This is a genomic window from Nocardia sp. KT25-26, from assembly GCF_056627695.1.
Window position 1 is genome coordinate 1377800 of the sequence record NZ_CM152813.1, and the last position, 461373, is coordinate 1839172.

424 protein-coding genes, 3 tRNA genes, 1 other RNA gene and 2 pseudogenes (1 of these 430 running past the window's edge) are annotated in these 461373 nt (G+C 69.5%); 220 read left to right on the forward strand and 210 right to left on the reverse strand.

Annotated features, from left to right (window positions below):
- Positions 1-90, reverse strand: partial view of a glucose-1-phosphate adenylyltransferase gene (gene glgC / locus AC1HFH_RS06255; RefSeq protein WP_480246484.1) — the 5' portion only. It extends 1125 nt beyond the left edge of the window; only the first 90 of its 1215 coding nucleotides appear in the window; it begins with the start codon at positions 88-90; its stop codon lies beyond the left edge, outside the window.
- Between the two features lie 104 nt (positions 91-194).
- On the opposite strand from glgC, the gene glgA reads away from it, so the two are divergent.
- Entirely contained in the window at positions 195-1370 is a 1176-nt protein-coding gene (glgA, locus tag AC1HFH_RS06260; protein WP_480247732.1) for a glycogen synthase, read from the forward strand.
- Between the two features lie 462 nt (positions 1371-1832).
- Here glgA and AC1HFH_RS06265 read toward each other — a convergent pair whose 3' ends face one another.
- From AC1HFH_RS06265 to AC1HFH_RS06305, 9 genes are all read right to left on the reverse strand, one after another.
- Entirely contained in the window at positions 1833-2735 is a 903-nt protein-coding gene (locus AC1HFH_RS06265) for a putative RNA methyltransferase (protein WP_480247733.1), read from the reverse strand.
- Positions 2732-2899, reverse strand: a complete 168-nt coding sequence (locus AC1HFH_RS06270; RefSeq protein ID WP_011211259.1) for a DUF3117 domain-containing protein — start codon at positions 2897-2899, stop codon at positions 2732-2734. The genes AC1HFH_RS06265 and AC1HFH_RS06270 overlap by 4 nt, the downstream gene beginning before the upstream one ends.
- Before the next feature lie 171 nt (positions 2900-3070).
- Positions 3071-3640, reverse strand: coding sequence for a DNA-3-methyladenine glycosylase I (locus AC1HFH_RS06275; RefSeq protein WP_480246485.1), 570 nt, complete (start codon positions 3638-3640; stop codon positions 3071-3073).
- Positions 3637-3963 carry a DivIVA domain-containing protein gene (locus tag AC1HFH_RS06280; protein WP_480246486.1) on the reverse strand — a complete coding sequence of 109 codons (327 nt, stop codon included), beginning with the start codon at positions 3961-3963 and terminating at the stop codon, positions 3637-3639. Before AC1HFH_RS06280 ends, AC1HFH_RS06275 begins: the two co-directional genes overlap by 4 nt.
- A 43-nt stretch (positions 3964-4006) precedes the next feature.
- Positions 4007-5143: an Mrp/NBP35 family ATP-binding protein gene (locus AC1HFH_RS06285; RefSeq protein WP_480246487.1), complete on the reverse strand. Its 1137-nt coding sequence runs from the start codon at positions 5141-5143 to the stop codon at positions 4007-4009.
- Between the two features lie 19 nt (positions 5144-5162).
- Complete coding sequence (locus tag AC1HFH_RS06290; RefSeq protein ID WP_480247734.1) at positions 5163-6002, reverse strand: lytic transglycosylase domain-containing protein; 840 nt, start codon at positions 6000-6002, stop codon at positions 5163-5165.
- 421 nt (positions 6003-6423) lie between these two features.
- A complete protein-coding gene (locus tag AC1HFH_RS06295; RefSeq protein ID WP_480246488.1) occupies positions 6424-7851 on the reverse strand; it encodes a lytic transglycosylase domain-containing protein in 1428 nt (475 codons plus the stop codon).
- 120 nt (positions 7852-7971) lie between these two features.
- On the reverse strand, positions 7972-8562 hold the full coding sequence (locus AC1HFH_RS06300) for a DUF1003 domain-containing protein (protein WP_480246489.1): 591 nt from the start codon (positions 8560-8562) through the stop codon (positions 7972-7974).
- Complete coding sequence (locus tag AC1HFH_RS06305; protein WP_480246490.1) at positions 8559-9836, reverse strand: magnesium transporter MgtE N-terminal domain-containing protein; 1278 nt, start codon at positions 9834-9836, stop codon at positions 8559-8561. The genes AC1HFH_RS06300 and AC1HFH_RS06305 overlap by 4 nt, the downstream gene beginning before the upstream one ends.
- Between AC1HFH_RS06305 and AC1HFH_RS06310 the strand changes: the two genes are divergently transcribed.
- From AC1HFH_RS06310 to AC1HFH_RS06320, 3 genes are read left to right on the forward strand one after another with little or no spacing between them, the layout of a single operon-like run.
- Entirely contained in the window at positions 9835-10812 is a 978-nt protein-coding gene (locus AC1HFH_RS06310) for an HpcH/HpaI aldolase/citrate lyase family protein (RefSeq protein ID WP_480246491.1), read from the forward strand. The two genes, AC1HFH_RS06305 and AC1HFH_RS06310, sit on opposite strands and share 2 nt — an antisense overlap.
- The gene (locus tag AC1HFH_RS06315; protein ID WP_480246492.1) at positions 10809-11300 is read left to right on the forward strand and encodes a YflT domain-containing protein; all 492 of its coding nucleotides are present in this window, start codon (positions 10809-10811) and stop codon (positions 11298-11300) included. The genes AC1HFH_RS06310 and AC1HFH_RS06315 overlap by 4 nt, the downstream gene beginning before the upstream one ends.
- 3 nt (positions 11301-11303) lie before the next feature.
- Complete coding sequence (locus AC1HFH_RS06320) at positions 11304-11885, forward strand: suppressor of fused domain protein (protein WP_480246493.1); 582 nt, start codon at positions 11304-11306, stop codon at positions 11883-11885.
- 24 nt (positions 11886-11909) lie between these two features.
- On the opposite strand, the gene AC1HFH_RS06325 is transcribed toward AC1HFH_RS06320, so the two are convergent.
- On the reverse strand, positions 11910-12977 hold the full coding sequence (locus AC1HFH_RS06325; protein ID WP_480246494.1) for a magnesium and cobalt transport protein CorA: 1068 nt from the start codon (positions 12975-12977) through the stop codon (positions 11910-11912).
- Between the two features lie 95 nt (positions 12978-13072).
- Between AC1HFH_RS06325 and AC1HFH_RS06330 the strand changes: the two genes are divergently transcribed.
- The 3 genes from AC1HFH_RS06330 to AC1HFH_RS06340 all read left to right on the forward strand — a co-directional run bounded on the left by AC1HFH_RS06330 (position 13073) and on the right by AC1HFH_RS06340 (position 15941).
- Positions 13073-13927, forward strand: coding sequence for a PHP domain-containing protein (locus AC1HFH_RS06330; protein WP_480246495.1), 855 nt, complete (start codon positions 13073-13075; stop codon positions 13925-13927).
- A complete protein-coding gene (locus AC1HFH_RS06335; RefSeq protein ID WP_480246496.1) occupies positions 13921-14190 on the forward strand; it encodes a hypothetical protein in 270 nt (89 codons plus the stop codon). Before AC1HFH_RS06330 ends, AC1HFH_RS06335 begins: the two co-directional genes overlap by 7 nt.
- Before the next feature lie 530 nt (positions 14191-14720).
- On the forward strand, positions 14721-15941 hold the full coding sequence (locus tag AC1HFH_RS06340; protein ID WP_480246497.1) for an NAD(P)-dependent malic enzyme: 1221 nt from the start codon (positions 14721-14723) through the stop codon (positions 15939-15941).
- Between the two features lie 67 nt (positions 15942-16008).
- Here the strand turns inward: AC1HFH_RS06340 and AC1HFH_RS06345 are convergent, their stop codons facing one another.
- From AC1HFH_RS06345 to AC1HFH_RS06365, 5 genes are all read right to left on the reverse strand, one after another.
- Positions 16009-16554, reverse strand: a complete 546-nt coding sequence (locus AC1HFH_RS06345; protein ID WP_480246498.1) for a carboxymuconolactone decarboxylase family protein — start codon at positions 16552-16554, stop codon at positions 16009-16011.
- Positions 16555-16625: 71 nt separating this feature from the next.
- The gene (locus AC1HFH_RS06350) at positions 16626-17318 is read right to left on the reverse strand and encodes an ABC transporter permease (RefSeq protein WP_480246499.1); all 693 of its coding nucleotides are present in this window, start codon (positions 17316-17318) and stop codon (positions 16626-16628) included.
- Positions 17315-17986 (reverse strand): ABC transporter permease, encoded by a 672-nt coding sequence (locus AC1HFH_RS06355; RefSeq protein ID WP_480246500.1) that lies wholly within the window; start codon positions 17984-17986, stop codon positions 17315-17317. The genes AC1HFH_RS06350 and AC1HFH_RS06355 overlap by 4 nt, the downstream gene beginning before the upstream one ends.
- Before the next feature lie 160 nt (positions 17987-18146).
- Positions 18147-19241 (reverse strand): ABC transporter ATP-binding protein, encoded by a 1095-nt coding sequence (locus AC1HFH_RS06360; RefSeq protein ID WP_480247735.1) that lies wholly within the window; start codon positions 19239-19241, stop codon positions 18147-18149.
- A 46-nt stretch (positions 19242-19287) separates the two neighbouring features.
- The gene (locus AC1HFH_RS06365) at positions 19288-20178 is read right to left on the reverse strand and encodes an ABC transporter substrate-binding protein (protein WP_480247736.1); all 891 of its coding nucleotides are present in this window, start codon (positions 20176-20178) and stop codon (positions 19288-19290) included.
- Between the two features lie 230 nt (positions 20179-20408).
- Here AC1HFH_RS06365 and AC1HFH_RS06370 point away from each other — a divergent pair, with 230 nt between their 5' ends.
- Positions 20409-21314 (forward strand): glycine betaine ABC transporter substrate-binding protein, encoded by a 906-nt coding sequence (locus AC1HFH_RS06370; RefSeq protein WP_480246501.1) that lies wholly within the window; start codon positions 20409-20411, stop codon positions 21312-21314.
- Positions 21315-21472: 158 nt separating this feature from the next.
- Positions 21473-22891, forward strand: coding sequence for a DHA2 family efflux MFS transporter permease subunit (locus AC1HFH_RS06375; RefSeq protein ID WP_480247737.1), 1419 nt, complete (start codon positions 21473-21475; stop codon positions 22889-22891).
- A gap of 25 nt (positions 22892-22916) precedes the next feature.
- Here AC1HFH_RS06375 and AC1HFH_RS06380 read toward each other — a convergent pair whose 3' ends face one another.
- From AC1HFH_RS06380 to AC1HFH_RS06400, 5 genes are all read right to left on the reverse strand, one after another.
- Positions 22917-24494 carry a molybdopterin-dependent oxidoreductase gene (locus tag AC1HFH_RS06380; RefSeq protein WP_480246502.1) on the reverse strand — a complete coding sequence of 526 codons (1578 nt, stop codon included), beginning with the start codon at positions 24492-24494 and terminating at the stop codon, positions 22917-22919.
- 155 nt (positions 24495-24649) lie between these two features.
- Entirely contained in the window at positions 24650-26443 is a 1794-nt protein-coding gene (locus AC1HFH_RS06385; protein WP_480246503.1) for an AMP-dependent synthetase/ligase, read from the reverse strand.
- 93 nt (positions 26444-26536) lie between these two features.
- Positions 26537-27499, reverse strand: coding sequence for an alpha/beta hydrolase (locus AC1HFH_RS06390; protein ID WP_480246504.1), 963 nt, complete (start codon positions 27497-27499; stop codon positions 26537-26539).
- Between the two features lie 17 nt (positions 27500-27516).
- On the reverse strand, positions 27517-28350 hold the full coding sequence (locus AC1HFH_RS06395) for an SDR family NAD(P)-dependent oxidoreductase (protein ID WP_480246505.1): 834 nt from the start codon (positions 28348-28350) through the stop codon (positions 27517-27519).
- The gene (locus AC1HFH_RS06400; RefSeq protein ID WP_480246506.1) at positions 28347-29897 is read right to left on the reverse strand and encodes a flavin-containing monooxygenase; all 1551 of its coding nucleotides are present in this window, start codon (positions 29895-29897) and stop codon (positions 28347-28349) included. The genes AC1HFH_RS06395 and AC1HFH_RS06400 overlap by 4 nt, the downstream gene beginning before the upstream one ends.
- 61 nt (positions 29898-29958) lie before the next feature.
- Here AC1HFH_RS06400 and AC1HFH_RS06405 point away from each other — a divergent pair, with 61 nt between their 5' ends.
- From AC1HFH_RS06405 to AC1HFH_RS06415, 3 genes are all read left to right on the forward strand, one after another.
- On the forward strand, positions 29959-30594 hold the full coding sequence (locus AC1HFH_RS06405) for a TetR/AcrR family transcriptional regulator (protein ID WP_480246507.1): 636 nt from the start codon (positions 29959-29961) through the stop codon (positions 30592-30594).
- Positions 30595-30632: 38 nt separating this feature from the next.
- The gene (locus tag AC1HFH_RS06410; protein WP_480246508.1) at positions 30633-31103 is read left to right on the forward strand and encodes an SRPBCC family protein; all 471 of its coding nucleotides are present in this window, start codon (positions 30633-30635) and stop codon (positions 31101-31103) included.
- Between the two features lie 62 nt (positions 31104-31165).
- Complete coding sequence (locus AC1HFH_RS06415; protein ID WP_480246509.1) at positions 31166-31669, forward strand: hypothetical protein; 504 nt, start codon at positions 31166-31168, stop codon at positions 31667-31669.
- A 351-nt stretch (positions 31670-32020) separates the two neighbouring features.
- On the opposite strand, the gene AC1HFH_RS06420 is transcribed toward AC1HFH_RS06415, so the two are convergent.
- Positions 32021-32614 carry a helix-turn-helix domain-containing protein gene (locus AC1HFH_RS06420; RefSeq protein WP_480246510.1) on the reverse strand — a complete coding sequence of 198 codons (594 nt, stop codon included), beginning with the start codon at positions 32612-32614 and terminating at the stop codon, positions 32021-32023.
- A 55-nt stretch (positions 32615-32669) separates the two neighbouring features.
- Between AC1HFH_RS06420 and AC1HFH_RS06425 the strand changes: the two genes are divergently transcribed.
- Entirely contained in the window at positions 32670-33629 is a 960-nt protein-coding gene (locus AC1HFH_RS06425) for an NAD(P)/FAD-dependent oxidoreductase (protein ID WP_480246511.1), read from the forward strand.
- A gap of 265 nt (positions 33630-33894) precedes the next feature.
- Here the strand turns inward: AC1HFH_RS06425 and AC1HFH_RS06430 are convergent, their stop codons facing one another.
- The 3 genes from AC1HFH_RS06430 to AC1HFH_RS06440 all read right to left on the reverse strand — a co-directional run bounded on the left by AC1HFH_RS06430 (position 33895) and on the right by AC1HFH_RS06440 (position 35874).
- On the reverse strand, positions 33895-34653 hold the full coding sequence (locus AC1HFH_RS06430) for a hypothetical protein (RefSeq protein WP_480246512.1): 759 nt from the start codon (positions 34651-34653) through the stop codon (positions 33895-33897).
- 206 nt (positions 34654-34859) lie between these two features.
- The gene (locus AC1HFH_RS06435; protein WP_480246513.1) at positions 34860-35348 is read right to left on the reverse strand and encodes a glutathione peroxidase; all 489 of its coding nucleotides are present in this window, start codon (positions 35346-35348) and stop codon (positions 34860-34862) included.
- A 94-nt stretch (positions 35349-35442) separates the two neighbouring features.
- Positions 35443-35874, reverse strand: coding sequence for a TetR family transcriptional regulator C-terminal domain-containing protein (locus AC1HFH_RS06440; protein WP_480246514.1), 432 nt, complete (start codon positions 35872-35874; stop codon positions 35443-35445).
- A 46-nt stretch (positions 35875-35920) separates the two neighbouring features.
- Here AC1HFH_RS06440 and AC1HFH_RS06445 point away from each other — a divergent pair, with 46 nt between their 5' ends.
- Together AC1HFH_RS06445 and AC1HFH_RS06450 are read left to right on the forward strand one after the other, a co-directional pair.
- Positions 35921-36052, forward strand: a complete 132-nt coding sequence (locus AC1HFH_RS06445; protein ID WP_480246515.1) for a hypothetical protein — start codon at positions 35921-35923, stop codon at positions 36050-36052.
- A gap of 314 nt (positions 36053-36366) precedes the next feature.
- The gene (locus AC1HFH_RS06450; protein ID WP_480246516.1) at positions 36367-37056 is read left to right on the forward strand and encodes an LppP/LprE family lipoprotein; all 690 of its coding nucleotides are present in this window, start codon (positions 36367-36369) and stop codon (positions 37054-37056) included.
- Positions 37057-37155: 99 nt separating this feature from the next.
- Here the strand turns inward: AC1HFH_RS06450 and AC1HFH_RS06455 are convergent, their stop codons facing one another.
- The 6 genes from AC1HFH_RS06455 to AC1HFH_RS06480 form a co-directional block, all read right to left on the reverse strand.
- On the reverse strand, positions 37156-40911 hold the full coding sequence (locus AC1HFH_RS06455; protein WP_480246517.1) for a multifunctional oxoglutarate decarboxylase/oxoglutarate dehydrogenase thiamine pyrophosphate-binding subunit/dihydrolipoyllysine-residue succinyltransferase subunit: 3756 nt from the start codon (positions 40909-40911) through the stop codon (positions 37156-37158).
- A gap of 182 nt (positions 40912-41093) precedes the next feature.
- Positions 41094-45281, reverse strand: a complete 4188-nt coding sequence (locus AC1HFH_RS06460) for an ABC transporter ATP-binding protein (protein WP_480246518.1) — start codon at positions 45279-45281, stop codon at positions 41094-41096.
- A gap of 8 nt (positions 45282-45289) precedes the next feature.
- A complete protein-coding gene (locus AC1HFH_RS06465; RefSeq protein ID WP_480246519.1) occupies positions 45290-46072 on the reverse strand; it encodes an ABC transporter permease in 783 nt (260 codons plus the stop codon).
- A complete protein-coding gene (locus tag AC1HFH_RS06470) occupies positions 46069-47013 on the reverse strand; it encodes an ATP-binding cassette domain-containing protein (RefSeq protein ID WP_480246520.1) in 945 nt (314 codons plus the stop codon). Before AC1HFH_RS06470 ends, AC1HFH_RS06465 begins: the two co-directional genes overlap by 4 nt.
- Complete coding sequence (locus AC1HFH_RS06475; protein WP_480246521.1) at positions 47010-47729, reverse strand: hypothetical protein; 720 nt, start codon at positions 47727-47729, stop codon at positions 47010-47012. The genes AC1HFH_RS06470 and AC1HFH_RS06475 overlap by 4 nt, the downstream gene beginning before the upstream one ends.
- Positions 47730-47861: 132 nt before the next feature.
- A complete protein-coding gene (locus AC1HFH_RS06480; protein WP_480246522.1) occupies positions 47862-48341 on the reverse strand; it encodes a winged helix-turn-helix transcriptional regulator in 480 nt (159 codons plus the stop codon).
- A 54-nt stretch (positions 48342-48395) separates the two neighbouring features.
- On the opposite strand from AC1HFH_RS06480, the gene AC1HFH_RS06485 reads away from it, so the two are divergent.
- Both AC1HFH_RS06485 and AC1HFH_RS06490 read left to right on the forward strand, forming a co-directional pair.
- Positions 48396-49202, forward strand: coding sequence for a thioesterase family protein (locus tag AC1HFH_RS06485; RefSeq protein ID WP_480246523.1), 807 nt, complete (start codon positions 48396-48398; stop codon positions 49200-49202).
- Between the two features lie 12 nt (positions 49203-49214).
- On the forward strand, positions 49215-50624 hold the full coding sequence (locus AC1HFH_RS06490; RefSeq protein ID WP_480246524.1) for an MFS transporter: 1410 nt from the start codon (positions 49215-49217) through the stop codon (positions 50622-50624).
- Between the two features lie 75 nt (positions 50625-50699).
- Here the strand turns inward: AC1HFH_RS06490 and AC1HFH_RS06495 are convergent, their stop codons facing one another.
- A complete protein-coding gene (locus tag AC1HFH_RS06495) occupies positions 50700-51728 on the reverse strand; it encodes a glutathione S-transferase family protein (RefSeq protein WP_480246525.1) in 1029 nt (342 codons plus the stop codon).
- A 72-nt stretch (positions 51729-51800) separates the two neighbouring features.
- On the opposite strand from AC1HFH_RS06495, the gene AC1HFH_RS06500 reads away from it, so the two are divergent.
- Positions 51801-52469 carry a phosphoribosyltransferase gene (locus tag AC1HFH_RS06500; RefSeq protein ID WP_480246526.1) on the forward strand — a complete coding sequence of 223 codons (669 nt, stop codon included), beginning with the start codon at positions 51801-51803 and terminating at the stop codon, positions 52467-52469.
- Here AC1HFH_RS06500 and AC1HFH_RS06505 read toward each other — a convergent pair.
- Complete coding sequence (locus tag AC1HFH_RS06505) at positions 52439-53632, reverse strand: amino acid deaminase/aldolase (protein WP_480246527.1); 1194 nt, start codon at positions 53630-53632, stop codon at positions 52439-52441. The genes AC1HFH_RS06500 and AC1HFH_RS06505 overlap by 31 nt on opposite strands.
- 44 nt (positions 53633-53676) lie before the next feature.
- A complete protein-coding gene (locus tag AC1HFH_RS06510) occupies positions 53677-54156 on the reverse strand; it encodes a TetR family transcriptional regulator (RefSeq protein WP_480246528.1) in 480 nt (159 codons plus the stop codon).
- Between the two features lie 243 nt (positions 54157-54399).
- On the opposite strand from AC1HFH_RS06510, the gene AC1HFH_RS06515 reads away from it, so the two are divergent.
- Positions 54400-55149: a tyrosine-protein phosphatase gene (locus tag AC1HFH_RS06515; protein ID WP_480246529.1), complete on the forward strand. Its 750-nt coding sequence runs from the start codon at positions 54400-54402 to the stop codon at positions 55147-55149.
- A gap of 5 nt (positions 55150-55154) precedes the next feature.
- On the opposite strand, the gene AC1HFH_RS06520 is transcribed toward AC1HFH_RS06515, so the two are convergent.
- From AC1HFH_RS06520 to AC1HFH_RS06530, 3 genes are all read right to left on the reverse strand, one after another.
- Entirely contained in the window at positions 55155-56414 is a 1260-nt protein-coding gene (locus tag AC1HFH_RS06520) for a class I adenylate-forming enzyme family protein (RefSeq protein ID WP_480246530.1), read from the reverse strand.
- A 97-nt stretch (positions 56415-56511) separates the two neighbouring features.
- Positions 56512-57306 carry an enoyl-CoA hydratase/isomerase family protein gene (locus tag AC1HFH_RS06525; protein ID WP_480246531.1) on the reverse strand — a complete coding sequence of 265 codons (795 nt, stop codon included), beginning with the start codon at positions 57304-57306 and terminating at the stop codon, positions 56512-56514.
- Between the two features lie 58 nt (positions 57307-57364).
- On the reverse strand, positions 57365-58222 hold the full coding sequence (locus tag AC1HFH_RS06530; RefSeq protein WP_480246532.1) for a carbon-nitrogen hydrolase family protein: 858 nt from the start codon (positions 58220-58222) through the stop codon (positions 57365-57367).
- Positions 58223-58284: 62 nt separating this feature from the next.
- On the opposite strand from AC1HFH_RS06530, the gene AC1HFH_RS06535 reads away from it, so the two are divergent.
- From AC1HFH_RS06535 to AC1HFH_RS06555, 5 genes are read left to right on the forward strand one after another with little or no spacing between them, the layout of a single operon-like run.
- Complete coding sequence (locus AC1HFH_RS06535; protein WP_480246533.1) at positions 58285-60072, forward strand: DEAD/DEAH box helicase; 1788 nt, start codon at positions 58285-58287, stop codon at positions 60070-60072.
- 10 nt (positions 60073-60082) lie between these two features.
- Positions 60083-60700 carry an alpha/beta hydrolase gene (locus AC1HFH_RS06540; RefSeq protein ID WP_480246534.1) on the forward strand — a complete coding sequence of 206 codons (618 nt, stop codon included), beginning with the start codon at positions 60083-60085 and terminating at the stop codon, positions 60698-60700.
- 42 nt (positions 60701-60742) lie between these two features.
- On the forward strand, positions 60743-61159 hold the full coding sequence (locus AC1HFH_RS06545; protein ID WP_480246535.1) for a hypothetical protein: 417 nt from the start codon (positions 60743-60745) through the stop codon (positions 61157-61159).
- Positions 61152-62681, forward strand: coding sequence for a WXG100 family type VII secretion target (locus AC1HFH_RS06550; protein WP_480246536.1), 1530 nt, complete (start codon positions 61152-61154; stop codon positions 62679-62681). The genes AC1HFH_RS06545 and AC1HFH_RS06550 overlap by 8 nt, the downstream gene beginning before the upstream one ends.
- Positions 62663-63415 (forward strand): ESX secretion-associated protein EspG, encoded by a 753-nt coding sequence (locus AC1HFH_RS06555; protein ID WP_480246537.1) that lies wholly within the window; start codon positions 62663-62665, stop codon positions 63413-63415. Before AC1HFH_RS06550 ends, AC1HFH_RS06555 begins: the two co-directional genes overlap by 19 nt.
- A 41-nt stretch (positions 63416-63456) precedes the next feature.
- On the opposite strand, the gene AC1HFH_RS06560 is transcribed toward AC1HFH_RS06555, so the two are convergent.
- Together AC1HFH_RS06560 and AC1HFH_RS06565 are read right to left on the reverse strand one after the other, a co-directional pair.
- The gene (locus tag AC1HFH_RS06560) at positions 63457-66702 is read right to left on the reverse strand and encodes a bifunctional RecB family nuclease/DEAD/DEAH box helicase (protein WP_480246538.1); all 3246 of its coding nucleotides are present in this window, start codon (positions 66700-66702) and stop codon (positions 63457-63459) included.
- A 173-nt stretch (positions 66703-66875) separates the two neighbouring features.
- A complete protein-coding gene (locus tag AC1HFH_RS06565; protein ID WP_480246539.1) occupies positions 66876-67721 on the reverse strand; it encodes a hypothetical protein in 846 nt (281 codons plus the stop codon).
- 203 nt (positions 67722-67924) lie between these two features.
- Between AC1HFH_RS06565 and AC1HFH_RS06570 the strand changes: the two genes are divergently transcribed.
- Entirely contained in the window at positions 67925-69097 is a 1173-nt protein-coding gene (locus AC1HFH_RS06570) for an acyl-CoA dehydrogenase family protein (protein ID WP_480246540.1), read from the forward strand.
- A gap of 9 nt (positions 69098-69106) precedes the next feature.
- Positions 69107-70234 carry an acyl-CoA dehydrogenase family protein gene (locus AC1HFH_RS06575; RefSeq protein WP_480246541.1) on the forward strand — a complete coding sequence of 376 codons (1128 nt, stop codon included), beginning with the start codon at positions 69107-69109 and terminating at the stop codon, positions 70232-70234.
- A 484-nt stretch (positions 70235-70718) separates the two neighbouring features.
- Here AC1HFH_RS06575 and AC1HFH_RS06580 read toward each other — a convergent pair whose 3' ends face one another.
- Entirely contained in the window at positions 70719-71675 is a 957-nt protein-coding gene (locus tag AC1HFH_RS06580; protein ID WP_480246542.1) for a hypothetical protein, read from the reverse strand.
- Positions 71676-71985: 310 nt separating this feature from the next.
- Here AC1HFH_RS06580 and AC1HFH_RS06585 point away from each other — a divergent pair, with 310 nt between their 5' ends.
- Complete coding sequence (locus tag AC1HFH_RS06585) at positions 71986-72297, forward strand: hypothetical protein (protein WP_480246543.1); 312 nt, start codon at positions 71986-71988, stop codon at positions 72295-72297.
- 48 nt (positions 72298-72345) lie between these two features.
- Here AC1HFH_RS06585 and AC1HFH_RS06590 read toward each other — a convergent pair whose 3' ends face one another.
- Positions 72346-73491: a serine/threonine-protein kinase gene (locus tag AC1HFH_RS06590; RefSeq protein WP_480246544.1), complete on the reverse strand. Its 1146-nt coding sequence runs from the start codon at positions 73489-73491 to the stop codon at positions 72346-72348.
- Positions 73492-73572: 81 nt separating this feature from the next.
- Between AC1HFH_RS06590 and AC1HFH_RS06595 the strand changes: the two genes are divergently transcribed.
- The 5 genes from AC1HFH_RS06595 (at position 73573) to AC1HFH_RS06615 (ending at position 80075) form a co-directional block, all read left to right on the forward strand.
- Positions 73573-74343: a deoxyribonuclease IV gene (locus AC1HFH_RS06595; RefSeq protein WP_480246545.1), complete on the forward strand. Its 771-nt coding sequence runs from the start codon at positions 73573-73575 to the stop codon at positions 74341-74343.
- Entirely contained in the window at positions 74333-75559 is a 1227-nt protein-coding gene (locus tag AC1HFH_RS06600; RefSeq protein WP_480246546.1) for a CaiB/BaiF CoA transferase family protein, read from the forward strand. Before AC1HFH_RS06595 ends, AC1HFH_RS06600 begins: the two co-directional genes overlap by 11 nt.
- A gap of 160 nt (positions 75560-75719) precedes the next feature.
- Complete coding sequence (locus AC1HFH_RS06605; RefSeq protein ID WP_480246547.1) at positions 75720-76649, forward strand: hydroxymethylglutaryl-CoA lyase; 930 nt, start codon at positions 75720-75722, stop codon at positions 76647-76649.
- 49 nt (positions 76650-76698) lie between these two features.
- A complete protein-coding gene (locus AC1HFH_RS06610) occupies positions 76699-77541 on the forward strand; it encodes an ABC transporter ATP-binding protein (RefSeq protein WP_480246548.1) in 843 nt (280 codons plus the stop codon).
- A gap of 11 nt (positions 77542-77552) precedes the next feature.
- Positions 77553-80075: an ABC transporter permease gene (locus AC1HFH_RS06615; RefSeq protein WP_480247738.1), complete on the forward strand. Its 2523-nt coding sequence runs from the start codon at positions 77553-77555 to the stop codon at positions 80073-80075.
- A gap of 70 nt (positions 80076-80145) precedes the next feature.
- Here AC1HFH_RS06615 and AC1HFH_RS06620 read toward each other — a convergent pair whose 3' ends face one another.
- From AC1HFH_RS06620 to AC1HFH_RS06645, 6 genes are read right to left on the reverse strand one after another with little or no spacing between them, the layout of a single operon-like run.
- Positions 80146-80553 carry a PIN domain-containing protein gene (locus AC1HFH_RS06620; protein WP_480246549.1) on the reverse strand — a complete coding sequence of 136 codons (408 nt, stop codon included), beginning with the start codon at positions 80551-80553 and terminating at the stop codon, positions 80146-80148.
- Positions 80550-80783, reverse strand: coding sequence for a type II toxin-antitoxin system VapB family antitoxin (locus tag AC1HFH_RS06625; protein ID WP_480246550.1), 234 nt, complete (start codon positions 80781-80783; stop codon positions 80550-80552). The genes AC1HFH_RS06620 and AC1HFH_RS06625 overlap by 4 nt, the downstream gene beginning before the upstream one ends.
- Positions 80780-81946 (reverse strand): VWA domain-containing protein, encoded by a 1167-nt coding sequence (locus AC1HFH_RS06630; RefSeq protein WP_480246551.1) that lies wholly within the window; start codon positions 81944-81946, stop codon positions 80780-80782. Before AC1HFH_RS06630 ends, AC1HFH_RS06625 begins: the two co-directional genes overlap by 4 nt.
- Positions 81947-81974: 28 nt before the next feature.
- Positions 81975-84251 carry a DUF5682 family protein gene (locus tag AC1HFH_RS06635; RefSeq protein ID WP_480246552.1) on the reverse strand — a complete coding sequence of 759 codons (2277 nt, stop codon included), beginning with the start codon at positions 84249-84251 and terminating at the stop codon, positions 81975-81977.
- Positions 84252-84282: 31 nt separating this feature from the next.
- Positions 84283-85377 carry an ATP-binding protein gene (locus AC1HFH_RS06640; RefSeq protein ID WP_480247739.1) on the reverse strand — a complete coding sequence of 365 codons (1095 nt, stop codon included), beginning with the start codon at positions 85375-85377 and terminating at the stop codon, positions 84283-84285.
- 26 nt (positions 85378-85403) lie between these two features.
- Positions 85404-88355: an SWIM zinc finger family protein gene (locus tag AC1HFH_RS06645; RefSeq protein ID WP_480246553.1), complete on the reverse strand. Its 2952-nt coding sequence runs from the start codon at positions 88353-88355 to the stop codon at positions 85404-85406.
- Positions 88356-89130: 775 nt separating this feature from the next.
- On the opposite strand from AC1HFH_RS06645, the gene AC1HFH_RS06650 reads away from it, so the two are divergent.
- Genes AC1HFH_RS06650 through AC1HFH_RS06665 form a run of 4 tightly spaced genes read left to right on the forward strand, consistent with a single transcriptional unit; the run spans position 89131 to position 92770 of the window.
- Positions 89131-91614, forward strand: a complete 2484-nt coding sequence (locus AC1HFH_RS06650) for an AAA family ATPase (protein ID WP_480246554.1) — start codon at positions 89131-89133, stop codon at positions 91612-91614.
- Positions 91611-92012, forward strand: coding sequence for a hypothetical protein (locus AC1HFH_RS06655; RefSeq protein WP_480246555.1), 402 nt, complete (start codon positions 91611-91613; stop codon positions 92010-92012). Before AC1HFH_RS06650 ends, AC1HFH_RS06655 begins: the two co-directional genes overlap by 4 nt.
- A gap of 51 nt (positions 92013-92063) precedes the next feature.
- Positions 92064-92453: a YchJ family protein gene (locus AC1HFH_RS06660; protein WP_480246556.1), complete on the forward strand. Its 390-nt coding sequence runs from the start codon at positions 92064-92066 to the stop codon at positions 92451-92453.
- Between the two features lie 41 nt (positions 92454-92494).
- Complete coding sequence (locus AC1HFH_RS06665; RefSeq protein WP_480246557.1) at positions 92495-92770, forward strand: Rdx family protein; 276 nt, start codon at positions 92495-92497, stop codon at positions 92768-92770.
- 17 nt (positions 92771-92787) lie between these two features.
- Here AC1HFH_RS06665 and AC1HFH_RS06670 read toward each other — a convergent pair whose 3' ends face one another.
- A complete protein-coding gene (locus AC1HFH_RS06670; protein ID WP_480246558.1) occupies positions 92788-93003 on the reverse strand; it encodes an FmdB family zinc ribbon protein in 216 nt (71 codons plus the stop codon).
- Positions 93004-93183: 180 nt separating this feature from the next.
- On the opposite strand from AC1HFH_RS06670, the gene AC1HFH_RS06675 reads away from it, so the two are divergent.
- Positions 93184-94761: a carboxylesterase/lipase family protein gene (locus tag AC1HFH_RS06675; RefSeq protein WP_480246559.1), complete on the forward strand. Its 1578-nt coding sequence runs from the start codon at positions 93184-93186 to the stop codon at positions 94759-94761.
- A 1-nt stretch (position 94762) separates the two neighbouring features.
- Here AC1HFH_RS06675 and manB read toward each other — a convergent pair whose 3' ends face one another.
- Both manB and rfbD read right to left on the reverse strand, forming a co-directional pair.
- Positions 94763-95842: a mannose-1-phosphate guanylyltransferase gene (manB, locus tag AC1HFH_RS06680; protein WP_480246560.1), complete on the reverse strand. Its 1080-nt coding sequence runs from the start codon at positions 95840-95842 to the stop codon at positions 94763-94765.
- Positions 95843-96001: 159 nt separating this feature from the next.
- A complete protein-coding gene (gene rfbD / locus AC1HFH_RS06685) occupies positions 96002-96868 on the reverse strand; it encodes a dTDP-4-dehydrorhamnose reductase (protein WP_480246561.1) in 867 nt (288 codons plus the stop codon).
- A 174-nt stretch (positions 96869-97042) separates the two neighbouring features.
- Between rfbD and AC1HFH_RS06690 the strand changes: the two genes are divergently transcribed.
- From AC1HFH_RS06690 to AC1HFH_RS06700, 3 genes are all read left to right on the forward strand, one after another.
- On the forward strand, positions 97043-98491 hold the full coding sequence (locus AC1HFH_RS06690; protein WP_480246562.1) for an LCP family protein: 1449 nt from the start codon (positions 97043-97045) through the stop codon (positions 98489-98491).
- A 3-nt stretch (positions 98492-98494) separates the two neighbouring features.
- Positions 98495-99208, forward strand: a complete 714-nt coding sequence (locus AC1HFH_RS06695; protein WP_480246563.1) for a TIGR03089 family protein — start codon at positions 98495-98497, stop codon at positions 99206-99208.
- Between the two features lie 109 nt (positions 99209-99317).
- Complete coding sequence (locus tag AC1HFH_RS06700) at positions 99318-100622, forward strand: cytochrome P450 (protein WP_480246564.1); 1305 nt, start codon at positions 99318-99320, stop codon at positions 100620-100622.
- A 4-nt stretch (positions 100623-100626) separates the two neighbouring features.
- Here AC1HFH_RS06700 and AC1HFH_RS06705 read toward each other — a convergent pair whose 3' ends face one another.
- The gene (locus AC1HFH_RS06705; RefSeq protein WP_480247741.1) at positions 100627-101307 is read right to left on the reverse strand and encodes a response regulator; all 681 of its coding nucleotides are present in this window, start codon (positions 101305-101307) and stop codon (positions 100627-100629) included.
- A gap of 8 nt (positions 101308-101315) precedes the next feature.
- Positions 101316-102827, reverse strand: coding sequence for a sensor histidine kinase (locus tag AC1HFH_RS06710; protein ID WP_480247742.1), 1512 nt, complete (start codon positions 102825-102827; stop codon positions 101316-101318).
- Between the two features lie 284 nt (positions 102828-103111).
- Between AC1HFH_RS06710 and AC1HFH_RS06715 the strand changes: the two genes are divergently transcribed.
- Positions 103112-104581 carry a phytoene desaturase family protein gene (locus AC1HFH_RS06715; protein WP_480246565.1) on the forward strand — a complete coding sequence of 490 codons (1470 nt, stop codon included), beginning with the start codon at positions 103112-103114 and terminating at the stop codon, positions 104579-104581.
- Here the strand turns inward: AC1HFH_RS06715 and AC1HFH_RS06720 are convergent.
- The 9 genes from AC1HFH_RS06720 to AC1HFH_RS06760 all read right to left on the reverse strand — a co-directional run bounded on the left by AC1HFH_RS06720 (position 104572) and on the right by AC1HFH_RS06760 (position 112940).
- Positions 104572-105528 carry a cation diffusion facilitator family transporter gene (locus AC1HFH_RS06720; protein ID WP_480246566.1) on the reverse strand — a complete coding sequence of 319 codons (957 nt, stop codon included), beginning with the start codon at positions 105526-105528 and terminating at the stop codon, positions 104572-104574. The two genes, AC1HFH_RS06715 and AC1HFH_RS06720, sit on opposite strands and share 10 nt — an antisense overlap.
- Before the next feature lie 174 nt (positions 105529-105702).
- The gene (locus tag AC1HFH_RS06725) at positions 105703-106239 is read right to left on the reverse strand and encodes a hypothetical protein (protein WP_480246567.1); all 537 of its coding nucleotides are present in this window, start codon (positions 106237-106239) and stop codon (positions 105703-105705) included.
- A gap of 166 nt (positions 106240-106405) precedes the next feature.
- Complete coding sequence (locus AC1HFH_RS06730; protein ID WP_480246568.1) at positions 106406-107329, reverse strand: cation diffusion facilitator family transporter; 924 nt, start codon at positions 107327-107329, stop codon at positions 106406-106408.
- Between the two features lie 95 nt (positions 107330-107424).
- Positions 107425-108645 (reverse strand): mannose-6-phosphate isomerase, class I, encoded by a 1221-nt coding sequence (gene manA, locus AC1HFH_RS06735; protein ID WP_480246569.1) that lies wholly within the window; start codon positions 108643-108645, stop codon positions 107425-107427.
- The gene (locus tag AC1HFH_RS06740; RefSeq protein WP_480246570.1) at positions 108645-109853 is read right to left on the reverse strand and encodes a tobH protein; all 1209 of its coding nucleotides are present in this window, start codon (positions 109851-109853) and stop codon (positions 108645-108647) included. The genes manA and AC1HFH_RS06740 overlap by 1 nt, the downstream gene beginning before the upstream one ends.
- 200 nt (positions 109854-110053) lie before the next feature.
- The gene (locus AC1HFH_RS06745) at positions 110054-111433 is read right to left on the reverse strand and encodes a phosphomannomutase/phosphoglucomutase (RefSeq protein ID WP_480246571.1); all 1380 of its coding nucleotides are present in this window, start codon (positions 111431-111433) and stop codon (positions 110054-110056) included.
- A 32-nt stretch (positions 111434-111465) separates the two neighbouring features.
- Positions 111466-111852 (reverse strand): DUF3499 domain-containing protein, encoded by a 387-nt coding sequence (locus AC1HFH_RS06750; protein ID WP_480247743.1) that lies wholly within the window; start codon positions 111850-111852, stop codon positions 111466-111468.
- Between the two features lie 75 nt (positions 111853-111927).
- Positions 111928-112401, reverse strand: a complete 474-nt coding sequence (locus tag AC1HFH_RS06755; protein ID WP_480246572.1) for a metallopeptidase family protein — start codon at positions 112399-112401, stop codon at positions 111928-111930.
- 194 nt (positions 112402-112595) lie between these two features.
- Complete coding sequence (locus tag AC1HFH_RS06760) at positions 112596-112940, reverse strand: WhiB family transcriptional regulator (RefSeq protein ID WP_480246573.1); 345 nt, start codon at positions 112938-112940, stop codon at positions 112596-112598.
- A 395-nt stretch (positions 112941-113335) separates the two neighbouring features.
- Between AC1HFH_RS06760 and cofD the strand changes: the two genes are divergently transcribed.
- The 9 genes from cofD (at position 113336) to ahcY (ending at position 121569) form a co-directional block, all read left to right on the forward strand.
- A complete protein-coding gene (gene cofD, locus AC1HFH_RS06765; RefSeq protein ID WP_480247744.1) occupies positions 113336-114325 on the forward strand; it encodes a 2-phospho-L-lactate transferase in 990 nt (329 codons plus the stop codon).
- Positions 114322-115677, forward strand: a complete 1356-nt coding sequence (locus AC1HFH_RS06770; RefSeq protein WP_480246574.1) for a coenzyme F420-0:L-glutamate ligase — start codon at positions 114322-114324, stop codon at positions 115675-115677. The genes cofD and AC1HFH_RS06770 overlap by 4 nt, the downstream gene beginning before the upstream one ends.
- On the forward strand, positions 115674-116207 hold the full coding sequence (locus AC1HFH_RS06775) for an NUDIX hydrolase (protein ID WP_480246575.1): 534 nt from the start codon (positions 115674-115676) through the stop codon (positions 116205-116207). The genes AC1HFH_RS06770 and AC1HFH_RS06775 overlap by 4 nt, the downstream gene beginning before the upstream one ends.
- A gap of 201 nt (positions 116208-116408) precedes the next feature.
- Complete coding sequence (locus AC1HFH_RS06780) at positions 116409-117653, forward strand: alkane 1-monooxygenase (protein WP_480247745.1); 1245 nt, start codon at positions 116409-116411, stop codon at positions 117651-117653.
- Entirely contained in the window at positions 117650-117823 is a 174-nt protein-coding gene (locus tag AC1HFH_RS06785; protein ID WP_480246576.1) for a rubredoxin, read from the forward strand. Before AC1HFH_RS06780 ends, AC1HFH_RS06785 begins: the two co-directional genes overlap by 4 nt.
- Positions 117820-118002: a rubredoxin gene (locus tag AC1HFH_RS06790; RefSeq protein ID WP_480246577.1), complete on the forward strand. Its 183-nt coding sequence runs from the start codon at positions 117820-117822 to the stop codon at positions 118000-118002. The genes AC1HFH_RS06785 and AC1HFH_RS06790 overlap by 4 nt, the downstream gene beginning before the upstream one ends.
- Before the next feature lie 41 nt (positions 118003-118043).
- The gene (locus AC1HFH_RS06795) at positions 118044-118682 is read left to right on the forward strand and encodes a TetR/AcrR family transcriptional regulator (protein ID WP_480246578.1); all 639 of its coding nucleotides are present in this window, start codon (positions 118044-118046) and stop codon (positions 118680-118682) included.
- Positions 118683-118928: 246 nt separating this feature from the next.
- Positions 118929-120035: an alkane 1-monooxygenase gene (locus AC1HFH_RS06800; protein WP_480246579.1), complete on the forward strand. Its 1107-nt coding sequence runs from the start codon at positions 118929-118931 to the stop codon at positions 120033-120035.
- Between the two features lie 34 nt (positions 120036-120069).
- Entirely contained in the window at positions 120070-121569 is a 1500-nt protein-coding gene (gene ahcY / locus AC1HFH_RS06805) for an adenosylhomocysteinase (protein ID WP_480246580.1), read from the forward strand.
- An 85-nt stretch (positions 121570-121654) separates the two neighbouring features.
- On the opposite strand, the gene AC1HFH_RS06810 is transcribed toward ahcY, so the two are convergent.
- From AC1HFH_RS06810 to AC1HFH_RS06820, 3 genes are all read right to left on the reverse strand, one after another.
- Positions 121655-121951: a hypothetical protein gene (locus tag AC1HFH_RS06810; protein ID WP_480246581.1), complete on the reverse strand. Its 297-nt coding sequence runs from the start codon at positions 121949-121951 to the stop codon at positions 121655-121657.
- A gap of 70 nt (positions 121952-122021) precedes the next feature.
- The gene (locus AC1HFH_RS06815; protein WP_480246582.1) at positions 122022-122354 is read right to left on the reverse strand and encodes a hypothetical protein; all 333 of its coding nucleotides are present in this window, start codon (positions 122352-122354) and stop codon (positions 122022-122024) included.
- A gap of 35 nt (positions 122355-122389) precedes the next feature.
- Complete coding sequence (locus tag AC1HFH_RS06820; RefSeq protein WP_480246583.1) at positions 122390-122659, reverse strand: hypothetical protein; 270 nt, start codon at positions 122657-122659, stop codon at positions 122390-122392.
- Between the two features lie 391 nt (positions 122660-123050).
- On the opposite strand from AC1HFH_RS06820, the gene AC1HFH_RS06825 reads away from it, so the two are divergent.
- The 6 genes from AC1HFH_RS06825 (at position 123051) to hpf (ending at position 129722) form a co-directional block, all read left to right on the forward strand.
- Positions 123051-123698 carry a dTMP kinase gene (locus AC1HFH_RS06825; RefSeq protein WP_480246584.1) on the forward strand — a complete coding sequence of 216 codons (648 nt, stop codon included), beginning with the start codon at positions 123051-123053 and terminating at the stop codon, positions 123696-123698.
- A gap of 77 nt (positions 123699-123775) precedes the next feature.
- Complete coding sequence (gene mtrA / locus AC1HFH_RS06830) at positions 123776-124453, forward strand: MtrAB system response regulator MtrA (protein ID WP_480246585.1); 678 nt, start codon at positions 123776-123778, stop codon at positions 124451-124453.
- 44 nt (positions 124454-124497) lie between these two features.
- Positions 124498-126294: an MtrAB system histidine kinase MtrB gene (gene mtrB, locus AC1HFH_RS06835; protein WP_480247746.1), complete on the forward strand. Its 1797-nt coding sequence runs from the start codon at positions 124498-124500 to the stop codon at positions 126292-126294.
- Positions 126294-128108, forward strand: a complete 1815-nt coding sequence (lpqB, locus tag AC1HFH_RS06840) for an MtrAB system accessory lipoprotein LpqB (RefSeq protein WP_480246586.1) — start codon at positions 126294-126296, stop codon at positions 128106-128108. The genes mtrB and lpqB overlap by 1 nt, the downstream gene beginning before the upstream one ends.
- Before the next feature lie 44 nt (positions 128109-128152).
- The gene (locus AC1HFH_RS06845) at positions 128153-128812 is read left to right on the forward strand and encodes a ComF family protein (protein ID WP_480246587.1); all 660 of its coding nucleotides are present in this window, start codon (positions 128153-128155) and stop codon (positions 128810-128812) included.
- Between the two features lie 202 nt (positions 128813-129014).
- A complete protein-coding gene (gene hpf / locus AC1HFH_RS06850) occupies positions 129015-129722 on the forward strand; it encodes a ribosome hibernation-promoting factor, HPF/YfiA family (RefSeq protein ID WP_480246588.1) in 708 nt (235 codons plus the stop codon).
- A gap of 55 nt (positions 129723-129777) precedes the next feature.
- Here the strand turns inward: hpf and bluB are convergent, their stop codons facing one another.
- The 7 genes from bluB to AC1HFH_RS06885 form a co-directional block, all read right to left on the reverse strand.
- The gene (gene bluB / locus AC1HFH_RS06855; protein ID WP_480246589.1) at positions 129778-130416 is read right to left on the reverse strand and encodes a 5,6-dimethylbenzimidazole synthase; all 639 of its coding nucleotides are present in this window, start codon (positions 130414-130416) and stop codon (positions 129778-129780) included.
- A gap of 68 nt (positions 130417-130484) precedes the next feature.
- Positions 130485-131699: a fatty acid desaturase family protein gene (locus AC1HFH_RS06860; protein ID WP_480246590.1), complete on the reverse strand. Its 1215-nt coding sequence runs from the start codon at positions 131697-131699 to the stop codon at positions 130485-130487.
- 99 nt (positions 131700-131798) lie between these two features.
- Entirely contained in the window at positions 131799-133142 is a 1344-nt protein-coding gene (locus AC1HFH_RS06865; RefSeq protein ID WP_480246591.1) for a fatty acid desaturase family protein, read from the reverse strand.
- Positions 133143-133397: 255 nt separating this feature from the next.
- A complete protein-coding gene (locus AC1HFH_RS06870; RefSeq protein ID WP_480246592.1) occupies positions 133398-134528 on the reverse strand; it encodes a ferredoxin reductase in 1131 nt (376 codons plus the stop codon).
- Between the two features lie 102 nt (positions 134529-134630).
- Positions 134631-135110, reverse strand: a complete 480-nt coding sequence (locus AC1HFH_RS06875; RefSeq protein WP_480246593.1) for a hypothetical protein — start codon at positions 135108-135110, stop codon at positions 134631-134633.
- 83 nt (positions 135111-135193) lie between these two features.
- Positions 135194-135709: a DUF6912 family protein gene (locus tag AC1HFH_RS06880; protein ID WP_480247747.1), complete on the reverse strand. Its 516-nt coding sequence runs from the start codon at positions 135707-135709 to the stop codon at positions 135194-135196.
- 7 nt (positions 135710-135716) lie between these two features.
- Positions 135717-137138 carry a WS/DGAT/MGAT family O-acyltransferase gene (locus tag AC1HFH_RS06885; protein ID WP_480246594.1) on the reverse strand — a complete coding sequence of 474 codons (1422 nt, stop codon included), beginning with the start codon at positions 137136-137138 and terminating at the stop codon, positions 135717-135719.
- Between the two features lie 330 nt (positions 137139-137468).
- Here AC1HFH_RS06885 and secA point away from each other — a divergent pair, with 330 nt between their 5' ends.
- Positions 137469-140279 carry a preprotein translocase subunit SecA gene (secA, locus tag AC1HFH_RS06890; protein ID WP_480246595.1) on the forward strand — a complete coding sequence of 937 codons (2811 nt, stop codon included), beginning with the start codon at positions 137469-137471 and terminating at the stop codon, positions 140277-140279.
- A gap of 15 nt (positions 140280-140294) precedes the next feature.
- Here the strand turns inward: secA and AC1HFH_RS06895 are convergent, their stop codons facing one another.
- Positions 140295-141299, reverse strand: a complete 1005-nt coding sequence (locus AC1HFH_RS06895) for a polysaccharide deacetylase family protein (RefSeq protein ID WP_480246596.1) — start codon at positions 141297-141299, stop codon at positions 140295-140297.
- Positions 141300-141419: 120 nt separating this feature from the next.
- On the opposite strand from AC1HFH_RS06895, the gene AC1HFH_RS06900 reads away from it, so the two are divergent.
- On the forward strand, positions 141420-143030 hold the full coding sequence (locus tag AC1HFH_RS06900) for a putative glycoside hydrolase (RefSeq protein ID WP_480247748.1): 1611 nt from the start codon (positions 141420-141422) through the stop codon (positions 143028-143030).
- 16 nt (positions 143031-143046) lie between these two features.
- Here the strand turns inward: AC1HFH_RS06900 and AC1HFH_RS06905 are convergent, their stop codons facing one another.
- The 3 genes from AC1HFH_RS06905 to aroA all read right to left on the reverse strand — a co-directional run bounded on the left by AC1HFH_RS06905 (position 143047) and on the right by aroA (position 145803).
- Complete coding sequence (locus AC1HFH_RS06905) at positions 143047-143364, reverse strand: hypothetical protein (RefSeq protein ID WP_480246597.1); 318 nt, start codon at positions 143362-143364, stop codon at positions 143047-143049.
- Between the two features lie 133 nt (positions 143365-143497).
- Positions 143498-144499, reverse strand: coding sequence for a ribosome small subunit-dependent GTPase A (gene rsgA / locus AC1HFH_RS06910; RefSeq protein WP_480247749.1), 1002 nt, complete (start codon positions 144497-144499; stop codon positions 143498-143500).
- Positions 144496-145803, reverse strand: coding sequence for a 3-phosphoshikimate 1-carboxyvinyltransferase (gene aroA / locus AC1HFH_RS06915; RefSeq protein WP_480246598.1), 1308 nt, complete (start codon positions 145801-145803; stop codon positions 144496-144498). Before aroA ends, rsgA begins: the two co-directional genes overlap by 4 nt.
- A gap of 72 nt (positions 145804-145875) precedes the next feature.
- On the opposite strand from aroA, the gene AC1HFH_RS06920 reads away from it, so the two are divergent.
- The 6 genes from AC1HFH_RS06920 (at position 145876) to AC1HFH_RS06945 (ending at position 156486) form a co-directional block, all read left to right on the forward strand.
- On the forward strand, positions 145876-146646 hold the full coding sequence (locus AC1HFH_RS06920; RefSeq protein WP_480246599.1) for an SOS response-associated peptidase: 771 nt from the start codon (positions 145876-145878) through the stop codon (positions 146644-146646).
- A 285-nt stretch (positions 146647-146931) separates the two neighbouring features.
- Complete coding sequence (locus AC1HFH_RS06925; RefSeq protein WP_480246600.1) at positions 146932-153006, forward strand: non-ribosomal peptide synthetase; 6075 nt, start codon at positions 146932-146934, stop codon at positions 153004-153006.
- A gap of 297 nt (positions 153007-153303) precedes the next feature.
- Positions 153304-153672, forward strand: a complete 369-nt coding sequence (locus AC1HFH_RS06930) for a hypothetical protein (RefSeq protein ID WP_480246601.1) — start codon at positions 153304-153306, stop codon at positions 153670-153672.
- Positions 153669-154310, forward strand: a complete 642-nt coding sequence (locus tag AC1HFH_RS06935; protein ID WP_480246602.1) for a DUF3558 domain-containing protein — start codon at positions 153669-153671, stop codon at positions 154308-154310. The genes AC1HFH_RS06930 and AC1HFH_RS06935 overlap by 4 nt, the downstream gene beginning before the upstream one ends.
- A 15-nt stretch (positions 154311-154325) precedes the next feature.
- The gene (locus AC1HFH_RS06940) at positions 154326-155762 is read left to right on the forward strand and encodes a hypothetical protein (protein ID WP_480246603.1); all 1437 of its coding nucleotides are present in this window, start codon (positions 154326-154328) and stop codon (positions 155760-155762) included.
- A gap of 4 nt (positions 155763-155766) precedes the next feature.
- Entirely contained in the window at positions 155767-156486 is a 720-nt protein-coding gene (locus AC1HFH_RS06945; protein WP_480246604.1) for an ESX secretion-associated protein EspG, read from the forward strand.
- A 240-nt stretch (positions 156487-156726) separates the two neighbouring features.
- On the opposite strand, the gene AC1HFH_RS06950 is transcribed toward AC1HFH_RS06945, so the two are convergent.
- Genes AC1HFH_RS06950 through AC1HFH_RS06965 form a run of 4 tightly spaced genes read right to left on the reverse strand, consistent with a single transcriptional unit; the run spans position 156727 to position 159094 of the window.
- Positions 156727-157341: a hypothetical protein gene (locus AC1HFH_RS06950; protein ID WP_480246605.1), complete on the reverse strand. Its 615-nt coding sequence runs from the start codon at positions 157339-157341 to the stop codon at positions 156727-156729.
- 13 nt (positions 157342-157354) lie between these two features.
- The gene (locus AC1HFH_RS06955) at positions 157355-158221 is read right to left on the reverse strand and encodes a hypothetical protein (protein WP_480246606.1); all 867 of its coding nucleotides are present in this window, start codon (positions 158219-158221) and stop codon (positions 157355-157357) included.
- A complete protein-coding gene (locus tag AC1HFH_RS06960) occupies positions 158218-158733 on the reverse strand; it encodes a hypothetical protein (protein WP_480246607.1) in 516 nt (171 codons plus the stop codon). The genes AC1HFH_RS06955 and AC1HFH_RS06960 overlap by 4 nt, the downstream gene beginning before the upstream one ends.
- Before the next feature lie 52 nt (positions 158734-158785).
- Complete coding sequence (locus AC1HFH_RS06965; protein WP_480246608.1) at positions 158786-159094, reverse strand: hypothetical protein; 309 nt, start codon at positions 159092-159094, stop codon at positions 158786-158788.
- A gap of 290 nt (positions 159095-159384) precedes the next feature.
- Here AC1HFH_RS06965 and AC1HFH_RS06970 point away from each other — a divergent pair, with 290 nt between their 5' ends.
- From AC1HFH_RS06970 to AC1HFH_RS06985, 4 genes are read left to right on the forward strand one after another with little or no spacing between them, the layout of a single operon-like run.
- Entirely contained in the window at positions 159385-160602 is a 1218-nt protein-coding gene (locus AC1HFH_RS06970) for an Rv3212 family protein (protein WP_480246609.1), read from the forward strand.
- Between the two features lie 7 nt (positions 160603-160609).
- The gene (locus tag AC1HFH_RS06975) at positions 160610-161203 is read left to right on the forward strand and encodes an acid phosphatase (protein ID WP_480246610.1); all 594 of its coding nucleotides are present in this window, start codon (positions 160610-160612) and stop codon (positions 161201-161203) included.
- Entirely contained in the window at positions 161200-161682 is a 483-nt protein-coding gene (locus AC1HFH_RS06980; protein ID WP_480246611.1) for an N-acetyltransferase family protein, read from the forward strand. Before AC1HFH_RS06975 ends, AC1HFH_RS06980 begins: the two co-directional genes overlap by 4 nt.
- Positions 161682-162356 carry an endonuclease V gene (locus AC1HFH_RS06985; protein ID WP_480246612.1) on the forward strand — a complete coding sequence of 225 codons (675 nt, stop codon included), beginning with the start codon at positions 161682-161684 and terminating at the stop codon, positions 162354-162356. Before AC1HFH_RS06980 ends, AC1HFH_RS06985 begins: the two co-directional genes overlap by 1 nt.
- Before the next feature lie 44 nt (positions 162357-162400).
- Here the strand turns inward: AC1HFH_RS06985 and AC1HFH_RS06990 are convergent, their stop codons facing one another.
- Positions 162401-162844, reverse strand: coding sequence for a hypothetical protein (locus AC1HFH_RS06990; protein WP_480246613.1), 444 nt, complete (start codon positions 162842-162844; stop codon positions 162401-162403).
- A 243-nt stretch (positions 162845-163087) separates the two neighbouring features.
- Here AC1HFH_RS06990 and AC1HFH_RS06995 point away from each other — a divergent pair, with 243 nt between their 5' ends.
- Both AC1HFH_RS06995 and AC1HFH_RS07000 read left to right on the forward strand, forming a co-directional pair.
- Complete coding sequence (locus AC1HFH_RS06995) at positions 163088-164032, forward strand: diacylglycerol/lipid kinase family protein (protein WP_480246614.1); 945 nt, start codon at positions 163088-163090, stop codon at positions 164030-164032.
- A gap of 252 nt (positions 164033-164284) precedes the next feature.
- The gene (locus tag AC1HFH_RS07000; protein WP_480246615.1) at positions 164285-164539 is read left to right on the forward strand and encodes a WhiB family transcriptional regulator; all 255 of its coding nucleotides are present in this window, start codon (positions 164285-164287) and stop codon (positions 164537-164539) included.
- 102 nt (positions 164540-164641) lie between these two features.
- Here AC1HFH_RS07000 and AC1HFH_RS07005 read toward each other — a convergent pair whose 3' ends face one another.
- Together AC1HFH_RS07005 and AC1HFH_RS07010 are read right to left on the reverse strand one after the other, a co-directional pair.
- Positions 164642-166156 carry a sensor histidine kinase gene (locus AC1HFH_RS07005; RefSeq protein ID WP_480246616.1) on the reverse strand — a complete coding sequence of 505 codons (1515 nt, stop codon included), beginning with the start codon at positions 166154-166156 and terminating at the stop codon, positions 164642-164644.
- A 56-nt stretch (positions 166157-166212) separates the two neighbouring features.
- Positions 166213-166428, reverse strand: a complete 216-nt coding sequence (locus tag AC1HFH_RS07010; protein ID WP_480246617.1) for a biotin/lipoyl-binding carrier protein — start codon at positions 166426-166428, stop codon at positions 166213-166215.
- A 163-nt stretch (positions 166429-166591) separates the two neighbouring features.
- Between AC1HFH_RS07010 and AC1HFH_RS07015 the strand changes: the two genes are divergently transcribed.
- Positions 166592-166666, forward strand: a complete 75-nt coding sequence (locus AC1HFH_RS07015; RefSeq protein WP_022597109.1) for a 50S ribosomal protein bL37 — start codon at positions 166592-166594, stop codon at positions 166664-166666.
- 111 nt (positions 166667-166777) lie between these two features.
- Here the strand turns inward: AC1HFH_RS07015 and rsrA are convergent, their stop codons facing one another.
- Both rsrA and AC1HFH_RS07025 read right to left on the reverse strand, forming a co-directional pair.
- On the reverse strand, positions 166778-167062 hold the full coding sequence (gene rsrA, locus AC1HFH_RS07020; protein ID WP_480246618.1) for a mycothiol system anti-sigma-R factor: 285 nt from the start codon (positions 167060-167062) through the stop codon (positions 166778-166780).
- Positions 167059-167691 carry a sigma-70 family RNA polymerase sigma factor gene (locus AC1HFH_RS07025; protein ID WP_480246619.1) on the reverse strand — a complete coding sequence of 211 codons (633 nt, stop codon included), beginning with the start codon at positions 167689-167691 and terminating at the stop codon, positions 167059-167061. Before AC1HFH_RS07025 ends, rsrA begins: the two co-directional genes overlap by 4 nt.
- A 345-nt stretch (positions 167692-168036) precedes the next feature.
- Between AC1HFH_RS07025 and ybaK the strand changes: the two genes are divergently transcribed.
- Together ybaK and AC1HFH_RS07035 are read left to right on the forward strand one after the other, a co-directional pair.
- Positions 168037-168528, forward strand: coding sequence for a Cys-tRNA(Pro) deacylase (gene ybaK / locus AC1HFH_RS07030; protein ID WP_480246620.1), 492 nt, complete (start codon positions 168037-168039; stop codon positions 168526-168528).
- Between the two features lie 260 nt (positions 168529-168788).
- The gene (locus tag AC1HFH_RS07035) at positions 168789-169076 is read left to right on the forward strand and encodes a hypothetical protein (RefSeq protein WP_480246621.1); all 288 of its coding nucleotides are present in this window, start codon (positions 168789-168791) and stop codon (positions 169074-169076) included.
- A gap of 82 nt (positions 169077-169158) precedes the next feature.
- On the opposite strand, the gene AC1HFH_RS07040 is transcribed toward AC1HFH_RS07035, so the two are convergent.
- Positions 169159-170841, reverse strand: a complete 1683-nt coding sequence (locus AC1HFH_RS07040; protein WP_480247750.1) for a DEAD/DEAH box helicase — start codon at positions 170839-170841, stop codon at positions 169159-169161.
- A 590-nt stretch (positions 170842-171431) separates the two neighbouring features.
- Here AC1HFH_RS07040 and AC1HFH_RS07045 point away from each other — a divergent pair.
- The 3 genes from AC1HFH_RS07045 to AC1HFH_RS07055 all read left to right on the forward strand — a co-directional run bounded on the left by AC1HFH_RS07045 (position 171432) and on the right by AC1HFH_RS07055 (position 173580).
- Positions 171432-172472, forward strand: a complete 1041-nt coding sequence (locus AC1HFH_RS07045) for an alpha/beta hydrolase (protein ID WP_480246622.1) — start codon at positions 171432-171434, stop codon at positions 172470-172472.
- 80 nt (positions 172473-172552) lie between these two features.
- Positions 172553-173248: a ferritin-like fold-containing protein gene (locus AC1HFH_RS07050; protein ID WP_480246623.1), complete on the forward strand. Its 696-nt coding sequence runs from the start codon at positions 172553-172555 to the stop codon at positions 173246-173248.
- Positions 173249-173352: 104 nt separating this feature from the next.
- On the forward strand, positions 173353-173580 hold the full coding sequence (locus AC1HFH_RS07055) for a DUF3107 domain-containing protein (protein WP_480246624.1): 228 nt from the start codon (positions 173353-173355) through the stop codon (positions 173578-173580).
- Between the two features lie 284 nt (positions 173581-173864).
- Here AC1HFH_RS07055 and moeZ read toward each other — a convergent pair whose 3' ends face one another.
- Entirely contained in the window at positions 173865-175049 is a 1185-nt protein-coding gene (gene moeZ / locus AC1HFH_RS07060; protein ID WP_480246625.1) for an adenylyltransferase/sulfurtransferase MoeZ, read from the reverse strand.
- Positions 175050-175137: 88 nt separating this feature from the next.
- Positions 175138-176253, reverse strand: coding sequence for a DUF3152 domain-containing protein (locus tag AC1HFH_RS07065; protein WP_480246626.1), 1116 nt, complete (start codon positions 176251-176253; stop codon positions 175138-175140).
- A 208-nt stretch (positions 176254-176461) separates the two neighbouring features.
- Between AC1HFH_RS07065 and fasR the strand changes: the two genes are divergently transcribed.
- Both fasR and AC1HFH_RS07075 read left to right on the forward strand, forming a co-directional pair.
- Positions 176462-177121, forward strand: coding sequence for an HTH-type transcriptional activator FasR (fasR, locus tag AC1HFH_RS07070; protein WP_480246627.1), 660 nt, complete (start codon positions 176462-176464; stop codon positions 177119-177121).
- A 111-nt stretch (positions 177122-177232) separates the two neighbouring features.
- Positions 177233-178084, forward strand: a complete 852-nt coding sequence (locus tag AC1HFH_RS07075) for a TIGR02569 family protein (RefSeq protein ID WP_480246628.1) — start codon at positions 177233-177235, stop codon at positions 178082-178084.
- Between the two features lie 73 nt (positions 178085-178157).
- Here the strand turns inward: AC1HFH_RS07075 and AC1HFH_RS07080 are convergent, their stop codons facing one another.
- A complete protein-coding gene (locus AC1HFH_RS07080) occupies positions 178158-179654 on the reverse strand; it encodes an MFS transporter (RefSeq protein ID WP_480246629.1) in 1497 nt (498 codons plus the stop codon).
- Positions 179655-179837: 183 nt separating this feature from the next.
- Positions 179838-180512 (reverse strand): FadR/GntR family transcriptional regulator, encoded by a 675-nt coding sequence (locus AC1HFH_RS07085; protein WP_480246630.1) that lies wholly within the window; start codon positions 180510-180512, stop codon positions 179838-179840.
- A gap of 66 nt (positions 180513-180578) precedes the next feature.
- Here AC1HFH_RS07085 and AC1HFH_RS07090 point away from each other — a divergent pair, with 66 nt between their 5' ends.
- The 6 genes from AC1HFH_RS07090 to AC1HFH_RS07115 all read left to right on the forward strand — a co-directional run bounded on the left by AC1HFH_RS07090 (position 180579) and on the right by AC1HFH_RS07115 (position 188823).
- Complete coding sequence (locus AC1HFH_RS07090) at positions 180579-181856, forward strand: MFS transporter (protein WP_480246631.1); 1278 nt, start codon at positions 180579-180581, stop codon at positions 181854-181856.
- A gap of 285 nt (positions 181857-182141) precedes the next feature.
- Complete coding sequence (locus tag AC1HFH_RS07095; protein ID WP_480246632.1) at positions 182142-183656, forward strand: nitrate/nitrite transporter; 1515 nt, start codon at positions 182142-182144, stop codon at positions 183654-183656.
- A gap of 29 nt (positions 183657-183685) precedes the next feature.
- On the forward strand, positions 183686-186229 hold the full coding sequence (gene nirB / locus AC1HFH_RS07100) for a nitrite reductase large subunit NirB (RefSeq protein ID WP_480246633.1): 2544 nt from the start codon (positions 183686-183688) through the stop codon (positions 186227-186229).
- A gap of 179 nt (positions 186230-186408) precedes the next feature.
- Positions 186409-186804: a nitrite reductase small subunit NirD gene (gene nirD / locus AC1HFH_RS07105; RefSeq protein WP_480246634.1), complete on the forward strand. Its 396-nt coding sequence runs from the start codon at positions 186409-186411 to the stop codon at positions 186802-186804.
- A 4-nt stretch (positions 186805-186808) separates the two neighbouring features.
- Positions 186809-188065 carry a uroporphyrinogen-III synthase gene (locus tag AC1HFH_RS07110; protein ID WP_480246635.1) on the forward strand — a complete coding sequence of 419 codons (1257 nt, stop codon included), beginning with the start codon at positions 186809-186811 and terminating at the stop codon, positions 188063-188065.
- A 71-nt stretch (positions 188066-188136) separates the two neighbouring features.
- Positions 188137-188823 (forward strand): sirohydrochlorin chelatase, encoded by a 687-nt coding sequence (locus tag AC1HFH_RS07115; RefSeq protein ID WP_480247751.1) that lies wholly within the window; start codon positions 188137-188139, stop codon positions 188821-188823.
- 573 nt (positions 188824-189396) lie between these two features.
- Here the strand turns inward: AC1HFH_RS07115 and bla are convergent.
- Positions 189397-190260 carry a class A beta-lactamase gene (gene bla, locus AC1HFH_RS07120; RefSeq protein WP_480247752.1) on the reverse strand — a complete coding sequence of 288 codons (864 nt, stop codon included), beginning with the start codon at positions 190258-190260 and terminating at the stop codon, positions 189397-189399.
- Between the two features lie 91 nt (positions 190261-190351).
- Between bla and AC1HFH_RS07125 the strand changes: the two genes are divergently transcribed.
- The 5 genes from AC1HFH_RS07125 to AC1HFH_RS07145 all read left to right on the forward strand — a co-directional run bounded on the left by AC1HFH_RS07125 (position 190352) and on the right by AC1HFH_RS07145 (position 196399).
- A complete protein-coding gene (locus tag AC1HFH_RS07125; protein ID WP_480246636.1) occupies positions 190352-190684 on the forward strand; it encodes a TfoX/Sxy family protein in 333 nt (110 codons plus the stop codon).
- A gap of 340 nt (positions 190685-191024) precedes the next feature.
- Positions 191025-191750, forward strand: a complete 726-nt coding sequence (locus AC1HFH_RS07130; protein ID WP_480246637.1) for a hypothetical protein — start codon at positions 191025-191027, stop codon at positions 191748-191750.
- 98 nt (positions 191751-191848) lie between these two features.
- Positions 191849-192064, forward strand: a complete 216-nt coding sequence (locus AC1HFH_RS07135; protein WP_480246638.1) for a hypothetical protein — start codon at positions 191849-191851, stop codon at positions 192062-192064.
- Between the two features lie 109 nt (positions 192065-192173).
- On the forward strand, positions 192174-193646 hold the full coding sequence (locus AC1HFH_RS07140) for an AAA family ATPase (RefSeq protein ID WP_480246639.1): 1473 nt from the start codon (positions 192174-192176) through the stop codon (positions 193644-193646).
- Between the two features lie 176 nt (positions 193647-193822).
- Positions 193823-196399 carry a winged helix-turn-helix domain-containing protein gene (locus AC1HFH_RS07145; RefSeq protein WP_480246640.1) on the forward strand — a complete coding sequence of 859 codons (2577 nt, stop codon included), beginning with the start codon at positions 193823-193825 and terminating at the stop codon, positions 196397-196399.
- A gap of 51 nt (positions 196400-196450) precedes the next feature.
- Here the strand turns inward: AC1HFH_RS07145 and narI are convergent, their stop codons facing one another.
- From narI to AC1HFH_RS07165, 4 genes are all read right to left on the reverse strand, one after another.
- Positions 196451-197209: a respiratory nitrate reductase subunit gamma gene (gene narI, locus AC1HFH_RS07150; RefSeq protein ID WP_480247753.1), complete on the reverse strand. Its 759-nt coding sequence runs from the start codon at positions 197207-197209 to the stop codon at positions 196451-196453.
- Positions 197209-197889 carry a nitrate reductase molybdenum cofactor assembly chaperone gene (narJ, locus tag AC1HFH_RS07155; RefSeq protein ID WP_480246641.1) on the reverse strand — a complete coding sequence of 227 codons (681 nt, stop codon included), beginning with the start codon at positions 197887-197889 and terminating at the stop codon, positions 197209-197211. Before narJ ends, narI begins: the two co-directional genes overlap by 1 nt.
- Before the next feature lie 265 nt (positions 197890-198154).
- On the reverse strand, positions 198155-199879 hold the full coding sequence (gene narH / locus AC1HFH_RS07160; RefSeq protein WP_480247754.1) for a nitrate reductase subunit beta: 1725 nt from the start codon (positions 199877-199879) through the stop codon (positions 198155-198157).
- 10 nt (positions 199880-199889) lie between these two features.
- Positions 199890-203534: a nitrate reductase subunit alpha gene (locus tag AC1HFH_RS07165; RefSeq protein ID WP_480247755.1), complete on the reverse strand. Its 3645-nt coding sequence runs from the start codon at positions 203532-203534 to the stop codon at positions 199890-199892.
- A 725-nt stretch (positions 203535-204259) separates the two neighbouring features.
- Here AC1HFH_RS07165 and AC1HFH_RS07170 point away from each other — a divergent pair.
- Positions 204260-205063: a helix-turn-helix transcriptional regulator gene (locus tag AC1HFH_RS07170; RefSeq protein ID WP_480246642.1), complete on the forward strand. Its 804-nt coding sequence runs from the start codon at positions 204260-204262 to the stop codon at positions 205061-205063.
- On the opposite strand, the gene AC1HFH_RS07175 is transcribed toward AC1HFH_RS07170, so the two are convergent.
- Entirely contained in the window at positions 205039-205863 is an 825-nt protein-coding gene (locus AC1HFH_RS07175; protein ID WP_480246643.1) for an alpha/beta fold hydrolase, read from the reverse strand. The two genes, AC1HFH_RS07170 and AC1HFH_RS07175, sit on opposite strands and share 25 nt — an antisense overlap.
- 226 nt (positions 205864-206089) lie before the next feature.
- Here AC1HFH_RS07175 and AC1HFH_RS07180 point away from each other — a divergent pair, with 226 nt between their 5' ends.
- Entirely contained in the window at positions 206090-207025 is a 936-nt protein-coding gene (locus AC1HFH_RS07180) for a hypothetical protein (protein ID WP_480246644.1), read from the forward strand.
- Between the two features lie 56 nt (positions 207026-207081).
- Here AC1HFH_RS07180 and AC1HFH_RS07185 read toward each other — a convergent pair whose 3' ends face one another.
- From AC1HFH_RS07185 to AC1HFH_RS07200, 4 genes are all read right to left on the reverse strand, one after another.
- The gene (locus tag AC1HFH_RS07185) at positions 207082-208848 is read right to left on the reverse strand and encodes an NTP transferase domain-containing protein (protein ID WP_480246645.1); all 1767 of its coding nucleotides are present in this window, start codon (positions 208846-208848) and stop codon (positions 207082-207084) included.
- Between the two features lie 63 nt (positions 208849-208911).
- Entirely contained in the window at positions 208912-209526 is a 615-nt protein-coding gene (locus AC1HFH_RS07190) for a Uma2 family endonuclease (RefSeq protein ID WP_480246646.1), read from the reverse strand.
- Between the two features lie 257 nt (positions 209527-209783).
- Positions 209784-210089 carry an MGMT family protein gene (locus AC1HFH_RS07195; RefSeq protein WP_480246647.1) on the reverse strand — a complete coding sequence of 102 codons (306 nt, stop codon included), beginning with the start codon at positions 210087-210089 and terminating at the stop codon, positions 209784-209786.
- The gene (locus AC1HFH_RS07200; RefSeq protein WP_480246648.1) at positions 210086-210880 is read right to left on the reverse strand and encodes an alpha/beta fold hydrolase; all 795 of its coding nucleotides are present in this window, start codon (positions 210878-210880) and stop codon (positions 210086-210088) included. Before AC1HFH_RS07200 ends, AC1HFH_RS07195 begins: the two co-directional genes overlap by 4 nt.
- 229 nt (positions 210881-211109) lie before the next feature.
- Between AC1HFH_RS07200 and AC1HFH_RS07205 the strand changes: the two genes are divergently transcribed.
- From AC1HFH_RS07205 to nudC, 4 genes are all read left to right on the forward strand, one after another.
- Positions 211110-214874 carry an ATP-dependent helicase gene (locus AC1HFH_RS07205; protein WP_480247756.1) on the forward strand — a complete coding sequence of 1255 codons (3765 nt, stop codon included), beginning with the start codon at positions 211110-211112 and terminating at the stop codon, positions 214872-214874.
- A complete protein-coding gene (locus AC1HFH_RS07210; RefSeq protein ID WP_480246649.1) occupies positions 214871-218674 on the forward strand; it encodes a UvrD-helicase domain-containing protein in 3804 nt (1267 codons plus the stop codon). The genes AC1HFH_RS07205 and AC1HFH_RS07210 overlap by 4 nt, the downstream gene beginning before the upstream one ends.
- Positions 218675-218773: 99 nt before the next feature.
- Positions 218774-219832 (forward strand): potassium channel family protein, encoded by a 1059-nt coding sequence (locus AC1HFH_RS07215; RefSeq protein ID WP_480247757.1) that lies wholly within the window; start codon positions 218774-218776, stop codon positions 219830-219832.
- Positions 219833-219870: 38 nt separating this feature from the next.
- On the forward strand, positions 219871-220791 hold the full coding sequence (gene nudC, locus AC1HFH_RS07220) for an NAD(+) diphosphatase (RefSeq protein ID WP_480246650.1): 921 nt from the start codon (positions 219871-219873) through the stop codon (positions 220789-220791).
- On the opposite strand, the gene AC1HFH_RS07225 is transcribed toward nudC, so the two are convergent.
- Positions 220792-221022, reverse strand: coding sequence for a mycoredoxin (locus AC1HFH_RS07225; protein WP_480247758.1), 231 nt, complete (start codon positions 221020-221022; stop codon positions 220792-220794).
- A 115-nt stretch (positions 221023-221137) separates the two neighbouring features.
- Between AC1HFH_RS07225 and AC1HFH_RS07230 the strand changes: the two genes are divergently transcribed.
- Positions 221138-222481 (forward strand): ABC1 kinase family protein, encoded by a 1344-nt coding sequence (locus AC1HFH_RS07230; RefSeq protein ID WP_480246651.1) that lies wholly within the window; start codon positions 221138-221140, stop codon positions 222479-222481.
- 74 nt (positions 222482-222555) lie between these two features.
- Here AC1HFH_RS07230 and AC1HFH_RS07235 read toward each other — a convergent pair whose 3' ends face one another.
- The 5 genes from AC1HFH_RS07235 to AC1HFH_RS07255 form a co-directional block, all read right to left on the reverse strand.
- Positions 222556-222891, reverse strand: a complete 336-nt coding sequence (locus tag AC1HFH_RS07235; protein WP_480246652.1) for a WhiB family transcriptional regulator — start codon at positions 222889-222891, stop codon at positions 222556-222558.
- A gap of 110 nt (positions 222892-223001) precedes the next feature.
- Positions 223002-223277 carry a hypothetical protein gene (locus AC1HFH_RS07240; RefSeq protein WP_480246653.1) on the reverse strand — a complete coding sequence of 92 codons (276 nt, stop codon included), beginning with the start codon at positions 223275-223277 and terminating at the stop codon, positions 223002-223004.
- A gap of 154 nt (positions 223278-223431) precedes the next feature.
- Complete coding sequence (locus tag AC1HFH_RS07245) at positions 223432-225561, reverse strand: ATP-dependent DNA helicase UvrD2 (RefSeq protein ID WP_480246654.1); 2130 nt, start codon at positions 225559-225561, stop codon at positions 223432-223434.
- A gap of 199 nt (positions 225562-225760) precedes the next feature.
- The gene (locus tag AC1HFH_RS07250) at positions 225761-226615 is read right to left on the reverse strand and encodes a hypothetical protein (protein WP_480246655.1); all 855 of its coding nucleotides are present in this window, start codon (positions 226613-226615) and stop codon (positions 225761-225763) included.
- A gap of 139 nt (positions 226616-226754) precedes the next feature.
- Entirely contained in the window at positions 226755-229751 is a 2997-nt protein-coding gene (locus AC1HFH_RS07255) for a UPF0182 family protein (RefSeq protein ID WP_480246656.1), read from the reverse strand.
- 169 nt (positions 229752-229920) lie between these two features.
- Between AC1HFH_RS07255 and AC1HFH_RS07260 the strand changes: the two genes are divergently transcribed.
- Positions 229921-230502 carry a PPA1309 family protein gene (locus AC1HFH_RS07260; RefSeq protein WP_480246657.1) on the forward strand — a complete coding sequence of 194 codons (582 nt, stop codon included), beginning with the start codon at positions 229921-229923 and terminating at the stop codon, positions 230500-230502.
- On the opposite strand, the gene AC1HFH_RS07265 is transcribed toward AC1HFH_RS07260, so the two are convergent.
- Positions 230503-231528, reverse strand: a complete 1026-nt coding sequence (locus AC1HFH_RS07265; RefSeq protein ID WP_480246658.1) for a YlbL family protein — start codon at positions 231526-231528, stop codon at positions 230503-230505.
- 177 nt (positions 231529-231705) lie between these two features.
- Here AC1HFH_RS07265 and AC1HFH_RS07270 point away from each other — a divergent pair, with 177 nt between their 5' ends.
- Positions 231706-233127, forward strand: coding sequence for a zinc-dependent metalloprotease (locus AC1HFH_RS07270; protein ID WP_480246659.1), 1422 nt, complete (start codon positions 231706-231708; stop codon positions 233125-233127).
- A 66-nt stretch (positions 233128-233193) separates the two neighbouring features.
- Here AC1HFH_RS07270 and AC1HFH_RS07275 read toward each other — a convergent pair whose 3' ends face one another.
- On the reverse strand, positions 233194-233769 hold the full coding sequence (locus AC1HFH_RS07275) for a transglycosylase family protein (RefSeq protein ID WP_480246660.1): 576 nt from the start codon (positions 233767-233769) through the stop codon (positions 233194-233196).
- A 543-nt stretch (positions 233770-234312) separates the two neighbouring features.
- Here AC1HFH_RS07275 and AC1HFH_RS07280 point away from each other — a divergent pair.
- A tRNA-Met gene (locus tag AC1HFH_RS07280) sits at positions 234313-234386 on the forward strand.
- Positions 234387-234488: 102 nt separating this feature from the next.
- Here AC1HFH_RS07280 and AC1HFH_RS07285 read toward each other — a convergent pair.
- Positions 234489-235058 (reverse strand): TetR/AcrR family transcriptional regulator, encoded by a 570-nt coding sequence (locus AC1HFH_RS07285; RefSeq protein ID WP_480246661.1) that lies wholly within the window; start codon positions 235056-235058, stop codon positions 234489-234491.
- A 91-nt stretch (positions 235059-235149) separates the two neighbouring features.
- On the opposite strand from AC1HFH_RS07285, the gene AC1HFH_RS07290 reads away from it, so the two are divergent.
- Positions 235150-235773, forward strand: coding sequence for an SRPBCC family protein (locus AC1HFH_RS07290; RefSeq protein WP_480246662.1), 624 nt, complete (start codon positions 235150-235152; stop codon positions 235771-235773).
- Between the two features lie 39 nt (positions 235774-235812).
- Here AC1HFH_RS07290 and AC1HFH_RS07295 read toward each other — a convergent pair whose 3' ends face one another.
- Positions 235813-236721 (reverse strand): alpha/beta hydrolase, encoded by a 909-nt coding sequence (locus AC1HFH_RS07295; protein WP_480247759.1) that lies wholly within the window; start codon positions 236719-236721, stop codon positions 235813-235815.
- Between the two features lie 197 nt (positions 236722-236918).
- Here AC1HFH_RS07295 and AC1HFH_RS07300 point away from each other — a divergent pair, with 197 nt between their 5' ends.
- Complete coding sequence (locus AC1HFH_RS07300) at positions 236919-237266, forward strand: hypothetical protein (protein ID WP_480246663.1); 348 nt, start codon at positions 236919-236921, stop codon at positions 237264-237266.
- Positions 237259-237894, forward strand: a complete 636-nt coding sequence (locus AC1HFH_RS07305; protein ID WP_480247760.1) for a Dabb family protein — start codon at positions 237259-237261, stop codon at positions 237892-237894. The genes AC1HFH_RS07300 and AC1HFH_RS07305 overlap by 8 nt, the downstream gene beginning before the upstream one ends.
- A gap of 67 nt (positions 237895-237961) precedes the next feature.
- On the opposite strand, the gene AC1HFH_RS07310 is transcribed toward AC1HFH_RS07305, so the two are convergent.
- Positions 237962-239029: a metallophosphoesterase gene (locus AC1HFH_RS07310; RefSeq protein ID WP_480246664.1), complete on the reverse strand. Its 1068-nt coding sequence runs from the start codon at positions 239027-239029 to the stop codon at positions 237962-237964.
- A gap of 120 nt (positions 239030-239149) precedes the next feature.
- On the opposite strand from AC1HFH_RS07310, the gene AC1HFH_RS07315 reads away from it, so the two are divergent.
- On the forward strand, positions 239150-239485 hold the full coding sequence (locus tag AC1HFH_RS07315) for an MmcQ/YjbR family DNA-binding protein (RefSeq protein WP_480246665.1): 336 nt from the start codon (positions 239150-239152) through the stop codon (positions 239483-239485).
- Between the two features lie 17 nt (positions 239486-239502).
- On the opposite strand, the gene AC1HFH_RS07320 is transcribed toward AC1HFH_RS07315, so the two are convergent.
- The 6 genes from AC1HFH_RS07320 to AC1HFH_RS07345 form a co-directional block, all read right to left on the reverse strand.
- On the reverse strand, positions 239503-241047 hold the full coding sequence (locus tag AC1HFH_RS07320) for an alanine/glycine:cation symporter family protein (RefSeq protein ID WP_480246666.1): 1545 nt from the start codon (positions 241045-241047) through the stop codon (positions 239503-239505).
- Between the two features lie 113 nt (positions 241048-241160).
- Positions 241161-241418, reverse strand: coding sequence for an HPr family phosphocarrier protein (locus tag AC1HFH_RS07325; RefSeq protein ID WP_480246667.1), 258 nt, complete (start codon positions 241416-241418; stop codon positions 241161-241163).
- Positions 241419-241463: 45 nt separating this feature from the next.
- Positions 241464-243521, reverse strand: a complete 2058-nt coding sequence (locus AC1HFH_RS07330) for a PTS fructose transporter subunit IIABC (protein WP_480246668.1) — start codon at positions 243519-243521, stop codon at positions 241464-241466.
- Between the two features lie 11 nt (positions 243522-243532).
- A complete protein-coding gene (locus AC1HFH_RS07335) occupies positions 243533-244492 on the reverse strand; it encodes a 1-phosphofructokinase family hexose kinase (RefSeq protein ID WP_480246669.1) in 960 nt (319 codons plus the stop codon).
- A complete protein-coding gene (locus tag AC1HFH_RS07340) occupies positions 244489-245253 on the reverse strand; it encodes a DeoR/GlpR family DNA-binding transcription regulator (protein ID WP_480246670.1) in 765 nt (254 codons plus the stop codon). Before AC1HFH_RS07340 ends, AC1HFH_RS07335 begins: the two co-directional genes overlap by 4 nt.
- Positions 245254-245408: 155 nt before the next feature.
- On the reverse strand, positions 245409-245627 hold the full coding sequence (locus tag AC1HFH_RS07345; protein ID WP_480246671.1) for a hypothetical protein: 219 nt from the start codon (positions 245625-245627) through the stop codon (positions 245409-245411).
- 166 nt (positions 245628-245793) lie between these two features.
- Here AC1HFH_RS07345 and AC1HFH_RS07350 point away from each other — a divergent pair, with 166 nt between their 5' ends.
- Both AC1HFH_RS07350 and AC1HFH_RS07355 read left to right on the forward strand, forming a co-directional pair.
- Complete coding sequence (locus AC1HFH_RS07350) at positions 245794-246969, forward strand: alpha-hydroxy-acid oxidizing protein (protein WP_480246672.1); 1176 nt, start codon at positions 245794-245796, stop codon at positions 246967-246969.
- Positions 246970-247062: 93 nt separating this feature from the next.
- The gene (locus AC1HFH_RS07355; protein WP_480246673.1) at positions 247063-247848 is read left to right on the forward strand and encodes a DUF6319 family protein; all 786 of its coding nucleotides are present in this window, start codon (positions 247063-247065) and stop codon (positions 247846-247848) included.
- A gap of 12 nt (positions 247849-247860) precedes the next feature.
- Here the strand turns inward: AC1HFH_RS07355 and AC1HFH_RS07360 are convergent, their stop codons facing one another.
- Positions 247861-249384, reverse strand: coding sequence for a diguanylate cyclase domain-containing protein (locus AC1HFH_RS07360; RefSeq protein ID WP_480246674.1), 1524 nt, complete (start codon positions 249382-249384; stop codon positions 247861-247863).
- Between the two features lie 220 nt (positions 249385-249604).
- On the opposite strand from AC1HFH_RS07360, the gene galK reads away from it, so the two are divergent.
- Positions 249605-250813, forward strand: coding sequence for a galactokinase (gene galK, locus AC1HFH_RS07365; RefSeq protein ID WP_480246675.1), 1209 nt, complete (start codon positions 249605-249607; stop codon positions 250811-250813).
- 189 nt (positions 250814-251002) lie between these two features.
- Here the strand turns inward: galK and AC1HFH_RS07370 are convergent, their stop codons facing one another.
- The 9 genes from AC1HFH_RS07370 to AC1HFH_RS07410 form a co-directional block, all read right to left on the reverse strand.
- Positions 251003-252454 (reverse strand): PepSY-associated TM helix domain-containing protein, encoded by a 1452-nt coding sequence (locus AC1HFH_RS07370; protein WP_480246676.1) that lies wholly within the window; start codon positions 252452-252454, stop codon positions 251003-251005.
- A gap of 543 nt (positions 252455-252997) precedes the next feature.
- Positions 252998-253561, reverse strand: a complete 564-nt coding sequence (locus tag AC1HFH_RS07375) for a hypothetical protein (protein ID WP_480246677.1) — start codon at positions 253559-253561, stop codon at positions 252998-253000.
- Between the two features lie 40 nt (positions 253562-253601).
- Positions 253602-255260, reverse strand: coding sequence for an acyl-CoA synthetase (locus AC1HFH_RS07380; protein ID WP_480246678.1), 1659 nt, complete (start codon positions 255258-255260; stop codon positions 253602-253604).
- A gap of 195 nt (positions 255261-255455) precedes the next feature.
- Positions 255456-256112, reverse strand: a complete 657-nt coding sequence (locus tag AC1HFH_RS07385) for a hypothetical protein (protein ID WP_480246679.1) — start codon at positions 256110-256112, stop codon at positions 255456-255458.
- A gap of 122 nt (positions 256113-256234) precedes the next feature.
- A complete protein-coding gene (locus tag AC1HFH_RS07390; RefSeq protein ID WP_480246680.1) occupies positions 256235-256612 on the reverse strand; it encodes a PIN domain-containing protein in 378 nt (125 codons plus the stop codon).
- Between the two features lie 31 nt (positions 256613-256643).
- Positions 256644-256958, reverse strand: coding sequence for a type II toxin-antitoxin system Phd/YefM family antitoxin (locus AC1HFH_RS07395; RefSeq protein WP_480246681.1), 315 nt, complete (start codon positions 256956-256958; stop codon positions 256644-256646).
- A 110-nt stretch (positions 256959-257068) separates the two neighbouring features.
- Positions 257069-258061, reverse strand: a complete 993-nt coding sequence (locus AC1HFH_RS07400) for an AurF N-oxygenase family protein (protein ID WP_480246682.1) — start codon at positions 258059-258061, stop codon at positions 257069-257071.
- Positions 258062-258148: 87 nt separating this feature from the next.
- Entirely contained in the window at positions 258149-259072 is a 924-nt protein-coding gene (locus AC1HFH_RS07405; protein WP_480246683.1) for an SMP-30/gluconolactonase/LRE family protein, read from the reverse strand.
- Positions 259073-259319: 247 nt separating this feature from the next.
- Positions 259320-259931, reverse strand: a complete 612-nt coding sequence (locus AC1HFH_RS07410; protein ID WP_480246684.1) for an NADPH-dependent FMN reductase — start codon at positions 259929-259931, stop codon at positions 259320-259322.
- A 105-nt stretch (positions 259932-260036) separates the two neighbouring features.
- On the opposite strand from AC1HFH_RS07410, the gene AC1HFH_RS07415 reads away from it, so the two are divergent.
- Positions 260037-260225, forward strand: coding sequence for a hypothetical protein (locus AC1HFH_RS07415; RefSeq protein WP_480246685.1), 189 nt, complete (start codon positions 260037-260039; stop codon positions 260223-260225).
- A gap of 256 nt (positions 260226-260481) precedes the next feature.
- The gene (locus AC1HFH_RS07420; RefSeq protein ID WP_480247761.1) at positions 260482-260820 is read left to right on the forward strand and encodes an SMI1/KNR4 family protein; all 339 of its coding nucleotides are present in this window, start codon (positions 260482-260484) and stop codon (positions 260818-260820) included.
- A gap of 112 nt (positions 260821-260932) precedes the next feature.
- Here AC1HFH_RS07420 and AC1HFH_RS07425 read toward each other — a convergent pair whose 3' ends face one another.
- A complete protein-coding gene (locus tag AC1HFH_RS07425) occupies positions 260933-261355 on the reverse strand; it encodes a hypothetical protein (protein WP_480246686.1) in 423 nt (140 codons plus the stop codon).
- A 269-nt stretch (positions 261356-261624) separates the two neighbouring features.
- Between AC1HFH_RS07425 and AC1HFH_RS07430 the strand changes: the two genes are divergently transcribed.
- From AC1HFH_RS07430 to AC1HFH_RS07500, 15 genes are all read left to right on the forward strand, one after another.
- Complete coding sequence (locus tag AC1HFH_RS07430; protein ID WP_480246687.1) at positions 261625-262479, forward strand: helix-turn-helix domain-containing protein; 855 nt, start codon at positions 261625-261627, stop codon at positions 262477-262479.
- A gap of 76 nt (positions 262480-262555) precedes the next feature.
- Complete coding sequence (prfB, locus tag AC1HFH_RS07435; RefSeq protein ID WP_480246688.1) at positions 262556-263674, forward strand: peptide chain release factor 2; 1119 nt, start codon at positions 262556-262558, stop codon at positions 263672-263674.
- Positions 263675-263720: 46 nt separating this feature from the next.
- Positions 263721-264593, forward strand: a complete 873-nt coding sequence (locus AC1HFH_RS07440) for a mechanosensitive ion channel family protein (protein WP_480246689.1) — start codon at positions 263721-263723, stop codon at positions 264591-264593.
- Positions 264565-264735: an Rv3103c transmembrane domain-containing protein gene (locus AC1HFH_RS07445; protein WP_480246690.1), complete on the forward strand. Its 171-nt coding sequence runs from the start codon at positions 264565-264567 to the stop codon at positions 264733-264735. The genes AC1HFH_RS07440 and AC1HFH_RS07445 overlap by 29 nt, the downstream gene beginning before the upstream one ends.
- Before the next feature lie 72 nt (positions 264736-264807).
- Positions 264808-265488 carry a cell division ATP-binding protein FtsE gene (ftsE, locus tag AC1HFH_RS07450; protein ID WP_480247762.1) on the forward strand — a complete coding sequence of 227 codons (681 nt, stop codon included), beginning with the start codon at positions 264808-264810 and terminating at the stop codon, positions 265486-265488.
- Entirely contained in the window at positions 265488-266390 is a 903-nt protein-coding gene (gene ftsX, locus AC1HFH_RS07455; RefSeq protein ID WP_480246691.1) for a permease-like cell division protein FtsX, read from the forward strand. The genes ftsE and ftsX overlap by 1 nt, the downstream gene beginning before the upstream one ends.
- Before the next feature lie 104 nt (positions 266391-266494).
- A complete protein-coding gene (locus AC1HFH_RS07460) occupies positions 266495-267895 on the forward strand; it encodes an acyl-CoA dehydrogenase family protein (protein WP_480246692.1) in 1401 nt (466 codons plus the stop codon).
- Between the two features lie 28 nt (positions 267896-267923).
- Complete coding sequence (locus tag AC1HFH_RS07465; RefSeq protein ID WP_480246693.1) at positions 267924-269141, forward strand: acyl-CoA dehydrogenase family protein; 1218 nt, start codon at positions 267924-267926, stop codon at positions 269139-269141.
- 139 nt (positions 269142-269280) lie between these two features.
- Entirely contained in the window at positions 269281-270072 is a 792-nt protein-coding gene (hisN, locus tag AC1HFH_RS07470; RefSeq protein WP_480246694.1) for a histidinol-phosphatase, read from the forward strand.
- 338 nt (positions 270073-270410) lie between these two features.
- Positions 270411-272189 carry a DNA helicase RecQ gene (gene recQ / locus AC1HFH_RS07475; protein WP_480247763.1) on the forward strand — a complete coding sequence of 593 codons (1779 nt, stop codon included), beginning with the start codon at positions 270411-270413 and terminating at the stop codon, positions 272187-272189.
- 51 nt (positions 272190-272240) lie between these two features.
- Complete coding sequence (locus AC1HFH_RS07480; protein WP_480246695.1) at positions 272241-272480, forward strand: hypothetical protein; 240 nt, start codon at positions 272241-272243, stop codon at positions 272478-272480.
- A 99-nt stretch (positions 272481-272579) separates the two neighbouring features.
- A complete protein-coding gene (locus tag AC1HFH_RS07485; RefSeq protein ID WP_480246696.1) occupies positions 272580-273092 on the forward strand; it encodes a MarR family winged helix-turn-helix transcriptional regulator in 513 nt (170 codons plus the stop codon).
- The gene (locus AC1HFH_RS07490) at positions 273089-274723 is read left to right on the forward strand and encodes an MDR family MFS transporter (protein WP_480246697.1); all 1635 of its coding nucleotides are present in this window, start codon (positions 273089-273091) and stop codon (positions 274721-274723) included. The genes AC1HFH_RS07485 and AC1HFH_RS07490 overlap by 4 nt, the downstream gene beginning before the upstream one ends.
- Positions 274724-274732: 9 nt before the next feature.
- A complete protein-coding gene (gene smpB / locus AC1HFH_RS07495) occupies positions 274733-275206 on the forward strand; it encodes an SsrA-binding protein SmpB (protein ID WP_480246698.1) in 474 nt (157 codons plus the stop codon).
- Positions 275203-276183, forward strand: a complete 981-nt coding sequence (locus AC1HFH_RS07500) for an EamA family transporter (protein ID WP_480246699.1) — start codon at positions 275203-275205, stop codon at positions 276181-276183. The genes smpB and AC1HFH_RS07500 overlap by 4 nt, the downstream gene beginning before the upstream one ends.
- A gap of 5 nt (positions 276184-276188) precedes the next feature.
- On the opposite strand, the gene AC1HFH_RS07505 is transcribed toward AC1HFH_RS07500, so the two are convergent.
- Positions 276189-277490 (reverse strand): ABC transporter substrate-binding protein, encoded by a 1302-nt coding sequence (locus tag AC1HFH_RS07505; RefSeq protein WP_480246700.1) that lies wholly within the window; start codon positions 277488-277490, stop codon positions 276189-276191.
- Between the two features lie 191 nt (positions 277491-277681).
- Positions 277682-278980, reverse strand: a complete 1299-nt coding sequence (locus AC1HFH_RS07510; protein WP_480246701.1) for an ABC transporter substrate-binding protein — start codon at positions 278978-278980, stop codon at positions 277682-277684.
- A 263-nt stretch (positions 278981-279243) separates the two neighbouring features.
- Between AC1HFH_RS07510 and ssrA the strand changes: the two genes are divergently transcribed.
- Positions 279244-279611, forward strand: a transfer-messenger RNA (tmRNA) gene (gene ssrA, locus AC1HFH_RS07515).
- A gap of 195 nt (positions 279612-279806) precedes the next feature.
- Here ssrA and AC1HFH_RS07520 read toward each other — a convergent pair.
- The 5 genes from AC1HFH_RS07520 to AC1HFH_RS07540 all read right to left on the reverse strand — a co-directional run bounded on the left by AC1HFH_RS07520 (position 279807) and on the right by AC1HFH_RS07540 (position 282509).
- Entirely contained in the window at positions 279807-280061 is a 255-nt protein-coding gene (locus AC1HFH_RS07520; protein ID WP_480246702.1) for a hypothetical protein, read from the reverse strand.
- Positions 280062-280229: 168 nt separating this feature from the next.
- Entirely contained in the window at positions 280230-281027 is a 798-nt protein-coding gene (locus AC1HFH_RS07525) for a VOC family protein (protein ID WP_480246703.1), read from the reverse strand.
- A 35-nt stretch (positions 281028-281062) separates the two neighbouring features.
- Positions 281063-281473 carry a VOC family protein gene (locus AC1HFH_RS07530; RefSeq protein ID WP_480246704.1) on the reverse strand — a complete coding sequence of 137 codons (411 nt, stop codon included), beginning with the start codon at positions 281471-281473 and terminating at the stop codon, positions 281063-281065.
- A gap of 20 nt (positions 281474-281493) precedes the next feature.
- Entirely contained in the window at positions 281494-281928 is a 435-nt protein-coding gene (locus AC1HFH_RS07535) for a helix-turn-helix transcriptional regulator (RefSeq protein ID WP_480246705.1), read from the reverse strand.
- 98 nt (positions 281929-282026) lie between these two features.
- Positions 282027-282509 (reverse strand): hypothetical protein, encoded by a 483-nt coding sequence (locus AC1HFH_RS07540; protein ID WP_480246706.1) that lies wholly within the window; start codon positions 282507-282509, stop codon positions 282027-282029.
- A gap of 330 nt (positions 282510-282839) precedes the next feature.
- On the opposite strand from AC1HFH_RS07540, the gene AC1HFH_RS07545 reads away from it, so the two are divergent.
- Positions 282840-283529, forward strand: a complete 690-nt coding sequence (locus AC1HFH_RS07545) for a helix-turn-helix domain-containing protein (protein ID WP_480246707.1) — start codon at positions 282840-282842, stop codon at positions 283527-283529.
- Between the two features lie 9 nt (positions 283530-283538).
- On the opposite strand, the gene AC1HFH_RS07550 is transcribed toward AC1HFH_RS07545, so the two are convergent.
- From AC1HFH_RS07550 to AC1HFH_RS07570, 5 genes are all read right to left on the reverse strand, one after another.
- Entirely contained in the window at positions 283539-283958 is a 420-nt protein-coding gene (locus AC1HFH_RS07550; RefSeq protein WP_480246708.1) for a VOC family protein, read from the reverse strand.
- 137 nt (positions 283959-284095) lie between these two features.
- Positions 284096-284557 carry a PaaI family thioesterase gene (locus AC1HFH_RS07555; RefSeq protein ID WP_480246709.1) on the reverse strand — a complete coding sequence of 154 codons (462 nt, stop codon included), beginning with the start codon at positions 284555-284557 and terminating at the stop codon, positions 284096-284098.
- A gap of 261 nt (positions 284558-284818) precedes the next feature.
- Positions 284819-285232 (reverse strand): arsenate-mycothiol transferase ArsC, encoded by a 414-nt coding sequence (locus AC1HFH_RS07560; RefSeq protein ID WP_480246710.1) that lies wholly within the window; start codon positions 285230-285232, stop codon positions 284819-284821.
- A gap of 164 nt (positions 285233-285396) precedes the next feature.
- Positions 285397-286722 (reverse strand): D-arabinono-1,4-lactone oxidase, encoded by a 1326-nt coding sequence (locus tag AC1HFH_RS07565; protein WP_480246711.1) that lies wholly within the window; start codon positions 286720-286722, stop codon positions 285397-285399.
- A gap of 65 nt (positions 286723-286787) precedes the next feature.
- Positions 286788-287462, reverse strand: a complete 675-nt coding sequence (locus AC1HFH_RS07570; RefSeq protein ID WP_480246712.1) for a TetR/AcrR family transcriptional regulator — start codon at positions 287460-287462, stop codon at positions 286788-286790.
- A gap of 112 nt (positions 287463-287574) precedes the next feature.
- On the opposite strand from AC1HFH_RS07570, the gene AC1HFH_RS07575 reads away from it, so the two are divergent.
- The 8 genes from AC1HFH_RS07575 (at position 287575) to AC1HFH_RS07610 (ending at position 294472) form a co-directional block, all read left to right on the forward strand.
- On the forward strand, positions 287575-289068 hold the full coding sequence (locus tag AC1HFH_RS07575) for an MFS transporter (RefSeq protein WP_480246713.1): 1494 nt from the start codon (positions 287575-287577) through the stop codon (positions 289066-289068).
- Positions 289069-289372: 304 nt separating this feature from the next.
- A complete protein-coding gene (gene crcB / locus AC1HFH_RS07580; protein WP_480246714.1) occupies positions 289373-289840 on the forward strand; it encodes a fluoride efflux transporter CrcB in 468 nt (155 codons plus the stop codon).
- Positions 289840-290187, forward strand: a complete 348-nt coding sequence (locus tag AC1HFH_RS07585; protein ID WP_480246715.1) for a DUF190 domain-containing protein — start codon at positions 289840-289842, stop codon at positions 290185-290187. Before crcB ends, AC1HFH_RS07585 begins: the two co-directional genes overlap by 1 nt.
- On the forward strand, positions 290184-290546 hold the full coding sequence (locus AC1HFH_RS07590; protein ID WP_480246716.1) for a fluoride efflux transporter FluC: 363 nt from the start codon (positions 290184-290186) through the stop codon (positions 290544-290546). The genes AC1HFH_RS07585 and AC1HFH_RS07590 overlap by 4 nt, the downstream gene beginning before the upstream one ends.
- 38 nt (positions 290547-290584) lie before the next feature.
- Positions 290585-292219: a phosphoglucomutase (alpha-D-glucose-1,6-bisphosphate-dependent) gene (gene pgm, locus AC1HFH_RS07595; protein WP_480246717.1), complete on the forward strand. Its 1635-nt coding sequence runs from the start codon at positions 290585-290587 to the stop codon at positions 292217-292219.
- Positions 292216-293442, forward strand: coding sequence for an MFS transporter (locus AC1HFH_RS07600; protein WP_480246718.1), 1227 nt, complete (start codon positions 292216-292218; stop codon positions 293440-293442). The genes pgm and AC1HFH_RS07600 overlap by 4 nt, the downstream gene beginning before the upstream one ends.
- Before the next feature lie 32 nt (positions 293443-293474).
- Positions 293475-294203 carry a DsbA family protein gene (locus AC1HFH_RS07605; protein ID WP_480246719.1) on the forward strand — a complete coding sequence of 243 codons (729 nt, stop codon included), beginning with the start codon at positions 293475-293477 and terminating at the stop codon, positions 294201-294203.
- Positions 294204-294399: 196 nt separating this feature from the next.
- A tRNA-Ala gene (locus AC1HFH_RS07610) sits at positions 294400-294472 on the forward strand.
- A 79-nt stretch (positions 294473-294551) separates the two neighbouring features.
- On the opposite strand, the gene AC1HFH_RS07615 is transcribed toward AC1HFH_RS07610, so the two are convergent.
- The 6 genes from AC1HFH_RS07615 to AC1HFH_RS07640 all read right to left on the reverse strand — a co-directional run bounded on the left by AC1HFH_RS07615 (position 294552) and on the right by AC1HFH_RS07640 (position 299291).
- Entirely contained in the window at positions 294552-294983 is a 432-nt protein-coding gene (locus tag AC1HFH_RS07615; protein ID WP_480246720.1) for a hypothetical protein, read from the reverse strand.
- 148 nt (positions 294984-295131) lie between these two features.
- Positions 295132-295428, reverse strand: a complete 297-nt coding sequence (locus tag AC1HFH_RS07620; RefSeq protein WP_480246721.1) for a hypothetical protein — start codon at positions 295426-295428, stop codon at positions 295132-295134.
- A 133-nt stretch (positions 295429-295561) separates the two neighbouring features.
- Entirely contained in the window at positions 295562-295798 is a 237-nt protein-coding gene (locus tag AC1HFH_RS07625; protein ID WP_480246722.1) for a FitA-like ribbon-helix-helix domain-containing protein, read from the reverse strand.
- A 2-nt stretch (positions 295799-295800) separates the two neighbouring features.
- Entirely contained in the window at positions 295801-297498 is a 1698-nt protein-coding gene (locus tag AC1HFH_RS07630) for a carbon starvation CstA family protein (protein ID WP_480246723.1), read from the reverse strand.
- 354 nt (positions 297499-297852) lie between these two features.
- Complete coding sequence (locus tag AC1HFH_RS07635; protein WP_480246724.1) at positions 297853-298428, reverse strand: TerD family protein; 576 nt, start codon at positions 298426-298428, stop codon at positions 297853-297855.
- A gap of 236 nt (positions 298429-298664) precedes the next feature.
- Positions 298665-299291 carry an MspA family porin gene (locus AC1HFH_RS07640; RefSeq protein ID WP_480246725.1) on the reverse strand — a complete coding sequence of 209 codons (627 nt, stop codon included), beginning with the start codon at positions 299289-299291 and terminating at the stop codon, positions 298665-298667.
- Between the two features lie 668 nt (positions 299292-299959).
- On the opposite strand from AC1HFH_RS07640, the gene AC1HFH_RS07645 reads away from it, so the two are divergent.
- Positions 299960-300550, forward strand: a complete 591-nt coding sequence (locus AC1HFH_RS07645) for a VldE C-terminal domain-containing protein (protein ID WP_480246726.1) — start codon at positions 299960-299962, stop codon at positions 300548-300550.
- A gap of 6 nt (positions 300551-300556) precedes the next feature.
- Here AC1HFH_RS07645 and AC1HFH_RS07650 read toward each other — a convergent pair whose 3' ends face one another.
- Positions 300557-300799 (reverse strand): hypothetical protein, encoded by a 243-nt coding sequence (locus AC1HFH_RS07650; protein WP_480246727.1) that lies wholly within the window; start codon positions 300797-300799, stop codon positions 300557-300559.
- Positions 300800-300932: 133 nt separating this feature from the next.
- Between AC1HFH_RS07650 and AC1HFH_RS07655 the strand changes: the two genes are divergently transcribed.
- Positions 300933-301892, forward strand: coding sequence for a GlxA family transcriptional regulator (locus AC1HFH_RS07655; protein ID WP_480246728.1), 960 nt, complete (start codon positions 300933-300935; stop codon positions 301890-301892).
- 40 nt (positions 301893-301932) lie between these two features.
- Here the strand turns inward: AC1HFH_RS07655 and AC1HFH_RS07660 are convergent, their stop codons facing one another.
- The 3 genes from AC1HFH_RS07660 to AC1HFH_RS07670 all read right to left on the reverse strand — a co-directional run bounded on the left by AC1HFH_RS07660 (position 301933) and on the right by AC1HFH_RS07670 (position 305180).
- Positions 301933-302304: a cupredoxin domain-containing protein gene (locus AC1HFH_RS07660; protein ID WP_480246730.1), complete on the reverse strand. Its 372-nt coding sequence runs from the start codon at positions 302302-302304 to the stop codon at positions 301933-301935.
- A 908-nt stretch (positions 302305-303212) separates the two neighbouring features.
- Positions 303213-303863 carry a slipin family protein gene (locus AC1HFH_RS07665; RefSeq protein ID WP_480246731.1) on the reverse strand — a complete coding sequence of 217 codons (651 nt, stop codon included), beginning with the start codon at positions 303861-303863 and terminating at the stop codon, positions 303213-303215.
- 393 nt (positions 303864-304256) lie between these two features.
- The gene (locus AC1HFH_RS07670) at positions 304257-305180 is read right to left on the reverse strand and encodes a hypothetical protein (protein WP_480246732.1); all 924 of its coding nucleotides are present in this window, start codon (positions 305178-305180) and stop codon (positions 304257-304259) included.
- A gap of 205 nt (positions 305181-305385) precedes the next feature.
- Here AC1HFH_RS07670 and AC1HFH_RS07675 point away from each other — a divergent pair, with 205 nt between their 5' ends.
- Entirely contained in the window at positions 305386-305919 is a 534-nt protein-coding gene (locus tag AC1HFH_RS07675; protein WP_480246733.1) for a DoxX family protein, read from the forward strand.
- A gap of 472 nt (positions 305920-306391) precedes the next feature.
- Here AC1HFH_RS07675 and AC1HFH_RS07680 read toward each other — a convergent pair whose 3' ends face one another.
- A complete protein-coding gene (locus AC1HFH_RS07680) occupies positions 306392-307033 on the reverse strand; it encodes a TetR/AcrR family transcriptional regulator (RefSeq protein WP_480246734.1) in 642 nt (213 codons plus the stop codon).
- Between the two features lie 63 nt (positions 307034-307096).
- On the opposite strand from AC1HFH_RS07680, the gene AC1HFH_RS07685 reads away from it, so the two are divergent.
- The gene (locus tag AC1HFH_RS07685; protein WP_480246735.1) at positions 307097-307504 is read left to right on the forward strand and encodes a RidA family protein; all 408 of its coding nucleotides are present in this window, start codon (positions 307097-307099) and stop codon (positions 307502-307504) included.
- 109 nt (positions 307505-307613) lie between these two features.
- On the forward strand, positions 307614-309191 hold the full coding sequence (locus AC1HFH_RS07690; RefSeq protein ID WP_480246736.1) for an SLC13 family permease: 1578 nt from the start codon (positions 307614-307616) through the stop codon (positions 309189-309191).
- 6 nt (positions 309192-309197) lie between these two features.
- Here the strand turns inward: AC1HFH_RS07690 and AC1HFH_RS07695 are convergent, their stop codons facing one another.
- The 7 genes from AC1HFH_RS07695 to AC1HFH_RS07725 all read right to left on the reverse strand — a co-directional run bounded on the left by AC1HFH_RS07695 (position 309198) and on the right by AC1HFH_RS07725 (position 313718).
- A complete protein-coding gene (locus AC1HFH_RS07695; RefSeq protein WP_480246737.1) occupies positions 309198-309827 on the reverse strand; it encodes a response regulator in 630 nt (209 codons plus the stop codon).
- A complete protein-coding gene (locus AC1HFH_RS07700; RefSeq protein ID WP_480246738.1) occupies positions 309824-310885 on the reverse strand; it encodes a sensor histidine kinase in 1062 nt (353 codons plus the stop codon). Before AC1HFH_RS07700 ends, AC1HFH_RS07695 begins: the two co-directional genes overlap by 4 nt.
- A 19-nt stretch (positions 310886-310904) precedes the next feature.
- Positions 310905-311885 carry an SDR family NAD(P)-dependent oxidoreductase gene (locus tag AC1HFH_RS07705; protein WP_480246739.1) on the reverse strand — a complete coding sequence of 327 codons (981 nt, stop codon included), beginning with the start codon at positions 311883-311885 and terminating at the stop codon, positions 310905-310907.
- 222 nt (positions 311886-312107) lie between these two features.
- The gene (locus AC1HFH_RS07710) at positions 312108-312272 is read right to left on the reverse strand and encodes a hypothetical protein (RefSeq protein ID WP_480246740.1); all 165 of its coding nucleotides are present in this window, start codon (positions 312270-312272) and stop codon (positions 312108-312110) included.
- A complete protein-coding gene (locus AC1HFH_RS07715) occupies positions 312269-312766 on the reverse strand; it encodes a hypothetical protein (protein WP_480246741.1) in 498 nt (165 codons plus the stop codon). The genes AC1HFH_RS07710 and AC1HFH_RS07715 overlap by 4 nt, the downstream gene beginning before the upstream one ends.
- A gap of 84 nt (positions 312767-312850) precedes the next feature.
- Positions 312851-313405: a hypothetical protein gene (locus tag AC1HFH_RS07720; protein ID WP_480246742.1), complete on the reverse strand. Its 555-nt coding sequence runs from the start codon at positions 313403-313405 to the stop codon at positions 312851-312853.
- 10 nt (positions 313406-313415) lie between these two features.
- A complete protein-coding gene (locus tag AC1HFH_RS07725; protein WP_480246743.1) occupies positions 313416-313718 on the reverse strand; it encodes a PLDc N-terminal domain-containing protein in 303 nt (100 codons plus the stop codon).
- Positions 313719-313792: 74 nt separating this feature from the next.
- Between AC1HFH_RS07725 and AC1HFH_RS07730 the strand changes: the two genes are divergently transcribed.
- Together AC1HFH_RS07730 and AC1HFH_RS07735 are read left to right on the forward strand one after the other, a co-directional pair.
- Complete coding sequence (locus AC1HFH_RS07730; protein WP_480246744.1) at positions 313793-316045, forward strand: M20/M25/M40 family metallo-hydrolase; 2253 nt, start codon at positions 313793-313795, stop codon at positions 316043-316045.
- A 391-nt stretch (positions 316046-316436) separates the two neighbouring features.
- Positions 316437-319334: a UPF0182 family protein gene (locus tag AC1HFH_RS07735; RefSeq protein WP_480246745.1), complete on the forward strand. Its 2898-nt coding sequence runs from the start codon at positions 316437-316439 to the stop codon at positions 319332-319334.
- Positions 319335-319347: 13 nt separating this feature from the next.
- Here the strand turns inward: AC1HFH_RS07735 and AC1HFH_RS07740 are convergent, their stop codons facing one another.
- From AC1HFH_RS07740 to AC1HFH_RS07750, 3 genes are all read right to left on the reverse strand, one after another.
- Complete coding sequence (locus AC1HFH_RS07740) at positions 319348-320535, reverse strand: lipase family protein (RefSeq protein WP_480246746.1); 1188 nt, start codon at positions 320533-320535, stop codon at positions 319348-319350.
- A gap of 269 nt (positions 320536-320804) precedes the next feature.
- Complete coding sequence (locus AC1HFH_RS07745) at positions 320805-322457, reverse strand: ABC transporter permease (RefSeq protein WP_480246747.1); 1653 nt, start codon at positions 322455-322457, stop codon at positions 320805-320807.
- The gene (locus AC1HFH_RS07750) at positions 322454-323377 is read right to left on the reverse strand and encodes an ABC transporter ATP-binding protein (RefSeq protein WP_480246748.1); all 924 of its coding nucleotides are present in this window, start codon (positions 323375-323377) and stop codon (positions 322454-322456) included. The genes AC1HFH_RS07745 and AC1HFH_RS07750 overlap by 4 nt, the downstream gene beginning before the upstream one ends.
- Before the next feature lie 89 nt (positions 323378-323466).
- On the opposite strand from AC1HFH_RS07750, the gene AC1HFH_RS07755 reads away from it, so the two are divergent.
- A complete protein-coding gene (locus AC1HFH_RS07755) occupies positions 323467-324006 on the forward strand; it encodes a GbsR/MarR family transcriptional regulator (protein ID WP_480246749.1) in 540 nt (179 codons plus the stop codon).
- A gap of 29 nt (positions 324007-324035) precedes the next feature.
- The gene (locus AC1HFH_RS07760; protein WP_480246750.1) at positions 324036-324518 is read left to right on the forward strand and encodes a GbsR/MarR family transcriptional regulator; all 483 of its coding nucleotides are present in this window, start codon (positions 324036-324038) and stop codon (positions 324516-324518) included.
- Between the two features lie 16 nt (positions 324519-324534).
- Here the strand turns inward: AC1HFH_RS07760 and AC1HFH_RS07765 are convergent, their stop codons facing one another.
- Complete coding sequence (locus tag AC1HFH_RS07765; protein WP_480246751.1) at positions 324535-325365, reverse strand: SDR family NAD(P)-dependent oxidoreductase; 831 nt, start codon at positions 325363-325365, stop codon at positions 324535-324537.
- Positions 325366-325480: 115 nt separating this feature from the next.
- Between AC1HFH_RS07765 and AC1HFH_RS07770 the strand changes: the two genes are divergently transcribed.
- The gene (locus AC1HFH_RS07770) at positions 325481-326149 is read left to right on the forward strand and encodes a TetR/AcrR family transcriptional regulator (RefSeq protein ID WP_480246752.1); all 669 of its coding nucleotides are present in this window, start codon (positions 325481-325483) and stop codon (positions 326147-326149) included.
- A gap of 135 nt (positions 326150-326284) precedes the next feature.
- Positions 326285-327280 (forward strand): alpha/beta hydrolase, encoded by a 996-nt coding sequence (locus tag AC1HFH_RS07775; protein ID WP_480247764.1) that lies wholly within the window; start codon positions 326285-326287, stop codon positions 327278-327280.
- Here the strand turns inward: AC1HFH_RS07775 and AC1HFH_RS07780 are convergent, their stop codons facing one another.
- Entirely contained in the window at positions 327281-327943 is a 663-nt protein-coding gene (locus AC1HFH_RS07780) for a TetR/AcrR family transcriptional regulator (RefSeq protein ID WP_480247765.1), read from the reverse strand.
- Positions 327944-328048: 105 nt separating this feature from the next.
- On the opposite strand from AC1HFH_RS07780, the gene AC1HFH_RS07785 reads away from it, so the two are divergent.
- Entirely contained in the window at positions 328049-328753 is a 705-nt protein-coding gene (locus AC1HFH_RS07785; protein WP_480246753.1) for an SGNH/GDSL hydrolase family protein, read from the forward strand.
- Positions 328754-329084: 331 nt separating this feature from the next.
- Positions 329085-329276, forward strand: a complete 192-nt coding sequence (locus AC1HFH_RS07790) for a hypothetical protein (protein ID WP_480246754.1) — start codon at positions 329085-329087, stop codon at positions 329274-329276.
- Positions 329277-329342: 66 nt separating this feature from the next.
- Here the strand turns inward: AC1HFH_RS07790 and AC1HFH_RS07795 are convergent, their stop codons facing one another.
- Positions 329343-330740 (reverse strand): HAMP domain-containing sensor histidine kinase, encoded by a 1398-nt coding sequence (locus tag AC1HFH_RS07795; protein ID WP_480246755.1) that lies wholly within the window; start codon positions 330738-330740, stop codon positions 329343-329345.
- Between the two features lie 460 nt (positions 330741-331200).
- Between AC1HFH_RS07795 and AC1HFH_RS07800 the strand changes: the two genes are divergently transcribed.
- A complete protein-coding gene (locus AC1HFH_RS07800; RefSeq protein WP_480246756.1) occupies positions 331201-331431 on the forward strand; it encodes a hypothetical protein in 231 nt (76 codons plus the stop codon).
- A 10-nt stretch (positions 331432-331441) separates the two neighbouring features.
- On the opposite strand, the gene AC1HFH_RS07805 is transcribed toward AC1HFH_RS07800, so the two are convergent.
- Complete coding sequence (locus AC1HFH_RS07805; RefSeq protein ID WP_480246757.1) at positions 331442-331978, reverse strand: DinB family protein; 537 nt, start codon at positions 331976-331978, stop codon at positions 331442-331444.
- 114 nt (positions 331979-332092) lie between these two features.
- Between AC1HFH_RS07805 and AC1HFH_RS07810 the strand changes: the two genes are divergently transcribed.
- Together AC1HFH_RS07810 and AC1HFH_RS07815 are read left to right on the forward strand one after the other, a co-directional pair.
- Positions 332093-333094, forward strand: coding sequence for a helix-turn-helix transcriptional regulator (locus AC1HFH_RS07810; RefSeq protein ID WP_480246758.1), 1002 nt, complete (start codon positions 332093-332095; stop codon positions 333092-333094).
- Complete coding sequence (locus AC1HFH_RS07815; protein WP_480246759.1) at positions 333091-333864, forward strand: helix-turn-helix domain-containing protein; 774 nt, start codon at positions 333091-333093, stop codon at positions 333862-333864. The genes AC1HFH_RS07810 and AC1HFH_RS07815 overlap by 4 nt, the downstream gene beginning before the upstream one ends.
- 4 nt (positions 333865-333868) lie before the next feature.
- Here AC1HFH_RS07815 and AC1HFH_RS07820 read toward each other — a convergent pair whose 3' ends face one another.
- On the reverse strand, positions 333869-334660 hold the full coding sequence (locus tag AC1HFH_RS07820) for an SAM-dependent methyltransferase (RefSeq protein WP_480246760.1): 792 nt from the start codon (positions 334658-334660) through the stop codon (positions 333869-333871).
- Between the two features lie 85 nt (positions 334661-334745).
- On the opposite strand from AC1HFH_RS07820, the gene AC1HFH_RS07825 reads away from it, so the two are divergent.
- Positions 334746-335927: a cytochrome P450 gene (locus AC1HFH_RS07825; protein ID WP_480246761.1), complete on the forward strand. Its 1182-nt coding sequence runs from the start codon at positions 334746-334748 to the stop codon at positions 335925-335927.
- A gap of 46 nt (positions 335928-335973) precedes the next feature.
- On the opposite strand, the gene AC1HFH_RS07830 is transcribed toward AC1HFH_RS07825, so the two are convergent.
- Positions 335974-336046, reverse strand: a tRNA-Glu gene (locus tag AC1HFH_RS07830).
- 99 nt (positions 336047-336145) lie between these two features.
- Complete coding sequence (locus AC1HFH_RS07835; protein ID WP_480246762.1) at positions 336146-336700, reverse strand: GlcG/HbpS family heme-binding protein; 555 nt, start codon at positions 336698-336700, stop codon at positions 336146-336148.
- Between the two features lie 186 nt (positions 336701-336886).
- Here AC1HFH_RS07835 and AC1HFH_RS07840 point away from each other — a divergent pair, with 186 nt between their 5' ends.
- The 3 genes and pseudogenes from AC1HFH_RS07840 to AC1HFH_RS07850 form a co-directional block, all read left to right on the forward strand.
- Positions 336887-338053 (forward strand): sensor histidine kinase, encoded by a 1167-nt coding sequence (locus AC1HFH_RS07840; protein ID WP_480246763.1) that lies wholly within the window; start codon positions 336887-336889, stop codon positions 338051-338053.
- Positions 338050-338685, forward strand: coding sequence for a response regulator (locus tag AC1HFH_RS07845; RefSeq protein ID WP_480246764.1), 636 nt, complete (start codon positions 338050-338052; stop codon positions 338683-338685). The genes AC1HFH_RS07840 and AC1HFH_RS07845 overlap by 4 nt, the downstream gene beginning before the upstream one ends.
- Positions 338686-339031: 346 nt before the next feature.
- Positions 339032-339355: pseudogene (locus AC1HFH_RS07850) on the forward strand (transglycosylase family protein); the annotation flags it as partial.
- 90 nt (positions 339356-339445) lie between these two features.
- Here AC1HFH_RS07850 and AC1HFH_RS07855 read toward each other — a convergent pair.
- Positions 339446-340672 carry a PucR family transcriptional regulator gene (locus AC1HFH_RS07855; protein ID WP_480246765.1) on the reverse strand — a complete coding sequence of 409 codons (1227 nt, stop codon included), beginning with the start codon at positions 340670-340672 and terminating at the stop codon, positions 339446-339448.
- 188 nt (positions 340673-340860) lie between these two features.
- On the opposite strand from AC1HFH_RS07855, the gene AC1HFH_RS07860 reads away from it, so the two are divergent.
- Positions 340861-342033 carry a lipase family alpha/beta hydrolase gene (locus tag AC1HFH_RS07860; protein WP_480246766.1) on the forward strand — a complete coding sequence of 391 codons (1173 nt, stop codon included), beginning with the start codon at positions 340861-340863 and terminating at the stop codon, positions 342031-342033.
- A complete protein-coding gene (locus AC1HFH_RS07865; protein ID WP_480246767.1) occupies positions 342030-343328 on the forward strand; it encodes a lipase family protein in 1299 nt (432 codons plus the stop codon). Before AC1HFH_RS07860 ends, AC1HFH_RS07865 begins: the two co-directional genes overlap by 4 nt.
- Before the next feature lie 3 nt (positions 343329-343331).
- On the opposite strand, the gene AC1HFH_RS07870 is transcribed toward AC1HFH_RS07865, so the two are convergent.
- From AC1HFH_RS07870 to AC1HFH_RS07880, 3 genes are all read right to left on the reverse strand, one after another.
- The gene (locus AC1HFH_RS07870) at positions 343332-343499 is read right to left on the reverse strand and encodes a hypothetical protein (RefSeq protein WP_480246768.1); all 168 of its coding nucleotides are present in this window, start codon (positions 343497-343499) and stop codon (positions 343332-343334) included.
- A 74-nt stretch (positions 343500-343573) separates the two neighbouring features.
- Positions 343574-344563: a cation diffusion facilitator family transporter gene (locus AC1HFH_RS07875; RefSeq protein WP_480246769.1), complete on the reverse strand. Its 990-nt coding sequence runs from the start codon at positions 344561-344563 to the stop codon at positions 343574-343576.
- A gap of 46 nt (positions 344564-344609) precedes the next feature.
- Positions 344610-344963, reverse strand: coding sequence for a hypothetical protein (locus AC1HFH_RS07880; protein WP_480246770.1), 354 nt, complete (start codon positions 344961-344963; stop codon positions 344610-344612).
- Between the two features lie 247 nt (positions 344964-345210).
- Between AC1HFH_RS07880 and AC1HFH_RS07885 the strand changes: the two genes are divergently transcribed.
- The 3 genes from AC1HFH_RS07885 (at position 345211) to AC1HFH_RS07895 (ending at position 349387) form a co-directional block, all read left to right on the forward strand.
- Positions 345211-345690, forward strand: coding sequence for a sigma-70 family RNA polymerase sigma factor (locus AC1HFH_RS07885; RefSeq protein WP_480246771.1), 480 nt, complete (start codon positions 345211-345213; stop codon positions 345688-345690).
- A gap of 175 nt (positions 345691-345865) precedes the next feature.
- Positions 345866-348088: an N-acetylmuramoyl-L-alanine amidase gene (locus AC1HFH_RS07890; protein ID WP_480246772.1), complete on the forward strand. Its 2223-nt coding sequence runs from the start codon at positions 345866-345868 to the stop codon at positions 348086-348088.
- A 252-nt stretch (positions 348089-348340) separates the two neighbouring features.
- Complete coding sequence (locus tag AC1HFH_RS07895) at positions 348341-349387, forward strand: CobW family GTP-binding protein (protein WP_480246773.1); 1047 nt, start codon at positions 348341-348343, stop codon at positions 349385-349387.
- 8 nt (positions 349388-349395) lie between these two features.
- Here the strand turns inward: AC1HFH_RS07895 and AC1HFH_RS07900 are convergent, their stop codons facing one another.
- Genes AC1HFH_RS07900 through AC1HFH_RS07910 form a run of 3 tightly spaced genes read right to left on the reverse strand, consistent with a single transcriptional unit; the run spans position 349396 to position 352044 of the window.
- On the reverse strand, positions 349396-349827 hold the full coding sequence (locus AC1HFH_RS07900; RefSeq protein WP_480246774.1) for a molybdenum cofactor biosynthesis protein MoaE: 432 nt from the start codon (positions 349825-349827) through the stop codon (positions 349396-349398).
- Positions 349820-350785, reverse strand: a complete 966-nt coding sequence (gene moaCB / locus AC1HFH_RS07905) for a bifunctional molybdenum cofactor biosynthesis protein MoaC/MoaB (RefSeq protein WP_480247766.1) — start codon at positions 350783-350785, stop codon at positions 349820-349822. The genes AC1HFH_RS07900 and moaCB overlap by 8 nt, the downstream gene beginning before the upstream one ends.
- A 38-nt stretch (positions 350786-350823) precedes the next feature.
- Positions 350824-352044 (reverse strand): molybdopterin molybdotransferase MoeA, encoded by a 1221-nt coding sequence (locus AC1HFH_RS07910; protein WP_480246775.1) that lies wholly within the window; start codon positions 352042-352044, stop codon positions 350824-350826.
- A 106-nt stretch (positions 352045-352150) separates the two neighbouring features.
- Between AC1HFH_RS07910 and moaA the strand changes: the two genes are divergently transcribed.
- Entirely contained in the window at positions 352151-353209 is a 1059-nt protein-coding gene (gene moaA / locus AC1HFH_RS07915) for a GTP 3',8-cyclase MoaA (protein ID WP_480246776.1), read from the forward strand.
- On the forward strand, positions 353202-353444 hold the full coding sequence (locus tag AC1HFH_RS07920; RefSeq protein ID WP_480246777.1) for a MoaD/ThiS family protein: 243 nt from the start codon (positions 353202-353204) through the stop codon (positions 353442-353444). The genes moaA and AC1HFH_RS07920 overlap by 8 nt, the downstream gene beginning before the upstream one ends.
- A gap of 4 nt (positions 353445-353448) precedes the next feature.
- Here AC1HFH_RS07920 and nadE read toward each other — a convergent pair whose 3' ends face one another.
- Together nadE and AC1HFH_RS07930 are read right to left on the reverse strand one after the other, a co-directional pair.
- Positions 353449-354273 (reverse strand): ammonia-dependent NAD(+) synthetase, encoded by an 825-nt coding sequence (gene nadE, locus AC1HFH_RS07925; RefSeq protein WP_480246778.1) that lies wholly within the window; start codon positions 354271-354273, stop codon positions 353449-353451.
- 11 nt (positions 354274-354284) lie between these two features.
- On the reverse strand, positions 354285-354983 hold the full coding sequence (locus AC1HFH_RS07930) for a TetR/AcrR family transcriptional regulator (protein ID WP_480246779.1): 699 nt from the start codon (positions 354981-354983) through the stop codon (positions 354285-354287).
- A gap of 87 nt (positions 354984-355070) precedes the next feature.
- Here AC1HFH_RS07930 and AC1HFH_RS07935 point away from each other — a divergent pair, with 87 nt between their 5' ends.
- The 4 genes from AC1HFH_RS07935 (at position 355071) to nrdE (ending at position 359005) form a co-directional block, all read left to right on the forward strand.
- Entirely contained in the window at positions 355071-355640 is a 570-nt protein-coding gene (locus tag AC1HFH_RS07935) for an NAD(P)H-dependent oxidoreductase (RefSeq protein WP_480246780.1), read from the forward strand.
- Between the two features lie 472 nt (positions 355641-356112).
- Positions 356113-356346: a redoxin NrdH gene (locus tag AC1HFH_RS07940; protein ID WP_480246781.1), complete on the forward strand. Its 234-nt coding sequence runs from the start codon at positions 356113-356115 to the stop codon at positions 356344-356346.
- 14 nt (positions 356347-356360) lie between these two features.
- Entirely contained in the window at positions 356361-356861 is a 501-nt protein-coding gene (gene nrdI, locus AC1HFH_RS07945) for a class Ib ribonucleoside-diphosphate reductase assembly flavoprotein NrdI (protein WP_480246782.1), read from the forward strand.
- 62 nt (positions 356862-356923) lie between these two features.
- On the forward strand, positions 356924-359005 hold the full coding sequence (gene nrdE / locus AC1HFH_RS07950; RefSeq protein ID WP_480247767.1) for a class 1b ribonucleoside-diphosphate reductase subunit alpha: 2082 nt from the start codon (positions 356924-356926) through the stop codon (positions 359003-359005).
- Positions 359006-359315: 310 nt separating this feature from the next.
- On the opposite strand, the gene AC1HFH_RS07955 is transcribed toward nrdE, so the two are convergent.
- Positions 359316-361520, reverse strand: a complete 2205-nt coding sequence (locus AC1HFH_RS07955; protein WP_480246783.1) for an MMPL family transporter — start codon at positions 361518-361520, stop codon at positions 359316-359318.
- Positions 361521-361624: 104 nt separating this feature from the next.
- Between AC1HFH_RS07955 and AC1HFH_RS07960 the strand changes: the two genes are divergently transcribed.
- Positions 361625-362050, forward strand: a complete 426-nt coding sequence (locus AC1HFH_RS07960) for a DUF302 domain-containing protein (protein WP_480246784.1) — start codon at positions 361625-361627, stop codon at positions 362048-362050.
- A gap of 77 nt (positions 362051-362127) precedes the next feature.
- Positions 362128-362346: a metal-sensitive transcriptional regulator gene (locus AC1HFH_RS07965; protein ID WP_480247768.1), complete on the forward strand. Its 219-nt coding sequence runs from the start codon at positions 362128-362130 to the stop codon at positions 362344-362346.
- A 148-nt stretch (positions 362347-362494) separates the two neighbouring features.
- Here AC1HFH_RS07965 and AC1HFH_RS07970 read toward each other — a convergent pair whose 3' ends face one another.
- Complete coding sequence (locus AC1HFH_RS07970) at positions 362495-363487, reverse strand: LLM class F420-dependent oxidoreductase (protein WP_480246785.1); 993 nt, start codon at positions 363485-363487, stop codon at positions 362495-362497.
- Positions 363488-363970: 483 nt separating this feature from the next.
- Between AC1HFH_RS07970 and mgtE the strand changes: the two genes are divergently transcribed.
- Positions 363971-365449: a magnesium transporter gene (mgtE, locus tag AC1HFH_RS07975; protein ID WP_480246786.1), complete on the forward strand. Its 1479-nt coding sequence runs from the start codon at positions 363971-363973 to the stop codon at positions 365447-365449.
- Positions 365450-365455: 6 nt separating this feature from the next.
- Here mgtE and AC1HFH_RS07980 read toward each other — a convergent pair whose 3' ends face one another.
- Positions 365456-366403 carry a peptidase gene (locus AC1HFH_RS07980; protein ID WP_480246787.1) on the reverse strand — a complete coding sequence of 316 codons (948 nt, stop codon included), beginning with the start codon at positions 366401-366403 and terminating at the stop codon, positions 365456-365458.
- Positions 366404-366564: 161 nt separating this feature from the next.
- Here AC1HFH_RS07980 and AC1HFH_RS07985 point away from each other — a divergent pair, with 161 nt between their 5' ends.
- The 3 genes from AC1HFH_RS07985 (at position 366565) to nrdF (ending at position 369562) form a co-directional block, all read left to right on the forward strand.
- On the forward strand, positions 366565-368133 hold the full coding sequence (locus AC1HFH_RS07985) for a sodium-dependent transporter (protein ID WP_480246788.1): 1569 nt from the start codon (positions 366565-366567) through the stop codon (positions 368131-368133).
- Positions 368133-368243, forward strand: coding sequence for a methionine/alanine import family NSS transporter small subunit (locus AC1HFH_RS07990; protein WP_480246789.1), 111 nt, complete (start codon positions 368133-368135; stop codon positions 368241-368243). The genes AC1HFH_RS07985 and AC1HFH_RS07990 overlap by 1 nt, the downstream gene beginning before the upstream one ends.
- A 356-nt stretch (positions 368244-368599) precedes the next feature.
- Positions 368600-369562 carry a class 1b ribonucleoside-diphosphate reductase subunit beta gene (gene nrdF / locus AC1HFH_RS07995; RefSeq protein ID WP_480246790.1) on the forward strand — a complete coding sequence of 321 codons (963 nt, stop codon included), beginning with the start codon at positions 368600-368602 and terminating at the stop codon, positions 369560-369562.
- An 18-nt stretch (positions 369563-369580) separates the two neighbouring features.
- Here nrdF and AC1HFH_RS08000 read toward each other — a convergent pair.
- A pseudogene (locus AC1HFH_RS08000) lies at positions 369581-369918 on the reverse strand (peptidase associated/transthyretin-like domain-containing protein); the annotation flags it as partial.
- 116 nt (positions 369919-370034) lie between these two features.
- On the opposite strand from AC1HFH_RS08000, the gene AC1HFH_RS08005 reads away from it, so the two are divergent.
- Positions 370035-370616, forward strand: coding sequence for a DUF4203 domain-containing protein (locus AC1HFH_RS08005; RefSeq protein WP_480246791.1), 582 nt, complete (start codon positions 370035-370037; stop codon positions 370614-370616).
- Here AC1HFH_RS08005 and AC1HFH_RS08010 read toward each other — a convergent pair.
- On the reverse strand, positions 370571-371389 hold the full coding sequence (locus AC1HFH_RS08010) for a glycosyltransferase (RefSeq protein WP_480246792.1): 819 nt from the start codon (positions 371387-371389) through the stop codon (positions 370571-370573). The two genes, AC1HFH_RS08005 and AC1HFH_RS08010, sit on opposite strands and share 46 nt — an antisense overlap.
- Positions 371390-371492: 103 nt before the next feature.
- Here AC1HFH_RS08010 and AC1HFH_RS08015 point away from each other — a divergent pair, with 103 nt between their 5' ends.
- Positions 371493-372707: a hypothetical protein gene (locus AC1HFH_RS08015; protein WP_480246793.1), complete on the forward strand. Its 1215-nt coding sequence runs from the start codon at positions 371493-371495 to the stop codon at positions 372705-372707.
- A 16-nt stretch (positions 372708-372723) separates the two neighbouring features.
- On the opposite strand, the gene AC1HFH_RS08020 is transcribed toward AC1HFH_RS08015, so the two are convergent.
- Positions 372724-373815 (reverse strand): ABC transporter substrate-binding protein, encoded by a 1092-nt coding sequence (locus AC1HFH_RS08020; protein ID WP_480246794.1) that lies wholly within the window; start codon positions 373813-373815, stop codon positions 372724-372726.
- 374 nt (positions 373816-374189) lie between these two features.
- On the opposite strand from AC1HFH_RS08020, the gene ctaD reads away from it, so the two are divergent.
- From ctaD to AC1HFH_RS08065, 9 genes are all read left to right on the forward strand, one after another.
- A complete protein-coding gene (ctaD, locus tag AC1HFH_RS08025; RefSeq protein WP_480246795.1) occupies positions 374190-375935 on the forward strand; it encodes an aa3-type cytochrome oxidase subunit I in 1746 nt (581 codons plus the stop codon).
- Between the two features lie 128 nt (positions 375936-376063).
- Positions 376064-377284 (forward strand): phosphoserine phosphatase SerB, encoded by a 1221-nt coding sequence (gene serB, locus AC1HFH_RS08030; protein WP_480247769.1) that lies wholly within the window; start codon positions 376064-376066, stop codon positions 377282-377284.
- Positions 377285-377620: 336 nt separating this feature from the next.
- The gene (locus AC1HFH_RS08035) at positions 377621-378400 is read left to right on the forward strand and encodes an aminoacyl-tRNA hydrolase (RefSeq protein WP_480246796.1); all 780 of its coding nucleotides are present in this window, start codon (positions 377621-377623) and stop codon (positions 378398-378400) included.
- 104 nt (positions 378401-378504) lie between these two features.
- A complete protein-coding gene (locus AC1HFH_RS08040) occupies positions 378505-379338 on the forward strand; it encodes an ABC transporter ATP-binding protein (RefSeq protein WP_480246797.1) in 834 nt (277 codons plus the stop codon).
- A gap of 65 nt (positions 379339-379403) precedes the next feature.
- A complete protein-coding gene (locus AC1HFH_RS08045) occupies positions 379404-380285 on the forward strand; it encodes an NUDIX hydrolase (RefSeq protein WP_480246798.1) in 882 nt (293 codons plus the stop codon).
- Positions 380286-380383: 98 nt separating this feature from the next.
- Positions 380384-381157, forward strand: a complete 774-nt coding sequence (locus AC1HFH_RS08050; RefSeq protein ID WP_480246799.1) for an enoyl-CoA hydratase-related protein — start codon at positions 380384-380386, stop codon at positions 381155-381157.
- Between the two features lie 180 nt (positions 381158-381337).
- Positions 381338-382315, forward strand: coding sequence for a class I SAM-dependent methyltransferase (locus AC1HFH_RS08055; RefSeq protein ID WP_480246800.1), 978 nt, complete (start codon positions 381338-381340; stop codon positions 382313-382315).
- Positions 382316-383773 (forward strand): THUMP-like domain-containing protein, encoded by a 1458-nt coding sequence (locus tag AC1HFH_RS08060; protein ID WP_480246801.1) that lies wholly within the window; start codon positions 382316-382318, stop codon positions 383771-383773. It begins immediately after the preceding gene.
- A 26-nt stretch (positions 383774-383799) separates the two neighbouring features.
- Positions 383800-384420, forward strand: coding sequence for a TetR/AcrR family transcriptional regulator (locus AC1HFH_RS08065; protein WP_480246802.1), 621 nt, complete (start codon positions 383800-383802; stop codon positions 384418-384420).
- Here the strand turns inward: AC1HFH_RS08065 and AC1HFH_RS08070 are convergent.
- Positions 384403-385332, reverse strand: coding sequence for an alpha/beta hydrolase (locus AC1HFH_RS08070; RefSeq protein ID WP_480246803.1), 930 nt, complete (start codon positions 385330-385332; stop codon positions 384403-384405). The two genes, AC1HFH_RS08065 and AC1HFH_RS08070, sit on opposite strands and share 18 nt — an antisense overlap.
- Before the next feature lie 144 nt (positions 385333-385476).
- Positions 385477-386079, reverse strand: a complete 603-nt coding sequence (locus AC1HFH_RS08075) for a TetR/AcrR family transcriptional regulator (RefSeq protein WP_480246804.1) — start codon at positions 386077-386079, stop codon at positions 385477-385479.
- 177 nt (positions 386080-386256) lie between these two features.
- On the opposite strand from AC1HFH_RS08075, the gene AC1HFH_RS08080 reads away from it, so the two are divergent.
- Both AC1HFH_RS08080 and AC1HFH_RS08085 read left to right on the forward strand, forming a co-directional pair.
- Positions 386257-387180 (forward strand): metal-dependent hydrolase, encoded by a 924-nt coding sequence (locus AC1HFH_RS08080; RefSeq protein WP_480246805.1) that lies wholly within the window; start codon positions 386257-386259, stop codon positions 387178-387180.
- Positions 387181-387188: 8 nt separating this feature from the next.
- The gene (locus tag AC1HFH_RS08085) at positions 387189-388337 is read left to right on the forward strand and encodes a DUF7802 domain-containing protein (protein WP_480246806.1); all 1149 of its coding nucleotides are present in this window, start codon (positions 387189-387191) and stop codon (positions 388335-388337) included.
- A gap of 152 nt (positions 388338-388489) precedes the next feature.
- Here AC1HFH_RS08085 and AC1HFH_RS08090 read toward each other — a convergent pair whose 3' ends face one another.
- Together AC1HFH_RS08090 and AC1HFH_RS08095 are read right to left on the reverse strand one after the other, a co-directional pair.
- Positions 388490-389050, reverse strand: coding sequence for a DUF1697 domain-containing protein (locus AC1HFH_RS08090; protein WP_480246807.1), 561 nt, complete (start codon positions 389048-389050; stop codon positions 388490-388492).
- Positions 389051-389099: 49 nt separating this feature from the next.
- Positions 389100-389846, reverse strand: coding sequence for an acyltransferase (locus AC1HFH_RS08095; RefSeq protein ID WP_480246808.1), 747 nt, complete (start codon positions 389844-389846; stop codon positions 389100-389102).
- A 234-nt stretch (positions 389847-390080) separates the two neighbouring features.
- Here AC1HFH_RS08095 and AC1HFH_RS08100 point away from each other — a divergent pair, with 234 nt between their 5' ends.
- Positions 390081-391385: an outer membrane protein assembly factor BamB family protein gene (locus tag AC1HFH_RS08100; protein WP_480246809.1), complete on the forward strand. Its 1305-nt coding sequence runs from the start codon at positions 390081-390083 to the stop codon at positions 391383-391385.
- Positions 391386-391471: 86 nt separating this feature from the next.
- Here AC1HFH_RS08100 and AC1HFH_RS08105 read toward each other — a convergent pair whose 3' ends face one another.
- The 3 genes from AC1HFH_RS08105 to AC1HFH_RS08115 are packed head-to-tail and all read right to left on the reverse strand — an operon-like array spanning position 391472 to position 395084.
- Positions 391472-392725 carry a glycosyltransferase family 4 protein gene (locus tag AC1HFH_RS08105; protein ID WP_480246810.1) on the reverse strand — a complete coding sequence of 418 codons (1254 nt, stop codon included), beginning with the start codon at positions 392723-392725 and terminating at the stop codon, positions 391472-391474.
- Positions 392722-394272, reverse strand: coding sequence for a 1,4-alpha-glucan branching protein domain-containing protein (locus AC1HFH_RS08110; protein ID WP_480247770.1), 1551 nt, complete (start codon positions 394270-394272; stop codon positions 392722-392724). Before AC1HFH_RS08110 ends, AC1HFH_RS08105 begins: the two co-directional genes overlap by 4 nt.
- Positions 394273-394274: 2 nt before the next feature.
- Positions 394275-395084 carry a class I SAM-dependent methyltransferase gene (locus tag AC1HFH_RS08115; RefSeq protein WP_480246811.1) on the reverse strand — a complete coding sequence of 270 codons (810 nt, stop codon included), beginning with the start codon at positions 395082-395084 and terminating at the stop codon, positions 394275-394277.
- Positions 395085-395305: 221 nt separating this feature from the next.
- On the opposite strand from AC1HFH_RS08115, the gene AC1HFH_RS08120 reads away from it, so the two are divergent.
- From AC1HFH_RS08120 to AC1HFH_RS08135, 4 genes are all read left to right on the forward strand, one after another.
- Positions 395306-396091, forward strand: coding sequence for an electron transfer flavoprotein subunit beta/FixA family protein (locus AC1HFH_RS08120; RefSeq protein WP_480246812.1), 786 nt, complete (start codon positions 395306-395308; stop codon positions 396089-396091).
- Positions 396092-396127: 36 nt separating this feature from the next.
- Positions 396128-397084: an electron transfer flavoprotein subunit alpha/FixB family protein gene (locus tag AC1HFH_RS08125; RefSeq protein WP_480246813.1), complete on the forward strand. Its 957-nt coding sequence runs from the start codon at positions 396128-396130 to the stop codon at positions 397082-397084.
- 102 nt (positions 397085-397186) lie between these two features.
- The gene (locus AC1HFH_RS08130; RefSeq protein ID WP_480246814.1) at positions 397187-397846 is read left to right on the forward strand and encodes a Uma2 family endonuclease; all 660 of its coding nucleotides are present in this window, start codon (positions 397187-397189) and stop codon (positions 397844-397846) included.
- Positions 397847-398297: 451 nt separating this feature from the next.
- Entirely contained in the window at positions 398298-398906 is a 609-nt protein-coding gene (locus AC1HFH_RS08135) for a Uma2 family endonuclease (protein ID WP_480247771.1), read from the forward strand.
- A gap of 36 nt (positions 398907-398942) precedes the next feature.
- On the opposite strand, the gene AC1HFH_RS08140 is transcribed toward AC1HFH_RS08135, so the two are convergent.
- On the reverse strand, positions 398943-399299 hold the full coding sequence (locus AC1HFH_RS08140) for a winged helix-turn-helix transcriptional regulator (RefSeq protein ID WP_480246815.1): 357 nt from the start codon (positions 399297-399299) through the stop codon (positions 398943-398945).
- A gap of 152 nt (positions 399300-399451) precedes the next feature.
- Here AC1HFH_RS08140 and AC1HFH_RS08145 point away from each other — a divergent pair, with 152 nt between their 5' ends.
- The 4 genes from AC1HFH_RS08145 (at position 399452) to AC1HFH_RS08160 (ending at position 402697) form a co-directional block, all read left to right on the forward strand.
- A complete protein-coding gene (locus AC1HFH_RS08145; RefSeq protein WP_480246816.1) occupies positions 399452-400336 on the forward strand; it encodes an NAD(P)-dependent oxidoreductase in 885 nt (294 codons plus the stop codon).
- 59 nt (positions 400337-400395) lie between these two features.
- Positions 400396-400992 (forward strand): hypothetical protein, encoded by a 597-nt coding sequence (locus AC1HFH_RS08150; protein WP_480246817.1) that lies wholly within the window; start codon positions 400396-400398, stop codon positions 400990-400992.
- A 266-nt stretch (positions 400993-401258) separates the two neighbouring features.
- Positions 401259-401837: a carboxymuconolactone decarboxylase family protein gene (locus AC1HFH_RS08155; RefSeq protein WP_480246818.1), complete on the forward strand. Its 579-nt coding sequence runs from the start codon at positions 401259-401261 to the stop codon at positions 401835-401837.
- Positions 401834-402697, forward strand: a complete 864-nt coding sequence (locus tag AC1HFH_RS08160) for an RNA polymerase sigma-70 factor (protein ID WP_480246819.1) — start codon at positions 401834-401836, stop codon at positions 402695-402697. The genes AC1HFH_RS08155 and AC1HFH_RS08160 overlap by 4 nt, the downstream gene beginning before the upstream one ends.
- A gap of 886 nt (positions 402698-403583) precedes the next feature.
- Here AC1HFH_RS08160 and AC1HFH_RS08165 read toward each other — a convergent pair.
- The 7 genes from AC1HFH_RS08165 to AC1HFH_RS08195 form a co-directional block, all read right to left on the reverse strand.
- A complete protein-coding gene (locus AC1HFH_RS08165) occupies positions 403584-403961 on the reverse strand; it encodes a toxin-antitoxin system YwqK family antitoxin (protein ID WP_480246820.1) in 378 nt (125 codons plus the stop codon).
- 271 nt (positions 403962-404232) lie between these two features.
- Positions 404233-404889 (reverse strand): SUKH-3 domain-containing protein, encoded by a 657-nt coding sequence (locus AC1HFH_RS08170; protein WP_480246821.1) that lies wholly within the window; start codon positions 404887-404889, stop codon positions 404233-404235.
- Positions 404890-404951: 62 nt separating this feature from the next.
- Entirely contained in the window at positions 404952-405575 is a 624-nt protein-coding gene (locus tag AC1HFH_RS08175) for a hypothetical protein (RefSeq protein ID WP_480246822.1), read from the reverse strand.
- Between the two features lie 529 nt (positions 405576-406104).
- Complete coding sequence (locus AC1HFH_RS08180; protein WP_480246823.1) at positions 406105-406599, reverse strand: SMI1/KNR4 family protein; 495 nt, start codon at positions 406597-406599, stop codon at positions 406105-406107.
- A gap of 16 nt (positions 406600-406615) precedes the next feature.
- The gene (locus AC1HFH_RS08185) at positions 406616-412801 is read right to left on the reverse strand and encodes a WXG100-like domain-containing protein (protein ID WP_480246824.1); all 6186 of its coding nucleotides are present in this window, start codon (positions 412799-412801) and stop codon (positions 406616-406618) included.
- A 26-nt stretch (positions 412802-412827) separates the two neighbouring features.
- On the reverse strand, positions 412828-413142 hold the full coding sequence (locus AC1HFH_RS08190) for a WXG100 family type VII secretion target (RefSeq protein ID WP_480246825.1): 315 nt from the start codon (positions 413140-413142) through the stop codon (positions 412828-412830).
- A gap of 33 nt (positions 413143-413175) precedes the next feature.
- Complete coding sequence (locus AC1HFH_RS08195) at positions 413176-413691, reverse strand: YbaB/EbfC family nucleoid-associated protein (RefSeq protein WP_480246826.1); 516 nt, start codon at positions 413689-413691, stop codon at positions 413176-413178.
- Positions 413692-413974: 283 nt separating this feature from the next.
- Between AC1HFH_RS08195 and AC1HFH_RS08200 the strand changes: the two genes are divergently transcribed.
- Positions 413975-415498 carry a serine/threonine-protein kinase gene (locus tag AC1HFH_RS08200; RefSeq protein WP_480247772.1) on the forward strand — a complete coding sequence of 508 codons (1524 nt, stop codon included), beginning with the start codon at positions 413975-413977 and terminating at the stop codon, positions 415496-415498.
- Positions 415499-415531: 33 nt separating this feature from the next.
- Here the strand turns inward: AC1HFH_RS08200 and AC1HFH_RS08205 are convergent, their stop codons facing one another.
- Positions 415532-416386: a LysR family transcriptional regulator gene (locus AC1HFH_RS08205; RefSeq protein ID WP_480246827.1), complete on the reverse strand. Its 855-nt coding sequence runs from the start codon at positions 416384-416386 to the stop codon at positions 415532-415534.
- Positions 416387-416522: 136 nt separating this feature from the next.
- Between AC1HFH_RS08205 and AC1HFH_RS08210 the strand changes: the two genes are divergently transcribed.
- From AC1HFH_RS08210 to mnmA, 6 genes are all read left to right on the forward strand, one after another.
- On the forward strand, positions 416523-417860 hold the full coding sequence (locus tag AC1HFH_RS08210) for an NAD(P)/FAD-dependent oxidoreductase (RefSeq protein WP_480247773.1): 1338 nt from the start codon (positions 416523-416525) through the stop codon (positions 417858-417860).
- Positions 417861-418113: 253 nt separating this feature from the next.
- Positions 418114-418938, forward strand: coding sequence for a GNAT family N-acetyltransferase (locus AC1HFH_RS08215; RefSeq protein ID WP_480246828.1), 825 nt, complete (start codon positions 418114-418116; stop codon positions 418936-418938).
- A gap of 4 nt (positions 418939-418942) precedes the next feature.
- Positions 418943-419914, forward strand: coding sequence for a lysophospholipid acyltransferase family protein (locus tag AC1HFH_RS08220; RefSeq protein WP_480246829.1), 972 nt, complete (start codon positions 418943-418945; stop codon positions 419912-419914).
- A gap of 28 nt (positions 419915-419942) precedes the next feature.
- Positions 419943-420329: a hypothetical protein gene (locus AC1HFH_RS08225; protein ID WP_480246830.1), complete on the forward strand. Its 387-nt coding sequence runs from the start codon at positions 419943-419945 to the stop codon at positions 420327-420329.
- A gap of 118 nt (positions 420330-420447) precedes the next feature.
- Positions 420448-421674 carry a cysteine desulfurase family protein gene (locus AC1HFH_RS08230; protein WP_480246831.1) on the forward strand — a complete coding sequence of 409 codons (1227 nt, stop codon included), beginning with the start codon at positions 420448-420450 and terminating at the stop codon, positions 421672-421674.
- A complete protein-coding gene (gene mnmA / locus AC1HFH_RS08235; RefSeq protein ID WP_480246832.1) occupies positions 421671-422747 on the forward strand; it encodes a tRNA 2-thiouridine(34) synthase MnmA in 1077 nt (358 codons plus the stop codon). The genes AC1HFH_RS08230 and mnmA overlap by 4 nt, the downstream gene beginning before the upstream one ends.
- A 13-nt stretch (positions 422748-422760) precedes the next feature.
- Here the strand turns inward: mnmA and AC1HFH_RS08240 are convergent, their stop codons facing one another.
- Positions 422761-423270, reverse strand: a complete 510-nt coding sequence (locus AC1HFH_RS08240) for a TetR/AcrR family transcriptional regulator (protein ID WP_480246833.1) — start codon at positions 423268-423270, stop codon at positions 422761-422763.
- A 74-nt stretch (positions 423271-423344) separates the two neighbouring features.
- Between AC1HFH_RS08240 and AC1HFH_RS08245 the strand changes: the two genes are divergently transcribed.
- The 3 genes from AC1HFH_RS08245 (at position 423345) to AC1HFH_RS08255 (ending at position 426240) form a co-directional block, all read left to right on the forward strand.
- Complete coding sequence (locus AC1HFH_RS08245) at positions 423345-423938, forward strand: flavodoxin family protein (protein ID WP_480246834.1); 594 nt, start codon at positions 423345-423347, stop codon at positions 423936-423938.
- Positions 423935-424990: an NAD(P)H-dependent flavin oxidoreductase gene (locus AC1HFH_RS08250; protein ID WP_480246835.1), complete on the forward strand. Its 1056-nt coding sequence runs from the start codon at positions 423935-423937 to the stop codon at positions 424988-424990. The genes AC1HFH_RS08245 and AC1HFH_RS08250 overlap by 4 nt, the downstream gene beginning before the upstream one ends.
- Before the next feature lie 227 nt (positions 424991-425217).
- Positions 425218-426240, forward strand: a complete 1023-nt coding sequence (locus AC1HFH_RS08255; protein ID WP_480247774.1) for a methionine synthase — start codon at positions 425218-425220, stop codon at positions 426238-426240.
- Positions 426241-426835: 595 nt separating this feature from the next.
- Here the strand turns inward: AC1HFH_RS08255 and ligA are convergent.
- Positions 426836-428932: an NAD-dependent DNA ligase LigA gene (gene ligA / locus AC1HFH_RS08260; protein ID WP_480246836.1), complete on the reverse strand. Its 2097-nt coding sequence runs from the start codon at positions 428930-428932 to the stop codon at positions 426836-426838.
- A gap of 282 nt (positions 428933-429214) precedes the next feature.
- Between ligA and AC1HFH_RS08265 the strand changes: the two genes are divergently transcribed.
- Together AC1HFH_RS08265 and AC1HFH_RS08270 are read left to right on the forward strand one after the other, a co-directional pair.
- Positions 429215-430180 carry a hypothetical protein gene (locus tag AC1HFH_RS08265; protein ID WP_480246837.1) on the forward strand — a complete coding sequence of 322 codons (966 nt, stop codon included), beginning with the start codon at positions 429215-429217 and terminating at the stop codon, positions 430178-430180.
- A gap of 10 nt (positions 430181-430190) precedes the next feature.
- Positions 430191-430538, forward strand: a complete 348-nt coding sequence (locus AC1HFH_RS08270) for a phosphatase PAP2 family protein (protein ID WP_480246838.1) — start codon at positions 430191-430193, stop codon at positions 430536-430538.
- Between the two features lie 6 nt (positions 430539-430544).
- Here AC1HFH_RS08270 and AC1HFH_RS08275 read toward each other — a convergent pair whose 3' ends face one another.
- Complete coding sequence (locus AC1HFH_RS08275; protein ID WP_480246839.1) at positions 430545-430814, reverse strand: hypothetical protein; 270 nt, start codon at positions 430812-430814, stop codon at positions 430545-430547.
- Between the two features lie 329 nt (positions 430815-431143).
- On the opposite strand from AC1HFH_RS08275, the gene AC1HFH_RS08280 reads away from it, so the two are divergent.
- The 3 genes from AC1HFH_RS08280 to AC1HFH_RS08290 are packed head-to-tail and all read left to right on the forward strand — an operon-like array spanning position 431144 to position 433412.
- Positions 431144-432364: an AAA family ATPase gene (locus tag AC1HFH_RS08280; protein WP_480246840.1), complete on the forward strand. Its 1221-nt coding sequence runs from the start codon at positions 431144-431146 to the stop codon at positions 432362-432364.
- A gap of 51 nt (positions 432365-432415) precedes the next feature.
- Entirely contained in the window at positions 432416-432850 is a 435-nt protein-coding gene (locus AC1HFH_RS08285; protein ID WP_480246841.1) for a hypothetical protein, read from the forward strand.
- A 31-nt stretch (positions 432851-432881) separates the two neighbouring features.
- Positions 432882-433412 carry a GNAT family N-acetyltransferase gene (locus tag AC1HFH_RS08290; RefSeq protein WP_480246842.1) on the forward strand — a complete coding sequence of 177 codons (531 nt, stop codon included), beginning with the start codon at positions 432882-432884 and terminating at the stop codon, positions 433410-433412.
- Positions 433413-433432: 20 nt separating this feature from the next.
- Here AC1HFH_RS08290 and AC1HFH_RS08295 read toward each other — a convergent pair whose 3' ends face one another.
- Positions 433433-434083 (reverse strand): ACT domain-containing protein, encoded by a 651-nt coding sequence (locus tag AC1HFH_RS08295; RefSeq protein WP_480246843.1) that lies wholly within the window; start codon positions 434081-434083, stop codon positions 433433-433435.
- Between the two features lie 148 nt (positions 434084-434231).
- Between AC1HFH_RS08295 and gatC the strand changes: the two genes are divergently transcribed.
- Both gatC and gatA read left to right on the forward strand, forming a co-directional pair.
- On the forward strand, positions 434232-434531 hold the full coding sequence (gene gatC, locus AC1HFH_RS08300) for an Asp-tRNA(Asn)/Glu-tRNA(Gln) amidotransferase subunit GatC (protein ID WP_480246844.1): 300 nt from the start codon (positions 434232-434234) through the stop codon (positions 434529-434531).
- Positions 434528-436024: an Asp-tRNA(Asn)/Glu-tRNA(Gln) amidotransferase subunit GatA gene (gene gatA / locus AC1HFH_RS08305; protein WP_480246845.1), complete on the forward strand. Its 1497-nt coding sequence runs from the start codon at positions 434528-434530 to the stop codon at positions 436022-436024. Before gatC ends, gatA begins: the two co-directional genes overlap by 4 nt.
- Positions 436025-436066: 42 nt before the next feature.
- Here gatA and AC1HFH_RS08310 read toward each other — a convergent pair whose 3' ends face one another.
- Both AC1HFH_RS08310 and AC1HFH_RS08315 read right to left on the reverse strand, forming a co-directional pair.
- Positions 436067-436498, reverse strand: coding sequence for an SRPBCC family protein (locus tag AC1HFH_RS08310; protein WP_480246846.1), 432 nt, complete (start codon positions 436496-436498; stop codon positions 436067-436069).
- A gap of 9 nt (positions 436499-436507) precedes the next feature.
- Positions 436508-437200 (reverse strand): hypothetical protein, encoded by a 693-nt coding sequence (locus tag AC1HFH_RS08315; protein ID WP_480246847.1) that lies wholly within the window; start codon positions 437198-437200, stop codon positions 436508-436510.
- 167 nt (positions 437201-437367) lie between these two features.
- Between AC1HFH_RS08315 and AC1HFH_RS08320 the strand changes: the two genes are divergently transcribed.
- The 3 genes from AC1HFH_RS08320 (at position 437368) to AC1HFH_RS08330 (ending at position 441564) form a co-directional block, all read left to right on the forward strand.
- The gene (locus AC1HFH_RS08320) at positions 437368-438564 is read left to right on the forward strand and encodes a sensor histidine kinase (protein ID WP_480246848.1); all 1197 of its coding nucleotides are present in this window, start codon (positions 437368-437370) and stop codon (positions 438562-438564) included.
- Positions 438565-438601: 37 nt separating this feature from the next.
- Entirely contained in the window at positions 438602-439267 is a 666-nt protein-coding gene (locus AC1HFH_RS08325; RefSeq protein WP_480246849.1) for a response regulator, read from the forward strand.
- A 71-nt stretch (positions 439268-439338) separates the two neighbouring features.
- Positions 439339-441564 (forward strand): serine/threonine-protein kinase, encoded by a 2226-nt coding sequence (locus AC1HFH_RS08330; RefSeq protein ID WP_480246850.1) that lies wholly within the window; start codon positions 439339-439341, stop codon positions 441562-441564.
- Positions 441565-441581: 17 nt separating this feature from the next.
- On the opposite strand, the gene AC1HFH_RS08335 is transcribed toward AC1HFH_RS08330, so the two are convergent.
- From AC1HFH_RS08335 to AC1HFH_RS08345, 3 genes are read right to left on the reverse strand one after another with little or no spacing between them, the layout of a single operon-like run.
- Positions 441582-444092 (reverse strand): ABC transporter permease, encoded by a 2511-nt coding sequence (locus AC1HFH_RS08335; protein WP_480246851.1) that lies wholly within the window; start codon positions 444090-444092, stop codon positions 441582-441584.
- On the reverse strand, positions 444093-444806 hold the full coding sequence (locus tag AC1HFH_RS08340; RefSeq protein ID WP_480246852.1) for an ABC transporter ATP-binding protein: 714 nt from the start codon (positions 444804-444806) through the stop codon (positions 444093-444095). It abuts the gene before it with no gap.
- A 33-nt stretch (positions 444807-444839) separates the two neighbouring features.
- A complete protein-coding gene (locus tag AC1HFH_RS08345) occupies positions 444840-445163 on the reverse strand; it encodes a hypothetical protein (RefSeq protein WP_480246853.1) in 324 nt (107 codons plus the stop codon).
- Positions 445164-445323: 160 nt separating this feature from the next.
- Between AC1HFH_RS08345 and AC1HFH_RS08350 the strand changes: the two genes are divergently transcribed.
- Genes AC1HFH_RS08350 through gatB form a run of 7 tightly spaced genes read left to right on the forward strand, consistent with a single transcriptional unit; the run spans position 445324 to position 455751 of the window.
- Positions 445324-446667 carry a sensor histidine kinase gene (locus tag AC1HFH_RS08350; protein WP_480246854.1) on the forward strand — a complete coding sequence of 448 codons (1344 nt, stop codon included), beginning with the start codon at positions 445324-445326 and terminating at the stop codon, positions 446665-446667.
- Complete coding sequence (locus AC1HFH_RS08355) at positions 446645-447331, forward strand: response regulator (RefSeq protein WP_480246855.1); 687 nt, start codon at positions 446645-446647, stop codon at positions 447329-447331. Before AC1HFH_RS08350 ends, AC1HFH_RS08355 begins: the two co-directional genes overlap by 23 nt.
- A 44-nt stretch (positions 447332-447375) precedes the next feature.
- The gene (locus AC1HFH_RS08360) at positions 447376-450795 is read left to right on the forward strand and encodes a serine/threonine-protein kinase (RefSeq protein WP_480246856.1); all 3420 of its coding nucleotides are present in this window, start codon (positions 447376-447378) and stop codon (positions 450793-450795) included.
- Positions 450785-451669, forward strand: a complete 885-nt coding sequence (locus AC1HFH_RS08365; RefSeq protein WP_480246857.1) for a serine hydrolase — start codon at positions 450785-450787, stop codon at positions 451667-451669. Before AC1HFH_RS08360 ends, AC1HFH_RS08365 begins: the two co-directional genes overlap by 11 nt.
- A 59-nt stretch (positions 451670-451728) precedes the next feature.
- The gene (locus AC1HFH_RS08370) at positions 451729-452763 is read left to right on the forward strand and encodes an ATP-dependent 6-phosphofructokinase (RefSeq protein WP_480246858.1); all 1035 of its coding nucleotides are present in this window, start codon (positions 451729-451731) and stop codon (positions 452761-452763) included.
- Between the two features lie 49 nt (positions 452764-452812).
- A complete protein-coding gene (locus AC1HFH_RS08375; RefSeq protein WP_480246859.1) occupies positions 452813-454198 on the forward strand; it encodes an alpha/beta hydrolase family protein in 1386 nt (461 codons plus the stop codon).
- Positions 454199-454245: 47 nt separating this feature from the next.
- Positions 454246-455751: an Asp-tRNA(Asn)/Glu-tRNA(Gln) amidotransferase subunit GatB gene (gene gatB / locus AC1HFH_RS08380; RefSeq protein WP_480246860.1), complete on the forward strand. Its 1506-nt coding sequence runs from the start codon at positions 454246-454248 to the stop codon at positions 455749-455751.
- A 52-nt stretch (positions 455752-455803) separates the two neighbouring features.
- Here gatB and AC1HFH_RS08385 read toward each other — a convergent pair whose 3' ends face one another.
- A complete protein-coding gene (locus AC1HFH_RS08385) occupies positions 455804-456934 on the reverse strand; it encodes a PQQ-dependent sugar dehydrogenase (RefSeq protein ID WP_480246861.1) in 1131 nt (376 codons plus the stop codon).
- A 121-nt stretch (positions 456935-457055) separates the two neighbouring features.
- On the opposite strand from AC1HFH_RS08385, the gene AC1HFH_RS08390 reads away from it, so the two are divergent.
- On the forward strand, positions 457056-457898 hold the full coding sequence (locus AC1HFH_RS08390; RefSeq protein ID WP_480246862.1) for a DoxX family protein: 843 nt from the start codon (positions 457056-457058) through the stop codon (positions 457896-457898).
- Between the two features lie 67 nt (positions 457899-457965).
- On the opposite strand, the gene ilvD is transcribed toward AC1HFH_RS08390, so the two are convergent.
- Positions 457966-459807: a dihydroxy-acid dehydratase gene (ilvD, locus tag AC1HFH_RS08395; RefSeq protein WP_480246863.1), complete on the reverse strand. Its 1842-nt coding sequence runs from the start codon at positions 459805-459807 to the stop codon at positions 457966-457968.
- 506 nt (positions 459808-460313) lie between these two features.
- Positions 460314-461078, reverse strand: coding sequence for a PH domain-containing protein (locus tag AC1HFH_RS08400; RefSeq protein ID WP_480246864.1), 765 nt, complete (start codon positions 461076-461078; stop codon positions 460314-460316).
- Between the last annotated feature and the right edge of the window lie 295 nt (positions 461079-461373).

Here is a 461373-nt window from a genome sequence, read left to right on the forward strand (position 1 = left end):
CGGCTTGGCCCGGTCGGCCGTGAGCGGGAAGAGGCGTTTGCCCTCGCCACCGGCGAGCACGATCCCGAGTACGTGCGGCTGGCTCCTCACCCTGTCAAAATACCGCCTGTGGTACCCGGCAGGGCGTGCCGACTCGGCGGGGCACCGCGGGTGTGGCCCGGACCGGCGGATGCGTCTACGTTGTATCGGTGAGTTTGCGCGTCGCCATGCTTACCCGCGAATACCCGCCCGAGGTGTACGGCGGTGCCGGCGTGCATGTCACCGAACTGACCGGCCGGTTACGCAAGCATTGTGAGGTCACCGTGCACTGCATGGGCGTGCCGCGCACCGGTGCGGTGGTGCACGGCGCCGACCCCATGCTCTATGCGGCCAATCCGGCCCTGCAGATGATGTCGGCCCAGCTGCGGATGGCCGATGCCACCGCCGGGAGCGATGTGGTGCATTCGCACACCTGGTACACCGGCCTGGCCGGGCACCTCGCCGCCGACCTGTACGGCATCCCGCATGTTCTGACCGCCCATTCACTGGAGCCGCGGCGGCCGTGGAAGGCGGAGCAGCTCGGCGGCGGGTATCGGTTGTCCTCCTGGTCCGAACGCAATGCCATGGAGAACGCCGCCGCGGTGATCGCCGTCAGCGCCGGGATGCGCCGGGACGTGCTGGACGCCTACCCCGGGATCGATCCGGGCCGGGTCCATGTGGTGCACAACGGGATCGATGCCGAGGTCTGGCACCCCGGCCCGCCCGATCCGGGGGCGGACCCGTTACCGGCCCGGCTGGGGCTGCGCGACGACCTGCCGATCGCCGCCTTCGTCGGCCGGATCACCCGCCAGAAGGGGGTGGCGCATCTGCTGGCCGCGGCCCGCGATATCGACCCGGACATCCAGCTGGTGCTGTGTGCCGGCGCACCGGACACCCGGGAACTCGCGGCCGAGGTGGCGGCCGCGGTCGACGAACTGCAGGCCACCCGCGGCAATGTGTTCTGGGTGCGGGAGATGCTGCCCACCGAACAGGTGCGCCAGGTGCTCGCGGCGGCCTCGGTATTCATTTGTCCCTCGGTGTACGAACCGCTGGGCATCGTGAACCTGGAGGCGATGGCCTGTGGAACGGCCGTGATCGCCTCCGACGTCGGCGGCATCCCCGAGGTGGTGACCGACGGCGAGACCGGCACTCTGGTGCACTTCGATTCCGGGGCGTCCCGCGACTACGAGCGCGGGCTCGCGGCCGCCGTCGAGGCCATCGCAGGTGACCCCGCCCGAGCCCGCGCCTACGGCGCGGCCGGCCGTCGCCGCGCCGTCGAACAGTTCGACTGGGCACAGGTCGCGGAGCGGACCGTCGCCGTGTACGACCGAGTACGGGGCGGATCCGGGTAACGCGTTCGGACCCTCGGGTGGCCCATTCGTCCTGGTGGGCCGGCGGCGTGGTGTCCGCGCGTGCCGAGCGCTCGGGTGAGGTGGCCCTGTCGTCCTGGTGGGCCGGCGGCACGACGTCCGGATGCCGACGCGCGGGGCGGGCCGGCCCGGTCGGTAAGGAGGGCTCTCCGGCTCGCTGGTCGAGGCGGGCCCAGCAGCGGTGGGTGGGGTCATCCGCTCGGGGGTTACCAGCTAAGGGATCAGACGGGGCGGATGGGTGGGGACCGGTGGTCGAGGCGGTGACGTGACACTGGCAGCCCTGCTGGCATCTCCGGTCGTCGGGGCCCAGGAAGCAGCGGCGGCAAACTGGGGCGATCGCCGAAGTGCGCCGGCTGTTCCGTCGCAGCCGGTGGCCCGCACGGATCGGCAGCGGCGTGCCGTGCGCTGACGGTGCGGGGCCCGCCGGTGCTCAGCCTGTCGGTATCAGGCCGGTGCGTAGGTGGCGACCGTAACCGAGGCGGTGACGGTGGCACTGCCGGAGGCCGGGGTGGCACTGCCGGGAGCCTGGGCAACCCTGTCGGGGGCAGGCGTGGCACTGTCGGGGGAGCGCGTGAGGGCGTCGATGCGCGGGTCGTCGGCCGGGGTCGTGTGGAAGGCAGACGGGCCCATTGCCACCACTGCGGTGATGTCGGACCGGGTCAGCTGCATCGGATACTCGAGCACCTGGCGGTCGATTCGGGTGAACCGGGCGGACAGGGTGGCGGCGAGCCGCTGCTCCTTGTCCGGGTCGACCCGGATCATGTCCAACGGTTCGATCAGTTCGGCCAGATGCCGGTCGGTGGGGGTGACCACCACGAACCGGCCGTCGGGGCGCAGGACTCGGGCGACTTCGGCGGGGTTGCGCGGTGCGAACACCGACAGCACTGTGCCCAGGACGCCGCCCCGGATCGGCAGGCCCCGCCAGGCATCGGCGAGGACGGCCGCCATGCGCGGATGGGCCCGGGCGGCCCGGCGCACGGCGGGCTTGGCCACGTCGAGCGCGATGCCGCGGGCCGCGGGCTGGGCGTCCAGGGCCCGCGCCAGATAAAACCCGGTCCCGGCACCGACCTCGAGCATCGGTCCGGGCCCGGCGGCTCCGGCCGCGGCCATTGCGATCGGATCGAAATGGCCGGCGCGCTGGAAGGCGGTCCGGGCATCCAGCATGTCCGCCGTGTCGCCGGTCATCTTCGTCGCCGCACCGGTCAGCAGCCCGACATAGCCCTGCCGGGCGATATCGAAGCTGTGCCGGCGTTCGCACCGCAGTGCCTGCCGGGCGGGGTCGGCGTCGAGTGGGCGGCCGCACTCCGGACAGGCCAGGAGTGCCGCCGTTTCCGTCAGCGCCGTCAGCTGGTGACGCTCTTCAGCTCGTCGCCGAGTGCTGCAGCCTCGTCCGGTGTGAGTTCGACGACCAAACGCCCGCCACCCTCGAGTGGAACCCGCATGACGATTCCACGACCTTCCTTGGTTGCCTCGAGGGGACCGTCCCCGGTACGGGGCTTCATGGCCGCCATCCTCTGCTCCCTCCAGATCTGCGCGGTGTTCTGCGCACTCTTTCTCGACTTACCGGTTGTCGCCAACCGGTGGGCGCACCGGGTGTTCGGTGTGCCACACCGGCCCTATTCTTCCCTATCGCCGATCCGGCCGGACATCTGACTTCGAAATGTAACCGCGGAGTCGGTCGGCTACCCGGCCGCACTGACCCAGCAACCGGCCAGATGATCGTCGACCATTCCGGTGGCCTGCATCAGCGCATAGGCCGTCGTCGGGCCGACGAACCGGAACCCGCGACGCTTCAATTCCTTTGCCAGAGCGGTGGATTCACTGGTCACCGCGGGTACGTCGACAGCCGACTCCGGGCGCGGCCTCGGCGGTGGCGCAAACGACCAGATCAGCTCGTCCAGATCGACGGCACAGTCGCGGGCAACTACGGCGTTTGCGATCACCGCCTCGATCTTGGCGCGATTTCGGACGATCCCCGGGTCGGCCAGCAGCCGGTCCACATCATCGGTGCCGAATTCGGCGACCGCGGCGATCCGGAAGTCCGCGAACGCCGCGCGGAAGGCCGGCCGCTTGCGCAGAATGGTCAGCCAGGAAAGGCCGGACTGGAAAGCCTCCAGGCTCATCCGTTCGAACATGGCATCGGTGCCGTGCAGTGGGCGGCCCCATTCCCGGTCGTGGTAGTCCCGGTACAGCTGTCCGGTGGCCCAGGGGCACCGCAGCCGCCCGTCCGGTCCGGCTTCGGGGCCGGTCATCGCCGGCCCGGACCGGTGCCGGGCACGACGCCGGAGTGCTCCCGGCGGGCCTGGGCCAGCTCGGCCTGCAGCTCATCGATCCGGGTGGCCAGCCGCTCCAGCGCCCAGTCCACTTCGGCCGCCTTGTAGCCCCGCACCACCTGCTGGAACTTCAGCGAACGCACATCGGCCCCGCTGACCCCGCGGGCGGGCAGCACGGTGGCGGTGGTGCCGCCGGGCAGCGGCCCCAGCTCCTCGGACCGGCCGAACACCGCACTCGCCATCAGGAACAGCACCGCAGCCACCAGTCCGACGATGACCACGTAGAGAAGCAGGGTATGCATGAGCTACACCCTACGAGCCGCCCCCGACAGCTACCGGGGTGTACTACAGGTTGCGGGTGGTGTCGATGCCGAGCGACATACCGGCCAGACCGCGGCGGCGCACCGAGAGCTTCTCGGCGACTTCGCGCAGTGCGACGGCGGCCGGGCTGTCCGGATCGCGCAGCACCAGCGGCGTGCCGTCGTCGCCCGCTTCGCGCAGCTCCTGTTCGATCGGTACCTGGCCGAGCAGCGGCACGGTGGCGCCGACCGCCTGGGTGAGCCGATCGGCCACCGCCTGGCCGCCGCCGGAGCCGTAGAGCTCCATCCGGTTGCCGTCGGGCAGATCCAGCCAGGACATGTTCTCCACCACGCCGGCGATCCGCTGGCGGGTCTGCAGCGCGATCGCCCCGGCCCGCTCGGCGACCTCGGCGGCGGCCGGCTGCGGGGTGGTGACCACCAGGATCTCCGCGTTCGGGATCAGCTGGGCGATGGAGATGGCGACGTCGCCGGTGCCGGGCGGCAGGTCCAGCAGCAGCACGTCCAGATCGCCCCAGAACACGTCGGCCAGGAACTGCTGCAGCGCCCGGTGCAGCATCGGCCCGCGCCACACCACCGGGGTGTTGCCCTGGGTGAACTGCGCGATCGAGATCATCTTCACGTCGTGTGCGATCGGCGGCATGATCATCCGCTCGACCTGGGTGGGCCGGGCGTCGGTGCCGAGCATCCGCGGGATCGAGTGTCCGTAGATGTCCGCGTCGAGCACACCGACCGAGAGTCCGCGCTCGGCCATCGCGACGGCCAGGTTCGCGGTGACACTGGACTTGCCGACACCGCCCTTACCGGACGCCACCGCGTACACCCGGGTCAGCGACCCGGGCTGGGCGAACGGGATGACCGGCTCGCTGGAGTCGCCGCGCAGCTGCTTGCGCAGTTCGGTGCGCTGTTCGTCGCTCATCACGTCGAGGTCGACGGTGACCGCGCCGACGCCGGTCACATCGGCCACGGCGGTGCTCACCCGCTGCACGATCTCGGTGCGCAGCGGGCATCCCGAGGTGGTCAGGTAGACGTCGACGTGGACATCGCCGTTGTCGGCGATGGTGATGTCCTTGACCATGCCCAACTCGGTGATCGGCTTGCGGATCTCCGGGTCGTCGACCTTCGCGAGCGCCGCCCGCACGTCCGCTTCCGTTACCACTGGCATATGCCCGATGGTAGTGGTGTCAGATCCGCGGCAGGTTCCCGGGCTGCGGAGCCACCCCGTCGGCGTACGAACCGGCCCAGGCCATCACATTGGCGACGTAGGCCATCGAGTTGTTGTAGCGCAGGATCGCCTTGGTCTGCTGGGCGAGGTCACGCATGTCGAGGCCGCCGTCGCACAGGTACCGACCCGCGGTGAGGGAGGCGTCGTAGAGATTCTGCGGATCGGCCACACCGTCCCCGTTGCCGTCGGCGGCGTAGTGCGTCCATGTCTCGGGCAGAAACTGCATCGGGCCGACGGCCCGGTCGTATCCGGCGATTCCGTCCAGGGCGCCGCCGTCGGAGTCGTGGATGACCCGGTTGCCGGCGAGGCTGCCGTCCAGGACCGGGCCCATCACCGCGTCGATCGGGTTGCCGTCGGCATCGGCTTTGCCGAACGCGTGGGTGGATTCGACCCGGCCGATCCCCGCGAGGAGGTTCCAGGACATGTTGCAGCCCGGGTTCTCGGCCGCGAGGGTGCGTTCGGCGGTGCGATAGGCGTCCATCGCGATGCCCGGCATGCCGAGCGGCCCGTCCGGGATCCCGGCGATCTCCCGGCCCTCGGGCAGGGCAACGGATTTCACCTCGGGGTCGACCGCGGGGGACTGCTGGGCCATGGCGTGCATCGTGGCATCCGGTGCGGCGTCGTCGGCGGCTGCGGCCGGTGCTGCGCCCGCGAGCTGTGGCGCGTCGCCGGGGTCGAGTTCGTCGTCGCCGCCCGGGAGTTCGTTGCCGAGCAGGGCGGTCGGGGTGTCGGCGGTCCCGGCCTCGGCGGCGGTGACCCCGACCAGGCCCACCGGTAGCAGGCCGGTCAGCGCGAGCAGGGAACTGCGCCGGATGGTGGTGGCCGGTTGTTTCCGGTGCCGGCCCGGGTTGCGCGCCCCGGCTCGTTCCGGGTCCGGTTGTGCGGCGGGGTATCCGGCATCGGTGGTGGCGGCCAGGTCGACCGGGGCGAGGTACGGGCGCGGCGGTTCGGGGTGGCGATGGTGGTAGCCGTAGTTGCCGTCGTCGAACGCGGTGGGCGGCCAGGCGGCGTCGTCGGCGCTGCCCCAGGCGACACCGGCGGAAACGAGTTCGGATGGTGCATAGTGTGCGCTGCGGTAATCGGTCGCAGTCGGCTGTTTCCGGTGACGCCCCACGGTGCGGTGACCTCCTCAACCATGTTGGATGAGTTCAGGTTACCGCACCCGAGACCTTTTCGTTACCCCTTCGTGATGAAATTTTCGGGTCGATATCGGGCCGGTCTCAACCGACCGGAGGCAGCACCGGCAATGGGATGACCACGCCGCCGGGCAGCGTGACCGCGGGCGGCGGTGGGGGAGCGGGAACGGGAGCCGGCGCCGGTTCCGGTGCGGCGGGTTCCGGTGCCGGCACGCCCGGTTCCGGGGTCTGGACCGGCAGCTGTTCGGCCGGTGCCGCCGGTGCGGGGGCGCCCGGTGCGTCGGGTGGCGCCTCGGCCGGTTTCGGCGCGCAGGCCGGTTCCGGTGCTGCGGGCGCAGCCGGTTCGGCGAGATCGGCGCCGAACCGCTGTTCGACCGGCACCGCGGGCTCCGGCGCAGCGGCCCCGGGGGCGGCGGGTTTCGGCATCGGCGCCGGAACCGCCTCCACAACACACGGATTCGGCGGTGGTGGGGGCGGCGGGCAGAAGATCCCGCACGGGATCGGCGGCAGGCCGGGCAGCGTGATCATCACCTCGGTCGGGGTGGTGACCGTCGGAGTGTCCGGCGGCAGCTCGGCGGCGGTCCCGGGTGGTGCGGCGGTGGTTCCCGGCTGGTTACCGGTGGTGGCCTGCATCGGCGCCGCGGCCAGCAGCGGCGCACTGCCGGGCGGCACCAGGTCCGGCGCCACCGGCACCGGTTTCGGCGCCCCGCCGGTGCGGTAGGCCTCCGACCAGCTCAGCACGTTCGCGGCGTAGGACATCGAATTGTTGTAGCGCAGCACCGCGCGATACCGCTGCGAGACATCGCGCAGGTCCATCCCGCCCGAGCACAGGTACTTCCCCGCGCCCAGCGCGGCATCGAACACGTTGTGCGGATCGGCGACCCCGTCGCCGTTACCGTCCGAGGAGTACCGGCTCCAGGTGCTCGGCAGGAACTGCATCGGGCCGACGGCCCGCACGAAGCCACCGCCGGCGGCGGGGATGATCTCGTTACCGGGCAGCGTGCCGTCCAGTGCGGGGCCGAAGATCGGGTCGGTGGTGGTCCCGGCCGAATCGGTGGCCCCGCCACTGGCGTGCCCCGACTCGATCCGGCCGATTCCGGCCAGCAGGTTCCAGGTGAGCCCGCAGCCGGGCTGTGCGGACTGCAGGGCCAGTTCCGCATTGCGGTAGGCAGCCAGCACGATCTCCGGAATGCCCAGGGTGCCGCCGGTGTCCGGCAGGGTGATCTCGTGCAGCGGTACCGTCCCGGCGAACGGGGGCAGGCCGCCGGACGCCGGTTCGAGGGCCCGGAGGGTGCGCGGGCGTTCCGGGGAGACCGGGAGCAGGCCGACGGTCCGGGACTGCTGCTCGGACCGGTCCTCGGCGGCATCGTCCACGGTCGCCGCCGAGGCGGCCAGGCGTGCGGGATGTGCCTTGGGGGTGGTTCGCTCCGGGGCGGTGTGCACCGCGGACCCCGACGCCACCAGACCGGCTACGACCAGGGCCGACATCGTTATCGGAGCTGAGATTCGCATTCGGCCACACCAACCCTCTACGTCGTAGCAGCGGTGCCGGAGACCATTCCCCGCCCGGCCCACTCTTCGGCAACGTGATCCAGGTTACCCATCGGTCACGGTGTTGTAGAGCATTTGCGGTCATCGATCGGTATCCGGTGACGAAATGGGGTTCTCACCCGCCTTCTGACCGGACCTTTTCTTGCGACCGGCCTTCTTCGGCGGTGCCTGCTCGGGCGTGCCACCGGCGGCCGTTACCGTGTCGATACGGTCCAGCACCTCGCGGATCTCGTCCAGTTCGCGGCGCAGATAGTCGCGGGTGGTCACATCGCCGACCGCCAGCCGCAGGGCGGCCAGTTCTCGGGCCAGGAACTCGGTATCGGCCTTGGTCTGGGCGGCGCGCAGCCGGTCCTCCTCGAGGGACACCTTGTCCCGGTTGTCCTGGCGGTTCTGGGCCAGCAGGATCAGTGGCGCCGCATACGCCGCCTGGGTGGAGAAGGCCAGGTTGAGCAGGATGAACGGGTACGGGTCCCACCGCAGCGCCACCACGAAGACATTGAGCACGATCCACACCACGACGACGACCGTCTGGATCGCCAGATAACGGCCGGTGCCCAGGAACCGGGCCACCCGTTCGCTGCTGCGGGCGAACCGCTCCGGATCCCAGTCGACCCGGAAACCGGTGCCCCGGGGTGTTTCGAGGCGCTGCCGCGCCGGATTCTTGTCGGTCATCTCAGGCCCTCACCGGACAGTTCGTCGTGCCGCCAGTCCTCGGGTAGCAGATGGTCGAGGACGTCGTCGACGGTGACCGCGCCGAGCAGATGGTTCCGGGCATCCACCACGGGGCCGCAGACCAGATTGTAGATGGCGAAGTACCTGGTCACCGCGGACAACGGCTGGTCGGGTTGCAGGGGAGTCAGGTCGTCGTCGACGAGTCCGCCGACCAGGTGCGCGGGTGGTTCGCGCAACAGCCGCTGGAAGTGCACGCAGCCGAGGTACCGGCCGGTCGGGGTGGCGGTCGGCGGGCGGACCACGAAGACCATCGACGCCAGCGCCGGCGTCAGATCCGGGTCGCGGACCCGGGCGAGGGCCTCGGCGACCGTGGTCGACGGACTGAGGATCACCGGTTCCGGCGTCATCAGGCCGCCCGCGGTGTCGGGGGAATGCTCCAGCAGCCGGCGGACCGGTTCGGACTCCTCCGGATCCATCAGCGCGAGCAGCGATTCCTTCTCGTTCTCGGGTAGTTCGCCGAGCAGATCGGCGGCATCGTCGGGGTCCATCGCCTCCAGCACATCCACGGCCCGGCCGGCGTCGAGGTGGGCGAGTAGGTCGATCTGATCGTCGTCCGGCAGCTCCTGGACGACGTCGGCGAGTCGTTCGTCGTCGAGGGCCTCGGCGACCTCGAGCCGCCGCTTCTCCGGCAGTTCCCGCAGGCTGTGCGCGACATCGGCGGGGCGGCGGCCCTCGAACTGGGTCAGCAGCTGGGCGACGTCCTGTTCGGTGCGTTCCAGGTGATCCTGGGTCAGCCCGCTCACCTGGGACCAGTCCACCACGTGCACGGCCCGCCGGCGGCCGAGACGGCGATGGCCGCGCACCGCGATCCGGGCGATCAGCCAGTCCCGGCTGCGGGTCTGTTCGATGAGCAGATCCACCACGTACACGTCGACGCCGAGCAGGTCCGGCAGGTCCGGATCGTGCACCCGGACCCGGGTGTCCAGGATCTGTGCCAGGGCCAGCAGTTCATCGGGCCGAGGAGTGAACCGGCGCAGGCTGACGGTGCCGGTGCCGAGGGTTACCACCCCCGGTTCGATCGCGGTGACCCGCAGCATCGGGACGAAAATCCTGCGGCGCGTGAGCAGTTCGACGACCAGGCCGTGCACCCGGGGCTGCCGGTGCTCGCCGCGGACGGCCACGACGACATCGCGGATCCGGCCGATAGACTCCCCGTCGGGGCCCAGCACGGCCAGGCCCGCCAGCCTGGCCACGTACACCCTGGTAGCTGCCATGACTGCCAGGCTAAGGGAACAAGAGGAGAAGCTCGTGAAGCCTCGTCGCTCGGTGCTCGCCGTACCCGGCAGCAATCCCAGGATGATCGGCAAGGCCAAGGGGTTGCCGGCCGATGCGGTGTTCCTCGATCTCGAGGATGCGGTGGCGCCGGCCGCGAAGGCCGCCGCCCGCGCCAATATCGTCGCCGCATTGCACGAATCCGGCTGGGGTGAGCAGCTGCGGGTGGTCCGGGTGAACGACTGGACGACCCAGTGGACCTACGCCGATGTGATCACCGTGGTGGAGGGCGCCGGGACCGAGCTGGACGCGATCCTGCTGCCGAAGGTCACCGACGCCGGCCAGATACGGGCACTGGACCTGCTGCTGAGCCAGCTCGAACGGGCCAACGGGCTGGAACCCGGCCGGATCGGGATCGAGCCGCAGCTGGAGAATGCGCTCGGCCTGCGCAATATCGACGACATCGCCACCGCCAGCCCCCGGGTGCAGACCCTGGTCTTCGGTCCCGCCGATTTCATGGCCAGCATCAACATGCGCACCCTGGTGGTGGGGGAGCAGCCGCAGGGCTACGACACCGGTGATGCGTATCACCACATCCTGATGACCATCCTGCTCACCGCCCGCGCCCACGGGCTGCAGGCGATCGACGGACCGTACCTGCAGATCCGCGATCTCGACGGGTTCCGCCGGGCGGCCGCGCGCACCGCGGCACTCGGCTTCGACGGCAAGTGGGTGCTGCATCCGACCCAGATCGAGGCCGCCAACGAGATCTTCAGCCCGCGGCAGGCCGACTACGACCGGGCCGAGGAGATCCTGGCGGCCTACGAGTTCCACACCTCGGCGGCCGGCGGCGCGCGGGGTGCGGTGATGCTCGGTGACGAGATGATCGACGAGGCGAGTGCGAAAATGGCGCGCGTGATCGCGGACAAGGGGCGCGCGGCCGGAATGGTGCCGACCTCGCGCACAATGGAACCATGACGAATCCCATGGGCAACTCGGGCCGGGGCCGGCAGGGGCTGCCGACGCCGCCGTCGGGCTGGCCGGTCGGCTCCTATCCGACCTATGCGGAGGCGCAGCGCGCTGTCGACTACCTGGCCGACAAGCAATTCCCGGTACAGAACGTGACGATCGTCGGCGTGGATCTGATGCAGGTAGAACGGGTGCTGGGCAGACTGACCTGGGGCAAGGTGCTGGGCGGGGGAGTTGTCTCCGGAGCCTGGCTCGGCCTGTTCCTCGGTGTGTTGTTGAGCCTGTTCACCACCGGGGGCGTGCTGGGGCCGCTGATGGTCGGTCTGCTGGGTGGCATCGTATTCGGCGTGATCACCACCTCGATCCCCTATGCGATGACCAAGGGGCAGCGCGACTTCTCCTCGACGATGCAGCTGGTCGCCGGCCGCTACGACGTCCTGTGCGACCCGCGGACGGCCGAACAGGCCCGCGACATGCTGGCCCGATTGGCGCTGTGACCGATGGATGTGGTGGATCGGGTCCGCACGGCGGTGCTGGACCATTTCGGGGTGGAGCGGGCGGCCGTCGATGCCGCATCGGTGACCTTCCTGGGCTTGGAGCCGATCGAGATCCTGCGGATCCCGGGCGACGGTGCGGTGCACTACGCGACCCTGGGTGGTAGCCGGCACCCGATGGGTGACCCCGGTGACGCACACGCCGATCCGGTGCGCGGCCCGCGCGCCGAGCTGGTGCTGACGCTGCTGGCCGGCCTGGGTGCACAGGCCGGGATCGTGCGATCGCTGGGTGTGCTGGTGGCCGCCCCTGCGGTGGAAGGCGTGGTGCTGCAGGAGGATGCGCTGATCGATCTGGGTGAGCCGCTGTGGCAGGGCGCACCGTTCACCGCGGTCCTGCTCGGGGCCGGCGAGATCACGCCCGTGCCGCTGCCGGACCCGGCCGAACCGGTGCAGTACCTCGCGGTGACCCCGGTGACCGCGACCGAGGCCGCCTGGGTCCGGGTGCGCGGGGCGCAGGCCCTGCGGGACGCCTGGGCGGAGGCCGGGATCGATGTGCGCGATCCGGACCGCAAAGCGGTGAACCTGTAGCCGCGGTACCGACCGCGGGTCGGCCTACAACCAGTTGTTGCGGCGGAAGGTGACGAACAGCAGCCCGCAGAGACCGAGCATGAGCCCGATCACCGCCGGATACCCCCACACCCACTGCAGTTCCGGCATGTGCGCGAAGTTCATCCCGTAGACCCCGGCGATCATGGTCGGTACCGCGGCCATCGCCGCGTAGGCGGAGATCTTGCGCATATCGGTGTTCTGCTGGACGCTGATCTTCGCCAGTGCCGCGCCGACCAGCGAACTCAGCGTCTCGTCGAAATAGGAGATGTGCTCGGCGACGGCGGTGTGGTGATCGGCCACATCGCGCAGATAGCGGCGGATCTCCTTGGGGATCGGCAGATCCTTGGTTCCGGTCAGGTACTGCAGGGGCAGTCCCAGCGGCACCACGGCGCGCTTCAGCTCGACCACTTCGTGTTTGAGCTGATAGATCGGGCCGATATCCATCCGGTCGCTCGGGGTGAACACCGTCTCCTCCATCAGGTCGACGTCCTCGTCCACCGATTCGGCGACCGCGACGTAGGAATCGACCACATGGTCGGCCACGGCGTGCAGTACCGCGGCCGGGCCCAGCGCCAGCTGTTCCGGGCGATGCTCGAGCGCATGCCGCACACCGGTCAGCCGGGTGTGTTCACCGTGCCGGACGACGACCGCGAAATCCGCGCCCAGGAACACCATGATGTCCCCGGTCTCGACGATCTCGCTGACCGTCATCCGCTCGTGCGGCCGGTAGGCGACGGTCCGCATCACCAGGAACAGCGTGTCGTCGTAGCGTTCGAGCTTGGGGCGTTGATGCCCGTGTACGGCGTCCTCGACCGCCAGCGGATGCAGGCCGAAGATTTCGGCGATCTCGCCCATCTGCCGGTCGTCCGGATCGTGCAGCCCGACCCAGGTGAACCCGGAATTGCGGGAGCGCACCTCGGCCAGTGCCGCGGCGGGGGTGAACCGGCCCGGCAGCCGCCTGCCGTTGTCGTAGACCGCGCAGTCCACGATCGCGCGGGCGGTCGGCACCGGGATCGCCCGGCGTTCGGGAGGCGGTTTCGCGGCGCCCCGGAACGGCGGCATCGACGGCATACGCCGATGCTACGGCGGTGCCGCCGGATCGGCGGGTAACCCGCGGACCGGTGGTGAGCCGGATGGGGTATCGGACCGCCTGTAAGACTGGATGGGTGCGCATCGACCTGCATACCCATTCCACCGCCTCCGACGGCACCGACAGTCCGGCCGAGCTGGTCCGCCGGGCCGCGGACGCCGGGCTGGATGTCGTCGCGATCACCGACCACGACACCACCTCCGGCTGGGCCGAGGCGGTGGCCGCCCGCCCCACCGGGTTGGCGCTGGTCCGCGGCATGGAGATGTCGTGTGTCGGCCGGGGCGAGGACGGCGGGCCGGTGCCGGTGCATCTGCTGGCCTACCTGTTCGATCCGGACGATGCCGGATTCGCCCGGGAACGCGAGCGGCTGCGCGCCGAGCGCACCGGCCGGCTCCGGGCGATGGCGGAGGCGATGGCCGCCGACGGACTGCCGGTCGACGCCGACGAGGTGCTGGCGGCGGCGGGCCCCTCGGCCGGTCGGCCGCATCTGGCCCGGGCGCTGGTGCGGGCCGGGGTGGTGCCGAGCGTCGATGCCGCGTTCACCGACCTGCTGGCCGCGCACAGCCCGTACTACGTGGCGAAGGCGGATACCCCGCTGTCCCGGGCCGTGGCGATGATCGCCGCGGCCGGCGGGGTGAGCGTGCTCGCGCACACCCGGGCCCGCAAGCGCGGGGCACTGCTGGCGCTGGACGAAATCCACCGGCTGGCCGGGCAGGGCCTGACCGGGCTGGAGGTCGAACACCCGGACCACACCGCCGCCGACCGGGAATTGCTCGGCGAGATCGCCGCCGATACCGGCCTGGTAGCGACCGGCTCCTCGGATTATCACGGCACCAACAAGTCGATCGAGCTCGGCGCGGAGACCACCGCGGTGGAACAGTTCGAGGTCCTGGCCGGAAAGGCGGGCGGGGTGCCGGTGATCGGATGGTGACGGCACTGCGCGCGCTGAGCGGCGTGGTCGCCGGTGGGCTGGTGGTCCTCGGCGGGGTGGTCGCGGTGGTTGCCGTGCTGGGTGCGCGCCGCGACTTTCCGGGACCGGGGGCCGAATCGCTGCTCTGGCATCTCACTGCCGCCTTCCTGGCCGTGGCAGCACAGATCTATTCGGATAAGCGTCGGGGACTTGCTGCTCTTGTCGGTCCCGTGGTTGTCCTCGTCTCGGCGTCCGCTCTGCTGTGGACACAATGGTGGAATTGATGCCCGCGCCGCCGGTGCGCACCGGCGGGTCCGGCTGCGAGAGAGTCGACGAGGTCCGGGTGCGCCCGGTGCCGATCCGGTGGCTCACCGTGCGGCAGCCCGCGCCGGTGGGGTAACTCACCGGTGGGCTCGGCCGAACAGCGAGTTTCCGCTTACGTCGCGGTAATTCCGCGGCCTTACGCTCGGAGAATGAGGCGGCGCGCACACTGTGGAACCCGGTTTGGCAACTCGCCGGTCGGGCTGGCAGAATATTGCGGATTCCGTTCCCATGCCACCGCCGGGTTCGGGAACCCTGGGGACCACCCGAGCGCGACGCACCGTCGCGGCGGAGGATCCCCCGTTTGTCCTCCGGACCACCCGTCCGGTTCCGCTCGGCGGATCAGTGCCGCAACGTCGCCTCCGGCAGCTTCTCCCCGCATGCCCGGAACATTTCCGTCAGCGCACCCGATGAGCGTCGTACAAGCCCCCAGTTCCGAATACCCGGCGGTAACCGTCCCCCGGTTGAGCCCGACTCGAGCAGGAGTGAAATCGTGTCCTCTGTGACTGACGCACCGAATGCCACTGCGACCCCCCAGGCCGATGATGCTGCGAGCCTCGCGGCGATCACGTCCGACGAGATCTTCGCGGGTCACCTCGGTGGCAAGCTGTCGGTCGAGTTGAGTGCGCCGCTGGACACGCAGCGGGATCTGTCGATCGCCTACACGCCGGGCGTGGCCCAGGTCAGCCGCGCGATCGCTGAGGACGAGGCTCTGGCCAAGCGCTACACCTGGACCGACCGGCTGGTCGCGGTGGTCAGCGACGGGACCGCGGTGCTCGGGCTCGGTGATATCGGGCCGCGGGCCTCGCTGCCGGTGATGGAGGGCAAGGCCGCGCTGTTCAAGAAGTTCGCCGGCCTGGATTCGATTCCGCTGGTCCTCGACACCAAGGATGTCGACGAGATCGTCGAGACCCTGATCCGGCTGCGGCCCAGCTTCGGCGCGGTCAACCTGGAAGACATCTCCGCCCCGCGCTGCTTCGAGATCGAGAAGCGGGTCGTGGAGGCCCTGGACTGCCCGGTGATGCACGACGATCAGCACGGCACCGCCATCGTGGTGCTGGCCGCGCTCAAGGGCGCGGCCGCCCAGCAGGGCCGGGACATGTCCGGGTTGAAGGTCGTGGTGTCCGGTGCCGGTGCCGCGGGCGTGGCCTGCAGCAACATCCTGCTCGCTGCCGGGGTCACCGATGTGGTGGTGCTCGACTCCAAGGGCGTCGTCAGCAGCGACCGTGCCGATCTGAACGAGGTCAAGACCGATCTGGCCGCCCGGACCAATCCCCGCAACGTGACCGGTGGGGCGGCCGAGGCGCTGGCCGGTGCCGACGTGTTCCTGGGCCTGTCGGCGGGCACCATCGCCGAGGAACTGATCGCGTCGATGGCGCCGAACGCGATCGTGTTCGCGATGTCGAACCCGGATCCGGAGATCCACCCCGACACCGCGCGCAAGTACGCCGCGATCGTGGCGACCGGGCGCAGCGACTTCCCGAACCAGATCAACAACGTGCTCGCCTTCCCCGGCGTGTTCAAGGGCGCCCTGGACGCGGGCGCGCGGCGGATCACCGAGGGCATGAAGGTCGCCGCCGCCGACGCCATCTTCGGTGTCGTCGCCGATGAACTGTCGGTGGACAAGATCATCCCCAGCCCGCTGGACCCGCGGGTCGCCCCCGCCGTCGCCGAAGCCGTCGCGGCCACCGCCCGCGCCGAAGGCGTCGCCTGACCGGCTGCTCGGATATCGCTCGGCGCCCCCGTTCCCGGAACGGGGGCGCCGAGGCGTTCCCGGGTATTTATTGCGCCGGTCGTTCCGGTAGCGCGCACACCGCCCCGTCCGACATGCCGGTCGGTCGCACCCCCAGGCTTTGATTCAACCGGGCGCGCTGGTTCTCCCAGGCAATGCTCGCGGCCAGCTCGGCGAGCTGGGCCTTGGACAGCCGGGTGAGCAGATCGGCGCGGATCTCGTCCAGGCCGGTGGCCGGGGTGGTCGTCATCGCCTCGGCGAATTCGATGACCAGTTTCTCCAGGTCGGTATACGCAGCGGAATCGTGGTAGCGGGGCAGGTCCCGGATCTGCTGCTCGGTGAGCCCGCTCGACACCGCCAGGGCCGAGCCGATATCCAGGCAGAATTCGCAGTTCACCAGGGCGGCCGTCTTCAGCTCGGCCAGTTCTTTGAGGCGCGGGTCCAGCCGGTTGCTGAGCAGCAGCATCTTCTCGTAGATCAGCGTCGCGGCCCCGATCTGCGGGCGGCGGGCCAGCCAACCGGCCAAGTCGGCACGGTTGCGGCGGGCCCGGCGCAGGGCCGCGGTATAGCTCCGAAGTCGGTTCCAGAATCGCATCGGTCCACCCCTTCGAATCGTCCGTGGCACCGATGCTACGCCTATACGACGGCGTGTAGTAGAGGTTCTCCTCACTCGGCCGGGACCGCGGCCGGCCTGCGACGCAGCCGCCCGGTGCCGGGCACGCTCAGCCACACCAGCCCCGCCAGCAGGCCGTCCAGCAGCAGGGCGAGCGCCGCGACCAGCAGGCCACCGGCCAGCACCAGGTCGTACCGGTACAACCCGATCCCGTCGAAGATGTAGCGCCCCAGCCCGCCGAGATTCACGTATGCGGCGATCGTCGCGGTGGCGACCACCTGCAGGGTGGCCGCCCGCAAACCGTTCAGCAGCACCGGCAGGGCATTGGGCACCTCGACGCGCAGCAGCACCTGGGCCTCGGTCATCCCCATGGCACGGGAAGCATCCACGACGTCGTCGCGCACATTGGCCACACCCGAATACGCGCCCGCCAGCAGCGGCGGGATGCCGACGGTGAGCAGGGCCAGCAGCGGCGGGATCAGGCCGAGACCCAGCAGTAGCACCAGGAAGGTCAGCAGGCCCAGGGTCGGCAGGGCGCGCATCGCGTTGGCGAAACCGACCACCAGCGCGGCACCCCGGCGGCGATGCCCGATGATCAGCCCGAGCGGCACCGCGAGCAGCGCGGAGGCGGTGACCACCAGCACTGTGTACCAGAGGTGCTCGCGTAGCCGGGCGCCGATTCCGGCCGGTCCGCCCCAGTTGGCCGGGTCGGCGAGATACGCCCAGGCATCGGCGAAGACGTTCACGATCGGCCCGCCTTCCGCACCGGCGTCGTGCGAGCGTCGGCCCGCGTCCACGGGGTGGCCAGCCGGCCCAGCAGGTAGACGATCCGGTCGAACAACAACGCCAGCACCAGGGTGACGATGATCCCGGCGATGATCTCGTCCGGATAGTCGCGCTGATAGCCCTGTTTGAACAGCTTGCCGAGCCCGCCCACACCGATCAGCGCGCCCACCGACACCATGGCGATATCGGTGACCACCACCACCCGCAACGTCGCGACGAACACCGGAATCGCCAGCGGCAGTTCGACGGTGAGAGTACGGCGCAACCGTCCGAACCCGATCGCCGCGGCGGCGTCGACCACATCGGCGGGCACGGTGTCCAAGGCCGCCGGGACCGAGATGACCAGCAGCGCCGCCGAGTAGATGGTGAGCGCGATGATCACGTTCAGCGGATCGATCGCGCTCAGCCCGACCAGCGGGGGGATGATCACGAACAGTGCCAGCGACGGAATCGTGTACGCCGCACCGGCGAGAACCGTGGTGGTGCGGCGCAGCCACGGCATCTGCCGCACCAGGGTGCCGAGCGGCACCGCGATCAGCAGTCCGAGCGCCAGGGGAACCAGGGCCAGCACCAGATGCGTCCGGGTGATCGCCATGACCTCGGCGAAATTGTCGACCAGATAGTTCACACCGGGCCTCCGATGAACCCGAAGCTCTGTGCCGGGGTCGCGCTGGTGCCCTGGCAGCTCTGTGCTGGGGCCGCACCGATGGACCGATCGCTCTGTGGCGGGCCTGCGCCGATGGGCCGGTGTGCCGGAGGGTCGCCGGGAGTGGCGAGCTGTCGGCCGGTCACGGGGCCGATGTCCCGGAGTCCGCCCGGCGATGGTCGGCGAGTGCAGTGAGGACATCGTCGGCGCGGATGCCGCCGCGGACCGCACCGTCCGCATCGACCGCCACGCCGGTGCCGCTGGGGGAGGAGATGGCCGCATCGAGGGCCTGCCGCAGGTCGTCGTCGGGGCCGAACAGGGAACCACCGGCGGTAGCCACCGCGTCGGCGGACCGGCCCGAGCGGACGTCGGCCAGCGCCGAGCGGTCCAGCCAGCCGCGCGGCCGGTCGGCGGAGTCGACCAGCAACAGCCAGCCGTCGCCGTCGAATTCGGCTCCGGTGATCTCCTCGGCACGCGCGGTGCGCAGCGGATGTACCGGTACCTCGGCACCGCTGCGGAACGACAGACTGCGGTAACCCCGGTCCCGGCCGACGAACCCGGCGACGAAATCGGTTGCCGGAGCGGATAACAGGCGCTGCGGCGGATCGTATTGCTGCAGTACCCCGCCCGGGCCGAATACGGCGATCCGGTCGCCGAGGGTGACGGCCTCGTCGATGTCGTGGGTGACGAACACGATGGTCTTGTGCAGTTCGGCCTGCAGACGCTGCATTTCGCGTTGCAGGTCGGCGCGCACCACGGGATCGACGGCGCTGAACGGTTCGTCCATCAACAGGATCGGCGGATCGGCGGCCAGTGCCCGGGCCACACCCACCCGCTGCTGCTGCCCACCGGACAGCTGGGCCGGATAGCGTCCGGCCAGCCCCCGATCCAGGCCCACCCGGTCGAGCACCGTCAATGCGGCCGCCCGGGCGGCGCGCCGCGGTGTCCCGCGCAGCACCGGGACGGTCGCCACGTTGTCGAGCACGGTGCGATGCGGTAGCAGGCCGCCGCTCTGGATCACATAGCCGATATCGCGGCGCAGCCGGACGGCATCCACACCGGCGATATCCGCACCGCCGACGGTGACGGTTCCGCTGGTCGGGATGACCATCCGGTTGATCATCCGCATCGAGGTCGTCTTACCGCAGCCGGACGGTCCGACGAATACGGTGAACGAGCCGGATTCGATCTGCAGATCCAGGTCGGTGACCGCCCGGGTGCCGTCGGGGTAGCGCATGCCGACCCCGTGGAATTCGATCGCCGTCACGGCGAACCTCCTCCGGTCAGTTCGCGCCGAGCGGGGTGTCCAGGCCCTTGGCCGCGATCCAGTCCAGGGCGGCCTGTCGCGGTTCGGTCTTGCTCGCACCGGAGACCGCGACGTTCAGTGCCGTCAGTTCCTCGGTGGTGAGCGCGGCGGAAACGGTGTCGAGCACCGCGACCGCCTTGTCGGTGCGCTTTGCGGAATTGAACAGCGGCACCACGTTCTGGGCCGGGAAGTTGTGCCCCGGATCGTCCAGGACCACCAGATCGTGTTCGGCGATCGCGGGCGAGGTGGTGAAGATGTTGGCGGCCTGCACCTGATCCTCCACCAGGGCCCGCACCGTCGCGGGGCCGCCGCCGTCGGCGATCGGCACGAAGTTCTCCGGGGCGATATCGAGGCCGTAGGTGCTGCTCAGCCCGGGCAGGCCGACCGAACGCTGCTGGAATTCCGCCGGTGCGCCGAACTTCACCTCGGCCGAATGCGGAGCCAGATCGCCGATGGTGTTCAGATTCCAGCGATCCGCCGTCGCCCGGGTGACGACCACGGCGTCGGAGTCCTGGCCGGGGGCGGGGGTGGCGATGGCCAGTTCGGCGCCGAGAGCATCGGTCAGCGCGGTGCGCACCTGTTCGGCGGTGGTGGCCTCGGCGTCCGGTTCCAGGTACTGCAGCAGGTTTCCGGTGTAGTCGGGGATCACCGAGATGGCGCATTCACGCAGGGCCGGTACGTAGGCCTCCCGGCTGCCGATGTTGAACTTGGTGTCGACGGTGAATCCGTTGATCCGCAGCACCTCGGTGTAGATATTGGCCACGGTCTCCGATTCCGGGAAATCGGCCGAGCCGACGATCAATTCGTCGCTGCGGCAATCGCCCCCGGCGGCCAGCGGGTCGGAGTCGCCACAGGCGGAGACCACCATGGCGGCGGCGAGAGCGACGGCGGTGGCGAGAACTCCGCTCGCCCGCAGGGCCAGGCGCAGGGCGGGACGGTGGGTTCCGTTCGACTTGGTCACAGCTGTCCTTCCGGCGTGCGGGCGATGCGATGTGCCGGGCCGCGGGGCCACCGGTACATTCTCCGGTGTTCATACTGCCCGCCTCGGCGTTTTTCGGCGGGAGGCCGTGCGGATTTCAGGGAGTTGGTGTCGCGTCGATGGCGAGGAGAGGTGCGGGGCCGGTACCGGGCGGGCGGTGGCGCCGCCCGATCACCCTGCTGCTGGCGGGAATCGCCGCCCTGACGGTGTCCTGCGGTGCCGAGCCCGCGGTTCCGGTGACTGCGGTCGGTGCCGGCGATTCGGTGGAATCGCTCGTACTGGCCCACGTCTACGCGCAGGCCCTCGATAGGGCCGGGGTGCCGAGTACCGTGCTGGCCGGGCTCGGGACGGCGGCGGCGCAACAGGCCGCACTGGACTCCGGCCGGATCCGGGTGACCGGTGCCCGCACCGGAGCGCTGCTGACCCGCTGGGACTCGACCTCGCAGGCGCGTACACCGGCCGAGGTGAACCCGGCGGTGAACGGCTCCGCGCCGCAAGGGCTGGTGCTTTCCGACCCCGCCGACGGCACCGATCTGCGGGCCCGGGTGCTGATCACCGCCGAGTACGCGGCCTCGGCACAGTTGACCGAGGTGGCCGAGCTGGTACCGCGCTGCCGGAAACTCCTCGCCGGGGTGGCCGCGGTGCCGGGGCTGGCCGCACCCGTACCGGCCGCCCCGCCGATCGCGGGCTGCGATTTCGCGGCGGTGGTGCCCTATTCCGGGCCCGCGGAACTGCGGGCGGCCCTGCTGGCCGGGGAGGTCGCCGCCGGTGTCGTCACCGGACCGCCGCCGGCGGCCGCCACCGAGGGCCTGGTCACGCTCGACGACGCGGGATTCGCGGTGCGCGCCCAGAACATCCTGGCGGTGTATCGGAAGGGTGAGCTCGCGGAGTGGCCCGCCCGCAAGCTGAACTATGTTTCCGGTGAGTTGACCACCGACGGATTGCTCGGGATGGTGGAGGACGTGCGCTCGGGCCGCGACCCGGCGGCCGTGGCGGCAGGCTGGCTGGACGCGCACAATCTGTGATCGGCCGGACCGGTTCGGTCCCGGCACCTGTCGCACCCGGTTGTTAGGTTGGGTAAAGATGCCCGGCCCGGCGAGAGGAAGCCTCCTTGATCACCGAACGCCCGACAACCGAACGCAATCCGTGGCTCGCGCTGATTGCGCTGGTCGTCGGCTTCTTCATGATCCTGCTGGATATGACGATCGTCGCGGTCGCCAATCCGGCGATCATGGCCGATCTGGATGCCGACATCTCCGCGGTGATCTGGGTGACCAGCGCCTATCTGCTCACCTACGCGGTTCCGCTGCTGATCGCCGGCCGGCTCGGTGACCGGTTCGGCCCCAAGTACATCTATCTGCTGGGCCTGGCCGTGTTCACCGGTGCCTCGCTGTGGTGCGGACTGTCCGGAACCATCGGAATGCTGATCGCGGCCCGGGCGGCGCAGGGCCTCGGTGCCGCCCTGATGACACCGCAGACGATGGCGGTCATCACCCGCACCTTCCCGCCGGACCGCCGCGGCGCCGCCATGGGGCTGTGGGGTGGGGTGGCCGGGCTGGCCACCCTGGTCGGGCCGATTCTCGGCGGTGTCCTGGTCGACAGCCTGGGCTGGGAATGGATCTTCATCGTCAACGTGCCGGTCGGGATCGTGGCCTTCGCGCTCGCGGTATGGCTGGTGCCCGCCCTGCCGACCGGCTCGCACCGATTCGACCTGATGGGGGTGGCGCTCAGCGCGGTCGGCATGTTCGCGCTGGTGTTCGGGATCCAGGAGGGCAACAGCCAGGACTGGTCGGCGGGCATCTGGGCGATGATCGCTGCCGGGATCGTGGTGCTGGCCGTCTTCGTCCGCAACCAGGCCCGCAACACCGGTGAACCGCTGGTGCCGCTACGCCTGTTCCGGGACCGCAACTTCGCATGGTCGAATATCGCCATCGCCGCAATGGGTGCCACGGTGACCGCGATGATGGTGCCGGGCTACTTCTATCTGCAGGCGGTCCGGGAACTCTCGCCGACGAAATCGGCGCTGGTCTTCGCGCCGATGGCGATCGCCACCGGGCTGCTGGCTCCGTTCGTCGGCCGTTTCGCCGACCGGCTGCCGCCCCGGGTGGTCCCGAGTATCGGCTTCGGGCTGTTCTCGCTGTCGGTGTTCTGGATCGCCGCACTGATGCGCCCGGACAGCCCGCTGATCTGGTTCATGACGGCCGCGATGATCAGCGGCATCGCCAATGCCTGTATCTGGGCCCCGCTGGCCGCCACCGCCACCCACAACCTGCCGGTCACCCGGGCCGGTGCCGGTGCCGGTGTCTACAACACCACCCGGCAGGTCGGTTCGGTGCTGGGCAGCGCCGCGATCAGCGCACTCATCGCCGCCCGGCTGAGTGCCAACGGTCTCGGCGCCGGCCCGGTGCACGAAGGGGGACTCACCGAGCAGGGCCCGATCCCACCCCAGGTGCTCGAAGAGTTCAGTACCTCGCTCGCCCAATCCATGCTGCTACCGGGAGTGATCTTGCTGGTCGGCCTGCTCGCCTCGTCCATGTTCGTCAGTCACACCCGGACCGCGGGACCCCCGGCGGCTCCGGAACGTGCCGGTTCCGCGGCCTGACACTCGGTCGTGGGCGGCGGCCGGATCAGCCGACGGTGATGGTGACGGCCGGGTAGCCGGTGGCGCCGTCCGGGATCACGTCCTGTTCGATCGCGGTCTGGGTGGTGCCGGTGCCGTCGGTGGCGCGGGCGCGGATCGTGTGCGTGCCGGGGGTGGCGTCCCAGTCGTGCACCCATTGGCGCCAGGTGTCGACGGAGACCTCGGTGGACAGGCGGGCCGGTTGCCAGTCGCCGTCGTCGATCTGTACTTCCACGGCGCGGATTCCGCGATGCTGGGCCCAGGCGACACCGGCGATCGGGGTGGGGCCCGCCGGGATCCGGCCGCGACCTCGTGGCGTATCTATCCGGGTGCCGGTCTTGATCGGGCCGCGGGCCGACCAGCCGCGGCGGGTCCAGTAGGCCTCGGCGCGGTCGAACCGGGTGATCTCCAGTTCGGTCACCCATTTGGTGGCGGAGACGTAGCCGTACAGGCCGGGGACGACGAGCCGGGCCGGGTAGCCGTGCGATACGGGCAGCGGCTCCCCGTTCATGCCGATGGCCAGCAGGGCGTCGCGGCCGTCGGTGAGGGTGGCCAGGGGCGACCCGGCGGTCCACCCGTCGACGCTGCGGGAGAGCACCATATCGGCCTCCGGCAGCGGACCGGCCAGGGCGAGCAGTTCGTCCAGACGGTAGCCGAGCCAGCGGGCATTGCCGATCAGATCGCCACCGATCGGGTTCGACACACAGGCCAGGGTGATCGGATGTTCCTCGGGCTCCCGCGCCGTCAACGCCGCCCAGTCCAGGGTGATCTCGCGTTCGACCAGGCCGTGGATGCGCAGTGACCAGTCCGCGGTGGACAGTCGGGGTGGAATGAGCGCCGTATCGATCCGGTAGAAGGTGCGGTTGCCGGTGAGATACGGGGTGATACCCGGAACGCGGAGATCGGCGCCGGACGGCAATGGCGGGGCCGGCGTGAGGGCCGTCGGCAGGTTCAGTGCCGCCCGCTCACCACTCACATCGGTGCGCGCGGAGCCCAGTACCCGCCCGAGCAGTCCGCTCACCACCGCTGCCGCACCGGTTACACCGAGACCCGTGAGAACCGCCCGCCGCGTCCGCCCCTCGGCATCCGGACCGGCGGATCCGTGTTCGGGGCGGGTGGCTACCGGCTTCGCGGACACTTCTGCGCGGTCTGCCGGGCGAAGTTCGGCGATCTCGATACGCCGGATGACGGCGCGGAGGGCGACGATTCCGGCAGCGGTGCCGAGCAGTGCGGGGAGGGCACCGGTGGGGGAGGTCACGGAGCCGGCGCCGGCGAGGGCAGTCAGGATGCCGAACACCGCGAACAGGGCGGAGCCCAGGGGCCGGCCGGTGCGTTCGGCGGCGCCGGCGAGCAGCGCGACAACCACCGCCACGACGCCGAGGCAGGCGAACAGGACGGCCTTGTCGGCGGTGCCGAACGTTTCGATCGCCCACTCGCGCAGCGGCGTCGGGGACAGGTCGATCACGGCGTTGCCGAGGGCGAAGAACGGCGCGGAATCGGCGCCGGTGAACGCTGCGATCAATTCGGCCACGCCGAGAACCAGGAACGCCGCGAACAATCCGGCCGCCATCCGCGCAACCACCATGGCTCGAGCGTAGCCCCGCCGGGGCGGCGCAGATATGACCGAACAGTGACGTCTCCCGGTCGGCGCCGATCGCCCGCCGAAGTGACCCCGGACAGCACAGCGGCCGGCTGCCCGAGGGCAGCCGGCCGCTGGAACCGGGAGTTACCGACGTGCGGTCAGGAGTAGATCTTGTCCACCTCGCCGGCGTACTTCTTCATCACGATGGCGCGCTTGAGCGACATCTTCGGGGTGAGCTCGCCACCCTCCTGCGTCCAGTCCACCGTCAGGATGCGGGTCTTCTTGATCTGCTCGGCCTTGGACACCTTCTTGTTGGTTTCCGCGACCGCGGCCTCGACCTCGGCGACCAGATCGGCGTTCTCGACCAGCTTCTCGATCGCGGTGTCGGCCGGCAGGCCCTTGCGCTCCAGCCAGCCCGGCAGCGCCTCCGGATCCAGGGTGACCAGGGCACCGATGAACGGCTGGCCGTCGCCGACCACCATCACCTGGCTGATCAGCGGATGCGCCCGCAGCGAATCCTCCAGGATCGCCGGGGAGACGTTCTTACCGCCCGCGGTGACCAGGATTTCCTTCTTACGGCCGGTGATGGTGACGAAGCCGTCGGCGTCGATGGCGCCCAGATCGCCGGTCTTGAACCAGCCGTCCTCGAACGCTTCGGCGGTGGCCTCGGCGTTACCCCAGTAGCCGTCGAACACGACCGAGCCCTTGACCAGCAGCTCGCCGTCCTCGGCGATCTTGGCAGCATGGCCCTGCAGCGGACGACCCACGGAACCGACCCGGATGTGCTGGGGGGTGTTCACCGTGAACGCGGCGGTGGTCTCGGTGAGACCGTAGCCTTCGTAGATGGTGACGCCGACGCCACGGAAGAAGTGGCCCAGCCGCGCACCCAGCGGGCCACCACCGGAGACGGCGGCCGCGCACTGGCCACCCAGGGCCGCCCGCAGCTTGCTGTACACCAGCTTGTCGAAGACGAAGTGCTTGAGCTGGAGCAGCAGACCGGGCTTGCCGGTCTCCAGCGCCTCGCTGTAGGCGATGGCGGTCTCGGCGGCGGCGTCGAAGACCTTGCCCTTGCCGCCGTCGTGCGCCTTCTGCTTGGCGGAGTTGAACACCTTCTCGAATACGCGCGGCACCGAGAGAATGAAGTCCGGCTTGAACTCGCCGAACTGCTCGACCAGGGTGGTCCAGTCCGAGGAGTGGCGGATGGTCACCTTGGAATCGAAGGCGATCAGCGCAACCGCGCGGGCGAACACATGCGCCAGCGGGAGGAACAGCAGCGTCTTCTGGCCCTCGGTGACGAAGGCGCTGAGCTCGATACCGCCCGAACGCGACTCCGCGTACAGATTCGCGTGGGTCAGCTGAACACCCTTGGGCTTACCGGTGGTGCCCGAGGTGTAGATCAGGGTGGCCGGCGAGTGTGCGCCGACCTGCTTGCGGCGCTCGTGCACGGCGGAATCGTCGAGCTCGGCGCCACGCTCGACCAGCTGGTCGATCGCGCCCTTGTCGATCTGCAGCGTCTCGGCCAGCGCCGGTAGCGAAGCGGCGTCGATCTCCTCGATCGTGGCGCGGTGCTTGTCGTTCTCGACGACCAGCAGCTTGGTCTCGGAGTCCTGCAGGATCCACTTGGCCTGCTCGGCGGCCGAGCTGTCGTAGATCGCGACGGTGACGCCACCGGCAGCCCAGATCGCAAAGTCCAGCAGCGTCCACTCGTAGCGGGTGGACGACATGATCGCGACGCGATCACCCAATTCGATGCCTGCGGCGATCAAGCCCTTGGCGACGCCGGTGACGGCCTTCGCGAACTCCGCCGCGGTGACGTCCTTCCAGCCGCCGTTGCCGTTCGGAACGTTGAACAACACGGTGTTCGGCGTCTCCGCGGCGAAGCGGAAGACGTTCTCGGAATTGTTCGTATCGTCCGGGATGGCGTAGGAAGCCGGGACTTCGAACTCTCGCATCTGTGCCCTTCCAGTGGGTTTTACTCGCCAGTAATCTACGACACCTCGACCCGGTCCGTGTTATCACGGTCCCGAATCGGCCTGCGACCAGGCCTAGTGCAGGTCGTCGATCGACACCGGCTGGATCGCTTCTCGCAGGAATTCTGCGAGTTCGCTGACCGCCGCGGCCGCCGCGTCGATCAGTGCGGCCTGCATTTGCGCGACATGCCACAGTCCGCGCGTTTCGGAGAAACGGACGTGCACCCCGGCGGCCCGCAGTGCTGTGACCAGTTTCACACACTGTGGGTGCAGAAGTTCGCTGACATCGACCTGCACATAGGTCGGTGGCAGCCCGGCGAGGTTACTCGCCAGGGGAGCGTAACCGGGCGCCGACGGGTCGGCGTCGCCCAGATAGGCGGCCGCGCACTTCATCGCCCAGGGCCGGTTGATCACCAGATCGCGTTCCTTCGCCGGCACCTCGGTCGGATCCGACCAGGGCGCGATCAGGCCCAGGGCGGCCGGGGTGACCCCGTGCCGGTCCCGCAGCCGCTGGGCCAGGGCGAGTGACAGGCCACCGCCCGCCGAATCGCCGGCGATGCAGACCTGGTCGGGCCGGTAGCCGACATTGTCGACCAGATCGAAGAACGCGGCCTCGGCATCGTCGAGGCCGGCCGGATACGGATGTTCCGGAGCCAGCCGGTAGTCCAGCGCGTACACCGCGCAGCCGGTATCGCGGGCCAGCCACGCCGTCAGCGATCGATGGGTGGCCAGCGAACCGACCGCGTAGCCGCCGCCGTGCAGGTAGAGCACGGCGCCGGCGGCGCGTTCCGGCGGAACCGCATTGGTTCGCGAGCCCGGAATCGCGGTCTTGACGATCACCCGCTCGGCCGGTCGGCCGGCCAGGTTCAGCTGCTGCACGACCGAGCCCTCGGGCAGGTACTGCAGCCGGGCGGCATTGTCGATCAGGAAACGCTGCACCTGCCACGGCAGTCGCGCGTTCAGCGAGACCCGGAACAGCGGGTCCAGCACTACGCGCGCCACCGGCAGCGGGATCTTCAGATCGCGAAGGGACTTCATCGTCGGCTCCGGGTCGCTCAGTGGGGCATGAAGCGGCCGTTCACCACGGCCGAGATCCGGTTGTACCCCGAAGCGAGCACGCGCACACTCGCATCGAGCAATTTCGCCTCCCAGCCGATCAGCACCCGGGCGCGGCCCTTGCGGACCCCCTCGGTGATGGTCTGGGCGGCCATCTCCGGGCTGTGGATCGCCAGGTACTTGTCGAACAGGGTCGCGGTGTTCGCGCCGTCGATGCCCTCCGCGTAGGTGGCATTGCGGGCGACTGCAGTCTTGATGCCACCCGGGTGTACACAGGTGACCTTGACCGGCGCGCCGGAGACCTTCATCTCCTGGTACAGCGCCTCGGTGAAGCCACGGACCGCGAACTTCGCCGAGTTGTACGCGGCCTGGCCGGGGACGGTGACCAGGCCGAACAGGCTGGACACGTTGACCACGTGGCCGTCACCGGACTCGACCAGCATCGGCAGGAACGCCTTGGTGCCGTTCACGACGCCCCAGAAATCGACGTCCATGATCCGCTCGATGTCCTTGAAATCGGTCTTGATCACGTCGCCGTGGTAGGCGATACCGGCGTTGTTGTAGACCTGGTGCACGACACCGAAGTGCTGCTTCACCGAATCGGCGTAGAGCAGGAAGGCCTCGCGCTCGGCGACATTGAGCCGATCGGATTTGACCTGGGCGCCCAGCGCCTCACAGCTGCGGGCGGTCTCGGCGAGCCCCTCGGCGTCGATATCGGACAGCGCCAGCTTGGCGCCGCGCCGGGCCAGGTTCTCGGCCAGCGCTCGGCCGATGCCGGAACCGGCACCGGTGATCACGCAAACCTTGTTCGTGAAGTAAGCATCATTGCTCACTGTGCTGCCACCGCTTTCATGTCGGAGTCATCGGAGGAGGAGGTGCTCACGTCGTAGGCCGACGCATCGAATTTCTTGGTCAGCCTACGGAATTCGAAGGTGAAGTCGGGCCACAGCGTGGTGTTGTTGCCGTGCTTGTCCAGATACCAGCTGGCGCAGCCGCCGGTGCTCCAGACCGCCTTGCCCAGCTTGTTCTGCAGGTCGCGGTTGAACTCGCGCACCGCGTCCTCGCGGACCTCCACGGTGCGCAGGCCCTGCCGGTCCATGGTGGCCAGCGCGTCGGCGATGTAGTTGATCTGCGATTCGATCATGAACACCATCGAGGTGTGGCCCAGGCCGACGTTCGGGCCGAGCATGAAGAACATGTTCGGGAAGTTGCGGATCGCCGCGCCTTTGTAGCCCTGCTGGCCGACCTCGTCGAACTGCTCGGCCAGGGTCTGCCCGGTGCGGCCGGTGACCGTCTCGTACACCGGCGAATCGGTGACGTGGAAGCCGGTCGCGACGATCAGGGCGTCGATCTCGCGTTCGGTGCCGTCCTGGGCGACGATCGAGCCGGAGCGGATCTCGGCGATACCGTCGGTGACGACGTCGACGTTGTCGCGGTCCAGGGCCGGGTAGTACTCGTTGGAGATCAGCATGCGCTTGCAGCCGATCCGGTAGTTCGGGGTGACCTTCTTGCGCAGCTCCGGATCGCGGATCTCGAACTGCAGCTTGGCCCGGGACAGGCCCTCGAAGATCTTCATCAGCGCGGGCGCCTTGGCCAGCCCGACGACCTGGGTCTCACGCGCCGCGTAGATGGCCGAGCGGGACAGGCGCTGGAAGCCCGGGAGGTACTTGAAGGCCAGCCGCTCCGGTAGCAGGTACGGCCGGTCCATCCGGGGCAGCAGCCACGGTGCGGTGCGCTGGTACAGATCCAGGTGGGCGACCTTGCCGGCGATTGCCGGGACGACCTGGATGGCCGAGGCGCCGGTACCGATCACCGCGACCCGCTTCCCGGTCAGGTCCACATCGTGGTTCCAGCGCGCGGTGTGGAAGATCTCGCCGGTGAAGTCGTTGATGCCCTTGATGTCCGGCAAGTTCGGCTCGCAGAGGGCGCCGACGGCCGAGATGACCCGGTCGGCGGTGTAATCGCCGCGGCTGGTGGTGATCTCCCACCGGGCGGTGTCGTCGTGCCAGCGCATCCCCAGGACGTCGCAGTCGAAGACGTGCTTGTCCAGCACGTCGTGCTGCTCGGCGACGCTCTTGATGTACGCCTGGATCTCCGGCTGCCGGGAGAACGACCGGGACCAGTTCGGGTTCAGCGCGAACGAGTAGGAGTACAGGTGCGAGGGCACGTCGCAGGCGGCGCCGGGGTAGGTGTTGTCCCGCCAGGTGCCGCCGACGTCGTTGCCACGCTCGAGCACCAGGTACTCGCTGTCGCCCTGCTGGCTCAACCGGATCGCCATGCCCAGACCGGAGAATCCGCTGCCCACGATGATGGTCTTCACGTGGCGGGGAGCGGCCTCGGTCCGGTTAGCGACACCTTTGTCTGTAACCTTGCGACTCATGTAACGCAGAATACGGTCCTATTGAGCGGGAGTCAACAGCTATTGAATGTGGTTCAGTAGGATGGTGGGCGTGCGAAGCAGAGCAACGGCAGGGGCCAAGCGGATACGGCTGAGTCCCGAGGAGCGGCGGCTGCAGCTGATCACCCTCGGCGCGGAGATGCTCGCCGACCGGGCGCTGGAGGACATCGCCGTCGACGACATCGCCAAACAGGCCGGGATCTCCCGCGGCCTGCTGTTCCACTACTTCTCCTCCAAACAGGAGTTCCACGAGGCCATCGCGCGGCATGTGATGGACGAGTTCTTCGCGGCGGTGACACCGAACCGAGAACTGTCCCTGTTCGACATGCTGCGCGACTCCATCGAGCGGTTCGTCGACTACGCCTGCAACCATTCGGCGTCCTACCGATCGGTGCTGCGCGGTCCGGCCAGTACCGCCCCGGATGTGGCCGGGCATGTCGACCGCACCCGCGCCGCGATCGCCGACCTGATCGTGCAGGAGTTGCCACTGCCGGCCGACGACCCGGACCTGGCCCGGCTCACCCTCGCGGTGCGTGGCTGGATCGCCTTCGTCGAGGAAACGATTCTCACCTGGATGGCCGAGAAGCCCATCGACCGTGCGGAACTGGTCGACCTGCTGGTCGAATCGCTACCGGCGCTGGCGCTCAGTCCGGCGCTGATCGCCGCACTGCAGAGCTGACCGGCGCTGCCGGATATGAACGAGAACGGGAGGGTTCCATGTCGAAACCGGATGCGATCGGCACCACCGAGGTCGCTGCACCCGCCGAGCGGGTCTACGAACTGATCGCCGATGTCACCGAGTCGCCGCGCTGGACCGCCGAATGCGTGGCGAACCGCTGGCTCGACGGTGCCGACTCGGCTGTTGTCGGGGCCCGGTTCAAGGGCGTCAACCGGCGCGGGATTGCCAAGTGGAGCACCGTTTCCACCGTCACCGACGCGGAGGTCGGTTCCCGATTCGCCTTCGATGTCTCCTTCGGCAGCGTGCCGATCGGCCGGTGGCAGTACGACATCGCCCCGGATGCGGCCGGTTGCGCGGTCACCGAGCAGATGTGGGACCGCCGGCCCGGCTGGATGAAGGTGGTCGGCCTGCTCAGTACCGGGGTATGGGACCGGGCGACCCACAACGAGCGCAATATCGCTGCGTCGCTGCGGCAGTTGAAGGGGCTGGCCGAGGGGTCCGCTGCCTGACTCGGGTCGCGCGAGTTTCCGGGGGCCGTTAACGGTGGCCGTCGCGGGCGACATGTCAGTACATGATGATCGAAAACAACCTCGTTCGTAAAAGCACCGTCGCCCGCCGCATGCTGGTCGCCCTGGCCGCGGCCGCAACCGTGCCGGCCGCCCTGGCCGGTGCGGCACAGGCCCGGGTGGCCGATCTGCCCGCCGACTTCACCACGACGATGACCGACGTTCCCGGCGACTACTGCTTCGCCCGGATCAAGGCGACCGCTGTCGACGTCGACCGCGACGGTTCGTTCGGGGTGCGGCCCGAACTCATCCAGCGCGGCAACGACTGCGGCTCCTACAAAGTCTCGGTCCGGTGGCGGAACCTGGACACCGGACTGACCGGTGGGCAAACCCATGGCGTGAACGAGAACGGCGAGTTCACCGGGCTGGTCGACGGACTCATCGTCGGCATCGGTATGGCGCCCGGCATCGGCCGGGTGGAGGCCTGGATCGACACCTTCGAGGAGGTCTATCCGCAGGAGGTGGACCTGCGCCACCACGCCGGGCGGGTCACCTTCACGCTCGACTGATCCCGGCGCCCCGCCGAGTCGGGGCCCCGGCAGCCGGACGTCCTGGCGGTCGGGTGCCCCGGTGCCCTGACGATCCGGCGACTCGGCGGCGGCGTGGCCTGGCGGCCCGGTTACTCGGCGGCGATGTGGCCTGACGACTGGGCGGTGACGCAACGCCTGCGGGCTCGCGAGGCAGCTCGGGGGGGTCTCGAACACAGCCAGATCGCAGGTCTGCAGGGTCGATGTGCGACCGGCCCGGCTTCGGAAACGGTGTGCCGATTCGAAGCCGGGCATCGCGGTGCTACCGGCGGTCGGTTCGCTCGGCGATCTGTGCGTAGATGGGATTACGCCAGTCGCGATCGGCGGCCGGGCTCAGTCCGTCGCCGAACGTGGGCGCGCCCGCATATGGGCGCGCTCACCTTGTTTGCCGAACAGGCTGAGGAACTCCACCGGGCGGTCGTCGGCGGCGCCGAACCAGTGCGGCACATGGGTGTCGAACTCGGCGGCCTCGCCGGGGGTGAGGATCAGGTCGTGTTCGCCGAGGATCATCCGGAGGCGGCCGTTGAGGACGTAGAGCCATTCGTAGCCTTCGTGCACCTTCGGTTCCGGCACTGTCTTCGCACCGGCGGGGATGACGATCTTGTAGGCCTGGATGCCGCCGGCCCGGCGGGTCAACGGGAGCATGGTCATCCCGTGCATGGTGATCGGGCGCAGGTGGATCCGCGGGTCGCCGGTGTCCGGGGCATCGACCAGTTCGTCGAGGGTGACGCCGTGTGCCTTGGCCAGCGGGAGGAGCAGTTCCAGTGCGGGCCGGCGGTCACCGGATTCCAGCCGGGACAGGGTGCTCACCGAGATGCCGGTCTGCTCCGACAGGTCGGCGAGGGTGATCTGCCGTTGTTTGCGCAGCGCTCGCAACCGCGGGCCCACCGCGTCGAGTGTTCTGTCCAGGTCCTGGTCCTCACTCATGCGGATATTTTGCCATAGCGGCAAGGTTGCTTGCCAATATGGCCGAGGTGGCTGCATGGTTGGAGTCATGGACAACAGCTATGACGTGGTGGTTATCGGCGGCGGTGCCGCCGGGTTGAATGCGGCCCTGATGCTGGCCCGCTCGCGGCGGTCGGTTCTGGTGATCGATTCCGGTGCGCCGCGCAACGCCCCGGCCGACGGGGTGCACGGATTCCTCGGGCACGACGGCATACCGCCGGGCGACCTGCTGGAACGCGGCCGGGTCGAAGTGACCGGCTACGGTGGCCGGATCGAGACCGGACGGGTGACCGAGGTGACCCGCGACGGCGACGGTTTCCGGATGGCCCTCGACGACGGGCGGACGGTGCGGGGCCGGCGGGTGCTGGTGGCCTCCGGTCTGGTCGACGAACTGCCCGACATTCCGGGCGTGCGCGAGCGGTGGGGGCATCAGGTGGTGCACTGCCCGTTCTGCCACGGCTGGGAGGTGCGCGACCGGGCGATCGGGGTGCTGTCCGGCAGCCCGATGTCGGTGCATCAGGCGCTGCTGTTCCGGCAGCTCAGCGACGATGTCGTGTTCTTCGCCGGGGCGCAGGAGCTCGGCGTCGAAGACGCCGCGAAGCTGGCGGCCCGGGGCATCCGGGTCGTTTCCGGAGTGGTCGCAGAGGTGACCTCGGCCGATGCCGGGCAGGTCGGCGTCGTGCTGGCCGACGGAACCGTGGTCGCCCGGGATGCGCTCGCGGTGGCGACCCGGATGAACTCCCGGGTCGACTTCCTGGCCCCGCTCGGGCTGGCAGCGGTACCGCATCCGTCCGGCGCCGGAACGCATCTCCCGGCGGACCCGGCCGGGCGTACCGAGGTGCCGGGCGTGTGGATCGCCGGAAACGCGGCAGAGCCGTCCGCCCAAGTGGTCGATGCGGCGGCAGCGGGTGCGAATGCTGGGCGGCAGCTGCACGTCGACCTGCTCATGGCCGATCTGGATCGGGACCTGCGGGCTGCCGGGGAGCCGGTCGGGTAGGAGTCTGCGGGCTGCCGGCGAATCGTATGGTCCGGTGGTTCGCCTTCGTGGTCTCGTCGCCGGCTGTTCGCGGCCCTGCCGGTTCGCCCGCGGACGGGTAGCGGGCCGGGCGGGGCGGGCAGGCCGACCGGCGCACCGCCCTGGTGTGGTGCGCCGGGGTCCTCGCCGAACGGCCGAACGGTTCGGTAGCGGCGGGCCGGTGTGGTCCGGACCTCGGGTCGGCCGCTTCGGATGGGTCGACTCGAAGTCCGCCGCGGCCGGGCGTCTACTGGCCGTCGAGTTCCTGGATGACGTCCCGGTAGGCGTTCGGCACCGTCACCTCGATCAGGTGGTTCTGGGCCTGTTCCAGCGTCCAGTCGATCTCGCCGTCCTCGAGCTTCTCCTCGCGCACGAAATCGTTGTCCAGGTTGACGTCGAACTCCATCATGAGATCGCGTTGCTCGTCGAGCACGAAGACCGAGATCAGCCGACCGGCCACATAGGCCTTGATGAACTTCGCTTCGTCCCAGGGGCCCTCGATGAGGCGGTCCTCGACATCCTCGTCGTCGTCCTTGATCAGGTTCCGGCGCAGCTGGATCTGCTGGTCGTAGCGACCGGTCGGGGTCTGGTACTCCCGGTCGGCGTAGAGTTCGCCGACCTGCGAGGCCGAAGCGAGTCCGAACGAGATGTCGCCGTCGAGCTTGTCGACGGAGTAGTCCTCACCGCTGTCGTCGTCGGCCCAGATCACGTCGCCGGCGCACGGCCGGACCCCACCGGTCAACTCGCCACCGCGGCTGTTGGGTTCCTTCCGGAACCCGTCGTACCCCAGGAAATCCACATACTCCTGCAGGTGCTCGCCGAGCACACCGCACGGATCCAGGCTGCGCACGCTGCTGGTCGAGGTAGTGCTCGATCCGTCGCCGAGGGTGTTCGACCCATCGGCCACGGTGTCGCCGCCGTCGCCGCAGGCTGCCACCGCCACGAGGGTGGCGAAGGCGAGTGGCGCGGCCCCGAATCGCCGCAGTGTGGTCCGAGTTCCCCGCATGTCTTTCCTCCCGAAGTTCGTGAAACAACGCGTGCGCGCGAGCAATTCGCAGGCAGCGCAACGGGAGATCGTGACATATCGCCCAGGGGTTTCCAAACCGGGCGCCTCGGTCCGAGGCCTCGGGGCACTCTCCAGCGACTGACCGGTCGCGGTTCGGGTCGGGCCCGGTGGTGTGCGCGGCACCGCCGGGCCTTGTCGTCTCCGGATCAGAGGGCGGCTTCGATGGCCGCGGTGACCGCCGGGTCGCCGGGCTCGGTGCGGGGGCGGAAGCGGCCCAGGACCGAGCCGTCGCGGCCGACCAGGAACTTCTCGAAGTTCCACTGGACATCGCCGGCCGAGCCGTCGGCATCGGCGGTGTTCGTCAGCTCGGAATACAGCGGATGCCGATCCGTGCCGTTGACATCGGTCTTCGCGAGCAGCGGGAAGTCCACCCCGTAGGTGGTGGAACAGAACTCCTGGATCTCCTCGGCACTACCGGGCTCCTGACCCATGAACTGGTTGCACGGCACGCCGACCACCGTGAACCCCTTGGGGCCGTACTTCTGCTGCAACTCCACCAACCCGGTGTACTGCGGGGTGAGCCCGCAGCGGGAGGCGACGTTGACCACCAGGGCGGGTCCGTCGCCGGCCAGTGCGGCCAGCGTGGTCGGCTGTTCGGTGAGGGTCTGCAGTGGAATCTCGCGAATGTCGGTCATGGTCGCGATAGTAGGTCCCCGGCGGCGGGTGCGGCCGAAGTCGCTCCCGTCGCGCGGACGGCCGCCGGGCGGCGGTGCCGCGTAGGCCGGTTCGTCATCGCTGGTCGCCGGCGTCCGATGGGCGTTCGCGCTGGGCGGCTTCCGATGCACGCGTGATGGCGGCATCGAGGATTTCCCGGGCCTCGAGTGGGCTGAGCTGACAGAGGATCACGTGGATTCCGAGGCCGTCGAGCAGTGCCAGCAGGTCACTCGCCGACCGCTCGGCGCGGGCCCGATCCGATGCATCGGGGTCCTGCCGGGCGATCGGATGATCGCGGAATGCGCGACTGTCGGCGACCATTCGGGCCGCGATCGGCGGCCGGGTCGCAGCGAAGGCGAGGTAACCGATCAGGCTGCGGGCGTCGTCGGCGGAGGCGGCATCGGCCGGAAGTAGTGCGCCCAGCAGGGCATGCAGATCGTCCTGATCCTCGACCCCGGCCACCCGGGCGGTGACCCGTTCGGCGATGGTGCTCATGGCGAACTCCATCATCGCCTCCTTGGTCGGGAAGTAGTGCTGGACCCGGCCGGCGGAAATGCCTGCAACCGGACGCGGGGACTACACCGCCACGGCGGTCACCCTGTGGGCCGACGATCCGGCCCGGCTGCCGGATGCGTTCGCCCGGTCGTCTCGTCCGGCGGTGGTCCTGTCGGGGGCGGGTAGCTAGAGATCGAGCGGTCGACGTACATCCTCCAGTGTCTGCCGGTCACGCGCCGGGTCTGGGGCCGGTCGATCGGCTGCCGGTGTCTCCAGGTGGGCCCGTTCCGATTGCGCTATTCGCACACCAATGCATCCGAAACCGCGGAAATTGCCGGTCCGGCACCTTTATCTGTGCGAACAGCGCAGTCCGCTCGGGCGTGGCTGCGCTTCCCGGAGGTGTCGATCTTGCCCACCCTAGGGTGCAAGTACCGGGTTCACGCCTAACGGGGGCTGCCGGTCGCCGATGGACTGAGGGAAGCTACGGAACAGATGGAGGAGATCATGCGTAGAGCAGCATGGGCCGGGGCGTTGATTGCAGTGGGGGCGCTGGCTGCCGCCGGTTGCGAGGATCCGGCCGGGGACGGTGCGCCGTCCGGCGGCGGTGCGACGACTGTTTCGCAGAGCGTGACTCCGGCTCCCGAGGCGACTGCGGTGCCGACCGCCGAGCCGACGGCCGAGCCCACCGATGAACCGGCACCCGGGGGCGAACCGACCGCCGAACCGGAGACACCGGAGCCGGGGACGACGGAACCGGCAGACAACAGCGATATCGCCGGACCGGGCCGGTGTATCGATCCGCAGTCGCCCGGGGTGCAGCGAGCGGTGGCCGGACTCGGCTCCGGCTGGGCGGCCGGGCAGGCGGCACCGGATGTGCCCGGCGCCTGCGGCGAGCTGCTGTGGGTGCGCGCGATCGGGGGCAATTCGGCGGGTGCGCCGATCCACGTGCTGTTCTTCCACGACGGCAGCTACCTGGGCACGGCGACCTCCGAACCGTATGCCTTCACCTACGTCAGCGGCCAGGACGCCGATTCGGTCACCGTCGACTACCGCTGGCTCGCCGGGGACGGCAACGGCCCCGAATCCTTCGCGAACCCCCAGGGCGGCCCGGTCTCGATCACCTACGACTGGACCGGATCCGGCGTGCAGATGAACGGATCGTTGCCGCCCGAGGTGACCGACCCGGCCCGCTGACTCGGAGCAACGAGACCTTGCATCGAAATGCGCGGTCGTGCACTGCCGGCGATGCACTACCGCGCATCTCGATGCAAGATCCGGGCACGCCCGAGGTGCCTACGAGGTGGGCTCGAAGGCCTCGCCGACGATCTCGGCCTGTTCCACGGCGTGCACCTTGGATGAACCCGAGGACGGGGCCGACATGGCGCGGCGGGAGATCCGGCGGAGCCTGCCGAGGCGCTCCGGCAGTACCTCGGGGAGGTTGAGGCCGAAGAACGGCCAGGCGCCCTGGTTGGCCGGTTCCTCCTGGACCCAGGCGATATCGGTCGCGTTGGGGTACTTCGCCAGCGCCTCGTTGAGGCGGAAGGTCGGGATCGGGTAGAGCTGTTCGATCCGGACGATGGCGATATCGTCGCGGTTGTTCTTGGCCTTCTCCGCGGCCAGCTCGTAGTAGAGCTTGCCCGAGGTCAGCAGGATCCGCTTGACCTTCGCGGTGTCGCCGGTGCCCTGCTCGTAGGTGGGCTCGTCGAACACCGACCGGAACTTCGATTCGGTGAAGTCCTTGATATCGGAGACCACGGCCTTGTTGCGCAGCATCGACTTCGGGGTGAAGACGATCAGCGGGCGCTTGATGCCGTCGTGCGCGTGCCGGCGCAGCAGATGGAAGTAGTTCGCCGGCGTGGACGGCACCGCGACGGTCATCGACCCCTCGGCACACAGCTGCAGGAACCGCTCGATCCGCCCCGAGGTGTGGTCCGGGCCCTGGCCCTCGTGGCCGTGCGGCAGCAGCAGCACCACATCGGAGAGCTGGCCCCACTTCGCCTCACCGGAGGAGATGAACTCGTCGATGATCGACTGCGCGCCGTTGACGAAGTCGCCGAACTGCGCCTCCCACAACACCAGCGCATTCGAGTTGCCCAGCGAGTAGCCGTATTCGAAGCCGACCGCGGCGAATTCGCTCAGCGCCGAGTCGTGCACCGCGAACCAGCCCGGCTTCTCCGAGCCGATGTTGTGCAGCGGGGTGTACTCCTCGGCGGATACGCGGTCGATCAGCACCGCATGCCGCTGGGTGAAGGTGCCGCGGCGGGAGTCCTGGCCGGTCAGGCGCACGTCGTGGCCTTCGTCGATCAGGGTGCCGAACGCAAGCAGTTCGGCGAACGCCCAGTCCACCTTGCCTTCGTAGGCCATCTCCCGGCGCTTCTCCAGCACCGGCCGGACCCGCGGGTGGGTGTTGAAACCGTCCGGGACGTTCGCGAAGGCGTCGCCGATGCGCTGCAGCACCGACTTGTCCACCGCGGTCGCCACGGTGGCCGGCACCTTCTGGTCGTCCTCGACCGACTCCGACGGCTCCGGCGGGTACTTCTCCAGCTCCCGGACCTCGTTGAACACCCGCTCCAGCTGACCCTGGTAGTCGCGCAGTGCGTCTTCGGCCTCCTTCATGGAGATGTCACCGCGGCCGATCAGCGATTCGGTGTAGGCCTTGCGCACCGAGCGCTTGGTGTCGATCACGTCGTACATGTACGGCTGGGTCATCGACGGGTCGTCGCCCTCGTTGTGCCCGCGGCGGCGGTAGCAGATCAGGTCGATGACGACGTCCTTGCGGAACTTCTGCCGGAAGTCGACGGCGAGCCGGGCCACCCAGTCGCAGGCCTCCGGGTCGTCGCCGTTGACATGGAAGATCGGGGCGCCGATGAACTTCGCGATATCGGTGGAGTATTCGGTGGAGCGGCTGTTCTCCGGGGCGGTGGTGAAGCCGATCTGGTTGTTCACCACGATGTGGATGGTGCCGCCCACCCGGTAGCCGCGCAGCCCGGACAGGTTCAGCGTCTCCGCGACCACGCCTTGGCCGGCGAATGCGGCGTCACCGTGCAGCATCAGCGGCATCACCGAGAAGCCCTCGGGGCCGTCGCCCTTGTTCAGCAGGTCCTGCTTGGCGCGGACCAGGCCCTCCAGGACCGGGTCGACGGCCTCCAGGTGCGAGGGGTTGGCGGTCAGCGAGACCTTGGTCTCGTTGTCGCCGAACATCTGCAGGTACTGGCCCTCGGCACCCAGGTGGTACTTCACGTCACCGGAGCCGTGGGTGGCGGCCGGGTTCATGTTGCCCTCGAACTCGGTGAAGATCTTCGAGTAGGGCTTGCCGACGATATTGGCGAGCACGTTGAGTCGGCCGCGGTGCGGCATGCCGATGACGACCTCGTCGAGCGAATGCTCCGCGCCCTGGTCGATCACGGCGTCCATCATCGGGATGACCGCCTCGGCGCCCTCCAGCGAGAAGCGCTTCTGCCCGACGTACTTGGTCTGCAGGAAGGTCTCGAACGCCTCGGCGGCGTTGAGCCGGTTCAGGATGTACTTCTGCTGGGCGACGGTCGGCTTGACATGCTTCTGCTCGACGCGCTCCTGGATCCACTTGAGCTGTTCGACGTCGAGGATGTGGGTGTACTCGACGCCGACGTGGCGGCAGTAGGCGTCCCGCAGGATGGACAGCACATCGCGCAGCTTCATCCGCTCCTGGCCGTGGAAACCGCCCACGTCGAAGGTGCGGTCCAGGTCCCAGAGGGTGAGCCCGTGCTCGGTGACGTCCAGGTCGGGGTGGCTGCGGAACTTGTCCTTGACCAGGCGCAGCGGGTCGGTGTCGGCCATCAGGTGGCCGCGGTTGCGGTAGGCCGCGATCATCTCCAGCACGCGGGCGCTCTTGTCGACGCCGCGTTCGGAGATGTCCTTGCGCCAGCGCACCGGCTCGTACGGCACACCCAGGCCGTGGAAGATCTCGTCGTAGAACTCGTCGGAGATCAGCAGCTGGTGGATGGTGCGCAGGAAGTCGCCGGACTCCGCACCCTGGATGATGCGGTGGTCGTAGGTCGAGGTCAGCGTCATCAGCTTGCCGACGCCGATATTGGCGATCCGCTCATCGCTCATGCCCTGGAACTCGGCCGGGTACTCCATCGCGCCGGCGCCGATGATCGCGCCCTGGCCGGGCATCAGCCGCGGCACCGAGTGCACGGTGCCGATGGTGCCGGGGTTGGTCAGCGAGATGGTGACGCCGCTGAAGTCGTCGGCGCCGAGTTTGCCGTCGCGGGCGCGGCGGACGATGTCCTCGTAGGCGCTGTGGAACTGGCCGAAGCTCATCTCCTCGCAGCCCTTGATCGCCGCGACGACCAGCGAGCGAGTGCCGTCCTTACCGGCCAGGTCGATGGCCAGGCCCAGATTGGTGTGTGCCGGTGTCACCGCATTCGGCTTGCCGTCCACCTCGGCGAAATGCCGGTTCATGTTCGGGAACTGCTTGACCGCCTGCACGATGGCGTAGCCGAGCAGGTGGGTGAACGAGATCTTGCCGCCGCGGGTGCGGGCCAGGTGGTTGTTGATCACCAGCCGGTTGTCGATCATCAGCTTCGCCGGGATGGCGCGCACCGAGGTCGCGGTGGGGATGGTCAGCGACGCCGACATGTTCTTGGCGATCGCGGCGGCCGGGCCGCGCAGCACCTTGGACTCGTCGCCGTCCGCGGCGGGCTTGGCGGCCTTGGCCGGGGCATTGGACACCGGCGCCGGGGTGGTCTTCGGGGTGCGTGCCTGCTCGGCGGCAGCCGGCTTCGGAGCGGCGGGCGCCGGGGCGGCGGGCTTCGGCGGCGCCGGAGCGGGGGCGGGTGCTGGCGCGGGAGCAGCTTTCGGGGCCGCCGCGGCAGGTGCGGGTGCGGCGGCGGGCCGGCTGTCACCGGATTCGGCGTTGGCCTCGGGGGAGTAATCGGCGAGGAACTCGTGCCAACTCTCGTCGACGGAGGATGGGTCCTGTTTGAACTTCTGATACATCTCGTCGACCAGCCACTGGTTCTGTCCGAACTGGGAAGTTGAGCTGCTCACAGCAGGTGTTCGCCTCATTTCGTTCTTCGCGCTGCGACGTTTGTGACGTGCCCGGCACCGGGGCCCGGCGGATGCGTGCCGATGCGCCCTCTCCGAGCATATGCCCAGTGACAAATCGCCGGTGTGACGACCCGCATCCGAGTCGGCGGCGTGCGTCGGTCGTCGATTGTCCCCGGAGTCGAGTCGCCACCACGTATCGATCACCACCCGGTAGGAGACGACTCGTCCTCGATCGAGATTATTCCTTCGCTGCGCGCGGCGCTCGCCCAGAGGCGCGCATAACTTCCGCCGGCTGCGAGGAGTTCGGCATGGGTTCCGTGTTCGACGATGCGGCCGTGCTCGACCACGGCGATACGGTCCGCGCGAGCGGCAGTGGCCAGCCGATGCGCGACCAGGATCGTCGTTCTCGCCCTGGTCAGCGCGGTACTTGCGGCGAGGGTCGCGGCCTCGGCGGCCGGGTCCAGAGTGGCGGTGGCCTCGTCGAGGAGCAGCAGATCCGGGTCGACGAGTTCGGCGCGGGCGAGGGCGAGCAGTTGACGTTGACCGGCAGCCAGGCCGCGGCCACGTTCACCGACCGGTTGGTTCATTTTCTCGGGCAGACCGTCGACCATTTCCTGGGCACCGACGGCTCGGGCGGCTTCGGCGATCTCCTGATCGCTCGCAAACGGTCGCCCGAATGCAATGTTGCTCGCTACGTCACCGGTGAAGAGGTGAGCTTCCTGGGGGACAATTCCCAGCCGCGATCGATACTCGGTGAGCATAAATTTACGTATGTCGACACCGTCGACCCGGATCGTGCCCGCGCCGGGTTCGTCCGGGAGGTCGTAGAGGCGGGCCAGCAGCTTCACGATCGTCGACTTGCCGGCCCCGGTCGGCCCGACCAACGCCAGGGTGCTGCCGGCCGGGACGGTCAGGTCGATGCCGGCCAGAGCCGGCTTCCGGGTGCCGGGGTAGTGGAAGCGCACCCCGTCGAACACCACCTCGCCGCGCAACCGGCCGGCCACCCGGACCGGTGCCGCCGGGTCCGGGGCGATCGAGGAACGGGTGCGCAGCAGTTCGCCGATCCGGCGCAGGCCCACCCGGGCCTGCTGATAGCCGTCGAACACCTGGGAGAGCTGATGGATCGGGCCGAACAGCAGACCCAGATAGAGAATGAAGGCGACCAGCGAACCGGTACTGGTGTGCCCGGCCGCGACGGCACCGGCGCCGGTGAAGACCACGGCGGCCAGCGCCAGATCGGCCCAGGCGCCGACGAATGCGAAGTACATCGCCAGCGCCCGTTGCGCCCGGACCCGGCTGTTGCGGTACCGCCGGGAGTGGCCCGCGAACCGGCGGGCGGCCAGGGGCTCGTAGCCGGCGGCCTGGACCGCACGCAGCCCGGCGATGTTCTCCTGGAAGTCGGCGTTGACCGTGGACACCCGCTCCCGGGAGATGCGGTACGCCCGGCCGGACACCCGGCGGAACAGAGCGGTGGCCAGCAGCAGCGGAGGCAGCGTCGCCGCGACCACCAGGGCCAGTGGCAGGTCGATCACCGCCAGCGCGACGGCGATGCCGACCAGGGTCAGCGCCGCCACCATGCTGGTCGCGACTCCGGTCTGCAGGAAGGTGGACAGTGCGTCGACGTCGGTGGTCATCCGCGTCATGATCCGGCCGGACATCTCGCGTTCGAAGTAGTCCAGGCCCTGCCGCTGCAGGTGGGCGAAGCTGCGGATCCGCAGCCCGAACAGCACTCGCTCACCGGTGCGGGCGGTGAGCACGGTGGATGCGGCGGCGATCAGCCAGGCCGCCACCACCAGCACCGTTCCCAACGCGGCGGCCCGCCACAGCACCGCGGGGTCGCCCCGGGCCACGCCGTCGTCGATCGCGTAGCGGACCAGCGGCGGAAACGCGATCCCGACCAGCGCATCGGCGACCAGCAGCAGCATGACCACCGCGACCAGCGCCCGCACCGGGCGGAGCAGCCGGGCGAGACCGAAGCGCGGTTCCGGCGCACGCAGGTCCCCACCGAGCCGCGGCTGTTCGGTGGCCGGCGGCAGTTCGGCGATGGTCCGCAGCAGTTCGGGGGTCGCGGTGAGTTCGTTCGCTGCGCCGGACCGGGTGGTGGGCGAATCTGTCCTGGGTGGTGCGTCAGCACCGAGCCGGTCACCGCGACCGGCCGTGCGGCGCTGCCAGGGCGCAGCCGGAGCCGCTGGTTCGGATGGCCGGTCGCCGAGCTGTCCGGACGGTGCGGAGTCCCGGCCGGCCTCACGTCGGGGTCCGGCAGTTCCGATGGGCTGCTCGACAGAGCCTGGGTGCAGCGCGGTTCCGGCACTCTCCCAGTGGCCGGTCGACGGCGCAGGGTCGGGTCGGATCGGAGGTGCCGTGGTGATCGGGAAGGGCCCAGGTTCGGAGCATGTCCGGTGACCGGTCGAGCGTGTGGGGCCGGAGTCGGTGTGGTGCCCGCGTGGTGGTGTGGGGTCGGTGTCGGTGTGGTGCCCGCGTGGTGGTGTGGGCTCGGGATCTGTCCGGTGTCCGGCCGGCGGCGCGGGGTCGGGGCGGACCCGAGGTGCCGTGGTGGCCGGGGCGGGCCCGGGCCCGGAGCCTGTCCGGTGACCGACCGAGGGGGTGGGGTCGGAGTCGGCGTGGTATCCGGTGGGTGGTGTGGGTCCGGCGTCCGTCCGGTAATCGGCCGGCGGTTCGTGGTCGGGGTGAATCCGGGGTTCGGTGACCGGGGACGGGCCGGGGAGCCGGATCACTCGGTCGGCGCGGGCCAGGGTGGATTCGCGATGCGCCAGGATGATGGTGGTCCGGCGGCTCGAGTCGGGGAGCCGGTCGAAGATTTCCGCCTCGGTGATCGGGTCCACGGCAGAGGTGGCGTCGTCGAGCACCAGGATCCGCGGCCGGGCCAGGAGTACCCGGGCCAGGGCCAGTCGCTGGCGCTGGCCGCCGGACAGTGTCAAGCCGCGCTCGCCGACCACGGTGTCGTAGCCGCCCGGCAGCGCCGAGATGAATTCGTCGGCCGCGGCGGCGACGGCGGCCGCCCGGATCTCGGCCTCGGTGGCGGTGGGTCGGCCCAGGGCGATATTGGTGGCGATGGTGTCGGAGAACAGGAAATGGTCGTCGAAGACCACGCCGACCGCCGCGCGCAGTTCGGCGGCCGCTGCCTCCGCCAGGTCCACGCCCGCCGCCGGCTCGGAGTCGTCCGAGATCAGCCGGATGTGCCCGTGTTCCGGCGCGTAGAAGCGGGGCAGCAGCAGTGACAGCGTCGATTTCCCGGATCCGGTGGGGCCGGTGACGGCGACCGTCTCGCCCGGTGCGATCCGCAGGTCGAGGTTCTGCAACACCGGCCGATCCGGGTCGAAACCGAAGGTCACCGCGCTGAACTCGACACCCAAGGGGCCCGCCGGGAGCGGCACCGGATGCGGCGGATCGGTGACCGCCGGCCCGGCGTCGATGACGGCGAACACCCGGTCGGCGGCGGCCTTGGTCAGCTGCGCCATCACCACCACCGCGCTGATCGAGCGGGCCGCGCCGGCCATTGTGGCGAGATAGGCGGTGAATGCGAGGAAGGTGCCGATTCCGATCACGCCGTGCAGGGCGAGCATACCGCCGGCGACGATCACCGTGACCAGCCCGGCCTGCGGCAGCACCGAGACCGTCGGCGTGAACCGGGCATTGATCTTCGCCGCCCGCATCCGTTCGGCGAACAGTCGGCGGCCCTGCTGCTCGAGTTCGTCCACCATCCGGGTCTGCTGCCCGAAGCCCTGCACCACCCGGACGCCGGTGACGGACTGTTCGACGTGTTCGGCGATCTCGGCCGCGCGCTGCTGCGCCGACCAGGTGGCCGCGTACAGGCGCGGCCGCATCCGGATCACGGTGACCGCCATGGCGGGCGCCACCAGCAGCGCCGCCGCGGCCAGAGGCGGACTCAACCAGAGCATCACCGCGACCGCCAATCCGAACTGCAGCACGGCCAGCCCGGACCACGGCGCCATCGCCAGCAGTCCCTGCACCAGCTGCAGATCGGTGATCGACCGGGAGACCACCTGACCGGTCCGGAGCGAATCCTGGCCGGCGCCGTCGAGCCGATGCAGGGAATCCAGCAGCCGCACCCGGAGCCGGTGCTGCACATCCAGCGACAGCTGCCCGGCCCACATCCGCCGCCCGAAGGTGGTCAGGAACCGGGCGCCGGCCAGCGCCACCAGCACCGCCGCCGCGCTGCCGATCACCCCGGTGTCCCCGACACCGGCCGCGTCGACGGCGCGTTTGACGGCCAGCGGTGCCGCGATCTCGACGACGGCACCGGCCACGATGGCCGCCGCGATTCCGGCGAGCAGCCGCGGTTCGCGGCGGCACTCCAGCCATAGCCGGCGCAGCCAGCCGTCGGAAGTTTCGGAACGAACGGGCACGCCGACCGCTACAGATCCCGTCGCCGCAGCTCCCACCACCCGGCGGCGGCGAGCCCGGCAGCCCACAGCAGCAGTACCACCAGCGCGGCCGGTGCAGGCGCGAACAACGCGCTGTCCTCGAACGAACCGACCGCCACCGCGCCCACCGTGGCGGCGGCCGGCAGTACCGTCACGATGCCGGGGATCCCGAATCCGTCGGCAACCAGCCAGGTCAGCGGTTCGATGACGAATGCCCAGCCGAGCACCAGGGTGACCGTGGTGGCCGCCGAACGGGTGAGCAGGCCGACGCCCGCCGCGATGAGCGCCCAGCCGGCCGCCGCGAGCACGCCGGCGCCCAGTACCTCGACCAGGGTCAGGCCGAACTCGGCCTTGTCACGGGCGGCGACCACCAGGAAGGCCACCGACACCAGTTCGGCGACGAGCGCGGCGCCCGCCGCGTAGGCCGCCAGCGTCAGATACTTCGCCGCTGCCAGCCGATCCCGGTCCGGTGCGAACAGGGCGGTGACCGCCAGCTCCGCGCGGCGGGACTCGCCACCGGTCCCGGCGGCGCCCAGCACGACGGCCACCACCAGCGCGGACAGCACCGTCAGATACAGGCCGATGGAGGCTGCGCCGGTCGCCGGTTCGGCCTCCGGGTCGAACGGTCCGGAGGTGAATGCCGTGGTCAGGGTGGCCGCGACCGCCACGGCGATCGGCGCCGACAGCAACAGCCGCAACGGCGGCACCGTGGTGATCTTGCGGGATTCCGAATCCAGCGCGGGCAGCAGGTCCGGGGGCAGCACTGTGATCATCGGGCCATTCCGGGGTTCGGTGGGACAGGAGCGACCGGCGCTGCCGGGGAAAAGGTCGGCTGCCGCTGCCGGGGGCGGGTCAGCGAGGCCAGCACCCGATCCGGATGGATCGGGTCGGCCACGACGGCCTGTACGTGCGCCCGCGCGGCGGCGGCCGCGGCGCGGATCTCGGCCTCGGTGGCCTCGGCCACCGCCAGTCGGCCGTCCGGCCGCATCACCGCATCGGTGAACCCGCGGGCCGCGAGCGCGGTGGCCAGCGCGACTGCCGGCGTTGCGGCGACCAGCAGCCGGTCCGGATGGCCGCGTCGCAGCCGGGCGGGGCTGCCCCGCCAGACGGCCGCACCCTCGCTGAGCACGATCAGCTGGTCGGCCAGCGGGACCACTGCGGCCAGGCTGTCGGCCGCGAGCAGCAGGGTGCCGCCGCGGCGCTGGTGTGCTCGCAGCAGTGCGGCGACGGCCGCGTGGTCGGCGGGGAAGGGGCCGGCGAACGGGTCGTCGACCAGGAGCAGCGGTGGATCGGCGAGCAGGGCGGTCGCCAGCGCCAGCCGGGTCTGCCCGCCCGGTGTCAGATCGGCCACCGGTGCGTCGGCGACCGGGGTGAGCTGTGCCAGCTCGAGGACCTCGGCCACCCGGGCGGCCGGGACACCGGCGAGCGGGGCGTGGATCCCGAGCTGTCCGCGCACACTGCGGGCCGGATGCAGGCCGCGTGGGGTGAGCACTGCGCCGACTCGCCGGGGGCCGCGGCCGCCGGGGAGCTCGGCCGCGCCCGCGGTCGGGCGCTGCAGCCCCAGCGCGGTGCGCAACACCGTGGACTTACCCGCCCCGGCCGGGCCGACCAGGGCGGTCGTCGACCCGGGTGCGACGGTGAACGAGATGTCGTGGACCGCGGTGACCTGGTCGAAACGCTTGGTCAGCCCGCGTACCGCCACTGCGGCGGTCATCGCTCGGTGGCCGGATTCGGCAGCGACTCCAGCGCCGGCAGCGGGTCCGCTTCGATGACCAGTGTTGCCGGCCAGGTGGTCGGTGCCGGGCCGAAGGCCTTCCGGGCGTTGTCGATGGTCCGGCGGCCGATCGCCCGGTTACCCGCCCCACCGATGGCCGCGCCGATACCGGCCGGGAGCACCTTGCCCGCGATCAGGGCGGCCCGCTTCTTGACGTACTGCGCGATGAAGCGCTTGATCAGGGCGCTGTTGATCCCGACCACGCCGGGCAGCTTGTCGGCGAATACGGTCGCCCAGTTCTTGGCCGGGGTGCCGACGTTCTTCCGGATGATCTCCCGGCCGCTGTCGCCGAGGACCACCGAGAGCACCAGCGCCCGCCGGTTCTCGACATCCTCCGGGGCGATGCCGTGGATATCGGCGACTGCCAGGGTGAACAGGGCCGAGGCCTCCATGAAGAAGGCGGTCTCCGCGCTGACCGCGGCGAGCGCGGTGAGGGTGCCGACCCCCGGGACCGCGGCGGTCGCGCCGACCGCCGTCCCGCTGCCGGTCACCGTCAGCAGGTACTGATGCTCGAGGCGTTCGACCAGCTGAGCCGGGCTCTCCCCGGGGTGCCGCCGACGCAACCAGGCCACATACCTGGTGACCGCCGGCCCCTGCAGCCGGGAACCGGTATCGAGCGCATCGATCACCGCTCTTTCGATCGCGCCTTCGAACACGGTGCCGTCCCTCCTCGCGCATGCTGTTGAGCCTGACAGCCCATCATGCCAACGAACCGGACGCACCGCTCGTTCCGGTCGGTGTCCGTGGTCACCTGTGCCGGCGCGGCGCGGACCGGCGCGCAGGGCCGATCATGCCGGTCGGGGCGGCAGTAGGTCGGGGGAATGTGCCCCGGGCCCCAAGACGGGTCGAATGTCCGGGCCGTGCAACCGTTGCCCGCATTCCGAACAGGTCGGTTCAACGGTCATGCGGTGCCCGCAGGTGGTGTGGACCGCTTGGATGGGTGGGCCGTCCGGAGCGGCCCAGGTGTCACCCCACTGCCGCATGGCCGCCAGGACCGGCCACAGCGAGCGGCCCTTGTCGGTCGGCCGGTAGTCGTAGCGCACCGGGGCCTGCTGATATGCGACCTTCGCGAGGACACCGCTGTCGACGAGGTGGTCCAGCCGTTGCGTGAGGACGTTGCGTGCGATCCCGAGCCGGTTGCGGAACTCGTCGAACCGGGTCACGCCGAAGAGGGCGTCCCGGACGATCAGCAGCGTCCACCAGTCGCCGACCACCTCCAGGCATTGCGCGATCGAGCAGTTCATGTCCTCGAAGCTGGTTCGGCGCATGAATCCAGCCTAGTCGGTTGCTTGAAGAAACTCACTTGCTCTACGGTGAGTTTCATGATGCAACTCACTCGAGGGTCGGTGGGTGCCCGTTTCGCTCTCGCCGAAACCGGACCCCTGGCCTGGCAGGCCGATGTCGACGACAGCTGGCGCGGCTGGACCGGCCCGCACGGCGGCGTGATCGGCGCCCTGCTCACCGAAGTCGCCGGTGCGGCGGCACCCGCGGCCGGCCGGGTCCGGACGGCCGATATCCGGTTCGTCGGCCGCCCGCGCAACGGCCGGGTCGACTTCCGGGCGGCCGTGCACCCCGTCGGTCGAAGCACGACGGTGGTCGAGGTGGCCGCGGCGCAGGACGACGATGCGGTGGCCACCGGAACGATCACGCTGGGACTGGACGTCGACACCGAGGTGGCCGGCCGATCCGATCGGGCCCCCCTCGATGTCCCCGCGCCCGAGGACTGTGCGCCCTTCGCCCTGCCGCCGGAGATCGTTCCCGTCGGCGCCCATCTCGATATCCGCCCGGCCGCCGGCCCGCTGCCGCTGACCGGCGCCACCGATGCCTGGATGTGCGCCTGGATCTCCCTGGTGCCCGAGTTCGACCTCGGTGCCGCGAGCCTGCTGATCCTCGCCGACGCCCTGCCCCCGGCCGTCTTCCCCACCTTGCGCGCTCCGGTCGCGGTGCCGACCGTGACGCTGACCGCGCATCTGCACGCACCATCCGAAACGGCACCACCGCAGCCGGTGCTGGTGCGGGCGGAGAACGTGGCGACCGAAAAGGGCTGGTCCGTCGACGATACGACGGTCCGTGACCGGACCGGCCGATTGTTGTTGCAGGCGAGGCAGACTCGCCGGGTGCACGGCTGAGGTGCGGTAGCGATGCTGAATACGAACAACGTTGTGGTCGATCCCGATTCCGGGACGACGAATCATCGCGTGGTGCCGGCGGTAGTCGCGGTCGGCGTCCTGCTGTCCAGCCTGGACCTGTTCATCGTGAACGTGGCACTGCCCAGCATCGCGGTGGACTTCGCGGGCGTCGATATTGCCGGGCTCTCCTGGGTGCTCAACGCATACGCCATCGTCTTCGCCGCACTGCTGGTGCCGGCCGGCCGACTCGGCGACCGCAACGGGAATCGTCCGGTGTTCCTGTTCGGGTTGGCGTTGTTCGTCACCGGTTCCGCGCTGTGCGCACTCGCCTGGAACACCGAGACACTGGTGGGCTTCCGAATCCTGCAGGCGATCGGTGCCGCCGCGCTCACCCCGGCCTCACTGGGCCTGTTGCTCGCCGCGACACCGCCGGAACGGCGGGCCGTGGCGGTGCGGCTCTGGGTGGCGGTCGGTGGACTGGGTGCGGCACTCGGCCCGGTGGTCGGTGGTGCGCTGGTCGAACTCGACTGGCGGTGGATTTTCCTGGTGAACGTCCCGATCGGCGTAGTGGCTCTGCTGATCGGAGCCCGGATGCTGCCGTCCCCGGCCGGCGACGGCGGACCGTGGCCCGACGGACTCGGCGCGCTGTTGCTCATCGGCTCCGTTGCCGCGTTGATCCTCACGTTGGTGCAGGGTGAGGAGTGGGGCTGGGGATCGGCTCCGGTGATCATCGGACTCGTACTGACAGCCGTCCTCGCGGCTGCATTTGCGGCTTCCTCACGCCGCCATCGCAGTCCGGTGATCGATCCCGCGCTGCTGCGGGTGCCGAACTTCTCGTTGATGCTGGGCAATACCTTGCTGTTCAATGTGGCGTTCGCCGCGATGCTGCTGTCGACGGTGCTGTGGGCCCAGAACGTGTGGGGATGGTCGGCGCTGCGCACCGGCTTCGCCATCGCACCCGGGCCGTTCGTGGTTCCGGTCGTGGCGGTACTCGCAGGCATGCTGATCAGCCGCTGGGGTCCGGGGCCGGTGCTGGCGGTTGGCGGCCTCACCTTCGCCGCCGGCACCGTGTGGTGGGCCGCGGCCATCGAGGTGCAGCCCGATTACGTCGGCGGCATGCTGGGCGGCATGCTGCTGACCGGTGTCGGTGTCGGACTCACCATGCCGACCGGCTTTGCTGCCGGAACCGCAGGACTGCCACCGGCGCAGTTCGCCACCGGCTCGGCCGTGCTGAGTACGGCGCGCCAGGTGGGCGCGGCGGTCGGAGTTGCGGTTCTGGTTGCCGTGCTGGGAACACCGGTCGGGCCCGACGCGTCGCTCCACGCATTCCAGCGCGGCTGGTGGGTGATCGCGGCCGTGGCAGTGTTGGCCGGGCTGATCGGATCGGCGGCGGTGCGGCCGAAACATACGGCTGCTGCCTGATCCACATCTCCTCCGGGGCGCGGGCGGGTGCCATTGCCGGATCCGAGCCGGTGACCGCGACGCGGTCGGTTCGAGTCAGGTGAACGCCGGCACCCGTTCGGCAGCCGGGGGCGGTGGTGGTGGGGTGCCGTCGCCGAACGGGCGCCCGCCCAGCCGTTCCCGGTCGTGTGGTTCGAGCCAGTTGCTCAGGTCCGGGCCCAAGGGGACGATGCCGGTCGGGTTGATGTCGCGGTGCACCACGTAGTAGTGCTCCTTGATCTGGCCGAAGTCGACGGTGTCGCCGAAGCCGGGTGTCCGGAACAGGTCGCGGGCGTAGTTCCACAGCACCGGCATCTCGGTCAGTTTCGACCGGTTGCATTTGAAGTGGCCGTGGTAGACGGGGTCGAAGCGGACCAAGGTGGTGAACAGCCGGACGTCGGCTTCGGTGATGGTGTCGCCGACCAGATAACGCTGCCCGGCCAGCCGTTCGGTCAGCCAGTCGAGTGCGGTGAACAACCGGTCGTAGGCGGCGTCGTAGGCGTCCTGGGCCCCGGCGAACCCACAGCGGTACACGCCGTTGTTGACCTCGGTGAACACCCGCCGGTTCACCGCGTCGATCTCCTCCCGCAACGGCTCCGGATACAGCTGCGGAGCACCGGGCCGGTGGTAGGCGGCCCATTCGGTGGAGAAATCCAGGGTCATCTGCGCATAGTCGTTGGTGACCACCCGGCCGGTCGGCACATCGACCAGTGCGGGCACCGTGATACCGCGCGGATAGTCCGGGAACCGGGCCAGATAGGCGTCCCGCAGCCGCGGAATCCCCAGAACCGGGTCCACACCACCGGGATCCAGATCGAAGGTCCAGCTGCGCGCATCATGCGTGGGACCGCACAGGCCGAGCGAGATCACCCCTTCCAGCCCGAGGAGGCGCCGCACGATCAGCGTGCGGTTGGCCCACGGGCAGGCGCGGGCCGCGACGAGCCGGTATCGGCCCGGTTCGACGGGATACCCCGAACTACCGTCCGCGGTGATCCGCGTTTCTATGTAGTTCGTATCGCGCTTGAACTCGCCCGGTTCGACATAGGTGCCGGGCCGGCCCGCCGCATCGTTCGCCCGATCGGTCATGGTTGTCGATTCTGGCAGACGGCGAGCGTAGCCGGTCGCGCCCAGGGCACGGCGGGCGTAGCGTTCGAGGTGATGAACTACCCCAACCGGTCGGCCGCCGGGCGGGAGCTGGCCGCGGAACTCGAGTACCTGCACGGCACCCGGCCGCTCGTGCTGGGGTTGCCGCGCGGCGGGGTGCCGGTCGCGGCGGCGGTCGCGGCGGAGCTCGGCGGGGAGCTGGATGTGCTGCTGGTTCGTAAGCTCGGCGTGCCGTGGCAGCCGGAGCTGGCCATGGGGGCCATCGGTGAGGGCGGTGTCCGGGTGCTGAACGAGGATGTGCTCGGCCGGGGCGGAATCGGTGCCGATCAGATCGCGGAGATCGAACGGTCCGAACGCGCCGAACTGGAGCGGCGGCGCCGGATCCTGCGCGGTACCGCGCCCGCCCCGGTGCTGCGCGGCCGCACCGTGGTGATCGTCGACGACGGTATGGCCACCGGCGCGACCGTTGCCGCCGCCTGCGGAGTGGCACGAGCGCAGCAGCCGGACTACCTAGTGGTGGCGGTTCCGGTGTCGTCGGCCGAGGCGATGGAACGGGTGCGGGCGGACTGCGACGAGGTGGTCTGCCCGTGGGTGCCCCGGGAGCTGGGCGGGGTCGGCGGTGCCTATCTGGACTTCCATCAGCTCGACGACGACGAGGTCATTGCGCTGCTACGGCCGCCGGTGGAACCGGATCAGCCGAAGCACCGGCCTTCGCCGCGATAGGTCGGGACGGTGTGCCGGTCGCCGGATTCGTCGACCAGATGCAGCCGGTCGAACCGCTCGCACAATTCACCGGCCTTGGCATGCCGGAACCACACCCGGTCGCCGATCTCGAGTCCGGCCGCACCGGCCAGCGGTGTCTGCACCTCGCCGGCGCCCTCCGCACCGAGCAGGCGCAGGCCCGTGGGCCAGACCGGCAGCGGGACCCGGCTCGGACCCGCCGGCCCGGACGCGATGTAGCCACCGGCGAAGACGGTGGCGATATTCGGGGCGGGACGGCGCAGCACCGGCGTGGCGAAGTACATGGCGGGGCGCGGTGTGAAGCTGCGGTAGTGGTCGAACAGGGTCGGCACATACAGGCCGGAACCGGCGGTGACCTCGGTGACATCCGGATCGGCGACCGAGACCTCGATCGATCCGGTGCCGCCGCTGTTCACCAGTTCCAGCGGCCCGGTCTCCGAGCGCACGGCCGCCAGTACCGCGGTGCGCCGGCGGCCGATCTCGGCCGCGGAGAGCCGTTTCACCAGGCGGATCGCCGGATTGCTGTCCGGTAGACCGGCGATCTGTGCCTCATAGGTCATTACGCCGATTACGTCGAACCCCCGGTCGCGGGCGGTCCGGGCCAGCCGGGCGGCCTGATCCGGGGTGCGGATCGGCGAACGCCGCACTCCCAGGTGCAGCGGTCCGACCCGCAGCGAGGCGTCCACGTCCAGACACACCCGGGGGCGGACCCGGTCGGTGCCCAGGCCGGCCCGGAGCAGGTCGAGCTGGGCCTCGTCGTCGATCATCAGGGTGATCGCCCGGAGCGCGGCGGGGCGTTCGGCCAGCTCGGCCAACGCCGACCGGTCGACGGTGGGGTAGCCGAGCAGAATGTCGCGGGCGCCGTGCTCGGCCAGCCAGAGCGATTCGGCCAGCGAGAAGGACATGATTCCGGCGAAGCCGCCGCGGGCGGTGAGGCCGGGGCCCAGCACTTCGGCCAGCACTTCCCGGCAGCGCACCGATTTCGCGGCCACCCGGATGGCGATGCCGTCGGCGCGGCGGGTCAGATCGGCGGCGTTGGCGCGCAGGGCGGCCAGGTCGACCGCGGCCAGCGGCGGATCCAGGTCGGCGGTCGCGGCATGCAGGACTTCGGGAGTTGTCGCACCCGTCACATCGCCTTCGGTCACGACACTACTGAACCAGAGTTTTGGTCAGTCGTCCAGTATTGGGTTCAGCGGTCGGCCGCACGGGCCGCGAGGCAGCCGACCAGGTCGTCGAGTACGACGAGGGCGGTCTCGTCGTCGCCGTCGGCCAGCCAGCGCAATACCAGGCCCTGCAGGATCGACACCACATACGCGGCGACCGCCCCCAGTGGTTCCAACCACTGCGCGCCGGCCCGCTCCGCGCACAGTTCCAGGAAGACCTTGGCCTCTTCGTCCATTTCCCGGAACAGTGCGGCGGCGTCCGGATCGGCGACCGCCGGACCATCGGATTCCCATCGCTGCCGCAGCGTGCGGATGGTGGCCTCGTAGGCATCGACCTGCCGCATGGGGGTGCCCTTGATCACCGGCCAATAGGCGCTCAGCCCGGCGTGCAGGAGCACCCGTAGCGCCCGGACGCCGGTGCAGTCCAATCCCTCGGTCGCCTGCTCGACCGCGGTACATACGGTCGGCCGCAGACGCACCGCAACGGCTTCACTACGTGCGCTCAACAACTACTCCTCGGCAAGTTCCTCGATTCCCGCTGCCGCGCGGGAGGCGCGGCTCCTGTCGGACGCCGCCCTGGCGTTCGATGGTAGAAGGTTTTCCGTCATCAGGAACGGGTACTCTCGGCGTTTCCATACCTGAGGACGGTTTTTGTTATCCACCCGAGACCTCCGGTGTGGTACACGACATACGGAATCCAGGGCAAGAACCACACCACCGTCCCACTCTCGAGCGGTTAGCCTGAATCAGTGACGCTTTTTCGGCCCGCCGATCAGTACCAGCTCTCGGGAACCTTCAACTTCCGCGATATCGGCGGTCTGCGTACCGTCGACGGCGCCCGCACCCGGCCCGGAGTGCTGATGCGGTCCGCTCAGCTCAGCGGTCTCGACGAGGCCGGCCTGGCCATGCTGGCCGAACTCGGCATCGCGGACGTGCACGACCTGCGCGGCCCCGCCGAGATCGACCGGATCGGCGCCGATCGGATCCCCGAGCCGGTCCGGCTGCACATCAACCCGTTCCACGCGGGGATGATCGACACTCCGCCACACGAACCGAACAGCGACAAGACCCGTCGGCACATGCTGACCGTGTACCGCAACTTCCCGAAGCTGCCCGAGGCCCGGCAGGCGATCGCCGCGATCGCCGCATCCATCCTGGCCGACCGCGGGGCGGTCCTGGTGCACTGCGCCGCCGGCAAGGACCGCACCGGCTGGGCGGTCGCCACGCTGCTGCGGGCGGTCGGCGTCACCGAGGACGACATCCTCACCGACTTCATGACCAGCAACGATGCCGTAGTGCCGTTGCGTGCCCTGCTGGAACCGAAGCTCTCGCCCGGCGCCTCGCTGTCGCCGGATCTGCTCGGTGTTCATGTGGAGTACCTGGAATCGGCCACCCGGACGGTGCACGAGGACTACGCCGGACACGAAGGCTATTTCGACGCCGTCGGGTTGACCGCCGAACTTCGGGACCGGCTACGCAACCGGTTGCTCGCTGCCTGAGTCGGTCACCACCCGCTGACCTGGCGGACCGGCGATCGGGCATCGCGGACCAAGCCGTCCGGGTCGATGTGTACCTGGTCGCCGGTGTGGAACCAGGTGCCGGTGAACCGGGCCGCCGTGGTGCCGGGGTCGTTCCAGTACCGGCGGCTGACGTTCGGGCCTCGGCACAGGAGCTCGCCGTAGCCGTCGGCCGCGCCGGGGCCGGACAGGGCCAGCTCGGTGCCGCCGAACGGGAACCCCAGCGCCGCCGCGCCCACCGCGTTCGCATCGTCGGCCACCACCAGGCCGATCCCGCTGGTCTCGGTCGCACCCCACAGTGACCACTGCCGGGCCCGCGGAAAACACTCGCGCAGCGCGGCGGCCACGGCGGGCGCTCCGGCCGCGGCCCGCTCGGAGCGATGACCGGCCTTGCTGATCCGGGTGACGGAGCCGAACTCCGCCCGGCCGGACCACTCGTCGAGCAGGCCGGCGAAGATCCGGGGCGTCGCCGCCAGCATGTCGATGCGTTCCCCGGCCAGGAGCCCGGCGATCCGGGCGGCACGCCCCGGCCCGGTACCCGGCAGGACCACGGTGCCCCCGACTGCGAAGGTGGCCAGCAGTTGGTCGACACAGCCACTGGCATGGGCCAGCGGCAACAGCACCAGGTTGCGCATGCCGTCCGCGGGGAGGTCCAGGGCTCCGGCGACGGAGCGGACCGCCGACAGCAGGTTTTCGTTGGTCAGCTCCACGCCCTTGGCGGTGGCGGTGCCGGTATAGCAGAGCAGAGCCAGCTCGCTCAGTGCCGCACCGTCGTCGATGAAGGCGGCGCCGTCCGGCAGGGCGCCCTGCGGGCCGAGTACGAAATCGGCCCGGCTGTCGGCCAGCACGGCGGCCGCCCGCTCATCCGGCAGACCCTCCGGGACCAGCACCGGAACGGCACCGGAGAGCAGGGCGCCGAGGAAGGCCTGCACCCAGCGCGCCCCGGTGGGCATATGCACCGCCACTCGGTCGCCGAAGCCGATGCCGTGGGTCTGCAGGCCGCCGGCGATCCGGGCGGCGCTGTGCCACAGCTCCCGGTAGGTCAGCCGCGGCCCGCCGGCCTCGACCACCGCTTCCCTGGTGGTGAAGGCATGTACCCGCAGGTCCAGCAGCTCGGTCAGCGCCGGGCTCAGGTTCCCGTAGCGGAGCACGCCGTCGGCCGCCCGGGCCAGCGCGGCCTCGCCACCGGCCGCGCGGTGCGCCGGGAACTCGACGATGACCCCTGCGGACCGATCCTCCGGACACATGGGCCACCGTCCTTCACGTTCGACACCACTCCCACCTGTGACTATATGATGCAGATCACACTCGCGGGGTGGTTCGAGCCGGACCGTTTCGGGGTTGTCACCGGCCGGTGTAGGTCGCCTTCCCCGGGCCGTCGACCAGGAAGCTGCGCACTGCCCCGCGCAGATCCTCGGTTCCGAACAGCTCCCCGGACACCTCGGGCGTCACCGAGTCGGCGTGCGCGACGCCACCGGAACGCCAGGCCTCGACGATCCGCTTGGTGGCGGCATGGGCGCGGGTGGGTCCGTCGGCGAGCCGCCGGATCAGCACCTGGACGGCGGCATCCAGATCGGTGTGCACGCCATTGACCACCCCCCATTCGGCCATGGTGGCCGCGTCGTAGAGGTCGCCGGTCATCACGAATTCCCGGGCCCGGCCGGAACCGGCCCGCTCGGCGAGCCGCTGCGGTCCGCCCATCGACGGCGTCAACCCGACCACCGTCTCCACCAGCCCGAATTTGGCGGACGGGGTGGCCAGGATCAGGTCGCAGGCGAGTGCGATCTCGAATGCCGCGGTCAGGGTGAGGCCGTGGGCGGCGAACACCACCGGGCAGGGCAGCGCCTCTAGCGGGTGGATGATCTTCGCGAACAGTGCGCGCCACAGCTCCGCGCCCTGCGCCGGGGTCAGCCCGTCGAAGACGTTGACGTCGACACCACCGGAGACCACCTTGCCCGCGGCCCGGAACAGCACCACCCGCGGCGGCTCCGCGGTGAGCGCGGCGATATCGGCCGCCAGCGAGTCCAGCATCGCCCGGTCGAAGAGGTTCAACGGCGGATGATCCACGGTGAGCGTGGCGATCTCGGCGCCGGACGGGGTGAACTCGCGTTCGAGCCGGGTCGGGGTGTTTTCACTCATGCGGCACAGCGTAGGACGCGTCGGTGGCCGCGGGAACCGGTCGATCGCCGGGGCGGGATCAGCCGGACTCCGACGGCGCGGTCACTTCGTAGCGGCGTAGCGACAGGCTGGGATTGGCGCTGCGCACCCGGGCCAGTTCGGCCGGGTCGATCGTGGCGGTCAGCACGCCCGGGGCGTCGGCGAGTCCGGCCAGCACCGCTCCGGCCGGGTCGACGATCATCGAATGCCCGGCGCCGAGCGGGGCGCACTGATCGGCGGCGACCACGTAACAGGTGTTCTCGATCGCCCGGGCCTGCAGCAGGGTGGTCCACTGGGCGACCTTCGCCGGGCCCGGGATCCACTGGGCGGGCACCAGCAGCACCTGCGCACCGGCGGCCGCGACACGCCGGAACCCCTCGGGAAAACGCAGATCGAAACAGGTCTGCATGCCGAAAGTCACACCGCCGGTGGTGAACGTGACCGGCGCCTCGAGCGGACCGGGACGGACCACCTCGGATTCGGTGAAACCGAACGCATCGTAGAGATGCACCTTCCGGTACCTCGCGAGCATCGATCCGGCCGGGTCGAAGGCGACCAGGGTGTTGTGGATCCGATCCGAGGCCGGCTCGGTCCGCTCCACCACACCCGCCACCAGATGGACGCCGGTGTCGGCCGCGATCTCGGCCAGTCCGGTGGCGAACGGGCCGGTCAGCGGCTCGGCGGCGGCGACCACGCGTTCGTCGAGCCGGCGGACGGCAAACATCGAGTATTCGGGTGCGAGCACTACCCGGGCGCCGGAATCGGCCGCCGCCCGGACCCGGTCCCGCAGCGTCGCCAGATTGGCGCCGGGGTCGGTTGCCGGGGCGAATTGCACCACCGCGACCGGGATCGGCGCGGACGGCTGCGGTCCATTCTCGGCAGGGCTCCCCAGTTGCATACGTCTCACCGTATTGGCCCGGTGGTCGAGACAGCTACCGCCAGGCAGTAAACTCCTGGTCAATGAGTACCAATCAGGTCGACAGCGTTCCTGCCGACGACGACAGGGATACCGCCGACCCGACTTTCGCCGAGCTCGGCATCGATGACCGCATCCTGGCGGCCATCGCCGATGTCGGCTACGAGTCGCCGTCGCCGATCCAGGCCGCGACCATTCCGCCGCTGCTGGACGGCGCCGACGTGGTCGGCCTCGCCCAGACCGGCACCGGCAAGACCGCGGCCTTCGCCATCCCGATCCTGATGGGGCTGGACACCTCCCGGAAGGCGCCGAGCGCCCTGGTGCTGGCGCCCACCCGGGAGCTGGCGATCCAGGTCGCCGAGGCCTTCGGCCGGTACTCCGCGCACATCCCCGGCCTGCACGTGCTGCCGATCTACGGCGGGCAGAGTTACGGCGTGCAGCTGTCCGGGCTGCGCCGCGGCGCCCACGTCGTGGTCGGTACCCCGGGCCGGGTGATCGATCATCTGGAGAAGGGCACCCTCGACCTGTCGCAGCTGCAGTACCTGGTGCTCGACGAGGCCGACGAGATGCTCAAGATGGGCTTCCAGGAGGATGTCGAGCGGATTCTGGCCGACACCCCCGACGACAAGCAGGTGGCGCTGTTCTCGGCCACCATGCCCGGCGCCATCCGCAAGATCTCCAAGCAGTACCTGCACGACCCGGTCGAGATCACGGTCAAGGCGAAGACGCAGACCAACACCAACATCACCCAGCGCTGGGTGCAGGTGTCGCACCACCGCAAGCTCGATGCGCTCACCCGGATCCTCGAGGTCGAGGACTTCGAGGCGATGATCATCTTCGTGCGCACCAAGCAGGCCACCGAAGAACTGGCCGAGAAGCTGCGCGCGCGGGGGTTCTCGGCAGCCGCGATCAACGGCGACGTGGCCCAGAATCAACGCGAGCGCACCATCGGCCAGCTCAAGTCCGGTGCCTTGGACATCCTGGTCGCCACCGATGTGGCGGCCCGCGGACTCGATGTCGAACGCATCTCGCATGTGGTCAACTACGACATCCCGCACGACACCGAGTCCTATGTGCACCGCATCGGCCGGACCGGCCGGGCGGGCCGGTCGGGCCAGGCACTGCTGTTCGTCGCGCCGCGGGAACGGCATCTGCTCAAGTCGATCGAGCGGGCCACCCGGCATCCGCTCACCGAGATGCAGCTGCCCAGCGTCGACGACGTCAACGCCCAGCGGGTCACCAAGTTCGGTGACGCGATCACCGAGAACCTGTCCTCGGACAATCTGCCGCTGTTCCGCAAGCTGATCGAGGACTACGAGCGCGAGCACAACACGCCGCTGGTGGATATCGCCGCAGCGCTGGCCGTCGGCTCCTACGACGGCGACAACTTCTACCTCGAGCCGGAACCGGAACGGCCCGAACGGCCGCGCCGGGAACGGGCGCCGCGCCGATTCGACGACGAGGGCGGTGGCCGCCGCGGCTTCCGGCGCAGTGACGGCGGAGGCGACCTGGCCACCTACCGGATCAGTGTCGGCAAACGGCACCGCGTGGTACCCGGCGCCATCGTCGGCGCCATCGCCAACGAAGGTGGGCTGCGGCGCAGCGACTTCGGGCATATCAGTATCCGGCCCGACCACAGCCTCGTCGAGCTGCCCGCGAAGCTGCCGCCCGAGACCCTGGAGGCGCTGCGGCGCACCCGGATCAGTGGCCAGCTGATCCAGCTGCAGCTGGACCAGGGGCCGCCGTCGCAGCGGGTGAACACCCGCGGCCCGCGCCGCGACCGCGACTTCGGCCGCCCCTATCGAGGCGATCGCCGCAAGCCGCGGAGCTGAACGCTGCGCCGTGCCGTTCTTCACCGGTGGCCGCGGCAGGCTGCACTATCGGCACTGGCCGGGTACGTCGGCCGTCACCATCGTGCTGCTTCCCGGAACAGGGCAGCACAGCGGGCATTATCACCGTTTCGGTACGGCGCTCAACCGTGCCGGGCCGGGCCTGGTGGTCCTCGACACGGCCGGGCAGGGGCTGAGCGAAGGGGACCCGGAACGCCCGGGTGCGGTGGCCGAGCTGGCCTCCGATGCGCTCGCCCTGCTGGGCGAGGTGACCGCCCCGGCGCCGGTGCTCATGGGGCATTCCCTGGGAGCGGCGACGGCCCTGCAGCTGCTCCGCACCCGGTCACCGGCGAGTCCGGCCGGGCTGATTCTGTGCGGCACCCCGAAACGTGTCCTGTGCGCCGGTGGTGAGCAGCCCGTCGTCGAGTCCGTTGCCCTGCCACCGACCCTGGTGGTGCACGGAGTCGACGACCGGCGTGCGCCGATCGATGCGGTCCGGCTCTGGACGCAGCGGAATCCGACGGTAGATTTACGTGAGTACACCGACGCCGGACACGACCTGCTGCACGAACCGGTGCACCCGCGAGTGAGCGCCGATATCGCGGCCTGGGCGTCCCGGCACGGGGAGTGACGGTGCCGCGGCACCGACCGCGACGACGAAGGGGGACGACCGGTGCAACCCATCCGAACCGGGATTCCGGATACCGCAGCGCTGGGCCGCGCGGTCGACGAAGGCGGCCTGTGGCTGGACGGCGTGCTGGTCGCCGACGACACGGTGCAGCGCTGCGCGAACCGCTACGAGGAACTCGCCACTGCCGCCGAGACCCAGGCGGGCGCGCTCGCCGCCGCGGGCACCCTGCCCGGATTCGGTGGTTTCGATTCCGGCGCACAGCTGCGCAGCGGATTCGAAACCAAGAACGCCGAGGCGGTCGCCCGGTTGCGGGAGTATGCGCGCGCCGCACGGGATCTGGCCGCCACCCTGCGGGCCGCGGACCGGGCCTACCGGGACGCCGACGACGATCTGGCCCGGGCGGTCGCCGGCCTGGGTGCCGCCGTGGAATCGACGACGCCGGAGCCGAGCCATGGCTGATTCGCGCACCGATCCGGACTACGTATCCGAGGTCGAGGTCTTCGACAATCTCACCCACCGGCAGATCCACGAGGGGGTGCAGTCCCTCGCCCCGGGCGTCCTCGCCGAAGGTGGCCGCAGCTGGACCGCCGCCGCCGAAGAGTTCGGCGATGCCGTCGCCACGGCGCACAGTGAGATCGTGGCCGCGCTGGCCGGCGGCTGGCGCGGCACCGCCGCCAACCGGGCGATCGTCACCATGCGCAAGTTCGAACGAGCCGGCCGTGATCTGACCGAGGTGCTCGCCGAGGTCGGGGTGCGCCTCGGGCGGGCGGCCGACGCCGCCGAAACCGTGCGCGCCGGAATCGGGGCGCCGGATCCGGCGCAGCCCGATCTGAATGCGGCACTGCTGGATCCGCAGCAGGCCACGGCCAACGCCGTCGGCCAGCGTGTCGCCGAGAACGCCCGGCAGGATGCGGTGCGGGTGATGGAATCGGTGTATGTCGATGCGCTGCTCGCCACCGGGGTGCAGGTGCCGGCCTTCCCCGCCGGGGTGGCCGCCGAACCGGAATCCGATGGTCCGGCGCCGGTGGGCGACGCCCTCGGCGCGCCTGCGGCCGGGGTCCGGTCCGGTTCCGGCGCTCCGGACGGCACCGACTCCGCAGCCGGTCCGGGCGCGCCTGCCGAATCGGAGCGCCCGCACGGGGGCGATTCCGAATCCACCGACAGCGCCACCGCACCCGCGGGCACCGGACCGGCCGCAGTGGTAGCGGCCGCCGCCGCACCGCCTGCAGCACCGGCCAACCCGGTCACGACAGCACCCGCCGCAGGCGGCCCCGGCGTTCCGGGCACCCCGGTGGTTCCCCCGAGCCAGTCGGCCGCCCCGCCGCCGGCCACGGGATCGGCCCCGGCGGGTACGCTGCCGTCCCCCGATCGGACCGGCGAGGACCGGCGCCGTCCGCCGACACCGAATCGCGCCGCATCCGGAACCCCAGCCGCTGGGGATTCGGACGACCCGCCCACGACCCGGCCGGCAGCCGCAGGCTCCGGAGTGGCCGATGTCGCCGAGCACGAAACGCCGCCGGGCGCGGCGACACGTGTCGTCGGAACCGGGACCGACGCCGACGGGGCGGCCGGGACGGTACCCGCGGCGGCGCCGGTCGGGGCGGACCTGCCGGTGACGGAGGCAGCCACCGAAGCGACGACCGGCGCCGGCACGCCGTCCGGCGAATCGGCGCATGCTGCCGACGGGGCGGCCGCCGCCGGTGGGCAGGCGGTCGGCGGGGTGGCGGCCGGAGCGATGGGCGGCATGATGGGTGGGGCGCTGGCGGCCTCCGACAACACCCGCGCGGCACCGGGCCCCCGGCACACCCGGCCGGTCGAACCGGCCGAGGACACCGAGTACGACGAGAACGACGCCCTGTTCGACGATCTGGACGACGACGAACCGACCTATCTCGAACCGGCGGACAAGCCGAACGAACTGGTCGGCAGCATCGATCCGACCACACCACCGGTCCTGGGTGAATGGACCGAACGCGAGTGAGCCGGACCCTCACCGCGGACCGGTTCCTGCTCGCCTGGCACGAATCGGTCGGTGATCGGATCCCGGCACCCCTGGCGGTCCGGACCAGCGCCCGCACCAGCCGGGAACGTGCGGCGATGCAGCCGCACCTGCAGCAGTGGCGGGACGCGCAGTGCGATGCCGACCTGGCGGCCGCCCTGCGGGTCCTGGCCGGTCCGGAACTGCGGATCGAGGTGTTCGGTGCGTCCGGCGGCGCGCCGGTCCGGCTGCTGGGTGCGGTATCCGGTGACGTCGCCGTCCTCGCCGCCCAGCAGCCGGGACCGGAACCGGACCGCGGCGGCCCGGTCGAACTGCATGTCTGCGGGACGAAACAGCTGGCCGCCCAGCTGTTCACCGCCCTCCCGGCGATGCGCGGCGGTCGGCAGGAACCGTTGATCGCCCCGCGGGACCGGGTCGGTGAGGATCCGCGCACGATGGTCACCCTGCCGGTGGCCGGCCCCGCGCCGGCGGCCCGGATCCGCAAGCTGCTCAACCAGCCACGGGCCGGGATGGGACAGATCCTGGTGACCGCATACGGCGACGATGCCGACGCGGGGGTGCTGTGCTGGCTCGATATCACCGGGGACGGGCGGTACCTGGTGCAGACCGATAGGGATGTGGTGATCGAACCCGCCACCGTCGAAACGGCGGTGCCCCGGCTGCGTCGGCTGTTCGTCGCGGCGGCGCGCAGCCACGCACTCGCCCGGCAGTCCTGACCGGTCCGTGCCCGCAGCGGCGGGCGTTGCGCCGCGCCGCGTCACAGCCCGAGAAAGGCGGACAGCTCCCGGAACTCGGTCTCGTCGTCGGGCAGATACTCCAGCAGCAGCGGGGATCGGATGATCACTGCCCGCCACATGGCGCGGCACAGTGTGGCGTGGACGAGTTTGCGGGACAGCAGCATCCGCATGCCGTACGGTGCGTCCGCCGGGGTCGAGGTGGTCATCGAGAGCAGTACCACCGCCGCCTCCCGGCCGTGGAACCGGTCCGGCGTGCCCACCAGCACATCCTCGATCTTGGCCCGGGCCAGCAGCGTCCGGATCCGCGCCACCTGCGCGGTATAGGGCGCGACGACGAAGATGTCGTGCGGATGCAGTCGCCTGGTGTGGGCACCACCGGTCCAGGACAGGCCGAGCAGCGCACGCACCTGGCGGACCACTTCCCGGGCCTCCGCGGTGGATTCGATCGCATCACCGTGATGCGGTACCAGGACGGTGGCGATTCCGGGAGCCACCCCGTGCAGGGTACGGCTCGCCGTCACCGTGGTGTTGGCGCGCAGCCGGTGGTCGTAGTAGTTGCGTGACACCGGTTCGCACACCCGTGGATGCATCCGCCAGGTGCGGTCGAGGAAGTAGCCGAAGCGGGCCGGCAGCGTGGCCCGGTCCGCACACAGCCAGGTCAGCACTGCCTGCTCGACCGGTTCCGGATGGCGGGCGCCGGCGGTCGCCGGAATCGGATCACCGAGCAGCAGCAGGTTGCGGGCGCCGGCCGCCACTGCGACGGTATCCGCGAGCGGGCAGCTGCCGGCGTCGGCCACCACCAGGAGGTCGAGGGCGTCCGGCTCGACCAGCTCCGGATCGGCGAAATCGGCGCGGGTGCCGCCGATCACACAGCCGTTGACCGCATTGTCGAGAAACCGCGGGTAACGCTGCGGCTCGATCGCCGACCATTCCGGGGCCACCGATACGACATCGTGTTTGGCGATGAGTTCGGGCAACAGCCCCACCGCGACCAGGGTGTCGAGGATCCGCTCCACCACGGCATGCTCCCGGGCCACCACGCCGATCCGCCACCGACGCCGGGTCACCAGGCGTTCCACCACCCGGGCCACGGTTTCGGTCTTACCGGTGCCGGGCGCACCCTGCACGGCGAGGTACGAGTGGTCCAGGTCGGCGACCGCAGTGGCGATCGCCGCGGCGAAATCGGCCCCGGCGGGCGGTAGCCCGGCGGCGCTGTGCAGGCGGGGCGGGCGCCGGGCGAGCAGGTCGAAAGCCGCCGTCTCGGGGATCTGCGGCAGGGTCATCAGCAGATCTTGGGCGGCGGAGGCCACCGCGGGGGCCAGGGTGGCATCCCAGTCGGGCGGTACCGGTGCGACCGCGGTCGGCAGTTCGTCGTAGGGCGCGCCGCCGTCCGGCAGTTGTTCCTCCAGCCGGACGGTATCGGCGAAGTCCGCGTCCACCGCGCAGCCCAGCACGGTGGCCGTGGTGGTGACCCGGACACCCGGTGTCGTGGTCCGGCCGGTGCTGACCGGCCGATCGTAGATGGCGACCATCGCGGTTCCCGGGGTGAGGGCGGTACCGGTGCCGAGGCGGCCGGTGAGGGTGAGGAAGCGCCGCATCGTCTCCCGGCCCGGTGCCCGATGCCATTTGGTGTCTACGACGCCCCAGTCGGCGACCAGGACACCGGGTGCATCGGCCCATTCGTCCACCGGCCGGCTCAGCCGATCCAGCTGTGTCCACCAGCGCGGCTGCTGTTCGCGGCGGTGATAGCCGACCGCGGCCGCCGTCACGGCTGCGGTCCGGGCGGCCGGTCCGCGCCGCCCGGTGTCGTCGCGGCCGGCGTCGGCGAACTCGGCCAGCGCGGCTTCCAGTGACGACGGGCGTACGGCGGGGGGACTCGGGGCCCGGGCACCGCCGGGCCGGATACCCGATTCCCGGGCGCATCGCAGCAGCAGCTCCCGGATCCGCAGGACGGTGCGCGCATCCGAGTCGCCGGCCGCCGCCTCCGGCAGCACCGGGCGCAACCCGTCCGGTTCGTAGCAGCCGACACCCACCAACAGCGCCATCCGGACCAGCGGGGACAGATCCACCAGCGTTGCGGTGCCGAGCAGCTCGTCGAGGATGTCCGCACCGATTCCGAAGCGTCCGCTGCGGTCCAGCAGCGCGGTGCGGACCGCGGCACCGTAGTGGTAGATCCGCATCCGCGGATGGGCGCGGCGCTGTCGTGCCAGGAGACCGAGCAGGTCGTCGAGGGATTCCGCGGCATCGATGGGGGCACTTCCGGCCAGGCAGGCACCGGAATATTCCAGTCGCACCGGTCCGTTCGCCGGTCCGGTGAGCGCCAGGCCGAGATCGCCGGGTGCCGGGTCCGGCAGTGCGGCCAGCGGACGGGCATCGGCCACCGATGTGATCGGACGCCCGGATCCGTCCCGGGACAACTGGATCCGGGCCTGCCGTCGCAGCATGGTCAATCGGCGCGCGGCCACGCCGGGCACCGCCGCCTGCTGTTCGGCGAGCCGGTCCACGGTGTACACCCCGGCCTCGCGCAGCCGCGCCCGGGTGGTTCCGCTCATCCCGGCCACCAGCAGCAGATCGCGGGCCGACACCAGTGCCGCCCGGCATTCCGGACACCGACCGCAGGCGGGGTACCGCTGGTCACCCCATTGGACCGGCAACAGTTCGGTGAGCTGCTGGTCGAGGATCCGGGCCACTCGCTGCCGCCGGGCCCGGTACACCGGGAGCAGATCCGAGAGGGCGTGGGTGCGGACCTGGCCGCCGGTGTCCACCGACACCAGCGGTGCGGTGTGGATACCGGCCGCCGCCATCATCTCCGCACCGGCGGCGGCAGCGATCGCGGCAGGTCCGGGTGCACGGCGCGGACCGGGCTCGGTGGCCGAGATCCAGTACCGCGTGCTCGTCCCGGGCGGGGCCCAGCACAGGTCGGCGGTGGCCGCGATCTGCCCGTCGAAGAAGACCGGACCGGCGACGGCGGCTCCGGTCCGAAGCGCCGCGAAGGTCCGGTCGTGAGCCGCCTGCAGTGCGGCGATCCGTGCGGCAGGCGGATCGGACTCCGGTCCCGGTGGGTCGACCTCGACCAGTTCGGCGCCGAATCGCTCGCGCAGCCGGGCCCGTTGGGCGCCGCGGTCCGGTGGGCCGGGCTCGGCCGGTGGGCCGGGCGCCTGCCCGTTCAGTGCGGCATCGAAGGCCCGCAGCACGGCGAACTCGCACTGCGCCGCGCGCACGAGATCGCCGACGGTGCAGACCACCCGATCACCGGACAAGAACAAGCGCGGCCCTCCTGTGTCGTAGGACACCCGACGGCAACACTGTAGCCAGCACCGATCGGGAGTTCGCCGCGGGGCCGAACGGAGTGTCGCCGCAGCTGGACTGCCGCCTGTGCCGGAACGTGGTTACTGCCGTTGCGCCTCGGCGCCCGGCGGGATCGGGGCGTCGGCTCGGGTCAGGGCGCCGACTCGGGTGCGGCTTCGGTTGCGGGCTCGGCTGCGGCGTCCGGGGTGGGCTCGGCTGCGGTGTCCGGGGTGGGCTCGGCTGCGGTGTCCGGGGTGGGCTCGGCTGCGGTGTCCGGGGTGGGCTCGGCTGCGGTGTCCGGGGTGGTCGGGGCGTGGCCGGGTTCCGGTGCATCCGGTGCGGGTGCGGCTGCCGGGAGATCGTCCACCGTGAAGGCGCCGACGGTCGGAGTCACCACACACCGTGCGCCCGGGTAGTCGATGGTGCCCCACATCGAGGCGATCACATTGCCCGGCCCGCTCGTCACGGTCTTGGACAGGCTCGGCATGTCGTACTCGGTCCGGTCGTCGAGCATATCGATGCCGCTGCGGCCGGTGTTCACATTCACCCAGGCGACGACCAGCCCGGAGGACAGCGGAGAACCGGAATGCGCCGGGGTGGCGCTGAACCTGAGTTCCCCGGGTGCCAGGGCCCGATGCGAGGCAGGTCCTGAGGATTCGCTGACCCCGGCCGCGACGACCGTGGTGATCGGGCCGTTGCTGCCGCAGCCGAAAGTCGGCGCGGCATAGCCGAACGGGGTGAACTCGGCGGCGACATCCGCCAGCTCGCGCGGGCCGACCAGATCGGTGAACTGCCGGAGTGCCCGGACTCCGGCGGCGGCATCGTCGTCGGCGATTTCGGTGAGGTGGGCCAGCCCCTGCTCGATCGGCGCGGCGTCGGCCGGTCCGGGCTCGGCGTTCGCGGCGCCCGCGAATACTGCCGTGCTCGCGAATACGATCGCCGCACCGACACCGGTTGCGGCCGCCGCGGCTCTGCTCGAGATGGTTCTGCCGTTCACCTGATAACTCCTCGTGCCGAATCGCCGGTTCGATCCGTGCAGCAACGTACCAGGTGATCGTTTCCGGTGGGGGGCGTGCGCCGGGCGGTTCGTCCGGCGGCGCGTCGAACACTTCGGGTGCCGGTTCGCCCGATGGTCGACATCGGTGAATACCGGGGGGTAGGTTTCACCACGGAGCATACGAGACCTGCTGGGAGGCCGGTATGAAACTAGCGCTGTCCCCGGACGAAGCCGCTTTCCGTGACGAACTGCGGCATTTCTATCGAACCGAGATCCCGGCAGATATCCGGGATCGAGTCAAGTACGGGCACGAGCTGTCCCGCGCGGACATCGTCACCGCCCACCGGACCCTGAACGAGCACGGCCTGGCGGTGCCGAACTGGCCGGTGGCCTGGGGCGGCAAGGACTGGACGCCGATGCAGCGTCATATCTGGCAGGACGAGATGCAGTTGGCCTCGGTCCCCGAGCCGCTCACCTTCAACGCCCAGATGGTCGGCCCGGTCATCGCGCAGTTCGGATCCGAGGAACTCAAACAACGATTCCTGCCGGCCACCGCGGCCCTCGACATCTGGTGGTGCCAGGGCTTCTCCGAACCGGATGCCGGATCCGACCTGGCCTCACTGCGCACGACGGCCGTCCGGGACGGCGATTCCTACATCGTGAACGGCCAGAAGATCTGGACCACGCTCGGCCAGCACGCGGACTGGATCTTCTGCCTGGTCCGTACCGATCCGGCGGCGCCGAAGAAGCAGGCGGGTATTTCGTTTCTGCTCTTCGACGTGAAATCGCCCGGAGTCACCATGCGCCCGATCGAATTGATCGACGGCAGCTACGAGGTGAACGAGGTCTTCTTCGAAGACGTCCGGGTGCCCGCCGATCAGCTCGTCGGCGAGGAGAACCACGGCTGGACGTATGCGAAATTCCTGCTCGGCAACGAACGCACCGGAATCACCGGGGTCGGGCGTACCAAGGTGAAACTCGGGGTGGCGAAGGATTATGCGCGCGCCACCCGGTCGGGCAACGGCACTTTGCTGGAGGATCCCATTTTCGCCGCGCGGGTCGCCGAGTTGGAGAACGAGTTGCTCGCCCTGGAACTCACCCAGCTGCGGGTGGTGTCCAACTCCGCCGACGGGAAGCCGAATCCGGCGTCTTCGGTACTGAAATTGCGTGGTTCGGAATTGCAGCAGGCCGTCACCGAGTTGCTGCTCGATATCGCGGGGCCCGATGCGCTGCCGGTAGGTGCCGAGCCGATCGCCTCCCCTGGCTGGGCACAACGCAGTGGCCCGGGCTACCTCAACTACCGCAAGACCACCATCTACGGAGGCTCGAGCGAGGTCCAGCGCTCCATCATCGCCTCCACGATCCTCGGATTGTGAGGCGCTGACATGGATTTCGATCTCACCGACGAACAGAGCATGTTGCGCGACACGGTCGCGACCCTGCTGTCCCGGGTCTACGACGCGGAATCGCGCGTCGCGATCACCGGCACCGAGCCGGGCTGGAGCCGGGAGGTCTGGTCCCAGCTGGCCGAACTGGGTGTGCTCGGGCTGACCATCGCGGAGGAGGACGGCGGCACGGGCGCCGGCCCGGTCGAGGCGATGGTGGTGCTGGAGGAGATGGGCCGGGCCCTCGCCCCGGAACCGCTGCTCGACGCGGTGATCGTGCCCGCGGCGCTGATCACCGGGACCGGTACCGCCGAGCAGCGCGGCCGGGAGCTGCCACCGATCGCCGAGGGCGCGACCTTGTTCGCCTTCGCCCACGCCGAACCGGGTATCCGCTGGCCGGATACCACGCTGACGGTGACCGCCACCGCGGCCGGTACCGGCTATACGCTGACCGGGACGAAGAACCCGGTGCTGCACGGTGACTGCGCCCAGCGACTCGTGGTCAGCGCGGCGCTGCCCGGCGGCGGCGCCGGGCTGTTCCTCGTCGACGCCGAGGGGGCCGGGGTGCGTCGCACCCCCTACCGGACCTTCGACGGCCGCCGTGGCGCCCAGTTCGTCTTCGAGAACGCCCCGGCGGAACTGCTCGGTGGCGATGTGGACGCCGCCGATTCGATCGCACGGGCACTCGGCTACGCACAGGCCGGACTGTGTGCCGAATCGCTGGGCGCCATGTCCAGCGCCCTGCAGCTGACCACCGAATATCTGAAGACCCGCAAGCAGTTCGGGGTCACCCTGTCCAAGTTCCAGACACTGACCCAGCGGGCGGCGGACATGTATGTCTCGCTCGAGCTGGCCCGCAGCATGAGCCTCTACGTCACCGCATCCCTGGCCGACGGTGCCCACGATCCGGTCGTGGCATCGCGGGCCCGGCTGCAGGTGGCCCGCTCGGCCCGGCACATCGGGCAGGAGTCCGTCCAGATGCACGGCGGTATCGGCGTCACCGCGGAGTATCCGGTGAGCCACTACGTGGCCCGCCTGACCGCGATCGGTGAAACCCTCGGCGGCACCCTGGAACACCTGCGCATCCTCGGCGCCGGCGTCGGCGACTACGACCTGATCGAGTTGTAGCACCTTGGCGGAAGCCGCTCGGGCCGGGTGGAACCGGACTCGGACCACAACCGAGTCCGCTGCGTGCCCCGAGCGGCCGAGCTGTTCTACCCGGCTTATCCGCCCCGGGCATCGGCTGCGTCTATCCGGATGGTGTGAACAGCTCGAGGAGGTGTTCGTCAGCGGTCTCGGGGTCCACCGGATGCGCTGCTCGGGGCCTTGGCGCCGCCGGGCGGGCAGATATCGCTGCACAGCGGGGCCGGGTGGATGCACCTCGCCTCGGGTACGCCATGTGCGAGCTCGTCTCGCGTGGCAGATGCTTCCGGTGGCATCCGGTCGGCGGTCGACGTCGGGGCGTGTCCACCGGGCTCGGCCACCGGCGCGGCTCGGGGACGGCGCGCACCGGGTCGGTGGCGCCACTGATGTTTCCGGTGGGGATGGATGGTTGCCGGTGGCTCGGTGGTACCTGGTCGGTGATCGGGGCGGGGCGTGTCTGCCCGGCCGGCTATCGGCGTGGCTCCGGGAACGGTGCGTACCCGGTCGGTGGTGCCACTGATGTTTCCGGTGGGAGGTGGATGGTTGCCGGTGGCGCGCTGGTAACCGGGGCGGTGGTCGTCGTGGGCTGTAGTTGGGGGCGCGGGCCGAACGGTCCGGGTGAGGTGGAGTCCGGGACCAGGTGCTCGGTCGGTGGTGCCGGTGTTGTTTCGGGTGCTGTCGTCGTGCCGGATGCCTGCGTCGGGCCGGCCGCGTCCGGAGCGGAGTGGTCGAACGGGGCGGGCTGCGGGGTAGCGGTCGCAGGGAGGGCGGCCGGCGCGGGCTGCGGGGCCGGGCCGGTGGTGGGCCGGTCCGGGGCCGACGGGACAGGGGTGGTCGTCGGTGTCGCGGCGGGCGCGGGTGCGCGGTCGTCCGGGGGAGACGGGTCGAACCGGGCGGTGGTGGTCGGCGCCGGAGGCCGGGATGTGGTGGCGGCGGGCGTCCGGTCCGCGGGCGGTTCGGTGGCCCGGTCCGGGGTGTGCGGATCGGTTCCGGAGCTGCGGTCGTGGCGCAGAGTTGGTTCCGGCGCCTCGGACGTGGTCCGCGGGGCGGCGTCGTTGCGCCGGATCCCGGAGTCGTTCTCGTCGCGGTCCTCGTCACCGCGGTCGTCGTCGCGATCCTCGTCGGGGTCGTCGCGATCGGTGGTGGTCGGGGCGGCGGGCTCGGTGGTCAGGACGAACGGTTTCGGCACCGCCCGTTCGGGAGCGACGCGCCAGGTGGGTGACGGGGGAATGGTGTACGGCGCCGTGGTCGTGGTCGTGGATTCGGTGGTCGGCTGCGGGGCGGCGGCGAGATCGGCCCGCAACGGCGGCGGGGGCACGTAGACATCGTCCCGGCCGACACCGCAGGCGCCCACCACGACGAGTCCCAGCGAAACCGCGCCGACGGCGATGGCGGGACCGGTGAGTTTGGCCCTGGGGTTGTCCATCGGTCTGCACTCTCCTCGGCCGCTCCGGGCTTCACGTCACGTCGGACGCCGCAACACATTAGTGGAGGTCCGGGCATCGGGCTAGCCCGAGTCTTTAAAATAGGGATACTTCACATATCGGATTGGTCTCTGTCTGCGTGTCGTGGGCACGTGTCGTGGGCGCTGAACGTCCGTGGGCCGTAGCGTGAGTGAGCAAAGTTACGTGTGAGACGCCGACGACACGGTGGTGAACACCCCGATCGTGAGCGACAGCCGACACCGGAATCGGGTGCGGATCGGACCTCTGATCGGCGTCATCGAGGAGTGGGTGATGGGAGCATACTCGACAACTCCGCTGGAGCCGACGTCCGACAACGAGAGTGTCGGCGACGGTGCTGCCGCCACCGGCGGTGCGGCCGCCGAGCCGGCGACTCCACCGCTCGCCCGCCCGGAGAATCGCGTTCTCGCCCTGACGGTGCGGGCCCTCGCCTGGTTGTTCTTCCTGGGTGGGCTGGTCGGTGCGGGGCTGGGGATCGCCGGATTGCATGTGGAGATCACCGTCGCCGGACTGATCCTGGCCTGTACCTCCGGGCTGATCCTGCTGAAACTGCGCGCCGACGGCGCCCTGTCCGAAACCGGCTGAGCCGGTCGGTGGTATCGCAGTGCCGGGTACCGCCGAGCAGGCGGTACCTCAGAGCAGGAAGGCGATTACGATCAGCATCGCGACGATCGCGGTGACCACGCCGACCACCAGCAGGCCGCTGGAATTCGCCGGCTGCGGGGCCGGCGGCCGATAGCCGAAGCCGGCGGGTGGCGGAGTGGGGTGACCGCCCGGTGAATAGCGGGGTGCGAGCGGCATCGGGGCGGCGGGCATCTGCGGGCGGTATCCGGGCATCGTTCCCGGTGGGGCGGCAACACCCGGAACCGGCGCCGGGCCGGTGCTGCCCGGCATCGGATACCGCGCGCTGTGCGGACCCGGCATCGGATACGGTGAGCTCGGCGTGGCCGGAGCCAGGGCAGTGCGCGCCGCCGCCGCGAACTCGGCACAGGAGCCGAACCGATCGTCGGGCCGCTTCGCCATCGCCTTGATCAAGACGGCATCCAGCCCCGGCGCCAGCCCCGGGCGCACGGTACTCAGGGCTGGTGGCGGCTTCTGCAGGTGCCCCTGGATCACCGCGGCAGGATTGGTCGCGGCGAACGGTCCCAGGCCGGTGAACAGCCAGAACAACGAGCACGCCAAGGAATACTGATCCGACCGGTGGTCGAGTTTCGCGCCGGTCAGTTGTTCCGGTGAGGCGTAGGCCAGCGTCGCGGTGAAGGTGCCGGTCTGGGTCAGATGGCCGGAGTCGTCGCGCAGCCGGGCGATCCCGAAGTCGGTGAGGAACACCCGCTCGCCGCGGCCCGCGCCGGCCCGGGCCAGCAGGATGTTCGCGGGTTTCACATCCCGGTGCAGCACCCCGGTGCTGTGCGCATAGTCGAGGGCCTCGGCGGTCTCGGCGATGATCTGCACGGCCCGGTCCGGAGGCAGCGTGGCCGGATCGACCGAACCGGCATCGATCCCGTCGACGTACTGCATCGATATCCACAGCTGCTCGTGTTCGAGCCCGCGGTCGTAGACGGCGACGATGTTCGGATGATCCAACTGTGCGACCAGGTTGGCCTCCCGTTCGAACCGGGCGCGCACTTCCTTGTCGTAGAACATCTCCGGATTGAGCAGCTTCAGCGCCGTCATCCGGGGCAGCCGTGGATGCCGGGCGAGATACACCGACCCCATACCGCCGCGGCCCAGCTCCCGCTCGATGCGGTACCCGGCGAAGGTGTCGCCGTTGGTCAGCATGTCCGCTCCACTTCCCACGAATTCCCGCACGACCATAGCAGTCGGTCCCCCGTTGTCGGCCCCGGTCACTAGGGTGGGTGCATGCGCATTGGAGCACACGTCCGGACCGACAGCGATCCGATAGGCTTCGGTGAGAAACTCGGCGCCGACGTCATCCAGATGTTCGTGATCGACCCGCAGAGCTGGGACAAACCGCAGCCGCATCCGCGGGCGGAGCAGATCGTGGCCAGCCCGATCGATGTGGTGGTGCATTCCTCGTACCAGATCAACGTCGCCAGCCTGAACAATCGGCTGCGGATGCCCTCGCGCAATGCGGTGGCGCAGCAGGCTCGGGCGGCGGCCGACCTGGGGGCCTTCGGCCTGGTCGTGCACGGCGGGCACGTCCGTTCCGACGACGAACTCGAGGCCGGGATCGTCAACTGGGGCAAATTGTTCCAGCGCCAGCAGGACAAGGGCGGCTTCGCGGTGCCGATCCTGATCGAGAACACCGCCGGCGGCAACCACGCGATGGCGCGGCATTTCGATTCGATCGCCCGGCTGTGGGACACGGTGGGCGACTACGGCGCCGGGTTCTGCCTGGACACCTGCCACGCCTGGGCGGGTGGCGAGGAACTGGTCGGCGTGGTCGAGCGCATCCGGGCGATCACCGGCCGGATCGACCTGGTGCACCTGAACTCCTCGCGCGACGAGTTCGATTCCGGCGCCGACCGGCATGCCAACTTCGCCGACGGCACCATCGACCCGGAACTGCTCGCCGAGGTGTGCCGCACCGCCGATGCCCCGGTGATCCTGGAGACGCCGGCGGACGGTATCGCCGACGACCTGGCGTACCTGCGTGAACATGTCGGGTGACACCGTGCCGATCCGGCCGCTGGACGGCATCCGAGTACTCGAACTGGGCAACTACGTGGCGGCGCCGACCGCCGGGCGCATCCTCGGCGACTTCGGCGCCGAGGTGATCAAGGTGGAGCGGCCGGGCACCGGCGACGAGCTGCGCAACTGGCGGCTCTACGGTGGCGACACCTCGATGCTCTACCGCACCGTCAATCGCAACAAGAAGTCGATCACCCTGGATCTGCGCACCGACGCGGGCCGGACCGCGGTGCTCGATCTGCTGCGGCACTGCGATGTGCTGCTGGAGAACTTCCGGCCCGGCATGCTGGAGAAATGGGGTCTGGGCCCGGCGGCCCTGGACGAGGCCAACCCGGACTTGGTGATCACCCGGATCTCGGCCTACGGCCAGACCGGCCCGCTGTCCGACCGCCCCGGGTTCGCCGCGGTCGCGGAGGCCGTGGGCGGGCTGCGGGAACTGGTCGGCGACCCGGACCGGCCGCCGGTCCGGGTGGGTGTCTCCATCGGCGACTCCATCGCCGGGATCTACGCGGCCTTCGGCACCGTGATGGCCCTGCTCCGCCGGGAACGCACCGGCGCGGCGATCCCGCAGGCCGAGCGGGTGATGGATGTGGCGCTCAACGAGTCGATCCTGTCGGTGATGGAATCGCTGGTGCCCGACTATCTGGCCTACGGGATCAACCGGCAGCGGGTCGGCGGGCGGATGGAGGGCATCGCCCCCAGCAACGCCTACCCGTGCTCGGACGGCACCAGCATCATCATCGGCGGCAACGGTGACGCCATCTTCCAGCGCTATATGAAGGTGATCGACCGGCCGGATCTGGCCGACGACCCGGAGTTGCAGGACAACGCCGGGCGCTGGCGGCACCGGGACCGGCTGGACGCCGCCATCGCCGAGTGGACCGGACAGCGCACCCGCGACGAGGCCCTGCGGCTGCTGGAGGATGCCGCGATCCCTTGCGGACCGATCTACACCGCGGCCGATATCGTCGCCGACGAGCAGTACCGGGCCCGGAACATGATCCAGCAGTTCCCGGTCGACGTCGGCGAAGCCGCGCCCAAGGAGGTCGGTTTCCCCGGCATCGTGCCGGTGATCGGCGGGCAGTCGCTGCCCATCCGTAACATCGGTCCGGATCTCGGGGAACATACCCGGGAGGTGCTGGGCGATCTGCTGGGCATGAGCGAGGACGAGATCGATGCGCTGGAGGGATCGTGACCAGGCGAGTACATGGGCGGCGGCGCCCACCGGTGCGTGACCCGTGGGAGTCGCGCCGGCCCGGCCATGCCCGGCCGACCGTGCATCCGACGCCGGCCAGCGGTAACGACAAGCCGTGCGGCGGGGTGATGTGCGTGCCGCAGCAGCCGCGGGAACAGCGGTGACCACTCCGGTCCGGGCCCCGGTGCTGCGCGATGTCACCCTGCGCGACGGACTGCAGCTGACCGGCCGGACCCTGCCGGTCGACGAACGCGTCGACCTGGTGCGACGGCTGCTGGCGCTCGGTGTGCCCGCGCTGGAGATCGGGTCGATGGCGCGGCCCGATCTGGTGCCGCCGATGGCCGGGTCGCTGGAGCTGATCGAGGCACTGACCCCGGCCGAACTGCAGCGTTGCTGGGTGTGGGTGGCCACCCCGCGGCATATCGAGAAGGCGGCCGCGGCCGGTGCCCGCAACTTCCAGTACTGCTTCTCGGCCTCCGATGCGCACAACAAGGCCAATATCGGCCGCACCACCGAGGACTCGGTGGCCGCGATGCCGGAGGCGGTGCGGCTGACCGAACAGGCCGGCGGCACCATCCAGCTGTGCCTGGCGACCAGCTTCACCTGCCCGTTCCTCGGCCCGGTCGACCCCGAACGGGTCCTGGCGATCGCCGCGGATCCGCGGACCGCCGGTGCGGCCGATATCGTGCTGGCCGACACCCTCGGGCAGGCGCATCCCGGCCAGGTCGGCGCCCTGGTGGCCGCCGTCCGGGACCGCACCCCACCCCGGCGGATCGTCTTCCACGGTCACGACACCTGGGGGATGGGCGTCGCGAACACCCTGGCAGCCGTCGCCGCCGGGGCGGACATGGTGGACGGTGCGCTCGGCGGGCTGGGCGGTTGCCCGTTCGCGCCGGGCGCCAGCGGGAACACCGCCACCGAGGACATCCTGTTCGCCACCCGTCCGGACTGGTTCACCCCGGAGGTGTTGGCCGGGCTGGTGAGCACCGCCGAGCAGCTGCTCGCCGAGCTCGGCGAGCCGAACCGCTCCAGGGCCGCCCAGGGCGCCCGGTCCGAGGCGGCTTCCTTCGAATGGGTGATTCCCGGGTAAGGGTGATTCCCGATGGCGCCGGGCGGTGTGACGCGACAGACTGGTCAGCATGACTTCGCGTGCAGACCGAACCGCTACCGACGCCGGTGCGGATGTGGCTCCGACGGCGGATGCGCCCGACCCGACCGGCGCCGGCGTCGCCGCAGGCGCCACGGATCTGGTCAAGATCTACGGGTCCGGGGAGACCCGGGTCACCGCGCTGGACCGGGTGACGGTGGAGTTCGCCAAGGGCGAGTTCACCGCGATCATGGGTCCGTCCGGCTCCGGTAAATCGACGCTCATGCACTGCCTGGCCGGTCTGGATTCGGCGAGTTCGGGAGCGGTGCGGATCGGCGGCACCGAGCTCACCGGGCTGTCCGACAAGCAGATGACCGCGCTGCGGCGCGACCGGATCGGCTTCGTCTTCCAGGCCTTCAACCTGGTACCCACACTGACCGCGCTGGAGAACATCACCCTGCCGCTCGATATCGCCGGCCGCCGGCCGGACCGGGACTGGCTCGACACCGTGATCGGGCGGCTCGGCCTGGGGGACCGGCTCGATCACCGGCCCAGCGAACTCTCCGGCGGCCAGCAGCAGCGGGTGGCCTGTGCCCGGGCGCTGGTCGGCCGCCCGGAGATCGTCTTCGGTGACGAACCGACCGGCAACCTCGATTCCCACTCGTCGGGTGAGGTGCTGGCGATCCTGCGCGCCGCCGTCGACGAGTTCGGGCAGACCGTCGTCATCGTCACCCACGAACCGCACGCGGCGTCCTACGCCGACCGGGTGATCTTCCTCGCCGACGGCCGCATCGTCGACGAACTGCGCGATCCCACCCAGGATTCGGTGCTCGACCGGATGAAGGCCCTGGAGACCGTCACCACCGGTGCCGCGACGCAGGAGAGCCCGGCGTGAACGGTAACCCGATGCGCAAGGTGGCCATGCGCAACCTGGCCGCGCACAAGGTCCGCCTCGCGCTGACCCTGCTCTCCGTGGTCCTCGGCACCGCCTTCATCTCCGGTTCGTTCGTCTTCACCGATACGCTGCAGCGCACCTTCGACGGGATCTTCGCCAACGAGGCGCAGGGCGTGGATGTGCGGGTCAGTCCCGAAGAGCAGCAGTCGCTCGGCGTGCCGACCAATATCGTGTCCGCGCTGGAGCGGACCGACGGCGTGGCCCGGGTGGCGCCGGCCACCATGGGGCCGGTCGTCCTGCTGGAACCCGATGGCGAACGGGCCGTACAGACCGGCGGCGCACCCAGCTTCGGCCAGGGCTATCTGCCGCCCGAGCGGGCGGTGGCCGACCCGCAACCCTTCCTGTCCGGTGGGCCGCCGTCGCGCCCCGGGGAGATCGCCCTCAACGCGGGTGGCGCCGAACGCGCCGGGATGCAGGTCGGTGATACGACGAAGGTGATTGTCCCGGCCCGGGGGGACGAGCCGTTCGAGGTCACCCTGACCGGCATCTACGACATCCCCGGCTCCGGTACCGGTGGCGCGGTGTTCGTGCTGTTCCCCGAGGAGCAGGCCGTCGACCTGTTCACCGACGGAGCGCATGTCGCCTACGTCGACCTCGCCGCCACCCCGGATCGCACCGCCGACGAACTGCGCGACCAGCTGGCCGCCGAACTGACCGGATTCAAGGTGCAGAACGCCGACGAAGTCCGCGAGGACCTGAAATCGCAGGTAGCCGAGGCCCTGAACTTCATCAACTACTTCCTGCTGGCGTTCGGCGCCATCGCGCTGATCGTCGGAACCTTCATCATCTACAACACCTTCTCGATGATCGTCGCCCAGCGGTTGCGTGAACTCGCACTGCTGCGCGCCGTCGGGGCCGGCCGCAAACAGGTGGGCCGTTCCGTTGTGTCCGAAGCCGTCGTCATCGGGCTGACCGGTAGTGTGCTCGGCTTCGCGGCCGGTATCGGACTGGCCTACGGCCTGGCGAAGCTGCTCAATGCGTTCGATGTCGGCCTGCCGACCGGTGACCTGGCGGTCCGGCCGCGCACCGCGATCGTCGCGCTGCTGGTCGGCCTGGTGGTCACGGTGGCCAGTGCCTACGCACCCGCGCGGCGGGCCGCACAGATCCCCCCGGTGGAGGCGATGCGGGCGGAATTCGCCAGCACCGGCGATTCACTGCGGCTGCGCACCTGGATCGGTGCGGTACTGGCGGTGGCCGGCGTCGTGCTGGTGGTGCTGGGCGCCCAGGGCACCGGCGGCAACGCCGCCGCCACGGTCGGCATCGGTGCGCTGGCGCTGGTGTTCGCCGTGCTGGCGGCCGCGCCGGCCCTGGCCCGGCCGGTCGTGCAGGCGCTCGGCGTGCTGACCCGGCCGTTCGGCCCGATCGGGCAGATGGCCCGCAACAACGCGACCCGGAACCCGCGCCGCACCGCGGCCACCGCCTTCGCGCTCACCCTCGGGTTGATGCTGGTCTCCGCGATCGCCATCCTCGGCGCCTCGGCCAAGGAGAGCGTCAGCGTGCTGGTGGACAAGGATGTGCAGGCCGACTACATCCTCGGCGGCCCGCAGTTCACCGGCGTCCCGATCGGTGCGGTCGACCGGGTGCGGGAACTCCCGGAGGTGACCTCGGTGGTCGGCATCCGTGGACTGGCCGTCCAGGTCGGTGACGACACCCTCAACGGCGTGGCGCCGGAAGGCGGCCCGCTGGATTCGGTGATCGACTACGAATTGCTGGCGGGCAGCAGCAGCCTCGGCGCCGACGAGCTGCTGGTGTCGGAGACCGGGGCGGACGAGCGGGACTGGCAGGTCGGTGACCGGGTCACCGTCACCAGTCTCGACGACGTCGGGCACCAGCTCACCGTCACCGGGATCTACGCCGATTCGCCGCTGATGGGCCCGATGGTGTTCTCGGCCGAATTCGCCGATGAGGTGATGCCGGCCAACCTGCGGATGTACTTCCTCGGCCTGGTCGACGCGGCGCCCGGAACGGATCTGCCGGCCCTGCGGACCACGCTCGAGGACGCCACCGAACAGTTCGTGGTGGTGCAGGTGATGGACCAGGAGGAATTCAAGGGCGAACAGGGCCGCCAGATCGATACGCTGCTGGCCATCCTGTACGGCCTGCTTGCCCTGGCCGTGGTGATCGCGGTGCTCGGCATCATCAACACCCTCGCCCTGTCGGTGGTGGAACGGCGCCGGGAGATCGGCATGCTGCGGGCCGTCGGCACCCAGCGGGCCCAGGTGCGCCGCACCATCTACCTGGAATCGATGCTGATCGCGGTGTTCGGTGCAGTCGTCGGCCTGCTGCTGGGCGTCGGTCTCGGTGTCGGATTCCTGCGCACCCTCCGGGATCTGGGGCTGGACCAGATCGCCATCCCGTGGACCCAGCTGGTGCTGATGCTGGTCGGATCCGGCGTGGTCGGGGTGCTCGCCGCCCTGTGGCCGGCCATCCGGGCCGCGCGCACCCCACCTCTGGCCGCCATCGCCGACCTGTGACCGGCAAGCCCGGCGCCGCTCGCATGCGGTGCCGGGCTCGGCTGCCGGTCCTCGGTTGGTGGTGGGCTGCTCAGGAGTCGTGGACGTTATGCTCCCGCAGGTCTGGAGATCGACGGGCGATGGTCCGGAAATCTGCATCGTCGTGCAGTACGGTCAGCCCGTGGTGAGCGGCGGTCGCGGCGATCATCAGGTCGACGGCTGAGGCGCTTCGGTGGGCGCCTGCGCGCGCCAATCGGAATTGCGTGGCGCCGACCCAGCGGCCGGCCTGCTTCGGGACTGCGACCTCACTGAACAGATCGTCGAACATCTCGGTGATCTCATCGTACTCGGCGGTATTCCGGGCGCTGTACAGGAACTCGGCGCGTTGTGGAAAGCACGATCCGATGGCGCCGGCTGCGATGGTCTCCGACCATGAGGTCCACAAACGCCGGTCGCCGAGCAGTCGGAGCAGGCCTGAGGTATCGAGCAGATAGATCACGCCGGACCGCGCTGAGCGTTCTGCTTCTCCTGGAGGTGGTGGCTCTCGGCGTCCGCAATGGCGCCCCAGCTGCGTGCGCGAGCGAAATGCGTGCCCATTCGAGCGGCGCGCTCCTGCTGCTCGGCGTAGTAGCGCAAGGCGAAGTTGACCGCCTCCTTCTTCGTCTTGGCGCCGGACAGCTGCATGGCCCGCGCGAGTGCATCGTCGTCCAGGTCTATCTGGGTGATCACCGATCGGTGGTGAGCTCACCTGCCCAGCGGACCAGATCGCCGCGGCTCAGCGCGGTGGCCAGCAGGTCCGGGAAGCGGTCGGGGGTGCAGGCGAATGCCGGGATCCCGAGCGCGGCCAGGGCCGCGGCGTTCTCGTGGTCGTAGGCGGGGGCGCCCTCGTCGGACAGCGCGAGCAGCACCACCACCTGCGTACCGGACTCCTTCATGGTGCGCATCCGGCGCAGCATCTCGGCGCGGATACCGCCCTCGTAGAGGTCGGAGATCAACACGAACAGGCTGTCGGTCGGGCGGGTGATCAGCGACTGGGAGTACGCGATGGCCCGGTTGATATCGGTGCCGCCGCCGAGCTGGGTACCGAACAGTACGTCCACCGGGTCGTCCAGCCGGTCGGTGAGGTCGACGACTTCGGTGTCGAAGACGACCAGGGAGGTGCGCAGCGCCCGCATCGATGCGAGGACCGCCCCGAATACCGAGGCGTACACGACGCTGGCCGCCATCGATCCGGACTGGTCGATGGCGAGCACCACGTCCCGCTGCACCGTCCGGTTCCGGCGACCGTGCCCGACCAATCGTTCGGGGATCACCGTGCGGTATTCGGGCAGATAATTGGCGAGGTTGGCGCGGATGGTGCGATCCCAATCGATATCCCGGTGCCGGGGGCGCCGGGTGCGTGCCGACCGGTCGAGCGCACCGGTGACCGCCGCCGCGGTCCGATCGGCGAGGCGCCGCTCGAGTTCCCGGACCACCTTCTCCACCACCATCCGGGCGGTGGCCTTGCTGGTCTCCGGCATCACCCGGTTCAGGCTCAGCAGGGTGCCCACCAGATGCACATCCGGTTCCACCGACTCGAGCAGCTCCGGTTCCAGCAACAGCTGGGTGAGATCGAGCCGCTGCACCGCGTCCCGCTGCATCACCTCCACCACCGACGACGGGAAATAGGTGCGGATATCGCCCAGCCAGCGGGCCACCCGCGGTGCCGAAGCGCCCAGACCCGCCGACCGTTTGCCGGTCCGGCCCGCCGCACCGGCGTTGTACAGCGATTCCAGGGCCTGGTCCATCGCCCGTTCTTCGGGTGTGCCCGGCCCGCCCAGTGACTCCTCGGCCGCACCGCCGAGGACCAGCCGCCAGCGGCGCTGGGCCGCATCGTTCGCCGCAGATGTCATATCGGCCTCCTCCTCGGGTGTTGCGCGGTCATCGGGCGGCCGCCAGGACGGCGGTGGCCGCCCGCAGTGCGGTCCGGCCGAGTTCGGGATCGGGCGCCGCGTCGTCGGTTCCGGTGCCGGGGCCCGGTGTGGCGGGATCGCGCCGGTGGCGCAGGGCCGCGCCGATGGCGCGCCGCTCACCGGCTTCGAACGAGCCGAAGGTGCGCCGCAGCAACGGGAGTGTTTCGGTGAACTGGTCGTCGGGCAGACCGGTCAGCCAGGTGTCGATGCCGTGCAGCAGGGTGCGGTCGTGTACCAGGAGCAGTCCGCGGCCGCCGAGGAAACCGTCGATCCAGGCCGCCTTGGCCGCCGCGGTACTGCCGACCGACAGGGCACGGGTGAGCCGGCGGGCCTGCTCGGCGTCGTCGAGCCGGCCGGCGTCGGCAAGCAGCCGGACGGCGCGGCCGGAGAGGGTGCCGTGCACATCGGATCGGTCGGCGAGCCGCAGCAGGGCCGCATGCCATTCGCCCGTGGCCCAGGCGTCGTCGCGGGTGGCGATCGCCAGGTGCGCGGCCTCGATCCGGTCCCGCAACTGCTCGGCGGCCTCGGTGTCCAGTCCGGTGACCGCCGCCGGCAACCCCGCACAGATGCGGACCAGCAGGCCATCGGCGACATGCGCCAGGGCTGCGGTGTCGGTGCCGCGCACATCGCCGTAACGCAGCGTGCCGAGCAGCGCGGGCAGGGCGGCCAGTAGGTGGGTGACGTCGTGGTCGAGCGCGGCGGCCGCGCCCAGCCGGGCGATCAGACCGCCGGGCGCCGGGTCGCCGGCCGTCGCCGCCGCATCGGCCGTCGGGCCGTGTACGGCCGCCCCCAGATCGGCGAGCAGCGCCGTCTCCAGCGCCTCGGCCAGATCACCGACGGTGCAGTCGGATCCGTCGGTGTCGGCGAGCAGCCGGGCGGTGGCCGCGGACTCGACGGTGCTGCCCCAGCGGGCCGCTTCGATCAGCCGGACGGCGTATTCGGGGTCCCAGCGCAGCGTCCAGCTCTCCCGGAAGGTGCCGGAATTGCGGGATCGCGACTCGGCCGGGATACCCCAGTCGATATCCAGGATGCGCAGGCGGTGCAGCAGCCGGGACCGTTCGACCTCGCGCTCCTTGCGCAGATCCAGGTCGAGGTCGCGCGCCGCGGGTTCCTGTTTCAGCCGCAGCGTCCGGCTGCGGGCCCGCAGATCGGCGGCGAGCGGCACCGTCGGGGTGTCGTCGGGGACCGCGCCCAGCGATTCACCGACCACCAGTTCGTCGATCACGAAGCGCACCCACGTCTCGTCGCCCTCGCACAGCACCGAGCGCACCGCCTCGGTGACCTCGGACAACCCGGCCAGCGGACGGCCCCGCAGTGCGGCGAGGGTGTCCGCGAGGCGCACCGCTTCGATGATGTGTGCGCTCGACACCGGTAGATCGCGGGCGCGCAGCACTCCGGCCACCCGGGTCAGCCAATGCGCCACGGGCTGTTCGGTGCTGGTGAACAGATGCTCGTACCAGCCGGGGGATTGGACGCCGGCGCCGTAGCCGGTTCCGGCGGCCAGCCGGGAATGCGTCCAGGGCACCCAGGTCGAGGCCGCCTTCACCTTCGGCATTCCCTTGAGCAGTCGCAGGTCCGGCGCCGCCGGACCGAGCGGGCCGGTGAGCGCGGGCGCATGCCAGGCACCGCACACCACCGCGAGGCGCTGCGCACCCTCTTTCCGGGCCTTGCGCATCACCTGCCGCATCTGCGCCTCCCGGCGCAGCGTATGTTCGTCGATCACCAGGTCCGGATGCCCGGATTCGCGCAGTGCCGCCATGGCCTCGGTGATCGCGTCGAACGCCTCGGCATCCGGAACCGATTCGACGACGGCATCCCACCAGCGTTCCGGATCGTCGTAACCGGCGGCCTCGGCGAGCAGGGCCAGCGGATCGACTCCGGCCGCACCCGTGGTTTCGGCGGCCAGCAAGTTCGCCGCCGGGAGATCGCAGAACCGCACCGGCACACCGTGTTCCACCCCGTACCGCAGCGCCTGCCATTCCGGTGAGAAGGCGGCGAACGGCCAGAACGCCGCATGGGCAGGACTGTTCGGGTCGTAGGCGAGCAGGGCCACCGGCGGTGCCATGGTGTCGGCGGCGACGAAACCGACCAAGGGATCGGCATCCGCCGGTCCCTCGATCAGAACGACATCGGGTGCATACGCCGCCAGTGCCTGCTGCACCGACCGCGCCGAACCCGGACCGTGGTGCCGGATACCGAATACCCGAGTATCGGGTTCGCCCGGATTCGCTTGTGCAGTCTGCATTCCGGATACCCCTTTCGCGGAATCGGCTCGTTCAGTTGCCGATTTCGCGGCAGGCTCGGTAGAAGTCGGCCCAATCCGGCCGCTCCCGGACCACGGCCTCGAGGTACTCGGTCCAGATCACCGAATCGGCGGCGGGATCCTTGATCACCGCCCCGAGTACCGCCCCGGCGATATCGGAGGCGCGTAGCACGCCGTCGCCGAAATGCGCCGACAAGGCGATTCCGTTCGTGATCACCGAGATCGCCTCCGCGGTGGACAGGGTGCCCGACGGTGACTTGAGTTTGGTCCGCCCGTCGGCGGTCAGCCCGGAACGCAGTTCCCGGAACACCCGGACCACCCGGCGGACCTCCTCCGCGGCCGCGGGCACGGTGGGCAGCTCCAGTGCCGAACCGAGCTGCTCGACGCGCCGGGTGACGATCGAAACCTCGTCCTCCTCACTGGCCGGCAACGGCAGGACCACGGTGTTGAAGCGCCGGCGCAGAGCCGAGGACAGCTCGTTGACGCCGCGATCCCGGTCGTTCGCGGTGGCGATCACCGTGAAGCCCTTGGCGGCCTGCACCTCCATCCCGAGCTCGGGCACCGGCAGGGTCTTCTCCGAAAGCACCGTGATCAGCGCGTCCTGCACATCACTGGGAATGCGGGTCAGCTCCTCGATCCGGGCCACCGACCCGCTGCGCATCGCGGTCATCACCGGCGATGCGACCAGGGCACTTTCACTCGGGCCCTCGGCCAGCAGCCGGGCGTAGTTCCAGCCGTACCGGATCGCTTCCTCGCCGGTCCCGGAGGTGCCCTGCACCAACAGCGTCGAGGAACCGCAGACGGCGGCGGCCAGATGTTCGGAGACCCAGGTCTTGGCGGTACCCGGTACGCCGATCAGCAGCAGCGCCCGGTCGGTGGCCAGTGTCGCCACCGCCACCTCCATCAGCCGGCGCGGCCCGACGTACTTGGGCGTGATCACGGTCCCGTCGTCGAGTGTGCCGCCCAGCAGATAGGTCACCACCGCCCACGGGGACAGCCGCCAGGACGGCGGCCGCGGCCGGTCGTCCAGCCGGGCCAGCGCCGCGAGTTCGCCGGCGTAGGCCTGTTCCGCATGCGGGCGCAGCAGCGCATCGGTGCCGGCGGGCATGGTTTCGGTGGTCGCTTCGGTGGTGGTCACTGCAGCTCCTCGAGCATCTTCGCGCGGTAGGTGAGGTCGTCGGCGATCGTGGTGAACGCCTGTTCCCAGGCGGGATCGCCACAGGTGCGGGCCAGCGTGGTGGCATCGGCCGCTTCGGTGACGGGCAGGTGGACCGAGGCCGCGGTGAGCAGCGAACGCTCGGTGTACGGATGGGCGGCGTAGGTGGCGGTGCGCCGGGCAGCGGTGCGGGCGCGTTCGTGCAGCAGCTTCAGCACATGCCGGCCGACCGGAACCGGCCACGGATGCCCGAGTGCCGGTAACAAGGCCTCCAGTTCCGACAGCCAGGTGGAATCCAGCCGCAGCAGATGCGTCACCCGATCGTCCTCGGGCAGCAGGGCGAACAACTCCCGGCGGCGCAGCATCGCCTGGTCGGTCGGGGTGCCGGCATGGAACAGGGCGTGCGCCCACCCGGCATCCGAACGGGCAACCGTGGCATCCATCCAGCCGTCGAACACCGGCTGCCGGAACCGGTTCGGGATCCGCTCGCCGAGCTCGCCCACCGGAACCGCACCGGGGCCGTCCCACCAGAATCCGAGCGGGGTCGCGGCCACGGCGCGACGGACGTGTTCGGCCGCCGGATCCGGTGCGCCCGCCCACCGGTAGCTGGTGTGCGTGGCCCGGTCACCCAGCCCGTCGCGGCGGCCTGCCTCGTCCAGCTCGCCCGGTGCCGGGTGGTCCGCGGTCAGCCAGGCCCGCACCCGGGCGGTCATCCGGGTGGCGAATGCCGACGCGGGCAGCATCCCGAGCAATTCGACGGCAGTCCGGCGCACATCGCCGCGCCGGTCGTCGAGGGCCCGCTCCAGCAGGGGCTCATCGTCGGGACCGAGCCCGTCGCGCAGAACTGCGAGCAGTCCCGCCTTCCCCGGCCCGGATTCCGTCCGCCAGGCATTCGCCAGAACAGTGCCCGCCGTCACCGGATCGTCCCGGCGGAGCCGGGCCAGCCACTCCTCGCGCTGCGCAGCGGTGCCGAACAACCAGATGTCGTCCGCCTCGGGCCGGTTCGCCTCGGCAGTTTCGCCGGGGTCAGGTGTACCGGCTGCCTCCGGGCCGCCGCTCGCCGCCGGTGTTGTGCCCGGCCGTCCGGCATCCGCCCGGGACTCGGGACCTACCGGGCAGGCCGGGAAGCGTTCGAGGAGGCCGGTCCATTCGGGGTTGAACCGGGCCAGCCAGGCACCGCGCGGTCCGGCCATCCGGAGCAGATCGGCACCGCGGCCGGTCCCGGTACGGGCGGCGGCCAGGGCTACCGCGCAGAGATGGTCGGGCAGGCGGAAATCGGCCGGGGCCGCCGCATCGAACCATTCGTTCAAGAACGGCGACTTCTCGGCCAGCATCCGCTCCAGCCGTTCGGCGGCGGCCGGCGGAAGCTGCCGGCGCGGGTCGTCGCCGGCCGGGGCCGGGCGGACCGCGGATCCGGCCGGTCGTCCGGCACGCAGGTAGAGATCCTGCAGAGCCACACTGTCGAGCAGCAGGTCCTCCGGCGGGCCCGAGCGTTGTGCCAGCACCTCCGTCACCGGGGCCGGTGCCGCGGACGGTTCCGGTGTGCGCCGGGCCGTACCGAGCAGGGCGGTGGAGACCGCGTCGGCCAGCCCGGGTTCCGTTGCCACCGGGGCCGCGCCGGGCTCCTCGGTGCCCAAGCCGTGCACCGTGCCGGCGGTGTGCACCGACACCGGATCGAACCCCTCGCCGGTCCACAGGCCGAACACCGTCACCGGATGGCCACCGGACAATGCGGCCAGCCGCCAGGGCTGCGCATCCCGCCGCAACTGCAGCGCCGTGCCGTCGGATTCGGCCAGCTGCCAACCGGATTCATCGGGAACCGGAATCACGTCGGCCAGCACCGCCGGCCAGGACCGCAGCCACGGATCAGCGCCCAGGGCCTCGGCGTAATCGCGGCGGGCCGCGGCGATCGTCTGCGTGCCGCCGCACACCGTGGTGAACGGCTCCGGTGCGGTGTCCCCGGCGCCTCGCTGCGCCCGGAGCGCGGCCGCACCCGGATGGAAATGCAGGGCGGCCTCGAAGGAAAAGCCCGGTGCAGGAACGGCACCGGCGAACGACGGCGAGCCGAACGAATGCTCCACCAGCACCGCCCAGCGCCCCGTGGTCCGCCCGCGCAACCAGGTCCGCCTGGTGTACACCCGGTCCTCCAGCCCGATACGGAGCCCGAGGACCTGCCACCGATCCCGGACACCCGGCCGATCGGCCACCACATCGCCGGACGCCGGGTAACCGATATGCGCCCGCACCGCCGCCGCCAGCTCCTCCGGCAGGGCGTCGAGATCACGATGGGCGGTGATCAGCAACCGCAGCCGCGCGAACTCGCACAACAAGATCTGCGGCCACTCCGCCTGTCCGTGCACGGCCGGTACCAGCCGCCGCAGTATCGCGGCGATCCCGGGCGCCTGTGCATCCACCATGCGGGCAGCCATCGCCTCCAGCGCCGCCGGGGTGCGATCGCTACTGCCGAAACCGGTCCGGATCCGGTCACCGAGCCAGACCTCCAGCTCGGCGAGGCCGGCCGACACCCGACCCCGGCGCCGCTCGATGGCCGCCGCACTGGTGGGCGCCCGCTTCTTCGGCGCCGGGTCCGCCGCCTTCGCGGCCCGCCCCGCCAGCCATTCGGCCGCATGGTCGGCAACCTCGTCGGCTGCCGGCACCTCCCCGTCCGACCAGGCCAGCAGCAACGCCAGGGCATGTTTACACGGGAACTTCCGGCTCGGACAGGAACACTTGTACGCAGGCCCGGCCAGATCGACAGCAGTCCGATACGGTGTCGCCCCGCTACCCCGGCACCGGCCCCACAGCGCCGTATCCCGGGTACCCGTCTCCTGCCAGCGCCCGGCCAGCTTGCGCGCGGCGGTCAGCGAACTCGCATCCGGAGCCAATGCAGCCACCTGCTCCTCGGTCCACGGTGCCATTGCGGCGGCCATCTTCCCCCCTCTCTCGGCGGCCATCGGTGCCCCACCGATCGTGCATCCGCACCCACATCCGGTATCGCCCGAAGTTCTACCCCACCCCACCGACAGTGTTGGATGGAGCAGCACTGTGCTGGATGGAGCAGCTCCGCTGCTCGAGTCGCGGCCCCTGGGGGGCCTCGATTTTTCCCTCCTCCGCTCAGTCGCTTCGCTCCTTCGCTCCGTCAGTCCAAAATCGAGGCGGGGCCGCTCGGTGTGGGATGGAGCGACTCCGTCGCTCGAGTCGCGGCCCCTTCGGGGGCCTCGATTTTTCCTTCCTGCACTCAGTCGCTTCGCCCCCTCGCCCCTCGCTCCGAAATCGAGGCGTGGCCGCTCCGGAGCGACTTCGTCGCTCGATATGTGGTGCTCGGGAGTCGCGATCTTCCTTTCTGATTCGGTTGCTCGGCTCCCGGCCGAGTCGTTCCGGGCTTCTCCTGGGATGCACGGCTACCCGATTCCCCGACGTGGCCGGTTGAATTTTCTGGGGCACAGCAGGATTCGGTCCTCCCCGGGGGTTGTGCATTGTGTCCGTTACTGGCATTCTGTTCTGTTCGGCGCGACCGAGCCACCCTGCCGGGTGTAATCCACCACGAGCTGCCCGCCGGAGTGGGCGAGGGGTGGTCATCGGTACCGCCGGGTCCGGATGGCCATACCATTCCGCGGGCAGATTCGGGTAGCGTCTGCAGTCAGCTTTCGCCGACGAATCACACCGGGCCGGGTGCGGTGCCGGTGCCAGGGGGAGACGCTCACCATGCCTGCCGATCCGGCCGCCGATACGGTGGTTCCGCCGCGAATGTCGCCGGACCCCGACGAATCCGCTTCGGATCCCGCCTTATTCGCGCAGCTCGACGACCGGCTGACGGCCGACCCGGCTGTCGACGCCGCGGTGGCCGCCGCGGTACGAGCGGCGCTGACGGCCGACTCGTCTCCCGCCGATCCGGATCCGGCCACCGACACTGTTCCCGGCGACATCTACCTCGACGCCATCCGGGTGCGCGGGTTCCGTGGCATCGGTCCCGAGGCCCGGCTGTCCCTACCGCCCGGCCCGGGGCTGACCCTGGTCACGGGGCGCAACGGCAGTGGGAAGTCGAGCTTCGCCGAGGCGGGTGAGCTGGTGCTGACCGGCGGGAACCACCGCTGGGACGGGCGCGCCGCGACGTGGCGCGGCGGCTGGCGGAACCTCCACGATGACGCCGGCGCCCGAATCGAGGTGGATCTACTCGTTTCCGGTCCGGAATCGCGACTTTCCCTGGTCACCGAGTGGGCAGCCGACGCCGGATTGGACGATGCGCACCGCACCCGGCGTCGTGGCGCCGCGGCGCCGGAGCCCTTCGATCCGGAGCCGTGGCAACCCCAGCTGCAGCTGTATCGGCCGTTCCTGTCCTACAGCGAACTCGGCGCGCTGGTCGACGGCCGGCCCAGCGAGTTGTTCGACGCCCTGCACCGGCTGCTCGGCCTCGACGAGCTGGCGGCCGCGCAGGAACGCCTGCGTCTGCAGCGTCTGGAATTGGAACGCGCGGTACGGCACTGCCGCACCGAACGGCTCGCGCTGGTGGATCGGCTCGAACGGCTGGGCGACGATCGGTTCGGCGCGATGCTCGAACTGCTGCGCCGGGACCGGCCGGACCTCGACACCCTGGCCGCCGAGCTGGCCGCCGCCCCCGATGCGGCCCCGATCGTCCGGGACCTGCTCGAGCTCACGGTCCCGGCCGCCGGTGTCGTCGAGCAGGCAGTCGAGCGGCTGCGGACGGCCGGGAGCCGGCTGGAACGGTGCCGGAATCCGGACGCCGAATCCGATCTGCGGGTGCTGCAGCTGCTGTTACGGGCCCGCGAGCACGCCACCCACGTGGCGGCCGGCCAGTGCCCGGTCTGCGGGCAGGGCGCGCTGGACGCCGAATGGGCCCGGTCGGCCGATGCGGAGATCGAACAGCGCCGGGCCGGCTCGGCCGAGCTCGCCGCCGCCGGCAGCGAATTCGAGCAGGCGGTGGCGGCGGTGCGCGCGCTCGCCGAGGCGGTTCCCGAGGCGCTCGCCGCCCCGGTCACCGCCGTCGACGTCGGTGACCTGCGGACGACCTGGACCGACTGGGTGACGACGGCGACCACCGCAACGCCGCACGCTCTCCCGGACCTGATACCCGCCCGGTATGCCGCGCTGGCCGGCGAATTGGCGGCAGTGCAACGCGCCGCCCGGATCGAAACGGAACGATCCCGGCGGCTCCGGCAGCCGATCACGGATCGGCTGACCGGCTGGCTCGCCGAGGCCCGCGAGGTCGCCGCGGACGCCGACCGGCTGCGGACCGCCCGACAGGCCGCCGACTGGCTCAAGGACGCGGCGGCACAGCTGCGGGAGGAGCGGCTGGCGCCGGTCGCCGAGACCGCGCGCTGGGTCTGGCGGACCCTGCGGCAGCAGAGCAACGTCGATCTGGGAAGCATCCGGTTGCAGGGCAGCGCCGGGACGGCGCGCCGGGTGCTGCTGGATGTCAGCGTGGACGATGTCGACGGTGCGGCGCTGGGCGTGATGAGCCAGGGTGAGCTGCATGCGCTCGGCCTGTCGCTGTTCCTGCCGCGGGCGACCATGCCGCAGAGCCCGTTCCGGTTCGTGATGATCGACGACCCGGTGCAGGCGATGGATCCGGCGAAGGTCGACGGTCTGGCCCGGGTGCTCGCGGCGGTGGCCCGGACCCGCCAGGTGGTGGTGTTCACCCACGACGAACGGCTGGCCGAAGCGGTACGCCGGATGCATCTGGACGCGACGGTGCTCGAGGTGCAGCGCCGGGAACGGTCGGTGGTTCAGGTCCGGGTGGCGGGCGATCCGGTCCGCCGCTACTTCGACGACGCCCGTTCGCTGCTGCGTACTCCGCAATTGCCGGCCGCGATCGCCGACGAACTGGTGGCGACCTGCTGCCGCTCGGCGATCGAGGCGGCGGCGCAGGCGCGGGCCCGTCGCGAACTGCTCGCCGCCGGGATGGACCACCTGCAGGTACAGCGCCGGATCGGTGCCGCACACACCACCCGTGCCATGGTGGCGCTGGTGGTACTCGGCCCCGGTGGCCGGGTGGACGACCTGAATCGGGAACTGACCAGGCTGGCGGGCCGCTGGCCGGTCGATGTGCTGCGGGACGCGACCGCCGGGGCACATGTGCCGATCCGCCGCCCGATGCGGGACCTGATCACCGAGACCGAGCGGTTCGTCGATTGGCTCGCCGAGGTTCGTCCCGCGCGGGCACGGCGATGACGACCCGGCGGACCAGGATCCGGCAACGGCGTTCGCAGCGACCGACCGTCGCGCAGCGGCTCGCGGTGGTGGACCGGCTGACCGGCGGCGCGGTCCCCGCGGCCGACGGGGTATGGGCCCGGGCCGGTGCCTGGATCCTCCGGCTGGCCCTGGAACAGAGCGTCGACCGGTACTGGGCGCGGGTGGCGCCGGAACTGATGCGCTGTCCGATGCGGACCCAGCTGCTGGCCCTGCGGCTGTACGCGGGCGCGGATTCGGCGGCCCGGGTGGCCGCGCTGTGGGCGGCGCTGTCCCGGGCCGCCCATCACCACGACTACGAACTGGCACCCGGTGTGGTCGAGTTGCGGCGGTGGCGGCAGCAGACCGCAGAACTGGCCGCCGAACTGGAAAGCGTCTGACCGGCCACCCTGCCCAGGTGCCGTCGCCGCGGTGGCGGCAGCATGGTCGGTATGGATGCCGAGAAACCGTGCCCGTGCCGGCGCGGCGAACCGTTCGGGGAATGCTGCGGACCGTTGCTGTCCGGCCGCCGCGCCGCGCCGAGCGCCGAGGCCCTGATGCGTTCGCGATACACCGCATTCGCGCTGGGTGACGTGGATTATCTGCTGCGGACCTGGCATTCGCGTACCCGGCCGCCGGAATTGTCCCTGGACCCGGGCCTGCGCTGGCTGTTCCTGGAGATCGTGCGCACCGAGCACGGCGGTCCGTTCGACGACACCGGCATCGTCGAATTCGTCGCGCACTACCGTGCCGAATCCGGCCGCGGCCGGTTGCACGAGACGTCCCGCTTCACCCGCACCGACGGCGCCTGGACCTACGTCGATGGCGAGCTGGGCACCTGACCCGCCCGGCCCGGCATCGACCGGAGCAGTAGGTTGACGATATGGCACGGGTAGCGATCGAATACTGCACGCAGTGCCGCTGGATGCTGCGGGCGAGCTGGATGGCGCAGGAACTGCTGAGCACCTTCGCCGCCGATCTGAGCGAGGTGGCGCTGGTCCCGGGTACCGGGGGCGTGTTCCGGATCACGGTCGACGGCGACGAGGTGTGGGAACGCAAGTCCGACGGCGGCTTCCCCGACATCACGGTCCTCAAGCAGCGGGTGCGGGACCGCGTCGCCCCCGGCCGCGACCTCGGGCACGCCGACCGGCGCGACTGACCGGCCCCGGACTGCGATCAGCTGCAGCACCCGCCGCCGCAGCATCCGCCCGCCGGTCCGGGAGCCGGGGCGGGCGCCGCGGAACCGCCGCCGACGGTGCCGAAGGTGGTGAGCAGCTTGACCGTGTCGTCGTGTCCGGCGGGGCAGCTGGCGGGATCGCTCGACCGCGCCATCGGCCGGCTGACTTCGAAGGTGTCGCCGCAGGCGCGGCACCGGAATGCGTAGTTGGGCATCGCGCGATTCTACGACCGGCGGCGCGGCGGTGTGCCGATCCACACCCTCGTCGCCGTTTCCGCCGGTGGGGAGCTGTTTTCCGGGGCTTCCCGGCGGCCGGTCGCCGATCTTCGTCGGAGTGCGGACGTACCCTCGCAAGAAGAGGCCGGCAACAGATGGACGGGCGGGAGGTGTGCGTGATGAGCACGAACGTCGAGACCGAGGCCGAGATTTCCGGACCCGATGCCGATCCGGTGGCGCGGACCGGCGCTGGGACGGTGGCCGGAGCCTGGGACGGCCCGGTGGCGGTGTGGCGCAGCATCCCGTACGCCGCGGCACCGTCCGGTGCTCGCCGGTTCGCGCCGCCGGAGCCGCCGCAACCGTGGGACGGTGTCCGCGAATGCGTCGTGCCGGGCGATATCGCGCCGCAGGCGATGGGTGCGATGGTGCCGGTCGGCTCGGACCTGCAGATGGGCGAGGACTGTCTGTGGCTCGACGTCTGGTCACCGGTCGCCGATACCGGCCGCGCACCGCGCCCGGTGCTGGTCTGGCTGCACGGCGGCGCCTACTGCCTGGGCACCGCGGCACAGCCCATCTACGACGGGCGGCGCCTGGCCGAGAACGGCGATGTCGTGGTCGTGACCGTCAACTACCGGCTGGGCGTCTTCGGGTTCCTGGATCTGTCCAGCCTCGGCCCGGAATTCGGCACCAATCTGGGCCTGCGCGATCAGATCGCGGCGCTGGAATGGGTGCGCGACAACATCGCCGCATTCGGCGGTGACCCCGCCAACGTCACGATTTTCGGCGAGTCGTCCGGCGCAGGCTGCGTGACGGCCCTGCTGACCTCGCCGCCGGCCGAGGGACTCTTCCATCGGGCCATCGCGCAGAGCCCACCGGCCACCACGGTCTTCGGCCGGGAGCGGGCCGCCGCGGTCGCCCGCCGATACCTGGAACTGCTCGAACTGCCGCCCGAGGACGCCGGCAGCCTGCTCGACCTGCCCCTGGAACGGCTGGTGGAGGTGGGCGCCGTGCTGCTGGACGAGGTGCCGGTGAACGAACCCGGCCGGCTGGCGGCGGCTCCGGTCGTCGACGGCGACATCCTGCCCGGCTACCCGGTCGATCGGTTCCAGCGCGGCCGGTCGCACCGGGTGCCGCTGATCATCGGCACCAACCGGGACGAGGCGTCGCTGTTCCGGGTGTTCAAATCACCGATCATGCCGGTCACTCCCGATGCGGTGAACACCATGCTGCGGGATGTGGCCGAAGCACATCCGGACATGTCGCCGGAGCGGATCGCCGAGATCTCCTCGGCGTACCCGGATCTGGACAAGACCCGCGGCGCGCTGGCGATGTCCACCGACGCCGCGTTCCGGATGCCGGCCTACTGGGTGGCCGACGGCCACGCGCAGCACTCACCGACCTGGGTGTACCGCTTCGACCACGCCACCCCGATGCTGCGCGCGGCCCGGGTGGGTGCCGGGCATGCCACCGAACTGCCGTATGTGTTCGGCAATTTCGGCACTCTGAATCACGACCCCACCTTCTGGCTGGGTGGCCGCAAGGTCGCGAGCGAAGTGTCCGGCCGGATCCGGCGGCGCTGGCTGGCCTTCGCCGAGCACGGCGTACCGGCTGCCCTGGACGGTTCCAAACACTGGCCGCCCTACGACCCCGCCGCGGGCCGCACCACCCTGCTTATCGACGCCATCGACCGGGTGGTCGACGACCCGGACCGGGAGCTCTACACCGCCTGGGGTGACCAGGCGGTCGGGTTCGGCTGAGCTACACGTCGGTGGAGAAACGGATCCCGCCGTCGGGGATCTCGATACCGGGCCAGACCCGGGCGCCGCGGAGCAGTTCGCACCGGGCGCCGATCTGGGCGCCGTCGCCGATCACGCCGTCGCGGACCAGGGCGCGGGGGCCGATCCGGGCGCCGAAGCCTACGATCGAACGTTCGACGGTCGCACCGGCCTCTACGACGGCGCCGTCGAAGATCACCGCGCCGTCCAGCCGGGCGCCCGCACCGATCTCGGCGCCCCGGCCGACCACCGTGCCGCCGATCAGCAGCGCCCCGGGCGCGATCCCGGCACCTTGATGGACCAGCGATTCACCCCGCTGGCCGGGTAGGGCCGGGGACGGAGCGATGCCCCGGACCAGATCGGCCGAACCCCGCACGAAATCCTCCGGGGTGCCCATATCGCGCCAATACGAGCTGTCGACATGCCCCTGCAGCCGCGCACCCTCGGTGAGCAGCGCCGGGAACACCTCGCGCTCCACCGAAACGGGCCGTCCGCTCGGGATCTTCTCGATGTATTCGCGACGGAACACATAGCAGCCGGCATTGATCTGGTCGGTCGGCGGATCCTGGGTCTTCTCCAGGAATGCCGTCACCCGGCCGTCCTCGTCGGTCGGGACACAGCCGAACGCCCGGGGATCGCCCACCCGCACCAGGTGCAGGGTGACATCGGCGTGGCTACTGGTGTGGGTGTCCAGGATGGCGGTCAGGTCGGTGCCGCCGAGCACATCGCCGTTGAACACCATCACGTTGTCGGCACGCAGTTTGGGCAGCACATTGCGGATGCCGCCGCCGGTGCCCAGCGGTTGCGTCTCGGTGACGTACTCGAGTTCCAGCCCCAGTTCGGACCCGTCGCCGAAGTGTTCCTCGAAGACCTCGGCCTTGTACGACGTGCCCAGGACCACATGGGTGATGCCGGCCTCGGCGATCCGGGCCAGCAGGTGGGTCAGGAAGGGCAGCCCGGCCGTCGGCAGCATCGGTTTCGGAGCCGAGAGGGTGAGCGGACGCAGCCGGGTCCCCTGGCCGCCGACCAGGATCACGGCGTCGGTGCCTGCATTGCCTGCCATCGAGTTCCTCTGTTCACCGTGGGACTCACCGCCCGGTCCGGACGATGGTGCGCGCCATGTCACGCAGGGCAGATAGAACCGCATCGGGTGAGGTCGCCGCAAGTCGGCACCGGTGGCACGGATCCGCGCGGTTGCCCTGCCGAGCCTACCGCCGCCGGCTCAGCCGGGTGTCCGGGCCAGCGCCTCGGCCAGGGCCGCCCGCCAGGGGCGCAACGGTGTCAGCCCGGCGGCATTCCAAGCCGCCGGGGACAGCGCGGAGTAGGCGGGCCGGGGCGCGGGCCGCGGGAACTGCGCCGATGAGCAGGGCCGGACGCGGTCCGGGTCGGCGCCGACGCCGGCGAAGACTGCACGGGCCAGCTCGAACCAGCTGGCTGTGCCGGAATTGGTGGCGTGCAGGATCCGAGGCGCATCCGGCCGGTGCGCGAGTTCGAGCAGTGCGGCCGCGAGGTCGGCGGTGAAGGTGGGCGAGCCCACCTGGTCGTCGACCACGTCGACGGTGTCGCGGTCGTGTTCCAGCTGCCGCATGGTGCCCACGAAGTCGCCAGCGGTGCCGTCGTACACCCACGCCGTGCGAACCACCTGTGCCGCCGGGTGCAATTCCAGGACGGCCTGCTCACCGGCGAGTTTGCTGCGCCCGTAGACGGTCGCCGGGCCGGTCGGATCGCCCGGTTCGTACGGCCGGGGTGTGTCCGACCGGGTGCCGGGGAACACATAGTCGGTGGACACATGGATCAGCCGGGCCCCGGCCGCCGCGCAGGCCGCGGCCAATACCGCAGGGCCGGTCGCGTTGCCCGCCGTGGCGCCCGCCGGATCCGATTCGGCGGCGTCTACCGCCGTATACGCGGCGCAATTGATCAGCACCGCCCCCGGGCTCAGGATCCCGTCGACGGCGGCCCGGTCGGTGATATCGAGATCGCGGCGACCGAATCCCTCGGCGCCGGGGTCGAGCTGCCGGACCGCCCGGCCGAGCCGGCCGTGGGCACCGGTGACGATCAACCGGGCAGGGGTGGTGCGTGCGCCGTTCACGCGGGTCAGTCTGGCACGCCGGGACATCGGTGTTTCGACGGCCGTGGGTAACTGTTGGTTAGCCTGTGATCATCGGTGCCGCCGAGTGGGCCTGCCCCCGGACGGTAACGACGGTTGCCGGACCGGGGAGCACGGTCCGGCGGGGGAGTGACGTTCATCGGAGAGGATGCGACCGTGGCACAGCCGAGGAGCCCGATACGCACGGTACTCACGATCGCTGCCGTCGCCGTGCTGATCGTGACCGGCTTCGCCTGGCACAGCATCGACGGGCTGATCTCGGGTATCGAGCGGATCGCCGGCCTCGGGCTGGGCGGTGGCGCCGACGGCGCGGTGGACATACTGCTGGTGGGAGTGGACAGCCGCACCGACGCCCACGGGAATCCGCTGACCAGCGCCGAACGCTCGCTGCTGCACGCCGGCGACGAGGTCGGCACCAATACCGACACCATCCTGCTGATCCGGGTCCCCGACGACGGCCGCTCGGCCACCGCGATCTCGATTCCGCGGGATGCCTATGTCGACATCCCCGGGCTCGGGAAGGGCAAGATCAACTCGGCCTACGGCGCGACGAAGATGTCCGAACAGCAGGAACTGCTGGACGACGGGGTCGCCGAGGACGAGGCCGAGCGGCGATCCACCCAGGCCGGCCGTAAGGCCCTGGTCGATTCGGTGTCGCAGCTGACCGGGATCCGGGTCGATCACTACGCCGAGGTCAGCCTGCTCGGTTTCGTCCTGCTCACCGATGCGGTCGGCGGTGTCGAGGTGTGCCTGAACGAAGCGGTCGACGAATGGCGTTCCGGCGCGTCCTTCCCGGCCGGTCGGCAGCGGCTCGACGGCCCGCAGGCGCTGAGCTTCGTCCGGCAGCGGCACGGGCTGCCCCGGGGCGATCTGGACCGGATCGTGCGTCAGCAGGTGTTCATGGCACAACTGGTGAGCCAGACGCTCAGTGCCGGGACGCTGGGCAATCCGGGGCGGCTGCGCGAGCTCAGTGATGCGGTGGGCCGGACCGTGGTGCTCGACGAGGACTGGGACGTGCTGGCCTTCCTGCAGCAACTGCGGGAGCTGTCGGGTGGCCGGGTCCGGTTCGAGACGATTCCGGTGGCCGATCTGAACAGCATGACCGCCGACGGTGAATCGGTGGTCCGGGTCGACCGCCAGGAGGTGCGTGCCTACGTGGCCGGTCTGACCGGCGACGAACCGCCCGCCGAGGAGGCGGAACCGGCGGTGCGGCCGGCGTCGGCGACGGTGAGCGTGTACAACGCCGGCGGTGTCCCGGGCCTGGCCGGCACCGTCTCCGGAGTGCTGACCGGACAGGGTTTCGGCGAAGGCATCGTGGCGAACTATTCCGGCGAGCCGGTGCACGCCAGCCGGGTGCTCGCCGCCGACCCGGACGATGCCGAGGCCCGGGCGGTTGCCGAGGAACTCGGTGGGCTGCCGGTGCTGGCCGATGCCACGTTGGCTCCCGACGCCGTGACCGTGATCCTCGCGGGGGACTATTCTGGTCCGGGCTCGGACGCCGACGGAGTCTTCGACTTCTCCGGTTCGTCCGGCACGACCGGGACACCGGTGCCCCCCGCCCCACCCATCGATGCCGGCCAGAACGGACCGAAATGCGTGAATTGAACCATGCGTGAACCGAACTCGACCCTGACCGAAGTACTGCTGGAACCGATCCTCGCGAACGACCCGGCGGGCCCGCTGGTCACCTGGTACGACGACGCCACGGGCGCCCGGATCGAACTGTCCGCGCTCACCCTCGACAACTGGGCGGCCAAGACCGCCAATCTGATCCGCGACGAGTTCGCCCTCACCCCGGGTGGCCGGGTGGCGGTGCTGCTGTCCGCGCACTGGCAGACCGCGGCGGTGCTGCTGGGCTGCTGGTGGGCCGGAGCAGAGGTGGTGCTGAGCCCAGATCCCGATGCCGAAGTCGCGTTGTGCACCCCGGACCGGCTCGACGACACCGACGGCGTGGCCGAGGTGGCGGTGCTCTCGCTGGACGCGATGGGGTCGCCGGTCCGGGATATCCCGGTCGGCGTCACCGACTTCGCCACTGCGGTGCGTGTGCACGGCGATCAGTTCCACCCGGGCGGCACCGGAGCTGCGTTGGAAGGGCGCACGGTGCCGGAGGTGTTCGCCGCGGCCCGGGCCTCGGCCGAACTGCAGGGCATCTCGGCCGGTGACCGGGTGCTGTCCACCCGGCCCTGGGATACGGCCGAGGAACTGATCGACGGCTATCTCGCGGTCCTGGCCGCGGGGGCTTCGCTGGTGCAGGTGGCCAATCCCGATCCGGAACAGGTGCAGCGCCGGGTGGCGGCCGAACGGGTCACGGTCCGCCGATAGCCGGCCTCCTACCACGGTAGGGCGCAGCGAATCCGACCCGAGCACGTTCCACCACCGGCCGATCCGTCGTACCGTGGACAGACGGGCGATTCCGGGAGGTCGGTGGAACATGAAGCCGCAGTACTGGTTGCGATGGGCGGGCGAGCACGGGATGTCCCGGCTGATCCTGCATGCCCGGGCCCGGCAGGGCGATCCGTTCGCGCGGCTGGTGGCCGGCCCGGAAGGGCTGCACGATCCGTACCCGCTGATCGAAACCCTGCGCGGCACCGGCGGGCTGCAGCGGACCCCGCTGGCCATCGTCTCGTTCGAACATGCGGTGGTCCGGACGGTGCTGCGGGACAAGCGCTTCGAAGTCCGCCCGGCGGTGGGCGCCGAGGTGCCCGCGGTGCTGCGGCGGCCCGCCCGGCGGGTGGTCCTGCCGCCGAACCCGGTCGAGCCGCCCTCGATGCTGATGCTGGACCCACCGGAGCACAGCCGGATGCGGCGCCCGGTGTCGGCCGCATTCACCCCGCGGGCCATCGCGAGGCTGCGCCATCGGGTCGAGTCGGTGACCACCGAACTGCTCGATGCCCTGCCGGAGGACGGCACCGCTGACTTGGTCGGCGATTTCGCCGCCCAGGTTCCGATCGCGATCATCGCCGATATGCTCGGCTTCCCGGAGCGGGACCGGCCGCTGTTCCTACGCTGGGGTGATGCGGTGACGCCCCTGCTGGATGTGGGGATCGACCACCGGACCTTCGACCGCGCCATGCGCGCGATCGAGGCCATGAACGACTATCTGCGCGCACATATCGCGCAGCTGCGGCGGACGCCCGGGGACGATATCCTCAGCGCCCTGGTCACCGGGGGAGAGCTGGACACCGACGAACTGGTGGCCAGCGCGGGCCTGCTGATGGGCGCCGGATTCGAGACCACGGTCAACCTGATCGGCAACGGTATCGTCGCCCTGCTCGGCAATCCGGCGGAAGCGGCCCGGCTGCAGGCCGAACCGGAGCTGTGGCCGAATGCGGTGGAGGAGATCCTGCGCTTCGACCCGCCGGTCCAGATGACCGCCCGCGTCGCGCCCACCCCGGTGACCCTGGCCGAGGTCGAGGTACCGGCCCAGCAACTGGTGCTCCTCTCGCTGGCGGGCGCCAACCGCGACCCGGCCGTGTTCCCCGATCCCGCCGTATTCGACGTGGCCCGGCCGAATGCCCGGGAACATCTGAGCTTCAGCAACGGCATCCACACCTGTCTCGGCGCCAGCCTGGCCCGGATGGAGGCCACCTACGCGCTGCGGGCCCTGTTCGAGCGGTTCCCCGAGCTGCAGCCGGCCGGGCCGCCCGAGCGACGGCAGCTGTTCACCCTGCACGGCTACGAACGGATGCCGATCCGGCTGGGCCGCCGCGCCCGGGCGGAACAGCCGGTGGGCTGAGCGGTCAGCGGTCGCGCCACCGGTAGCGGATCCGGGGGCGGCCCGCCCCGCCGTATTCCGAGTGCCGGTCGAGCAGGCCGTCGTCGGCCAGGCGTTCCAGATAGCGCCAGGCGGTGATCCGAGACACGCCCACCGCGGTCGCGACATCGGCGGCGGTCGAGCCGACGGCCGAGGTGCGCACCACCCGCGACACCTGGGTCAGCGTATCCGGCAGCACCCCCTTCGGCGCGGTATCGCGCTGTTCGGGTGCCCGCAGCACATTGAGGGCCCGGTCGATATCGTGTTGGGACAGTGCCGCCTCACCTGCCGGCAGCGCCGTGCGGAACTCCCGGTATCGCTCCAGCCGATCCCGGAAGGCGGCGAAGGTGAACGGCTTGAGCAGATACAGCACCACCCCGTGCGCGACGGCCGCACGGACCAGGGCCAGATCCCGGGCCGAGCTGATGGCGATCACATCGGGGCCGATCCGCGCTGCCACCTCCAGGCCGCTGATGTCGGGAAGCCCGATATCGAGGAGCACCAGATCGATCGGTTCCCCGTCGGCGGCCGCCGCGTCGACCGCGGCCAGCGCGCCCCGCCCGGTGTGCACGACGCCGGCCACCTCGAACCCGTCCAGCCGCTCGGTGTAGGCCCGGTGCGCTTCGGCGATGAGCGGCTCGTCCTCGACGATCAGTACCCGGATCACTGCTGATTTCATGCTCGGTTGCCTTCCTGCGGCGCGCCGGTGGCGGCCGGCGGAATCCGGACGGTGACGGCGGCCTCCGGTGTGGTGGTCGTGGCGATGGTGCCGCCGTGCCGGGTGACCACCCGGTACACCAGCGCCAGCCCGAGACCGGCGTGGTCGGATTTGGTGCTGTACCCACGTTCGGCGGCCCGGACGAACAGCTCCTCGGACATACCGGGCCCGCTGTCGGCGACGCGCACCATCAGGCCCGCCGCGTCGCCGCGCACCGTGACGGTCACCCAGGCGCGTTCGGTACCGGCGACGGCGTCGATGGCATTGTCCACCAGATTCCCCATCAGGGTCACGGTCTCGTGCGGGGACAACGGCGCCGTGGAATCCAGCGCGGTCTCCTCGGTGATCTGCAGCGCCACCCCCTGTTCGGCGGCCTGATCGATCTTGCCCAGCAACAGTGCGGCCGGCACCGGGTCGCCGACATCGCCCAGCAACCGGTCGATCAGGGTCTGCGACACCTGCAGCTCCGCGGTGGCAAAGGCCACCGCCTCCGCCGGCCGGCCCAGCTCCACCATGGTGACCACGGTGTGCAACCGGTTGGCGGACTCGTGCGCCTGGGCACGCAGCGATTCGGCGAATCCGCGCATCGAATCCAGCTCACCCAGCACCTCGCGCAGCGCGGTACGGTCGCGCAGCGTCAGCACTGTACCGATCGAGCGGCCCTCCCAGGTGACGATGTCCTGGTTGACCAGCAGCACCCGGTCCCCGGTGACATGCATCTCGTCGCGGACCACGCCGAAACCGATCCGGCGCAACGAGGTCGGCAGATCGGACCGGTGGATCGGCCCCTCGGGCAGCTCGAGCAGCCGCCGCGCCTCGTCGTTGACCACCTCGGCCGGTCCCGGTTCGCTGCCGAACACCAGCAGTCCCTCGTGGATCGAATGCAGCACCGCGTCGTGATGCTCGTAGAGCACCCGCAATTCGTCGGGCGCCAAGCCGTGGGTCTGCCGGCGCAGCCGGCGGCTGAGCAGGAACGACGACACCGCGGCGACGGTCAGACCGGCCGCCGCCACCACCAGAATCTGCGAAAGCTGTTCGGCCAGCTGATGCCCGATCCGGGCACGGGTCACCCCGGCCGAGACCAGCGCGATCACCTCGCCGTCGGCCCGGACCGGGCTCACCGCGCGGATCGAGGGGCCCAGCGTTCCGGTGAAGGTTTCGGTGAAGGTGTCACCGGCCAGCGCCGGTTCGATGTTCCCGATGAAGCGGCGTCCGATCCGGTCCGGCCGCGGATGGGTGTACCGGGTTCGGTCCGGGGCCATCACGACGACGAAGTCCACACCGGTATCGGCCCGGATCCGCTCGGCGACCGGCTGCAGCAGCGCCGTCGGATCCGGGGATCGGACGGCCTGCGCCGTCGACGGCGCCTGGGCGAGCCCGACCGCGACTCCGCGCACCTGCCGGGTGGTCGCCTCGTCCCCGCTGTGCTGCGCATCGATGACCGCCAGCACCGTGCCGGTACCGATCATCACGGCCAGCAGGATCAGCTGCCGGACGAAGGCCTGCGCGGCCAGGGAACGACGCCGATGGTGCACGTCTTCCTCCACTGTCGTCCCCGGATATCGCCGAAAGGCCACCCGGCGGTGCCGGATGTCGCCGCGGGTGGCCGCCGGTTGTCCGTTCTCAACTTACTCTCGCCGCCGGGGTGGTTCCGAGACCCGCACGGCGAACCGCCTCAGCCGCGCCGGGCGACTCGGCGGCTGCCGAAGGCGTAGCGTGGCGGGCAGAACGCAGGAGAGGGGACTTCGGTGCGATGACGGATGTCGCGGTGGTCGGGTCCGGGCCGAACGGGCTGGCGGCGGCGGTGGTCGCCGCCCGGGCCGGGCTGTCGGTACGGGTGTTCGAGGCGGAGCCGAGTGTCGGCGGCGGCTGCCGGACCGCGGAGACGACCTTGCCGGGCTTCCAGCACGACATCTGTGCCGGTGCGCATCCGATGGCCCTGGCCGCCCCGTTCTTCCGGGCCTTCGATCTCGCGGCGCACGGTGTGGAACTGCATGCGCCCGAGGTGTCCTATGCCCATCCGCTCGACGGCGGGGTGGCGGGGCTGGCCTGGCGGGACCTGGACCGCACGGTGGCGGATCTGGGCCGGGACGGACCGGCCTGGCGGGCCCTGTTCGAGCCGCTGGTCCAGCAGTGGCCGGAGGTCGTCGCGCTGGCCATGTCGGATCTGCGGCGGCCGCCCCGGGACCTGCCGACCGCCCTGCGGTTCGGGCTCCGGATGCTCGAACAGGGCTCACCGCTGTGGAACGCGCGTTTCACGGAACCGGTCGCCCCGGCCCTGCTGAGCGGGGTCGCGGCGCACGCGATCCGCCCGCCGCGCGCGCTTCCCGCGGTGGGCGCGGCACTGCTGCTGGGGACCCTTGCCCACGCCGGCGGCTGGGTGATCCCCCACGGCGGCAGCCAGGCCATCGCGGATGCGCTCGCCACCGAACTGATCCGGGCCGGCGGGCAGATCGTCACCGGTCACCGGATCGACGATCCGGCCGAACTGGGGCGCCCGCGTGCGGTGCTGTTCGACACCTCGCCGGCCGAACTGCTCCGGATCTACGGTGACCGGCTGCCCGCCCGGTACCGGCGGCAACTGGCCCGGTTCCGTTACGGCGCCGCCGCCTGCAAGGTCGACTTCGCACTGTCCGGCCCGGTGCCCTGGGCAGCGCCCGGCTGCGACCGTGCCGGGACGCTGCACCTGATCGGCACCCGTGCCGAAGCGATGCAGGCCGAACGCAGCGTCGCCGCCGGCAGCTACGCCGAGCGGCCGTACGTGCTGGCGATCCAGCCCGGCGTGGTCGACCCCGGCCGGGCCCCGGCCGGTCGGCACACCTTCTACACCTATGCCCACGTCCCGAACGGGTCGCCGCGCGATATCAGCGGTGCGATCATCGCCCAGGTGGAGCGCTTCGCCCCGGGCTTCCGGGACCTGATCCTGGCCACCCACGTCACCCCGGCCGCGCGGATGCCGGTGCACAATGCCAACTACGTCGGCGGCGATATCTCGGCCGGGGCGATGACCCTGCGGCAGACCCTGTTCCGGCCGGTGGCGCGGATCGACCCGTATGCCACGCCCGTCCCGGGTGTCTACCTGTGCTCGTCGTCGACGCCGCCGGGACCCGGGGTGCACGGAATGTGCGGTATGCATGCGGCCGGGAACGTGCTGCGGACCCGGTTCGGCATCCGCACCGACCCGGCAGGGCTGCTCCGTGGGGAGCCGGTGCGCTACCGGTGAGCGGTGGGGGTGTCATCCGGCCGCGGTGCGGAATCGGCCGGTTCGGCCGGCGCAGGCTGCAGGTAGACCGAGGTGGCGATCGGTACCGCCGCCCGGATACGTTGCCCGGCGCCGGTGAGTACTTCGGCGATCTCGGTCATCGGCGCCGTCGCGGGCACCGTGACCACCGCATTGACCAATAGTTCCTCCGGGCCCAGATACTGGGTCTGCAACCGCGGAATCCCCTCGATCCGGGAGTCGGCCGTCAGCGCCGCCCGGAGCGCGGTGTCCTGTGCCGCCGTCGCGCCCTCCCCGATCAGCAGGCTCTTGGTCTCCACGATCAGGATCAGCGCATTGACACCCAGCAGCAGGCCGATTGCGAGGGTTCCGATGCCGTCCCACACCGGATCACCCGTCAGCATCGTCATGCCGACACCGGTGAATGCGAACAGCAGGCCCAGCAGGGCGCCGCTGTCCTCCAGCAGCACCACCGGCAGCTCCGGATTGCGGGAACTGCGGATGAACTGCCACCAGCTGGCCTTGCCCTTCAACGGGGCGGATTCGCGGCGGGCTGTGCGCAGGCTGAACGCCTCCAGCACCATCGACACCAGCAGGATCGCCACCGCGATACCCGGTGACTCCAGTTCCCGCGGCCGCTGGATCTTGTGCACCGCCTCGAAGATCGCGAACACCGAGCCCATGGTGAACAACACCAGCGCCACCACGAACGAATAGAAGTACCGGTTCCGGCCGTGACCGAACGGATGCAACCGGTCGGGTTTGCGGTGCGCCGCCGCACCACCGATGAGCAGCAGCAGCTGGTTGCCGGTGTCGGCGACCGAATGAACCGCCTCGGCCAGCATCGACGACGATCCGGTGATCGCCGCGCCCGCGAACTTGGCCACGGCGATCCCCAGATCGGCGCCGAATGCCGCGAAGATCGCCTTGCGACTCGCGCCCTCTGCCATGGGCGACGACCCTACCCGCGCCTACCGGCCCACCGGAGGCGACGCGCTGGCCATGCCGGGATCAGGTGGTGTCCGCTACCGCCTCCGGCCCGCCGGGATCAGGTGGTGTCCGATGGGCCTGACCCCCGAGGGCCTACGTGGTTACACTCCGCTACCGCCTCCGGCCCGCCGGGATCAGGCCGGGAGCACCGTGATCGTGCCCTGGCAGACCGCGTTCTGGGTGTTCACGAACCACCAGCCGGCGCCGGTCTGCACGGTGACCGTGAACGAGACGGTTCCGGTTCCGGTCCAGGTGCGGTTCACCGGGATGCCCGGCTTCTGCTTCAGGAACTCCTCGTCACTGATGCTCTGTCCGGTCGCGCCGGTGGTCTCGTTGTGCCAATCGACCAGGACCCGGGTGCCGTACCAGTCGGTGCCGAGGTACGGAATCAGGCCGCTGGGCGGGGGCGGGAGTTCGTTGTTGCCGGACAGCAGAATCGACGGCTCCAGCACATCCCCGCCGGGCGGGAGGCTGGCGCCGGAGCCGGCATTGATGTTCCAGGTGAACCCGGGCGCCCACGGCAGCGGATTGGCGCTGCTGCAGCTCATCCCGGTCGACGACGGCGGCGCTGCGGCGGCGGGTGCCGCCCCGGCCACCCCGAGTCCGGCCACGGCCAGGACGGTCGCGGTTGCCGATACGGCGGCGGTGCAGAACCTGCGGGTCGGTGACATCGTGCGGTTCGGTGACACAAGAGCTCCCGTCTCGAGGAATCGGTTGCACAGGCCGGCGGCGGATCGCACCGACCGCCGGCAGCGCAGCCCGAACTGGCTGTTTCGACTCTCGGAATGGGTATCGGCCCGACGGCGAGCGATGTTTCGCCGGGCGGTCACCGGCCGGTCAGGCCGGCTGTTCGGCGCGGTACAGATCGGGTTCGAGGTAGATGATCCGGGCCGCGGGCACGGAGTCGCGGACCCGGGCTTCGGCGTCGTCGATCGCTGCCGCGATCTCGGTGATGGTCGAGCCGGGCGCGACCGCCACCTTCGCGGCCACCAGCAGCTCCTCCGGGCCCAGGTACTGGGTCTTGAGGTGGATGACCCGGGTGATCGCGGTCCCGTCCACCAGGGCGGTGCGGATCCGTTCGTCCTCCCCGGCGGTGGCGCCCTCACCGATCAGCAGGCTCTGCATCTCCACGATCAGCACGATCGCGATCACGCCGAGCAGGACACCGATGGCGAGGGTGCCGATGCCGTCGTAGATCGGGTCGCCGGTGACCACGGTCGCCAGCACCGCGGTGAACGCGAACACCAGGCCGATCAGGGCGCCGGTGTCCTCCAGCAGCACCACCGGCAGTTCCGGGCTGCGCGAATTGCGGATGAACCGCCACCAGCTCGCCGAGCCCTTCAACGGCCGGGACTCGTGCACGGCCGTCCGGAAGCTGTAGGTCTCCAGGGCGATCGCGATCCCGAGGATCACCAGCGCCACCGCCGGTGAGGTGAGTTCCTCGGGATGCTGGATCTTGTGGATGCCCTCGTAGAGGGCGTACACCGAGCCGAGCGTGAACAGCACCAGGGCCACCACGAACGAGTAGAAGTACCGGCTGCGCCCGTAACCGAACGGATGCAGCTCGTCGGCCTCGCGGGCGGCGCGATTCTGGCCGAACAGCAGCAGCCCCTGGTTGGCGGTATCGGCCACCGAGTGCACGCCCTCGGCAAGCATCGAGGCGGAGCCGGTGATCGCCGCGCCGACGAACTTCGCTACCGCGATACCCGCATTGGCGCCGAGTGCCGCGATGATCGCCTTCCTGCCCCCACCTGCAGACATCCGAATGCCCTTTCGCCACAACGAGCTCGTGTTGTGCGGCCGACTCGAATCGCCCGCGGATCGGACATACTCTAAGGCACCGGATGGGTGAATGCTCAGCCGCGCGCGCCGACGCAGGCGCAGAACAGTTGCGCCGCACCCTCGACCGCCTGCACCGATACCGACCGGTCGGCAGCGGAGATCCAGGCGGCGCCGCCCCGGGCCAGGATCAGCTCGGCCTCGCCCTGGACCAACCGGACCGAGCCGGCGGTGCACAGCACGATGCCGGGCCCGCCGGCGGTGAGCGGCACCGGCGCGTCGTCCGCCGCCAGTTCGTGCCGCCGCAACGCGAACTCGGGAGCCGGGGTCGGATAGTCGACGGCACCGTCGCCGGCCGGCTGCGGCTGCACCACCGGCAGCTCGATGGGTTCGAAGTCCAGCACCCGCAACAATTCCGGTACGTCGACATGCTTCGGGGTCAGGCCGCCGCGCAGCACGTTGTCGGAGTTGGCCATGATCTCCACACCGACCCCGCGCAGATAGGCGTGCAGGCTGCCGGCCGCCAGGAACAGGCCGTCGCCGGGCTCCAAGGTGAGCCGGTTGAGCAGCAGCGCGGCGAGCACGCCCGCATCGCCCGGATAGGCTTCGGCGAGTTCCAGGGCGGTCCGAACCTCGGCCCCGAACTCGCGGTCACCCGGCTCGGACAGGTAGCGCACGCATCCATCGAGCACGGTCGGCAGCAGCGCACCCAGGGCATTCGGCGGCAGGGTGATCCAGGTGGTGAACAGGGTGCGCAGGCCGGCCGAATCCGGTTGTGCGGCCAGCAGGTCGGCGTAGGAGTCGAGGCCGGGTACGGCCAGGGCCCGGAGCAGCTGCACCGTGCGCTGCGGGTCCCGGAACCCGGCCAGCGCCTCGAACCGGTCCAGAGCGACCACCAGTTCCGGCTTGTGGTTCTCGTCGCGATAGTTGCGCAGCGGCGAGTCCAGCGGCACCCCCGCCCGGTTCTCCCGTTCGAACCCGGTGCGGGCCTGTGCGGCACTCGGATGGGCCTGCAGCGACAACGGCTCCTCGGCGGCCAGGATCTTCAACAGGAACGGCAACCGGCCGTCGAAGGCGCCGGCCACCGGGCCGAGTTCACCCTGCGGATCGGTTTCGACCAGCTCCAGCAGCGAGCGGGTGCCGTTGCCGTTGCGGATGTGCGCGGGATCGGCCGGATGGGTACCGAACCACAGTTCGGCCTCCGGATGCGCCGAGGGAACCGGCCGGCCGCACAACTGAGCGAGCGCGGTGCGCGACCCCCAGGCATAGGAACGCAGCGCACCAACGAGTTCCTGCACTAGTAGCTTCCCCCGTCGTGATACCGGTCCGGGGCGGCGGCACCGGGGCCGCCCAGGTCGTGTGAACCGATCAGGCGCAGGTACGCCGCGGTCATCTCGAGGCGCAGGGCGAGCACCGCCAGCCGGGTCAGCAGCGGCATCGCGGCCGCCGTGCTGTCGCTCGCGGCCGGTGGTGGGTCACCCGGTTCCGGCGGCGCGGTGAGCGCATCGGGGTCGGCGTGCACCAGATCCGCGTCCACCGGGGCCGAGCCGGGGGCGTCGAACACCGCCAGCCGGCGGTGCAGGGCGGCCCGGTCCGGGTCGGTGCTCAATGCGAATACCCGGGTGCGGTCCACGGGCGCGGGACCGTCGAGCTCCTCGTCGTGGAACAGCGGATCGAAACCCGGCGGCGAACCGGCGGTCGCCACCAGGACCGGCCGGGCTGCAACGGCGTCGGCCAGGGTGGCGGCGCCGGCGGTCCGGCCCGCGGCGAGCAGCATCACCTCGGCACCGTGCGCGGCCAGTTCGGTCGTTGCCGCATCATCGCCGGCCAGCACCACGGCCCGGCCCTGCATCCGGGCCGCCAGGGTCTTGGCCGGGTTGTGGAACACCTCGTGCTGCGGTGCGTCCCGGAGCGCCTCGGCGTCGAGGGTGTCGGCGAGCTCGTGCAGCTCCGGAACCGACTGCCCGCTGCGCTGTGGGTCGAGCGCGCGCACCACCGCGAGCCCGATGGCCAGATAGCGCAGCAACCGGTTGTGGTCGAGTACCGGGATCCGCGGTTCCAGCACGGCGGCACGGCCGGCCGCGGCGGTACGCATCGGCCCTTCGTTCGGCGCGGCGACCACCACCTCGGCGCCGCGGCGCAGGGCCCGGTCGACCGCTTCGACCAGGCGGGGGTCGCCGGCATCGTCGCCGGCCACCAGCACCACGTCCAGGGCGCCGACCCACGGCGGCAGCGTGACGGCGGTGACCAGGGGGAGTCCGGCGTCCGCGCCGAGCGCGGCGATCAGCAGATCGGCGGCGCGGGCCGCCCGGCCGGATCCGGTGACCAGGACCAGGCTGCGGGGCTGCAGATCGTCGAGCCGGGCCAGGAGCTGTTCGTCGACCGCGGCCGCGGTAGCGCGAACCTGGGCCCCCGCGGAGGCTGCCGAGCGCAGCACGCCACCACTGTCGGCGGCTTCCAGCGAGGCGACATCATCGAGGTCCATCACCGGTGTGTCAGCGATCATCGCTGCTCACCTCCCCTCATCGCGCTGAGTCGTCGGCCCGGACCACCCGGCCGGGCCGGCGAATCCGAGGTCTGTGATTCCACTATTCCAGTCACCGGAACCGGATGCTTGCCATCCCGGTGCGGCGCCGTGCCGGCGGTGCTCGTCGGAGTGGTTCCACAGACCGGCGGTTCCGCATCTGCTGCTTCCACTATCCCAGCTCAGCCGCGCACGATGCCGAGGATCTCGGTCACGAGTGCGTTTACATCGTCCTGCGATCGGGCTTCGACGTTCAGCCGCAACAGCGGCTCGGTGTTGGAGGCGCGCAGGTTGAACCAGGCGCCGTCGGCCAGGTCGACGGTCACCCCGTCCAAGCGGTCCACGGACCGGGCCCGGTCGGCGAAGGCGGCCAGCACGGCATCGGTGCGTTCGGCGGCATCGGCGACTGTCGAATTGATCTCCCCGGAGGCGGCATAGCCGGCGTAGGCGGACATCAGCTCCGAGACCGGCCGTTCGCCCTCGCCGAGCGCGGCCAGCACGTGCAGCGCGGCCAGCATGCCGGAATCGGCGCCCCAGAAGTCCCGGAAGTAGTAGTGCGCGGAGTGCTCTCCGCCGAATACGGCGCCGGTGGCGGCCATCTCGGCCTTGATGAACGAATGCCCGACCCGGGTGCGCACCGGGGTGCCGCCGAGTTCGGCGACCAGTTCCGGCACGGCACGTGAGGTGATCAGGTTGTGGATGACGGTGGCGCCGGGTTCCTTGGCCAGTTCCCGCTCCGCGACCAGGGCGGTGATCGCGGACGGGGAAACCGGTTCACCGCGCTCGTCGACGACGAAGCAGCGGTCGGCGTCCCCGTCGAAGGCCAGGCCGATGTCGGCGCCGCTGCGGCGGACCAGCTCCTGCAAATCCACCAGGTTCTTCGGATCCAGTGGGTTGGCCTCGTGGTTCGGGAAACTGCCGTCGAGCTCGAAGTACAGCGGCACGACGGTCACCTGCGGCAACGAGCCGAGCACCGCCGGCACGGTGTGCCCGCCCATGCCGTTTCCGGCGTCGACCGCGATGGTCAGCGGTCGGATGTCGGCCAGCCGGACCAGCGACCGCAGGAAGCCCGCATAGTCGTCGAGCAGGTCGGTATCGGTGCGGGTGCCGGGCGCACCGTCGAAGCTCGGCACCCCGGCGGCCACCTCGGCCGCGATCGTGGCGAGTCCGGTGTCCTGGCCGACCGGCAGGGCATGCGCCCGGCACAGCTTGATGCCGTTGTACCGGGCCGGGTTGTGGCTCGCGGTGAACATCGCGCCCGGGCAGCCGAGCGTGCCGGAGGCGAAGTACAGCTGATCGGTCGAGGCCAGGCCGATGTGCACCACGTCCAGACCCTGGGCCTGCACACCGGCCGCGAACGCGGCGGACAGGTCGGGTGAGGATTCGCGCATATCGTGGCCGATCACGATCCGGCCGGCGCCCTCGGCCCGCATCAGGCGGGCGAACGAGGCGCCGACATCCGCGACGAAGTCCGCGTCGATCTGTTCTCCGACGACGCCACGTACGTCGTATGCCTTGATCACCGCGTTCACGAATTCGGCAGAGCGCGCGACTGTCGTCATGGCCACCACCCTAGTGGGGTGTGCACGGCAGCTCAGTTCGGAGGGTCGGGCAGCACCCGCAGGTGGCCCCGGCGGCCGGTGCGGCCGGTGCGGCCCGGGCGGGGTGGGGGAGCCGGGTGGTCCCGGTAGGTGGTTTGGTCGTGTTCCGGTGGGCGCCTGCGTAGTCCGGCCTCCCGTACCGCCTCGGCGAGCGCAGTCAGATCGTCGTCCGGATTGCCCGCGGCGAAGCTGCCCTCGTGCCGGACCATCTCCCAGCCCTTCGGTGCGGTGATCCGGGAGGCGTGGGTCTCGCAGAGGTCCCAGGAGTGTGGTTCCGCGACCGTGGCAAGCGGGCCGACGACCGCCGTGGAGTCCGAGTACACATAGGTGAGCGTCGCAACGGCCGGGTTCTTGCAGCCGGGTCGGCAGCAGCGACGCATGGGAATCACGACGACGAGGGTAACCCCCGAACCGGCCCGCCGGGGCACGGACACGCGGCGGATCGGGCGAAACGGCTATTCGAAGTCGGGATCGATCAGGCCCGGGTCGACGCCGAGATAGGTCGCGACCTGCTGGACGAGCACCTCGCGGAGCAGGTCCACCAGATCGTCGGGATCCGCGGCACGTAATTCCAGTGGCTTGCGGAACAGCACCACCCGGGCCCGGGTGGCCGCGCCGTGCCGGTCGATACCGGCCGGTACCAGACGGGACAGTGGCACCGGCCCGTCGGCAACCACTTCGTCCGGCCAGGTGACCGAATCGGGGTCGATCGGCCGGATCTTCGGGACGTCGTCGACGGCGATGTCCAATTTGGTCAGCCGATCGTGCCAGCGGGTGTCCAGCGGTGCGAAGGCCTCCAGGACCAGCCGGTCGAACTTCTGCCCGCGGGTCCGCCATGCGGGCACCGTCGGGGGCAGCACCGGCCCCCGGACGCCGCGGCCGCGGCGATGGATCGAGCGCGCGGTCGGGGGTCGCCGGGACCGCGCCATCAGCGCGCACCTCGCATATCAGCCTCCAGTCTCGAGTGCATCCGGTGCCCGTCGAGCCGCTCTCCGACCGGGAGGTCGCGCGTCCGGCTCCGGGTGTGCCCGGAGCCGCCGCCGACCGTGCCGGACGCACGAGGCGCCGGTGCCGCGGTCAGCGGTGCTCCGGGGCAGGCCCGGAGTCTACTGTCGAACCGAACTCAGCTGATGCCGCGCTTGAGCCGGCGGCGCTCCCGCTCCGAGAGCCCGCCCCAGATGCCGAAGCGCTCATCGTGGGCAAGGGCGTATTCCAGGCACTTGTCCCGGACCTCGCAGCCCATGCAGATCCGTTTCGCCTCGCGGGTCGAGCCGCCCTTCTCGGGGAAGAACGCCTCCGGATCGGTCTGTGCGCACAGGGCACGTTCCTGCCACTGCTCCTCGATGGAATCGAAAAGTTCGTCGAAGCCCGACGCAACCAGGCTCAGCCGAGGTGTCGCGGATTCACTTGCCTCGTCCGGTTCCGGCCGGCTGTGGTCAGCACAGTCGGCGACCAAATCGTTGGCCATCGCTCCGCCTCCTCACTGTGTGTTAGCGCAGAATGATTCTTTCCGTCGGACCAACACGCACACCGACGGCCCTACCCCGCGACGTTGTCTCGCGGGCATCCCCGAGCCTGTCATCACCGGTAGCGAACACCTCTCGCAAACGCCCCCGCGCCTCGCTCTCTCGCACGGGCCGGAATGACATGTCTGTGATTAGACACGCCGGACTTGCCGGTGGTCAAGCCGATGTCGCCGTTCCGTTACTATCCGCAACCGCATTCCGTGTTGATCTTGTTACCACTATGTGGCAAATGACCAGCAAATTCGTTGTGAAACGGACGCGTCATCCGGACCGCCTAGGCTGTCGAGTCGTGACTTCACAAGACCCCGAGACGGCACCGCACGCGGCGAGCGACGCGGTGCGCGCACCCCGGATCGCCGTGCTCGTCGGTGGCGTCGGCGGCGCCCGTTTCCTGCAGGGCGTGCGGGAGCTGCTGCCCGACGCCGAGATCACGGCGATCGTCAACGTCGGCGACGACGTCTGGATGCACGGCCTGCGCATCTGCCCGGACCTGGATACCTGCATGTACACCCTCGGCGGCGGCATCGACCCCGAGCGAGGCTGGGGCCGTACCGGCGAGACCTGGCACGCCAAGGAGGAGCTGGCCGCCTACCGCGCGCAACCCGATTGGTTCGGCCTGGGCGACCGGGACATCGCCACCCATCTGATCCGCACCGAGATGCTCAACGCCGGCTATCCGTTGTCCGCGGTGACCGAGGCGCTGTGCAACCGGTGGCAGCCCGGAGTGCGGCTGCTGCCGGTCACCGACGACCGGTGTGAAACCCACGTCGTAGTGAGTGATACCCCGCCCTCCGGCGACGAAAACAACGAACCGGGCGAACGTCGCGCGATTCATTTCCAGGAATGGTGGGTACGGTATCGGGCCGACATTTCTACTCACGGTTTCGTCAACGTCGGAGCCGATGACGCGAAGCCCGCTCCGGGCGTGACCGAAGCCATTGCCGAAGCGGATGCGGTGTTGCTGGCACCGTCGAACCCGGTCGTGAGCATCGGGGCGCTGCTCGCGGTGCCGGGTATCCGGGGCGCGCTCCGCACCACCACCGCGAAGGTGATCGGCCTGTCCCCGGTGATCGACGGAAAGCCGTTGCGGGGCATGGCGGACGAGTGCCTGTCGGTGATCGGCGTGCCGACCGGTGCCGAATCGATCGGGCGGCACTACGGTGCCCGGTCCGGTACCGGCATCCTGGACGGCTGGCTGGTGCACAGCACCGATTCCGCCGAAATCGACGGCGTTGCGGTGCGCAGCGTGCCGCTGTTGATGACCGATCCGGCCGCCACCGCCGAAATGGTCCGGGCCGCACTGGAACTGGCGGGGGTGGCGGTATGACCGAGGAGTCGCCGGTGACCGACCACGCCGCTGCGGAACTGCAGATCCGGCCGGTCACCGGACTGCCCGAGTTCCGGCCCGGCGACGACCTGGCCGCCCGGCTGGCCGAGGCCGCGCCGTGGCTGGCCGACGGCGATATCGTCGTCGTCACCAGCAAGATCGTGTCCAAGGTGGAGGGCCGTATCGTGCCCGCGCCGAGCGACCCGGACGAACGGGACGCCGCCCGGCGGCGGCTGGTGGACGCCGAGGCCGTCCGGGTGCTCGCCCGCAAGGGACGCACCCTGATCACCGAGAACCGGCTGGGCATCGTACAGGCGGCTTCCGGGGTGGACGGGTCCAATGTCGCCGAGGGTGAGTTGGTGTTGTTGCCGGAGGATCCCGATGCGAGCGCGCGCGGGTTGCGCTCGGCACTGGCCGAACGGCTGGGCGTGGACGTGGCCGTGGTCGTCACCGACACGATGGGCCGCGCCTGGCGCAACGGGCAGATCGATGCGGCGATCGGGTCGGCGGGGCTGCGGGTACTGCACAACTATGCGGGCGGCGTCGATGCGCAGGGCAACGAACTGTACGTCACCCAAGTGGCCGTTGCCGATGAACTCGCCGCAGCCGCCGATCTGGTGAAGGGCAAGCTCGGCGGGGTGCCGGTGGCCGTGGTGCGCGGCCTGCCGACCACCGACGACGGCTCGGCGGCGAGCGATCTGCTCCGCGGTGGCACCGACGACCTGTTCTGGCTCGGCACCGCCGAGGCGATCGAGCGGGGCCGCCGGGAAGCGGTGCTGCTGCGCCGGTCGGTCCGGCAGTTCACCGGTGAACCGGTGGACCCGGAGCAGGTGCGGCGGGCGGTGGCGGTCGCACTCACCGCACCGGCGCCGCATCACACCCGGCCGGTCCGCTTCGTCTGGGTACGTAAACCCGGGTTGCGTAAACAGCTGCTGGAGACCATGGCCGATCGGTGGGCGGCCGATCTGCGGGCGGACGGGCTGTCCGCGGAACGGGTGCAGCGGCGGCTCGCCCGCGGTCGCATCCTGTTCGACGCGCCGGAGATGATCATCCCGTTCTGCGTGCCCGACGGGGCGCACGACTATCCCGACGAGCGTCGCCGCGCCGCCGAGTCGACGATGTTCACCGTGGCCGTCGGCGCCGCCGTCCAGGGGTTGCTGGTGGCGCTGGCCACCGAGGGGCTGGGTAGCTGCTGGATCGGCTCGACGATCTTCGCGCCGGCCGAGACCCGCGAGGTGCTCGGCCTGGAGCCGGACTGGCACCCGCTCGGCGCGATCGCGGTGGGGCATCCGCCGGAACCGGCCGGACCGCGGCCGGTGTCCGACGCCGGGACCGGGCTGGTCGAACTGTGAGCGCGGCGTCCCTGCACCAATCGGCGACGCGGCTGCTCACCGAATGGTCGCCGGTGTCCGGCGCCGACGCCTCGATCCGGGAGGCGATGCTCGCCTTCCTCGGTGCGGCGCCGCTGGGCTGTCTGCGGGCGTGCGAGCCCGGGCACATCACGGCTTCGGCGGTTGTCTTCTCGCACGATCGCCGCGAGGTGCTGCTGACGCTGCATCCGCGGGTCGGGCGCTGGATCCAGCTGGGCGGGCACTGCGAGGAGGCCGACGAGACGGTGTCCGATGCGGCACTGCGGGAAGCGGTGGAGGAGTCCGGGATCGCCGAGCTGCGGCTGACTCCCGGGTTGTACGGCGCGCACGCCCATCCGATCACCTGCTCGCTGGGTGTCCCGACGCGACATCTGGACCTGCTCTTCGAGATCGTGGCCCCGCCCGGTGCGGTACCGGTGCGTAGCGACGAGTCCACCGACCTGCGCTGGTGGCCCGTCGATGCACTCCCGGCGGATGCGGATGTTCCGCTGGTCCCGGCCCCGGCCGGATAGCCGTCGATCCGCAGCACAGGTGACGGCCGCGCCCCGTTCGGGCGCGGCCGTTGCCGTATCTCCACCTGTGTCCGCCCGAACGTCTCGACTTTACAAATTTGTGGATTTGTCTAGACATCGGACAAACCTCGTCATATCGTCAAGTTCGAGTAGTAGTGCACATCACAGGTGTGAGATGTGCAACTCGGATTGGAGACGATGATGTCGACCGATGCCAAACCGTCGGACGAGCGGATCCAGGCGCCTGCCTGGCGGGATCCGAAACGCTATCTGTGGCTGTGGGGGCTGTTCGTACCCACCGGCCTGTTCACCATCGGGATCCCGCTGATCTGGGGGCTGAACGAGCTCGGCTGGACCGGCTTGGCCCACGTCCCGTTCTGGCTCGGGCCGATCCTGCTGTATCTGGTGATTCCGGCGGCCGATGTGCTGTTCGGCCCGGACGGGTCCAACCCGCCGGACGAGGTGATGGAGTACCTGGAGAACGACCGGTACTACCGTTACCTCACCTACCTCTACCTGCCCTTCCAATACGCCTCGCTGATCTTCGCGTGCTACCTGATCACCGCGAGCGACCTGAGCTGGCTGGGAATCGACGGCGGTCTGTTGCTGGTCGACAAGATCGGCCTGTTCATCACGGTCGGGATCATCGGCGGCGTCGGCATCAACACCGCGCACGAACTCGGGCACAAGAAGGTCGACCTGGAACGGTGGCTGGCCCGGATCGCCCTGGCGCAGTCCTTCTATGGGCACTTCTACATCGAGCACAACCGCGGCCATCATGTGCGGGTCGCGACGCCCGAGGACCCGGCGAGTTCGCGGGTCGGGGAGACCTTCTGGGCCTTCCTGCCGCGCACCGTCTGGGGCAGCCTGCGCTCGGCGTGGCACCTGGAGAAGACCCGCCTGGCCCGGATGGACAAGAGCCCCTGGACGTGGCGCAACGACGTGCTCAATGCCTGGGCCATGTCGGTGGCGCTGTACGCGGTGCTGATCGCCGTGTTCGGGATCGGGGTGCTGCCCTATCTGGTGCTGCAGGCAGTGTTCGGGTTCGGACTGCTCGAATCGGTCAACTACCTGGAGCACTACGGGCTGGTGCGGCAGAAGACCGTACGGGGCCGCTACGAGCGGCCGGCGCCGATGCACAGCTGGAACAGCGATCACATCGTCACCAACGTCTTCCTGTACCACCTGCAGCGGCACAGCGACCATCACGCCTATCCGACACGGCGCTACCAGACGCTGCGCAGCTGGGACGGCGCACCGAACCTGCCGAGCGGCTACGCCAGCATGATCCTGCTCGGCTACTTCCCGCCGATCTGGCGCAAGGTGATGGACAAGCGGGTGCTCGCGCACTACGACGGTGATATCACCCGGGCCAATATCCAGCCGGGTAAACGGGACAAGGTGCTGGCGCGGTACGGCACCGGCGAACAGGGGGCGGGCGCATGAGCAGGTTCCGTTGCCCGGTGTGCGACTACGTCTACGACGAGGCCACCGGCGCCCCGCACGAGGGATTCCCCGCCGGTACGCCGTGGGATGTGGTACCCGACGACTGGTGCTGCCCCGACTGCGGCGTCCGCGAGAAGATCGACTTCGAGGCCATGGGAGTGTCGAAATGAAGGAATTCAAGCTCTACCAGTGCATCCAGTGCGGATTCGAGTACGACGAGGCCGAGGGCTGGCCGGACGACGGGATCGCCCCGGGTACCCGCTGGGAGGACATCCCGGACGACTGGTCCTGCCCGGACTGCGGGGCCGCCAAGGCCGACTTCTTCATGGTCGAGATCGAACGTTCGTGAGATTTTGACTCATGACTTCCGCCCGTGACAGGGTCGCGGGTATGCCGCGCACCGGAGCCAGAATTCCGTATCAGGAGGCGGCGCGAGATCTGCTGCGCACCTCGGTTCTGGACGGGATGCGCGAGCTGCTCACCGAGCGTGACTGGTCCAAGATCACGCTCGGTGATGTGGCGTCCCGGGCGGGAGTCAGCCGGCAGACCCTGTACAACGAGTTCGGTTCGCGGGCCGGCCTGGCGCAGGCCTATGCGTTGCGGCTGGCCGACGGCCTGGTGGCGCAGGTGCGCGGTGCGATCGACGAGAACGTCGGCGATGCCCGGGCGGCCTTCCGAGTCGGGATGGACCGGTTCTTCGTCGAGGCGGGCGCGGACCCGCTGGTGCGCTCCCTGCTGGCCGGTGAGATGAAGCCCGATCTGCTGCGCCTGATCACCCTCGACGCCGGGCCGCTGCTGGATCATGCGACCGAGCGGCTCGGTGCGGTGTTCCAGCACAGCTGGGTGAACGCCACCGACACCGAGGCCGATGTCCTGGCCCACGCCCTGGTCCGGATCGCGTTGAGCTACATCCCGAACCCGCCGCTGCCGGACCGGGATGCGCCGGCGGAGGTCAGTGCCTTGCTCAGTCCCTATGTGGAGGCGATCGTGGCGGCCCGCGGGCAACGTTTGCCGGATGGCTGGGAATGAGGGTGGCTGTCGTCACAACTTCCGGTGGTCGAGTACGGGTCGCAAATGGGTAACGCTCGCATAACATCGGAATAACGCGGTGTTATAGATGTAATGATCGACACGTTCTCCGACGTGGCAATGTGTAACGCGTATCGCCTCTGTCACTATGGGTAGTCGTTGGACTCGTAGTTTTTTCACAGCGGAGCATGCGTGCAAACGGTTGGCAATCCGTCAGGTTCTCGTGACCCGAAGCGGTATTTATGGGTGCTGGGACTGATCGCGCCCGGATGCGCCCTGCTGCCCTCACAGCTGGTCCTGCACACCGGTCAGGTGGTCTTCTGGTGGATCGGCCCGATCATCGTGCTGGTCGCCATTCCGGTGCTGGACTGGGTGATCGGGCAAGATGGAAGCAACCCCCGCGACGAGGACTACGAGGCCCTCTCGAACGACCGGTACTACCGCTGGTGCACCTACCTGTTCCTGCCGGTCCTGCTGGCCGGGCTGATCCTCGGCGCCTACCTGTGGACCGGGCCGGAGCTGTCGCTGCTGGACAAGATCGGCCTGGCCACCAGCGTCGGCCTGGCCTCCGGCATCGGCATCAACGCCGCCCACGAACTCGGACACCGTTCCGAACGGCTGGAACGATGGCTGGCGAAGATCGCCCTCGCCCAGACCGCCTACGGGCACTTCTTCGTCGAGCACAACCGTGGCCACCACGCCCGGGTGGCCACCCCGGAAGACCCCGCCAGCGCCCGCTTCGGGGAGTCGTTGTGGGCCTTCCTGCCACGCAGCATCTGCGGCGGTCTGCGTTCGGCCGTCGGCCTGGAACGGGACCGGCTGGCCCGGCAGCGCCGCGGCTGGTGGAGCCCGCACAACCAGATCCTGCAGGCCTGGGCCATGACGATGGTGCTGTTCGGCGGGCTGACGGTGGTCTTCGGGCCGACCGTGCTGCCGTGGCTGCTGCTGCAGGCGGCGATCGGGGTCTGGCTGCTGGAGACGGTCAACTACATCGAGCACTACGGCCTGCTGCGCGGTAAGCGCCCGAGCGGCCGCTACGAACGCTGCTCACCGCGGGACAGCTGGAACAGCGACCATCTGGTGACCAATATCTTCATGTTCCACCTGCAGCGGCACAGCGACCATCACGCGAACCCCGGCCGGCGGTACCAGACGCTGCGCAGCTGTGACGAATCTCCGCAGCTGCCCGCGGGTTACGCCACGATGATCTTGCTCGCCGGATGTCCGCCGCTCTGGCGTGCGGTGATGGATCCCCGGGTGCTGGCGCACTACGGCGGCGATATCGGCCGGGCCAATATCGCCCCCGGGAAGCGGGACCGGATCCTGGCCGCCCACGGCACGGATAGGCGGTAGCCTGGCCACGGTACCGACCGACCAGGAGAGGCTGATGACGACCTCAGAAGTTCCCGCCCGTACCGACTCTTCCGCAGGGGGTATGACCGCCGACGTGCGCAACGGTATCGATTACAAGATCGCCGACCTGTCGCTCGCCGAGTTCGGCCGTAAGGAGATCCGGCTGGCCGAGCACGAGATGCCCGGCCTGATGGAGCTGCGCCGCGAATACGCGGATGTGCTGCCCCTGAAGGGGGCGCGGATCTCGGGTTCGTTGCATATGACCGTGCAGACCGCGGTGCTGATCGAGACCCTGGTGGCGCTCGGTGCGCAGGTGCGCTGGGCCTCGTGCAACATCTTCTCCACCCAGGATCATGCCGCGGCGGCCGTGGTCGTCGGCCCGCACGGCACGGTGGACGAGCCCAAGGGTGTGCCGGTCTTCGCCTGGAAGGGCGAGACTCTGGAGGAGTACTGGTGGGCGGCCGAGCAGATGCTGACCTGGCCCGGTGAGCCCGCCAACATGATCCTCGACGACGGTGGCGACGCCACCATGCTGGTGCTGCGTGGCGCCCAGTTCGAGAAGGCCGGTGTGGTGCCGCCCGAAGAGGCCGATCATCCGGCCGAGTACAAGGTGTTCCTGAACCTGCTGCGCGAACGGTTCGAGACCGATCGCGGCAAGTGGACCGAGATCGCCTCCGCGGTGCGTGGTGTCACCGAGGAGACCACCACCGGTGTGCTTCGGCTGTATCAGTTCGCCGCGGCTGGTGAGCTGGCCTTCCCGGCGATCAACGTCAACGACTCGGTCACCAAGTCGAAGTTCGACAACAAGTACGGCACCCGGCATTCGCTGATCGACGGCATCAACCGCGGTACCGATGTGCTGATCGGCGGCAAGAAGGTGCTGATCTGCGGCTACGGCGATGTCGGCAAGGGCTGCGCGGAGTCCCTGGCCGGTCAGGGCGCCAGGGTCCAGGTCACCGAGATCGACCCGATCAACGCGCTGCAGGCGCTGATGGACGGCTACGACGTCGTCACCGTGGAGCAGGCGATCGGCGAGGCCGATATCGTGATCACCTCGACCGGTAACAAGGACATCATCACCCTCGACCATATGAAGGCGATGAAGGATCAGGCCATCCTGGGCAATATCGGCCACTTCGACAACGAGATCGATATGGCCGCCCTGGAGCGTTCCGGTGCGGTCCGCACCACGATCAAGCCGCAGGTCGACCTGTGGAGCTTCGGCGATTCGGGTAAGTCGATCATCGTGCTGTCCGAGGGCCGGCTGCTCAACCTCGGCAACGCGACCGGTCATCCGTCGTTCGTCATGTCGAACAGCTTCTCCAACCAGGTCATCGCACAGATCGAACTGTGGACCAAGCCGGAGGAGTACGACAACGAGGTGTACCGCCTGCCCAAGCATCTCGACGAGAAGGTCGCCCGGATCCACGTGGAGGCCCTGGGCGGCACCCTCACCAAGCTCAGCAAGGACCAGGCCGAGTACATCGGCGTGGATGTGGAGGGCCCGTACAAGCCGGACCACTACCGCTACTGAGCCGAACGGTCCGCGAGGGCCCGCGAACCATCAACCGATGGTCTGCGGGCCCTCGCGGCATTCCGGGGGCCTGCGTTCCGGGGGCCTACGCCGTGACAGGCGCGGCCGCTGGGCTCTCCGCCGACATCGTGCTGAGCAGTTTGCCCGCACTGCCTCCGTCGTAGTCGGCGCAGGAGGCACAGGTCATGAGCTGCTCCAGGGAGTCGAGTAGACCGACGACAGCGCTGCCGGAACCGGCGATCGGCGCGGTGGGCGTGTCGGTCGCCGGCGTCATCGGTTCGATGGGCAGCGGTGCGGCGGCCGCGGTGCCGGCGGCGGCGGCGAGGCCGGCGCCGACACAGACGGCGACAGCGGTGTATCGCAGGGTGTGCGTGATCGACATGTCGTACTCCTGCCGGAAACTATGTGAACAGTGGTGTTCACGCAACATGTCGACAGTGAAATGCGAAGTGTTACAACGCGAGCGGAAGCCAGATGGTCCGAGGCTCGACGGTGGTATCGACCGGTGCGGCAGCCGGGTTCTCCGCGGACAGCGTGCCGAGCAGATTGCCTGCGCTACCGCCGTTGTATTCGGGCGGGCAGACCGCCGACCCGCAGTGGATGATGTCGTCGATACTGTCCAGGAAGTTCGCCGCGGCGCTGCCCGATCCGGCGATCCGGTCGGCGGGGGCGATCGTGGCCGGGGTTGCCGGTTGCGGTGGCAGCGCCGTCGCCGAGGCGGTACCTGCGCCGGCGAGGGCGATACCGAGGAGAATGCCGCCGAGAGCGGTACGTGACGGGTACAAGATGAATCCTTCTGTGTGCGGAGGCGGTCGCGTGGTCAGCCGCAGGCGGGCAGCGGGTCGCAGTTCTGCGGTCCGCTGAGGGTGCTCAGCCCGGTGATCAGGACTGCGAGTGCCTCCGAACTGCCCGAGGTCAGGGGGAGCGGGATCGTCACATCGCCGGAGCCGAATGCGGCGTCACCGGTGGCGACCTCGTTCGCATCGGGGGCCATCGGCTCCAGGGGGAGCGGGGCCGCCGCGGCGGTCGCGGGGGCGATGCTCAGGGCCAGGCCGGCCATTCCGGCGACGACGGTCGAGCGGTCGAACATGCGGTAGTCCTCCAAGGGGTCAGGAAAAAGTTCTGTTCTCGGTCCGGCACGACGATGCCCGGTGCGGCCGGCCGGGACCAGCCCCGAATTACTCGGGCATTCCGGGCGTTCTACTCGGCCGACATGATTCCCGTGTCAGCCGGTCGGCCGATGGGCGCTGCAGGAGCGGCATCGCAGCCTCCGGACCGGTGCAGGGCAGCAGCTCGGCGGAACCGGCGAGCCGGTGATCCCGGTGTCCCGCAGGTGCGGGGTATCGCGGTCCCCGGCACCGCATGTCATGGCGAGACCCGAATTGTCGGGGCCTGGTGAAATGAGAACACTTCAGATGATCTCCGGGTGGGTTTTCCTCCGGATCTCGGGGGCGTATCGAGCGCCGGGTAATCTGCTCGGCATGGGTGTACTCGTGGCGATCGAGGGTCTCGACGGCGCCGGAAAACGGACGCTGATCGAGCGGGTGTGTGCCGAACTGGTCCGCGCCGGACTCCGGGTCGGCACGCTCGCGTTCCCCGGGTACGGGCGGTCCGTCCATGCCGATCTGGCGGCGGAGGCGCTGCGCGGCGCGCATGGCGATCTCGCCGAATCGGTGAGCGCGATGGCGGTGTTGTTCGCACTGGATCGTGCCGACGCCGTCGCCGAGCTGTCGAACCTGTTGGACGCCAACGACATCGTGCTGCTGGATCGGTACGTCGCCTCCAATGCGGCCTACTCCGCGGCCCGGCTGAAAGAGGACGCCGACGGTGAAATCGTCGGCTGGGTGGGCGATCTGGAGTTCGGCCGACTGAATCTTCCCGAGCCGCAACTGACTGTGCTGCTCGACGTGCCGACCGAGCTGGCCGCCGAACGGGCGCGCCGCCGGGGCGAGCTGGACTCGGCCCGGGCCCTGGATGCCTACGAGCGCGACGCCGGACTGCAGGATCGCACCGGCGCGGTATATCGTCAGTTGGCCGACCGGGACTGGTACGGGCCGTGGCAGATATTCCGATCCGATGACGATCCCGCCGGGCTGGTCGCGCGCTGTACCGAAATCGTTGGTGGATAAGGTTGGATATGCGGGTGACCGACACGATTAGTGGCGTGGCGGCCCGCTCCTGGCACCGGAGATGACAACATAGGGATATGAAGCCGAAGATTCTGGTCGTCGACGACGATATGGCACTCGCCGAGATGCTCACGATCGTCCTGCGCGGGGAAGGGTTCGACCCGCATGTGGTCGGCGACGGTACCCAGGCCCTGTCGGCGGTACGGGAGATCCGCCCCGACCTGGTGCTGCTGGACCTGATGCTGCCCGGGATGAACGGCATCGATGTGTGCCGGGTGTTGCGGGCCGACTCCGGGGTGCCGATTGTGATGCTCACCGCCAAGACCGACACCGTCGACGTGGTCCTCGGCCTGGAATCCGGTGCCGACGACTACATCGTCAAGCCGTTCAAGCCGAAGGAACTGGTCGCCCGGGTGCGCGCCCGGCTGCGCCGGACCGAGGACGAGCCGGCCGAGATGCTCTCGATCGCCGATATCGTCATCGATGTGCCCGCGCACAAGGTGACCCGTGGCGGCGAACAGATCTCGCTCACCCCACTGGAGTTCGATCTGCTGGTGGCGCTGGCCCGGAAACCGCGCCAGGTCTTCACCCGTGAGGTTCTGCTCGAGCAGGTGTGGGGTTACCGGCACGCCGCCGACACCCGCCTGGTCAACGTGCATGTGCAGCGCCTGCGCGCCAAGGTCGAGAAGGATCCGGAGAACCCCGAGATCGTGCTGACCGTTCGTGGGGTCGGCTACAAGGCCGGACCACCGTGATCGGTGCTGCGGTCACTCGGCTGCAGCGACTGCTGGCCCCGGTCGTGGCCTGGTTCCAGGCCATCGGGACCGCGCTGGGACACCTCTGGCGCCGGTCGCTGCAGCTGCGGGTCATCGTCTCGACGGTGACCCTCTCCCTGATCGTGATCACGATCCTCGGGGTCGTGCTGACCGGTCAGATCACCGACCGGCTCCTCGAGGCCAAGATCAACGCGGCCGTCGAGGAGATGGATCGGGCCCGGCACACCGTGGAAGGTCAGCTCTCCGGCGTCTACGGCAGCAGCCGCCCGCAGCAGGAGCTCGACGATGCCCGCAACGCTCTGTCCGACCGGGGCGGCACCGGACGCTCGACCGGTGCCGCCGGCAGTTTCGATTCGGCGCTCTCCCTGGTCACCGGTACGCCGCCACAGGCACTCACCTCCGGCCCGATGCAGGAGGTGCCCGACGAGCTGCGCCGCTTCGTCCAGCGCAACCAGGTCTCGTATCAGTTCACCACGGTGGCCGACCCGGACGGCTATCGCGGCCGGGCGCTGATCATCGGCAGCCCGAGCTCGGAACTGCCGACCCTGGAGATCTACCTGATCTTCCCGCTGGCCAGCGAGGAGAGCAGCCTGGCGCTGATGCGCGGCACCATGTTGATCGGTGGGGTGGTGCTGCTCGTGCTGCTGGCCGCGATCACCGCGCTGGTGACCCGGCAGGTGGTGCTGCCGATCCGGTCGGCGGCGCGGATCGCGGGCCGATTCGCCGACGGCCGGCTCAAGGAACGCATGCTGGTCCGCGGCGAGGACGATATGGCCCGACTGGCACAGGCGTTCAACGAGATGGCCGAGAGCCTGTCGAACCAGATCACCCAGCTCGAGGAGTTCGGCAACCTGCAGCGCCGGTTCACCTCCGACGTCAGCCACGAGCTGCGTACCCCGCTGACCACCGTCCGGATGGCGGCCGACCTGATCCACGGGTCCAGCGACGAGCTGGACCCGGCGATGGCGCGCAGCGCCGAGCTGCTGGTCAACGAGCTGGACCGGTTCGAGAGCCTGCTCAACGATCTCCTGGAGATCAGCCGGCACGATGCGGGTGTCGCCGAACTGCAGGTGGAGTCCCTGGACATGCGGATGTGTGCGCGGGCCGCCCTGTCCACCGTGCGGCACCTGGCCAAGGACGCCGGTGTCGAGGTGATCGCCGACCTGCCCGAGGAGCCGGTGGTCGCCGAAGTCGATCCCCGCCGAGTCGAACGGGTGCTGCGCAATCTGCTCGCCAATGCGATCGACCACAGCGAGGGCAAGCCGGTGCTGATCCGGATGCGCGGCGACACCGAGACGAATGCGGTGGCCACTGTGGTGCGCGACCAGGGGGTCGGCCTGCGTCCCGGCGAAGAGAAGCTGGTGTTCAACCGGTTCTGGCGGGCCGACTCCTCCCGGGTGCGCCGTTCCGGCGGTACCGGACTGGGCCTGTCGATCAGTGTCGAGGACGCCAACCTGCACGAAGGTAAGCTGGATGCCTGGGGTGAGCCCGGTGTGGGTTCCTGTTTCCGGTTGACCGTTCCGATGGTGCGCGGTGCGAAGATGGGGCCCAGCCCGCTGGCATTGGAGCCGGCGGCACGGTCGGTGGCCGAGCTGCCACCCGCCCCGCCCACTGCCGAGGAATCCGATCAGCCGGACCACCCGGCCGAGGACACGGACGCCCTCCGGACGGGCGACACGGAGGCTGCTCCGGCGGATTCGCCGGGCGATCCCGCCGACGACGGTGTCGACACCACGCCCGTGCCACGCGCCCGGGCCGACGCCTCGGCGGCGGGGACCAGCGACCCCGGCCGTACCACCGAATCCGGAGACACACAGTGATGGGGAAACCGACGCGACCGCGCCGCCTCGGCCGCGCCTGGCCGGCCCTGCTCCTGATCGGGCTGCTGGTGCTGACCGGCTGCGCCAGCCTGCCCGAGTCCTCGGCACCACAGGCCCTGGGGACCATCGCCCAGGAACCGGCGAACACCGGTCCCGCCCCGCCGATCCAGGGCCGCGATCCGGACCTGCTGCTCCGCGATTTCCTGCAGGCGAGCGCCGATCCGGCCAACAGTCACGAGGCGGCGCGGCAGTACCTGACCCCCGCGGCCTCGGCCGATTGGGACGACACCGGTGTGCTGACGATCGTGGAACGCCCGGACACCCTGCGTGAGGCCCGCGACGGCGACGAGATCACCTATGTGATCCGCGCCCGGCGAATGGGTGAGCTGAACCCGGACGGGTCGTATCGCGTCGCCACCGACACCGCTCCGCTGGAGAACAAGATCCAGATGGTGAAAGTGGGCGGGGAATGGCGGATCGACGAGCTGCCGGACGGCGTGGTCACCGATTCGTCGGCTTTCCGCAAGACGTATGAACAGCAGCAGCTGTTCTTCGTCGACCCCGGCAATTCGATCATGGTGCCGGACCCGCGCTGGGTGGCGGCGCCGAAACCGCAGCTGACCGACCGGCTGATCGCCATGCTGGGTGCCGGCCCGCAGGCCGCGATCGCCTCGGTGGTGCACAACGAACTGGCCGCGCCGGTCGCGGTCCGTGAACCGATCACCCGGGCCGACGGCGAACCGGGTGAGGTGGGCGTCGGTCTCGGCGGCGTCCGGATCGACTTCACCGGTGCCGGCGGCCTGGGTCTGCGGGAACGGGAGCTGTTCGCGGCCCAGGTGGTGCTGACGCTGGCCGCCGCCGAGATCCTCGGCCCGTACGAGCTGCTCGCCGACGGTGCGCCACTGGACCCGGAGCATCCCGAGGCCTGGTCGGTGGCCGATGTGGAACGGTTCAGCCCGGCCGCGCCCGGCCGGAACCGGGTCGGGCTGCACGCGCTGCGGGACGGTGCGCTGGTGCAGGTCACCCAGGACGGCCTGCGGAATGTGGGTGGCTACTTCGGCCGAGTGGACAACCTCCAGTCGGCGGGTATGTCCCCGGACGGTCAGTTCGTGGCCGCCGTGGTGGACACCCGGCGGCCGCCCCCGGATCCGCCCCGGACGCTGATGATCGGCACCTACGGCGGGGAGGCTTTCCCGGTGGCGACCGGCACCACGATCGCGCGCCCCTCCTGGACCGCCGACGGCACCGCCGCCTGGACCGTCGTCGACGGCGAGCGGATGATCCGGGCAGTCAACGACCGGGCCACCGGAAATGTCTCGGTGCAGGAGGTGGACGTGTCGGCGCTGGTCGACGGGGACGTTCCGCCGATGCGCGGCCCGATCACGGAGGTCCGGGTCTCGCGCACCGGGGTACGAGCCGCCTTGATCGCCGACGGCAAGGTCTATGTCGCCCTGATCGAGCGCCGGTCCGACGGCGGGATCGCGCTCACCCACCCGGTGCCGGTGGCCATCGGCCTGAGCACCCCGGTGGTCTCGATCAGCTGGCTCGATGGTGACTCGCTGATCCTGGCCCGGGAGGGCGATATCGAGCCGGTGAAGACCGTTTCGATCGACGGCTCCGAACCGGCCTCGGTGTCGTCGCGGAACCTGACTCCGCCGGTACGGGTGATCGCGGCCTCTCCGGCGGCGCAGTACGTGGGGGATTCGCGGGCCGTCCTGCAGTTGCAGGGCACCGAATCGATGCCGTCCGACGGGCTGTGGCGCGAGGTGCCCGAACTGGGTGGTGACACGACGGTCCCGGTGCTGCCGGGCTGACGCACCGACCGGGTGATGTCGGTCCGCGCTGCGATACTCGCGCGATGACGCCCGGTGCGGATCGGCTGGTTCCGGAGCTGCTGGTGCCCTGTCGGTGCGGCGGCTGCGGGGCCGCCGGGACGCCCTGGTGCGCCCGGTGTGCCGCGGTGCTGAGGTCCGGGCCGATCCGGGTGCGGCCGCGGACCGACCCCGGAGTGCCGTGCTGGGCACTGGGCCCGTATGCGGGGCCGGCGCGGCGGGCGGTACTGGCGGCGAAGGAACACGGCCGCCGCGATCTGGCGGTACCGCTGGGCGCCGCCCTGGGCAAGGCCTTGGGCCGGCTGCGTGACCCGGACCGGCCACTGCTGCTGATACCGGCACCCACCCGGGCCGGGGCGGCGCGCCGGCGCGGCGGCGATCCGGTCGCTGCGGCGGCCCGGGCGGCCGCCGATTCGCTGCCCGATTGCCGCGTGGCCGAGGTGCTGCGGATGCGGTGGGGTGTCCGGGACTCGGTAGGGCTGACGCCCGGGCAGCGGCGGGCCAATCTGCACGGCGCCGTCCGGGTGCGTCCGGCCGGCCTTCCGGCGGTCGCAGACGGCACGTCTGCGCAGGTCGTCGTGCTGGACGATGTTCTGACCACCGGGGCCACGGCAGCCGCCGCGGTGGCGACCCTGGTGCAGTTCGGACTGTTTCCGGTGGCCGTTTTGGTGACGTGTGCGGCTTGACTGGCGAAAATTTGCGTGAACAGTGGCGGAGCGGCCGGTGGCGTACTACCGTCGCGAGCACACACCAGACACAGAGTTTGGAGGTGGCGCCTCGGACATCTGGTGCCGATTTCTCGGGACCGAGACGATGCGGTTCTCGATCGGCACAGCTCAATCCCGCTGCACACGATTCGGCGCGTGCAGCCATATCCGGGAGGTACGCGTGACGACTTCTTCACGGGCATCAGTGAACGACGCAGGGTCCCTGGCACTGGATACCGGTGCCCCCGAATCCGCCGACGAAGGCCGGAACCGGGTGATACGAGCCGAGGTAGTGGTCTCGGGACGCAACGTCGAGGTTCCGGACCACTTCCGAATCCATGTCGCGGAGAAGCTCTCCCGGCTCGAACGGTTCGACCCATCCATCTACATGTTCGACGTGGAGTTGTTCCACGAACGCAACCGGCGTCAGCGCAAGGCCTGCCAGCGCCTGGAGATCACCGCACGCGGCCGCGGGCCCGTCGTCCGGGCCGAGGCCTGCGCCGACAGCTTCTACGCGGCGCTCGAGTCGGCGGTCCAGAAGCTGGAGACGAGACTGCGGCGGGCCAAGGACAAACGCCGGATCGTGCACTACGGCGACAAGCGGCCGATCTCGGTCGCCGAGGCCACCGCCGACCTGATCGACGACTCACTGTTCCAGCGGGACGGTGTCGCCCACGACCACGACGGTGTCGACACCGAGGTCGAGGGCCCGGGCCATATCGTGCGTACCAAGGTGCACTCGGCGACGCCGATGACCGTCGACGACGCGCTCTACCAGATGGAACTGGTCGGGCACGACTTCTTCCTGTTCCACGACAAGGAATCCGATCGCCCGTCGGTGGTGTACCGCCGCCACGCCTTCGACTACGGACTGATCCGGCTGGCCTGATCTGCCGGGCTCGCTCCGGGCGAGTGCCCCCGCCCGGAGCGCCCGGTCTCGGCGATCACCCGCCGAAGGTTTCCCGGTGCACGGCGTCCTCCAGCGGCCGGCGGTCGCGCCAACCGAACCGTTCCAGGTCGGGTACCTGCTGGAATTCGTCCACCGGGCCGATACACAGCCAGGCGACCGGCCGAATCCCGGTCGGCAGCCCGACCAGGTCGGTGAGGAACTGCGGGTCGTAGAACGATACCCAGCCGACCCCGATCCGTTCGGCGGTGGCGGCCAGCCACAGATTCTGGATCGCCAGGACCGTCGAGTAGACCCCGGTCTCCGGCACCGTCGCCCGGCCCAGTACCTGCGGCCCGCCGCGGGTGTCGTCGTGGGTGACCACGACTCCGGTGCCGCTCTCGGCGATGCCCTCGATCTTGATCGGGGCGAAGGTGGCGGCCCGCTCCGGCGGCAGCGAATCGTGGAACTCCCGGCGCCGTCCGGCCACGTGCTCGGCGAACCGTTCGAGCGTGGACCGGTCGCGGACGACGATGAAGTCCCACGGCTGCGAATTGCCGACGCTCGGGGCGCGATGCGCGGCGGCCAGAATCCGCCGGAGGGTGTCGTCGCCGATCACCTCCCCGGTGAACTCGGCCCGCACATCGCGTCGAAGCCGGATCGCGTCGTACACGCTCAGGTTCTCGTCACCGCTCACGGTGTCCAGTCAACCAGGTGCGGCCGCACCGCGGACCCGCGCCCGGAGAACCCCCGGACCGACATCTCTCAATTCAACACTTTCAGGGCGGTACGGAGGCCACGGCGTTTGCCGGTCACCGGGTCGACGCTGGCCTTGCCGCCGAACCTGCGCTCGGATTTGGTTTCCGGGGCGTCGTCGGTGGTCGCCCGCAGGTATTTGTTCGGCAGCGACAGCTTGAGGATCGTGCGCCACGACTTGAAGTACTGCACCGGCAGCGAGCCGGTGGTGTAGGGCAGGTCGTATTTGTCGCACAGTTCGCGCACCCGCACCGCGATCTTGGCCAGCCGGTTGCTCGGCAGGTCGGGGAACAGGTGGTGTTCGATCTGGTGGCTGAGGTTGCCGGACATGAAGTGCAGTATCGGCCCGCCGCTGATGTTGGCGCTGCCGAGCATCTGCCGCAGGTACCACTCGCCCTGGGTCTCGTTGTCGATATCGGCCTTGGTGAACTTCTCCGCACCGTCGGGGAAGTGCCCGCAGAAGATGACGGCGTTGGTCCAGACATTGCGCACCACATTGGCGGCCAGGTTGGCGGTCAGCGTGCTGACGAACGCGGGGCCGGTCAGCAGCGGGAACAGTAGGTAGTCCTTGGCGACCTGCTTGCCGACCTTCTTCAGGACCACCTTGCGGTCCGCGTCGAACTGCTGCCATTCGGGGCTGTCCTTGGGCCACTTCTTCTTGGCCACCTTGCCCAGCTCCAGGTGCTGGATGGCGACGCCGTATTCGAAGAACATCTGCAGCAGCAGGTTGTAGATCGGGTTGCCCAGGTAGAACGGGATCCAGCGCTGGTCCCGGGTGACGCGCAGCAGGCCGTAGCCGATGTCGTCGTCCATGCCGAGCACGTTGGTGTACTTGTGGTGCAGGAAGTTGTGGGTGATCTTCCAATGCTCGGAGGGGCCGACGTTGTCCCATTCCCAGGTGGTGGAGTGGATCTCCGGATCGTTCATCCAGTCCCACTGCCCGTGCATCACATTGTGCCCGATCTCCATGTTCTCGATGATCTTGGCGCTGCCGAGCAGGGCCACCCCGGCCAGCCAGGCCGGCGGCAGGAAACTCGCGAACAGGACGGTGCGGCCGCTGATCTCCAGGACTCGCTGCAGCCGGATCACGTTCCGGATGTAGCGCGCATCGGCTTCACCACGGGACGATTCGATCTCGCGCCGGATCGCGTCGAACTCTGCGCCCAGCGCCTCCACGTCTGCCGCCGTGAGGTGCGCGTACTCCTTGACATCCGAAATCGCCATGGCGGTTACAGTACCGTAAGTTACGAGACCGTAGGTTGGTGATTTCTCCCAAAAGGTGTGACCTTCACCCTATTGCAGAGTGTGTCCGACTGTTGCTATTTAGGTCGATTCGTCTGTTTTGCGCCAGGGGCGGCGTCGTCGCTGTGCGCGCTGCCGGTCGGCGAGGGAGCGCTTCGCTTCGCGAAGCACCTCTTTCTCGTGCCGGGCCTTCTCCTTCAAGGCCACCTTCGCCTCGCGCAGGGCCGAACGCAGCCCGCGCCGGCCGCCGGTCACCGGATCCACCCGCAGCCAGTCCGCGCCGGGCACGGAGATGCCGGCGAACTTGTGCTCCGAGGAGGTCTCCGGGGCGTCGTGTGCGGTGCGGCGCAGGAAACGGTCCGGCAGCGCCAGTTTGTGGATGGTGCGGAATGCCAGCAGGTACTGGCGGCCCAGCGAGCCGGTGGTGTACGGGAGGTCGTACTTGTCGCAGAGTTCGCGAACCTGCGCGGAGATCTCGGCATAGCGATTGCTCGGCAGATCGGGGAACAGGTGGTGCTCGATCTGGTAGCACAGGTTCCCGCTCATGAAAGCCATCGCCGGCCCGGCCCGGAAATTGGCGCTGCCCAGCATCTGCCGCAGGTACCACTCGCCGCGGGTCTCGCCGTCGAGCTGGGAGACGGTGAACTTCTCCGCACCGTCGGGGAAGTGCCCGCAGAAGATGACCGCATAGGCCCACAGGTTCCGGACCAGATTCGCAGTGGCGTTGGCCTTCAGCGTAGACCGCCAGGCCGGGCCGGTCAGTGCCGGATACACCACGAAGTCCTTGGTCACCTGGCGGCCGATCTTGCGGGCGAACTCCCGGTTCGGGGCCGAGTCCCACTGACGGCGGGGTATCCCGGACAATTCCTTCTCGATGGCCCAGTCGTGCAGCGCGATGCCCCATTCGAAGGTGGCTGCCAGGAGCAGATTGGCGAAGGGCTGGGCCAGATGCAGCGGACGCCACTGCTCGTCCCGGGTCATCCGCAGGATGCCGAAACCGAGGTCTTCGTCCTTGCCGAGCACGTTGGTGTACGTGTGGTGCGAATAGTTGTGCGCGCGCCGCCACTGCGCCGAGGGGCCGGTCATATCCCACTCCCAGGTGGTGGAGTGGATCTCCGGATCGTTCATCCAGTCCCACTGCCCGTGGCTGACGTTGTGCCCGATCTCCATGTTCTCGATGATCTTGGCGACCGACAGCAGTGCCGTACCGGTGAGCCAGGCCCACCGATTGCGGCTCGCGAACAGCATCGCGCGCCCGGCGGCCTCCAATCCGCGCTGGGCGGCGATGGTGTGCCTGATATACCGGGCGTCCCGTTCGCCGCGCGAAGTCTCCACCGAGCGGCGGATGGCGTCGAGTTCCTGCCCGAGGGTCTCGATATCGGCTTCGGTGAGGTGGGCGAAGGCCTTGATGTCGGTGATGGCCACCGGGGTCCTTTCGGTGTTAGCTGGAGCAGCTCCGCTGCTCGAGTCGCGGCCCCTTCGGTGCCTCGATTTTTCCTTCCTTCGCTCAGTCGCTGCGCTCCTTCGCTCCGTCAGTCCAAAATCGAGGCGGGGCCGCTCCATGTGGGATCGAGCAGCGTCACTGCCCTGTTCGCAGCCCGGTGTCGGCGCCCTGGAATGGGCCGATCGCTGTCTGATCCCGAGGATACCCGCTGGTGCCGCCGCCCGAACGCACCGCAGCTACAGGTCGAGTGTGCAGTCGCCGGCGGCGGCGGAGATACAGGTCTGCACCTTGTCGCCCTCGCGGCGTTCCTCGCCGTTGCGCAGGTCCCGGGCATGACCGGAAGACAGTGTGACGACACAGGTTTGGCAGATGCCCATCCGGCAGCCGAACGGCAGCTGCACACCGACCGATTCGCCGGCCTCCAGCAGGGTGGTGGCACCATCGGCCTCGACGCTGCGGCCGGTCCGGCCGAAGGTGACCGTGCCCCCTTCGCCGATCGCCGAGCGTTCCACCTCGAATCGTTCGACGTGCAGCTTGTCGGAGATGCCGGCGGCCTTCCACTGCTGTTCGATCTCGTCCAGCATGGCCGCCGGGCCACAGGCCCAGGTCTCGCGGTTGCGCCAGTCCGGGTAGAGCTCGTCGAGGCGGGTGAGATCGAACTTGCCCTGCTCGCCGGTGAGATGCAGATGTGCCCGGAAGCTCGGGTGCCGGTCGTGCAGGTCCTGCAGCTCCGCGCCGAACATCACATCGTCGGCGGTGCGTGCGGAGTGGATGTGCACCACATCCGGGACCGCGCCGCGGCGGTCCATCGTCCGCAGCATCGACATCACCGGGGTGATACCGCTGCCCGCGGTGAGGAACAGCATCTCGGCCGGTGGCGGCTCCGGCAGCACGAAACCGCCCTGCGGCTCGGCCAGCCGGATCACCGTGCCCGGTGCGACACCGTTGACCAGGTGGCTGGACAGCAGCCCCTCCGGCATCGCCTTGACCGCGATCGAGATGAGCCGCTTGCCGCGTTCACCGGTCCAGTCCGGCGGGCAGGTCAGCGAGTACGATCGCCAGGTCCAGCGGCCGTCGATGAGCACCCCGATCCCGATGTACTGGCCGGGCCGGTACCGGAAGTCGAAACCCCAGCCGGGTTCGATGACCAGCGTCGCCGAGTCCGCCGTCTCCTTGCGGACCTCGACGACCCGGCCGCGCAGTTCCCGGGCCGACCAGAGTGGATTGACCAGGTGCAGGTAATCGTCCGGCAGCAGCGGAGTGGTGGCCCGGGCCACGGCGCCGCGCAGCACGTTGAGCCGCCCCCCGCGTTCCCCGACCGACGCCGCCGGCGCCTCCAGCCACTCCCGGAATTTGTTCAGAACCATTGCTGCCGTGCTCTCCTGTGTCCTGCCCGCCCGCCGCCGGTGTGGCGGATCGCTCGTCGCCAGGTTACGGCATCGTAGGTTTTCCGGCAGCACCGCCCGAGATCAGGGTTCGGGCAGTTCGGCCAGCCCCTCGGTCGGGGCCTGCATCAGCGTGTGGCTGCCGGGCCCGCACAGTTGCACCCACCGGCCGTCCGGCGTGCCGATATCCCGGTTGTCGCGCACCCACGGGTAGGTCCCGTAGTCACGGACGTTCCGGAACGGCGCGGCGATGTCGAGCATGCCGTGCCGGTAGATGACGAACGCCTTCTCGACGGCGAGCCGGCGAGCACCCTCGTACCCGTCGAGTGCGCCGGTGAAGTGGAAGGAGTGTTCCTCGCCGACCAGCCGGGAGTTGCGGATGTTCACCCACTGATAGGTGTCGGCGTAGAAGGTGCCCATATTGCCGAGCGTTCCGCTGCAGTTCCAGACGTGCCGCCAGCCGCTGTACGACCAGCCGGCGTTCGCCTGCCCGGCCCCCATGGTGGTCAGGATCGCTGCCGCCAGCGTGACCAGCATCGTTCGGGTGGCTCGTCGGGTCCTCATCGAATCTCCCCTCGTTCCTCGGATCCGCCGGATCGGCGACGACTCCAGAATCGGGGCAGGGACTTAACGAAACCTTGTGTGATTCAAAGCAGTTCGATCAGGAACGGGAGCTCCTGGGTGGCGTACCAGGCCAGCTGGTGGTCTTCGGCGTCACCGAGGACGAACTCGGCGTCCTCGTCGCCGAGGTCGGCGGCATCGACGACGTCGACGGCCTTGGCCACCGCCGGTTCGGCCTCGGCGAGGTCGACGTGCACGGAGGCGATCCGGTCCAGCGGGATCGGCGCAGACACCTTCACCACGGCGTCGTCGAGATCGGGGCGCAGTTTCGCGCCGGTGACGTCGGCGGCGATCACGGCCCGCCGGTAGACCGGGCCGCCGGAACCGGCGTCCGTGTCGTCGCGGTCCACCGCCAGCAGTCGCAGCGCGGCACGCGCCGCCTCGCCCATGGCGACCTCGGCCAGTTCGTCGTCGTCGCCGGAGGCGTACGCCTCGCGCAGCGCCGGGGTGACCGCGAACGCCGTGCCGCCGACCGGGAACAGCTCTCGGTCGGTCAGCAGCTGTTGCAGCATCGGCACGGTCGCCGGAACGTAGACCCGCAGCGTGTCCTCAGATACAGGCACCGAGCAACTCCTCCATCGATTCGTGCACCGAGGCGGCCAGCACCTCGAGATCGGTCATCGCGTCCCGGTCGGCATTCAGGCCGTAGAAGACCTGTCCGTCGTAGGAGGTGATGCCGACGCTCAGAGTCTGATGGCACAGCAGCGGCGACACCGGAAACATCTCGACCATCCGGGCGCCGCCGATGTACATCCCGGTCTGCGGTCCCGGTGCGTTCGTGACGACCAGATTGAACGTCTTCTCTGCGAAGGTACTAGCCGCGCGCACACTCATCGCGTGCAGGCTGGCGGGCGCGAACCCGGCCAGATGCACCAGGGTGCGGGCCCGCACACCACGCCGGGTGCGCCCGGCCGCCTCGGTGGCGTGCGCGATATGCGACAACCGGATCACCGGATTGGGTTCGCCGACCGGCAGATCCACCAGGAACGACGACACCTCGCTGGCCGGTGCCGGCCGGTCGCCCGGGTCGTCGACGTACACCGACATCGGCACCACCGCCCGCAGCGTGCTGACCTCCACCAGCGCCTCGTTGCGGGAGAGCAGCCAGTTGCGCAGCGCGCCGGTCACCACCGCGAGCACCACATCGTTGATCGAACAGTCCATCTGCTGCCGGATCCGGCGGTAGTCCTCCAGCTCGGTGCGGACCACATCGAACCGGCGGCTGCGCGAGGTGCGGGTGTTCAGCGGGCTGGCCGGGGCGCGGGATGCGGCGGCCCGGACCGCCGAGACGGCGGCGTCGACGGCCATTCCGGTGGCGCGCACCACACCGAAGGCGCTGGATCCGGCGTCCCGGAACACCTCGAGGGCTTCCCGGGGTTGCCCGGCCAGCCGGGAGAGCGCGCCGGCGAAGAGTTCCACTTCGGTCGGCTCCCGCGGGGCGCGCCAGGCATCGTCGGCGAGCGGGCGTGGTGACGGACTGGTGTCCAGGATGACGTGCCCGATCTCCAGGGCGGTGTCGCCGTCGACGAGTGCGGAATGCGATTTGGTGAAGATCGCACAGCGGCCACCGGACAGGCCCTCGATCAGATACATCTCCCACAGTGGCCGGCCCGGGTCGAGCGGGCGGGAGGCGAGCCGGGCGACCAGGTCGTAGAGCTGTTCGTCGCTGCCCGGTGCGGGCAGGGCCGAGCGGCGGATGTGATAGCTGATGTCGAAACGGGCGTCCTCCACCCAGACCGGCCGGCCCAGGGCCAGTGGGATCTCCCGCACCTTGCGGCGATACCGGGGCACCAGCGACAACCGGGACTCCACCAGGTCGAGCAGCCGTTCGTAGTTCAGGATCGGCGCCGGCCCGTCCGGGCCGGCCGGCTCGGTGTTCGTCAGGATCGCGAGGGAGCCGATGTGCATCGGGTTGCTGCTCGACTCCAGCCGATAGAACGACGCATCCTGCGGCGTCAACCTCGTGATCACGCGCCTGTGGTCTCCTTCGCTGCCGCTGATCCGATGCTGCCGCGGCGCAACGAGTACATCGTACGGCACCGGACCGGATCCGGTGCCGGGGCGGGATCACCGGTCCGGCCCGGCGGGACCGTGACTGACCAGCGCGGATGCCGGAACGACGTGGGGTGGGCAGGTAGCCCGCCGGGCGGGTACCGTGGGCCCGGACGGCGCTGCCACCGCCGCCACCGGCCCGCTGCGCGGCGCCGGACTACCATGGGCCCTGCTACGACCCCGTACCCCGGTGTGCGGGCGCCGTGGGGGAAGACGACCACACCGCCGACCAGAGGACTGACGAGAGCCGTGCCTGCGCTGACACTGACGAGGTTGCTACGGATTGGTGAGGGTCGCACGGTGAAGCGGCTGTCCCACCTCGCCGACGCGGTCATCGAGCTCGGGCCCGAATACGAGGCGCTGACCGATGCCCAGCTGCAGGCCAAGACCGACGAGTTCCGGCAGCGCCTGGCCGACGGCGAGACACTCGACGATCTGCTCCTGGAAGCCTTCGCAACCGCCCGCGAGGCCTCCTGGCGAGTGCTCGATCAGAAGCACTACAAGGTGCAGATCATGGGCGGTGCCTCGCTGCACCTGGGCAACATCTCCGAGATGAAGACCGGTGAGGGCAAGACGCTCACCTGTGTGCTGCCGGCCTATCTGAATGCCCTGTCCGGCGACGGCGTGCACGTCGTCACCGTCAACGACTATCTGGCCAAGCGTGATGCCGAGTGGATGGGCCGGGTGCACCGGTTCCTCGGCCTGGAGGTCGGTGCGATTCTCGGCGGGATGACTCCGGCGCAGCGCCGCGAGGCATACCAGGCCGACATCACCTACGGCACCAACAACGAGTTCGGGTTCGACTACCTGCGCGACAACATGACGCACTCGCTGGACGATCTGGTGCAGCGTGGGCACAACTTCGCCGTGGTCGACGAAGTCGACTCGATCCTGATCGACGAGGCCCGGACGCCGCTGATCATCTCCGGCCCGGCCGATTCGCCGTCGAAGTGGTACATCGAGTTCGCGCGGATCGCGCCGCTGCTGAAGAAGGATGTGCACTACGAGGTCGACATCAAGAAGCGCACCATCGGTGTGCACGAGGCCGGTGTCGAGTTCGTCGAGGACCAGCTGGGCATCGACAACCTCTACGAGCAGGCCAATTCGCCGCTGGTGAGTTACCTGAACAACGCCATCAAGGCCAAGGAGCTCTACACCCGCGACAAGGACTACATCGTCCGCGACGGTGAAGTGATCATCGTCGACGAGTTCACCGGCCGGATTCTGGTCGGCCGACGCTACAACGAGGGTATGCACCAGGCGATCGAGGCCAAGGAGAAGGTCGAGATCCAGCCGGAGAACCAGACCCTCGCGACGATCACGCTGCAGAACTACTTCCGCCTCTACGACAAGCTGTCCGGGATGACCGGTACCGCCGAGACCGAGGCGGCCGAGCTGCATTCCATCTACAACCTCGGAGTCGTCCCGATCCCGACGAACAAGCCGATGATCCGGCTGGACCAGTCCGACCTGATCTACAAGTCGGAGGAGTCCAAGTTCAATGCCGTCGTCGACGATGTCGTCGAGCGGCACGAGAAGGGCCAGCCGGTGCTGATCGGCACCACCAGCGTGGAACGCTCGGAGTACCTGTCCAAGCAGTTCACCAAGCGTGGTGTCGCGCACAGCGTGCTGAACGCGAAGTTCCACGACAAGGAAGCCGAGATCATCGCCCAGGCCGGTCGTCCCGGCGCCGTGACGGTGGCCACCAATATGGCCGGCCGCGGTACCGACATCGTGCTCGGCGGCAACCCCGACATCATCGCCGACCTGGCGCTGCGTAAGCAGGGCCTCGATCCGGTGAACACGCCCGAGGAATACGAGGCCGCCTGGTCGGCGACCCTGGAGAAGGTCAAGGCGCAGACCGAGGCCGATGCCGATGCGGTGCGCGAGGCCGGCGGCCTCTACGTGCTGGGCACCTCCCGGCACGAATCGCGGCGTATCGATAACCAGCTGCGCGGCCGTTCCGGCCGCCAGGGCGATCCCGGTGAATCCCGGTTCTACCTGTCGCTGGGCGACGAGCTGATGCGCCGGTTCAACGGTGCGGCACTGGAATCGATCATGAACCGGCTGAACCTGCCCGAGGATGTGCCGATCGAGGCCCGGATGGTCTCCAAGGCCGTCAAGAGCGCGCAGACCCAGGTCGAGCAGCAGAACTTCGAGATCCGCAAGAACGTGCTCAAGTACGACGAGGTGATGAACCAGCAGCGCACGGTCATCTACTCCGAGCGCAACCGGATCCTGCGTGGCGAGAACATGGAGGGCCAGGTTCTCAACATGCTGACCGACGTGGTCACCGCCTATGTGGACGGCGCCACCGCCGAGGGCTATGTCGAGGACTGGGACCTGGAACAGCTGTGGACCGCGTTGAAGTCGCTGTACCCGATCAGCCTGGACTACAAGGAACTCACCGGTGAAGTCCGGACCGGCGAGGCCGGTGACCTTACCCGCGACGAACTGCGGCAAGCGATTCTCGACGATGCGCACGACGCCTACCGCAAGCGGGAAGCCGAGATCGACGGGATGGCCGGCGAGGGCACCATGCGCACCCTGGAACGGCAGGTGCTGCTGGCCGTGCTGGACCGGAAGTGGCGCGAACACCTCTACGAGATGGACTATCTCAAGGAGGGCATCGGCCTGCGGGCGATGGCGCAGCGCGATCCGCTGGTCGAATACCAGCGGGAGGGCTTCGACATGTTCTCGGCGATGCTCGAGGGCCTGAAGGAGGAGTCGGTCGGCTACCTGTTCAACGTCCAGGTGGAGGTGCAGCAACCGCAGCCGCAGGGTGTTTCGGTGAGCGCCGGACTGCGTTCCCCGGTCGGTGCCACGCCGCCCGCCGGCCAGCAGGCGCCGCCCGCGCTGCTGGCCAAGGGCATCGAGCAGCCGGCACCGTCGCCCGCCGGTCTGGCCTTCTCCGGTCCCGCCGAGAACGGTCGCGCGCAGACCCACAGCGGTGCACAGGAATACGGCGCCGACGAGCGCGAGCCCGCCGGTAAGGGTGCGACCCGCCGGGAACGCCGGGCGGCCGGGCGTACACAGTCCAAGGGCAAGCGGCGGCGCTGAGATCGGATCCGCGGATCAGTACGGGGCGGCGCGGTCGGCCCATCGTTCGTCCGGTTCCTCGGTGGCCGTGGCCGGATAGGAGATGGCCGCCGGGTCGCCGTCGGCGGTGTAGCGCTGGTCGGGATTGTCTTCCAGCCAGTCCAGCCAGTGGTTCGAATCGAACGGGACCTCGCCCATCCCGGAGCGGATGCGTGGGATCGCGGCCGGATCGAGCGCGGCGAACGGGGAGGGTGCCGGATTCGCGCCGACCAGCATGACGCCGTCGAACGCATAGTCGGTGCCGTCCCAACTGCCGGCGGTGGCCAGCACCGGATCCGCCGGTGAGATGCCCAGCGGCAGGGCGAGGGTGCGGACGTCGGCGGTTTCGTCGGCCGCATCGATCGCCCGGATGTTCTCCACCATCTCGCGTTGTACCCCGGTGCTGTCGAGCGAGGCCAGGTTGGCATGGCTCGCGGTGTGCGCACCCACCTCGTAGCCGTTGTCGAGCAGCCACGGGATGGCCTGCTCGTCACCACCGAACGGGTCGTTGTTGACGTAGAACGTCGCCGTCGCCGGGAAGTCCGGGTGTTCGGCCGCGAACGCCTCCAGTACGCCGATCGCCGTATCCGCGGCGGGTTCGCCATCGGGAGTGATCGCTATCTGGCTGACGGTGGAGTCGTCGAAGGTGAGCACCACCGGATGGGTGCCCGCCGGTAGGTCGATCTTCCCGGAGACGTAGTCGATCGCGCGGACCGGCCGGTACCCCTCGCGGTACAGGCGGTCCAGTTCGGCACGGAATTCGCCCAGCGTCTGGTCGTATTCGCCGGCCGGTTCGGCCGGGAACTGGTGGTACATGAGTACCGGCACCATGCCCAGCTCGTTCGCGCCGACGGATGCCGGGTCCGGCGGCGGGGCCGTGGTGGTCATCGGAGGTGGCGGCGGTTCCGCATCCGGTTCGGAGGCCGTGGCGCTGCACGAGGCGAGCGCCAATGCGGTAGCGGACAAAACGATTCGGGCACTGATGGTCGAAGCTCTCCCCATCGACTCGAGAGTACGCCGGTGATAACGAGTTGTGTTCGGTCTTCGGCGATAGCCGACGCCGGAGCGCCTCGGGTGGGGATAGTTGGGCACGAGTTCGTTGTGGAAGTTGGTGTGTGCGTGATGAAGTGGCTCCCGTCGAATCCGTCCCAGCTGGTGCGCCGCCGTCGCGGGGTGGTGCTGGCCGTACTCTCGGTGGTATGTGTCCTGGTGGGGGCCGCGATCACCGGGACGGTGCGGGCCGAGCCACGCGGTATGGAGATCACCGGTCTGCCGGGCGATCTGCTCGCCGACGGCGATCTCGAAGCCCTGGAACTGCGCATCCCCGCAGGCGTTCACGATCCGGCCGCAGTGGAATTGACCCTGGACGGGAACCCGGTACCGGCCGAGGTGGTCGGCGATGCGGTGGTGTACCGGCCCGGCGACCTCCCCGACGGTGAGCACACACTGGTCGCGGAGGTGCCGGCCGACGGATTCCTCTCCTTCATCCGCCGGGGTCCGGGTGCGACGGCGCGATTCACCGTCGACACCGAAGCACCGACGGTGGAACTCGAACCGATCGAGCCGGTCACCTCGTACCGGGAGCCGGTCACCGTGCGCGGCACCGTCCGTGGTGCCGAATCGGTCACCATCGGCGAGGATTCCGTGGACGTCGGCGCCGACGGGGCCTTCGAGGTGGAGCTGCCGAATGCGAACACCGGCCTGGTGGTGCTGGCGGTCGATGCCGCGGGCAACGAGATCAGTGTTCCGGTCCCGACCCTCGTCGAGGTGCCGCGGATCCGGGCGGTACACGTGACCGCGCATGCCTGGTCGCACGACGGACTCCGGGAGGGCGTGCTGCAGATGATCCGGGACGGCCGCATCGATACCGTGCAGCTCGACATCAAGGACGAGGACGGTGTCATCGGCTACGACTCGCAGGTACCGCTGGCCCAGGAATCCGGCGCGGCGACCGAGACCTACGATGCGCGCAAGGCGCTGCATACACTGCACGATATGGACGTCCGGGTGGTCGGCCGGATCGTCGCATTCCGGGACCCGACGATGGCCGAATGGGCTTGGCACAACGGACGGCAGGACTGGGTGGTGCAGAGCCCCGGCGGTGGTCCGTACTCCAGCCACTACGGTGCGATCGCGTTCACCAATGTCGGCAACGCCGAGGTGCGCCGGTACAACATCGATCTCGCGGTGGAGGCGGCCGAACTGGGCTTCGACGGGGTCATGTACGACTATGTGCGGCGTCCGGACGGGCCGCTCAGCACGCTGCACTTCGCGGGAATGCAGGGTACGCCGACCGAGGCGGTGGTCGGATTCCTCCGGGAGAGTTCCGGTCCGGTGCACGAGGCCGGTGCCTTTCTGAGCGCCGCGGTCTACGGCATCGCCTCCACCCGGCCCGAACAGATCGCCCAGGACATTCCGGAGATGTCGAAGTACGTCGATTACGTTGCGCCGATGGTGTATCCCTCGCATTGGAATCCCGGCGAGTACGGGGTGCCGAATCCGAATGCGATGCCGTACGAGATCGTCTCACGGTCGCTGGTCGACTTCCTGAAGCAGACGAAGGCCGCGGGGGCCGGAGTCGTGCCCTGGCTGCAGGACTTCAGTCTCGGCCACCCCTACGGTGATGCCGAAGTGAAGGCGCAGATCGATGGGGCTGCCGCCAACGGGATCGACAGCTTCTTCCTGTGGAGCCCCGCATCGAAGTATCACGCGGGCGGTGTGCTGCCCGAATAGCCACGCGGCCCGGGACTCAGGCGGACATATCGGCGGCGGACGGGCCGTGCACCGTCTCCGGGGTGACGGTGACGACCTGGCACACCGAGGTGAGCGAGTCGGGCAGATGGTCACCGAGATGGGTGAGGTCCGGCGTGACCACCGCGGTCGCGCCGGTCGTCGCCACCACCTCGAGTAGTCGGCGGATCGGGCGATCGGTACGCTCGCTGAAGACCACGGTCTTGGTGAGCCGGTAGCCCAGCCGGTCGGCCAGGGAGCGGACCTGTGTTTCGTCCCAGGACTGTGCGGAACCCGAGATGTCGCGGCGCAGATAGCCGATCGCCGGTGGCTTCATGGCGGACACGTTACGGGCCGGAGGTTGTCGGCGGCCACCTCATGATGTGAACTCGCCCGGAACGCAACACAATTGTGTTGGAATCCGGTTGGTTCGGGTGGTTTCGGGTGATTCGCGCCGCTCCGGCAGGAGTTCACCAGGACTCGTTGGAATTCAATGCGGTGAGCAATTGCCGGATCGCCGCCACCCGCCGTTCCTTTCCCGGCAGGTCGTCGAGTGCGCATTCCGGATCCGCGGGCGGGCCCAGATGGGTGCAGCCGCGCGGACAGTCGGCGCTGGCCTCGGCCAGATCGGTGAAAGCGGTGATCACGTCGTCGGGGGTGATGTGCGCGAGCCCGAAGGAGCGCACACCCGGGGTGTCCACCACCCAGCCCCCGTCGCGCAGCGGTAACGCCACCGACTGGGTCGAGGTGTGCTTGCCCTTACCGACCCCGGACACCTCGCCGACCGCCCGGTCCGCCTCCGGGACGAGGCGGTTCACCAGGGTGGACTTGCCCACTCCGGAGTGACCGATGAGCGCGGTGAGCCGGCTCTCGGCCAGTGCCAGGATCGGTTCCAGCGGATCGTCGATCCCCGCATAGACGATTGTCAGATCCAGGTCGTCGAAGGCGTCGGCGAAGGCAGAATCGGCCGCGAGGTCGTGTTTGGTGAGCACCAGCACCGGGCGCAGGCCGCCGGCGTAGGCAGCGACCATGGCGCGTTCGACGAACCCGGTGCGCGGTGGCGGATCGGCCAGGGCCACCACGATGCACAGCTGTTCGGCGTTGGCGACCACTACCCGCTCGTACGGGTCGGTGTCGTCGGCCGTGCGGCGCAGTACGGTACTGCGTTCGGCCACCCGCACGATGCGGGCCAGGGTGTCCGGTCGGCCGGACAGATCGCCGACCAGGTCCACCCGGTCGCCGACCACGATCGGTGTCCGGCCGAGTTCACGGGCCCGCATCGCGACGACGTGGCGCTCCGGGTCGCCGTCGAGGACGCAACCCCAGCGGCCCCGGTCCACCGCGACCACCATGGCCGGCCGGGCGTCCCGATGATCCGGCCGGGTCTTGGTGCGGGGGCGCGACGAGCGGCCGGGGCGGACCCGGACGTCGGATTCGTCGTAGCTGGCCGCGGACCGGCCTCGCCGGCTCAGCGGGTCTCCTCCTCGGCCGGGTCGCCGGCGAGCATCTGCTCCCACAGCGGCACGAAGGTGGGCAGGGTCTTGGCGGTGGTGCCGATGTCCTCGATCGACACGCCGGGCACCCGCAGTCCGAGGATGGCGCCCGCGGTGGCCATCCGGTGGTCGGCGTAGGAATGCCACGGACCGCCCTGCAGTGGGGCCGGGGTGATCTCCAGACCGTCCTCGGTCTCGGTGACCTTGCCGCCGAGCCGATTGATCTCCGTCGACAGTGCTGCCAGCCGGTCGGTTTCGTGGCCGCGCAGGTGGGCGATGCCGCGCAGCGACGACGGCGATTCGGCCAGCGCGGCCAGGGCTGCGACGGTCGGGGTCAGCTCACCGACATCGTGCAGGTCGATATCGATTCCGGCCAGCCGGTCCGGTCCGGTGACGGTCAGGACGCCGTCGAAGATGCGGGCCTCGGCACCCATCCGCACCAGGATCTCCCGGATGACGTCACCGGGCTGGGTGGTGCCGCGGGGCCAGTGCGGAATGCGCACCTGGCCGCCGGTGACCGCCGCGGCCGCCAGGAACGGGGTGGCATTGGACAGGTCCGGTTCGACTTCCCAGTCGACCGCGCGGATCGGCCCCGGTTCGACCCGCCAGGTCTGTGCGGCGCGGCGGTCGTCCGGCGCTTCGACCCGGACGTCGGCGCGTCGCAGCATCTCGACGGTCATCTCGATATGCGGCATGGAGGGCAGCCGGGAACCGCTGTGCTCGACCGTCAGGCCCTCGGTGAACCGGGCCGCGGAGAGCAGCAGTCCGGATACGAACTGCGAGGAACCGGACGCGTCGATGGTGACCGCACCGCCGCGCAGGCCACCCCGGCCGTGCACCACGAAGGGCAGGGCATCGCCGTCGATATCGGCGCCCAGCCCGCGCAGCGCGTCCAGGACGGTGCGCAGCGGCCGGGTGCGGGCGTGCGGGTCGCCGTCGAAGGCGATATCGCCGGTGGCCAGGGCGGCGATCGGCGGCACGAACCGCATCACCGTGCCGGCCAGGCCGCAGTCGATCGCGCCGCCGTGCAGGGGGCCCGGGGTGACCTCGAGGGTTTCGCCGGTGCCGGTGATGCCGGCGCCCAGCGCGCGCAGTCCGGCGATCATCAGATCGGTGTCCCGGCTGCGCAGCGCACCGGTGACGGTGGACGGGCCGTCCGCGAGGGCGGCCAGGATCAGCGCCCGGTTGGTGATGGATTTGGAACCGGGCAGGGTCACGGTTGCACGGACGGGGGCATCGACGTGGGGCGCTGGCCAGAAGCTCACCCGTCCATCTTGGCGCATCGGTGTCCCGGACACGCGGGTGGTGTGGAATTACCGCACGCGGCTGTCGGTGGGTGATGTCACCATGGAGCTATGTGCGGACGCTACGCGACCACCACGAACCCGGCCCGGCTGGCGGCCGAGCTGGATGCCGTCGACGAGACCGGCGCCCCGGACCTGGATACCGTCAGTTACAACGTCGCCCCCACCACCCAGGTGCTGACCGTGGTGGAACGGCACGACCACGACCGTCCCGACGACGACCCCGCCCTGCGGATCCGCCGGATGCGCTGGGGGCTGATCCCGGTCTGGGCGAAGGCGGCCGAACCAGGTGTCCCGGCCAAAGGCAAGCCGCTGTTCAATGCGCGGGCGGACAAGGCCGCGACGTCACCGGCGTTCCGGGATGCGGTGCAGCATCGGCGGTGCCTGGTCCCGATGGACGGCTGGTACGAATGGCTCGTCGAGCCGGCGACCGGGCCGGGCAAGGCCGTCAAGCAGCCCTATTACATGTCCGACGAGTCGGGGGATCGGTTGTACATGGCGGGCCTGTGGTCGGTGTGGCGCGACCGTGCGCAGCCGGCGGCGGAACCGCTGCTGTCCTGCACCGTGCTCACCACCGACGCCGTCGGCGAGCTGACCCACATCCACGACCGGATGCCGCTGCCGATGCCGAAACAGCACTGGGACGCCTGGCTGGACCCGGACCATCCGGCACCGGCCGAGCTGCTGGCGGTGCCGGAGGCCACGGCGGTGGCGCATATCGTGGCACGTCCGGTATCGACGCTGGTCAACAATGTGCGCAACAACGGCCCGGAATTGCTGGAACCACCGGCGGCGGCCCCGGGACAGCCGACATTGCTGTAGCGCCTCGGCAGCAGCGGCGAAAGACCGTGCGGTACGTACTCGACGGGATTTTCCCGTAGGTAGCCGATTGTTTACCGCGGTGTCGTCGCCGGGAGTATCTTGTCCGGGAACCAAACGAACGAAAGATCGCCGCAGAGCTCCAGTGCGGTGCGGTGGCAGTCGGGGCTGTCCCCGGTGGCGATCGCTTACCAGGGGAGCAAACCTACGGTGCCAGAGGACCATACGAGCCGACGCCGACGTCCGAAACCACGTGCCCGGCGGGTCTCGTCGCCCACCTTACCGCGCTTGCTCGCCGATGCGGTGGAGCGCGAGCCGGCGGGTGTCGCGCTCCGGTTCGAAGGCGAATCCTTCACCTACGCCGACGTCGACCGGCAGTCCTCCCGGCTGGCCCGGCTGCTGATCGGCCGGGGGATCGGCCCGGGTGACCGGGTCGCGCTGGCCCTGCCGCGGTCCGCCGAGGCGATGATCGCGCTGTGGGCGGTGGCCAAGACCGGTGCCGCGTTCGTTCCGGTGGATCCACGCTATCCGGCCGAGCGGGTCGCCCATATGCTCGCCGACTCCGGGGCGCGCTTCGGGATCGCCCACGATGCGGTGGCGCAACGGCTCGGCACCGGGCCGGACTGGCTGGTCCTCGACTCCGCGGAATGCGCGGCAGAGCTGGCGGCGACCTCGGACGAACCGATCAGCGGTGCCGACCGGACCCGGCGGCTGCACCCGGCGGACCTCGCCTACATCATCTACACCTCCGGCTCCACGGGGGTACCGAAGGGCGTGGCCGTCACCCACACCGGGCTGGCCGGACTGTGCGCGGAGCAGGTACGGCGGTATTCGATCACCGCCGCGGCGCGCACCCTGCACTTCGCTTCGCCCAGTTTCGACGCCAGCATCATGGAACTGCTGTTCGCGATCGGGCCCGGCGCCACCATGGTGATCGCCCCGCCCGACTGCTACGGCGGCGCGGAACTGGCCGAACTGCTGCGTACCGAACGGGTGACGCATGTGTTCATCACCCCGGCGGCGCTGGCCGGGATCGACCCGGCCGGGCTGCCGGATCTGCGCTTCCTGGCGGTCGGTGGCGAAGCGTGCCCGCCGGAACTGCTGCAGCGGTGGTCCGGGACCCGCTCGTTCTTCAATGTGTACGGGCCCACCGAAACCACCATCGTCACCACCATCGGTGCGCCGCTTCAGGTCGGTGACCTCATCACCATCGGTGAGCCGATTCCCGGGATGACGGCACTGGTCCTCGATCACCGGCTGCGCCCGGTCCCGGACCGGGTACCCGGTGAGCTGTACCTGGCCGGTCCGGGACTGGCCCGCGGGTATCACGACCGCCCGGGCCTGACCGCCGCCCGGTTCGTCGCCGACCCGACCGGCGGCGGCCGTGTCTATCGCACCGGCGACCTCGTGCAATGGGACCGCAATGCCGCCGGGACACCGGAACTGGTGTTCCTCGGCCGCACCGACACCCAGGTCAAGCTGCGCGGTTTCCGGATCGAACTCGGTGAGGTGGACGCGGTGCTGTCCGCCGACGAGTCGGTCGGTTACGCCGTCACCCAGCTGCGCACGCTGCCCAGTGGCGAAGCCGCCCTGGTGGCCTACGTAGTCCCGGCCGGCCCGGCCCGACCCGACCCGGCGGCCCTGACCGAGCGTGCCGCCGCGCGGCTGCCGCGGCATGCGGTACCCACTGCGATCGTGGTGATCGACGAGCTGCCGCTGACGCCGGTCGGCAAGCTCGACCGCGCCGCGTTGCCGGAACCGGAGATCGCCGCGCGGGAGTTCACCGCCCCGCGGACCGCCACCGAACGGGCGGTGGCCGCGGTGTTCGCCGACCTGCTCGGCACCGAGCGGGTCGGGCGCGACGACGACTTCTTCGATCTCGGCGGTAATTCGCTGCTCGCCACCCGGGTGGCCGGTCACCTCGGCGCCCTCGCCGACACCCGGGTACCGGCCCGCACCGTGTTCGACAACAGCACGGTGGCCGAGCTGGCCGCCGCGGTCGACGCGCTCACCGCCACCGGCACCGGCCGGATCCCGCTGACCGCCCGGGAACGGGGTGCGCGGGTGCCGCTGTCGACGGCCCAGCAGCGGATGTGGTTCCTGGCTCGCCTGGATCCGGCCTCGAACGCCTACAACATCCCGATCGCGCTGCGGCTGACCGGATCCCTCGACACCGCAACCCTGGCCGCGGCCCTGACCGATGTGCTGGGTCGCCACGAGGTGCTGCGCACGATCTATCCGGAGCACGAGGGCGAGGGCTACCAGGAAGTGCTCGCCGACCCGGCCGCCTGGCCGCGACTGGCCGAGATCGATGTGAGCGGGCCCGACGATCGGCTGACTGCGGAACTGCGGTCTCTTGCCGGGGCCGGTTTCGACCTCACTACCGAGGTCCCGCTGCGGGCCCGGTTACTGCGGCTCGGTGCAGACGACCATGTGCTCGCCGTGGTCGTGCACCATATCGCCGCCGACGGGTTCTCCCTGGCGCCGCTGACCCGCGATCTGATGACCGCCTACGCCGCCCGCACGGCGGGTGCGGCACCGCAGTGGGCACCGCTGCCGGTGCAGTATGCCGACTACACCCTGTGGCAGCGTGAAGTGCTGGGCGCGGCAGACGATCCGGACTCGCTGCTGGCCATCCAGCTCGGGTACTGGCGGGAGCAGCTCGCCGGTGCGCCCGCGCTGCTCGAACTCCCGACCGACCGGCCCCGGCCTCAGGTGGCCGAACACGCCGGTGCCGCATGGCATTTCACGGCCGGCGCCGAGTTGCACCGGGCGCTCGAGGAGCTGGGCCGCGCCCACGGTGCCTCGTTGTTCATGGTGGTGCGCGCGGCATTGAGCGTGCTGCTGGCCCGTCTCGCCGGTACGGCCGACGTGTCGGTGGGCGCGGCGGTGGCCGGTCGCGGTGAGCCCGAACTCGACGATCTGGTCGGCATGTTCGTCAACACCCTGGTGCTGCGCGCCCGGGTCGACGCCGGGCAGTCGTTCCGCGGCCTGCTCGAACAGGTCCGCGACACCGATATGGCCGCGTTCGCGAACGCCGACGTGCCGTTCGAACGGTTGGTCGCCGAACTGGACCCGCCGCGCAATCCGGCGCACCATCCGCTGTATCAGGTGGCGCTGTCCTTCCAGAACTTCGGTGGCGAACCGTTCCGGTTGCCCGGTCTGACCGTGACCCCGGTCGATTCGGGTGACGAGGTCGCCCCGGTGGATCTGCAGCTGACCGTGGTCCCGGCGCCGGATGCCGACGGGCTGCACTGTTCCTGGCGTTATGCGACCGGCCTCTTCGACGAGACCACCATGCAAGCGCTGGGCGAGCGCCTGGTCGCGGTGCTGACCGCGGTGGCCGCCGACCCGCATCGCGCGGTCGGAGATCTGCCGGTGCTCACCGCGGCGGAACAGCGTCGACCCGGCGTCGCCGGCGATACCGTGCCGGTGCCGGAACGGACGCTGCCGGATGCCTTCAACCACCAGGTCACCCTCCGTCCTGGAGCTCCGGCCGTGACCTGTGTCGAGGACACCGTCACCTACGGTGAGCTGGCCGACCGGGTGAACCGGCTGGCCCGGCTGCTGATCGCCACCGGTGTCGGCCCCGGCACCACGGTCGGGCTGGCGATCCGCCCGTCGATCGACCTCGTCGTCGGCATGTACGCGGTCCTCGCCGCCGGTGGCGCCTATGTGCCGCTGGATCCGGACCAGCCGGCCGAACGCCGCGCCGATATCGTCTCGGTCGCCGCGCCGGTCTGCCTGCTGACCAGCACCCGGGACGCGGTCACCGCCCCGACGGACACCCTGCCGGTGCTGTTCCTCGATCTGATCGCGGAATCGGGTGCCCTGACGCCCTTCCCGGCCGGGCCGGTGACCGACACCGACCGACACCGGCCGTTGCGTCCCGCCGACCTGGCGTATGTCATCTTCACCTCCGGTTCCACCGGCAAACCCAAGGGCGTCGGCGTCCCGCATGCGGCGATCGTCAACCAGACCGCCTATCTGGCGGCCGACTACGACGTAACCGCCGCCGACACCGTGCTGCAGTCGATCCCCTACGCCTTCGACGCCTCGCTGATCGGCTTCGCGACCCCCCTGCGGGTGGGCGCGCGGATGATCGTCGCCACCGCGGACGGGCTCACCGACCCCTGGTACCTGGCGGATCTGATCGCCCGGCACCGCGTCACCGGCACCACCATCGTGCCCTCGGTGCTGCAACTGCTCCTGGATGCCGCCCCGACCGGGGCGCTGGCCTCGATCCGCTCGGTCTGGGTGGGCGGCGAACCGCTGCCCAACGCCACCGTCGAACGGTTCGCCGCGGCCACCGACGGCCGGTTGCACAACATGTACGGGCCGACCGAGGCAACGGTCTCGATCACCAGCGCCGATGTCACCGATATCGGTGATGCCGTGGTACCGATCGGCCGGCCGCATTGGAACAGCCGGGCCTACGTGCTGGACGCCCGGCTGCACCCGGTGCCCGACGGAACGCCCGGCGAGCTGTACCTGGCCGGCCCGCAGCTGGCCCGCGGCTACCTGGGGGCGCCCGGCCGCACGACGGACCGCTTCGTCGCCGACCCGTACGGCCCGGCCGGCGAGCGGATGTATCGCACCGGCGACCTGGTCCGCCGATTGCCGACCGGTGACCTGACCTATCTCGGCCGCACCGACGTCCAGCTGAAGCTGCACGGCCTGCGGATCGAACCGGGAGAAGTGGAGGCCGCACTGCGGGCACATCCGGCGGTGGCCGGCGCCGCGGTCGCGGTCCGGCAGGAACAGCTGGTCGGCTACGTACTGGCGACGGCGGGCAGCGCTGTCGTGCCCGAGGAAGTGCTCGGCGCCGCCCGGGAGCTGCTGCCGCCGTATATGGTGCCTGCGCGGCTGCTGGTGCTCGACGATTTCCCGCTCGGCGCCACCGGCAAACTGGACCGGGCGGCCCTGCCCGCGCCGGAGGTCGAACGGCGCGAATACCGGGCGCCGGAGACCGCCGACGAAATCGCGGTCGCCGAAGTGTTCGCCGAGGTCCTCGAGCTGGACCGGGTCGGCCGCGACGACGACTTCTTCGTGCTCGGCGGTACCTCACTGTCGGCGATCCGGGTGCGGGCCGCGCTGACCGAACGGCTCGGCACCGACGTGGCGCTGCGGCTGCTGTTCGGCTATCCGCAGGTGGCCGAACTGGCGGCGGCGGTGCGCGACGAAACCTCGGTGGCGGCCGCCGGACCGGATCCCGCGGCCGATGCGGTACTCGACCCGGCCGTCACCACCGACGGCCTGCCCGGCCCGGCGCCCGGTGCGCCCCGCGAGATCCTGCTGACCGGCGCCACCGGATTCCTCGGCGGATTCCTGCTGCGCGAGCTGCTCGAACAGACCGACGCCCGCATCCACTGCCTGGTCCGCGCCGCCGACCCGGACAAGGCGCTGGCGCGGATCCTGGATTCGGCCGATCGGTTCGGTGTCGAGCTCACCGGGCACACCGACCGGATCGTCGGGGTGCCCGGCGACCTGTCCCGGCCGCTGCTCGGTCTCGGTGCGCAGCGCTTCACGGAACTGGCCGGACAGGTGGATGCGATCTACCACAACGGGGCCCAGGTCAACCATCTCGAGCCCTACGGGCGGATGCGGACGGCCAATGTCGGCGGCACCGTCGAAGTGCTCCGGCTCGCCACCACCACGCGCCTGACCCCGATCCACTATGTGTCCACCCTGTCGGTGCTCGCCGGAACCGTGCAGGACAACGGAGTGCCGGCCGGGCTGCCGGGATACGCCATGACGAAATGGGTGGCCGAACAACTGGTGCTGACCGCTATCGAGCGCGGCGTCCCGATCGCCGTCTACCGGCCCGGCCTGATCACCGGCGATACCGCGACCGGCGCCGCGCCCACCGAGGACGCCTGGTGGACGATGCTGCGCGCGATGCTCGTGCTCGGCATGGCGCCGGATATCCGCGCCATCGGTGTACCGATGGCGCCGGTGAACCGGGTGGCCGCGGGAATCGTCACGCAGTCCCGGGCCGAGGGTGCGCTCGGGACGATCTTCCGGCTGTCCGGTGCGGACGTACCACTGCAGCTGATCGCCGACGAGATCGCCCGCCGCGACTATTCGTTCGAATACGTCGGTCTGCTGGATTTCGCCGAGGCCTTGACCGAGGCCGCCGAACAGGGCGCCGACGCCGATCCGGCACTGGGCCGCGCCGCCGCCCTCAGCCACAACTACGCCGCCGTCGCCGACCCGAGCCGCTACGACTCTGGCGCCGCCGACGAAACCCTGGCCGGTGGCCGCCCGATCGCCTTCGACCCGGTCGACGCCGGAGTGATCAGCCGCTATTTCGAGCACTACATCCGGATCGGTTTCTTCCCGGCTCCGGAGTTGGTGCAGTGATACTTCAGTAGCACTGGGCGCATTTGGTGCTACTTTTCGGCCAGAAAGTAGCACTGACTCCGTCCGCCGGCGTTGCCTCCCGAGCTCGGCCTGACGCCGAGTCCGATGCGGCGACTGTCGGCCGCCGATCATGCGGTGGGGAGTGGTCTGGGCCGGAGCCTGCTGCCACGGTACGCACGGATTCGGTAGCTGCCCCCACCGTCCGAGCCGGGGCGCCGGGCGGGAACTTCGGGCCGGTTCCGTGTCGTGCCGTTCTGGTACGGTGGGCGCCGAATCAGCGCGGGGGAAGGGGGCGCGATGACTGTCGGACAGCAGGCTGCGGATGATCTGTGGCGGGCCGCCACGTCCGGGGAACTGCGGTTGGAGCCGGACGCGGCTCGTGACGTGGTTGCGGCGTATCAGCGGTTCGCTGATCAGTGTGATGAGTGGATCGATAAGGCCCGCGACTTGGAGGACATCCGGGGTTTCGGTCCGTTCGATTCGGCGCAGCAGTTGCAGAACGGGTTCGCACGGAAGGCCGTCGAACTGGGTGATGTGCTGCTGTCGTTGAAGACTGCGGCGATGCGGATGGCGGCGGGGTATCTGCGGGCGGGGCAACTGCTCGAGGAAGCGGACACGTTGAACGCAGAAGCGCTGCGGAAATCTCAGGAGGGAATGGAAGTATGAGAGCAGTGTGGATTGCGTCCAGCGTTCTGCTGGTCGCTGCTGTTGTCGGCTGCTCAGCCGATGCATCCGGTCCGGCGGAGTCGTCGGTTGTGTCCAGTGTCGAGTCGTCGGCGGTGTCGTCGACGAAGGCGGCGCGGCCGACGGTGACCGATCCTGCGGTGCAGCCGCCGGACCAGGACAACGAGTACACCCGGGCAGGGGGACGGCCGCATGTAGTGTTCGATCCTTGTACCTGGGTCAGTGACGAAGACCTGCTCGCTGCCGGGTTCCCGCCCGACACCCGTAAACGCGGTGAAGACCTGGTAGCGGAGTACACATTCCTCATCTGTCACGCAAATACGGACCAGATGACCTTGCGCATACTCTCTGGGAACATCACCTGGGAGGAAGACCAGCGCAAGAGTGGTTCGTGGCTGGAGCCGACGACGGTGAACGGCCGCCAGGCCGCGACGGGGCAGAATCCGGATGGCATCGCCAACGGCAAGGACTCGTGCACTGTGCATATGCGCACCGAGGTGGGAGTTGTCTACGTGTCGCAAAGTCTCCGCGGGATGACTGTGGCCGAAGACGTCGACCCGTGCGGGAACATCATGGAATCCGCTGCCATCATCGAACGCTCGATCGGCGAAGACAACTGACCAAGGGGGAATCCGATGGCCGATGGCGAACTGCCTCTGCTGCCGAATATCGATCCGTCGGTCGGCCGGGCGATGGCCCGCGGCCGGCAGGCGCAGTCGGGTTCGGAGCAGTATCAGGAGTGGATCAGCCACGGGGGAACCGATCCGGACTATATCGAGCGGATGGAAGCGTTCGAGGGGATCAGTCACGAGGAGGTCTGGGCCGGGGTGGATCAGGGGATGCAGCCGGGTGTGATGCACCAGTTCGGTGATTCCTGGGTGGATCTGGCGGCGGCGATCTCGGGGGCGGTGACCGGGCTGATGATCCAGACCGGGCGGGCGGCATCGGATCTGGACGGTGCGTTCGCCGCGGCCGGTGAGGCTGCGGGTAAGCGGTTCCTGACCGACGCCGGTGACACCCACGAAACGATCAAGGTGACCGGGTATCGGGTGAAGGCCGCGGCATACGGTTCCGAGGTCGTCCGGAAAACCGTTCCACCGCCGCCGGTGGCGCCCGCACCCGGCGCCGGTGACGACGGCGTGATTCCGGCGCCGATGGTTGTGGCCCTCGATACCACCAACCCGAGCAGCCGATCGATGTACGAGCAGCAGAAGGAGGAGCTGCGTCAGCAGGCGGTCGAGGCGATGAACACGGCCTACAAGCCGACCTACAACCCGGCCGGTTCCGGGGTGCCCGCCTTCGTGGCTCCCGCGATTCCCGGCGAAGGTGAGGACCCGAGCCTCGGAAACGGTGGCAGCCCAGCCGGTTCCGGCGGTCCGGGTGCGCCGGGCGATGGTTCCGCCGCAGGCGTCGACGATCCGGACGATGGTGCACCCGGCGCAGGCGACCCGGGAGCCGATGATCCCGGAACAGGTGAACCGGGAGCCGGTGACCCGACGGGTGGTCCCGGGTCGGATTCGACTGCCGCGGAGAACGATACCGAGCCCGCCTCCACCACCCCGGCCGCTACGACGCCCACCGGCGGTCCGGCCGTGCCCGGCTCCGGCCTGCCGGGTGCACCCGGCGGCCCGAGCAGCCCGGGCGGTCCGGGCGCACCGGGGTCCGGAGCACCCGGCGCCGGAACACCCGGGCTCGGCGCGCCAGGCTCGGGCGCACCGGGAGTACCGGGTGCGGGCCGCAGTGTCCCGGGGATGCCGTTGGCCGCCGGTACCGGCCCCGCCGCGGGCACGGCCCGCCCGGGCGGCGGCACCGGCATGGGCCGGGGCATGCCGGGCATGATGCCGCCGGCCGCCCGCGGTGGCAGGTCCGACGACGAATCCGAACGCACCAGCCCCGACTACCTCCGGCGCGTCTACGAAGAACTGGCCGGCCCCGACCAGCCGCAGGTACCGCAGGCCATCGGCGCCGACATCCCCGCAACCACAACCGATGCCGCCCGCGACGAACCGATCGGTGGCAGGCCGCCTTCCGGTCGGCGACCTGGGCCGGACGAGTCGCACAGGTGGCGGTGAGGACGTGGACTGGAGTTTCACCAGCGACCAGTTCATCCACATCTGGCGCGCCGAAACCGGCGGTTCCGACCGCTGCCCATTCCCGCTCACCATGCGGTCGACCGTGCGCTGGCAGGACGAATACGACGCAATAGCCGAGGAAACCCTGCGTAAATGGCCACCCGGCCACGACCCGCAACTGACTCGGCTGCTGCGGAAGGCAGCCGACCCGGCATCGTCGTTCGCGCTCTACCACACCCACGGCACCCCGGTGCGCGCCTACGCCGCCACCACCGGACACCGCGGCGTGGTCATCCGGCAGCGACCCGACCCCGATCCCGCCACCGCGGGTGGTATCGACATCCACGCGGTCGCCGCACCCACCGTCGCCCGCGCTTTCGCCGCCTTCCTTGGCGATGTCCCTGCCGGCCGGGAAGCCCACCTGATCGAGGACACCGACCGCATCACCGCCTACTTCGAATCCTGGCAACGCCCACCGGCCAGCACCACCGCCCGCATGATGCGCATCCTCACCGCACCACACACCAGCGCCGGTCATATCGAAGCCCGCCACGGCCTGCACGAAGCCCGCCCGCACGCCGTCCGCCACCTCAGCTGGCTCGACGTCACCGACGACGGCCGCTACCGCACCTACCGCACCTACAACGACCTGCACATCGAACCCCTCGGCAAACGGTCCCTGCTCCGGGCACTCACCGAACTCATCACCCCCGAAACCGACTGAGACAGGGTGCTCGGCACTGCGGTTCGTGCCGGGGACCGCGTTGCTTGTCGCAGTAGGCGCGTGCTCCGGGTGAGATTCGCCCGGTTGCCCGGTACCAGCGGGCGGAGTTGCGCTATTCGCACAGGATCGACCCAGATCGGCGCTTTTCGAGCTGTTGCACCATGCGTGGGCCCCGTTTCTGCAGGAACGAGCATGCTTGTGTGCGAATAGCGCAGTCGGCAGCGTACGCCGCAGGGACCTCTACCAGATGCGCCGATTACGGGCGTCTTCGTCCTCCCACTGCCGAGCCTGTTCCTGAAAGGCCGCAGCCTGGGCCCGTTCCCGCGCCGCTCGCGACTGGGCGATGCGATACGCCTGCCATTCGGGGGACCCTTCGGGCGGTGCCTGTCCGGCATATCCCGGCTCCGTCGGCGGAGCGTACGTCGGCATCGGGTCGGGGGCCTCGTACTGCGGATATCCGCCGGTCCATCCCGTAGACGACGTGGTGGTGGCGCCCGGTTCCGCCGCATGCTGCGCTGGAACGGTCTGATTCACCGCCTGATTCCGTCCGTCGAGTTCGCTGTCCGCGAGCGCGGCGAGCCGATTCACCTTCGGGTCGTCGTAGAGTTCGCTGCGCACCTGGACCGCCTGAGCGGTCGCCTGCTCAGCGACATGCTGGTATGCGCGCATGAGCAGATCGGCCAAACCGTCGGGGCCGTGTGCGAACGCCGCCGAACTGAGCCGGAGCTGGGTCAGTCGGCCACAACCATCGGTTTCCACGACGACGCCGTGCGCATCCACATGTGCGCGGATCTGGTTGACCGAGTGTTCGATCCGGCTGAATTTGGCGGCGAGTTCCTCGTTCGGGTCGGTCATGCTGTGGTCCTGATCAGCGGGGAGTGGTCGGGGTCGGTGTTGTGGCGGTGGGGGCCGGCGTTTCGGTCGCCGGTGTTTCGTTTTCGGGCCAGCCGGGGTAGGCGGGGCGAATCGGTGGGGGCGTTTCGGTGACGGTTCGCGGGTTCTCGGTGGGGGCGTCGGGGTAGAGGCTGGTCGCCCAGGGGGAGCACCGCAGTGTCGGGTCCCGAAATTCGGGTGTGCCGATCTCAGCGTCGGTGAAGTGGTCGACTTGCCAGCCGACGAACAAATTGTGGTTCGGCACCGGCCAGTGGGACTCCACAGGGGAGATGGGGAAGGTGGTTGTCTCCGGCATGTCGTCGGGGTGGACGTCTACTCGTGTGAATCGGATATCACTTCGGATTCCTTCGGCTGGCGCTACCCGTGCCCGATCGATGTATTTGTCACCGTCTACTTCGTACAGTTGAACGGAGGTGATGCAGAGGTTTGCGACGAATCCGTTCTCTATGGGGTAGATGTTCATGATGCGTTTGTCGATCGTTCCGATGACCGTCTTCCGGTTGGAAGTGTCGATGAACTGCCGGTCGTCGCTGAAATGGAGGGCGTCCATGTATCCGAGGTAAGTGTGTTCCGGGCCTGCGGCGCCGCCGATGGATTCGGATTCGCTGGCCGCGCGGGCGAGTGCCGCTTCGGGCGACAACAGGTCGACCCCGGGTTCAGCAGACCATACGGTGGATGCGTTCCGAACTTCCGGCGGTGCAACCAGCCCGGGCGGTGTACTGGGCGTTGGTGCGGCGCCGCTCAGGGCTGGGGTCTCGGTGGTGGGGCTACCGGTGCAGGCGGTGGTCAACGCCGTAGTCAGGGCGACTCCACCCAGGGTGGTTCGGAGCTTCTTGTTCACAGGATCACCGGCCATCGGTTGTCGGGGGAGTTCGATGCTTCTGGTGTGGGAACATATTTGTGAGTATCTCTCCCGTGCTCTTCGATAACCGGCTGCAGCTCGGGTTCTCCGGTGCTAGCACCAGCCAGATATCTATCCAGGGCCGCCCCGTCCACCCCGGCGTTGATGATTAATTCGTTGATATCCCGTTCTGCTTCGTTCTTTATGCTCTCAGGCACTTCTGGTCGATCGTTCTGGTAATCGGAGTACGTCTTGAACCGGTCGCCGTCGCGATACATCTCCGGCACCTCATTGATATCGATGATTCCTTCGTTGGCGAGCGTCTGCAGCATGAAGTACTTGCGGTGTTCCTGTGTTCCCCAGTCGGTGGGACTGAAAACACCGTCCTGCTGAACGGTCCCGGGCCCGGAATCGATCGTGTCGAGCTTCAACGGCGAGTGCGGCTGCACATCTTCGGGTTCGAACGGCATCAGGGCAAGCTTCCCCGGCTCGGCCAGCGTCGCGGCGGTCACGCCCCAAGGGCCGGCTGCCAGGACCGTACCTGCGAGATCGTCGGCAGCTCGGTCATTCGATGGCCTCGGTCAGGCCGTCGAGCTGCCCCTTGAACGCTTGATCGACCTCTTCGTAGGTGTTCGCAGCATTCGCGGCGCCCACACTCATATTGCGCACATTCGTGGCGTGTTCACCGATGTTGGCGCCCAGCTTCGCGCCGATCCGGCCGATGAGGTCGTCGAGCCCGGCACCGGGCATCACCACCGCTTCCAACCCGGCGCGTACCGGGTCCATGACCGTATTGATCTCGTCGGCCTTGCTGCTCAGTGTGCCGGCCAGCGTTCGTAGCGCATCGATGTCGGCCTGAACCATTTCCCCCACCGGGGATCACCCCTTCCGGGCCGTGCTGTACCGGCCCGCTCCGTCATCGTTCCCGGCTATCGTATCCGACCCGCGTCCACCCGATCGGAGCTGTCGGTGCCCCAGGGCGGCATCCCGATCGCCGGCCTCCCTCGCGGTAACGGTTTCGGCCTGACCTGGGTGGATGACCTGCCGGTCGTCGATCGCCCCGAGTAGGTCTGCGATGGCATCCGAACGTGCGGAATCCGCTTCGCCACCCCGTTCGAGGACGGGCGCAGCCACGACCATCGGATACCGATACAGTCCTTGATGTGCTCGCACCGGAGCGGCGGACCCGCGCCGACATCATTGCCGCAGTGGCGATCGCCGTCACCGTCCTGGTGGCGGCGATCCTGGTCTGGGCGCGCAGCGACATCACCGGAACGGATTCCGTGCCGGCGGCGGAGCCGGTGCCGACGGCCACCCCGGCCACCGAGGTGCCAGTGGCCCTGCAGGAACGCTGGCACGCTGCCGACGGGGCGAGCAACCGGGCGCTGGTGGCCGGCCCGGTGGTGGTCACGGGGGACGGTGGCACGGTCAGCGGCCGGGATCCGCGCACCGGGGAACAGCTCTGGTGGTATCGGCGGGATATGCCGTTGTGCGGACTGGCCGCCCAGTACGGCGCGGTGATCGCCACCTACCGGGATCAGCGCGGCTGCAGTCAGACGGTGATGCTGGCCGCCGATACCGGCGAACGCCGGACCGCCCGCAGCAGCTATATGGACCGGGAGATCCGGCTGACCGGGGATGGCACCTATCTGCTGGCGCTGGGTTCGGATCGGTTGGAGATGTGGCGTTCGGACCTGGTGCGCACCATCGAATACGGGTATGTGAACGCACCGGAGATCTCCGATGCCCAGCCGCGCAGTGGCTGTACGCTGCGCTCGGCGACCTCATCGGCGTCCCGGCTGGCGGTGCTGGAGCGCTGCCCGGACGAACCGGCGGCCCGGCTCACCGTGCAGGATCCGGCGCCGGAGGACTACCGAGTGCCGGAGGAGGACGGGTCTCGGGTGCTCACCGAGGCCGGTGCCGCGGCGCCCGGAGCGCGGGTACTGACCGTCGCCGACGAGCGGACCATGGTGTACCTGCCGGCCGCGGGTGATGCGGGCCCCCGGCTGGTCACTTACGACAGCACCGTCGAACTGCTGGAAACGCACGAGCTGACCGCACCGTTGTCCGACGATGCCGCCGTCACCCGGATCGGCACCGTCCAGTACCTGTTCACCGGCGACAGCCTGATCGCGCTCGCGCCGAAGACCCTCGCTCCGCGGTGGCTGATTCCGGACGTGCTCGGCACGCCCGCAGCAATGGCGGAACAGCTGCTGGTCCCGGTCGCCGATGGAGTGCTGGTCGTCGACCCCGGCTCCGGCACCTCGCAGCGCCGGATTCCGGTGCAGCGCGCCGACTATCACGGCGGTCCGATCTCGACCGCGGTGCTCGGCAGCACGGTGCTGGAGCGACGCGACAATCGCGTGTACGCGCTGTCATGATGTGATCATGTCCGATCTCTCCGAATCCCGGGTGGTGCTGCTGCGGCACGGCGAGACCGAATGGTCGCGGCGGCGCAAGCACACCGGGCGCACCGACCTCCCCCTGACCGAACACGGTGAAGAGCAGGCGAAGGCCGCCCGCGAGGTGCTGACCGGGCTGCGGCTGCGGGAGCCCCTGGTGCTGACCAGCCCGCGGGAACGAGCACGGCGCACCGCGGAGCTGGCGGGCCTGCCGGCCGCGACGGTCGACGCCGACCTGGCGGAGTGGGATTACGGCGACTACGAGGGCCTCACCACCGCCCAGATCCGGGAGCAGGTGCCCGGCTGGACGGTGTGGACGGGCAGTTGTCCCGGCGGCGAAACCGCCGACGAGGTCGGGGCCCGCGCCGACCGGGTCCTCGCCCGTGCCGCGGCCGACCTGGCGGTACGTGATGTGGTGCTGGTCGGGCACGGCCACTTCTCCCGGGTCCTGATCGCACGCTGGGCCGAATTCGCGGTCCGGGAGGGCCGGCGGTTCGCCATGTCCACCGGTGCCGTGAGCGTGCTCGGCTTCGACCACGACGCACATACCGTCCGCGCCCACAATCTGGTGGCCGGATGAGCGCGATCACCACCCGGCCCGCAACGGCGGCCGACGTCCCCGCCCTGGTGGAGCTGGTCTACGACCTCGCCGAATACGAGCGGGCCCGGGACGAGTGCACGCTCACCGCCGGGCAGCTGGAGCGGGCGTTGTTCGGCCCGGAGCCGGCGGTCTTCGCCCATGTCGCTGCCGCCGGTGCCGAGATCGTCGGCTGCGCGATCTGGTTTCGCAACTTCTCCACCTGGGACGGTGTGCACGGGATCCACCTGGAGGATCTGTACGTGCGACCGGAGGCCCGGGGCCGGGGCGCCGGTAAGGCGCTGATCGCTGCGCTGGCCGCGGTCGCCGTCGAACGGGGCTACAGCCGGGTCGCCTGGTCGGTGCTCACCTGGAACCGGCCGTCCATCGAGTTCTACGAATCGCTGGGCGCCGAGGCTCAGCACGACTGGCTCGGCTACCGCCTGTCCGGTAAGGCACTGGCCGAACTGGCGGCACGCTAGTGCGGATCGCCGACCACGGGCCGTGGCCCGAAACGGCCGCCGAGGCCACTGCCCTGCAGGACGCGCTGCGGCCGTCGGTCTGCGAACGGCTCCCCGGCCCGCCGGTGTTCCGGACCGTCGCCGGTGTCGACTCCGCCTACGCCGAGGACGGCCGGGTGGCCACGACCGCCGTCGTCCTGGACGCGGACACGTTCGAGGTGCTCGACGAGGCGACCGTGCACGGGAGCACCGATTTCCCCTATGTGCCCGGCCTGCTGGCCTTCCGGGAACTGCCGACCACGGTGGCCGCGCTCGCGGGCCTCACCCGGACACCGGATCTGCTGGTGTGCGACGCGCAGGGACGTGCGCATCCGCGGCGGTTCGGGCTGGCCTGTCACATCGGACTGCTCACCGGGGTACCGACCGTCGGAGTGGCGAAATCGGTCTGGGGCGAGCACCGCGAACCGGGCCCGCACCGCGGCGACGCCACCGAAGTCACCATCGACGGCGAGCCGGTCGGCCGCGCGCTGCGCACCCGCGACGGAGTCAAACCACTGTTCGTCTCGGTGGGTCACCTGATCGACCTGGATACCGCCTGCGAACAGGTCCTGGCCCTCACCCCGCACTACCGTCAGCCCGAAACCACCCGCGCCGCCGATCACCGCTGCCGCGCCGCACTCCGGGCGCCCACCTGATACGCGGCGCACCGTCGGCCGCGGAGCGCGGGTGTGCCGCCGGTTCAGTCGCCGTCGGGGTCGCCGTATTCCTGGGCCAGCCAGTGCGTGGATGCCGGCAGGAACAGCGCCACCAGTGCACCGAGTACGACGACGCCGAGCAGGATGCCGAATGCGGGCTGATGTGAATCGGTGAGCAATGCCCAGGTGACCGGAAGCAGCAGCACCTGGGCGATCAATGCGATCGCACGCCCCCAGCGCCGACCGGCCAGCAGGGCGATGCCCGCGGCCAGTACCGCACCGCCGAAGAAACCGAACCAGGCGGCGGTGCCGTAGCCGCTGGCCACCGACTGGTCGCTGCCCGTCAGTCCGCGCACGATCAACACGATCGCCGTGATGACCCCGGCGGCGCCCTCGAGCGCGACCAGGGCACCGGCCGCGCGGATCGTCGCGGGCACCCGCTCGCCCTGCGCGCCGCTCTCGATGTCCGACTTGCCCAGCTCTGCCACTCGCCCAGCCTACAAGGCCCGATGTCGGCGTCCGGCCGGATGCATCCGGGCTCGGCTCGTCGCCCGGCACGGCCGCTACCGCGTGGTATCGGCGACGATGACGCGGCGAACGGCGAACCGGACACGGATGCGCCGGATGGGACTGCGGCGTCGCGCTTGGGCCGTGCCGGGTTCGGGGCGCGCCGCCGTCGGCGGCCGCACGCTGGAAGCCGTCCCGCGGCCGGGCCGGATAGGCTCGGTCGGGTGCGGACGTTGCTGATCGTCAATCCGAATGCCACCTCGACCACCCCGGCCACCCGGGATCTGCTCGCGCATGCGCTGGAGAGCCGCACCCAGCTGACCGTGGCGCACACCCAGCATCGCGGTCATGCGGCCGAGCTGGCGCAGTGGGCGTCCACCCAGGGCATGGACCTGATCGTGGTGCACGGCGGCGACGGGACGGTGAACGAGACGATCAACGGGTTCCTGCCGCTGCCCCAGGTGGGTGACGACCAGGTCTGGCTGCCCCGGCTCGGCGTCATCCCGGGTGGTTCGGCGAACGTCTTCGCCCGGGCGCTCGGCATCTCCCCGGAACCGGTGACCGCAACCAACCAGCTGATCGATCTGCTCGGCCTGGATGCGGATCGGCGGATCGGGCTCGGCGTCGCCGACGATCGCTGGTTCACCTTCAGCGCGGGTGTCGGCCTGGACGCGGACGTGTGCGAGGCCATCGACGCCGCCCGCGCGAAGGGCCGCACCGCGACCCCGGCCCGCTATCTGGCGACCACGGTGCGGCAGTTCTTCCGCGCCCGGAGAAAAGAACCAACCGTACGGGTAGAAGTTCCCGGACATGATCCGGTGGACTCGGTGCATTACGCCTTCATCACGAATTCCAGCCCCTGGACCTATCTGGAAGATCGCCCCATTCGCACCAATCCGGGCACCTGCTTCGAGACCGGACTCGGGGTGTTCGCGGTCCGCTCGATGTCATTGACCACCACCGCGCGACTGGCCCGCCAGCTCCTGGCCGCCGACGGAGATCCCAAGTCGCGCAATTTGTTTCGCACGGACGACACATCTTCGGTGCGGATCGAGTCGGATACGCCGATCGGCCTGCAAATCGATGGCGACTTCCTCGGCAAACGCAACATGGTGGATTTCACAGCGGTACCCGGAGTGCTGGATGTGGTGGCTCCCAAGCCGTCCTGATCAGCGAACACGGATGAAAAAATCCGTGTTGCGCTGCAAAAACCGGGGAGAGCGAGTAGAAAGGACCGAGCAGGTCCCCCTCCCGGGGCCCTTCAGAGCGTGAGCTTCCCCACGGTGCACCGGATACCTATTGACATCTACGGTGTTCGTGAAAGCATTCACAAGCAACCGTGCGGAAACATTCGAGTCGCACAAGTGAACGAGCCACCAACGATCGGTGCCCTTCGGGGTGCCCAGCAAAGGAGCAGAGGAATGGACTGGCGCCACAAGGCCATCTGTCGCGATGAGGACCCCGAGCTGTTCTTCCCGGTGGGTAACAGTGGTCCTGCGCTCGCGCAGATCGCCGATGCCAAGCTGGTCTGCGCCCGCTGCCCCGTCACCGCCGATTGCCTGTCGTGGGCCCTGAGTTCCGGACAGGACGCCGGCGTCTGGGGCGGTATGAGCGAGGACGAGCGGCGTGCGCTCAAGCGTCGCAACGCGCGCACCCGCACTCGCACCGGAGTCTGACGCACTCCGCGGTGTTACCCGGGCCGCCGCGCGCGGCCCTCGGTAACACAGCCCGAACCCGGCACCCGCGGTGCCGGGTTTTTTCGTGCCTCGGCGCGCCGCTCAGCGCGCGTTGCGCCGCCCGAGCGGAACACGCAGCACCGCATCGGTCCCGATATCCGCCCCGGGATGCAATCCGATGGAACCGCCCAGTTCGGCCGTCACCAGGGTGCGCACGATCTGCAGCCCCAACCGATCGGAACCGGACAGGCTGAAGCCCTCCGGCAGCCCCCGGCCGTCATCGCTGATGATGACGTCGAGCCAGCGGGCCGATCGTTCCGAGCGGATGGTGACGGTGCCCTGCTGACCGGCATCGAAGGCGTGCTCGATGGCGTTCTGGACCAGTTCGGTCAGCACCATCACCAGCGGTGTCGCCCGCTCCGCGGAGAACACCCCGAGCGATCCGGCCCGCCGCACCTGGATCCGGGCGGTGTGCACGGTGGCCACATCGGCCATGATCGGCAGCAGCCGATCCACCACTTCGTCGAGATCGACCTGTTCGTCCACCGACATCGACAACATCTCGTGCACCGAGGCGATCGAGGTGACCCGGCGGACCGATTCGGTGAGGGCGCCGCGCGCCTCGGAATTCTCGGTCCGGCGAGCCTGCAGGCGCAGCAGCGCGGCCACGGTCTGCAGGTTGTTCTTCACCCGGTGGTGGATCTCCCGGATCGTGGCGTCCTTGCTCAGCAGCGCCCGGTCGCGGCGCTTGACCTCGGTGACATCGCGCACCAGCACGGCCGGGCCGGCCAGCTCACCCTTCGGGCGCAACACCAGCGTCCGCAGCAGCACGGTCGCGCCGCGGGCCTCGACCTCCATTCGCCGGCCGGTCCGGCCGGCCAGGGCGGCCTGGATATCGGCGACCACTTCCTGAGCGTCGAACGGATCGGTGATCAGGGAACGGGTGGTGACCGCCAGGTCCTGGCCCAGCAGATCGGCCTGCAGGCCCATCCGGTGATAGGCCGATACCGCGTTCGGGCTGGCGTAGACGACGGCGCCGTCGGTGTCGAGACGGATGAAGCCGTCACCGGCCCGGGGGCTGGAATGGGTCGCCGCGCGGTCCTCCGGTGTCGGGAAGGTGCCGTCGGCGATCATCTGGCACAGATCATCGGCACAGGCCACGTACGCGGTCTCCAGGCTGCTGCGCACCTTGGACCGCTGTACATCGGTGTCACGGCTCAGCACCGCGATCACATCGTCGCCGCACCGCACCGGAATGGCCTCCCGGATCGCGACTCCGGGGTGCGGGTGGTAGACGCCGTCCACATCCACCTCGGTATCGGTACGCACCACCTCGCCGCGGCACAGGGCATCGAACACCTGCGGGTACTCGGCCCGGGACGCGGTCGAGCCCACCTCGTCCTCGGGGTGCACGGTCGGTGCCGTGGTGGGCCGGATCTGCGCCACGCAGACCACATCCGCACCGTCTGCCACCGGTCCCGCGCCGACCCACAGCAGCAGATCGGCGAAGGACAGATCGGCCAGCAACTGCCAATCACCCACCACCCGCTGCAGATGATCGACGGCCACGCCCGGGAGGTCGGTGTGCTCGGCCAGGAGCTCGCTCAGTGTTGCCACGTCAGATCCACCGCTGCTTTCGATCCACCACCGTTTTCGATCAGGTTCCGTCTGCGCTACGAGATCACGGCGATCAGATCGCCCTGCTGCAGCACCTGCCCCGGTGCCACCGCCACCTCGGTGACCTCACCGGCGGTCTCGGCCAGCACCGGGATCTCCATCTTCATCGATTCCAGCAATACCAGCGCCTGGTCCATCTCGACCTGCTGACCGACCGCCACATCGACCGTCAGCACGGTCGACACCATCTCCGCGCGCACTTCCTCAGGCATGACACCCTGCTCCTCGTCCGTCGTACCGCATCCGGCTGTCATTACGCATCCGGCTGTATCACGCATGCGCCGGAGCTACAGCCAACCACACATGGAACAATGGCCGACGACCAGATTGTGCTCCCCATGCAGGTGGGGAGAACCCGCAGAAGGGAGCAGACCCATGGGTAAGCGAGGACGCAAGAAGCGCAGCCGTAAGGGCAACGCCGCCAACCACGGCAAGCGGCCCAACGCCTGAGCGCTGCCGACGGCAGCCCGTCGGCACAAACGACAGCAGCACGCCCTCACCTCGGTGACTGGGCGTGCTGCTGTCGTTTCGGGACTGTGCTGTTGCGGTGGCCGACGCCGGTCAGCCGTCGGTGCGCTCGATCCGGGTGACCGTCACCGAGCGGCGGATCTCCATGGTGAGCCGTTCCCGCAGGCTGTCCGGGGCGTGCTCGCCGCCGCATTTGCGGCTGAGCAGGCTCTTGATCTTCTCCTCGATGCCATAGGCCTCGATACAAGGGCTGCAGTGGTCCATATGCTCCTGCAGCCGGGCCCGGGTGGCCTCATCGCATTCGCCGTCGAGCATCAGCCACACATCGGCCAGGACGGCCGTGCAGTCCATCTCCATGTCGGGGTCGCGCTCACTCACTGCTGGACCTCCTGGCGTGCCCCACGATCGAATCCACGGTCCCGCGCCACATCGGCGAGCAGACCCTTCAACTGTTTGCGGCCGCGGTGCAGCCGGGACATCACGGTACCGATCGGGGTGCCCATGATGTCGGCGATTTCCTTGTACGGGAAGCCTTCGACATCGGCGTAGTACACCGCCATCCGGAACTCCTCCGGCAGCTGTTGCAGTGCGGCCTTGATCTCGTCGTCCGGCAGTGCATCCAGGGCCTCGACCTCGGCCGAACGCAGCCCCTGAGAGGAGTGCTCGGCGGTGGCGGCCAGCTGCCAGTCGGTGATCTCGTCGGTCGGATACTGGGCCGGCTGGCGCTGCTTCTTGCGATAGGAGTTGATGTAGGTGTTGGTCAGGATGCGGTACAGCCAGGCACGCAGGTTGGTGCCTTCCTTGAAGGACTTGAATCCCTGGAACGCCTTGACATAGGTCTCCTGCACCAGGTCCTCGGCATCGGCCGGGTTCCTGGTCATCCGCAGCGCCGCGCCGTAGAGCTGGTCCAGCAGCGGCAGCGCATCGCGCTCGAACCGGGCCGCCAGCTCGGCATCGTCGGCCACGGTGCCGGACCCGCCGCTTCCCGCGTCCTCGTCGCTCGTCACACCAATCCCTTCGGTAGCCGTTCCCGTCGAGGCTACCGGCTCGGTGGGACGGCGACGGAATCGCCGGTCCGATGGCGCGGGTGCCGCGGTTGCGGCACCGGAGGCCACCGGACGTTCCTCGAGCAGTACGGTCACCGGCTCCTCCTTCGATATCGCTGACGTGGCCGTGCTCTCGCTACAACCCGATCGGGGTACGGACTGTTCCCGGTGGGCCGGAGGCGGTAGGGCCTGCCGGCGTCCCGAGAGGCCCTCGGGGGACAGTCCGATCGGGTGCTGCCTGTTCCCGGTGGGCCGGAGGCGGATATCCACTGTCCCGATCGGTACCCACCTGGCTAGCGTGTCCGCATGGCATCGGCATCTACCCCGGCGATCAAGGCGCTGCAGACTGCGGGCATCGCGCACCGAGTGCACAGTTATCCGCATGATCCGCGTGCGGATTCCTATGGTGCGGAGGCCGTCGACGCGCTCGGCGCGGATCTGGGGGTGACCGCGGAACAGATCTTCAAGACTCTCGTCGTGGAGCTGTCCACGGGCAGCCTGGCCGTCGCCGTATTGCCGGTCCCGGCGAAACTGTCGCTGAAGGCCGCCGCGGCCGCGCTGGCCGCGCCGAAGGCGACCATGGCCGACCGGGCCCGGGCCGAACGCAGCACCGGTTACGTCCTGGGTGGTGTCTCCCCGCTGGGGCAGCGCAAACGGTTGCGTACCGTGGTCGACTCCTCGGCGCTGAACTGGGACCGGATCCTGTGCAGCGCCGGGAAGCGTGGTCTGGAGATCGAGCTGGCCCCGGCAGACCTGGTCCGCGCCACCGAGGCCGTTGTCGCTCCGGTCACTGCATGATCCGCACTCGGCGATGTCGTCGCCGGGTGACCCGGATTGCCTGGAGGTCCGTCACGTCGTGATTGCGCAGCGCTCGCGCGCCGGGGCCGCCGACACCGCCCGGTCTCCGTGGGGCGCGGGAGCGGGTGCTTGCACCGTTTCGTACGCACACCCGCGGGGACACCCATCCGGACCGGGCATCCGCAGCGAATTTCCGGACGACGCGGTCGATTTGTCATCCGCGTCCGAAATCGTCCGTTCGATCGAGGATGTGATGCATCGTGTCGCCACGCACCGGGATCGCCGTCCTGGCCGTCGCCGCCGCAGCGCTGCTGCCCGTCGGCGCTGTTTCGGCCGAACCACCCGCACCCGGCATCGACTCACCCAGCTACCCGTTCGACGGTCCCGGCACCGATGCGCCGGCCACCCACGAGGAACCGAAGAACGAGCAGGCCGAGAAGGCCGAGGAGTTCGGCGGCGGGCTGGTCACCGAGGTCATCGACCTCGGCGCGGGTGTCATCAAGTGCACCCTCAATATCGCAACCGACGCCGTACCCTGCCCGATCTGACGACAACCTACGGCTGTACAGCACGCTGCCCCGTGCACCGCAGCATGCGGTGCACGGGGCAGCGTACGTAGGGGAGTGCCGGTTATGCGTCCGCGGGAGCCGGCTCGGCGGACGCGCCGGCGTCGGCGGTCGCGGAGTCGGCGGCGGGCTTGCGGCGCCGGCGGCGCCGGCGGGCCGGGCGGGCGCCGGCGGGATCGTCTTCGTCGGCGGCCGGTGCCGCGGCGGGGCCGGTCCCGGCCGGTTCGTCGGCCGAGGTTTCCGCGGCGGAGCCGTTTTCGGGGGTCCCGGTCGGCTTGCGTCGCCGGCGCCGGCGACGGGCCGGCTGCTCGGCCGACTCGGTACCGGTGCTGCCTTCGGGCGAACCGGCCTCGGTTTCGGTGCCGCCGGTCGATTCTGTCGCCCGATCGGCGGTGGCGTCCACCGGCTTGCCGCCGCGGGTGCGGCGCCGTTTGCGCGTGCGCGGGCTGCGGGCGGGGCGTTCCACCACCTGGGCGTCGTCGTCACGGGCGCGGCTGCGCTTGCGGACCACACCGCTCACGCCCTCCGGGATGCCGAGCTCGGTGTACAGGTGCGGGGACCGCGAGTACGTTTCCACCGGCTCCGGAATTCCCAGCCCCAGCGCGGAATTGATCAGTTCCCAGCGGTGCAGTTCGTCCCAGTCGATCAGGGTGATCGCGACACCGGTGCGGCCCGCGCGGCCGGTCCGGCCGATCCGGTGCACGTAGGTCTTCTCGTCCTCCGGGCACTGGTAGTTGATCACGTGGGTGACGTCGTCGATGTCGATGCCGCGGGCCGCGACATCGGTGGCGACCAGCACGTCGACGGTGCCCTTGCGGAACCTGTCGAGCGCCTTCTCGCGGGCCACCTGGCCCAGGTCGCCGTGTACGGCGCCGACGGCGAACCCGCGATCGGCCAGATCGTCGGCGACCTTCTGCGCGGTGCGCTTGGTGCGGGTGAAGATCATGGTCGCGCCGCGGCTCTCGGCCTGCAGCACCCGGGCGATCAGTTCGCTCTTGTCCAGCGCATGCGCCCGGTAGACGAACTGCTCGGTGCGGTCGTGCACCGCGGAATCACTGGGTTCCTCGGCCCGGATATGCGTGGGCCGGGTGAGGAAGGTGCGGGCCAGGGTGATGATCGGACCCGGCATGGTGGCCGAGAAGAGCATCGTCTGGCGGGCGTCGGGCACCATGTTGAGAATCCGCTCGATATCCGGCAGGAAGCCCAGATCGAGCATCTCGTCGGCCTCGTCGAGGACCAGTACCCCGATCTTGCCGAGGATCAGATGTCCCTGGTTCGCCAGGTCGAGCAGCCGGCCCGGGGTACCGACCACCACGTCGACGCCGGTGCGCAGCGCCTCGATCTGCGTCTCGTAGGGGCGGCCGCCGTAGATCGAGGTCACCTGCAGCGGACCCTGGTGGTTGCGCAGGTACTTGCTCGCGTTCTCCAGGTCCTGCGTGACCTGCAGGCAGAGTTCCCGGGTCGGCACGATCACCAGCGCGCGCGGGGTGCCGTCCAGCGGGGTGGTGCCACTGTCGCTGGTGGCGATCCGGTGCAGCAGCGGCACACCGAATCCGAAGGTCTTGCCCATGCCGGTGCGGGCCTGGCCGATCAGGTCCTCGCCGCCCAGGGCCAGCGGCAGGGTCAGTTCCTGAATTGCGAAGGTGCGCTCGATACCGATCTCGCCGAGCGCTCGGACAATTTCGGGGCGGACACCCAATTCCGTGAATGTCGGAGCGGTATGGGTTTCGTCCAGTTCGGCCGTCATCAGCGTATCGGTCACGCCGGGTTCCGGTTCAACGGTGATCTTGCTCAGGGCTCGTGCCTTTCCTCGTCATCGCACCGCGCGCACGAGGTGGGGCGGGCCGGCCGGCCCGCGACGACCACACATCCGCCTGTGTCGTTCCGCCCGGCCGGCGCCGGATGCCGACCGGGCCACCGAATTTCGGCGGCCACCACGGTGGACCTCGGCGCGGCGCACGGGCTCTGCGGATTCGGTGCGCGCACATTTCCATGGACGCCGGCGATTCGTTCACCGGATCTGCCCGGCCGCCGGTGATGTCTCGCGTACTCGGGTACGGTGTCGGACCACCCGGTGTCGGCGCTGCCGATCCGGCGAAATCATCGTTGTCCACGGTGATTGTAGCGTGATATTGTTCCCCGCTCTAATTCCGGTTGCGGAAAATGTCGTGCCGAATCCGCCGGCATCGGAAACTCGCACCTCGGAGGTGGTGCCGGGCAGTCGAATTGGCCGAAGCGTCGGAGGGGGTCGGCGTGGCGAAGGTCACTGCCGGGGTCGGGGCAGAACGAGGAGAGGTCACTGGTACTCCGAGTACCAGGTATGAGATCCTGGCTGCCGTGAGTATCACCGGGACCGTGACCACCGCCGTGCGCAATGCGTGGGCGCTGACCTTCGGCGACGGCATCGAATCGCCCGATCGCACGCCGTCGACCGTGCTGTACGACGAGCCACACCGGGTGCTGAGCCGCTACGACGGTGCGGCCTCGGCCGCGGAGCCGGTGCTGCTGGTGCCACCGCTGGCGGCGCCGGCCACCTGTTTCGACCTGCGCCCGGACCAGAGCCTGGCCCGGCATCTACTCGAATCCGGCCGCGCGCCCTATCTGGTCGATTACGGCGAGATCGAATTCGCCGACCGCGGGATGGGCTTCGAGGACTGGATCGACGAAATTATCCCCGAGGCGATTCTGCGCACCAGCGCCGATCGCGGCGGTGCCCCGGTCGACCTGATCGGCTGGTCCATCGGCGGGGTATTCGCACTGCTCACCGCGGCCGCCCACCGCGAACTGCCGATTCGCTCGATCACCGGTCTGGGGGCGCCGCTCGATTACGACCGGATGATCGGTGTCCCGCAATTGCGCAGCGTCGCGAAACTGACCGGTGGCCGGGTCACCACCGCCGCCGTGCGGGCCGCGGGCGGTATTCCCGCCCCGCTCACCCGGATCGGATATCGGATCGCGTCCTTCGACCGGGAACTCACCCGGCCGCTGTTCGTCGTCGGAAATATCGCCCGCACCGAAACCCTTGCCCGGATGGAATCCATCGACCGATTCATGGCGGCGATGCCCGGATATCCGGGTCGCTTCTACGGCCAGGTGTGGGGCCGTTTGATGCTGGCCAACGACATCGGCCGCGGCGGGCTGCAGCTGCGCGACCGCTGGGTGGATCTGGCCGATGTGACCGCGCCGGTGCTGTTGATCGGCGGCAGCTCGGATGTGATCGCGCCGGCGAAGGCGGTCGCGGGCGGGCTGCGCACCCTGACCGCCGCCCCGGTGCAGTACGAGACCGTGCCGGGCAGCCACCTCGGCATCGTCGCCGGGCCCGGCGCCCGGGAGACGACCTGGGTGCATCTGGACAAATTCCTCGCCGAGCGGGCCTGACCGGCCACACCGCCGGGTCGCGTCCCGGCCCGGCGAGGTGTCCGGCGCCGCACGCCGCGGCAACCTCTAAGCTGGGTTTCATGGGAGCTCAGACCTCTGCCGTGCCGAGTCCGTCCGCCTCCGAAACCGCGGTGCTCGCCGCGGACCATCCCGGGGTCACCGAGTTGTTCGCCGTACTGGCCTACGGCGAACTGTCGGCGTTCTACCGGCTGGCCGAGGAGGCGGCGCTGGCGCCGTCGCTGCACGGCCGGATCGCGGTGGCCAAGATGGCGGCCGCCGAATTGGACCACTACCAGCGCCTGGAGACCGCACTGGCCGAGCAGAGCGTCGATATCGAGGCCGCGATGGGCCGGTACCGCGATGCGCTCGACTCCTACCACGCCTCCACCGACCCCTCCACCTGGCTGGAGTCGATGGTGAAGTTCTATGTCGGCGACGGCCTGGCCGCCGACTTCTACTCCGAGATCGCGGGCGTCCTACCGGCCGAGGCCGGGGAAGTGGTCCGCGACGTCCTCGCCGAGACCGGGCACTCCCAGTTCGTCGTCGAAGAGGTGCGCACCGCCGTGGCGGCCAGCCGCTCGGAACGCGACCGGCTCACCCTGTGGGGCCGGCGCCTGCTCGGCGAGGCGATCACCCAGGCACAGTACGTGATCGCCCAGCGCGACGAGCTGGCCGAACTGGTCCTCACCGCCACCGGCGACCTCAACGGAATCGCGACCCTTTTCGACCGGATGCAGGCCAGCCATGCCGAACGGATGAGCCGGCTGGGCCTGTGATCCGGTTGTTCGCTCACAGCGCAGGTAGTGCCGGTCGTCGCCGGGGGCACCTCCATTAGCCTGGACTGCGACAGCAGTGGACTCTTTACGTTCGGAGGTTGGCCGTGGAGGTCAAGATCGGTATCTCGGATAGCCCGCGTGAGCTCGTGATCAACAGCTCGCAGACCCCGGCGGAGGTCGAGGAGTTGGTGTCCGAAGCGCTGACCGGTGCCAGCGGCGTGGTCGCGCTGGCCGACGAGAAGGGTCGCAAATTCCTGATCCAGGCCGCCAAGGTCGCGTATGTGGAGATCGGCTCGCCGACCGGCGGCAAAGTCGGCTTCGCCGCTGTGTAATTGGCCGAGCTCCGCTCGGCGTGCGGGCGGTGTCTGATGGCCGAGCTCCGCTCGGGTGCGGACCAGGCCCTATTAACCCCTCGAATCAGCCCTCGAGACTCGCGCCTTCGGCGCATGCGCTTCGAGGGCTGATTCGAGGGGCGGGCCTGGTCGTCGCTCGTAAGACTCGCTCCCGACGGGGTTGCGTCGGGAGCGGAGGGGCGGTTCATTTGCGGCAAAAGGACCCCGCACTTGAACGGTGCGGGGTCCTTGCTCAGTCGACCGCATTCCTTTGCGGTCTCTTCTCAGTACACCGGCAGGCTCGGGTCGATCTGGTTGGCCCAGGCGACCACGCCGCCCTGCAGGTGGGTGGCGTCGGCGAAACCGGCGCGCTTGAGTGCGGCGAGGGCCTCCGCGGACCGGATACCGGTCTTGCAGTGCAGCACGATCGGCTTGTTCTGCGGCAGCTCGGCGAGAGCTTCGCCGGACAGGATCCGATCCTTCGGGATCAGCCGGGCGCCATCGATGTGCACGATGTCCCATTCCACCGGTTCGCGCACGTCGATGATCTCGACATCCTTACCACCGTCGATCAGCTCCTTGAGCTCACGCGCGGTGATGGTGGACCCGGCCGCCGCGGCCTGCCCTTCCTCGGAGACCACGCCGCAGAACGCTTCGTAGTCGATCAGCTCGGTGATCGGCTGCCGCTCCGGGTCCCGGCGCAGCTTGATCGTCCGGTAGGTCATATCCAGTGCGTCGTACACCATCAGCCGGCCCAGCAGTGGGTCGCCGATCCCGGTGATCAGCTTGATCGCCTCGGTCACCATGATCGAGCCGATCGAGGCGCACAGCACGCCGAGCACGCCGCCCTCGGCGCAGGAGGGCACCATCCCGGGCGGCGGCGCCTCGGGGTACAGGTCGCGATAGTTGAGCCCGCGGCCGTCGGGGGCGTCCTCCCAGAACACCGACGCCTGGCCCTCGAAACGGTAGATCGAGCCCCATACGTACGGCTTGTGCGCCAGCACCGCCGCATCGTTGACCAGGTAACGGGTGGCGAAGTTGTCGGTACCGTCGAGGATCAGGTCGTACTGCTCGAACAGCTCCACCGCATTGTCCGGCTCCAGCCGGAACTTGTGCAGCCGCACGTCGATGCCCGAATTGATCTCCAGGATGGATTCGCGGGCGCTGTCGGCCTTGGACTTGCCGATATCGGATTGCCCGTGGATGACCTGGCGCTGCAGATTCGAGGCGTCGACCTCGTCGAATTCCACGATGCCCAGCGTGCCGACACCCGCCGCCGCCAGGTACAGCAGCGCCGGCGACCCGAGCCCACCGGCCCCGATCACCAGGATCTTCGCATTCTTCAGCCGCTTCTGACCGTCGACACCCACATCGGGGATGATCAGATGCCGGCTGTAGCGGGCGACCTCGTCCCGGGTTAGCTCCGCCGCCGGCTCGACCAGCGGCGGCAGCGACCCTGTTGCTGACACGTCCTCAACTCCTCGCATCGATTGGCCGATCTCGTGTCAGGTCAACACTGCCGGCCGCGCCGTTCTTCCCCTCCATGGTCGCGCATGCTCAACCACGCGGGTACGGCCAGGGGTTGAACCGGCAGCTCTTACCGTCCTCCGGCACCACACCGTGCGGGTCCAGGGCGGCGATCACATCGTTGTCGGTGCCGAAGGTCTGCTGCATCATCACCGGCGCCAGCCCGCCGTCGGACTCGCACGGTTGATGCTGGTGGTAGCCGATCGCATGGCCGATCTCGTGGTTGATCAGATACTGCCGATAGGAGCCGATATCGCCGTCGAAGGCCAGCGCGCCGCGTACCCAGCGGGCCTCGGAGAGCACCACCCGGTCCAGGCCCGCGTTGTAGCAGGACGAGTCGATCGGGATCTCGAAACCGCACGCATCGCGGGTGGTGTCCCGGGAGGTGAGCGTCACCCGGAAATCCGGGTCGCCGGAATCCACCCGGCGGAAGCCGAAGGCCCGGTCGTGTGCCCAGCTCTTGGGATTGGCCAGGGTCGACTCGACCATCCGGGCCACTGCCTCGTCACCGCCGTAGCCGGTGGTGTCGACGCCGTCCTCGATCTCGACTGTGTAGCGGAACATCCGGTCGGCTCCGGCGCCGACCTCCGATTCGCCCGGGACGACGTGATAGCTGCCCTCACCGGTGCGGGTGAAGGGGCCGCCCTCGGGCAGCATGCCGGTCGGCAGGTCGGCGGGGAATTCGCCGTCACCCGGCGGGGCGCCGATGACGCCGCTCGCGGCGACGTCCGGGCTGAACTCCCCGAACCCCGGGGCGGGCGGCTCGGCGGTGCCGGTGCTGCGCACCGCGTCGACGGCGACGAAGACGGTCACCGCGACCAGGACCGGCAGTGCGTAGGCCCGCCAGCCGTAGGTGGACACGAACCGGCCCAGGGCGCTCTGCTTGCGGGTATCGCGCGGCGGGCGCGGGCTCCGCGGACGATCATCGCCGGCGGTCGGATCCCAGCGGGCCCGCAACGGCTGCCGGGATCGGTTCGCGGGCTGGTACAGGCCCAGCGGGTCGTAGACCTGGAGCTCTTTCGGGCCGGTGGCCGAGGGCTCGGCGGTGCCCGACGAGTCCGCCGATGCGGCACCGATCGAGTCGGCGGTGCCGGGGCGAGCGTCATCGCGCCCGCCGCCGAATGGTCGTCCCGGGCGGTCGGTCACATTGATCAGATTCTCACACCGAGGTCGTCGAGCGCCCACACGGGTTCTCGGCGACTTCCCGGTCATGGGATTGCAACGCCCGGGGAGGTCCAGCCGGCTGGTAGTACAGTTTGCGGGTGAACCACCGGGAAACCCGGCCTGCGGGTATCGTGGGCCGGACCCTGTGCGCACACCTCCGCGTCCTGTGGAACCGACCGAGAGAGCCGAAATGACTGACCTCGTGGACCGAATCACGTCCCGCAGATCGACGACCGAGGCTCCGGCCCGCCGCGGCACCCGGCTTCCCCGGGATGAGCGCCGCCAGCAGCTGCTGGCCGCGGCCAGCGAGGTGTTCGTGCAGCGGGGTTACCACGCCGCCGGGATGGATGAGATCTCCCAGGTGGCCGGGGTCAGCAAGCCGGTGCTGTACCAGCACTTCACGAGCAAGCTGGAGCTGTACCTGGCGGTCCTGCAGAACTACGTCGACATGCTGGTCGCCAGCGTGCGGCAGGCGCTGCGGTCCACCACCGACAACCGGCAGCGGGTCCGGGCCGCGGTGGCCGCGTACTTCGACTTCGTCGACAACGAGATGCAGGGCTTCCGGCTGGTCTTCGAATCCGACCTGACCAGCGAACCGCAGGTGCAGCGCCGGGTGGAGCAGGCCACCGAGGCCTGTGTGGACGCCGTGTACGACCTGGTGGCGCACGATTCCGGGCTGGACCCCTACCGGGCCCGGATCCTGGCCGTCGGGCTGGTCGGCGCCAGCCAGTTCACCGCCCGCTACTGGCTGGAGGCGGCGCGGCCGATCCCGAAGGACGAAGCCGTGGACACCACTGTCGCACTGGCCTGGGGCGGCCTGAAGCACGTTCCGCTGCACCCGACCCCCTGATCCCGGGACGGCCCACCGGCCTTCCCGGCGGGGCCCGGGGCGGTCTCGAACCCGTCTCTGACCGGCGCGGCGTGTCCGGCGCCCGGATGGGTGCGCGATAACGTACGCCCCGTGACTTCTGTGGAACCTCCCGAACATGTGCGTGCCACATTCGGTCTGCGCGAAGTGACGCCGGTGTCGCTGGGGGACTGGGACGGCGGCTGGCGGCTGGGCGATGTGGTGCTCAGCCCGGTGGCCGATCATGCGCGGGCCGCGTGGTCGGCGAAGGTCCGGGAGACGCTGACGGTGGACGGGCTGCGGCTGGCGCGGCCGGTGCGGGCGACCGACGGCCGGTATGTGGTATCCGGGTGGCGTGCCGACACCTATCTGGAGGGCGCCCCGGAGGCCCGGCACGACGAGGTGGTCTCGGTATCGTTGCGGCTGCATCAGGCGACGGCGCGGCTGGAACGGCCGCGATTCCTTTCCCAGCCGCCGGTGGCGCCGTGGGTGGATGTGGATGTGTTCGTGGCCGCGGACCGGGCGGCCTGGGAGCCGATGCCGTTGCGCAGCCTGCGGGCGGGCGGACTGCCCTCGGCGGCCTCGCCCGATGCCGCGCGCAGCCTGGAATTGATCGGCCAGCTGTCCACGCTGCGCCGGGCGGTGCAGGCCCCCGCCCAGCTGGTGCACGGTGATCTGTTCGGCACCGTGCTGTTCGCCGGCCCGCACACCCCCGGACTCACCGACATCACTCCGTATTGGCGGCCGGCGACCTGGGCGGCCGGGGTGATCGTGGTGGATGCCCTGTCCTGGGGCGGTGCCGACGACGGTCTGCTGGAACGCTGGGCGTCGCTGCCGGAGTGGCCGCAGATGCTGTTGCGGGCGCTACTGTTCCGGCTGGCGGTGCACGCGCTGCATCCCCGGTCCACGCCGGAGGCGTTCCCGGGGCTGGCCCGTACCGCGGATATGGTCCGGCTGGTCTTGTGAACCGGCCGGGTATCGCAACGGCGCCGGGGCCGGATCCGATCGATCCGGCCCCGGCGCCGTCCGGGCAGGGGAATCAGACGCTGGCGTAGGCCAGCGACGGGACCCGCGACACCGCGAAGCTGGACCGCAGGTAGCACCACCAGGTGGCCCCGGCCATCACCAGGAACAGCGCGGCGTAGCCCCAGAAGGCCGGCGTCATCGAGCCGAAGTTGGTATTGGACAACCGCAGTGCCTGCTGCAGCAGGAAGCCGCCGAAGGCGCCGACCGAACCGATCACGCCGATCGCCGCACCGGCCTGCCGCTTGGCCGATTCGACCGCCTGGGCCGCATCCAGGCCGTTCGCGACGGCGGCCTGCTTGCCTTCGGCGGCGAAGATCATCGGGATCATCCGGTAGCAGGAGCCGTTGCCGACCCCGGTGAGCACGAACAGGCCCAGGAAGGTCACCAGGTACAGCGGGAAGCTGTGCAGTTGCAGGGCCGCCATGATCAGCGCGACCGCACCGGCCATCGAAACGAACACGTAGGTGGTGATCTTGGCGCCGCTGCCGATCTTGTCGGCCAGCCAGCCGCCGAACGGGCGGGAGAAGGATCCGACGAACGCACCGAGGAAGGCGAGGTTGCCGAGCGCGGTGATCCAGCCGATCTCGGTGAGCTCGGGGAAGTTGGCCTTGATCAGGGTGGGGAAGGCGAAGGAGAAGCCGATGAAGGAACCGAACGTGCCGATGTAGAGGAACGCCACGATCCAGGTGTGCCGGTTGGTCAGGGCCAGCTTGTAGGATTTCCCGTCGGACTTGGCGCTGGCAATGCTGTCCATGTACCGCATCGCACCGAGCACACCCAGGATGATGAACGGCACCCACACCAGCACCGCCAGGGTGATGCCGAGCCGGTACCCGGCCGGATCCTTGGCCAGGATGGCGGTGCCGACGGTGATCATCAGCGGTGCGATCAGCTGGGTCTGCGAGACGCCGAGGTTACCGCCGGCCGCGTTGATCCCGAGCGCGGTGCCCTTCTTGCCCTCCGGGAAGAAGAACGAGATGTTCGCCATCGAGGACGAGAAGTTGCCGCCACCGACACCGGCGAGCGCGGCCAGCAGCAGGAACACCCACATCGGAGTGTCCGGCTGATTCACGAAGAACGCGGTGCCGAGGGTGGGTACCAGCAGCAGGCCGGCGCTGAACATGGTGAACGCCCGGCCGCCCCATTTGGGGATGGCGAAGGTGTACGGCACCCGCAGCGCGGCGCCGACCAGGGTCGGGGTGGAGGTGAGCAACAGGGCGTTGCTGATGGCGGCCGGGTCGCCGTCTCCGAGGCCCGCCAGGAAGGGGAAGCCGGCCAGTCCCATGGTGGTGACGATGGAGCCCCAGATGACCCACACGCTGAACCCGAGGTTCTCGGCGAACACCGAGAAGGCCAGGTTCTTCTTGGCGGTCTTCTCGCCGCCGTTCGCCCAGAACTGCGGATCGTCCGGTCTCCAGTCGGTGAGCCAGCGTCCGCGTCTGCGGAACTCGAACGCCGGGGCATCGGCCGGTGTCTCGGTCTGCTGGCCGGTGGCAGCTGCTGCGGTCATCGGCTTCCTCTCGATCTGGCCCGTACGGCCCGTCGATTCCGGGTGCGGATGCACTTCGTCGAACGGGCGTCGAACCGCTGACTTACGGTCGGGACAACCGTATGAGCCGGTTGTTGCCTGCCGATGGCCCGCGATGACGTTCGAGGGAAAATCGCCTCACACGGAAAAAATCCGATGGTGATTTCAGCGAGCGTCGGGATACTCTGCGATGAGGGAGCCGAGGAAACACCGGGTGGCCTGCATGGCGCGTTCTGGATCGCCGTCGATCACCGCCTGGACCAATTCCGTGTGTTCGGCGTCATAGGAATCGTCGGATTTGCTGGTTCGTGCCCGGATGACATGTTCGATCGCCGGTAGCAGCGAATCGTAGAACTCCAGATATACGGCGTTGTGGCTGGCGACCACCACGGCCCGATGCAGTTCGACGTCGGCCGCGATCGCGGCGGGATCGGGGATGTCCCAGCGGCGGTTGCTGCGTTCGGCCAGCAGCCGGCGCAGATTGGCCACATCGGTGTCGTCGCGGCGCTGCGCGGCCAGGCCGGCGGCCGTGGTGTCGAGTGCCTGGCGCAGTTCGAGCACATCGCGCTCTTCCGCGTCGGCGAAGTATTTGGCCAGGGTGCCGCCGACCTCGGAGGTGGCGATCACATAGGTGCCCGAGCCCTGGCGGCGTTCCAGCATCCCGGCGTGGACCAGGGCTTGGACCGCCTCCCGGACGGTGTTGCGGCCGGTGCCGGTGAGCTCGGTCAGTTCGGGTTCGGTGGGGATTCGCCTGCCGACAGGCCAACGGCCGGACCGGATTTCGGCCCGAAGCTGCTCGGTGACCTGGGCGATGAGGCTGGTTCGCCGGACGGGTTGCACGAGCAACAGGGTACCGCTGCTCACAATCCCATTGCCCAGATGATTGGGTCATCCTATGATTTCCGGGTGACCGCGACCCTCTCCGACCCCGAAACCACCCGCGCTCCGGCCGGCACCGGCCTGCCTGCCAACCCGCCGATGTCGGCCCGGGCCCGCCTGGAAGGGCGGCTGCTCGTCCTCTCGGCGATCGTGCTGTCGGCACTGACGCTGCGCGTCGCGGTCACCTCCTTCAGCCCGCTGGCCGACCGCATCGGTGCCGAACTGGGCTACGGTACGGCCGTCATCGGCGTGTTCGGCATGATCCCGACCGCGATGTTCGCGCTGTCCGGCCTGCTCACCCCGCTGCTGGTGCGCCGGATCGGCCTGGAGCCCACCGCCCTGGTCGCCATGCTGCTGGCCGGAACCGGAATCCTGGCCCGCGCCTTCGTCGCCGGCACCGGTGAGCTGCTGGGCTTCTCCGCGGTGGCCCTGGTGGGGATGGGCATCGGCAATGTGGTGATTCCGCCGCTGGTCAAGCGCTATTTCCCGGACCGGCTCGCGGTGGTCAGCTCGCTCTACATCGTGATGGTCCAGCTGGGCACGGTGGTGCCCGCTTTCACCGCGGTGCCGCTCGCCGACAGCCACGGCTGGCGGGTCTCGCTCGGTGTCTGGGCATTGATCGGCTTCGCTGCGGCACTGCCCTGGCTGGGTGTGCTCCGTGACCGGCCGGGCTCCCGGAGCGGGGAGCCCGAGGTCGCGGCCGCGCCGGCCGCCGCGCCGGCCCGCCCGATCACCCGGTCGCCGCTGGCCTGGGGGATGGCCGGGATGTTCGGGATGACCTCACTGATCACCTACTCCCTGTTCGCCTGGCTGCCGGCCGTGTTCGCCGACGCGGGTGCCGGCGATACCTTCGGTGGCGCGATGGTCGGCCTGTTCTCGCTGCTCGGGCTGGTGGCCGCGCTCAGCGCGCCCAGCATCGTCTCCCGGTTGCGCAATCCGTTCCCGGTGGTGGTGGGCTGTGCGGCGCTGTTCCTGACCGCCTTCGCCGGCCTGCTGCTCGCGCCGATGAGTGCGCCGGTGCTGTGGGTGGTGCTGCTGGGGCTCGGGCCGAGCACCTTCCCGATGGCGCTGACGCTGATCAACTACCGCACCCGCACCCCGCAGGGTTCGGCGGCGCTGTCCGGGTTCACCCAGGGCGTCGGCTACGCCGTCGCCTGCATCGGTCCGGTGCTGTTCGGCATGCTGCACACCGCCACCGGCGAATGGCTCGCGCCGTTCGGGATGCTCACCGTCGCGATCGGCGTCCTGCTGCTGGGTGCCTGGCAGGCCTGCAAGCCGCGGACCCTCGAGGACACCCTCGAATAGGACCGGCCGCCTTCCCGTCGCCTCCGGTGCCGGAATTTCTCTCCGCTCGAGTTGCGCGGCGGTGAGATCCGGGCAATGCTGTCTCCCGACCCGAATCTCACCGCCGACTCTTCGGGCATCCAGCCGTTTCGACATGTGCGGAAACCGTCGTGTCACATGCCCGAAACATCTCACGCCGATATTCGCGACCGGGTGAGAAACCGTTGATTCGCGCGACATTTTCGGCAGCATTCCGGCAATACCGATTTCCTACCGTAGGGCCAACGCATTGTTGGGAGGCCCTACTTGAGCACGCTGAAGCGAAACCACGACATCGAGCACTGGGACGCCGAAGATGTCGCGGCCTGGGAAGCCGGTGGCAAGGATGTCGCCAAGCGCAACCTGATCTGGTCGGTCATCGCCGAGCACGTCGGTTTCTCGGTCTGGTCCATCTGGTCGGTCATGGTGCTGTTCATGCCGTACGACCAGTTCCACATCGACGCCGGAGGCAAGTTCTTCCTGGTCGCGGTGTCCACGCTGACCGGTGGCTTCCTGCGGATCCCCTACACCGTGGCCACCGCGAAGTTCGGCGGGCGCAACTGGACCATCATCAGCGCCGCCATGCTGCTGGTGCCCACCCTGCTGGCGCTGTACTTCATCAACCAGCCGGGCACCTCCTACACCACCTTCCTGATCATCGCGGCGTTCGCGGGTATCGGCGGCGGCAACTTCGCCTCGTCGATGACCAACATCAACGCCTTCTATCCGCAGCGGCTCAAAGGCTGGGCGCTCGGGGTCAACGCCGGCGGCGGCAACATCGGCGTACCGGTGATCCAGCTGATCGGCCTGCTGGTGCTGGCCACCCTCGGCCCCGACTACGCCTCGATCATCTGCCTGGTCTACCTGGTGTTCATCGTGCTGACCGGCATCGGCGCCGCGCTGTACATGGACAACCTGAAGAACCAGCAGGCCGACATGTCGTCGATGCGGGAGGCGCTGAAGATCCCGCAGTCCTGGGCGATCGCCTTCCTCTACATCGGCACCTTCGGTTCGTTCATCGGCTACAGCTTCGCCTTCGCCCAGGTCCTGAAGATCAGCTTCGCTGCCGGTGGCGACACCGCGGTCCAGGCTTCGCTGCACGCGGCGCAGATCGCCTTCCTCGGCCCGCTGCTGGGATCGCTGTCGCGCCCCTACGGCGGTAAGCTCGCCGACCGGATCGGGGGCAGCAAGGTCACCGTCGGGACGTTCTTCGCCATGATGGGCGCCGCGGGGCTGGTGATCGCGGCCAGCTCGCTGGCCGACCGTAACGGCGGGGTCGCCGACGGTGGGGTGATGGCCCTGCTGGTCGCCGGTTTCATCGCGCTGTTCCTGCTCTCCGGCTTCGGCAACGGGGCGGTCACCAAGATCATCCCGTCGGTGTTCGACGCCAAGTCCAGGAGCCGCGCCGGGACCCCGGCCGAACAGGCCGCCTGGTCGCGTAACACCTCCGGTGCACTGATGGGCTTCGTCGGTGCGGCCGGCACCCTCGGCGGCGTCGGTATCAACATGGCGCTGAAGACCTCGTACTCGACCACGCAGTCGGCCACCACCGCATTCTGGGTATTCCTCGCCTTCTACGTGATCTGCGCTTCGGTCACCTACCTGGTGTTCCTGCGCCGGCCCACCGCTGCCGTCCCGGCCGGCGCCACTTCCAGCCGTTCCGATTCCACCGCAGCCGACAGCGACGTCGTGGTGGAAGCCGAGAGCTTCGTCCTCGAGGCGGAGGAGGCAGCCCGCTCCTCCCGCCCGTCGTCCTACCGCGGCCCGTCGGCCGGCGCCTGACGCCCGCACCGTTCCAGGAGGTCATCGAAATGAACCCCACCGTCGCACCCAGCGATCGCAAGACCGTCGTGGTCGTCGGCCACGGGATGGTCGGACACCGCTTCGTCGAGGCACTGCGCTCTCGGGACGAAGCCGGCCAGTGGCAGATCGTCGTGCTGTCCGAGGAAGCCCTGCCCGCCTACGACCGGGTCGGCCTGTCGTCCTATGTGGGCAGCTGGGATTCCGAACAGCTCGCCCTGCCCGGCAACCGCTACGACGGCGACGACCTCGTCGACCTGCGGCTCGGCCAGCGCGGTGAGACCATCGACCGCGCCGCGAAGACCGTCACCACCCGCTCCGGCGAGGTGATCGGCTACGACGCGCTGGTGATGGCGACCGGTTCCTACGCGTTCGTCCCGCCGGTACCGGGCCACGATCTGCCGGAATGCTTCGTCTACCGCACCATCGACGACCTCGACGGCATCCGGGCGGCGGCCGAGGCGGCGGGACCGGGCGCGCACGGTGTCGTCATCGGTGGTGGTCTGCTCGGCCTCGAGGCCGCCAAGGCGCTGCAGCAGCTGGGGATGACCCCGCATGTCGTCGAATACAACAACCGGCTGATGCCGGCCCAGGTCGACGACGGCGGCGGCGCGATCCTGGAGAAGCTGGTCACCGAAATCGGCCTGACCGTGCACACCGGAGTCGGCACCGCGAAGATCGAACAGGTCACCGAGACCGGCGGCAAGGTCAAGCTGACCCTGTCCGACGAATCCGAGCTGGAGGCCTCGCTGGTGGTCTTCTCGGCCGGTATCCGCCCGCACGATGCGGTGGCGAAGGAAGCGGGCCTGGCGGTCGGCGAGCGCGGTGGCATCCTCACCGACCTGGGCATGCAGACCTCCGACCCGGATATCTACGCGATCGGTGAATGCGCCGCCGTGGAAGGTGTCTGCTACGGCCTGGTCGCTCCCGGCTACACCACCGCCGAGATCGTCGCCGACCGGCTGCTCGGCGGCAGCGGCGAATTCCCGGGCGCGGACATGTCCACCAAACTGAAGCTGATGGGCGTCGACGTCGCCTCCTTCGGCGATGCGCACGGCAGCACCGACGGTGCGCTGTCGGTGGTGCTGCACGACGCCGCCAAGGGCACCTACGCCAAGCTGGTCATCTCCGACGACGCCCAGACCCTGCTGGGCGGCATCCTGGTCGGCGACGCCAGCCAGTACGCGGCACTGCGCCCGCTGGTCGGCAGCCCGCTGCCGGCCGAGCCCGCGGCGCTGATCTCACCGGCCGGTGCCGAACTGGGTGCCGACGCGCTGCCCGACGATGCGCAGATCTGTTCCTGCAACAACGTCAGCAAGGGCGCGATCTGCGGGGCCATCGAGGACGGCGCCTGCGATATCGCAGGCGTCAAGAGCTGCACCAACGCCGGCACCAGCTGTGGTGGCTGTGTGCCGATGATCAAGAAGCTGCTCGAGCAGTCCGGTGTGGAGATGTCCAAGGCGCTGTGCGAGCACTTCGAGCAGTCGCGTGCCGAACTGTTCGACATCGTCGCGGTGACCGGAATCCGGACCTTCTCCGAGCTGATCGCCAAGTACGGCACCGGCCTGGGCTGTGACATCTGCAAGCCCACCGTCGCCTCGATCCTGGCCTCCACCTCCAGCGACCACATCCTGGACGGCGAACAGGCCGCCCTGCAGGACACCAACGACCACTTCCTGGCCAACCTGCAGAAGAACGGCACCTACTCGGTGGTGCCGCGGATGCCCGGCGGTGAGGTCACCGCCGAGCAGCTGATCACCATCGGTGAGGTGGCCAAGGAATTCGGGCTCTACGTCAAGGTCACCGGCGGGCAGCGGATCGACATGTTCGGTGCCCGGGTCGAGCAGCTGCCGCAGATCTGGCAGCGCCTGGTCGACGCCGGCATGGAATCCGGGCACGCCTACGGCAAGTCGCTGCGCACGGTGAAGAGCTGTGTCGGTTCCACCTGGTGCCGGTACGGCCAGCAAGATTCGGTCGGGATGGCCGTACTGCTGGAGAAGCGCTACCGGGGCCTGCGTTCCCCGCACAAGCTCAAGCTGGCCGTCTCCGGTTGCGCCCGCGAATGCGCCGAGGCGCGGGGCAAGGACGTCGGCGTGATCGCCACCGAGAACGGCTGGAACCTCTACGTCGGCGGTAACGGCGGCCTCACCCCGAAGCATGCGGTGCTGCTGGCCGGCGAGCTCGACGACGAGACGTTGATCAAGTACATCGACCGGTACCTGATGTTCTACATCCGCACCGCCGACCGGCTGCAGCGCACCGCGCCCTGGCAGGAGGCCCTGGAGGGCGGCATGGACTACCTGAAGGCCGTCGTCTGCGACGACAGCCTCGGCATCGCCGCCGACCTGGAGGCCGCTATGGCCAAACATGTCGAGGGTTACCGCGACGAATGGGCCGCGGTGCTCGAGGATGAGGAGAAGCTCTCCCGGTTCGTGTCCTTCGTCAATGCCCCTGACGAAGCCGATCCGACCATCAACTTCGACGACAGCGGGGAACGCAAGGTGCCGGTGTTGCTCGGCGTGCCCACCATGCCCGGAGGCGGTAGCGGAGCGTGACCACGGAGGGCGTGGTGGGTGCGCCGCATCGGACACAGCGTGCCCACCATGCCCGGAGGCGGTAGCGGAGCGTGACCGCCACTGTGGGATCCACCACGCGCACGCATGAGAAATAGGGGCTTAACCGAGCGGAAACAGGGCGCCGGTACCAATGAGTAAGGCGTTCGGAGGAGGAACCGATGACCGTTGTCGATACACCCAGCATCACCCCGGAGACGGCCACCGGCTGGACGCAGGCCTGCCGGCTCGACCATTTGATCCCCGGCCGCGGTGTCGCGGTCCTGCTGCGCGGCGGCCGCCAGGCAGCGTTGTTCCTGCTGGCCGACGGCACCCTGGCCGCGGTCGGCAATATCGACCCGTTCGGGCGGGCGGCGGTCATGTCCCGCGGCATCGTCGGTGACCGCGGTGGCGTCCCGATCGTGGCGTCGCCACTGTTGAAGCAGCCGTTCTCGCTGATCGACGGTCGCTGCCTGGACGACGACTCGGTGGCACTACCGGTCTACGGCGTGCGCGTCGCCGACGGCATCGTCGCGATCAGCAACGAGCCGGTTTCGGCTCTCGACTCGGATGGCTGAATTCATGAGAACTGACCCCACGAGTACTCCCGACCACATCGGCGCCTGCCTGGCCGGTTTCACCATCGGTGTCACCGCCGCGCGGCGGGCCGAGGAATTCGCCACCATCCTGCAGCGCCGCGGCGCAACGGTGGTTTCCGCCCCGGCGATCCGGATCATCCCGCTCGCCGACGACACCGAACTGGCCCGGGTGACCGAACAGCTGATCGCCGATCCGCCGCAGATCACCGTGGCGACCACCGGGATCGGCTTCCGCGGCTGGATGGAGGCGGCCGAGGGTTGGGGCCTGGCCGAGGACCTGCGCAACACCCTCGCCGGAACCCGAACCCTCGCCCGCGGGCCGAAGGCCAAGGGCGCCATCCGCGCGGCGGAGCTGCGCGAGGAATGGTCGCCGGCCTCGGAATCGTCGGCGGAGGTGCTCGATCACCTGCTCGCGGAGGGCGTCGAGGGCGTGCGGATCGCGGTGCAGCTGCACGGCGCGACCACCGAATGGGAACCCGTTCCGGATTTCTGCGAGGTGCTGCGCTGCGCCGGTGCCGATGTGGTTCCGGTGCCGGTGTACCGGTGGGAGCCGCCGGCCGACCGGGCGCCGATGGACCAGATGATCGACTCGATCATCTCCGGCAGCCTGGACTGTGTCACCTTCACCAGCGCACCCGCGGTGGCCTCGCTGCTGATGCGGGCCAAGGAGACCGGTCTACTGGAGACGGTGCTGCAGGCGCTGCGCGGGCGGGTACTGGCTGCGTGCGTGGGCCCGATCACCGCGGCCCCGCTGGAGGAACTCGGGGTGCCTACGACCATGCCGGGCCGGGCCCGGCTGGGTGCGCTGGCCCGCCATGTCGCCGAGGAACTGCCGCGGCGCGCGAACCGGATTCATGCGGCCGGCCACCAGATCAGTGTGCGCGGCGGTTGCGTCGTCGTGGACGGGGAAGTGCGGCAGCTGGCGCCCGCGCCGATGGCGCTGATGCGTTCGCTCGCCCGGCAGCCCGGCCGGGTGGTGTCCCGGGAGGACCTGCTGGCGGCGCTGCCCGGCGGCGGTGACGACACCCATGCCGTGGAGACGGCGATCGCCCGGCTGCGGGCCGGGCTCGGTGCCCCCAAGACGATCCAGACCGTCGTCAAGCGCGGCTACCGGCTGGCCCTGGATGCCGCCGAATGCAACGATTCGTCGCCGCGGCCGCCGGTGCAGCCGCCGCACGCGGCCGGGCTGGGTGCCCCGGCCCGGGCGCCGCGATACGCCCAGCCGATGGGGGCGTGGTGAACGCCGCGCGGCCGGGCGATCCGGCCCTGGTGTTGGTGGCGCACGGCACCCGGAGCACCCGTGGCGTCGAGATGATCGCGGCGCTCGCCGAAGCCGTCGCCGCGGAGCTGGGGGCCGCGGCGCCGGCCGGTGCGGGTTCGGCACCGAATCCGGTGCTGCGTACTGCCTTCGTCGATGTTCTCGGCCCCTCGCCGTCCGAGGTGCTGCGTGACCTGTCCACCGAATCCGGTGCGGCCGTCCTGGTCCCGGCATTCCTGGCCTCCGGCTACCACGTGTATCAGGATGTGCCGCGCGAGGTCGCCGAGAGCGACCACCCCGCGGTGGCGGTGACGCCGGCCATGGGACCGGATCTCGCTCTTGCCGACGTGCTGGCGGTGCGGCTGCGGGCGGCCGGCTGGCGGCCGGGCGACGCCGTCGTGTTCGCCGCCGCCGGTTCGTCGGATGCCCGGGCGCGTAGCGATGTGCGCCGGGCCGCCGGACTGCTCGCCGAACGCCTCGGTACCCGTGTGGAAATCGGCTACGTCGCAACCGGCGCCCCGAAGGTGCCCGAGGTGGTCACCCGGCTCCGCGAATCCGGCGCCGAGCGGGTGTTCATCGCCTCCTATCTGCTCGCCCACGGCCTGTTCCACCAGCGCCTGTACGATGCCGGGGCCGACGGAGTGGCCGAACCTCTCGGCGTACATCCGGCCGTGGTCCGGCTGATCGTCGACCGCTACCGCGCCGCCGTCCGCGAATTGGTGCCCTCCGCCTGCGGCTGAGCCACGGCGTCCGGCCGCGGGGTGGCGTATCCCCTTTGAGCCGCGGAGTGGTCGAACGCCGCCAGTCGCGGTGTCGTGGTGGAAGCGCATCCACGGAGCGTTCCGAGGTATGCCGGTCGGCCCGGCGCTCGAGTTGTGGTGGTGTGGCGGATGCAGTGCGGAGTATCTGGTACTTCGAGTGCCCCGGCTGATCGGGCCACTGTCCGTGGCCGTGGAGCCGCTGGCTGGGATGGCTCCGCGGCAGGCTGTTCGGCCGCGCCGAGCCGGGAGGGAGTCCGGCCCGGTCGAACCTGCCGAGTCGCGGTGGCTCGGCGGACGCGCATCCACGGAGCGTTCCGAGGCAGGCTGGTCGGCCCGGTGCGTGAGTTGCGGTGGTGTGGCGACTGCTGCGCACGGCTGGGGGTGAGTGGGCGCCGGTGGTCTGCCCGCGGAGCGGATGATGCGGCGGCTGACAGGTGGCCGGCGAGTGCCGATTCCCGACACTTTCGTCCGATAGGGGCCCGAATCGGGATCCGCCGGACGTAAGTGTCGGAATACGGCAGCCGGCTTCTCGGTCGTCGGCTCGAACCGGCGTCAGTCGAGTTCGCCGACGGTGAGCCGGGTGGCTGCGGCGATCAGGTCGTTGCTGGGTTCGGCGTCCGGTTCGGATTTCGAGGACAGCACCGCGAGTACCAGTGGATCTCGGCCCGGCGGCCAGGTCACCGCGACATCCAGTGCGGATCCGTAGGCGGGGGTGCCGGTTTTGTCGCCGACCCGCCAGTCGTCGGGCAGGCCCGCCCGGATGCGGGCGTCGCCGGTCCGGTTGCCGACCAGCCAGGTGGTCAGTTGTTCGCGTTCGGCATCGCCGAGCACGTCCCCGGTGACCAGGGTCCGATAGTCGGTGGCGAGCGCCTCGGGGGTGGTGGTATCGCGCTCGTCGCCCGGAATCGCCGAGTTCAGTTCGGTCTCCCAGCGGTCCAGCCGCGAGGTGTCATCGCCGATCGAACGCAGGAATTCGGTGAATCCGGCCGGGCCGCCGAGCAGTTTCAGCAGCTGGTTGCCCGCGGTGTTGTCGGACACCGTGATGGCGGCGTCGCACAGTTCGGTGACGGTCATGCCATCTGTGACATGCTGCTCGGTCACCGGCGAATACTCGACCAGATCCGTTGCCGGGTAGTGAATCACCCGATCGAAATAGCCGGTGGACAGCGGATGGTCGCGCAGCAGCGCGCCGCAGGCGAGTCCCTTGAAGGTGGAGGCCATCGCGAACCGTTCGTCGGCTCGATATGCCACCGTGGCGCCGGTACCGGTGTCGATGGCGAAAACGCCCAGGCGGGCGTCGTATTCGCGTTCCAGGTCGGCGAACGAGGCCGAGAGATCGGCCGTCGCCGGGGTGGTGGCGCCGGTCGTGGTCGTCGCCGAATCCGAAGCGCTGCCGCACGCGGCGGCGCCGGACAGGACCACGGCCGCCGCACCGGCGGCCAGGATGCGTTCGAGGATTTTCACCTCCGCAGAACATCACGCGCCGCCGACCGGACACAATGGTTTCATGGCGTTCGACGAGGATCTCGCGGACCGGGTCCGGGCGGCGCTGCCGGCCGGGTCCTTCCCGGTGGAGAAGCGGATGTTCGGCGGTCTGGCGTTTCTGATCGACGGGCATATGGCGGTGGCGGTGAGCCGCCGGGACGGGCTGATGGTCCGGGTGGACCCGGATGCCGGTGAAGAGCTACTCGCCGCGGGCGAGGCCGAGCCGATGGTGATGCGCGGGCGCGAACTCCGCGGCTGGCTCCTGGTCCCCGCGGACCGGCTGGACGACGAGGAAGCGCTGCGCATCTGGGTTCGGCGGGGGACCGGCTACGTGGCGACACTGCCGCCGAAATAGTCGCCGGGGCCGGTGTGCTCGGGTTCCGGCAGTCGGCTGGGTGCCGACGAGACAGCCCGTAGTCCCCGGTTCGGCGGTTGTCCCGATGGGTAGCCGGTGGCCCCTGGTCCGGCGGGAGCGGCGTTCGCCGCTTCGACCGGAGGTGCTGTCGACAGTGGTGTTGCATGGAGCAGCTGCCGGTGATGTCGTGTGGTGGATTCCGGACACGGGAACGGGCTACCGGCCGGATCGGCGGCGCGAACCCGGCGACGCCCGGAAGGGCGGTATCCACCGGCCGCGGCGAGGTGGTTCGACACGCTTTAGGCTGGAAGTCGAGGTTTCGAACAGAAGGGGGCGCATCGTGTCCGACAACAAGCCGGGTGGATGGCCGGAGCCGGGTGATCCGCAGAATCCGGGTGGCGGGCCGCAGCCGTATCCGGGTGACGGGCCCACAGGCTGGTCCGGAGCCGGTGCGAGCGAGTATCCCGGCGCGCCCGAGCCGTATCCCGGTGGTGCGCCTGGTGCCGCCCCCGGTGGCGGCCCCGAACCGTATCCGGCGTGGAACCCGGTGCCGCAGGCGGTGCCGCGGGAGATTCCGCAGACCGTGATGGTGGCGTTCTACCTGATGCTCGCCGGTGCGGTATTCACGATTCTCGGGACGTTGGTCGGCTTCGCCGAGTTCGACGATATCCGCGAACAGTTGCAGGCCGACACCGATGAGGTGTTCACCGAATCCCAGCTGGATGCCATGGTCTACGGGAGCATCGGCGTCGGCGTCTTCATCTCGCTGGTCCAGGCCGGGTTGTGGGTGTGGATGGCATTCGCGAATCGTGCCGGGAAGAACTGGGCCCGGATCACCGGAACCGTGTTCTTCGGAATCAACCTGCTGTTGTTCGTGGTGAGCCTGGCCGGCGCGAGCCTGGTCGAGGGTGCGGTCACGACGTTGTCGATGATCTTCAGTATCGTCCTGATCGCCATCGGCCTGGCAGCGGTCGTCGCGTTGTGGCACAAGCAGTCGGCACCCTACTTCGCGCCCGCACCGCCACCCGGCTACCAGCCGTATCCGACGTACCCGCCGCAGCCCTGATCGGGCTGCACTTCACCCTCCGCGGATGAGGCGTGGCCCGATACCGGCGGCCGATGATGGCGGTACCGGGCCCCGAACTCCGCAGGAGGACGAACACGATGGCAGCGCCGATGCGGTACCGGTTCGTCGTCGAAGGCGAGCTGACCGAACGCGCGCTCGCGGCCTTCCCGGAACTGACCCGCAGCGACCGCTCGGCCCCCGGCTCGACCACCCTGTTCGGCACCATGGCCGACCACACCGCCATCCGCGGAGTCCTGGCCCGCATCGACGTCCTCGGCCTCACCCTGATCGGAATGGACCGCCTCCCCGACTGACCGCCTTCGTAGGACTCCGTAGGCGGCGTTCGCCTGCCGGTCCCTGCACCACCTGCCTCAGTGGTAAATAATAAGTCAATCTATAATAAGTACGATTATAATTGAATCCATGCAGAAGCCGACAACCATGTTCGATCGTGATCACGAGTGGTCCGAACTGACTCGCTTCGCCACCCATCCGGGCCCTGGGCCGGCCCTCGGTATCGTTTCGGGGCGGCGCCGGCAGGGCAAGACCTTCCTGCTCGATGCGGTATGCGAGGCAACAGGGGGGTTCTACTTCGCAGCGACGGAGGCAACCGAAAAAGAGTCGCTGCATCAGTTCGGCACCGCCCTGTCGCACTATCTGGGCGAGCCGGTTCCACGCAGGTTCGACGGCTGGCCGGCAGCGATCGAAACGCTGATGGCCATCGCCGGCGAGGGGCATCCGGTCCCAGTAGTCATCGATGAGTTCCCATACCTGGCGAAGGCATCACCCGAGCTGCCGTCGCTGATCCAACGTGCCTTCGACCCCTCCGGCCGACGTCGCGCGACACCGGTGCGGCTGTTGCTGTGTGGTTCGGCGCAGTCGTTCATGAACAAGCTGTTGGTGGGGAGCGCGCCGCTACGCGGGCGGGCAAGTCTCGAGCTGATCGTTCCGACGCTCGACTATCGTCTGGCGCGCGAGTTCTGGGAGATCGATGACCTCGAGCTGGCCTTCCGGGTCAACGCGGTAGTCGGCGGCACGCCGGCGTACCGCCGCGAATACACCCTCGGTGACACACCGGCCGACCTGGACGACTTCGGCCCATGGGTGGTACGCAATGTGCTGAACTCGGCGAGGCCGTTGTTTCGCGAGGCACGGTTTCTGCTGGCCGAGGAGTCGGAGCTGCGGGATACGGCTCTCTACCACGGAGTTCTCGCCGCGATAGCCGAGGGAAACAACACCCGCGGCGGGATCGCGAGCTTCCTGGGCCGCAAGTCCACGGACCTCGGCCATCCACTGACCGTCCTGGAGGACGTCGGCATGATCGTTCGTGAGCAGGATGCTTTCCACAGTCGACGCTCCAGCTACCGGATCACCGAGCCGTTGCTGGCGTTCTACCACTCCATCATGCGCCCCGAGTGGAGTGATCTCGAGCGGCCCGGCCACGCCGACGACGTGTGGGAACGGTCGCTGGGCGCATTCAGCTGTCACATCCTCGGTCCGCACTTCGAACACCTCGCCAGAACCTGGAGTCGGTGGCACGCATCACCCGGAACCTTGGGCGGGCAGCGGATTCGGGTGCAATCCGGCGTACTCCCGGATCCGGTGGCCAAGACCGGTCACCAGCTCGACGTGGTCGTCGTCGGACGCGATCGAGCCGGTGCCGAACGGATTCTTGCCATCGGTGAAGCCAAGAGCCATGCGATCGTCGGTGACAGTCATCTGAATCGCCTCGACCGGATTCGGGAGCTGTTGGCGCAGCGTGACCCACGAGCCTCGCACGATACGAAACTGTTGTTGTTCACCGGCCACGATTTCACGCCGGAACTCGAGCGCACCGACCGGGTTCGCGCCGATGTGGAGCTGATCGGCCTGGAACGGCTGTATCGCGGGGATTGATCAGCGGCGTCCTGCCCCGCACCCAGCCGCACCGGTACTGGACAGGATGCCGACACGGACCCGTTCGGCGGTCGTCCGGAGAGTCCCGGTTCACTACCATTTCCCCTGAGTAGGCCAGGTGTACCCGCAGTACCGGCCCGCAGGCCGGCCAGTCCAGGGAGTCGGGGTGGCGTGTGATGTCGGAGCCGGCGGTCGAGGTGCGGGAACACTGTGGTGGGGTGCCGGATACCCATATCGAGCCGGTGCGGCAGCCGGCGGCGCAGCAGGTGCTCGATGCGGCGTGGGCGGCAGGTGCGGGCGATACCGTACTGGTGACCGGGCCGGCCGGCACCGGCAAGACGGTCCTGCTGGCGGACTGGGCCCGGCGGCTGCCTCGCGGCACGGTGGGCTGGTACACGGTGCCCGAGGCGGTCACCGGCGGCGATTTCTGGGCGGCGCTCGCCGAGCACCTGTCGGTGCGTGTTGCCGACCCCGACGGTGCCGAGCCACAACCACCGACCGGCCCACCGGCCCGGCTGCTGGCGGCACTGTCCGAACGGGCGGCGCCGACGGTCCTGATCCTCGACAATGCCCAGGCGATCAGCGATCCGCTGATCCTGGCCGGGCTGGAACATCTGCTCACGGGGCTACCGGCGGGCCGGACCGTGGTGCTCGCCGGCCGGTACGACCCGCCGCTGCACTGGCATCTGCTGGAACTGACCGGCCGGCTGTACCGGATCCGGGCCCGGGAGCTGGCCCTGGATGCGCCCCGGATCGCCGAGCTGTTCGCACAGCACGACTGCCGACTGACCCACGCCGAACAGGACCGCGTCCTCGATCTCACGCAGGGATGGGCCGCACTGGTCCGGATCGCCGCGATCTATCTCGCCACCCACGACGACAACCGCCCGGCGGCGCTGGCCGGGCTGGCACACGCCCCGCATGCGGTGACCGACTTCCTGGTCGCCGAGCTGCTCGAGGCACTGCCCGCCACCACCCGCCGGTTCCTGGTCGACACCGCGGTCGCCGACCGGCTGTGCCCCGAACTCGCCGCCGAACTGGCCGGACCGGCGGCACCGGCGATCCTGGACGAGCTGATCCGGACCAACTTCCCCATGCAGTCGGTGGTCCGGGACGGCCGCCCGTGGTTCTCCTGCCACCCGATGCTGCGGACCTATCTGCTGGCCGAACTCAGCCGCAGCGCCCCGGAGCGCCGCGCTGCGCTGCACCGGCAGGCCGCCGACTGGTTCATCGGCACCGGCCGCCCCGCCGGCGCCCTCGAACATCTGCTCGCGGAACCCGGGCCGGCGCCGGCCCGGCTGGGTGCCTTCGTCCGGGACCACGGGCTGCGGCTGGTCCTGACCGGTACCGGGCCGAGGCTGCTGGCGGCCGTCGACCGGGTCCCGGGGCTGGCGGACGATCCGTTCGTCGCTCTGCTGCGGGTGCTGACGGCCGTGGAACGCCGCGACATCCGGGCCGCGGAGGCCTATCTGGCGGCAGCACAGACATCGATCGCCGGCCGGTCACCCGAGCACCGCTCGGACCTGGTGCCCCCGGATCGGATCGCCGGGCTCGCTACGGCGGCCGCCATCGCCGTGGCGGTGGCCAGCGGCGAATCGACGCCCACCGATCCGGTCACCACCGCCGCGGCGCCGGCCACCGGGGCCACCGAGCTGGACTGCTGCCTGGCCTTCTGGTTTGCCGTCGGGCAGGTGCAGCGCGGGTACTTCGCCGCCGGGATGGCCGGGCTGGGCCGGGCCCGGGCGCTCGCCGAGCAAGCCGGGTTGCCGCGGCTGGCGGCTCGGGGGCAGCTAGCCCTGGCCGCCGCGGCGGGCACGGCCGGGCGGATCGGCGAGATGGCCGAGTACGCGGCCGCGGTCGACCGGGCACCGGCGACCCTCGAATCCTTCGGTGCGGAGCTCATGCAGACGCAGGCGAGCTATCTGCGCGGTGCGGCACCCGACCTCGACCACGGCATCGTGGCGGCCGCCGCAGCGTGGCGCAGTGCCGTACCGGACCGGCAGGCCGCCGTGCTCACCGAACTGTTGCGGCCCGAACTGGCGGTGGATTCGATCTGCGCGATGCTGAACCGCCTGCTGGAGGAGTCCCGGCTGGAGCCGGTGCGCGGGTTGCTGATGGTGCAGGCGGTGTGGCGGTTGCTACGGATCCGCGCCGTCGCCGAGGCCGAACAGCTGGTGATCCGGGCGCGGGCCGCCGCGGTCGCGGCACCGGAGCTGGCCGTCGCCCGGGCGGCGCTCGCCGAACAGCACCGGCGCTCGGCGACGACCGTGGATCTGCTTGCGCCGCTGGCTCGCGATTCACACGCCATCCATCCGGTGACCGCGGTGTACGCGGACCTGCTCGTCGCCGTGGCGGCGGACCGGCTGGATCGCACCGACCGCGCCCGTACCGCACTGGACCGCGCCCTCGTCCGGGCGGCCGGGGAACGGCTGATCCGTCCCTTCCTGGACGTGCCCGGCGCCGTCGACCTGCTGGACCGCCGAGTGGGCCGGTTCGGCCGTCACGACGGTTTCGTCGCCGAGATCCGCTCGCGGGCCCATACCGTCGCCGCCGACCGGATCCCACCGCTCACCACCACCGAGATCAGCGTGCTCCGCCAGCTTCCCTCCGGAATGACCACCGGCCATATCGCCGAGGACCTCGGTGTCTCGATCAACACCGTGAAGACCCACCTGCGCGGTATCTACCACAAGCTCGGCGTCAACGCCCGCGCTGACGCCATCGCCCGCGCCCGTGTCTTCGGCCTGCTGTGATAGCGCGGAATTCCGCGAGCCTGCGATCCACTGGTAGTGGCGGAGCCGCGTTCAGCCCCAGCGTTCCGGTGTGACCGGCTGATCCCAGGCGCGGGCGAAGCGGCGCTTGTCGGTGGTGTCGAGTTCCTTGCTGCGGTAGACGATGTAGGGGCGGGTGAAATAGCCGACCGGGGCGCTGAAGGCGTGCACCAGGCGGGTGTAGGGCCAGAGGCCGACCAGGACCAGCACGACCAGGCCGTGCAGCTGGAACATCCAGGGCACGCCGACCATCAGTTCGGGCTGCGGGGACAGGCTGAACAGGCTGCGGAACCACGGCGAGACGGATTCGCGGTAGTTGTAGGTGCCGAAGAACAGGTTTCCGCCCCAGGTGTTGAGCAGCCCGGTCAGCAGCGCCGCCGACAGCAGGGTGTACATCAGCAGATCATTGCGGCTGGTCGCCTTGCGCACCGACGGCACACTGATCCGGCGCCAGCACAGGATCGCCACCCCGGCGACCACCATCAGCCCGGCCACCGAACCCATTCCGACGGCGAACAGGTGGTAGGCATGCTCGGAGATGCCGATCGCGGCGGTCCAGGACTCCGGGATCAACAGGCCGACCACGTGTCCGCCGACGACGCCGAGCATGCCGAAATGGAACAGCGGGCTGCCCAGGCGCAGCAGCCGGCTCTCGTAGATCTGCGAGGAGCGGGTGGTCCAGCCGAACTGATCGAACCGGTACCGCCAGATGTGGCCGAGCACGAACGAGGTGAACGCGATATACGGCAGGATCAGCCACAATTCCTGCGGGACGGGGATACTGACGTTCATCATCGGCGGCCTTCCGTGGCGTCGAACAGCGAGGGGTCCATGGCGAAGGGGTCGAGACCGACCTCCTCCTCGGGTGGACCGGCAGCGGCGAGTTCGGCGATCCGTCGCCGATCGGCGGTGGTCACCGGGGGCAGCGTGGCCAGTACGGCCGCGAGCACCCCGGAATAGGGTGAATCGTTGTCGGCGAGGGACAGCCGCAGCAGCTCCAGGACCGGGACGTGCTCGCCGAGCAGTCGTTCCCCGCCCACCGGGTCGACGGTGGCGGCGAACTCCAGCAGCACCGGCAGATGGTCGGGCAGCTCCTCGTCGCCGAGTTCCACCCCCGCATGCCGGTAGGCGTGTTTGAACCGCAGCAGCGCCATCCCGCGTTTACGGGTGTCGCCGTAGGCGTAGAAGGTCAGGTGCAGGCTGGCCCGCCGGCGCATATCGAACGTCTCGACGTATCGCTGGGCCAAGGCGATCGGCGAACCGGTCCGCAGGTACTCGATCGTGCTCGCGAGATCCTGCTGCACCGATTCGGGCAGGTCGGCCGCGGCCGCCGCCACCTGGTCCAGCAGGGCGAGACTCGATTCGGCCGGATAGTCGAGCAGCAGTGCCGCCAGCCGCCAGACGATGCGCCGATCCTGCTCGGCCATGGTGACCTGTGGTTCGGGGCGCCGGCGGATATTCAACAGGCCCATCGTGAACCTCCGTGCCGCGCGGCCGGTGCGGTGCGGATCGCCGTCCGCGTCGACCGAGCCGATACACCCGCACGGCTGCGCGCTCCCGGCGCCGTCGCGTCCGGGCGCCCGGACCGGGGCACCGACCGGACGGCGGCGTCGGCAACGGCCGGGCCGCCGAGCGCGGTCGGCCGATCGAGCAGCAGCCTGCTCCGACTCGTCCCGGGCGGCGGGTCGGAAGGCAGCGCGGCGTCGGCCTGCCGACGAGCCGCGCGGCGGCAGGCGCTCATCGATCGCCACCTTTCCTCGTGGTCGCGGTCAGGGCCGGTTCCACGTCCGGCTCGCCGGAGGTGGTGCCGGTGACAGCGCCGTTGCCGGCACCGGCGGTGGTTCCGTTGTGTCCGTTTCCGTCGGCGCCATTGCCGCTCGCGGTCGGAACCAGTCCCTCGGTGCTGCGCCCGTCCCAGTCGAGCAGGTTGATCCGCGTCGACTTCTCCTCCGGGGCAGCGGCATTGGTGTCGGTGAGTTCGAACTTCTCCACCATCTGGTCGAAGGCGGTCATCCCCGGCCCGCCGTCGACGTCCAGGCTGCACCCGGTGGCCAGCGAATCCAGTTCGTGGGCCCGCGATGTGGCACCGCTCGGGATCACGTACCGGTGTTCGTATTTGGCGATGGCCAGCAGCCGGTACATTGCCTCGATCTCCTCCGGCTCGAGGCGGATCGCCGGAGCGATACCGTGATTCGGTTCCTCACCGAGGTTCACCGAGCGCATGAACGAGCGCATCCCGGCCAGCCGCTGCAGCGCGGCCCGCACCGGCCCGATCTCCCCGGCGGTGAACAGTTCGGCCAGGTATTCCACCGGAATCCGCAGCGCGTCGATCGCGCCGAAGAGGTTGTCGGCGTCCTCGCCGTCGTGGCCGGTCTCGCTGAGCACATCCACCACCGGCGACAGCGGCGGCACGTACCAGACCATCGGCATGGTGCGGTACTCCGGATGCAGCGGCAGCGCGATCTGGTAGTCCACGATCAGCTTGTACACCGGCGAATCCTGGGCGGCCTGGATCCATTCCGGCGAGATACCGGCCCGCTCGGCCTCGGCGACCACGCGCGGATCGTGTGGGTTCAGGAAAACGTCCAGTTGCGACGGGTACAGGTCCTTGTCGTCTTTCACCGATGCGGCCTCGAGCACCTTGTCGGCGTCGTAGAGCATCACGCCGATATAGCGCAGCCGGCCGACGCAGGTCTCCGAGCACACGGTCGGGATGCCGACCTCCACGCGCGGGTAACAGAAGGTGCACTTCTCGGCCTTACCCGTCTTGTGGTTGAAGTAGATCTTCTTGTACGGGCAGCCGGTGATGCACTGCCGCCAGCCGCGGCATTTGTCCTGGTCGACCAGCACGATGCCGTCCTCGGCCCGCTTGTAGATCGCGCCGGACGGGCAGGACGCGCCGCACGACGGGTTCAGGCAGTGCTCGCAGATACGCGGCAGATAGAACATGAAGGTCTGCTCGAATTCGAGCTTCACCTGGTCGGACAGCTTGCCCAGCAGCGGGTCCTTGCCGACCTGCTCGGGGCCGGAGCCGAGGTCGTCGTCCCAGTTGGCGCCCCAGGTGACCTTGGTGTCCTCGCCGGTGATCAGCGATTTCGGCCGCGCCACCGGAGTGGTGTCCGACGGCGGCGAAGAGAGCAGGTTGTCGTAGTCGTAGCTCCACGGCTCGTAGTAGTCGTCGACCGTGGGCAGGTCCGGGTTGGCGAAGATGTTCATCAGCCGCTTGAACCGTGACCCGGACTTCAGGGTGAGCTTGCCGCGCTTGTTCAGCGTCCAGCCACCCTTCCATTTCTCCTGGTCCTGGTACTGCCGCGGGTAGCCCTGGCCGGGCCGGGTCTCCACGTTGTTGAACCAGACGTATTCGGTGCCACCACGGTTGGTCCAGGCCTGTTTACAGGTGACGCTGCAGGTGTGGCAGCCGATGCACTTGTCCAGGTTCATCACCATGGCGAGCTGTGCCATGACACGCATGTCAGTACTCCACTTCCTGCGATCGGCGGCGGATGGTCGTGACCTCGTCGCGCTGGTTGCCGGTGGGACCGTGGTAGTTGAGGGCGAAGGCCTGCTGGGCGTAGCCGCCGATCAGGTGCGAGGGCTTGATCAGCACCCGGGTCAGCGCATTGTGGATACCGCCACGCTTGCCCTTCGCCCCGTTGGTCTTGTCGGTTCCTTCGATCCGCGGGACATCCACGGCGCGGTCCTGCGCGTGGTACATGAACACCGTGCCCTCGGGCATCCGGTGCGAGACGATCGCGCGGGCCACCACGATGCCGTTGCGGTTGATCGCCTCGATCCAGTCGTTGTCGGCCACCCCGATTTTGGCGGCGTCCTTGTCCGACATCCAGATCGTCTGCCCGCCGCGCGAGAGCGTCAGCATGTGCAGGTTGTCCTGGTAGGCGGAGTGGATCGACCACTTCGAATGCGGGGTCAGGTAGCGCACGGTCACCCCGCCGTCGGCGACGTTGCCGATCCCGGGTTCGCTGAACAGTGCGGTCATATCGAGTGGTGGTCGGAAGATCGGCAGCTGTTCGCCGAGTTCGATCATCCAGTCGTGGTCGAGGTAGAAGTGCTGGCGGCCGGTGAGCGTATGCCAGGGCTTGAGCCGTTCGACATTGATGGTGAACGGCGAGTACCGTCGCCCGCCGGTTTCGCTACCGGACCATTCCGGTGAGGTGATCACCGGGACCGGCCGGGCCTGGGTGTCGGCGAAGGAGATCCGCTTGCCCTCGTGTTCGGCGGCCAGGTCGGCCAGTTCGGTGCCGGTGCGCCGTTCCAGGGCCTCGAATCCCTCCACGGCCAGTCGGCCGTTGGTGGTGCCGGACAGCGCGAGAATGGCCTCGGCGGCGTAGGTGTCCTTGGCCAGCGACGGCCGGCCCTGCGCCGCACCGGAGACGACGGTGCCGTTCTGGCCGGACAGGTATTCCACCTCGGCGTTCGGATGTGTCGTGACGCCCTTGGTGGTCACACCCAGCGAATCGACCAGCGGGCCCAGCGCGGCCATCTTCTCCGCGATCGCGGTGTAGTCGCGTTCGACCACCGCCAGCTTGGGCATGGTCTTACCGGGGATCGGCTCGCATTCACCGGCTTTCCAGTCCAGCACCCGGCCACCGGCCTGGGCCATGGCATCGGGCGAATCGTGTTGCAGCGGGACGGCGACGATATCGCGTCGGGTGCCGAGGTGTTTCTCGGCCAGCCAGGAGAACCCGCGGGCGATCCGGTGGAACGCCTCGAAGTCGGTCTTGGCCTCCCAGGGCGGCGAAATGGCCGGGGAGAAGGCGTGCACGAACGGGTGCATATCGGTGGAGGACAGATCGTGCTTCTCGTACCAGGTGGCGGCGGGCAACACGATATCGGCGAACAGCGTGGTGCTGGTCATCCGGAAATCCAGGGCCAGCAGCAGATCGAGCTTTCCGGTGGCGCCCTCCTCGCGCCACACCACTTCCTGCGGGCGGACACCGGTGGCGTCGGTGGTCTGCAGATTGGAGCCGGCGCCGAGCAGATGCTTCTGGAAGTACTCGTTGCCCTTGCCGGAGGAGCCGAGCAGGTTGGCCCGCCACACCGTCAGCACCCGCGGGAAGTTCTCCGGGGCGTCCGGATCCTCGCAGGCGAAACGCAGGTTCCCGGCCTTCAGTTCGTCGACGATGTGCTCGGCGGGCGCCTTGTCCGCGGCCTCGGCCTCGTCGGCGAGATCCAGGGGATTGCGGTCGAACGTCGGATAGCTGGGCATCCAGCCCAGCCGGCTGGCCAGGGCGATGTTGTCGGCCGCGGTGCGCCCGGCGAAGCGGCCCTCGCCCAGCGGCGAGGCGAACGATTCGGAGGTGAACGGGTCGTAGCGCCACTGGTCGTTGGTCAGATACCAGAACACGGTGCCCTGCATCTGCCGGGGCGGGCGCTGCCAGTCCGAGGCCGAGGACAGCGTCGCCCAGCCGGTCACCGGGCGGCACTTCTCCTGGCCGACGTAGTGGGCCCAGCCGCCGCCGTTGACGCCCTGGCAGCCGGTCAGCAGGGTCAGGGTGAAGAAGGCGCGGTAGATCTGGTCGGAGTGGAACCAATGGTTGGTACCGGCGCCCATCAGGATCATCGAGCGGCCGCCGGAACGTTCGGCATTGTCGGCGAATTCGCGGGCGATCCGGGCCGCCTGCACGGCCGGAACGCCGGTGATGGCCTCCTGCCAGGCCGGGGTGTACGGCGAGTCGGCGTCGTCGTAGCCGCTCGCCCACTGCCCGGGCAGTCCGTCGCGGCCGACACCGTACTGGGCCAGCAGCAGATCGAACACGGTGGTGACCCGGTGACCGGCCACGGTCCGGGTGGGCACGCCGCGGCGGATCTCGGCCGCGGAACCGTCGTCGAACCGGGGCAGCCGGATCTCGGCCGCATCGGCGGCGTGCCCGTGCAGGGTGAGCAGCGGGTCGACGCCCTCCAGGTCGAGATTCCATTTGCCGGCGCCGGATTCGGTGAACCGGTGGCCGAGCGAACCGTTCGGCGCCACCGGATCACCGGCCTGGTCCAGCAGCACCGGCATGTGCTCGGTGCCCTCCCCGCTCTGCCCGAGGTCGGCGGCGGTGAGGAATTTGCCGGGCACGGTGCCGTCGCCGTCCGGGGCGTCGTCGAGCCGGATCAGATACGGCAGGTCGGTGTAGCGGGTGATGTAGTCGAGGAACTGCGGGGTCTGCCGTTCGACGAAGAATTCCCGCAGCACCACATGGCCCATGGCCATCGCCAGTGCGGCATCGGTGCCGGGGCGGGCCGGCACCCATTCGTCGGCGAATTTGGTGTTGTCCGCATAGTCGGGGGAGACGACCACGACCTTCTGCCCGCGGTAGCGCGCCTCGGTCATGTAGTGCGCATCCGGGGTGCGGGTGACCGGGACGTTGGAGCCCCACATGATCAGGTAGCCGGCATCGAACCAGTCGGCCGATTCCGGCACGTCGGTCTGATCGCCGAACACCTGCGGCGAGGCGACCGGCAGATCGGCGTACCAGTCGTAGAAGGACAGCATGTAGCCGCCGAGCAGCGAGACGAAGCGGGCGCCGGTGGCGTGGCTGACCATCGACATCGCCGGGATCGGCGAGAACCCGGCGACTCGGTCGGGGCCGTACTTCTTGATCGTGTACACATGCGCGGCGGCGGCGATCTCGGCGGCCTCCCACCATTCGGCGCGGACGAACCCGCCCTTACCGCGGGCCGCCTTGTAGGCGCGCGCCTGCTCGGGGTCCTCGACGATCGATTCCCAGGCCAGGACCGGATCCTTGAGCCGGGTCTTGGCGGCCCGATAGAACTCCAGCAGCGTGCCGCGTACGTACGGGTAGCGGACCCGGGCGGGGGAGTAGGTGTACCAGGAGAACGAGGCACCACGCGGGCAGCCGCGCGGTTCGTATTCCGGCTTGTCCGAGCCGACCGAGGGGTAGTCGGTCTGCTGAGATTCCCAGGTGATCACGCCGTCCTTGACGTAGATCTTCCAGGAACACGAGCCGGTGCAGTTGACGCCGTGCGTGGAGCGCACCACTTTGTCGTGGGACCAGCGGTCCCGGTAGAACTCGTCGGCGTCGCGGCCGCCGGTGCGGTACACCGACCGCTGGTCCGGGGAGACCTCACCGCGCTGGAAGTACTTGCCCATGCGCAGCAGGGCATCGCCGGCCGATACCGACGACCGGACCGAATCGATCGGGGCCGGACTGTGTGCGCGTGTATTGACCACGACGCCCCCTTCTAGCTGTGCAACCGGGCTGATGGTTTCAAACTGTAGGGAGACGTCGACCCGCGGCAAAACGATTCTCTCACAACGCGCCGCGGGGGGAGGTGAGATGTGAGGTGGCCGCAATGCTGTGGTCACGTCGGGTGTGTCGACACCGCTCTTCGTATACGCCGCTACCTGCGGATATGTCCCCGCGAGGGCGATCGGCGGGTGGTTGCGGGAGGCGGGTGGGGGTCGCTCGTGAAGCTTCGGAAACCAGTGGTTCTCACGCGATTTACATTTGTTTACACGGCCGTCCGGCCCGATCTGCGGCGGGATGTGGCCGCGCTCACTCGCCGGGTGTCGCCGCGGTAGGCACACACCTTCGGTCAGATTACTACCGTTCGGCGGTGGAACCCGGGATTTCCGTACATAATGTTCCTTGGGTGGAAAGTGAGCGCCACTGCCCGGTTGCTGCTGATTTGCTTCGCAGGTAGAACAGTAAAGAAACGGTATCTTTCGGGTTTGTATGTTGGTTATGGCCGAGTTCGTGTCCGAGTATTGGGCTCGCTGGGAAGGTCGATGTGGCCGGCGCGGGGGTATCCCGGACCGATGGAGGAACTGCGCCGGCCGATGGTCGACCCTGACGATCAGGGGAGTGAATGTTCGTGCCGTCGAGACCGAAACCACCGACGCTCGGTGGGGTGCTGCGCCGCTTGCGGGACGACCGTGGGATCTCCCGGGAGAAACTTGCCTTCGCGGCCGGTGTCAGTTCGAGTTACATCACCCACCTCGAAGGTGGGAACAGGGACCATCCGACTCAATCGGTGCTCGACGCGCTGGTCGAATACCTGGGCCGGATCCAGCCCCTCACCGAGGTGGAGCGTCGGCATCTCTACGACCTCGCCGGCCTGCCCGATCTGGACTTTCCGTCGGTCGCCGAGTTGCAGGCCGGGCTGACGTCGGAAATGCGGCATTCGCTCGAACTGCAGGGCGTCAATCCCGCGGCGTTTCTGGACATTCGATGGAATGTATTGGCCTGCAACGATTCCTATGACCGAGCCTTTCCCGGGCTGGTTTCCTGCGGCAATATTCTGCGCTGGTTCTTCGCCGAGCCCTCGTCGCGCAAGGTGATGCTGGAATGGGAACGCGAGGCTGCGCTCACCGTGCACTGGCTGCGCGGGCTGATCGGCCGGGAGGGCGCCGCACCGTGGGTGCAGGAGCTGCTGGACGAGCTCGGTGAGTACAGCGAGTTCAGCCGGATCTGGAACGACGGCGCCGCGGCCTACGAGCGCGACGAGTCGCGGATGCGGTTGCGTGAGCTGGACACCGGCGTCTGCTACACCCTGGACGTCCAGCTGTTCCGGCTCGACAGCACGGCGCACCCCGGCCGGATCCAGTTCTATCTCGGCATCCGTGGCGACGACGACGGTCCGGCGGTCCGCCATCACGAGCCCGCCGGGACCGGGTGAACCCGATCGGCGCAGGACACCAGGTCGGCCAGGGCCGCCGCGACCTCGCGTGGGTGGGTCCAGGCGGCCCCGTGGCCGGCGCCGGCCACCGTCGTGTATCCGGTGGCGCCGGGCAGGCCCTCGACCAGCTCCCGGCATTTGTCCGGGGTGGAGTTGTGGTCGTGTTCGCCCCGCAGGACGAGTGCGGGTGCGGTGATCTCGCCGAGCCGATCGGTCACCGAATCCCGGTTCATCAGGCATTGCCCGGCGGCGCGCAGGGCCCGGCGGTCGCCGGTGACCCAGCGGCTGATCCACCACTGCCAGGCATCGGCGTCCGGTCCGCCCACCAGGTTCGGGGCCAGTGATTCGGCCAGCGGGCGGATCGGTTCGGTTCCGCACCAGGCATCGAAGAAACTGCGATAGTACGAGAGATCATCGGTGGTGCAGGCGCGCGCCTCGGTATTCAACAGTGCGATTCCGGCGACCCGTTCGGGCGCCAGCAGCGCGGTGCGCAAAGCGATGTAACCGCCCTGGCTCATACCGCCGACGACGGCTCGTTCCACCCCGAGCGCATCCAGGATCGCCACCGCGTCCCGGGCCAGATCCCAATAGTCGAACGGGTTTTCCGATACGCCCCGGGTCCGGCCGTGGCCACGGGCATCCCAGCTGACGACGTCGATATCGTAGGGCGCCAGGCGCCGGCGGATCGGGTCGAACATACTTTCGTCCATCAGAAATCCATGGGCGAGCAGCAATGTGGTGCCGGAAACACCGCCGGTGCGGAAATGCACGTTCACCGAATTCGATTCAACGAAGGGCATGTTTCGACGGTACGCAACGGAATTCACCGCCCGGGTCAGCTTTGCACACCCTGTCGTGAGTCCGGTCCTGCGAGGGCGCTCACCGGCCGGTGCAAGCGCCCGAAAGGGCCCGCCGGAATGTAATACACCGGTGGACACATGGGTATTCCACGACGTTTGATGAGAACTGGCCACAGTGGCCGGCCGGGGAACGACACGCTGCCGAGCAGCGGAGCGGGAGGGATCGATGAGGGTGGAAGAACACGCGGGTTCGCATATTCATCTGGCCGCCGCCGGTGACGGCATATCGGGGACCTTCGCGATCTGTGATGCCGACGAAGGCCAGGCCCTCTGGTACGGGCCGTTCCTGGACGACGACCCCGATCATCCACGCGGCGATGCCGGCGCCGCCGCGATGGCCGCCGCGGTCCGGGCGATCCGGCTGGCGGGGCGGGTCCGGAGCCGATCCGGGGTGGCCGCGGCCACTCTGCATCTGGCCGTAGCGGAACCGGGTCTGGACATCGTGACCCTGGCCTGCGTCGCCGCCATGGCGGACCTCGCCCTGGAGACCTATGTCGCGCCCGATAACCCGGCAGCGGACTGGTGCCGGGGGCCCGGACGGCTGGACTGGTCCGGTGACCCACTGCCCGGCCTGCTGGAGCGTGCCGCACCGGTGATCACCGCACCACTGCGTCCGATCGCCGGGGGCCGCTCAATCGAATTCGAACGGAAGGAAACCGTCGTCATGTTCCGTCATCCCGATTCCCCGCCGCCCGCCGACTCCGATTCTCGCGTCGAACTCCGAGCCGCGCTCGAGGCGCTGCTGCTCGACGATGCCGTCGCCCTGGACGCGAAGATGCGGCATGCCGTGGCCGCCGTCGTTCATCTCGCCGTCGACACCCCGGTCGGTGTCCCGGAGGACGCCGAGGAATTCCTCGGCCGCCTCGATGCCGCCTGGCTGATCGCCGCCTGGCAGGAACACGACCTGGAGATGTCGCTGATCGCGACCCTGGCGTCGGGGGAGACCCCGGCATTGTCCTGGTGCGAACTGATGTTCGCGACCGCACTGGCGCCCTGGTCCACCAGCCCGGTGGCCCGGCACGCGCGCCGGGTCTTCGCCGAGACGGAGCCGGGGCGGTTCGGGGTGCGCAGTGTCCCGGTGACCATGGCGGCCCGCGCCTGACGCGCTTCGAGCCGATCGGCAGCGAGCCGGCCGGTGCAGGTGCCGGGTTGTCTCGATCAGTGCGGCATCGGCAGGAATTCCACCGGCTGCCCGTCCTCGGCGCCGGGCGGGACGATCACCAGGCCGTCGTGGTCGATCAGCGCCGCCAGATGGGCGGTGTGCAGATGCGCGGCGCCGATCCAACCGCCCTCGTGCACATTGCGGGCCGGCACGATGCGTGGCACCGGGCCACTGACCGCCGCCGCATTGTGCAGCGGGCCGCGCAACGGTGGTCGCGGCTCGGCCCCGGTACGCCCGGCCACGACGGCCGGGGCGAGAACGCGCAGCACGGAGACCGCCGCCAACGGGTTTCCGGGTAGCCCCAGAACCGTGGTACCCCCTGGCAGTTCGGCGACCAGGGTGGAGCCGCCCGGCCGGACCCGGAGTCGCGGGACCGGGACCCGGGCGCCGACGCGGGCTACGGCGCTGCGCAACTGGTCCGCCGCTCCACCACCGGTCGCGCCGACGACGACCAGCAGGTCGATATCGGCAGTCGCGGCCAGCGCATCGTCGAAACCGTGTGGGGTGTCGCGTAGGTGAACCCGATCGACGGTGCGTACCCCGCAGTACGCCAGCAGGTCCGGGAGCACCGGGCCGATCGAATCCCGGGTCTGCCCCGCCTGCAGTGGGCCCTCGCTGCGGATCTCGTCGCCGGTCATCACGATCCGGGCCCGCACCGGGCCGCGGACCCGGCCGTCGGTGACCTCGACGCTCGCCGCCGCCGAGATCAGCGCCATCGTCACCGGCGCACCCGCGGGCGCGATCCGGTCGCCGACTGCCCGCTCCTCGGCGCGACGCCGAATATCGTCGCGCTCCGGGGAATCCGGTCGCAGGGCGAGCTCACCGTCGGCGACCAGGGCGAATTCGTCGCGCAGTACCCGGGTGGTGCCGTCGGGCGTCTGGGCGCCGGTTGCGATCCGCACCGCCTCGCCGGGCAGCAACCCCATCGGCCGGGCACCGCCGGCGAACCCGACATCGCGGCGCAGCCGCCACGGACCGGTGCCGCACACCGCATAACCGTCCATCGCCGAGATGTCGAACCGGGGCAGCGGTGCGGCGGCGACCGCTTCGTCGGCCAGTGCGGCTCCGGGTACCTCGCGGAGCGCCGCCGGGTAGGCGGTCAGCGGGGTCAACTCGGTGGTGAGCAGTTGCCGGGCCCGGTCGAGTTCCAGGGGTTCGGCGCGGCCGATCGCGGCCAGCCGGGCCGCATCCACCTCCTCGGCGGTATCGCAATCGGCGATTCCGGCGGTGTGCACCAGCTCGATCTCGGTAGGTACCACCGCCTTCATCGGCTGGTTCACCAGGGTGTCCAGCCGGGACAGGGCGGTCTCCAGGGCATTGCGCCGCCAGAGCCCGACCAGGTATTGCGGGCGACCGGCATCGTCCGCGGCGAAAACCGCTTCGGCGTCGGACGCCTCGGCTCGCTCCAGCAGATCCCGCACCGTCTCGGTGGTCAGGAACGGCAGATCGGCTGCCAGCACCGCGACCAGGTCGGCGGCGTCCTCCGGGGGCAGGGCGGCCAGCGCGGCGCCGATCGCGGCCACCGGCCCGGACCCGGGCGGCACCTCCCGGGTCTGCCGGATCGTCGCCGCGAGTTCCGGCCGATGCGGGCCGACCACCACCGTGCGGGCACAGCCGTGCACCGCGGCCAACGCGGCCGCCAGCATCGAACGCCCCCCGACCAGCACCCCCGGTTTGTCCACTCCGCCCATCCGGCTGGCCCGCCCACCGGCGAGGACCACCGCATCGACACTGCTCATCGGCGCAGGCGTTGTCGGCGACATGCCGATGATGCTAGTAGCCCGGGTCGGTGTCCGAGCATTGCCATGCCCGGGCTATCGAGCCGTCTACGACTTTCGCGGCATCCGTTCGGTCGCCCGCGCGAGATCGAGGTCGATCGGGAACGGAACATTCAGTTGAAGCCGTTCGTGGTGGATGCCGGTCAGCGCGTACTGCTCGGTTGCCGGGTCGAGTTCGTACACGTAGGCCACCGCACGACCATCGGCGTTTTCGATCCGCCAGAAATGTGGGATGCCCGCCTCAGCGTAGAGAGTCGGCTTTCGTCTGCGGTCACGCTCGACGGAATCAGGAGAGACCACCTCGATCGTGAGCACGACGTCTTCGGGGTGGTACGTAGTTTGTTCGAGTCCGGTGTCTGCGGCGGTGTCCACGACCATGACATCGGGCTCGGGTCGTTGGCGAGGTCCCAGAGTCACTGTCATCTCGCGGCACACTTCCAGGTCCGCCGGAACCTGATACCTGAGGTGGTGCGTCAGGAACCCGATGACTCGCATGTGGAACATCATCTGTGGGCGCGCGTTGACGAGGCTCCCGTCGATCAGCTCGGTGTGTGATGGAAGATCGGGCAAGCGGTCGAGATCGTTTGCGGTGTAGCCCTCGGGGGGCGGCACCGGCCGGCGTGGGCCCGGAGCGTCGCCCGCCGGAGTCGGGTCAGCTGTCATCGGTTCCTCACTCGGCTGGTGATCGTCTCGACGGGGCATCGTCAGTGTTGCAGCCTTCGTCGCACTCATGGTATGCCGCCGCGAAGGTGTAGACAGCTGTAGACGTAGCGTGGGACAGACCGAGCGTGGGGACAGACGCAGTATGCGACGGCCGCGAAGACCGCCGCTCCGGGCGGCCCCCGATGCGCAACCGTCGCCCGGCTGATCGGCCGGGGCGGAGCGCCGGTGCGGCAGGAGGCCTCGGCGATCGGTGTGCTTCAGACGTCGGTCAGATCGATGCGGGCGGAGTTCAGGTCGATGCGGTCCCCGGTGATCGGGGTGCCTTCCGCGGCCAGCCGGGCCAGCTGACGGTGGGCGAGGTGCGGTGCCGGGCGGCCGGAGGCGGGCACCACGCGGTGCCAGGGCAGGTCTCCGGAGTCGGTGCGCATGATCCAGCCGACGGTGCGGGGTGAGGACAGTCCGGCCGCGGCCGCCAGGTCGCCGTAGGTGGTGACCCGGCCCGGTGGCAGAGTCGCGACCAGGGCGCGGACCCGTTCGATCTGGGCGTCGGTGGTGGCGGTCACGGGAGCACCGTCCGGACCAGTGCCGCGGTCTGTTCCGGTCGGGCCTGGGCGATCATGTGGTCGCAGTCCCAGTCGTACGCGGTCAGCCGATCACCCAGGTGCGCGGCGAGGGCGGCCCGGAAATCCGGGTTCACGAACGGCGGCTGTACCCGGCCCGCTTGGACCAGCAGGGTGCGCAAACCGGGCGGCGGCAGCACATGCTCCCGGGCCAGCTGGCCCCAGTACGAGGTGACCGCCGGTTGATCGATCCGCCAGCCGACCCGGCCGCCGGGCGCCGGGACCAGATGGTCGGCCAGTTCCTGCTCCAGGATGTCGGCGGCCACCTCGGCCGGGCCCCAGCCGCTGGCCTGCTTGTCGGCGCGCGCCTCGGCCACATCGGTGTAGTCCGGCGAAGCCAGATTCGCCCGGGCGATCTCGGCGATCCGCGGTGCGGGCACCGCTATCGCGGGGTCGAGCAGCACCAGCGCGCGCACCAGATCCGGGTGCCGCCGGGCCAGATGCACTGCGGCCGCACCGCCGAAGGAATGCCCGACGACGACCACCGGCCCGGTGCGCTCGGCTGCGAGCAGGTCCGCGAGATCGGTGACGACGGTCTCGAAATCCCACGGTGGGAGTGCGGTCGAGCGCCCGTGGCCGCGCAGGTCCGGTGCGATGACCCGGACGTCCGGCAGCTGCCCGGCGGCCAGCGGCTGCCACCGTTTGCCGTGCCCGGTGAGCCCGTGCAGGGCCAGGACGACCGGTCCATCCGTGGGGCCGAAGTGGTGGACGTGAAGAGACGACACGCCTGTCATTGTCCCGATCCCGTCCGGCGGCGCCACCGGGCGGGCCGTGGCCGGTGACCGGGGTGTACCGGTGTCGGTGCGGTCTGTTGCAATAGCCCGCGTGGTGCGATCGGATAGCTCGGTGCGGCTGGTACGCCGAAGAACGCCGTCGCCCCGGCCGCGCGCCTGGGGCGATGCTGTTCGCCGCGTATTCGCCGAGCAGGCCGGCGTCCCGCGGCCGGGCTGGTATCCGTGGCAGGTGCTCGGCGGCCCCGGTACCGGCAAGACCGCCCTGCTGGTCGACCTCGCCGCCGCCCGGTTGGCCACCGGCGCCGACCCGGAATCCGTCCTCGTGCTCACCCACGCCAAACGGGCCGCCGACGACCTCCGCGACGCCATCACCCTGCGCCTGGCCGCACCCGACCTTCTCGACCCGCTGCGCCGACCCGGGGACACCGCCCCGCCCCACGACGCGGACGGAGCCGCCGCAGCCTCCGCCGGCGGGGCCACCTCCGCCGGCTCTGCCGACCCCGCGGATCTGGTCGGCTTGCTGGACGTTGCCGACCGGGCCACCCGCGCCAGTTCTCCCGGATCGACTACCTGCGGCGATGGGGGCTCCGCCGACCCCGGTCCGGCCGCTGCTGCCGGTTCGGACCCGTCCGCTGGTCTCGTCGGCTCGGCCGGACCCGCCGGTCCCACCGACCCGGTCGGATCGACCGTCCCTGCAGCCTCCCGGGAACCGATCGTCCGGACCGTCCACTCCTATGCCTTCTCGGTGCTGCGACGGCACGCCGCCGCGCACGGCAATCCACCGCCGCGGCTGCTCACCGGTGCGGAACAGGATGCCGCGGTCCGGGAGATGCTGCGCGGCGAACTCGCCGATATCGAGGCGGGTGGCCCCGCGTACTGGCCGAGCCGGCTGCAGCCGGCCCTGGCATTGGCCGGGTTCGCCGAACAGCTGCGTGATCTGATGGCCCGGGCCACCGAACGAGGACTGGGCCCGGAGGACCTGATCCGGTTGGGCACCGAATACGGTAACGACGCCTGGGTGGCGGCCGGCCGCTTCTTCGAACGGTACGAACAGGCGATGCTGCTGCGCTGGTCCGTCGGGGTGGCCGCACCCGAGGCCAGCGCACCTGCCCTGGACGCGGCCGAGCTGATCGGTGCCGCCCTGGACGCGTTCACCGCCGATCCCGGTCTGCTCGCGGCCGAGCGAGCCCGGATCCGGTGCCTGCTCGTCGACGATGCGCAGCACCTGGATCCGCAGGCGGCCGCTCTGATCCGCGCGGTCGGCGGCGGTGCGGCGAGCACGGTGATCGCAGGCGACGCGGATCAGAGCGTCTTCGCGTTCCGCGGAGCGGATCCGGCGTTCGTCGACGACCCCGGCGCCCCGGCGGACCGGCGCATCGTATTGCGCGACAACCATCGCAGCAGTGCCCCGCTCCGGCTGGCCACCGCCCGGATCGCGGCCCGGCTACCCGGGCATCCGCCGCACCGGGTGCTGCCCGCCCGGCTACCGGACCCCGGGCCCGGCGACGCCGTCCGGGTCCGGGTGCTGGCCACCCCGGCCAAGGAAGCCGCCCTCATCGCCGACCATCTGCGCCGGGCGCACCTGACCGACGGCGTGCCGTGGTCGCAGATGGCGGTACTCATGCGCTCGGTTCCGTTGTCACTGGCCCCACTGCGGCGCGCCCTGCACGCTGCCGGTGTCCCGGTCCGCCGCCCCGCGGTCACCGAACCGCTGGCCCGGCGGCGCGGTGCCGCCTGGATGCTGCTGTGCCTGCGGGCGCTGCTCGCCGCCGACCCGGCCCGCCCCGGCTCCCGGCGAGCCGTCGACGCCATGTTCTCCCCGGACGATGCGCTGGATCTGCTCGGTGGTCCGCTGGGCGGCGCGGACCAGATCGCCCTGCGCCGGCTGCGCCGCGGGATCCGGCGCAGTGTGCTCGAGGTCGAGCGGCGCCGGAACCGGACCGCCGACGATCCCTTCGACGATCCGGCGGATGCGGACCAGTTCTCGCTGTGGGCGCTGCAGCAGCCGGGCGATCCGCCCGGCGACAGCGCACCGGACTCGGACGAACCGATCCGGGTCCCGGATCCGCTGTTCGACGACCGAGAACCGGAGCCGCCCGAATTCGAACCCCCGGACCTGCTCGACGCACTCGACCGGGAACCGGCACCGCTGTCCGCCGAACCGGTGCCGCAGCGGCCCCGGCCCGGCCCGGAACGGCCCGCCCTGATCGACCAGTCCACCGCCGAGGTGCTGCGCGACCTGCTGGTCGGGCTGGGGGAACCGGCCGTCGTCGACGGCCTCACCGAAGTGGAGGCCGCACCGCTGCGCCGGGTGCGGACCGCGCTGGACCGGGCCCGCCGCACCCGGGCCGAGGGTGGCGGCCTGGAGGAGGTGCTGTGGCGGCTGTGGACCTCGTCCCGGCTGGAACGACGCTGGTTCAACCAGTCCCGGCGTGGCGGTGCGGCCGGGATGCAGGCCGACCGGGACCTGGATGCGGCGGTCGAGCTATTCGACGCCGCAGCCGGCTACGTCGACCGGCTGCCCCGGGCCGGCCTGGAAGGTTTCGTCGAATACCTCACGCACCAGGAGATTCCCCACTCCGCGGCACCGTCGGACGGCGACCCGGAAGCGGTGTCGCTGCTCAGCGCCCACGCCGCCGCCGGCCGGGAATGGGATGTCGTCGCGGTGGCCGCCGTACAGGAAGGCATCTGGCCCGATCCGCGGCAGCGCGGCACCCTGCTGCACACCGAGGACCTGATCGACGTGGCGAGCGGGGCGGGCCCCGATCCGGCCGGGTCCGGCGCCGAGCCCGGCCGGCCCACCGTGAGCCGGACGGCGCCGATCCTCGCCGAGGAACGCCGGCTGCTGCTGGTGGCCTGCAGCCGGGCCCGGCGGTCGCTGCTGGTCACCGCCGTCGAATCGGCCTCCGGGGACCGCGATCTGGTGCCCTCCCGGTTCCTCACCGAGCTGCTCGGTCACGACGAACTCGCCGGCACGGATGCCACCCTCCCGGTCGCCGACCCCGGCCGGGCGTTGGTGATGCATGCACTGGTCGCCGAACTGCGCGGGGTCGTCTGCGATCCCGGTGCCGATCCGGAGCGCCGGCAGCGCGCCGCCGGGCAACTCGCCCGGCTCGCCGACGCCGGGGTACCCGGCACCGACCCGGACGACTGGTACGGCACGGCCCGCTCCAGCAGCGCCGCCGAACTGTGGCCCGACGACGACAGTCCCGTCGACCTGTCCCCGTCCACCGTCGACCAGCTGCGCACCTGCCCACTGCGCTGGGCACTGGAACGCAACGGGGGCACCGACGGTGACAACCGGCATGCCGTCCAGGGCAATCTCGTGCACACGCTGATCCAGGCCCTCGCCGGGCAGGTGCCGGAGGCGCAGGTGCGCACGGCGCTGGATCGTGCCTGGGCGGCGGTGGATCCGGGAAACGGCTGGCATTCCCGGCAGGAGCTGCGCCGCACCGAGAAGATGCTGGAAACCTTCCTGCACTGGGTGCGTAACACCCGCTCGGAACTGACCCAGGCCGGGGTCGAGGTGCCGGTGCACACGGTGCTGCCCGCCCGGGACGACGATGCTCGCCCGGTCCGGATCCGTGGCCGGATCGACCGGCTGGAACGGGATGCCCAGGGCCGCTTCGTGATCGTCGATGTCAAGACCGGCAAGAATCCGATCACCAAGGATCAGGCCGCCGAGCACGCCCAGCTGGCGACCTATCAGGTGCTCGCCGCGAGCGGCGGCCTCGACGGTGCGACCGGGACCGAACCCGGTGGGGCGCGGCTGGTTTATGTGGCGAAGCCGAACACCGGCACCGGCGCCACCGAGCGGGTGCAGCCGGCGCTGGCGGGCGAGGAACTCGATCGCTGGCGCGACACCGTGCACGATGCTGCCGCCGCGACCCGCGGCCCCGGCTTCCTGGCCATGCGCAACGAGGGCTGCCGGCACTGCTCGGTCGCGGGCAGCTGCCCGGTCCAGGACACCGGACGGCAGGTGACCGACGAGTGAGCGCGCCGACCCCGGGGCCGCGCGTCACTCCGGAACAGGTGGCCGACGCCCTGGGACTGCCGACACCCACCGATGAACAGGCGGCCGTGATCGCCGCACCACCCGGCCCCACGCTGGTCGTCGCCGGCGCCGGCGCCGGTAAGACCGAGACCATGGCCGCCCGGGTGGTCTGGATGGTCGCCAACCGCCTGGTGCTGCCGGAACAAGTGCTCGGGCTGACGTTCACCCGCAAGGCCGCACAGCAGCTCACCACGCGGATCCGCACCCGGCTGGCCCGCCTGGCGGGCTCGCGGCTGCTCCGCGATCTGGATCCGAGCGGGGAACTGCGGACCCAGCTGACCGCGGCCGAACCGGAGATCAGTACCTACCACTCCTACGCCGGGCGGCTGCTGACCGCGCACGGCCTGCTGCTGCCGGTGGAACCGACCGCCACCCTGCTCACCCAGACCCAGCTCTGGCAGCTCGCGCACGAAGTGGTGCGGTCCTGGGACGGCGATCTGGACACCGACCGGACGCCGGTCTCGGTGACCGAGGCGGTGCTGGCACTGTCCGGTCAGCTCGCCGAGCACCTGGTGGACGCCGACCAGCTCGCCGAAGCCCATTCCGAGCTGGAGAAACTCGTCTACACCCTGCCGCCCGGCCCCCGGCAGCGGGGCGGTCCGAGCAGCTACCTGCGCAAAGTCGTGGAAGCCCAGCGGGAACGCGTCGCGCTGCTGCCGCTGGTCCGCCGCCTCGCCGAAGAACTGCACCGGCGCGGCGCCCTCGACTTCGGCGCCCAGATGTCCCTGGCCGCCCGGCTGGCCGTGGAACACCCCGAGGTCGCCGCCGCCGAACGGACTCGCTTCGGCCTGGTCCTGCTCGACGAATACCAGGACACCGGACACGCGCAGCGCGTCCTGCTCGCCGCCCTGTTCGGTGACCCCGCCGCCGTCGGCGCCACCCATGCGACGCACACCACCACCGAAACCGGCGCCGAGCCGCTGCGTGCCGACGGGACAGCGGGCGTGGATCCGGTCGACGTGCGCCACGGTTCCGCCGGTGCCGAAATGCTGCCCAGGTCGAGCGGTGCTGACATGTTGCGTGGTCCGGGTGATGACGGCGCGTGGCCCGGTTCGGGTGGCGCCGACGGGTTGCCTGGTTCGGGTGGCGCCGACGGGTCGCCCGGTTCGGGTGGCGCCGACGGGTCGCCCGGTTCGGGTGGTGCTGACGGGTCGGTGGGGGAGACCTCGGTCGGTGTGGCCTGGGAGTCGGGTGGCGACCTGCTCGGGGAATCGCGTGCTGCCCGCCCGCCGCGGGAGGCGGGGCCGAGCGAGCGGGGGGCGGGGTGGTCCGGCGGGGCATCACCGGCACGACGGTTGGCGGTGACCGCGGTCGGTGATCCGATGCAGTCCATCTACGGCTGGCGGGGTGCGTCGGCGGCGAATCTGCCGCGGTTCACCACCGACTTCCCGGTCGCACCGGGACGTCCGGCGCCGGTGTTGCCGCTGCTCACGAGCTGGCGTAATCCGCCGCAGGCCCTCGCACTGGCGAATCTGGTCGCCGAACCGCTGCGGCAGCACGCCCGCGCCGCCGGCGGGGCGACTGTGGACGCACTCCGTGCCCGGCCCGGCGCCGACTCCGGCCCGGTCGCCATCGCACTCACCGGAACCGTTGCCGAAGAACGGGACTGGGTCGCCGCCCGGATCGCGGGCGAATGGGCGCGATGCCGGGCAGCGGAGGTGCCGCCGCCGACCTCGGCGGTGCTGATCCGCCGCAATGCCGACGCCGCCCCGCTGGCCGAGGCGCTGCGCGAACAGGGCCTGCCGGTGGAGATCGTCGGGCTGGGCGGCCTGCTCGCCACCCCGGAGGTCGCCGATGTGGTCGCCACCTTGCGGCTGATCGCCGACCCCGCCGCCGGTAGCGCCGCCGTGCGGATCCTCACCGGTGCCCGCTGGCAGCTCGGGGTGACCGACCTGGCCGCGCTGGCCCGCCGCTCTCGCACCCTCTCGATCGGCCGGTTGGACGGCGACGGTGCCCCGATCACCGACGCCGCCGGGCTCGCCGCGGCCCTGCGGGCGGTGGCGCCCGAGCCGGCCGAACGGGCCGGCCTGGCCGATGCGATCGCCGATCCGGGCCCGCCGGAGCAGTATTCCGAGGCGGGGTTCCGCCGGATCGAGGCGCTCGGTGCCGAGCTCGCCGTGCTGCGGGAACGCAGCGGCCAGCCCCTGGTGGAGCTCGTCGCCGATGTGGAACGCACCATCGGTGTCGGTATCGAGACCCAGGCGCGCCGGGCCATGTCCGGGGCCGGTGCCGGCCGGGAACACCTGGATGCCTTCGCCGAGGTGGTCGCCGGCTATGCCGCCGGCGCCGGCGCCACGTTGAGCGGCCTGCTGGCCTTCCTCACCGCGGCCGAATCCGTGGAGAACGGCCTGGAACCCGGTGAAGTCGAGGTGGCGCGGGACCGGGTCCAGGTACTGACCGTGCATGCCGCCAAGGGCCTCGAATGGGAGGTGGTGGCGGTCCCGCACCTGTCCGCGAAGGTGTTTCCGTCCGGCACCGCGGCCGGATCCTGGCTCGGGGCCCTGGCGGAACTGCCTACCACATTGCGTGGCGACCGGGCCCGGCCCGGCGCCGGCGACGGTGTCCCCGTCCTCGACGTCACCGAAGCCACCGACCGCGCCGAACTCGAAGCGGCCGTCAAGGACCACAAGAAGGCCCTGGACCGGCGCCGGCTCGACGAAGAACGCCGGCTGTTCTATGTCGCCCTCACCCGGACCGAACGGGTACTGCTGGTCTCCGGCCACCACTGGGCCGAAACCGGGTCGACCCCGAAGGGTCCGTCGGAGTTCCTGCTCGAGCTGGTCCGGGCGGTCCGGGACGACACCGGCCCCGCGTTCGGCGCCGCGGACATCGCCCGCTGGGACGACCCGCCCGAGCCCGGCACCCCGAACCCGTTCGCCGACCACCCGGCCACCGCCGAATGGCCGCGCGATCCGCTCGGCGACCGCCGCGACCCGATCGAGGAAGGCGCCCGGCTGGTGCGGGACGCCCTCGCCGCCCATCGGGTGGGCGACACCGATCCCGACGCCGCGGACCCGGACGGCTGGGCGGCCGACGTCGACGCCCTGCTCGCCGAGTTCACCGCCGAACAGGTCGCCGACCGGCAGGTGCCACTACCGGCCCGGCTGCCGGCCACCGCCCTGGTCGAACTGCGCGCCGACCCGAACCGGCTGGCCGCCCGGCTGCGCCGCCCGCTGCCGTATCCGCCGAACCCGATGGCCCGCCGCGGCACCGCCTTCCACGCCTGGGTGCAGTCCTGGTTCGCCACCGAGGAACTGTTCGGGCTCGACGATCTGCCCGGCGCCGACGATCGGCCCGCCGAACCGGCCGGCGCGGACCTGGAGCTGGCCCGGATGCAGGACGCGTTCCGCCGATCCCGCTGGGCGCAGCGCAGTCCGGTGGAGGTGGAGGTGCCGTTCGAGACCTCGATCGCGGGCACCGTGATCCGGGGCCGGATGGATGCGGTGTTCGCCGAGCCCGGCGGCGGCTGGATCGTCGTCGACTGGAAGACCGGCGCCGAACCCGGTCCGGCCGATGAACCCGCGGTCGCCATGCAGCTGGCCGTCTACCGGTTGGCCTGGGCACGGCTGATGGCGGTTCGCACCGGCACGCCCGAAGCAGACCTGCTGGGCCGGGTCGGTGCGGCGTTCCACTACGTCCGCAGCGGCCGCACCATCGCGCCCGAACACCTCGCCGGGCCCGGGGAACTGGCCGAACTGCTCCGCGATTCGGCGGCCGACGCGGGCCCGGCGGCGCCGTGACCCGGTGTCGCCGAACCACCGAACTGCGTTGTCCGAGTAGGCTCTCGTTCCGTGCCGGAGGAAGACGACGACGGTGGTGAGGCCGTCTGGAAGCGGGCCATTCGCGATGTCCGCGGTCGCCGTGCGATCGAACTGTCCAAGCAGCCGGACTTTTCGCTGGTCGGCATCCTCCGGATTCCGGAGAGCCAGGTCAGCCCATGGATCTCGCTGAGCCGTCGGGTCCTGTTCGCGGCGTTCCTGCTGTTCGCCTCCTCGCTCGTGGTGTACATCGGCCGGGACGGCTACACCGACAACGTGGACGGCACGCTGACCTATCTGGACGCGCTGTACTACTCGACGGTGTCGCTGTCCACCACCGGATACGGCGACATCGCCCCGGTGACGCCGACAGCACGGCTGCTCAATGTCATCGTCATCACGCCGCTGCGCATCCTGTTCCTGATCGTGCTGGTCGGCACCACCCTGTCCGTGCTCACCGAACGATCCCGGCAGACATTCAAGATTCAGCGATGGAGGGCCAAGGTGCGCGACCACACCGTCGTCGTGGGATACGGCACGAAGGGACGCAGCGCGATCGACGCGATGATCGGTGACGGCACCCTGCAGGGCGAGATCGTGGTGGTCGACACCGATACCGATGCCCTGGAGGCGGCCGAACACGCCGGCCTGGTCACCGTGCACGGCTCGGCCACCCGGGCCGATGTGCTGCGCCTGGCCGGGGTGCCGCGGGCCGCGGCGATCCTGGTGGCCGCCAACCGGGACGACACCGCGGTACTGGTCACCCTCACCGCGCGGGAACTGAACAAGGACGCCAAGATCGTCGCCGCGATCCGGGAATCCGAGAACGTGCACCTGCTGCGGCAGTCCGGCGCGGACTCGGTGGTGGTGTCCTCGGAGACCGCGGGCCGGCTGCTCGGCATCGCCACCACCACACCGAATGTGGCCGAGGTGATGGAGGATCTGCTCAGCCCGCAGCACGGTTTCGCCGTCACCGAACGGAAAGTCCGCTCCGACGAGGTCGGCTGTTCCCCGCGCGCCCTGCGGGACCTGGTGATCGCCGTGGTCCGGGCCGGTGATCTGATCCGGCTCGGCGACGCCCGGGTCGAGGTGCTGGCTCCCGGTGACGAACTGCTCTACATCCGCCGCATCGAGAAATGACCTGCGCGCCCGGACCCGCGGTTGGTTAGGCTCGAGGTGTGTCGTTTCGGCTGAAGGATGTGCCCCTGCTCTCGCGTGTCGTCATCGACCGGGCCGAGGAGGTGCGGACCGACCCGGTGGCGCTGCGGGACGGCTGGGCGAAAGCCCGGCTGCTGCGCGTCGATCCGCGCGGCAAGGTGCGCCTCTCCGGCACCGCCGTGACTCTGGACGCGGCCACCGACCTGGCACCGCAGCCCACCGACGAGGCGGTCTTCCTGGGTGTCGCCGAGGGCCGGCACCTGTGGGCCGTGCGCGATCCGGACCTGGCCGGTGAACTACGTGACCTGCGTGCGCTGGGCGAGCAGGTCGACGACTTCACCGCCGACCTGCTCGCCACCGCCTACGCCCTGCTGAACTGGCATGACCGGGCCGCATTCCACGGCGCCGACGGCACCCGCACCATGCCCGGCCGGGGCGGCTGGTCCAGGCTGACCGGCGGCGGTATCGAGGAATTCCCGCGGATCGACCCGGCCGTCATCTGCCTGGTGCACGACGGCGGCCCGGCCACCGACGACAGCCGGGTGCTGCTCGCCCGGCAGCACACCTGGCCGCCGACACTGTTCTCGCTGCTGGCCGGGTTCGTGGAGGCCGGTGAATCCCTCGAACACTGCGTCGCCCGGGAGATCCGCGAGGAAGTGGGTGTCGACGTAGCCGATATCCACTACCTGGGCAGCCAGCCGTGGCCGTTCCCGCGGTCGCTGATGGTCGGGTTCGCGGCCGTCGCCGATCCGGCGCAGCCGCTGGTCTTCGCGGACGGGGAGATCGCCGAGGCGCACTGGTTCACCCGCGCCGAAGTACGGGCGGCACTGGCCACCGGGGACTGGTCGACCCGGGACAGCGGCGCCCGGCTGCTGGTCCCCGGATCCATCTCGATCGCCCGGTCCATCATCGAGGCCTGGGCCCGGCCGGACGGCGACTGATCAGCCCTGGGCGGCGAGCGCCTTCTTGACCTCGGCGAGGCTCGGGTTGGTCGCGGTGGAGCCGTCGGCGAACCGCACCGTCGGGACCACATGGTTGCCGCCGTTGACGCTGCCCACGAACTCCGCGGAGGCGGGGTCCTGCTCGATATCGATCTCGCTGTAGGTGATGCCCGCCTCGTCCAGTTGGGTCTTGAGCCGGCGGCAGTAGCCGCACCAGGTGGTCGAGTACATGGTCAGATCGGGAGTCGTATCAGTCACGGCAGATGCAACGCGCGGTGCCACCGCAGTGTTCCGGGGTGGCAGAATTCTCCTGGCAGCCACCCGCCTTCCTCGGCATGATGGGTGGGTGTCCGAGATCGTGCGCCGTTCCGCCAGCCGCAATGCCAAGCTGGCCAAGATTCCCCTCGGCATCGCCGGGCGAGCTGCCGTGGGTTTCGGCAGGAAGATCGCCGGTGGTGACAAGCGGGAGATCAATGCCCAGCTGAACCAGAAGGCCGCCGAACAGTTGTTCGCCGTCCTCGGCGAACTGAAGGGCGGTGCGATGAAGTTCGGCCAGGCCCTGAGCGTGATGGAGGCCGCGGTCCCCGAGGAGTTCGGCGAGCACTATCGCGAGGCGCTGACCAAACTGCAGGCCGGTGCGCCGCCGATGCCGATCGAAACGGTGCACCGGGTACTCGATCAGCAGCTCGGGACCAGGTGGCGGGATCGGTTCCACTCCTTCGACGACGAGCCGGCCGCCTCGGCCAGCATCGGTCAGGTGCACCGGGCGGTGTGGTCGGACGGCCGGCCGGTGGCGGTGAAGGTGCAGTATCCAGGTGCCGACGAGGCGCTGCGCGCGGATCTCAAGACGCTGTCCCGGATGGCCGGTGTGATGTCGTCCGCGCTCGGCGGTGCCGATGTGAAGCCGGTGCTCGCGGAGATCACCGAGCGCACCGAGGAAGAACTGGACTATCGCAACGAGGCCGCCAACCAGCGAGCCTTCGCATCCGCATTCGACGGGCATCCGCAGATCGCGATCCCGAAGGTGGTGGCCGCCGCGCCCAAGGTGATCGTCACCGAATGGCTCGACGGCACCCCGCTCTCGGCGATCATCCGGGCCGGTGCCGAGGACCCGGAGGCCACCCGGGCGCAGCGCAACCGAGTCGCCGAACTGCTCGGCTCCTTCCACTTCGCCTCGCCGGAGACCGTCGGCCTGCTGCACTCGGACCCGCACCCGGGGAACTTCCTGGTGCTGGGCGACGGGCGGCTGGCGGTGCTGGACTTCGGATCCTGCGCCCCGCTGCCCGGCGGATTCCCCACCGAACTCGGCCGGATGCTGGCGCTCGCGGTGGCCGACGACATGTCCGCGCTCACCGAGATGATGCACGAGAACGGCTGGGTGGTGCCCGGCCGCACCGTTACCGCCGCCGAGATAGCGGCCTACCTGCGGCCCTACACCGACCCGATCCGCACCGATACGTTCCACTTCACTCGCCGGTGGATGCAGCGGGTGGCCGCCACCGGCACCGATTTCAACAGCGCGGAGATGAAAACGGCCCGTGCACTGCAACTTCCGCCCGACTACGTGATGATCTTCCGGGTGCTGGGCGGTTCGGTGGGAATTCTCGCCCAACTCGACGCCGAACTCGGGTTCATGCGGTTGGTCGGCACCTGGCTGCCCGGATTCCGCGACGAATCCGATTGCGCCTGAACCAACGCGGAGCCGGTGAACCACGCGGACGAGCCGCGCACCGTTACTCGGTGCGCGGCTCGTCCGGCGCCGGATCAGACACAGGCCGGAACCTTCCGCGGCCGGCCCCGGGGACGCTTGCGGGCGATCACGACCCCCTTGTCGAAGATCTCACCGCCCCACACGCCCCACGGCTCCTGCCGGTCGATGGCGGCGCTCAGGCAGCCCTGCCGGATCGGGCAGGCCGCGCACAGCGACTTGGCCTCCTCCAGCTGGGCCGGGCTCTCCGCGAACCACAGATCGGGGTCCCCGGCCCGGCACGGCAGCGTCCCGGCGGGGCGGGGAGCGGGTGCCACGGTTCGGTGTGTCACGTCAGCAGTGGCCTGCGGCCATTCCTGGGCGGTGAACACGTCGTTCTCCTTCAGCTTCATATGCAGCGGTCGTTTCGTTGAATGGCGAGACCGGTGCCAGAGGCTGCGGAGCCCAAAAAAATGGCCACGGTTTCGCTGAGGCGATCCGTGGCCAGGAGTGCTAGGAGGAGTTACCTAGCTCGACATCTGAGTCGAGACCTGTACACGGTCGCGGGACGGACGCGGAGGCGGGTGTTGCCGAGATGCACCGGCATGGCGATGCGCTCGGTTCCGGCAGTCGCTGCCGGTGCATAACCGGGCAGCCAACCCACCACGGGCCGGTCCTGGCGGCAATTCGCATCGACGCCCGAACCTTTGATCCCCTGCGGTGCGAGGATCCCCCGGGAGGCAGCCATCGCCGAGACGGCTTCAGCGACCACGTCGAAACGATCGGTGATGCTGTTCATCAGATGTGCCTCCCTCCTGAACTCGTGTGCTGACAGATACGCGCGCCGTGATAACTCGCGGTGCGTGTCATCCACAGTAGGCAAAGATCAACGAGTCGACAACCTATTTTCTACCTGCGGTTTTGCGATCTCGAGCACGGTTGCGCGGTAGCGGTCAGCCGTCGGTTGCCCGCAGCCGCGAGGCCACGATCGCCAGCACCTCGGCGCCGTACTGCTCGATCTTCTTCGGGCCGACACCGGCGATGGCACCCAGGCCCGCATCGTCGGTGGGGCGCTGTTCGGCGATCGCGGTGAGCGTGGTGTCGGTGAAGATCACGAAGCCCGGCCGCTGCAGCTCCTCGGATTTCTCGGTGCGCCACTCCTGCAGGGCTGTCAGCAGCGCCGCGTCGAGATCGGCCGGGCACCGCCGGCAGCGGCCGAGCATGGTGGCGTAGGTGCCGATCAGAGGTTTCGCGCAGACCCGGCACAGCGGCCGGGTACCGACCGGCCCGCTCGGCGGCGCCGCGATCCGGGACGCCGGCGAATCGTCGGGCACCAGGCCGGTGAGGAAGCGGGACCGGCGGCGGGTCCGCCTGCCGCCCTCGTTGCGGGCCAGCGCCCAGGACAGCGACAGGTACTCGCGGGCCCGGGTGACCCCGACATACAGCAGCCGCCGCTCCTCCTCCAGGGCCGCCGGGTCGGCGACCGACCCGTCCCCGGACAGCACATGCGCGATCGGCAGCGTGCCGTCACTGACCCCCACCAGGAAAACCGCATCCCATTCCAGGCCCTTGGCGGCATGCAGCGAGGCCAGCGTGACCCCGTCGACCGTCGGCGGATGTTTCGCCTCGGCCCGGGTGGCCAGCTCCCGGAGCAGACCGGGCAGTTCGAGGGAATCGTCGTGGCGCACCAGTTCCTCGGTGAGCTGCACCAGGGCCAGCAGCGCCGACCAACGCTCCCGGGCCTGGGCACCGGCCGGTTCCTCCGCGGTCAACCCGACCGGGGCAAGTGCCGCCCGCACCAGGGTGACCAGATCGGCGCCTCGCCCGGCGGTATCCGGCAGATCGTCACGGTCGGCCAGCCGGTGCAGGGCCTGTATCGCCTGCCGGATCTCCGGCCGCTGGTAGAAGCCTTCGCCGCCGCGCACCTGGAAGGCGATCCCCCGGTCGGTCAAGGCCTGTTCGTAGGGTTCGGACTGGGCGTTGATCCGGTACAGCACGGCGATCTCGGCCGCGGGAGTGCCCGCGGCGATCAGCTTCGCGATCCGGGCCGCCACCGCCGCCGCCTCGGCCGGGACGTCCGGATGTTCGGCGAACACCGGTTCCGGACCGTCCGGACGCTGGCCGACCAGCTGCAGCCGGGTGCCCGCGATCCGGCCCCGGGCCGCTCCGATCACCCGGTTGGCCAGCGACACCACCTGCGGTGTCGACCGGTAGTCGCGCTCCAGCCGGACCACCGTGCCCTCGGGGAACCGGCGGGAGAAATCCAGCAGGAACGTGGGCGTGGCGCCGGTGAAGGAGTAGATCGTCTGGTTCGCATCGCCGACGACGGTCAGATCGTCGCGATCGCCCAGCCAGGCATTCAGCACCCGCTGCTGCAGCGGTGTCACATCCTGGTACTCGTCCACCACGAAGCTGCGGTATCGGCCGCGGAACTCGTCGGCGACCGCCGGGAAATCCTCCAGCGCGGCGGCAGTGTGCAACAGCAGATCGTCGAAGTCCAGCAGCAGCCCGTCCGCGCTCGTCTTGGCCTGTTCGTAGCCGGCGTAGACCTGCGCCATCCGGACCGGATCGACCGGTGTGTCGCGATGGTGCCGGGCCGCGGCGGCCGGATAGTCCTCCGGGGCGATCAGGGTGGATTTCGCCCATTCGATCTCACCGAGCAGATCGCGCACCATCTCGGTGCCTGCACCGACTCCGGCCTGTTGTGCGGCGTGGGCCACCACTGGGAACTTGCGGTCCAGCAGGCGCCACGGGACCTCGCCGACCACCTGCGGCCAGAAATACCGCAGCTGCCGCAGCGCCGCCGCGTGGAAGGTCCGGGCCTGCACCTTGCCCGCGTCGCCACCGAGCCCGAGTCCGCGCAACCGGCTGCGTAGTTCCCCGGCGGCCCGTGCGGTGAAGGTCACCGCCAGCACCTGGTCGGCCTTGATGTGGCCGTCGGCGATCAGATGCGCGATCCGGTGGGTGATGGTCCGGGTCTTGCCGGTACCGGCCCCCGCCAGCACGCACACCGGCCCCCGCGGCGCCCGTACCGCCGCGGTCTGTTCCGGATCGAGAGCGGTGGTGAGGTCGAGTGGTGCCACCCGCCCATCATGCAGTACGGCGTTGGATGGAGCAGCTCTGTGTTGGATGGAGCAGCTCCGCTGCTCGAGTCGCGGCCCCTAGGGGGCCTCGATTTTTCCCTCCTCCGCTCAGTCGCTTCGCTCCTTCGCTCCGTCAGTCCAAAATCGAGGCGGGGCCGCTCGGTGTGGGATGGAGCGACTACGTCGCTCGAGTCGCGACCTACTCGATCGCCCGGCAGCCGCAGTCGCGGTGCGGCGGCCAGCCGCGGCGCCAGACCCGGTGCGAGTCCAGGTCCAGCTCCATCGTCGCGTCCAGGGTGTTCGGGGTGAGCGCGGTCGTGCAGGCGAGGACCGTCTCCAGTTCGCCCAGGGCCAGCGCCGCGGTGGCGGCGATCCCGGCGGGGGAGGCGTGACCGATCCGGCCGAGCAGCTGGGCCGCCAGGTGCGGCCAGTCGCCGTCGGTCTCGGCGCGGGTGAGGTCGGCGCAGCGCAGGCAGCTGGTGCGGCCGGGCAGCACCAGTGGGCCGACCACCCCGTGGCCGTCCCGGAGCCGCACCTGCAGATGCGGGATCCGCTGCAGGACCAGGTCGACCGCCAGCTGCGGGTCCACCACCAGGGCGTCGGTGAGCACCATCAGATCGCAGCCGCGCGGGCTCGGTGGCGTTCCCGGCCGGTACTCGCGTGAACGGGTCGGCCGGACCCCGAGGTGACGCAGGCCCGAGCACACCGCATCGGCGATCGGGCCCAGCCCGTGCACCCGGACGGTACGGACCCGGCCCAGTCGTGGCTGTGGTCGGCGCAGCAGCCCGGCGCGCTCGATCTCGGCCAGCAGCTGCACCGTGCGTTCCGGCGCGATGCCGAACTCGCCGGCGCGCCAGATGATCTGCGGCCGGGACTGCAATCCGTCCAGCAGCCGCAGGAACGCCAGCACGGTCCCGGTGTCCAGCCCGGTGCGCTCCAGTAACAGCGCCCGCTCCGGATCCCAGCCGAGCTGCACCGTCCCCGACGGCCGGACCAGCGTCGTCACCCGCGGATCCAGTTGCGGTCCGCGCAGCGCCCGTGTGGTGGATGTCATGGGCAGCAGTATGCGCGCCGGCCGGGACCGGCGAACCTCACGAAGCGGGAGTTATCCACAGGCCGCCGCCACGGCCGGTGAATGTGAAACGGCGCTGCCATCGCGGGCGATGACAGCGCCGTTCGTGCGCGAGCCGGGCTCAGTTACCGGAGTTCTGGAACTCGGCCATCGCCTCGTCCAGTTCCGCGAGGGCCCTGCCGTATTCCTCGAAGTCGCCGCTGCGCATCGCGGAGCGGACCGCTTCGATCTTCGCGGTCACCTCGGCCGCGGCAGCATCCCGGTTCGGGGCCGGCGTCGTCGAACCGTCCGCCGGCGGCGTGCTGCTACCGGTGTCCGGTTCGGTCTCGGTGCCGGTGCCCTCCGCCGGCGGCGCGGCATCCGGGTCCGGCTTGCTCTCCGGGACACCGCCGGATGGGGTGGCCAGCGAACCGGCGCCGGGCAGTACCTGATCCAGCGCCTCGGCAAAGGTCGAGGCGTAGCCGACCTTCACGGTGCCGTCCGCATCCCGGTAACTCACCAGCACCCGCAGCAGCTGCGGGAACGAGGAGCTGTTGGCCCCGGTGTTGCGTTCGTTGTAGTACGGCTCCACGTACAGGATGCCGCCCTCGGCGACCGGCATGGTGAGCAGATTGCCGTATCTGATCTTGTTGGAGTTCGACAGCAGGGTGCGTTCCTGTGAGACCCGGGGTGCCGCGATCAACCGGTTCTGCGTCTGCTGTGGGCCCAGCGTCTGCGTATCGGTGGGCAACTGCAGGATCGTGAACTTGCCGTAGCCCTCCGGGTCGGACCGCACCGAGATGTAGGCCGACAGGAATTCGCGGTTGAACCCGACCATGGCGCTGGTCAGGTTGAACACCGGCTCGCCGGTGTCCTGGTCGCCGAGCAGCACGTAGTACGGCGGCTGATTGAAGTCACCCGCGGCCTCGATCGTCGGATCACTGGGCACCGACCAGAAGGCGTTGTTGGTGAAGAACTCCCGCGGGTTGTCCACGTGGTACTTGGCGAGCATTTCGCGCTGGACCTTGAACAGGTCCTCCGGGTAGCGGAAGTGGGCCCGCAGATCCTCGGAGATGGCGCTCTCCGGCTGCACCGCGTCCGGGAACACCCCGCGCCACGCCTGCAGCACCGGATCGCTCGGATCGACCTCGTACAGCGTCACGGTGCCGTCGTAGGCGTCGACGGTGGCCTTCACCGAATTGCTGATGTAGGCCACTTCCTTCTTCGGCAGCAGCCGCCCGGTCCGCTGATCGATGCTGTCCTCGACCGCACCCTCCAGCGAGGTCGACTGGGCGTACGGATACTTGTCCAGGGTGGTGTAGGCATCGACGATCCAGACCATCCGGCCGTCGACCACCGCGGGGTAGGTGTTGCCGTCGGTGGTCAGCCACGGCGCCACCGCCTGCACCCGTTCGCGCGGGTCGCGCTTGAAGATGATCTTCGAGTCCTCACCGACCGCCGAGGAGAACAGGATGTTGCGCTCGGCGTACTTCGCCGCGAAGGCCAGCTTGTTGATCGGGTTCCCGATCGGAACGCCGCCGGAACCGGTGTAGGTGTAGTTCTCGGTGTCCGAGTCGTACTCGCGCGGTGCCTCACCCTCGGTGCCGCCGACGATCGCGTAATCGGGGTCGGTCCGCGAAATCAGCTCGCCGTAGTAGATCCGGGGCTGATCGAGCTCCATCTCCTCGTGTACCGGCTCGGTGAACAGGTCGCTGTCGATGAAGATCGGATAGCCCGAATCGCTACCGCCACCGGCGTCGTCGGGGTTGTCCGACTGCGGCTTGTTGACCCGGTTGGCCGGTGCCGCGACGAAGCCGTTGCCGTGGGTGTAGACGGTGTGCCGGTTGATCCAGTCCCGCTGGTTCTCACTCAGCGCCGCCGGGTTGAGTTCGCGGGCCGCGACGATGTAGTCCTGCACCTGGCCGTTGATGTCGTACCGATCGATATCGAGGGCCTCGGGGAAGCCGTAGAAGTTCTTCAGCTGCTTGAGCTGGGTGAACGTCGGCGACAGGATGTTCGGGTCGAGCAGCCGGGCATTGCCGATGGTGGCGGCGTCCGCAGGCACGTCCAGCGGGCTGGTGGTGCCCTTACCCGGGTAGTCCTGGTACTCGATCTTGTCGTCGGTGATCCCGAAGGCCTCCCGGGTAGCCGCGATATTGCGCTCGATGTACTCGCTTTCCTTCTCGGCCGCGTTCGGGCGGACGGTGAACTGCTCCACCACCATCGGCCACACCGCGCCGACCAGCAGCGAGGAGAGCAGCAGCAGCGCCGCCGCCATCGCCGGCACCCGCAGATCGCGCAGCACGATACCGGCGAAGAACGCGATCGCGCAGATCACCGCGATCGCCAGCAGGATCAGTTTCGCCGGCAGCACCGCGTTGATATCGGTGTAGGAGGCACCCGCGAAGATCGGTTCCTTCCGGGTGCTCGACAGCAGGTCGTACCGGTCGAACCAGTAGGCGACCGCCTTGAGCAGAATGAAGGTGCCGGCCAGGATCGCCAGCTGTACCCGGGCCGCCCGGGTCAGGGCGCCTTCCCGGCCCGCCAGCCGAACCCCGCCGAAGATGTAGTGCGTCACCAGGTTCGCGAAGAACGCGATCACCACCGCGACGAACAACCAGTTCAGCACGAACTGGTAGAACGGCAGCTTGAAGGCGTAGAACCCGATGTCGAGGTGGAACTGCGGATCCTCGCGGCCGAAGTCGCCGCCGTTGAGGAACAGCTGCACCGTCGCCCAGTTCGACTGCGCGACCAGACCGGACAGCACGCCCAGCAGGACCGGGATACCGATGCCGAACCAGCGCAGCCGCGCCATCACCGTGGTGCGGTAGCGCGCGACCGGATCGTTCGGCCCCGCGGTCGGGACGAACACCGGGCGGGACCGGTAGGCCAGCAGCAGGGCGCCCCAGACGATCAGCCCGACCAGGACCGCGACGGCGAGGAACAGCAGTACCCGGGTCCGCAGCACCCCGTAGTACACGCTGCGATAGCCGACCTCGCCGAACCACAACCAGTTGGTATAGGTCTCGACGATGCGCGGTCCGAACAACAGCAGGGCCGCGAGTACGGTCGCCGTCACCAGCAGCACGCGGCTGCGTCGGGACAACGTCGGTAAGCCGGTGGAGGGCCGCATGCCCACGATGCCATCTCCCGAGGGTCCGGCGGTGGCCGTGCCGGGTGTGCGACCCGGCCACCGCAGTCCGATTGGTGTGGGCGGCCGCACCGGGCCGCCTCGTTCGTGCTGCGGCCCACTCTACGGAAATCGGACACCGTGCAGGCGGCAGGGCTCGATTTGATTTGATGAACGGGTGGAGACGGAGCAGCACAACGAAGTGGTTCTGGCCCGGTGCGTCCGGGAGATCGTCGAGTTCGCCGACGCCGACGGCTGGGGTCAGCCGCCGCAGATGTTCGCACTGGTCCCCACCGCCGACCTGGTCGCCGCCGAACCGTCGCTGCAGGATCAGCTCGACGACGGTGCCGAACTGACCCCGATCGCGCAGGAGTCCTTCCCGGACGACGTCACCGGCGGGTCGATGGCCCTGGACGAATTCCTCGCCACCACCAGCTGGCCGCCCGCCGTGCAGGGCTGTGTCCTGGTGCAGGAGATCGTGGTGCTGCCGCCGTCCGCCGAGGGCACGCTCGACGATGCGCTGGTGCCGTTGCTGGCCGACGCCGAGGCCGCCGATGCGGCCGGCCGGGCCGCCGCGCACGCCCACCCCGAACGGCGCGACGCCCGGATGATCACCGGCGTGCTGCGCGACGGTCCGGCACTGTGCCTGCTGCATCTACGGCCCGCCGAGGACGCCGACGCATTCGCCGAGCCGGACCTGCGGACCTACCCGAACCTCGGGGAGGACCTGATCGCCGCGTTGCGGCACACCCTGGAATAGTCACCCACAGCTCACGGGCTCGCGGCCGTCGTTCAATTCCTCCAGCGATTCCACCGCACCGGCCAGCGTCTCCACCTTGACCAGGCGCAGCCCGTCCGGCACCCGCTGCCGCGCCTCGTTGCAGTTGGCCGCCGGGACCAGGAAGGTCTCGGCACCGGCCTCGCGGGCGGCGATCATCTTGTACTGGATGCCGCCGATCGGACCGACCTCGCCCGCATCGTCGATGCTGCCGGTGCCGGCGACGAACCGGCCGCCGTCCAGTTCGCCCGGGGACAGCTTGTCGATGACGGCGAGGCTGAACATCAGCCCGGCCGAGGGCCCGCCGATATCGGCGAGGTTGAAGTCGATCTGCATCGGCGGCCGGGCCCCTTCTCCGACCGAGATCCCGAGCGATCCGGCGCCCTCCTCGTCGGCCCGCTCACCGAGGGTGACCTCGCCGGTCGCATCGCGGTCGCCGCGCCGGTATCCCACCGTGACGGTGGTTCCGGGCGACTGCTGCGACACCAGCGTGATCACGTCCTGGGTGCTGCCGATCGGCTCGCCGTCGATACTGGTCAGCTCGTCGCCGGGTTCCAGGACCCCGTGCGACGGCCCGTCCTCGGCTACCGCGCGGGCCAGCACCGCCGTGGGCAGGTTCAGCTGGCGCAGCGCGGCGATCTCGGCGTTGTATTCGGAGTTGGCGAACTCCGCCTGATTGGACCGGTCGACCTCCTCCCGGGAGAGCCCGGGCGGGTACACCTCGGACCGCGGGACCAGGCCGTGTTCGCCGCTGAGCCAGAAACCGAACGCCTCGAACAGGTTCAATCCGTCCCGGACCGAGACCGTGGTCATGTTCAGGTTGCCGGTGGTCGGATCCACCTCGGTGCCGGTGACCTCGACCACCTGTTCGCCGTCGACCTCGCCGAGGGTGTTGACGGTGGGGCCGGGGCCGAGGGCGACGAACGGCACGGTCACGGCGCTGCCGACCACCCCGAGCACCAGCACGGGAACCAGGGCGACGATCAGGGTGAGGATCCGACGATTCACCCGGCCCACAGTAGCGATGCGGCCGGTACCCGGCCGGGAAGGGGCACGGCCCGGGCGGGGCGGTGGTGTATGGCCCCGGGCAGGGCAGTAGTGCATGGCTGCGGGGCGGGGCGGTGGCGACCGCGTTTCGCGATACGCGAACATCGGTGCGTCCCGGGTCCGCGTAACGTAGGGAGTATGAGCGACCACCCCTTCGGCTTCTCGAATCGCGACGACGACGACAACTCCCGTCGCGGTGAGGCCAGCGGCTCCGGTGGCGGTACCAACGGCCCCGGCGGCGGGGATCCGTTCGGTTTCGCCATGGGCGGCGGCGGGTTCGACCCGGCCCAGCTGGGGCAGATGCTGACCTCGCTCGGCCAGATGCTCAGCGGAATGGGGACGCCGGGGTCGGGGCAGTCCGGCCCGGTGAACTACGACGTCGCCAAACGGCTGGCCCGCCAGCAGCTCGGATCCACCGTCGAGCCGATTCCGGCGAGCACCACCGGCGCCGTGACCGATGCCGCCCATCTGGCCGAACTGTGGCTGGACGAGGCCACCGTGTTGCCGGCCGGTGCCACCCGCACGGTGACCTGGACCGCCAACGACTGGATCGAACAGACCCTGCCGACCTGGCAGCGCCTGTGTGATCCGGTGGCCCAGCAGATCTCCGGGATGTGGACCGCGCAGCTGCCGGAAGAAGCCAAACAGTTCGCCGGCCCGATGATGGGCATGCTGAGCCAGATGGGTGGGTTCGCCTTCGGTTCGCAGCTCGGCCAGGCGCTCGGCCAGCTCGCCAAGGAAGTGCTGACCTCCACCGATATCGGCCTGCCGCTGGGGCCGGAGGGCACCGCAGCGCTGCTGCCGACCGCGATCTCCGCATTCAGCGAGGGTCTGGAGCAGCCGGAGAGCGAGATCATGGTGTTCCTCGCCGCCCGGGAAGCCGCCCATCAGCGGCTGTTCGCCCATGTGCCGTGGCTGCGCCAGCAGGTGCTCGGTGCGGTCGAGGATTATGCGCGCGGCATCAAGATGGACCTGTCCGGGCTGGAGGAGGCCGCGCAGAACATCGACCCGATGTCCCTGACCGACCCCTCGAAGCTGGAGGAACTGCTCGGGCAGCACACCTTCGAACCGCAGACCACGCCCGAACAGAAGCAGGCACTGGAGCGGCTGGAGACCCTGCTGGCGCTGATCGAGGGCTGGGTCGAAGTGGTCGTCGCCGATGCGGTCGGCGACCGGCTGCCCGGCGCCGGCGCACTGTCGGAGACCCTGCGCCGCCGCCGCGCCACCGGCGGCCCTGCCGAGCAGACCTTCGCCACCCTGGTCGGCCTGGAACTGCGCCCGCGTAAGGTCCGCGAGGCCGCCACCCTGTGGCGGCGGCTGACCACCGATGCCGGCGCGGCGAAACGTGACGGCGTCTGGGCCCATCCGGACCTGCTTCCCGACACCAACGACATCGACGCCCCCGCCGGCTTCATCGACTCCGTCATCGGCGGCGGCACCGGCGCCTTCGACGACCCGCTCGCTCAGCTGGCCGAAACCGAGGCGCGGGAGCGGGAACAGGCGCGCGGTGGCATGGACAAGGACGCACCGGAGCCGCCCCGGGGTGACGACGAAGCCTGAGGAATCGAGCAGACGGCGCTGCCACCCGGGTCCGGGTGGCAGCGCCGTGTTCGTGCAGGCCCTGGCTCAGCCGCCGAGGGCGATCAGCAGCGGGGCGTTGTCTTCCAGGAAGGCCCGGTACTGGTCGCCGTAGCCGAGCTGGTCGGCGAGGTCGGCGCCGGTGGCGGTGGCCTGCTCGACGGCGGCGGTCACCTCGGCCGGAACCTCGGCGGGCAGCTCGACCGGGACCTCTACCGGCAGGTCGGGGGTGACGGCCTCGATCTCGGGGGTCTCCACCGGGGCTGGGGCCGGCTCGGAGACGCCGTCCCGCAGGTACTGGCCGCAGGTCGGCCAGGCGCCGACGCCCTGGGTGGCGAGGACGTTCTCGGCCACCCGGATCTGCTCGGCCTTGCTGGCGTTGTGCGCGTAGCCGGTGCCGCCGTTCGCCTGCCAGGTGCTGTGCGAGAACTGCAGGCCACCGTAGTAGCCGTTGCCGGTGTTGATGCCCCAGTTGCCACCGCTCTCGCACTGGGCGACACCGTCCCAGTCGTGGGTGGGTGCGGCCGAGGCGGTGCCGCTGACGGCGAACGGGACGGCAACAAGGGCGCCGGTCATGGCGGCGAAGCCGAGGGCGCGGGTGCTGAACTTCCGGTTCTTGCTCATGTGGGTATCCCTCCCTGCGTCCGCCGGCGCGACCGATCCGGTGCGCGTCCCTGCCCCCAGGTAGTCGGGGTCTGGCAGGCATCGCGGGACAGGGCTGTCGGCGTGCGGCGATGCGTGCCGGTGCCCGTCACTGGTTGTTTCGGGCTCGATTCGACGGTAACGAACAGATCTCGACCGATCACGTCTTGATAACAGGACCCGGCTGTGGCAGAGATTTTCCCGATTTCGATGTTTGAGCAGCTCTGGAATGGTTAATGTATGTAAAACACTCTCGTGTAATTTACCTATTCTGTGTCGGACGTCACCGGTAAATTGTGATCGCGCGCACTTTACGGCGTCTATTCGAGATATCGAGTGACCCGAGACGAAATTCTCGCCGCATGATCCCGCCCACTTGCCGGATCAAATGTGCTGTACATCACACACACTCGGCCTGGGTCGGGTGATTCCGTGCCCCCGAATCGCCCCATGGGTGCCATGAAGCGCTGTTGACCAGGTGATTTGGCGGATCTGCACATCCGTGTGTAATGTTGTGTTCACCGACGCGGGGTGGAGCAGCTCGGTAGCTCGCTGGGCTCATAACCCAGAGGTCGCAGGTTCGAATCCTGTCCCCGCTACTGAAACAGTGGCCCCGGAGAATCCTCCGGGGCCACTGTTGTTTGCGTTCGGAGTGGGTTGCGGACTGGTGCCCCTGTGAAGACTTCGTCTCCGATTTCCGATCACCCACGCTGTGCTTCCAGTAGGTCGAGTAGCTCGGTCATCAGCTGCTCCGGTGTCGGCTCGGTGCCGTCCTTGCGGAGGTGTCCGGACAGGTCCAGGGCGGTCAGTCCGTGTCCGAGGGACCAGATCAGCGGGAGAATTCGGTCGGGGTTGCCCGGGAGGGTGCCGTCGGTGGTGGCTGCGGTGACGCAGTCGTGCATGGCCCGACGAGCGGCGGTGGCCGCGGCATCGAGTTCGGCATGGTCGTCGGGTTCCCATCGGCCGAAGGTGAGGTCGAACCGGGCTGGGTGTTGTTGTGCCCAGTGTAGGTAGCCGGCCCCGGCGGCGCGCACCTTGTCGATTCCCACGTCCCGCGCCGCTGCGGCGGTATCGATCAGTTCGGCGAGGGTGGTCAGGTGTGCGGCGGCGACCGCCGCCAGTAGGTCGCGCTTGTCCGTGAAGTGCTTGTACGGCGCATTGTGGGAAAGTCCCGCTCGGGCGCCGACTTCACGCAAGGTGACCGCTGCCGGTCCGCCCTCGTCGATGAGCTGGGCTGCCACCTCGATGAGTCGCTCACGCGTCGTCTGCATTCCGGGCAATCTATCGCACCCGAGGTTGACGGCGTCAACCGGGCTGCCTATCGTTTAGTTGACAACGTCAACCTAAGGTCAGGATTCGGATATGGTGTCCATTCGAGCTATCGGCGCCGCGGTGGGTGCGGTTGCCACATTGCTGATTCCGGGCAGTGCCCAGGCGGCGCCGACTCCGCCCGCCTACACTGAGCCGCGGCCGGAACCGGCCATCGGCGGATACGTCGAACACGCCGAAACCGTGGTCGTCGACGTACCGCGCCATGAGTTCCTCGCCTGGGTGAATCGGCCGGAGCTGGGACTGGCCGATCTGGTGCAGAACACCGGTTTCGGGCCGACCGTGGTCGCAACGGAGAGTCTTCGTGGCGACTGGGATCCGGCCGGTGACCGCACCGGCGATCGGCGGCGGGTGCGGTTGGACAGTGGCCACTATCTGGCCGAGGAAGTACTGGTCGACACAGACGCCGAGTTCCGCTACCAGATCTGGGGATTCACCGACCCGGTGCAACGGGCTGTGATCGCCTACGCCATAGCAGGTTTCGAGTACTCCGAACAAGGCGATTCGACCCGGATCGAGTGGGTCTACCGGTTTCGCCCCACCGATCCGCTGCTGCGCCCGGTCGTTGCCGCCTATGTCCGGCACACCATGCCGGCGATGATGAGCGGAACCCTGGCAAGGATGAAGGACGGTGCCGAGGAGGCGGTGCACCGCTAGGCGCCGCCTCCTCGTCTCGGCCACTGCGGCCGAGGCGGGTCAGTCTTCGGCCGGCTCGTCCAGCACGTCACGCATCATCGTCCAGATCTCGGCACGCGCGGCCACGGTGGCGGACAGGGCGGGGATGGTGAGGAATCCGTGGAACAAACCGTCGTAGCGGCGGTGCCGGACGGGGACACCGGCGGCGGCGAGGCGGTCGGCGTAGGCGTCGCCGGAGCTGCAGGGCGGGTCCAGTTCGGCAGTGATCACCACGGCGGGCGGGAGGCCGGTCAGCGCGGGGGAGCGGGTCGGCACCAGGCGGGGGTCGTCGGTGCCGGTCGGGGCGTACTGTTGCCAGTACCACCGCATCGCCTTGGTGGTGTTGTAATAGCCGGTGCCGAAACGGCGGTAGGACTCGGTGTCGAAATCGTCGTCGATCACCGGATAGAACAGCATCTGCGCGGCGAGGGCGGGGCCGTTGCGGTCGCGGACGGCGACGGCGACGGTGGCGGCGAGGTTGCCGCCCGCGCTGTCCCCGGCGACGGCGATCCGGGCCGGGTCGCCCCCGTAATCGCCGGCGTGTTCGGCGGCCCACTGCACCGCGGCGTACATGTCGTCGTGGGCGGCCGGGGCCCGGTGTTCGGGGGCGAGCCGGTAGTCGACCGAGATCACCACGGCGCCGACCCCGGCCGCCATCGACCGGCAGAACTCGTCGTGACTGTCCAGATCGCAGAACACGAAACCACCGCCGTGCGCGAACACCACCACGGGTAGTGCGGCGGCGTCGTGATGCGGACGGTAGATGCGCACCGGCAGTTCGCCACCCGGCCCGGCGACGGTCCGGTCGAGCACCCGGTGCATATCCGGCTGCCGCTGCAGCGGTGCCCGCCGGGCCCGGATGGCCGCGCGCAGTTCGGGCGCCGACATCGTCGTCACGTCCGGGAAGCCGGCGTCGAGGGTGGCGAGCATCGTCGCCACCTCGGGATCCAGGGTCGGTTCGGCGCCGTCACCCGGCACGGTCTGAACGGTCACTGCGGATGCCTCCTCGCAGACGTCGCGGCGTGTCCGGCCATGGTGGATTCCGCGCGGCTCGCCGGGAATCGGGTCCTCCCGGTGAGTGGACGATGCCGCTGCGCCGAACCGCCCGGGCCGCCTACCTTCGCCGCATGGGACAGACCGAGGTCTACGTGATCGACCGGGTGGTCACCGCGCCCGGCCGGGCCCGCGAATTCGTCGACCGCTATCTCGCCGAGTACGCGCCCGGCGCCCGGGAGCGCGGCATGGTGCTCGATCGGATCGTGGTGAGCCCGCCGCTGTGGCTGGCCGACGAGTCGAACACGGTATGCGCCACCTGGGTCGTCGCCGGCGCCCGCGGCTGGTGGGAGATGACCTGGAAAGGCCGGCCGGACCCGGCAATCGGGCAGTGGTGGGATGCGATCGACGAGCTCGTGGTCGAGCGGGATCGCAGCACGGCCGCGGCCGCGCAGGACGTCGACGGGCTTGCCGATGTATAAGGCCACCCAACTGGTGCATCTACCGCCGGGAGCCGGTCGCGGTGCACCGATCCGCGAGCTGCGTGCCCTGGCCGCGACGACCTCGGCCCGCCGGGCGCTGATCGAGCCGACCCTGCCGGGTGTCCGCAACGGCGGCGATGTGCTGGTGCACTGGCAGTTCGACAGCGAGCAGCTGTGGCGGGCGGTCGCCCGTGAGGTCGACGAGCTGCTGCGGGAGTTCGCCCCGGCCCGCGTGGACCTCGCCGAATATCGAGGCACGGCAGATGGTCCGGCGGAGCCCCGCACCCCGGGCTCGGTCTACCGGGTGCTTCTGCTGCGGGTGGAACCGGGTACGCCCCGGGCGGTGCTGGACCGATTCGAGGCCGACCTGCTCGCCATGCCCCGGCATATCCCGGCCATCCGGGCCTGGCAGTTGAGCCGGGTGACCCGCGCCGCCGGAGCCTCCCGGTGGACGCATGTCTTCGAACAGGAATTCGCCGATCTCGACGGCCTGACCGGTCCCTATCTGATGCACCCGATCCACTGGGCCCGGGTGGACCGGTGGTTCGATCCCGAATGTCCCGAGGTGATCATCCGGGACCGGGTCTGCCACAGCTTCTGCGTCTGTCCGGCACCTGTGCTCGGTTGAGGTCGAGCAGCCGTCTGCAAGTGGCTCGCTGCGGTCCCGGGACCGGCTCGCGCACCCGCATTCGACGTCAGGCCAGGCGATGCCGGAAAGTCGTTGTCGAGGCGCCGGTTTCGAGATCGACCGTGACGGCACGCAGATCGATCGCGGCGGGGGAGAGGTCGAGCACCAGGAACCCGAGATCGTCGTAGTTCTCGTAGCGGGCGGCGCGCTCGCCCGCCCGCTTACCGCCGGAGGTCTTCGCGGCGGCACCGCTGACGAGCTGGCGGGTCCCCTTGGACTCCGCGGTGGGTTCCAGGACCTGCAGGTTGTGGTCGTGCCCGGAGAGCAGCAGCTGCACCTTGCCGACCACATGGTCTTCGAAGAACTGCTTCGCATGCACCCCGTTGAGCGGCGGGATCGGCAGCCCGTCATAGTTGCCGGCGTCGCCGTGCGGCCCATTGCTCAGATACGGCTGATGGGTGCAGGCGATCTTCCACTGGGCCGGGGATTCGGCGATGGCGCGATCCAGCCAGGCCCGCTGGGCCGACATGTATTCGCCGTCCACGGCCCAATAGGGATTGAGCAACGGCGGGATATAGGCGGCGAGCGGATTGATGTCGAGTACGAAGAACTCGACCACCGGATTCCGTTCGGGGACGCGCACCGAGTAATACCGGCTCGGCATCCACCAGCGCGCCGAGTGCGCGTGGTATTCGACCTCGTGGTTACCGCGCAGCAGCCAGCCGCCGTCGCCCGGGAACACCGAACTCGTGTCGTGATTGCCGAGCACCATCGCCCACGGGAAGTCCAGGCCGGTGTTGGGGTCCTCGAACTTCGCGGCGAACTGCGGGTCGGTGCCGCTGTCGGGGCCGTGCTCGTAGATGTTGTCGCCCAGCCCGATCGCCATCGAGAACGGTTCCCGGGCGTGGAATTCGCGCGCCGCATCGGCCACTGCCCACTGGGTGCGGGTGCCGGTACCGGCATCGCCGGTCACCAGGACCCGCAGTGACCGGCTGCCGGGGAAGGGGAACTTCTCGATGCCCTCGGCGACCGGCACCGCCTGTGCCGGTGACAATCCGACCAGCGTGGTGCCCAGGGCCAGCCCGGTGGTGGCGGCCAGGAATTCGCGCCGCCCCAGATTCGCACCGTTGTCCACCGGGGTTCCTTCCGCCGATCGATCGAATGGCCCGACGGCCGGCGGGCCGTCGACGCGGGCCACTGTAGTGCAGCGATGTGGCCGGTCGGGTGTCGGTATCGCCTGGCAGGATCGTCGACCATGAGTTCCACCGGTGAGGAAGTCCGAGCTTTCGCCCTGTCGTTACCCGAGACCACCGAACGGTTCACCTGGGGGATGCCGATCTTCCGGGTCGCCGGGAAACTGTTCCTCACGCTGCCCGAGGAAGAGACGTCGATGGCGGTGCGCTGCCCGATCGTCGAACGCGACGAACTGGTGCTCGCCGAACCGCACAAGTTCTGGATCGCCGACCACGAAGCGGCCAACGCCTGGGTCCGGGTCCGGCTGGGCCGCCTCGACGATGCCGACGAGATGACGGCCATCGTGCTCGACTCCTGGCGTCAGTCCGCGCCCCGGCACCTGCTCGACGAACAGTAGCCGGCCGCCGGACCCGGTCAGGTGGAGCTGCCGGCGCGGTCCCGTTCACCGGTCGGCTCGTAGGTCTCCCAGAAATCGGCGCCCGCGATATCGAGGGGCGCCGGGTCGAACACCGGATCCTTGCCCTGTTTGCGCTGCCGCTCGTAATCGCGGAGGGCGAGGAAAGCCGGCCGTTGCAGGATGATGATGCCGACGATGTTCAGCCAGGCCATCAGGCCGACGCCCAGGTCACCGAGCGCCCAGGCATCGGTGGCGGTGGAGACGGTGCCGACGACCACCGAGACCAGGATTGCCGCCTGCAGCACCAGAGTGGTGTTGGAACCGACGGTGCCCCGCAGCACCGGTACCGATACCCGGGCGTACCTGCCGACGACGAATCGGAGGTTGGTTTCCGCCATGTAGTAGTAGGCGATGATCGTGGTGATGCAGAAGAACGCCAGCGAAACGGCGATGAAACCGGCGCCCATGCCCTGCCACAGGGTATCGATACCGGCTTGCGCGAAGGCCGGACCGGGCTCGGTGCCCGTGGCGAGCACGCCCCCGTCGGACAGGACCCGCCCGTCGGCGCTCTCGCCCTCGAACACCCGGTAGGCGCCGGTGGACAGAATCACCAATCCGGTTGCCGTGCAGATGAACAACGTGTCGATATAGACCGCGAACGCCTGCACCAGCCCCTGTTTCGCCGGATGTGACACCTCGGCGGCGGCTGCGGCGTGCGGTCCGGTGCCTTGTCCCGCTTCGTTGGAATAGATGCCGCGTTTCACGCCCCACATCACCGCCGCCCCGACGATGGCGCCGAACGCAGCGTCGGTGCCGAATGCACTGGCGAAGATCGTGCTCAGTACAGCGGGGATCTCGGCGGCGTTGAGCACCACGATGATCAGTGCCAGCGCAATGTAGATCACCGCCATGAACGGCACCACCACTGCGGCGAAAGAGGCGATGCGTTTGACACCGCCGATGATCACGAAGGCCAGCAGGATCACCGCGCCGACCGCGACCACCCATGGTGCGATGCCCCATGCCTGGTCCATCGCGGCCGCCATCGAATTGGCCTGCACGCTGGGCAACAGCACACCGCATGCCAGAACCGTCACCGCCGCGAACACGAATCCGTACACCTTGAACGCCGGTGCTGCCGCGGTATGCGATTTCGCCCGGGCCAAGTAGTACGCCGGGCCGCCGCGGTATTCGCCGGACAGCGGATCGCGGGTCTTGTAGATCTGCCCGAGGGTGCATTCCACGAACGAGGTGGAGGCGCCCAGGAATGCGACGATCCACATCCAGAACAAGGCACCCGGACCACCGAACGCGATGGCGGTGGCCACGCCGGCGATATTTCCGGTGCCGACCCGGCCGGACAAGGACATGGAGAGTGCCTGGAAGGACGAGACTCCGGCCGCGGATTTCTGCCCGCGGAACATCAACCGGACCATCTCCGGTACCTGACGGATCTGCACGAACCGGGATCGGATCGAGAAGTACAGTCCGGCGGCCAGGCACAGATAGACCAGGGCATCGCTCCAGACGTAGCTGTTCAGTGTTTCCAGAAACGCGGACAAGGAACCCTGCTTCCATCGATGACTCGGGGCGTGCGCAGGAGATCCTCGCACGCCCCGGGTAAACGTCGGTTACCGGCTGGTTACCTGGCTGTCAGCAATGGTCCGCGGCACGTTCATGCGTCCAGATCGCTGGCCACCATTCCGGCGATCTTGTCCAGGGTGGCCTGATCGTCGCAGCTGACCACCACCTCGGCGCCCTGCGTGGCGCCGAGGGCCATGATCATCAGCGCCGAACCGGCATCGACCGGGTCGCCCCCGGCGGTGGCCAGAGTGACCGGATGGCCGGCCGCGGCGACGGCTTCGGCAATCAGGGCGGCGGGCCGGGCGTGCAGGCCGATCGAGGAACCGACGGTGACGGTGGTGCTCGGCATGGGATGCTCCTTCGTTTTCGGGGACGGGTCGGTATTCGGGAGTCGTCAGACGGTGGTGAGTACCTCGGCCGGAGCCGGGACACGCGGCCGCAGGAACTGTTTGGCGAGCGTGACGCACAGTGCGGCGACCAGCGTGCCCGCCGCGAGGGCCGCTACGAACCAGGCCAGGCCGCCGATGGCGAAGAACACGAAGATGCCGCCGTGCGGGGCGCTGAGGGTGACCCCGGTGGCCATCACCAGACCGCCGGTGACGGCGCCACCGGCCATCATCGACGGCAGTACCCGGACCGGATCGGCGGCGGCGAACGGGATGGCGCCCTCGGAGATGAACGACGCTCCCAGCAGCCAGGCGGCCTTGCCGTTCTCCCGTTCCGCCGGGGTGTAGAGGCCGGGACGGACCGTGGTGGACAGCGCCATCGCCAGCGGCGGCACCATCCCGGCCGCCATCACCGCGGCCATCACCTTCAGGGTGGCCGGATCGCTGACCGACAGACCGGCCACGGCGAAGGCGTAGGCCGCCTTGTTCACCGGTCCACCCAGGTCGAAGCACATCATCAGCCCGAGGATCACGCCGAGCGCGACGGCCGAACCGCCGGACAGGCCGCCCAGCCACTCGGTCAGGGCCTCGGTGACCGCGGCCAGGGGTTTGCCGAGCAGGACGAACATGGCGACGCCGACGATCAGCGACGCGCCCAGCGGGATGACCACCACCGGCATCAGACCCCGCGCCCACGGCGGCACGGGCAGCCGGCCGACCCACAGCGCCGCGAAGCCGGCGATCAGGCCGCCGACCAGGCCGCCGAGGAATCCGGCGCCGACGAACACCGCGACTGCACCGGCCGTGAAGCCAGGTGCCAGCCCGGGCCGGTCGGCGATGGCGAAGGCGATATAGCCGGCCAGCGCCGGAACCAGGAACCCGAAGGCCAGCGCACCCAGCTGAAACAGCACGGCACCCAGGTAGGTGGTGAAACCGCCGGTCGGGAGATCGGTGATGGAATTGTTCAGCACGATGTTCTTCGCGGTATCGCCGTCGCCGATCTCGTAGCCGGCGAACAGGAAGCCCAGCGCGATGAGCAGGCCACCGGCGGCCACGAACGGGATCATGTAGCTGACCCCGGTCAGCAGAATCTGCCGCAGCCGGGTGCCCCAGCCCAACCGCCCGGCGGTGGGCCGTGGCCCGGCGGCCGCCGGGGCGTCGCCCCCCACCGTGGCGGCGTCCGGGTCCGCGGCCGCCCGGACGGCCTCGGCGACCATGGCGTCGGGTTCGTTGATGGCCCGTTTGACTCCCGATTCGACCAGCGGCTTCCCGGCGAACCGTTCCCGGCCCTGCACCCCGACATCGGTGGCGAACACGACCGCCTCCGCCCGAGCGATCGCCTCGGCGGCCAGTGCGGTGCCGCCGCTGGATCCCTGGGTTTCGACGAGAACCTGCACTCCGGCGCGGTCGCCCGCGGCGACGAGGGCGTCGGCCGCCATGTAGGTGTGCGCGATTCCGGTGGGACAGGCGGTGACGGCGACAATGGTGCGTGCGGCCGGTTCCGGCGGCTCCGGTGCGGCGGTCGCCGCCGAGGGCTCGGTACCGGGACCGGAATCCGGCTCGGCCGGTGGTGGTTCGGTGCTGGACGGTGGCCCGGGAGCGCTGGGCCCGCCGATCACGCCGTCGACGAGTTCGACCACGGCCGCGGCGGTCGGTGCGGTGCGCAGCGCTTCGACGAAATCGGGCCGGACCAGGGCGCGCGCCAGGCTGGAGAGCACCTTCATATGCTCGGCTCCCGCTCCTTCCGGTGCGGCGATCAGGAACACCAGATCGGCCGGGCCGTCGGCGGCGCCGAAAGGCACCGCGGGCCGCAGCCGCGCGAAGCCGAGCGAGGGCGTGGTGACTTGCGGTACCCGGCAGTGCGGGATGGCGATACCGCCGGGCAGCCCGGTCGCAGACTGCGCCTCCCGGGCGAGCGCGGCCGCGGCGACCGCTTCGGCATCGGTGCTGCGGCCGGCCGCGGCGAGCCGGGTGGCGAGGGCGGTGATCACCTGCTGCGGGTCGGTGCCGAGGTCGGCGTCCAGGGTGATCAGATCCGTGGTGATGATCGGTGTCGATTCGGACATGGCGGTGACTTTCAGCGGTCGGCGGTCGCGGCCGGGATCGGCAGCGTGGTGACGGTGACCGCGGCGCGGTCGACGTGCTGCGGTGCCGGGAGCTCGGTTCCGGGCAGCGCGGTCGCGGCGCTGCCGTAGGCGACCGCGGCACGCAGCCGTTCCGCGGGGCCGGCGCCGGCGATATCGGCGAGCAGATATCCGGCCAGCGCGGCATCACCCGCGCCGACGGTGCTGCGGGCGGTCACGGCCGGCGCCGCGGCGACCCAGGCGCCCTCGGCGGTGACCAGGACGGCACCGGCGGCGCCCAGGGTGGCCAGGACCGCCTGGACTCCCCGCGTGAGCAGGCCCGCGGCGGCGGCCGCCGCGCGAGCAGGGTCGGCCGGCTCGGCCAGGGGAACTCCGGTGAGCTGGGCCAGCTCCTCGGCGTTGGGCTTCAACAGCGCCGGAGCGGCCGCCGGAAAGCGGCCGGCCAATGCCCGCAATGCAGCGTCGGAGGTATCGACGGCGATGCGGGCACCCGGTAGCCGGGTGACCAGCTCGGCGTACCAGTCCACCGGTGCGCCGGGCGGCAGGGACCCGGACAGGACGATCCAGTCTGCCCGGGAGGCGAGGGTTTCCAGCCGGGCGGCCAGCTCGGCCCGGGTGGCCGCGGATTGCGGGCGGCCGGGTTCGTTGATCTTGGTGGTGGTGCCGTCGGGTTCGGCGAGTGTCAGATTGGTCCGGGGCGCCGCGTCCACTTCGACCGCGGCACAGGCGATCGACAACTCGTCGAGCGCCGCGGCGACCGGATCGTCCGGGCCGGTCGGCAGCACCGCTACCGTGTCGGCGCCGGCGGCCGCGACCACCCGGGACACGTTGACGCCCTTACCGCCCGGATGGGAGATCACGGTGGTGGCCCGCTGGACGGCGCCGCGCCGCAGCGGTTCGCCGAGTGCGATGGTGCGGTCGATACCGGGGTTGGCAGTGAGCGTGACGATCATGCCGCCACCACCTCGAGGCCCGCGTCGCCGAGTTCGGTCTGCACCGGTTCGGCGAGGTCGGTATCGGTGATCAGGACATCGATATCGGAACAGCTGCCGAACCGGACGAAATCCTCCCGGCCGATCTTGGTGGCGTCGGTGACCACGACGACCTGGTTGGCGGCCGCGATCATGGCCCGCTTCACCGCCGCCTCCTCCGGGTCGGGCGTGGACAGGCCGTGCCGGACGGTCAGCGCATTGGTGCCGATGAAGGCGACGTCCACCCGCAGCTCACCGAGGCTGCGCACGGTGTCGGCGCCGACAGCGGCCTGGGTGACACCGCGGACCCGGCCGCCGAGCAGCTGGACCTGCACCCCGGTGAAACCGGTGAGGCGGGTCGCGATCGGCAGCGAGTTGGTGACGGCGACGAGCTCGCGGTCGCCGACCCCGGCTGCCACCCGGCCGGTGGTGGTGCCGGCATCGAAGACGACGCTGCCGCCGGCCGGGGGCAGATAGGTCCGGGCGACCGCGGCGATCCGGTCCTTCTCGGCGCCCCGGCTCTGTTCTCGTTCGCCGGTGCCCAGCTCGAAGGTGGTGAGCGCGCCGGCGGGAACGGCGCCGCCGTGTACCCGCCGGATCAGTCCCGCCCGGTCCAGTGCCGCCAGATCGCGGCGCACGGTCTCGGTGGTGACGTCGTAGCGGTCGGCGAGTTCGGCGACCGAGACCCGGCCGCGCTCCCCGGCCAGTGCCGCGATGGCCTGCTGGCGTTCCTCGGCGTACATCCGTTCCTCCTGCCGCGAATTCTGTGTTCATGTTGTTTTATGCCCGTTTGTGTGGCCATGTCAAGACATAAATGTGCGCCGGAACACATCGATGCAGAATCGCTACCTAGGGGTGTCCGGCGTGCGTGGAACGGTGTGGTGTCGGGGCCGGCCGGTCAGTCGAGGTCGGCGGTCAGCGGGTCGGGCAGGGCGCCCTCGGCGGCCCGGAGGCGGTCGGTGACCGAGGTCAGCAGGTCCATGGACTCCGTCGAGAGGCCGAGTGCCAGCTCGAGTAGATGACGGACGTCCGGATCGGCGACGGCCGAGGCGATACGGACATCCGGGTCGACGGGTGCGACCGAGTGATCGACGAGGTTCACAGCAGGGGCACTCACATTCTCCGAACAGGTTCAGCCACGGTGCGGTGCTGCACCGGCTTGCGACGGCGACGACGGCCGCGCGGGATGCTGCGGCCGTCGGTCGTTCTATACCACCGAGTATGACGCACATTACAGCGGCATCGGTCACATCGCGCCCCGGCGCGCATGGAACGCTGTGGGGATGAGTCAGTTCGCCGACTATCAGAACGAGATCTACCTGGCCGCGCTGGGCGGGAACCTGCCCGAGTTCCCGATGGACTACGCCGCCCTGGAGGCCAAGGCCGCCGCCGCACTTCCGGACGGCCTGCACTTCTACATCGCTGGTGGGGCCGGTGACGAACTCACGCAGCGCCGCAACGCCGAGGCCTTCGCGGACTGGGGGCTGGTGCCGCGGATGCTGGTGGGCGCCACCGAACGCGAGCTGTCGGTATCCGCGTTCGGCCACACCTTCGCGAGCCCGTTGTTCATGGCGCCGGTCGGGGTGATCGGCCTGGTCACCGGCGATCACCACGGTGATGTTGCGGTGGCCCGGGCGTCGGCGGAAACCGGTGTGCCCGCGATGTATTCGACTCTGATGGAGGACCCGCTGGAGGAGGTGCGCCCGCACGCCGGGGAAACGCCCGCCTTCTTCCAGCTCTACACTCCGAAGAACCGCGAGCTGGCCGAGAGCCTGGTGCACCGCGCCGAAGCGGCCGGATATGCCGGAATCACCGTCACGCTGGACACCTGGGTGCCCGGCTGGCGGCCCCGCGATCTGTCCACCGGCAATTTTCCGCAACTGCGCGGCCATGTGTTGAAGAACTATACGAGCGACCCGGTGTTCCGGGCGATGGTCGGCTCCGACGATCCGAAACTGGTGGTGCTGAACTGGATTGCCACCTTCGGTAATTCGCTCACCTGGGCCGACCTGGACTGGCTGCGTGGTCTCACCGAGCTGCCGATCATCCTGAAGGGCATCTCGCACCCGGAGGATGCCCGGCGCGCGATCGACCACGGTGTCGACGGTATCTACTGCTCCAATCACGGTGGGCGGCAGGCCAACGGCGGGCTCAGCGCCCTGGAGACGTTGCCGGAGGTGGTGGCGGCCTGTGCCGACCGGGTGCCGGTGCTGTTCGACTCCGGCGTGCGGTCGGGGTCGGATGTGGTGAAAGCGCTCGGGCTGGGCGCCACCATGGTCGGCCTGGGCCGCCCGTACGTGTACGGCCTGGCGCTCGGCGGGGTTCGCGGCCTGGTCCATGTGCTGCGGATGTTCGCCGCCGAGGCGGATCTGCTGATGGCGGTCAACGGATATCGCGATGTGGCGGCGGTCCGGGAGAACATCCGGCCGAGCACCGCCGGTCGGCCGAGCCGGCCCTGATCCGGGCGGGCGGACACAGCTCCGTCCCATCGTGTCGGTGGGATGGTGCATCATCGTGGGCGCCGCTGTAGTACCCGACCCCGGAGTTCTGTCATGTCCGCCTCCCGCTCTGCCAAATCCGCCCCAGCATCATTGTCCGAGAACGAGATCCAGCAGATCACCGGTGAGATCGAGGCCGGCCGGCCGCCGATGGTGTGGTTCACCGCGGCGGCGGTCGGAGTCACCGAGGGTCGTTCCGGCAAGGTGGTGGCGGTCGGCGACCCTGCGGACGGTGATTTCCTGCAGGTACGTCCGACCGGTTCGAAGGACGTCCTGTCGTTCGGGCCGTCCGAGGTGACGCTGACCAAACCGGCGCGCGGGTCTACCGTGAACGCCGGAGCCGCCGCAGCGCGGAGCAAGCCGCAACAGCAGTCCGAATCGAGCAGGAGGGGATCCACCGTGACCCAGTCGTCGACTCCGCCCAACTCCGTGCCGGCGCCGGCCGCCGCGGCGAAACCGGCCGGCGCGGATCGTGCGCGGCCGGCGCCCGCGGCGCAGGCGGCGGACTCGGGTAAGCCCGCCACCCCGCCGGCCGCGAAGCCGGCCAAGGCGACCACGGCCCGGAAGTCGAAGGCCGCCGCCGAAGTGACCGTCACCCTCACCGGCAGCGCGGACGGTGAATGGACCGTCGATGTGGTGAACGGAAAGAAGCGCACGGTGCGGGCAGTGGCGGTGCCGAGTACCGCGGTGGCCAAGGCCGCCGAACTGCTGCATCCGGAGGTGGCCGAGGTGGTGGCCGGGATCCTGGAGGCGGCGCGCGGCGCCCAGCGGGCCAAGGTGGAGCAGTTGCAGGCCGAGCTCGATCAGGCCCGTCGGTTACTGGACGAATTGAGCGTCTGAGGCGGATATCGGTCAGGCCGGCCGGACCGCCGGTTCGGTCTGGCCGGCCCACCGGCGCCGGGGCCGGCCGGTGGCCTCGGGGCTCCGGAGATCGTCGTAGCAGGTGAACCCGAGGCTGTACTCCTTCGCGTGGTACATCGCGGCGTCGGCGGCCCGCAGCAGGTCGTAGACGCTGGATTCCCGGTGGTGTGGAGCGCACGCGATGCCGATGCTGGCGGTGATGGGTATTTCGCCGCTGCTCAGTTCGAAGGGCCGGACGAAGGCGCCGAGCAGGCGTTCCGCCAGCACCATGGCCTCCGCGCGGGTGGCGGGCGCCAGGATCACGAATTCGTCACCGCCGTATCGGGCGACGATGGTGCCGCGGGCGACGGTGCGCCGGATCCGGCAGGCGGCGTTGGCGATCAGTTCGTCGCCGACGGCATGGCCGTAGCTGTCGTTGACCGTCTTGAAACCGTCGAGATCGATGAACAGCAGGCTGATCGGGGAGTCCGCCCAGTCGTGGCGGTGGTTGCCCGGGGCACGCAGCAGTGCGGCCCGGTTCAGCAGTCCGGTGTGCATATCGTGGTCGGCGCGGTAGCGGGCGCGGCGTTCACTGCGTTCACTGCGGGCGATGGCTCGTTCGCTGCGCAGCAGCACCCCGATGAGCAGGAGGGCGAGCAGACTACAGATGACGATGCGGTCCAGCGGCCCCGGGTCGGTGCCGATCGTGGTCGTCAGCGAGGCGACCACCAGTCCGACCGCGATGGCGCAGGCCCGCTGCCGGGAACGGCTGGGGTGGATCGGCCGGGGTTCGCCCAGTGCGGCCATGCTGGGATGCAGTGCGGCGACGCCGGCCAGCAGATAGGCCAGTTGCCGCAGGGTGAGCAACAGTTCCGGCGGGACCGGGATCAGTCCGGCGAGCGCGAGGCTCTCACCGATCCCGCTGATGAGGACTGCGACGAGGGCCGCGTGCAGCAGCCGCAGGGCAGGGATCCCGCCCGAGGTGGTGGCCAGGGAGTGCGTGAGCACGATCAGCAGCACTGCGTCGATCACCGGGTACACGGCGGCCAGGGCCAGATCGGCGGTGCCCGGATCGGCCTGCAGGATCGGTGCCACGAGAAAGGTCCAGCTGGCCAGGAGGGCGCTGAGCCCGATCAGGGCGGTGTCGAGCAGCAGGTCGAAACCGTTGCCGAGCCGCCGGGGCCGCATCCAGCCGACGGCGGCCGGAGTCAGGGTCGCGTAGCCGGCGAGCACCAGCAGTTCCACCGTTGCGGTGGAGTCGCGGCGGCCGTATTCCCAGAGCGTGCTGCCGGCCGCGAACAGCAGCATCGAGATGCCGAGCAGGTACCAGGGCAGTGCGTGCGCCGGCCGGTACCGGGCCACCCCGGCATACACCATTATCAGCGCGGCCAGCACGGTGGTCGTCAACAGGACGAAAGAGACCGCCGGGGAGGCGATGAGTAGCTGCAGACCGGCGGCGCACAGTCCGGTGACCAGGATCGGGACATGCCAGCGGCCGGCGCGTCGGGTACCCGGCCCGCTGTCGCCGATCTTCATCAGCCCCCCTCGGTGCTGTATTCACCGGCGCCGTCGCAGGGATACCCCACCGAGTATTGTTGTCCGAGCAGAATTCCCAACCGGTCGCAGGCGTCCGGCACCAAAAAACCTGTCCAACTCATTCGATCATGTCACGAAATATCGCGAATGTCCGCCGTTGCCGGGATCCGGTGGCCGGCGCCCCTGCGTAGGGTGGGGATTTCGAGGGAGGTGTTCGGCGATGCAACGGTGGTCCGCACCCGGCCGGGTGAACGTGATCGGTGAACACACCGACTACAACGACGGCTTTGCATTACCGATCGCAATCCCGCATGCCGTCGAGTGCACGGTGGCTCCCGGCCGGGACGGCTGGATCCGGGCAGTTTCCCGGCAGCGCCCCGGCCGGGTCGCGGAGCTGTCCCTGGCGAGTCCGGCCCCGGTCGCCGCGGCCGGACCGACCCGCCGGGCGGCCGGCGATTGGGCGCGCTATCCGTTCGGGGTGGCGCAGGAATTCCACCGCCGCGGCTTCCCGGTGCCAGGGGTCACGCTGGAAATCGACGGCGCGGTGCCGATCGGCGCGGGATTGTCGAGTTCGGCCGCATTGTGTTGCGTGGTTGCGGTGGCACTGCGCGATCTGTGCGCTCCGCAGCTGACCGATCGGGAACTCGTCGAGATCGCCCGGCTGGCCGAACACGGTTCCGGTGGGGTGCCGACCGGCGTGCTCGACCAGTGCGCCTCGGTGCTGTGCACCGCCGGGCACGCTCTGCTGCTCGACTTCCGGGCATACGCGGCCGATGCGGGCTGGAGCCGGGAACACGCCCTGATTCCGTTCGACCTGTCCCGGTACGGTCTGCAGCTGCTGGTGGTGGATACCGGCGAACCGCACGACCTCGCCGACGGCCGGTACGCGCAGCGCCGGACCGAATGCGCCGCGGCGGCAGCCGAACTCGGTATCGCATCATTGCGCGAACTGACCGATCCGGGTGCCGACGAGCCCTCCGGACCGGCGACCGCACCCGGCAGCGTGCGTACTGCGGCGGCCGGTGCGGCCCGCCGGGTGGCCGGGGTGCGGGATCCGGTGCTGCGCCGCCGCGCCCGGCATGTGGTCACCGAGAACGCGCGGGTGCTGGCCGCGGCGGCGGTGCTGCGGACCGGTACCGACCCGCGGCGGATCGGGGCGCTGCTCTCGGCATCGCACGCCTCGCTGCGGGACGACTTCGCCGTATCCACGGGCGCACTGGACCTGGCGGTGAGCGCGGCAGTGACCGCCGGAGCGCACGGCGCACGCATGGTCGGCGGTGGTTTCGGCGGTAGCGCCATTGCCTTGATCGAGGAGATCCACCGCGAGCGGGTAACCGACCAGATCCTGCGCGCCTTCCAGGTCCGTGGCCTTGCCGCCCCCAGCGTCTTTCCGGTGTCGGCGGGCGCCGGCGCCCGCCGCATCGCTTGACCCGGACTGCGGCGGCGAAGGTGCCTCGGTACCTCAGGTGCCGCTCGACCGGAAGCAGCAGGCGGGAATGTCGAGCCGCGACCGGCGGGCTGCTCGGGTTCTAGAGGCGGGAGCCGATCCGGTACCGCTCCCGGCCGGGCCCGATGCTGTGCGCACCCGGCCCGGGCGGTCATCCTTACTCCGGCAACGTCACCTGGTGGCGGCCCGGCCGCGCCGGATGCGGCCCGCGACCGCGTCCACGGCGAGGAATGCCAGGAGCGGCAGGCCGATCAGCGGTGCGAACCAGCCGATCACCATGGCGGCAATGGCCAGCGGGACGACGATCGACCACGGGGTGCGGCGGAGTCCGCCGCGTTTCGGCGGTTTTCCGGCTGCGTAGCGGCGCGGATCGCGGGTGGGGCGGCGGCGCCACCACATCAGGTAGCCGAGCACGATGACGGCCGTCAGCGCGACCATCGCGGCGAGCAGCAGCAACTGGTTGGGCAGACCGAACAACAGGCCCATGTGGAAGGCGATACCCCAGTTGGTCAGCTTGGCCATCAACGGCCAATCGGCGAAGTCGAGCCGGGCGGTGACGGCCCCGGTCGCACCGTCCACGGCCACCGAATCGGCGGTATAGGTTCCCGGCATCCGCCGCTGTTTCACGACGTACGCGGTGCCGGATTCGGCGGGCACCGTGATCTCGACGCCGCGGGTGATCCCCGCGGCACGGGCCGCCTCGTACACCCGTTCCACGGTGGCTCCGTCGACCGCGGTCCCGGTGGCCGCCGCATCGGATCCGCCGGCGTGCCCCTCATGCGCGCCGGTGGCCGGGCCGGGCCGTCCCACGGTGCCGGTGTCCACCTTGGGGGTGGTCCAGCTCAGTTCCCGCCGCAACTCGCCGATGTTCTCGCCGGCATAGGTCGACCAGGTCATCCCGGTCACCGAGAGCAGCAGCAGGATCGGCAGGATCCACACGCCCGCCGTGGCGTGCCAGTTCATCTTGCGCCGGGCGGGATTCGACAGATCCGGGGTCACCAGCCACCGGGCCGACTTCCGGTCAGGGCGGCGGCGCACCCGGTACAGCCACAGGCCCACCCCGAACAAGGCGATCACCCACAGCCAGGACGCGGCCAGCTCGCTGTAGAGGCGGCCGAAATCGCCGAGATGCAGACTGCGGTGCAGTTCGCTGAGCCAGGCCCGCAGCGGCAGCGCGCCGCCGCTGCCGTAGACCATGGCCTCGCCGACGGGTTCGGCGGTGTGCGGGTTCACGAAGACGGCGTGCCGCTGGGAGTCACCGAGCGTCGGATCGTCGAAGATGACCCGGGTGGTCTGCCCGGGCTCGGGGGCCGGCGCCACGGCCGTCAGTTCGAGGTCGGGCCGTGCTGCGACCGCCGCATCGACCTGTTCGGCCAATGGTCGCTGGGGACCGGAATCGGTCACCGAGAGCAGGTCGCGGGAAACGATGGATTCCAGGGTCGGAGAGATCGCGTAGAGAGCGCCGGTGACCGCGGCGATCAGCAGGAACGGGGCCACGAAGATGCCTGCGTAGAAGTGCAGGCGCAGCCCGAGGAGGTACACACCCGTCCGGGTGCGGGCGGGTGCGGTCGATCCGGGGGCCGAACGCTTGTCGGTACCGGGATCGTTGTCGGTGAGTGTCATGTTCTTTCGTTCTCGGTCGGGTCGAACACCCGATACACCCCGGTGCTGCGTCGTCACCCTGGTTCACGGTGTCGCGCGGCACGTTCCCCCGCACGCACGGCACGGCTCCAGGGCGATGCGCGATGCCGGGACCGCGTGCGCCCGGTCGGGCACTTGTCGGGGACGTGCGAACTGCGCGGCTACCCGGCCGTGCTCCGGGTGGCGGACGCCGAGCCGCGGTTCGGTGCGTGCGGACCGTGCCGGTGCCCTGGGCCCCGGCACGTGCTACCCGCACGATCACGGTGTCCGCGGGCGGACGGCATTCGTATCGGGCATCGGTCGGGCGCTCCGGGTTCGGGCGGGCCGGCTGCACGACGGCGTGAGCCCGGCAGCCGCACGACGTGAGTGGACTGCGCAGCACGGTGCGGGACATGCTCACGGCGTCTCGTCCGAGTGGACCGGTTCGCGGACACGTCCGAACGCCGCCGGAACCCCCGTGTGCCGGATGGCCCGCAGCCTCCGCGGCATGCGGTGGGCCCGGGATTCGGGTGTATCGGTATGGAATCAGCAGCCGAGAGCGAGTGGTGGTCCGCGGGTCTGCGCCGGTGTACCGGCCAGGATGCGCAGGACGATGTCGGCCCGGTACAGCGACCGCAGTGGTGCGGGCTCGGGAGCGATGGTGTGGCGGAATCCGAACGGCAGGGCACGGGTGAGTGCGGCACAGCCGATGCGGTAGGTGGCTTCGGCCCCCAGCACGACGATCGCCGCGGCGACGGCCGCGGCGATATGCGCAGTGATCATGCCGGGGGTCATCTGCAGGTCGCCGTGCTGCAGATGACCGGAGCCCCAGCCCATGGCGATGTGTCCGAGCAGCTGGCCCGCGACGAGTGCGCCGATCAACCCGACCGTCGTGGTGCGCAGCGGCCGCGCACCGGCGACGACGGCACCGACGGCGGTCGCGGTGGTGATCAGCAGCGCCATCGAGGTGCCGGACGGAGCCGTACCGTCGGAGGCCCAGCCGTGTGCGGCGACGGACAGGGCACCCGAGAACGTCCCGGCCGCCGCACCCCGCAACCGCGCGATCGCGGTGCGGACCGGCGGGCGGGCCGGGACGAACTGGATGCTCACCGGGCGATCATAGCCGAGTCGTACTCGGCTCCGCCGACGGTCACTCGCCCTCGTACGGCATCTCCATCAGCGGTTTGCGCAGCAGCTTTCCGGTGGCGTTGCGGGGCAGTTCGTCCAGGAAGATCACCTCGCGCGGCACCTTGTACCGGGCCAGGTTCTCCTTCACGAAGTCCTTGATCTCCTGCGGGTCCCGCTTGGATTCGGGGCCCGGCACCACGATGGCCCGCAACCGCTTGCCGAACGTGCGGTCGTCCACCCCGACCACGGCGGCCTCGAACACATCGGGCCGTCCGGAGATCAGGTTCTCCACCTCCAAGGGGAAGACGTTCTCCCCGCCGGAGACGATCATGTCGTCGTCGCGGCCGTCGATGAACAGCAGCCCGTTCTCGTCGAAATGCCCGACGTCGCCGCTGGACATCATGCCGTCGACGATCTCCTTGGTGCGGCCGTCGGTGTAACCGGAGAAGGCGAAGCCGTTGTCGACGAAGATCGTCCCGGTGACGTTCGGTTCCGTGATCGGCTTACGGTTCTCGTCCAGCAGCGCGATCTTGATCCCGAGCGGCGGGCGACCCGCCGTGGTCGGTGCCTTACGCATATCGGCGGGGGTCGCAACGGTCATCACCGCGCATTCGGTGGACCCGTACAGGTTGTAGAGGCTGTCGCCGAAGTAGTCCAGGGTCCGGTTGACCACATCCGGTGGGATCGCCGAACCGGCCGCGAAGATCACCCGGATGGTGCGTGGGTCGTATTTCGCGAGCACCTGCTCGTCGAGGTCCAGGATGCGCTGCAGCATGGTGGGCACCACCACCAGCGAGTCGGCCCGGTGCTCGGCGATATTGGCGAGGGTTCGCTCCGGGTCGAAGCGGCGTTGTTGGAAGATCACCCGGTTGCCCAGCGCCAGCCCCAGGGTGAACTGGGACAGGCCGGTGCCGTGGAAGATCGGGGCCGCCATGATCATGGTGCCGTTGGCGGGCAGCGGCACCCGGTCGAGGAACTGCGCCGAATTGAACGGGCTCACCCGGTCGCGCGGGGCGCCCTTGGGGGTGCCGGTGGTGCCGCTGGTGAGGATGACCATGCCGCCGGGCTTCGCGGGCGCCGGCAGCGGCGCACCGGACCGGCCCTGCGACAGCGACGCGACCGTCGGGAGTTCGGGATCGACTTCGTCGTCTTCGTCCACCCAGGTGAGAATGCGCGGGATCTCGGCGGGGATAGCGCTCATCAGCTCGACGAACTCGCTGTCGTGCAACACCGCCTTGACCTTCTCGCGGGCCGCGACGTCGGCGAACTGCGGTTTGGCGAACCCGGTGTTCATCAGCACTGCTCGGACGCCGAGCTTGCCGGTCGCCAGCAGGCTGAGCACCATGCCGCGATGGTCGCGGGCCAGCACCGCCACCACATCACCTTGGCCGAGTCCTTGTGCCTGCAGGCCACGGGCGAAGGCGTTGGCTTGCCGGTCCAGTTCCCCGAAGGTGAGTTCGCCCTGTTCGTCGACGATGGCACCGGCCTCGGGGCGGGTCTGCGCGGCATGCATGACGACCCCGGCGAACGGGCCGAATTTCAGAACGTTGTACGCGGACCGCACGGCGTGGTCGGGGCGCAGCGGATCGAACAGCTTGCGCTTGCGCATGACGTTGACGCTGAGCGCCATGTCGCCGGCCCGGCGCGCGCCGTCGCCGATCACGGAGAGAGACAGAGACATCGACAGCCTTCCGGCAGACCGGTCCCATCCGTGGATGGGCGGACCGCTTCTTCGAGATCCAGTGCTGTCGCCCACAGTAGCAAGCAGAATGACTTTCTGGGACCCTCGTCTCAGACAGTTATCCCGGATTGGTGTCACTTCACAACAGCGCCGTGGCCGGAGGGTTTCCGGCCACGGCGCCCTCGGATCCGAGTGTCAGCTCTGTACGGCACCGAACGACGGCTGCTGGATGGTGCCCAGCGCGTACTGGTAGCCGTCGGGATGATCGTCGGAGACCGGCACCGGCCACCGGTGCCACAGGTTGCCGTACACCGCCGCCACCACCAGGCCGGGTCCGGGATCGAGGACCTGCGAGCGGATGGTGGTGTCCACAGCGATGTCCTCGTGCTGGTCCAGCACCGCCGTACCGCTGCGGCCGTTGGCCAGGTTCAGCCACATGACCTCCAGCTTCGCCTCACCCTGGAAGGGGGAGATGGTGCCGGGACCGCCGAAGAAGCCCATCCGGAAACCGTCCACATCGAGTGCGATCCCGGAACCGTACATGCCCGGGCCGTCACCGCGGCCGATATCCGAGGTGGCCGGGACCTGGAAGGGCTGGGCCGGGAGTGCGGCCTCGATCGTGCCCGAGTCGATGATCGCGTCGAGCTCGTCCAGGGCATCCAGGGCGGCCGGATCGTCGGCCACCGAACCGCGCAGCTGGGTGATGGCGTCGGCGACGTCCACCGTGGCCGCGGTGTCCGGTTGGGCGGCCGCGGGGCCGGCGAAGACGAGCGTCGCGGCGGCGGTGGCCGCGATCGCGGTGGTGAGCCGGCGCAGGAAGGCCGGACGGCGCACGGAAGTCGAACACTGCATAACCAGATCTCCTCGCGTTTCCCTGGTACTGCTGTCGGAACTCTTCGGCTGTGAGCCGGGTCACGATGGCTCGAGCGTGCACGGTACCCGGGACGAACGGGCGGGGCCGGACCGGCCCCTGGTCACGGCATCGGCGCGATGGCGACCTTGTACCCGCGATACAGCTCGGGATTGGCGGTCAGGACCGGCATATCGAGGTTCTGCGCGGTCCACACCACCGGAGCGACCAGAGGCCAATCGGTGTGATCGTCGGCCATCGGTACCCCGGTGCCGACGCGGATCGCGGTCGGCGCATCGAGTTCGGCCCAGCGCACCGCCACCCGGTTGTCCAGGAGCCGGCCGAGCTCATCGATGTTGTCGACCGCCCGCATGGCCGCCATCAGGCTGACGCTGGGGACCACCATGATCCGGCGCTGCTGGGTGAACTGGCGCATGATCACCTGCCCGAACAGTGGGGATCGGGCCAGTGAGGTGAGTGCGGTGTGGTCGGCGACGCTCACGCCGAAGGCTCCCGGCGCCGCGGCGCACGCTTCACGCGGTGCCCGCAGCGGCGTTGTCGAGAGCCGCCATCACCTGCTCGAGGCGATCCTGGACGGCCGCGACCTCGGATTCCGGATGCCGGTTGATCCGTTCGTCGAGCCCGCCCAGGATCTCCCGGCGCAGCGAATCGTCGAAGTAGGCCGGCGGCAGCGCCGCATGCCGGAGCACTTCCGCGGGAACCACTGCCACCAGTTCCTTCCCCTCCCGTGTCACGATCACCGGCCGCCCGGTGGCGGCAACCTCACCCATGACGTTGCCGAGCTGTCCGCGCAACTCGGTCAACGGAACAGTCTCGTAGTCGGCCATATCCCACTGTACACCGCGCTGTACAGCACGACCTGTGCCGCAGTGCGTTCTCGCGCGTTCACGCCGCGGTGTCGTTTCGCGCGTTCACGCCGCGGTGTCGTTTCGCACGTTCACGCCGCGGCCCGCACCGGTTCGCTCCGATACCGCGTCGCCTTACCGGCGATGCCGAATGCCCGCCAGGTCAGCTTCGACACCGGGTTCATCAGCCCGGTGTGCTCGGCCAGGGCCCGCACATCGCCGAAAATGTTGCGCAGCGTGGCCTGCGATTCCGGCTGCCGCCAGTACAGATCCCGGATCACCGACTTCGGGATGTCGAAGCGCTCGAGGAACTCCTTCGGCGGCGACATGATCATGTCCGCCATCACCCGCATCGTGAACGGGAACAGCAGGGACAGGGCGAACCGGGTGGCCGGATGCATCTTCGGAACGTTCTGCATCAGCTTCTGGTGCGCGAACGAGATGTGCCGGGCCTCCTCGGCCACATGGATCGCCATCACCCGCTGCATGATCGGGTGCAGGTTCGCGCTGCCGCGCAGGATCTCCTTCTGCATGTGGTCGATCGGCTCCTCGCCGCCGAGCACCATGGTGAAGAACAGTTCCGGGAAGAACTTCACCGACGGGGTGATGAAGACGGCGCCAAGGAGGCGGTCGATCGGGCCCATGCCCACGACGTCCCGGTGACCGATCCGGTCGATCATCTCCTGGAACATCATGGTGTGGTTGCATTCCTCGGCGACCTCGTGCGTCACGTAGCGGAACTCGGGGTCGTTGTTGTCGAGGTTGAACGCGTACAGCGTGAGCGCCCGGATCAGCAACTGCTCGAAGTTCAGGCCGACCTTGGCGATCCCGGCCTGACGCCACATGCCGATCTCGATCTGCCGCTCCACCGGCTGCGCCTGATACCAGGGGTGCCGGCCCAGCGGGTCCTCCACGGGCAGGATCCAGCGCGGATCGTCCGGGGTGATCGCGTTCTCGGGGGCATCCCAGTCGATATCCACGAACGGGTCGAAATGCCGATGGACCGACGCCTCGGACAGTCCCTGGAGTGCGTCGTGGTACGCCGCGGTCGCGGCGTCGATGGGGGCGGCGGCGGACAGCGTCATCGGTGTCTCCTTCTCTTTGAAGCCACCCCCGAGATTAATGAGACTCCGAGTCCCACACAAGTCCTGTCGGGCGATCCGATCCGGGTGTCACGTTGCCGGCGGAGGCATGATGCGGACCACGGTGCCGAGGAAACTCGTGGCATACAACGACTGCGGATCCCAGCCGACGCCGCCGAAACGCACCGAACTGGTGAGTGGCAGGCCGGTGGCGACCGGGCAGGTCCTGCCGTCGGCGGGGTCGACGCGGTGCACCTGCCCGAGCCCGTTGAGCGCGACATAGAGCGAGCCGCCCGGCCCGATCGCGATGTCATCGGCGCTGTTCAGCGGCCCGAAACCGGGCAGTTCCAGGGTGGCGGCCGCCACCTCGGGCCGATCGATGTCCAGGACGGTGATCGTGGTCGGTTCCACGAAGGTCTGGGCGACGTACAAGCGGTGGGTCGCGTCGTCGTAGGCCAGTCCGTTGGGGGATGCCAGTCCGGGCGGCCCGTAGGGCGCCACGGTGCCGTCCGCCGTGGCTCGGTGCAGCCCGCCCCGGATGTCGTTGCTGACGACGAACGATCCGTCGCCGAGCCGGGCCAGCCCGTTCGGCATCGGCAGTCCTTCGGCGACCACACGGGTTGTCGCACTCGGCAGGTCGACCGCGGTGATCGTGCCGTGGCGGCCACCGGTGACACCGGAGACGAAAGTGTTGCCGGTATTGAGATAGGCCGTCGGCCCGTCGACCACGATCCCGCCCGGCCCGTCGACCGGTGTCACCGTGCCACGTTCTCCGTCCGGTGTCAGCCGGCGGAGCGCGCCGTCGCCGGACAGGCTCATCTCGGACAGCAACATGCCGCCGTCGCCGGTGAAGGCAAGGTTCTCCAGCGGCCCGAACCCCTGGGCCACCGTCTCGGTGGCCCAGGGCGTGCACGAACCCGGATCCGGGGACGCCGTCGTGGGCCCTGATCCGATCAGGCCGGCCGACAGCATCGCGGTGAACAACACCGCCGTACGACGGGGTCCGTCTGTCATCGTCTTTCCTCACTCGCCCGGTCGGGCCCCGATGGAACCGCCTGCTGACCGGCCAGTCTGCCGTATTGGGCAGCTCGTGGCGGTGCGAAGTGGCGAATGCAGGCGCTGGTGACATACCGGTCCGACCGAGACGGTGCGTTCGACGCGAACAGGTGGCGCTCGGGACACGGCTGCGGTCCTGCCGGGCGCAGCCGACCCGCGGGCTGAGTGGAGAGTCGGAGTTGCCGCCGAGTCCGGGTGGTTCGGGTCAGGCAGCCACCACCGTTGCGCGGGCCGCGCGCAACGCGCCTGCCCACCACTGCAATCGGTCCAGCATGATCCGCGCCTGTTCGATCGGCTCCGCCGGTTCCCGCAGTCTCCCGGCCTCGTCGAACAACAGGTAGTAGCGCGGGAAGCCGACATACTCACGGACGGTGTGCGCGTCGAGCTCGGTGAACACCTGCCGCAGGTGTTCGATGGCGAGCAGGCCGCCGGTACCGCCGCCGTAACCGACGAAGCCGACGGCCTTCGACTGCCACTGGGTGAAATGCCAATCGATGGCGGCCTTCAGTGCGGCAGGGTAGCTGCGGTTGTAGTCGGGGGTGACGACGACGAATGCGTCGGCCTCCGACAGCCGCTGGGTGAGGTCGGCCATGCCCGCCGGGCGCGGCGGGTCGGGGTCCATGGCCGGCGGGACAGCGGGCAGCGCCAACGGCAGCTCGGCGTCGGCCAGGTCGATCACGTCGATATCGAAGATGCCGTGGGCCCGCGCCTGCTCGGTGAACCAGGAGGTGACTACCGGGCCGAAGCGGCCCTCGCGGACGCTGCCGGTGACAACGGCCAGTTGCATCGGGGTCTCGGTCATGGAGGTTTCGTTCATGGCATCGAGCATCGACCGCCGGAGCTGCGTCAGGGAGGCCGCCCGGAGGGTGGTAGTGGCAGGGGCACCCTGGCCGGGGTCCGGGTGAGTAGCGTCGGTGTGGTGATGAGTGAGAACGAGCTCGGACTGTTCCTGCGGAATCGGCGCGAGGCGGTCTCACCTGCCGATGCCGGGCTGCCTGCCGGTCCGCGCCGGCGCACCCCGGGGCTGCGCCGGGCGGAGGTCGCGATGCTGGCCGGGGTGAGATGTCGGTTACACACTCCTCGAAGTCCGGGCAACGGGGAGACAGCATGAGCCTGCCAACGCGGATCGGATGCGCGACCACGTAGTCCGTCTGCGCATCCTTTAGTGCCGAAAGAGCTGCACCTGGACGAATCCCCCTGCGATGCGAGTTCGAGGCCGTAAGAGCCATCACTGATTGTGTTCGCCTCGTGGCAGGATCTGGCACATGTGGAAGGACCTGATCGCCGGACTTTATGCAGATGCCGAATTCGAACCACCGGCTTCCGACGCCGAGATCGATCAGATCGAGCGGCAACTCGGTCAGCCGGTGCCGATCGAATTGCGGGATCTGCTGCGGCACACGAACGGTGCGCAGGCCGAGTGGGGGTCCGGGGTGGTGTGGTCGGCTCAGGAGATCATCGATCAGAACATCGAGTTCCGACGCGACTCCGAATTCGCCGAGCTGTACATGTCCTTCGACCGGCTGATGTTCTTTGGCGACAACGGCGGTGGGGACCAGTTTTGCTTCGTCCGGCTGCCATCTGGACATGACACCGGGGTGTATGTGTGGGATCACGAGTCCGATGACCGCAAGTTTGTCGCCAGTTCGTTGACCGACTACCTGCAACGGCGGGCTGGTGCGGAGGGCGACGACTGGTACCAGTGACCGCGTCATGCGTTTCGCATAGATGACCGCCCACGAAACATCCTTAATTGCCGTATACCGCTCGGTTGCGTGTGCTCCTGGAGGCGGCCCGGCCGACACACGCTCATGCCGATTATGTGTTGCCGATGCGGTGTACCGACCTGCGACAGGCTTCCCGTACCAGTGGGCTTACAAAGAACATCTCTTCGGGAGCCGAGGCCTCCGGGCACGCCCAGTACTCGAGCCGCTGCGCGATTCCTGGTGCCTGCGTGGCTTTCCATACCGCGACCAGAGCGTCTACCAACGGCTCGGTTCGTTCCGGCTTATCGTCCTGTGCCGCCGTGATGAGCAGATCCTCCTCGGCAGACTGGAGGACCAGATCCAGCAACCAGAAACTCAGCTCCCAGTCGGTCTTGTTCGCGAGCAGCAGGCAAACGAATTCATCGAGCCGTTCGGGATCGGACACCTCGTTTGGCCAGTCCTGCATCCAGTCTGCATGCGCAATGTCGACTAGCAGCGCCACTCGCGAGGCCGAATCCTCGCCTGGATAGATCATGGAGCTGAAGGTAGCCAATGACGCGAACTTTGGCGATGGAGTTGGTGTCGACGCACTTCGCGGGATCTCCCTAGCTGAAAGCTGCTTGGACACAACGCATCAACAGTCGTTCGCAGGCCACCGCTCGGTGCGATTGCTGTCAATGAACATCTGCTTCTGCCGCTTACCGCGTGACCTGACCAACCTCTCCGACCCAGCAAGGTCGCCCGGAGGGTGGTAGTGGCAGGGGCACCCTGGCCGGGGTCCGGGTGAGTAGCGTCGGTGTGGTGATGAGTGAGAACGAGCTCGGACTGTTCCTGCGGAATCGGCGCGAGGCGGTCTCACCTGCCGATGCCGGGCTGCCTGCCGGTCCGCGCCGGCGCACCCCGGGGCTGCGCCGGGCGGAGGTCGCGATGCTGGCCGGGGTGAGCGTCGAGTACCTCATCCGGCTGGAGCAGGGCCGGGACCGGCATCCGTCGGCATCGGTGCTGTCCGCGCTCGCGGATGTGCTGCAGCTGCGCCCGCGGGAGCGGGTGCACCTGTACCGGCTCACCAAGGGTAGTGCGGGCTACTCCTGTAAGGGGGAGTTCGCACCGAATCGCACGGTCCGGCCGACCGTCCGGGCCATTCTCGACCATCTGGATCCGGCGCCCGCCGCGATCACCAACCGGTTCACCGAGGTGCTGGCCTGTACGTCCGGATACCGGCGGCTGTATCGCGATGCCGGCCTGTTCGATCAGGAGGAACCGGCCAACATCGCCCGTTTCGTGTTCGGGCATCCGGGTGCCCGGGAGATCTACCCGGATTGGGATGCGGCCGCCGACAAGCTGGTGGCTGCGCTCAAACAGGGCCCGTTCCGGGCCGATCCGATCGTGGCGGCGCTGGTCGACGAGCTGACCGTGACCGCAGGCCGGGCGTTCACCGACCGTCTCGAGCGGCTACCCGGGTTGCCGCCCTCCGGTGGGGTCACCCGACTGGTTCATCCGGAGGCGGGGAATCTGCGCCTGGCCTACGAGACGCTGGACCTGTCGGTCGACGACGACCAGTCGTTGTATGTCCTGCTGCCGGCCGACGACGCGACCGCCGCGGCCCTGGATCGCGTGGTCGGCCGCCGCCCGGGCGGCCTGCGCTCGATCGCGAGCTGAGGGCCGGATCCGGCCGCCGGGCGTCCACTGCACCACCGGCGCGGCGGGCCGCCGGAATCCGGTAGCCTTGGGCATCGTGCATCCTGACGTCTCCGCTGATCTGGCCGAACTCGACACCACTCTCAAGACGGTCGAGTCGGTTCTCGATATCGAGGAACTGCGCCGCCGCATCGACGAGCTGGAGCATCAGGCCGCCGACCCCGAGCTCTGGAACGACCAGGAACACGCCCAGAAGGTGACCAGCGAGCTCTCGCACTCCCAGGGTGAGCTTCGGCGGGTCGAGGCGCTCCGGCAACGGCTCGAGGACATGCCGGTGCTCTACGAGCTCGCCGAGGCCGAGGAGGGCGACTCGGCGGCCGAGGCGCTCGCCGACGCCGACGCCGAGCGGGTTGCGCTGCGCGCCGATGTCGAGGCGATGGAGGTGCGCACGCTGCTCTCCGGTGAATACGACCAGCGTGATGCGCTGGTCAACATCCGCTCCGGTGCCGGTGGCGTGGATGCCGCGGACTGGGCCCAGATGCTGATGCGTATGTACGTGCGGTGGGCGGAGCGGCACAAGTACACCGTCGAGATCTACGACACCTCCTACGCCGAGGAAGCCGGCATCAAGAGCGCCACCTTCGCGGTGAAGACCCCGTACGCCTACGGCACCCTCTCGGTGGAGATGGGCACGCACCGCCTGGTCCGGATCAGCCCGTTCGACAACCAGGGCCGGCGGCAGACCTCGTTCGCCGAGGTCGAGGTGCTGCCGGTGGTGGAGACCACCGACCACATCGATATCGCGGAGTCCGACGTCCGGGTCGACGTGTACCGCTCCTCCGGGCCCGGTGGGCAGAGCGTCAACACCACCGACTCGGCGGTGCGCCTGACACACATCCCGACCGGCATCGTGGTGACCTGTCAGAACGAGAAGTCGCAGCTGCAGAACAAGATCGCGGCGATGCGCGTGCTGCAGGCCAAGCTGCTGGAACGCAAGCGCCAGGAGGAACGCGCCCAGATGGATGCGCTCAAGACCACCGAAGGTGCGTCCTGGGGCAACCAGATGCGTTCCTATGTGCTGCACCCGTACCAGATGGTCAAGGATCTGCGCACAAACCACGAGGTGAACAACCCGACCGCGGTGCTCGACGGTGATATCGACGGTTTCATCGAATCCGGTATCCGGTGGCGGATGCGCGAACAGGCCGAGGTCTGACGGTCCCGGCGCCCGGCTCCGGCGTTGAACAATTGAAGGTGAGACAGTGAACGACCTCCTGGCGGCCGGTTCCGGCGCGGAGTTCACCACTTGGCTGCGCTCCAGTGGCCTGGAAATCGTGCTGCTGATCGTCGGCACCGTGCTGTTCGCCCGGTTCGTGACGTTCGTCCGGGACCGGATCACCGGCCGGATCGACCGTGGCTTCCGGTCCAGCGATTCACTGGTCCGGACCGAGGCCGCCAAACACCGGCATTCGCTGGCCCAGGTGATCTCCTGGGTGCTGCTCAGCATCGTCTACGTGCTGGTCGGCATGGAGGTGCTGGACCGGCTGGGTTTCCGGGTCGGTGGTCTGGTGGCGCCGGCCGCGGTACTCGGTGCGGCCCTGGGTTTCGGCGCACAGCGCATCGTCCAGGACATCCTGGCCGGATTCTTCCTGATCACCGAACGTCAGTATGGATTCGGTGATGTGGTCGAGATCGCGGTACTCGGCTCCGCGGAACCGGCCGAGGGCACCGTCGAGGACGTCACCCTGCGGATCACCACGCTGCGCAATTCCGACGGCGAGGTGATCACGGTTCCGAACGGCCAGATCGTGAAGGTCGTCAACCTGTCCAAGGACTGGGCCCGGGCCGCGGTGGATGTGCCGGTGGCCGCCACGGCCGACGTGAACAAGATCAACGAGATCCTGCACGACGTATGCGCGAAGGCCTATCAGGACCGCCGGTTGAAAACGCTGCTGCTCGACGAGCCGACAGTGATGGGAATCGAGGATCTCGGCCTCGATCAGATGAATATCCGCCTGGTTGCCAGAACGTTGCCGGGTAAGCAGTTCGACGTCAAACGCGAACTGCGTACCCGGGTCGCGGCGGCCCTGCGTCGGGAAGGTCTCAGTGAAACTGCGCAAGCCGAATCTCCGTAAGTCGACCGCCGCACTGCTCGCCGCCTGGGTGGCCACATTCGCCCTGTACGTCATGGTGAAGCCCGAGAACGCCGAGCAGACCGCGCCGGCATCCCTGCTGAACGCCGTACCGACCTGGAACAACCCCGACACCGGGCAGTGAACCTGCCCCGCGGCGTGCTCGCTCCCGCCGCCGCGGTCCGGTTGCTGGCTAGACTGGCTTTCCGTGATCACCATGCGGAACGTCAGTAAGTCGTATGACTCCTCGACGCGTCCCGCGCTGGACGGGATCTCCGTCGATGTGGACAAGGGCGAGTTCGTCTTCATCATCGGACCGTCCGGATCGGGAAAGTCGACCTTCCTGCGACTGCTGCTCAAGGAGGAGAAGCCTTCGGCCGGTGAGATCCGCGTCGCCGATTTCCGGGTGGACCGGCTGCCGGGGCGCAAGGTGCCGAAACTGCGGCAGCGAATCGGCTGTGTATTCCAGGATTTCCGGCTGCTGCAGCAGAAGACCGTGGAACAGAACGTGGCGTTCGCACTCGAGGTGATCGGCAAGCGCCGGCAGTTCATCGAGCGCACCGTGCCGGAAGTGCTGGACATGGTCGGCCTGGCCGGTAAGGGTGGGCGGCTGCCCTCCGAACTGTCCGGTGGTGAGCAGCAGCGGGTGGCGATCGCGCGTGCCTTCGTGAACCGCCCATTGGTGTTGCTGGCCGACGAGCCGACCGGCAATCTGGATCCGGACACCAGCGCCGACATCATGGCGCTGCTGGAGCGGATCAACCGGACCGGCACTACGGTGCTGATGGCCACCCACGACAACCACATCGTCGATGCGATGCGGCGCCGGGTGGTGGAGCTGGACCGCGGCCGGCTCGTCCGCGACGAAGCGACCGGTGTCTACGGGGTGGGGCGATAATGCGACTGAGTTTCCTGTTCCAGGAGGTCGGCGACGGCCTGCGCCGCAACATCACCATGACGATCGCGATGGTCCTGACCACCGCGGTCTCGCTGGTGATGCTCGGCGGCGGGCTGCTGTCGGTCCGGATGGCCGACAAGACCGAGAACTTCTTCATCGACCGGCTCGAGGTGCGGTTCTATCTCGACGAGAACATCTCCGAAACCGATCCGGACTGTGCGGCCGAACCCTGTGCATCGTTGCTGACCGATATGAAGCAGACGTCCGGGGTGGAGAGCGTGCAGTACGTCAGCCGCGCCGACGGCCTGGCCGAGGCCAAGGAACTGTTCGCCGACTATCCGGAGATGGTCGCGGCCATCGAGCAGAGTCCGCTACCGGCCTCGCTGCGGGTGAAGATGACCGACGCCGATCAGTACCAGCACATCTACGACACCTTCGCGACCCGCGAGGGCGTGCAGATCATCGACAACGACAAGGAGTTCGTCGACCGGCTGGTCAGCCTCTTCGATGGGCTCCGCAACGGTGCCTTCGGGCTGGCGCTGGTGATGGCCCTGGCTGCGATGCTGCTGGTGCTGAACATGGTGCAGATCGCCGCGTTCACCAGACGCACCGAGGTCGGCATCATGCGCCTGGTCGGCGCGACCCGGTGGTACACGCAGCTGCCGTTCCTGCTGGAAGCGGTGCTCGCCGCGGCGGCCGGTGCGGTGCTGGCGGTACTCGGCCTGGTCCTCGCCCGGCCGCTGGTGATCGATCGGGCCCTCGGTCCGCTGTTCGACAGTAACGTGTTCCCCCGGATCACCGGCGACGATATCGCGGTGGTGGCGCTGACCATCGCGCCGGTGGGCGTCGTGTTCGCCGGGATCACCGCCTATCTGACGCTGCGCTACTACGTGCGGGAGTAGCCGGTAACCGACGATGGACGCGCTTCTTACTCCGCAGTAAGATATTCTTACTGCGGAGTAAGATAGGGCCTCGGCACGGACGGCCCGACCATCGAGGAAACCAGGTGATGATGAGCACTCGAGACAGCGCGACGAAGCGGCGTCCGACCGGTTCGGACAGCGCGGTGGGCCTGAGCCGGCCCAAGCGCGACTGGATGGGCACCGCGATGCGTGCCCTGACCACCTTCACGGGGTCGGAGCTGGCGGACAAGTACAATCTGCGCAAGCCCGTCGAACGCGTCACCTACGAGGGCACCAAGACCGGCTTCCGTACCCTCGGCGCGGCCACCCGGGCATTCGGCAAGGTCGGTGGTGGCGGTAAGCCCAAGCGTCTGGTCGACAACGAGGCCAAGACCAAGGACTACTTCGACCTCACCCCCACCGACGAACAGCAGATGATCACCGAGACGGTGAAGGAGTTCGCCGCCGAGATCCTGCGCCCGGCCGCCCACGACGCCGACGCCGAGGCCGCCGCGCCGAAGGATCTGCTCGAGCGTGCCGCCGAGCTGGGTATCACGCTGATCAATGTGCCCGAGGAGCTCGAGGGCGCCGCCGCCGAGCGCGGCGCCGTCACCAACTCCATGGTCGCCGAGGCGCTCGCGCACGGCGATATGGGCCTGGCGCTGCCGATCCTGGCGCCCAGCGGTGTCGCGGTCGCGTTGTCCCAGTGGGGCACCGACGCCCAGCAGCAGACCTACCTCCCGGCCTTCACCGGCGAGAACGTGCCGCAGGCTTCGGTGGTGATCGCCGAACCGCGTGCCCTGTTCGATCCGTTCGCCCTGCAGACCAAGGCCACCCGCTCGCCGAGCGGATACCGGCTCAACGGTGTGAAGAGCCTCGTCCCGGCCGCCGCCGACGCCGAACTGTTCCTGATCGCCGCCGAACTCGACGGCCGTCCGGCGCTGTTCATCGTGGAATCCGACAACCCGGGCCTGGTGGTGGAGGCCGACCCGAGCATGGGGCTGCGCGCCGCGGGTCTGGGCCGGCTGATCCTGGAGGACGTCGCCATCGGCGCCGATGCCGTCCTCGGCGACGGTGACGGCACGTCCCGGGCGCAGGACTACGCCGACGCGGTGCATCTGGCCCGGCTCGGCTGGGCGTCCCTGGCCGCCGGTACCGGCCAGGCCGTGCTCGACTACGTGGTGCCCTACGTGAACGAGCGTGAGGCGTTCGGCGAGCCGATCTCGCACCGGCAGGCGGTCGCCTTCATGGTCGCCAACATCGCGATCGAGCTCGACGGCATGCGCCTGGTCACCCTGCGCGGCGCGTCGCGGGCCGAGCAGGGCCTGTCCTTCGCGCGGGAGGCCGCGCTGGCCCGCAAGCTGGCCACCGACAAGGGCATGCAGATCGGCCTGGACGGCGTCCAGCTGCTCGGCGGCCACGGCTTCACCAAGGAACACCCGGTCGAGCGCTGGTACCGCGATCTGCGGGCCATCGGCGTCGCCGAGGGCATCGTCCTCATCTGAGTCCGACTTCTTCCAGGAGACCCCAGACATGATCAACCTCGAACTCCCCAAGAAGCTGCGGGCCAGCGCCAACCAGGCCCACCAGGTCGCCTCGCAGATCTTCCGCCCGATCTCGCGCAAGTACGACCTGGCCGAACACGAGTACCCGGTCGAGCTGGACACCATGGCCGCCATGGTGGAGGGCCTCGCCGATTCCGGCACCCAGAAGATCGGCGGCGCCGCCGGTGGCCGCGGTGACGAGGAACTGTCCACCGATATCGTCACCAACGCCAACGGCGGCAATATGTCGGCGCTGCTCAACGCCCTGGAAACGTCCTGGGGCGATGTCGGCCTGATGCTGACCATCCCTTACCAGGGCCTGGGCAATGCCGCCATCGCGGCGGTCGCCACCGACGAGCAGCTGGCCCGGTTCGGCAAGGTGTGGGCCTCGATGGCGATCACCGAGCCGGCCTTCGGATCGGACTCGGCCGCCGTATCCACCACCGCCGTGCTGGACGGCGACGAATGGGTGCTCAACGGCGAGAAGATCTTCGTCACCGCCGGTGAGCGGTCCACCCACATCGTGGTGTGGGCGACCGTCGACAAGAGCCTGGGCCGCGCGGCGATCAAGTCGTTCGTGGTGCCCCGGGACGCACCGGGCCTGTCGGTGGCCCGCCTCGAGCACAAGCTCGGCATCAAGGCCTCCGATACCGCCGTGCTGCTGCTCGAGGACTGCCGGATCCCGAAGGACAATATCCTCGGCAGCGCGGAAGTGAACGTGGAGAAGGGTTTCGCCGGGGTCATGCAGACCTTCGACAACACCCGTCCGCTGGTGGCCGCGATGGCGATCGGTGTCGCTCGCGCCGCGCTCGAGGAACTGCGCACCGTACTCACCGAGGCCGGTGTGGAGATCTCCTACGACACCCCGGCGATGAATCAGCATGCGGCCGCGGCCGAATTCCTGCGGATGGAGGCCGATTACGAGGCCGCCTACCTGCTCGCCCTGCGGGCGGCCTGGATGGCGGACAACAAGAAGCCGAACTCCCTGGAAGCGTCGATGTCCAAGGCGAAGGCCGGCCGCACCGGCACCGATGTCTCGCTCAAGGCGGTCGAACTGGCCGGTTCGCTGGGCTATTCGCAGCGTCTGCTGCTGGAGAAGTGGGGCCGCGATTCGAAGATCCTCGACATCTTCGAGGGCACCCAGCAGATCCAGCAGCTCATCGTGGCCCGCCGGGTACTGGGCAAGACCTCGGCCGAGCTGAAGTAGGTCGCGGTAGCGCCGGTGACCGCCCGGGCCACTTCGGTGGTCCGGGCGGTTTCGTGCTGCCGGGAGCCGCGCCGCCCGGGTTTCCGCCCGGCGGGGTGGCCCGGTCCGTGCCACCGGGTCGCGGACTAGAGTTTTCGGTGTGGCTGCCTACTCTTCCGATCTGGAACTCGCGCTGCGGCTGGCCGATGCGGCCGATGCGATCACCCGGGCGCGCTTCGGCGCCCTCGACCTGAAGGTCGATGCGAAACCCGACCTCACGCCGGTCTCCGACGCCGATCTGGCGGTGGAGCGGGAGCTGCGCCGGCTGCTCGCCGACGAACGGCCGGACGATGCCGTGCTGGGGGAGGAGTTCGGTGGTGCGGCCGAGTTCACCGGGCGGCAGTGGGTGGTGGACCCGATCGACGGCACCAAGAATTTCGTCCGCGGTGTTCCGGTCTGGGCCAGCCTGATCGCCCTGCTCGACGACGGGGTGCCCATGGTGGGCGTGGTCGCTGCGCCCGCGCTGGGGCGGCGCTGGTGGGCGGCGGCCGGGTCGGGCGCGTGGACCCAGGTCCACCCCGGTGCCCCGAAGCCGATCTCGGTATCGGCGGTCGGCGATCCGGAATCGGCGAGCCTGGCCATCTCGAGCCTGTCCGGCTGGCGTGATCGCGGTCTGCGTGATCAGCTGATCGACCTCACCGACGAGGTCTGGCGGGTCCGCGGCTACGGCGACTTCTTCAACTACTGCCTGCTCGCCGAGGGCGCGGTGGATATCGCCACCGAACCCGAGGTGTCGCTGTGGGACCTGGCGCCGCTGGACATCCTGGTCCGGGAGGCCGGTGGCGTGTTCACCGCCCTGGACGGCCGCCCGGGCCCGCACGGTGGCGACGCCCTGGCCACCAACGGCCTGCTGCACGATGCGGTGCTGGCCCGCCTGCAGCCGGTGAAATAGCCGGTCGAAGGCTTCGGCCGGTTCGTTCGGTGCCCGGCCGCACAGGTCGGCCGGGCCGAACGAGGCGTCGGACGGTGGTTGTGCACAGGTGCGCAGCTTCGGCTGTGGCCCGGATCGGGCTGCGCTTCGGGCGCGTGCGGTCGCGGCGGCGCTCGTAGGATGGCCGGGTGCGCGATCCCGACTTCCCCGAACCTGACGACGGCGGTGCCTATCTCTGCGAGGCGGACCTGGCGGGCCCCGAGGAGGACTTCCACTTCGACGACCTACCCGCCGCGCAACCCGGCCGGGCAGGCGCCGCCGGATACACCGGCGCCGACCCCCTGGAAGTGCTGCAGCGGGTGTTCGGCTACGACAGTTTCCGGGGCGATCAGGCGGCGATCGTGGACCACCTGGTCGGCGGCGGTGATGCCCTGGTGCTCATGCCCACCGGCGGCGGGAAGTCGCTCTGCTATCAGATCCCGGCCCTGGTGCGGCCCGGCGCCGGTGTGGTGATCTCGCCGCTGATCGCGCTCATGCAGGACCAGGTGGATGCCCTGAGCGCGCTCGGGGTGCGCGCCGGATTCCTGAACTCGACCCAGTCGCCGGACGAACGCCGCACCGTGGAAGCCCAGTTCCGAGCCGGTGAGCTCGATCTGCTCTATCTCGCCCCCGAGCGGCTGCGCCTGGAATCGACCGCGCAACTGCTGGCGCAGGGGCAGGTCGCGCTCTTCGCGATCGACGAGGCGCACTGCGTCTCGCAATGGGGTCACGACTTCCGGCCCGACTACCTGCAGCTGTCGGTGCTGCACCAGCGCTGGCCCGAGGTGCCGCGTATCGCACTCACCGCGACCGCCACCGCCAGAACCCGCGACGAGATAATCGAACGCCTCGACCTCGGCTCCGCACAGCGGTTCGTGGCCAGTTTCGACCGGCCCAACATCCGGTACCGGATCGAGCCCAAGAACCGGGCCGATCGGCAACTGCTGGAGTTCATCCGCACCGAGCACGCCGGTGATGCGGGCATCGTCTACTGCCTGTCCCGGAACTCGGTCGAGAAGACCGCGGCGATGCTGAACGAGAACGGGGTACGCGCCGTCCCGTACCACGCCGGTCTGGACAACCGGACCCGCGCCGATCATCAGGCCCGCTTCCTGCGGGAGGACGGCCTGGTGGTGGTCGCCACCATCGCCTTCGGGATGGGAATCGACAAACCCGATGTCCGCTTCGTCGCCCATCTCGACCTGCCGAAATCCGTGGAGGGCTACTACCAGGAGACCGGTCGCGCCGGCCGCGACGGCCTGGACTCCACCGCGTGGATGGTCTACGGCCTCGCCGACGTGGTGCAGCAGCGCAAGCTGATCGACTCCGGCGACGGTGATGCAGCACACCGTCGGCAGCTGCAACTGCATCTGGACGCCATGCTCGCGCTGTGCGAGGCGGTCAGCTGCCGGCGGGCGCAACTGCTGGCGTATTTCGGGGAGACCGCGCAGCCGTGCGGCAACTGCGATGTCTGCCTGAACCCGCCGCAGACCTGGGACGGCACGGTGGCCGCGCAGAAGCTGCTCTCGGCGGTGCTGCGGTTGAAGCGAGAACGCGGACAGTCGTTCGGTGCCGGCCAGGTCATCGATATCCTGCTCGGCAAGCGCAACGCCAAGATCACCCAGCATCGCCACGACGAGCTCAGCGTGTTCGGGGTCGGCGCCGATCTGCGGGATACCGAATGGCGCGGTGTGGTCCGCCAGCTGCTGGCCTGCGGTCTGCTCGCCGTCGAAGGGGAGTACGGCGTGCTCGCCCTGACCGAGGCGAGCAACGAGGTGCTCTTCGAGGGCCGCACGGTGCCGCTGCGCAAGGAGCCCGAGCGGGTGGTACCGGCGCGGCGGTCGGCACCCGCGGCCAAGGCCGCGGCGGACCTGGCAGTCGAGGATGTGCCGGTGTTCGAGAGCCTGCGCAGCTGGCGGGCCGGTGCCGCCAAGGAACAGGGCGTGCCCGCCTACGTGGTGTTCCACGACGCGACCCTGCGCGAGATCGTGTCCCGGAAACCGGCCACCCTGGCCGAACTCGGTGCGGTCGGTGGTGTCGGGGAGAACAAGCTCGCCCGCTACGGTGAACAGGTGCTCGCCGTACTGGCCCAGAACTGAGCCGATACCGGAACGATTACGCGCCGATCGCCCACCGGGCAAGTGGCGGTCGTGGCCGATAGCGTGATCGGCATGGGCAACGGCGACGACGACGAGTTCGAACGCCCGGAGGAGGCCGAGGACGCCGATGCGCGGCCGACCCGCCGGGCGCCCGAACCGGTCGTCGATGTGAGCTGGCTGGGGGTGGGCCGGCGTCGTCGTCGGCGGGTGCACCGGCATCTGCGCCCGTCGACGCTGCTCCTGCTGTTGATCTTCGTGGCTGCCGCGCTGTTGTACTTCGTGCTGCCCTGACTCGACCGCCGCCCGGCTGTCGGCGACCTCTCACCGATATTTAGTTGATTCGCGCAAGCAACTAATATAACTTGATTAGCGCAAGCAATTATCTATCGGATGGTGTTGGGAGTCGGGATGGCCGTGTCACCCGCTACAGCTCGAGATCTGACCAGCGAACTCTTCCTGATGGGCCGGGCGATCCGGACCGCCGTCGCGCATCCGGACGACGGCCGACTGCTGCCCGGCGGCATCGCCGTCCTGGTGGCGCTCGAGGACGCGGGACCGACCCGGCAGGTCGACCTGGCCGCTCGGCTGTGCATCAGCGCTTCGGCGCTGAGCCGGCACGTCGCCGAACTGGTGACCGCGGGCTACCTGGGCCGCCGGTCCGACCCCGCCGACGGGCGGGCCACCCTGCTGCAGATCACCGACGAAGGCCGGGACCTGCTGCGCGGGGTCCGCACCGCCCGGGCGCACCGGCTGCAGGCCGCACTCGCCGACTGGGACGAAGCCGAGGCGGCACAGGCCTGCGTCGTCGTCGGCAGGCTCCGCGACGCGCTGACCGCACACATCCGCACAGACCCGCACCGTGTCACCACGGCAGATCAGGCAGAGGAAGTCGGAAACAGATGACGAGTTCAACCGAGGCGGTGACCCAGCGGGATCCGTACGCCATGTCCCACCGCGAAATCCTCGAAGCGATGACCGGCCTGCTGGCGGCGCTGTTCACGGCGCTGCTCAGCACCACCATCGTGGCGACCGCCCTGCCGACGATCATCGGCGATCTGCAGGGCTCCCAGACCGCGTACGCGTGGGTCATCACCACCGCACTGCTGGCCAATGCCGCCTCCACCCCGATCTGGGGCAAACTGGCCGACCTGTTCAACAAGAAGACCCTGGTCCAGTCCGCGATCGTGATCTTCGTGATCGGCTCGGTGATCGCCGGTTTCGCCCATTCGGTCCCCGTGCTGCTGGTTGCCCGGGTCGTGCAGGGCCTCGGCATGGGCGGGCTGACCGCCCTGGCCGTCGCGATCATCGGCAGTATCGTCGCACCGCGGGAGCGCGGACGGTACTCCGGGTACATGGGCGCCACCATGGCCGTCTCGATGTCCGGCGGTCCGATTCTCGGTGGCGTGATCGTGGACAGCCCGCTGGGCTGGCGCTGGTGCTTCTTCGTCTGCGTGCCCCTGGCAGTGATCGCGCTGGTGCTGCTGCACCGGACCCTGCGGCTGCCGACCGAACGCGCCGAGGACGTCTCCATCGACTGGCTCGGCGCCGTCCTGCTGACCGCAGGGGTCTCGATTCTGCTGATCTGGGTGTCCTTCGCCGGGAAGGCCGGACACTACGAGTGGTTCTCCCGCGAATCGGCGCTGTATGTCGGAACCGGTGTGCTGCTGCTGATCGCGACGCTGTGGGTGGAATCGCGGGCGAAGTCGCCGATCGTGCCGCTGCCGATCGTCACCGAACGCACCACCGGCCTGGCGATCATCGCTTCCGTCGCCGTCGGGATCGGCCTGTTCGGAGCCACCACCTTCCTCGGCCAGTACTTCCAGACCGCGCGCGGTTACTCGCCGACCGTGGCCGGGGTGCTGACCATTCCGATGGTGGCCGGCATGTTGATCGCCTCCGTCGGTTCGGGACAGCTGATCACCCGGTTCGGCAAGTGGAAAGGCTTCGTCGTCACCGGGGCGGCGGTGCTGGTCTTCGGTTTCGCGCTGCTGTCCACCATCGACCATGCGACGAACCTGTGGCTGGTCGCCGGCTACATCGTGCTGGTCGGCCTGGGGGTCGGCATGCTGATGCAGAACCTGGTGCTGGCCGTGCAGAACACCGTGAGCGTGCACAACATCGGCGCCGCGTCCAGCAGCGTCGCGTTCTTCCGCACCTTCGGTGGTGCCATCGGTGTCTCCGTACTGGGTTCGGTGCTGGCCACCCGGGTCGGCGAGCTGTCCGCGGCAGGCTTCGCCCGGCTGGGTATCCACCCCGAGGCATCCGGGGGCAGCAACCTCGATCTCGACGCACTGCCCGCGCCGATCGCCACCATCGTGCGGGCCGCCTACGGCGACGCCACCGGGCGGATCTTCCTGATCGCGGCTGCCGCGGCCGTGGTCGCGGTGGTGGCGACGCTGCTGCTGCCCAACCGGCCGTTGCGCACCACCATCGATATCGATCCGACCCTGGACCCGATGCGGGCGGAGGACGACTCGACCGAGTCGGCGACCGAGGCCCGACCTGGGAATAATCCGGTTGCCCGGTCGCTCTAAGGTTGGGGCATGAAGGAAAAGGGGCGCAAGGTCATCGCGACCAACCGCCGGGCGCGGCACAACTACACCATCCTCGAGACGTTCGAGGCGGGTATCGCGCTGGTCGGTACCGAGGTCAAGAGCCTGCGCGACGGCAAGGCCTCCCTGGTCGACGCCTTCGCGACGGTGGACAACGGCGAGGTGTGGCTGCGCGGGCTGCACATCCCGGAGTTCAGCCACGGCACCTGGACCAACCACTCCCCGCGCCGGGTGCGCAAGCTGCTGCTGCACCGTCGCGAGATCGAACGCCTGGTCGGCAAATCGCGTGAGGGCAACCAGACGCTGGTGCCGCTGTCGATGTACTTCTCCGACGGCAAGGTGAAGGTCGAACTGGCGCTGGCCAAGGGCAAACAGGACTACGACAAGCGTCAGGACATCGCGCGCCGTACCGCCGAGCGTGAGGTCACCCGCGAGCTGGGGCGGCGGATCAAAGGCATGCGGTGATTCCGGTACTGCTGGCGCTCGTCGCGGCGGCAGGATACGGAGTCAGCGACTTCTTCGGTGGCGTCGCCGCGCGCCGGGTGAGCGCGTTGCGGGTGGTGGTCGTCGCCTACCCGTTCTCGGTACTGCTGGTGCTGCTGGTCGCCCCGCTGATCGGGGGACAGCCGGACCCGGCGGCGATGGCCTGGGGGCTGGCCGCCGGCGTGGCCAGCGGACTCGCGGTGTGGTGGTTCTACGCTGCGCTCGCCGACGGCCCGATGTCGGTGGTGTCACCGGTGACCGCGGTGCTGGTGGCCGGGATCCCGGTGCTGCTCGGTGTATTCGCCGGCGAACGGCCGACAATGCTCGCCCTGCTCGGGATCGGCCTGGCCCTGGTGGCGGTGGCCTTGGTCAGCCGCGAGACACCGCCGCCGAGCGGATCGGCGGCACCCAGTCCGGGATCCGGCGCGGTGGTACAGAGCCAGAGATGCGGGGTAGTGGTGTCCGGTCCGGGATCCGGTGCGGTGGTGCCCGGCCCGGGGACCGGTTCGGTCGCGGTGGCCGACCCGGTCGCACCGGTCCGCCGGTTCTCCCGCTCGGTCGCCCTGCTGACCATCGGTTCCGGGGTGGCCTTCGGGCTCACTTTCTGTTTCCTGCACCAGGCCGGTACCTCCGCCGGTGTCTGGCCACTGCTCGGACAGCGGGTCGCGGCGACGGTGGTGCTGTGGCTGTGCGCGGTGCCCGCCGGACAGTTCCGCGGGCTGCGGGGTACGCCGTTGCGGCTGGCGCTGGCCGTCGGCGCGCTGGATGTGCTCGCCAATGCCGCCATGCTGTACGCCTTCGACGGCTCCATGCTGTCGGTGGTGAGCGTGCTCGGCTCGCTCTATCCGGCGGCCACCGTGCTGCTGGCCATGGTGCTCCTGCGCGAGCGGGTCAACGGCGCCCAGCAGGCCGGCCTCGCCGCCGCACTGGTGGCGGTGGCCCTGATCGCTGCGGGCTGACGCGGTCAGGCACCGGAACAGGGCTCGTTCGAGGTGAATCGATCGATCGTGGTGCCGTGATATCCGCCCTGCACCGTGCGGGCGCCCAAAGGTGCATTCGGGTCCGGAGCGCGCACCACCGCCCACTGCCGGTCCGGATCCGGCCCGGCCGGGCCGAACGGGGAGATCGCGACCATGTCCTCGCTGTCGACGGTGAGGTTCTCCAGCACCGCGCGCAGTCCCGGCCGGGTCGGTGCACCGGTGGTCGCGGCCGCCGTCAGCAGCGCCTTCATCGGATAGGACACCGCCCAGCCGAGGTTGTAGCCGTAGTTGTCCGGCAGCCCGTCGATGGCCGTGCGGGCGCGGACCGCACCCTGCGAGATGCCGTCCCACGGATCCACCGGCGTGGTGTAGTTGTAGCGCTCGGCCAGCACCGATGCGGCCGGAGTCTGCAGCAGCGCCGAATTCCACGTCGGCACCGACCCGAGGAACCGGCCCTGATAGCCGCCGGCCACCGCGCCGGCGACGATTTCGGCCGCCTCGCTCGGTCCGGTGGCCAGCAGCACCACATCGGGTGCGGCGGCCAGGATCTCCCGCACCGGTTCGTCCTGACTACCGACCACCGCATTCGGGCCGGTGCTCGGCCGGGCGCTGATCACGGCGTCGTTGAGCAGTGCCCACTGCAGTGCGCCGGCCGCATAGTCACCGCCGTAGTCGCCCCGGAACGCGACCACCGCGATGCGCTGCGGGTGGAAGTGGTTCTCGGCGAACCAGTCCAGGGCCATCATGGCCTCGGTGCAGTACGAGTAGCCGACGTTGAGCAGCAGGTTGTGATCGGTGTCGCGGTATCCCCAGCCCGACCACTGGGTGCCCGATACGGCGACCATGTCGTCGGCGTCCATCTCGGCGAGCAGGGCCGCGGTCTGCGGGGTCCCCAGGCTCATGCCCAGCGCCAGCACCTGCGGTTCGATATCGCGGTATTCGGTGCGATGCCGCCGGGGATCGGAGGCGGTGTTGCGGGTGTAGGTGGTCACGTCGATGTCGTAGCCGGCGATGCCGCCCGACCGGTTCACCGTCCGCCAGAACGATCGGACGCCGTCCACCATCGACGCACCCAGCGCGGCGAACGGGCCGTCCGCGATATCGGCCAGCACCCCCAGATAGATGCAGCCGTTGTCCGGATTCGAACTGTCCGGGCAGGGATCGGCGGAGACCCCGGGCGCCGGCTCGGTGCCCGCCCCGGCGCTGCAGGCGGAGGCCAGCAGGGCCGTCACGAGTAGTGGGATCGCCGCGAACCGGGCCGACCCGCGACGGTGGGTTGCTGCCATGGTGTTGCTCCTCGCTCCGGCCAGCGAGCGGTCGTGCTGGTGATGTTCCGGCCGCGCGGGACGTTACTCGCAGGTTCGCAGTGTCGGAGGAATTTCGCGGTAGCCCCGGGCAATCCGGGCAGAAAGTTTGTCGTGCCGGCCGACGGTGCCGAGATTCGCTGTGCGGTCGCACAGTTGACAGCGGGCCGGCATCAGATCCGGGTGCACGGCTCACGCAGGTTCAGCCCGGCCAGGGTGGTTCCGCGATAGTCGTCCCGGATCGTGCGGGCGCCCAGCGGGGCATCCGGGTCCGGGGCGCTGATCACCGTCCACTGCGCGGCGAGGTCCGGTTCCGCCGGGCCGTACGGCGGAATCGCCACCATGCCTTCACCATCCGCCGTCAGGCCGTTCAGCACCGCACGCAGGCCGGGCCGGGTCAGTTCGCCGGTGGCTGCGGCCTCGGTCAGGAGGGACCGCATCGGATAGCTGATCGCCCAGCCCAGGTTGTAGCCGAAATTGTCCGGGGGAGTGCTGCGCGCCGCCCGGGCATGTTCGGCGCCTTCGGAGTCGCCGGTCCAGGAGTCGGCCGGCGTGGTGTAGTTGTACAGCTCGGTGAGCATGTCGGCGGCGGGGCTCTGCAGCAGTGCCTCGTTCCAGGTAGGTAGTGAACCCAGGAACCGGCCCTGATACCCGGAGGCGACCAGCTTCGCGACGATTTCGGCGTTCTCGACGGGGCCGGTGGCCAGCATCACCAGATCCGGGTCGGCGGCCAGCAGGTCCCGGACCGGGCCGTCCTGATTGCCGACGACCGCGTTGGGGCCGGTGTCCACCCGGGCCGCGATCGAGGTCTCGTTGGCCAGCGCCCATTTCAGCACCCCGGCGGCGTAGTCGCCGCCGTAGTTGCCCCGGTAGGCAACGACCCCGATGCGCTGTGGGGCGTAATGGTTCTCGGTGAACCAGTCCAGGCTCATGACGGCTTCCGTGCAGTAGGAATAGCCGACATCGAGCATCAGGTTCCGGTCCGCATCCCGGTAGCCCCATCCCGACCACTGGGTGCCGGCCGTGCTCACCATGTCGTCGGCGTCCATCCGGTTGAACAGCGCCACCGTCTGCGCGGTACCCAGGCTCATCGCCAGCGCCAGCACATGCGGTTCGATATCGAGATATTCGCTGCGGTGCCGGCGCGGGTCGTAGGCGGTATTGCGGGCGTAGGTGGTGATGTCGACGTCGTAGCCGCCGATGCCGCCAGCCTCGTTCACCGCATTCCAGAACGCCACCTGGCCTTCGTGCATCGCGGTGCCGAGCGGGGTGAACGGGCCGTCGGCCAGATCGGACAGCACACCCAGGTAGATGCAGCCCCGGTCCTGATGCGGCGAGTTCGGGCAGGGGGTGCTGCTGACCCCGGGGCCGACCTCTTCGGCCGGGTCCGAGGTGCAGGCCGCGGTCACCAGGCCGACCGCGAACAGGACCGCCGCGCACCGGATCGATGCGCGCCGAAGGGTGAATGCCATGAAGTTGCTCCTAGGTCCGGCGGCGAGCGGGTCACGCGAAATCTGCTCGGGCCGTACCGGAACACTACAAGCAGTGACCGGGGTTACGGAAGAAGATCACCAGGTATCGGGCATGTGCGGCGGCGCTGCCTGCACCGCCGGCACCGCAACGGAAGAGGTCGCTGGACGGTCGCGTCGTTGACACCGGGACATGTCCGGAAACGGGAATGAATCGCTGCCCGGTAGGTGTTAATATGACAAGCCCGCAGAGTGCGGGTGCGTACGGGGCTGAACGGTTTCGACTGCGTACGTCGAGTCAGGAGAAGCGTGTCGGTGCAGGCAGGAGACCACCGTAAGCGTCGCTGTAACCAATTAAGCGCCGATTCTCATCAGCGCGAGTACGCTCTCGCCGCCTGAGCGAAGCGTCTCTGTCGGCCCGGGATATGCCCTCGGTCCCGGTGCCGGCATCAGCTAGAGGGCTAACCGTCCGCCTCGGTCGCGGAGTCGGGCGGGACAACAAACAGCGACTGGGATCGTCATCTCGGCTTGTTCGCGTGACCGAGAGATCCGAGCAGAGACACAGCGGACTGCACACGGAGAAGTCCTGGTGACACGGCGGAGGACCCGGGTTCGATTCCCGGCAGCTCCACTCGATGGACGGCGAGTGCTCGTGAAGAGCACTCGCCGTTTCTCGTTCCGCGTGTCTTGCGGGGGTGCAACCCCCCACGCCTGCCCGGCAGGCTCCGCCCCCGGACCCCACCTCCGGGTCCCTGTCCGTGGTCGTTTCTGCCCCGGACCGTGCCCACTGTTGCGGGTGAGTTCTCACCGTTCAAGGGTCTGCACGGCTTCACCCGGCGCACAGCGCGTGGTCGATCAGCGCGCCCGCCACCCGTTCCGCGACGGCGAACTGCTCCCCGTCCGCGGCGACGACGCGGGCCTGTACACCGCTGATGCCGATCGCGCGGATCGCCTCGACGTCCTGACGCAGCCGTTGCACCTGCGACGACTCCGCCGGTCGTGCGCAGGAAGTGATCCCACCACAGCCGAGCAGTGCCGCGACGCCGAGCACTATCACGCGGCGCCATCGCGAAAACGAAGCCATGAACGAAAGGTGCGTCTACACCGCAGGATTCGGGTCCGGCGAATCCCCGGCCCCGCAGTGGGGGACCTCCCCGATACCCATCGATCCACCTGAGTCCCGCACGCCCCGGCATTGCTCTGTGGCCGTGTCCGTCACCCGGCTTCCGTCACGCAATTCGCGACAGCCGGTTCAGCCGGCCACGGAAACGGTCCATCGGTAGCCGTCCGGGTCGGTGAAGTGTCCGGCGTAGCCGTCTCGGTCGGTACGGGTGGGTGCGGTGACGGGGGCGCCGGCCTTTTCGGCAGCGGCGAGCAAAGCATCGACATCGTGCTCGGAAGCAGCGAGATGGGTGAGCACGAGCGAGGGAGTGTCACCGCGCCGGTCGGCGATACCGGCGTCCTTGGCGAGGGCTTTGCGGGGCAGCAGGCCGAGCCGGCAGTCACCGTTGGCGATGGTGAAATCGACGAATTTGTCGCCGTAGTCGTGGTCGCTGCGCATGCCCAGCGCCTCGTAGAACACCTTGGTGGTCTTCGGTGCGCTCACACCGAGGAAGATCGCCGTCTCGGTCGGTTTCGGCGGCCCGGAGACGGTGCGGGTGTCCTTTCGCGAGGCAGCCGACACCTTCCAGACCGCCCCGTCCGGTGCGCGATAGACGGCGCTGAAATCGCCGAAGAACTGCTTCTTCGGCGGCTTGATCAGCTTCGCCCCGTGGCCGATGGCGGTTTCGACGAGGGCTCGGACTTCGCTGGGCTGATCGACGATGGCGGCCAGCAGGAAACCGGGGAAGGCCGGGGTTCCCGGGTCGCCGGCAGTATCGGTGCCGGCCGCCTCGATCGGGCGGACCGCGAGCTTCCCGGTGCCGAACAGGTCCACGGGCGAGGTATCGCCGCTCTCGGCCGAGACAGTCGAGAAGGCGGATGTGTAGAAAGCGTGTGCGACTTCCACTCGGGGTACGCCGAGGGTGATCAGGTCGACAGTGAGGGCCATCGGAGGACTCCTTTCGCTCGGGCGGGCCGGTTCGTTCAGGTCAGCTGGTTGATCCGGATGAGGTTCCCGGCGGGATCGCGGAAGGCGCAGTCGCGCACCCCGTAGTCCTGGTCGGTGGGTTCTTGGACCACGTCGGCGCCGGCGGCCTGGACGCGGTCGAACAGCCCGTCCAGGTCGTCGCTGGCCAGCGTGACGGCGGTGTAGACGCCCTTGGCGATGAGCTCCAGGATGGTGCGCCGCTCCGCATCGGTGATGCCCGGGTCGACAGCCGGTGGATGCAGCACGATGGACGTTGCGGGCTGGTCGACCGGGCCGACCGTGATCCACCGCATGTCCTCGTAGCCGACATCCTTGCGGACTTCGAAGCCCAGGATGTCGCGGTAGAAGTTCAGTGCGGCCTCGGGGTCGGTGTGCGGAAGGAAGGCGTAGTTGATGATCAGCGTCATGTCGGCCACGCTAGCCAGGGCTATCGGTCGCGCGCTTCTCGATTCTTGATCGGTCTGGTCACCTGCTTGGCCAGACACGGCGGAATCCCCGCTGCGGCTCGCGAGTGATCGCGGCGATAGACGCTCGGCGGCACACCCACCAGTTCGGTGAACTTCGTACTGAACGTGCCGAGTGAGGAGGAGCCCACGGCGTAACACACCTCGGTGACGCTGAGGTCGCCGCGGCGCAGCAGGGTCATCGCCCGTTCGATCCGCCGGGTCATCAGATATTGATACGGCGGTTCACCGTAGACCCGGCGGAATTCGCGACACAGGTGCCCCACCGACATGTGTGCCCCACGGGCCAGTTCCGTGACATTCAGCGGGCTCGCGTACTCACGATCGATCCGGTCGCGGACGCGGCGGATCATGACGATGTCGCGTAACCGTTGCGCCTCCGAACGCTCAGAGCCCATGCCGGTCATCCTCGCAGGCCGGTCCGAGCCGGGTCGGCAGGCTCGCCACCGGACGCTGCAGGCCGGTGCCGGGGCAGGAGCGGGAGTATCGGTCCGGGCTACGGCCGGGTCGGTCCGGGCCGTGGTTCGCCGCGGGTGATCCGGGTGTAGGCGAGCTCGAGATCGCGTTCCCAGACGGCGGCGTCGGCGGAGTACTCCCAGGTTCCGTGCATGGTGGTGCCGGTCTCGTCCAGGGTTGCGGTGAAACGTTGCGAGAAGCCCGGTGCATACCGCCAGATCCGCCAGGTGCTGTTGCCGAAGGCACTGCGGTACACCCGGGAAACGCCCCTCGAGTCGTGGTACAGGACGGTGAGCAGGGGATCGGTGTCGTCGCCGCCGAAGAGCCAGGTGCCGCTCGGGGCCGGTTCGGGCGCGGTATCCCGGGCCAATAGGTACGCGCCGTCCACAGCCCACTCGAACACACTGTGGCCAGGTGGCCCGGGGAAGTCGGGACTGGTGACCTGCCATTCTCCGATGAGTACCGCCAGCCCGGCGAGCGTGGCTTCGGCGGTTGCGGGTGCACTGCCGTCGGCACTGGTCATGGGTTGCCTCCCTTGCCCGATGGTCGGCCGCTGCGCTCGGGACTGCCGGGGCGGCCCGTGATTCCGGGAACTGCAGATCGGCGCGTCGGCGGTCGAGTGTGGCCTGACCTATTGTCCACCCGAGTTCGGGTCCCGGATCCGGAATCGACGAGGTGGGGCGCCGGCCGGCGGCGGTGGTCGAGCGTATGCCGGGGCCCGGTACGGATCCGGCACGGGCGCGGCAAGATGGAGTTGCCCGATATCGGCCGGCGGTGGTCGATATCGAACAACGGGACGCGAGGAGGAAGGTCCGATGGCGTTCGGTCCAGCCCACCTGCCGGGGCCGCGGCCGTGACCGGCTACCGGGAGCGTCCGGCGCGGTATCCGGGTGCCGTGCTGTGGTCCTACACCTCGACCGGCGAACCGGCGACGGTGCTCCCGGACGGTTGTATGGACCTGGTGTGGGTCGGTGACGGCCTGGTCATGGCCGGGCCCGATACCCACGCATTCGCCGCGACGACCGAACCGGGAACCCGGATCGCCGGGATCCGGTTCCCGCCCGGTGCGGCTCCGGCACTGTTCGGCGTGGCAGCGATCGAGCTGCGGAACACCCGCGTCGATCTCGGTGGCCTGTTCGGCGACCGAGTAGGCCGCATCTGGACCGATCGGGTCGGTGACGCGGCCGACCGGTGCGGTGCGCTGGAACAGATCGCGCTGGCCTGCGCCGCCGATGCCGACCGGCCCGATCCGCTGATCCGGCAGTTGGTCCGTGATGCCGCGGCCGGCCGATCGGTGGCCGCCACTGCCGCCGAGACCGGGATCGGCGTCCGGGCACTGCACCGGCGCTCGCTGATCGCCTTCGGATACGGCCCGAAGACCCTGGCCCGGATCCTGCGTCTGCAGCATGCCTTGGTACTGGCCGCGACGGGGCGTCCGGCGGCGGAGATCGCGGTGACCGCCGGTTACGCCGACCAGCCGCACCTCGCCAGGGAGGCGCGGGCGCTGACCGGCATGCCGTTCGGGAAAGTGCTCCGCCGCTGAGCCGGCGGGCTATGCGCTCCCGGCGGCCACGGCACCCTCCGGCAGCGGAGCGTACAGATCCACCCCATTGCCGTCCGGATCGGCGATCACCGCATAGCGCTGGCCCCAGAAGGCATCCCACGGTTCCCGCTCACCCCGGTACCCCTCGGCGACCAGGTCGCGGTAGATCCGGTCCACCTCCTCCGGGTCGGCGCAGCGGAAGGCGATCTTCACCCGGCCCGGCCCGACCGGCGGCTGCCAGTCGGGTTCGAAGGAAGCGAGGGCGGCCTCCGGATCGAGGGCGAGCCGAACACCACCGCCCAGCTCCGCCTCGGCATGCGGCGCGGTGTCGGCGCCGTCGGGAAAACGCAGGCCGAGCCGCTGATAGAAGCGGACCGCCGCAGCCATATCGGCGACGACGATTTCGATCACGTCGAGAGTCGGTGTCATACCGTCACAGCAGGGAGCGGATGGCCACGCAGTCTTGAACGAATCGGACAGTTCCGCCATGCCTGCAGCACCGGGACGCCCGAATCCGAGACGTTCCGAAATATCGGCAGGCTGGTGGAAGCCGGTATCGCCGCGACTCAGCGGCCGAAGGATCGCAGCTGGTAGATACCGCGAGTGCTGGCCACCGTCTCCTCGTCCGAGTCGGTGACGACCGCCGACAGTTCGAAGTCGGCCTTACCGACGGCGGCGGCCTCTGCGGCAACCCGGATGATCTCCGCCTCGGCCAGTTCGGCCGTGGCGCGGAGATCGCTGCGGGCCATCCGGCGGAAGGTGATCTCGAACGATTTCACCAGCGGGTAGAAGGCCGTCGTATCGAAGGTGCCGTAGGTGATCGCGCCACCCAGCACCTCGGCGACGGTGAACTGGACACCGGCGTAGACGGCGCCGAAATGGTTGCCGTTCCCTTCCTGCGGGACGGTGGCGACGGCCCGGCCGTATGCCACTTCGACGGCCCGCACACCCATCCGGGCCGCCGCCGGAACGGTTTCGGCCAGAGCAGCGTTCACGGCGGCAACAAGGTCGGGGTAGTCCTGCGGCACGATGCTTCCTCTCTCCGCACGTGCGGACCTACCCACAGGGAAAGCGGGCGGCCCACCCGGGCCGATTCGACGCTACCGGCACCGGTCTACGGGCGTGGCTCGATTCCGCAGATCCCCGTGTTCGACGCCCGCACCACGGTCGATCCGAAGCACCTTGCATCGATCTGCGCGGTCGTGCACCGCCGGTGATGCACGACCGCACAGATCGATGCAAGGTGGCGGGACGCGCCGGCGTTGCGGTGGGGCCTGAGGTCCGCCGGGTCAGCGGGTCGGCACCGGTACCAGTTCGGCGATGAGGTTCTCCACCAGGATCCGCAGGTGGTCGCGATGCGCGCGGGTCAGGTCGGGGGAGGGTTCGGTCGGTTCCGGCACCACCCAGTCGCGGTAGGTGATGCCCGGGAAGTACGGGCAGATCTCGCCGCCGCCGAGGGTGACCACCATATCGGCCACCCCGACGGCGTCGTCGGTCAGCGCGGTGGGGGTCGCGCCGGAGATATCGATGCCGACTTCGGCCATTGCCGTCACTGCGGCCGGATCGACGGCCGCGGCCGGTTCCGGACCTGCTGTGCGGGCGGTGATCCGGCCCTCGGCCAGCGCGGCCAGGAAGCCGGCGGCCATCTGTGATCCGCCTGCGTCGTGCGGGCTGACGAACAACACCCGGGGTGTGTGGGCCATGGGCGCCCTTTCGGTGGAACGGCAGAATCTCGACAACGACCCGGCAACGGGATGAAGTATGTTGCCGCGCACCGGGTATCGCCACCCCATCTTGACATCACCGGCCGGGATCGTGCGGCCCGAGCCGGGATACCGGCTATCCGGTTGTCCGTGGTTGTCCGCGATCAGGCGGTATCGGACGCCCGCTGTGGTGCGGCGGCTCCGAGCACTCTGGTCACATAGTCGTTCGCGAACACCCCGTCCGGGTCGAACCGTCGCCGCACCTCCTGGAACCGGTCCCATTCGGGGTAGCGGCCGCGCAGCGTGTCCGCGGTCTGGAAGTGGCGCTTGCCCCAATGCGGCCGGCCGCCGTAGTGGTCGAAGACGGCCTCGCAGGCCCGGAAATACGGTTCCCACGCCATGCCCCGGTACTGGTGCACGGCGATGTAGCAGGTGTCCCGGCCGCCGGCGGGGGAGAGAAAGGCGTCGTCACCGGCGACCCAGCGCACCTCGATCGGCATCGGTGTGTCGAAACGCCGCGTGATCTCGGCGATCTCGGCGACCGCCGCGGCGGCATGCGCCCGCGGGATCGCGTACTCCATCTCGGTGAACCGGATCAGTCGCGGGCTGGCGAATACGCGGTACGACCGGTCCACGCCCTGCCGGTGACTGCCGGCGCGGGCCGCGGCGCGATGCACCCAGGGGATGGCGGCCGGGGTGCGCCGGCCGACCCGGCACATGGTGTCGAAGGCGTGGTTCGACAGCAGCACGTCGTCGAGCCAGGCCGAGATCCGGCCGCGGGGTTCCTCGGGCGCCGAGGTCCGGTTGTTGGCCTTGGTCATGGCCACACCGCTGTGGGCGAAGAGGAAGAACTCGAAATGGTCGTTGCCGTCGACATGGTGGTCCAGGTCGCCGAGCACCTCGTCGAGCGGGATCGGGCATTCCACGCTCCGCAGCACGAACGAGGGGACCAGTTGGAGAGTGACGACAGTCACGATGCCGAGCGCTCCTAGGCTCACCCGCGCGGCCCGCCAGGCGTCCGGATCGGTCTCGGCGTTCACCTCGACGCGGCTGCCGTCGGCCCGCATGAGTTCGATCGAGTGCAGCGCGGCGGAGATGTTCGGCAGTGCGGCGCCGGTGCCGTGGGTGCCGGTGGCCGTCGCCCCGGCAACGGTCTGGACGTCGATATCGCCCAGGTTCGGGAAGGCCAGGCCGTGCGGGTGCAGGGCGGCGCTGGCGTCGTGCAGCGTGATACCGGCCTCCACCCGGACCAGCCCCCGCTCGCTGTCGACGTCGAGTACGCGGTTCAGCCGCCGCAGGTCGACCAGGGCGCCGTCGGTGAGGACGGCATCGGTGAACGAGTGGCCGGCCCCGACGACCCGGACGGTGTGCCCGGCCGCGGCGGCCCGGGTCACGGTGGCGGCGAGGTCGTCGAGGTGCTGTGGTGCGGTATGGCCGGCGGGTGTGCAGGCCTGATCGCCGGCCCAGTTCACCCAATCGCTCTTGGTCATGTGTCCAACATTAGGCGAAGCACTGTGACGGGCGCTACTGGCATCCGGTTTTTGCTATCTCGGGTTCAGCGCCGCCGGCCCATGCAGGTGGCCTCTTTGGCGTGCTCCACCTCGTCGTCGGTGAGCGGGGGTACGGCCAGTGGGACGCGCGGTGTGGTGTCGCTGCGGATGCCGTTGAGGGCAATCGCCATGTATCGGCGCCATACCTCGGTGTTCACCGGGTGGGCGAATTCGGCCAGGGCGTCGACCATGTGGATCAGGGCGAAGAAATCGACCATGGTGACGTCGGGGGCGAGCGCGCCGGCGTCGATCGCACGTTGTACGACCGCATCGACGGCGGGCCGCAGCCGGTCGCGGAGTTCGACGAAGCGGGCCGGATCGCCCTCCAGCTCCAGCAGGACATCGCTGAAGCCGCGATTTGTGGCCAGGTGACGGCAGGCGTATTCGAACAGTCCGACGAGACCCGACCATGGGTCCGGGTGTTCGAGGCTGCGTTCGGCAGCCTCGGTGAACTCGCAGAGGTGCTGCTCGAAGACCTCGGTGATGAGCTCACGCTTGTTCGAGAAGCGGCGGTACACCGTGCCGACGCCGACGCCCGCGCGTTCGGCGACGTCGTCGAGGGTGATCTCCAGTCCGTGAGCTGCGAAGAGTTCCTGGGCGGCGGCGACGATCCGTTGCTGATTGCGTACCGCGTCGGCGCGGAGGCGGCGGGGCGGAGCGCTGGTCGTGGCCTGATTCACAGCAACATCCTACCAATTCGGGGATTATCCGGAGGACATTCCTCCGTTAATGTGGGGGACGAGACAAGTGGAGGAACGTCCTCCGATTCTTCGACCGGACCCGAGGGGACAAATGACTTCGATCATCGAAAAGGCGGCGGACCCCGCCGCCGACTCCGGGCGGCGCGGATCGCACGCCCTGCGCTGGTGGGTCCTCGCGGTCCTCGGGATCGCCCAGCTGATGGTGGTGCTCGACGCGACCATCGTGAATATCGCGCTACCCGCCGCCCAGCAGGATCTCGGCTTCGGCGATGCCGATCGGCAGTGGGTGATCACCGGCTATGCCCTGGCCTTCGGCAGCCTGCTGCTGCTCGGCGGCCGGCTCAGCGATATGTTCGGCCGGCGCAACACCTTCGTCGTCGGTCTGGTCGGTTTCGCCGTGGCCTCGGCCGTCGGCGGGGCCGCCGCCAGCTTCGAGATGCTGGTCGCCGCCCGAGTCGGTCAGGGTGTGTTCGGCGCGCTGCTGGCCCCCGCCGCGCTGTCGCTGCTGACCGTCACGTTCACCGAACCGGGTGAGCGGGCCAAGGCATTCGGCATCTTCGGCGCCGTCGCCGGGACCGGCGGTGCGATCGGCCTGCTACTCGGCGGCGTGCTGACCGAATGGGCGTCGTGGCGCTGGGCGATGTATGTGAACCTGATCTTCGCCGCTGTCGCCCTCGTCGGGGCGCTGGCACTGCTGGCCAAGCACAACGTCGCTGCCCGGCCGAAACTCGACCTGCCCGGTACCGCGGTGGTCACCGCCGGTCTGTTCGCCATCGTGTACGGCTTCTCGCACGCCGAATCCGACGGCTGGGGCAACAGTGCGACCCTCGCATTCCTGTTCGGCGGCGTGGCCCTGCTGGCCGTGTTCGTCTGGTTGGAGAGCCGGGTCGCGAACCCACTGCTGCCTCTGCGAATCCTGTCCGATCGGACCCGGTCCGGCGCCTACCTGACCGTGTTCGTCATGGGCATCGGCATGTTCGCGATCTTCCTGTTCCTCACCTACTACATGCAGCTGACGCTCGGCTACTCGCCGATCACGACCGGTGTCGCCTTCCTGCCGATGGTGGCCGGCATGATCGCCTCCTCGACCACGACGCCCTCGATGCTGCTGCCGCGGTTCGGTCCCAAGGTCGTGATCAGCGGCGGCTTCCTGATCGCAGCCGCCGGGATGGCCTCGCTGACCCGGATCGGCCTGGACACCGGCTACGCCACGCACATCCTGCCCGGCCTGGTGATCCTCGGCCTCGGTCTCGGCGGTGCGATGGCCACCGCGTTCCAGAGCGCCACCGCCGCGGTACAGCACGAGGACGCCGGAGTGGCCTCGGCGATGGTCAACACCAGCCAGCAGGTCGGCGGATCCATCGGCACGGCACTGCTGAGCACCATCGCCGCCTCGGCGATGACCGACTATGTGGCCGGCCACGCCCCGGGGCCGCTGACCATGGCCGAGGCCGCGATCTCCAGCTACACCACCAGTTTCTGGTGGGCGACGGCCATCTTCGTCACCGGCGCGGTGATCATCGCGGCAATGATGCCGAACAAGGTGCCTGCGTCCGCCGAAGGTGAGCCGGTGCTGGCGCACTGACCATCCGCACGGCATCACCGGCCGGGACCGATCGGTCCCGGCCGGTTCGTCGGTGCCCGCTTCGCTGCCGCCTTCGGCCTGCCGGGGTCAGGCTGTGTCGGATGGCTCGACCGCCGAGGGTTCGGGACGTCGGCAGGCCCTCCGCTGCCGCCTCCGGCCCGCCGGGATCAGGCTGTATTGGAGGGCCTGACCCCCGAGTGCCTCCGTGGTCACGCTTCGCTGCCGCCTCCGGCCCGCCGGGATCAGGCTGTGGCCGGCCGATAGCATGGGGCCGGTGACAGTCGGCTCGGCAGGAGGACGCCGGATGGCATCGCGGACCGGCCGCTCGGCGGTGGAACCGGCGGTTGTCGCCGCGGTCTCGGTCGGTGGCGGGCTGGGTGCGCTGGCCCGGTACGGTCTCGCGCTGGCCTGGCCGCATTCGCCCGGCGGGTTGCCCTGGGCGACCTTTGTGGCGAACGTCGCCGGGTGCTTCGCAATCGGCATCCTGATGGTGGTCGTCACCGAGGTCTGGGTCGCCCCGCGGTTGGTGCGGCCGTTCCTGGGCGTGGGGGTGCTGGGTGGGTTCACCACCTTCTCCACGTATAGCCTGGAAGTTCGTGCGCTTTTCGAGCAGGGCGCCGGGACGACGGCCCTCGCCTATCTGGCCGGGACGATGGCGGCGGCGCTCGCGGCAGTGTTGTTCGGGACTACCCTGGCACGTTGGACGAGCGGCCTGCGGGGCCGCGAGTCGCGGCGGCGGCGACGCAAGCGACCACAGAAGGGGGTCACGTGATGACGGCAGGCCACTGGCGACCCGCGGCCCGGCTGACGGCCATGCTCGACGCCGAGGAACGGATCGGCCACACCCCGCGCTATCACGAGATCGTGCGCCGCGCCCGGGATGCCGGACTGGCCGGTGCCAGCGTCTGGCGCGGTGTCGAGGGCTACGGTGCCTCCTCCCGGATCCACACCACCCGGCTGCTCGACCTCGCCGAACATCTGCCGATGCTGGTGATGATCGTCGACGACGAGGCCCGGCTGCAGGAATTCGTCGCGGAGTCCGGGGAACTGTTCGACGGGGTGACGGTGACGCTGTCGCCCGTGCGGACCTGGGTACCGGACGTGGAGGTCGCGCAATGACAGTGCTGGCGGTCGTGGCCGGTGGCATGCTCGGTGGCCCGGCCAGATATCTCGTGGACCGTGCCGTGTCGGCGCGGTTCGACTCCGTCCTGCCGTTGGGCACGCTCACCGTCAACATCGTCGGTTCCGCCGTGCTCGGTGGACTGATCGGGGCCGGTACCGGTAGCTGGCTGCTGGCCGGTGCGGGAGCCGGCTTCTGCGGCGCGTTCACCACGTTCAGCACGTTCGGCTACGAGACGCTCCGCCTGGTGACCGACGGTGCCTACGCGTATGCGGCGGCCAATATCGTGCTGAGCCTGGCGACCAGCCTCGCTGCCGTCTACGCAGCGGCCTCGCTCGCCCAGTGGTTGTGCGCATGATCCTGATGACGAGCATCTCCCGGAAGGGGAACGCGACCATGGCACACGAGCGTGCCGGGCGGCCCGCCCGCGCGACCGATCTCGAGGACATCGCCCACCTGGTGACCGCCTACTACCGGCTCACCCCCGATCCCGAGGACCGGACGCAGCGGGTGGCGTTCGGCACCTCGGGGCACCGCGGCTCCAGCCTCGATGCGACGTTCAACGAAGCGCACATCCTCGCGATCACCCAGGCGATCGTCGAATACCGGGCCACCCGCGGCATCACCGGGCCGGTGTATCTCGCCCGCGACACCCACGCGCTGTCCGAACCGGCCTGGACCACTGCACTGGAGGTGCTGGCCGGTAACGGCATCGTCGCGATGATCGACGCCCGGGACGGCTACACCCCGACCCCGGCGCTCAGTCACGCTGTGCTGCGGCACAACCGGGACGCCGGCCGCCCGCAGGCCGACGGTATCGTCGTCACCCCCTCGCACAATCCGCCCCGCGACGGCGGCATCAAATACAATCCGCCGCACGGCGGCCCGGCCGACACCGGCGCCACCGACGCGATCGCCTCCCGGGCGAACGAACTGCTCGCCGGCGGCCTCGCCGGGGTGAAGCGGATCCCGTTGCGCCGGGCCCTGGACACCGCCGTCGAACGCTACGACTATCTGGATCACTACGTCGGCGACCTGCCCAGTGTGCTCAACCTGGATGCCATCCGCGGCGCGGGAATTCGCCTGGGTGCCGACCCGATGGGCGGCGCCAGCGTCGACTACTGGGAGGAGATCGGGCAGCGCTACGACCTCGACCTCGAGGTGGTGAACCCGTTCGTCGACCCGACCTGGCGGTTCATGACCCTGGACAGCGACGGCCGGATCCGGATGGATCCGTCCTCACCGCACGCGATGACCCCGCTGGTCGGCATCAAGGACGACTACGACATCTCCACCGGCAACGACGCCGACGCCGACCGGCACGGCATCGTCACCCCCGACGGTGGTCTGATGAACCCCAACCACTTCCTCGCCGTCGCCATCGAATACCTGGTGGCCAACCGGATGTGGTGGGACGCGCTGACCAAGATCGGCAAGACCGTGGTCACCTCGTCGATGATCGACCGGGTGGTGAGCGTGCTCGGTCGGCACGTGTTCGAGGTGCCGGTCGGGTTCAAATGGTTCGTCCCCGGATTGTTCAGCGGCAGCCTCGCTTTCGGCGGTGAAGAGAGCGCGGGCGCCTCCTTCCTGCGGATGGACGGCACCGTGTGGACCACCGACAAGGACGGCATCCTGATGGCTCTGCTGGCCGCCGAGATCGCGGCGGTCACCGGCCAGACCCCGACCGCGCGCTATATCGAGCTGGAACGCCGGTACGGCAGCCCCGCCTACGCCCGCATCGATGCCGCCGCCACCGCGCAGCAGAAGTCCCGGCTGGCCCGGATCGGTCCCGAGGCGATCACCGGCACCGAGGTGGCCGGAGAACCGATCACCGGAATCCTCACCAAGGCCAACGGCAACGGCGCCGCGCTCGGCGGGCTCAAGGTGACCACCGAGAACGCCTGGTTCGCCGCCCGCCCGTCCGGCACCGAGGACAAGTACAAGATCTACGCCGAGTCGTTCCACGGCGCCGAACACCTGACCCGGGTGCAGGCGGCCGCGGAGGAGATGGTGAACAAGGCCCTGGAGTGAAGAGGCAGGAAAAACTACCCGCCGAGATCGGGGTCCTGATCGCCGGCGCGTTCGTCATCGCGCTCGGCTTCGGCATCGTCTCACCGGTACTGCCGCAGTTCGCGCGCAGCTTCGGCGTCGGCATGGCCGCGGCCTCCGCGATCGTCAGCGCCTTCGCGCTGATGCGGCTGGTGTTCGCCCCGGCCAGTGGCCGTCTGGTGCAGGTCCTGGGGGAGCGGTGGGTGTATCTCACCGGGATTCTGGTGGTTGCGGTGTCCACCGGTGCCAGCGCGTTCGCGCAGACGTTCTGGCAGCTGCTGGTCCTGCGGTCGGCCGGTGGGATCGGCTCGACCATGTTCACCGTATCGTCGATGGCGCTGGTCATTCGGCTGGCGCCGCCCGCCCAGCGCGGCCGGGTATCCGGTTTGTACTCGTCCAGCTTCCTGATCGGCTCCCTCGGCGGGCCGTTGCTCGGTGGCGCCCTCGCCGGTCTCGGGCTGCGCGCGCCCTTCCTCATCTACGCCGCCGCGCTGCTGGTGGTGTGTGGGATCGTCTATTTCGGGCTCCGGAATTCCGAGCTCGCCGCACCGGCCGACCAGTCCGACCTGCCCGCCCTGACCTTCCGGCAGGGGCTGGCCGAACCCGTCTACCGCGCGGTGCTGCTGACCAACTTCGCCAACGGCGCCGCGGCCTTCGGTGTCCGGATGGCGCTGGTGCCGTTGCTCGTCGTCGAAGCCCTCGGCCAGGAACCGGGCATGGCCGGGGTGGCATTGACCGCCTACGCCGCCGGTAACGCGGCAGTGCTCTATCTCGCCGGGCGGCTGTCGGACCGGTACGGGCGCAAGCCGTTCCTGGTGTTCGGCACCCTGGTCTGTGCGCTGGGCACCGCCGCGCTCGGGATCGCGCCGAACCTGCCACTGCTGTTGGTGGCCTCCTTCGTCGCCGGGCTCGGATCGGGCATGTTCATGCCGTCCGAACAGGCCGCCGTCGCCGACGTGATCGGCTCCCGGGCCCGGGGCGGTCCGGTCCTGGCCGGATTCCAGATGGCTTCCGACCTGGGCGCGGTCATCGGCCCGATCGCCGTCGGCTGGATCGCCGAACACGTGTCCTTCGGCGTCGGCCTGGGCCTGACCGGAGCGCTGCTCGGCTTCGCCGCCGTCGTCTGGATCGTCACCCCCGAACCGTCGCGGTTGCGGCACACCACCTCCGAACCGGTGCCGACCGGCTCCGGCGGGGGCTCGTAGCCTGCGGCGACCGCATCGGGCAGAGTGGATACGTGAACAGCAGCCCGAAGTACACGCCGCGCCCGATGTCGAACACGACCACCTACGCCCTCGGTGGGCTGGCCCTCGTCATCGTCGCGCTGATCGTCTTCGCCGCATTCCGCTGGGGAGCCGACGAGCCGGCCGTTCGCAACGACGGCTACGGCCCCGCACACGACCCGGCCGTGCAGGTGTCGGTATCCGACGGAGTCGTCCGGCTGGGCCGCGAGGACGCCGGCACCACCCTGGACATCTACGAGGATCCGTTGTGCCCGGCCTGCGGATCCCTGGAACGCCTGTACGGCCAGGAGATCGCCCAGCAACTCGACGAGGGCGCCCTCGCCGTCCGGTACCACATGCTGGCTTTCCTGGACGAGCGCTCCGGCAGCGGCGACTACTCCACCCGGGCCGTCGCCGCCCTCTACTGCGTCGCCGATACCGGTTCCGGACCCGGCTACGCCGCCTTCCACGATGCGCTGTTCACCGAACGGCAGCCCGCCGAAGACGGCGACGACCTCGGCAACGACGGGCTCGCCGCCCTCGCCGAAGAAACCGGCAACGCCGACGCCACCGCCTGCATCACCGAAGGCGACCAGCAGGCAGCCGCCGCCCGGGACACCGCCGCCAACCTCGACGACCTCGACCGCCGGCTGGAAGGCCGCGCCGCCACCCCCTCGGTATTCGACGGCGACACCCGCATCGATGTGAACGACGAGAACTGGGTGGTGAACGCCGTCTCCTGATGCCGCTGATGCGGCTGAGGTGAGGTTCGGCACATTCTAGACCCCACCCCGGCCGCATGCCCAGGGCAACACCCGCGCCGACACCTCCCCGAAACCCGGGTTTCTGCCCGATGACCAGCGGATTTGGAAACGGTCAGAAGCATGGTGTAACTTCATTCAGGCAGTCGGCGAGAGCGGGCAGCAAGCAAGTGAATACGGGGCTATGGCGCAGCTGGTAGCGCACCACACTGGCAGTGTGGGGGTCAGGGGTTCGAGTCCCCTTAGCTCCACTCAGTTATTCCGAAGAAGGACCGGTTTCCAGCCGGTCCTTTTCTGTATCCGGGGCCCTGTGCCCGGCCCTGGCCGTCGCTACCCGGAGATGCTCGGCAGTGGGCAGCCGAAGCTGCCGGTGGCGGGGGTTGCGGCAACCTGGACGGTCAGCGGGGTCAGCCACTGGTCGTCGTCGTAGAAGGCGGTGAGTACGTGCTCACCGGTGGTCTCGGGGGTCCACGACACCCTGGCGGGTTCGGGGATCAGGCCGGCGCCGGTGTTGTCGGTGGCGAACGCGACGCCGTTGTCGAGGAAGGTGACCGGGACGTCCTTGTGTGAACTGCTGGCGCCGCCGAGCAGGTCCCCGCTGGTGAGCGTGTAACTGCAGCCGACCTTGGGGTTGGACTCGTCGGGCATGGTCACGGCGGGGTAGGCCGCTGCTGCCTGTGGGGCGGTCAGGAGCAGGGTTGCGCCGAAGCCGGCAGCTGCGGCCATGCCGAGCCGGCCGCCGCGTGTTCGGGGTGTTGTCATGATGATCCTTTCACTGGGGCGGGATGCCCTGCAGGAAAGTGAAATTAACACAAGTCAGATCGATTCCAGGGTGTTTCGGTCCCGCAAACGAGCCCTCCCCCCGGCTCACGGGTTTGTGGTCCCGCTGACCCGAATCTGCTGTGCCGGCTCATGGGTCGAATCGGAACGATTCGAGAACCCTGGGATCGCCGGTGGGTGCATGGGTGAGGCTCCAGGTGGCGAAATCCGCACGCCGGAAGCGCGACTCGGCCGGGACCAGGCGGATCTGGGTGACCTCCGGGTCCATCCACCAGACGAGGAAGTCCGTGACGGTTCCCTCGGCGGGCCAGCTGTCGGCGTCGTGGGGAAGCAGCAGGACGTCGACGAACCCACCGATGGGGAGGCCGAGATCTATGAAGATGCCGATCGTGCCCGGCCGCAGGATTCGAGCGACGGTACCGGTCAATCGCTGTCCCAGGACGAGGCCGGCGCGCACCCGATCCCAGACGGGCCAGACTTCTGGGTCGGCGCGTCGACCACCTCGGAAGTAGGAAGGATACCGTTTTGTCTCGTCACGCTCGCCCGGCATGATGTTGAGCTTATCGGCGAGACCGCTGCTTCGTCGGTCGCCGATGGTCCCCCGGCCCGTACGCCCCGCCGGAGGTTGTGAGGCGTGCCGGCAGGGCTGCCCCGGACAAGGGGTTCGGGGCGCCGGGTGCATCGTCTTCATCCGCGGCACGGCTCGATGTGTCGCGAACTTCGGCTTCCATAGAACGGCCTTGACGTGTGGCACGCCGCTGGATGGTGGCTTCGACGTGGGGGTCGAGGTTGCGCACGCTCAGCCGGCCTCGTCGGCCCGGATCAGATCGGCATCCTCGGGTTCCGGTGGTTCGGAGTAGGCGCGGCGCATGGCCAGGACTGCTTCGAAAGCGACCCAGAGGGCGGCGACGACGATGATGATGTCGAGGACGAGCAGCAACCAGTCTCTCGCGTCGTATAGGTCGCCGAGCTGGATCAGGGCGGCCCAGAAGGACATCGTGAAGACCAGTACGAGGGGGATGAGGGCGGGTAGGGGGTTGCGGCCCTTGCGGAGCAGGATCACCGCGACGATCAACAGGGTCAGCGAGGCCAGCAGTTGGTTGGTGGTGCCGAACAGTGGCCAGATGCGCATGCCGCCGGCGCCGCCGGCGCCCTGGCTGAAGGTCAGGCCGAGGGCGACGGCGAGCACGATCGCGGTGGCGAGACCCTTGCCGATGCCGAAACCGAGTAGGCCACCGGCCTCCTGGACCACGAAGCGCTGCAACCGGACTCCGGTATCCATGGTGGTGGCGGCGAACAGTACCGCCATCGTGGCCAGGACCGTGGCGCTCAGTGACGCCGGCAGTCCGAGCCCGGCGCCCACGATCGTCGCCCCGCCCTCCACGAAAGCGCTGACCCCGCCCTGGCCGTAGGCGGTGTAGACCGCCTCCCAGTCCGCCACCGTGCGGAACCCGGCAGTGGCGGCGATGATCGCGCCCAGCGCCAGCAGCCCTTCGCCGACCGCGCCGAAGTAGCCGACGAAACGAGCATCGGGTTCGGCGTCCAGCTGCTTGGACGAGGTTCCGGAGGACACCATGCCGTGGAATCCGGAGATGGCGCCGCAGGCGATCGTCACGAACAGCATCGGCACCAGGCTTGGGGTGCCCTCGGGCAGGGCGGTGTTGTATGCCGGTGCGACGATTTTCGGGGCGCTCACCAGGACGGCGCCGTACAGGATGCCGAGACCGATGAAGAGTTGCACGCCGTTGATGTAGTCGCGGGGCTGCAGCAGCACCCACACCGGCAGCATCGACGCGATTCCGGCGTAGGCGAACAGCGCGACGATCCAGAACGTCGCGGGGGACATTCCGAGGACCGAGTCCGGCAGCTCGACCGGGTAACGGTCGCCGAGCAGGATCAACCCGTACAGGGCGGTGACCCCGAGAACGGTGGTGACCGCGAGGTTGATCCGCCACCGGTAGATCATCTGCCCGATGATCAGTGCGACCACGATCGCGCCCCATGCCGGGATCACCGCGCTCGGCGTGCTGATCAGCAGATTCTTGATGACCACGGCGAACGCCGCGATCACCATCAGCAGCAGCAGGAAGATCACGACCAGGAACAGGTTGCGACCCCGGGTACCGATATAGCGGCCCGACAGCGTGCCCATCGATTGACCCCGGTTGCGTGCCGAGGCCCACAGGGAGCCGAGATCGTGCATACCGGCGAAGAACACCGTGCCCAGCGTGACCCAGAGGAAGGCCGGCAACCAGCCCCAGATCACTGCGATCGCCGGACCGACGATCGGTGCCGCCCCCGCCACCGACGTGAAGTGGTGCCCCCACAGCACGTACTTGTTGGTGGGCACGTAGTCGACACCGTCGTGCAGTTCGTGTCCGGGAGTGACATAGGCCGGGTCGAGCCGGTAGGTCCGCATCGCGAGGAACTTCGAATAGACCAGGTAGCCTGCCGCGAATATCGCGAGGCCGATCACCAGCAACAGCAGGGAGTTCATCTCGAAATCCTTCCACCGACCTGCCAGGCGCCGGTGACGGCACGGGCGCCGCGCTCCGGATCGGCGCCGCTGTCCGCCGGCCCGGTTCCTGATTCGTCACCAGAGAATAGCGACCGGTGCTCTGCCGAGCCGGACATTCGGGTGCAAAGCCCCGACCGGTTCCGGCGCGGTGGAGCGGGCGGCGGGCCGACCACGGCCGGTCGCTGCGTCGATATCCGGGCTCGACAAAGTCGATCTCGGCCGGACCGACGGCCCGGCTCGGTTCCGGCCGTTCGGGCTTCGGTCAGTGCCCGGTGCCGACCTCCGCAACGACGATGGTGACGTTGTCGGGGCCGCTGTGGTGCAAGACTCGGTTCAGACGTTCACGCCGTAGTCGCGGGCGATGCCTGCCAGCCCGGACGCGTATCCCTGGCCGATGGCGCGGAACTTCCATTCGGCGCCGTTGCGGTAGAGCTCGCCGAACACCATGGCGGTTTCGGTGGAGGCGTCCTCGGTCAGGTCGTACCGGGCGAGTTCGGTGCCCGTCGACCGGTCCACCACCCGGATGAACGCATTGCGCACCTGCCCGAACGACTGCTGGCGGCTCTCGGCGTCATGGATCGAGACCGGGAAGAAGATGTTGGTGACCGTGGCTGGAGTATTGGCCAGGTCGACATTGATCACCTCGTCGTCGCCTTCACCTTCGCCGGTGAGATTGTCGCCCGTGTGTTCGATGGTGCCCTCCGGCGACCGGAGGTTGTTGTAGAACACGAAATGCCCATCCGAGAGCACCTTCTGGTCCGGGCCGGTCGCCAACGCGCTGGCATCGAGATCGAAATCGACACCCGTGGTGGCCCGCACATCCCAGCCCAGGCCGACCGAGACCGCGGTCAGATTCGGGGCCTGCTTCGACAGCGACACATTGCCGCCCTTGGCCAGCGATACGCCCATGGGGTTTCCTTCCTCGGATTCCGGTAGTGGTTGTCGGATACCGCGCAGTGGCCGGATCGACCGACGGCACGGGCCTCATCCGAGGTTAACGGGCCCGGCTTCCCGGCGGTGGGAACGTCGCCCGCACGCGTCGAGGCGACCGTCGGCGTAGTGTTCGCCGCGTGCATCGACTGTGCCCGGAATGGAATCGGGGCCCATCGCGAATGCGATGGGCCCCGATTGCGGCTGCTATGGAATCAGAGAGTCCACGGCTGGCCGTAGGTGCTCACCGAGTCACCGTTGGCGCTGGTGACGGTGACGTAGGGGCGGATGTTGGTCGGGCCGACCACACCGGTGACGGTGCCGTGGAAGCCGTGCATCTTGATGAAGCCGTCCTCGCCGCTGATCTCGCCGCAGGCCGCCTCGACTTCCTCGATGCCCGGACCGAAGCCGACCTCCATCTCGACGCCGGCCTGCGGGAGCAGGTCGCCGACGGTGGCGTTGTCGGTCTCGATCTCCAGCGAGGGGGTGGACCAGCTGAAGGTCAGCTTGCCGTCGAAGCTGGCGGGGTAGCCGACCTGGTAGCCGATGCAGATCTCGCCTTCCCAGTCCTCGGCGCCGTCGCCCGAGATCTGCCACGCGGCGGTGCCGTCGTGGAACCACTCACGGGTCAGCGGGTTGCCGTCGAGCGGCGGCACGAACTGGATCGAGGTGTCCTTCTGGATGGCCTCGACGGTCAGGCCGTCCCGATCGACGATGTTGGCGGTGCTGTCGATGGTTTCGGCGTTCGCGGTGGCGGTTCCGCCGATCACACCGAGCGCCAGCGCAGCGGCGACCGCTGCCTTGCCGACGACGCCACGACCACGACGAGTGGTGTCCTTCACAGTAAATCTCCTCATCAGGTTTTTCCCATGTCCAGCCGAAGGTTCAGCAGCAGCGTTCCGGAGAAAGCCGGAGTTCGGCGCCCGGTCGCCTCCTGCTCGAGGCGTCGAACGCCGTGACGCTCTTTGGTTCTCGCTTCTGGAACTGATCTTGCTGGGACCCGATCAGCGTGGGGTGGGGGACTGAACGGTGTGGAGAGATTCAGTTACCGGTGGGTGAACGGGACTGGAATGTTCCAAGGTCGATATCGGGCTTTCGTGATCCGCTCCGGAGTGGCGGGGTATCGCGGCGGTGATCGCCCTGCGTATCGATGTCCTCGCCGCAGAAGTCGGGACATGGTCGGCCTGTCGGCGGGCGGGGATGCAACTCGGGCGGCGGATCCGATTCCGGGTGTCCGGCAGATCCGTGGCGTTGCCTCCGGATGGCCCGGACGGAGTGATTGCGGGGTTCGGCAATCGAAATGCGTTGCACGGAAATGTATCCGGTGTCACTATGGCGCGCCCGGGGTATCAGCATCCCGTGCCGCCGGTTGGGATGTGGTGGCGGCGGGAAAGAAACCGGCGTGTCGAGGTGACATTTCCGAGATCATTTCGTAATGTATCGGTGACCTGTTCTCAACTGATATCCGGTGGCCGACATAATGCCTGGTCAACATCGAAAGCGCACCCCGGTGTGGAAGCGTGTCGCGCTCGTGGTGTGCGGTATCGCCGTCGCCGTGGCGGCCGTGCTGTGGACTGCGGTCCGGGCCAGCCCGGCTGCCGAGTCGGTTGCGGTCGATGCATCGACCTCGGTGACTGTGGAGGCCGAATCCACCGCCGAACCCGAATCGGCGCCGCCGATCGCTCCGGCGCTACCGGCCGAAATAGAGGCGATGTCGACGATGTCGGCGATGAAAGCCCTGATTCCCTGTTCCACCGAACTCGACGGCGCGCAACCGCATGTGGCACAGGTCGGGAACCTGCTCGCGAAAACCTTCGGAATCGGGGATATCGGTGGCGCGGTCGGCCGGCATTCCGGTGACCACGGTGCCGGCCTGGCCCTCGATCTCATGACTCCCGACGCCGCGCGTGGCGATGCGATCGCCGATTTCGTACTGGCGAACAAGGAACGCTTCGGGGTGACGTATGTGATCTGGCAACAGCGCTACAACGACGGAAACGGGTGGTCGTATATGGAGGACCGGGGTAGTCCGACCGCCAATCACTACGACCACGTGCACATTTCCTTCGCGGCAGGCGCGGCGGTGCAGGTGTCCTGCTGACCGGCCTCAGTGGCGCACGATATGCAGGGGTCCGGGCATCGGCGCCGGGCGGTCTTCCGGTGCTCGGGCCGGATGACCGTCGGGTACGTCGATTCCGTGCCGGATCCGGGACGAGGCGTCGACGGCGGCCGTGACGCGGCGTGCGAAATCGAGGAATGCCATGGTGAGTCGGTGGGCTCGGGTCGGGAAGCGTCCTCGGCGGGAGTGAATTGTGTCGGTGGCCGGGAGGTTCAGCATCACTACGGACATGTCTTCAGGGTTGCAGTGGCCTTCACCGGTGGAAAGTGGCAGAATCGACACGAACTGATTGGATTTTGCCACCATGTCGCAGCGCAGAATTTCCCCGCCTCGGCCCACGGTCGCGGTTCCGCTGGTCGACGGTATGACTCTGTTCGAGATCGGCATGCCGCTGGAGGCACTCGGCTTCGACTGGGACCCGGCGGCCGGGCCGCTCTACGACGTGACACTGTGTGGTGACTTGCGCGGGGTCCGGACGAATACCGGCGCGGTGCTGCGTCCGCAGTCCCCGATCGATGCCCTGGCCGAGGCGGAAACCGTACTGGTGCCGGCGGTACCGCCCGGCCGTCCGATCGGAGCACGGCTGGTGCGTGAGTTGTGCAGCGCGGCCGCCCGGGGCGCCCGCATCGTCTCCCTGTGCACCGGGACGTTCGCGCTGGCCGAGGCCGGGCTGCTGGACGGCCGCCGGGCCACCACCCACTGGCGCCATGCCTCGCTGCTGGCCCGCAGTTATCCCCGGATCGACGTCGACGCACGGGCCATCTACATCGTCGACGACAACATCCACACCAGCGCGGGCTCGGCGGCGGGACTCGACCTGTGCCTGTACCTGATCCGGCAGGATTTCGGCGAGCGGGTGGCGAACACCATCGCCCGCTACCTGGTGGTCGCCGCGCACCGGGACGGCGACCAGGCGCAATACGTCCAAGCCGAACCGCTCGAGCAGGCGGCGGGCTGGCTGGACGAACTGCGCACCTGGCTGCGCGAACAACGGCATCGGCCGGTCACGCTCGCCGAACTCGCCCGGGTGGCCGGCGTGTCCCCGCGCACGCTCGCCCGGTGGTTCGCGCACGACGTCGGGGCGACACCGATGCGCTGGGTGACCGCCGAACGGATCGCGGCCGCTCGGGAACTGCTGGAGACCACCGATCACACGGTGGATCGGATCGCTGCCGAGGTCGGCTTCGGTTCTCCGGTCACCTTCCGGGCGGCGTTCGTCCAGGAGACGGGGATTTCGCCGCGCCGATACCGGGCCAAGTTCACGACCCGCCGGGATGATGAGCACGCCGCACCGGGCACCCGAGTCTCCCGAGATCGGCCGTGACCGTGACCGACGCGCTGATGCGCGGCGAATGCGACCGGGCTCAGTTGACCGAGATGGCCGCCCGCATGCCGCGGCGCTGGTGATCGTCGATGGAACACCACAGCGCATAGGTATCGCGCCGGAGCGTCACCTGGAGTTCGGTGCGGGCGCCGGGAGCGAGCGCAGGTGTCCGGGTATCGACGCCCGGGCCCGCCACGACCAGGTCGTGGCGCCGCTTGCCGTTGTTCCGGACATCCAGGGTGTAGGTGCCGGCCGGAACGTTGGTCCGGGAAACGGTGATCGAGTGTTCCTTCTCGATCACCGTGATCCGGCTTGCACCCTGCGCCCCGGACTCCGCACCGAGCAAGGCGAAGCTCAGCAGGAACGTGAGAACAACCGCGGTCCGCAGTGTTCGCCGAGTATGTTCGAGCATCGCACGCCTCCTGGATCCGGCGTCCGAGAAGCTGGTGGAAGTGCTCGTCTCACCCGGAACGGTCCAGTTCCTGCAGCATCGATCATTCCTGGCATTCGCTGCGGGCGGAAGCCCCCGACGGTCATCGGGCCGGTGACCATGGTCCGTGCGGGTCGTGCGGGTCGTGCGGGTCGTGCGGGTCGTGCGGGTCGTGCGGGTCGTGCGGGTCGTGCGGGTCGTGCGGGTCGTGCGGGTCGTGCGGGTCGTGTCGGGGTGTTGGTCGCGCTGGTTGCCGCTGGTTGCCGGTCGGGCCAGAGTGCCGGTCGTACTGGTCGCGCCGATGCCGGTTGCCGGGGGCGCCGGTCGCCGGGAGCGCGGGGTGCCGGTGGTGCCGGTTGTCGGGGGTGCAGGTCGTACTGATGGTGCCGGTTGTCGGGGGTGCTGGTTGTGTCGGGGCGCCGGGTGCGCCGGTCGAGCCCTGTCGTGGGGTGCCGGGGGTGCCGGTTGCCGGTCGTGGGGGTGCCGGTTGTCGCCGGTTGCCGGTTGCCGTTTGCGTGGATCGCCGGGGCGCCGGTCGTGGGGGTGCCGGTTGCCGGTCGTGCCGGGGGGGCTGATTGCCGCCGGTTTTGCCGCCGGTTGCCGGGAGCGCAGGGGGCCGGGGGTGTTGGTTGCCGGGGGGTGCCGGTCGCCGGGGGTGCCGGTTGTGCCGTTTGCCGGTCGCCGGGGGTGCCGGTTGCCGGGAGTGCATGTCGTGCTGGTGGTGCCGGTTGCTGGTGGTGCCGGTTGCTGGAGGTGCTGATTGCTGTCGGTTGCCGGGAGTGCAGGGGGGCCGGGGGTGTCGGTTGCCGGGAGTACCGGTCGTGCCGTTTGCCGGTCGCCGGGGGTGCCGGTTTACGGGCACCGCCGGTGACCGGCGCGGCGTGGCTGGTTCAGGCGGCGTCGCATGGGCCCAGCACCACGCGGGTGCCGGGCGTGCTCGCCACCTGCAGGGTGCGCAGCTGCAGCAGTGCCGGGTGCTGCTCCAGCAGGCGGGCGGTGTTGGCCAGCGAACGCAGGGCCGCCGCTTCGGACCGGGCGCGCTCGAGTTCGGCGCGACCGCGTTCCCGGGCCAGCATCGTCTCCAATGCGGCCTTGCGGAGCTCACCGGGCAGCATCAGATCGCGAGCCCGCACGCTCTCGATTCGGATGCCGAGATCCGCCACCGCGGTGGCGATATCGTCGTTGCGGCCGACCAGGAGAGTGCGGTCGGTGATCAGTTCGTCCAGTGAGTGGGCGGCTACGGTGGTGCGTGCGGCGTCCTGGATCGCGGCGTAGAGCACCGCATCCGGGCGCTGGGCGCCGGTGGTGAAGGCCACCGGGTCGGCCACCCGCCAGGTCGCGGCGTAGCTGACCCGCAGTGACAATCCGTCCGCGGTCAGCAGTTCCTGGCCGGTGACGTGCAACAGCCGTGGGCGCATGTCGACCTCGACCAACGTGCAGCGCCGCGCGTCGTACTTGTGCCGGCCCGGTTCCAGAACTCGATCCAGAATGCCGTCGCGGTAGAGCAGCGTGCGCTGCCAGTCCATGACCGTCGTGTACATGTCCCACTCCTTTCCCGTGTCGTCGCGCCGACCGTGGTCGTTGCTCGCCCGGTTGGCGTATGCCGCCCGCCCGGCCCGGTCGACGCGGCGGGGGTACTCCCGGCCGCAGCCGGTGGACCCGCAGGGCCGCATCGGCCGCTGGTGGCCGAGCGGGCGGCACCGTCGAGGGATTCGAACCCCCAGCACACCCCATCGGGGTATCTGGTACCAGGCGTGCGGCCGAACCGACACGGGGAACACGATCCGGAGATTCCGGTGCGCCCCTCGTTCGACCGCACCCCGGACGTTAGCGACCGACTCCTGAGCCCCGCCACTTCTTTTCGGCTACCTTGCATCGGTTTGTGCGGTCGTGCATCGCCGGGGATGCAAGGTAGCGCAAACCGATGCAAGGTGTCAGGCGAGGTGGATGGGGGAGGGGGGCGTGCCGGGAGAATCGAATGCTCGGGCGAGGCGGGATTGCAGGCGGGCCGGGTGGTTCAGGTCATGCCACGTCCATCGGAGGACGGTCCAGCCGGCCGCGCGGAGGGCGTCTTCGCGGTGCTTCTCCGCGATGACGACGTCTTCGGCCGATCTGCCTGGGCCGGCGAACTTCCGGTACTTGACCAAGCCGTCGAATTCGCCGATCACGCCGTAGTCCGGCCAGCAGAAGTCGACCCGGGCGAGCCATTGCCCGTCGTAGGCGAATATCTCGGTCTGTAGTTCCGGCCGGGGAAATCCGGCGGATGCCAGCGCGACCCGGCTACGTGACTCGCCAGGGCTTTCGCTGCCGGGGTCGAGAAACCGGAGGGCTCGACGCGCAGCCGCGGCGCCCGGTCGGCCGGTGGTGCGGGCGATAACCGGTTCGATGTCGATTCGGCGTGCCGCAGCATCCCCGGCGACCACGAACTGCTCGAACCCGACGCTGCGGGCCAGATCCGCCAGCGTCCGCGCCAATCCGGTGACCCGCACTCCTGCCAGCGGCTCGATGTCCCGCTCGTCGAGCGGATGATTGTAGAACTGTGTGGTGCGCGTGGCGCGAGTCGTCGTTCCCAGACGGGTGATGTGGATACGGGAAAGGTCGATACCCCAGATCGGCAGCTCATGTGCCACCGCGGCAGAGACATGACTCAGCGCCGATGCCGGATCCACCGTGGACATGGTTGCGACAGCGCGAACCAGATGCTGCCGATCCGGCGCGAGCTTCTCGAAAGCCTCGGCGCGGACATATCGTCCAGGACACAGCCGGTGCAACTGCCCGCGCGCAACCCCACGCCGCACCTCGTTATGGGTGACTCCGATCCGCAACGCCTCGGACAGCCTCGTGACCTCGCACTCCATCCCACAACCCTCCCCTGGCCCCGCCCCCCGCCGCCACCCTCACCGCTGCGCCTGTGGATAACCGGCTCACCTTGCATCGGTATGTGCGGTCGTGCATCACGGGCGATGCACGACCGCACGTCTCGATGCAAGGTTGACTTGTTATCAGCGGATGCGTAACTATGAAGTGGTAAGTCACTGATAACAATCAGTCGGGAGACGTGTCGTGTTCACTACCGTTTTGCTGTTCATCGTGTCCACTGTCGTCTGCCGGGTGTTCGGGCTGCTCGGTGTCGGCCGGTTCGCCACCTGGCGGGTGAGTGCGGCGCACGGACTCGCCTTCATGTTCACGATGACCGGTCTGGCGCACTTCATGCCGGAGTCCGTCGAGGTGATGCCGGGGCATGCGGACCTGGTGGCGATGGTCCCGCCGTTCGTGCCTGCGCCGGGGGTGATGGTCTACCTCACCGGCGTGCTGGAACTGGCTGGGGCGGTCGGATTGGTGATCGCTGCGACCCGGCCGATCGCCGGCGTCGGACTCGCTGCCCTGCTGGTCGCCATGACTCCCGCGAATATCTATGCGGCACTGGAGAATGTTCCCTTCGACGGGGAAGCGCCGACCCCGCTCTGGTTTCGGCTCCCGGAGCAGGTGCTGTACATCGGCATTGCGCTGTGGGTGGCCGGTCCTGTCCTCGGGAAGATCGCGCGGGCGGGGCGAGTGCCGGTGCGGCATCGGCGTGGGGCGCTGTCGGCGAGGTGATGTTCTACCCTCGCGAGTGCTCGGCCCAGCGGATTCGATGTTGTGTCATCCGGTCCGGGCCGAACGGTGGCATGCTCGGGTATCCCCGCTGCGGATGTCGAGGGCGGCCGGAATCGCTACGACGTGGTCGGCCGCGTCTGCCGGCGGTCCGGTGGTGATCAGTGCTGTGGCGCTGTGTCCGGTCGGTTGGTCCGGTTGCTCTGCCGGTCTGCCGTTACGGATCGGTGGTAGCGGTCCGGTGCGTTCCTGTTGTGGTTGTAGGGCGCGGTGAGAATCGGGACAGGTGGTCGCTGCGTCTGCCGGCGGTCCGGTGGTGAGCAGTGTTGCGGCGCTGTGTCCGGTCGGTTGGTCCGGTTGCTCTGCCGGTCTGCCGTTACGGATCGGTGGTAGCGGTCCGGTGCGTTCCTGTTGTGGTTGTAGAGCGCGGTGAGTATCGCTACGACGTGGTCCGCCGGGTGCGGTCCGGTGGTGATCAGTGCTGTGGCGCCGTGCCCGGTCGGTCGATGCGGCTGCTCTGCCAGCCTGCCGTCACGGACCGGTGGCAGCGGTCCGGTGCGTCGCCGTTGCGGATGTAGAGCGCGGTGAGTATCGCCACGACATGGTCGGCCGCGTCCGCCGGAAGCGGTCCGGTGGTGATCAGTGCTGCGGCGCCGTGCCCGGCCAGCCAGCCCTGGGTGGCCAGGTCGAGGGCGTCGGTGTCCGGATGGAACCGGCCGGCCGATGTGGCCCGCTCGACGGCGGTCACCAGGTATTGCAGGGTGGCGTCCGCGGCGGCCGGATCGGGCAGGTCGAAACCGGCGTCGAACATCACCCGGTAGATGTCCGGGTTGGCGACGGCGGTGCGCAGGTAGGCGGCACCCAGGGCGGCGAGGTCGTGGACCGGGTCGTCGGTGACCGGCACTGTCGCCAGTTCGGCGGCCAGCCGGACGAACCCCTCCTGGCGCAGCGCCGACCACAGGCCGGGCAGGCCACCGAAATAGGTGTAGACCGCCATGGTGGATACGCCGGTGCCGGCGACCAGGGACCGCAGGGTGATCGGTTCGCGGTTTCGCAGCATCTGTGCGGCCCGGTCGATCAGGGCGGTGCGGACGGCCGGGTCTTTGCTGCGTGCCATGGCGTCAGATTACATATCACTGTTATGTTATGCCTACGTAGCCGACAGGTGGGAGTGAATGTCATGGTCGTGCAGTTGGTGAATCCCGACGGGCTGCCGAAACCGGAGGTCTACCGGCAGTTGTCGATCGCGCAGGGGTCGCGGCTGGTGTTCCTGGCGGGGCAGGTCGCTCGGGACGCCGAAGGTAATCCGGTGGGGGCGGGGGATTTTGCGGCGCAGGTCGAGCAGGCGTATCTGAACATCGGCCGGGCGCTCGCCGAGGTCGGCGGTTCGTTCGACGATGTGGCCAAGTTGACCGTGTACGTCGTCGACTGGAGCGGGGAGAAGTTCCCATTACTCGGCGAAGGGGTGGCCAGGGCGGCGGCGAAGCTCGGTGTCGATCCGGTGAAACCCATTACCCTGCTGGGGGTTTCCGCGCTGGGTGAGCCGGATCTGCTGGTCGAAGTGGAAGCCACGGCTGTACTGGACTGACCCGCGGTGGGCCGGGCCGGTTTCGATTCCGGCGCGGCGTAGCGGATTTCGGGGACCGGCGGTGGGCCGGGGCGGTACCGTCGCGCAGTAGTGCGTGGAAAGGTGTCCCATGTCACAGTCGACTGCTTCTTCCTCATCGGCCGAATCCGCGGGGGCCGGGCCGGAGCCCGATCGGTCGGCGACGCGCCGGTGGATCGGACTCGGGCTCGGTGTGCTGCTCGCGGTGATCGTGTACTGGGTACTGCCGGACAACCTGGACACTGCTGCCCGGTCCACGGCCGCGGTCGCCACGCTGATGGCGATCTGGTGGATGACCGAGGCGATTCCGCTGCCGGCGACGGCCCTCGTTCCGCTGGTCGCCTTCCCGGTGCTGAACGTGGCGCCGATCGGGACCGCGGCACTGGATCCGGACGATGCGGACCTGACCACCGGTGCGCTGCTGGGCGCCGCGGCACCCTACGCCAACAAGATCATCTTCCTGTTCCTCGGCGGCTTCCTGCTCGCCGCGGCCATGGTGCGGTGGGGGCTGCACCGCCGGATCGCGTTGCGCACCATAACCATGGTCGGCACCCGCCCGGTGCGCCTGATCGCCGGGTTCATGCTGGCCACCGCCTTCGTGTCGATGTGGGTGAGCAATACCGCGACCGCCGTCATGATGCTGCCGATCGGCGTCTCGGTGGTGCTGCTGACCACCCGGCTCGGCGGCAGCGAAGCCGACCCCAACTTCGCGACCGCCCTGATGCTGGGAATCGCCTACGCGGCCTCCATCGGCTCGCTGAGCACGGTCATCGGCACCCCGCCCAACGGCCTGCTGGTCGCCAATCTGGCCGCAGAGGGTATCCACATCTCCTTCGGCCGCTGGATGCTGTTCGGCCTGCCCATTGCGGTGGTGTTCCTGGTGCTGGCCTGGCTCGCGCTGACCCGGCTGGTCTTCCCGCCGCGGCTACCGGAGATTCCGGGTGGCCGGGAGGCCATCGAAGGGCAGCGACGGGACCTGGGGCCGATGTCGCGTGGTGAACGCACCGTACTGGCGGTCTTCGTGGTGACGGCGCTGGCCTGGATCCTCGTCCCGACCCTGTTCGGCTCCGACGGCGTGGATGCGCTGCGCGAGGCGATCCCGCTGCTGACCCGGGTGGGTGACGAGGTGATCGCGATGACCATGGCGATCGCACTGTTCATCATCCCGGTCGGAAACGGTGAACGGGTATTGGACTGGGAGACCGCCAAAGGTATTCCCTGGGGAATCCTGCTGCTGTTCGGCGGTGGCCTGTCGCTGGCCAACCAGATCCGGGTGACCGGGCTGGGCGAATGGATCGGTGACGGCGTGGCAGAACTGGGCACGCTGCCGGTGGTGGTGCTGGTCGCTGCGGTCGCCGGACTGGTGCTGTTGCTCACCGAACTAACCAGCAATACCGCCACTACCGCGACCTTCCTGCCGATCATCATCGGCGTGGCCGGCGGTCTCGGCCTGGATCCGATGGTGCTGGCCGTACCTGTGGCCCTGGCCGCCACCTCCGCATTCATGCTGCCGGTGGCAACGCCGCCGAATGCGGTGGTGTTCGGTTCCGGGCACGTCCGGATCGGCCAGATGATCCGGGCTGGACTGGTGCTGAACGTCATCGGCATGGTGCTGATCACCCTCGCCATGTTCACCCTGGCCCCGCCGATCCTGGGGGTCGAGTTCTGACCGTGCTCAGGCCAGCCCGTGCCGGACCGCGTAGACGGCCAGCAGGACCCGATTGGCCGCCCCGGTGCGGGTCATCGCCGCCGCCACATACGATTTCACCGTCGTGATGCCCAGATGCAGCCGGTCGGCGATCTCCTGATTGGACAGCCCGGCGCCGACCAGGGTGGTCACCTCCCGTTCCCGGTCGGTCAGCCGGACCGAATCCGCCGCCGGGGTGCCCGAGACAGCCCGATGCACCAGTCGGTGCAGTACCTCCGGGCTGAACGGGCTCTCGCCGGCGACGGCGGCTCGAATCGCACTCAGCAGCCGGTCGGGGCCGGTGTCCTTCGCGAGGAAGCCGCAGGCGCCGGCCTGCAGCGCCGGATAGAGATGGTCGTCGTCGGCGAAGGTGGTCAGGACGACGACGCGGGTGTCCGGCGTCGCCCCGGCGATCCGGCGGGTGGCCTCGATACCGTCCATACCCGGCATGTGCAGATCCATCAGCACCACATCGGGCCGCATGTCCCGCACGGCCCGCACCGCTTCGGCGCCGGTGCCCGCCTCGCCCGAGACGGTGATGTCCGCGGCGGTGCCGCACAGCATCCGGATACCCGCCCGCACCAGCTGTTGATCGTCGACGAGCAGGACCGAGATCATCCGGCACCGCCTGCGGGCAGGGCGGCACGGAGTCGCCAGCCGTCACCGAACGGCCCGTAGTCGAGCCGGCCGCCGACCGACTCCAGCCGTTCCCGCATCCCGGCCAGGCCGTATCCGCCGGCCGTCACGCCGGTACGCAGGCTGTCGTTGACGATGGTGAGATCGACCGCGCCGCCGGGAGCGAACCGGGCGGTGACCGTCAGTTGCGCGCCGGTGCCGGAGTGTTTCACCGCGTTGGTCACGGCCTCCTGCAGCGTCCGGGCCAGGGCGGCGCCGCGGGCGCCGTCCAGGCCACGGAGTCCGGGGTCGATTTCGGCCCGGACCTGCATGCCCGCCCGGGCCGCGGTGTCCAGGGCGGCATCGAGTAGTCCGGCAATCGCCGGTGTCTGTTCGTCGCGCAGGACGTACAGCAGGGAATGCAGGTCGGTGAGGGCCGATTCGGCGGTGCCGTGGATGTCGTCGAGCAGCGCCCGAGTATCGGCGGGCGGCAGATCGGGTACGTGCCGGGCCATTCCGGCACGCACCAGGATGGCCGAGACGTGATGCGCGACGATATCGTGCAGATCGCGGGCCATGGCGGCCCGTTCCTCGCGGCGGGCGGTGTCGGCACTCAGTTCGGCATTGCGTTCGGCCTGTTCGGCGCGCCGATGCAGGGATTCGACGTAGGCTCCCGCCAGCCAGGGCAGTGCCACCAGCAGCCCCAGCCGATAGGCCAGGGGGATCTCCGCGGAAGTAACGGTCAGCAGGTCGATGCCGGCATAGACGCCGCACAGTGCTGCGGCCGCCGCGATCCGGGCCGCGGACCGGCACCGGACGGCGACCTCGAACAGCGCGATCGCCGCATAGACCTTGATCCCCACCCCGGATACCGTGCCCACGGTGTGCGCACCGACGAGCAGCAGCGCCTCGGCGGCCAGTACGCTCATCGGCCATCGGGCACCGGCGGCGAGTGCGGCACCACCGGCGGCGGCGAACAGCAGATCCCAGCCGCTCCCGGACAGCAACAGGACATATCCGAGGCCGACCGGAACAGCGAGGAGCCGGACAGCTGTCGACATGATGCGAGGGTACCGGCACTCAGCCGGTGAACACGGGGGGCAGCGGCAGCTGCATCCGGGAACCGCCGAACGGTCCGCCGGCGACCAGCACGGTCGACCCGGTCATGAACGCGAACTCGTCGGTGCACAACGACACCGCGGCCCGGGCGATCTCGGCAGGCTCGGCCATCCGTTCCAGCCCGGGGACGTTCATCAGCCCCCAGGCGTCCCGGAACCGGTCCCAGACCGGGTCCGGCATACCGCCCGGCCGCACCAGGGCGGTGTCGGTGGTGCCGGGTGCGATGGCATTGATCCGGATGCCGCGGGTGCCGTAATCGACCGACATCGCATCGACCATGCCCTTGATCGCCTGCTTCGATGCCGAATAGGCGAACCCGTCCGGGGCGCGCGACTCCGAGGTGGTGCACAGGATCACCCCGCCGCCGGAACGCAGCATCAGTGGGATCTCGTATTTGGTGCACAGGAAGACGCCGCGGGTGTTCGTGTGCGCGATATCGTCCCATTGGTCGACGGACAGCTCGTGCGCGCTGCCGGTGATCCGGATTCCGGCGTTGTTGAACGCGACATCGAGTCGCCCGAACCGCCGATCCACCTCCGCCACCAGCTTTTCCACCTGCTCCGGTACCCGCACATCCGCCGGGAGATAGTGCGCGTTGTCTCCGATGGATTCCGCGACCTCGCGGCCGAGGGGTTCGCGGCGGCCGCAGAACACGACGGTGGCGCCTTCGGCGGCGAAGATCCGGGTGGCCGCCTCGCCGATACCGGAGGTGCCACCGGTGACCAGGACGACCTTGTCGGCGAACCGCGCACCGGGGACACCGGCGGGTGCCGGGGCGGTCGTGGGCGAATGCAGCAGCGGTGGCACGGTGATGGCGGCGGTGGCCGCGGCCGCACCGGTGGTGGCCGCCGCCATGCCGATGAAGGCGCGGCGGGACCGGCGGGCGGGCGGTGTCGATTCGGGCGGGTCCGCAGGGGCGTTCTCGGTGATGTCCTCGGCCATGCACTCATCGTCGCCGTGGTCGCCTGCGGTCGGTACCTCCTTCCGGCCGCATCCTCCGGCCGATCGGCGGGGGCTGTCAGCCCGGCCGGTGTGTGCTGTGACCGGCCGGAGCAGGCGAGCGGCGTGCCGATCGGCTGTCCCGCCGATCGGGCAGCCGGGTACCCGGATCGGTGCCCGTCCCGCACATGGCCCTTAGCGGCGAGTGACGGCGGCCCCGCAGGCTCAGTCGTCCTCGTCGAAGTACGGCCCGAATCCGAAGGTTCCGTGGGGCAGCTCCGTGGGCGACAGGGCATACCCCGATCCGGCCCCGACGGTGTACTCGTGCAGCGGGTCCTCGGCGCTGCGCCGGATCAGCTCGGCGGTTTCCGGCAATGCGGGGTCGGTCATCGTGATACCTGGTGCTCGGGGACCGAAGGGGAGAGCTGCGGAGTACCGCAGATCCGGCGCAGATAGTCGGCGAAGCCGCCACCTGCGGCGATGGTAAGCCCGGTGAGTACCCCGCCGGAGGTCGTTTCGGCGAACGAACCCGCGGCCATCAGCAGGCCCGAACCGATGACCAGCCAGCACAGTACGGCCGGCACCGTCGTGCCGCGCCGCCGGGCGGTAGCTGCCCGGGGCCGGGCCCGGTCGAGCTCACGGGGCAGGTCGAATACGGCCTGGGTGGTCTGCGCGAACTGCTGGACGGTCTGCAGCTGTTCCAGCCGGACGTCGGCGCCGGGGGCGTCCGCCGGCGGGGCGCCGAGCGGCGGGGCGGTCGCCCGGACCGGCTGGAGCACAGGTCCGGGTACGGGCGGTCGGCGTGCAGTGGTGGTGACGATCGTGTTCCGGGATGTGGTGGCCCGGGGGCCGATCGGCCGGACAGCCCGTTGCAGTCGAACCATGTCTCTCTCGCGAAGTCAGCTACAGCGCAGGATCATTCGACGACAATCATGCGTCACCGGCGCCACTGATGCCAGCCGTGCCGATCAGGTCCGGTCGCGGGTCACCGAGAACGTGGTGCAGCCGGGATCGGAGACCGAGCCCCGGATGACGGTATCGTCGTACTCGGTGGCGGTGAGGTCGACCATCACATAGGTGCCGGGTTGTTCCAGCCACTCCTGCTGCACGAACTGCAGTGCGGCACCGTCGAACTCGGCCTGCATCGTGAAACTTCCGGAGCGGGCGGCCGGATTGCTAGGCAGTGGATAGAACTCGAACACCGTACCGCCGGCCGGGTCCACGGTGAGGGTCAGGCCGGTCTCGCCCTGGGTGCACGTGTAGGAACCCTCCCAGGTACCCGCGATCGCCGCGAACTCTGGGGCGGCGGGTTCCTCATCGGCCTCGGGAGTGGGCGCACCGGTCGTGGGGTCCGGATCCGGAGTGGTCGGCTCCGGATCGGCCGGAGCGCTGCTGGTCGCGGCAGCGGACGGTTCTTCGCCGGCGACGGCCGTGCCGGAGACCGTACTCGAACAGCCGGACAGCAGGGCCACCGAAAGCCCGGCGGCAGTGAGAAATCGAACCGGTGTGCACCCGTGACGCATAGGCTGCAGGCTACCGGTTCTGCACCGGGTCGCCACCGCCGTTCCGGCCGCGCGCCCGGTTCGCGTACCACCAGGCGAGTACCCCGGCGAACGGAATCAGCCACACCAGAGCGGTCCAGCCCACCCGCTGCCATGCCCGGGCCCCCGAGAACACGATCGCCACGGTGGCCGTGGCGGCGGACCCGAACCACAACAGCACCGCGACCGAGCCGATCAGCAGTACCGCCACGAACGCGCCGAACCCCGGCAGGCAATCGGAGTGCCCGGCCGCCACGCAGTCACTGATCCCCGCACCGGCCAGGCTGTCCCTCATGGCCGGCACGCTACCGGCAAACCCCCGGTTTCCGGGGCTGTGCGTGCCGGTGCCGCTCGTTTACGATCATGATCATGGGGGCACGGGTTGCGGGAATGTGTGCGTTCGTGCTGTTGCTGCTGGTGACCGTGGTGACGGCCGCGCAACAGCAGCCGCACGGGCATCGGGACTCCGCGGCGCCGGCCGAGGAGTTCTCCGCCGAACGAGCCTTCGGGGTGGTCGAGGCGATCGCCCAGCGCCCGCATCCGATCGGCAGCGCGGAGCATGCCCGGGTGCGGGATCTGCTCGTCGAGCGCCTGCGCGGGCTCGGTCTGGACACCGAGATCCGGCGTGGCGTCGGGCGGACCCCGGCCGGGTTCGACCGGAGTGTGGTCGGGATGGCCTGGACCGACAACATCGTGGCCCGGCTGCCGGGGCACGATTCGACCGGCACCGTGTACCTGACCGCGCACTACGACTCGGTGCCGTCGGGCCCGGGTGCCAACGACGACGGAGTGGGTGTCGCCGCCGTGCTGGAAACGGCGCGGGCGCTGGTCGAGAGCGGCGACCGGCTGCGCAACGACATCGTCGTACTGCTCACCGACGCCGAAGAGGTGGGGCTGCTCGGTGCGGAGGCGTTCGTCGCGGCCGGTGCGGCGGAATCGCCCGGGGTGGTGATCAATCACGAGGCGCGCGGCGCGGGAGGACCGCCGCTGCTGTGGCGGCTCACCCACCCGGACGAGGGCCTGATCCGAGTGGTCGCCGGTGCGGTACCGAACCCGAACACCGACTCGCTGACCACCGGCCTGGCGGGCGAATCCACCACCAGCAATACCGACTTCGCGTCGTTCGAACCGGGTGGGCTGCAGGTCATCGACTGGGCGTTCGCCGCCGATTCGGCCTACTACCACAACCCGATGGACGATCCGGCGCACGTGGATCTCGCCGTCGTGCAGGATATGGGCGACAACACCCTGGCCCAGGCCCGTGCCTTCGGGCGGCAGGACCTGAGCACGGTCCCCGGCGGGTCGGACCGCGCCTACTTCCCGGTGCCCTTCGTCGGCCTGGTGGTCTGGCCGACCTGGCCGGTCGTCCTGCTCACGGTGCTGACCGTGCTCGCCCTCGGCGGCGTGCTCGGATGGCTGCGGCGGTCCGGTGAACTGCGGCTGTGGCCGGTGGTCGGCGCGGGCGCGAGCTATCTGGCCGGTGTGCCGATCGCGATGGGGGCGGCGTACCTGCTGTGGCCGGTGCTGCAACTGCTCCGGCCCGAGTACCGGTCCCTCGAGTACGTGGACCCGTATGGGCCGCAGCTGTTCCAGCTGGCCGTGGTCCTGGTGTCGGCGGCCGTGCTGCTCGGCTGGTACGGCGCGGCGCGGCGCTGGTTCGGTGGCACCGCCACCGCGACCGGACTGCTCGGCGCGCTCACGCTGGTCTGCGTGGTGTTCACGGCGGCACTGCCCGCGGCGGCCGTGCTGCTGGTGATTCCGGTCGCCGCCGCGGTGCTCGGAGTCCTGGCCACCTTCCTGGTGCCCCGGCCGTGGCAACTCCCGGTGCTGACGATCGCCGCCCTGCCATCGGCGATCTTCATGGGCGGAACGCTGTGGGTGGGGTTGCAGACCGGATTGTCGGCGGCGCAATGGCTGGCCGCCCCGGTGCTCGTCCTGCTCGGCGCACCGCTGCTGCTGACCCTCGCCCAGGTATGGCCCGCCCGGCGTGGCTACCTGGTCCCGGTGGCCGCGGGCGCGCTGGCCGCAGTTCTGGTGGCGGCCGGGCTGGCGGTGTCCGGGTTCGACGACCGGCATCCCGCACCCACCCAGCTGACCTACGCGCTCGACGCCGACCGGGGCACGGCGCAGTGGCTCACCCGGCAGGCCCTGGACAGCTGGACCGAGACCTACATCGCGGATACCGGCGTCGATCCGGTATTCGACATCGTCTCGACCGAGTTCACTGCCGGGGGACCGGCCGCGGTGGCCGATCTCGCGGCGCCCACCGCCGAGGTCGTCGCCGACGTCACCGAATCCGGTAAGCGCACGCTGCGGCTGCGGTTGCGCTCGCACCGCGCCACCACCGGCCTGGGCCTGCGCTACGCCGGGCCGATCGAATCGCTGCGGGTGGCGGGCCGGGAACTGACTCCGGTTCCGGCAGGTGGTTTCCACTTCCATGCGCCGCCGCCGGAGGGGCTGGAGATCGAGCTGGTCACCGCGCCGGGGCCGGTGGAACTGCAGGCCGTCGACACCACGTGGCTCCCGGAATGCGCCCTGCCGGATTTCCGGCCACCACCGGCCGACCGCTATCTGCGGCAGGGTAGCTCCTGCGTGACGGTCCGCACCGTGTTCACCGGCTGATCCGGCGGCGCGGCACCCCGGCCGGATTCGGTAATTTTCCGGCGGCAAGGACTTGACTGTCGCGAAAATCGGAGGAAGCTAATCGATACACCGGAAACACCGGAAGATGGTCACGAATCGGCGGAGACGTTCGACGATGCGGAGACGATCGACCAGGATCCGGCCAGGCCCCCGGCAAGCCAGTCGGAGACCGGAGTCGCGGCGACGACCGGACTTCGGAAACCGGCGGAGACTACCGGGGACTGTTCTGTTCGGGGGAAGTCCACCCGCACTGCGGGTACCGGCAGCTCCGCACCGACTCCGATCGATACGGCGGCTCAGCCGGTAGAATCGGACCGTACGGGCCGGTCGGCCGCCCACCGCCGGATCGGCAGGCCCGCGGGAGTGGCTGATGAGTACACCCAGCGGCCTAGGCCTGCGACAACTGCCGCGCGGTACCCGGATCCTGTTGACCGCCGGGGTGGTACTGCTCGTCGCACTGCTGGTGATTCCCCGACTGGTCGGCACCTACGTCAACTGGCTGTGGTTCGGTGAAGTCGGGTACCGCAGCGTCTGGCTCACCGTGCTGCTGACCAGGGTCACCCTGTTCCTGGTGATCGCGGCGTTCATCGGGGCCGCCCTGTTCGCGGCGCTGTGGCTGGCCTACCGGGCCCGCCCGATGTTCTACGCCGCCTCCGCGACCCCGGATCCGCTGGCCGTGTATCGGCGGGTGGTGATCCGGCGGCCGCTGCTGTTCGGGCTCGGGATCGCCGGCGGTCTGGGGCTCATCTGCGGTCTGGCCGGGCAGTCGCGGTGGGAGACCGTTCAGCTGTTCCGGCACGGTAGCTCGTTCGGTGTCCGGGATCCGGAATTCGGGCTCGATGTCGGCTTCTACGTCTTCGACCTGCCCTTCTACCGTCTCGTGCTGAGCTGGTTGTTCGTCGCGGTGGTGCTGGCCTTCCTCGCCGCGCTGGCCACCCACTACCTGTTCGGCGGGATCCGGCTCACCGGGGAGACCACCGGAATCACCCGCTCGGCCCGGGTCCAGCTGGCCGTCCTGCTCGGGCTGTTCATCCTGCTGAAAGCGGTGGCCTACTGGTTCGACCGGTATGCGCTGATGTCGAGCCGGAGCCACGAACCCACCTTCGCCGGGGCCGGGTACACCGATATCAACGCGGTGCTGCCGGCCCGGCTGATCCTGTTCGCGATCGCCCTGATCTGTGCCGCCGCCGTCTTCTCCGTGGTGGTGCTGCGGGACCTGCGGATCCCGGCGCTGGCCTGTGTTCTGCTCCTGCTGTCGTCGATCCTGGTCGGCGCGGTGTGGCCGTGGGCGGTCGAGCAGTTCTCGGTGCGGCCGAACGCCGCCGATATGGAAAGCCCCTATATCGAGCGCAATATCGCGGCGACCCGGCAGGCGTATGCGATCGGACCGGATCGGGTCGAGTACGTCCCGTATCCCGGAGTCGGCACCCGTCCGCCACCCGAGATCCCGGCCGACGTCACCACCATCGAGAACGTCCGCCTGCTCGATCCGAACGTGCTGTCGCGCACGTTCACCCAGCAGCAACAGCTGAAGAACTTCTTCACCTTCCCGAACGATCTGGACCTGGACCGCTACACCATCGACGGCGAGCTACGCGACTACGTGGTGGCCGTCCGGGAGCTGACGCCGAGCGCGCTGACCGGCAATCAGCGGCACTGGGTGAACCGGCATACCGTGTACACCCACGGCAACGGTTTCGTCGCCGCACCGGCGAACCGGGTGAACGCCGCGGTACGCGACGCCGTCGGTGATTCCGCCGCGAGCAACAGCGGCTATCCGATCTATGCGGTCAGCGATATCGCTTCCCAGGGTGGGGAACAGGTGATCCCGGTCGATCAGCCCCGGGTCTACTACGGCGAGGTGATCGCGCAGGCCGATCCGGACTACGCCATCGTGGGCGGCGGCAGCCAACCGCGCGAGTACGACACGGACGCAACCAAATACACCTATGACGGCGCGGGTGGCGTCCCGATCGGCAGCTGGCCGAACCGGGTCGCGTTCGCGGCCTACTACGCCGAACGCAACATCTTGTTCTCCAAGGCGATCGGATCCGATTCGAAGATCCTCTTCCACCGCGACCCGAGAGACCGGGTCGAGCGTGTCGCACCGTGGCTGACTCCGGACAACAATCCGTACCCGGCCGTGGTGGACGGGCGGATCGTGTGGATCGTGGATGCCTACACCACCGTCGACGGCTACCCGTACGCGGCACGGAGCTCGCTGGAGGCACTGGAGCCGGGCGCCGAGACCGGCCTGCGTACCCCGGCGGAGATCTCCTACCTGCGGAATTCGGTGAAGGCCACGGTCGACGCCTACGACGGCACCGTCACCCTGTACCAGGTCGATACCGCGGACCCGGTGCTGTCGACCTGGATGCGGGTATTCCCCGGCACGGTCGAGCCGGAGTCCGCGATCGGTGACGACCTGCGGGCGCACTTCCGCTATCCGGAGGACATGTTCGTGGTGCAGCGGGAGATGCTGGCCCGCTATCACGTGGACGATCCGCGGGAGTTCTTCACCACCAACGCCTTCTGGTCGGTGCCCAGCGATCCGACCGTGGACGTCAATCCGCATCAGGCGCCGTTCTACGTCCTGTTCGGCGACGAGGAGACCGCCGAGCCGTCGTTCCGGCTCGCCGGTGCGATGGTGGGGTACAACCGCGAATTCCTCTCGGCGTACATCTCGGTGCGCTCCGATCCGGAGGGGTACGGCCGATTCACCATCCTGGAACTGCCGACCGACACGCTGACCCAGGGGCCGCAGCAGATCCAGAACTCGATCATCTCCGATACCCGGGTGGCCTCCGAGCGCACGCTGCTGGAGCGCTCCAACCGGATCCAGTACGGAAACCTGCTCACCCTGCCCATTGCCGCGGGCGGCGTGCTGTACGTGGAACCGCTGTTCACCGAACGGATCTCGACCACGCCGGACGGGTCGACCTTCCCGCAGCTGGCCCGCGTGCTGGTCAGCTACCGCGAACCCGGTACCGGCGGCGTGCGGGTGGGCTATGCACCCACCCTCGCCGAGGCGCTCGACCAGGTCTTCGGCCCCGAGACCGGTGATCTGGCGACCGCACCGGGCGGCAGCCCGGCCGAGGCCCCGCCGACGGAGGAGCGGCCCGAGCCCGCCGCCCCCGTACCGCAACCGCGGGCGCCGGCCGTCGACGAGGCACAGGTGGCCGAACTGGAGGCTCAGCTCGATGCCGTCCGAGACGCGCTGGATCGTCTCGAACAGCAGCTCGGCGAGCTGGTCCGGCCCGGCGGTTGACCGAGCCGGGACGTCAACAGTTGCCGGTCACCGGTGCACCGCGGAAGCGGTCCTCCACGAAGTCCCAGGCGGCCGGGAAGCCGGCGGCTGCGGCGGTGAAGTGTTCGGAGATGTCGTAGTGGGCGAAGGTGACCGGCGCGCCGGCGGCGCAGTACCGCTCGACGACATCGGCGACCGCATCGAACGGGGTCAGGGTGTCGTACACCCCCTGCCAGATGTACACCGGCGCCGTCGGCACCGCCTCGGCATAACGCAGGCTGTTCTCACGTAGCACGGCCAGGGTCTCCGGACTGTTCATCAGGTCCTTGCTGGCTGCCAGCTGTTCGGCGTTCCGGGCGACGCCGTGGAACAGCAGGAACCGGCGGCAGCCGTCCTTGGTGAAGTCCCGGAACCATCGCCCCTCGTCGTTGAGTTGTGCCGAGATGGGCAGCCGCTCCGGGTATTCCCGTTCCAGCCCCATGGCGGCGGCGAAGGCGAGACCGAACCCGGGATGATGCCCGAATCCGAGGCCCCGGGCCATCTGCTCCAGATCGGCCGGGATGCCGCCCGCGACCACACCCGCCAGGGACAGTTCGGGCGCGTAGTCCGGCTGCAGCGCACCGGCCCAGGACGTCGCGATGGCGCCGCCGGAGTATCCGGCCAGCACGACGGGTGCGTCGGCGAGTCCGAGCTCGGCGACCTGCTGGACGGCACGCACACTGTCGAGCGTGACCATCCCGCCGAGCCGGCCCGCGCCGTAGGCGACATGCGGTCCCCAATAGTCCGGTACCGAGACCGCCCAGCCCCGGCCCACCGGCAGCATCACCCCGGCCGCATCCTGGAGTTCGCCGTTGAACAGGGCCCGGGACGGATTGCACCGGGTGCCCAGGGAATTGATGAGTGCCTGATAGGAGACCAGTGGTGGGTTCTCGACTCCGACGGGCAGCAGGACGGTGGTGGTGCCCATGATCGGGTCACCGCCGGAATCGGTGGAGCGGAATGCGATCTGCCAGCCGGTGGTGCCGACATAGGGGAGCGTGTCGATCGGCCGGGCTCGCACCACATCGCCCGGGTCCAACTCGGCGAGGTCGGCCGGGGCGTGGAAGAACGGATCGGGATCGGGTGTCGGGTAGGCCGGTTCGGCAGTGGTGGCCGGGGCGGTCAGGCCGGTGGCCAGCAGGCAGGCGAGCAGGGTGCAGACCCTGACCCAAGGTCGGGACAACGGTATTTCCTTCGGTGCGGCGACGCACGACGCGTCGGCATGGCAGGGACGGGTGGTACCGATCCGGCACCCCGACAGCCGGTCGATACTGTGCCGGGACACTAGTGACGGAGCACAGTCGGCCGCTTCTGCGGCAGCGATCTCGGTGTGGTTCACAAATCCGCGCCGCCCCCGGCTGATTGCGATCACCGTGCGCGCGGCCCGTCCGTTGCCGATGCGAAGCGGTGCGCCACCGGGGCCCGGTGGCGCACCGTCGCGGGTCCGAAGGCCTATTTCATCTCGAGTTCACGGTTGCGGAAGGCATAGCCGCCGGCGCCGACGAGCGCGGCCGCCAGCCCGGTCAGCACTACCACGGGAGCCCAGGTCATCGTCTCCAGCGGCAGGGTGGCGATGTGCTCGAAGGGCGACAGGTCCATCACCCACTGGGGCAGGTCCATGATCGGACCGAAGAATCCGAGGATCATCGCGAACCCGAACAGTGCCCAGGTGGCGCCGATCGCCCGGGGCACCGCCCCGAAAAGCAGCGCCGCGATTCCCAGGATCACCAGCACGGCCGGGAGATACGCCAGGTGCGCACCGATCGTCTTGCCGAAGTACCCGGCGTCGCCGACCGAGACGGCCGCCGCCCCGCCGAGCGCCGCGCCGGACACCAGCAGCAGCGCGACAGCGCCGCCCGCCAGCACCGCGATCCAGCTGCCGAACCAGCCCCAGCGCCCGGTGGCCGTCGCGAGCACCGGTTCGGCATGCCCCTTCGACTCCTCACCGCGCAGCGACTGGACGCCGAGGATCACGAAGATCACCACCAGCAAGGCGTCGAACAGCCCCATGGTGCCGAGGTAGCCGTCCAACATCCGGTCGGCGTCGCCACCCATCACATCCACCACGTTGTCGGGCAGATCCTGGAACGAATCCACCAGCGTCTTGGTGAGCCCGCCGTACAGCAGGCCGGCTGCGGCCAGCGCGGTGCCCCAGCCGATGAGGCTGGACCGCTGCAGCCGGAAGGCCAGCGCGAGCGGCGAGCTCAGCCAGTTCGCGGCGCGCGGACTGCCCCGGCGCGCCGCGACCAGACCGGCCCCGAAATCGCGGTGGGTGGACAGGACGTAGCCGAGTGCCATGGTCGCGGCGGCGAGCAGCAGCGACAGCGCCAGCGGCCACCACCGCGGATCCACGTAGGCGCGGGTCTGCTGGGACCAGGCCAGCGGCGAGAACCAGGACAGCGCACTGCCGCCCTCGCGGATCGAATCGCCCGCGGCCCGGACGACGTAGGCGATGCCCAGCACGACTCCGGCCAATCCGGAAGCGGCCCGGGAGTATTCGGTGATCTGCACCGTCACCGAGGTGATGCCGGCGAAGACCAGCCCGACCGCACCGACGCCGGCACCGAACAGCAGGGCATCGCCGGTGTCCAGGTCGGCGAGCCCGAAACTGCCCGCGATGAACAGGGAGAGCACCACATTCGCCGCTACGGCGACGACCAGGGTCGCGGTCAGCTGCGCGTAGCGGCCGACCACATCGGCACGGACCAGCTCGGCCCGGCCGGTCTGTTCCTCCAGCCGGGTGTGCCGGGAGACCAGCAGGATGTTCATCAGCGCGGCCAGCAGCAGGAAGTACAGGCCGTATACGGCGACGATCACCGATTCCAGGGTGGGATCGGCCAATCCGTACCCGGGACCCGAGATCAGCGCACCCATCGTGCCCTCGGCGAACTGGCCGACGGCGCGCAGGTCCTCCTGCGTCTTGTACACCTGCGGTAGGGCGGTGGCGTAGTACAGGCCCATCACGGTGATGCCCAGGATCCAGGCGGGCAGTTTGATCCGGTCGCGGCGGAGGATGAAGCGGATCAGGGTGCCGGTGCCGGCCAGGGCATTCGCCCGGTGGGTTGCGGTGGGCCGGGTGGTCACGTCGGCGGTTGCGGTGGTCATCGCACGCTCACTTCCGCGTCGTCGTTCTCACCGGCGAGCTCGTCGCCGTAGTGCCGGAGCATGAGCTCCTCGAGCGTCGGCGGATGGCTGGTCAGCGAACGGATGCCGGCGGCACTGAGCCGGGCCACCGCGGCATCCAGGGCCGCCCCGTCCACATCGAATCTGATCCGGCCGTCCTCGGTGCTCACATGGTGCACCCCGGCGATATCGGCGAGTCCGGACACCGGTTCGGCGGTGACCGCTTCGACACTGGTCCGGGTGAGATGCCGCATCTCGGTCAGGGTCCCGGACTGGACGGTGCGGCCGAGCCGGACGATGCTGACCCGATCGGCGAGTTTTTCCACCTGGGCCAGGATGTGGCTGGACAGCAGCACGGTGGCACCGGCCGCCTTGGCCTCGGCGACCACGTCCTGGAACACCACTTCCATCAGCGGATCCAGGCCCGCGGTCGGCTCGTCGAGCAGGAACAGCTCCACGTCGGCGGCCAGGGCCGCGATCAGGGCGACCTTCTGCCGGTTGCCCTTCGAGTAGGTCCGGCCCTTCTTGGTGGGGTCGAGGTCGAAGCGTTCGATCAGATCGTCCCGGCGGGTCTCGTCGAGCCCGCCCCGCAGCCGGCCGAACAGGTCGATCGCCTCGCCGCCGGTGAGGTTGGGCCACAGCTCCACATCGCCGGGTACGTAGGCGAGCTTGCGGTGCAGGGCGACCGCATCGGCCCACGGGTCGCCGCCGAGCAGGCTCACCGAGCCCTGATCGGCGCGGAGCAGGCCGAGCAGCACCCGGATCGTGGTGGTCTTGCCGGCGCCGTTGGGCCCGAGGAACCCGTGCACCTCACCGCGGGCGACCTCGAGGTCCAGGCCGTCGAGCGCCTTGGTGGGACCGAAGGACTTGTGCAGTCCGGAGATGGTGATGGCGTTGTCCATGAACCGAGCGTACATAGATTTCACAAATTTGTGAATGTTTTGAAGGCTATGATGTAGCTACCTCGACGGAGTCGCATCAGGAGGAGGTCGTGACGGCAGTGCCGGACGAATACCAGCCGGGCGAGTATCAGCCGGGCGAGCAGCAGGAAGAGGCCGTGCTGCAGTTCGTGGAGCAGTTCGCCCTGCTCCTGACCGACGCCGGGATGCCCCGGATGTCGGCCCGGGTGTTCGCGTTCGTTCTGGCCGACGATGCCGAGCGGTACACCGCCCAGGAGCTGGCGAACGGGTTGCGGGTCAGTGCCGCCGCCATCTCGGGTGCCGTGCGGCATCTGGTCCGGATCGGCCTGCTCGGCCGGGAACGGGAACCCGGCGCCCGGCAGGACACCTACCGGGTCTACGACGACGACGTCTGGTACGCGATCACCATGCAGCGCGGGGAGACGCTGGATCGTTCGGTACGTTTTCTCACCGAGGGGGTCGAACTCCTCGATCATGCCCGGCCGGGCGGGCGGCGGGTGCGCGAGACCCTGGAGTACTACCGGTTCATGCGCGCCGAACTCCCGGCAACGATGCGACGGTGGCAGCAGCGTCGCCGGGAACTGTTCGGCGCCGACGACCAAGTGCGGTGACCGGCTTTGGTGAGTGAGGAGAGACAGCGGTGACGGCGGAGGATGCAGGCGCGCATTTCGTGGAGAAACTGGCGCTCGGCCTCACCGAGATGGGCTGGCCGCGGATGCCCGCCCGGGTGTTCGCTGCGCTGATGATGGCCGATGAGGCCAGTATGACGGCCCGGGAGATCGCCGAGGCATTGTCGATCAGTCCGGCCGCGGTGTCCGGTGCGGTGCGCTATCTCGACCAGGTCGGCCTGGTCTCGAAGTATCGCCGCCCGGGACAGCGGCGCGACTCCTATCGGCTCTACGACGATCTCTGGTACGCCAGCTTCCTGAAGCGGGACCGGATGCTGAAGATGTGGTCGGAGACGGCCGCCGAAGGTGTCGGAATCGTGGGTGCGGACAGTCCGGCCGGTCGGCGGCTCGCCGAAATGGGTGACTTCTTCGACTTCTTCGCCGCCGAACTCCCGGTGCTGTTCGACCGCTGGCACGAGCGGCGCGGCGCCGCCGGGTCCGGCGACTCGGAGTGAGCCGCCGGACCCGTACTCAGCCGGCGGACCGGCTCAGCTGCTCCCACTGGGCGATCTCGGCCCGCTGGATCTGCGACATCTGTTCGACCATGTCGTAGGCGGCATCGCCGAGAATCAGCCGCCGGGGCGGGTCGGACCGGTCGACGAGGTCGACGACCGCGGCGGCCGCGGCGACCGGATCGGCATCGACGGATTCACCGAACACCGTGTCGAGCCATTCCCACACCTCCTGGTACGCGGGGTTTCGATCAGCCATGGTGAGTCCGCGGGTGAACAGATCCGTGGCATAGCCGCCGGGATGCAGGGTGGTGACGTTGATGCCGAAGTCGGCGACCTCCATGGCCAGCGCTTCGCTCATCGAGGCGAGTGCCGCCTTGCCGGCTCCGTAGAGGCCGGTGGCGGCGAAACCGCCGCTCATGCTCATCGTGGCGACCTGCAGCAGGTGTCCGCCGCCCTGTTCGCGCAGTAGCGGCACCACGGCCTGGGCAACCCACAGGGCGCCGAAGAAGTTGGTGTCCAGGTGGGTTCGGGCCTGTTCCTCGGTGATCTCCTCGATCATGCCGAGCAGGGAACCGCCCGCATTGTTGACGACGACGTCGAGCCTGCCGAATGCTCGATGGGCGCGTTGCACCCCGGCGAAGACGGCGGCCCGATCGGCGACGTCCATGTCGAAGGTCACCAGGTTGCCGCCGTGGATGGTCACCAGCTCGTCGAGCGGGGAGACATCCCGGGCGACGCCGACCACCCGGTCGCCTGCGGTGAGGGCGGCCTCGGTGAAGGCGCGGCCGAGGCCGCGGGAGGCACCGGTGATGAACCAGGTGCGGGGGTTGCCGGATTCGTGTCGCATGGAATCTCCTCGAGTTTGTAGAGACGAGACGGTTCGTCTCGGAACGGATCCGAGTATGAATCGGAGTGCCGTGCCTGTCAAGACGGACCGTCTCGTTTCGCTATAGGCTGGTGGCATGTCGACATCGAATTCCGCGCGAACCACACCGGATCCGTCCCGCCGCAGTGCCCGGTCCCGGACGGCCATCCTGGCGGCGACCCGGGAGTTGATCGCCGAGATCGGCTACCCGAAACTGTCCATCGAGGCCATTGCGGCCCGGGCGAAGGTCGGCAAGCAGACCATCTACCGCTGGTGGCCGTCGAAGGGTGCGGTCGTGCTCGATGCGCTGGTGGCGCTGAGCGAGGGGAACGACGGCGTGGTGGCGCTGCCCGATACCGGCGATCTCGCCGCCGACCTGCGTCTGGTGCTGCGCGCCACCGTCGCCGAATTCGCCGATCCGGCGTTCGAGGCGCCGCTGCGGGCACTCAACGCCGAGATCATCAACGATCCCGAGCTGGCGGCCGCCTACCGGGAGCGGCTGGAGGCGCCGATCCGGCAGGCGAAACTGGATCGCCTGCGCAGTGCGCAGGAGGCCGGGCAGCTATCGGCCGATGCCGATCTGGGGCTGCTGGTCGAGATGCTCTATGCGCCGATCACGCAGCGATGGTTGCTGCGGTCCGGCCCGCTCGACCGGGCATTCGCGGATGCGCTGGTCGCCGCCGCCCTGCGGGCATTCGGTGCTTCCGGCAACGATTCGGCCGACACCGCCCGCCCGAATGCAGGTACAGAGCCCGGTGCGGGTTAGAGTGCCATCGGCTGGAACCAGGACGTACGCGCATCTGACACCGAACGATCGGGAGTGGACGTGGGTTATCGAGCGGGGATCCGGATTCTGTCGTCCGCCGTCGCGGCGGCGTGTATCGCGGTGGCGGCCGGGGTGATGCCGCCGGTTGCCACGGCCCAGCCGGGCGATCCGATCATTGCCGGCGGTGCGCTGCTCGCGAGCCCACAGGCGCCCAACGGCTCCCGGATCACCGATTTCTCCGTCGCCGGGCCGCGCAATCTGGTGTTGAATGTGTACTCGGCGTCGATGGACACCGTGGTGCCCGTCGAGGTGCAGCGGCCGGCCGATCCGTCGGTGCCGCAGCCGACGCTGTACCTGCTCAACGGTGCCGACGGTGGTGAGGGAACCGCCAACTGGGACACCCGGACGCCGGCCGCGCTGGAATTCCTGGGCACCAAGAACGTCAACGTGGTGCAGCCGATCGGCGGCGCCTGGAGCTACTACGCCGACTGGCGAGCCCCGGATCCGGTACTCGGCGTGAACAAGTGGGAGACCTTCCTCACCGAGGAACTGCCGCCGCTGATCGACGGTGCGCTCGGCACCACCGGCCGCAATGCCATCGCCGGCCTGTCCACCTCGGGTACCACGGTGCTGCAGGTGCCGATCTCGGCGCCCGGCCTGTACCAGGCTGCCGCCGCGTACAGCGGCTGTGCCCAGATCAGCGACCCGATCGGCTATCAGTTCGTCAACCTGGCCGTCGAAACCTGGGGTGGTGGTGACACCGAGAACATGTACGGGCCGCAAGGCGATCCGATGTGGGCCGCCAACGATCCGTACGTGCATGCCGAGAAGTTGCGCGGCATGCATCTGTTCATCTCCAACGGCTCCGGCCTGCCCGGTCCGTACGACACCCTGAACGGCCCGTACGCGCTGCCCGGCGCCTACGGTCTGGCCAACCAGATCGTGATCGGCGGCGTGATCGAGGCCGCCACCAACTACTGCAGCCACAACCTGCAGGCCAAGCTGAACGAACTGGGCATTCCGGCCACCTACGACTTTCCGCCCACCGGTACCCACTCCTGGGGTTACTGGCTGGACGCCCTGATCAACTCCTGGCCCACCCTGGCGGCCGGGCTGGAACTGCCCGCCTGATCAAGCGATATCCCGCGGCCCGGCCGACGTCCCGTGCGTCGGCCGGGCCGCGGTCGTTTCGGGATCGGGTGCCAGCAGGCGATCGATCAGCTCCCGGGCGGTCCGGCCGGCCGATTCGTCGCCGAGCCGCAGCGCCGTATTGGCCGCCGCGACGAGTGCGTCCAGCTGGAAGGCCAGCCGGTGCGGATCGTGCGCTGCGACGGCGCCCTGATCCTGTGCGGCCCGGATCTCCCGCTCCAGCAGGGCGAACCAGTCTGCGCGATCGGCGGCGACAGCATCGTGTACCGGCCCGGGCCGGCTGTCGAATTCGGCGGTACTCGCGACACGGAAGCAGCCGCCCGGCAGGACCGGCGCGGTGATGTAGTCGAACCAGTGGTCGATCAGTGCCGTCAGGCGTGCGCCGCCGCGCGGTTCGGCCTGCGCCGGTGCGATGACGTGATCGATGAAGACCTGCCGGGCCGCGGCGACGGCGGCCAGCTGCAGCTTCTCCTTGGTGCCGAAGAGCGTGGCGATTCCGCTCTTGCTCACGCCCAGATCGGTGGCCAGCCGGCCGAGGCTCAGGCCGGTCAGTCCTTCCACCGACGCGACATCGACGGCATGCCGGGCAATGGCGTTCCGGGTGCGGTCGCCCCTGGCCAGACGTCCGTCCCGGGGCTGTGTCATATCGGCCACCCACTCATTGTTCCACGGCGCGGTTGCCAATGCGAACGAACGGTCGTACGTTAACTAGACGACCGTTCGTTCGTATTTGACTCCAGGAGGCCGGCCATGGCCGATCACGACGTATCCACCGCACCCGAGATCACTGAGATGAACGACCCGATGTGCCTGCCGGACACCGAGGCGCGTGCCTTGCTCGCCGACGTCCCGTGGCGGCGCCTGGCCGTCCTCGGCGATTCGACGGCCGAAGGCACGGGCGACCCGTGGCCCGGCTACGCGGATATGCCCTGGGCCGACCGGCTCGGCGCCGCGCTGCAGTCGGCGCACCCGGCAGCCGCTTACCTCAACACCGGCCGGCTTGGTGCCACCGTCGAACAGGTGCACGCCGAACAGGTCGAGACGGTGCTGGCGTTCCGGCCGGACCTGATCCACGTGAGCTGTGGCGGCAACGATCTGTTCGCCGGAATCGAGCTCGACGAAGTCGAACGGCGGCTCGACGAACTGTGCTCGGCAGTACGGGTTTCCGGTGCCCAGCTGTCGATGTTCACGCTCGCCGATGCTTTTCCGGACCGGCTGCGCAACTTCCGGCCCCGGTTCGTCGCCTTCGCCGATATCGTCCGCCGCGTGGCGGCCCGGCACGATGCCGTGCTCACCGAATTCTGGGACCACCCCGCCCGGCTGCGGCCGAGCTGGCTCAGCGCCGACCGGATCCATCTCACCAAGGCAGGACACGCTGTCGTAGCAGGCGCGGTGATCGAATCACTGGCCGGACACCGGAGCCGGACCGAGGGGGATAGCCACGCCGCAGGTTGATCACCCGCACCGCACGCGGAGCTGCGGTCGCCGATGGCAGCGTGTTCCGGGTTGTCGAGTGAACGTGAAAACTGTTGCTGTGCAGCATTTGTCGTGCTAGCGTAGAGTGCGTCGCAGTGCCGTTCAGCGGCGAATATGACGGGGGCGGATCTGGGTATAGGCTGCCTTGGGGGTTGGTTCTATTGCCCATCAAATGCTGGGCTGATCATTCCACCCGATGTGGTGTGCCGTATCGGTCTACTCGTACTTCGGGAGTTCGTTTCCGGGGCCTCGCTTCGGCCTGTGGCGGAATGTTCAACAGTATTGGGAGGGAATAATGAGATCCATCCGTGTGGCTGCCCCGCTCGTCTCGGCGGCGATCGGTGCGGTGTTGTTCGCCGCACCTGCCCAGGCCGAACCGGCGAAGCCCTGTAGTCCGCAGAACGCCGGAGAGGTGGCCTTTCACGACGGCGAGCAGTGGATTTGCTTGCAGACCAACCAAACACATGCCTACTGGGTGAAGCGCGCGGCGCTTCCCTACTGACCCACGCGGGGTTCGTCGGTCTGCCGGTGCTGGGCACTGCAGGCCGGCGAAGCGCAGGGGTATCTGTCAGCCCGGCTCGCCCGGTACTGTGATCCTGATCAGCGTGCCGCCTTGTTCCGAGCTGTCGACGGCGATGGTCCCGCCGTGTTTGGTGATCGCTTGTCGGGCGATGGCCAGCCCGAGACCGGACCCTGGCATCGATCGAGACGCGGTCATCCGATAAAAGCGTTCGAACACCAACTCCCGTTCGCCTGGAGGAATTCCCGGGCCGGCGTCAGCGATGTCGAGTTCGAGCAGCCCCGCCTCGGTAATGCGCATGGCTACCGTGACTTGTGCCCCGGCGGGGCTCCACTTCGAGGCATTGTCGAGGATATTGAGGATCGCGCGTTCCAGGTCGGAACCACTCCCGTGCAGGAACCACGGGCGTAGATCGATCGAGAACTCGGCCCGGCTGCGCCGCCTCACTCGATCCAGGGCGCGCTCTACCACCTCGCGCAGGTCGATCACATCGAAGTCCGACTCCGGTGCAGTTTCGCGGGCGAGGTCGACCAGATTGCCGACGAGTGTGGACAATTCCTCGATCTGTGCAACCACATCGGCACGAAGATCCGCCATGTCCTCGGTCGAAATCAGGGACGCGCCTGGACGGCTGGCAGCTATCAAAAGTTCCAGATTGGTGCGCAATGAGGTCAGTGGCGTGCGCAACTCGTGCCCGGCATCGGCCACCAAGCGGCGCTGCTGGTCGCGAGACTCGGTCAGCGTCCGTAGCATCGCATTGAAACTCTCGGTCAGCCGGGCGAGCTCGTCATCGCCGGTCACCGGAATCGGTGTGAGATCGTCGGTGCGGGCGATGCGCTCAGTCGCAGCGGTGAGCCGACTGACCGGACGTAGCCCGGTGCGCGCCACTGTCGCGCCGAAGGCGCCGCCCAAGACTACGCCGCACGCTCCGATCGCGAACAGGACCCACGACAGTTGATTGAGGACTTGCCTTGTGGGGCTCAGGTTCTGGGAAACAACCAGCGTTGCACCCGAGTTTGTTCTAGCGGCCAGGACCCGCTGGTTCTGCACAGTTCGCAAGGAGGACAGTCGGTCCCCTTCGGCGACAGCCATCTCCGGCTCGCCGATTGCCGGGGTCATCGGCTGAGGGGGCACGTAGTATCTTCCGTCTCGGAAGATCAGGGCCACGCTGATGTTGTTCGAGAACGCCGTCGCAGCGATGATGTATTGGATGTTCACGCTGTCGACGTTCTGGTTGATCAGCTCGTCCGCACGTGCTTGTAGTTGGGTATCGACTCTGTCGTGCAATGCGCGAGCAACAAGTGCATAGGCTGCTATGGACGTCATCGCGACGGCAATCGCTACCACGGAGGCGGCCAGCAGGGTAACCCGCCAGCGCAGTGAAACGCTGCGCGTCGGCGGGGGCGGTGGCCGAATGCCCGACTTCTCGGTGGTCCGAGGAGTCACGGGGGCAACCCGAGTCCGATTCGGGGCAGGGCGTACCACGATCAACAGTCCTATCGGCAGCGTTTCACACAGCGTAAGCTGACGCCGCGCGGTCTACGGTCGGGTCACATTCTTATCGTAGCGTCTGTGAAGGAACTGAGAGCTGATCTCAGCGTGCCCGAGACCGGTGTCGTCGAAGTTGTTACCGATGGCGGTCAGTCTGTCATGTTCACCCTGTCGACCAGGGGAAAGGCGCATGCGCGCACCAGGTTCGCTTGCCGGACACCGGGGCCGGACCGGGCGGGTGGCCGGACCGTGGGCTGATCACCCGCACCGCGCGCGACGGCCGACCGGTGTCGAGCCCGCTACAGTGGTCGTCGTGCACGCTCGGCGATCAGCAGTATCGGTTCTTCTGGCCCTCACCGCGGTTTTCGGTACCGCGTGCACTGTGGAAGGGCTGGGTACCCGAACCGAGTGCCAGGTGAGCGGGTGCACGGTCACCTTCGAACGCGGCGTGAGCGCGAACGCCCAGGTCCTCGGTATCGACCTGGAGTTGGTCGCGGTCGACGGCGACCGGGTCACGCTGCGGGTCGGCGGACAGGAGATGACCACGACGGTCGGCGAGACCCAGCCCGCCGACGGCGCCTCGGTGACCGTCCGTGAGGTCACCGAGGAGCAGGTGGTCGTCGACATCTCGACCGGCATCGGCTGAGCTGCCGGGTTCAGCCCATCGACTTCGCCCCGTCCAGGGTCTCCCGGATGATGTCGGCGTGGCCGGCGTGCTGGGCCGTCTCGGCGATGATGTGCAGCAGAACCCGGCGAGCGCTCCAGCGCGCGCCCGGTTCGAACCACGGCGCGGCCGGCAACGGGTGGTCGGCATCGAGATCGGGCAGCTCGGTCACCAGTTCGTCGGTGCGCCGGGCGACCTCGGCGTAGTCGGCCAGGACCCCGGCGAGCGTCTCACCCGGCAGCAGCCGGAACTGATCGGCCCGAGCCGCGAAATCGGCCTCGGTCATCTCCTCGAAGTTGTGCATCGCAGACGGACCCTCGGTGATGAATCGGGCCCAGTTCCGCTCCACCGCGGCAACGTGCTTGATCAGCCCGCCGAGGCAGAGCTCACTGGCGGACGGGGTGGCCGCGGCCTGTTCATCGGTGAGATCCCGGGTGGTGAAACGCAGGAAGTGCCGGTGTTGTGCCAGGGCCGCCAGCAGGTCCGCGCGCTCGCCGGTCACGGTGGTCTCGGTTGCGGTGCTCGTCATCGGTGTTCCCTTCGTCGTGTGTCCTCTGCCCGGTTGCCGTCTCCGGCGGGTCGAGAACTACGTTAGAAACACAAACGGTCAGTTTTCGTCCGCAATTGCGGCCAGAATGAAAATATGGCCGACACCAGTTCCCGAATGCTGCGCTTGCTCTCGCTGTTGCAGACCCACCGTTTCTGGCCCGGCGGCGAACTCGCCGACCGTCTGGAGGTGTCCGCGCGGACCCTGCGCCGCGATGTGGATCGGTTGCGGGAGCTGGGCTATCCCGTGGACGCCCGCCGCGGTGTCGACGGGGGATACCAGCTCGCCGCCGGGGCCGCACTACCGCCGCTGGTGGTCGACGACGAAGAAGCGGTCGCGCTCACCGTCTGCCTGCAGGCGGCGTCCCAGGGCGCAGTAGAGGGACTGGCGGAACCTTCGGTCCGGGTGCTGGCCAAGGTGGTGCAGGTGCTGCCGCCGAGACTGCGGCGCCGGGTGGACGCCCTGCGGGCGATGACCGTGCCGACCGGATGGGGCGGCCCGCCGGTCCCCGGTGTCGACCCGGCGTACCTCACCGATATCGCCCTGGCCTGCCGGGACGACGAGAGGATCCGATTCGGCTATGCCGCAGCGGACGGCCGCACCAGCGACCGCGAGGTGGAGCCGCACCGGCTGGTCTCACTCGGCCGCCGCTGGTACCTGGTGGCCTACGACCTCACCCGGCACGATTGGCGCACCTTCCGGCTGGATCGGCTGGACCGGCCGGCGCGCACCGGCAGCCGGTTCCGCCCGCGGGACCTGCCCGACGCGGATGCGGCGGCTTTCGTCCGCCGCGGCATCGGAACCGTCCGCGATCGGTATGCGGTGGATGCCGTGATCGACGCTCCGGCCGCGATCGTCGGCCACCGAATCGGCCGCTGGTGCACTGTGACCGAACTCGGTCCCGGCCGGAGCCGGATGCAGCTGCGTACCGATTCACTCGACTGGGCTGTCCTGGCTCTCGGCGCGGTGGACGCCGATTTCGTGGTCGTCGCGCCCGCGGAGTTGCGCGAGCTGATCGGCGTCCGTGGCCGCCGGTTCGCTCGCGCCGCCGAAACTGCCGCGCCCGGTCCGGAGGTGCTGGATACGCTCGAGCCGTGACCACCACCGCCGAACCTTCGATCGGACCCCTGCTGCGTAGCTGGCGGGAACGCCGGCGGATGAGCCAGCTGCAGCTGGCCTCACAAGCCGAGATCTCCACGCGGCACCTCAGTTTCGTCGAGACCGGCCGGTCCAAACCGACGCGGGAGATGATCGACCGGCTGGCCGGCCACCTGGATGTGCCGCTGCGGGAACGCAACGAGTTGCTGCTGTCGGCGGGGTTCGCGCCCCGCTACGGGCGGCGGGATCTGGCCGCGCCCGAGCTGCGCGCGGTCAGCGATGCGTTCCGGAGCCTGCTGGATGCCCAGCTGCCGCATCCGGCACTGGTGCTGGACCGCTGCTGGGACGTGGTCGACAGCAATGCGGCCACCGACCTGCTGCTCGCCGAATGTGCCCCCGAGCTACTGGAACCACCGGTGAACGCACTACGCATCTCACTGCACCCCCGCGGTCTGGCACCACGGATCCGCAATCTGGGGCAATGGCGGGCACATCTGCTCAGCCAGGTGCGGCATCGGCTCGACCGCACCGGGGACCCCGGATTGCGCGCGCTGCTCGCGGAACTGCGCGACTATCCCGGTGGTGATGCCGGAACCCCGGCCCGCACCGATGTGGTGTTACCGCTGCAGTTGCGCGTCGGCGATCGTGACCTGTCGTTCTTCAGCATCGTGGCCTCGGTGACATCGGCAACCGATGTGACCATCGACGAACTGCATCTCGAGGCGTTCTATCCGGCCGATGCCGCGACGACGCAGGCGCTGCACGGCTGAGCCGTCAGGGAACCCGCGCCATCCCGCACAGCATCGATACCGCCTCGGCGCGCGGATGGGCGCGCCACTCGGTGGGGCGCCAATCGATCACCGAGGTGACCCCGGGTTCTACCAGCTCGAGACCGTCGAAGAACTTGCCGAACTCGACGCTGGAGCGCAACTGGAACGGCACCCCGCTGCGCTGATTGGCCACGATGCTGTCGGCCAGGTCCTCCGGATCGAGGTGGTCGTTGGTGGCATGGCTGATGGTGACGTAGCTGCCGGAGGGCAACGCGTCGCGCAGCCGCCGCACCAGCTCGTACGGGTGCTCGGCGTCGGGCAGGAAGTGCAGCACGGCGACCAGCATCAACGCGACCGGTTGCCCGAGATCGAGCACGCCGGCGAGTTCCGGATGGCCCAGGATGGACTCCGGATCCCGGATATCGGCCTCGAGATAGGCAGTGGCACCGGCCGGGTCGCTGTCCAGCAGGGTCTGCGCGTGCGAGAGCACGATCGGGTCGTTGTCCACGTAGACGACCCGGCTCTCGGGGGCGATGCGCTGGGCGATCTCGTGCACGTTTCCGGCGGTCGGCAGTCCCGCCCCGATATCCAGGAACTGCCGGATACCGGCATCGCCGGCCAGGTAGGTCACCGCGCGGCGCAGGAAGTTGCGATTCTCCAGCGCGGCGAGCCGGACCGAGGGGAACGCGGCCGCCACCTGGTCGGCGGATTTGCGGTCGGCGGCGAAGTGGGCGCTGCCACCGAGCCAGTAGTCGTAGCGACGGGCCGGATGAGGCTTACTGGTGTCGAACTCCATCGCGCCCCTTCCTTTTCCGACTACTGTTTGCTGTTGACAGCCCGGCCCCGGCACCGCCGGCGCCGCACCTCGCGGAAGGTCCTTCATGCCGTTGCAGTACAGCCCCTACGACTTCGATGTCCAGGCCGATCCGTACCCCTACTATGCCAGGTTGCGCAGCGAGGCCCCGGTCTACCGCAACGAAGCCGACGACTTCTGGGCGCTGTCGCGGCACGCCGATGTGCTCGCTGCCCTGCGTGACTGGGAACACTACTCCAGTGTCAACGGGTTGCGGATGGAACCCGCGTTCTGGGGGCCGCAGGCCGAGAAGTTCTTCTCCTTCGTCGCCATGGATCCGCCGAAGCACACCCGGATGCGTGAACTGGTGGTGCGGGCCTTCACTCAGCGGCGGGTGCAGGAGCTGGAGCCCCGGTTGCGCGAGATCGCCCGCGCCCAGCTGGCCCCGCTGCTGGACCGGGGCAGTTTCGATCTGATGTCGGAGTTCGCCGGGCCGTTCCCGACCGAGGTGATCTCCGAACTGGTCGGTGTGCCGGAGGCGGATCGGGACCTGGTCCGCAAACTGGGTATGCAGATCATGTACACCGACGCCGAGTCCACCGACCTGAGCCCGGAAGCCATGCAGGCCATCGGCGCCCTGGTCGGCTACTACACCGAGCTGACGATGGAACGGGCGCAGCATCGCACCGACGATCTGCTCTCCGGGCTGCTCGACGCCGCCGACGGTGACGACCGGCTCACCCCGGAGGAGATCGTCGGGGTACTGATTCTGCTGGTCGGCGCCGGAATCGAGACCGTGATGCTGACGCTGGGCAATGCCTGGCACACGGCGGCGCAACACCCGGACGCCCGCCGCGCCGTCTTCGCCGACGGCCGCATCGACGACTGGATCACCGAATCCATGCGCTACGACCCGGCCACCCAGGCGCATCTGCGGACCAGCACCGCACCGGTGCGGCTGCACGATGTCGACATTCCGGCCGGTGCACGGATGCTGCTGCTCACCGGATCGGCCAATCGGGACCCGGACGTGTTCGACCGGCCCGAGGTGTTCGATCTCGACCGGGACCCGGCCGGCTCGCTGGTCTACGGCAGCGGCCGGCACCACTGCCTGGGCCACAATCTCGCCCAGCTGGAACTGCGGGTGGCCCTGCAGGAGATCGTCGCGGCGGTCGCCGACTACGAGATCGACGCGGCGAATGCGGTGCGGATCCATTCCTCGAACAACCGGGGTTTCGCTTCGCTGCCCACGACCGTGACGCGTCGCTGAGACGACGAAAGCTCCCGGCCGACGGATCGGCCGGGAGCTTTTGTAGTAGCCCCGACGGGATTTGAACCCGCGCTACCGCCTTGAGAGGGCGGCGTCCTAGGCCGCTAGACGACGGGGCCTCGAACTGCGGTCCACCGTGATGAACAGCGCCGACATACCATAGCCGACTCGCAGTCGATCGACCAAAACGTCTGGTCACGGCCGGTGCACCGGAGGAATCAGCTCTGGTTCAGGGCGGCGATGCCGGCCTGCGCGAACTTCTCGTCCAGGCTGCCGCTGGGCGCACCCGCGACACCGATTCCGGCGATCGGGGCGCCGTCGGCGGTGATCGGGACGCCGCCGCCCAGGAACAGGGTGCCGGGGATGTCGGCGAGTTGCGGGGCGCTGTCGAGCCGCCCGGTCAGCTGTGCGGTCGGCGCATTCCACGACACCGCGGTGAACGCCTTGCGTTCGGCGGATTCGAACGACTGCGGCCCGGCGCCGTCGCCGCGCAACAGCAGCACGGTGTTGCCGTTGCGGTCCACCACCGCGACACTGATCCGCTGATTCTCCGCGGCCGCGGCGTCGAATGCCGCCTGCGCGGCGGTGTTCGCCGCCGCCGCCGTGAGATGCGTACTGTGCTGCAGCTGATCATCGGCCAGGTCTGCGACGACCGGGGTGCGGGTGGCCGGGTTCGGTTCGTCGGCCTGGACGGTGACCGCGCCGACGACGCCGGCGACGACTGCGGTGGCGGCGGTGCCGACGGCCAGCCGGGTGCGGGTGCTGAGTGCCATGATCTGTGCTCCTGTTGCTCGGTTGATCTGTCTCCATCCTGTGGCGATGCGGGTCCGGCGGCATCGGCGAACCGGGTCGATCCGCGGGCGCGTCCGGGGGACCGGCGTGTCGTCCGATCGGATGATTCCGGCGCCCGGCGGTCGGGGAAAATGGGGGGCGGCGAGAGGTCCGAGGAGGTGGTCGCCGTGGCGGATGCCGCCGAGTCCCGTGACGGCGCCCGGCTGCTCGCGGTCATCGTGCACAGTGCCTTCTACGTGCTGCTGGCGGCCTCGCTGCTGCGGTTCGTGCTGCGGCACCCGGACAGTGCCCTGCTCCCGGCGGTGCTGGGGCTGTCCCTGGCGGCGGCGGTGCTGTATGCGGTGAGTGAGGGGTGGCGCCCCCGGTCCGTACCGTGGTTCGCGCTGCTGGTCGCCGCGTGGGCGGCGTTGGTGTTGCTGGCGCCGAGCTTCGCCTGGTGTGCGGTGCCGCTGGTCTACACCGGGCTGCGCATCCTGCCGGAGCGGGTCGCCGTGGCGCTGGTGGCCGCACTGACCGCGCTGGTCGTGTTCGCCCAGATCCGGCTGGCCGGCTGGGCCGACCCCAATCTGCTGCTGGCGCCGCCGGCCGTGGCCGCGGTGACCACCGCCCTGTTCGTGGCCATGCGCCGGCAGGCCGAACAGCAGGCGGCGTTGATCGACGACCTGCGGCGCACCCGCCGGGAACTGGCCGCTACCGAACGCCGCGAAGGCATGCTGGCCGAACGGCAGCGGCTCGCGATGGAAATCCACGACACCCTGGCTCAGGGGTTGTCGAGTCAGCAGATGCTGCTGCAGGCGGCTGACCGGCTCTGGGACAGTGATCCGGTCCGGGCCCGCGACCATCTGCACACCGCCACCGCGGCCGCGGCCCGGGATCTCACCGAGGCGCGCCGGTTCGTGCAGGATCTGGCGCCCGCCGATCTGGTGGACAGCGGCTCCCTGCCGGGCGCGCTCGCGGCACTGGCCGATCGGACGAGTTCCGACCGGCTGGTGGTGCGATGCCATGTCGAAGGCGTCCCGGTGCCGTTGCCGGAGCGGCCGGCGGCCGCACTGCTGCGGATCGCCCAGGGCGCCCGGGCCAATGTGGTGCAGCATGCCGGAGCCGCTCACGCCACGGTGACGCTGAGCTTTCTCGGCGATCAGGTGGTGCTCGATATCGCCGACGACGGCCGCGGATTCGACCCCGGCCACGCCGGTGCCGCTGCGTCGGGGCACGGGCACGGCCTACCGGCGATCCGGGCGCGCGTGCGTCAACTCGGTGGTGTCTGCACCCTGGAGTCCGCTCCCGGCGAGGGCACGGTGCTCTCCGCCGCCGTCCCGATGGAGGAACCGTGACCGCATCCGTGCGCCTGGTGATCTGCGACGACCACGCGGTGGTGCGGGCGGGGCTGCGTGCCCTGCTGGACAGCGCGCCCGATATCGAGGTGGTGGGGGAGGCCGCGGACGGCGCCGCGGCGGTGGCGCTGGCCCGGCGCCTGCGGCCGGATGTGGTCCTGATGGACCTGCAGCTCGGTGCCGAACCGGACGGGGTGGTCGCCACCCGGCAGATCACCTCGGCGGAGCCACCGGTACCGCACGTTCTGGTGCTGACCACCTACGACACCGATGCCGACGTCAGCCGGGCGATCGACGCCGGTGCGACCGGATACCTGCTCAAAGCTGAGCGCCCCGAAGAACTGTTCGCGGCCGTGCACGCCGCCGCGCAGGGCCGCACCACACTGTCGGCTCCGGTGGCGGACCGGGTGCTGGCCCGCCTGCGGAATCCGCAGCGCGACCTGACCCCGCGCGAGCTGGATATCCTCGCGCAGCTCGCGCGCGGCCTGGGGAACCGGGAGATCGCCCGGGCACTGCACATCAGCGAGGCCACGGTGAAGACCCATCTCGGCCGGATCTACGCCAAGCTGGGGGTCGAGACCCGGGCTGCGGCCGTGGCGGTGGCCAAGGAACATCGCCTGATCCGGGAATGATTACCCCGCCCGGGCCCCATTCAAAACGTGTGCCGGGTCACATTTTTCCCGTGAGCTATAACACATAACGCTCGGATAACTACGCGAATGTGTTTCCGGGGTTTCCCGTGCTGAGCGGGTGGATGTCCGAATTCAGCAGGCGAGGCCGTTCCGTATCCGTGCCGTTATCGCCACGTGACCATCGGCGACTTTCTGGCTACATTCGGATCCGGCTCGGGCAATCCCGGGTCGAGCCCGAATCGCTGAACGCCGGCAACCCTGCCCCGCGATTCCGGGTTACCCCGACAGAACTGGGGGCAGGGGCCCGGCGGAATCGCCGAGCCGGTGGGCGCAGGCAGGAAATCCTATGTCTTTCAACCGCAAGATCACCCGTGCTCTCGGATTCGCCGCCGTCGCCGGCGCCATGGTTGCCGTCCCGGCCGGTCTGACCACCGCGACCGCCTCGGCCAACAACTGGGATGCCGTTGCACAGTGCGAGAGCGGTGGCAACTGGGCCATCAACACCGGTAACGGCTACTACGGCGGCCTGCAGTTCTCGCAGAGCACCTGGGAGGCCTACGGCGGTACCGGCTACGCGCACAACGCCAGCAAGGCCGAGCAGATCCGGGTGGCCGAGAACGTGCTCGCCGGCCAGGGTGCCGGTGCCTGGCCCGTCTGTGGTGCCTACCTGTAAGACTTTCCCTGTCGGGAAACGCATTGCCCGGTATTCGACCGAAAGGTCGGATGCCGGGCAATTTCGTAGCTATCGATGGATCAGTGGTTACGAAGTCGCGTGCGAATCCAGCCTATGCAGGGTGAGAGTGGCCGCCAGCATCCGCGAGTCCCGCGGTTCCGCCGGGTCCAGGCCGGTCAGTTCGGCAATGCGACGCAGTCGGTAGCTGTAGGTGTTGGGGTGCACGTGAATTCGCTTCGATGCCGTTTTCCGGTCGGCGCCGAATCGCAGATGGGCCTGCAGCGCCTCGATCAGATGCGGACTGTTCAACAGCGGAGTGATGCGCTGTGCCAGGCGATCTCGCGCCGGTCCCGGCCGGGTGAGCTGGTATTCCAGCAGCAGATCGTCGAGCCGGTAGCTGCCGCCCGGCCGGCCGAGCATCCGTGCCAGCTCCGCCACCTCGAGCGCATCACCGGCGGCTGCCGGAATATCCGCGCGGGCGACGGCCGGGAATTCGGCCAGATGTACCGGTGCGCCGAACTTCTCGCCGAGCTGCTCGGCCAGGGCCGCGAACCGGCGTTCGTCGCTGTCCGATGAGGCGGGTAGTTCGGTGATCAGGGCGATACCGGTCCGGCCGTCGAAGGTGGCCGGGGTGGTGGTGCCGGTGAGCTCGTCCAAGGCATGCTGCAGTACCCGGATCCGGCGGCGGGTGAGCATGTTCTCGGCACTCGCCGGCCGTGGTGGCTCGTGCAGATGCACCGCCAGCACGGTGTAGTGCTCGGCGAGCACCGTATCGGCCCGCGCCGCCAGTTCCTCCGCCGGAACACCGCGCACCAGGGCCGAACACAGTTCCCGGCGGGCCTCGCGCTCGGCGTGGTAGATCGACTTCTCCACCTCGGTGTAGCTCTCCACCACGGTGAGGTTGATGTACATCAGCAGATCGAGCAGCCGGCTGCCCACGACGACCAGATCGCTCATCTCCGCCGGGGTCGCCAACGCCGCGGCCTCGGCCAGCACCGCCTGGGCGGAACCGTGGATCGCGCCGATCAGCATCGGCAGCGGCAGCCGGTCCTCGGCGTGGCGTTCGGCGACCGGGGCGACGAAAGCGGCGATCTCGGCGCGAGTGAACTCCCGGTCGGCGGCGATGGCCTCCAGGACCGCGCGGCCACAGGCGTAGATCGTCGGCAGCACCTCGGCGTTGAAGTGCCCGTCGGGTAGTTCGGCCGGTGCGGCGCTGTCGAGGCCTTCGGCCAGGATGCGCTCGGCGATCTGGTTCCACCGGGAGAGCAGGCGGGTCGTGAGGGCAGTGGACGACGCAGGACTATCGACGAGCATGAGGCCGATTGTGCCGTACGACAGGCCGCCATAGGTGTCCTGCAGTCGATCGTGACAGATCTTGTCGCGGGCGACGAAGTCTGCTCGGAATTCTCGGTCGCCTGTGCAGTGACGGGGGTGTGTCGGGGGTCATACATTCGCTGATCAGTGCCTCCGGATCCTCGGCGGCACGAACAGGAAGTGAACCCATGTCTGCAACGACGCACATGCTGCGGCGCGCGCTGCGCGGGTCGGCGCTGGCCGCGGCACTGACCGCCACGGTGGCGTTCGGTGCCACCCCGGCGCAGGCCGAGCCGCCGCTGGAGCCGACCCTCGAATCGCTGGCCGCCTATTTCGACGCCGCCGCGCCGATGACCCCGCAGGGCCGGCCCACCACCATCGCCGCAACCGGGAGTGCCTCGGGCAGCGGATCCGGCAGTTCCGCCGGATCGTCGGTGTCCAGCCGGGCCACCGACACCGTCGGCGAGGGGCCGACCCAGAGCGCTCCGCTGGCCGCTTTCGCCTACGGGCTGCTGCATCCCGATATCGCACCGCCGGCCACCAACCGGTGGGACTGCGCACCGGCCTCCGCACAGGCCCGTCCGGTGGTGCTGCTGCACGGCACCTGGCTCAACGCCTACGACACCTTCTCCTATCTCGCCCCGAAGGTGGCCGACACCGGCCGCTGCGTGTTCGCGCTGAACTACGGGCGCTCCGGCCTGCTCGAGGGCGGTGGCCTCGGTGCGATCCTGCCGGGCCGCTACGGTGTCGGGCCGATGGCCGAATCCGCCCGGCAGGTGGCGGTGTTCGTGGACCGGGTGCTGGCCGCCACCGGTGCCGAGCAGGTCGACATCATCGGCCACTCGCAGGGCGGCACGATCGCTCGTCAGTACATGAAGTTCGAGGGCGGTCACGGCAAGGTCGGCAAGCTCATCACCTTCGGCGCCACCCATCACGGCACCTCGCTGATGGGTATGGCGACGCTGGGCCGGATGATCAACAACCTGGGCATCGACATCCTCGGCTTCTATCGGCCGATCGTCGGCGAATCGAATATCGAGCAGGCCGTCGGATCACCGTTCTACGGGCCGCTCAATGCCGGCGGCGACACCCTGCCCGGCGTCGAGTACACCGCGGTCGGCACCCGCTACGACGAGGTGACCAACCCCTACGACTGGACCTTCCTGCGACCGGGCCCGGACGCCCCGGTCGACAACATCACCCTGCAGGCGGGCTGTGAACAGGACCTGTCGGATCACCTGACGATGATGTATTCGCCGCGCGCGGCCTCGATTGCGCTGCGTGCCCTGGATCCGGCCGCGCATCCGCAACTGGACTGCACGTTCAACCCGTGGTTCATCGGCGGAAGCGGCCGCCTGTGACGAGTACCGCCGTCGAATCGTTCCCCCGGGTGCAGTCGTCGTCCGGGGGAACCACCCCGCTGCTGCCCGGGCAGGATCCGTTCTGTGCCGTTCCCGACGACCTGGCCGCGGCCGCACCGGGCACCGTCTTCCGGGCTCGGCGGGTCGAGATCGCCCTGTTCGGCCTGATCCGGCAGGACGTCACCGCCTGGCAACTGCTCTACCGGACCTGCGACCTCGACGGCGTGCCCGAGGTCGCCCTGACCACCGTGCTGCTGCCGCCCGGCCCGGCGCCGGTGGCCGGGCGACAGCTGGTGTCGTTCCAATGCGCCATCGACGCCGTCGCGGCGAAGTGTTTTCCCTCGTATGCGCTGCGCCGCGGCACCTGGGCGCCGGGCGCCATCGCGGTGCTGGAACTGCCGATCATCGCCCTGGCGCTGCAGCAGGGCTGGGCGGTGTCGATACCCGATCACGAAGGCATGGACGGCCGGTTCGGTGTGGCCCGGGAGCCCGGCTACCGGGCCCTCGACGGGATCCGCGCCTGCCTGAACCACGCCGAGACCGGGCTGCGGCCGGACACGCCGGTCGGGTTGTGGGGGTACTCCGGCGGCGGACTGGCGACGGCGTGGACCGCCGAGCTGGCGGCCGAATACGCGCCCGAGCTGACCGTGGTCGGCGCCGTCGCCGGGGCTCCGGTCGGGGATCCGGCGGCCGCCTTCACCCGGTTGAACGGCGGCATGTTCGCGGGTTTCGCGGCCGTGTTCACCGCCGGCCTCTGCCGCGCCTATCCGGAGCTGGCGGAGCTGCTGGGCAGTTCGCTCGACGAGCGCTATCGGGGATGGCTCGCCGAGACCGAACGCCGCAGCACCTTCGCCCTGCTGGGACGGTTCGCACGCCGGGACATCCATCGGCATCTGCGCGACGGCCTGCCGGATCTGCTCGCCCAGCCGGTGCTGCGGCGGGTGCTGGCCGATATCGAACCGGGCAGGCGGGCACCGGCGATGCCGATGCTGGTGGTGCAGAGCATCGCCGATGAGGTGATCGCGGTGGCCGATGTCGATGCCCATGTCCGGCGGTATCTGGCCGCGGGCGCCCGGGTGCAGTACGTGCGGGTCCGCCGCGGTTCGCATCTGCCGCTGGAGTTCCTGGCCGCGCCGCGCTCGGTCGCCTGGCTCGCCGACCGGTTCGCCGGGCGGCCGGTCACCGGTGGCGTCGAGACGGTCGACTCACTGGCCCGGAGTCCGCAGACCTGGCCGGACCATCTCCGGTTCGCCGCCCTGAGCGCCCGGATGCTGTTCGGCCGCCGCCGACCGTGACGATCAGCCGGGCGTAGTCGCGCCGGAGATCCGCTCGTCGACGCTGTGGATGCGGGCCTCACGGCCGGCTTCGACGACGCGCGGTTCTACTGGTGCGACCGTGATCGGCTGGGTGCGGCTCGGCCCCGAGGCGGGTGTCCGGTATTCGGCGGTGGTCCTGTCGTCGGGCACGGGGGACCGCTACCTACTGCGCGGAGGTCCCCCGTGCACTGGGATGGCCATCGGTGTTTTCGGCACCGTCGGGATCAGGTCGTGGCTTCCGAGGGCCGGTAGGTTGCGCCGGGCGCCGGTTCGCCGTTGTCGGCGCAGTGACGTTCCCGCGGTGGTGCGCCGACCTGGAGGACCTCCGGGTTGGCGTGGTCCACCTGCAGGGTGACGTGCTCGATGTGGTGGTCGCGGGACAGCATCGCGGAGACGTCTTCACGTACCGCGTGGCAGTCGAAACCGGACTCCACCAGCACGTGGGCCGACAGTGCCGGCGAGCCCGAGGTGATCTCCCAGATGTGCAGGTCGTGTACCTCGGTGACACCGTCGCGCGCGGCCATATCGCGGCCCACCTGCTCGGGGTCCAGATATTCCGGCGCCGCCTCCAGGAAGATCCGGCTGGAGGCCCGGATCAGGCCGACGCCCGCCTTGGTCATCAGGGCCACCACGATCAGGGTGGCGATCACATCGGCCCGGGCCCACCCGGTCAGCATGATCACCAGACCGGCGACCGCGGTGGCGATGAAGGCGAACAGGTCGTTGAGGATGTGCTGGAAGGCGCCTTCGACGTTGAGGCTGGATCGGTCGGCCCGGCTGATCATCCAGGTGGCCAGCAGGTTGACCGCGACCCCGGCCAGCGCGGTGATCAGCACCGGCAGCCCGTGCACGTCCGGCGGGGCGAACATCCGGCGGATCGCCTCGTAGGTCAGCCAGGCCGCGAGCAGCAGCAGGGTCAGGCCGTTGGCCTGGGCGGACAGGATCTCCACGCGCTTCCAGCCGAAGGTCATCCGGCCCGCCGCCGGCCGGGCGGCCAACCGGATCGCGGCCAGGGCCAGCGCGATCGCCGCGGCATCGGTGGTCATATGCGCGGCATCGGAGAGCAGCGCCAGCGATCCGGCGATCAGCCCGACGATCACCTCGCCGATCAGGAACGCCACGATCACGGCCAGCGCACCGGCCAGCCAGCGCCGGTCGCTGTCGGCGCTCACCGCGTGGGTATGCGTGTGATCGTGCGAATGTCGGGCACCCATGGCTTCACCTCTCTCGTAGAACCGCCGCCATGGTATGCACGAATCGCTATGTATTCAATTCAGCCATCTCGTCCTCGTCCGGCCACCGGTCGGCGATGACCAGACGACTGCAGGCGTACTGCAGCGCGATCAGTTCGTAGGGGTAGGTCGGCCAGAGGGATATCGCACCGGTGGCGCGGTCGATCACATACACCGAACCGCCGACCGGTCGCGGATGTGGCGGGACGGCCTCGCCCGGTGCCGGTGCGGGTACCGCGAACACCGCGAAACCGTCGTCGAACTCGAGGATTCGCCGTTCGGTGCCGGGGGTGGGCGGCGGCAGTTGCCGATCGGCGACGTGGCCCGCTTCGGCCTCGTCGACCGGGATCTGTGCGTCGGTCGGGTATGCGTGGATGTCCAATGTGTCGACGGCGGCCCGGTCGACAACGGCCGCCCAACTCCTCGGCTCCCGATTCTTGCGCAGTCGCCCCGTCGGTGGGGGCGCTGCGGTGAATCGGCGTGTTTCGATGTGAATTCACTCGATGTGATGTCATTCACATCGGGTGCTGCGATATCCGAGTATGGGAGAAGTTCGCAGAATCGATCGACGTGACAATGCCTGTGGTGCCCGGTGTGCCGGGCTGTGCACGCGAGCCGGCCTCGCAGCGGTGCTGGAATCCGAGCATCGGCTGCTCTACTGGCGGGCGCTGCGCGGACTGGGCGATGCTGGCGCAGCCGAACAGGTCGTGCAGGAGACCCTGTTGCGGGCCTGGCGGGCCTGCGCCACCTTCGACGCGGACCGTGGCGCGCTACGGACCTGGCTGCTCGCCATCGAGCGCAATGTCCTAATCGATACCCACCGGGCCCGGGCGATCCGGCCGGTGGCGGTCGGCTGGGATGAGGCCGGGGAAGCGGAGGCGCATCGGTGCAGCAGCCCGGACTTCGTGGACGGGCTGGTGGACGGGATGTTGATCACCCAGTTGCTCGACCGGCTGCCGCCGCCGCAGCGGGCCGCCGTGGTGGAGGTGATCCTGCGCGATCGTGGGTACCGGGAGGTGGCGGCCGACTTCGGGGTCCCGGTGGGCACGGTGAAGACCCGGGTGCACTACGCCCTGCGGTCGCTGCGCCGGTTGCCGGAGGTTGCCTGATTCCGGTCCGGATGTCCGTACTGGGCGTCTGACCATTGACTATCGGTTGTCACAGTTCGATAACTGTGCTTGCTCTGTGCTTTCTTCTGGGGCAACAGTGAACCACTGGGTTTGGTGTTACCACTGGGAAGGGAGGGGCGTTCCGTCTCCCGGAATGCCGACCGACATGAAACCGATGATCACCAGAACCACCGGCTTCGGATCCGCCTGTGCCGCCACGTTCGCGCTGGTACTCGCCGCCGCCGTGGCACCCGCCGCACACGGCGAGACCGCACCGGCCGAAACCGATACGGCCCGGCTCGCCGGCTTCACCGTCTTCCTCGATCCCGGCCACCAGGGCACCGAGCACAACGAGGACCTCACCCGACAGGTGGACAACGGCCGCGGTGGCACCAAGGACTGCCAGACCACCGGGATGACCACGGTCGACGGCGTGCCCGAGCACACCGTCAACTGGCAGGTCACGCAGCTGGTGCGGACCGCGCTGGAAGACCTCGGCGCCCGCGTGGTGCTCAGCCGGACCGACGACACCGGCTGGGGCGGCTGCATCGACGAACGCGCCCGCGCCGCCGGACGGTCCGGGGCATCCCTCGCGGTGAGCATCCACGCCGACAGTGCGCCACCGGAGCACCGGGGCTTCCACCTCATCGTGCCCGAATTGCCCCTGCCGGACCCCGCCGCCGACCTGGCGCAGTCGGTTGCCGGGCGGGCCGCCACCGAGACCATGCGGGCGGCCTACCGTGCCGCCGACATCCCGCCCGCCCCCTACGCCGGCCCGGACGGGATTCTGACCCGCACGGACATCGCCGGCCCCGCCCTGACCACCGTGCCGCTGGTGTTCGTGGAAATGGGCAACGGCGCCAACCCCGAGGACGCCGCGCTGCTGGTGTCCCCGGAAGGACAGCTGCGGCACGCCGTCGCAATCACCACCGGCATCGCCGGCTACCTCCTCGACGTCCCGATCCCGGATACGGTGGACCGGGCCGTCGCCCCGATCCCGGCCCCCGCCGGTGAGCGGACACCGGAGCCCGCCGTCCCGGAGCCCGCGCCCGCCCCGCTGCCCGCGTCCGGCGGCGAAACCCCGGCCACCCCGGAAGCCGCGCCGGATCCGGCTCCTCCGGTTGCGGACCCGGTGCCCCCGGCGGAACCGGAGTCGCCCCTTGTCGAGCCGCCCGGTGCCTCGGCGGTTCCGGCGCCCGGCGCGGTGGATGCGCCCGGCGGTCCCGCCCCGGCACCCGGTGTCGCACCTGCGGACTCCGCCGGCACCGAGCCCGAAGCGGCTGCCCCGGTAGGCGATGTCACCCCGGAGGGCGAGGCACGAGAACCTGCCCAGGGCACTGCACCCTCACCCGGCGGACCCGACCGTCCTGCCACCGGAGCAGATCCCCTGCCCGCTACCCCGATCGTCGTTCGGGACGAGACGGAGCCCGCACCACCAGCAGCCGTGCCACCTGCAGCATCACCGGACTCCAGCACCCGGTCCGACCGACGCCCCGCGGCCGGGACCGAGCCACCGGCGCTCGCGGCCGCACCGTCGGACGACGCGGCGACCGGATCATCGGAGGCCCCGTTCTCGCTGGGGTCGTCGGTCCCGGCGGAGCCGGAGGGTGCTGCTGCGGAGCAGGCGCCGTCCGGGTCGGGAGATCCGTCGGTTTCGCTGGGATCGTCGGTCCCGGCCGAAGTGTCCGGTGACGAGGGTGCGAAGCAGGGTGATGTCGGGGCCGGGTCTTCGGAGGTGCCGTTCGAGCTGGGGTCTTCGGTGCCGGCGGAGTCGGAGGGTGCTGCTGCGGAGCAGGTGCCGTCCGGGTCGGGCGAAACGGGATCGGGGGACGTGCCGTTCTCTCTGGGCTCATCCGTGCCGGCCGAGGTGGCCGATGCCGGTGACCGGGCCGCGGAGCCGGGCGTGGCAGGCGGATCGTCGGAAGCGCCGTTCTCGCTGGGTTCGTCGGTCCCGGCCGAGGTGGCCGGTGATGAGGGTGTGGGGCAGGGTGATGTCGGGGCCGGGTCTTCGGAGGTGCCGTTCGAGCTGGGTTCTTCGGTGCCGGGACGGTCCGGGCCGCCACCGGTGCGCATTCCCTCGCCGGACGAGGTGCGGCCGGAACCGGCGAGTCTGCGGCCGCCCGGTGGGGGGGCGGACCCCGCGCCGCAGTCGGAGGTGCCGGAGCGGCCTGTGCCACAGCCACGAACCGCGCCGGTCGTGCCGCAGCCGGAGGCCGAGGCACCGGAGGCCGACAGCGGTTCGGGAGTGAGCGACCTCGGCGGCCCGATCATGCGGGTGGTGGAACTTCTGATCCCGCTGGCCGGTTCGCTCGGCATGGACGACTCCCAGATCACCGGTGAGCTGATCGACCTCGCCTACGCCCTGGCCGGCGTGCTGTTCACCGCCGTCACCGACTGATCCCGGTGGGCCGGAGGCGGTAGCGGAGCGTAACCACGCAGGCCCTCGGGGGTCAGTCGCATCGAACACCGACTGATCCCGGTGGGCCGGAGGCGGTAGCGGAGCGTAACCACGCAGGCCCTCGGGGGTCAGTCGCATCGAACACCGACTGATCCCGGTGGGCCGGAGGCGGTAGCGGAGCGCAACCACGCAGCTCGGTTCCCGGTGGCGGCGCTCACCCGGGGCTCACGGGGCGGGAACGGTGTCGGCCGGATGCCGCAGAATGGTCGGGTGATTCCAGTTGTGATCGTCGCCGGATATCTCGGGTCGGGGAAGACGACCCTGCTCAATCACCTGCTGCACGACGAGCGCGGCACCCGGATCGGTGTCGTGGTGAACGACTTCGGGGCGGTGAACATCGACTCGATGCTGGTGGCCGGTCAGGTCGACGCCATGGTGTCGCTGGGTAACGGATGCGTGTGCTGCGCGGTCGATGTCAGCGAACTCGACGACCTGTTCGCCCGGCTGTCCCAGCCGCGCAGCGGTGTCGATGTGATCGTGGTGGAGGCCAGCGGGCTGGCCGAACCGCGCAACCTCATTCGGATGGTGGTCGGCAGTGACAATCCCCGGATCCGCTACGGCGGCCTGATCGAGGTCGTCGACGCCGAACAGTTCCCGGAGACCGGTGACCGGCATCCGGAACTGTGGTCGCATCTGCAGCTCGCCGACCTGGTGGTGCTCAACAAGGCCGATCGGGTGTCCCCGGAGCAACTCGCCCGACTGTGCACCCGGATCGTCGCGCACGCCGGCCAGGTCCCGGTGCATGCGACCACGCACGGCCGGGTCGACCCGGCCCTGCTGTTCGACGAACCGCCGCGGGACCGGACCCCGGGCGCGCGGCAGCTCAGCTTCGACGAACTGCTGCGCGAACAGGACCACGACCACTCCGCCCCGGACCACCGGCACCTGCACGACGAATACACCTCGGTGTCGTTCAGCACCGAACAACCCCTCGATCCGCGCGCCCTGATCGGTTTCCTGGAGGACCCGCCGCCCGGCGTGTTCCGCGCCAAGGGAGTCGCCGGGTTCGGCGTCTCCGGTGAGCAGCGCAAATTCGTGTTCCACCTGGTCGGTCGGCATATCGAGGTGACACCGGGTACCTGGTCCCGGGGTGCGGCCCGCACCTCCGATCTCGTCCTGATCGGTACCGGCCTGGACACCGACGCCGCCTACGACCGGCTACGCGAGACCGTCCACGCCGGTCCCGATCCCCTCGACGAACAGTCGATGCTCAGCGTGTGGCGGTATGTCGCGCACTGAGCTGCGGTTCAGCCGCAGGCGTTGACCCACTCCGACATGCCGTCGGCGAACAGTTGCCGCTTCCAGATCGGCACCTCGTGTTTGATCCGGTCGACCAGCTCGGCGCAGGTCGTGAACGCTTCGGCGCGGTGCGGCGCCGCGACCGCCACCACGATCGCGAGATCGCCGACCGTCAGCGATCCGATCCGGTGCACGGCGGCGACCGGCAGACCGGCCGCCGCGGCCACCTCGGCGCAGCAGTCCCGCAGGAACCGGTCCGCCTGCGGGTGCGCCGAGTACTCCAGTGCCGAAACCTGCTGGCCACCATCGTGGTTGCGCACCTTGCCGGTGAACACCACCACCGCGCCGTGTTCCGCCCCGGTGACCGCGGCTTCGGCGGCAGCCGGTTCGAGCGGATGTTCGCTGATCGCGGTGAGCCGGACGAGCGAGTTGTCAGTCATGGTGTCCGCCTCCGGAAACTTGGGCGAGCAGATGGTCCAGCAGCGGTTCCAGTACGGCGATGCCGTCCTTCACCCCGCCGGGGGAGCCGGGCAGGTTCACGATCACCGAGCGCCCGGCCAGGCCGGCGACGCCCCGGGACAGCGCCGCGAGCGGGAATTTCGCGGTGCCCCGCTGCCGGATCGCTTCCGCGACACCGGGCAGTTCCCGGTCGAGAATCGCCAGGGTGGCCTCGGGTGTACTGTCGGCAGGCGCAGCGCCGGTGCCACCGGTGGTGATCACCAGATCGGGCTGCGTGCCGAGCGCATCGGCCAGCCCGGCCGCAATGTCGGCATCGGCGTAGACGAGTGGTCCGCGCACCGAGAACCCTTCCCGGGCCAGCCATTCGGCAAGTTTCGGGCCGGTGGTGTCGGCCCGGGTGCCGGCCGCGGCCCGGGTGGAGGCAACCAGAACGACGGCCGACCGGGTCGCATCGGCGTCGAACCGGTCGGGCGCGGTCTGGGCCGCCGCCGGGTGCATGCCCGCGCCGGCCGTCGGCCGAACCCAATGTCCGCGCTTACCACCCTCTTTGGTGAGCAGCCGGACACCGTTCAAGGTGGCGGCCGGATCCACGGCCTTGACCATGTCGTGCAGAGTGAGACCGGCCACCGCCACCGCGGTGAGCGCCTCCATCTCTACGCCGGTCGGCCCCTTGGTCTTCGCGGTGGCCTCGATGGTGATGGTGTCCGCGGTGAACCCGAACTCCACCTTCACCGACGACAACGCCAGCTGGTGGCACAGCGGAATCAGTTCGGAGGTGCGTTTGGCGCCGCCGATTCCGGCCAGCCGCGCCGTGGACAGCACATCCGCCTTCGGCATGTCGTCGGCCCGGACCAGCGCCACCACCTCGGCGGTCGTCTGCAGCTCGCCGGCGGCGACCGCGATCCGGGCGGTATCGCTCTTGGCGCTCACATCGACCATGCGGGCGCGACCTTCCCGGTCGACATGGGACAGTTCGTTCACAGCGACCACACTCGCACAGTCGATTCGGCCGGCAGTTCGGTGACCTCGGCGGGTATGTCGATCAACACATCCGCCTGGGCCATTGCCGCGATGAGATGGGAACCGGGGCCGGACACCAGGTCGACGGCCTCGGGCCGGTCCGGTTCGCCGACCAGCCGCCCGCGGAGGAACTGCCGACGCCCGGCCGGGGAACGCACGGGCTCCTGCAGCGGCAACTCCCAGCGCCGGGCGGGTGGCAGGCCCGCCAGTTCGCGCAGAGACGGCCGGGCGAACACCAGATAGGACACCACCGTGCTGACCGGGTTACCGGGGAAGCTCAGAATCGGCACCCCGTGCAGCACCGTGTAACCCTGCGGCCCGCCCGGCTGCACCGCCACCGGCCCGAAGGTGCCGCCGAGCGGGCGCAGCACATCCTTTACCACCTCGAAATCGCCCTGCGAGACGCCGCCTGAGGTGAACACCACATCGGCGGCGCCGGTGGCGGTCTTCAGCAGGTTCTCGAATTCGCCGGGGTCGTCGCTGCTGTGCAGCACCTCGACCACGGAGACGGCATCGGCCCGCAGCGCGGCGGCCAGCGCGATCCCGTTCGAGTCGTAGATCTGGCCGGGCGCCAGCCGGGTACCCGGCGGCATCAGCTCGTCCCCGGTGGTGATCACCGCGGCCCGCACCGTCGGCCGCACCGGGATCTCGGGCAGGCCCACCGCGGCGAGCGCGGCGATGTGCCGCGGGGCCAGTACCGTTCCGGCCGCCGCCAGCGGTGCGCCGGCCCGCACATCGGTTCCCGGCTCCCGGACGAACTCCCCGGCGGAGCGTCCACGCTCCACGACGATATCGGTGCCCTCGGCCCGGACGTCTTCGACCGGTACCACGCAATCCGCACCCGGCGGAATCGGAGCGCCGGTCATCACCTTCCAGGCGGCGCCGACCGGCAACGGCGCCTCGCCCGGAGCGCCCGCGGGCACCACCCCGGCGACCGGCAATCGAGCCGGAACGGTCGCGACGTCGGCGGCCCGGACCGCATAGCCGTCCATGGCGGAATTCCGGAACACCGGCAGGTCGATCGGGGCTGCGACATCCTCGGCCAGGGTGCGGCCGAGCGCTTCGGCCGGCGGTGCCGGCACCGCGGTGCGCGCCGCCAGCGGGCGCAGCAGGTGGGCGACGGTGTCGCGGTAGTCGTCGACGCTACGGACCGGGGGTCCGCCGGAGCGGGAACTCATGCGACCAGCCTAGGCCGTGCCGCGTGCCCGGTGCGTGCTCGCACCCGGCATTTTCTCACCGCCCGGCCCGCCGTGCAGTGAGGTGGATACGAGGCATAATGGACGGATGACGCTCGTCGATATGGGGATTCCCGCCGTACGGTCCGGGCGACCCGATTCGGCGGGTCGTCCCGAAACTCCGCTGCTGGTGGACCGGTTCGGCCGGGTCGCGCGGGACCTGCGAGTGTCGATCACCGAGAAGTGTTCGCTGCGCTGTACTTACTGCATGCCCGAGGAGGGGCTGCCCGCCATTCCGCGCGACGAACTGCTCTCCGCCGCGGAAATCGCCCGGCTGGTCGCTCTCGCCGTGCGTGAGCTCGGGATCCGCGAGGTCCGGTTCACCGGCGGTGAACCGCTGATGCGCCGCGACCTGGAACAGATCATCGCCGGCTGTCACGAGCGGGTGCCCGAGGTGCCCCTGGCCATGACCACCAACGGGATCGGCCTGGAACACCGGGCCCGCGGGCTGGTCGACGCCGGACTGGGCCGCGTCAATGTTTCACTCGACACCGTGGACCGGCTCGGTTTCGCGAAACTCACCCGCCGCGACCGCCTCGATTCGGTGCTGGCCGGAATCCGGGCCGCCCGCCGGGCCGGGCTGGCGCCGATGAAGGTCAACGCGGTGCTGATGCGCGAAAACCTCGACGGTGCACCGGATCTGCTGCGCTGGTGTCTCGACGAGGACTGCGAACTGCGGTTCATCGAAGAGATGCCGCTGGATGCCGACCACGAATGGGCCCGCAATCAGATGGTCACCGCCGCTGAACTTCTCGACGTGCTCGGCACCCGTTTCGACCTCACCCCGATCGGTCGCGCCGATCCCGCGGCGCCCGCGGAGAAATGGCTCGTCGACGGTGGCCCGGGCACCGTCGGCATCATCGCGACTGTCACCCGGAAGTTCTGTGCCGACTGCGACCGCACTCGGCTGACCGCCGACGGCATGCTGCGCTCCTGCCTGTTCAGCGATCAGGAGTTCGACGTACGTACCGCCCTGCGCTCCGGCGCCGACGACGACGAACTCGCCGAGATCTGGCGTGGTGCGATGTGGCAGAAGTGGGCGGGCCACGGCATCGACGCCGCCGACTTCGTGCCCCCGCAACGGACGATGGGAGCCATCGGTGGTTGAGGTCCGCTATTTCGCCGCCATCGCCGACGCCGTCGGCAAGACTGCCGAATCACTCGAACTGCCGCCCGAGGCGACGGTCGCCGACCTGCGAGCCGCCCTGACCGGCACCTACGGCACCGACCTGGACAAGATGCTGAGTGTCTGCGCCTACCTGGTCGGTGACGAACTCACCCGCGACCCGGCCACGCGCCTGACCGACCGGGTCGACGTCCTCCCACCGTTCGCCGGCGGCTGACCGGTCACCGCCACCAGGTGTCCAGCGGCGTCACCGGGACGGTGCGCTTGTGCCGGGTGTTGGTGTAGATCCGCTCGATCCGCTCGGTCACCGCGTCGGTGACCGGCCTGCCCTCGAGATAGTCGTCGATTTCGGTGTAGCGCAGGCCCAGGGCCTCCTCGTCCGGGAGGGCGGGGCGGTCGTCCTCCAGATCGGCCGTCGGGACCTTCGACCAGATGCTCGCCGGTGCGCCGAGTTCCTGCAGCAGGGCGGCGCCCTGGCGCTTGGTGAGACCGGTCAGCGGGGTCAGGTCGACACCGCCGTCACCGAACTTGGTGAAGAAGCCGGTGACCGCCTCGGCGGCATGGTCGGTGCCGACGACGAGCAGGTTCTCCTCGCCGGCCAGGGCGTACTGGACGACCATGCGTTCGCGGGCCTTGATGTTGCCGCGGACGAAATCACGCAGCCGGGCCCGCCCGGCCGCCCGGGCGACCTCGTCGGCCACCGCATTCGCACCGGGCCGCACATTGACCACCACGGACCGGTCCGGCTGAATGAACTTCAGGGCGACCTGCGCATCGTGCTCGTCGGCCTGGACACCGTAGGGCAGCCGGACGGCCAGGAATTCGGTGTCGTGGCCTTCGGTGCGCAGCTCCTCGGCGGCGAGCTGGCACAGCCGCCCGGTGAGGGCGCTGTCCTGGCCGCCGCTGATCCCGAGGACGAAGCCCTTCGCAGGTGTGGCCTGCAGGTAGTCCTTCAGGAAGTCGACCCGGCGCCGGACCTCCGCTTTCGGCTCGATATCGGACTGCACGCCGAGTTCGGCGATGATCTGTTCCCGCAGCGTCCCCATGGCGGTCCACTCTACTGCGGCGGCCGCTCCGATGTCGGTGCTGTCGCCGAGCTCGCGGCCGACGGCACCAGGGACCGCACCAGGTACTCCCAGTTGTCGCCGATCCGGTCCCGGCTGTAGCCGAGGACGTGCTGTTGATGGGTGACAAGTCCGGCCCCGAGGGTGGCCAGCAGCGTATCGGCCAGCAGTCCGGTATCGACGGGGACGTCGGCGGCTCGCAGCAGCATCATCAGATGTGCCTTCTGCAGGGCGTACGGGTCACCGCTGTAGCGGCCTTCGCCGAGTTCCGCGGCCCGGTGCAGATCGCCCTCCACCTCGATGTCGAGCAGCCGGGCGCGGCCGTACGCCACCAGCCGCTCGACCGCCGGTGCGCCCGGGCCCAGCGGCGGCGGGCCGAACATGAATGCGGCCTGGAACTTGCGCTCGGAGTGGTCGAGCAGCGCCAGCATCAGCCCGGTCCGGGTGCCGAAACGGCGGAACACCGTGCCCTTGCCGACGCCGGCCCGGCGGGCCAGCGCATCCATGGTCAGATTGTCGGCGCCCTGTTCGCGCACCAGCTGCTGGGCGGCGTCGAGCAGCAGCTTGCGGTTGCGTGCCGCATCGGCCCGCTCGACCGGCTCGTCGACCGGGATCAGCGAGGTGCCGGGACCGGGCAGGATCGGCGGACTCGGTTCGTCGGCCGATGGCGTGGGGGAGGTCACAGGGTTCACGCGGGCTCCGAGGGAAGTATTCGGACTGCGGTCCGGTTATTGTCTGATGAAACTTCGGACACCCCACTGAGTACACCAGGAGTCGCCATGAGCCAGACCCGCATCCTCGTTCTCGTCGGTAGCCTGCGTGCCGCCTCGATCAACCGGCAGCTCGCCGAGGCTGCGGTGCAGACCGCTCCCGAGGGCGCCGAACTCCGCATCTACGAAGGTCTCGGGGACATTCCCTTCTACAACGAGGACATCGACGTCCCCGGTTCCGTGCCGGCGGCCGCCGAGGCGCTGCGGGCCGCCGTGGCCGAGGTGGACGGCCTGCTGCTGGTGACCCCGGAATACAACGGCACGCTGCCCGCTGTCCTGAAGAATGCGATCGACTGGATCTCGCGCCCGTACGGCGCGGGTGCCATCCGCGGCAAGTCGGTCGGCGTGATCAGTGCGTCGATCAGCCCGCGGGCCGCCGAATGGTCGCACGGCGATGCAGTGAAGGCCGTCGGCGTGGCGGGCGGTGCCGTCGTGGCGGCGGCCGGCGCGCGGTTCGGCGGGATCGGCGAGCGGTTCGGCGAGACCCATCCGCGCGAGGATGCCGAGGCGCTGACCCAGCTCGGTGGGGCTGTGCACGAACTCCTCGTCGCCGCCCGGGAAGGTGTGACCACCGCCTGACCGCTCCGGGGTGAAGACGGCAGGGCCTGTCGCCCGCCGGACCGAACCGTGGGAGTAGAGTCGACAGGTGCCGAAGGGGCGCCGCGTCCGGAAGGATGCGGCGCCCTTTCGCTGTGCTCGTGGGGGTCCGTGCGACGCGCCGCCACGGTGCCGCCCGGCGTGTCGGCATGGGTTTGCTGGACGCTCGCTCTGGGGTTCATAGTGATCTGTGACACGTCGTGAGCTGGGGCGGAATCGAGCGTCCTGGGACTTACCTCCGCGGAATTCCATCTTTGTGACTCGCAACATCTCGTGTTGGGTGATTCTGTCGGCCACTAGGTGTAGTGTCTTCGGTACTGGAACGCGATACGGAGTCAGCGCCGTTCGGGCCCGCCGGGAAGGGGTGCGAACAGGGGTTTCCGTGGCCGATCCAGGAGTTTGCGCAGTTGACGTAGGACCGTGCACTGCATACGGATCACCAGGAGGGAACTCGATGACCATCACCGTGTACACCAAGCCCGCTTGCGTCCAGTGCAACGCCACCTACAAGGCCCTCGACAAGGTGGGCGTCGACTACCAGGTGGTCGACATCTCCACCGACGCCGAGGCGCGCGACTATGTCATGGCCCTGGGCTACCTCCAGGCGCCGGTCGTGGTGGCCGGCGATGACCACTGGTCGGGCTTCCGCCCGGATCGCATCAAAGCTCTCGCCGTCGCCGCGGCTTGACCTCGGGAGGTGACATGTCCCCCCGAACAACCGATCAGGAAGCGGGGGGCCTTGTCTACTTCTCCAGTGCGTCGGAGAACACCCACCGCTTCGTCGAGAAGCTGGGACTACCGGCCACACGCATACCACTGCACACCGCCGACTCGCTGCGGGTCGACGAGCCCTACGTGCTGATCTGCCCCACCTATGGGGGTGGCCGGCACGTGCTGGGCAGTCGGCAGCACGGCGGCGCCGCGGACCGGCCCGACAAGGCCTTCGTCCCGCGGCAGGTCGCGAAGTTCCTCAACGACCCGCACAACCGTGCCCTGCTGCGCGGTGTGATCGCGGCCGGCAACACGAACTTCGGGGAGACCTTCTGCTATGCGGGTGAGGTGATCTCGCGCAAGTGCGGGGTGCCCTACCTGTATCGCTTCGAACTCATGGGAACCGCTGAGGACGTCGTGCGCGTCCGAGAGGGATTGGGATTGTTTTGGCAACAGCAACGACAGCACCGGCCGGAAAGACAGCTCGCCTAGAGCAGCCGCCGGCTCGCGGCGTCGAGGGTGGGGAAGCCCTCGACTACCACGCGCTCAACGCGATGCTGAACTTGTACGGCCCGAACGGGGAGATCCAGTTCGACAAGGACCGGGAAGCCGCCCACCAGTACTTCCTGCAGCACGTCAACCAGAACACCGTCTTCTTCCACAACCTGGACGAGAAGCTCGACTACCTGGTCGAGGAGAACTACTACGAGTCCGAGGTGCTCGAGCAGTACAGCCGGGAGTTCATCAAGAGCCTGTTCCAGCAGGCCTACGCCAAGAAGTTCCGGTTCCCCACCTTCCTCGGCGCGTTCAAGTACTACACCTCCTACACCCTCAAGACCTTCGACGGTAAGCGCTACCTGGAACGGTTCGAGGACCGCGTCTGCATGGTTGCGCTGACCCTCGCCGACGGCGACGAGATCCTGGCCCGGCAGCTGGTCGAGGAGATCATCGACGGCCGCTTCCAGCCGGCAACGCCGACATTTCTGAATTCCGGAAAGAAACAGCGCGGTGAGCCGGTGAGCTGTTTTCTTTTGCGAATAGAGGATAATATGGAATCCATTGGGCGTTCCATTAATTCCGCTTTGCAATTGTCCAAGCGTGGCGGCGGTGTCGCGCTGTTGCTGAGCAACATTCGCGAGCACGGTGCCCCGATCAAGAAGATCGAGAACCAGTCCTCCGGTGTCATCCCGATCATGAAGCTGCTGGAGGACTCGTTCTCCTACGCGAACCAGCTCGGGGCGCGGCAGGGTGCCGGCGCGGTGTATCTGCATGCGCACCATCCCGATATCTACCGCTTCCTGGACACCAAGCGGGAGAACGCGGACGAGAAGATCCGCATCAAGACCCTCTCGCTGGGTGTGGTGATCCCCGACATCACCTTCGAACTGGCGAAGAAGAACGAGGACATGTACCTGTTCTCGCCGTACGACGTGGAACGCATCTACGGCAAGCCGTTCGCCGATATCGACGTCACCGAGAAATACTACGAGATGGTCGACGACCGGCGGATCCGCAAGTCGAAGATCAAGGCGCGCGAGTTCTTCCAGACCATCGCCGAGCTGCAGTTCGAATCCGGCTACCCGTACATCATGTACGAGGACACGGTGAACCGGTCCAACCCGATCGCCGGCAAGATCACCCATTCGAACCTGTGCTCGGAGATCCTGCAGGTCTCCACCGCCTCGGAGTTCAACGACGACCTGTCCTACGCGAAGGTCGGCAAGGACATCTCCTGCAACCTCGGTTCGCTCAATATCGCCAAGACGATGGATTCCCCCGACTTCGGGCAGACCATCGAGGTGGCCATCCGGGCGCTGACCGCGGTGTCGGACCAGACCCACATCTACTCGGTGCCCTCGATCGAACAGGGCAACAACTCCTCGCACGCCATCGGACTCGGGCAGATGAACCTGCACGGCTACCTGGCCCGCGAACGGGTCCGGTACGGGTCCGAAGAGGGCATCGACTTCACCAACATCTACTTCTACACCGTGGTGTATCACGCTATCCGGGCGTCGAACCGGATCGCGAAGGAGCGGGGTTCCTGGTTCGGCGGGTTCCCCGAATCCAAGTACGCCAGTGGCGAATACTTCGACAAGTACACCGATCAGGCGTGGGAGCCGAAGACCGACCGGGTGCGGCAGCTGTTCGCCGACGCCGGCGTGCACATCCCCACCCAGGCCGACTGGCAGGACCTGAAGGCCTCGGTCATGGAATACGGCCTCTACAACCAGAACCTGCAGGCAGTGCCGCCCACCGGCTCGATCTCCTACATCAACCACTCCACCAGCTCCATCCACCCGGTGGCGTCGAAGATCGAAATCCGCAAGGAAGGCAAGATCGGCCGCGTCTACTACCCGGCGCCCTATATGGACAACGACAACCTCGACTACTACGAGGACGCCTACGACATCGGCTACGAGAAGATCATCGACACCTACGCCGCCGCCACCCAGCACGTGGACCAGGGCCTGTCGCTGACCCTCTTCTTCAAGGACACCGCCACCACCCGCGACCTGAACAAGGCGCAGATCTACGCCTGGCGCAAGGGAATCAAGACCTTGTACTACATCCGGTTGCGGCAGATGGCGTTGGAAGGCACCGAGGTGGAGGGTTGCGTCAGCTGTATGTTGTGAGGTCGGCGCCCGCCGGGTCCCGGGTGAGGTGGTAGCGCCCCACCCGGGTCAGCGGGTGTCGTGAACTGCCCGCCTCCGAGCGAAATCTCGGCCCTCGATCGGGTCGATCCTCGCTCCGAGGCGGGCGTATGTGTATCTGCCGACAGGACGCCGCATCCCAGGGGCTGCTCGCCGGCAGATCAGCTTTTCGAGCCGGCGGCTGCCGGGTCCGCCCTGCGCGTGCATCGGCACCATCGGTTATGCACTCCAGCCGAGGAATTCGTTCAGTGCGGCCGTGCCGACCCGTTCAACTGCGCTTCCGCTGGGACAGCTACCTGTTCAGCGTGAGTGCGGCGCCGTGGTCGGTACTGCGGGACGGGGCGCGGCCCGCCGGTGGTTCCCGCCGTTCATGTGCGAAGCTGATTTCCGGAAGCACCCGCTGCAGCCATCGGGGGCAGGCCCAGGCCGCGGCGCCGGTGACCCGCAACAGCACCGGAAGCAAGACCAGGCGGACCAGGAACGCGTCCAGCAGTACAGCGATACCGAGGATCACGCCCATCTCCTTCGGCGGTAGCGGGCCGGAGAGGGCGAAGGTGAAGAACACCGCGACCATCACACCGCCCGCGGCGAAGATCACCCGGCCGGAGTGGGCGACCGCGCCGACCATGGCTGCGCGGGCGTCGCCGGTGCGTTCCCAGTGTTCCTTGGCCGAGGCCAGCAGGAACACGGTGTAGTCCATGGCGATGGCGAAGATCATCGCGAAGAAGAACACCGGTGCCCAGGCGTCCAGGAAGCCCTGGGATTCGAATCCGAGCAGCCCGGTTGCGAAACCTTCCTGGAAGATCAGCCGCGCGACGCCGAATGCTGCGGCGGTCGACAACAGTCCCGCCAAGGCGCCGAGGAAGGCGATCAGTGGGGCGCGCAGTGCGATCAGCAGCAGTGCGAAGCCGAGCACGGTGATCACCGCGATCACCAGCGGGGTGGACCGGTCGAGCTGTTTCTTCAGATCGATGTTCTCCACCGCGGCGCCGCCGACCAATGCGTCGGACGGCAGTTCGGCGCGGAGCCGGTCGACGGTCGACACCAGTTCTGGATCGGAGGGATCGACCTCCGGGATCGCCTGGATCATCCGTAGTGCGCTGCCGTCGTTGGGTGCGGCGGCCGGAAGTACGGCGGCCAGTCCCGGATCGGCGCGCAGGGTGTGTTCGGCTGCGGCGACCTCACCGGTGGGTACGACGATCTGCAGGGCGCCGGGGGCGCCGGGGCCGAAGGCCTCCTGGACCAGGTCGTAGCCGACTCGGGCGTCGGCGTCTTCTGGGAGCACTTTGATCGACGGCATCGAGGTCTTCGCGCCGAGTAGGGGAGCGGCGAGTGCGATGAGCAGTACCAGCACGGGCAGGCCCCAGCGCAGCGGCTGCCGCCACAGCCGGTCGCCCCAGCGGGCGAAGCGGGGCGACCGGTGGTCGCCGGTGCGCACCCAGGGCAGCGCCAGCCGGTTGATCCGGTGGTCGAGCCGGTGCAGGACCAGCGGCAGCAGGGTCAGGGTGGCGGCGAGGACGAAGACGACCGACAGCATGATGCCGCCGGCCATCGACCGGAACGACGGCGAGGGCACCAGCATCACCGCCGACAGGGAAACCAGCACCGTGGCGCCCGAAAGCAATACCGCCTTGCCTGCGGTGTCCATCGTTTCGGCGACGGCAGCGGTGCGGGACCGGCCCTGTCCCATCCGGGCCGCCCGGTAGCGCACCACCATGAACAGGGCGTAGTCGATGCCCAGGGCGAGCGAGAACATCATGGCGAAATTCATCGCCCAGATCGACACCGGAACCAGTTCGTTGATCAGCACCAGCGAACCCGCCGATGCGATCAGTCCGGCGAGGGTGAGCAGCAGCGGCAGTCCGGCCGCGACGAGCGCACCGAAGGCCAGCACCAGGATGGCGAGGGTCACCGGCCAGGAGATCATCTCCGAGGTGAGCATCGCCTCCAGGTTGGCGGCGTTGAAATCCGACCACAGCATCGATGACCCGGTCGGGTTCACCTGCACGTCCGAGGTCGACAGTGCGCCGAGTTCGTCCTTCAGGTCGGTGGCCACCCGCACCATCTCGTCCGGGCCGACACCGGCCCCGGCCAGCACGACGGCGGTGCCGCCGTCGGGGCTCAGTGTTGCGCCCGGCATCGGGGGAACCACCTCGCCGAGACGGGGCTCAGCGGCCAGCACCTCCTGGATCCGGTCCAGGACCTGGCGCCTGGCGCCCTCGGTCACCGGACCCGAATCGCTGTGCACGACCACCTGGAGCGCATGTCCGGCATTGCCGCCGAAATGTTCCTGAGCGAGCTCGCGTACCTGCACCGACTGGGAGCCGTCGGCCTGCCAGCCCGCGCCGGACAGGTTGTGTTCGACGAAGGGGGCGAACACGCCCAGTCCGACGATGGCCAGCACCCAGGCTGCCGTCACCATCCGGCCGTGGGAGACCACCCACCGGCCGAGCCGGCCGAGTGGTCCGGCCGTTGTGTCATCACCGGTCTCGTGCACCTCGCACCTACCTTTCGTAACCCCCTGGGGGGATGTATGCTGGTGCCGAAGCTAGCATCCCCCCAGGGGGTTGTGCAACGATGGTGGAGTAGAAGGAGGCAGACATGGCCGAGGTCACCGAAACCGGGTTCACCGTGGCGACGACCGTCGACGGGACCTATGCGGAAGTGCTGGAACGAGTGCGGGCAGAGCTGGCCGTCGCCGGCTTCGGGGTGCTCACCGAGATCGATGTCGCGGCGACACTGAAAGCCAAGCTCGGTGTCGATGTCGCGCCCAGGATCATCCTGGGTGCGTGCCGGCCGGAGCTCGCGCATCGGGCGCTCGGGATCGACCCTCGTGTCGCGGCTCTGCTGCCGTGTAACGTCGTCGTGTCGAGTGCCGGACCGGGGTCGACCGCCGTGGAGATCCTGGATCCCGGGGTGATGCCGGAGTTCACCGGCGAGCCGGCGCTCGATGCGGTGGCCGCCGAGGCGCGTGAGCGGCTGGTCGGAATGCTGGACGCCGTGTCCGGCGCCGCGGTGCGCGAATAGATGCCACCGGTGAGTAGTAAGAGGAGTCGACGTCAGTGCAGCTCGAACAGGACGAAGTCAAAGCCGTCGTCACGCGGATGAAGCGGGCGCACGGGCATCTCGCCACCGTCATCCGGATGCTCGAGGACGGGGCGGAATGCGAGGACGTGCTCACCCAGCTCGCCGCGGTGAACAAGGCGCTCAGCCGCAGCGGTTACGCGCTCGTCGCGACCGGGCTGCAGCACTGCATCGCCGCCGACGGCCCGGACAGCGTCGACACCAAGAAGCTCGAGAAGCTGTTCCTGTCGCTGGCCTGATCAGGCAGGCATCCGGCGCACCGTATGCGCGGGTGGCAGCCCGGTGAATTGGCCGGCGGCTGTAGGGGTGCCTGCGGCCGGCTGCACCCACCGTGGCGCTCGAACCTCATGGTGCACACCGGGGAACTGCCGCCGGACGGTCCGGCGGTCAGTGGAGCGCCGGAATGACCTTGCGTTCGAACAGTTCCACGCCGGTGAGGTCGTAGGCCGCTTCGGGGAAGTAACAGATGGTGTAGCCGAGCCCGAGCTCCCCCAGCCGGGACAGGTTCTCCGCGACCCGGTCCGGGGTGCCGACGCCTGGGCTGTTCGCGACCTCCTGGTCGACGTACCCCCGGGCCCGGTCGGCGCCTACGAGCGGTGTCAGCCGGTCGACCACGGCCGCGATCCGGTCGCGGACCTCCCGCTCGGTGTCACCGAGTAGCACATCGACATTGGCGCTGCGGGTGATCGCCGCGAAATCGGTGCCCACCTCGCGGCAATGCTGCTGCAGCACAGCGGATTTGCGGGCGAACTCCTCGGGATCGGCGCCGAAGTTGGTGTAGTTCGCGTGTTCGGCGGCGATCCGCAGGGTCCGCTTCTCGCCGCCACCGGCGATCCAGATCGGGATACCTCCGTTCTGCAGGGGGAGTGGTTGCACGATCGCGCCGTCCACCCGGTAGTGCGTGCCGTCGAACGTGACCGTCCCGTCCTGCCAGGCCCGGCGTATGATCCGGACGCCCTCGTCCAGCCGCTCCAGCCGCTCCCGGGCCGGGGGAAAGCCGTAACCGTAGGCCCGCCACTCGTGTTCGTACCAGCCGGCGCCGATCCCCATCTCGACCCGGCCGCCGGATACGATGTCGACGGTGGCAGCGACCTTGGCCAGGTAGGCCGGGTTCCGGTAGCTCATCGCGGTGCACATCTGGCCGAGGCGCACCCGGTCGGTCACCGCCGCGAACGCCGACATCAGTGTCCAGGCTTCATGGGTGGCCTCCGCGGTGGCCGCGGGGGTGGTGTGGAAATGGTCGTAGACCCAGATCGATGTCCAGTCGGTACCGGCGTCGACGCGCCGCACCAGGTCGCGCAGCACCGTCCACTGCCGTGCGGGATCGATGCCGGCGAGGTCGAGCCGCCAGCCCTGGGGAACGAAGATGCCGAACTGCACCGAAATCCTCCTGGAGTCGTCCTGCGGGGCGCCGCGCATCGTCGGCGCCCGGTCAACTGTTCCCCGGCAGCACCCGCCCGGCAAGCATCTGCCGGGGTTTCGAGTGTGTCCGGTGTCCCACCGGGGTGCGGCGGTGGCGACGGTCACGGTGTGGTACGGCGGTACCGAGGTGAAACCTGATGCCTGCGGATGTATCCTTCGGTTCGGAAGGTGTGCACGCAGCGTGCGCATGCGGAATTCTGTGCGGGCGAGGGTCCGGCAGCGGCGACCAGGAGGTGGTGTTGTATGCGCAGCGAACCTCCCAGTCGAAGGCCGCGCGGCGTCGCCCCCTTCGTCTGTCGATAGTTTGTCCCGGTCGGTGATTCGTCCGGCGTGACAGTCACGTGGTGGTGGACGCCCGCGGTGAGTGCCGCATTCTCGAACCACCTCGCAGTACGGCCCGTCGTCTCCGGCGGTCCGGCTGCCGTTGCGTGAGGACTTCCCATGTCGCAGACCGACCTGATCGACGTGCGCCCGGCCGGGGCGCCGGAATCCGTACCCCCCGAACCAGCCGCACCGGTACCTGCGCCGGAGCCGGTGCCGTCCGTGGTGGACGAGGTCGCCGACGCCGGCGCCGCCGAAGCGCTCGAGGTGCTCGCCGAATCGGTGCGCGACATCGTCGAAACCCACCGGGTGGACGCCGCGCTGCACTGGCTGGACAACCGTCCCCCGCACATCATCGCCGATGCCCTGGCCCGGATGGATGCCGTGCAGGCCGGCGTGGTGTTCCGGCTGCTCGACAAGGACCGGGCGCTCACGGTGTTCGAAGAGCTGGAACCGGTGGACCAGCAGCAGATCCTGGCCGGACTGCGCGACCAGAGCTTCCGCGAACTCGTCGAGGGCATGGACCCCGACGACCGGGCCCGGATGCTGCGCGAAGCACCGGCCAAGGTCGCCAAGAAGGTGCTGGCCGGGCTGAGCCCGCGGGAGCGGCGGATGACCGCCGCACTGCTCGGCTACCCCGAGGGCTCGGTGGGCCGCTACATGACGCCGGAAGTCGTTGCGCTGCCGGATGATCTGACCGTCGCCCAGGCGCTGCAGACGGTGCGGGCCAAGGGCGGCAACGCCGAGACCGTCTACACCCTGCCGGTCGTCGATTGCGGCCGGCGGCTGATCGGGATCGCCGAACTGCGGGAACTGGTGCTGCACGAGCCGGATGCCCCGGTTGCCGAACTCGTCGTCACCGAGCCCACCTCGGTGCGGGCCACCGATTCCGCCGAGAAGGCCGCCCGGTTGATGCGCGATATCAACGCCATCGACCTGCCGGTCGTGGACAGCGAGAATCGGCTCGTCGGCCTGCTCACCATCGACGATGCGATGGAGGTCGTCGAAGCCGCCGACAGTGAGGACGTCGCCAAACAGGCCGGTGCGGCACCGTGGACCGGCCACTACATGGCGGCCGGGGTGTTCCAGCTGGCCCGCTACCGGGCGCTGTGGCTGTTGCTGCTGCTGGTGGCGGCGACCCTGACCGTCAGCGTCACCGGATATTTCGAGGGCACCCTGGAACAGGCCGCCTCGCTGGCCCTGTTCATCCCGCTGCTGATCGGGGCCGGTGGCAATGCCGGTGCCCAGGCGGCCACCGCGTGTGTGCGGGCACTGGCGGTCGGCGAGGTACGCGGATCGGACCTGTTGAAGGTGATCTGGCGGGAATGCCGGGTGGGACTGCTGCTGGGCGGCATGCTGGCGGGTGCGGGCGTGGTGATCGGGGCCCTGTTCGTCGGTCCCGGACTGGCCGCGGTCGTCGGGATCACCCTCGTGCTGATCTGCGGCTGGGCTGCGACCATCGGCGGTACCATGCCGCTGCTCGCCAAGCGGCTCGGCATCGACCCCGCGGTGGTCTCCGCCCCGATGGTCACCACCCTGGTGGACGCCACCGGGCTGATCATCTACTTCACCACCGCGAAACTGGTGCTGGGCATCTGATCCGGCTCACGCCGGGAACAGTCCCAGTACTGCCGCCGCCACCTCCCGGGTGACCTCGTCGCTGCGGGCCGCCACCTCCACCACCGGCACCCGCGGCCCGAAGGCAGTGGACCCGGCGGGTAGTTCCGGGCCGACGGCGGCCGAATAGATCGGGATGGACTCGTCGAACACCGACACCGACCGGTACACCGTGCGGTCGTCGAGCTCCAGTGGCGCGGCGCGGGCGGTGAGCGAATCGGGGATCCGGTAATCGTAGGTGACTGTGACGTCCTCGCCGCGATAGTCGAATTTGCAGGTCGTCATGCGGATATCGCCGGAGTCCAGGGTATCGGGCAGCCGGTCGCGCACGGCGCACGGATCGGCGCCGAGCAGTACGGTCTCCGGCGTGTCGGGTGAGGTGCCCTGCGGGGGTGCGGCGCGCCACCGATCCAGCATGCCGGGCATCAGCTCCTCGCCGACGACGCACGGATCGGTGCCCACTGGGGTCGTATCGCCCAGATAGATCGCGACACCGGCCGGGAACCGGGCGGTCAGGCCGCAGGCCCGGCCGCTGCCGTCGGCGCGATCCGGGACGATACGCAGCGCGACATCGCCGACCGGGACGTCGCGGCCCCAGGCGTGCGGGGTGAGTTCGGGAAGCACGGCCGTCGACCAGGACAACCGGGTGGCATCCTCGCCGTCCGGACCGATCAGTGCGGTACAGCTGTACAGCCCGACGGTCACGCTGCGCACCTCGCCCAGCTCGTCCAGGACGTCCCGGGGCAGCAGGGCGCAACTGTCGATCTGCCGGGCCGCCTGGGCTGCCGCGGCCTGTGCGGCGGCGTCGTCCGGCGGCTGCGACCAGAATTCGGCGGGCGGGGTGGGCGGCGCAGAAGCCGCCGGATCCGCCGAATCGCCACCGCCGCACCCGGCGGCGGTCAGCGCCACAGCGATCAGAGCCAGCGCTCGTAACATCGCGCCTCCCTCCACTACTTCGACTCTGCTGCTTCTTCGAACCTGCTGCTGATTGTTCACCACACCGAAACTCGATCAAGGCAACCGGCCGGACACCGGCCCTTAAACTAGTATCCTTCGCGCTCGACCAAGATCTACCCAGCCGCGAACGGAGGGTGCTGATGCACGCACAACCCCGGGAACAGTGGGCGACCAGAGCGGGGTTCCTCCTCGCGGCCATCGGCTCCGCCGTCGGACTCGGCAATATCTGGCGCTTTCCTTATGTCGCCTATGAGAACGGTGGCGGTGCCTTCCTGGTGCCGTATCTGGTGGCCCTGCTCACTGCAGGAATCCCGCTGCTGATCTTCGAATACACCGTCGGCCACAAATGGCGTGGCTCACCGCCGCTGGCCTTCCGCCGGATGGGCCGCGGCGCCGAATCGATCGGCTGGTGGCAGGTGGCGATCTGCTTCGTGATCTCGGTGTACTACGCGGTGATCATCGCCTGGGCGATCCGGTACATGGGGTTCTCCGTCGGGCAGCAGTGGGGCGACGACCCGGAGACGTTCCTGATGAGCGATTTCCTGAACCGCGCCGACACACCCGGCTTCGCGGCGCCGTTCGTACCGGGGGTGTTGTGGCCGCTCGTGGCGGTCTGGCTGGTGACCCTGGTCGTGCTGGCGCTCGGGGTCCGGCGCGGTATCGAGATCGCGAACAAGATCTTCATCCCGCTGCTGGTGGTGCTGTTCCTGATTCTGGTGGTCCGTGCACTCTTCCTGCCCGGTGCCGCCGACGGCCTGAACGCCTTCTTCACCCCGGACTGGTCCAGCATCAGTGACGGAACCGTATGGATCGCCGCCTACGGACAGATCTTCTTCTCGCTGTCCGTCGGTTTCGGCATCATGATCACCTACGCATCGTATCTTCGCCGGAAGTCGGATCTGACCGGGTCGGCCCTGGTCGCCGGTTTCGCCAACAGCTCCTTCGAAATCCTCGCCGGCATCGGCGTCTTCGCCACGCTGGGCTTCATGGCGCATCAGACCAGCGTGGCGGTGAGCGACGTATCGGCGAGCGGCGTCGGCCTCGCCTTCGTGGTCTTCCCGACCATCGTCTCCGAATTGACAACCGGGGCAGCATGGTTCGGTGTGCTGTTCTTCGGCTGCCTGGTCCTGGCCGGATTGTCCTCGCTGATCAGCATCGTTCAGGTGGTCATCGCCTCCGTGCAGGACCGATTCGGGCTGGCGCGGGTGCCTGCCGTACTGATCGTCGGTGGTGCGATCGCCGCCGTCTCGATCGGACTGTTCCCCACCCGCAACGGCCTGTACCTGCTCGACGTTTCGGACCACTTCATCAACCAGTACGGCATCGTGATCGCCGCCCTGGTGGCGGTGCTGGTCGTCGGCGGCGTGCTCAGCAAGCTGAACGTGATGAAGGCCTACACGGACCGGTTCGCCAGCCTGCGGGTCGGGCCGGTGTGGCTGATCCTGATGGGGCTGGTGTCCCCGATCGTGCTCACCTGGATGGTGGTGGACAGCCTGCGCCAGGAGGCGGCGGAGAACTACGGGGGCTACGACACCTCGTACCTGCTCGCCGCCGGGTGGGCAGTAGCCGGTGGCGCCATCGTCTTCGGGGTGCTGATGGCGCTGCTCCCGTGGCGCAACCCCGGGGCAGCCCCCGGTGAAACCGAAGCCGACGACAAGGATGCCGAGGCCGGCGAACCGGTGTCGGTCGCCAAGGAGGTGCAGGCCTGATGTCCACCAGCGCAATCGTCATGCTGATCGTGTCGATCGTCGTCGTCTGGGGCGGCTTGTTCGCCTCGATCATGCTGATCCGTCGGAAGCCGGAGTCGCCGGAGGACTGATCGGCCCTTCGCACGAATCGAAACGCCCGGCCGAGCGCCACCGCCCGGCCGGGCGTTCGTGTCGGCGGCCGCGTCGGCCGGGAACCCCGGCGCCGTTGCCCGACGCGGGTGGGCTCCCGGTGATGCCGTGTCGGCCGGAACGAGAGGTCGAGAACACGCGGTGTGGGCGATGCGGGCCGGTTGCTGCCGGTGGCGCACAATGGGTCCGCGCGGGTTCCCCCGGAGTTCACTCCGGCACTGGAATCCAGTGCAACACAACTTCTTGTGGTTGATGGAACTATGCCACACTAGGTGTAGTGTTCATGGTGGATGGCGAGGGTCATCGAGTGGTGTCGTCGGAAAGGTGTGAGGCGAGGATGAAACTGATCGATCGGGCAAGTGCGATCAACTGGAATCGGGTGCCCGACGAGAAGGACGCCGAGGTCTGGGATCGGCTGACCGGCAACTTCTGGTTGCCGGAGAAGGTGCCGGTCTCCAACGACATCCCCTCGTGGAACACCCTCACCGCCGATGAGAAGCAGCTGACCATGCGGGTGTTCACCGGCCTGACGCTGCTGGACACGATCCAGGGCACCGTCGGCGCGGTGAGCCTCATCCCGGATGCGCTCACCCCGCACGAGCAGGCGGTGTACACCAACATCGCGTTCATGGAGTCGGTGCACGCCAAGAGCTACAGCTCGATCTTCTCCACGCTGTGCTCGACGAAGGAGATCGACGAGGCGTTCCGCTGGTCGGAGGAGAACCGCAACCTCCAGCGCAAGGCCGAGATCGTGCTGTCCTACTACAACGGCGAGGATCCGCTGAAGCGCAAGGTCGCCTCCACGCTGCTGGAGAGCTTCCTGTTCTACTCGGGTTTCTACCTGCCGATGCACTGGTCCTCGCGGGCCAAGCTCACCAACACCGCCGACATGATCCGGCTGATCATCCGCGACGAGGCGGTGCACGGCTACTACATCGGCTACAAGTACCAGAAGGGCCTCGAGCAGATCACCCAGGCCGAACGCGACGAGCTGAAGAACTACACCTTCGAGCTGCTGTTCGAGCTCTACGACAACGAGGTGGACTACACCCAGGACCTCTACGACGAAGTCGGCCTCACCGAGGACGTCAAGAAGTTCCTGCGGTACAACGCCAACAAGGCGCTGATGAACCTCGGCTACGAAGGCCTGTTCCCGAAGGACGAGTGCGAGGTGAACCCGGCCATCCTGTCCGCGCTGTCCCCGAATGCCGACGAGAACCACGATTTCTTCTCCGGTTCGGGGTCGAGCTACGTGATCGGCAAGGCGGTCAACACCGAAGACGAGGACTGGGAGTTCTGATGCTGCTGCGCCGCCGGGTCAGCGTCCCGGCGGCGGACCGCCCCCGGGTCCGCCCGGCGGCAGGCCGCCACCCGGCTGCTGGTTCTGCGACTGCTCGGCGACGCCGATGGTCAGCGCGACAGTGAGTCCGCCGGCCGGTGTGCCCGACACCGTCGCCAACTCGGCGTCCCAGCCGTCCCCGAAGACATTGTCCGAGGTCAACGACACACCGGCCAGGTTCGCCGGGCTCTGCGCGTATCCCGGGTCGTAGGGTACACCGCCTCGCACACTTCCTGCGGCAGGGCGATCTGCGAGGTCAGCCGGGCATCCGAACCGGCGACCGCGGCTTCCGGCGAATCGAACACCTCGAAATGGATATCGCTGGAGTTTTCCCGGATGCCGGCCGCGGGCCACCACGCCCGGTGCGGTTCCGCGATGACCGGGCGATCCCGCCGTATGGTGGAGTCCCGGATCACGGTCGGAGGGATCGCGCATGATTCAGGTCGGTGCGGGACTGGTAGTGGCGATCGGCGTGCTGCTGTGCTTCTACGGCATCCGGTCGGTGAACCTCGGGGTGCTCGCCATCGGCTTCGGCCTGGGCTGGATGATCCCCGATCTGTTCGGCGCCTCGTTCGCCACGCTGCTGCTGTTCGGCGCGATCGGCGCGATCTCGGCGTGGGTGGCCGCGAAGCTGGTGTTCCGGTTCGCCGCCTACCTACTCGGCGGCCTGACCGGCGCGATGATCGGCGTCCAGGTCTCGGCGCTGCTGCAGCCGGGCGACCGCAGCTGGGCCCTGAGTATGATCGTGCTCCTCGCGTTCGGGGCCGCGGGCGCCTATCTGGCCGATAAATACCGTTCCCGGGCCCTGCTGTGGCTCACCTCGATCGGCGGCGCCTCGATGATCCTGACCGGACTGGGCCGGATGATCGACGCTCTGGACTACCTGCGCCACCCCGACAACGGGTGGGGGCAGCTCGCCGCCACCACCGCCTGGGTGGCGCTGTCCGTCGCCGGGTGGTACGTGCAGCGTCAGCTGTTCGCCGACAAACTGGACATCGACGAGGCCCGCAGATAGGCGGTCGCAGTAGGCCGTGCCGGGCGCCAGGGCGGACCGGCGAGCAGCGTGATCGCTCGCTCGCGCACCATCGAAATCTGATCCCCCCCCCCTTCGAAGCCGGAGGTTCTGGTGGACCGCTGCATCCGGTGCCGCCGGTAGCGCAGAGTCGGCTCCGCGACGACGACGCCGGGCGCGAGCGCACCGGCCGACATCAGCAGTGCCGTGTCCTCCATTCCCTGCATCGCCGCCCAGCCGCCCGCGGTGATCAGCAGTTCCCGGCGCCACAGGATCCCGGCGGGGTGCACGGGCAGCTGGTAGTGACCGGGCTCGGTCACCCAGGCGTCGAGCAGGGCGCCGCGGGGGAGCAGCCCCGTGGCGAAGTCGATCGGGAAATCGACGAGCGTGCCGGAGGCCAGCAGATCGCGTGCCGGCCCGACCGCGAATCCGGCGTCCGGATGGGTGTGCAGTGCTTCCCGGAGGGAGGCGAGGGCGGTGGGTTCGAGTTCGTCGTCGGCGTCCAGGTTCTGCACGAGTGGCTCGACCGACCGGCCCAGCGCGACATTGCGGGTGTTCGCCGGGCCCTCCCGGCTTCCGTTGCCGGCCGGCCGCAGCCGCGGATCGTCGGTGGCGCCGCATTCGGCCAGCGCGCTGAGCACTGCGGGCGAGACGGGGCCGTCGATCTGCAGATACCACACCCAGTCGGAGCAGGTCTGTGCCTGCAGGGAGCGCCAGGCGGCGGGCAGATAGCGGGCGTATCCGGCGTGTACCGCCGTGATCACCGCTATCGCCATGCTCGCCGAGTCTGCCATCTCGACGGGTGCCGTGCGCTGTGGTAATCAGTGAGATCGATCATGCCGCCGTGGTGCGGATACTGTTGGGAGGCAGGGGAACAGCATGGACCACAGCATGATGGAGACCGCGCTGGCGGGGCTGGCGGCCGCGGACTCCCGGGAGCTGGACCGCGAATGCGGGCGCCTGGCGCAGCACTACTTCGATGCCGGGGTGGAACCGCAGTTCCGGGTCGAATCGGTGGACTTCGCCGGCGATGCGCAACTCATCTGCGCCGACCTGTTCTGGAAACTGAATTTCGTCGCCGAACCGACCCTGGCCACCGCCGTCGACTGCGCCGGCTGGATCCAGGAGCACGTCGACCCCGAACTGCGCGAAAAGATCCGGGAGAAGTGGGCATTCGGCTATGCGTTCGTCACCCGGGCCTCGGTGGAATCCGCCGCCGAGATCGCCGACGCCACGGTCGATATCGTCGAACACGACGACAGTTCCTGCACCCGAGCCTATTTCGCCACCCTGTACCACGCCGGGAAACTGCGGGCCAATTTCTGGTTCGACGAGCTGCACCGATTCCTGGAGTCGTCACCGCTGGCCCTGGCCGTCGGGCCGGGGCGTGCCGGCCCGGCCTTCGTGGCACTACAGGCCTATGCCGCCGCAGGCAGCACCCGGTTCACCGACGACTACGGGTATCGCCTGTTCGACCGGGTGTGGCAGGACCCCGACCGGACCTATGCGGCGACCGATATCGCCCTGCACGCGCTCGATGTCAGCGCGCCGTCCCGGCGCCGCGGTGAGAAGTTGTGTGAACACAGCCGGGAGGCGCTGGCCGAGTATCCCGGAGACCACATCTTCCACGCCCGCCTGGCCGCCGGTCTCTATTACCGCGGCGACTATGCGGAGGCGAAGGAGAGCATCGACAACGCGCTCCGGCTGCTGCCCGCGACCGGCGCCCGGGTACAGCACGAGTTGTTCCAGGACCAGTACCTGAACCGCCGGTCCGCGATCGAGCATGCGGCGCAGCAAGCGCGCGATACGACCCTGGCGCGGGAACGCATCGAACGCCACGAACGCGAGATCGATGCACTCGCGGCGACCGTGCGCAACTCGGTGGTGCGGGCGATCGAGATGGTGGCATTGTTCGCCGCCATGATCGCGTTCGCGGTGGGCTCACTGAACATCGCGCTGGCCGGCACGATGCCGCTGCGGGACCGGCTGGTGCTGCTGGTCGCCCAGGGGGTGGTGCTGGCGGTGTTCGCGCTGCTGGTGATCGGTGGAACCTGGGTGATCGCGCACCGTTTGTCGCGCCGCGGCCGGGACTGAATCCAGGCCGCGGTCATCAGTCGGTGACGTACCCGTTGAGGCTGTCGCCGATATCGGTGAGCACAGCGCGTGCCGCGGTCAGGCCGTGCCCGTGCCACACCGCGTCGTCGACGGCGAAGACCCGGCGGTCGGTGGCGGCGCCGAGCTCCTTCCAGTCGTCGCTCTGCAACAGCTCGGTGCCGCGCTGCTCGCCGTCCGGTCCGGCGAACAGGACGTAGATGATGTCTCCCTCGGCCTGGGTGGCCAGCTCGGCCGGGTCGAGCTCGAAGGATTCGCCGCGCTGTGCGGTGGGCCGCTGGACGCCGATATCGGCGAGCACCTGGGCCGCGAAGGTATCCGTGCCCTGGATGCGGGTGGTGTCCGCGGTGAAGCGGATGACCGAGGCCTGTGACTGCCGGGCGAAGGTCTGTTCGCCCAGTTCGTCCGCATCGGCGAGATAGTCGTCGAGGGCGGCCTCGGCGGCCGCGGTCCGGCCCAGCCCCGCGGCGTAGGCGACGAAATCGGACTGCCAGCTGCCGCTGTCGCCGACGAGCACGGTCGGCGCGATCTCGGACAACGTGTCGTAGCCGCCGTCGGGGGCGACATCTCCGAGGATCAGATCGGGGTCGAGTTCGGCGATCAGCGCCGGGTCCGGCGCGCCGGGCTGTCCCACCCCGGGCACTTCCAGAACTCCGGTGCCCAGATACATCGGCTGGGGCCGGGGGCCGGGCAGGGTGGTCGCGCCCACCACCCGTTCCCACAGGCCCAGTGCGCAGGTCGCGTCGAGAGCCGCGCCGGTGAGCACCACGATGCGTTTCGGGTCGGCGGGTACCTCGGTCACACCGGCGGCATGGGTGACCCGGCGGGTGTCGCGGGCACCCGGATCGGCCGGGGTGGGCAGGGGGCAGGCGGTGGTGGTGTCGCGTCCGGCGCCGACCACGCCGGCGCCGGCGATATTGGTGGTGGTGCGCACGATCGTGCTGACTTCTTCGGCGGGCTCGCCACAGCCGGCCACCACCACGGCGGCGGTGGCCAGCACGCCGACCAGGGCGGGGCCGCGCCGCGTCGGGCGGCCGAATCGGGCGGCGGGGCGGCGGAATCGGGTGCGTACTCGGGCGCTCACCGGCATGGGGACGAGACTACTGCCCGGGGCGCGGCGTCGTATCAGGGGACGCCGGTGCCGCGCCGACACGCCGGGATCGGCGCACAGGTATCGCGCCGCACGGTCGGATGTTCCGCTACCTGGACGTCGCCGCCGGGCGCCCGCTCGCCCGCCCGGGTCGGCGGCGGTGAATCGCGATCTCACCGCCCGGAAGTGGTTGCACGTCTGCGACCTGCGGAGGAGGATCTACGACGGCGACGAATACGACACAGAGTAGGACCCGCGCGGAGTGCTGAGCGGGAACCGTTTACGATTCTCTCAGCGCATGCACACCGTCGTCTGATGGATTCACCGGACTGCGGAGCCTGCGGTGTGACGTACAGGCATCTTCAGGAGGATCAGTGACTGCGGTAGAGCCCAGGCCAGTCCCTCAGTTGGAAGCGACTCGACCGTATCCGGCTCGGACCGGGCCGAAGGGCTCGTTCCTCTACAAGGCTGTCACCACCACCGACCCCAAGGTGCTCGGCACCATGTACCTGGTGACGGCGATCAGCTTCTTCATGGTCGGCGGTCTGATGGCGCTGCTGATGCGCGCCGAGCTGGCGCGGCCGGGGCTGCAGTTCCTCTCGCCCGAGCAGTTCAACCAGCTGTTCACCATGCACGGCACGATCATGCTGCTGTTCTATGCGACGGCGATCGTGTTCGGCTTCGCCAACATCATCCTGCCGCTGCAGATCGGCGCGCCCGACGTGGCGTTCCCCCGGCTGAACGCGTTCAGCTACTGGCTGTACCTGTTCGGCGGCACGATGGCGACGGCTGGCTTCGTCACCCCGGGTGGCGCGGCCGACTTCGGCTGGACGGCCTACGTGCCGCTCACCGACATCCTGCATTCGCCGGGCGTCGGCACCGACCTGTGGATTCTGGGTCTGGCCGTCTCCGGTCTGGGCACCATCCTCGGTGGCGTGAACATGCTGACCACCGTGGTCTGCCTGCGAGCTCCCGGTATGACCATGTTCCGGATGCCGATCTTCACCTGGAACATCGCCGTCACCAGCGTGCTGGTGCTGCTGGCGTTCCCACTGCTGACCGCGGCGCTGTTCGGTCTGGCCTACGACCGCCACCTCGGTGGCCACATCTACGATCCGGCCACCGGCGGCATCCTGCTCTACCAGCACCTGTTCTGGTTCTTCGGCCACCCCGAGGTGTACATCATCGCGCTGCCGTTCTTCGGCATCGTCTCCGAGATCTTCCCGGTCTTCAGCCGTAAGCCGATCTTCGGTTACACCACGCTGGTCTACGCGACTCTCGGTATCGCCGCCCTCTCCATCGCCGTGTGGGCGCACCACATGTACGCGACCGGTGCCGTGCTGCTGCCGTACTTCTCGTTCATGACCTTCCTGATCGCGGTGCCCACCGGCGTGAAGTTCTTCAACTGGATCGGCACCATGTGGCGTGGTCAGCTGACCTTCGAATCGCCGATGCTGTGGTCCATCGGCTTCCTGGTGACCTTCCTCTTCGGTGGCCTGTCCGGTGTCATCCTGGCCAGCCCGCCGCTGGACTTCCACGTCACCGACTCGTACTTCGTCGTGGCGCACTTCCACTACGTGCTGTTCGGCACCATCGTGTTCGCCACCTTCGCCGGCATCTACTTCTGGTTCCCGAAGATCACCGGCCGCATGTGCGACGAGCGCCTGGCCAAGTGGCACTTCTGGGCCACCTTCGTCGGCTTCCACACCACCTTCCTGGTGCAGCACTGGCTGGGCTCCGAGGGCATGCCGCGGCGTTACGCCGACTACCTGCCCACCGACGGGTTCACCGCGCTGAACACGATCTCCACGATCGGCGCGTTCATCCTGGGCGCCTCGATGCTGCCGTTCATCTGGAACGTCTTCAAGAGCTACCGCTACGGCGAGGTCGTGACCGTCGACGATCCGTGGGGTTACGGCAACTCCCTGGAGTGGGCCACCACCTGCCCGCCGCCGCGGCACAACTTCTACGAACTGCCGCGGATCCGGTCCGAGCGCCCGGCATTCGAGCTGCACTACCCGCACATGGTGGAGCGGATGCGGGCCGAGGCGCACGTCGGCTGGGGTTCGGGTAAGCACGCGAGCCATGTCAGCGAGGGCGAACTCGCCGGCAGCAAGTAACCGGTCAGCGAGTAGGCTGACCTGAGACAACGAGTGTGCACCTGCTGTCCCAGCAGGTGCACACTTTGTTTGTGGGTAACCGAGCAGATCGCCCGGCGGCGGGCGAACCGACACTGGAGCAGACCGAGTTGGCCGACACCACAGTTCTCGTCACCGTCACCGGACCCGACCGGCCCGGAGTGACCTCGGTCCTGCTGACCGCGCTGTCGCGACATCAGGTGAGCCTGCTGGATGTGGAGCAGGTGGTGATCCGCGGCCGGCTCACCCTCGGTGTGCTGGTGTCGTGCCCGAACGACGCCGAAGCGCTGCAGGACGAGCTGGAAGAAGCGATGAACACCGTCGGCATGCAGGTCGATGTCTCGGTGGACGCGCAGATCGGCAAACAGCCCGAATCCACCCACGCCGTCGTGGTGCTGGGGGAGCCGGTCACCGCGCACGCCTTCAGTGCCATCTCGCGGCAGCTGGCCACCCTGGGTGCCAATATCGACTCCATTCGCGGTATCGCCGACTATCCGGTCACCGGGATGGAGCTGCTGGTCTCGGCGCGTGATGAGGGCACCGAGACCGATTCGGCGCTGCGCACCGCGCTGGCCGATGTCGCGGTCGCCGAACAGGTCGATGTCGCGGTCGAGCGGGCCGGGCTGGCGCGGCGCGCGAAGCGGCTGATCGTGTTCGACGTCGACTCGACCCTGATTCAGGGTGAGGTGATCGAGATGCTCGCCGCCCACGCCGGGGTGGAGGACCAGGTCCGCGAGGTCACCGAGGCGGCGATGCGCGGCGAGATCGACTTCGCCGAATCGCTGCGGCAGCGGGTGGCCACCCTGGCCGGTCTGGACGAATCGGTGATCGCCGAGGTCGCCGACCGGATCGAACTCACCCCCGGTGCCCGCACCACGATCCGGACGCTGCGCCGGCTCGGCTTCCGCTGCGGCGTGGTTTCCGGCGGCTTCCGGCAGGTCATCGAACCGCTCGCACATGAACTGGAACTGGACTTCGTGCAGGCCAACACCCTCGAGGTGGTCGATGGCAAGCTGACCGGGCGGGTGATCGGCGAGGTCGTCGACCGGGCATTCAAAGCGACCGCATTGCGCAAGTTCGCCGCCGAAGCCGGGGTGCCGATGGAACAGACCGTCGCCGTCGGCGACGGCGCCAACGATATCGACATGCTCAACGCGGCCGGTCTGGGCATCGCGTTCAACGCCAAACCCGCCCTGCGTGAAGTCGCCGACGCCGCCCTCTCGCACCCCTACCTCGATGCCGTCCTGTTCATCCTGGGCGTCACCCGCGCCGAAGTGGAGGCCGCGGATGCCCGGGACGGACTGCTGCGTCGGGTGCCGCTGAACCACTGAGCGAGAGCGGGCCGCTCAGCCGGACTCGCCCCGCTGGTAGCGCCGGAGCCGGATCCGGCCGGGTTGCCGTCGATCGAGGTCACCGTGCCGGGCCGGCGGACCGGTCTTACCGGACCACGTCACGGCCGTATGTGCCCGGACGGTGCGGACTTCCCGGACGTCGGCGAACCGGGCCCGGCCGGTGTGGTCGGCGACCCTGCGGGCCGCCGAGCGGGTGACCGAGCAGTGCGAACCCTGATCGTGCCGGTCGCGTCGAGGTCGTGGGGCGACACGGCGAACGATGCCGGGCGCGGTGGCCGTAGCCTGGTCCGGGAGATCGGCGAGCGGAGAGTGGGAGTGGACGTTCAGGCGGATATCGGAGATCCGGCGCGCGGGCGTGAGCTGGACTTCGACGGTTTCCGGGTGCGGCATGCCGAGCTGGCAGCGGGATACGGCGGCAGCGGCGATCCGGACGATCCGGCGCAGGTGCAGGCGATGCAGATGGTGCTGCACATCCCGAAGGCCGACCCGCCGGCGCGGAGCGCCTTGCTGGCGGCTGCTGCGGCGGCCGCAGTCGCGGTATGCCTCGATCCGCGGTCCGGGCCGGACGGCGAGTGGGCGGCACGGTATCTGGCGTGGAAGCGTTCCCGGATCCGGAAGGTGGCGCGACGGGCCCGTGGTGCCCAGTGGACCGCAGCCCAGGACGTCGACGGCCTCACGGTGACGGCGGCCGGCGCACAGGCCCGTGCCCTGGTGCCCGGACCGGTCGGCGCGATCGACCCGCGGATTCGCAAGTTGCAGATCAACGGCACCGAACTCGCCGCCGACGATCCCGGCTCGCCCGATCCCGCCCTGCCGGTGCTGTGGGTGAATGCCGAACTGGCCATGTCGGTCGGGAAAGCCGCCGCCCAGGTCGGCCATGCGAGCATGCTGCTGGCCGGGGCCCTGTCGGCAGAAGCCGCCTTCGCCTGGGCTCGTACCGGTTACCGCTGCGAGGTTCGCGATGCCGATACCGCGTCCTGGTCGCGGCTGACCGGGGAGGTCGCGTCCGGTCGGGCCGTCGCGGTTCGCGATGCCGGTTTCACCGAAGTGGCGCCGGGTTCCATGACCGTCATCGCGGTGCCGCCGGCCGGATAGCCCGGCCCTGGTGCCGGTTATCGGACGCCCACTCCGTACGTGACCCGGATCACCATGATCGGACCGGCCCCCGGTCGTTCCGCCGCGGCCCTCGGTGGGCCAAGATGGATCGCGTGTCGCAACCCGATCCCGATCTGCTCCTGGACTTCACCGATGTCAGCATCCGCCGCTCGGGCAACACGCTCGTCGGCCCGGTGAGCTGGCAGGTGGAACTCGACGAACGCTGGGTCGTGCTGGGCCCCAACGGCGCCGGCAAGACCTCACTGTTGCGGCTGGCCGCCGCGGAGGTCCATCCGACCACCGGCACCGCCTACCTGCTGGGCGAGAAAATGGGCCGGGTCGACGTCAATGAACTGCGTCCGCGGATCGGCCTGTCCTCGGCGGCGGTGGCCGCCCGGATCCCGCCGGACGAGAAGGTCGCCGATCTGGTGGTCTCCGCCGGATATGCCGTCTTGGGCCGCTGGCGCGAGCGCTACGACAGCATCGACACCGATCGGGCCGTGGACATGCTCGAAACCCTCGGTGCCGAACATCTGTCCGAGCGGGCCTACGGAACGCTGTCCGAGGGCGAGCGCAAACGAGTGCTGATCGCCCGCGCCCTGATGACCGACCCGGAACTGCTGCTGCTCGACGAGCCCGCCGCCGGCCTGGACCTGGGCGGCCGGGAGGAACTGGTGGAACGCCTGGGCGATCTCGCCGCCGACCCGGACGCCCCGGCCACCGTCCTGGTCACCCACCATGTCGAGGAGATCCCGCCCGGCTTCACCCACGGTCTGCTGCTCGACGAAGGCGCCGTCGTCGCCCAGGGGCTGCTGGACGACGTGTTGACCGCCGAGAACCTCAGCAAGGCATTCCGGCAGCAGATCGCCCTGGATCGCGTCGACGGCCGGTACTTCGCCCGCCGCGCCCGCCGGGCGGGCAGCCACCGCTCCCGCTGATTCTCCCGGACCCGATTCCGGGAAGCAGGTCTTGCGCTCGGCCGGAATGGCGTTAGGGTGCCGACATGACCGATGATCGTTCGCCTGGCGAAGTATCGTCGTCGATCGTGCCGGCTCGGGACGCCTCGACGGTGATGCTGGTGCGGGACAGCGCCGCCGGCCCCGAAGTGTTCCTGCAGCGCCGAGTGGGTGCAATGGCCTTCGCCGCCGGGATGACCGTATTCCCCGGCGGCGGTGTCGACCCGGCCGACGGGACCGCGGAGCTGCGCTGGGCGGGGCCGCAGCCACAGTGGTGGGCCGATCGGTTTGCAACGACCGCCGAGCGGGCCCAGGCATTGGTCGCGGCCGCCGTCCGGGAGACCTTCGAGGAATGCGGGGTCCTGCTGGCCGGGCCGACCGCAGACTCCGTCGTCGCCGACACCACCGCCTACCGGGATGCGCGCCGCGCGCTGGAGAATCGCGAACTGTCCCTGGCTCGGTTCCTCGCCGAGGAGAACCTGGTGCTGCGCGCCGATCTGCTGCGCCCCTGGGCCAACTGGATCACCCCCGAGGCCGAACCGCGCCGCTACGACACGCACTTCTTCGTGGCGGTTCTGCCCGAGGGACAGCGTGCCGACGGGGCCACGTCGGAAGCCGCCGAAGTGCACTGGCGCACTGCCGCCGCCGCGCTGGATCGCTGGCGGGCCGGTGATGACATCCTCTTGCCGCCCACCTGGTCGCAGCTCGACGCGCTCGGCGCCTACTCCGACACCGCAGCGATCCTCGCCGCCGAACCGGCGATCACGCCGATCATGCCGCAGCTCGGCGGCGGCGGGCTGCCGCTGTCGGACTTCCCCGGCCACGAACGCTACTTCGCCGATCTGCCGAACCCCGTGGAGCTGCAGTCGAGCCACCGGGCGGGGCGGGAGCCCCGCAGCACGTCGGCTGCCGACGGCACGACAGCCTGAGCCCGCTGCCGCGGGCAGGGCGGCCGGTCGCAGCGCGTCGGCAAGGCAATCCGGATCGTGGGCGCGGGCCGGGATCCGGCGGCCGGTAGGTTGCCGGTATGGCCGAATACGTGACGTTGGAGCTGCCGGAGCCGAACACCCGCGGTGTGGCGGTTCTGCGCATGGACCGCCCGCCGCTGAACCTGGTCGACACCCAGCTGGCCCGCGAGGTGGCCGCGGCGGCCGCAACCGTGGCCGCCGATCCCGGGGTCGCGGCACTGATCGTTGCCGGCGACGCCCGGATCTTCAGCGCGGGCGACGAGATGCGGGAACTGGCCACCCTGGATGCCGAACAGGCCGCGGCCCGGGTGGTGGACCTGCAGGCGGCGCTCGGTTGCCTGACCCGGGTACCGCAGCCCACCGTCGCCGCCATCACCGGATACGCGTTGGGCGCCGGTCTGGAACTGGCTCTCGGTGCGGACCGGCGGATCATCGGTGACAACGTCAAGCTCGGCCTGCCGCAGATCGATGCCGGCCTCATCCCGCTGTCCGGCATCCGCCGCCTCGCCCTGCTGATCGGCCCGGCCGCCGCCAAGGATCTGGTGTACACCGGCCGATTCGTGGAGCCGGACGAGGCGAAGGCGCTCGGGCTGGCCGACGAGGTGGTCGCGCCCGACGATGTTCTCGCTGCCGCGCACCGCTGGGCCGAACAGTTCATCACCTCCGCCCCCCGAGCGCTGGCCGCCGCCAAGGCCGTCTTCGAAGCCGGCCCGCACGGCCACAGCCGCGCCGCCACCGAATGGCCGGCCCTGTTCGACACCGCGGACACCCGCACCGGCACCCGTACCTACGCCACCGACGGCCCGGCCACCGCCACTTTCACCGGCCACTGACCCCGGCCCCGGCCGCTGTGGCCGGCGGTCCGCGCGGTCGTGCATCGAAGTGCGCGGTCGTGCACCGCCGGCGATGCACGACCGCGCACAACGATGCACGATGCGGATAGCAGGTCCGGTGCGGCGCAGTTCACGACCGGCAGTGCACCGCAGTGGAGGCGGCAGCTAGGCTACCCTTCCATGACGGTCCACCCCGATGACCCGGCGCCGCACCCGCATGCCACCGAGGCCGAGGTCGAAGCAGCACTCAAGGACACCAAGCTCGCCCAGGTCCTGTACCACGACTGGGAAGCCGAGACCTACGACGACAAGTGGTCGATCTCCTATGACGAGCGCTGTATCGAGTACGCCCGCGGCCGGTTCGACGCCGCGGTCGGTCCGGCTCCGCTGCCGTACGAGCGGGCCCTGGAGCTGGGCTGCGGTACCGGCTTCTTCCTGCTGAACCTGATGCAGGGCGGGGTGGCGAAGAAGGGGTCGGTCACCGACCTGTCGCCGGGCATGGTGAAGGTCGCGCTGCGCAATGCCGAGAACCTGGGCCTGGACGTCGACGGCCGGGTCGCCGACGCCGAAACCATCCCGTACGACGACGACACCTTCGATCTGGTGGTCGGCCACGCCGTGCTGCACCACATTCCCGACGTCGAACTGGCGTTGAAGGAGTGCCTGCGGGTACTCAAGCCCGGCGGCCGGTTCGTCTTCGCCGGTGAGCCGACCACGGTCGGCAACTTCTACGCCCGCAAACTGGGCCAGATCACCTGGAAGGTCACCACCGAGGTGACTCGCTTGCCGTTCCTCAACGGCTGGCGCCGCCCGCAGACCGAACTCGACGAGTCGTCCCGCGCCGCCGCCCTGGAGGCCGTCGTCGATCTGCACACCTTCGATCCTTCCGAACTCGAGGCGATCGCCCGCCGTGCCGGTGCGATCGATGCGCAGGCCACCACCGAGGAGTTCGCCGCCGCCCTGTGGGGCTGGCCGGTGCGCACCTTCGAGGCCGCCGTGCCCGATGAGAAGCTCACCTGGGGCTACCGGATGGCCCAGTACAAGGCGTGGCTCGGGCTGAGCCGGCTGGACGAGAAGGTGCTGCGCCATGTGGTGCCGCGCCAGTTCTTCTACAACGCGATGATCACCGGCGTGAAGCCGGCCGCCGCCGCGAAGTAGGTGGGCTACCGGTTCGACCGGGCCGACGTCGGCTACCTCGGCAGTGCGGCGGGTGCCGCCGCACTGGCCGAGGTGGATCGGCTGGCGCTCACCCCGGCCAGTCACCTGAGCGACCTGGCTCGGGTGCGGCGCGACCACGGTGATGCCGCGGCGGCCCTGGTCGAAACCGTCCGGTTGCGCCGCCGGGCGGCCGCCAAGCTCGACGGTGCCGCCCGCTGGCTGTTCACCGACGATGCGCTGCAGCAGGCCACCCCGACGCTCGTCGCTCGGCACCGGGCCGCACGCCTGGCCGGCCGCGCCGTCCACGATGTCACCTGCTCGATCGGCGCCGAACTGACCGAACTGGCCAGGGTGTGCCCGGCCGTCGTCGGCAGCGACCTCGACGAGGTCCGGCTCGCCATGGCGGCGCACAATCTGGGCGCGGCGTGGTACCGGCTCGGCGTCGACGTACCGGGTCGCACTGCCGGATCGGGGGCCGGAACGGACCGGGCCTCGCGTATCGGTACCGGAGCGCCGTTGTCGGCCGCCGACCCGGAACCCGGGATCGAAACGCACTGGGCGCTCCCAGATCGGCACGGCCACCGTTCGGGCGGGCGTGATGGTGCCGGGGCGCTGCGCCACCCCGAAGGAAGGCTCGGTACGACTGCTGAGGCTGCGGGCACACAACCGGCGTCTGGGGATCTCGAAGCCGCCGTGGGCGCCGCTCCGGTACTGCTGGCGGTGGCCGATGCCACCGTCCCAACCTCCCGGGACACGGTGATCATCGCCGACCCGGCTCGTCGTGCCGATGGCAAACGCACCCACGACCCGGCGAAACTGCTCCCGCCGCTGCCTGATCTGCTCGATGCATACACCGGCCGGGACTTGGCGGTGAAATGCGCGCCCGGCCTGGATTTCGCCCGTCTCGGCTGGTTCGGCGAGATCGAGGTGGTCTCTCTCGACGGCGCTGTCCGCGAAGCCTGCCTGTGGTCTCCGGGCCTGTGTGAGCCGGACATCACCCGCCGCGCCACCGTTCTCACCAGCGGTGGCGGGCACGAGACACTTACCGACGCCGACCCGGACGACATCCCCGACCGCGCGCCGGGCGACTGGATCATCGACCCGGACGGCGCTGTGGTCCGCGCGGGGCTGGTCCGTCACTACGCGGCGAGGCACGGGCTGTGGCAGCTCGACCCGCAGATCGCCTATCTCACCGGCGACACCGTCCCCGTCGGTGTCCGCGGGTTCCGCATCGTCGAGCGCCTGGAGTTCCGGGAGAAGACTTTGCGCCGCGAACTGGCCGCCCGCGACTGCGGCCCGCTGGAGATCCTGATCCGCGGCGTCGACACCGACCCGGATCTGCTCCGCAAACGCCTCAAACCCCGCGGCACCACCCCCTACACCCTGATCCTCACCCGCATCGGCCGCACCGCCACCGCCTTCCTCTGCACTGCCCACGCGCCGAATCCGACGCTCTGAATCGGCCGGCGCCGTATCCTGGCGAGATGGGTGATGCCCCGGACCGGCCGCGAAAGCGCCCGCGGCAGCAGCGGTCGCGGTTCACCGTGGATGTGCTGCTGGAAGGCGCCGCCCAGGTCTTCGAGAAGCGCGGACCGGCCGCGACGACCAATGACATCGCGCGCCGCGCCGGGGTCTCCATCGGGACGCTGTACCAGTACTTCCCGAACAAGCATGCGCTCCTGTTCGCCCTGGCCGGCCGGCACCTCGCGGAAGGTGAACAGCGGCTCCGGTCGGTGGGCGCCGAGCTGCGCTCCGAACAGCCGCCGTTCGAGGAGACGATGCGCCGGATGCTTGACGTGGTAGTGGAACTGCACAGTGACCGGCCGGCCCTGCACGCACTACTGCACCGGGTCACACCCCGTTCCGTCGTCGAGATCGCCGCAATCGAAGGGTTGGAGGAGCTGATGGTCGCGGAGGTGGCCTGGCATCTGGTCCGCTGCCGCCGCGGTGGCCCCGACCCCGAGTTCACCGCGCGCACCATCGTGCACGCGGTGGACGTTCAGGTGCATCGGGTCCTCGCCCGGCACGGCATGCAGGTGGAGCCGCTGCTGGCGATGGTCTCGTCGCTGGTTCCGGAGCCCGCCGGATCAGCGCCCGGCCGATAGGCCGGCCACCACCTCCCGGAGTGCGTCCTCGAACCGGTCCAGCCCGGGCAGCTCCAACGGAAAGTGTCCGCAGCCTTCGAGGAGTACCAGCCGGGTGGGTGCGGGAATCCGGTCCAGGAACCGGATACTGATCGCCGGCGGCGTCCAGCGGTCCTCGGCCGGATGCAGCAAGGTGACCGGCGCGGCCCGGAACGTCTCCGGTGCGGTGTGCCGGAAATCGAGCAGGCCGGTCAACAGGCCGATCGGCACCCGGACACCACCACCCAGCGGATCGGTGGCACAGGCCTGCGACACCTCGGGCTGCAAGCTCATGTTCTGCATGTCCACCAGCCACCGGATCGGGATCCGGACATCGCCCAGCATCCGCCCCACGGCGCGCCGGATCGGGCCGGGGACAGCAGCGGTGGCCGGGAACCTGGCCATGGCGCGGCGGGCTTCGGGGTCGGCCGGGTCCGGTAGGCAGGTGGTGACCAGGTGATCGACCGGTGCTCCGCGAGCCGCCGCTTCGTAGGCGAGTATCCCGCCGATGCTGGCGCCGAAAAGCAGGAGCGGGCGGTCGTCCAGCGCCGCTTCGGCCGTGACGAAATCCGTGACCAGGTCCACCCAGTCGGCGTAGCGCACCGCGCGGGGCCTCGGCTCGACGGTAAGGCCGTACAGGGGCAGATCCGGGGCCGCTACCTCGGCGATCCCTTCGGCTGCTGCCCTGCCCAGCGCCGGCCACAGCAACCCGGAATGTCCGCCGGCGCCGTGGATCGCGACCACCCGCACCTGGGCCTCCGGTACCCGGGCCCGGGCGACATGTACCCGCCGGTCGTGGTGGCGCCACCAGGTGGATTCCGGTTCGGCGATCGGGCGGTGCCGATGGGAGGGCGGCAGGAAATCGGAGTAGTCGACGATGCGCGGGGTTTCCATGCCTTCAGCCTGTGGCCGCCGGAGGCCGCCGACAACTCGCATTTCGGCCGGCCGACTCGGGCCGTAGTATCCGGCTCCGACCTCGGGGAACGACGGATCCGGCGCCGGCCGGCCGCCGGTTGCTCGTATTCGCCCGGCGGCCGCTCACCGCTGGGCGGCGATGGCGGTGCCCAGCCAGCGGGTCAGGTAGCGGCGGAGTTCGTCGTCGGTGCGGGGCGGGTCGCCGGGGGAGAGGAAGAACGACTGCATCGTGCGCAGGGTGTACTCGACGAGTTCGCGCAGCGCGGGTTCGTCGTAGCCGTGCCGCGCCCAGTCGACGTCGAAGCGGCGGATCATCGTCATGCCGAAGGCCTGCGCCTCGGTGGAGGTGAGGCTGTCGGCGTGCGAGGTCGAATAGCTGCTGGACAGCAGGATGCCCAGGTGCGGGATGCGGCGGACTTCGGTCAGCGTGAAGACGACGGCTTCGGTCATCGCCACGGCCGGGTCGGTCAGGCCGCGGACATGGTCGGCGAGCCGGTCGAGGAAACCGTCGACCGAGGCGATGGCGGCCGCTGTCATCAGCGCATCGGCGCTCGGGAAATAGCGGTACACGGTCTGCCGGATCACCCCGAGCGATTCGGCGACGTCGGCTATGCCGATCGCGGATCCGGTCCGCCCGATCAGTTCCACCGCGGTATCGATGATCCGCTGCCGGGCTTCCTCGTCGTCGGCCGGCGGCCGTCCGCCCCACCCACGTCTACGCGCCACCGTCCGGACGCTAGCACAGTGACCGGCTGCGGCGGTGCGGGCGCTCGGGCGGTCCGGATCGGAAGTGATCCCCGAAAGCAATCATACATTTGCGTCGTTGTGTGTATGGTTGCTTTAGTCGCGCATGCAACCCAGGGCGGGCCGATCGGCCACCGTCCGAAACGAGGTGTCCTTCAGATGACCGAACTTCATGTCCGCAAAATGGATTTCGCGTTCGACAACTACGACGTCCCCTTTCTGTGGAATCCGGAGAATCCGGCCTTCTCGTCCATGGCCAATGCCGTCTCGTTCCTGGCGATCGGATTCGAGAAGATGATCGTGAAGATGATCCTGCAGACGAAACCGCTGATCACCGACCCGGAAGTGGCCGAGGAAGCGGATGCGTTCATGCGCCAGGAAGGCCAGCACTCGGCGGCACACCGCCAGCATGTGCGCGCACTGATCCGCCGCTACCCGGGCTTGCAGGAAACCTTCGACGAGGTGATCGCCGAATTCGACCGGATCACCGCGAACACCCCGCTGAAGTACCGGCTGGCCTACACCGCCGATCTCGAAGCCACCTTCACCCCAGTGTTCAAGCTGATGCTGGACAACGAGGCCGGGCTGTTCCGGCCGGGCGACGACCGGGTCGCCTCGCTGTTCATCTGGCATTTCGTGGAAGAGGTGGAGCATCGCAGCTCCGCGCTCATCATCTTCGACTCCGTGGTGGGCAGCGACCTCTACCGGATGCGAGTGGCCCCGTCGATCTTCCGGCACGTCCTGAGTGTCATCGAAATCGCCTGCGCCGGCTTCAACAAGCATGTCCCGCTGGCCGACCGGCAGGTCGACGCCTTGTCGATGTTCGCCAGATATCGCTTCCGGCAGATGCTGCGCCGCCGGCTGCCGTTCCTGACCCCGGTGCAGAACGGCACCAGCCCCCGGGCCTTCGACGACCTGCCGCTGCGTGAGCAGTTGGTGGCGCTGGCCGGCGTCGTCCGCAGCCAGCTGCCCCGGCACAACCCGGCGCACGAGCACCTGCCCGATCTCGCAGGTGTTTGGTTCGAGCGGTACGACGCCGGTTACGACGTGACCCGCTGGTACACCGCCGAAGCCGTGTCGTAGGAGCCCCGATGAGTGACTGCGCCACCACCTTCGCCGAACTCGCCGACCGGCTCGGGTTCACCTGCGCCGAGGCAGGCGGCCTCGTCGAGTTCCGCAATCCCTTCGCCCTGGAGAACTGGACCTTGCCGGTTCTCGAGGTCACCATCGTCACCGGCGCGGTGCTCGCGCTGATCTTCGCGGTGCTGCGGCTGCGCCGACACGGTGACCCGACCGACCTGGTGCTCTGGTTCGGGGCCACCGCCTATCTGTTCGTGATCGAACCGCCGCTGTACTTCCCGGCCGCCTTCGGCATCGATGAACACGTCGACACGATGTTCGCGCACAACCTGTTCACGGTGGAATTCCTGTGGGGCAGGCTGCCGCTGTACATCGTCGCCATCTACCCGCTGATGGCCACCATGGCCTTCGGAATCGTGCGGATGCTCGGCGTCTTCCGCCGCTACGGGGTGCTGGTCGGCGCCGCCTGCGTCGGGTTCGTGCACCACGCCTTCTACGAGATCTTCGACCACCTCGGCCCGCAGCTGCGCTGGTGGGAATGGTCGCTGGACAATCCGATCAACCAGCCGATGTTCGATTCGGTGCCGTGGGGCAGTGTCGTGGTCTTCGCCGCCCTCTGGCCGATGTCGCTGGCCTTCTGTGTGCAGTACTTCGTCGGCCGGCAGGTCGATGCGGGTCGCGACTTCACCGGGCTCGAACTGGTATGGCGCACCGTCGTGATCGGGTTGCTCGCCTCGGTCGGCACCTTCCTGCTGCCGCTACCGGCCACGGTGATCGGCATGAGCAGCGATACCGTGCGCGGTGTCGTCTACGCGGCCGAGCTGGCGATCATGAGCGGCGTGGCGGCGGTCGTGCTGGTGCAGCAGTGGCGACGGCAGCGTGGCCCGCAGCCCGACACCGCGAACTACTCGAACCGATTCGTCCAGCTGTACGCGCTCGTCTACCTCGCCGTCATGGCGCTGCTGTGGATCACCGCGCTACCCGACTACTTCGCCGCGACCGACGGAGTCACCGCGGCGGGCGATCCCATCGGAAACCTGTGGTACACGCTGGTCTGTTTCGTGGTGGCCGGACTGGCCGTGGCGGCGACCTGCACGGTGCCGCAGCGGACCGCAGATCCGGTACCTGCCCGCTCGGAGGTGGTGACCGAGGCACGCTGATTGCCGCTGCTCGGCCGACGCCGATCTCGGGCTGCTCCGGAAGTGCATCGACGTGCAGATCGGGTAGGTCGAGGTAAGTGCAGGTGTCGAGCACACCCGCCGGATGGCCAGTGCTTCGGTACTGAATCAGCGGAACCGCTCGACCGCGCGGCTCATCCCGGCATCTTCTTCACGATCCGCTGCACCGTCAGCCAGGTGCGGGTGGTGATGTCCTTGCCGTACTTCTTGTCCAACCAGGCCATGAAGTCGGAGGTGCGCGGCGTGCTGTTGTCGATGACGGCGAGCAGGGCGCGGGCGGCCGGATCGAATCCCACCACCCGGACCAGCGGGTCGTCGAAATCGGGAAGCTCGGGGTCGGCGTCGGGGGATTTGAAGAAGGTGGCGACGAGGTAGCTGCCGCGGCCGTGGGTGAGGCCGGGAAACGGGTCGGAATCGAGCAGGTCGCGCAACTGCCGCTCGGTGCGCACGATGGTACCGCCGCCGATGCCCAGCTCGGCCTGCAGTGCCTCCTGGACGCGGTCCTCCAGCATCGGCACATCCGAGTCCGTCGTGCGGAAGACGATGTTGCCGCTGGCCAGTACCGATGCCACACCGGTGAATCCGAGCCCGCTGAACACGCCGCGCAGCTTGTCGTTGGCCATATTCGGATTGCTCGGCATGATGCCGCGCAGCAATGCGGCGTATGTGGTCGGGTCTGCCTGATTACCGGTCATGTGCCGAAACTAGCCGAGCGCACCGACATCGGCCTCACTTCCGGCCGGATCAGCCCTGCGGGACCCCGTGCTTCTTGCGCTCGATGTCCTCCAGCGCGGCGATATAGGCGGCACGCTCCTCGGCACCGGCCTCCCACGCCTCCTTGCGGTTCTTGACCACCTTCGCGGGGGCGCCGACGGCGATGCTGAAGTCCGGTATGTCGCCGCGCACCACAGCATGCGCACCGAGCACACAGCCACGCCCGATACGGGTGTCACGCAGCACGCTCACCTTTGCCGCGATCCAGGTGTCCGGGCCGATCCGGACCGGGCTCTTGACGATGCCCTGGTCCTTGATCGGCATGGTGATGTCGTCCATCTTGTGGTCGAAGTCGCAGATGTAGCACCAGTCGGCGACCAGGGTCGACGCGCCGATCTCGATGTCGAGGTAGGTGTTGACGACGTTGTCCTTGCCGAACACCACCTTGTCGCCGATCCGCAGTGATCCCTCGTGACAGCGCAGCGCGTTGCCGTCGCCGATATGCACCCAGCGGCCGATCTCCATCCGGGACAGTCCGGGCGTCGCGTGGATCTCCACGTTCTTGCCCAGGAACACCATCCCGCGAAGCACGATGTGCGGGTTCGTGAGCCGGAACTTGAGCAGCCGGTAGTACCGGACCAGATACCAGGGGGTGTAGGCGCGATTGGCGAGTACCCAGCGCAGCGAGGCCCGGGTCAGGAACCGCGCCTGCTGCGGGTCCCGGCGCCGCGATCCCTGCCAGCGTGTGCGCATCGGTGCGCCCCACATACTCGTCACGAAGTACTCCAGGTGTGTTCGGCGGGTTGACATCGGTGTGCTGCGCGGCAGCTACATCGTACGAGGATCGTAGGACACCCGCGTGCTCGCGGGCCCTGCGCACCCGCACCCGGAACGCGATCTCGGCCACCCGCGCCGACCCGGCCGGGGTGCGCAGATTAGTGTTGCGTTCCAGCATCGGCAGCCGGCCGTCCGGCGGCCGGATCGACGACAGCGCCGAGGGGAGACAAGCAGGTGGGAACCGAGCCGACCCGGAGCCGGGCCGCCGCCGCGATGCTCGCGGCCGCCGGAGTCCTCGCCGTCGCGGGCTGCGGTACCGATGTCGACGACATCACCGCCGGCACCGGTACGGGATGGCCTGCCGTGTACCACGATTCCCGGAACAGCGGCACCAGCCCGGTCGCCGGATCCGCGGAGCTGACCCCGGCCTGGTCGCGCCCGCTGGGCGGTCCCGTCGCCCGCCCGGTGACGGTGGGGCCCGAGGGGCAGCTGTTCGTCACCACCGCGATCGAGAACTGCGCGATCTTCTCCTTCACGCTGCCGACCGGCCGCAAACGCTTCTGCAACCCCCTCGGCCCCTCGGCCATCGATTCGCCCACCCTGGTCGACGGCACCACCAACGTCTACGTCGGCGACGACGGCGCCGTGAACTCGTTCAACTACCTGGGGCAGCCACGTTGGCGGGTTCCGGTGGCCGGTGTGCCGGTATCGCTGCAGTTCACGCCGGACAGCCGGGTGCTGTCGATCACCCAGTCCGGTCAGTTGGACGTGCTCGACCGGCAGACCGGTAAACGCCTGGTCCCGACCCGGCAGCTGCTCGGCGAACCGGACTTCCTGGAGTACCCGAACCTGACCCGTCCCGCTGCGGGCGCCGGGCTGACCGACTGCCGCACCGGTGGCCCCGATTGCGCCGTGGCGAACGTGACTGCACTGGACCCGGAGACGGGCCGGTTCTACCTCACCGTGTGGCGCCCGGGCGAACCGTCCGCCGCCCTGGTGGCGATGGAGTACCGGGACGGCGAGGTCCGGGACCTGTGGAGCGCGGACATGCTGACCGAGGGCAGCGCCACCAGCCCTGCCCTGTCCGCGGACGGCGGCACCGTCTACGTCGGTGACAATTCGGGCCGGCTGATCGCAGTGGACGCCACCGACGGCGCCACCCGATGGGTGCAGGACCTGGGCTGGGCCCCGAGCGGCGCGTTGTCGGTGTCGCCCGATGGTCTGGTCGTCCCGGCCGGGGACGACGGGCACCTGACCGCGGTGCAGGACCACGGTGACCGCGCCGAACTCGTATGGGAACGAAAGGATCTGGCGCTGCGCGGGCAGCCGGTGCAGACGGCCGGCGGCATCGGCTACACGGTGGCGGCGATCGGCGACGGACTGAACCTGATCACCTTCGACACCGACACCGGCCGCACGGTGGACTCGGATGTGCTGTCCGGCGCCACCGGCACCACCACCGGTACGGCGGTGAGCGCCGAAGGCGAGGTGCTGGTCGCCACCCGGGCGGGCGAGATCTTCGCCTTCGCCCCCGCCTGATCGCGGTGGGCCGGAGGCGGTAGCGGAGGGCCTGCCGGCGTCCCGAACCCTTCGCGGGTCAGGCGCATCGGAAACCGCCTGATCCGCTATTTCGGGTCTCGCTCCGGCAGCGGCCGCTCCACGATGATCGGACGGCCCAGCGGGTTACGGACCCGCCGTTTGGCGGCCGAGTACACCTGTGCGGTCTCGGCGGCCACCACATCCCAGGAGAAATCGGCGGTGAGCCGTTCCCGGGCGGCGTAGGCCCGCTCCTGCGCGGCCGCGGGATCGTCGAGGACCGTGCGCACCGCGTCGACCAGGCCGTCCACATCGGCCGGTGCGAACGAGGCGCCGGTCACGCCGTCCACCACCGCCTCACCGAGGCCGCCGGCTTTCGAGGTGACCAGCGGGACACCGGCAGCGGCGGCCTCCAGTGCCACGATGCCGAACGGTTCGTAGCGGCTGGGCAGCACGATCGCATCGGCGCCGTGCAGCCAGCCCAGCAACTCCTCGTGCCCGAGCATCCCGACGAAATGCACCGCCCGCAGCACCCGGTGCCCGCGGGCCCGGTCGCGCAGCCAGTCGACCTGGGTGCCGGCACCGGCGACGGTCAGTGTGGTTCCCGGGTGTGCGCGGCGGATCCGCGGCAGCGCCGCGATCGCATCCTGCACCCCCTTCTCGTATTCGAGCCGGCCCACGTACAACAGCCGCGGCGGCCCGGAGCGCGGCGCGCGGCGTCGGAAGGTCCAGGCACCCACATCGATACCGTTGCGGATCACCGAGACCGGTACCAGGTCCGGACCGTAGAGCCGTTCGACCTCTTCCTGCATCGCGGTGGAGCAGGTGATCAGGGCATCGGATTCGTTGGCCAGCCACCACTCGACCGAATGCACCTGCTTGTTCACCTTGCCGGCGACCCAGCCGCTGTGCCGGCCGGCCTCGGTGGCGTGGATGGTCGATACCAGCGGCACGTCGTAGTACTCGGCGAGCGCGATCGCCGGGTGCGCGACCAGCCAATCGTGCGCATGCACCACATCCGGGGTCCAGCCCTCGCCGACGCCCGGTTTGTGCAGGGCGACGCCGGCCCGGACCATGGCGTGCCCCATCGCGAGGGTCCAGGCGAGCATGTCCTCACCGAAGTCGAACATCGGCGGATCCTCGGCGACCGCGACCACCAGAACGCCCTCGGCGATATGGGAATGGGTGGGGTGGGTGGTCGCGTCGGTACCCGTCGGGCGACGGGAGAGCACCACCACCTCGTGGCCGGCGGCGGCGAGTTCGACCGCCAGGTGATGGACGTGCCGGCCGAGTCCGCCGACCACCACCGGCGGGTACTCCCACGACACCATCAAAATCTTCATGCGTGTCCTTCTGCTGCGGCCGATGCGGCAGTGCCGCAACGCCGGGCGTCCAAGCCCGGGAAGAGGCCGTCGGCCGTCTTCCATCCTGCCGCCAGCCGGTGCGCCTTGCCGAGTTGACCGGCGCCGACCGCGGCCGCGATCTCACGCACCGCATGTGCGTGCTCATGGGCTCGGTCTCGAGCGTAACCGGCCGCCGAGTCCTTGCTGACCATGAATGCCCAATCGCTCGAAACGGTCAGGATCGCTTCTCGGAGCAACTGGTCGGCGATCGGATCGCGGCGCGTCTGCGCACCGGCCCCGGCCCGCATCTTGTCCAGGGTGTCCAGGGCCAGCCGGACCACATCGGCGTTCAGTTCCACCAGGTCGGCCACCTGGTCGCCGGCCCACACCCGCCAGTCCTTACCGGATCCCCACGACGAGTCGGTGAGCTGCACCGGTTCCCCCACATAACCGCGGGTCCGGGCATCGGCGAGGGTGCCGACGGTGACGCCCGCCTCGGGCAGTGCCCGCAACACCTGGGCCAGCCACTGCGGACCCTCGTGCCACCAGTGCCCGAACAGTTCGGTGTCGAAGGCGGCCACCACGAGGGCGGGCCGGCCGATCCGTTCGGATTCCTCGATCAACCGGTTGCGTACGGTGGCGACGAAGTCGTCGACATCGCGGGTCACCGCGGCGGCCGCCAGTGCGGGGTCGTAGGGCGCCTTGTCCGGCCCGGCGACCGTCTTGCCGGTGACCCGGGCCGGCTTCAAACCGGTTGCGTGGTCGTAGTGGTGGAAGTCGCGGTAGGCGCCGTGCCCCGGATAGCCGGACTTCGGCGACCACACCCGGTAGCTCACCTGGAGATCGCGGCCGAAGGCGACGACGTCGGAATCGCGGACCGGGCGCCCGAGGCCGGTATCGCCGTGCAGCGACGGCCCGTCGACCATGAAATGAGTCACACCGGCGTCGGCGTAGTCGTGTTCCATGCCCGGGGTGTAACCGCATTCGGGTGCCCAGATTCCGGATGGGGTGTGGCCCCAGCGGAGCTGGGCGTCGGCGAGTCCTTCGGCGAGCTGGAACCGCCGCAGGCGGGCATCCAGCAGCGGCTGGAAGGGGTGTGCCAGGGGGCCGCCGAGCAGTTCGATCGCTTCGGCGTCGATGAGGTCGCGCCACACCGGGCTGCTGCCGTGCCGCCAGTGCTGTTCGAACTCCGCGAGGGCGGCGGCGGCGAGCCGGTGTTCGTGTCGGCCCAGTGCGACATTGCCGTTCTTCGCGGCCTCGTCGGCGCGCAGCTGCCAGTTGCCCAGCCAGTGATGCATTCCCGATAGGCAGTGCGCATCGTCGAGCTGGGCCGCCAGCACCGGCGTGATCCCGAGCGTGAGCAGGTGTGAACGGCCTTCTGCGGCAAGGGTGCGCAGCACCTCGACGACGGGAAGATAAGAGGCCGCCCAGGATTGGTAGAGCCATTCCTCGCCCACCGGCCAGCGGCCGTGGTGGGCCAGCCAGGGCAGATGTGAATGCAGGACCAGGGTGAACTGGCCGGGGACCGGGGACGCGGAATCGGGCACGGTCACCGCTTTTCCGCGATGGCGACCAGGTCCAGGCTGGCATCGATATCGTCGGCGTACAGCTCGAAATCGTCGGCGGTCACCGCCGCGACGTCGGCGGTCAGGTCGGCCGGCCACGGTTGTCCGGCCAGGGCCCGCTCGATCTGGGCGTCGATGAACGATCCGCCGTGCTTGGCGTCGAGTTCGCGCAGCCGCGGGCCGTGGTGCACCCCGAGCATCTCGGTGACGGTGAAACCCGAATCCGTCAGCAGTTCGGTGAGTTCGGCGGCGTTGAGCTCACGGGTGTGGAACGGGTTGAGCGGTGTGTCCCGGCCGGGGGAGAAGGTGATCCGGTTCGGCGTGCTGATCAGCAGCTGTCCGCCCGGCCGCAGCACCCGCAGGCATTCGCGCAGGAATTGCGCCTGGTCCCAGAGGTGTTCGATGACCTGGAAGTTCACCACCACATCGACCGAGGCGTCGTCGAGCGGGAGCGCGGCGAGATTGCCTTCCAGCATCTCCACCCGCGGGTACCGGGTGCGGATGTGCGCAACGGCGGTGGCATCGTAGTCGAGACCGATCACCCGGTCGGCGACGTCGGCGATCATGTCCGCGCCGTATCCCTCACCGGCACCGGCCTCCAGGACCGTGCTGCCGGTGCAGCGTTCCCGTAGCCGGGCATAGGCGATCTCGTGGCGCCGGAACCAGTAGTTCTCCTCGGTGATACCCGGCACCGTGCGTTCACCGGTCAACGGCAAGGGCTCACCCGCTCGCGGCGGCGAGGGCTCGGTGCCGGTGGTGCTCGCAGATGCGGCGGGGATCACAGCCTCACTCATTGGTCCGACGTTACTGGTACCGGTGGTCCTGGTGCACGTCAGGGACCGGTTCCCCGGGCGGGCAGGATAGTGGCACCCTTGGCGGACGGGGCTCGATGAGGTAAGTTACCCACCAGTAACTTAAGGTAGGGTACTGTCTCGCACTGAGCATCTACACGGACGTACGGCCCAGCCAGTGCGGCCACCCCAATGTGCACCCAGAAGGAGGTCGACGAAGACCGATGCCGAACATCGTCGTACTCATCAAGCAGGTTCCCGACACCTGGTCCGAGCGCAAGCTCTCCGATGGTGATTTCACTCTCGACCGTGAGGCAGCGGACGCCGTCCTCGACGAGATCAACGAGCGCGCCGTCGAGGAAGCGCTGCTGATCAAGGAAGCGCAGGGCGGCGAGGTCACCGTGCTGGCCGCCGGTCCGGATCGGGCCAACGAGGCCATCCGCAAGGCCCTGTCCATGGGCGCCGACAAGGCCATCCACATCAACGACCCGGCGATCCACGGCTCCGACGCCGTGCAGACCGCCTGGGTGCTGGCCGGCGCGCTGGGCCAGGTCGAGGGTGTCGAGCTGGTCATCGCCGGCAACGAGTCCACCGATGGCCGCGCCGGTGCCGTCCCGGCCATCATCGCCGAGTACCTGGGCATCCCGCAGCTGACCCACCTGCGCAAGCTCACCGTCGACGGCGAGAAGATCACCGGCGAGCGTGAGACCGAAGAGGGCGTGTTCAAGCTGGAGGCTGCCCTCCCCGCGATCGTCTCGGTCAACGAGAAGATCAACGAACCGCGCTTCCCCTCCTTCAAGGGCATCATGGCCGCCAAGAAGAAGGAAGTCACCGTCTTCACCCTGGCCGACCTGGGCATCGACCCGTCGACCGTGGGTGTCGCCAACGCGGGCACCCAGGTGACCGCGTCCACCCCGAAGCCGGCCCGCACCGCCGGCGAGAAGATCGCGGACGAGGGCGAGGGCGGCAACCAGATCGCTCAGTACCTCATCGGTCAGAAGATCATCTGATCCGGCCCACCCGAGACTTCCCGAGGAGAAAGAACAATGGCTGAAGTACTTGTGCTCGTCGAGCACGCCGACGGTGCGGTCAAGAAGGTCAGCACCGAACTGCTCACCGCCGCCCGCGCCCTGGGCGAGCCCGCCGCCGTCGTGACCGGCCCGGCCGGCACCGGCGCCAAGCTGGCCGACGCGCTGGCCGCAGCCGGCGCCGAGAAGATCTACGTCGCCGAGGGCGACGAGGTCGACGGCTTCCTGGTCACCCCGAAGGTCGACGTGCTCGCCGGCCTGGTCGAGACCGCCGGTCCGGCCGCCGTGCTGGTCGCCGCCTCCGCCGAGGGCAAGGAGGTGTCGGGCCGCCTCGCCGCCCGCATCGGCTCCGGCCTGCTCGTCGACGTCATCGGCGTCAACGGTGACGGTTCCGTCGTGCACTCCATCTTCGGTGGCGCGTTCACCGTCGACGCCAAGGCCACCGGCGACGTGCCGGTGATCTCGGTGCGCCCGGGTTCGGTCGAGGCCGTCGCCCAGGCCGGTGCCGGCGAGCAGGTCTCCGTCGCCGTGCCCGCCCAGGAAGAGGGCGTCGTCAAGGTGACCGAGCGGGAGCCGGTCGTCGGCGGCGACCGTCCGGAGCTCACCGAGGCCGGCATCGTCGTGTCCGGTGGCCGTGGTGTCGGCTCCGCCGACAACTTCGCGGTGGTCGAGGCCCTCGCGGATTCGCTCGGTGCCGCCGTCGGTGCCTCGCGTGCCGCGGTCGACTCCGGCTACTACCCGGGTCAGTTCCAGGTCGGCCAGACCGGTAAGACGGTCTCCCCGCAGCTGTACGTCGCCCTGGGCATCTCCGGCGCGATCCAGCACCGGGCCGGCATGCAGACCTCGAAGACCATCGTCGCCGTCAACAAGGACGAAGAGGCGCCGATCTTCGAGATCGCCGACTACGGCATCGTGGGCGACCTGTTCAACGTCGCCCCGCAGCTGACCGAGGCGGTCAAGGCGCACAAGGGCTGATATCGCTTTCGCGCGGCAGTTCATCGGCAGCCCCGGTCGGATTCCTCCGGCCGGGGCTGTTCGTTTGCGGGGGCAACAGGACCCGATGAGTAGCATGGGCCCATGGCCATGCCGCGCGTGCCGAGCACCGAGCGTCCTGATCTTCCCGAGTCGATGACCTGGGAGGAGCTCGAAATGTTGCCCGAGGAGATCGCTGCACAAATCGAGCTGTGGGATGAGCGCGTGGTGTGGCTACGGAGAGGGCCCAAGGAACACCAAACCGCGTTCCGGCGACTCACCAACGAACTCGAACGATGCACCCGTGCCGACATGTCTGCCCATCCGGAACGTTGCTGGCGAGCGGAGCTGGAGACGAACATCTTCCTCGGACACACCGGGAAATCGGACTTCGTGACACCGGACTTCCTTGTCCACCGGTGTCTTCCCGCCGGGGCCGATGTTCGCGCCGCCGATACAGTTCTGGTCGGTGAGGTACTTTCACCGTCGAATTCCCATCCCGATATCGAGGCAAAGAAGGCGCGATATGCGAGTGCCGGCATCCCCTCGTACTGGGAAGTCGATCTCAACAGCGAGCTGACCGGCATCGGGGCACTCCGGATCTATGTGCTGGAGGAGGGGCACGGCGAACTGCCGGTCGGCGTGCGGCCGCTGCGCCGAGTGAATTACCTGTTGGTCGGCCAGTGGTCCCCCGCCACGAGCGACGGTGTGTCGTTCCCTTACCCGTTCTCGATCGAGATTCCCTGGTCGACGCTGGCATTCTGATCCCGGATCGAACGGGTACATGTCGCGCCGAACGTGCGGCTCGGTGGTGGGATCTCTGCGGATGCGGCGTGTGCGTCGGAACATGCGTGACTGTCGGCATCGTAGGTGCGAAGCCGACAGTCACTCCGGAGCTACTCGGTTCAGCCGACGAACAGGTCGGTAAGGAACTGCCATACCAGCTCCAGGAACTCCACGAACATGCCGTCCACCTCCTTATGGTGTGATATATGGCACATCTGAATAGATCAGGCTATCGTTACAATCCGGCGCATGGCAAATAATTGGCTAACCCAATCGGCAGATCTCGCGTAGATGAGTCATCCGGGTTCGGCGTCCCCAGGCCAGGGGTGCAGGACTGCGGACGCAGGGGGATTCGTCCTGCGCCCGGTAGCATGAGCGCGTGGCCGTGCCGAGCAGCTCGAGCGTAGATCGTCCTGATCTTCCCGCGTCGATGACCTGGGAGGAGTTGGCGCAGCTGCCCGAGGAGATCGCCGAGCAGATCGAGCTGTGGGATGGGCGGGTGGTGTGGCTACGGCGAGGGCCGGGGGAGCATCAGATGGCGATGCGACGTCTGACTCATGAGATCGAGCGTTGTGCTCGTGGTGACATGTCGTCGAGTCCGCAACGATGCTGGCGGGTGAATTTCGAGACCGATATCTTCTTCGGTCATACGGGCAAGTCCGACTTCGTGACCCCGGACTTCCTGGTGCACCGTTGCCTTCCCGCTGGTTCCGATGTGCGCGCCGCCGACACAGTCCTGGTCGGTGAGGTGTTGTCGCCGTCGAACACCCTGGCCGACGTCGAGGCGAAGAAGGCACGGTACGCCGGAGCGGGCATCCCCTCCTACTGGGAGGTCGACTTGTTGCACGACCTCACCGGAATCGGCGCGATCCGCGTGTACATCCTCGAAGTGGGCCATGCCGATCTGCCGCCGGGGGTACGGCCACTGCGTTCGGCGAACTATCTGATGGCCGGGCAATGGACTCCGGGTACTGTCTCGGGCATTTCCTTCCCATATCCCTTCTCGATCGAGATTCCCTGGTCGGCCCTGGACTTCTGATCGCCACGGCAGTGGCCGGCCGCATCGTTGTCCGCCTCAGGACTGCACGTGGATCCGCTCGGCGGCGATGCGATCGATACGGTCGAGACCCCAGCGGCCGAGGGGCTCCAGGGCGGTGTTGAGGGCTTCGCCGTCCGCGGTGAGCGAGTACTCCACCCGGGGTGGCACCTCCCGGTAGACCTCGCGGTGCACGATGCCGTCCTCGGCCAGCTCCCGCAGCTGCTGGATCAGCATCTTCTCCGAGACGCCGGGCAGGCCGCGCTTCAGTTCGCCGAAGCGGCGGGTGCCCTTCTCGTGCAGTTCCCACAGGATCAGCGATTTCCACTTGCCGCCGACGATGTCCATCGCGGCATCGATTCCGCAGAAGTATGGTCCGGATCTCTTCTCGCTCATATCTCGACCTCACTGCCTGGATACATACATTTCGGTAGGTACCAGACAAAATAGTAGGTACTTGTCGGTGCAGCGGTATGGGAGCAGTGTCGTTCGTAGCGCATCCGAGATGCGCTGCAAAGACCGCTTCCCGCTAAGGAGTTGAGCCCGCAATGGCGGAATCCGCAAAGACCTCGGTGACCGTGCTCGGACTGGGTGCGATGGGGCGCGCGCTGGCCGCAGCGTTCGTGAAGGCCGGGTATCCCACCACCGTCTGGAACCGGACACCGGGGAAGGACGCCGAGCTGATCGCGGCCGGGGCGACCGGCGCGACGTCGGTCGAAGCAGCCGTCGCGGCCGGTGACCTGGTCGTCGCGTGCCTGTTCGATCATGCTTCGGTCCACGAAACTCTCGATCCCGTGACCGATCTGCTCGCCACCCGGGACCTGGTGAACCTGACCAGCACCGAACCCGCCGGAGCCCGCGAGCTCGCCGAATGGGCTGCCGGACACGGCATCGCGTACCTCGACGGCGGCATCATGGCCACACCGCCGATGATCGGGCAGCCCGGTGCCGCGCTGCTCTACAGCGGTGCGGCCGAGGTGTTCGAGCGACACCGTGGTGCTCTCGAAGTGCTGGGATCCGTGGAGTATTTCGGTTCCGACGCCGGTCAGGCCTCCCTGGTCGACTTCGCCCTGTTGTCGTCGATGTACGTCATGTTCTCGGGCTTCTATCACGGTGCCGCCATGGTCCGCTCGGCCGGTATGACGGCCACCGAATTCGGTACCCGGACCGCCGCCTGGCTCGGGGCGATCCTCGATACGCTCCCCCAAGCAGGTGCACAGATCGACAGCGGCGACTACTCCGTGCCTTTCCAGCCCCTGACCTTCACCAAAGCCGCGGTCGACGCCATCGTCTCGGCCAGCCGCGACGCCGGTGTCGGCCTGGACGTCATCGATCCGGTGCGGAACCTGGTCGACCGGCAGGTGGCGGCCGGCTACGGTCACGAAAGCAGCGAGCGGATGTTCGAGAGCCTCGATCCACCGGCCCGCCGGTAGCTTCGGGTGGTTCGTCGACCGTCGGGGATGTGCGGGTGGTCCGGCGCTAGGCTCGAGGCGTGCCAATCTCTTTCGACACCACCGGCCTGGTGCAGACCGACCCGGCCACCTGGCAGGATCCGGACACCGGCGATATGGTGCAGCTCCGCTTCATCGATATGGTTCCGGACCTGCCGGCGGCGCTGACCGATCTGCCGGCGCTGCGGCACCGGCTCACCGAACACCGGGCGGCCGACGGCGGGCTGGTCGAAGCACATGTCGAACCGGTGGCCGGTCGGCCCGCGCTGGTCCGGATCGAGAAGCTGCCGATACCCGGCGCCGAACACGGCCTCGTCTTCGTCGCGACGGTGACGGTGCCCAGGGCGACCTGCAGTGCAAATCTCACGATCGTCTGTCCCGAACGCGGTGCCACCGGGGTGCGGGAGGCCACCGTGGGTGCGTCGGTCGGTCTCGACGCCATGTACCCGCCGCATCCGTACGCCCCGGAGATCCGCGCCCGCCTGCCCTACAACGTGGCCGACGATTCCCGGTGGGATCAGCAGTTCCCGGACCACCCGCTCTCCCGGGTCCGGCGCATGCTCACCGCGGTGCTGCGCACCGCGCAGCTGGATCCGAATTTCGCCGCACTCCCGCCGTTCCCCGGTCCCGGCAACTGACGTCGCCCGCGGTATTGGAGAGACCTGGACCCACTCCGCGCGATCCGGGCTCGGCGCGTCGGTCGGTCAAGGGGACCGGATCGGTGCCGCGCGGCGTAGTCGGCGGTGGCCGTGTGCGGCTGCATCGTCACGTGGACTCGTGTTCCGGCGTAGCTCTCGACCACCCGATGCGCCGTAGCGGGTCCGAAGGGGGGTACGGGCGCCCTGTCACACTCCGCACCCGGCCGGTGTCTTCATGCCGAAAGCAACAACCGGCAGGAGGAGCGATGACCGGCAATCCGAGAATCCCGCCCGCGGAGATCACCGGCGTCTACGGTTCGATCGTCAAACGGTTCGCCCGCAAGATGCTCGGCGATGTACCCGACGGCCTCGGGGTGATGTGGCACAACCGGCAGGTGATGTCCTTCGGCATGAAGCTGAGCCGGCAGATCGAGAAGTGGGACGGGTGTGACGAGAACCTGAAATCGTTCGCGCATATGGCCGTCGCCGCCAAGGTCGGCTGCAGCTTCTGCCTCGACTTCGCCTACTTCCGAGCCCGCAATGAGGGCCTCGACCTCGGCAAAGCCCGCGAAGTACCGCGATGGCGGCAGTCGGACGTCTTCACCCCGCTGGAACGCGACGTCATGGAGTATGCCGAAGCCATGACGGACACCCCGCCGACCGTCACCGATGAACTATCCGATCGACTGCTCGGCGCACTGGGGCCGGCGGCCGTGGTGGAACTGGGCTCGTGGATCGGGCTGGCCAATTTCATGACCCGCACCAATGTCGCCTTCGGGATCGAATCGCAGGGGTATTCGGCCGCGTGCCATCTCCCGCCGCTCGCGGTAGCGTCCGAGAAATGACCGACGACCCGTTCGTCACGCACCGCAGCCTGCTGTTCACCGTCGCCTACGAAATGCTCGGCTCTGCCGCCGACGCCGAGGACATCGTCCAGGAGACCTGGTTGCGGTGGGTGGACGTGGATCGTGCCGAGGTGCGTGACCCGCGCGCCTATCTGGTCCGGATCGCCACCCGCCTGTCGCTGAACCGGCTACGCACCCTGGCCCGGCGCCGCGAGGACTACATCGGCGAATGGCTGCCCGAGCCATTGCTCACCGCACCCGACGTCGCCGACGACGCCGAACTCGCCGAGAACGTCTCCATCGCCATGCTGACCGTGCTGGAAACCCTCGGTCCCGCCGAGCGGGCCGTCTTCGTCCTGCACGAGGTGTTCGAACTGCCGTTCCCGGAGATCGCCGAGGTCGTCGGGAAGACGCCGGCCGCCGTGCGGCAGATCGCCCACCGCGCCCGCGCACACGTCGCGGCTCGTAGACCGCGGCGGCAGGTGGACCGTGCCGAACAGCAGGCCGTCGTCGAAAAGTTCATTGCCACCTTGTCCACCGGAGACATCCAGGGCCTGGCGGAAATCCTCGCACCCGATGTCGTCCTGGTAGCCGACGGTGGCGGATACGTCCGGGCTGCCCGCAAGCCCATCGTCGGCTTCCGCTCGGTCGCCAATCTGCTGGCCCATGGTTCCGGCCTGCCGGGCTTCACGATGACACCCAGCTGGATCAACGGCATGCCCGGCATCCGAATCGACATCGGCGACCAGTCCGCCGCGGTGAGCGCGCTGATCGAAGACGGCCGGATCAGCCGGCTGTACGTGGTCGGGAACCCGCACAAGCTCGGCCACCTGGAATCGGTGTACCGGTTGCAGCGCTGAGGGACCTCTGGGGTGCAGGCCTGCGGATCTGTCGCCTGGCCGGTGTAGTAGCCGGTCAGGCGGCCGGTGTCGTCCACAGGGGCACTGATCGGCACGGCCGACAAGCCGTCACCGAACGGCAGCTGCTGAGCACCGCAGTACAGAATGTAGCCGGCATGGAACCGTTCCCCTGCATCGAGGAATCCGACCGGATCGACCTCGCCCGATGCGCGGGTCCGCGGATCATCCAGGAACCCGCATGACGGTACCTGTGGGATGTGGATCTGCCGAGAGGTGCGTTGTGGATCTGCCGTGACTGTGCCTGTGGATCTGCCGAGTAGCGCTGGCGTAGCGTGGGCAATCTTCCTGCTTCGACGCACGCGGTTGCGTAGGGCGATCACTCGGGGCAGTTGCTTAGCCGAGTCCCGTATCCAACCGGAGAAGGTGGCCTACCAGGGGCTTCGCCCTTTGGCAGGTTGAACCCGCCATCGATCACGCAGCGCGACAACGACTCTGGCCGCCAGAATGAAACTGCTCCGTGCCCGATGATGAGGGTTGGCTACGAACTCGCCAAGTTCTCGTGTTGCGCAATCAGCGCTACCGAGACGAGGGTGTGTATCGCTGTCGATAAATGGTGCACCCTGTCCCGCATTCAACGGTCAACACGCCGGCTTCGGGAATGTCGGTCACCTCGAGGTAACTTCCTGTCCCTGCTGATACTCCTGAATTGTGCATAGCCATTGTTCGATTTCGGGATCGGTCAACCTATCTGATGTACCCAAGGATCACTCTCCTGCGGGTTCGATGTCGAGTCTGTCGAGAATGGGGGCAACTGCGATCACTTCAGTCGGTCACAATAGGTTGGCTCACTCGAACTTCGTCCGCGCAGAAACGGGTGATTCGGGCTCTATGTATCGGGCGCAAAATGAGTCTTGAGTGTGAGGTGGCCGTCTTGGTCCCACTTCTTTTGCCACCTGATATCACCTAGGTTTCCGTATCTCCCAAGTGTTGCGAGCGACCCGTTCGGGTGCCACTCTCGCCATTCTCCTACGGGGTCGCCGTCCTTGTATTCTCTGTGGCTCCTAGGCGTGCCATCCGGGTACCACTCGAGTTCAGGGCCATTCTGTATTCCGTCGCGGTATGTGGTGAGCTCAGTTATTGTTCCATCTGGTGTGATTTCAACTGCTTCTCCAGTGAACGGTTCTCCTTGGTAGTAGAAGTCGCGCTTCTCCCAGTAATCTGCTTCGGTTAGGTCGTCTATCTGAATTCGGAGCATGGGGTTCACCGTTCTGCTATGCCACGCGGGTCTGGTTCTGCGGCGTAGGCGTTCGGTGTCGAGCAGGCTGGCGAGCCTGTCGACGGTGGCGTCGGCGACCGGTAGGACCGCTGTGTATGTCGCACTTGAGTCTCTTTGGAGTTGGGATCGTGGTTGAGACCACTTCTACCAGGGGCTTCGCGTTTTCATGTTGTGGCCCAACGGGCTCCGGCGTGTCCGCTGGTCACGACGGCGGGAGGATGCCTACACGGAAAGGCTCAATGGCCCATTTGTTTCCGAATCAGGTGTCTTCCTGGTGCTCGAGAATCAATTCGGGTCGGCGATGTCCGTTGATGATCAAATCGATGCCTTCATTGAAAGTATTGCCGTAGAGGGCGATTCCGGGTGGAGTATCACCGATCATTCTGCCGTCCTCCAGGAGTAGTATTCCGATCAATCCTATCGAAGATGCGATCGGGGACACTCGGCTCCCGAGAGCTTCTTCGATCGTCGTGTACCCGTCACGGGAGCCATCGAAGTAGTCGAAGGGGTCGAACTCGATTGGGTCGGAAAGCCACTTTGTTTCGCTATTCTTGATAGGGCGTACCGTCAGCATCCCGAACTCATTGAGAACATCGATGGACTTCTGGGACATAAAGAACCCTTGCGCCTGCAGATCATGGACCTGTTGTTGCATATCGACCCGTCGTCCCGGTTTCCAACCCGAACGTGACAGGGCGTCGTTTGTTAACCCGGCGGGCCATGTAGCATCAGTCATCAGAATATCCAACCGTTGAATTCCGAGTAGGCCGAGCAAGTATTTGTCGCCGCGGCATGGTTCGCGCCATCTGCCATGTTGAGTCGAGTTGAACCCGCGAATCATTGCTGCCGAGCTGAGTGCTCCTCGGCAATCCGCCAGTGTATATCCGGCCTCCAGTGCTTGGCTGATGCAGTTCAATTCTGCACAATGCCACGCAAAGGCCGACTGATGGATTTCCGGTACGTTTGCGACGTCCTCGTTCAGATCTCCGCTGTTGCGGTTTCCGGCCAGGTTCGGGTTCTGTGGTGGTGGCTGGAGACGAGTCCCATCGCGTGTATCGCTGCTGGGTGGCTCGGCCAGAGTTCCGTCGGCTGCCCGGTGGTCGGGTCGGTCGGTGGGGCGCTGGTCGAGGTGAGCAGGGTCAGATGTTGGTCGATTGGTTCCTGGGGTGGGTTGGTCAGGGACGTTGCCTGGATTCGGTATTCCGCTTCCGTGTCGGTCTCTCGGATCAGGTCGATCTGAATGTGCCAGGTCAGGGGTGGTGGTGGGTAGATCTGCGTGCCCGGAGATCTGCCCTCGCTGAGGTACCGGTCGTAGAAGCTAGCGTGGTACTCCGGGGGCTTGTTGCCGATCGCGTAGATCGTGCCCGTCTGTTTGTGGACGGCGTATGTCGTCACGGGAGAGCCCAGTCTGGGAAGGTTCGGGCGGTGGGCCGGGTTCGGTTGCCCCTTGTGGAATTGATCGAGTTCCACTCGAGTCGGATGCGGCTGGACGATCCAGGCGTGTTCTGTCTCTGCCATTTCGTACGTCCGGTGATTCCGGAATATCGAATCGAGGTATTCGAGGACTTCCGCTCGGGTTTCCAGCGGTTGTTGTGGGGGCACTTTTTTCTCCTGTTGGTGGCGTCACCGGGATCGACCAGAGACCATCGCTGTGGTCGACCATCCATGCAGGTGGGGTACTCGATGTCGCACCGGATTGCGGGTCCCACCAAACGGGGTCATCCGCGCCCGGTGGGTAGACGATAACGGTTGCGTGGCTGACCGGTGACTCAAGCTTTCAAGTCGGTCCAGGCACTGGAGACCAATTTTTCACGACAGGTGCCGCGGAACCCGGTCCCATCGCAGCGATGCGATTATTGATATCTTGGAATGACTGGGCGATCGGAGGCCCGGTGATCGGCCTCGGTGAGATCCTCGATATCCACAAGAATGTACTCGGATCCACATCTCGGGAGCCGGCAGTCTGGTTCGAACAATTTCGAATCGCCATTAAGGGCTTCCTTGGGTTGATTATCACCCACAACGGAATCCCACTCTTCGGTTACGGCAGTGGCGTCGCGGTCTTCGCATGGTCCATGCAATTTGATCGAGTTCCCGAACCTGGACTACGAAAATGGAGGAGTGGTGGCAACTACTGGCCGTTTCGGGTCAGCCGGTCTCTCATTTCGACGATTTGCGGAAGTTGATCCGCCAGTGTTTGTATCCAGCCCGAAAAACTTGTTGAACTTCGTTTCAGTGGTCGCTTTGCGGTGTATATCCAAAAGTGGGGGTCGATCTCGGCGAGGTCGTCAGGCGCAAAGAAATAGAACATATACCCCTGGTGTGTTTGAAAGATGAATGCATCTGTAAACGGGGAGAAATTCTCCTGGTAGTCGTCCTCGACGATCTCGCGCACTGTGTCCTTGGCGTCGATGAGCCAGTCATAATCCCACTCGCCGTCCCGGCTGAGCCAGTATGGATCTCGACCTCCGAACATCAAGAACTCGCGGTAGGACCTAGGGATGCAGCCTACCTGTTGTGCTGCCAACAGAGACAGGATTTCCCTGTCGGTGCAGCCTTTGATTGAATCTGCGTCAACCAGTCCTGATTCGATCAGCGGATCGGCAACGTCGGCTGAGTAGTTCAAGATCCTTCTCCTATCACTAAAGAGTGGGGCGATTCCGCTGAACGGGCGGGTAGGGGAGGATGAAGTTTACTTCAATTTCGATATTTGGATACATCCCCTGGAAGGCAAAGATTGTTGCGGCACATGAATCGCAAGGCTCTTGTTCGGAGAAAATTCGCACATGCCCTTCAATGTCGTTTATTCCGTTCTCGTTCGGGGGATGTATCGATATTATCCAGGTGTGAAGATATTCTACCAGGTTGTTTTCTGCATCGTTTTGCCTCTGCATGGATTCAGGTATGTTCGGTGTGATTGCATTGTGTTCAGCCGGCGGTGCGATAGGTGGTAGGTCGGTCCCTCGGGGGGCGTTGCGTGCCACATCGGCTGTTCCGCTGAACCCTGCGAACGATTCAGTGTGTCCAGCTATTGTGAACTCTAGAGCCCCGCCCATTGTTCTCCACCCGACTCTTGCTCCGCGTCGGGCCTGTCTCTGTAGCTCAACAAGATTGGCGACTTCGGGAGCGTCGATCGGCAATGCCGTGAAAACGGGTACATTTCGGTAGTCGGCGGTCTCTTGACTGCCGGGAGAATCCGTCAACTGTGCATCGATGTCGGGACCGGGTCCGTCGAGCACGGGTCTTATGGTCGGGGAACCCGTGGCGTGGAAGTCTGCGCCGTTTTCGTCGGAAGGCAAGCCGGTATCACTGTCGCCGCCCACATTCGGTTGCGCGGAGCCTTGTCGGTTGAGCTTTGAAGTGGGCTCTGGGCCGCTACCTCGGCTCGGGATCCCGTTTCGATCCGGATCGGTCAGGTCTTCGGGTAAACCTGTTTCCCGATCGGTCGGTGTTCCTTGATGCGCTGGTCGATCAGACCTCTCGTCTTGTGGACCGGCGGGGGGAACGGTTCGACCAGGTATACCTTGCCGGTCGCCTTGTCGATTGCGTGGGTTTTCAGCGGGCCCGGATCCTGGCCGGGGTTCTCCTCGATGATTCGGAGGTCCTCCCGTGTCGCGTAGCGCTGACCGATCCACGCCAGGTCGGTCTCCGCCAGCAGGAACCCCTGCGTCGTGTTCAGGGCCTCTTGGAGGTACGCCGTGGCCTGCTGGGGTGTGTGCAGCGGTGGTAGCCGGGTCATGTGGTGATCCTCCTGGCGCCGGGATCGGGATGGCGCGTAGGTCGACGGCGTCGGTAACCAAGTAGGCCGGTGGCGTGCTGGAGGTATGCCCCGACTGCGGGTCCCACCACACCGGGCCGTCGGCCCCCGGTGGGAAAACGATCACGGTGGCGTGTCCGGAGCCTCGCACGGGGTTGCCGTTGCTGTCCAGGATGGGGTGGCCCGTTTGTGGGTCGTACGCCGGCCAGCCCGTCGACACGTAGGCGGCGGAACCGGGGCCGAGGGCGGAGACTCGATCGTGTAGCGCTCGGAACGCCGGGGCTACGGGTTGGCCGGGATGGCAGTAGCGTTCGATGGGGGTGCCGCCGAGCCATTGCTGGGCACGCTCCATTCCTTCGCCCCCGTCGGGATCCCGGCGCGCCATGGCGGCTTCGGGGCGGCCGAAGAAGGTGGAGAGGGCAGAGAGCGCAGCATCGACACAGTTGTTGTATCGGCCGCTGGTGGGATCGCCGTCCTGCGGATTGATCAAGTCCGCGACAGGATGATCCCGAGGGTCGATTCCGGCCTGGAATCGGTTGCCGTCGCGAACCGAGTCCGCCAAGTTCCGTTGCGATTCGGCCTGCTCAGGGGTTTGCCGGAACTCGTCCGGATTGCGTAGCGCGCCCGGGCTGCCGAACGGCTGAGGAGTATTGGCGGTGGCGACGTCGTTACTGAGTTGGCGCAGATCGTCGCGGGTGAGCGGCCGGCCGGGGGTGGGGTCGACACCGAGGTGGTGGCGGATCGCCGATTCGAGTTGCTGGGGGTTGGTGATCTGGGCGGGGTCGATGACGAGGTGGGACTGGGTGAGGTCCGGGGTGGGGACGGTGTCGATGGTGAGGGGGTCGCCGGATTCGAGGCGGTTGGGTGGATAGGGGTTCAGAGTGGTGTCGGTGATCCAGGCGAGGTGTTGTTCGATCTGGGCGCGGATGTGCGGGGGCACGTGCGGTGGGATGTGGACGTTGAGGCGGACGACCGATACGGGTGGGTCCACGCGGTTGTCGTGCTGTTCCCACTGGTAGGCGCGGCCGGTGCGCTCGTTGCGGACAAGGTTGGTCTGCTGTGGTCTGCGGTTGCGCAGACGGGTGCGGTTGTCGTTACTGGATCGGGCCAGCCGGGGATCCGGTGGTTCCGGGATCTGCGGCTGCTGCGGCGGAGGTGGAGCGGACTGCGGGTGGTGTGGGGCGGCTGGGTGGCGGTCGTGGGTGACGGGGTGTGGGGCGTTCTGTGGCTGGTGGGGGGTGACTTGCGGTTGGTGTGAGGTGTTCTGTGGTTGGTCGGGAGTGACAGGTGGTCGGTGTGGGGCAGCCTGCGGTTGGTTGGGGGCGACCTGTCGTCCCGGCGGGGGCACCGACTGGTGATCAGGGGTGGCGTGTCTGTTGTCGAGGGCGGGTTGCGGGTGACGGGGTGCAGGTTGCGGGTGAGCGGGTGTGGGCTGCTGCTGATCGGACGGAACCGGGACGGTGCCGGGGTTCCGGGTGTCCTGGGGGCGCGCCGGAGATTCCGCGCTGGGCGGAGGTGAGGTCGGTCGGGGGTGTCCGTTGTCGTGGTGCGCCGGCGGCGTGGACCGGTTATTGTCGGTGAGTTCCGCCCACGGTGGGGTGCTGGCGCGTAGGTGTCCGGTCGGATCTTGGTGAGCCCAGCGGGGGCCGGATTCCGAGGTCGTCGCGGTATCGGTCGGGGCCTGCCGCCCGGGACGATTCGGCGGGGTTCCGCTGGGGGGAGTCGAGGGGCCGGAGGACTGTTGGGCCGGTGGCGGCGTACCGGTGGCGGGTGCCGAAGTGCCGGGGGCCTGTTGCGTGGGTGGCGGGGTGTTGGCGGGACCGGCGGGCGGGGTGCGAGTGCCGGGCGCCTGGGCGGCTGGTGCCTGGTGACCCGGTGTGCCGTTCGGGACTCCTCCGGGGTTCGGGGCGCCGGTGATCGGGCTGGACGTGCTGGGGGCCGGGCCGGTCGCGGCCGGGGGGTTTCCGGGTGCGGCGGTGGTGGTGTTACCCGGCGCGTCCGGTGGTGTGGTGACCGGTGCCGCGGGGGCGCTCGCTGCCGCAGTGGTACTGGGTGGCTCGCCATCCGCAGGCCGGGCCCACGGTGGAGTGGCGAGGTCGCGGGTGAAATCCGGGTTCTGGTGCGCCCATCGGGGTGCTTGGGGGTTGTCCGATCCCGGCGAAGCGGGCGCCGGATCGGTGGGGGCATCGGGTGCGGGCGGCGATGAAGCCGGCGGAGACGTCGGTTCCCGCTCGGCGTCGGGACCTGATTCCGGGGCTCCATCCCGCGGCGCCGGGCCGGACGGATCATCGGTCTCGGTGGTGACTCCCGGCTGGGCGGTGGTGTCGTCGGATGGTTCGGAGGTGGTCGCGTTGTCGTGAGTGCTGTGGGGGCGTTCGGATTCGGTGGCGGGCGTGGTGACGCCCGGTTGGCCGGGGGTGTCGTCGGTTCGTTCGGGGGTGGTCGCGTCCTCGCGAATCCCCTGCGGACGTGCGGATTCGTTCGGGCTCGTGGTGACCCCCGGCTGACCGCTCGGATCGGCGTCCGGCGGCGTGGTGTTGTCGGTCGATCGGGGAGTGCCGCGGTGCGGTTCCGGAGTATCGGAGTCCCGCCGCGCCTGGGCATCGTCGTCGGACGGCGGGTCGGTTTCCGCGGGCCTGCTGGTCACGACATCGTCGGAGACCGGGGACTCGCCGGCGGGGCGGGCGGCCTGCCGGTCCACTTCGCTCGGCGATTCGGTGGCCGCCCGGTGGCGGTCGTTGCCGGTCCCGGTCTCGGCCTGCTGCGATCGCTCGCTGCCGGTTGCCGGGGTGGTGACGCCTGGCTGGCCGGGTCGTTCGCCGGCCGGTTCCGTTGTCACGCCGGGTTGCCGCGGGGAACCGGTCTCCGACGATTGCGTGTTCGTGCCGGCACCGGCCGGAGCGGGCGAACCGGTTCCCGTGGTGGACGGTGCCGTGCCCGGGGCCTGCGTGGACCCCTGGTCTCGGGACGCGGGCTCGCCTGCCGGGGTGGCCGCTTGCGGTGCACCCGCAGCAGGGGTTGCGGGGGGAGCATTGTCGAGATCGGCTGCCCCGTCGGGCACGTCCGCGGCGGGACTCGTCGGGTCGTCGCCCGGCCTCGTCGAAGCGGGTGGCTCGGAGCCCGCTGTCGGGGCCGGGGAACCGGGTCCGGTGGGGGCGGCCGACTCGGGGCGATCGGTATCGCCGTGTGGTGCCCCGGTGCCGGAATCGTTCGTGGTGACACCGGGCTGACCGGGGCTGTCGGGATCGGAATCCGGTGAGGTGTTGTCGAGGCCGCCGGGCCCGGAGTCATCGCTGTCGCCGGTCGTGGTGCTCGGATCCGCATCCGTGGACGATGTGCCGGGATCGGGCGAGGTCGGATTCGGATCGCCCGGGGAGTTCGAGTCGGTTGTGTCCCCGGAAGGGGCGGCGGTGTCGGTGGCCGCAACATCTTCGTCTGCAAGCGTGCCGCCGGGCGCTCCGGTACCGGCGGGAGCTGTCCCGGGGCTGCTCGGATCGGTGCCGGTGCCGGGGTTACCCGCTGGGCTCTCGGTTTCAACGGGTGCCGGATCGTCGTCGGCGTCGGGGTGCCCCACGGAGGCGTCTGCCGGGTTCTGACCGTTCGCAGGGGTCGCCGCGGGTTCGGTCGGTTCGGTGTCCGAGGACTCCGCGGGGCCTTCGGCGGGCGGCTCGGCGGTGGTGGTTTCGGTCGCCGGACTGCTCGAGTCAGTGGCCGGTGCGGGGGTGTCTGCCGGAGCCTGAGCGCTCGCGGGCGCGGTGGATGGTTCGGCCGGCTCGCTGCCGGGGGTTCCCGCGGGACTCGAACTCGGCTCGGTCGGACTACCGGCGGGGTTCGGCGCGCTGGAGCCCGGGGCACCACCGGCACTGGGCGACTGGTCGCCCGCACCGGCAGGAGATGTTCGCGCCGGCTCGCCGTCGGCGCCCGGCCCTTCATCGGGCCCACCGGTGTTCGATGACGCCGACGGGTCGTCCGGTGCATCGGGGTTCGATGCCGGTTGATCATCGGCCGTGGAGTCGCCCGACGGTGGCGGTTGATCGTCGCCGGTGTCCTGCTCACCTGCCGGACCGTCGTTTCCGGACGGGCCGTCACCCGACGAGCTGTCACCCGACGAACCGTCCCCGGACGTATCCGGCGCGCCGGTGCCCGCATCCGGGGGCGTGTTCGACGGTCCGGCGCCGGCCGCCGCGGCCACGGTGGAGCTGGCCAGGCCATCCGGTGAGAGGACCTCGCTGATATCGAAGTCGGTCTCCTCGTCGACGGCGGCCACTGCGGCCTGTGCGGCGGCGTCGGACACCACCTCGGTGCCCAGATCCTGGGCGGCGTTCGCGGCACGGCTGCCGAGTTCGGTACCGGCGCTGTCCCCGGCCCGGCCGGCACCCAGTGCGCCACCGGCCGCGCCACCGGCGGCGCCACCGATGGCGGCGTTGCGGGCGTCGTCCCAGCCGAAGTCCTCCCCGAAGGTCCGGTCGCCGCGCACCACCTGGATGACGCGGGCGCCCAAGTCGATTCCGGCTTCCTCGATCACTCCCTCCACGGCGCCTTTGAGCGCCGCCCGGCCCGCGGCCTTCAAGGCCGCCCGGGAGAGCATCCGGGAGATGAGCTGTTTGATCACCATGCGCACGGTGATCTGTGCCGCGGCCCGGGCCGCGACACCCGCTGCCGCGCCGACCCCGGTCCAGGAGGTGGCGATGGCAGCGGCCAATTCGGCGGCGGTAATGACCAGCGTGGCGATGATGACGAGCTTGGTGTGCTCGATATCGTTGGCGCCGCCTTCCAGCGCATCGGCCTGCTGTTCGCACCACTGCACCAGTGCGTCCCAGGAGGCGTCGTCGCCGCCGATCTTCTTCCAGAGATCGGCCATGGCGGTGTGGGTTTCCCCTTCGGACAGTGCCGACAGGGCCTGGTTCATCACCGCCTCGGCGTCCGGGCCGAGGTCGTTCAGGGTGTTCGCGGTCGAGGTCCAGGCGTCGGCGAGCCGCCGCATGGCGGTCTCGTCGCCTTCGGGCCAGTCACCCGCTCCGCACACCCATTTGGCCACCCACTGCAGTTCGCCAGGGATTTCGATGCCCACCGGTTCGTCCCGCCCCGTCCGTTCGGCTAGATGTCCAGACCGCTGAGTTCGCCGGCGCGTTCCTCGTCGAGATCCTCGAACGCGGCGGCGATGGTGACCACGCCCTCGCCGAGCTTCTCCAACACGGTGGCGAGGGCGCCGATTCCGGTGGAGCCGTCACCGACACCGGGCGTGTAGGACTCGGCGAAGGACTCGCCGATCTCGTCGTTGCCCCAGCATTCGCCCTCGGCTTCGATGGCCGATTGCAGTTCGGTCAGCGCCGCGGCGACCGACGTGGACACACTGGCGAAGGACCCGCTGGTGCTGCGCAAGACAGCCGGGTCGACCTGCAAGCTACTCATCCGGAAACCTTCGATATACGAAACAGCTGGATATCAGCGGAGATAGGACCGATTGCGGAAGTATTCGTCTTCTTCCTCTTCGGTCAGCCGGCGCGGTGGTTCGTCCGGCGGCGTCGCGGCATCGGGGGCGCCGGAATCCGGGGTGCCGGAGGCCGCGGAGAGCAGTTCCCGGATGCTCGGTGCCCCGGGCACCAGATCCGGAAGGTCCGGCAGGTCACCCGCGGAGGCGAGCAGCGGCGCCATGGCCTGTTCCGCGGCCGCACTCGCTGCCCGCGCGGCCTCCTGCACGGCGGCGGTGATCGAACGGGACAGGGTCTCCGGCGTCGCCCGTTTGAACGCTGCCGGGTCCAGCGCGACTTCGGCGGGCACGCCATCCGGCCCGGCGACGACCTTCACCAGATTGTCCGGGGACCAGACGGTCACCCGGGATTCGGCCAGCCGGGCCTGCGCGTCCGCGAGCTCGCGTCGCTGCCGGTCCAGCCCGGCCAGTAGCCCATCCACCTCGTTGCGCAACGCGTCGTTGCGTGTACGGATGTCGTCACCGGACACGGTCGCCCCCTTCATACTTCGGCTGACCGGTACGACGATAGCCGCACCCTGCGCGTGTCCGGTTCCGCAGGTGCTCGGGACCCCGTCGTGAACTCGGTGACTGCACCTACCGACTTGCGTTGTCATGGCTCACCATCGGGTTGCGGGCCGGACCCGGTGGGGTTCGCGCCGGACCGAGGGCACAGGCGGGGCCGGTCTCTGCATCCACGGGGAAGCGGAGACTCGATGCGATACCGTACGACCCGGTTGGCATCGTCGGTCGGAAGGTTCGGTCTTGTTGGGGGTGGGCGCGGCATTCGCCGGCTATCAGCTGGAAAGCGTACTGGGGCAAGGCGGGATGGGCACGGTGTATCTGGCCCGGCATCCGCGGCTGCCCCGCAGCGTCGCACTGAAACTGCTGAACCGGGAGGTCTCCACCGACCCCGAGTCGATCCGCCGGTTCGAGCTCGAGGCGGATGTGGTTGCCCGGCTGGAACACCCGGGGATCGTAGGGGTATTCGACCGTGGTGCCGACGAAGGACACCTGTGGATCGCCATGCAGTACGTGCGCGGCACCGATGCGGCCCGCTGGAATGCCCGGGCGCATCCGGCGACAGCGGTGGCCGGGCTGCTCGGCGGCACTGCGGCAGCGCTGGACTTCGCGCACAGCCGGAGTGTGCTGCACCGGGATGTCAAACCCGGCAACATCCTCATCGCCGACGCCGATGCCGGCCGCGACAGCCGGGCAGTGCTGACCGATTTCGGGATCGCCCGGCTCACCGACGGTACGAACAACGGGCTCACCGCCACCGGAACCTTCACCGCCACGCTCGCCTACGGTTCCCCGGAACAGCTGTCGGGCGAGGTGGTCGACCACCGCAGCGACCAGTACTCGCTGGCCTGCACCGTGTTCTCGATACTCGCCGGACACCCGCCGTACGAAGCGACGAACCCCGGTCAGGTGGTGATGGGCCATCTGTCCCTCCCGGTGCCGCGGGTCAGCACCGCGCGACCCGACCTGCCGCCGACGGCCGATACCGTCCTGGAACGGGCGATGGCGAAACACCGCGACGACCGTTTCGGCAGCTGCACGGAGTTCACCGATGCGCTGCGGAACGCGCTGGAGGGGAAGCACATTCCGGCGCCGGTGCATCGGTCGGACCCCACGCTGGTCGCCGGTCCTGCCGCCCCGGTCGGCTCGCCGCACGCGGCTGTTCCGGGCACCGGGGGATGGCCGGTGTCCTCGCCGGGCCATCCGGTGCCGGTGGCTCCGTCGCCTCAGCCGTGGTCCCCGCACCCGCCTGCGGCCGACGTCGCCCATGCGCCGGTGGCTGCCCCGGGTGGCGTGCCGCCGCGCCCGTCGCCGGGCTTCGCGCGTCCGCCGTCACCGGTGACGGCGGGAATCGCGGGCGTCGTATCGATGCTGATCGGGCTGGTCCTGCTGCTGGTCCTCGCCATCGGGATGGGGACCGCGGTGACCAATTTCGAGTCGAACACTCGATCCGCGGGCGTCGAGGGCTACCTCCTGCAGACTGCGCTGGTATTCGCCCTGTTCTTCGTCCCGATGTCATTGACCCTCGGCGGTGGTCTGGCGCGGGTGTCGGGCCGTCGATTCGGCCGGGCACTGGCTGTCGTCGGCGACGGTCTGATCGTCGCGGGTGGATTGGTGGCGACCGCAGTCAACGCCACCTCCGGCGCCGAAGCCTCGGTTCTGGTTCTCACCGTCATCATGGTCCTGGTCCCGCTGACCGCCGCGGCGTGCGCATCCTGGCCGAGCACCGGTCACTGGCTGCGGTACCGCACGGAGCTGCGCCGACAGCGCCGTTGAGAACACCGGGCCGGGTGGATTATCGGCCCGCCGTCACTGATGCAGCGACGCCAGCAGCGTCGCGACGATGGGGGAGCGGCGGGTGTCGTCGCGCAGTACCGCCGACACCGGAATCCGGAGCCGGTGTTCGGCGAGTTCCAGGGTGGACAGCCCCTCGGTGGAACTACCGGCATACAGCAGCGTCCACGCGTCCGGCCGGTTGAGCAGCTCCATGGTGGCGGTGTGGTCCGGTGGGATCGGCGGGCCGAAAGTCGGGCCCGCCGGCAGATCGGCGAAGGCCGCGCGGATTACATTGTGCAGCAGGACCTGCTCGGACTCCGGTGGCAGCAGCAGCGGGTAGCTGCTGAGTTCGCCGAGGGTGACTTCGGTGCGGTCGGCCAGCGGGTGCGTGCTGGAGGTGGCGATCACCAGGTCCTCCACCCACAGTTGCTCCACCGCGACACCGGGCTGGTCCACGCTGCCCCGGATCAGCGCCAGATCGCAGTCTCCGTCGGCGACGGCGGTGATGCGCTGCCGGAACGGCTTGATCACGTACTCGATCTCCGCCTCCGGATGTGCCGCGCGGGCGGCGGCGATGGCGGACAGCGAGCGGGCGGCGAACGACATGTTGGCGGCCAGCCGGATCCGTGGCCCGGTCGCCCGCACGGCGGCGCGGATCGCGGACTCCAGGCTCAGCATCTGCTTGGCGAGCGGGAGCAGTCGCATCGTAGCGTCGGTGGGGACGACGGCCCGGGTGGTGCGTTCGAACAGCTGTACCCCGAGGTCACGTTCCAGTCTCGCGATCTGGTGGCTGATCGCGGACTGGGAGATGAAGCAGTGGCTGGCGGCCCGGCTGAAACTGAGCTCCTCACAGACGGCCACGAAGTATGTGAGCTGACGCAGCTCCATCGCAGGTCCTCCCATATTCATCGATAATCCAGATAAGAGTCATCTTCATTATGCGCCCCCGCTGGGGAAACATCTGTATTCCGCATCGCGTTTACTCATGACAGAAGGACAAAATCCGATCTTGGAGTACACGGTCATGGAACATGCGGACGTCGTCATCGTCGGTTCGGGCTTCGGCGGTCTGGCCGCCGCGAAGCAGCTGTCGAAGTCGGGTATCGATTACGTTTTGATCTCGAGCACCCCCGAGCATCTGTTCCAGCCGCTGCTGTACCAGGTCGCCACCGGCGTGCTGGAGCCGCAGGAGATCGCGCCGCCGATCGCGGGTGTGCTGCGCCGCCACCCGGGCGCCGATGTCCGGCTCGGCAAGGTCGTCGATATCGATGCCGGCGCTGCGGTACTGACCTACGACACCGCCGACGGCCCCCGCCGGATCCGCTACGGCTCGCTGATCGCGGCCACCGGGGCCAGCCAGTCGTATTTCGGTCGCGACGACTTCGCCGACAAGACGTTCTCGCTGAAGACCATCGACGATGCCGAACGACTACGCGACCGCATCGCCCAGGTCTTCGCGGCGGCCGAACACGCCGACGAGGCGACGCGCCGCCGTCTGCTGAGCTTCGTCGTAGTCGGCGCCGGCGCCACCGGCGTGGAGGTCGCCGGGCAGATCACCGAACTGGCCAAGCGGCATTTCCATCAGGAGGTGTCGGTGACCCTGGTGGAGGGTGCGGGCGCGGTGCTGCCGCCGTTCGGCGGCGGACTGTCGGAGTATGCGAAGCGTTCGCTCACCGGCAGCGGTGTCGAAGTACTGCTCGGAACCTTCGTCACCGATATCGACGAGGGCAAGGTCACCGTGCGCGACGCGGACGGGATCGAGCGTGGCATCGCCGCCGAGACGGTCATCTGGTCGGCCGGCGTGCAGGCCGGCGATTTCGCACAGCAGCTCGCCGAAGCGACCGGCGCGGAAACCGATCGGGCCGGCCGGCTGCTGATCAACCCGGACCTCACCGTCGGCGGGCACGCCGATATCTTCGCCATCGGCGATATGACCTCGCTCAACGGCTACCCGGGCCAGTCGCCGGTCGCGATGCAGGAGGGGCGGCACGCGGCCGACATCATCCGCGGCGAGCTTCCCGCCGGTACCGCGTTCGAATACTGGGACAAAGGCAGCATGGCGGTGATCAGCCGCTTCAGCGCCGTCGTGAAGCTCACCGAGAAGGTCACCTTCCAGGGCCCGATCGCCTGGGCGATGTGGCTGGCGGTGCACCTGATGTACCTGGTCGGCTTCCGGAACCGGTTCGCCGCGGTGGCCTCGTGGCTGGTGGCCTTCATCGGCACCGGACGGCCCGGTTTCGCGGAGGCGCGGACCGAGGCGCCCGTCGACAGCACCCGGGCGTCGGACAGCGACGACGGCACCCGCGCGCCCGCAGATCAGGTGCCGGGCGGACGGCGCGAGCTTGCCGACGCGACCTCTTGAACTGCTGCCGACCGGCCGGACCGAGCTGCGACCAGCACTCGGTCCGGCCGTTTGCTGTCGTGGCCGCCGCGGCGCGACGAGGCGGAAGGATCGACGTTCGACAACGGATTCGGCCGGCGGGCAAGGCGATGGCGAACGATACGCAGCGGTTTCGTGAACGCGGAGTGTGACTTCCGTCTCGTTCACCGAACCGGCATCGCCGCGACACTTCGCGGTCGCTCCGATGCCGTGTCCGGCTGGCTTCATCAGCCGTATGACAATTTCGTCCGTGTTGACCGCGCCGGCGCGACCGACGGACGCCGGGGTGGCGAAGTCGCGGTACTCGCTGATCGTGGAGTCCGATGCCGAACACCGGGAGGCCGCGCAGCGGCTCCGCTTCGGCGTGTTCGCCGGTGAACCCGGATTCCGGATGCCGGACAACGGAACCGGCCTCGACGCCGACCGATTCGACGAACACTGTGATCACCTGCTGGTCCGGGACGAGGAGACCGAACAGTTCGTCGGCTGCTACCGAATGCTGCCGCCCGACAAGGTCGCCGCCGCCGGCGGCTACTACACGGCCACCGAATTCGAGCTGACCGCGCTCGACCCGCACGGCCGCCGGATCGTCGAAATGGGCCGCGCCTGCGTGGTTCCCGAACATCGCAACGGTTCGGTACTGACGCTGATGTGGGCCGGGATCCTGCACTACATCCAGCTCACCGGCTACGAGTGGGTGATGGGCTGCGTGTCGGTCCCGATGCAGGACGACCCGGCCGACGAGCCCGGCGTCAATGTTCGCGGCGTGCGGGATCTGCTGCTGCGCAAGCACGCCGTCGACGACGACCAGCGAGTCCGGCCGTACCGCCCGGTGTCGGTGGGCGGTCGCTCGCTCGACGAGCTGACCCCGCCGAACCGGCCGAAGCTGCCGCCGCTGCTGCGCGGCTACCTGCGGCTCAATGCGCAGATCTGCGGCGAACCCGCGCACGACCCGGATTTCGCGGTCGCCGATTTCGTCGCCTTGCTCGGGCTGGACACCGTCAACACCCGCTATCTGGACCGCTTGCAGAGCGCAGCCGCCACGCTCGACGGAAAGTGACCCGATGTTCGACGCCCCGCCCGCACCCCTGGACGAACGAACCCACGCCTGGATGCCGTCGAGCCCCTGTGGACCCGGCTGCGTCGAATCGACCGACCGGGTGAGCTCGGCCCGGATGCTGGGCCGGATCGCCGGTGTCGCCGGTCTGGTCCTGGCCTTCCCGGTCTGTACCGTCGTCACCCCGAGGTCCCGTCGGGAGGGGATGCGGCGCCGCTATGCCCGCACCGTGCTGGGCTGCCTGGGTATCCGGTTGCGCATCGTCGACAACCGCACACCGGACACAGGGGCCACCCCGAAGGGCTTCGCGGCCTCCGGAACCGGAGTACTGGTCGTTGCGGGCCATATCGGCTGGACCGACATCGTGGTACTCGCCGCGGTGCAGCCGGTCAGCTTCGTGGCCCGGGCGGACATGATCGATTGGCCGGTGCTCGGCCGGCTCGCCGAACTGACCCGCGTCGTCCCGATCGACCGGGCGCGTCTGCGCGAGCTGCCCGGGGTCGTCGGCCAGGTCGCCCGGCGGCTGCGGGACGGTGACCGGATGGTGGCCTTCCCGGAGGGCACCACCTGGTGTGGCCGGGCGTACGGGCGGCTGCGCCCGGCGATGTTCCAGTCGGCCATCGATGCGGGCACTCCGGTCCAGCCGGTCCGGCTGAGCTACCTCGACGGGCGCGGCGACCGGACCACCGTCGCCGGCTTCATCGGCGACGACACCTTCCTCGACTCGGCCCGCCGGGTGCTGCGCAGCAAGGGACTCACCGCCGAGGTGGTGCTGGCTCCGCAGCAGCCCGCCGGCACCGATCGCCGCGATCTGGCCCGCCGATGCGAGCAGGCGGTGCGCGGCGGGTCCGACGGCTCCGGCGAATGGATCACTGCGGGCAGCACCCGGGTCCAGGACCCCGCGGTCGCCGTGCCGCACCCGGCGGACGTCTCGGTCCGGCATGCCGGGATCGCCGCGAGGGTCGGTCCCGCCCGATAGGCTGCCGATACCGACGCAGGGGGTGTTCATGTACGTCGCCGTGGTCGCTGTCCTGTATCTGGCCGCGATGGTCCTGGGCTTCGTTCTGTTCGACGTTTCGACGACAACGTTCGCCCTGTGGGCGGTCGCGGCCATGGCCGTCTTCGGTGGGGCAGCGATCGCCGCCGTCGGATGGGATGAACGCCGGGCGGCCGAGCGAGCCCGGCGCCGGGTCGAGGAACAGCGGCAGAACCGGGGCGGCGGCGCGCGGCGCGGGCGTGGTTCGGGACGGAACACGGGGTCGGCCGACGTCATCACCCGCAGCGATTCCCGCACGGGCAGTGATCCGTCCTTCGACCTGGGCGGGCACGACGGCGGCGGTGGCGGTTCCGGTGGCACGGACTCCGGTGGCGGCGGAGGTGGGGGCAGCTTCTGACCACGGTCCGGGAATACCCGGCGGTGGCCTGCGGGTTGCGCATCGTGGACGAGTCGTCGCACGTATGGAGGATGCCCCGCAGATGCGCAGGTCAACGGTCGGATAGGCTGGATCGGTCATGAAGTCGGCTATCCCGGGTGCGGTCAGTGGTGCCCAGACGGTCTACCTCGATCACGCGGCCACCACTCCGATGCTGCCCGCCGCCGTCGAGGCGATGACGGCTGCGCTGGGGCAGGTCGGCAACGCTTCCTCGCTGCACGGGGCCGGACGGGCGGCCCGGCGGCGCCTGGAGGAGGCCCGTGAATCGATCGCGGCGGATCTCGGCGCCCGGCCCTCGGAGGTGATCTTCACCTCCGGCGGGACCGAGAGCGACAATCTGGCAGTCAAGGGCATCTACTGGGCGCGCCGTGGGCAGGACCTGAAGCGCACCCGGATCCTGAGCAGCGCGGTCGAGCACCACGCCGTGCTGGATGCGGTCGAATGGCTGCAGCGGCACGAGGGTGCGCAGGTGACCTGGCTGCCGGTCGATCCCGCCGGCATCGTCGCGCCGCAGACCCTGCGGGCGGCGTTGGCCGAACACGCCGACGAGACGGCCCTGGTCACCGTGATGTGGGCGAACAACGAGGTCGGCACCATCCAGCCGATCACCGAGCTAGCCACGATCGCGGAGGAGTTCGGGGTGCCGATGCACTCCGATGCGGTCCAGGCCGCCGCCGGGCTGCCGATCGATTTCGCGGCCAGCGGCCTCGCCGCCGCGAGCATCGCCGGGCACAAGGTCGGCGGACCACACGGAATCGGCGTGCTGCTGCTGGGCCGGCAGGTGGCCTGCGAGCCGCTGCTGCACGGGGGTGGTCACGAACGGGACCTGCGGTCGGGGACCTCGGATGTGGCGGCCGCGATCGGGCTCGCCGCCGCACTGCGGTTCACCGTGCAGGATCTGCCGGTACGGTCGGCCGCCCTGCGCACCCTGCGCGACGATCTGATCGCCGGGGTGCGGGACCTGGTCCCGGACGCGGTGCTCAACGGTCCGCACGACGAACGCCGGCTGCCCGGCAATGCACATTTCACGTTCCCCGGCTGCGAGGGCGACTCCCTGCTGATGCTGCTCGACGCCGCCGGTATCGAATGCTCGACCGGTTCGGCCTGCACCGCCGGGGTGGCCGCACCGAGCCATGTACTGATCGCGATGGGCGTCGCCGCCCGGCAGGCGCGCGGCTCACTACGGTTCTCGCTCGGCCACACCACGACCCGCGCCGACGTGGATGCGGTGCTGGCCGTGCTGCCGCAGGTGGTCGAACGCGCCACGGCCGCGGGCCTGGCCGATGCCTTGGGAGGTGCACGATGAAGGTTCTGGCCGCGATGAGCGGTGGTGTCGACTCGGCGGTGGCCGCGGCGCGGGCCGTGGCAGCCGGGCACGAGGTGGTCGGTGTGCACCTGGCCCTCTCCGAGGCGCCCGGTACGCTGCGGACCGGTTCCCGGGGCTGCTGCTCCAAGGAGGACGCCGGCGATGCCCGGCGGGCCGCGGACGTGCTCGGGATCCCGTTCTACGTCTGGGATTTCGCCGAGCGGTTCAAAGAGGATGTGATCGACGACTTCGTCGCCGCCTATGCCGCCGGGGAGACCCCGAACCCGTGCCTGCGGTGTAACGAGAAGATCAAGTTCTCCGCGCTGGCCGAACGGGCCGTCGCGCTCGGCTTCGACGCGGTGGCCACCGGGCACTACGCGCGGCTGCAGGACGGGGTGCTGCGCCGCGCCGTCGACGCCGACAAGGACCAGTCCTATGTGCTGGCCGTGCTCACCGCCGAACAGCTGGGCCGGGCCATGTTCCCGGTGGGCGATACGCCGAAACCGCAGATCCGGGCCGAAGCCGCCGAACGCGGCCTGGCGGTGGCGGACAAGCCGGACAGCCATGACATCTGTTTCATCCCCACCGGTGACACCCGGGCGTTCCTCGGCGCGAAGATCGGAATCCGGCCGGGTGCGCTGGTCGACTCCGACGGCACGGTGCTCGGCGAGCACGAGGGCGTGCACGGATTCACCATCGGGCAGCGCAAGGGTCTGGGTCTGACCCGGCCTGCCGCGGACGGAAAGCCGCGCTACGTCACCGGAATCGATCCGGACTCCGGGACCGTGCGGGTCGGTTCGGCCGAAGAGCTCGAGGTCGGCACCGTCACCGCCGACCGGGCGATCTGGACCTCGGGTGTTGCTCCGGAAGGTCCGATCGAGTGCATCGTGCAGGTCCGCGCGCACGGCGGCACCGCACCGGCCGTCGCCGAACCGTCCGGTACCGGGCTCATCGCCCGGCTGCGTGAACCGCTCACCGGCGTCGCCCGCGGCCAGGCCATCGTGCTGTACGTGCCCGACGCGGACGGCGACCGGGTGATCGGCAGCGGCACCATCAGCGGTACCGAGGCCTGACCGGGTAGCCGCCTCAGGCGGGCGTAGCCGACATCCCCAGCAGCTGTTCGGTGCGGGGCCACAGCTGGTCGAGCACGGCGGCATCGCCGGTGACCTTGGCCAGTAACACGGTCCCCTCGAGCAGTGCCAGTACCGAACGGCCGATATCGTGGCCCACGTCCGGTCCCGCCTGGGCAGCGATATCGGTGACGATCTCGGCCTGTTCGGCGAAGATCGCCCGGACCCGATCCCGGATCTGTGGTTCCGAATCGCCGAGCTCGAGCCCGAGGTTGGCGAGCAGGCAGCCCCGGATGGCGCCCGTTTCGGCGAGGTCGGCGCGCTGCGCCTGCGCTTGGGTCGCCAGCAGGTCGCGCAGCCGGAGCAGTGGTTCGCCGGCGCCGTCACGCGCATGCAACCACTCGGGGCGTTGTGACCGCCAGTGCGCTGCCACCACCTCGTCGGTCAACGCCTGCTTCGATTCGAAGAAGTGGTAGAAGCTGCCCTTTCGGACATCGGCCCGAGTGCAGATCTCGGCGACACCCACGCTGCGGTAGCCGTGGGTGTGGATCAGCTCGCACGCCGCATCGAGCAGTCGTTCCCGTCTAGAAAGGATTGCAGATGCACGACATCACCGTTGCCATCGCTTACCACAGCGGATACGGGCATACCGCCCGGCAGGCCGAGGCGGTCGCCGCCGGCGTCCGGGAGATCGGGACCGCGGGGCTGTATCCCGTCGACCGGCTCGACGACGAGCTGTGGCGCGCCCTCGGGGCCGCCGACGCCATCGTGTTCGGCACTCCGACCTATATGGGCAGCCCCGCCGCGGTCTTCCAGCAGTTCGCCGAAGCGAGTTCCGCCATCTGGGCGGAACAGGGCTGGCGTGGCAAGCTCGCCGCCGGCTTCACCAACTCGGCCGGAGTCAACGGAGACAAGCTCAATGCCCTTGTCTCCCTGGCGGTCTTCGCCGCTCAGCACGGGATGACCTGGGTCAACCTGGATCTGCCGCCGACCTGGCTCTACACCGAACACGGGGCGCCGGACGGGCTGAACCGGCTCGGTGGATTCCTCGGCGCCATGGCCCAATCGCCCTCCGATGTGGGACCGGAACGAGCGCCGGCGGCGGCCGATCTGGCCACCGCCACCCACCTGGGCCGCCGGGTGGCCGACCTGGCGCTCACCATGGCGCGTGGCCGGCAGGTGGCGGCGTCGTGAACCGCTTCTGCCGGCTGACCGGGATCGAGCATCCGATCGTGCAGGGGCCGTTCGGGGGTGGCCTGTCCTCGGTCGAACTGGCCGCGACGGTGTCCGGTGCGGGTGGGCTCGGATCGTTCGGTGCGCACACGCTCACCGGGCCGCAGATCCACACGCTGGTGGCGGAACTCCGTGCCGCCACCCGGCAGCCGTTCGCGGTGAACCTGTGGGTGCCGCAACCAGCGGAACCGGCCGACATCGCGGCGGCGGATGTGCGGCGACTGCGGCCGTTCTACCGCGAACTCGGCGTCGTGCCACCGGAGTCCGTGCCGCGACCGGACTACCGGGAACAGCTCGACGCCGTGCTGGCGGCGGCGCCGCCGGTGGCGAGTTTCGTCATGGGGATCCCCGACGCCGACTTCCTGGACCGCGCCAGGGCGGCCGGAATCGTCACGGTCGGCACCGCCACCACCGTCGAGGAAGCCGAAGCGATCGAGGCGGCCGGCATGGATGCCGTCGTCGCCTCCGGAACCGATGCGGGCGGCCACCGCGGTGCCTTCCTGCGGCCGGTGGCCGAATCCCTGGTCGGGACATTCTCATTGGTACCGCAGGTGGCCGACGCCGTTCGGATACCGGTGGTCGCGGCCGGTGGTATCGCCGATGGGCGCGGGGTGGCCGCGGCCCGGCTGCTCGGTGCCGACGCCGTGCAGATCGGCACCGGGTTCCTGGCTACCACGCAGTCCAACGCATCATCGGCACACCGGGACGTGCTGCGCAGCCCGGCGGCCCGGGTCACCGTCCTGACCCGTCTGTTCTCCGGCCGGCCCGCCCGCGGCATCGTCAACCGCTTCATCCGGGAGATGGCCGAGCACGAATCCTCCGTGCCTGCCTACCCGGTACAGAACGCCTTGATGATGCCCATCCGGCGCCGTGCCGCCGAAACCGGTGAGCAGGGCCTGGTCAACCTCTGGTCCGGCCAGGCGGCCGGTCTCGCCGGAGCCACCGACGCGGCCACCTACCTCGCCGACCTAGTCCGGACAGCCGACCTGTTGCTGCCGGACGAACTGCGCTGAGCACGGTGCGGCGGTGGAACCCGTCGCCGCACCGCGCCGTTCGTCGCAGACGGTCGGACCACCTGTGCGGTGTCGCCGGCATCCCGGCCCGGACGTCGGAGCAGGGTCCGTTGCGGGCCGGGGTACCGGCGTCCCTACGCTGGGACGGACTGTTCGGTGTGGGCCGGGTGGCGCGGAAAGAGGTGGCGGCGCAGGTGGTGGAGATCGAGGCGGGCAGGTCGGCGAGGGTGTTTCCGGCCGGTAGCGCGACGGCGCTGGGGTCGTGGCCCGGAACGGATCCGCGGGAGGCGGCCGCCACCGTGCTCGGTGAGCTGCCGGAGCTGCCGCATCTGGTGGAGCTGCCCGGGCGGGGGCTCGGCGCCGACATGATCGGACGCTGCGCCGCCCTGCTGGTGGACCTGCCGATCGACACCTCGGTACGTGGCTACCGGCTCGCGGCCGGGCCGGGCGCCGTGCATCGCCGGGCCGGTGACCTGCTCCGGTTCGATCTGGATGCCCTCGAAGAAGCCTGGGAGAAGGCCGGTTCGATCGGTAGCCGGCGGCCGGTGAAGGTTCAGGCCGCCGGGCCGCTCACCCTGGCCGCGGAACTGGAACTGCCGAACGGGCATCGCGCGCTCACCGACCCGGGTGCGCTCCGCGACGTGGCCGACTCACTGGCCGAGGGACTCGTCCGGCACGTGGCCGAAGTGCGGCGGCGGCTCGGCGCCGAGGTCCTCCTGCAACTCGACGAACCCCGGCTCACTGCCGTCCTGGACGGCTCCCTGCGCGGGGTGAGCGTGCTGAATCCGGTGCGGGCGCTACCGGAACCGGAAGCCCGTGCCGTACTGGATCGGGTGATGGCCGCCGTCGCCGCCCCGGTCCTGCTGCACAGCTGCGCGACCCGGCCCGCACTCGGCACCCTGCGCCGGACGGCTGCCGCTGCGATCGCCGTCGACCCCGCCACCCTCACCACCGCCGACGACCTCGACCAACTCGGCGAACTGCTCGACACCGGAAAACGACTCGTCCTCGGACTGGTTCCGACGACCGCACCGCAACAGCAGCCGACCTGGCGTGATCTGGCCGCCGTCGGCGTCCGTCTCATCGACCGGCTCGGCTTCCCCCGGAAAACCCTCACCGACCAGGTCCTCGTATCCCCGGCCTGCGGCCTGGCCACCGCCTCGGCCGGTTGGGCCCGCACCGCGCTGGCCCTCGGCCGCGACATCGCCCGCGCCTACCGCGAGGAACCGGAGTCGCTCCCGGCAGCGTGATTCGGCGCCGCGTTCCAATGCGCAGAGCCGCGGCGGCATCTGCTCGGAGCGGCCCTGCGCCGAACTGCCGGTCGGCCTGGCTCGTCGGCTTCGGTGCCGTGGTGCAGATGCCGTATCCGGCCGGCCGCCCTCTGCACCGCGCTGCCCTTCGCCCGCAATGTCGCTCGTGCATTCGGCAAGGATGCGGAGTCGCTCCCGGCAGCGTGATTCGATGCCGGAATCTGCGGCGCCGGGGCCGCGCGGTGGCAACCGCGTGTGGCTGCTACCGCATCCGGTCTTACCGGTCCGCACTGGGCCCTCTCGTGGTCCCGGAGTCTCGGACCGGCGCGCTCACCGGGATCCGGCCACCGCCGAGCGGTTCGGTGGAGTGTTCCGGATGCGGTATCACCCGACACGCACCGCCACCGTTGCACCGAACCGCCGATCGAGAGCGACCTCACCTGCGCGCAGGCCGAACGTTCCGCAGCGGCCTTCGCTTCCAGGCCGACGGCGCAGCGCGATCCTGGCTGCGTCGGACGGTCGGCACCGGTGTGCTCCGCACCTCGGTGCGGTACCGCATCAGCCGCGCCCGCATCGGGGTGGCAGGGTGGGCGAGTTACTCCTCGGTCTCGGCGGTATCCGGTGCCGAGACCGCATCGGGTCCGCCGGCCAGCAATGCATGGAATCCCGCTTCGTCCAGGATCGGCACGCCCAGCTGCTCGGCCTTGTCGGCCTTCGAACCGGGGGAGTCGCCGACCACGACGAACGCCGTCTTCTTCGACACCGAGCCGGCGGCCTTACCGCCGCGCACCAGGATCGCCTCCTTGGCGCCGTCCCGGGTGAAGTCCTGCAGGGAGCCGGTGACGACGATCGACAGACCGGTGAGGGTGCGCTCGATCGATTCGTCGCGTTCGTCGGCCATCCGTACTCCGGCGGCCCGCCACTTGTTGACGATCACCCGGTGCCAGTCGACGGTGAACCATTCGGCGACCGCGGCGGCAATGGTCGGGCCGACCCCGTCGACCGCGGCGAGTTCCTCGACCGTCGCCGCCTCGATCCGGTCCAGGCTGCCGAATTCGGTGGCCAGCGCCCGCGCCGCCGTCGGCCCCACGTGCCGGATCGACAGTGCGACCAGCACCCGCCACAGTGGCTTGTCCTTCGCGGACTGCAGGTTCTCCAGCAGCCGGAGGGCGTTCGCCGACAGCGCGCCGTCTTGTTTGGTGAACAACGGCACCTTCGCCAGCTGTGCCTCGTCGAGGTCGAACAGGTCGCCTTCGTCGGTGATCACCGACGAATCCAGCAGCGCCACCGCGGCTTTGTCGCCGAGGGCCTCGATATCGAACGCGCCGCGACCGGACAGGTGGAACACCCGCTCGCGCAGCTGGGCGGGACAGTGCTGCTGGTTCGGGCAGCGGATGTCGGCGTCGCCCTCTTTCGCCGGGGCGAGTTCGGTGCCGCAGGACGGGCAGTGGGTCGGCATCACGAATTCCCGCTCGGTGCCGGTGCGGGAGTCCACCACCGGTCCGAGAACTTCGGGGATCACGTCACCGGCCTTGCGGATGGTGACCATATCGCCGATCAGCACGCCCTTGCGCTGCACCTCCGAGGCGTTGTGCAGGGTCGCCATGGCGACAGTGGAACCGGCCACCGTGACCGGCTCCATCACCGCGAACGGCGTCACCCGGCCGGTGCGGCCCACATTGACCTCGATATTGCGCAGCCGGGTGATCGCCTCCTCGGGCGGGTACTTGTAGGCGATCGCCCAGCGCGGCGCCCGGGAGGTGGACCCGAGCCGGCGCTGCAGCGACCGCTCGTCCACTTTGATCACCTGGCCGTCGATCTCGTGGTCGATATCGTGCCGGCGTTCGCCCCAGTGTGCGATGCGTTCGATGACCGCGTCGATGCCCTGTACCCGCAGGGTATGGTCGGACACCGGCAGTCCCCAGGCGGCGAGCGCCCGGTAGACGTCGTGCTGAGTGGCCGGTTCGAACCCGACGGTTCGGCCCAGTCCGTGGCAGATCATGTGCAGATTGCGCCGGGCGGTGACCGCCGGATCCTTCTGGCGCAGCGAGCCCGCCGCCGTGTTGCGCGGATTCGCGTACGGCGGCTTGCCCTCCGCGACCATCGCGGCGTTCAGGGTCTCGAAATCCGCCAGCCGGAAGTACACCTCACCACGCACCTCGAGTAGTTCCGGGATGGGGAACTCGTCGTCGGCGGTGAGTGTGGTGGGCACATCGCTGATGGTGCGGGCATTGAGGGTGACGTCCTCGCCGGTGCGGCCGTCGCCCCGGGTCGCGCCGCGGACGAGGCGGCCGTTCTCGTACACCAGGTTCAGGGCGACGCCGTCGATCTTCAGTTCGCACAGATAGTGCAGATCGGATCCGGCCTCGGCCACCACCCGGGCAGCCCAGGCCCGCAGTTCGTCGTAGTCGAACACGTTGTCCAGCGAGAGCATCCGCTCCAGGTGATCCACCGCACCGAATTCGGTGGCGAACCCGCCGCCCACCAGCTGGGTCGGTGAGTCCGGGGTACGCAGCTCCGGAAACTGCTCCTCGAGCTGCTGCAGTCGTTGCAGCAGGGCGTCGAAATCGGCGTCCGAGATGGTGGGGGCGTCGCGCACGTAGTAACGGAACTGATGTTCGCGCACCTCGTCCGCGAGCTGTTGCCACAGCTGTCGCTCTTCGGCGGTCGCCACCGTTTCGCTCTCACTCACCCCACGAAGATTAGTCGAGCCCACCGACAACTCCGGCATATGTATCGACGCACGTCGCACCGTGGATCGGCGGTCGGCGAAGCCGGGAGCGGCCGAGTCCGGCGGCACCCGCTGCGGCGGCCGGTGCCGGGTAGGCACGACGGCGACGAACGGCGCCGGCTGTGGTTGGGTGACGCGGTTCAGGGATCGCACCGTCGCCCACGAAATCGGCCATAGCGGGCCCGGCGCTGGTGGCGGTCGCGCGGCCGGATCCTGGGGAGCCCCACGGTCGCCCTGGGCATCGTGGCCGTGCATCTGACGCTGAACATCCCGGTGGTCGAAACCGTCGTACAGCATCCGGCGCCCGTCCCGAACTTCTCGACCGCGCTGCGCATGGTGTTGTTCAACCTGATGGCGGCGGCCCCCGGGGTGCTGACCCTCGCCATCACCGGTGACCCGGCCCGCATCCGGCGCGGCGCGGTGGCCCTGGGCACGGTCGCGATCCTCGGTTCGCTGGCCGCACTGGTGATCTTCGGCTCGGCCGAGCCGGTACCGCAGGCCGCCGGGGGATTCGATTTCGACCGCGCCTACGGTCATCTGCCCGGATACGCCGAGGCGGGCATCGCCGGCGCGTTGTTTCCGGCCCTGCTGTGCCCGATCCTGATGGTGATGGCCGGGCGGGCAGCGGATCTGCGTTCCGTCGCGGGATGGAGCCTGGCTCTGCTGGCGGCCGGGCTCGCGGCCGCGACGGTCTGGGCGTGGCTGCGCCTGGGGTATTTCGTCGCGACCCGCTACGGCGGAAGCGGCCCGGCGGGCGTGGTGTTCGAGATCACCCGGGCCGTCTCCGCGGCCGGCGTCCTGGCGATCTTCGTCGGGATGATGCTTTCTCCGGTGGTGTCCTGGATCCGGGCGCGGCGGGCGATCCGGACCATCACCCCGCTGCACACCGAGTTGGTGGCGCGCCGACCGGGCGTGCGACGGCAGTCCCGGCGGGGCAGTAGTGCGGAGGAGCGGACCGGTGACCGCATCACCGAACTGCTGGATGCGCTGAGTTCGGAAGCCGAGGCGCTGGACGCGACACCCGGCGCGGTACTGGCCGATGATGCGGTGGCCGCCGCGGTGGCGGAGTGGCTCGCAGGTGGCGGGCGGCATCCGGCGCTGTCCACGGAACGGATCAGGTCGGCGATGCCGGGGGCCGGATCGGACCGGCGCTGGGCGGTGCGGGTCGGGCAGGCATATCGAGAGAGGCAACCGGAGGTAGTCGGGTGACCGGCACTGGGTGATTCCGGCGATCCTGGCCGTCGTTGCCGCCGGGCTCGTCATCCAGGTGGTGCAGGGTGCCCCCGGCGAGCTGATCGCCTGGACCGTGGCCGGGCTGGCCGTGCTGACCGCGGTGGGCATCGTGACGATGCTCGGAGGCTGGAAGGTCAGCGTCCATGCCGCGGTGTCCGGCGGTACCACGGTTCTGCTGGCGTTTGTCATCTCGCCGTGGGTGCTGGCGGCGCTGCCGGTGACCGCGGTGATCGGCTGGTCGCGGGTCAGGCTCGGCGACCACACCCGGGCGCAGGTGACCGTCGGTGCCTTCCTGGGCGCGGCCGTGGCGGCGGCCTACCTGCTCACCTACTGACCGCGGTCACTCGGAGTCCCGGCCGGTGCGGCGCAGTTCGCGGAATCCGGCGCGGAACACCCGGGGCGGGTCGTAGCTGCGGGCCGACATCGTCTCCGCGCCGCTGTCCCGGGCGGCGGCCATCCATTCGGTGTGTTTCCGGATCTCCCGGTAGGACTCGGCGGGGCCGAAGTAGTCGATGGGGACGCGGAACACCGTGGCGATATCGGTGAGCGTCGGCAGTGTCGGAGCGCGGCGCTTCCCGGACAGCAGCTGGGACATGTAGCCGGTGGTCATCCGGCCGCCGGCGGCCCGGATCAGATCGACGATCTCGGTCTGGCTGTACGGTCCGCGACCCCGGGGTGGACGGTGTCGAACAGGAAACGCAGCCGGACGGCGAAGGGTGGTCCGCTCTCGGGATCCGATTCCGGGTCGGTCCGCCCGTCGGAAACCATGCCTGGTCCTCCTCGGATGAGCTACCGCGAGGTTCGGTTCGCCCGTACAGGGGGTCGGGCGAACCGGGCCGGTGACCGTGGGGCTGCCGGTGCGCGATGGTGCGGCGATGTGCTTGGCTCGGGGCGGGCCGCGAATGGCCGGAGAGTGGACCATCGACGAGAGTGTTGCGGATGCTGCGTAGTTTTCAGGTGACCAATCACGGATCCCTCGCTCAGGGGCAGCAGGTCCGGTTGAGCCGGGGGAGCAGCGGCCCGATCGCGGTCCCGGTGACCGCGGTCCACGGCGCCGCGGCGGCCGGTAAGACCAGCCTGATCGATGCACTGGCCCAGATGCGCGATGCGGTATTGCATTCGGTGACCGGCTGGGACCCGTACGCCGGTCCGGTCCGCCGGCCGCATCTCGGATTCGCCGACCGGCCTTCCGAGTTCGTGGTGTCCTTCGTCGCCGAAGGCGTGCCCTACACCTACGGATTCCGGCTGGACAATGCCGACGTCCTGGCGGAATGGCTGTACACGCATCCGCGGTCACGGAAACGGATCGTGTTCGAGCGCAACGGGGAACAGGTCAAGGTCGGCCCGATGTTCGAGGCCGCCCGCTACGGCATCTCCGCCCTGGTGCCGCTGGTCCGGCCCAACGCCCTGCTGCTCAGCCTCGCCGGACAGCTCTACGCGGAGGCCCTGGTACCGGCGTACCGGTGGTTCTCGTCGATGCTGCGCGTCCAGCACGGCCCGGTATCGGTGCCCGCGATCGCACACGACCTGGGCAGCCACATCTCGCGTTCGCCCGACAACGCCGTCCGGCTGCTCACTCTGCTGCGCACCGCCGATCTGGGGATCACCGATCTGCTGGTCGCCGAGCCGGACCCGATGTATGCCGACTACCTGCGCGAACTCGATGCCGAGATCGCCGATCTGAGTGCCCAGCTGGTACCGGCCGCGACCTCGGCGCCGGAGTCGGAGCCGATCCTGCTCGAGCGTGAACTGACCAACCTGCGCTCGGCCCGCGACGCCCTCTACAGCCGGATGGCCGAGCGGCGCGGGCCCGGCGTGGAGTTGCTGCACGAGGGCATCGATGTGCCGTTCGAACTCGCCGACGAGTCGACCGCGACACTGTCCCTGTTGCGCCTGCTGCCCGCCATGCTGGAAGCCCTGGACACCGGCCAGGTGCTCGCCATCGACGATATCGGCGCCGGTCTGGCCGTGGAGGAGACCGACCGCCTGGTCCAGCTGTTCCAGAACCCGGAAACCAACGCGCACGGCGCCCAACTGCTGTTCACCACCGCCTCCCGTGGGCTGATCGACCGCAACAACGGCCGCTCGCAACGCACCCGCACCGCGGTCTGGCAGCTGCGCCGCAGCGAACACGGCATCAGCGAGCTCACCCCCAGCTGACGGCCCGAAGCTGCGGCACCGCCGTCCCGGCGGCCGAACTAGCATGGAGACATGTTCGAGCTGGGAATTCTGCTCATGGTGGCCGTGGCGCTGGCGGCGCTCGCGCTGGCCTACACCCGGGGCAGAGGGTCCGGGCCGCGGAACGGCGCGCCCGGAGCCGGTGCGGCGCCGGTGGAGTTCGGGAAGGAGGGGGACCGTTCGTCCGGCGGCTCCTTCTTCGGGCGGCGGCCGAAGCCGGTCGAATACGGAACGTTGCAGGTGACCGGGGTGAGTCCGCGGCCGGCGGCGACCGGAGTGCAATACGTCACCATCACCGGCACGTTGAGCGGGCCCTCGGAACCGGGCACCGTGGTGTACCGCCGGTTCGCGTGGGATGCCGGTCAATGGCCGATGGTGGGTGACCTGCTCACCGCCGTCTACCCGGCCGGTTCGCCGAAACGCTGGCAGCCCGACCACCCCGGCCTGCGCCCCTACCTGAGCTCCTGACCGCGGATCGGCCACCCCGGCCGATGGCACCATGGATCCGGTGGAGGTCACCGAAACAGTGCAGATCCGTCCGGCCTGCCCGGACGAGTACGACGCCGTCGCCGAGCTGACGGTGGCGGTCTACGTCGGCGAAGGCTATGTTCCCGCCGCCGACCCCTATGTGCACGAACTCGCCGATGTCGCGCACCGTGCCGCGGCGGCCGAGATCCTGGTCGCCGTGCACGAGGACCGGATCGTCGGGTCGCTCACCGTCGCCCGTCCCGGCACCCCGTACGCCGAGATCGCCCGGCCCGGTGAACTCGAGTTCCGGATGCTGGCAGTCGCGAAATCCGCCCGCGGCCTCGGTGCGGGGACAACGCTGGTCCGCACCGTCCTGGACGAGGCCCGCGCAGGCGAGTACCGCGCCGTGGTCCTGACCACCATGCCTGCGATGGCCGACGCCCGCCGCATCTACGATCGGCTCGGTTTCCTCCCGGTCCCGGAACGGGCCTGGTCACCCGGCAACGGCCTGCAGCTCAGCGTGCTGCGATACGGCCTTCCGGAGGCCCCGATCGACCGCTGAGCAGGCGACCGGCGTCCGGCTCAACCCAGGACGGTGGCGACGATGCCGGCGAGGTAGCCGAGGCGGGCCACCTCGGAGGGACGGAACTCGGGGCCGCCGGGCCGGCCCAGCAACAGGGCCCGGCCGGAGTCGCCGAGCGGGGCGGCGGCGAGCGTGGTGTCCATATCGCGCCACAGTTGCGGAACCCATTCGGCGTCACCGTCCAGCGCGGACGGCTTCTGCAGCGGCATCCACGGTGCCGAACCGGCCTGCGTCTCCGGTGCGCTCGGGCTGCCGACGACCCGGAAGGTGGCCTCGCCGTCCATCCCGATGACGGTGGACCAGCCGACCCGCAGCACCCGCGGTACGCCGTCCACCAGGACCTGCAGCCGGTCGTCGCGGGCACTGGCCACCTGGTCGATCAGTTCGAGCTCGCGGTGCGTGTCCAGTACGCCGGAGTACGGCCGGATCGAATCGACCCGCACATCGGTGATCGATTCGGCCGCGGTGATCAGCGTGTCCGGCAGGGCCCCGGTCGGGACCTCCACCACCAGATCGTCCACCGCGAAACCGGCGCCGCGCTCCACCACGTCCAGCGACAGGATGTCCGCGTCGACGGTGCCGAGGGCTACTGCGAGGGCACCGAGGCTTCCCGGGCGATCCGGAAGTTGCACGCGGAGCAGGAATGACACGTGCGTTCCTTTCCTAGTCGGGGCGAAGCTGAGAATCGGATACCCGGTCAGCCGATAGTTACACCCCGGTGCGCCGGTTATCGAGTCCGAGCTTAGGCTGTGCACGTTCATCTGTGTTCCTGCCACCGAAGGCGAAAGGGGTTCCGCGGTGCCCGCCATCTCCCGCGACGAGGTAGCTCACCTCGCCCGGCTGTCCCGGCTCGCGCTGACCGATGCCGAACTGGATCAGTTCGCCGGCCAGCTGGATTCGATCCTGAGCCACGTGCGGACCATCTCCGAGGTCGCCGCCGCCGACGTTCCCGCGACCGCCTCGCCGAATCCGGCGACCAACGTGACCCGGCCGGACGTCGTGGTGCCGGGGCTCACTCCCGAGCAGGCGCTGGACCAGGCGCCCGCGGTGGAGGAGCAGCGTTTCGTCGTCCCGCAGATCCTCGGTGAAGGGGAATGAGCACCGTGAACGAACTGATCACCCTGTCGGCGATGGACCTGGCGGCCAAGATCCACTCCCGGGAGGTGTCCTCGCAGGAGGTCACCCGCGCGCACCTGGAGCAGATCGAGAAGGTCGACGGCGAGCTGAACGCCTACCTGCACGTGGCCGCCGACGAGGCGCTGGCCGCGGCCGCCGTGGTCGACGCCGCGCTGGACGCCGGGGAAGCACCGGTTTCGCCGCTCGCGGGCGTGCCGCTGGCGCTCAAGGACGTGTTCACCACCACGGACATGCCGACCACCTGCGCCTCGAAGATCCTCGAGGGCTGGATGTCGCCGTACGACGCCACGGTGACCACCCGGCTGCGGGCCGCCGGAATCCCGATCCTCGGCAAGACCAACATGGACGAGTTCGCGATGGGCTCGTCCACCGAGAACTCCGCCTACGGGCCGACCCGCAACCCGTGGGACACCTCGCGGGTCCCCGGCGGGTCCGGCGGCGGTTCGGCGGCCGCGCTGGCGTCCTATCAGGCGCCGCTGGCCATCGGCACCGACACCGGTGGCTCGATCCGGCAGCCGGCCGCGGTCACCGCCACCGTCGGCACCAAGCCCACCTACGGCACGGTGTCCCGGTACGGCCTGGTGGCCTGCGCCTCCTCGCTGGACCAGGGCGGTCCGTGCGGGCGCACCGTGCTCGACACCGCCATGCTGCACGAGGTGATCGCCGGTTACGACCCGCAGGATTCCACATCGCGCGATGTGCCGGTCCCGCCGGTGGCCGCGGCCGCCCGGCAGGGTGCGGCCGGTGACCTGCGCGGCATGAAGATCGGCGTGGTCAAGGAGCTGAACTCGGACAGCTACCAGCCCGGCGTGCTGAACTCCTTCGCGGCCGCGGTGGCCACCCTGAAGGAACTGGGCGCCGAGGTGATCGAAGTGTCCTGCCCGAACTTCGAGTACGCGCTGTCCGCCTACTACCTGGTGATGCCGTCGGAAGTGTCGTCCAACCTGGCCCGGTTCGATGCCATGCGGTACGGCCTGCGCGCCGGCGACGACGGCAGTCACAGCGCCGACCAGGTGATGTCGCTGACCCGCGAGGCCGGTTTCGGTCCGGAGGTCAAGCGCCGCATCATGATCGGTACCTACGCGCTGTCGGCCGGCTATTACGACGCCTACTACGGGCAGGCGCTGAAGGTGCGCACCCTGATCGCCCGCGACTTCGCCGCCGCCTACGAGCAGGTGGATGTGCTGATCTCGCCGACCAGCCCGTTCACGCCGTGGAAGCTGGGCGAGAAGGTCGACGACCCGCTGGCCATGTACCTGTCCGACCTGTGCACGCTGCCCACCAACCTGGCCGGGCACTGCGGAATGTCGGTCCCGTCGGGGCTCAGTGCCGACGACGACCTGCCGGTCGGCCTGCAGATCATGGCCCCGGCGCTGGCCGACGACCGGCTGTACCGCGTGGGCGCGGCCTACGAGGTCGCTCGCGGCCCGCTGCCGACGATCCCCGGCCGCTGAGTCGATGCGGGTCCCGGGGCGCGGTCACGCCCCGGGACCGGGTCAGCGGGCGGCCCGCTCGGCGAGTGCCGCGGTCATCGCGGCGAACCCGGAACGCAGCGGACCACCGAGGACCGCGGTCACGACCGGGCTCAGCCAACCGGCCAGGGTGAATTCCGACTCGTAGCGGGTGCGGTTCCCGTCCAGGGGCGTCAGCCGGTGGCTGCGCAGGCTGTGCAGGGCGCCGAGCGGTGCCGGGCGCATCGTGTAACTGAAACCCTGCCCGGGTGTCGTCGAGCGAATCCATTCCCGCTGCCGGCGCACCCGCGCGCCCAGCTTCACCTGCATGTCGATCGGGTCACCCGGTTCCAGGGTGCTCGCGCATTCGACTACGAACGGATTCCATTCACCGTAGCGGTCGAAATCGGTGAGAACTTCCCACACCCGTTCGGCGGGGGCGTCGATATCGACCGTGCTGTTGATCTCCAGAGCCACCAGGGCACGTTACCGTCCCGCCCGCCGTCCGCGGGCCCGGATCGCGTCGATGATCACCGCGCAGGCCGCGACCAGCGCGAACAGGCCCAGCAGCGATTTGGCCAGCGGCCACAGGTTCGGCCGGTCGGCCGGATCGGTCTCGGCGAACAGATTCTCCACCACCGGCGCCGCATGGTCCTGGCGGCGCGAGTTCATATCGACCGCGGCGAAGGCCAGATCGGCGACGACCGTGCAGCGGGCCCGGGAGAAGTCGTCGGCACGGCCGTCACAGGCGCCGTGCATGCGCCGGCTGAGAGTGTCGTCGAGGGCTCGCCGCGCCCATGGGCCCAGCGGACGATCCTGGCGTTCCGCATACCGCAGCATGTCGTAGCCGAAATCGTGGGCTCGGCACGCGGCATCGAATTCCTCCGGCAGCGTCACCGGTGAGGAACACCCGCCGTCCGGGTTCACCAGCATGCCGCCGGACAGCACCGGGGCGTAGCCGAACCGGTAGCCGAAGTCCCAGGGCACCACGGCCGGATCGTCGACCCGGTCGTCGGTCAGGGCCCGCACGACGGCCGCAGACTGTGCGTCCTCCGGGGCGCCGGGGGTGGTGCCGGCGGCACTGGGCGCCGCGGTCATCACCACTGCGGCGGCGGTCGCGAGTCCGGTGGCACACAGGGCCCGGCTGCCGTGCCGGGCGGGGCGAAACGCTGCTCTCATGGGCTCCGAAGGTAACGAGACGGCCGGACCACCGACATCGGTCTCCGGAAGCGTCCCGGGACCGGATCCCGGTGGGGTGCGGGCCGCAGGACCACCCCACAGTAGGGGGTGCGATCTCGCCCTCGGGTATGAGGTGGTGCGCGCCGGCGGGTTCCTAGGCTGGCACCATGACCGAACTCCGGCCACCTTCACTCCGCAACGCCGGCCTGTGGGCCGATGTGGGCCTCGTCGCCGTGGCACTGATCCTGCTGTCGATCGCATGGCCGACGTTGCACGTCACCCATGTCGTCCCGGCGCCGCTGGCCCCGTTCCTGGCCGGCCTGGCGGCGCTGCCGATCCTGCTGGTGCGGATCAACCCGGCGCTGGGCTGGGCGATCTCGGCGGGCAGCGCCCTGCTGATCGCGGTGGCGATCCAGAACCAGCCCACCGATGACGTGCCGTTCCAGGTGGTGCACGTGATCGTGCTGTTCGTGCTGGTGTTCGCTGTCGGGCTGACCGCGCCGGTGCCGCTGCTGGTCGTGGTGTGGGCCGCAACCTCCCTGCTGTTCGGCACCACGATGCCCGGATCCGCGGAGGGGCCGGTATGGGGCTGGGGGATCGGTTTCGGCGCCCTGCTGCTGTTCGGGTATCTGCTGCGCAGCCTCACCTCCTCGCGGCGGCAGCTGGAACGTCAGGCCGAACAGAACGAAGTGGAACGGGCACGGCGCGCGATCCTGGAGGAGAAGGCCCGGATCGCCCGTGATCTGCACGATGTGGTCGCCCACCACATGTCGCTGGTGGTGGTGCAGGCCCAGACCGCCCCCTATCGGATCACCGACCTGCCGCCGGCTGCGCATGCCGAATTCGATTCGATCGGGGCCACCGCCCGCACCGCACTCGACGAAATCCGCAGCCTGCTCGGGGTGCTGCGCAGCGACGGGCAGCTGCCGGAGCATGCGCCGCAGCCGCGGGCCGCCGACGTACCCGCCCTGTGCGACGGCGCCCGCCGGGCCGGCACGACCATCGAATGGACGGTGGACGGGGATCTCGCGACGGTGGGCGAGGTCGCCGGGCTGGCGCTGTATCGCATCGTGCAGGAATCGCTGGCGAATGCCGCCCGGCATGCACCCGGCGCCGCCGTCGACGTCCGGATCGTCTGTGGCCCGGAGGTCCGGGTCGGCATCGGCAACGGCCCCGCGGCCGGTACGGCAGCGGCGCCGGGCGGCGGCGGAGGACACGGCATCGCCGGGATGCGGACCCGCGCCGAGGCGGCCGGCGGCGAACTGACCGCCGGTCCGCGCGCCGACGGCGGGTTCGAGGTGCATGCCCGGCTGCCGGCGCACGCATCCGCCGGTGGGCCGGTGGCGCCGGTGTCGTTGCAGTGAGCCGGTGCCCGACCGGAACTCCATTAAGGTGACCGGTGTGGCAGTGACGGTTCTGATCGCCGACGACCAGGCGATGGTGCGGCAGGGTTTCGGCGCACTACTGGCGGCCCAGCCCGATATCAGCGTGCTCGGCGATGCCGCCGATGGTGCGGCCGCGGTCGCCGAGGCGGAGCGGTTGCGGCCGGATGTGGTGCTGATGGATGTGCGGATGCCCGAGATGAACGGTCTCGACGCCGCCCGGGCTATCCTGGCCCGCCGCTTCGATCCGCCGGTGCGGGTGCTGATGCTGACCACCTTCGACATCGACGACTACGTGTACGAGGCGCTGAGTGTCGGCGCCAGCGGGTTCCTGCTCAAGGACGCGCCCGCCGACGAACTGGTGCGGGCCGTCCGGGTGGTGGCCGACGGGCAGGCGCTGCTCGCACCCACCATCACGCGGCGGCTGATCGCCGACGTCACCCGCCGCCGCGCCTCGGTGCGGGCCACCCCCGATCCGGCGCTGGCCGCGCTCACCCCGCGGGAACGGGAAGTGCTGGAACTGGTCGCGACCGGGATGTCGAACACCGAGATCGCCGAGGCCCTCTATGTTGCCGAGCAGACGGTGAAAACGCACGTGTCCAAGGTGTTCGGCAAACTCGGGCTGCGGGATCGAGCCCAGGCGGTGGTGCTGGCCTATGAATCCGGCCTGGTCACGCCCGGCTGAGCCGACAATCGGCGGTGCGGTGGGTACGCTGCCCCGTCGGATGCGGTGCCGGAATCGAATTGGGGGTCCACTTGCTTTCCGAGGGTGATGAATTCGCCGGGTTCACCATCGAGCGGATGCTCGGCCGCGGCGGGATGGGCACCGTCTACCTGGCGCGGCAGCCGCGGCTGGAGCGGCTGACGGCGTTGAAGCTGCTGAACCGGGATCTGTCCGCCGACACCCGGGTTCGGGCCCGCTTCGAACGGGAGGCCGACCTGGCCGCCCGGCTGGACCATCCCGGCATCGTCACGGTGTACGACCGGGGCACCGAGGACGAGCAGCTGTGGATCAGCATGCAATACGTCGACGGGGTGGACGCCGCCTCGGTGGATCCGTTCACGGTGCCGCCGGAACGGTCCGTGCAGGTCGTCGCCGGGGTCGCCGACGCCCTCGACTACGCGCACAGCCAGGGGGTGCTGCACCGAGACGTCAAACCGGGCAACATCCTGCTCGCCCGGTCGGCCGGTGGGCAGGGCGAGCGGGTGTTCCTGACCGACTTCGGGATCGCCCGGCTGCGCGCCGAATCCACCCGGCTCACCCAGCAGGGCATGTTCACCGCGACCCTCGCCTTCGCCGCTCCCGAACAGATGCTGGGCGGGGACCTGGACCACCGATGCGACCAGTACGCGCTGGGCTGCGCCCTGTACTGGATGCTCACCGGCGTCGCGCCCTTCGACCATCCCGACCCGAACGAGATCATCCGCGGCACCCTGTATCTGCTGCCCCCACCTCTGGCCCTCCGCCGAGCCGGCCTGCCGCCGGCGCTGGATGCGGTGCTGGCCACCGCCATGGCCAAGGACCCCCGGGCCCGCTACGTCTCCTGCGCCGCCTTCGCCGCGGCAGCCCGCCGAGCCGTCGCCGCGGCCCCGGCGCCGCAGCTCCCGGCGCCGCCCTATCCGATGGCCGCACCGGTGGTACCCCCTGCGGCTGTCCCACCCGGAGTGGCCGCACCTGCGGCCGGCCCCGCCGGGATGGTGCCACCACCCGGGGCAGCCGTGCCGCCCGCGGCTCCCCCTTGGGCACCCGCGGCCCGGGGGGCTCCCTCCGGGGCGGTGCCACCCGTAGCGTCGGTATCCGGGGTGGCGTCATCCGGGGCCGGCGCCGAGGTGGCGCCCCCGGCCGGGGCGGTGTCGGGGGGAGTGGCTGGCTCCGGGGCGGTGCCACCTGTTGCGTCGGTATCTGGGGTGGCGTCATCCGGGGCTGGTGCTGAGGAGGTGCCCCCGGCCGGGGCGGTGTCGGAGGGAGTGGCTTCCTCTGGGGCGGTGCCACCACCCGGGGCGGCCTCGTCGGCGGTGGCTTCCCCTGGGGCTCACCCACCTGTGTCGCCCGGAACCCGGGGTGCCCCACCTGCCGTTGTCTCGCCCGGTTCGAGCTCGCCCGAGGCGTCGTCTCCCGGCTCGCCCGAGGTGGTGCCGCCCGAGGCCTGCTCGCCCGGGGTGGCGTCACCGGGAGCCGTCGTTGCGCCCGGGCCGGTACCGGATGCGGGCCCGCCCGAGACGGTGCGCTTCGCGGTGGCCTCATTCGGGTCCGTTCCACCACCGGGTGAACCACCGGCTGCGGCTGCCGGCGGAGAACCGCTACCCGCCACGTCGACGGCTTCGCCGTCGGCCGGTGGATCCGTTGTCGTGCCGGGTGGTTCGGCGGATGGTGCCGCCGCCGAATTGCCGGTCGCCGCCGAATTGCCGGTCGCCGCCGAATTGCCGGTCGACACGGACGGGTCCCCGGCCGTGGCGACGTCCGATGCGGCATCGGGCTCCGGGCACCCGGTGGATCCCGTTGCTACCGATTCCGGTGCGGCGCCGCGGGTGGTGGCAGACACGGAACTCGATGCGCAGCCCGGAAATTCGGCCGGCGATCCGCCGACCGGCGCGGCGGGTCACGGGGCCACTGCGCCTACCGAGGTGGTGGCGAACGTGGTCCCGGACCCGAACGGCGCCGGGACGCGGCGGGCTGGAGCGGGCCCGGCAGGCCACCCGGTTGCGGGTGCCGGGGGCCCGAGGTCCGCCGCATCTGCACCCGGTTCCGCATCCGCACCCGGTCTCGCACCCGCCCCCGGTTCCGTACTCGCACCCGGTCTCGCACCCGCACCCGGTTCCGGTGCGGAGGCGGCGCCGCTCGGCGGGCCGGTGGTTGCGCCGCAGCTGCCCGCCGAAGCACCTCGGTCCCGTGGGGTGCTGCGGGGCCTCGGCTGGGCGTTGTTCGGGGTGCTGGGCGTACTGGCCGTGGCGATCGCGGTGGTCGTGGTGATCATCGGCTGAACTTGCCGCTGCGCCGCTCAGTCCGCCGCCAGCGCCGCGATGATCGGCATCCGGGCGGCCCGCAATGCCGGTGGCACCGCGCCCGCCAGGGCCAGGGTGGTGGCGACGGCGGCGTAACCGATCACGATCGGGCTGGGCCGGTACAGGATGTCGATGGTCATCGCATGCCCCATCGCCAGGGTGGCGAGGTACTGCACCGCCACACCGACGAACAGCCCGAGTGTCGCACCGGTGACCCCGATTCCGGCGGCTTCGGCCAGTACCGAACGCAGCAGCACCTTCCGGCTGGTGCCCATCGCGCGCAGCACGCCGAGTTCGCGGCGGCGTTCGAGCACCGACAGCATCAGCGTGTTCAACAGTGCGACCGTGGCGACCAGCACCACGATCCACAGGATCGACTGGCTCATCGCGGCCCCCTGCTGCACACTCGCCGAGATCGCCGCAACCATCTGTGTCCCGGTGTCCACGTACAGCTGCTCCGGTACGGCGGCCCGCACCGCTGCCTGGACTGCATCGGGGTCGGCGCCGGGTTCGAACACGACGGACAGGATCGTCTCACCGGGACGCTGATACCACTGCCGCATCTGGTCCAGATTCATCATCAGGACCCCGGCCACCGCCGTGAAATACGGTATGACCTGCAGGACTTCGGTTTCCTGCACCCCGCTGGGGGTGGGCAGGCGCAGGGTGTCGCCGACCTCGACGTCCAGCGTGCGCGCCACGTCCCGGCTCACCACCACGCCCGCGCCGCGGGCCATCCGATCCAGCACCGCGCTGTCGACGGCGCCGAGCCGGGCATTGCCCCGATCCGGTGGGTAGCCCTGCACCATCACCCGTCCCGCGCCGACCGTTGCGAAGGCCATTTGCCCCGGTTGCACATCCGCGACACCGGGAACCTCGGCGACCGTATCCCGGACAGAGGCCGGTAGTACGGGTCCGGTCGGGAACTGCTCCACCGGCGCGGTGCTGACGTACAGGTCCGATTCGCCCAGGTCCCGAAATGATTCGGTGGCCGAACCCACCATGTTCTGCGAGGCGCCGCCGACCGCGACGGTGGCGGCGACTCCGATCATCACCGTCATCGTGGTCGCCCATACGCGCCGGGGCGCCCGTTCGAGCGTGGTCGCGCCCAGAACGCCTGCGGCGCCGAGGGTCCGGGCGATCCCCGCCGCCGCCCGCACGATCGGGCCGGTCGCAGCGAAACAGCACAGCACCGCGGCGGTGAACGACAACGAGATGGCGGCCAGGGACAATCGGCCCAGATCGGCTACCGCGACCGCGACGGCCAGCCCGGCCACCAGCACACCACCCCCGAAGGCCACCCATCGCAGCCGCGGATTCGCCGTGTGGATATCGGCCACCTCCACCGGCGCGAGGGCCTCCACCGGCGCCACCTTGTACACCTGGCGCGCCGCCAGCGCCGCCGCGCCGACTCCGGCGACCAGGCACGCCGCCACCGCCACCGGAATCGCATACCCGGGCACCAGGAACTCGGTCCGGGATTCCACCGATTGCACGATCGCCGCCGGCAGCCGGCCGATCGCCAGCCGGCCGGCCGCGATCCCGAGCAGCGCGCCGATCGCGGCACCGGCCAGCGAAACCACCGCTGCCTCGGCCAGCAGTCCGCGGACCAGCGGGCCGCGTCGGCCGCCCAGCGCCCGCAGCAGCGACAGGGTCGGTCGGCGTTGCGCCACCGCCATACTCATCGCGTTGTAGATCAGGAAACCGGAAACGATCAGCGCGGCGGCCGACGACATCAGCGTCGAATACCGCACCAGCTGGATCGCGCCGCTCGCCTGGGCGGTCCGCAGGCTCGGTTCGGCGACCACCGCTCGCCCGTCGACGATCTCGGTGAGATCCGCCCGCAACCGGCTCGGTTCGGTACCCGGTTCGGGCACGATCTGCACCGAATCCAGCCGTCCGACCCGGTCGGTCAAGTGCTGGGCGGTGCCGAGCGGTGCGATCACGATATGGCCGCCGTTGAGCCGATCGGACACCTCGGCGGAGATCACCGCGGCCACCGTCACCGTGCCGGAACCGAGTGGAAACCGGTCACCCTCGGTGTAGCCCATGGCGGCGCCGACGAGAACGCCGTTCGGCACCGTCATCAGGGCGCCGGTCTGCTCCGACAGCGGTTCGGCCAGATCGCCGCCCAGCGCCGCGGCCCGCAGGTCCGCGCCGATCAGTAGCGCCCGGTCGGCGCCGGACCCCAGCTGCGCGCGCAGCATCGGCGCGGCGGTCGCCACCCCGGGGGCCGCGGTGATCGCCGGGAGCAGATCGGCGTCGAAACCGGAGTCGGCGATTCCGGAGACCTCGAGTTCGGCTGCGCCGCTGAGGCCCGCGGTCAGCCGGTCGACGGATCCGGTGACCGAACCGGAAATACTGAGCACGGCCACCAGCAGGGTCGCCGAAACCGCCATGACCGCCACCGACATGCCGGTCCGGCCCGGATGCCGCGCCAGCTCACCCAGATTGAACAGCCACAGCCGATCCCGGAAGGCGGCACACGTTCGCAGGAGAGTGCCCACTCAGACCACCGACTCCACGCGGTCGTCGGCGCCGATCCGGCCGTCGCGCAAGGTGACCACCCGATCGCAGTGCGCCACCGCGTTCATGTCGTGGGTGACCATCACCACCGAACGTCCGGATTCGGGGATCCGTCCCAGCAGTTCCAGAATCGCCGCGCCCGTTGCCGAATCGAGATTGCCGGTCGGCTCGTCGGCCAGGATCAGCGGCGGGTCCATGATCAGTGCCCGTGCCACCGCGACCCGTTGCATCTGCCCGCCGGACAGTTCCGCGGGCCGGTGTCCGGCGCGGTCGGCCAGTCCCACCAGATCCAGCAGTTCCAGGGCGCGGGGCCGGGCCCGGCGCAGGCCGGTGCCGTCGAGGAGCTTGGGTACCGCCACGTTCTCCCAGGCCGAGAGGGTGGGCAGCAGATTGAAGAACTGGAAGACGAAACCGACCCGCTGCAATCGGAAGGCCGACTGCTGCTCCTCGTCCAGGTGCCCGATCTCTTCTCCGCGGAACCGGATCGCTCCGGAATCGGGCCGGTCCAGGGCGCCGAGCAGATGCAGCAGGGTGCTCTTGCCGGAACCGGACGGGCCGATGATCGAGGTGAACTGGCCCGTTTCGACGCGCAGGCTCACCGAGTCGAGGGCGCGGACCGGCTGCTCGCCGACGCGGTACTCCTTGACCACATCGGTGAGTTCCAGCATCGGGACGGGTGGTGTGGGTTCGGGCATGAGCGCTCCGATCGAAGACGGACGGTCGTGGAATCAGCGGGCGAAGGCGGGCCGGTCGTCGGGGGTGCGCCGGTGGGCCCAGGTGTCGAGCACCGCCCGTAGTGCGGGTTGTTCGGCGGCGAGCTCCAGATACGCCTCGACAGGCGTGTTCCCGGCGATCTCGGCGAATTCGAGCTTGGTCCGTAGATGATTCGCCCAGCGATACGCGAGGGCGTCGAGGAGTCCGCGGACGCCGCCGAAGTGCCGGTCGAGGTCGGGGATCCCGGTGAACAGCTCGGGGTCGGCCGGGTCGGCGGCCGCTCGGCGCAGCACCAGGTGCACGATTTCGGTGCGTCGATGCAGATCGTTCCAGGTCATGGGTCTGCCTTCCGGTGTCGGCAACGTGTGATCGACGCTACGGACGCAGCGGGCCGGCGTCGTCGTGCCGCGGACCCGATTCGGGCTCCGACCGTGGTAGGAGCCGTCGCCCGTTTCCGGCACGATGTCCGGGCCCGGTCGGGTGATTAGCCTGGACATCATGGATGTGATCCAGTCCGCCCCGGAGTCGGTGCGGGAGCGTCCCCGGCTGCGCGGCATGCGTGATCGGCTGACCACACTGCTGCGGCATCCGGTCGAGGCCGCCGCGGACCGGCTCGCGTCGTTGCCGTACGACTATCCGCCGTTCGTGGTGCTGATCGCCGATGCCGCCCTGCTGGTGGTGACCACCGCCGCGGTCATCCAGCGGCACGACTACTTCCCGACCGTGCTCCCGCTGCTCGCGATGCTGGCTGCCTTCGCGCAGGTCCCGTTGTTCGCCTTCTTCGACGTGAAGCCTTCGCCGGCGCTGATCCAGGCGCTCGGACTGCTGTCCTGTGCGTTGTTCCTGCTCCAGCCGGTGCCGACCGACTTCGCCCCGTTCGTCCTGGTGGTCGTGGCCGGTGAGGTAGCGGCGATCTCCTCACCTCGGGTCGGCCTGGGATTCGCGGTACTGGCCATCGCCGAACTGATCGCCTTCGACCTGGCCGGGAACATGCCGTGGATGCCGGACAGCGGCCGGCTCGAGGGCATGCCCATGTATGCGATCGGCGTGGCGTTGGGGACCATGGTCGGGCTGATCCTGCAGTACCAGCGGCGGTTCCTGTACCAGGAACGGGAAAACCAGGGCATCCGCGCCGACCGTGCGGCGGCGGAGGAGCGGCGCCGGATCGCGCGGGAGGTGCACGACGTGATCGCCCACTCCCTCAGCGTGACCCTGCTGCACCTGACCGCCGCCCGGCACACTCTGCAGACCGACCGGGATGTGGACGAGGCCGTCGATGCGCTCATCGACGCCGAACGGCTCGGGCGGCAGGCGATGGCCGATATCCGCCGCACCGTGGGGCTGCTCGATTCCGGGCCGACCGATCCACGCCCGGAACCCGGTGTCGGCGACCTGGACGACCTCGTCGACGACTTCCGGCGGGCCGGGATGCCCGTCGACTACACGACCTCCGGTGACCTGTCGGCCGTCTCCGGCGCGGTCGGGCACGCCATGTACCGGATCGGTCAGGAATCGCTGGCCAATATCGCCAAACACGCGCCGGGTGCGGACGTCCGGATGCGCCTCGAGGTCGATATCGAGATGGTCCGGCTGATAGTGCACAACACCCTGCCGGCCGGGTTCACCGCCGAACGGGGTTCGGGTATGGGGCTGTCCGGGATGCGGCAGCGTGCCGAACTGCTCGGCGGCCGGATCGGCGCCGGACTCTACGATGACGGCTGGGCTGTCCGGGTGGGCATCCCGCTGGCCAGGTCCGGGCCGTGCCCGAAGCTCTCGGCGCTGCTGCCGGGCCGTGATCGCAGCAACGGAGGGGGAGACGGTGACATCACCGACGAACGCTGACACCGTCGAGGTTCTCGTGGTGGACGACCAGGAACTGGTGCGGGGTGGCCTGCGCCGGATCCTGCGCCGCCGGGACGGCTTCGTGGTCGCCGAATGTGCCGACGGCGACGAAGTGGCCGCCGCGGTCGCCGCCCGGCGACCCGACATCGTGTTGATGGACCTGCGGATGAAACGGATGGGCGGCATCGACGCCACTCGGATGCTGCGCACCCGCACCGATGCCCCACCGGTGCTCGTCCTGACCACCTTCGACGACGACCAGCTGCTGTCCGGCGCGCTGCGGGCCGGCGCGGCCGGGTTTCTGCTGAAGGATTCGCCGGCCGAGGATCTGATCCGCGCGGTCCGCACCGTCGCCGCCGGCGGTGCCTGGCTCGACCCCGCCGTCACCGGCCGGGTGCTGAGCGCCTATCGCACCGTCCGGCCGAACGGGCGGGCCGCAGATCGCCGGCTCGGCGATCTGACCGCGCGCGAGTACGAAGTGCTCGAATTGATCGGCCGGGGCCGGATCAACGGCGAGATCGCCGAGGAACTCGGTATCTCCGAGGTCACGGTGAAAAGCCATGTAGGACACATTTTCGGCAAGCTCGACCTGCGTGACCGGGCGGCGGCTATCGTGTTCGCGTTTGACCACGGTGTCGTCGCACCGGGAGAATCCTCCTTCTGACAGGCAGGCTTCGCGCGTGCTGGATATGTGGGAGGCAGACGCTGGTGGAGGCATCTGATTCACGGACCGGACAGACGTTCGGCCCGTACGAGTTGCGGTCGCTGCTGGGCAAAGGGGGAATGGGCGAGGTCTACCAGGCCTACGACACGGTCAAGGACCGGATGGTCGCGCTCAAACTGCTCGCCCCCGAACTGGCCGAGGATCCGGCCTACCAGGTCCGGTTCCGTCGGGAGTCGCAGGCCGCGGCGCGGCTGGCCGAACCACATGTGATCCCGATCCACGACTGGGGCGTGATCGATGGGGTGCTGTTCATCGATATGCGCCTGGTTCCGGGCACCGATCTGCGGGCGCTGCTGGTCGAGCGCGGGTACCTGAGCCCGGAACGGGCCGTCGGCATCGTCGAACAGATCGCCGCCGCGCTGGACGCCGCGCACGCCGGCGGGCTGGTCCACCGGGACGTCAAACCGGCGAACATCCTGGTCACACCCGCCGATTTCGCCTACCTGGCCGACTTCGGTATCGCCCACACCGAGGGCGACACCGCCGTGACCCAGCTGGGGGTGGCGGTCGGTTCCTACACCTACATGGCGCCGGAACGGTTCGACACCGGGCCGATCACCGGCCGCGCAGACATCTACTCGCTGGCCTGTGTGCTGCACGAATGCCTCACCGGCACCGCGCCGTACCCGGCCACCGGCACCGGTGTGCTGATCCGTTCGCACCTGTCCGAGCCGCCGCCGCGGCCGAGCGTCGTGCGCCCCGGCGTCCCGGCCGAACTGGACGACGTGATCGCCCACGGGATGGCCAAGAATCCCGACGAGCGCTACCCGAATGCCACCGCGCTGGCCCGGGCGGCGCGGGCCGCGCTGATCGCCGCGGCCACCGGTGGATCGCGGACTGCCCGGGATCCGGCATCAGGGCAGGCCGACGTGTCCGGAACCTTCCCGGCGGTGACCGCCACCGGATCGTTTCCGGCCGTGCCACCTGCTGCGCCGCCGCCCCCCGCGAATCCGGCACCATCCGCTCCGCCCCGCCCGGCCCCGCCGGACCTTGCGGCGGCTGCGGGACCGGCCACCGGTGAGGTGAAGATCGTCGGCGCGGTATCCGCGACCGGCGGGGTGGAGACCGCCCGTTCCAAGGGTGACACGACCGGGGCGCATCCGACCCTGGTCGTCCGGGCTCCGGAGAACCGGGAACCCGGTGCGGAGACCACCGGCTTCCATCGGGTGCCGCCCGCGGAGGGCACCGGCGAGTACGCCGTCCCGGCGGTGATCCAGCCGGGCGGCCCTGCGGAAGTGCGCCTCTCCGATGTACATCTGACCCCGTACGCCTCCGACACCGGTGAGCAGCCCACTCGCGCCCCCTACACGCCCGCGGACGGCCTGCCGAAGGCCCGGCCGTTCCCCGATGCGCATCTCTACGGCGACGACCAGCCACCCAGCGGAGAGAACCCACAGGTCCCGCCTGCTGCTTCCGCTCCGCCGGCGCGGCTTCCGGGTGCCGGCGGCGCACCACCGCCGCAGCCGGGACCGGATCGGCCCGGCACCGGATCGATGCCCGCCGTATCGGGCCCGGTTCCGCCCGGTGCTCGCGAACCACGTCCCGGCACCGGTGAGGTCCCCCTGCCGGGGCCGGGGAGCGTTCCCCGGCCCCCGGCCCCGGAACGACTCGGTGCACCCCGCCCCGCCCTGCCCGCTCCCGGCGCGCCCCCGGCAACCCATCGATTCGGCCCCGGAACCCCCGGCGACCGCCCCGGGGTGCCGGGCACCGAGGCCGGACCGGCCGGTGGCGGTGCCGGACCGGTGGATGGCCAGGCCGGACCCGGCGGCGCCGCGGAGACGACACGATATTTCGGCCCCGCCGGCGATCCGCGGCTCGGTACGGGTGAGGTGTCGCTGCCTGCCGCTGAGTCCACCCGTTATCTGCCTGCCCGCGGTCGGCTCGGCCCCGAGCCTGTAGGCGACCCGCCGCCTCCCGGATACCGGGACGCCCCCGGAGGTGAGGTCGGATTCGGTCCGGCTGCCGCTGCCGGTGCGCAGTTCGCCACCGAAACCGCCCCTGATTCCGGGCAGTTCCCGGCGGGTCCCGGCGGGCTCGCTCCGGCTGAGCGGACCCAGCAGTTCCGGCCGGACGAGGGCGTGCCTTTTTCGGCGGCGACCGGGCGCTATGGGCCAGACGGGCCGTCGGGGCCGGACTTCGGCCCTGATTCCGGGCAGTTCCCGGCCGGTCCCGGCGGGTCCGCTTCGGCCGGGCAGGCCCAGCAGTTCGGGCCCGACGAGGGCGTGCCGCTTTCGGCAGCTACCAGGCGCTACGGGGCCGATGGGCCGTCGGGGCCGGACTTCGGCCCGGACTCCGGATTCCGGGAAGGCGCCGGGCCGCCGCCGGGCGGGCCCGGCTACGACGGTCCGTTCGGCCGGCCGGGGTCGTTCGCAGGTGCGGATCCCGGCGGGGATGCCGCCTACGACGGGGTCCAGGGGCCGGACGGCCGATCGGGGACGAACAGCGCACCCGGCTACCCGGCAGACCGCGATGCCGATTTCGGTGATGCGGCAGGCTTCGGGGACCCGACTGTCCTCGCCGGGGCCGCCGGCCGGACCGATCACGGTGAACCGCCCGGTTTCGGCGGAAACCCCGGCTACGGCGAGCACCCCGGTTTCGGCAATTACGCCGAGCACGACGATCGGGGCGGCCAGGGGGCACAGCCGGGTTCGGCCGACGGGTTCGGTTTCGGCGGGCCTGCCGGTTACGGTAACCAGCCGGGATTCGGCGGAGACCCCGGCTTCGGCGGACACCCCGAGTACGGTGCGCACGGCGGTTTCGGCGCGCAACCCGGATACGACGACCAGTCCGGCTATGCCGACCGGGCCGATGACGCCGACCGGTTCGGTTACGACGAGAACCCCGGGTTCGGCGCGCCCGGCGCCTACGGTGCGGACCCCGGCTACGCCGAACCTCCCGCGCGGAGACGCTCGGCACTGCTGCCGGTATTGATCGGCGTCGGCGCGATCGTGGTGCTCAGCCTCGGTGCGGTGGTGGGCTGGCTGGTCCTCGGCGGCAGCGGCGGCGAGGACACGTCGAACACGGCGGCCGCTGCGACGACGTCGACGGCTCCGCCGATGCCGACCTCGGCCGGGCCGACCAGTGCACCACCGCCCCGTACCACCACCGCCACACCGACGACAACCGCCGAACCGGCAACCCTGCCTGCCGCCGCCGAGCCGTGTGACAGCGAAACCGGTGCGGCGGGCAGCCGATCGGCGGCCGGGACCACGGTCACCAGCTGCGGTTTCGCCCAGGCCGTCCGGGACGCATATCTCGCGGACGGTACAACAGCTTCCGGCGGCCCGCAGGTCGTCGAGGCAACCAGCCCGGTGACCGGCCGGGCCTACTCGATGGAATGCACAGCCGACGGTGGCCTGGTCACTTGCACCGGCGGCGAGAACGCGATTGTTTATGTCTACTGAGCTGTTCCGTAAATCGAAGATCCGAAGCGCGGGGGTACTGGCAGCACTGCTGGTCCTGGCCGGGTGTGCCGGGGAGGGGGAATCACCGGCCCCGCCGGAAAGCAGTTCGGTACCGGCGGCCGCGGTCGCCACCGAACCACAAACGGTATCGCTTGCGGTACCGGGCAGCTTGGAGGCCGACTATGCCGAGCTGGCGCCGTCGCTGGCCGGGCGGGCCGGGCTGGCGATCATGCCGGTCGGCGGCGAGCAGATGGTCACGTTCGGCGACTGGACCTCCGGTCCGGCCTGGTCGACGATCAAGGTACCGATGATCGTCGCCGCCGCCCGGGCTGGGGTCGGCAGCGAGTACGTGATGTCGGCGGCGATCACCTCCTCCGACAACACCGCGGCCGAAACCCTGTGGGCGGAACTCGGCTCGGGCACCGAGGCGGCCGCAGCCGTCGAGGGTGTGCTGCGCGAGGGCGGCGACGCCGTGACCATGGTGCCGCCGAATCGGACCCGCTCCGGGTATACGGCCTTCGGCCAGGCCGAATGGGCCCTCGCCGACCAGGTGCGGTTCGCCGCCAACCTGCCGTGCCTGGCGCAGAGCAATCAGGTCACCCAGCTGATGGCACAGATCGTGCCCAGCCATCGTTGGGGCCTGGGCGCCTTCGACGCCGCCGAGTTCAAGGGCGGCTGGGGGCCGGATCCGGCCGGGAACTACCTGGTCCGGCAGTTCGGTCTGCTCGACACCCCGACCGGGCAGGTGGCGGTGGCCTTCGCCGCGGAACCGGATTCGGGCCTGTTCGACGACGGAATGCAGATGCTGGATCGGTTGACTACGCTGCTCGCCGAGCACACCGAGGAGCTGATCGGCGGCCGCTGCGGCGCATGACCGCCGCACCGAGCGGGGTGGGGATGCCGATCCCCGGCCGACGGGGCAAGATATGCGCCATGCGCATCGGAGTTCTGACCGGAGGCGGGGACTGTCCTGGACTGAACGCGGTGATCCGCGCGGTCGTTCGCACGGCGAGCGGCCGCTACGGGGACGCGGTCGTCGGATTCCAGGACGGCTGGCGCGGCCTATTGGAGGACCGCCGCATCGTCATCCACAACGACGACCGCACCGACCGGCTGCTGAACAAGGGCGGCACGATGCTCGGAACCGCCCGCACCAACCCCGACGTGCTGCGCGCCGGGCTCGGCCGGATCAAGCAGACCTTGGACGACAACGGCATCGAAGCGCTCATCCCGATCGGCGGTGAGGGCACGCTCACGGCCGCCAGCTGGCTCGCCGAGGAAGGCGTGCCGGTCGTCGGGGTGCCGAAGACGATCGACAACGACATCGATTGCACGGACGTGACGTTCGGGCACGACACCGCCGTGTCCATTGCCACCGAGGCCATCGACCGGCTGCACACCACCGCCGAATCCCATCAGCGGGTGATGCTGGTGGAGGTGATGGGCCGGCATGCCGGCTGGATCGCGATGAACTGCGGTATCGCCGCCGGGGCACACCTCACCCTCATACCGGAAGAGCCGTTCGATGTCGCCGAGGTGTGCACGATGATCAAGCGCCGATTCCAGCGCGGCGACAAGCATTTCATCTGTGTGGTCGCCGAGGGATCGCATCCGGCACCGGATTCCGGCTTCGCCCTGCGCGAGGGTGGTATCGACGAATTCGGGCACGAGCGGTTCACCGGCGTCGCCCAGCAGTTGGGTGCCGAGATCGAGCGCCGGATCGGCAAGGAGGTGCGCACCACGGTGCTCGGCCACGTCCAGCGGGGCGGCAACCCGACTCCGGTGGACCGGGTGCTCGCGACCCGCTTCGGCCTGCACGCCGCCGAATCCGTACATGCCGGTCATTTCGGGCAGATGGTCGCCCTGCACGGCACCACGATCGGGCTCGTCCCGCTGGCGGAGGCGACCAAGCAGCTGAAACGGGTACCTGCCGAACGGTATCGGGAGGCCGAACTGTTCTTCGGCTGAACCGTCGCGGCGCCACCCCGGAGCCCGGCCGCGCGGTACCGTGGATCGCATGCGCACCGCACGTGGGGTGGTTTCGGTTCTGTTCGTAGTGCTGGCACTGGTGGTCGGCTGCTCGTCCGACGACGGCGGTGGCTCCGGCACCCCCGGCACCGTGTCCGGGCAGTGGCACGGCCCGGTCGAGGTCCCCGGGCATCCGATCGAGGTGGGCGTGACCTTCGCGGAGGACGGTTCGGCCACCATCGATATCCCGGAGCAGGGCGTGGCCGATATGCCACTTTCCGAGGTGCGCACCGACGCCGAGGAGGTAGCCTTCGCCCTGCCCGACGTGCCCGGGGAGCCGGCCTTCGCCGGGCGCCTGGACGGCGAGGAGATCGTCGGCGACTGGACCCAGTCCGGGCAGAGCGTGCCGCTCACCCTGACCCGTGGCGAGCCGACCACCGCGACCCGCCCGCAGGATCCGCAGCCGCCGTTCCCCTATGCCGCCGAGGAGGTGACCTACGAGAACGGCGACCTGACCATCGCCGGGACGCTCACCCATCCCGAGGGGGACGGCCCGTACCCCGGTGTCCTGCTGATCACCGGCAGCGGGCCGCAGGACCGCAACGAGGAACTGATGGGGCATCGCCCGTTCCTGCTGATCGCCGATACCCTCACCCGGGCCGGTTACGCGGTGCTGCGGGTCGACGACCGCGGCGTCGGCGGCACCGGCGGTGTACTGGACGAATCGACCTATGCCGATCTCGCCGGCGATGTGGTGGCCGGTCTGGACTTCCTGCGCAAGCAGCCGGAGGTGGATGCCGAGCAGGTCGGCCTGTTCGGCCACAGCGAGGGCGGCTACCTCGCCCCGATGGTGGCGGCGCAGCCGGATGCCGATATCGCCTTCGCCATCCTGATGGCCGGGCCGTCGGTGCCCGGCGCCGAGGTGCTCATCGAGCAGAACAAGGCGATCATGGCCGGCCAGGGCGCCACCCAGGCGGAGATCGACGAGCAGGTGGACTACGTCACCGAATGGTCCCGGTTGCTGAACGAGGGCGATTCCGAAGGCGCCCTGGAATTCTCCCGGCAGCACAACGAATCGCTGCCGGAGGACGAGCGCGCCCCGGCCGAGGCTGTGGCGGCGTTCAACACCCCGTATATGGCCTCGTTCGTGACCTACGATCCGGCACCGGCGCTGACCGCGCTGCAGGTTCCGGTGCTGGCGTTCTTCGGCGGCACCGATCAGCAGGTGCTCGCGAGCCAGAACGAGCAGCCGATGCGCGATCTGCTGGCCGGCAACGGCGATGCCACGGTGCACACCTTCCCGGGCCTGAACCACCTCATGCAGCCTTCGGAGACCGGCAATCCCAGTGAGTACGCGACCATCGAGACGACCATCGACCCGGAGGTGCTCGACTACGTGACCGAGTGGCTCACCGAACGGGTGCCCCCGCAGTAGTGACGCCCGTGACGACCCGGCCCGGGCGCACTCATAGACTGTTCCCCATGAGTGCAGCCACGGTCGAGTTGATGGATTACGCCGATGTCATCTCCCGGTACGAGCCGGTGCTCGGCATGGAGGTCCACGTCGAGTTGTCCACGGCGACCAAGATGTTCTGCGGTTGCCCCACCGAGTTCGGCGCCGAACCGAACACCCAGGTCTGCCCGGTGTGCCTGGGCCTGCCCGGCTCGCTGCCGGTGGTGAACGAGCAGGCAGTCGAATCGGCCATCCGGATCGGTCTGGCGCTGAACTGCTCGATCACCCCGTGGGGCCGGTTCGCCCGGAAGAACTACTTCTACCCGGACCAGCCGAAGAACTACCAGATCAGCCAGTACGACGAGCCGATCGCCACGGAGGGCTACCTCGATGTGCCGCTCGACGACGGCACCACCTTCCGGGTGGAGATCGAGCGCGCGCATATGGAGGAGGACACCGGCAAATCGCTGCATGTCGGTGGTGCCACCGGACGCATCCACGGCGCCAGCCATTCGCTGCTGGACTACAACCGCGCCGGCGTACCGCTCATCGAGATCGTGACCAAGCCGATCACCGGTGCCGGGGACCGCGCTCCGGAGGTGGCCCGGGCCTATGTGACGGCGCTGCGCGAGGTGTTGCGGTCGCTGCAGGTCTCGGACGTGAAGATGGAACAGGGTTCGCTGCGCTGCGACGCCAACGTCTCGCTGATGCCGATCGGTGCGAAGGAATTCGGTACCCGCACCGAGACCAAGAACGTCAACTCGCTGCGCAGCGTCGAGGTGGCCGTCCGGTTCGAGATGCGCCGGCAGGCCGCGGTACTCGCCGAGGGCGGCGAGATCATCCAGGAGACCCGGCACTTCCACGAAGCCGACGGCACCACATCGCCGGGCCGCCGGAAGGAGACCGCGGAGGACTACCGCTACTTCCCGGAGCCCGACCTGGAACCGGTCGCCCCGTCCGCCGAGCGGGTGGCCGAGCTGCGCGACACCATTCCGGAGTACCCGTGGCTGGTCCGGCAGCGGATCCAGGCGGACTGGGGGGTGTCCGACGAGGTGATGCGCGACCTGGTGAACGCGGGCGCGCTCGATCTGATCCTGGCGACCGTCGAGGCCGGTGCCCCGGCCGACGAGGCCCGGTCCTGGTGGGTCGCCTACCTGACCGAGAAGGCCAAGGAGCGCGAGGTGGAACTCGCGGAGCTGTCGATCACGCCCGGGCAGGTGGCCGAGGTGATCGGCCTGGTTCAGGCCAAGAAGGTCAACAACAAGGTGGCCAAGCAGGTCGTCGACTTCGTGCTGGCGGGCGAGGGCGAACCGGCCGCGATCGTCGAGGCCAAGGGACTCGGCATGGTCAGCGACGATTCGGCGCTGCAGGCCGAGGTGGACAAGGCCCTCGCGGCGAATCCGGATATCGCCGACAAGATCCGGGCCGGCAAGGTGCAGGCCGCGGGCAAGATCGTCGGCGATGTCATGAAGGCGACCCGTGGCCAGGCCGATGCGGCCCGGGTGCGTGAACTGGTGCTGGAAGCCTGCGCCTGACCGCCCGGTAAGCCGGTGCGTTCGGCACCGGCTACCGTCAGCGTCGGGTCGATCAGTCGGGGCCGCCACCGGCGCCGGCGCTCGGGGGCGGGATTCGGACGACACGATCGTCGAACGGTCCCGGCTCGCCGTCGGTTTTGTTGACCGTGGTCACCCAGATGCTGCCGTCGGGTGCTCCGGTGGCGCCGAGCAGCTTGCCGTAACGGCCCTGTGCCACCAGGATCGGCTCGGCGGTGACCGCGAAGGTGTCCGGGTCCGCGCCCATGGCGGCCAGCGCGGCACCGTCGGACAGGGCGACCGCGACACCGTCGCCCGTCGCCGAACACCCACCGACTCCGGGGCGGTCCGGCCAGGTCCAGGAGACGACGGCGATGCCGTCGGCGCTCAGATGCTGCAGCCGGTCCTCGGCCGCGGTTCGGTCGGTCACCCACATGCCGCCGGCGCCGTCGGCGCAGATGTCCCCGGCGGTTCCGATCCCGGAGAGCATCGGTTCGGGGTTGTTCGCGCCGGGGGCGGGCGATTCGAGACGCAGCACCTTACCGGCGGTGGAGGCGGGGTCGCCGGCGGCCGCGGGATCACCTGCATTGCCGGTGAGCACCAGTAGTTCGGTCTCGGACAGCCACTCCAGCGCGCCCCGGTTCCCGCCGGCGCCCTTCGGGATGCCGGTGAGGATCGGTTTCGGCGTGCTCCCCTTGGCGAAGCGCACCACACGGTTGTCCGATGCGGTGGTGATGTAGGCGTACATCAGCCCGTCCTCCAGGAACGAAGGCGACAGGGCCAGATCGTGGATTCCGCCGTCGCCGCTGCCGTCCACCTCCAGCCGGGCGATCTCGACCGGCGGCGGCTGTGGCTGACTGGAATCGACCGGAACAACCTGCAGTACTCGGCCGGTGCGGCGTTCGGCGACCAGCGCGCCCACGGCGTCGGTCACCAGCCCGGCCGCCGAGTCCAGGCAGGTACCGATCACATTCGGGTCCGGATCGATACACGGGCCTTCCGGCCGCGGTACCGGATCCTCCTCCGGCTCGTCCGGCTGCTCCGGATCGATACCGGCGCCCGGCATGGTCGGCTCCGGGGTGAACGGGCTCGACGCCGAATCGTCGAACCGGGCGCATCCCGTCAGCACCAGACTGGAACCGACCAGCAACGCCAATGCGACACGGCCCGCGATAACCGAACTCATGGCACAGACGTTACGGAAATCCGGTCACGCGCGCCGCTCCGGGGCCGCGCTCGGTGCTGTCAACACGCCCGGATCGGCGAAGTTCCGCGGCGTCCGGCGCGGCGACTTAAGGTGATGGTTTGTGACCGACAAGCCGAACGAACCACAGGAGCCGAGCGGGGCCGGGGGACCCGGCGGCGAGCAGCCGGACCTGTCCAAGGGGGCGGAACCGTCCGCAGGCGCCGACCGGCCGACGACCCCGAGTCCGGCTGCGGATGTGCCCCGTACCGACGAAGAGCTCGGCCTGGACCCGGACCACGGCGAGGTGCCGGGGCTCACGGGCGCGGCGTCGGAGCCCGAACCCGCGTATGCCTACGCCAGCATCCCACCGGCCCAGCCCTCCGCCACCGAATCGGCACGGCGGCGGCGTCTGGCCCGGGAATCGCGGCGCGGCACTGTCGATTTCGGGCTCTTCCTGCTGCGGCTGCTGGTCGGTGGGACATTCATCTATCACGGCCTGCAGAAGCTGACCGGATGGTTCCACGGCCCCGGCCTGGACGGCACCCGGGACATGATGGAATCCGGTGGCTGGGACCATCCGTCGGTGGCGACCGCCCTGGTGATCGCGGGCGAACTGGGCGGCGGTGTGCTGCTGGTGTTCGGCCTGGCCACGCCGTTGGCCGCCGGTGCCATCCTGGCGACCATGCTCGACGCCTGGGCCTGGAAACAGGGCATGCTGCCCGGCTTCCAGTACAACGCGGGGACCCCGACCGGTGTCGAACTGGAGAGCATTCTCGCCGGTGCCGCCGCGATCATCATCGTGACCGGCCCGGGCCGCTGGTCGCTGGACCGCAACCGTGGCTGGGCCACCCGCCCCGCGTGGGGGTCGTTCGGGGTGCTGCTGCTGGCGATCGCCGCCGCGGTGGGCACCTACTGGTATCTGCACGGGGGCAACCCGTTCACCGGGATCGGCCCGTTCGACTGAACCGGCCGGAACGCCGAGGGCCCGCCGTCCGATGGACGGCGGGCCCTCGCGGTATCCGGGTGCTCGGCTACTTCACGTGCCGGACGGCGCCCTTGTCGGCCGAGGTGGCCATCGCGGCGTAGGCACGCAGGGCGGTGGTGACCGGACGGTCCCGGTGCGCCGGCTGCCACGGGCGTTCGGCGGCCTCCATCTTGGCCCGGCGCTCGGCCAGCACGGCGTCGTCGACCAGCAGTTCGAGCGCCCGGGTGGTGACATCGATGCGGATCCGGTCGCCGTTCTCCACCAGCCCGATGACCCCGCCGGAGGCCGCCTCCGGGGAGATGTGGCCGATGGACAGGCCCGAGGTGCCGCCGGAGAACCGGCCGTCGGTGATCAGCGCGCATTCCTTGCCGAGCCCGGCGCCCTTCAGGAAGGCCGTCGGATGCAGCATCTCCTGCATACCGGGCCCGCCCGCGGGCCCCTCGTAGCGGACCACGATGACATCACCCGGCTGGATCTTCTTGCCGAGGATCACCGAGACGGCCTCCTCCTGCGATTCCACCACCACGGCGGGGCCTTCGAAGCTGAACAGCTCCTCGTCGATACCGGCGGTCTTGAGCACGGCGCCGTCCTCGGCCAGGTTGCCGCGCAGGACGACCAGGCCGCCCTCCTTGGTGTAGGCGTGCTCGATATCGCGGATGCAGCCGCCGGCCGCATCGGTGTCCAGCGAACTCCAGCGGTTCTCGGTGGAGAACGGCTCGGTGGTGCGCACCCCGCCGGGGGCGGCGTGGAAGAGTTCGATCGCCTCCTCGCTCGCCTTCCCGGAACGGATGTCCCAGTCGTCGAGCCATTCGTCGAAGCTGCGGGTGTGCACCGTGCTGACGTCGGTTTCCAGCAGACCGGCCCGGCGCAGTTCGCCCAGGATGGCCGGGATGCCACCGGCGCGGTGCACGTCCTCCATGTGGTAGTCGGAGTTCGGCGACACCTTGGACAGCGTGGGCACCCGGCGGCTGGTCTCCTCGATCGTGTGCAGATCGAAGTCGACCTCGCCCTCCTGCGCGGCGGCGAGGGTGTGCAGCACGGTGTTGGTGGAGCCGCCCATCGCGACATCGAGCGCCATCGCATTGCGGAAGGCCTTGGCGTCGGCGACATTGCGCGGCAGCACCGAGGCGTCGTCCTCGCGGTACCAGCGGTTGGCGATGTCGACGATCACCGAACCGGCCTTCTCGAACAGCGCCCGGCGAGCCGCATGGGTGGCCAGGGTGGAGCCGTTGCCGGGCAGTGCCAGCCCGAGGGCCTCGGTGAGGCAGTTCATCGAGTTGGCGGTGAACATACCGGAACACGAACCGCAGGTCGGGCAGGCGGAACGTTCGACCTCGCTGAGCCCGTCCTCGGAAACGGCCTGGTTGGCGCTGGCCGAAATCGCGGTGATCAGGTCGGTCGGAGCCTGCGCGACACCGTCGACCACGACCGCCTTACCGGCCTCCATCGGACCGCCGGAGACGAACACGGCCGGGATGTTGAGCCGCATCGCGGCGTTGAGCATGCCCGGGGTGATCTTGTCGCAGTTGGAGATGCACACCAGCGCGTCGGCAGTGTGTGCGTTGGCCATGTACTCGACCGAGTCGGCGATGATCTCGCGGGAGGGCAGCGAGTACAGCATGCCGCCGTGGCCCATCGCGATACCGTCGTCGACCGCGATGGTGTGGAACTCACGCGGCACGCCGCCGGCGGCGCGCACCGCGTCGGCGACGATCTCGCCGACGTTCTTCAGGTGGACATGCCCGGGCACGAACTGGGTGTAGGAGTTCGCGATCGCCACGATCGGCTTGCCGAAATCGGTGTCGGTCATCCCGGTGGCGCGCCAGAGGGCGCGGGCACCGGCGGCGTTGCGGCCGATGGTGGTCGTTCGTGAGCGAAGCGGTGGCATTGGCTGAGCTTCCTTGCTTCCTGGGTCGGGGCCGGATCACGTGGTTCGGGCCGCGCCACGGCGTGTGCAGCGGGTGGGCTGAGCTGCGGATGCCGCAACGTGGTGGTCAATCCACGGTACTCCGGTGGGGCGACGGCGCCACCGCCGGTCGGCGGCGGCACAGAGTACGGGATTCGAACGGGCGTCGCCGCGGTGGTGCCGTCGGCGCGCGTGCGGCCCGGATGGTCGGCAGGCCGTGAAGCATCGAAGCGGCCGACAAGTGATCGGCCACCACCGAGCGTACCCGGCGCGAGCCCGCCGCGGCACCGGGATGTGACGGGATACGCATCGGCAGTGTGCGTATCCCCCGGTCGGCGGGTCGTCGTCCGGCCGGGTCGCGCGCCGTGGTGTCGGACTGTGGACGGCAGCAGCCGGGAACGACGGGCGGGCAGGCGGCCGGTGCCGGTGTCGGGCAGCGCAGCCGGAGGCCGATGACGGCTGAGGTGATGCTGTCCCGTGGCGCGGGCTCAGGGGCGGCCGGTCGGCTCGCCGTCGTCCGGGGCGGTGGTGTCGCTGTCCGAGGCAGCGGTGCCGTTGTCGGCTGCGTCGCCGGTGGCCGCCGCGGTCGCGTCGTCGGCTGCTGCCGCGGCGGCTTCCGCCTCGGCTGCGGCTGCGAAGACGTCCGGCAGCCGGCCGTCGGAGGCCGCCACGAGTTCCCGCAGCCGGTCGTAGCCGACCGCGGGCAGGGCGGTTTCGGAGTCGTCGGCGAGATGGACCCGGACGTAGCCCCGCTTCGGGATGCGGATGCCCCGCACCTGCGACCAGTCCAGATGCCGCCGACCGAACACCGTGCTCAGGTCCAGACCCGCCGCGGAGACGGTGGTGTGTGTCCGGGTCACCCAGTACGCGGCGAGGACCGGCAGCACCAGCAGCCACCACAGCCAGGCCGGGGCGCCCACGAAGGCGAAGAACACGCAGAACGACAGGATCACCACGCCCAGATAGGCGAGCCGGGTGATGCCGATGACCTGGACACCGGGAGTCGGGGTGGCGGCCCGGGCCGGCCAGATCAGCCACACGATCACCAGGGCCGGGATCAGCAGGCCGATGCGCATGCCCAGCGACCAGTCCTCGATCGTGCCGACCACGACGAATGCGAGGTAGGCGAGCAGCACCGCGGCGATGGCTGCTCCCCGGGGGCCGCGCAACGCGCGAATGCCGCCGACCGGGCGCGACGGGCCACCCGTATCGGCTCCCGCCGCAGCGGTGTGGGACGATTCAGACGGTGGCACGGACTGATGCGGTGATGACACACCACCATCCTCGCATCCAGGTGAACGGACACAAGCACGCCCTGCTGTCCCACATAATGGGACGTAAGGACTCACAGGTTTGACTCTGCGGTTCGCAGGCGAATATCGTCTGGCTCGTGAACCACAGTGTCTTTTCAAAGACCGAGATGCTCGTACTCGGCCGGCGCGTCCAGCGTTGAGCCCGACTGCCTGAGTCGAATACGTCAGCTCGCGTTGCGACGCGCCACCCTCGAACAGCCAAGCGCTGTCGGGGGCTTTTTTGTGTTCGGGTGAA

Coding starts and splice junctions, on each gene's coding strand:
- AC1HFH_RS07000 (WP_480246615.1), top strand. CDS start 164,285: ATGGACTGGCGCCACAAGGCCATCTGTCGCGATGAGGACCCCGAGCTG.
- AC1HFH_RS06270 (WP_011211259.1), bottom strand. CDS start 2,899: ATGGCGGCCATGAAGCCCCGTACCGGGGACGGTCCCCTCGAGGCAACC.
- gatA (WP_480246845.1), top strand. CDS start 434,528: ATGAGCACCGTGAACGAACTGATCACCCTGTCGGCGATGGACCTGGCG.
- AC1HFH_RS07010 (WP_480246617.1), bottom strand. CDS start 166,428: ATGCCTGAGGAAGTGCGCGCGGAGATGGTGTCGACCGTGCTGACGGTC.
- AC1HFH_RS06825 (WP_480246584.1), top strand. CDS start 123,051: ATGGGTGTACTCGTGGCGATCGAGGGTCTCGACGGCGCCGGAAAACGG.
- AC1HFH_RS07590 (WP_480246716.1), top strand. CDS start 290,184: ATGACAGTGCTGGCGGTCGTGGCCGGTGGCATGCTCGGTGGCCCGGCC.
- AC1HFH_RS06470 (WP_480246520.1), bottom strand. CDS start 47,013: ATGACCGCCGCAGTGGCGGTACGCGGGCTGACCAAGCGTTTCGACCAG.
- ilvD (WP_480246863.1), bottom strand. CDS start 459,807: ATGCCACCGCTTCGCTCACGAACGACCACCATCGGCCGCAACGCCGCC.
- AC1HFH_RS06820 (WP_480246583.1), bottom strand. CDS start 122,659: ATGTTCGACCGCTCGACCGTCGTCGCCGGAATGGCCGGCCTGGCCCTG.
- AC1HFH_RS08210 (WP_480247773.1), top strand. CDS start 416,523: ATGGAACATGCGGACGTCGTCATCGTCGGTTCGGGCTTCGGCGGTCTG.
- AC1HFH_RS06500 (WP_480246526.1), top strand. CDS start 51,801: ATGAACTACCCCAACCGGTCGGCCGCCGGGCGGGAGCTGGCCGCGGAA.
- AC1HFH_RS07405 (WP_480246683.1), bottom strand. CDS start 259,072: ATGACAGACGGACCCCGTCGTACGGCGGTGTTGTTCACCGCGATGCTG.
- AC1HFH_RS06400 (WP_480246506.1), bottom strand. CDS start 29,897: ATGAGTCGCAAGGTTACAGACAAAGGTGTCGCTAACCGGACCGAGGCC.
- AC1HFH_RS06305 (WP_480246490.1), bottom strand. CDS start 9,836: ATGGCAGCTACCAGGGTGTACGTGGCCAGGCTGGCGGGCCTGGCCGTG.
- nadE (WP_480246778.1), bottom strand. CDS start 354,273: ATGGGGACGCTGCGGGAACAGATCATCGCCGAACTCGGCGTGCAGTCC.
- AC1HFH_RS06335 (WP_480246496.1), top strand. CDS start 13,921: ATGGTGACGGCACTGCGCGCGCTGAGCGGCGTGGTCGCCGGTGGGCTG.
- AC1HFH_RS07890 (WP_480246772.1), top strand. CDS start 345,866: ATGATCACCAGAACCACCGGCTTCGGATCCGCCTGTGCCGCCACGTTC.
- AC1HFH_RS06670 (WP_480246558.1), bottom strand. CDS start 93,003: ATGCCCAACTACGCATTCCGGTGCCGCGCCTGCGGCGACACCTTCGAA.
- AC1HFH_RS06610 (WP_480246548.1), top strand. CDS start 76,699: ATGACTTCGCGTGCAGACCGAACCGCTACCGACGCCGGTGCGGATGTG.
- lpqB (WP_480246586.1), top strand. CDS start 126,294: ATGGGGAAACCGACGCGACCGCGCCGCCTCGGCCGCGCCTGGCCGGCC.
- AC1HFH_RS06845 (WP_480246587.1), top strand. CDS start 128,153: ATGACGCCCGGTGCGGATCGGCTGGTTCCGGAGCTGCTGGTGCCCTGT.
- AC1HFH_RS06555 (WP_480246537.1), top strand. CDS start 62,663: ATGGACCGAACGCGAGTGAGCCGGACCCTCACCGCGGACCGGTTCCTG.
- AC1HFH_RS06750 (WP_480247743.1), bottom strand. CDS start 111,852: ATGCGTCGCTGCTGCCGACCCGGCTGCAAGAACCCGGCCGTTGCGACG.
- AC1HFH_RS06455 (WP_480246517.1), bottom strand. CDS start 40,911: ATGAGGCGAACACCTGCTGTGAGCAGCTCAACTTCCCAGTTCGGACAG.
- AC1HFH_RS07430 (WP_480246687.1), top strand. CDS start 261,625: ATGAGTGAGAACGAGCTCGGACTGTTCCTGCGGAATCGGCGCGAGGCG.
- AC1HFH_RS07560 (WP_480246710.1), bottom strand. CDS start 285,232: ATGGCCCACACACCCCGGGTGTTGTTCGTCAGCCCGCACGACGCAGGC.
- AC1HFH_RS07200 (WP_480246648.1), bottom strand. CDS start 210,880: ATGACAGGCGTGTCGTCTCTTCACGTCCACCACTTCGGCCCCACGGAT.
- AC1HFH_RS07520 (WP_480246702.1), bottom strand. CDS start 280,061: ATGGCTTCGTTTTCGCGATGGCGCCGCGTGATAGTGCTCGGCGTCGCG.
- AC1HFH_RS06405 (WP_480246507.1), top strand. CDS start 29,959: ATGGTGGGCGTGCGAAGCAGAGCAACGGCAGGGGCCAAGCGGATACGG.
- AC1HFH_RS07040 (WP_480247750.1), bottom strand. CDS start 170,841: ATGACGGCCGAACTGGACGAAACCCATACCGCTCCGACATTCACGGAA.
- AC1HFH_RS06420 (WP_480246510.1), bottom strand. CDS start 32,614: ATGAGTGAGGACCAGGACCTGGACAGAACACTCGACGCGGTGGGCCCG.
- narH (WP_480247754.1), bottom strand. CDS start 199,879: ATGGCACAGCTCGCCATGGTGATGAACCTGGACAAGTGCATCGGCTGC.
- nirB (WP_480246633.1), top strand. CDS start 183,686: ATGAACCCCACCGTCGCACCCAGCGATCGCAAGACCGTCGTGGTCGTC.
- aroA (WP_480246598.1), bottom strand. CDS start 145,803: ATGCGCCAAGATGGACGGGTGAGCTTCTGGCCAGCGCCCCACGTCGAT.
- galK (WP_480246675.1), top strand. CDS start 249,605: ATGCAACGGTGGTCCGCACCCGGCCGGGTGAACGTGATCGGTGAACAC.
- AC1HFH_RS08350 (WP_480246854.1), top strand. CDS start 445,324: ATGGATGTGATCCAGTCCGCCCCGGAGTCGGTGCGGGAGCGTCCCCGG.
- AC1HFH_RS08125 (WP_480246813.1), top strand. CDS start 396,128: ATGGCTGAAGTACTTGTGCTCGTCGAGCACGCCGACGGTGCGGTCAAG.
- AC1HFH_RS07575 (WP_480246713.1), top strand. CDS start 287,575: ATGACTTCGATCATCGAAAAGGCGGCGGACCCCGCCGCCGACTCCGGG.
- AC1HFH_RS07330 (WP_480246668.1), bottom strand. CDS start 243,521: ATGTCCGAATCGACACCGATCATCACCACGGATCTGATCACCCTGGAC.
- mtrA (WP_480246585.1), top strand. CDS start 123,776: ATGAAGCCGAAGATTCTGGTCGTCGACGACGATATGGCACTCGCCGAG.
- AC1HFH_RS06315 (WP_480246492.1), top strand. CDS start 10,809: ATGACGAATCCCATGGGCAACTCGGGCCGGGGCCGGCAGGGGCTGCCG.
- AC1HFH_RS08290 (WP_480246842.1), top strand. CDS start 432,882: ATGGATCCGGTGGAGGTCACCGAAACAGTGCAGATCCGTCCGGCCTGC.
- AC1HFH_RS07490 (WP_480246697.1), top strand. CDS start 273,089: ATGACGAGTTCAACCGAGGCGGTGACCCAGCGGGATCCGTACGCCATG.
- AC1HFH_RS07960 (WP_480246784.1), top strand. CDS start 361,625: ATGGCCGAGGTCACCGAAACCGGGTTCACCGTGGCGACGACCGTCGAC.
- AC1HFH_RS07650 (WP_480246727.1), bottom strand. CDS start 300,799: ATGTCCGTAGTGATGCTGAACCTCCCGGCCACCGACACAATTCACTCC.
- AC1HFH_RS08140 (WP_480246815.1), bottom strand. CDS start 399,299: ATGAGCGAGAAGAGATCCGGACCATACTTCTGCGGAATCGATGCCGCG.
- AC1HFH_RS07250 (WP_480246655.1), bottom strand. CDS start 226,615: ATGACATCCACCACACGGGCGCTGCGCGGACCGCAACTGGATCCGCGG.
- AC1HFH_RS08190 (WP_480246825.1), bottom strand. CDS start 413,142: ATGAGTAGCTTGCAGGTCGACCCGGCTGTCTTGCGCAGCACCAGCGGG.
- AC1HFH_RS06595 (WP_480246545.1), top strand. CDS start 73,573: ATGCGCATTGGAGCACACGTCCGGACCGACAGCGATCCGATAGGCTTC.
- AC1HFH_RS07125 (WP_480246636.1), top strand. CDS start 190,352: ATGGCGTTCGACGAGGATCTCGCGGACCGGGTCCGGGCGGCGCTGCCG.
- AC1HFH_RS08160 (WP_480246819.1), top strand. CDS start 401,834: ATGACCGACGACCCGTTCGTCACGCACCGCAGCCTGCTGTTCACCGTC.
- pgm (WP_480246717.1), top strand. CDS start 290,585: ATGGCACACGAGCGTGCCGGGCGGCCCGCCCGCGCGACCGATCTCGAG.
- AC1HFH_RS08280 (WP_480246840.1), top strand. CDS start 431,144: ATGCTGCGTAGTTTTCAGGTGACCAATCACGGATCCCTCGCTCAGGGG.
- AC1HFH_RS07985 (WP_480246788.1), top strand. CDS start 366,565: ATGCACGCACAACCCCGGGAACAGTGGGCGACCAGAGCGGGGTTCCTC.
- AC1HFH_RS07350 (WP_480246672.1), top strand. CDS start 245,794: ATGAGTCAGTTCGCCGACTATCAGAACGAGATCTACCTGGCCGCGCTG.
- AC1HFH_RS07530 (WP_480246704.1), bottom strand. CDS start 281,473: ATGACGCTGATCATCAACTACGCCTTCCTTCCGCACACCGACCCCGAG.
- AC1HFH_RS08370 (WP_480246858.1), top strand. CDS start 451,729: ATGCGCATCGGAGTTCTGACCGGAGGCGGGGACTGTCCTGGACTGAAC.
- AC1HFH_RS06570 (WP_480246540.1), top strand. CDS start 67,925: ATGAAACTAGCGCTGTCCCCGGACGAAGCCGCTTTCCGTGACGAACTG.
- AC1HFH_RS06440 (WP_480246514.1), bottom strand. CDS start 35,874: ATGGAGTTCGCCATGAGCACCATCGCCGAACGGGTCACCGCCCGGGTG.
- AC1HFH_RS07715 (WP_480246741.1), bottom strand. CDS start 312,766: ATGGTTCGACTGCAACGGGCTGTCCGGCCGATCGGCCCCCGGGCCACC.
- AC1HFH_RS07355 (WP_480246673.1), top strand. CDS start 247,063: ATGTCCGCCTCCCGCTCTGCCAAATCCGCCCCAGCATCATTGTCCGAG.
- AC1HFH_RS06660 (WP_480246556.1), top strand. CDS start 92,064: ATGGATGCCGAGAAACCGTGCCCGTGCCGGCGCGGCGAACCGTTCGGG.
- AC1HFH_RS06720 (WP_480246566.1), bottom strand. CDS start 105,528: ATGGCAGAGGGCGCGAGTCGCAAGGCGATCTTCGCGGCATTCGGCGCC.
- AC1HFH_RS07415 (WP_480246685.1), top strand. CDS start 260,037: ATGAGTGAGAACGAGCTCGGACTGTTCCTGCGGAATCGGCGCGAGGCG.
- AC1HFH_RS07325 (WP_480246667.1), bottom strand. CDS start 241,418: ATGCCGAGCACCACCGTCACCGTCGGTTCCTCGATCGGCCTGCACGCC.
- AC1HFH_RS06930 (WP_480246601.1), top strand. CDS start 153,304: ATGACTGTCGGACAGCAGGCTGCGGATGATCTGTGGCGGGCCGCCACG.
- AC1HFH_RS07300 (WP_480246663.1), top strand. CDS start 236,919: ATGGGACAGACCGAGGTCTACGTGATCGACCGGGTGGTCACCGCGCCC.
- AC1HFH_RS07190 (WP_480246646.1), bottom strand. CDS start 209,526: ATGACAGCTGACCCGACTCCGGCGGGCGACGCTCCGGGCCCACGCCGG.
- AC1HFH_RS08345 (WP_480246853.1), bottom strand. CDS start 445,163: ATGACCTGGAACGATCTGCATCGACGCACCGAAATCGTGCACCTGGTG.
- AC1HFH_RS06430 (WP_480246512.1), bottom strand. CDS start 34,653: ATGCGGGGAACTCGGACCACACTGCGGCGATTCGGGGCCGCGCCACTC.
- AC1HFH_RS07895 (WP_480246773.1), top strand. CDS start 348,341: ATGCCGCAGAATGGTCGGGTGATTCCAGTTGTGATCGTCGCCGGATAT.
- AC1HFH_RS07505 (WP_480246700.1), bottom strand. CDS start 277,490: ATGGCAGCAACCCACCGTCGCGGGTCGGCCCGGTTCGCGGCGATCCCA.
- AC1HFH_RS08070 (WP_480246803.1), bottom strand. CDS start 385,332: ATGGAAACCCCGCGCATCGTCGACTACTCCGATTTCCTGCCGCCCTCC.
- AC1HFH_RS07680 (WP_480246734.1), bottom strand. CDS start 307,033: ATGGCACGCAGCAAAGACCCGGCCGTCCGCACCGCCCTGATCGACCGG.
- AC1HFH_RS08285 (WP_480246841.1), top strand. CDS start 432,416: ATGTTCGAGCTGGGAATTCTGCTCATGGTGGCCGTGGCGCTGGCGGCG.
- AC1HFH_RS08020 (WP_480246794.1), bottom strand. CDS start 373,815: ATGCCGGTGAGCGCCCGAGTACGCACCCGATTCCGCCGCCCCGCCGCC.
- AC1HFH_RS06700 (WP_480246564.1), top strand. CDS start 99,318: ATGAAGCCGCAGTACTGGTTGCGATGGGCGGGCGAGCACGGGATGTCC.
- AC1HFH_RS07285 (WP_480246661.1), bottom strand. CDS start 235,058: ATGCAGACGACGCGTGAGCGACTCATCGAGGTGGCAGCCCAGCTCATC.
- AC1HFH_RS08220 (WP_480246829.1), top strand. CDS start 418,943: ATGTTCGACGCCCCGCCCGCACCCCTGGACGAACGAACCCACGCCTGG.
- AC1HFH_RS07270 (WP_480246659.1), top strand. CDS start 231,706: ATGAGCGACCACCCCTTCGGCTTCTCGAATCGCGACGACGACGACAAC.
- AC1HFH_RS07585 (WP_480246715.1), top strand. CDS start 289,840: ATGACGGCAGGCCACTGGCGACCCGCGGCCCGGCTGACGGCCATGCTC.
- AC1HFH_RS08045 (WP_480246798.1), top strand. CDS start 379,404: ATGACCGATGATCGTTCGCCTGGCGAAGTATCGTCGTCGATCGTGCCG.
- AC1HFH_RS07410 (WP_480246684.1), bottom strand. CDS start 259,931: ATGAACGAAACCTCCATGACCGAGACCCCGATGCAACTGGCCGTTGTC.
- AC1HFH_RS08010 (WP_480246792.1), bottom strand. CDS start 371,389: ATGGCGATAGCGGTGATCACGGCGGTACACGCCGGATACGCCCGCTAT.
- AC1HFH_RS07290 (WP_480246662.1), top strand. CDS start 235,150: ATGGTGTCCATTCGAGCTATCGGCGCCGCGGTGGGTGCGGTTGCCACA.
- AC1HFH_RS06410 (WP_480246508.1), top strand. CDS start 30,633: ATGTCGAAACCGGATGCGATCGGCACCACCGAGGTCGCTGCACCCGCC.
- AC1HFH_RS08065 (WP_480246802.1), top strand. CDS start 383,800: ATGGGTGATGCCCCGGACCGGCCGCGAAAGCGCCCGCGGCAGCAGCGG.
- AC1HFH_RS08230 (WP_480246831.1), top strand. CDS start 420,448: ATGAAGTCGGCTATCCCGGGTGCGGTCAGTGGTGCCCAGACGGTCTAC.
- AC1HFH_RS06445 (WP_480246515.1), top strand. CDS start 35,921: ATGCCTGCAACCGGACGCGGGGACTACACCGCCACGGCGGTCACCCTG.
- AC1HFH_RS06345 (WP_480246498.1), bottom strand. CDS start 16,554: ATGCGATTCTGGAACCGACTTCGGAGCTATACCGCGGCCCTGCGCCGG.
- AC1HFH_RS07910 (WP_480246775.1), bottom strand. CDS start 352,044: ATGAGTTCCCGCTCCGGCGGACCCCCGGTCCGTAGCGTCGACGACTAC.
- AC1HFH_RS07465 (WP_480246693.1), top strand. CDS start 267,924: ATGATCAACCTCGAACTCCCCAAGAAGCTGCGGGCCAGCGCCAACCAG.
- AC1HFH_RS06655 (WP_480246555.1), top strand. CDS start 91,611: ATGACGACCCGGCGGACCAGGATCCGGCAACGGCGTTCGCAGCGACCG.
- AC1HFH_RS06615 (WP_480247738.1), top strand. CDS start 77,553: ATGCGCAAGGTGGCCATGCGCAACCTGGCCGCGCACAAGGTCCGCCTC.
- AC1HFH_RS06810 (WP_480246581.1), bottom strand. CDS start 121,951: ATGTCGATCACGCACACCCTGCGATACACCGCTGTCGCCGTCTGTGTC.
- AC1HFH_RS07690 (WP_480246736.1), top strand. CDS start 307,614: ATGTCACAGTCGACTGCTTCTTCCTCATCGGCCGAATCCGCGGGGGCC.
- AC1HFH_RS07780 (WP_480247765.1), bottom strand. CDS start 327,943: ATGACACAGCCCCGGGACGGACGTCTGGCCAGGGGCGACCGCACCCGG.
- AC1HFH_RS06490 (WP_480246524.1), top strand. CDS start 49,215: ATGCTGAATACGAACAACGTTGTGGTCGATCCCGATTCCGGGACGACG.
- AC1HFH_RS07635 (WP_480246724.1), bottom strand. CDS start 298,428: ATGGGCGTATCGCTGGCCAAGGGCGGCAATGTGTCGCTGTCGAAGCAG.
- AC1HFH_RS08155 (WP_480246818.1), top strand. CDS start 401,259: ATGACCGGCAATCCGAGAATCCCGCCCGCGGAGATCACCGGCGTCTAC.
- ftsX (WP_480246691.1), top strand. CDS start 265,488: ATGCGACTGAGTTTCCTGTTCCAGGAGGTCGGCGACGGCCTGCGCCGC.
- AC1HFH_RS08315 (WP_480246847.1), bottom strand. CDS start 437,200: ATGAGAGCAGCGTTTCGCCCCGCCCGGCACGGCAGCCGGGCCCTGTGT.
- AC1HFH_RS07140 (WP_480246639.1), top strand. CDS start 192,174: ATGCAGAAGCCGACAACCATGTTCGATCGTGATCACGAGTGGTCCGAA.
- AC1HFH_RS06895 (WP_480246596.1), bottom strand. CDS start 141,299: ATGGGGAGAGCTTCGACCATCAGTGCCCGAATCGTTTTGTCCGCTACC.
- AC1HFH_RS08040 (WP_480246797.1), top strand. CDS start 378,505: ATGGATCGCGTGTCGCAACCCGATCCCGATCTGCTCCTGGACTTCACC.
- AC1HFH_RS06875 (WP_480246593.1), bottom strand. CDS start 135,110: ATGAGGACCCGACGAGCCACCCGAACGATGCTGGTCACGCTGGCGGCA.
- AC1HFH_RS06715 (WP_480246565.1), top strand. CDS start 103,112: ATGACGGATGTCGCGGTGGTCGGGTCCGGGCCGAACGGGCTGGCGGCG.
- ahcY (WP_480246580.1), top strand. CDS start 120,070: ATGACGACCTCAGAAGTTCCCGCCCGTACCGACTCTTCCGCAGGGGGT.
- smpB (WP_480246698.1), top strand. CDS start 274,733: ATGAAGGAAAAGGGGCGCAAGGTCATCGCGACCAACCGCCGGGCGCGG.
- AC1HFH_RS07550 (WP_480246708.1), bottom strand. CDS start 283,958: ATGACACCGACTCTCGACGTGATCGAAATCGTCGTCGCCGATATGGCT.
- AC1HFH_RS08080 (WP_480246805.1), top strand. CDS start 386,257: ATGACCGAACTTCATGTCCGCAAAATGGATTTCGCGTTCGACAACTAC.
- AC1HFH_RS08215 (WP_480246828.1), top strand. CDS start 418,114: ATGACAATTTCGTCCGTGTTGACCGCGCCGGCGCGACCGACGGACGCC.
- moaA (WP_480246776.1), top strand. CDS start 352,151: ATGACGCTCGTCGATATGGGGATTCCCGCCGTACGGTCCGGGCGACCC.
- AC1HFH_RS06870 (WP_480246592.1), bottom strand. CDS start 134,528: ATGGTTCTGAACAAATTCCGGGAGTGGCTGGAGGCGCCGGCGGCGTCG.
- AC1HFH_RS07735 (WP_480246745.1), top strand. CDS start 316,437: ATGAGTACACCCAGCGGCCTAGGCCTGCGACAACTGCCGCGCGGTACC.
- AC1HFH_RS07665 (WP_480246731.1), bottom strand. CDS start 303,863: ATGTACACGACGGTCATGGACTGGCAGCGCACGCTGCTCTACCGCGAC.
- AC1HFH_RS07630 (WP_480246723.1), bottom strand. CDS start 297,498: ATGAACTCCCTGCTGTTGCTGGTGATCGGCCTCGCGATATTCGCGGCA.
- AC1HFH_RS07485 (WP_480246696.1), top strand. CDS start 272,580: ATGGTGTTGGGAGTCGGGATGGCCGTGTCACCCGCTACAGCTCGAGAT.
- AC1HFH_RS07315 (WP_480246665.1), top strand. CDS start 239,150: ATGAGTTCCACCGGTGAGGAAGTCCGAGCTTTCGCCCTGTCGTTACCC.
- AC1HFH_RS06375 (WP_480247737.1), top strand. CDS start 21,473: ATGATCCTGCTGGATATGACGATCGTCGCGGTCGCCAATCCGGCGATC.
- AC1HFH_RS07770 (WP_480246752.1), top strand. CDS start 325,481: ATGTCGACATCGAATTCCGCGCGAACCACACCGGATCCGTCCCGCCGC.
- AC1HFH_RS07805 (WP_480246757.1), bottom strand. CDS start 331,978: ATGACGAGCACCGCAACCGAGACCACCGTGACCGGCGAGCGCGCGGAC.
- AC1HFH_RS07275 (WP_480246660.1), bottom strand. CDS start 233,769: ATGAGCAAGAACCGGAAGTTCAGCACCCGCGCCCTCGGCTTCGCCGCC.
- AC1HFH_RS06900 (WP_480247748.1), top strand. CDS start 141,420: ATGAAGTGGCTCCCGTCGAATCCGTCCCAGCTGGTGCGCCGCCGTCGC.
- AC1HFH_RS07335 (WP_480246669.1), bottom strand. CDS start 244,492: ATGATCGTCACGCTCACTGCCAACCCCGGTATCGACCGCACCATCGCA.
- AC1HFH_RS06310 (WP_480246491.1), top strand. CDS start 9,835: ATGACTGCCAGGCTAAGGGAACAAGAGGAGAAGCTCGTGAAGCCTCGT.
- AC1HFH_RS07175 (WP_480246643.1), bottom strand. CDS start 205,863: ATGCCCTTCGTTGAATCGAATTCGGTGAACGTGCATTTCCGCACCGGC.
- AC1HFH_RS07135 (WP_480246638.1), top strand. CDS start 191,849: ATGGCAGCGCCGATGCGGTACCGGTTCGTCGTCGAAGGCGAGCTGACC.
- AC1HFH_RS07110 (WP_480246635.1), top strand. CDS start 186,809: ATGAGAACTGACCCCACGAGTACTCCCGACCACATCGGCGCCTGCCTG.
- AC1HFH_RS08205 (WP_480246827.1), bottom strand. CDS start 416,386: ATGGAGCTGCGTCAGCTCACATACTTCGTGGCCGTCTGTGAGGAGCTC.
- AC1HFH_RS06935 (WP_480246602.1), top strand. CDS start 153,669: ATGAGAGCAGTGTGGATTGCGTCCAGCGTTCTGCTGGTCGCTGCTGTT.
- AC1HFH_RS08275 (WP_480246839.1), bottom strand. CDS start 430,814: ATGACCACCGGCTACATGTCCCAGCTGCTGTCCGGGAAGCGCCGCGCT.
- AC1HFH_RS06600 (WP_480246546.1), top strand. CDS start 74,333: ATGTCGGGTGACACCGTGCCGATCCGGCCGCTGGACGGCATCCGAGTA.
- AC1HFH_RS06590 (WP_480246544.1), bottom strand. CDS start 73,491: ATGCTGACCAACGGCGACACCTTCGCCGGGTACCGCATCGAGCGGGAG.
- AC1HFH_RS07225 (WP_480247758.1), bottom strand. CDS start 221,022: ATGTACTCGACCACCTGGTGCGGCTACTGCCGCCGGCTCAAGACCCAA.
- AC1HFH_RS08105 (WP_480246810.1), bottom strand. CDS start 392,725: ATGAAGATTTTGATGGTGTCGTGGGAGTACCCGCCGGTGGTGGTCGGC.
- AC1HFH_RS07990 (WP_480246789.1), top strand. CDS start 368,133: ATGTCCACCAGCGCAATCGTCATGCTGATCGTGTCGATCGTCGTCGTC.
- AC1HFH_RS08145 (WP_480246816.1), top strand. CDS start 399,452: ATGGCGGAATCCGCAAAGACCTCGGTGACCGTGCTCGGACTGGGTGCG.
- AC1HFH_RS07360 (WP_480246674.1), bottom strand. CDS start 249,384: ATGAAGATCGGCGACAGCGGGCCGGGTACCCGACGCGCCGGCCGCTGG.
- AC1HFH_RS06795 (WP_480246578.1), top strand. CDS start 118,044: ATGCCGCGCACCGGAGCCAGAATTCCGTATCAGGAGGCGGCGCGAGAT.
- AC1HFH_RS06645 (WP_480246553.1), bottom strand. CDS start 88,355: ATGGCCGCCGCAATGGCACCGTGGACCGAGGAGCAGGTGGCTGCATTG.
- AC1HFH_RS08320 (WP_480246848.1), top strand. CDS start 437,368: ATGACCGAACTCCGGCCACCTTCACTCCGCAACGCCGGCCTGTGGGCC.
- AC1HFH_RS07700 (WP_480246738.1), bottom strand. CDS start 310,885: ATGTCGACAGCTGTCCGGCTCCTCGCTGTTCCGGTCGGCCTCGGATAT.
- AC1HFH_RS06485 (WP_480246523.1), top strand. CDS start 48,396: ATGATGCAACTCACTCGAGGGTCGGTGGGTGCCCGTTTCGCTCTCGCC.
- AC1HFH_RS07540 (WP_480246706.1), bottom strand. CDS start 282,509: ATGACCAGTGCCGACGGCAGTGCACCCGCAACCGCCGAAGCCACGCTC.
- moaCB (WP_480247766.1), bottom strand. CDS start 350,785: ATGGTCGATGTGAGCGCCAAGAGCGATACCGCCCGGATCGCGGTCGCC.
- AC1HFH_RS08245 (WP_480246834.1), top strand. CDS start 423,345: ATGCACGACATCACCGTTGCCATCGCTTACCACAGCGGATACGGGCAT.
- AC1HFH_RS07115 (WP_480247751.1), top strand. CDS start 188,137: ATGATCGCGGCGCTCGCCGAAGCCGTCGCCGCGGAGCTGGGGGCCGCG.
- gatB (WP_480246860.1), top strand. CDS start 454,246: ATGAGTGCAGCCACGGTCGAGTTGATGGATTACGCCGATGTCATCTCC.
- AC1HFH_RS06740 (WP_480246570.1), bottom strand. CDS start 109,853: ATGATCGCTGACACACCGGTGATGGACCTCGATGATGTCGCCTCGCTG.
- AC1HFH_RS07510 (WP_480246701.1), bottom strand. CDS start 278,980: ATGGCATTCACCCTTCGGCGCGCATCGATCCGGTGCGCGGCGGTCCTG.
- AC1HFH_RS07785 (WP_480246753.1), top strand. CDS start 328,049: ATGGCCGATCACGACGTATCCACCGCACCCGAGATCACTGAGATGAAC.
- AC1HFH_RS07695 (WP_480246737.1), bottom strand. CDS start 309,827: ATGATCTCGGTCCTGCTCGTCGACGATCAACAGCTGGTGCGGGCGGGT.
- AC1HFH_RS06980 (WP_480246611.1), top strand. CDS start 161,200: ATGAGCGCGATCACCACCCGGCCCGCAACGGCGGCCGACGTCCCCGCC.
- AC1HFH_RS07370 (WP_480246676.1), bottom strand. CDS start 252,454: ATGACACTCACCGACAACGATCCCGGTACCGACAAGCGTTCGGCCCCC.
- AC1HFH_RS07525 (WP_480246703.1), bottom strand. CDS start 281,027: ATGGCCCTCACTGTCGACCTGATCACCCTCGGCGTACCCCGAGTGGAA.
- AC1HFH_RS07855 (WP_480246765.1), bottom strand. CDS start 340,672: ATGCTCGTCGATAGTCCTGCGTCGTCCACTGCCCTCACGACCCGCCTG.
- AC1HFH_RS07835 (WP_480246762.1), bottom strand. CDS start 336,700: ATGGCACTCAGCACCCGCACCCGGCTGGCCGTCGGCACCGCCGCCACC.
- AC1HFH_RS07710 (WP_480246740.1), bottom strand. CDS start 312,272: ATGACCGACCCCGCATTGCCGGAAACCGCCGAGCTGATCCGGCGCAGC.
- AC1HFH_RS08130 (WP_480246814.1), top strand. CDS start 397,187: ATGGCCATGCCGCGCGTGCCGAGCACCGAGCGTCCTGATCTTCCCGAG.
- AC1HFH_RS06630 (WP_480246551.1), bottom strand. CDS start 81,946: ATGACATCTGCGGCGAACGATGCGGCCCAGCGCCGCTGGCGGCTGGTC.
- AC1HFH_RS08005 (WP_480246791.1), top strand. CDS start 370,035: ATGATTCAGGTCGGTGCGGGACTGGTAGTGGCGATCGGCGTGCTGCTG.
- AC1HFH_RS06575 (WP_480246541.1), top strand. CDS start 69,107: ATGGATTTCGATCTCACCGACGAACAGAGCATGTTGCGCGACACGGTC.
- AC1HFH_RS07240 (WP_480246653.1), bottom strand. CDS start 223,277: ATGAACAGCATCACCGATCGTTTCGACGTGGTCGCTGAAGCCGTCTCG.
- AC1HFH_RS06325 (WP_480246494.1), bottom strand. CDS start 12,977: ATGCCGTCGATGCCGCCGTTCCGGGGCGCCGCGAAACCGCCTCCCGAA.
- AC1HFH_RS06745 (WP_480246571.1), bottom strand. CDS start 111,433: ATGACGACAGTCGCGCGCTCTGCCGAATTCGTGAACGCGGTGATCAAG.
- AC1HFH_RS06760 (WP_480246573.1), bottom strand. CDS start 112,940: ATGGCCAACGATTTGGTCGCCGACTGTGCTGACCACAGCCGGCCGGAA.
- AC1HFH_RS08375 (WP_480246859.1), top strand. CDS start 452,813: ATGCGCACCGCACGTGGGGTGGTTTCGGTTCTGTTCGTAGTGCTGGCA.
- AC1HFH_RS06780 (WP_480247745.1), top strand. CDS start 116,409: ATGTCGACCGATGCCAAACCGTCGGACGAGCGGATCCAGGCGCCTGCC.
- AC1HFH_RS07425 (WP_480246686.1), bottom strand. CDS start 261,355: ATGATCTATCCAGGCGAGGATTCGGCCTCGCGAGTGGCGCTGCTAGTC.
- AC1HFH_RS06665 (WP_480246557.1), top strand. CDS start 92,495: ATGGCACGGGTAGCGATCGAATACTGCACGCAGTGCCGCTGGATGCTG.
- AC1HFH_RS07145 (WP_480246640.1), top strand. CDS start 193,823: ATGTCGGAGCCGGCGGTCGAGGTGCGGGAACACTGTGGTGGGGTGCCG.
- AC1HFH_RS07980 (WP_480246787.1), bottom strand. CDS start 366,403: ATGTTACGAGCGCTGGCTCTGATCGCTGTGGCGCTGACCGCCGCCGGG.
- AC1HFH_RS06730 (WP_480246568.1), bottom strand. CDS start 107,329: ATGTCTGCAGGTGGGGGCAGGAAGGCGATCATCGCGGCACTCGGCGCC.
- AC1HFH_RS07705 (WP_480246739.1), bottom strand. CDS start 311,885: ATGGCCGAGGACATCACCGAGAACGCCCCTGCGGACCCGCCCGAATCG.
- AC1HFH_RS06710 (WP_480247742.1), bottom strand. CDS start 102,827: ATGATCGGTACCGGCACGGTGCTGGCGGTCATCGATGCGCAGCACAGC.
- AC1HFH_RS07400 (WP_480246682.1), bottom strand. CDS start 258,061: ATGACGCTGTCCGCCGCCGCCCCCATCGACGCCGCGACCGCGGCGTAC.
- AC1HFH_RS06785 (WP_480246576.1), top strand. CDS start 117,650: ATGAGCAGGTTCCGTTGCCCGGTGTGCGACTACGTCTACGACGAGGCC.
- AC1HFH_RS07380 (WP_480246678.1), bottom strand. CDS start 255,260: ATGTCTCTGTCTCTCTCCGTGATCGGCGACGGCGCGCGCCGGGCCGGC.
- AC1HFH_RS06790 (WP_480246577.1), top strand. CDS start 117,820: ATGAAGGAATTCAAGCTCTACCAGTGCATCCAGTGCGGATTCGAGTAC.
- AC1HFH_RS07185 (WP_480246645.1), bottom strand. CDS start 208,848: ATGTCGCCGACAACGCCTGCGCCGATGAGCAGTGTCGATGCGGTGGTC.
- AC1HFH_RS06975 (WP_480246610.1), top strand. CDS start 160,610: ATGTCCGATCTCTCCGAATCCCGGGTGGTGCTGCTGCGGCACGGCGAG.
- AC1HFH_RS07180 (WP_480246644.1), top strand. CDS start 206,090: ATGAGGGTGGAAGAACACGCGGGTTCGCATATTCATCTGGCCGCCGCC.
- ftsE (WP_480247762.1), top strand. CDS start 264,808: ATGCGGAACGTCAGTAAGTCGTATGACTCCTCGACGCGTCCCGCGCTG.
- AC1HFH_RS06390 (WP_480246504.1), bottom strand. CDS start 27,499: ATGAAGTCCCTTCGCGATCTGAAGATCCCGCTGCCGGTGGCGCGCGTA.
- ybaK (WP_480246620.1), top strand. CDS start 168,037: ATGGCATCGGCATCTACCCCGGCGATCAAGGCGCTGCAGACTGCGGGC.
- AC1HFH_RS06635 (WP_480246552.1), bottom strand. CDS start 84,251: ATGCAGACTGCACAAGCGAATCCGGGCGAACCCGATACTCGGGTATTC.
- AC1HFH_RS07765 (WP_480246751.1), bottom strand. CDS start 325,365: ATGCGACACGAATCCGGCAACCCCCGCACCTGGTTCATCACCGGTGCC.
- AC1HFH_RS06435 (WP_480246513.1), bottom strand. CDS start 35,348: ATGACCGACATTCGCGAGATTCCACTGCAGACCCTCACCGAACAGCCG.
- AC1HFH_RS08340 (WP_480246852.1), bottom strand. CDS start 444,806: ATGCCCGAACCCACACCACCCGTCCCGATGCTGGAACTCACCGATGTG.
- AC1HFH_RS06300 (WP_480246489.1), bottom strand. CDS start 8,562: ATGACCGACAAGAATCCGGCGCGGCAGCGCCTCGAAACACCCCGGGGC.
- AC1HFH_RS06450 (WP_480246516.1), top strand. CDS start 36,367: ATGCGTAGAGCAGCATGGGCCGGGGCGTTGATTGCAGTGGGGGCGCTG.
- AC1HFH_RS07385 (WP_480246679.1), bottom strand. CDS start 256,112: ATGCAGTGTTCGACTTCCGTGCGCCGTCCGGCCTTCCTGCGCCGGCTC.
- AC1HFH_RS07935 (WP_480246780.1), top strand. CDS start 355,071: ATGAGCCAGACCCGCATCCTCGTTCTCGTCGGTAGCCTGCGTGCCGCC.
- AC1HFH_RS06920 (WP_480246599.1), top strand. CDS start 145,876: ATGTGCGGACGCTACGCGACCACCACGAACCCGGCCCGGCTGGCGGCC.
- AC1HFH_RS06425 (WP_480246511.1), top strand. CDS start 32,670: ATGGTTGGAGTCATGGACAACAGCTATGACGTGGTGGTTATCGGCGGC.
- AC1HFH_RS07050 (WP_480246623.1), top strand. CDS start 172,553: ATGGGAGCTCAGACCTCTGCCGTGCCGAGTCCGTCCGCCTCCGAAACC.
- AC1HFH_RS06285 (WP_480246487.1), bottom strand. CDS start 5,143: ATGCCAGTGGTAACGGAAGCGGACGTGCGGGCGGCGCTCGCGAAGGTC.
- fasR (WP_480246627.1), top strand. CDS start 176,462: ATGACTGACCTCGTGGACCGAATCACGTCCCGCAGATCGACGACCGAG.
- AC1HFH_RS06950 (WP_480246605.1), bottom strand. CDS start 157,341: ATGACCGACCCGAACGAGGAACTCGCCGCCAAATTCAGCCGGATCGAA.
- AC1HFH_RS06585 (WP_480246543.1), top strand. CDS start 71,986: ATGGGAGCATACTCGACAACTCCGCTGGAGCCGACGTCCGACAACGAG.
- AC1HFH_RS07670 (WP_480246732.1), bottom strand. CDS start 305,180: ATGGAGTGCGAGGTCACGAGGCTGTCCGAGGCGTTGCGGATCGGAGTC.
- AC1HFH_RS06580 (WP_480246542.1), bottom strand. CDS start 71,675: ATGGACAACCCCAGGGCCAAACTCACCGGTCCCGCCATCGCCGTCGGC.
- AC1HFH_RS07810 (WP_480246758.1), top strand. CDS start 332,093: ATGGCCGACACCAGTTCCCGAATGCTGCGCTTGCTCTCGCTGTTGCAG.
- nrdE (WP_480247767.1), top strand. CDS start 356,924: ATGCTGAACTTGTACGGCCCGAACGGGGAGATCCAGTTCGACAAGGAC.
- nirD (WP_480246634.1), top strand. CDS start 186,409: ATGACCGTTGTCGATACACCCAGCATCACCCCGGAGACGGCCACCGGC.
- AC1HFH_RS06520 (WP_480246530.1), bottom strand. CDS start 56,414: ATGTGTCCGGAGGATCGGTCCGCAGGGGTCATCGTCGAGTTCCCGGCG.
- AC1HFH_RS07340 (WP_480246670.1), bottom strand. CDS start 245,253: ATGTACGCCGAGGAACGCCAGCAGGCCATCGCGGCACTGGCCGGGGAG.
- mnmA (WP_480246832.1), top strand. CDS start 421,671: ATGAAGGTTCTGGCCGCGATGAGCGGTGGTGTCGACTCGGCGGTGGCC.
- AC1HFH_RS07685 (WP_480246735.1), top strand. CDS start 307,097: ATGGTCGTGCAGTTGGTGAATCCCGACGGGCTGCCGAAACCGGAGGTC.
- AC1HFH_RS06495 (WP_480246525.1), bottom strand. CDS start 51,728: ATGACCGATCGGGCGAACGATGCGGCGGGCCGGCCCGGCACCTATGTC.
- AC1HFH_RS07725 (WP_480246743.1), bottom strand. CDS start 313,718: ATGAGGGACAGCCTGGCCGGTGCGGGGATCAGTGACTGCGTGGCGGCC.
- AC1HFH_RS06940 (WP_480246603.1), top strand. CDS start 154,326: ATGGCCGATGGCGAACTGCCTCTGCTGCCGAATATCGATCCGTCGGTC.
- AC1HFH_RS06295 (WP_480246488.1), bottom strand. CDS start 7,851: ATGCGAATCTCAGCTCCGATAACGATGTCGGCCCTGGTCGTAGCCGGT.
- AC1HFH_RS07165 (WP_480247755.1), bottom strand. CDS start 203,534: ATGGGCAAGTACTTCCAGCGCGGTGAGGTCTCCCCGGACCAGCGGTCG.
- AC1HFH_RS07860 (WP_480246766.1), top strand. CDS start 340,861: ATGTCTGCAACGACGCACATGCTGCGGCGCGCGCTGCGCGGGTCGGCG.
- nrdF (WP_480246790.1), top strand. CDS start 368,600: ATGAAACTGATCGATCGGGCAAGTGCGATCAACTGGAATCGGGTGCCC.
- AC1HFH_RS06525 (WP_480246531.1), bottom strand. CDS start 57,306: ATGAGTGAAAACACCCCGACCCGGCTCGAACGCGAGTTCACCCCGTCC.
- AC1HFH_RS07940 (WP_480246781.1), top strand. CDS start 356,113: ATGACCATCACCGTGTACACCAAGCCCGCTTGCGTCCAGTGCAACGCC.
- AC1HFH_RS08120 (WP_480246812.1), top strand. CDS start 395,306: ATGCCGAACATCGTCGTACTCATCAAGCAGGTTCCCGACACCTGGTCC.
- AC1HFH_RS08225 (WP_480246830.1), top strand. CDS start 419,943: ATGTACGTCGCCGTGGTCGCTGTCCTGTATCTGGCCGCGATGGTCCTG.
- AC1HFH_RS07775 (WP_480247764.1), top strand. CDS start 326,285: ATGCCGCCGGTTGCCACGGCCCAGCCGGGCGATCCGATCATTGCCGGC.
- AC1HFH_RS08115 (WP_480246811.1), bottom strand. CDS start 395,084: ATGAGTGAGGCTGTGATCCCCGCCGCATCTGCGAGCACCACCGGCACC.
- crcB (WP_480246714.1), top strand. CDS start 289,373: ATGGCATCGCGGACCGGCCGCTCGGCGGTGGAACCGGCGGTTGTCGCC.
- AC1HFH_RS07305 (WP_480247760.1), top strand. CDS start 237,259: ATGTATAAGGCCACCCAACTGGTGCATCTACCGCCGGGAGCCGGTCGC.
- AC1HFH_RS06465 (WP_480246519.1), bottom strand. CDS start 46,072: ATGATCACAGTGCTGCCCCCGGACCTGCTGCCCGCGCTGGATTCGGAA.
- AC1HFH_RS08365 (WP_480246857.1), top strand. CDS start 450,785: ATGTCTACTGAGCTGTTCCGTAAATCGAAGATCCGAAGCGCGGGGGTA.
- AC1HFH_RS07565 (WP_480246711.1), bottom strand. CDS start 286,722: ATGACCAAGAGCGATTGGGTGAACTGGGCCGGCGATCAGGCCTGCACA.
- nrdI (WP_480246782.1), top strand. CDS start 356,361: ATGTCCCCCCGAACAACCGATCAGGAAGCGGGGGGCCTTGTCTACTTC.
- AC1HFH_RS06370 (WP_480246501.1), top strand. CDS start 20,409: ATGGCGAGGAGAGGTGCGGGGCCGGTACCGGGCGGGCGGTGGCGCCGC.
- AC1HFH_RS06860 (WP_480246590.1), bottom strand. CDS start 131,699: ATGGCGATTTCGGATGTCAAGGAGTACGCGCACCTCACGGCGGCAGAC.
- AC1HFH_RS06640 (WP_480247739.1), bottom strand. CDS start 85,377: ATGCCCGCCGGCACCGATGCGCTGCTGCGCCCGCATGCGGAACAGGCC.
- AC1HFH_RS08050 (WP_480246799.1), top strand. CDS start 380,384: ATGGCCGAATACGTGACGTTGGAGCTGCCGGAGCCGAACACCCGCGGT.
- AC1HFH_RS08085 (WP_480246806.1), top strand. CDS start 387,189: ATGAGTGACTGCGCCACCACCTTCGCCGAACTCGCCGACCGGCTCGGG.
- AC1HFH_RS07965 (WP_480247768.1), top strand. CDS start 362,128: ATGAAGCGGGCGCACGGGCATCTCGCCACCGTCATCCGGATGCTCGAG.
- AC1HFH_RS07825 (WP_480246761.1), top strand. CDS start 334,746: ATGCCGTTGCAGTACAGCCCCTACGACTTCGATGTCCAGGCCGATCCG.
- AC1HFH_RS08015 (WP_480246793.1), top strand. CDS start 371,493: ATGGACCACAGCATGATGGAGACCGCGCTGGCGGGGCTGGCGGCCGCG.
- mgtE (WP_480246786.1), top strand. CDS start 363,971: ATGTCGCAGACCGACCTGATCGACGTGCGCCCGGCCGGGGCGCCGGAA.
- AC1HFH_RS06650 (WP_480246554.1), top strand. CDS start 89,131: ATGCCTGCCGATCCGGCCGCCGATACGGTGGTTCCGCCGCGAATGTCG.
- AC1HFH_RS07900 (WP_480246774.1), bottom strand. CDS start 349,827: ATGACTGACAACTCGCTCGTCCGGCTCACCGCGATCAGCGAACATCCG.
- AC1HFH_RS07235 (WP_480246652.1), bottom strand. CDS start 222,891: ATGAAGCTGAAGGAGAACGACGTGTTCACCGCCCAGGAATGGCCGCAG.
- AC1HFH_RS07395 (WP_480246681.1), bottom strand. CDS start 256,958: ATGGCCGACTACGAGACTGTTCCGTTGACCGAGTTGCGCGGACAGCTC.
- AC1HFH_RS06275 (WP_480246485.1), bottom strand. CDS start 3,640: ATGACCGGCCCCGAAGCCGGACCGGACGGGCGGCTGCGGTGCCCCTGG.
- AC1HFH_RS06480 (WP_480246522.1), bottom strand. CDS start 48,341: ATGCGCCGAACCAGCTTCGAGGACATGAACTGCTCGATCGCGCAATGC.
- AC1HFH_RS06365 (WP_480247736.1), bottom strand. CDS start 20,178: ATGGTGGTCTCCGCCTGTGGCGACTCCGACCCGCTGGCCGCCGGGGGC.
- AC1HFH_RS06550 (WP_480246536.1), top strand. CDS start 61,152: ATGGCTGATTCGCGCACCGATCCGGACTACGTATCCGAGGTCGAGGTC.
- AC1HFH_RS06770 (WP_480246574.1), top strand. CDS start 114,322: ATGACCGAGGAGTCGCCGGTGACCGACCACGCCGCTGCGGAACTGCAG.
- AC1HFH_RS06360 (WP_480247735.1), bottom strand. CDS start 19,241: ATGCGCTACCCCGACGGCACCCGGGCGGTCACCGACCTGGATCTGCAG.
- AC1HFH_RS08055 (WP_480246800.1), top strand. CDS start 381,338: ATGACGGTCCACCCCGATGACCCGGCGCCGCACCCGCATGCCACCGAG.
- narI (WP_480247753.1), bottom strand. CDS start 197,209: ATGAACGTCAGTATCCCCGTCCCGCAGGAATTGTGGCTGATCCTGCCG.
- AC1HFH_RS06675 (WP_480246559.1), top strand. CDS start 93,184: ATGAGCACGAACGTCGAGACCGAGGCCGAGATTTCCGGACCCGATGCC.
- AC1HFH_RS08090 (WP_480246807.1), bottom strand. CDS start 389,050: ATGACCGGTAATCAGGCAGACCCGACCACATACGCCGCATTGCTGCGC.
- AC1HFH_RS07615 (WP_480246720.1), bottom strand. CDS start 294,983: ATGACAACACCCCGAACACGCGGCGGCCGGCTCGGCATGGCCGCAGCT.
- AC1HFH_RS06725 (WP_480246567.1), bottom strand. CDS start 106,239: ATGTCACCGACCCGCAGGTTCTGCACCGCCGCCGTATCGGCAACCGCG.
- AC1HFH_RS08135 (WP_480247771.1), top strand. CDS start 398,298: ATGACCTGGGAGGAGTTGGCGCAGCTGCCCGAGGAGATCGCCGAGCAG.
- AC1HFH_RS06530 (WP_480246532.1), bottom strand. CDS start 58,222: ATGCAACTGGGGAGCCCTGCCGAGAATGGACCGCAGCCGTCCGCGCCG.
- AC1HFH_RS07730 (WP_480246744.1), top strand. CDS start 313,793: ATGGGGGCACGGGTTGCGGGAATGTGTGCGTTCGTGCTGTTGCTGCTG.
- AC1HFH_RS07660 (WP_480246730.1), bottom strand. CDS start 302,304: ATGCTCGAACATACTCGGCGAACACTGCGGACCGCGGTTGTTCTCACG.
- AC1HFH_RS07750 (WP_480246748.1), bottom strand. CDS start 323,377: ATGGACAACGCCATCACCATCTCCGGACTGCACAAGTCCTTCGGTCCC.
- AC1HFH_RS06380 (WP_480246502.1), bottom strand. CDS start 24,494: ATGGTGGTTGCGCGGATGGCGGCCGGATTGTTCGCGGCGTTCCTGGTT.
- AC1HFH_RS06415 (WP_480246509.1), top strand. CDS start 31,166: ATGATGATCGAAAACAACCTCGTTCGTAAAAGCACCGTCGCCCGCCGC.
- AC1HFH_RS06695 (WP_480246563.1), top strand. CDS start 98,495: ATGCGTGAACCGAACTCGACCCTGACCGAAGTACTGCTGGAACCGATC.
- AC1HFH_RS08385 (WP_480246861.1), bottom strand. CDS start 456,934: ATGAGTTCGGTTATCGCGGGCCGTGTCGCATTGGCGTTGCTGGTCGGT.
- AC1HFH_RS06280 (WP_480246486.1), bottom strand. CDS start 3,963: ATGCATACCCTGCTTCTCTACGTGGTCATCGTCGGACTGGTGGCTGCG.
- AC1HFH_RS07655 (WP_480246728.1), top strand. CDS start 300,933: ATGACTCTGTTCGAGATCGGCATGCCGCTGGAGGCACTCGGCTTCGAC.
- AC1HFH_RS07080 (WP_480246629.1), bottom strand. CDS start 179,654: ATGACCGCAGCAGCTGCCACCGGCCAGCAGACCGAGACACCGGCCGAT.
- AC1HFH_RS06320 (WP_480246493.1), top strand. CDS start 11,304: ATGGATGTGGTGGATCGGGTCCGCACGGCGGTGCTGGACCATTTCGGG.
- AC1HFH_RS06535 (WP_480246533.1), top strand. CDS start 58,285: ATGAGTACCAATCAGGTCGACAGCGTTCCTGCCGACGACGACAGGGAT.
- AC1HFH_RS07875 (WP_480246769.1), bottom strand. CDS start 344,563: ATGGGTGCCCGACATTCGCACGATCACACGCATACCCACGCGGTGAGC.
- AC1HFH_RS06905 (WP_480246597.1), bottom strand. CDS start 143,364: ATGAAGCCACCGGCGATCGGCTATCTGCGCCGCGACATCTCGGGTTCC.
- AC1HFH_RS07745 (WP_480246747.1), bottom strand. CDS start 322,457: ATGACCACCGCAACCGCCGACGTGACCACCCGGCCCACCGCAACCCAC.
- narJ (WP_480246641.1), bottom strand. CDS start 197,889: ATGGGCCTGTTGAATATCCGCCGGCGCCCCGAACCACAGGTCACCATG.
- AC1HFH_RS06755 (WP_480246572.1), bottom strand. CDS start 112,401: ATGGCGCGGTCCCGGCGACCCCCGACCGCGCGCTCGATCCATCGCCGC.
- AC1HFH_RS07720 (WP_480246742.1), bottom strand. CDS start 313,405: ATGCGTCACGGGTGCACACCGGTTCGATTTCTCACTGCCGCCGGGCTT.
- manB (WP_480246560.1), bottom strand. CDS start 95,842: ATGGCAGGCAATGCAGGCACCGACGCCGTGATCCTGGTCGGCGGCCAG.
- AC1HFH_RS07295 (WP_480247759.1), bottom strand. CDS start 236,721: ATGCTCGCCACCCTCGACGCCGGCTTCCCGGACGTGACGACGATGTCG.
- AC1HFH_RS06385 (WP_480246503.1), bottom strand. CDS start 26,443: ATGCGAGAGTTCGAAGTCCCGGCTTCCTACGCCATCCCGGACGATACG.
- AC1HFH_RS07535 (WP_480246705.1), bottom strand. CDS start 281,928: ATGGGCTCTGAGCGTTCGGAGGCGCAACGGTTACGCGACATCGTCATG.
- AC1HFH_RS07820 (WP_480246760.1), bottom strand. CDS start 334,660: ATGGAGTTCGACACCAGTAAGCCTCATCCGGCCCGTCGCTACGACTAC.